Origin of the sequence: Micromonospora musae (genome assembly GCF_003626635.1) — a bacterium.
In the GTDB taxonomy this organism is placed as follows: Bacteria; Actinomycetota; Actinomycetes; order Mycobacteriales; family Micromonosporaceae; genus Micromonospora; species Micromonospora musae.
Window position 1 is genome coordinate 287040 of the sequence record NZ_RAZT01000003.1, and the last position, 329398, is coordinate 616437.

Below are 329398 nucleotides of genomic sequence, written 5' to 3' on the forward strand. Positions count from 1 at the left end.
GATCGGCCACGTCCGGGGCCACGTCGAGCACGTTCAGCACCCGGCGCCAGCCGGCGATCGCGTTCTGCGCCTCGTTGAGCACCTCGGTGGCGATCTGCACCGGCTGGATGAAGAGGGTGACCAGGAAGAGGAACGCGGTCAGCTGGCCGATGCTGAGCGTGCCCCCGACGCCGAGGACGACGCCGAGCGCCACCACGCCGGCCAGCGCCAGCCCGGCCGCCAACTCACCCACCGAACTGCCCATGATGCTGATCCGGATGGCCCGCTGCTGCGCCCGGCGCTGGCCGTCGATCGCCTCGTCGAGGCGGCGGCCGGTGCGCTCCGCGATGCCGTACGCCCGGATGACCGGCGCGCCGACCACGCTCTCACCGATCGCACCCAGCAGCGTTCCGGTGCGCTGCCGGACGATGCCGTACGCGGTGCCGAGGCGACGCTGCAGCGACCGGATCACGAAGACCGCCGGCAGGAAGGCGGCGAGGACCATCAACGTCAGCTGCCAGGAGTACGCCAGCATCACGATCGTGGTCACCACCAGCTGACCAAGGTTGACCAGCAGGATCACCCCGCCCCACTGGAGGAACTGGGTGATCTGGTCGACGTCGCTGGTGACCCGCGAGACCAGCGAGCCGCGCCGCTCGGACTGCTGGTGCAGCATCGACAGGTCGTGCACGTGGCGGAACGCCCGGATCCGGACGTTCGCCAACGCGGTCTCGCTGACCGTGAAGAGGCGGCGCATCATCAGGTAGCCGCAGAGCGTCGTCACCGCCAGGATGACCGCGGCGGCCGTCACCACCGTCCAGATCACGCCGAGGTCGAGCCCGCCGACGATGCCGTTGTCGATGCCCTGCTGCACGGCGACCGGCACGGCCACCCGGCCGACCATGTAGACCAGGGCCAGGGCGAGCGTGCCGAGCAACCCGGTACGCAGCTCCGGGGAGAGCGCGAGGCCGCGCCGCAGGGTCTGCCAGGTCGTCTCGGTCGGTTCGGGCGCCTCCGCCCCGCGCTGTGCGGTGCTCGTCGTGCTCACCGGTTCGGCCTCTCGTTCGCGACTGCGGGGCTCCGCTGCGCTGCACTCCTCGCGCTCACCGGTCCACCTCGATCTCCAGACCCGAGTGCAGTGGATCCGCCTCGGGGTCGTACGGCTGCTCCTGGGTCCGCTCCACCTCGGCCTGCTCGTAGGCGGTGACCAGGTTCGCGTAGCCGGGCACGGTGGCGAGCAGCTCGGCGTGCGTGCCCCGGGCCAGCACCCGGCCCTGCTCGACGTAGATCACCTCGTCGGCGAGCGCGATGGTGGCCCGCCGGTACGCCACCACGAGGATCGAGGCGGGGCTGACCCCGGAGCGGTCGGCGGAGCGCAGCCCGGCCAGGATGGCGGCCTCCACCCGCGGGTCGACCGCGCTGGTGGCGTCGTCGAGCACCAATAGCCGCGGCCGGCCCGCCAGGGCGCGGGCCAGCGTGATCCGCTGCCGCTGCCCGCCGGAGAGCGAGGTGCCGCGCTCCCCGACCATGGTGTCCAGCCCGTCGGGCAGCGCGGCCACGAAGCCGTCCGCCTCCGCCAGCCGCAGCGCGGCCCACACGTCGTCGTCGGTGACGCCCGGCCGGTCCAGCGCGATGTTGGCCCGGACGGTGTCGTCGAAGATGAACGGCACCTGGGCGACGAGCGCCGCGGTGCGGGCCAGCGACCCGGCGGTCAGCTCGCGTACGTCCACACCGTCCAGGGTGACGGCGCCGGAGCGCGGGTCCACCAGCCGTACGGCCAGAGAGGCGATCGTCGACTTGCCGGCGCCGGTCGGCCCGACCAGCGCCACGGTCTTCCCGGGCGGCACGGTGAAGGAGACCTCGCCGAGCACCTCGGCGCCGGGCAGGTGCGCCTCGGCCGGCTCGTACGCGAAGGAGACGTCGTCGAAGGTGAGCGGGGCCGGCGTCGGGTCGGCCGGGTCGAGCTCGCGGTCGCCGTACGGCATCTCGCCGGTGGCGTCGAGCACCCGGCGCAACCGGTCCCAGCCGGCGACGCTGCGCGGCAGCTCGGCCAGCACCCAGCCGATCGCCCGCACCGGGAAGGCCAGGACCGTGAAGAGGAAGGCGACGCTGACCAGTTCGGCGACGCCGATCGCGCCCTGCCGGAGCCGGAACGTGCCGACCACCAGGACGGCGAGGGTGCCGAGGCTGGGCAGGGTCTCGAGCATCGGGTCGAAGACGCCGCGCAGCCGACCCACCGCGATGAGCGAGTCCCGCAGCTCACCGGCGCGGCCGGCGAAGCGGCCGGTCTCCTGCGCCTCCCGCCCCATCGTCTTCACCACGAGCGCCCCGTCGAAGCTCTCGTGCGCGATTCCGCTGACCTCGGCGCGCAGCCGCTGGGCGCGCGCCTGCCGGGGCGCCATCCGGCGGGAGTAGATCACGTTCAGCACGAAGAGCGCCGGGAAGACGGCGAGCCCGACCAGGGCCAGCGCCCAGTCGGTGGCGAAGAGGGAGGCGACCGCGCCGACCAGCATGACCAGCGTGCCCACCGCGAACGGCAGGGGCGCGATCGGGTACCAGGCGGCCTCGACGTCGGAGTTCGCGTTCGAGAGCAGGGTGCCGGTGGAGTTGCGGTGGTGCCAGGCCAGCGGCAGCTCCAGATAGCGGCGGGTGACCCGGCGGCGGTACGCGGCCTGGAGCCGGTACTGCATGTAGCCGGCGCCGAGCCGGCGGCCGAAGATGCCCACCACCCGCACGACGCTGATCCCGAAGAGCGCCACCGCCGCCAGCGCCAACGTGCCCGCGGCGACCGAACCGCGTTCGATCGAGGGGACGACCACGTCCCCGACCACCGCGCCGACCACGTACGCGCTGGCGATCACCATGGATCCGAAGAGCACGCTGCCGACGACCGCGACCGTGAAGATCCGTGGCTGTTCCCGGATCGCCCGCCCGAGGACGGCCAGTCCCCGACCGACGACGTCCCGATTCGTACCGCTCGACACGTTCTCCCCCGCCGTAAGCCGCAATTATCTCCCCCATCCTTACCGGTCCGGGGGTGGCCCCGCCGTCCGCCCGGCTATGTCGGCCGTCACGTGGCCGACACAGCGGTGGGCCGGGCGGATCGGGCCGCGTCCGGCCGGCCGCGACCTGGTCCCTCCGGTCCCCGACGTGCCGACGGGCCGCCGCGGCGCGCCGGGCGCCGCGTCCCGGCTTACCATCTGGTCATGCCCCGGTACGCCCGAGCCGAGCGCGACGCGCTGGCCGATCTCATGCTCACCCTGGGACCGGATGCGCCGACGGTCAACGAGGGCTGGTCGGTCCGCGATCTCGCCGCGCACCTCGTGGTCCGGGAACGCCGGCCGGACGCGGCCGGGGGGCTCGTGCTCCGTCCGCTGCGCGACTACGCCGAGCGGGTCCGGCGGGACGTGGCCGCACGTCCCTTCGCCGAGCTGGTGGCCCAGGTGCGCCGGCCGCCGCTCTGGAGCCCGGTCAGCAACCCGCTCACGGACGAGCTGGCCAACACGATGGAGTTCTTCATCCACCACGAGGACGTGCGGCGGGGCGGGGCCGGGTGGTCGCCTCGCGAGCTTCCCGCCGGGCTGCGGTCCACGCTGTGGCGGCGGGCCGCCCCGCTCGCCCGGCTGGCGCTGCGCCGGTTCCCCGCGGACGTCTACGTGCAGGCGCCCGGTCACGGGCAGCTCTCCACCGGTCGGGGTGGCGAGCAGCTGCGGCTGGTCGCGCCACCGGGCGAACTCACGCTCTTCCTCTCCGGGCGGCAACGGGTTGCCCGGGTTCAGTTGGACGGCCCGGCGGAGTTGACGCAGCGGCTGCGCGGGGCCAACCTCGGCATATAACTCAGTGCACATAATCGGTCACTCACCGACCGTCCTGCAATGTGCACCCAGCGACCCGAACCGATCTCTCCTCCCGTACGCTTTCCCGCGTCGTTCGCACCGGACGGCGCGAGTGGGGGCACGATGCGGACCTTCGCGGTCTCGGCGCTGCGGGAACCCCCCTTCCCCGCACGGCGCCATGACAGCACGGATCGGCTGACGGGGGAGAGCACTGCCTGGGCGCAGAGCTTCGGTCTGATCGAATCCGGTCACCGGCTGAGCCGGCTGCGCCGGGCCGACGCGGCCGGGCTGGCCGGTCGGGCCGCGCCCGACGGCCCGCTCGACGAGGTCCGGCTGCTGACCGACCTGATCTCCTGGCTCTTCGTGATGGACGACGCCTGCGACGAGGACGGCCTCGGCGCCGCGCCCACCCGGCTCGCACCGGTCGTCGCGAAGCTGCTCGACGTGCTCGACGGGCACGGCGAGGGGCCGGTGACACCGTCCGCCGGCCCCCTCGGCGCCGCGCTGCACGATCTCTGCCGCCGGGTACGCGCCCACGGCCACTCGGCCCTGCTGCTGCGCTTCGTGAGCCGGGTCCGGGACTACCTGCTCGCGCTGCTGTGGGAGGCGAGCAACCGGGAGCACGGGCGGGCGCCCGGGGTGGCCGAGTACGTGCAGATGCGCCGGCACACCGGCGGCGTACACCCCAGTTTCGCGCTGACCGACCTGGCCCTGGCGGGCTTCCCCGGCGCCGCGACCCGGACCGAGCCGGCCCTGCTCACCGTCGACACGCTCGCGGCGGACCTGGTCTGCTGGTGCAACGACGTCTTCTCCTACTCGAAGGAACGCTCCGCGCCGGACGGGCACAACCTGGTCACCGTGATCGCCCGGGAGTCCGGCCGCGACGAGCTCGCGGCGCTGCACGCGGCGGCGGACCGGTTCAACGACACCCTGTCGGCGTACCTGGCGGCGGAGGCGGAGCTGCTCGCCGCGGGCGACCCGGCGGTCAACCAGGTGCTCGCCGCACGGCGCAACTGGGTACGGGCCACCTACGACTGGTCGTTGGTCGCCGCCCGGTACGCCTGAACGGCCACGCCGGCCGCCCTTCCGGACGATCACCGGGGGTAGCCCGGCCGGGGGTGCCACGCATACCCTTCGGTAACCACCATGACGTGACGCCCGTCACGTCACACCCCCGAAGGCGGCACAGCGATGTCTCTCGATGTACCGTACCGTTCCATCCCCGACATGTTCCTCAAACGCGTGGCGGCGACCCCCGACCGCCACGCTTTCGCCCACCCCGCGGCCGACGACTCCGGCCCGGTCTGGCTGACCTGGTCCCAGATGGGACAGCGCGCCAAGGCGATCGCCGCCGGGCTGCACGGCCTCGGCGTGGGCCTGGAGAATCCGGTGGCGATCCTGGCGAACACCCGGATCGAGTGGGTGCTCGCGGATCTCGGGATCATGTGTGCCGGCGGTGCGACGACGACCGTCTACCCCACCACCGAGCCGGAGGACGCGACCTACATCATCGCCGACTCGGGTTCCCGGGTGCTCTTCGCCGAGGATCCGGCCCAGGCCGCCAAGGTGGCCGGCGCCGACCTGCCCGCGCTGACCCACGTGGTGCTCTTCGACGGCACGCCCGACCCGGCCGCCGCCGTCCCCCAGCTCACCCTCGCCGAGCTGGAGCAGCGCGGTGAGCGGGCCCTCGCCGCCGAGCCGGACCTGATCGACATGATCGTCGCCGGGATCGGCCCGGAGCACCTGGCCACCCTCATCTACACCTCGGGCACCACCGGCCGCCCCAAGGGGGTCGAGCTGCTGCACGGCGGCTGGTGCTGGGAGGGCGTGGCGCAGGCCAACCTGGGGCTGCTGCGCGAGGACGACCTCCAGTACCTCTGGCTGCCGCTGTCGCACTCGTTCGGCAAGACCCTGCTCTGCGGCGCGATCCACGTCGGCCTGCCCACCTACGTGGACGGCCGGGTGGACCGGCTGGTCGACCTGCTCGGCGTGATCCGGCCGACGCTCATGTGCGGCGCGCCGCGCGTCTTCGAGAAGGTCTACAACCGGGCGGTGACCACCGCGCAGGCCGACGGCGGCGCGAAGGCGAAGATCTTCGGCTGGGCGGTCCGGGTCGGCAAGGAGAAGGTCGCGCTGGAGCAGGCCGGCAAGCCACTCCCGGCCGGACTGAAGCTGCGCTACCGGGTGGCCGAGAAGCTGGTGTTCAGCAAGCTCCAGGCACGGCTCGGCGGGCAGATCCGGGTACTGGTCTCCGGTGCCGCGCCGCTCAGCCCGGAGATCGCCACCTTCTTCGCCGCCGCCAACCTGCCGATCTCCGAGGGGTACGGGCTGACCGAGACGAGCGCCGGCAACTTCGTCAACCCACCGGCGGGGCTGCGCATCGGCACGGTCGGCAAGGCGATGGGCGACCTGGAGTGCCGGATCGACAGCGACGGGGAGATCCTGGTGCGCGGCCGGCCGGTGATGCGCGGCTACCACAACCTGCCCGAGGAGACGGCGGCGGCGTTCACCGAGGAGGGCTTCTTCCGCACGGGTGACATCGGCAGCCTCGACGACGACGGCTACCTGCGCATCACCGACCGGAAGAAGGACCTGGTCAAGACCTCCGGCGGGAAGTACATCGCGCCCTCGCACATCGAGGGGATGTTCAAGGCGATCTGCCCGTACACCTCGCAGGCGGTCGTCATCTCCCAGGCTCGCAACTACTGCACCATGCTGGTCACGCTCGACCCCGACGCGATCAAGGGCTGGGTGGCCGGCACCGACCTGGCGGGACGCGACTACGCCGAGATCGTGACCGCGCCGCAGGCGCAGGCCATGGTCGAGGAGTACGTGACCCAGCTCAACAGCAAGCTCAACCGCTGGGAGCGGATCAAGAAGGTCACCATCCTGCCCCGCGACCTGGCCATCGAGCACGGCGAGATCACCCCGTCGTTGAAGATCAAGCGCCGCGGGGTGGAGGCGAACTTCGCCGCCGAGATCGACAAGATGTACGAGGGCACGCTCGCCGAGCTCTGAGCCGAACCACGCCGGCCTCGCTCCCGTCCCGGGGCGGGGCCGGCGTCCTCAGGCGATGACCGTCGGTTCCCGCCACTGTCGACGGGCGGCCCGGTCCAGGTCGTAGCGGACCGCGGCGATCCGGCCGACCGCGTCGACGAGTTCGGCCGCGGGCAACGTGAACGGCAGCCGCAGGAATCGCTCCAGGGTGCCGTCGAGGCCGAACCGGGGACCCGGCGCCAGTCGTACGCCGACCTCCTCGGCGGCCCGGGCCAGGGCGCTGGAGATCGGCCCGTCCAGCTCCAGCCAGAGCGTCACCCCGCCGCGCGGCACGGTGACCCGCCAGTCCGGTAGCCGTTGCGCGAGCGCACCCAGCAGGGCGTCGCGCTGGACGGTGAGCTGCGCCTGCCGGTCCGCGACGATGCCGGCCGCCTCGGCCAGCAGGTGCACCGCCACCAGTTGGTCCAGCACCGGGCTGGCCATGTCCACGCCGACGCGGGCGGCGGCCAGGCGCTGCACCTGCGGGGCGGAGGCGCGGACCCAGCCGATCCGCAGTCCGCCCCAGTACGGCTTGCTCATTCCGCCGATGGAGATCACTCGGGAGTGCCGGTCGAACGTCGCCACCGGCGGCGGCACCGGCGTGCCGTCCAGCGGCAGGCTCACGAAGGACTCGTCGACCACCAGATCGGTGCCGGCGGCGTGGGCCGCGGCCACCACCCGCTCCCGCAGCTCGCCCGCCATCAGGTGGCCGGTGGGATTCTGGAACTCCGGAATCAGGTAGGCCAGCTTCGGCCGCCCCTGGCGGATGCTGCCGAGCAGCAGGTCGGTGTCCCAGCCGGCACCGTCCGCGGCGAGCCCGTGGGTGGCGATACGGGCCCGGCGGGCGGCGAGCGCGGCGAGCGCGTTCGGGTAGGTCGGCGACTCGACCAGGACTCCGGCGCCGGGTGACAGGGCCAGCCGCAGCACCAGATCGAGGGCGTGCTGGGTGCCGCTGGTCACCATGATCTGGTCGGGCGAGGTCGCCAGGCCCCGTTCGGTGTAGCTCTGCGCGATCGCCTCGCGCAGCTCGACGATGCCCGTCGGGTGGTATCCGGCCCCGCCCAGGTAGCGGGGCAGGTCCTCGGTGGCGGCCCGGGCGGCCGGCATCAGCTCCGGCGGCGCGGCCAGCGCGGCGATCCCGAGGTCGATCATGTCGACGTCGTCCAGCGGCGTCCACAATCCGGTGCTGGTCACCCGGTGGTTGCCGGGCAGCATGGTCCAGCTTCCCGCGCCCCGCCGGCTGGCCAGGTGACCGCTCTCCCGCAGCTGCCGGTAGGCGGCGGTGACCGTGGTCCGGCTGATCTTCAGCGCCTGGGCCAGTTCCCGCTCGGCGGGCAGCCGTACGCCCAACGGCAGCCGGCCGTCGGCGAGCAGCCCGCGGACCGCTCCGGCGAGCGCGGCGTAGTCGGGGCTGCGCCGACGGCCCGGGAGCGCATGCCACTGACCGAGCAGCCGCGCCAATTGGATTCCCCGGACCTGGCTGGTCATGGCCACCTCCCCCGGATTGGCTCTATCACTCGATGAATTGGCCCCTAGGGTGGCATGCATGGCAACAATTGGCAATCTGCGGCACCGTCCGGTCCGCAGGCTGACCCAGCTCTACCTCGGCCTGGCCCTCTACGGGATCAGCATGGCGCTGATGATCCGCTCCGGGCTGGGGCTCAACCCCTGGGACGTGTTCCACCAAGGGCTCTCCGAGCGCACCGGCCTCTCCTTCGGCACGGTGACCATCGCCGTCGGCGCGGTCGTCCTGCTGCTCTGGATCCCGCTGCGGCAACGGCCCGGCCTCGGCACCGTCAGCAACGTGGTGGTCATCGGACTGGTCGTGGACGCGACGCTCGCGCTGCTGCCCGCTGTCGGACCACTCTGGATCCGAATTGGACTGCTCGTCACCGGCATCGTGGCCAACGGCGCCGCCACCGGCCTCTACCTCGGCGCCCGGCTCGGCCCTGGCCCGCGCGACGGGCTGATGACCGGCTTCGTGGCCCGTCGACCGCACCGCTCGATCCGGCTGGTGCGCACCGTCATCGAGATCACCGTGCTGGCGCTGGGCTTCCTGCTCGGCGGCACGGCCGGCATCGGCACGGTGGCGTACGCGCTCGCCATCGGGCCGCTCGCCCAGTTCTTCGTACCGTTGTTCGCCGTCGCGGAGCCCGGGGACGTCGGCCCGGGGCGGGTGGCCGCGCAGCCGGCGGGCTGACGCCTCGACCCACCCCCGACCCCGTCCGGCCAGCAGACGTTCGCCGGGCGGGAGGGCGTACGCCGACCAAGTGTTTCCTTCCGCGAGCCGGACCGGCATCATTTCTGCATGGGGGAGAGCGGATGGCGCTGGAACGACGCCTGGATCTTCGTGTCGTTGGTCATCGCGAGCGGCGCCGGAAGGCACCGCCGGTCCGCGTCCAGCCGGCGCCCCGAGGGCGTACGCCTCGCCGACGTGCTCTCCACCGCCGATCACCTCAACCGGGCCATCCCGCAGCGGGACGAGCTGGAGACGGCCGTGCGCCGGCTGCTCGGCGCCGGTCTGGTCAGCGTCGACGACGGCTGGTTCCGGATCACCGCCGAGGGTGAGCAACTCTGGCGCAGCCGGCCCAGCGCCGGCGTGACGACCACTGTGGAGAAGATGCAGGGTGTGCTCGGCCGGCGGCACGCGCCGGGCAGCGCCGAGTGGACGCTGGACGAGGCCGACCACGCCGCGGCGGTGCAGGAGTACGTGGTCCGCTCCATTCCGGCCCCGCGCCGCTCCCCCGAGGGGCATCCGGACCGCTGATCCCGACGCCGGCGCGGGCCGCGACCGTCAGCGGACGGGGTGACCGCGGTGGCGCAGGGCGTCCTTCACGTCGGCGACGGTCAACTCACCGAAGTGGAAGACGCTCGCGGCGAGCACCGCGTCCGCGCCGGCGGTGATCGCCGGCGGAAAGTGCGCCACCTGACCCGCTCCGCCGCTTGCCACCACCGGCACGTCCACGACCTCCCGGACCGCCCGGATCAGCTCCAGGTCGAACCCGGCCTTGGTGCCGTCGGCGTCCATCGAGTTGACCAGCAGCTCCCCCGCGCCCAGCTCGGCGCCGCGGCGGGCCCAGTCGACGGCGTCGATCCCGGTGCCCCGCCGGCCGCCGTGGGTGGTCACCTCGAAACCGCTGGCGGTGACGCCGGGGGCGCGGCGCACGTCGAGCGAGAGCACCAGCACCTGCCGGCCGAACCGGTCGGCGACCTCGGCGATCAGCTCCGGCCGGGCGATCGCCGCGGTGTTCACCCCGACCTTGTCCGCCCCGGCGCGGAGCAGGGTGTCCACGTCGGCGACGCTGCGTACGCCACCGCCGACGGTGAGCGGAATGAAGACGGACTCGGCGGTGCGCCGCACCACGTCGAGCATGGTGCCGCGGTCGCTGCTGGAGGCGGTCACGTCGAGGAAGGTCAACTCGTCCGCGCCGGCCCGGTCGTACGCCGCGGCCAGCTCGACCGGGTCGCCCGCGTCGCGCAGGTCGACGAAGTTGACCCCCTTGACCACCCGCCCGGCGTCCACGTCCAGGCAGGGGATCACCCGTACCGCCACCGTCATGTCGCCGAGCCTATCCCGCCACGCCGGGCCGGCCGCCCTGCCGGACGCGTCGCGGACCCCGGTGGTGGTGTGAAGCCCGCCACCGGCCGGGGTGCGGAGGGCCCCTCACCACCGGGGACGGCGGGAGGGGCCCTTGCTCAGAGGCGGACCAGCATCTTGCCGAGGTTCTCTCCGCGGAGCAGGCCGAGGAACGCCGACGGGGCGTTCTCGATGCCGTCCACGACCGTCTCGTCGTAGCGGAGGCGACCCGCCTGCAGCCAGCCGGCCATCTCCTGGACGAACTGGTCGCGCAGCCCCGCGTGATCACCGGCCAGGAAGCCGCGCAGGGTGAGCCGCTTGCCGATGACCTGCGCCAGGTTGCGCGGCGCGGCCGGCGGCACGGTGTCGTTGTACTGGGAGATCATCCCGCAGACCGCCACCCGGCCGTGCGGCCGCAGCGCCGAGATGGCGGCCTCCAGGTGGTCGCCGCCCACGTTGTCGAAGTAGACGTCGATCCCCTCCGGCGCGGCCGCCTTCAGCGACGTACGGACCGGACCGTCGTGGTAGTCGAACGCCGCGTCGAAGCCGAGCGCGGTCAGCCGGTCCACCTTCGCCGGCGAACCGGCGCTGCCGATGACCCGGGCGGCGCCCCGGAGCTTGGCGATCTGCCCGACCAGGCTGCCCACCGCGCCGGCCGCGGCGGAGACGAAGACCGTCTCCCCGGGCCGCATCCCGGCCACCTCCAACAGCCCGGCGTACGCGGTCAGCCCCACCATGCCGAGGACCCCCAGGTAGCTGGTCAGCGGCGCCAGCTCCGGGTCGACCTGGCGGGCGGAGCGCGCCTCGACCAGCGCGTACTCCCGCCAGCCGAGCCCGTGCAGCACCACGTCGCCGGGGGCGAAACCGTCGGCCTCGCTGGCGACCACCTCACCGACCGCGCCCCCGTCCAGGGGCGCGTCGAGCGCGTACGGCGGCACGTAGGACTTCGCGTCGTTCATCCGACCCCGCATGTACGGGTCGACCGACATGTACCGGTTGCGAACCAGGAGCTGCCCCGGCCCGGGCTTCGGCACCTCGGTCTCGATCAGCCGGAAGTTCTCCGCCGTCGGCCAGCCCTGCGGGCGCGACGCCAGGTGGATCTCCCGGTTCACCGCCCCGGTCACGCCGCCGCCCGGACGCGGAGCGCGACCTCGACGTTGCCGCGGGTGGCGTTGGAGTAGGGGCAGACCTGGTGCGCCTGGGCCACCAGCTCCTCGGCGGCGGCCCGCGAGGCGGCGGGCAGGTCGACGACGAGCGCGACGGTCAGCTCGTAGCCGCCGGCGCCGTTCGGGCCGATGCCCACCTCCGCCTCGACGGCGGAGTCGGTCACGTCCACCTTCGTCCGGCGGGCGACGGCCCGCAGCGCGGAGTGGAAACAGGCCGCGTAGCCGGCCGCGAAGAGCTGCTCCGGGTTGGCGCCGCCACCGGCGCCGCCCATCTCCGTGGGGGGGACGAGGTCGAGGTCGAGGATGCCGTCGACGGTGCGGACGTGTCCGCTGCGGCCGTCACCGGTGGAGGTGGCGGACGCGGTGTAGAGCACCTGCATGAGGGGTCACTGCTCCTTCTGTCGGTGGATGGTCTCGGCGACCCGGGTGAGGGTGTCGCGGACGGCGACCAGCTCGGTCTCGGAGAGCCCGGTGGCCCCGGCGATCCGCCGCGGCACGTCCTCCACCTGCCGCCGCAGCGCACGGCCGGCGTCGGTCAGCTCCACCTCGACCCGTCGTTCGTCGCGCGTCGACCGCCGCCGGAGCACCAGGCCCGCCTCCTCCAGCCGCTTGAGCAGCGGGGAGAGGGTGCCGGAGTCCAGCCGCAGCTCGGCGCCGAGAGCGGAGACGGTGGGGGCGTCGCCGTCGTGCTCCCAGAGGACCAGCAGCACCAGGTACTGCGGATAGGTCAGCCCGACGGCGTCGAGGATGGGCCGGTAGACGTCGGTCACGGCGCGCGACGCCGCATAGAGGGCGAAGCACACCTGGCGGCGCAGCACCAGGTCATCGATCATCCGGAAAAGGTAGCGCGCAATTAAATTGCGCGCAACCTATCGGCCTCGGCGCCAGCACCACCGGCGCGGTAAGCCCGGCGGCCCGCGCGGCGGCCGCTCAGCCGACGCAGAGCGGGGCGTCCGGCGGCACCGTCTCGCTCCGCCTGAGCACCACGTGCTCGTCCCCCAACTCCCCCCGATGTTTGATCGGCTTCGTATTGAAGGTCCTCAGGAAGAAGTTGAGCACGTCCGCCACCACCTTCGGGATCGAGTAGTCGAGCCCGTACCGCAGGGTCAGACCGAACCCCGCGCCCCGACAGGCGAGCAGGGGCGCCCCCGCCCCCGAGCCGAGACTCGCGCCGACCGAGGCGCGCAGGGCGACGTACAGACCGGCGTGGAACCCGACCACCCCGATCCCCACACTGAACTTCACGTCGTAGCTCACGACCAGCCCGCTCACCCCGACCGAGACACCCGTGATCGAGTTGGTGAGGCTCTTGCGGACACCGAACCCGCCCGGCGAGACCGGTCCCCAGTACGGGCGGTGGTAGCCGTAGCCGAAGGCACCCGACAGGGAGTACTCGCCGCCCGCCTCCAGGTAGCCGTCCTTGGCGCTGAACGCCGTCTTGATCTCCAACGACTGGCTCACCCGAACCGAGAAGGGCACCCCGAGGATGGTCCCGACCGGGAAGTCGAACGCGGTCGGCAACACCAGCGACTTGGAGAGGTTGCGGGTGTTGCCGACCTTGGTGGCCGCCTTGACCGCCACCCGCAGGCCGGCGCCGCCGGTGATGCTGAACTCCGCCCGGGTGATCGTGGCGCCCGAGATGGCGAAGTCGAAGGTGCCCCTCGGCCGGTCCATGAGCAGGCTCACCGAGCCACTCATCCGGATCTCGCTGTCGTCGTAGTCGAAGCGGGCGGCGACCCCGTCCCGGCAGCACTCCGCGGTCAGCCGGGCGTCGCCGGTCTGCGCCGTCTCCGAACCGCTCAACCGCGCCGGCGGCGCCGGCGGGCGGGGGGCCGGCGCGCCGACCGGCACGAGACGGGCGCGCCCCACCGGCGCTCCACCGCCCGGCCCGACCCGTTCGCCCCCGCCCGTCGCGAGCCCGCTGGGGAGAGCACCGCCGGTCTCCGCGATCGGCGCACCACCGCCGGTGCCGCCGCTCGGCGTCGGCTCGGGCGGCAGGTCGGCCACCGTCCACGCCGGGGTACCCGCGGAGTACGCGATCGGGCGGTCCAACGGCACCGGCGCGTCCGTGCGGAAACTCCCGTCCCGGATCACCTCGGTCAGCTCGACCGGAGCGATCGTGACGGCGAGGTCACCGCCGTCTCGGCGCGCCTCCAGCACCCGGCCGACCGCCCGGGACGTCAGGAACATGACCCGGCCGGGAGCGAGATCCCCGGCGTGCTTCGCGTCCGGGTCGATCCGCCAGGTCAGGCCGTCGTCGGTGACCGAGCGGACGGCGTTCCCACCGCCGCCGACGAAGACCACGTCCGGCTGGTACGTGACGTCGGGGTGCGGCCGCGGCGCCAGCCCGTACCGGACGGCGGCCGGATCGTACGGATCCACGACGGCGCTGTCGCCCCCGTTCCCGCCCTGACAGGCCACCACTCCACTGAGCAGCACGGTCAGCGCGGTCAACCCCGCCAGCGAACGTACGCGAACCCGCCGCCCGGTCCCGGGACCGCCCGACGCCCGCGACCGCACCCCACGCATCATCTCCCCCGTTCCGCTCAGATCCGGCCGGCCACCGTGCGGGCGATCCGCTCCAGCGGCGCACGGTTCTCCGCCGGGTCGTTGAGCCGGACCAGGCGCACCGAGACCCATTGGCCGGAGTGGCTGACGAAGACCGCCTCGAGGCTCGCGTACGTCTCGTCGCCGACGCCCGCCAGCGGTCGCAGCTCGTGGCCGAGCTCCCGCTCGATGTCGAGGAACTTCTTCGCGCCGTCACCGACGAAGACCTCCACCTGCGCCGTGGGTCCGGTGACCGGGCCGGTGTAGGTGCAGGTCTCGCGCACCGGCACGGCGGCGTCCAGCTTGGTGCCGGCGAGCTGCTCGGCCTCCTTCCTGGTCACCAACGCGCACGGGTCCACGGTGGCCGGCGGCGCGGCCGGCGGTGACGGCTCCGCACCGGTCGCCGGCTGCTCCGAGGGCGCCGCCCCGACCGGGGCCACCGGCGGGTCCTCCTGCTCGGAGCCGCAGCCGGCGACCGTCGCGGCGAGCAGCGCTGCCAGCAGCGCGGCGGCGGGCCGGGCAGGACGACGGATCTGTCTCAACGCAACCTCCGTGGTGCTCACAGCCGGTCCCGGACCGCGCCGACGAGCCGGATCAGGGTGGGACGGTCACGGTCGTCGGTGACCGAGGTGACCACGACGAGATGGCAGTAGCGGTCGTCCACGACGAACTCGGCGCCGTTGCCCCGGACGAACCGGATGCCGTCCGGGCCCGGTTCCGGCTCCCCGAAGGCCGGATCCGGAGTGGGCAGCCGGCCGGTCGCCGCGGTGCCCGGCTCGCCGATCTCCACAGTCACCGAGTGGTAGGACTCCGGGTTCTCCCAGACACAGCTCCCCTCGCCCGGACGGCCCCCCTCGTGCCGACCGAGAACGGCGGTCACCTCCGCGTCGGTGAGCAGCGCACAGGCGTCGACCGGCGCCTCTTTCGCGTCGGCCGGCGCTGCGGCAGCCGAGCTGCTCCCGGCCGGGGTGGGCTCGGCGGGCGGCGCGTCCGGATCGGACGACGACCCGGAGCAGCCGGCGAGCAGTAGGCCCAGGGCCAGCGTGACCATCGGCAGCGCCGCCCGGCGCCGCGACGATCGCGGTTCGGGACGGTGCTCCGGCGACCGGCCGGCCGGCGGTTCGGTCATGATTCTTCCCCCCATGGCTGCGTCGCCGGGCTCTCCGGCTCGACGATCCACTCGGCGGTGCCCAGCCGGTCCACCCGCCAGCCGGCAGCGGCGGCCACCGCGGCCACCGTCTCCGCGTCCGGCCCCTCGACCAGCGCGAGCACCACGTCGTCGGCCGGGATCCGCACGGCGCCCCGCAGCCGGGTCACACCCGTCGTCAGCGCGCCGACCGGCTCGTCGACGGACTCCCCCGGCGCGCGGTCGTACCGCTCGAGGACGAAGAGCCGAATGGACATGCCTCGACGCTAGGCCGGTACGTCGCCGGGGTAATCGGGTGTTTCCCTATCCTTCGACGCGCCCGCCGCAGCCCGTCACCCGTCAAGACCCGCGCGGCGAACCATCAGCCGTCGAGACCCGCGCCGCAGCCCGCCAGCCGTCGGGGCGCACGCCCCGAACCGTCACTCCTCGACGCCCGCCCCGCGGGCCATCGTGGCGCCCAGTTCGGCGCGGCTGGTCACCCCGAGCTTGCGGTAGACCCGGGCCAGGTTGGCCTCGACCGTCTTCGGGCTGATGAAGAGCGTGTCGGCGATGACCCGGTTGGTCCGCCCGGCCGCCGCCAGCCGAGCCACCTCCAGCTCGGTGCCGGTGAGCTGACGCGGGGCGACCCGGCGGCCGGTGCGCTCCACCTCGGCACGGGCCCGGGCCGCCAACGACGCCGCCCCGAGCGCGTCGAACTCCGCCGCGGCGATGGTCAGCGCGTCGCGTGCCTCCCGCCGCCGGCGCAGCCGCCGGTACGCGACACCGGCCACCAGCAGGCAGCGGGCCCGGTCCAGCGGCAGCACGTCGGCCGGTACGGCCGCCCGGGCGGCGGCCAGCTCGACCAGCGCGCCGGAGGTGTCCCGCCCGAGCGCACCGTCGAGCAGCACCCGTCCCCGGGCCAGCCCCAGCGTGGTCCACGGCCGGGCCAGCCGCCGGTGCCGTACCGCCAGCCGCTCCAGCACGGTCTCCGCGGTGGCCAGGTCGCCGGCCCCGACGCAGGCCTCCAGCCAGTCCGGCTCGAACCGCTGGGCGAGCGGCTCGACCAGTCCCAGTTCGTCCACGGTGGCCGCCAGCAGGCCGTAGTGCCGGGCCGCGTCCGGCAGACGCCCGCCGGTCAGCGCCGCGTAGCCGGCGAGTTGGGCGTGGATCCGTCGTCGCCACCGGTCACCGAGCTCGTCGGCGCGGCGCAGGCCGGAGTCCGCGATGCGGGCGGCCTCGTCCACCCGCCCCCGGTACGCCAGCAGCAGCCCCTCCAGCCACTCGACGCCCGCCGAGTCGGCGCCGTACTGCTCGCCCAGCTCGCGGGCCGCCGCGATGTGCTCGGCGGCGTCCGCCCAGCGACCGGCGAGCAGTTCGGTCTCACCGAGATGGCACAACAGCTCATGCTGGGACGGCTCGTCGCCACGGACGACGGCCCGGTCCAGCATCCGGTGCAGCCGCGCGCGGGCCCGGTCGTGCTCGTCGAGCGACCGCCACCAGATCGCCGGCACGGTCCCCGCCAACCAGGACGGCTCCTCCCCCTCCGCGGCGAGCGCCCGCTCCAGCAGCTCCGTCCGGGCGGTGAGACCCGCCCGCACCTCGTTGAAGAAGAGCAGCAGCAGCGCCGCGGCGTAGACCGGGCGGTCGTCGGGGCTCCCCGCCAGCAGCGCGGCGGCGTGTTCCGCGTGCCGGCGGGCCAGGTCCGGCGCGTCCTCGAACATGCCGAGGTGTGCGTGGATGCGTCCGGCCAGCGTCGTGCCGGGCAGGGCGGCGGCGAGCGCGCGCTCGGCGGCCGCCATGACCTTCTCCGGCGACTCGTCGGCGCTCCAGCCGATGACGGCCCGCAGCAGCAGCGCCTCCCCCCGCGCCGGGCCGGTCAACTCCTCGGCGGCCTGCTCGGCCGCGGTACGGGCGGCCGCGTAGTCACCGCTGTCGTAGCGGCACTGCGCGGCGGCCAGCCGCCACCGGGCGTGCTCGGCGACGGTCCCGGGCGGGGCCAGACGGGCCGCCGTGTCGTACAGCCCGGCGGCGATCTCCGGGGCGCCCCGGGCCTGCTGACGGGCCCCGGCGGCGGCGATCTCCGCGGCCGCCTCGGGGGCCGGCGCGCTCACGCACCGGGCCAGTTGCCGGGCCCGCTCGTCCGGGTCCTGCGCGGTGTCGGCGAGCAGCCGGTGCAGGCGTCGGCGCACCCCGGAGGGCACGTCGGCGCGGACGGCCGCGGCGTAGACCGGATGGGCGAAGGCCACCTCCTCCCCGGCGACGACCACCAGGCCCGCCTCCTCCGCGGCGTCGAGGTCGGCGGCGGCCACCCCGGCGCGGGCCAGCCCGTCCAGAGTCGGTACGCCGGAGAGCGCGGCGAGCCGGATCGCGTGCCGGGTCGGCGCCGGCAGGGCGGCCAGCCGATCGGCGACCAGCTGCCGCAGCGACGGCGCGGCCGGCAGGTCCGCCCCCGGGTCCGGCCGGTGTGGCAGCCGCAGCACCGCCCGGGCCAGCTCGATGGCGAGCAGCGGGTTCCCGCCGGACTCCTCGGCCAGGCGGACCAGCAGCGGCCGGGGCAGGGTGGCGCCGGTCGCCGCCCGCAGCACGTGGTGCAGTGCGCCCACGCCGAGCGGGCCGACGGCCAGCCGCTCCAACAGCACACCGGTCGCGCCGTGGTCGAGGCCGAGCGGCGCGGGGGTGGCCCGCGGACCCTCGGATCGCGCGGTCACCAGCACGGCGACCCGGGGCACCACGCGACGCAACGCGAACCGCAGCGCCCGCTCGCTCGGCGGGTCGAGCCACGGCGCGTCGTCCACCCCGACCAGTACCCGGGGCCGCTCCGGGTCGGCGGCGGCCGCCTCGAGCAACGCCCGGGTGGCCGCCCCGACCGCCCGCTCGTCGACCGGCTCGGTCACCTCGGCGGAGAGCAGCACCCCGGCCAGGGCCGTACGCTGCGGCGGCGACAGCTCCGCCACCCGATCGGCGATCGGCGCGAGCACGTCGGCCAGCGCGGCGAAGGGCAGCGCCCGTTCGACCTCCGTCGGCGCGCAGCACAACAGCAGCCAGCCGTCCCGGGCGGCGGCGTCGAGCAGGCACCGGTGCACCGCCGTCTTGCCGATGCCGGCCGGCCCCTCCAGAAGCACCGGCCGGCCCTCGTCCAGGGCCCGCCGGGCCTGGCTCAGCACACCGTCCCGGCCGATGACCGCCCCACCCACCCGGTCAGTCTCGCAAGCGGCGTCGAGCCGGTCGAGGACCGTGAGGCGCGTCGGAGGAGCCGTCCGGGCAGGCACGTGGCCACGGACGCCGCGGGCGGCACGAACCGGGCCCGGTGGCGGTCAGGCGGCGGAGAGCGTCTCCAGCGCCTGCGCCACGGTGAACGCCCCCGCGTACAACGCCTTGCCGGCGATCACGCCTTCCACACCGATCGACTCCAGGGCGGCCAGGGCGCGCAGGTCGTCCAGGGTGGAGACGCCCCCGGAGGCGATCACCGGCGCGCCGGTGCGACCGCAGACCTCACGCAGCAGCTCCAGGTTCGGCCCGCGCATCGTGCCGTCCTTGGTGATGTCGGTGACGACGTAGCGCGCCGCGCCGGCCTTGTCGAGGCGCTCCAGCACCTCGAACAGGTCACCGCCGTCGCGGGTCCAGCCACGGGCGGAGAGGGTACGGCCCCGCACGTCCAGCCCGATCGCGACCCGGTCGCCGTACTCACCGACGATCCGGTCGCACCACTCCGGATCCTCCAGCGCGGCGGTGCCGATGTTGACCCGGGCAGCCCCGGTACCCAGCGCGGCGAGCAGCGACTCGTCGTCACGGATACCGCCGGAGAGCTCGACCTTGACGTCGAGCTGGCGGACCACCTCGGCGAGCAGGTGGGCGTTGGAGCCGCGGCCGAACGCGGCGTCCAGGTCGACGAGGTGGATCCACTCCGCACCGTCGCGCTGCCAGGCCAGCGCCGCCTCCAGCGGGTCGCCGTAAGTGGTCTCACTGCCGGCGGCGCCCTGCACGAGCCGGACGGCCTGGCCGTCGGCGACGTCCACGGCGGGCAACAGGGTGAGGCTCAACGTCTTCTCCTCGCGTCAGGTACGACGGTCCAGGGCGATCACCACGATCGCCGGCAGTACGAGCAGCAGTAGCACGATCAGCACGAGGCGCAGCGCCAGGTCGTCCACGAGCGACCAGATCAGGATCACCGACGCCAGCGTGAGCAGCACGATCCCGGCCCGTTCGGCGCGGCTGTGCCGGGCCAGCCGGCCGGCGCTGCGCCGACGCCACTGCGGGGTGAGCCGTCGTACCAGCCTGCGGCGATGCTCCCGACGGGCCACCCGGCGCCGGCGGACGGCGCGTTCCCGGGCCAGCTCCGCCTCGCGCACCGCTCTGCGGCGGGCACGTTCCTTGCTCACGCCGCGCCCCGCCCGGTCGCGGCGGGCGACTGCCCGACCGCGCTCACAGCGTGGCCAGCCAGTTGCGCAGCAGCCGGGCGCCGGTGTCGGCCGACTTCTCCGGGTGGAACTGCGCGGCGGAGAGCGCCCCCCGCTCGACGGCCGCCACGAAGTCGGCGCCGTGCCGGGCGGTGGTGACCGTGGCTCCGGCGGCGGCCAGCGCCGCCGGCTCGGCGACCCCGTAGGAGTGGACGAAGTAGAACCGGCTCTCCGGCGGCAGGCCGGCGAAGAGCACCGACGACCCAGGGGCGTCGACCGTGTTCCAGCCCATGTGCGGCAGCCGGGTCGCCGGGAGGCGGGTGACCCCGCCGGGCAGCAGCCCGAGCCCCTTGCTGACCACGCCGTGCTCCTCACCGTGCTCGAAGAGCACCTGCATCCCGACGCAGATGCCGAGCACCGGGCGGCCGGCGGCCACCCGGTCGGCGATGACCGGGCCGGCCCCGAGCGCCTCGATCCCGGCCATGCACGCCGCGAAGGCGCCCACGCCCGGCACCACCAACCCCGCCGCGGTCGAGGCGGCCGAGAGGTCGTCGGTCACCCGTACCGTCGCCCCGGCGGCGGCCAGCGCGCGTTCGGCGGAGCGCAGGTTGCCCGACCCGTAGTCGAGCACCACCACGTCCGGGCCGCTCACGTCCCGGCCGCCGGCAGCAACCAGAGCACCCCGCCCGCGGTGGCGAGCACCGCGAGCACGGCGGTCAGCAGCACCGCGCGCCGCGGCGCGCCCTGCCGGTGCAGCGACCAGACGCCGCCCACCAGCACACCGGCCAGCACCAGCAGCAGGATCGGCAGGACCGCGCTCACCGCCGCCTCCCGTCCGTACGCCGAACCGCCGCGTTCCGCACAGTCATCAGAGCGCCCCCTTCGTGCTCGGTACCGTCCCGGCCGACCGCGGGTCGATCGCGGTCGCCTCCCGCAACGCCCGCGCCACCGCCTTGAACTGTGCCTCCACCACGTGGTGCGCGTCCGGGTGGCCACCGGGTCGGGCCGCCCGCAGCACGTCCACGTGCAGGGTGATCCGCGCCGCCTGGCCGAAGGACTCCCAGATGTGCCGGGTCATGCTGGTCGGGTAGACCGGGCCGATGTACGGCGCGAGCGGCGGCTCGTCGTGCAGCACGTACGGTCGGCCGGAGAGGTCCACCGCGGCCCGGACCAGCACCTCGTCCATCGGCACGGTGGCCGAGCCGTAGCGCCGGATGCCGGCCTTCTCCCCGAGCGCCCGGTCCAGCGCCGCGCCGAGCGCGAGCGCGGTGTCCTCCATGGTGTGGTGCGCGTCGATCTCGAGGTCGCCGACCGTGTGCACGGTCAGGTCGAAACCGCCGTGCCGGGCGATCTGGTTGAGCATGTGGTCGTAGAAGCCGACGCCGGTCTCGATGTCGGCCTTGCCCGTGCCGTCGAGCTCGATCTCGACGAGGACCTTGGTCTCCTTGGTTATCCGCTCGACCCGTGCGGTGCGGCTCATTGCTCGCCTCTCGATCGCGGGGCTGGCGCGCCCACTACAGCTTGTCCATGGCGGTGAGGAAGGCGTCGGTCTCGGCGGGGGTGCCGGCGGTGACCCGCAGCCACCCGGGCAGGCCCACGTCGCGGACCAGCACACCCTGGTCGAGCAACGTCCGCCAGGCCGCCGCCTGGTCGCCGTCGACGGCGAAGAGCACGAAGTTGGCGTCGCTGTCGGCCACCCGCACACCGCGGGAGCGCAGCACGGTGACGATCCGGTCGCGCTGCTCCTTGATGGCCGCCACCGTGGCGAGCAGGGCGTCGCGGTGGGCCAGCGCCGCGCGGGCCGCCGCCTGGGTGAGCGCCGAGAGGTGGTACGGCAGTCGGACCAGCTGCACCGCCTGCACCACCGCCGGGTCGGCGGCGAGGTAGCCCAGCCGGCCGCCGGCGAACCCGAACGCCTTGCTCATCGTTCGGGTCACCACCAGCCGGGGGTGGTCGGGCAGCAGCGCGAGGGCGCTCACCGTGCCGGGGCGGGCGAACTCGGCGTACGCCTCGTCGACGATGACCATCCCGGGCGCCGCGTCGAGCACGGCGGTGACCACCTTCGGGTCCAGCGCGGTCCCCGTGGGGTTGTTCGGCGAGCAGAGGAAGACGACGTCCGGGGCGTGCTCGCGGACCTGCGCCACCGCCTCCTCGGCGGTCAGTCCGAAGTCCGCGCCGCGCCGCCCGGGCACCCACCGGGTGCCGGTGCCGAGCGCGAGCAGCGGATGCATCGAGTACGCCGGGACGAAGCCGAGCGCGCTGCGCCCCGGCCCGCCGAACGCCTGGAGCAGCTGCTGCTGGATCTCGTTGGAGCCGTTGGCCGCCCAGACCTGCTCGACGGTGAGCCCGTGCCCCAGGTAGCCGGCGAGGTCGGCGCGGAGGGCCACCGCGTCCCGGTCCGGGTAGCGGTTGAGGTCGCGCAGCTCGGCGGCGAGCGCCTTGCCGATCGCCTCGACCACCGGCTCCGGCACCGGGTAGGAGTTCTCGTTGGTGTTCAGCCGCACGGGCACGTCCAGCTGCGGCGCGCCGTACGGCGTCCGCCCCCGCAGGTCGTCGCGGATCGGCAGGTCGTCGAGGGTGGTCACGACACCGCCCTGCCGCGCCGTACGTCGACAGGCGTCCGGCCGGCCGGCCGGGCCGTCACGACAGCGCCTCGGGGAACCGGGCCCGGACCGCCTGGCCGTGCGCCGGCAGGTCCTCCACGGTGGCCAGGGTGACCACGTGCGGGGCGACCTCGCGCAGCGCGTCCTGCGAGTACTCGACCAGGTGGATACCGCGCAGGAAGGACTGCACCGACAGGCCGGAGGAGTGCCGGGCGCAGCCACCGGTGGGCAGCACGTGGTTGGAGCCGGCGCAGTAGTCGCCGAGCGACACCGGCGACCAGGCGCCCACGAAGATCGCGCCGGCGTTGCGGACGCGCAGCGCCCACTCGCGGGCGTCCCGCGTCTGGATCTCCAGGTGCTCGGCCGCGTACGCGTCGACGACCCGCAGCCCGGCGTCGAGGTCGTCGACGAGCACCACGCCGCTCTGGTCGCCGGTCAGCGCGGTGCTGACCCGCTCCGCGTGCTTGGTCGCGGGCACCTGGCGGGCCAGTTCCCGCTCGACCGCTTCGAGCAGCTCGACCGAGGGCGTGACCAGGACGCTGGCGGCGAGCGGGTCGTGCTCGGCCTGGCTGATCAGGTCGGCGGCCACGTGCGCCGGGTCGGCGCTCTCGTCGGCCAGGATGGCGATCTCGGTGGGACCCGCCTCGGCGTCGATGCCGACCACGCCGCGCAGCAGCCGCTTGGCGGCGGTGACCCAGATGTTGCCCGGGCCGGTGATCATGTCGACCGGCTCGCAGTGCGCGCCGCCCTCGGCGTCCACGCTCGCCCCGTACGCGAGCATCGCGACCGCCTGGGCGCCGCCGACCGCGTAGACCTCGTCGACGCCGAGCAGCGCGCACGCGGCGAGCACCCGTGAATCGGGCAGGCCGCCGTTCTCCTTCTGCGGCGGGCTCACCACCACCAGCGAGCGGACCCCGGCCTCCTGAGCGGGCACCACGTTCATGACGACCGTCGACGGGTACATCGCGAGGCCGCCGGGGACGTAGAGACCGACCCGCTCGACCGGCACCCAGCGCTCGGTCACCGTGCCGCCGGGCACCACCTGGGTGGTGTGGTCGGTACGCCGCTGTTCGGCGTGCACCCGACGGGCCCGGCTGATCGACTCCAGCAGCGCGGCGCGTACCTCCGGGTCGAGGGTGCCCTCCGCGGCGGCGATCGCCTCGGCGGGCACGCGCAGCACGTCGGGGCAGATCCCGTCGAATCGCTCGCTCGCCTCGCGGATCGCCGCGTAGCCATGCTCCCGGACCGCCTCCACGACCGGCCGGATCCGCTCGACGGCGACCGAGACGTCGAGTTGGGCACGGGGCAGGAGGCGGCGCGGGTCGCGGCCGCCACCGCGCAGGTCGATCCGTTTCAACACCCTTGCGAGTCTAGGCGGCCGGTCAGCGGGCCGACCCGCACCGCCCGTACGGCGGGACGGTGAGCCGGGACACGCCGCCGCCGGCGGATCGGGCTAGGCTCGACGGCGTGACTGCGCGGTTGCCGGTGTTCCCGCTCGGAACGGTGCTCTTCCCCGGTCTGGTCCTCCCCCTGCACATCTTCGAGGAGCGTTACCGCGCCCTGATCCGGGATCTGGTGCAGCTGCCCGAGGGCGCTGCGCGCGAGTTCGGCGTGGTGGCGATCCAGGCGGGCTGGGAGGTCGCGCCGACGGCGCCCGACGGCCGGCCGGTGCCCGGCGGTGGGGAGGTCACCCTGCACGAGGTGGGCTGCACCGCCGAGTTGCGACAGGTCACCGAGCTGCCCGACGGCGGCTTCGACATCGTCACGGTCGGCCGGCGGCGGTTCCGGATCGCCGAGGTGGACCGGAGCGCCGCCTACCTGACCGCCGAGGTGGAGTGGCTGCCCGAGCCCGGCGGCGCCGACGAGGCCGCCGAGCTGCTCGCCGCCCGGGTGATCTCGGTCTTCCGGCAGTACCTCGGCTTGATCAGGCCCGAGCAGCAGGAGATCTCCGAGCAGCTCCCGGAGGACCCGACGGTCCTGTCCCACCTGGTCGCCGCCACGGCCGCGCTCACCGTCGAGGACCGGCAGCGGCTGCTCGCCATCGACGACACCACCACCCGGCTCCGCACCGAGCTGCGGCTGCTCAACCGCGAGGCGGCTCTGCTGCGCCAGGTGCGGGCGGTTCCGGTGCCGCTGGAGGAGCTGGCGTCCCCGCCGACGCCCAACTGAGCCCGGCCGGGTCCGGTTCGGGTTCGGGGCGCAGCGACGGCCAGCGGGACCAGCCGGCGAGCAGGGTGTACATGACGGCCGCGCCGAAGGCGGGCAGCAGCAGGTTGCCGTGCGGCACCGGCAGCACGCCGTACAGCCACTCGATCCCTCCGGCCCGCAGGTCGGCCGGTTTGGTGAAGGCCTGCCCCTCGGGTGCGGTGGCGAGCAGCCGGTCGAACTCGGCCAGCCCGACGTGCCGCCCCACCTGCCACGCCACCACCGCCGCGGCGAAGGCGCCGAGCACCGCGCTGACCAGCCCGACCGGGCCACGCCGCCGGCGCAGCACGAACCAGACCGCCACGCCGGCGAGCACCCCGAACCCGAGACCGAGCAGGCTGAACCAGCTGTCCGCCGCGATCGGCTGCTCCGGCTGCGGGTCGGCGTAGACGGCGCCCAGCGTGGCCTTGATCACCGGGGTGCCCGGGGCGACGGCCGCCCAGAGCAGGCCGAGGGGCGCGCCGAGCACCGCCAGCGCCAGCCCTACGCCGACGGCGCCGGCCCAGGCGCGCCGGGGCGCCGGGTCGGGCTCCGGGAGCGCGGCGGCCGGTCGGGGCGGCTCGGCCGCCGTCGTCGGCGCCGTCTCCCCGGTCTCCGGCCCCGGGTCGATCGGGTCAGTCCCAGGCGGCGCCGGCACGCGGGCCGGCGTCGCACCGCCAGCGGCGGGCGTGCGGGGATCCGACCCGGACCGGGCCGCGTCGGTGGCGTACGGCTGCGCGCCGCCGGCGGTTCCGCCGGAGCGCGGGTCGGCCTCGGCCGAGGTGGCCGGCTCGGGCTCGCCGGGGTGGACGACGGGACGGTCGGGGTCGGGGGTGTCCGGACTCACCCGATGATCCTCTCAGGCGGACGAACGGGCGGGGGTGCCGGTGGCGGCAGACTCCCTCACCGGGCGAACGGCTCCAGCATGACCGAGGCCGCCCGCAACCAGGCCTGCCGGGTCTCCGGCTGGAGCTGGGCGTACTCGATCGAGGAGCCGGTCTCCAGCGCCGGGTCGTACGGCACCACCGCCACCGCGCGGGTACGGCTGGCGAAGTGCCGCTCCAGGTCGTCCTGCAGTGGCGAACGACCCGGGGTCGGGCAGGAGATGAGGGTGACCGCGTTCTCGGCCAGCTCGCCCATGCCCACCTCGTGCAGCAGGTCGAGCATCCAGTCCGCGCTGAACGCGGCGTCCTCGCGCGGCACGGTGGTGACCACGAGCTGGTCGGCGGCCTGCATCACGGTACGCCAGTTGGGGCTCTCCACGTTGTTGCCGGTGTCCACACAGACCACCTCGTGGGTGCGCCGCAGCAGCTCCAGCACCCGCTTCACGGTGAACTGGTCGAGCCGCTGGGCGAAGCGCGGGCTCTCCTCCCCGGCCAGCACGTCGTACGAGCCGTCGGAGGCGTGCCGCAGGTAGTCGTCGAGGCGTTCGAGCAGCGTGTCCCCTTCGAGGATCTCGATCTGCGCGAGCTCGGTGATCAGGTGCCGGATGGTCCGGGCGTGGCGGGCGCTGCCGGCCCGCAGTCCCAGCGTGCCGCGCAGCTCGTTGTCGTCCCAGGCCAGTACGCCCCGACCCCGGACGCTGCCGATGGTCGCCGCGCCGAGCACGGTGGCCGTCGTCTTGTGCACCCCGCCCTTGGGGTTGGCGAAGGCGAGTACGCGTGGCGACCCGAGTTCCCGGCGCAGCACCCCCCGGGCCCGCTCCACCTCCGGGTCGGGCGTCGGCGGGCGCCGCTCGGCCCGCGCCGGGTAGCCCCGCTCGGTGGCGGGCGGCGGCGCGATCGCCGGGGGCGCGGGCGGCGGGGTGGGGGCCGGGGCCGGCGGGGTGGCGTAGCCCACCTCCGGGCGGTAGCCGTTCTCCAGCAGGGCGTAGCGGGACTCCGCCGGTGGCTGCTCGGGCCGGTAGCCGTTGTCCAGCAGCGAGTAGCGCGACTCGGGTGGCTCCGGCCGGCGCTGCTCCGGCACCCGGCGCGCCGGCTCGCCCGGGTAACCCGGGTCGGGCCGGTACGTCGGCTCCGCCCGGTGCCCCGGCTCGCCCGGATAACCCGGGTCGGGCCGGTACGCCGGCTCCGCCCGGTGCGACGGGTCGACCCGGTAGGTCGCCTCCGCCCGATAACTCGGATCCGCGCCGTAGGGCCGCTCGCCGGGCTGACCGGCCGCTGCCCGCCCGGCGTAGCCGTTGGGGGCGGCCCGGCGCGGCAACGGCTCCGGCGGGGCGAACGACTCGGGTGGCGCGAACGACTCGGGTGGCACGAGCGGTCTGGGTGGTGGCAGGGGATCCTCGACGCGCCGGTCGGGCTCGGGCTGCTCGGCCCCCCTGCCGGCGTGACGGGCGCGGTCGAGCAGCGCTCGCCATCGCGGCGCTGGTTCGGCCGGCCGGCCCCAGCCGGTCTCGCTGCCCTCCACGGCTCGCCCTCCCCAGCGCGATCGTCCTTCGCCTGACAGGCTACGAAGGAAACCCTATGCGGGCCACACCGCCCCGCGCACCTCCGGCGGCATGATCATGATTGTGTCGGCTGCACCGGGCGTCCACCGGAGGCATCGGGCGAGGTGGTGACGGTCGGCGGCGGAGCTGAAGGCGTTTCCTGCTCCGGCGTGGGTGACGACTCCGTGACGGTCGGCGCTGGTTCCGACGATTCGACCGCCGTCGGGCTGGGCGACGCCGTGGGCGAACTCGCGGAGGGCGACGGGGTCGCCTCGGGCAGCGCCGCATCGGCGGGGGGCCGGACCACGTCGCGCTGTTCGGGCAGCGGCGGGGTGAAGACCGTCCGGTCGAGCCGGTGCACCTCGGGCGCCGGATCCACCGCCCGCACGGCGCGCCGCGACGCCACGGCACGCAGCGTCGCCGGTTGCGCCCGGACGACCGCCGCGTACACGCAGGCGCACCCGGCGCGGTACGCGGCGGCCTCGGCGTCGGCCACCTCCGCACCGCTGGCGTACAGCTGGCGCAGCTCGGCATCGCCGGTCGTCGCGGCGACGCGGGCCCGGTAGTCGGCGGCTTCCCGGTCCTTGCGGGCAGCCACCTCGGCCATCGCGGCGATCACGTCCTCGGGGACGCGCTGCGCCGGTATCCGGACGATCTCGGTCTGCCGGCCGGGCAGCGGCACCCGCCCGAAGACCGCGGCGACCGACACGTCGCCGAGCACCGCGTCCAGGCCCTGCGGCGCCAGGTAGCTGTCCAGCGAGACCAGCGCGTACGTGCCGTCGGCGGGGGTCGCGGCGGGCTCCGCCAGCGTGGCCAGATCGGCGGCCGCGGCCCGTAGGTAGCCCGGCACCGAGTCCCCGTCGACCACTCCGACCCGGGTCACCTCGCCGACGGTCGGATCCCCGACCGGGCGGTCGTCGGCGGCCCAGACGGCGGTGAGCAGCACCGCCGTCACCGAGAGCAGTGCCGTGCCGGCGAGCACCCGCGACCGGGCGGAGGTCTCGCCGAGCCGCGCCACCGCCTGGCTCAGCAGCGGCAGGAGCCTCTGGTCGATCTGGCGCAGCAGGTCGCCGGCACGCACGGGCGGGTTCCCCTCGTTGGTCGGTGTCGGACGGACCGCTCGCTCAGAGATCGTCGGGAAACCCGGGGGCGGGCGAGGCGGAGTCCGGGCGACGATCCGGCATGGCCGAGATCGGTCCGGATACCGGTGTCGTATCCGGACCGATCTCCAACGCCGCCGGTCGTCGGCTGGGCCCGCCGCAGCCGCCGCAGGGTTCCGACAGTCTCTCAGTCGCGCAGGATCCGGAGCGCGCGTTCCAGGTCGTCAGGGTAGTCGCTGACGAAGCGGACCTGCTCCCCCGTTCGGGGGTGCAGGAAGCTCAGTTCGCGGGCGTGCAGCCACTGCCGGTCGAGCCGCAGCCGGGCCGAGAGGGTGGGGTCGGCGCCGTAGGTGAGATCGCCCACGCAGGGGTGGCGCAGGGTGGAGAGGTGCACCCGGATCTGGTGGGTACGACCGGTCTCCAGCCGGACGTCGAGCAGGCTGGCCGCCGGGAACGCCTCCAGGGTGTCGTAGTGGGTGATGCTCGGCTTGCCGCCCGAGACCACCGCCCACCGGTAGTCGTGGGTGGGGTGCCGGTCGATCGGGGCGTCGACGGTGCCGCGCAGCGGGTCCAGGTGTCCCTGCACCACGGCGTGGTAGCGCTTCTCCACGTCGCGGTACTTGAACGCCCGCTTCAACGCGCTGTAGGCGTGCTCGCTCTTGGCCACCACCATGACCCCGGTGGTGCCCACGTCCAGCCGGTGCACCACGCCCTGCCGCTCGGCCGCGCCGCTGGTGGAGATGCGGTGGCCGATGGCGGCCAGCGCGCCGATCACGGTGGGGCCGGTCCAGCCGGGGCTCGGGTGGGCGGCGACGCCCACCGGCTTGTCCACCACCACGATGTCGTCGTCGGCGTAGACGACCCGCAGGCCGGGCACCGCCTGGGGCACCACGGTCGGCGGCGCGGGCGGGGCGGGCAGGGTCACCTCCAGCCACGAGCCGGCCTTGACCTTGTGCGAGTTGGGACGGGCCGCGCCGTCGACGAGCGCGTCCCCGGCGTCCACCAGCGCCGCCGCGGCGGTGCGGGACAGGCCGAAGAGCCGCGAGACCGCCTGGTCCAGCCGCATGCCGTCGAGGCCGTCCGGCACGGGGAGCGACCGCTGCCCGCCTCCGCCGGCGAATGCCGAGGTCATGCGCGCTCCCGCTGCTCGGTGACGGTCGCCGGGTCCGCCGCCGGGCGGCCGTCCCGGCCGACCCGGCCGCCGTCGCGCTGGCGTCCGGTGAGCTCCAGCAGCACGGCGAGGATGACGCCGCAGACCAACGAGCTGTCGGCCAGGTTGAACACGGGGAAGTACTCGCCGAACGGACCGAAGACACTGATCATGTCGACCACGTGGCCGACGAAGTGCCCGGGGGCGCGGAAGATCCGGTCCATGAGGTTGCCGAGCGCCCCGCCCAGCACGAGCCCCAGTGAGATCGCCCAGGGGACGGAGCGCAGCCGCAGCGCCATCCAGACGATCCAGCCGATCACCGCGATGGTGATCAGCGGGAAGACCCAGGTGTGGTCGGAGCCGATGCTCCACGCGGCGCCGCTGTTGCGGATCAGGTTGAGGTAGATGAGCCCGCCGAGCAGCCGCAGCGGCTCCCGGTCGGTGAGGTGGACCAGCGCCAGGTGCTTGGTGAGCAGGTCCAGCAGCAGGGCTGCCAGCCCTGTGCCGGCAAGGATGGCGACGGCTCCCGGCCGGGCCCTCCGGCGGACCGGTTCGTCACTGCCGGTTCCGGCGGACGGTGCTTCGCTCATCTGCTCCCCATCGACTCGGCGGTGATCGCTCACCGTCTTCTTCGCCGCCGGGGAGCGGACCTCAGCGCCGCTCCTCCAGCTGCTTGCAGGTCACGCAGAGGGTGGCCGACGGGAAGGCGGCGAGCCGCTCCACCGGGATCGGGTTGCCGCACCGCTCGCACCAGCCGTAGCTGCCCTTGTCGAGCCGCTCCAGCGCCCGTTCGACCTGCGTGATCCGTTCCAGGATGCTGTTGGCGAGGGAGATCTCCTGCTCCCGCTCGAACGTCTTGGTCCCGGTGTCGGCCTGGTCGTCCCCGGCCGAGTCGGTCAGCCGATCGCGCTGCAGCTCGGTGATCTCGCTCAGCGTCTGATCGTACTCGGCGCGCAGCTCGTCCCGCCGCGCCGCCAGAGCGGCCCGGATCTTCTCGGTCTCCGCGGCACTGCGGGCGGGCTTCGCCGGCGCCTTGCGTCCGGCGGTCCTGGTCTCGGCTGGCTTCGCCATGGGTCGCTCCCTAGGCCGCGGAACCGCGGCGATCCGCGGAACCTGGACAGGGGGTACCGATCCGGCGACCCCCAGGTACGAAAAGGGGCGCGCGGCTACGACCGCCGCGCACTCCAGAGGTTGGCAAGAATACGGAACGTACAGGCGTCCGACAACGTGCCGCACCGACGCACCACTATTCAGCCCCAAGCCCCACCTAACTGGGGCAAAAGGAACGCTAGCAGATCAATCGTCGCGGTCGTCGCCGTACTCGCCAAACCACCGGGCCAGCCGACCCCGCCGACTGACCGCCCGCAGCCGCCGCTCCGCCTCGTCCCGCGCGCCCGCCGTAGCGACGATCAACAAGCTGTCGCCGGCCTTGAGCCGGGTGTCCTGGCGCGGCACGAAACCCACCCCGTCCCGCAGCACCAGCGTCACCGACGCCCCCTGCGGCAGCCGCAGCTCGTCGATGTGCACCCCGGCCAGGCGGGACCCCTCCGGCACCTCCAGCTGCAGCAGATCGGCCCGCATCCGTTCCAGCGGCGCCGTCTCGACGTGCACCTCCGCGGCCTCGGCCGGCGCGGTCACGCCGAGGCGGCGGGCCACCGGCGCCAACGTGGTGGTCTGCAGCACCGTGAAGATCACCACCAGCACGAAGACGGCGTCGAAGAGCCGGTCCGCGCCGGGCACCCGCTCGGAGAGCGGAATGGTGGCCAGCACGATCGGCACCGCGCCGCGCAGCCCGGCCCAGGAGAGGAAGGCCTGCTCGCGCAGACCGACCCGGAACGGCAGCGCGGAGACCACCACCGACAGCGGCCGGGCCGCCAGCACCAGGGCCAGCCCGGTCACCACCGCAGGAAGCACCGCCGCGTCCAGCCGGCCCGGCGACGCCAGCAGACCCAGCAGCACGAAGAGACCGATCTGGGCCAGCCAGGCCAGCCCGTCGGCGAAGCCGAGGATGGCCTGCCGGTGCGGCAGGCGGGCGTTGCCGAGCAGCACCCCGGCCACGTAGACGGCGAGGAAACCGGAGGCGTGCAGCACCGCCCCGGCCGCGTACGCCAGCACGGTGAAGCCCACCACCGCGATCGGGTACAGCCCCGCCGACGGCAGCGCCGCCCGGCGCAGCGTCCACCGCCCGGCGAGCCCGGCCCCGACACCGACCGCCGCGCCGACGATCAGCTCGTAACCCACCAGGCCGACCTCGTACCACCACGGATGCCCGGCGCTCTCCACCGAGAGCAGCACCACGAGCAGCACCACCGGTGCGTCGTTCATGCCGGACTCGGCCTCCAGCGAGGCCACCAGCCGGGGCGGCAGGCGCAGCCGGCGCAGGGTCGCGAACACCGCCGCCGCGTCGGTGGAGGAGAGCACCGCGCCGTAGAGCAGCGCCAGCCGCCACTCGAGCCCGAGCAGGAAGTGGACGGCGACCCCGACCACCACGATGCTGACGATCACCCCGACCGTCGCCAACACGGCGGAGAGCCCGAGCACCGGGCGGAGCGTGCTCCAGCGCGCGGTGAGCCCGCCCTCCGCGATGATCACGATGAGCGCGCAGAAGCCGAGGGTACGGGTGAGCGTGGCGTCCTCGAACTGGATGCCCAGCCCGGCCTCACCGATCGCGACGCCCAGCGCCAGGTAGACCAGGAGGCTCGGCACGCCGAGACGGCTGGAGAGCCGTACCGCGCCGACCGCGATCAGCAGCACGGCGGCGCCGACGAGCAGCGCGAGGTCCAGCCCGGGCGTCACGATCGCCCAGCCCGGCAGCTCCTCACTCGCCGGATCCGTCGCGCAGCCGGCGCAGCAGTTCGGGCAGCGCCGGGCCGGGCCGTTCGATGAGGAAGAGCTTGTCGCGGCTGGCCGCGCCGGCGCGCAGCGAAACCGCCGAGGGGCGGACGTCGAGCGCCCCGGCGAGTGCCCGGCGGGCGGCCTCGGTGGCCCGGCCGTCGACCGCCGGCGCGTTCACGGCGATGACCAGTGCGGGCCCGTGCGGGCCGTCGAACCGGCCGCCGACCCGCGACCGGGCGGCGCCGGGCTTGACCCGGACGGCCACGGTGAGCCTGTCGGGCGCGGGCACCGGCATCCTCGCTCAGCTCGGCCGGATGTCGGCGAGCAACGCGGTGGCCGGCGTGCATCGGGCGCACGGGGTGAAGCCGAGCTCGACCGCCTCCGCCGCCGGCAGCGGCTCGTGCGCCCGTTCGACCAGATGGGCGCAGTCGGCCAGGTGGTAGCGGGGACGGCCGTCGACCACGTGGACCTCGTCGAAGAGCCGGGCCACCCGCGACGCCTCGGCGGGCGTCACGGGCTGGGCTCCGGGTTCGTCGTCGTACGCCCCCGCGGGGCCGGTGGCCGGCGGGGGCGACTCGTCGTCGGCGGGCGGGACGGGCGTTTGCCGCCACCCGTCGCCGCTGCCGACTGTCGAGGGAACATGCTGGACCGGGATCTCCGGCTCGACCGGCGCCGGACCGTACGCCACGTCCGGGGCTACCGGTTCGGCCGGCCGGGTCTCGTCCGGCTTCCGCCGGTCGTCCCGGACCGGATCCGCCGTCGCCCGGGTGACGGCGGCCTGGCGGGCACCCACCACCAACGCGACGGCGGCCAGCAGACTGGCCGCGATCGAGATGATCAACATCGGGCTGGAGCCGCCGGCGAGACCCGCCACCAGCAGCGCCACAGCGACGAGGATGAGCACAAGGCTTGCGACTATCACGGGCTCACCCCCGCCGCGTCGTACGGTCCAGGTGGTCGGCGACCGTCACGCTGACGGCCGCCGACCGAAGATCAGCGACCGGCCTCGAGAGCGCCGGAGCGACCGCCACCGTAGGAGCTGGCGAGACCAGCGGTGGCCAGCCCGTTACCGCCCGCGACGCGACCGCTCTCGGAGCGGGTCATCTCGGCCTCCAGGCCCTGACCGCGGCCGTCGAGGTCGCGCAGCTGGCTCTCCAGGTAGGCCTTGAGGCGGGTGCGGTACTCGCGCTCGAACTGCTTGAGCTCCTCGATGTGCTTCTGCAGCGCGGTGCGCTTGGCGTCCAGGCCGCCCATGGCCTCCTGGTGCCGCTGGCGGGCGTCCCGCTCGAGCGCGTCGGCCTTCGCCCGCGCCTCTCGGGTCACCTCCTCGGCCTTCGACCGAGCCTCGGCGAGGACCTGGTCGGCCTCGCGCTGGGCGGCGGTGACGTGGTCGTCAGCCGTCCGCTGGGCCATCATCAGCACCCGCAGGGCCTGCTGCTCACCGTCACCGACGGCGGCGGCAGCGGCAACGCCGCCGGCGGCCCGCACCTGCTCCAGCTCGGCCTGCATCGCACGGGCGGCCTGGTCGGCCGCGGCCTTGTCGCGCTGCACCCGGTCGAGCTGGGCCTTGACGTCGTTGAGCTCCGCCGCGAGGCGGGCGTCACCGCCGGGGCCGGCGGGGGCGCCGCCACGGCCGCCGCGCTCCACCTGGGCGCGCAGCTCGTTGTTCTCCTCGATGAGACGGGCGAGTTCGCGCTCGACCTCGTCCAGGAAGGCGTCGACCTCCTCCTCGTCATACCCCCGCTTGCCGATCGGCGGCTTTTTGAAGGCGACGTTGTGAACGTCGGCCGGGGTCAGCGGCATCGAAACTCCTCGGGTCAGTTGCGGCCGCGAAAGCGCGTCGGTCATCAGGCGGTTGCCAAGATCGACGGCCTCAACACGAACTCCATCAGCACGAACAGGATAACCAGGAGCACAAGGGAGGCCAGGTCGATGCTCACGGTACCAATTCGAAGCGGAGGGATCACACGCCTCAACGCGCTGAGAGGGGGATCAGTGACGCTCCACACGGATTCCAGTCCCGCCGATGCGCCGCGACCCGGTTGCCAACGACGTCCGTACTGCAGCACCGCGCTCAGGACGAACCGGGACAGGAGAAGCAACAGGAAGACATAGAGGACCAGGTACAGAACCTGGAGCAGGATCGACAACACGGCAGGCGACGTCCCTCGGGTCGGGCGGGGTCAACTCAGGCTGAAAAACCCGCCCTCAGCGATCTTGGCCTTGTCCTCCGCGGTGACCTGGACGTTGGCCGGTGAGAGCAGGAACACCCGATTGGTCACGCGCTCGATCGTACCGCGCAGCCCGAACGCCAACCCGGCGGCGAAGTCCACCAGACGGCGGGCGTCCGCCTCGTCCATCTCGGTGAGGTTGATGATCACTGGTACCCCGTCGCGGAAATGCTCGCCGATGGTGCGCGCCTCGCGGTAGGTGGTCGGGTGCAGGGTGGTGATCTGGTAACGCTGCTCCTCGTCGGCGGCGACCGTCCGCTCCCGCGGCGCGGTCTGCGGGGCGAGGGCGAGGTTGTCGCGGGTGTGGTAGGTCAGCGCGCCGGAGGTCTCCCCCGTCGACCGGGTGATCGACCGGACGCTGGACCGCTCGGGGCGCTCCGGGCGCTCCGACTCGGTCCGCTCGGCCTCCGTGGCACGACCACTCGTCCGCTCCGTGAGGCGGCCACGCTCCCCCAGCCGCGGGCGCGGTGCCGGCGGCTCCTCGGCCTCGTCCTCCTCGTCGGCGAACTCCTCCGCGTACCGGCTCTGCCGGTAGCGCGAGTCACGGTAGCCACCCTTGTCGTAGCCACCGTCGTCGTAGGCCCGCTCGTCGTCCTCTTCGACCAGACCGAGCCAGACCCCCGCCTTGCGCAGTGCACCCATCCCGCGCCCTTCCATCCGCCGTGCGGCACGCGCCCCCGTGCCGTGTCGCTGTCGCGAGTGGACCTACCTCTGCCCACCGGACCGGAACGGCAATCCACTGGCACGCGATTCGCGTCGTGTGCCACGACCCCCGACGACGGGATGCCGCTCCTGAAACAACACCGATGTAATTTGCTTCTTTCGCGGTCAGGCTACCGCAGCGTGGGGCGCATTCCGAGCAACGCGCTACCGACGCGGACATGTGTCGCGCCGTATCTGATCGCGATTTCCAGGTCGCCACTCATACCGGCCGACAGCGCCGTCGCCTCCGGGTGGAGCGTCCGCATCCACTCGGCCACCTCGGCCAGCCGGGCGAAGGCCCGCTCCGGCTCCCAGCCCAGCGGCGCCACGGCCATCAGCCCCGCCAGCCGCAGCGCCGGCGCCGCCGCGATCGCCTCGGCGACCGCGCCCAGCCCGACGTCCGGATCGGCCGAGTCCGGCAGCGCGCCACCGCGTGCCGAGTCGCCGTCGATGCTCACCTGCACCAGCGCGGTCAACGGCCGGTCCCGACCGGCCGCCGCGACGTCCAGCGCCCGGGCCAGCCGGACACTGTCCACCGAGTGCACCGCGTCGGCGTAGCCGACCACCGAACGGGCCTTGTTGCGTTGCAGCCGTCCGACGAAGTGCCAGCGCGGCGTCACCCCGGCCGCCGCGACCTCGGCGGCCTTGGCGGCGGCCTCCTGGTCCCGGTTCTCCCCGACGTCGGTCACGCCGAGTTCGGCCAGCGCCAGCACGTCGACGGCCGGGTAGGTCTTCGTCACCGCGATCATGGTGACCTCGGCGCGGTCCCGTCCGGCGGCCGCGCAGGCGTCCGCGATCCGGGAGCGTACCCCGGCGAGCGCGGCCGCCAGTTCGGCACGGCGGTCGGGCCGCACCCTGGTCGAGCTGTCGGTCATCGGTGGCGCTCAGGATCCGTTCTTGAGAAAGTCGGGCACGTCGACGTCGTCGAAGAGTACGCGGCGCGGCGACTGCTGCGGCGCCGGCACGGTCGGCGACGCCGCCACCGGCGGGTTCTGCGGTGCCGGCTGGTTCTGGTTGGTCTTCCGCCCCGGCTCGGCCGCCTTGTACGCGGGCGCCCCACCGTCGAAGCCCGCCGCGATGACGGTCACCCGCACCTCGTCGCCGAGCGCGTCGTCGATGACCGCGCCGAAGATGATGTTCGCGTCCGGGTGGGCCGCGTCGGTGACCAGCTGCGCCGCGTCGTTGATCTCGAACAGACCGAGGTCGGAGCCACCGGCGATGGAGAGCAGCACCCCGCGGGCGCCGTCCATGCTCTGCTCGAGCAGCGGGCTGGAGATCGCCGCCTCGGCCGCCTCCACCGCGCGGTTCTCGCCCCGGGCGCTGCCGATGCCCATCAGCGCGCTGCCCGCGCCGCTCATCACGCTCTTCACGTCGGCGAAGTCGAGGTTGATCAGACCCGGCGTGGTGATCAGGTCGGTGATGCCCTGGACACCGGAGAGCAGCACCTGGTCGGCGGTGCGGAACGCGTCCATCATGCTGATGTTGCGGTCGCCGAGGGCGAGCAGCCGGTCGTTCGGGATGACGATCAGCGTGTCGCACTGGTTGCGCAGCTCGTCGATCCCGGCCTCGGCCTGCACCTGCCGGCGCTTGCCCTCGAACGAGAACGGCCGGGTCACCACGCCGATGGTGAGCGCGCCGAGCTTGCGGGCGATGTTCGCCACCACGGGCGCGCCGCCGGTGCCGGTGCCACCACCCTCACCGCAGGTCACGAAGACCATGTCGGCGCCCTTGAGCACCTCCTCGATCTCGTCGCGGTGGTCCTCGGCGGCGTTCTTGCCGACGTCCGGGTTGGCGCCCGCGCCGAGCCCACGGGTCAGCTCGCGGCCGACGTCGAGCTTCACGTCGGCGTCGCTCATCAGCAGCGCCTGCGCGTCGGTGTTGATCGCGATGAACTCGACGCCCTTGAGCCCAACCTCGATCATTCGGTTGACGGCGTTCACGCCGCCGCCACCGATGCCGACGACCTTGATGACCGCCAGGTAGTTGTGCGGAGGTGTCATCTGAAGGTCCTTTCCCCCTCGAGATTGGCATGGGCCGACCCACACGGCTTGGCCAGGCCAGCGGTCGACGTCGGCAGTCTCCAACGAGGACAAGGGACGAACCCTCACCCTCTACTAGAGGCTTACAGTTATGTCAACCACTGATCCTCTTCGGGGCAACGTAAGCGTCCTCGCGCCAGGAGCCAAGGACCCGGTCGGCGTGTCGCCGCCGGAGCGGGCCGGGTCACGTCGATCCGACCGGTGCGGGACCGTCGTCACCGGAAGGTGACCACCTCTGGCGCGCTCACGTCGATCGTCCTCGCCCGCTGATCGAGCAGCGCCGTGGCCACCCGCGCCTTCTCCTCGCCCCGGGACGCGTCGCCCCAGATCAGCGTCCGACCACCGGCCAGGCGAAGCTTGATCAGCGCGAGGCTCTCCACTGTGACGTCCACCAGGGAGTCGCGCAGCTCCGGGGTGAGCGCGCCGAGCACCTCCACCGCCGCCCGGGTGCCCGGATCGTCCGCCCCCGGCCGGCTCACCCGCACCAGCGGCAAGCCGTCCGGACGCTCGTCCAGAGTGCGGAACGCGGTGCCGCTGCGGTCGATCACGACGAACCGCTCCCCCTGCGGCACCGCCGCCAACGGGGTGCGCTCCACCACGCGTACGACCAGCGCGCCGGGCCAGTCCCGGGACACCGTCGCCCGCTCCACCGGCGCCAGCGCGCCGATCCGCCCGGCTGTGCCGGCCAGGTCCACCCGGGCCAGCGGGATCCCGTCCGGCACGCCGGCGGCCTCGCGTACCTGCACCGGCGTCACGATCTCGGCACCCTCCACACGCACCTCGCGCACCCCGAACAGGCCGGTGCCGAGGACGACCCAGGTGATCAGTCCGGCCAGCGCGAGCACCGCCGCGGCGACCGCCCAGGGCAGCGCGGCGCGCATCCGGCGCTGCCGGGCCCGGCGCATGAAGCGCCGGGTCGAGGGCGGCACCGCGTCACTGTCCGCCCGGACCAGCTGCCAGCGCCGGACGACGCGCCCGCGCCGCCCGGCCGCCTCCCCGGTGGTCCTCCCCCGGGCCGGCCCGGGGCTCATCCGCCGGCGGGCGTCGCGCCGTCCGGGGTCACGGCGTCACCGGCGGCCTGACCGCCGCCGGCGGCCGGCGCGCCCGGCACCGTGCCCCCGATGGCCATGCTGCCGCCGGACGCACCGCCCGGGGCCCGCGTCGCCGCCCCGGAGGCGTCCTCCGTACGGGCCAGCAGAGCGTCCAGCAGTTGGTCGCCCATGAGCGAGATGGGCGGCGCGCCCATCGTCACCACCACGTCACCGGGGCGGGCCCGCCGGGCCACCTCCACCGGCGCCGCCTCCCAGGAGTCGACGAAGACCTTCCGCTCCGCCGGCAGCGGCACCGCCTCGATCAGCGCGGCCGAGCCCTCACCGGGCTGGCGCAGCTCACCGGGGCCGAAGACCTCCAGCAGCACCAGCTCGTCGGCGATCGCCAGAGACTGGGCGATCTCCTCCTGCAGGTCCCGGGTGCGGTAGAGCCGGTAGGGCTGGAAGACCACGATCAGCCGGCCGTCCCCCGCCACCTCGCGCAGCGTCTGCAGCGCCAGCGTCATCGAGGTGGGGTGGTAGGCGTACTCGTCGTAGACCAGCACGTCGTCGGCGACGCCCTTGCGCTCGAAGCGCCGGCGCACGCCGGGGAACGCCGCCAGCGCGGCCTCCGCCGCCTCCAGCGGCAGCTCCAGCAGGTACGCCGTGAGCACCGCCGAGGCGCTGTTGAGGCCCATGTGCCGCCCCGGCACCGGCAGGCGGAACTCGCCCAACGACCGTCCGTCGATCGCGGCGAGATAGCGCACGCCCTGCGCCGACGAGGCGATCTCGGTCAGTCGCAGGTCCGCGTCGGCCGACTCACCGTACGTGTGCACCCGGCGCCCCTCGGCGCGCAGCGTCTCCGCCAGCCGTCGCCCGCCCGGGTCGTCGGCGCAGGTGATGATGAACCCGTGCGGGTCGGTGAGCCGGGCGAACTCGACGAACGCCGCCTCCAGCGTCGCGTAGTCGCCGTACGTGTTCAGGTGGTCGGCCTCGACGTTGGTGATGATCGAGACGTACGGGCGGTAGATCAGGAACGAGCGGTCGCTCTCGTCCGCCTCCACCACGAAGTGCTCGCCGGTGCCGTGGTGGGCGCCCGAGCCGACCTCGGAGATCTCGCCACCGATCACGAAGGACGGATCCGTGCCGGCCTGCTGGAGCACCATGGTGACCATCGAGGTCGTGGTGGTCTTGCCGTGCGTGCCGGCGACCGCCACCGCCCGCCGACCGGTCATCGCCGCCGCGAGCGCCTCCGACCGGTGCAGCACCCGCAGGCCACGCCGGCGCGCCTCCACCAGCTCCAGATGGTCCTGGGGGATCGCCGAGGAGTAGACCACCGTGTCGACACCGTCGAGGTTGGTCGCCTCGTGGCTCATGTGGATCGTGCCGCCGAGAGCGCGCAGCCCGGCCAGGGACGGCCACTCCCGCAACTCGCTGCCGGAGACCGGGATGCCGCGGGTGAGGAAGAGCCGGGCCAGGCCGCTCATTCCGACCCCGCCCACGCCGATGAGGTGGATCGTGCCGAGGTCCTCGGCGGTGAGCGTGCCGGCCGGCGTGAACTGCGCGGTCATCAGGCCACCGCCTCCAGGACGTAGTTCAGCAACGCCACGTCGCCGTCGCGCCGCCCGTACGCCGCCGCGGCCGCCCCCATCGCGGCGAGCCGGTGCGGGTCGCGGACCAGCGGGATCACCGTCCGCTCCAGCCAGGCCGGGGTCATCTCGGTGTCGTCGACGAGCAGCCCGCCGCCGGCCTCCACCACGGGCAGCGCGTTGCGCTTCTGCTCCTGGTTGCTGTGCGGGTACGGCACGAAGATCGTGGGCAGGCCGATGGCCGCGACCTCGGCGACGGTCATCGCCCCGCCCCGGGCGAGCATGAGGTCGGCGGCGGCGTAGCCCAGCTCCATCTCGGAGAGATAAGGCAGGGTCACGTACGGCACCGGCAGGTCGGTGGGGATCGGCACCGGCTCGTTGCGGGCACCCATCACGTGCAGCACCTGCACGCCGTTGCGGGCCAGTTCCTTGGCCGCGCCGGCGACCGCGAGGTTGATCGAGCGGGCGCCCGACGAGCCACCGGCGACGAAGAGCACCGGCAGGTCCGGACGGAGCCCGAAGTGGGCCCGGGCGGCGTTGCGCAGCGCGGCCCGGTCCAGCCCGGCGATGCTGCGCCGCAGCGGCACACCGACCACCCGGGCGTCCCGCAACGACTCGGCCTGCTGGGGCTGGTGCGGGAAGCCGACCGCGACGTGCTTGGTGAACTTCATGCCGAGCCGGTTCGCCACCCCCGGCGGCACGTTCACCTCGTGGATGACGATGGGCATCTCCCGGCGCCAGGCTGCGAGGTAGGCCGGCACCGAGACGTACCCGCCGAAGCCGACCACCGCGTCGGCCTGGACCTCGTCGATCACCTTGCCCGCGGCGCGGGCCGCGGTCCACATCCGGCCCGGCGTGCGGACCAGGTTCATGTTGATCGAGCGGGGCAGCTGGTAGGCGGGGATCTGCCGCAGGTCGTAGCCCTGCGGCGGGATCAGGTCGTTCTCCATCCCCCGGGGTGTGCCCAGGCAGGTGATCCGGACGCCGGGGTCGTGTCGGCGCAGGCAGTCGGCGAAGGCGAGCAACGGGTAGACGTGCCCCCCGGTGCCACCTCCCGCGAGCACCACCGAACGCAGCGGACCCATCAGCGTCTCCTCTCGCTCGCCGTCCCGCTCCGCGCCCGGGTCTGCCGGGCGCCGCGGGGTGCGGCCTCTTCGTCGGACCGCCGCTGCCGCGCCCGGGGCACCGGCCCACGGGCAGCCGGAGGCGGCGCCGTCCGGCGACGCCGGCCGGGAAGCGGCGGCAACGGGGCCCAGAGTAGTCGGACCCACCGGGCCGGCGGACGGGCATGGAGGGCTCTGGCCGCATCGGGTTCGGCGCGGGCGAAGGAGGCGAGCATGCCGACCGCCGCGAGCGTGACGACCAGCGCACTTCCACCGTCGGAGATGAACGGCAGCGGCAGACCCGTGATCGGCATCAGCCCGACCACCCCACCGACATTGATGACGGCCTGGCTGACCAGCCAGGTCGTCACCGCGGCGGCGGCCAGTCGGCGGAACGGGTCGTCGACCCGCCGGGCGATCCGCAGCCCGGTGTAGGCGAGCACCGCGAAGAGGGTGAGGATCACCGCGCAGCCGACCACCCCCAGCTCCTCGGCGACGATGGCGAAGATGAAGTCGTTGTGCGCCTCGGGCAGCCAGTCCCATTTCAGGCTGCTCTTGCCGAGCCCGACGCCGAACCAGCCGCCGTGCTCGATCGCGAGCCGCCCCTGGAAGAGCTGGTAGCAGTCGGTCAGCTTGCACTCCTCCGGGTCCGGCGGGTTGAAGAAGGAGATCAAGCGGGCGAGGCGGTAGTTCTCCGCGCCCCGCTCGCCGGAGCCCGCGCCGAGCGACGCAACCGCGATGAGCAGGCCGACGCCGACCAGACCGGCGACCGAGAGCGCGCCGAAGACCCGCAGCCGCACCCCGGCCGCCCAGAGCAGCCCGACGACCAGCGCGAGCAGGCAGATCATGGTGCCCAGGTCGTTGTAGCCGACCAGCACGAAGAGCAGCCCGACCATCGGGACGAGCGGGGTGGCCAGCTCGCGCCACCAGCCGAGCGCCGCGCCCTTGCGGGCGATCACGTGCGCGCCCCAGAGCACCAGCGCGAACTTGGCCAGCTCGGAGGGCTGCACCTGGATCCCGCCGATGAACAGCCAGTTCAGGTACGCCTCGATCGGGCCGATCGAGGCCGAATCCGTTCCGCTCACCCGGGCCCAGGCGACCAGCAGGTTGAGCACGAGCAGCAGCCCGATCGCGGTGAAGAGCAGCGGCCGGCCGAGCGCCCGGTAGGTCGTGGCGGGCAGCCGCTGGCAGGCCCAGAAGGCGCCCACCCCGATCACGGCGAAGATCGCCTGCTTGACCACCGAGGCCGTGGCGTTGCCGTCCTCGGCGTAGTCCTTCACGCTGGTCGCGGAGAAGACCATGGTCAGGCCGATCAGCAGCAGCAGGCCGGCGCTGGAGATCAGCAGATAGTAGGAGGCCATCGGGCGGTCCAGCAGCCCGCGCAGCGCCGCGAGGCCGCCGGCCGCGTCCAGCCCGCGCGGTAGCGCCGGGGTGTCGTCCGGCCCCCGCGCCGTGGCGGCCGCCTCGGTCGTACGCCCGCCACCCGGCTCCCGCCGGGGCCGGGCCTTGCTGGTGCCCTCGGTGCCTCGTTCCTCCCCCACCCGGACATCATCGCGGCTACGCCGGGCGCCCGCCCCCGCAACCGCCCCTTCGGCGTGTCGGGCCGCGAGGAGGGAGCCGCGCGCGGAGCCCGCGCGGCAGGATGCCGGCCGTCCCGACCAGCGGCGGGCCGACCTCCCGACGGGCGGGACGGTCGGCCCGGCCGGCCGGACGGCTCAGGTGACGTTGGCGAGGTACTCGCTGTAGAAGAGGCCCAGGGCGATCGCCACGCAGATGCCCGCGATGATCCAGAACCGGACCACGATGTTGACCTCGCTCCACCCCGCCAGTTCGAAGTGGTGCTGCAGGGGCGACATCCGGAACACGCGCTTGCCGGTGGTCTTGAACGAGATGATCTGGATCACGACGGACATCGTGATGATCACGAAGAGGCCGCCGATGATCGGCAGCAGCATGATGGTCCGGGTGGACATCGCCATGCCGGCGATCAGGCCACCGAGGCCGAGCGCACCCGTGTCACCCATGAAGATCCGGGCCGGTGAGGTGTTCCACCAGAGGAAGCCCACACAGGCCCCGGCCGCCGCCCCGGCGATCAGCGCGATCTCCAGCGGGTCGCGGACCGCGTAGCAGTAGTCCCGGGTGTAGCTCGGGTCGGCGCACCAGTGCCGGTACTGCCAGAACGCGATGAGCCCGTACGCGGCGAGGACCATCACCGACGCGCCGGTGGCGAGACCGTCCAGGCCGTCGGTGAGGTTCACCCCGTTCGTCGCCGCCATCACCACGAAGATGAAGAGGATGACCGCGCCGACCTTGGTGAGCTCCAGCGCCGGGATGTCCCGGATGAAGCTCAACGTCGTGCTGCCGACGGTCTCGGTGTTGGTCGCCGTGCCCTTCGCATCGGTCATGGTGCTCGGGAAGTAGAGCGCCACCACACCGAAGACCGCGCCGACCAGGATCTGCCCCAGCAGCTTGCCGCGCTTGTTGAGACCCCCGCTGTGCCGCTTGCGCACCTTGAGGAAGTCGTCGATGAAGCCGACCGCGCCGGAGAAGACCATCAGGCCCAGCAGCACCAGCGCCGTGATGGTCGGCTCGACCTGGGCGATCTGCAGGTCCGGCAGGGTGGTCAGGGCCAGGTGACCCGCGACGTACGCGATGACCGTGGCCAGGATGAAGACCACGCCGCCCATCGTCGGCGTGCCCTTCTTGCCCTCATTGCTGGCGAGCCCGAGGTTCGATCGGATCGGCTGGCCGGCCTTCAGCCGGGCGAAGACCTTGATCGCGATCGGGGTGCAGAAGAGCGAGATCAGGAAGGCCACCCCGACGGCGACGATTACCGCCCTCATGCAGCGGTCTCCCCACTGGCGTCAGCGCGCAGCGCGTCGGCCACCTCCCAGGTGCGGTACCGGGAGCCCTTGACCAGGACGACGTCGCCCGGCCGTAGCTCCTCCCGCAACACCTCGACGGCTGCCGCCTGATCGGTGAGCAGCACCGACTCTCCTCCCCAGTTGCTTACCGCTGTCGCGCCTTCGTGGATCGGCGCGGCCGACTCGCCCACCACGAGCAGCCGGTCGACGCCCAGCTCGGCCGCGAGCCGGCCGACCTCCGCATGGCCGTCGTACTCGTACGGTCCCAGCTCGGCCATGTAGCCGAGCACCGCGACGGTACGCCGCCCGCCGCCCAGCGCGGCCAGCGCCTTGATCGCCACCGACATCGAGGCCGGATTGGCGTTGTACGAGTCGTCGATGACCGTCACCCCGTCGGGCCGGTCGAAGACATCCATCCGCCGGGTCGAGACCAGTCCCAGCTCGCCCAGCGCCTGCGCCAGCTCGGTCAGCGGCATGCCCAGCTCCCGGGCGACCGCCGCCGCGGCGAGTGTGTTGGAGACCTGGTGGCGGCCGGTCAGGCCGAGCCGCACCGGCGCGCGCCCCTCGGGCGTGACCAGCGTGTACGACGGGCGGCCCCGCTCGTCGAGCACGACGTCCTCGGCGCGCACGTCGGCGTCCGCCGCCTCGCCGTAGAAGACCACCCGGGCCTCGGTGCGGGACGCCATGGCGGCCACCAGCGGGTCGTCGGCGTTGAGCACCGCGAGGCCGTCGGCCGGCAGCGCCTCGACCAGCTCCCCCTTGGCCAGGGCGATGTTCGCCTGCGAGCCGAAGCCGCCGATGTGCGACGTCCCGACGTTGAGCACCACCGAGATCCGGGGCGGCACCAGCTCGCAGAGGTAACGCACGTGCCCGATCCCGCGGGCGCCCTTCTCCATCACCAGGTAGCGGGTCTCCGAATCGGCCTTCAGCGCCGTGTACGGATGCCCGAGCTCGTTGTTGAACGAGCCGGGCGGCGCGACCGTGGTGCCGAGGCGGGAGCTGAGCTGGGCGACGAGGTCCTTGGTGGTGGTCTTGCCGGAGGAGCCGGTCAACCCGACCACGGTCAGCTGCGGCAGCCGGTCGACCACCGTACGGGCCAGCCGCCCCATCGCGTCCCGCGCGTCGTCGACCAGCACCATCGGCACGCCGGGCACCTCCCGGGTGCCGAGAACGGCCACCACGCCGGCCTCGACGGCCCCCTCGGCGAAGTCGTGCCCGTCGGCCTTCTCGCCGGGGAAGGCGACGAAGAGCCCGCCGGCGTTCACCTTGCGCGAGTCGAACTCGACCGAGCCGGTGACCCGGGCGTCCGGGTCGGCGCCGACGAGCCGACCGTCGACGGCGGTGGCCACCTCGGCCAGCGTCAGGGGGATCACCGGTGACCCGCCAGGTCGCCGAAGCGGGCGCGCAGCGCGGCCGCCAGCTCCGTGTGGTCGTCGAACGGCAGCACCTCGCCGGCCACCTCCTGCCCGCGCTCGTGGCCCTTGCCGAGCAGCGCGATCACGTCGCCCGGCTCCGCCAGCCGGACCGCCTCGTCGATCGCCGCCCGACGGCCGGCCACCTCGGCGATCCGGGCCGTCGTACCGGCCTGCCGGGACCCGGCGAGGACCTCGGCGCGGATGGCCGCCGGATCCTCGGTCCGCGGGTTGTCGTCGGTCACCAGCACCACGTCGGCTCCCTCCGCGGCGGCGGCGCCCATCACCGGCCGCTTGCCCCGATCCCGGTCCCCACCGGCGCCGATCACGCAGATCAGCCGGCCGGTGCTCAGTTCACGCAGCGCGGCCAGGGCGGCCACGATCGCGTCCGGCTTGTGCGCGTAGTCGACCACGCCACGGACGGGCGCGTCCGCGGGGGTGACCAGCTCCAGCCGACCCGGCACGCCGCCGCAGGCGGCCACCCCGGCGACCGCCGTGCCGGGCTCCACCCCGACGGCCGTCAGCGCGGCGATGGCGAGCAGGGCGTTGGCCACGTTGTGCCGGCCCGGCAGCGCCACGCTCCCGGGCAGGGTGAGCCCGTCCGGGCCGTGCACGGTGAAGCGCTGGGCGTAGCCCTCGCCGCCGATCCCGTCGGCCCACCAGGTCGCGGCCCGGTCACCGGACGCCGAGTAGCTGACCGTGGCCGGTTTGAAGAGCGGTCGCAGCGCCGGGTCGTCGTGGTTGAGCACCTCCACCCCGCAGCGACCGTCGAAGAGCTGCGCCTTGGCCGCGAAGTACTCCGCCGAGTCGGCATGGAAGTCGAGGTGGTCGGAGCCGAAGTTGGTGTAGCCGCCGACGGCGAAGCGAACGCCGCCGACCCGGCCCATGGCCAGCGCGTGGCTCGACACCTCCATGACCACGGCGGTCACCCCGCGCTCGCGCGCGGCGGCGAGCATGGCGTGCAGGTCGGTCGCCTCCGGGGTGGTCCGCACGCTCTCGATCACCAGGTCGCCGAGGCGGGTCTCCACCGTGCCGATCAGTCCGGTGGTGTGCCCGGCGGCGCGCAGGCCGGACTCGATCAGGTAGGCCGTCGAGGTCTTGCCGGCGGTGCCGGTCACCCCGATCACGGTGAGCCCCGCGGTCGGGTCGCCGTAGACGGCGGCGGCGAGCGCGCCGAGCACCGCGCGGGGATCGGGCACCACGAGGGCCGGCAGGCCGGCCTCCGCCACCGCGGCCGCGCCGGCCGGGTCGGTCAACGCGGCCACCGCACCGGCGGCGGCCGCCGCGGCGGCGAACTCGGCGCCGTGCCGGCGGGCGCCGGGCAGCGCCGCGTACAGGTCGCCGGGGCGGACCTCCTGGCTGGCGTGTGTGATGCCGGTCACCACCACGTCGGCGGCGTCGGTCGGCGGCTCGACGGTGAGCCGGGCTGCGAGGTCGCCGAGCCGGGTTCCGGTGACCGTACGGGGACGAGGATTGCCGGACACGGCGTCAGACCCTACCCGGTCGTCCGGCGTCGGCCGCACAGCCGCCCCGGTGGTTCGTCCCCACTCACCGATGATGTCCCGCCGTGCCTGCTCAGCGCGGATAGACCACGAACTCGGGCGACTTGCTCGTCGTCGAGGGCGGCACCTTGTAGTGACGGAGAGTGAACTGCATCATTTCCTTGAACGCCGGTCCGGCGATCGCCGCGCCGCCGCCGGCGGGGACGTACGCGAAGACCGCGATCACGTAGCGGGGCTTCTCGGCCGGCGCCATGCCGATGAACGAGGAGACCTCGCCGGGTTGCTTCTTCCCGTCCACCAGCCGCCAGCCGGTGCCGGTCTTGCCGGCGACCCGGAATCCCGGGACGGCGGCCGTCACGCCGGTGGCGTTGTCGACCGTGGTGACCGCCTCCAGCAGCGTGCGCAGCGCCTGGGCGTTCTGCGGGCTCAGCACCGGGCGGGTGACCGGGGCCTTGGCCGGCGTCCGCCTCCCGTCCGGCCCGATGACCTCCTTGATGAGGTGCGGCTGGATGTACGTCCCGTCGTTGGCGATGGCGGCGTACGCGGCGGCCATCTGCAGCGCGGTGGCGTCCACGCTGTGCCCGATCGGCACCGACCCGTACGACGACCCGCTCCACTCCTCCGCGGGCAGCAGCCGGCCGCTCGCCTCCCCCGGCATGCCCTCCCCGGTGGGCTGGCCCAGCCCGAACCGGCGCTGGTAGTCGATGAGGCGGTCCCGGCCCAGCTTCTCGGCGACCTTGATGGTGCCGACGTTCGAGGAGTACGCGAGCATCCCGGCGATGCTCATCCGTCGGCCGTTCGCCGGGTGCGTGTCGGAGAACCAGGTGTCGCCCATCTTGATGCTGTTCTCGATGGGCAGCGTGGTGTCCGGCTTGATCACCCCCTCCTGCAGCGCCGCGCCGAAGGTGATCGCCTTGTGCACCGAGCCGGGGTCGACCACGAAGCTGGTGGCCACGTCCTCCCGGGCGACCGGGCTGCTCGCCTCCGGCTTGGCGGCGTTGTAGGTGGGATCGCTCGCCTGGGACAGCACGTCGCCGGTGGCGACGTCGATCACCACGGCCGCGGCCGTGACGTTGCGCGCCTGTTCGGTGTGCCGGCGGAGGATCACCTGCGTCATGTACTGCAGGTCCCGGTCGACGGTGAGCTGCAGGGAGCTGCCGGGCTTCGGCTGCGTCGTCTCGCTGTAGCCGCCCGGGATGGGGGCGGCCAGGTCGCCGAGGCCGGCCTCGTAGACGCGCTTGCCGTCCTCGCCGCGCAGCAGGTCGTCGTAGCGGGCCTCCAGCCCCTCCAACCCGACCATGTCCTGGCTGGTGAAGCCGATCAGGTTGGCGGCCAGGTCGTCGCCCGGCACCTCGCGCCGCTCGTCGCGGTGCACGCCGATGCCGGGCAGTTCGAGCGCCTGCACCTGCTTGGCGACACCGATCTCCACCCCCCGGGCCAGGTACTCGAAGCGCGACGGGTTGCCGTTCTCCAGCTTGCGCGGCTGCATGAGCCGGGTCAGCTTGGACGCCGGGATCCCCAGCAGCGGGGAGAGCGCCTTGGCGGTGCCCGCCGGATCCTCGATGAGGGTCGGGTCGGCGAAGACGTACCGGGCCTCCACGCTGTGCGCGAGCAGTGCCCCGGTGCGGTCGTAGATCGCGCCCCGGGGAGCGGGCAGGTCGACCGTCCGGGTCCGGTCCGCGACGCCGCCGCCGGCGTACGCGGGCGCGTCCACCGCCTGCAGGACGACCAGTCGGATGCCGATGGTCACGAAGAGCGCCAGGGTGAGCACAGTGCCCAACCGCAGTCGCAGTCGCGGGTCGGCGAGCTTCGGCGGCTTGGGCGGCTTGCGCGACGGCCGCCGCCCGGCGGGCCGGTCCGGCCGGCGCGGCGGTCGGGGGGCGGTCCGGCGGCGCGGCGCCGCCGGCTCGTCGGCCGGGTTGCCCGGGATGCGCGCCTGCACGGTGCGGACCACGCCGGAGCGGCCGGCCGCCGAGGCGTCCCGGCGAGCCGTCCGGGCGGTCCCGGCGCGCCCACCGTCGAGCACCTGCAGGGCCGGCCGGAACGGGTCGCCCGACCGGGTGCCGCGCGGGGTGCGGCGCTGCTCGGCGCCGCCACCCCGCGACACCCGCTCGTTCCCCTCCCGGATGGTGCGCCCCCGAGGGGTGTACGCCCGGGCGCCGGAGATCCCTCCGACGCCCGGTTCACCAGTGCCCCGGCCCTCCCGGGCCGAGCCGCGCCGGGATCCTGGATCGTCCCGGCGCGGATCCTCCGACCGCGGTGGCACCGGTCAGCGTCCCGTGCCCTGCTGGCTGGTCACCGATGGTGCGCCGGTGGCCGGCTGCGGCACGCCGATGGTCCGGCCGTCCGGCAGACGGACGTAGCCCGGCTCGCCCGACTCGACCAGCCCGAGCTTGCGGGCCTGCGCGGCCAGGTTGCCCGGCGCCTCGGCGTCGGCGATCTCCTTCTTCAGCTGCTCCTGCTCCAGGTCCAGCCGGGCCTGCTGCTGCTGCAGCTTCTCCAGCTTGAACGCGTTCTCATTGATCTTGGTGTTGACCAGCAGGATGCCGAGCACCCCGCCGACCACCAGCACCACGATCAGCGCGGCGAACGGCGCTCGCGGCACCGACATCGGCGGTGGCGGCGCCACCCGCAGCCGAGGCGGGCGGGCGGCCGTCGGGCCACCCCGCTCCTGCGGCCGCAGCGCCGTGCTGCCCTGAACCGGGAACTCGCGCGCCCCCCGCGCGCTCGACTCCCCCTGCCGGTTCATCCGGTCCGTGCGAGACGTACCGTTTCCGACGCGGCTGACCCGCTCCGCCGCGGTCCGGCCCCCCGACCGCGGTGCGCGCTGTCCGACGCCGGTGAAGTCCCGGCGCTCGCGCCCGTCAACGTTCATGTCCCCTCCCCCTCTACGTCCGTCCCTGTCCCGTCCCCCGGGGCCCCTTCGCGATCCCCCACGGATCGCACGGACCCCGTGCCCGGTTGGTTCATCGCCTTGACGCGCCGACGGGACCGTTCGCGGTCGGTCCGCCCCTGCCGTTGCGCGTCCGGGTCGATGCGCTCCGCGGCCCGCAGCCGCACCGAGGCGGCGCGCGGGTTCGCAGCGACCTCGAGCTCCCCGGGCAGCTCGGCGCCCCGGCTCAGCAGCCGGAACGTCGGGCCGGTCCCGGGCAGCTCGACCGGGAGGTCGATCGGGCCCGTGCTACGGACCCGATCGGCGAGCGCCGCCTTGGTGAGCCGGTCCTCCAGCGAGTGGTAGGACAGGACCACCATGCGACCGCCCACGTTGAGCGCGTCGAGTGCGGCCGGCAGCGCCGTCTCCAGCGCCGCCAGCTCTCTGTTTACCTCGATCCGCAAAGCCTGAAACGTTCTCTTTGCCGGGTGTCCCCCGGTTCGTCGGGCTGGTGCCGGAATGGAGTCCCGGACCAGCTCCGCGAGCCGCGCCGACGAGGTGATCCGGGCCCGTTCCCGCTCCCGAAGGATCGCCGAGGCGATCCGCCCGGCGAACTTCTCCTCGCCGTACACCCGCAGCACCCGGGCCAGCTCCGGATGCCCGTAGGTGTTGACCACCTCCTCGGCGGTCACCCCCCGGGTCTGGTCCATCCGCATGTCCAGCGGCGCGTCCTGCGCGTAGGCGAACCCCCGGTCGGGCGCGTCCAACTGCAGCGACGAGACCCCCAGGTCGAACAGGATCCCGTCGACCCCCGGGTAACCCAGCCGGTCGAGCACGTCGGGCAACTCGTCGTAGACCGCGTGCTCGAGGTGGATCCGGTCGGCGAAACGAGCCAGCCGTACCCGGGCGTGCGCGAGCGCCTCCGTGTCCCGGTCGAGCCCGATCAGGATCGTCTGCGGATGCGCCTCGAGCACCGCCTCGGCGTGCCCGCCCAACCCCAGCGTGGCGTCGACGTGGACCGTCCGGTCACCCCGACCCAGCGCGGGGGCCAGCAGCTCGAGACAGCGCTCGAGCAGCACCGGCACGTGCGTGCCGCGAATCTCCCCCATGTCGACCCCCACCGCTGGTTACCGTTCTTCCTTCTCGCGCCCGCGTCGGCCGGCGCCTGCCGCCGTACCGCCAGATCCCCATCCGCTCCCGCCCGTCGCGAGGCCGCGGGCCCCGAGAGATCGTGCGCCTGGCACCGGGGAAGGGGTGCCAGGAACTCGAAAGCGGCTGGAGATCTCGCAGTACGCCGGGCGCCGTCCGCCCTACAGACCGCCGGGCAGCACCCCCTCCTCGATGTCGGCGAACTCGTCCTCGCTCTCGGCGAGGTAGCTCTCCCAGGCGGCCTTGTCCCAGATCTCCACCCGCGTGCTCGCGCCGATCACGACCAGATCCCGGTCGAGCGCCGCGTATCCCCGCAGGTGGGCCGGGATGGTCACCCGACCCTGCTTGTCCGGAACCTCGTCGTGCGCACTGGCGAAGAAGACCCGGCTGTAGGCCCGGGCCGCCTTGCTCGTCATCGGTTGAGCACGCAGCTGCTCCGCGATCCGCTGGAACTCGGGCATCGGGAACACGTAGAGGCAGCGCTCCTGCCCTTTGGTGATCACGACACCCCCCGCCAGCTCATCCCGGAACTTCGCCGGAAGGATCAACCGGCCTTTGTCGTCCAGGCGCGGAGTGTGGGTGCCGAGAAACACGGCCCAACCCCCTCGCCCCTGAGCGGCGTTCGCGGCGCCGCTGACCCCCCGGGCCGGTGGGCCCTCCCGGCCTCACCATCGGGCCCCACTCTACTCCACTTCCCTCCACCTGCAACCAGAAATGCCCGCGTGGCGCGACCGATCCGCGCCTAAAACCGCACGTCACGGCGGGTGGGGCGGAGTGGAGGGCCGGAGCCGCCCACCGACCGCGTCCGCTTTCCGACATTGATCGACTCCGTCCGGCGGAGCCGGAATCGGCCGCCCGCCAGAGCGCCCCGGCCGAACGGTTCGCCGTCGGTGGCGATCTGGCGAGACCGATGGTCCGGTAACCTCGCTCGCGTGACGGACGCGAAGATGCCCCTGCGGGCGAAGGTGGCCAGCTCCGTGTCCCGGACCGCCGCGGCGTTGTCGCGCGCCGCGGGCCGGGGTGACGGCTCGGTGATCGGCGGATGGATCGGACTCAAGATCGACCCAGACCTGCTCGCGCACCTCGCCGCCGGTCGGGCGATCGCGCTCGTCTCCGGCACCAACGGCAAGACGACCACGACCCGGCTGGCCGCGGCCGCGGTCGGCGTGCTGGGCAAGGTCGCCACCAACTCCTTCGGCGCGAACATGCCGACCGGCCACACCTCCGCCCTGGCCAAGGCGGGCAGCACCCCCTACGCGGTGCTCGAGGTGGACGAGCACTACCTGGCCCAGGTGCTGGAGGCGACCGAGCCGCACGTGGTGGCGCTGCTCAACCTCTCCCGCGACCAGCTCGACCGCGCCAAGGAGGTCGCCATGATGGCGCAGCTCTGGCGGGCCGCCCTGGTCCGGCACCAGGACATCCGGGTGGTGGCCAACGCCGACGACCCGATGGTCGTCTGGGCGGCCACGCCGCCGCCCAACCACGACCACCGGATCAACCCGCCGCAGGTGACCTGGTTCAGCGCGGGACAGCGCTGGCACGACGACTCGTGGGTCTGCCCCGAGTGCGGCTCCACCATCCAGCGCTCCGGTGACCAGTGGTGGTGCACCGGCTGCCCGCTGCGCCGCCCCCAGCCGCAGTGGACGGTGGAGGACGACGGCGTGCTGGACCCGACCGGCGCCTGGCACAAGGTCTCCCTCCAGCTACCCGGCAAGGTGAACGTCGGCAACGCGGCGACCGCGCTGGCCGTGGCCGCGGAGTTCGGCGTACGCCCCGTCGACGCGGTCTCCCGGCTCTCCAGCGTCACCTCGATCGCCGGCCGCTACGCGCAGGTCGAGCGGGACGGGCGGCACATCCGGCTGCTGCTGGCCAAGAACCCGGCCAGCTGGCTGGAGGCGTTCGACATGGCCGACGTGGCGCCCACCCTGCTGTCGATCAACGCGCGGGACCCCGACGGGCTGGACACCTCCTGGCTCTTCGACGTCGACTTCGCCCCGCTGCGCGGCCGGCAGGTGCTGATCACCGGCGACCGGGCGTACGACCTGGCCGTCCGGCTCGACGTCAACGACGTGCCGTTCCAGCACATACGGAGCTTCGACGAGGCGGTCCGCGCGGTGCCCCCGGGGCGCCTCGAGGTCATCGCCAACTACACCGCGTTCCAGGACATCCGAGCGGAGTTGGACCGTGTCAACTGAGAGCCTGCGCATCGTCTGGGTCTACCCCGACCTGCTCTCCACCTACGGCGACCGGGGCAACGCCCTGATCCTCGCCCGGCGCGCCCGCCAGCGCGGCCTGCCGATCGAGGTGCTGGAGGTCCGCTCCGACCAGCGGCTGCCCGCCACCGCGGACATCTACCTCGTCGGCGGCGGCGAGGACGGCCCGCAGGCGCTGGGCGCGCAACGGCTGATCGCCGACGGCTCGCTGCACCGCGCCGTGGCCCAGGGCTCGGTCGTGTTCGGGGTCTGCGCCGGCTACCAGCTGCTCGGCAACTCGTTCTTCGCCAAGGGCACCAAGTGCGCCGGGCTGGAGCTGCTCGACATCACCTCCGACCGGGGCGAGACCCGGGCCGTCGGTGAGCTGACCGGCGACATCGACGCCCGGCTGGGGATTCCGCCGCTGAGCGGCTTCGAGAACCACGGTGGCCGTACCCACCTCGGGCCGGACGTCTCCCCGCTGGCCCGGGTCACCGCCGGCGTCGGCAACGACGGCGCCAGCGAGGGCGCCTGGCGCGGCAAGCTGCTCGGGACGTATTCGCACGGTCCGGCGCTGGCCCGCAACCCCGCCCTCGCCGACCTGCTGCTGCGCTGGGCCACCGGGATCCACCAGCTGCCGCCGCTGGACGACACCTGGTCCGACCGGCTCCGGTCCGAGCGCCGCGCCGCGGTGGCCGCCGCCCGCGCATGACACCCGCCGTCCGGCGGCTGCTGCGGCAGCCGTCGGCCGTCCGGTTCGCGCTGCTGCTGCTCGTGATCGCGGCGTGCGGCCTGCTGCTGCTCCTGGTACCCCGGCCGGATCCGTCCGAGCTGCCCGGGCTGGCCGACCGGCTCGGCGGCTTCGCGCCGCTCGCGGCGGTCCTCGGCGGCGCGCTGCTGCTGGTCGCGCTGGTTCCGCGTACCTTCATCACCCTCGCCTCGGGCGCGATCTTCGGCCCGTTGGAGGGCGCCGGGTACGCGCTGACCGCGGCGCTGGTGGCCGCCGCCATCGGCTTCACTGTCGGCCGGCTGCTGGGGCGGGAGTTCGTCGCCGCCCGGGTTCGCGGCCGACTGGCCCGGCTCGACGGCTGGTTCGCCCGGCAGAGCGTGCTCGGGGTGATCACCGTCCGGCTGCTGCCGATCGCCGGCTTCGGGCTGGTCAGCTACGGCTACGGCACCACCGCGGCGCGGCTGCTGCCGTTCCTCGCCGGCAGCGTGATCGCCGCGGTACCGAGCGCGTTCGGTTACGCCGCGGTCGGCGCCGCGGTCACCTCGCCCGGCGACGTGCAGTGGTTCGCCGTGGCCCCCGCAGGCCTCGGTCTGGTCGCCGGCGCGATCCTGGTCCGGCGGCTGTGGCGGGCGGAGCGGCGCCGGCGGAGCGCGCCGGAGGGCCCCGGTGTCCGATAGACCGGATCCCGCGGACCGCCCCGCCGGCGTCGACGCCGCCGAGCCGCTGCCCGGGGGCTTCATCGCCGAGGTGCTCCGCGTCGGCGACAGCGTCCGTCGCACGGCGCCGGCGGACGACGACTTCGTGGCCGCGTTGCTCGCACATCTCGCGCGCACGGATCTCGCGCCCCGGCACCTCGGCACCGACGAGCACGGCCGGCAGGTGCTCAGCTACGTCGAGGGCCGGGTGCCGTGGCGCGACCGCGAGGACCCCGCGTACTTCGCCGACCCGGCGCTGGTCGCGCTGGCCGGGCTGATCCGGCGCCTGCACGACGCCTGCGCCGGCAGCCCGCTGGCCGGTACCGCCGAGACTGTCTGCCACGGCGACCTGTCGCCGAAGAACACGGTGTACCGAGACACCCCGGGCGGGCCGCTGCCGATCGTGTTCCTCGACTGGGACCGCGCCGGCCCCGGCCGGCGGATCGAGGACGTGGCCTTCGCCGGCTGGCACTGGGCCGAGCTCGGCGACGGCGCCGACCCGGCGGAGCTGGCCCGCCGCTGCGCGCTGCTCTGCGACGCCTACGAGGGGCGGGCCGAAGAGCTGCTCCCCCGGGCCGAACTGCTCGGGGTCATGCTCGACCAGATCGAGGGCACGTGGCGGGGCATCTCCGCCGGCGCCGACCGGGACGAGCCCGGCATGCGCCGGTTGCGCGCCGCCGGGGCGGTCGAGACCGTACGCGGCTGGCACGACTGGCTACGCCGGCACCGCCCGACGGTCGAGGCCGCACTCGACCTGGCCTGACCGGCTCGGCTCGTTTTGGCTCGGCTCGTTTTGGCTCGGCTCGGTTTGGTTTGGCTCGGCTCGGTTTGGCTCGGCCCGGTTTGGCCCGGCTCGGCTCGTGCCGTGGCAGCCGCCGGCTCTTGGCAGCGCCCCGCGGAGCCTTTCGAGCTGATGTCAGAAACGACTCGGACGCCGACGCCAACTCCGACTCACACGGGGATCGAATTGACACGTTCGGATCGGTCGACCCGCCTGGTTCGGGTTGACCCACCCTGACCCGCCCGGGTCGGGTTGATCCACTCGACATCCATGAAGTCGGGGCGATAACCCGCCGTTGATACCCCGACTTCAATGAAGTCGAGTTGATCAGCGCCGGTTCGGGGCTCACTGTCGGCCGACGCCAACTCGAGACGCCGACGCCGACTCAGCTGCCGGCTCAGACGCGATGCCGACTCAGACGGCGATGCCGACAGATGACCGCTTGAGTCTTTGGTGACGTCAGTTCCACAGGCGCGGCGACCGAGCTCGACCGCGGTGCCGCAAACCGCGCGTGGCGACCGGGTACCGCCGCCTGCCTCGGCCGCGATGCCGCAAACCGCGCGGCGACCAGGTACCGCCACCGACCTCGACCGCGATGCCGCAATCGCGGCGACCGGGTACCGCCGCCGACCTCGACAGCGGTGCCGCAAACCGGGCGCGGTGCACGGCGCGCCGGCCGACCAGGACGAACCCGCCGTGGGCGCGCCCGACGAGGGCGCGCCCACCAGCCGGTTCAGAGCACGACCGAGACCATCCGGCCCTTCACCACGATCACCTTGCGCGGATCCTTGCCGCCCAGGGTCGCGGCCACCGCCTCCAGGGCGCCGGCGCGGACCGTCTCCTCCGACGCGTCGGCGGGGACCTCGACCCGGCCGCGGACCTTCCCGTTGACCTGCACCGGGTAGGTGACCGTCTCGGCCACCAGCAGCGCCGGGTCGGCGACCGGGAAGTCCGCGTACGTCAGCGAGGTGTCGTGCCCCAGCCGCCGCCACAGCTCCTCGGCCACGTGCGGGGCGAACGGCGCCAGCATCAGCACCAGCGGCTCGGCCACCTCACGTGGGGTGGCGGGCAGCCGGGTCAGCGCGTTGGTCAGCTCGATCAGCTTGGCGATCGCGGTGTTGAACCGGATCCCGTCCATGTCGGCCCGGACCCCGTCGACGGCCTTGTGCAGCAGCCGCCGGGTCGCCTCGTCGGCCGGCTCGTCGGTGACCCGCAGCGCACCGGTCTGCTCGTCGACGACGGCCCGCCAGACCCGCTGCAGGAACCGGTAGGAGCCGACGACCGCCCGGGTCTCCCACGGGCGGGACACCTCCAGCGGGCCCATCGACATCTCGTAGACCCGGAACGTGTCCGCCCCGTACGCCTCGCACATCTCGTCCGGCGTGACGACGTTCTTCAGCGACTTGCCCATCTTGCCGTACTCGCGATTGACCACGTCATCGCCCAGGTAGTAGCCGCCGTCGCGCTCGATGACCTCCTCGGCCTGCACGTAGCTGCCCCGGGAGTCGGTGTACGCGTACGCCTGGATCATGCCCTGGTTGAACAGCTTGCGGAACGGCTCGAACGACGACACGTGGCCCAGGTCGAACAGCACCTTGTGCCAGAACCGGGCGTACAGCAGGTGCAGTACGGCATGCTCGGCGCCGCCCACGTACAGGTCGGTGCCGCCGCAGTCGCCCTCGCCGCGCGGGCCCATCCAGTACCGCTCGTTCTCCGCATCCACGAAGCGGGAGGTGTTGGTCGGGTCCAGGTAACGCAGCTCGTACCAGCAGGAGCCGGCCCACTGCGGCATCACGTTGGTCTCCCGGGTGTACCGCTTCGGGCCGTCCCCCAGGTCCAGTTCGACCTCGACCCAGTCGCGGGCCCGCGACAGCGGCGTCTCCGGGTTGCTGTCGGCGTCGTCCGGGGCGAACGTCCGCGGTGAGAAGTCCTCCACCTCGGGCAGCTCGACCGGCAGCATCTCCTCCGGCAGCGCGATGGCGGCACCGGTCTCGTCGTACACGATCGGGAACGGCTCGCCCCAGTAACGCTGCCGGCTGAACAGCCAGTCGCGCAGCCGGTAGGTGACCGTGCCGCGGCCGTGCCCGTTCGCCTCCAGCCACTCGATGATGCTGGCCTTGGCCTCGGCGACCGCCAGGCCGTTCAGGTCCAGGCCGCGCTCGGGCGCCGCGCTGTTGATCGCCGGGCCGTCGCCGGTGTACGCCTTGCCGTCGAAGCCCTCGGCGGGCTGCACCGTCCGGACGATCGGCAGGTCGAAGACCTCGGCGAAGGCCCAGTCCCGCTCGTCCTGGGCGGGAACCGCCATGATCGCCCCGGTGCCGTAGCCGGCCAGCACGTAGTCCGCGATGAAGATCGGGACCTGCGCGCCGTTGACCGGATTGGTGGCGTACGCCCCGACGAAGACGCCGGTCTTCTCCTTCGTGTCGGCCTGCCGCTCGACGTCGGTCTTGGCCGCGGCCGCCTTGCGGTACGCCTCGACGGCGGCCCGCGGGCTGGCGTGCCCGCCGGTCCAGGACTCCTTGGTCCCCTCCGGCCAGGTCGCCGGCACCAGCGCGTCGACCAGCTCGTGCTCCGGCGCCAGCACCATGTAGGTGGCTCCGAAGACCGTGTCCGGCCGGGTGGTGAACACCCGGACCGGCTCGGCGGCCGTCGGGAAGTCGATGTGCGCGCCCTGGGACCGGCCGATCCAGTTGCGCTGCATCAGCTTGATCGCGTCGGGCCAGTCCAGCGTGTCCAGGTCGTCCAGCAGCCGGTCACCGTACGCGGTGATCCGCATCATCCACTGCTTCAGGTTCCGCTTGAAGACCGGGAAGTTGCCCCGCTCCGAGCGGCCGTCCGCGGTGACCTCCTCGTTGGCCAGCACGGTGCCCAGACCCGGGCACCAGTTCACCGGCGCCTGCGAGACGTACGCCAGCCGATGGCCGTCGACGATCTCCCGGCGCTCGGCCACGGACAGCTCGGCCCACGGACGGCCATCCGGCGTCGGCCGGGTGCCGCCGGAGAACTCGGCGATCAGCTCGGCGATCGGCCGGGCGCGCTCGGCGTCCCGGTCGTACCAGGAGTTGAAGATCTGCAGGAAGATCCACTGGGTCCAGCGGTAGAAGTCCGTGTCGATGGTGGCGACCGAACGGCGCTCGTCGTGAGCCAGGCCCAGCCGGCGCAGCTGCGCCTTGTACCGCTGGATGTTCTGCTCGGTGGTGGTCCTGGGGTGGGTGCCGGTCTGCACCGCGTACTGCTCGGCGGGCAGGCCGAACGCGTCGAAGCCCATCGCGTGCAGCACGTTCCGGCCGGCCATCCGCTGGTAGCGGGCAAAGCAGTCGGTGCCGATGTAGCCCAGCGGGTGCCCGACGTGCAGGCCCGCCCCGGACGGGTAGGGGAACATGTCCAGCACGTAGAGCTTCTCCGCGCCCGCCCGGGGGTGGTCGGGGTCGGCCAGCGGCCCGGTCGGGTTGGGGGCGTGGAAGGTGCCCTCCCGCTCCCAGATGTCCTGCCAACGGTTCTCGATCTCGTCGGCCAGGGCCGCGGTGTACCGGAACGGGGGAATGTCGCCCGCCGGTGCGGCTGCCTCACTCATCGCGTCTCCTCGCGTCGCTCGGCGCGGTCGTCTCGTGCGGTCTGCTGGTGCTCGCCGCCCGCCCGCCCACCGGCTGGCGGGCGACGGGCACAAAAAAGCCCCTCACGCAGGAGGGGCCGCCGTGCTGTCGCGCGTTCAGCGCATCAGCACGGCTCGGTAAGAAGCAGGAAGACTCCGGCCATGACGGCAGTGTACCCCCAGCTCCGGCGGGACCGGTGGCCCGCCACCACGCCTCGGGACGCCGGCCACCGCGCCGCCGGGACAGCCGGACCGAGGGGCGTACGGTCCCCCAACCTGACGAATATTCGGGGCGTAACCGGCGGTCTGACCGTGGGGGTCGGCGATCACGACAAACATGGTTAGCCTGAGAGGCCAGTGAGATTTGTGCGGCAGACGAGGCTCGGCGTCGCGAACCCAACGACGGGTCCAGCTGCTCTATACAGAGCTGCCGTTCCGGCGACGAGGAGGAGGCCCGTGACACAACAGACCTGGGACGAGGTCGGCGGCCTGCTGCCGCACGACGAGTTCCGTGCCGCGAGCGAGGCCGTCGTGGCCAACATAGAGCAGGTCATCGAGGGTAAGACGGCCACCGTTCGCCTCGCGTTGGCGGTCCTGCTCGCCGAGGGTCACCTCCTCATCGAGGACGTCCCCGGCGTCGGCAAGACCAAGCTCGCCAAGGCCCTGGCCCGCTCCATCGACTGCTCGGTGCGCCGGATCCAGTTCACCCCGGACCTGCTCCCCAGCGATGTCACCGGCGTCAGCGTCTACAACCAGGAGACCCACGACTTCGAGTTCCGGCCCGGCGCGGTCTTCGCCAACCTGGTGGTCGGCGACGAGATCAACCGGGCCTCGCCGAAGACCCAGTCGGCGTTGCTGGAGTGCATGGAGGAGCGGCAGGTCACCGTCGACGGCGTGACCTACCAGTTGCAGACCCCGTTCATGGTGATCGCGACCCAGAACCCGATCGAGATGGAGGGCACCTACCCGCTGCCCGAGGCGCAGCGGGACCGGTTCACCGCCCGGATCGCGATGGGCTACCCGGACGTCGGCGCGGAGCTGGCGATGCTCGACGGCCACGGGGCCACCGACCCGCTCGATCAGCTGCGTCCGGTCTCCGACGCGGCCACCGTGCGGCGGCTGATCGCGACGGTCCGCCAGGTGCACGTCGCCGACGCGGTCAAGCAGTACGCCATCGACCTGGTCACCGCCACCCGCGAAGCCCCCGACCTGCGGCTGGGCGCCTCTCCCCGGGCCACGCTCCAGCTGCTGCGCACCGCCCGCGCGGTGGCCGCCCTCGAGGGCCGCGACTACGTCCTTCCCGACGACCTCCAGGCGCTGGCCGTGCCGGTGCTGGCGCACCGGATCATCCCCACCGCCGACGCCCAGCTCGCCCGGCGCACCACCGACGCGATCGTCTCCGACCTGGTGCACCGGCTGCCGCTGCCGAACGACCGCAAGCGCTCCCCCTACGACACCCGACCGGCGAGCGGCAACGGCCGCGGGCCGTACGAGCCGCGGAGGCCATGACGTGCGTGAAGGGCTGCGCGGGCTGACCACCCGCGGGCGCTCGTTCCTGGCCGCTGCGGTCGCCGCGGCCGTCTCGGCGGGGATCCTCGGTGAGAAGGACCTGCTCCGGGTGGCCGTGCTGCTCGCCGTCCTGCCCCTGCTCGCCGCGGCCTACGTCGGGCGCAGCCGCTACAAGCTGGCCTGCAACCGGTCGCTGGACCCGCACCGGGTGCCGGTCGGGGCGAGCTCCCGGGTGGTGCTGCGGCTGCAGAACCTGTCCCGCCTGCCCACCGGCACCCTGCTGCTGGAGGACCGGCTGCCCTACGCACTGGGCAGCCGCCCCCGGGTGGTGCTGGAGCGACTCGGCGCGCACCAGGCGAGTTCGGTGGCGTACACGGTCCGGGCCGACGTCCGCGGCCGCTACGAGGTGGGCCCGCTGGTGGTGCGCCTGACCGACCCGTTCGGGCTCTGCGAGCTCAGCCGCGCCTTCCCCAGCATCGACCACCTGACGGTGATCCCGCAGGTCACGCCCCTGCCGTCGGTCCGGCTGCCCGGCGAGTACGCCGGAAGCGGCGACAGCCGCGCCCGCTCGGTGGCGGTGCACGGCGAGGACGACGCGGCGACCCGGGAGTACCGGATGGGCGACGACCTGCGCCGGGTGCACTGGAAGTCGACGGCGCGCACCGGCGAGCTGATGGTGCGCCGGGAGGAGCAACCCTGGGAGAGCCGGGCGACGGTGGTGCTGGACACCCGCGCGTACGGCCATCGCGGTGACGGTCCGACGGCGAGCTTCGAGTGGGCGGTCTCGGCGACCGCGAGCATCGCCGTGCACCTGCGCCAGGCCGGCTACAAGCTGCGCCTGGTCACCGGGGCCGGCGCGGACGTGGACGCCACCGAGGGCGGCGGCGACGGCCTCCTCCTCGACCAGCTCGCCGAGGTACGTCTCGACCAGCGGACCGAGGTGACCGAGCTGGTGCAGCGGGTCCGCCAGCGGGCCGACGGCGGTCTGATCATCGGCGTCTTCGGCTCCCTGAGCACCGCCGAGGCGGAGCTGCTCGCCGGTCTCCGCGCCAACGGTGCGATCTGCGTCGGCTTCCTGGTCAACAGCTCCACCTGGTTGAACCTGCCCGAGAAGGCCCGGGCCGAGGCGGAGCAGACGCACGCGGCCGCCGCGCTGTCGCTGCTGCGCAGCGGTTGGCGGGTGATCGGCGTCGACCACGGCACCCGACTGCCGGCGATCTGGCCGCAGGCGGGCCGCGGCTCGCAGGGGTTCGCGCTGCGCGCGGTGCTGGCCGATACGGTGGCCGGCGGCGTGCGATGAGCGGAGCCGGCGCGCGAACCGACCGGTTCGACGCGGTCGAGCCGCCCGCCGCCCGGTACGACGAAGCAGCGGCATGAGGGGAGGGACCGGGTCATGACCCGCCATCGGAATCTCGGCCTGGTGGCCGCCGGTGCGACGCTGCTCGCCGCGGCGCCGCTGTCGGCCATCTTCGAACGCTGGACCTGGCTGATCGAGTCGGCCATCGCGGTCGGCGTGGTCGCCGGGGCGGCCGCGCTGACCCGGGCGCTGCGGGCCCCCCTCTGGGGTCAGGTGCTCGGCATGCTGGCGGGGCTCACCCTGGCGCTCACCTGGCTCTTCCCCGCCGGGAGCGAGATTCTCGCGGTGCTGCCCACCCCGGCCACCTTCGCGCACTTCAGCGAGCTGCTGGGCGGCTCGGTGCAGGACATGCGCTCCTACGGCGTGGAGGTGCCCGACACCCCGCCGCTGCTGTTCATCACGGTGCTCGGCGTGGGAGCGGTGGCCGTCGTGGTCGACCTGCTCACCGTCGGGTTGCGCCGCCCGGCCCTGGCGGGCCTGCCGATGCTCGCCATCTACTCGGTCCCCGTCGCCGTCTACGTCGACAACGTGCCGCCGGTCCCGTTCGTGGTCGGCGCCGTCGGCTACCTCTGGCTGCTGGGCGCGGACAACGTCGACCGGGTACGCCGCTTCGGCCGCCGGTTCAGCGGGGACGGCCGGGACATCGACGTCTGGGAGGCTTCTCCGCTGGCCGCCGCCGGCCGGCGGCTCGCGGTGCTCGGCGTGGCGGTGGCGGTCCTCCTGCCGCTGGTCCCCGTGCCGGGGATGAACGGCAGCCTGCTCGACTCCCTCAGCTCCGGCAACGGGAGCGGCAACGGCACCGGCCGGCCCGGCCAGGGCGGCGCTCCCGGAAAGATCAACCTGTTCGCCGCGCTCAGCGGCCAGCTGAACCAGTCCGAGGTCGCCGACCTGATCAAGGTCACCACCAACGAAGCGAGCCCGTTCTACCTGCGCTTCGGGGTGGCCGACGAGCTGAAGTCGAGCGGCTTCGAGGTGACCAACCCCTCCGGCCGGCCGGTCACCCGCGACCTGCCCGACCCGACCGTCCCCGAGCGCCGCGGCGTCGAGCAGCGCCAGTACCAGGCCACCGTCGAGGTCAGCCGCGACCTGGACATCCCGCTGCTGCCGGTCTACTCCGAACCGGTCCGCACGGAGGACCTGAACTCGAGCTGGCTCTACGACGACGACCGGCAGATCGTCTTCTCCAACCGGGAGAACTCGCGCGGCAAGCGCTACTCCTTCGAGTACGTCCGGTCGACGTACAGCCCGGCGGCGCTGCGCACCGCCCGGAAGCTGCCCGCCGACCACCCCCTGGTGCGACGGCAGCAGACCAAGACGCCGCCGGTGCCGCAGGTGACGGAGCTGGTGGACCGACTCGTCCAGGGCAAGGTGACCGAGTACGACAAGGTCCGGGCGATCTACGACTACTTCTCCTCCGACAACGGCTTCAGCTACCAGCTGCGCACCGAGGGCGGCACCAGCGGCGAGGACATCGTCGACTTCCTCACCAACAAGGTCGGCTTCTGTCAGCAGTACGCGGCCGCGATGGGGTGGCTGGTCCGGGCGGCCGGTATCCCGGCCCGGGTCGCGTTCGGCTTCACCAGCGGCAGCAACCGCAACGGCAACACCTACACCCTCACCAACCGCAACCTGCACGCCTGGACCGAGGTCTACTTCGACGGGATCGGCTGGGTACCGTTCGACGCCACCCCGGCGTACGGCGTGCCCGGCTCCACCCGGTCGGCCTGGGCCCCGGACACGGACGCGCCGGATCCCCTCCCCGATCAGCCGGGCGCGCCGAACACCGGCACGGATCCGGAGGAGTCCCCCGGCGCGGTGGGCTCGGAGCGGGAGGACCGGGACACCGACACGGGCCTCTCCCTCGGCGCGGAGACCCCCACCGAGCAGGCCCCCGTCTGGCCCTGGTGGGCCGCCGGTTCGCTGCTGCTCCTGCTGGTGCTCGCGCTGCCGGCACTGCGTCGGGTCTCCCTGCGCCGCCGTCGCGGCGGCCGGACGCCGGTGGCGGTCGCCGCCACCGACCCGGACGTGGGCGTCGGCGTCGGCCCGGCGGCCGGCCAGCGGATGGTGGTGGTCGGCGCGGACGCCGACCGGGCGCGGGCCGACGCGCACGCGGCCTGGGACGAGCTGCTCGACACGCTTGTCGACTACCGGGTGCCGGTGGACCGGACGGAGACGCCGCGGGCGACCGCCGACCGGCTCATCGGGGGCGTACTCAGCGGTCACGCCGACTCCGCCGACGCGATGCGGTTGCTCGGCCGGGCCGAGGAGCGGGCCCGGTACGCACGGAACCCGCTCACCGGTGATCCGTTGGTGCCGGCGCTGCGCGCGGTCCGCGCCACCCTCGCCGCGGCCGCCGACCGGCGTACCCGGTTGCTCGCGGCGGTGCTACCGCCCTCGGTGCTGCAGCGCTGGCGGCTCGCCGTGGCGGACACCTCGGGCCGGATGGTCGCCATGACCGGCCAGGCCCGGCACCGCCTGCTGCGGTGGAGCCCGCGCCGCCTGCTCGCCGACCGCGCGGCTCGCTGACCGGCCCCGGGGCACGAGAGCGCCCGCACGCCCGGCCACCGGCCGGGCGTGCGGGGGTCGGAGGCCGAGGGCCGGCGACCGGGCGTGCGGGGGCCGGGGGCCGGCGACCGGGCGTGCGGGGGTCGGAGGCCGGGGGCCGGCGACCGGGCGTGCGGGGGTCGGAGGCCGGGGGCCGGGGGCCGGCGACCGGGCGTGCGGGGGTCGGAGGCCGGGGGCCGGGGGCCGGGGGCCGGCGACCGGGCGTGCGGGGGTCGGAGGCCGGGGGCCGGGGGCCGGCGACCGGGCGTGCGGGGGTCGGAGGCCGGGGGCCGGCGACCGGGCGTGCGGGGGTCGGAGGCCGGGGGCCGGCGACCGGGCGCCGACCGGCGATCGGGCGCCGGCCGGCGATCGGGCGCCGGCCGGTAATCGGGCGCCGGCCGGTAATCGGGCGCGCCGCTTGATCCACACGAGTTCCATGAGGTCGGGCTGTCCGGGCCGCGGGACACCGCGACTTACCTGAAGGCGAGTCGATCACCGTTTCGGCGCGACGGCCACCGCCGGCCCGGCCGAGGAAGAGGCCCGAACGGAAGACGAGGATCCCGGCGGCCTGGCCCGGCGTACGGCCAACGGCCCGGCCCGGCCCGGCCCGGCAGACAAGGCAGCGGACCAGCGGACGGCGAGCGGCCCGGCCCGGCAGACGGCCAGAGGTGAAGGCCCCGGCACAGCCGAAGGACGAGCATCCGGCCGGCCGAGGAAGGACATTCCGGGCGCGGCGGACGGCGAGCAGTCCGCCCGGCCGGAAGAGGAGAGTTCCGGCCGGGCGGGCGGTGTGGGTCAGCGGCGGGTCAGCGGTGCCCCTCCGGGCGCTGACGCCACCGGTCCTCCATCCGGTCGAGGAACGAGGAACGGCGACCGGAGCGCCCGCGAGTGCGGCGCCGACTGGTCGTCCCACCCACCACGTGGAGGTCGGGTGACTGCGCTCGACGGTGCGACTGCACCGCGTACGCAGCCGAGGCCAACATGACGACGAAACCCGCCACAGCCAGCGGCGGAGTCTTGATCACCGCGCCATAGACCAGTAGGGCCAGCCCAGCGATGATGACGCCGGCAGCGACGAGCAGGCGACGCCGCGTGTGGAAACGCGGATCGCTGGCGCGCACGGCCGAGGCGAATTTGGGGTCCTCGGCAAGCGACCGCTCGATCTGCTCGAACAGCCGCTGCTCGTGCTCCGAGAGCGGCACGGCACTCCTCCCCGGTCACGTTGGTCGGCCCGTTCGGACCGACAGACCGTGGCAGCCAACCGGCTGCTTACCCGCAAGTCTACGAGGGGGGTCGCGCGTCGGAAAGCGGGACGACCTATGGCCGGGTCGGATTTTCGTTCCGGCGGGGATCACGGCTGCCGAGCAGACTGGCCGGACCTATGACGGACCGCCCGAATCGGGCAGCGGCGGCGTCCGCGGCGGCCTCCGCTTCGCGCCAGCCGCGCTCGGGAGCGCCGAGCGCGAGCTGCCGGGGTGTCTCCTGCGCCGCGGCGAGCCCTTCGGCCCGTACGCCGACGAGCCTGACCGGCTCGGTTGGGGCGAGCGCGGTCCAGAGCGCCCAGACCGTGTCGAACATCTCTCGGGCCGTGTCGGTGGCGACCGGCAGGGTGCGGGAGCGGGTGACCGTGCGGAAGTCGGCCAGCCGCACCTTGAGCGAGATCGTCCGACCGACCTGATCCGCCCGGCGCAGCCGGCCGCCCACCTTGTCGGCGAGCGCGAGCAGCGCCCGGCGGATCTCCAGCGGGTCGGTCACGTCGACGTCGAAGGTGACCTCCGCCCCGATCGACTTCTCCACGTGCTCGGGGCTCACCGCACGTGGGTCACGCCCGTGCGCCAGGGCGTGCAGGTGAGCGGCGGACGCCTCCCCGAGGGCCTTGCGCAGCATTCCGTAGGGCGCCTCGGCCAGGTCGCCGATGGTGGCCAGGCCGAGCCGACGCAACGCCTGCGCGGAGCGCTCACCCACCCCCCAGAGCGCGTCGACCGGCAGCGGGTGGAGGAATTCGAGCACCCGCGTCGCCGGTACGACGAGCACGCCGTCGGGCTTGGCCCGGGTCGAGCCGAGCTTCGCCACGAACTTGCTCGGCGCCACCCCGACGGAGCAGGTCAGCCCCAGCTCCCCCGACACCCGCTCCCGGATGCCACGGGCGATCTCGGCCGGTGAACCGAAGAGCCGGCGGGCACCGGACACGTCGAGGAACGCCTCGTCGAGGGAGAGCGGCTCGACCAGTGGGGTGACGTCCCGGAAGATCTGCATCACCGCCCGGGAGGCCTCGGTGTAGGCGGTGAAGTCCGGCGGGAGGTAGACCGCGTGCGGGCAGAGCGCCCGGGCCCGCATCATCGGCATGGCGCTGCGCACGCCGTAGGGGCGGGCCTCGTAGCTGGCCGAGCTGACCACGCCGCGCGGGCCGAGGCCGCCGACCACCACCGGCCGGCCCCGCAGCTCGGGGCGGCGGCGCACCTCGACCGAGGCGAAGAAGGCGTCCATGTCGACGTGCAGGATCAGGCTGCCGGAGTCGTCGGCGTCCGGACCGAAGCGCGGATCACCGCCCCGTGGCAACGACTGGCTGCGGCCCATGTGCGCAGGTTAACCGGGGGGTACGACGCGACCCGGTCAGCCCCGCACCACCAGCAGCGGGATGGTCATCTCGGCCGCGGTGTCCGACCCGTGGTACGCCACCAGCCGGGACGCGAGCGGGCTCTCCGAACGGGTGGCCAGCACGGCGTACGTGTCGTTGCAGATCACCACGACGTCGCCGATGCGGGCCAGGTGCTCGGCCGGAACCGGCCCGAACCAGCCGGCCGCGACCGCCTCGTCGCGGGTACGCACCCGGGCCGCGTCACCGAGCACCGCCGACCAGGCGGCCACCACGTCGTCGACCGCACCGGGCGCGACGTGCAGGTAACGCACCCGGGCCTCACCGGCGACGACCTGGATGCCGGCGCGCAGCCGGGGATCGGTGTCCAGGTCGAACCGGTGCCCCATGGGCACGTCGAGCTGGCCGTGGTCGGCGGTGACCAGCAGCGCGGCGTCCGCCGGCAGGCCGTCGACCAGCCGGGTGACCAGGGCGTCCACCTCCGTCGCGGCGACCCGCCAGGGCGGTGAGTCGACCCCGCTGAGATGACCGTGCCGGTCCAGGTCGGGGTGGTAGCCGGAGACCAGGGTCGGACCGGTCCCGGCGGTCAGCGCGGTCAGCATGGTCCGGGCGAGCGCGTCGACGCCGGTCGCACCGCGGAAGTCCCCGCCGCGGTTGGCGGCCACCGTCAGCCCGCTGCCGCCGAACTCGGGACGACTCACCGCGGTGACGGCGACACCGGCCGCGCGGGCCCGCTCCAACTGGGTCGGGACGGGTTGCCAGCGCAGCGGGTCCGGGTCGGCGGCCCACTCGATGTGGCTGAGCACCCGCTCCGTACCGGGCACCCGGACGGTGAAGCCGAGCACGCCGTGCGCCCCGGGCGCCACGCCGGTACCCAAGGTCACCAGGCTGGTGGGGGTGGTCGACGGGAAGCCGGAGGTGAGCGGCCGACCGGCCGTCGCGGCGAGTCCGGCCAGCGTCGGGGCGTACCGGGCGGCGGTGGGGATCTGGTACCAGCCGAGCCCGTCGACGAGGAGCACGGCGACCCGGCGCACCCCGGCCAGCTGTGCGGAGAGGCCCAGCCGGTCGGTGGCCCCCGGCACCCCGAGCACGGCGAGCGTGCTGGGGAGCACGTCGGCGAGGCTGCCGTCGCCGTAGCGCGGGGCGACCGGGGAGAGCGGCTCGGAAGCCGCCGGAGGCAGGTCGGGGTCCGGCGGGCCGGACGCGCCCGACGTGGCCGGGCCGGTCATGCCGGCCGGCGGGCGAACAGGTGCAGCTGCGCGGCGAGATCCCGGTACGGCGGCCGGCCGGCCAGCGCCCGCTCCAGCTCGACCAGGGCACCCGGTTGACCGTCGGCCACCGCCGCCGGCAGCAGGTCGGCGAGGACGCGTACGCCGTGGATCTCCTCGACCACGAGCCCGGCGGCGCGCAGCAGAGCCGAGGCGCCGTCGACGTCGTACCGCCGCCGCAGGGTGTCCCGGGCCCCGGCGGTGCCGGCGGGATCCGTGGCCAGGGTGTCCGCGACGTCCAGGTGACCGTTCATCGCGCGGGCCAGCACCGCGGCGGCGCGACCGGCGACCAGTACGCTCGCCGCGCCGCCGGGCCGCAGCGCGGTGGCCAGCGCGGTCACCACCGACACCGGGTCGTCGACCACCTCGAGCACGGCGTGGCAGAGCACCAGGTCGACACCGGCCGGTTCGACGAGACCGGCGAGCGCGTCGCCGTCGCCCTGCACGGCGCGTACCCGGTCGGCGACGCCCGCCTCGGCGGCCCGCCGGGTCAGCGCGGCGAGCGCGTCGGGGCTCGCGTCGACCACCGTGACGCGGTGCCCGGCCTGGGCGAGCGGGACGGCGAAACCGCCGGTGCCGCCGCCGACGTCGAGCACGGTCAGTTCGATGCCGCCCCGCCGCTCGAGTTCGGCACGGAGCACCGACCAGATCACGGCGGTACGGGGGGTCAGCGGCGGCCCGGTGAACCGGCCTCGGGTCTGCTCCACCCGGTCGAGCCTAGTCAGGTTCCGGGGTGTCGGCCGGGGGCCCCTCACCAACGGATCCGTCGATGGGGCCCTCCGGCGCACCTCGTCCTTACCTCCGCTCGGCGGCGGAGGTCACGACTCCCCGCCCGCCGCCGGGTCGCGCTCGACACGCGAGCGCCGGACGTTGGCCACGGGGCCGTCCGTCACCTCGTACTCGCGCGGCTCCAGGTGGTGTTCCGGCACCCAGCCGGCGGTGAGGCGAGTACGACGCGCGTTGGCCACTCCGTTGTGACCGTTGTTCCCCGTCACTGCTCTTCTCCTTCGTAGTGCACGATCACCCGTATCAGGGTTGCCACCATGATGATCGGGAACAGCCGCAGGCCGTCACCGAGGCACCACCCCCGCTACAGGAGCTGGAACAATCGGAGGCCCCGCGACGGTGCCGCGTCGCCGCCGAACGTGTTCCGCGTCTCCCCCGCCGCCGAGGCGCACCGGGGTGGAGCTGGACTGACGCGCCGTCGATGCGCGGCTTGTCGATCAGCACTTCTCCGATTGGCGGGCTCCCCAAACCCGGGAACCGGAGCGCACCCGCTCGGGCGGCTGTGTCCCGGGTCTCGCGTGGCCGGGCCGGCGTCCGGGCCACCGCCGGCCGGGGCCACGCTCCTCGGATGCTCGTTCTGCTCAGCGCGTTCGGCATCGTGCTGCTCGGGGCGTTCGCCCAGGCGGTCAGCGGCTTCGGGTACGCGCTGCTGACCGTCCCGCTGCTCGCCATCGCGATCGACCCTCGCAGCGCGGTCGTGGTGTCGGCGCTGACCAGCATCGGGTTGACGCTCACCGCGGCCGTCCGGGAGCGCGCGTACGCCCGCTGGCGGATGGCCGTGACGCTCACCGCCACCGCCCTGCTCGGGGTGCCGGTCGGCCTGCTGGTGCTCGCGTACGCCCCGCCGCGGCTGCTCAGCGCGTTGATCGCGGTGGTGGTGCTCGGCTGCGTCGCGCTGGTGGCCAGCGGCGCCCGGGTGCGCACCGGTCGCGTCGGGCTCGGCGCGGTCGGCGTGCTCGTCGGCGTGCTCACCGCCGCCACCGGCACCAACGGGCCGCCGCTGGTCGCCGCGTTCCACTCCCTCGGCTACGACCCGCGTACCTTCCGGGCGACGGTGGCGGCGACGTTCGCCGGTACCGGCCTGATCGGGCTGGCGGGATTCCTGGTCGCCGGTCAGGTGGACACCCACGTGGCGCGAATCGCCCTCGCGGCGCTGCCCGCCGTCCCCCTGGGCTGGTGGCTGGGCAACCGGCTCTTCCACCGGCTCGACCCGCGGCTGTTCCGGCGGATCGTGCTGGTCGGGCTGATCGGCAGCGCCGGCACGGCGCTCATCGGCCTGGCCGGCTGAGCCCACCTCGGCGGGTTCGTCGCGTCGCCGGCGCATCCCCGCGACGGCCGACGGCCCGCCGGGCCGCGCCGCCCGCCCACGTCGCCCGGCCGGGTCAGCGGAAGTCCCGGGAGGCCGGACTGACCGGCGGCTGGATCGCCTCCAGCCGGTCGGCGACCAGGTTCGTCACCCCCTCGTACCGTTCCAGCCGGCCCCGCACCACCAGCCCGGTACTGGTCCGGGCCACCCGCCGGTAGCGCTGCCACAACCCCGGCGAGCAGGTCACGTTGAGCATGCCGGTCTCGTCCTCCAGGTTGAGGAAGGTGACCCCGCCGGCGGTCGCCGGCCGCTGCCGGTGAGTGACGATGCCGCCGACCCGGATCCGCTGGCCGGGCTCCACCCGGCCGAGCCGGGCGATCGGCAGCGCGCCCAACTCGTCGAGGCGCGGGCGGATGAACGTGGCCGGATGGTTCTCCGGCGACAGGCCGGTGGCCCAGACGTCCGCGACCAGCCGGTCGACCGCCTCCATGCCGGGCAGGGTGGGCGCGGCCGCGCCGGTCACCGTGCCGGGCAACCGGCCCGGCCGGTCCTGCGCCGCCGCGCCGGCCGCCCAGAGCGCCTGCCGCCGGGTGAGCCCGAAGCAGGCGAAGGCGTCCGCGGTGGCCAGCGCCTCCAGCTGCGCGGCGGTGAGACCGACCCGCCGGGCCACGTCCGGCATGTCGCGGTACGGCCCGTTCGCGACCCGCTCGGCCTCGATCCGCTCCGCCACCCCGTCGCCGAGGGTACGCACGCTGGCCAGGCCGAGCCGGACCGCCGGACCGCCCAGCCCCCAGGCGTGCGGCGGCTCCCCCGGCCCGCTGCCCCACCGGGCGTCGGGCGTGGACTCCAGCACCGCCAGGGCGCCGCTGGCGTTGATGTCCGGCCGGCGCACCTGCACGCCGTGCCGGCGGGCGTCGTCCACCAGGGTCTGCGGTGAGTAGAAGCCCATCGGCTGGGCGTTGAGCAGCGCCGCCAGGAACGGCCCCGGGTGGTAGCGCTTGAGCCAGGAGCTGGCGTAGACCAGGTAGGCGAAGCTCATCGCGTGGCTCTCCGGGAAGCCGTAGCTGGCGAACGCGGTGAGCTTCCGGTAGACGTCGTCGGCCAGCTCCCCGGTGATGCCCCGCTCCGCCATTCCGGCGTAGAGCCGGTCGGCGATCTGCGCCATCCGCTCGACCGACCGCTTGGCTCCCATGGCCCGGCGCAGCTGGTCCGCCCCGGCCGCGTCGAAGCCGGCCAGGTCGATGGCGAGCTGCATCAGCTGCTCCTGGAAGAGCGGCACGCCGAGGGTCTTCTCCAGCGCGTTGCGCATCAGCGGGTGGGCGTACTCCACCGGCTCCTGGCCGTTCTTGCGCCGGATGTACGGGTGCACCGAGCCACCCTGGATCGGGCCGGGCCGGATCAGCGCCACCTCCACCACCAGGTCGTAGAACTCGCGGGGCTTGAGCCGGGGCAGGGTGGCCATCTGCGCCCGGCTCTCCACCTGGAACACCCCCACCGAGTCGGCCCGGCAGAGCATGTCGTAGACCTCCGGGTCGTCCAGCGTCATGTCGCCGAGGTCCAGGCTCATCCCGATCATGTCGTAGCCGTAGTGCAGCGCGGAGAGCATGCCGAGGCCGAGCAGGTCGAACTTGACCAGCCCGACGGCGGCGCAGTCGTCCTTGTCCCACTGGAGCACGCTTCGCCCGGGCATCCGCCCCCACTCCACCGGGCAGACCTCGATGACCGGCCGATCGCAGATCACCATCCCGCCGGAGTGGATGCCCAGGTGCCGGGGGAACGTCTGCAGCTCGTTGGCGTACTCGACCACCTGCTCGGGGATGTCCGCCACGTCGGCCGTGGCGATCGCGCCCCACCTGTCGATCTGCTTGCTCCAGGCGTCCTGCTGGCCGGGGGAGAAACCGAACGCCTTGGCCACGTCCCGCACCGCCGAGCGCGGCCGGTACGAGATGACGTTGGCCACCTGGGCGGTGTGCTCCCGGCCGTAGCGGGCGTAGACGTGCTGGATCACCTCCTCCCGGCGGTCGGACTCGATGTCCACGTCGATGTCGGGCGGGCCGTCCCGCTCCGGCGCGAGGAACCGTTCGAAGAGCAGCCGGTGCCGCACCGCGTCGACGTTGGTGATCCGCAGCGCGTAGCAGACCGCCGAGTTCGCGGCCGAGCCCCGGCCCTGGCAGTAGATGTCCTGCTCGCGGCAGAACGCGACGATGTCGTAGACCACCAGGAAGTAGCCGGGGAAGCCCAGCGTCTCGATCATGTTCAGCTCGTGGTCGAGCTGCGCGTACGCCGTCGGATGCGCCTCCGGGGGGCCGTAGCGCTCCCGGGCCCCCTCGTAGGTCAGGTGGCGCAGCCAGCTCATCTCGGTGTGCCCCGGCGGAACCGGGTACGCCGGCAGCTGCGGCGCGACGAGCTGGAGGTCGAAGGCGAGCTCGGCGCCGAACTCGGCGGCCCGGGCCACCGCGCCCGGGTACGCGGCGAACCGGGCCGCCATCTCCGCGCCGCTGCGCAGGTGGGCGGTGGCGGCGGCGGGTAGCCAGCCGTCGATCTCGTCCAGGCTGCGCCGGGCGCGTACGGCGGCGACCGCGGTGGCCAGCCGACGCCGCCCCGGGGTCGCATAGTGCACGTTGTTGGCGGCCACCGTGGGCAGGCCGGCCGCGGCGGCCAGCTCGGCGAGCGCGTCGTTGCGGTCGGCGTCGACCGGGTGGCCGTGGTCGGTGAGCTCCACCGCCACCGTCTCCGCGCCGAAGAGCGCGGTCAACCGGTCCAGCTCGCGGGCCGCCGCCTCGACCCCCTCGGTGAGCAGCGCCGCCGGAACGTGCCCCTTGCGGCAGCCGGTGAGCACCAGCACGTGGTCGCGCAGCTCCTCGGCGACCTCCTCCAGCTCGCCGTAGACCGGGCGGCCCTTCTCACCGCCGCGCAGCTGGGCCCGGGAGATGGTCGAGGCGAGCCGGGCGTACCCCTCGTGGCCGTGGGCCAGCACCAGCAGATGCCGCCCGAGCGGATCCGGTTCACCGTTCTGCGGGCCGGGCAGCCCGAGCGAGAGCTCGGCGCCGAAGATGGTGGGCAGGCCCAGCGTCCGGGCCGCCTCGGCGAAGCGCACCACGCCGTAGAAGCCGTCGTGGTCGGTGACGGCGAGCGCGGTGAGCCCCAGCCGGGCCGCCTCCTCGGCCAGCTCCTCGGGGTGGCTCGCCCCGTCGAGGAAGCTGAAATTGGTGTGGGCGTGCAGCTCCGCGTACGGCACCGCGCCCTCGACGCGGGGCAGGGCGGGCGGCTGGTACTGCTCCCGTTTCCGGCTCCAGGCGGGGCTGTCCCCACCGTCGGCGTCCACCGCGAGCGGATCGACCACGTGCAGGTGCCGCTCGTCGCGGGAGCGCCCCCGACCGGACGCGCCGGCCGGGGCGGGCCGCCCGGAGAGCACCCGCTCCAGCTCGGACCAGGGCATCTTCGGGTTGTGGAAGCTCATCCGGCCGCCCCCGCCCGCGGTCGCCGCCCGGCCCGGACGACCGGACCGCCACGCTCAGTCATAGATCGCCTCCACCAGCCACTGCCCGGCCTCGACCACGAGCAGCAGGGCGGTGCCGTTGGCGAGACCGACCTGGAACCGGGCCCGCCGGTGGGCCTCGGCCGGCGCCCACCAGCGCTCGTCGACCGGCCACGGGCCGGCCCAGCCGGTGATCTCCATCGGCCGGGCGGCGTCGACGGTCAACCGGGCGGGAGGCGCGCTCACCTGCAGCCGCGCGCTCACCACCACCGGCGCGCCGTCGGCGTCGTGCACGACCGCGGCGAGCGGGGTGGGCAGCACCACGGCCGGCGCGGGCGGCGGCAGCCGGCCGGGCCACGGCGGTTCGCCCGGCCGCGCCGGCTCGCCGGGACGCGGCGGCTCACCGGGGCGGGCCGGCAGCCGCTCGTCCCCCCACGGCACCAGGCGCACCTGGTCGGCCGGGGAGCGCCCGCCGCCGAGCACCGCGGTGAGCACCGCCTCCGGGCCGAGGATGCCCTGCACCCGGCTCAACGCCCGATGCGCCCGCTCCCGCTCCTCACCGGTCTCCCCCCACAGCCCGGGTTGCAGGCCCGCCTGGGCGATCACCCCGTCCGGGATCAGCCGCAGCCGGATGATCCCGGCCGTCGGACGGGCCCGACCGACCCCACCGCGGCCGCTGCTGCCGGTGAGCCACCCGTCGAGCTGCCAGCGGACCCGGTCGGCGATGGCCGCGGCGGTGAGCAGCCCGTCGTGACGCCAGACCCGGTGCAGCTCCTGGCCGTGCGCGGTGACCGCCTCGATACCGAGCCGGGTGCAGGCCAGCCCGTGCCCGGCGAGCTGGTCGTGCAGCTGCTCGGCCAGCGCCCGGCCGGCGAACGCGGCCGCGTCGACCCGGTCGACCGGCTCGTCGTACTCGGCGGTCACCGTCAGGTCGGCCGGGGGCCGGCGGACGGCGAGCGGGCGGTGGTCCCGCCCGGCCGCCAGCCGGTGGGTGAGCGCGCCGTCGAACCCGAACCGCGCCAGCACGTCGCCGGCGGGCAGCGCGGCGAAGTCGCCGAGGGTGCGCACGCCGAGCCGGCGCAGCAGGTCGGCCAGGGCCGGCCGGCCCAACGCCTCGACCGGCAGAGCGGCGAGGAAGGTCGGGGTGCCGCCCGGTGGTACGACCCGCCCGGTGCGGGCGGCCAGGCCGGCGGCGAAGACCCCGTCGGCGATCCCGACCTGGGCCTCCACCGCGCAGGTCTGGGCGACGTGCTCGATGATCTGTTCGGCGGCCGCCTCCTCGCCGCCGAGGTAGCGGCTCGGCCCTCGGGCGGCCACCGCGCAGGCACCCGGCCGGACCACCTCCACGCCGGCGACCAACTCCTCCACCGCGGCGACCACCGGCTCGAACGCCCGGGCGTCGCGTCCCGGGTCGTACTCCACGACGGTCAGCTGGGGGCAGCGGCCCTGCGCCTCCCGTTTGCGCAGGCCCCGCCGCACCCCCTCGGCCCGGGCCCGCTCCGAGCAGGCGACCACCCGGTTGGCGTGCAGGACGGCGACCGGGCCGGTGGCGGGCACCCCGTCGACGATCTCGGCGGCGAGCACCGGCCAGTCCGGGCACCAGAGCAGCAGGGTGCGGGCCGGTGTGTCGGTCACGCCGGCCCGACCAGGGTGAGCGCGCCCCGCCGGGAGACCCCGGCGACGGTACGGCCGGGCGGAGCCACCGGGCGGGGCCGACCGGCGGTCGGGCCGCCGACGGCGGAGGCCACGGCGCGGGGGATCACCCGGGTCAGCTCGTCACCCGGCAGCCAGACCTTGATCTCCTTGGGTCGGGCCGCCGCCCCGCGCCCGCGCGCCGAGACGGTGACCTCTCGGCGGCGCAGCCGGCCCCGGCCCGGCCCGAGCCCCTCCCAGGCGCCCCGGACCACCTGCAACGTCACGTCCGCGCCCTCCCACCGGCCGTACGGGACGAGCACGCTGCCACGCTGCCGGGCCCGGGCGGCCAGCCGGTTGGCGACCGAGGCGGAGACCGAGGCGGGCACCGCGGTGACCACGACGTCCACCCCGTCGATCAGCGCGGCGATGACGGTGGCCCATTCGGGGCCGGGATTCGGCACCAGGGCGAGCCGATCCAGGGCGATCCCGAGTTCGGCGGCCGCGCCCGCCCCGAACGTCGGCACCCCCACCACGGCGCACCACGAGCCGGCCCGGGACGCCTCGGCGAGCAGCGCGAGCACCAGCGAGGCGCCGCCGACGTGCCGCGGGTGACCGGCGGCGACCGCGATCGTGCTGCCGCGCCGCAGCCCCCGGCTGGGCAGCAGGCCGGTCAGCTCGGGGGCCACCGGCAGGATCCGGTGGCCGCCGGCCGGGTCCGGCGCGCTGGCCGGACGGACCAGCCCGGCCAACGCGGCGGAACCGACCACCATGTGGCCCGCCATCGGACCAACCCCCCGTCGTGTCGCTGTCGGATCAGGTGTTGCTGTCAAGGCCCCCGGGTCGGTCGCGCCGGGGCGTCCCGCCGGACCGCGCGGCCCCGGTCATCCGGTCGCCGGTCACGCGGAGGGCATGGCCCCCGAAGGTCCTCGTCGACGACCTCGCGGCTCCCGTGCTCGGTGTCGGCCGCCCGGCTCCCCCCGCCGGGCGGCCGACACACCCGTCCGGCATGACCCGGACGGGCGCCGCCGGCCACGTGGGGCGCGGCGGCAGACCGCGCCCGGACCGGAGCAGGGGCAGCCGGCTCTCGCCGCCGACGCCGATCGCCGTCGGTGATACCGCCGCTCGCCCGGGGCGTGTGTCGAAGTCCTCGGTCGAGCCGAGGCGGAGTCCAGGCGGCGGTCCGGCAAGGCGGGGATTCGTTCGGATACCGGTGTTGTATCCGGACGAAGCGCCGACGCCGCCGGTCGTCGTCTGGGCCCGCCGCAGGCCGGCCAGGGACTTCGACACACGCCCTAGCCGCCGGGTCAGGCGGCGAGGCCGTCGAGCGCCGGCTGGTGGGCCACGCCGAGCGCGGTCTCCACCACCGCGACGAACTGTTCGGCCGCGCGGAGCAGGTCGTCGGCTTCCCGGGCGCTGACCACCCGGGGTATGCCGGCCTCGGCGGCGGCCCGCTTCCCGGCTCCGGCCGCGAAGTAACGGGCCCACTCGTCGAGCTCGGGGGCGACGGCGCGGAGCAGGATCCAGACGCTGGTGATCTGGTTGCGGCGGGTGGGGGTGGGCCGGGCGCGGGCGGCGAGCAGGGCCGCGGCCGCACGCAGCGCGGCCAGGTGGGCCGCCGCGTAGCGGAGGCCGTCGGGACGGGTCTGGCCGGCCTCGGCCAGACCGAGCCGGGCCACCGCGAGGAGCTGGGCGGGGGTGCGGTGCGGCAGCACGTGCGCCGGCACCGTCGGTGGCTGAGCCGGGTTGGTCGGCATGGGCTGTCTCCTCCACGTGGCCGAGGCGGCCGGCCGGTTCGTCGCGGCCGGCGGACGCCGGGTCGAGTGGTGCGGAGGAAGACGCACCTGTGTGGTGGCCGGCCGGGTGTGGATGCTTCCCCACACCACACCCGGCCGGCGTACCGGCGGGTTCGTCGTCCGCCGCCCGGGGGTCGTGGGCGGCGGACGACGCTCCTGCCTGGTGGGACCGGGCTCGCGACTGCCCGGCACCCAGGTGCGGACCGCGGTGCCGCACCGCCCCGGGAGGCAGCGCCGCGAAACGCCACTCCCGGGAGGTTGGAACGAACGTTCGAGGCAATCGAACACTCGTTCTAACTGCTGCTGACAGTACACCCCTCCGCCGACGAAAACGCAACGTGTGACGCGCCGGACCGCCGCAAGCGTCAGCGACGCGGGGACGCCGGCCGGGACACGGCGTGGCCGGCCGGCCCGGAGCGGACGGGACCGGGAAGAATGGCCCCCATGCAGCCACACCCCAACGTACGAGCGGTGCAGGACGCGCTCGCCGACGCGAAGGCCCGGGACGCCGCCGGCGCCCCCAGCGCCGTACGCCTACTGCCCGAGGCGGTGCACACCGCGGCGGCGGCCGCCGAGGCGCTCGGCGTCGACGTCGGGCAGATCGCCAACTCGCTCATCTTCGAGGCCGACGGCGAGCCGCTGCTCGTGCTGACCTCCGGCGCGCACCGGGTGGACATCGCCGGCCTGGCCGCGTCGATCGGGTTCACCCGGCTGCACCGGGCCACCCCGGAGTTCGTCCGGGAGCACACCGGCCAGCCGATCGGCGGTGTCGCCCCGCTCGGGCACCCGCGACCGCTGCGCACCCTGGTGGACACCGCGCTCGCCGCGTACCAGGAGATCTGGGCCGCCGGCGGCGTACCTCAGGCGGTCTTCCCGACCACCTACGACGAGTTGCTCCGGATCACCGCCGGCGCTCCCGCCGAGGTGGCGTGAGGGAGCGGAGCGCGTGAACCGTCAGGCACAGCAGCGCGGCGCCGCGCGCCACCGCCCGGCGAAACACAGCGGTGACGTGCGGCGAAGCGGGGCGGCGGCGTGAACGACGTCCCGGAGCTCGTCACACTGCACGTGTGGCGGACCGCCCCGGCGGCGCTGCCCCGGGCGCTGGCCCGGATGGCGCTCGACCCGCGCCGGCTACGCGCCACCGCGGGCGTACGGTTCGGCAAGCTGCTCGGCACCGGGACCGGCACCGGCTTCGGGCCGGGCGACGCCGACCCGACCCGATGGGCGGCGCTGACCGTCTGGGACTCCCCCGCCGCGGCGAGCGGCTTCGACGACACACCCGTCGGCCGGGCCTGGGCGCGGATCGCCCGGGCCGCCGTCCGGGTCGACCTGCGCCCGCTGTCCAGCCGGGGCGAGTGGTCACGCCGCCGCCCGTTCGGCGAACCCTCCGGCGGCCACGTCGACGGTCCGGTGCTCGCCCTGACCCGGGCCCGGCTACGGGCCCGCCGGGCGGTCACCTTCTGGCGGGCGGTGCCACCGGTGGCCGCCGCCCTGCGCGGCGCACCCGGGCTGCTGGCCCGGTTCGGCGTCGGCGAGGCCCCGCTGGGCTGGCAGGGCACGGTGAGTGTGTGGCGCGCCCCGGCGGACCTCGTGGCGTTCGCGTACCGTCACCCGGAGCACCGCGCGGCGATCACGCGTACCCCCACCGAGGGGTGGTACGCCGAGGAGCTCTTCGCGCGGTTCGAGATACGCGACGTGGTCGGTGATCGCACGGTGCTGGGCTGGGTCACGGACGACGAGGACACCAGAGGTGGGTGGGCATGAGGTTGGTGCGGTGGACCCCGGACGATCTCGTCCGACGGCTGGACGACGTCGTGGCCGTCTACGGCGAGGCGATGGGTTACCGGACCGACCTGCTGGAGGCCCGGCGCGGCTACATCGCCACCCACGTACGCCGGCCCGGGTTCCGTGCCGTGGCCAGCCTGACCAGCGAGGGTCACCTGGCCGGGTTCGGGTACGGCTACCTCGGCGCCGCCGGGCAGTGGTGGCACGACCAGGTACTGCGGGCGCTGGACCCGGCGGCCCGGCAGCGCTGGCTGACCAGCTGCTTCGAGGTGGTCGAGCTGCACGTCCGGCCGCCGGCGCAGGGGCACGGCCTGGGTGCCGGGCAGCTTCGCGCGCTGCTCACCCTGGCCGAGGGAGCCACCACCCTGCTCTCCACCCCGGAGGCCGACGAGCGGACGTCGCGGGCCTGGCGGCTGTACCGGCGGTTCGGCTTCACCGACGTGCTGCGCGACTTCCAGTTCCCCGGCGACGAACGGCCGTTCGGCGTGCTGGGGCGGGACCTGCCCCTCGACCGTCCGGCCGCATGATCCGCCGGCGACTGCCCTGGGCGCTGCTGGCCGTCCTGGTACTCGCCCAGATCTGCTACCCGCTGACCGACGGCCCGCTCCGGGCCCGGCTGACCGTGGCCACCGTCGGCCTCGGCTACCTGCTCTCGGTCGGCCACGCCCTGCTCAGCCGGGGCCCACGCACCGCGGCGGCGCTGGTCGCGGTGGCCACCGGCGGCGGGTTCGCCGTGGAGGCGGTCGGGGTCGCCACCGGGGTCCCGTTCGGCAGCTACGACTACTCCGGCGAGCTGGGCCCGAAGGTGGCCGGCGTGCCACTGATCATCCCGCTGGCCTGGACCTGGATGGCCTGGCCCGCCTGGCTGGCGGCTGTACGGCTCAGCACCGCGCCGGGCGGCCAGCCCGCCGCTCCCCCGGCGCCGGGTCCGGCCGCCGGCCGGCTCGCGCTGCGGCGGATCGCGCTCGCCGCGACGGGGCTGGCCACCTGGGACCTCTTCCTCGACCCGCAGATGGTGGCCGAGGGCTACTGGCGGTGGCGGGACGTCGGCTGGGCCCTGCCCGGCCTGCCCGGCGTCCCCGTCAGCAACTACCTCGGCTGGCTGCTCTTCGCGGTGCTGCTGATGAGCGCGCTGCCCGCGCTGGCCGGGCCGGCCGCGACGGTCACCGACGGCCGGGACACCCCGATGTTCGCGCTCTACCTCTGGACGTACGCCTCCAGCGTGCTGGCCCACGCGGTCTTCCTGGGCCTGCCGGCCTCGGCGCTCTGGGGCGCGGCCGGCATGGGGGTGACCGCCGTGCCGCTGGCGGCGGCGCTGCTGCGGGCCCACCGGGCCGGCGGACCGCCCCGACCGTGGCGACCGCAGCCCTCCGGAGTCGACGCGACCGCATGACCGCCCTGATCGCGCTCGTCCTCGGCGTGGCCGTGTTGACCGGCCACACCCTGGTCAACGCCGCCCGCTGGCTGCGCCGCCCGGCCGTGCCGCCGGGCGAGGTGACCGAGCCGGTGGCGGTGCTGCTGCCGCTGCGGAACGAGGCCGAGCGGGTGGGTCCGTGCCTGCGCGCGCTGCTCGACCAGCGGGCGGTGCCGGGGCTGCGGATCGTGGTGCTCGACGACGGTTCCACCGACGGCACGGCCGACGTGGTCCGGGCGATCGCCGGCGGCGACCCGCGGGTCACCCTGCTCACCGGGGCCACCCCGCCGCCGGGCTGGCTGGGCAAGCCGTACGCCTGCTGGCAGCTGGCCGAACGGGCCGACCCGGCGGCGACCGCGCTGGTCTTCGTCGACGCCGACGTGGTGCTCGCCCCGTACGCCGTGGCGGCGGCGGTCACCGAACTGCGCTCGGCCGACGTGGCGCTGCTGTCGGCGTACCCCCGGATCGTGGTGGCGACGGCGGCCGACCGGCTGGTCCAGCCGCTGCTGCAGTGGCTGTGGTTGACCTTCCTGCCGCTGCGGGCGATGGAGCGTTCGCCGCGGCCGTCGCTGGCCGCGGCGGGCGGGCAGTTCCTGGTCGTCGACCGCGCCGGCTACCTGCGGGCGGGTGGGCACGCCGCGGTCGCCGGCCGGGTCCTGGAGGACATCGAGCTGGCCCGGGCGGTCAAGCGCGCGGGCGACCGGATCGCGCTCGCCGACGCCTCACGGTTGGCCGCCTGCCGGATGTACGCGGACTGGCGGCAGCTGCGCGACGGCTACTCGAAGTCGCTCTGGGCCACGTTCGGTCATCCGGGCGCCGCCGCCGCCGTGCTGGCAGTGCTGCTCCTGCTCTACACCGCGCCGCCGCTGCTGGCGGTGGCCGCGCTGGTCGCCGGGTCGACGCCGGCGGCGCTGGTGGCCGCGGCGGCGTACCTGCTCGGCGTGGCCGGGCGGGTGGTGACCGCCCGGGCGACCGGGGGCCGGTGGTGGCCCGACGCGCTGGCACACCCCGTGTCGGTCGTGTTCCTCGGTTGGCTGACCCTGCGGTCGTACCATCTGCGGAAGCGGCGGCGGTTGTCCTGGCGGGGCCGCCCGGTCAGCTAGGAGGCGCGTGATGGCGCGGATCGTGGTCGTCGGCGCCGGCGTGGGCGGGCTGGCCACCGCCGCCCGGCTGGCCGCCACCGGGCACGAGGTGACCGTGTTCGAGCGGGCCGACACGGTCGGCGGCAAGCTGGGCCGCCACGTGCACGACACCCCGGCCGGCCCGTTCCACTTCGACACCGGGCCGAGCCTGCTCACCCTCCCCGAGGTCTTCGCCGACCTGTTCGAGGCGACCGGGGCGAAGCTCGACGAGTACCTGGACCTGACGCCGCTCGACCCGATCGTCCGCCACGTCTTCCCGGACGGGTCCACGCTGGACTCCTGCGCCGACCCGGCCGAGTTCGCCGCCCGGATCGGCGCGACCCTCGGCGACCGGGCGGCAGCCGACTGGCAGCGGCTCTGGCGGCGCGCCGCCCGGGTGTGGGCGGCCTCCTCCCGGGACGTGCTGCGCCGACCGATCGACTCCCCACGGGACCTGGCGGCGCTGGCCTGGCGGCTCGGCGACCTGACCGCCATCGCGCCGGGCCGGACGCTGCGCGGTCTGGGCCGCCGGCACCTCACCGACCCGCGGCTGCGGATGCTGCTCGACCGGTACGCCACGTACACCGGCGCCGACCCGCGGCGCGCACCGGCCGCGCTGGTCGCGGTCCCGTACGCCGAGCTGACGTACGGCGGCTGGTACCTGCGCGGTGGACTGGGCACACTCGCCGATGCGCTGCTGTCGCGCTGCCTGGACCTCGGGGTGGTCGTGCAGACCGGCACCACGGTGACGCGGATCGACGCGGCGGGCGGCCGGGTGCACGCCGTACGCCTCGCCGGGGTCACCGCGCCGGTCCCCGCCGACGTGGTCGTGGCCAACTGCGACGCGCTCACCCTCTACCGGGACCTGCTGCCCAGCCCGCGCCGGCTGGCCGGGCTCACCGACCGCAGCCTGGCCGGGTTCGTGCTGCTGCTCGGGGTGGCCGGCGCCAGCGGGCTGGCCCACCACAACGTGTTCTTCCCCGCCGACTACGACGCCGAGTTCGACGCGGTCTTCGGCGACCCGGGCCGGGGAGTGCGGGCCCGCCCGGCCGCCGACCCGACGGTCCTCGTCACCGTCGCCGACGATCCACTGGTCCGGCCGGACGGCCACGAGGCGTGGTTCGTGCTGGTCAACGCGGCACGCCAGGGCACTTCGACGGGCGCGGTGGACTGGCGTCGCCCCGGCCTCGCGCAGGCGTACGCCGACCGGGTGCTGGAGGTGCTGGCGGCGCGCGGCGTCGACGTACGGGACCGGCTGCTGTTCCAGGAGATCCGCACCCCGGCCGACCTGGACGCCTCGACCGGCGCGCCGGGCGGGGCGATCTACGGCACCGCCGGGGGCCTGCTCCGACCGGCCAACCGCGGCCCGGTGCACGGGCTGTGGCTGGTCGGCGGCTCCGGCCATCCCGGCGGTGGCCTGCCGATGGTGACCCTCTCCGCCCAGATCGTCGCCACCGACATCGGTCCCGCCGCGTAGCCCACTTCCGCCGCGGCGGGCGTCTCAGCCCGCCTCGATCAGGGCCCGGCGGACGGCGGCGAGGAGCTGCCCCAGCCCGAAGCCGGCGAGCAGCACCCAGACCGCGGTCGCCATGGTGATGGTGCCGGCCGCGAGATCCGGCTCGATCAGCCCGGCCAGCCCGGCGACCAGCAGACCACCCAGGGCGACCAGGACCCGGGTTGGGCGCTCCCCCACCGTCACCGCGCCGATCTCCCGCATCCCGGCGGAGACCGCCCGGGCCCGCACGTACTCGTGCAGCCAGGAGAGCGCACCACCCGCCGCCGCCAGCGCGCCCGGCGCACCGACCAGCCAGAACGCCACCAGCCAGGCCGCCTCACCGATCCGGTCGGCCACCGAGTCGTAGACGTAGCCCAGCCGGGTGGTGCGCCCGGTGACCACCGCCACCGCGCCGTCGACGCTGTCCGCCACCCCGGCGAGCAGCACGAACAGCGCCCCGAGGAAGGGCCCGTCGACCGGCTGCACGGCGAAGACCGGCACACAGACGCAGAGCAGCACGCCCGTCACCGTCACCGCGGTGGGACCGACCCGCATCCGGCCCAGCACGTACCCGACGTGGTAGGCGAAGCGCAGCCAACCGCGCACGACGGGGGCGGCCTTGCGCGGGTCGAAGCCCCCGTGCAGCCGCGCCCACGCCGTGGCGTACTCGTCCCAGTTCAGCTGTGTGCCCACCACTGACCAACCGTCGCAGGCCGGATCAGGTGTCGCCAGGTGTCACGTGCGTGCCTGCACCCGGAGGTTCTGCCAGACCTCCCGGGTGGCGGTGGAGCGGTTGAGGGTGATGAAGTGGATCCCCGGCACTCCCTCGTCGAGCAGCCGAGCGCACATCTCGCTGGCCTGCTCGACCCCGAGCCGGCGGACCGCCTCGGGGTCGTCGGCCACCCGCGCGAACCGCTCGGCCAGCGCGGGCGGGAAGGGTGCCCCGGAGAGCTGGACGGACCGCTCGATGGTGGCCATCCGGGTCACCGGCATCACTCCGGCGAGGATCGGCGTGGCGCAGCCGGCGGCGGCCACCCGGTCCCGCAGCCGCAGGTAGTCGTCGGCGTCGAAGAACATCTGCGTGATGGCGAACTCGGCGCCGGCCCGGCACTTGCGGACGAAGTGCTCCGTGTCGCTGGTCACGTCGGGCGAGCGCGGGTGCTTGTACGGGAAGGCGGCGACGCCGACGCTGAAGTCGCCGGCCCCGCGGATCAGCTGGACGAGCTCCGCTGCGTAGCGCACGCCCTCGGGGTGGGCAACCCACTCGCCACCCGGGTTGCCCGGGGGGTCGCCGCGCACCGCGAGCACGTTACGCACCCCGACGCCGGCCAGCCGGCCGATCACGTGCCGCAGCTCGGCGACGGAGTGGTCGACCGCGGTGAGATGGGCCATCGGCAGCAGGGTGGTCTCGGTGGCGATCCGCTCGGTCACCGCGACGGTGGTGTCCCGGGTCGAACCACCGGCGCCGTAGGTGATGGAGACGAAGGACGGCCGCAGCGACTCCAGCTCCCGGATCGCCTGCCAGAGCAGGCGCTCACCCTCCGGTGTCTTGGGTGGGAAGAACTCGAACGAGAAGGTCGGCTGCCGCTCACGGATCAGCTCCCCGATCGCCGGCTGCGGATTGGGGAGGACAGAGGGGAGACCGAGCGCCACGGTCCGACTCTAGCGGGCGACACCCGCCGGATCGGCGAGCTTCCCACCCGCTGGCGCCCCGTGCGGAGCCGGGTCCGGTGGCGGTGCACGTCCCGGCCGGTCGGCGGGACGGGACGGCGCGCGGACGCGGGCGACGCCGAGGACGCGCCGGAACGCGGGCGGCCCGGCGGACGAGGGCGGCCCGCAAGGCGCGGCGGACGCGGGCGGCGCGGGAAAGCGTCGTACCCCCGGGGTATCCAATGGGCAGCGCGGGTGGAGCCGGTCGGGGCCGGACTCCACGGGGGGCCGTGCGGGGGTCGCCGTTGTCAGCGGTGGCGCGGGCGTCCGGTGGGCGGTCGCGCCGCCGCACCCGTGACCATCCGGAGGCCCGATGACCTCGCCCCCGCCCGGCGGCCCGCTGCTGCTCGGGCCGCTGCTCACCCAGCTCCGGCTGGCCCGCGGCTGGAGTCAGCGGCGCACCGCCGCCGAGCTCTGCGCCGTGGCCGGCGTGCCGACCCTGAGCCGGCACGAGGTGTCCCGGTGGGAGCGGCAGGTGCGGGTGCCCGGCGACTTCTGGCTGCGCTGGCTCGCCGTCGTGCTCGCCGCGCCGCTCGAGCTGCTGACCGACGCGGCGACCAGCGCGCGCCGGCTCGCCCCGCCGACCGGGCCGACCGGCGTCGCCCGGTCCCGCGCCGCGCTGCTCGCCCTGGCCCAGCGGTGGCGGGCCGACCCACGCGCCGAACTGCTGGTCGCCGCGCCCGGGCGGCTCGCCGGGCCGGACGTGCCGGGCGGCGGGTTCGAGCCGGCGCCACCGATCCTCTCCGACGGCGCGGCCCGGTCGCCCGAGGAGGCGTACGCCGCCGACCTGGCCGGGCTGCGGCGCCTCGACGACCTGTCCGGCGGGGCCGACCTCGCACCGCTCGGCACGGACCGGCTCCGCCGGGTGGCGCGGGCGCTGCCCCGGTCCGGTCCGGCGGGCCGCCGGCGGTTGCTGCCCCTGCTCGCCGAGGCGGCCCAGCTCGCCGGTTGGCTCGCCGCCGACGCCGGTGACCCGAGCGCCGGTCTGGACGCGTACCGGCTCGGGCTGCGCGCCGCCGCGGCCGCCGGCGACCCGGCCCTCGCCGGGCACGTGCTCGGCTCGGCCAGTCACCTGCTCGCCGACGCCGGGGATCCCGAGGGCGCCCTCCTGCTGGCCCGCACCGCGCACGCGGGCGGCCGACGGTGGGCCAGCCCCGGGCTGCGTGCCCTGTTGCTGCACCGGGTGGCGTTCGCCGCGGCCCTCGCGGGGCGGCCGGAGGCGGCCGGGCAGGCCCTCCGCGCCGCCGACCTGGCCACCACGGCTCCCGCCGCCGGGCACGAACCGTCCTGGCTCTACTGGCTCGACGCGCCGGAGCTGACGGCGATGACCGGGCGCACCCTGGTCGCCCTCGGGCGGCCCCGGCGGGTCGAGGCGTTGCTGGCCGGGGCGGCCCGGGAGCGCGGGCGTCCGCGTCGCGCGGCGGTGTACGGCGGTTGGCTGGCCCGCGGCTACCTCCAGCTCGGTGAGGTGGAGCTGGCCTGCGAGGTGGCGGGGGCGGCCCTCGTCGACGCGATCCGTGCCGGGTCGCCTCGGGCCTCGGCCCAGCTGACCGAGGTACGGCGTGGCCTGGCCGCGCACCGGCGGGCGCCGGCGGTCCGTCGTCACATGACGTTGGTCACCACGACCCGCCCCTATCTGCCTCGCCCGCCCTCGTCCGGGCGGGTGCGGGATCGGCGCCGGTGAGCTACGGCTCGCCTTGATACTGGCGGGTATCGCATGCCCGACCCGACCGGCTAGCGTTCACGCGTGAACGACGCAGCTTCCGTCTCCCCCGTCGACCGTGCCGGTCTGCGGCAGCGAATCGACAAGGCCCTCGCCGAGTTCCTGGCCAACCAGCGGATCTGGATGGCCGGGGTCGACGACGCGCTGTCCCCCCTGGCGGAGGTGATCGAGGCGTTCGTACTGGGTGGCGGCAAGCGGCTGCGGCCGGCCTTCGCCTACTGGGGTTACCGCGGGGCCGGCGGCGTCGACAGCGATCAGGTCCTGGCCGCGCTGGCCGCCCTCGAACTGGTGCAGGCCAGCGCCCTGATCCACGACGACCTGATGGACCGCTCGGACACCCGGCGCGGCGAGCCCGCGGTGCACCGCCGGTTCGCCACCCGCCACCGCCGCTCCAACTGGGGTGGCGACCCGGACGGCTTCGGCGACGCCGCCGCGATCCTGCTCGGCGATCTCTGCCTGGTCTGGTCCGACGAGCTGCTGCACTCCGCCGGGCTGGAGCCGGGCACGGTGGCCCGGGCCCGTCCGGTCTTCGACGAGATGCGCACGGAGGTCACCGTCGGGCAGTACCTCGACGTCCTCGCCCAGGTGACCCGGGACACCTCGGTGGAGCGCGCCGGCAAGGTCGCCCGCTACAAGTCGGCGAAGTACACGGTCGAGCGGCCGCTGCTCCTCGGCGCCGCGCTGGCGGACGCCCCGGTGGAGGTCGAGGCGGCCTACTCGGCGTACGGGTTGCCGCTGGGTGAGGCGTTCCAGCTCCGCGACGACCTGCTCGGTGTCTTCGGCGACCCGGCGCAGACCGGTAAGCCGGCCGGCGACGACCTGCGTGAGGGCAAGCGGACCTTCCTGGTGGCGGCCGCGTTGGAGGTGCTCGACGAGGGCGACCGGGCGCAGCTCCTGGCCGGGCTCGGTGACCCGGGGCTCGACGAGGAGGGGGTGACCCGGCTGCGCGGGCTGATCACCAGGAGCGGCGCGCCGGTCCGTACGGAGCAGCGGATCACCGCTCTGACCGACAGCGCGCTGGCGGCGCTCGCCCCGGTCGACCTCGACATCGAGGCCCGCCAGGCGCTCGTCGACCTCGCCGCCGCCGCCACCCGCCGCACCGACTGACCACCCACCCCCGCCCCTCACCCCGCCCTCGGCCCCGACCCTCTCCGCGTTGATCATGAAGTTATTGCCCCGACACGCCGCTTCGGCCGGCAACAACTTCATGATCAACGCACGGAGACGCCCGGAGGGGGCGGCGGGGTGGGGCGGGTTAGAAGCCGAGGGCTTGGGCGCGGCGTTTGACCTCGCGGGCCTGGTCGCCGCCGAGGGCGGCGGCCGGGGTTCCGGGCAGGGTGTCGTCCGGCTCGTAGAGCCAGCGCAGCGCGGCCTCGTCGTCGTAGCCGGCATCGGTCAGGAGGTTGAGCACGCCGGGTAGGTGCTTGAGCACCGTACGGTTGGCCACCAGGTCCGCGGGCACCCGGCGGACGCCGTCGCGGCGGACCGCCAACAGCTCCCGGTCGCGGATCATCTGGTGCACCTTGCTGATCGACACGTCGAGACGCTCGGCGACGTCGGGCAGGGTCAGCCAGCCGGCCGCGTCGGCGGGTCCGGGGCCGGCTGCGGCCTGGTCGGCGGGTACGGATTCGGTCACCCGAACACCCTGCCACGGGGCGACCGGGCCAGGCCAAACGGCACCCCGGACACCACGATCCGATACTCAGGGTCACCCATCGATCACCCGGACGGACCGACGGTCGCTCTCCCCGTCCACCGGGCGCGAACCCTCCGAGCCGGCACAGGGGCGCGTTCGCGCAGATCAGCGCCGTCTCCGGGCGGCGGACGAGCGCGGCGGGCGGACGAGGTCGGACCCCGGCTGTAGCATCCTGTTCAACCTTCGACCCCTGGACACATAGACTTCCTGCCGATGGACACACAGGTCGCCGACACGTTGCTTGGCTCGCTGATAGACGGGCGCTACCGCATCCGCGGTCGCGTGGCCCGTGGCGGCATGGCGACCGTGTACACCGCCACCGACGAACGCCTCGAGCGCACCGTCGCCGTCAAGATCATTCATCCGACCCAGGCCCCCGAGGCCCGGGCCCGGATCGCCGGTTTCGTCGAGCGCTTCACCGACGAGGCGAAGACCATCGCCCGGCTCACCCACCCCAACGTGGTGGCGGTCTACGACCAGGGCACCCACGGCGGCCTGCCCTACCTGGTGATGGAGTACGTACGCGGCCGCACCCTGCGCGAGGTGCTCGCCGAGCGGCGCCGGCTCAACCCGGACGAGGCGCTGGCCATCTTCGAGCAGATGCTCGCCGCGATCGCCGCCGCGCACCGCTCCGGAGTGGTCCACCGCGACGTCAAGCCGGAGAACGTGCTGGTTGCCGAGGCACCCACCGGGGGCATGGCCAATCTGGTCGACGGCGTCGTCAAGGTGGCCGACTTCGGCCTAGCCCGCGCCGTCGAGGCGAGCGCCGACGAGGAGAGCGGCAACCAGCTCATGGCGACCGTGGCGTACGTCGCCCCCGAGCTGGTCACCAAGGGTCACGCCGATCCACGTACCGACGTCTACTCGGCCGGCATCGTGCTCTTCGAGATGCTCACCGGCCGGGTCCCCTACGACGGTGGCCGCCCGATCGACATCGCCTGGCAGCACGTCGACCGCGACGTGCCGTCCCCGTCGACCCTGGTTCCCGGCCTACCACCGGCCCTCGACAACCTCGTCGCCCGCGCCACCCGGCGGGACCCGGACGCCCGGCCCACCGACGCCGGCGCGCTCCTCGCCGAGGTGCAGGTGGCCCGCGACGAGCTGGGCAACCCGAACAGCCACACCACGGTGCTACGTCGGATCACCACCGAGCCGCCGGTCTCCGAGCCGACCATGGTGGTCGCGGCGGTGCGCCCGGCCGAGCGGCCGGCGTGGGCCCGGTTGCCCGAGGACGGTCAACGGGTCGGTCGACGTCGGGCCGCGCCGCCGGAGAGCGACGGTTTCGGCGCCCGGCTCGGTCGGCTCTTCACGGGGGTGGCCGGCGAGAGCCGCGGTCGCCTGGCGATCATCGCCACCGCTGCGGCGCTCGTGCTGGTCGCCGCGCTCGGCGGCTGGTACCTCACGTTCGGCCGCTACACCGACGCCCCGCAGCTGGTGAGCCTGACCAAGGCGGACGCGGAGGCGCAGATCGCCCGCGCCGGCCTCGTCCTGAAGTACGCCGAGCCCCGCTACGACGCCACCGTTCCGCGCGACAGCGTCCTGCTCCAGGACCCGGGCTCGGCCGATCGGATCCTCAAGGGCGGCACCGTCACCCTGACCCTCTCCCTCGGTCCGGAGCAGTTCCCGGTGCCGGACGTGGTGGGCAAGGAGTTCGAGCTCGCCGAGGCGGACCTGGTCAGCGCCAACCTGGTGGCGGTCAAGGGCACGGCCCGCTACGACGACACCCTGCCCGCCGGGGTGGTGGTGGCGACCAACCCGAAGGTCGGCGCACAGGTCAAGCCGGGCGCCAAGGTGACGGTGATCCTGAGCAAGGGCAGGGCCCCGATCAGCGTGCCCAACCTGGTCGGCAAGAACCTCAACGACGCCCGGGCCGAGCTGTCCCGGCTGGGCCTGGTCGCGGTGGAGAACTTCAAGGACTCGGAGAAGCCGAAGGACGAGATCCTCGGGCAGAGCCCGGCCGACGGCACCGGCGTGGAGCGCGGCGCCGAGGTCAAGCTGGAGATCAGCAAGGGCCCGCCGGCGGTGGTGGTGCCCCGGGTGATGGATCTGCCCTGCCAGCAGGCCAAGCAGGTGTTGGAGAGCCAGGGCTTCCCGGTGACCATCCAGTTCAACCCGAACGCCGTCGTCCGGTTCCAGAACCCGGGCGAGAACTCGCAGGTGCCTCCGGGCACCCCGGTCACGATCGGGTGCTTCTGACATGCCGGTGAACGTGGCCCGTCCGGTCGGCACGCACACGCCGACCTCGGGCGGCTTGGCCAAGGCGGCTCTGCCCTATCTCGACGCGACCGGCGCCGAGGTCGTCCAGGTCTACGTCTCCAACTCCCGGGGTTGGGCGCTGCCGGCGGGTGATCCGGTGCAGGACGAGCTGTTCCGCGCCGGCTGCGCCGAGCGGGGCGTTCCGGTCTTCATCCACGCGTCCCTGCTCGTCAATCTCGGCTCCCCCACCGCAGCCACGGTCGAGCGGTCGGCGCAGACGCTGGCGCACGCGCTGCGCCGGGGTGCGGCGATCGGCGCGCAGGGGGTGGTGTTCCACGCCGGCAGCGCGGTCGACGCCGGGCACGCCGAGGCGGCGATGCGGCAGGTCCGCGAGGCGCTGCTGCCGCTGCTGGACTCGGCCGCGGCCGCCGGCGGGCCGATGCTGCTGGTCGAGCCGAGCGCGGGCGGCGGACGGTCGCTCGCCTCCCGGGTGGAGCACCTCGGCCCCTACCTGGACGCGGTCGACCGGCATCCGGGGCTCGGCGTCTGCTTCGACACCTGCCACGCCTGGGCCGCCGGGCACGACCTGGCCGTCGAGGGCGGCATGACCGCGACCCTGGACACCCTGGTCGCCACGGTCGGGGCGGATCGGCTGCGGCTGGTGCACGCCAACGACTCGAAGGACCTCTGCGGTTCGACCCGCGACCGGCACGAGAACATCGGCAAGGGCAGCATCGGCGAGCTGCCGTTCGCGGAGCTGATGACCCATCCGGCCACCGCCGGCGTGCCGACGGTGGTGGAGACCCCGTCGGAGAAGCATGTCGGCCATGACGCCGACGTCGCCACCCTCCAGCGCCTGCGCCGCTGACCGGGCCGAGCGCATCCGGCGACCCGGCGCCGCCGACCGAGGCCCGGGCTGGGGCACCGCACCAGGCCGGGCACACCAGGCATTCCACGCGCCGAGGGGCTGTTCCGTACGGAACAGCCCCTCGGCGTGTGACCACGACCCGGGCGGGGGTCAGCCGCGCAGAACGCGGGTGAGGATCTCCACGGCCCGGTCGATGCCGGCGTCGTCGACGTCCATGTGGGTGACCAGCCGGGCGGTACGCGGGCCGAGCACCGAGATGAGCAGCCCCGCCTCCCGCGCCGCGGCGGCCAGCGTGTGGGCGTCGAGGGCGGACTTGGTCAGGTCCAGCGGCACGATGTTGGTGCGCACCGCGGTGGCGAGCACACCGAACGGCGCGATCGCCTCGGCGAGCCGGGCGGCCTTCGCGTGGTCCTCGGCGAGACGCTCGACGTGGTGCGCCAGCGCGTACCGGCCGGCCGCGGCCAGGACGCCGACCTGCCGCATGCCGCCCCCCATCCGCTTGCGGATGAGCCGGGCCCGCTCGATCTTCTCGGCGCTGCCGACGACCAGCGAACCGACCGGCGCGCCGAGGCCCTTGGAGAGGCAGACCGACAGGGTGTCGAAGAGCCGGCCGTACTCGATCAGGGGCACGCCGTCGGCGACGTGAGCGTGCCAGATCCGGGCGCCGTCACAGTGCAGCGCCAGCTGCGCGTCGTCGGCGACGCGCCGCAGCTCCCGCAGGGTGGCCAGCGGAATCACCCCGCCGCCACCCCGGTTGTGGGTCTGCTCCACGGCGATCGCCCGGGTCGGGACCGCGAAGTAGCCGTCCGGCCGGATCATGGCGGCGACCACGTCGGGGTCGATGTCTCCGCCGACCGCCGGCCACGTCCGCGACGAGATGCCGCCGTACGCGGCCGCCGCGCCGATCTCGTACGTGACCACGTGGGCGTCGGCGTCGCAGAGCAGCTCGTTGGCCGGCGGCACCACCAGTTGCAGCGCGATCTGGTTGGCCATCGACCCGCTCGGCGCGAAGAGCGCCGCCTCGTGCCCGAAGAGCGCGGCGACCTCGGCCTCGAGGGCGGTGACCGTGGGGTCCTCGCCGTAGACGTCGTCGCCGACCTCGGCGGTGGCCATGGCCTCCCGCATTCCCGGGGTCGGCCGGGTGACGGTATCCGAACGCAGGTCGATCAGGCTGTCAGGCACAGTTGTCCTTTCGGCTGCCGGCCGCGGCGCTCGCGAGCTCACTGCTCACCTCGGTCGCAGCCGTCTCTTCGGCTGCGACCGCGGGGCTCGCCAGCTCACTGCTCGCCTCAGCCACGCAGCATCTCCGCTACCAGGAAGGCCAGCTCCAGCGACTGCTGGGTGTTCAGCCGCGGGTCGCAGGCGGTTTCGTACCGGTCGGGCAGGTCGAGATCCTCGATGCCCTGGGCGCCGCCGAGACACTCGGTGACGTCCTCGCCCGTCAGCTCCACGTGCAGGCCACCGGGGTGGGTCTCCAGGTTCCGGTGGACCTCGAAGTAGCCGAGCACCTCGTCGACGATGCGGTCGAAGTGCCGGGTCTTGTAGCCGTTGGACGACTCGTGCGTGTTGCCGTGCATCGGGTCGCACTGCCAGACCACCTTCGCGCCGGCCGCGGTGACCTTGGCGACGATGGGCGGCAGCGCGTCGCGTACCCGGTGGTTGCCCATCCGGCTGATGAGGGTGAGCCGGCCGGGGATGTTCTCCGGGTTGAGCTTCTCGCAGAGCTCGATCGCCTCGTCCGGGCTGGTGGTCGGGCCGAGCTTGACCCCGATGGGGTTGGCGATGCGGGAGATGAAGTCGATGTGGGCGCCGTCGATCTGGCGGGTGCGCTCCCCGATCCAGAGGAAGTGCCCGGAGAGGCCGTACGCCCGGCTGTCGGAGACCCGGGTGAGCGCCCGGTCATACTCCAGCGCGAGCGCCTCGTGCGAGCAGTAGAGGGTGACGGTGCGCAGCGCCTCCTCGTCGGTCATCCCGCAGGCCCGGATGAAGGCGATGGCGCGGTCGATCTCCCGGGCGATCGCCTCGTAGCGCTCGCCGGCGGGCGACTGCCGGACGAAGTCCTTGTTCCAGTCGTGCACCGCGTGCAGGTCGGCCAGCCCACCGGCCAGGTACGCCCGGAGCATGTTCATGGCGGCGGCGGAGTTCGCGTACGCCCGGATCATGCGCTGTGGGTCGGCGACCCGCGCCTCCGGCGTGGCCTCCAGCGAGTTGATCATGTCGCCGCGGTACGCGGGCAGCCCGCGTGCGTCGGTCGGCAGCGACCGGGGCTTGGTGTACTGCCCGGCCACCCGGGCGACCTTGACCACCGGCAGGGAGGCCCCGTAGGTGAGCACGATCGCCATCTGGAGCAGCGTGCGGGCGTTGGCCAGCAGGTGGCTCTCGGTGTTGTCGGCGAACGTCTCGGCGCAGTCACCGCCCTGGAGCAGGAACGCCTTGCCCTCGCAGACCAGCGCGAGCCGCTGCCGGAGCTGGTCGACCTCGTAGGGGGCGACCACCGACGGCACGGTGTCGAGCACCTTGCACACCTCGGCCACCTTCGCCGGGTCCGACCACGGCGGGGTCTGCTCGCGGGGCAGCTCCCGCCAGCGGTCCAGGCCGAGAGCCGCGTCCTCCGCGGAGTCGACGGTAGGACGGCTGGTCTGCAGCCCCGGACCGGCCACCCCGGGGTGGCTCAGCTGATGCCACTCATGGCGCATGACAGCAAGCGTACGGCGACCGGGGCGCGGCCCGGTCGCCGAGGTGCGTGGTTTCCGGCTACTGGGAGCTCACCTGTCGACGGCGGCATCGACGCAGGTCAGGACGCCCTGCTCGGGCTGGGATCGACGCTGGGGCGGGCGCTGGCGGCGGTGTTTCCCGGCGCCTCCCCGGAGATGCACCAGTCCGCCCCGTCGCGGGTCACGGTGAAGACCAACGGTCGGGCGATCTTGCGCGAGTCGACGGCGACCGTGACGGAGACGTCCACCTCCTGGCCGTGTGGGCCGGACCGGACGCCGGTGATGGCCGCCTCCGGCACCTTGAAGTGGTCGGCGAAGTCGCCGTTCGGGCCGGTGGCCCCCGCGTCGAAGGCGTCGTGCATCACCGCGCAGAGCTGGCCGCGCCCGGCGTCCACGTCCTTGGCGACCACCGCGTCGAGGTAGGCCTGCACGCGCTCCCGGGACTTCGTGGCGGCCACCTCCGCTGGCCCCTCGGTGGGCTTCGGGGGCTGCTTCGGTTCACCGCCGAGGCCGCACCCGGCGAGGGCGGCCGGCAGGATCGCGAGCGCGAGGGCGGCGCCCGCCAGCCTCACGTGCGTTCCACCCATCAAGCCCCCCTCGGCCGCCGGAATCGAGCCGTACCGAGCGGCGAGTCTGTCACATTCGCCGCACCGGACGACAGGGGTACCCCGCGACACCCCGGCGCGACACGCCGGGCGGGGAGGGACGGTGCGTCCCTCCCCGCCGTGTGGGTGATGCGTCGGCCTACGGCTCAGCCGAGACCGCCCTTGATGGCGCCGATCAGCTCGCCGTTGCCGGTGTCACCGGAGAGCTCCCAGAAGAACGCGCCACCGAGGCCCTGGTTGTTCGCGTACGTCATCTTTCCGTTGATCGTGGCGGGGGTGTCGTAGCTCCACCAGTTGCTGCCGCACTTGGCGTACGCCGTGCCGCCCACGGTGCCGGTGGCCGGGCAGGTGTTCTTGAGGACCTTGTAGTCCTCGATGCCCGCCTCGTAGGTGCCCGGGGCGGCGCCGGTGGCGCTGCCGCCGGGGGCGGCCTGGGTCACCCCGGTCCAGCCCCGGCCATAGAAGCCGACGCCGAGCAGCAGCTTGTTCGCCGGGATGCCCTTGCTCTTGAGCTTCTGGATCGCCGCGTCCGACCAGAAGCCCTGCTGGGGAATGCCGGGGTACGAGGTCAGCGGCGAGTGCGGGGCGGTCGGGCCCTGCGGGTTGAAGGCGCCGAAGTAGTCGTACGTCATCGGCATGATCCAGTTGAGGTGCTGCGCGCCACCCGCGTAGTCGGTGACGTCGATCTTGCCGCCGTTGCTGCCGTCCGCGGTGATCGCCGCGGTGACCAGGGCGTTCGCGCCGAACCTGGTGCGCAGCGCGGAGACGACGTTCTTGAACGCGTTCGGGCCGCTGGCGTCACAGCTCAGTCCGCAGGCGTTCGGGTACTCCCAGTCGACGTCGATGCCGTCGAAGACGTCCGCCCAGCGCGGGTCCTCGACCAGGTTGTGGCAGCTCTCGGCGAAGGCGGTCGGGTTCTGCGCGGCCTGGGTGAAGCCGCCGGACCAGGTCCAGCCCCCGAAGGACCAGATCACCTTCAGGTGTGGGTACATCTGCTTGAGCTTGCGCAGCTGGTTGAAGCTGCCGCGCAGCGGCTGGTCCCAGGTGTCCGCGACGCCGTCGACGCTCTCCGCCGCGGTGTACGCCTTCTCGTAGTCGGCGTAGCTGTCGCCGATGGTGCACCGGCCGCCGGTGGTGTTGCCGAAGGCGTAGAGGATGTGGGTCAACTTCGACGCCGAGCCGCTGGTGTGGATGTTCTTCACGTGATAGTTGCGGCCGTACACGCCCCACTCGGCGAAGTAGCCCACGATCTTCTTGCCGCCGGGGTCCGGCGGGTTGGTCGGGGGCGGCGTGGTGGGCGGCGGCGTGGTGGGCGGGGTGCTGCCGCCGCCGCAGGAGGCGCCGTTGATGGTGCAGTTCAGCGGGGCCGCGTACGGGCCGCTGCCGTTGTAACCCCAGTTGAACGAGGTGCCGGGCGCGATCGGGCCGGCCCAGCTCTTCTTCACCGCCACGTAGTGGTTGCCGCTTCGGGTCACGTCGGCGTCCCAGGAGCTGCTGATGCTCGTGCCGGCGGGCAGGTCGAACTCGATGCGCCAGGTGCCGACCGGAGCGTCGGAGCCGTTGGTGATGGTGACCCGGCCCTCGTGGCCGCTCCCCCAGTCCTGCACCTTCGTGAACGTGGTGGTCACGCTTCCCGCGCCGTAGGCGGCGGCGACGGGCGCCAACGTGGCGGTCAGCACGACCACGGCGCCGGCCCAGAGAGCCCGGCGGAGTGATCTCTTCATGGGACGCCTCCCCAAACAGTTAGGAAACTTTCCAAAATGTTGGTGAGACGCTACTCACGGCGTCATCACTTAGTCAAGATGTAAATGCTTCGATTCGTGTCCCGCCGAAACACCCGGCCCCCGACGTGCCGGATCCCGGCCCGACTGTCAACCGACCCGAAGATGATCACCGGACGTCGGCGCGTTCACGCGGAGTTCCGGCGTACGACGTTGACGCGCGACGGGCCCGACGACAACGATCCCTGTCTATGATCTCGAGCCGTAAGGGCGGGTCGGTCCGCCGTGTGCTGCTGCTCTGCCTCGCCGTGGTGACCGCGGTGCTGACCTCGACCGGAGCCGCCCCGGCCGCACCCGCGGCGGCCCGCGTCTCCGCGGCGTCGGCGACCCTCGCCGGCTACCCGGTGTGGGCGCACTTCAGCAACCCGACCGCCGGACGCGACTACACCATCATCAACGAGCTGCAACGGTTGATCGACGGGGCGCCCGCCGGCTCCACCGTCCGAGGGGCGATCCACTCGCTCAGCGTGGACTCGGTCGCCGACGCGCTGCTGCGTGCCCAGAGCCGCGGCGTCACCGTGCTGGCGCTCCTCGACGGAAAGAACGCGACCTCGACCGACCCGGCCATCACGACGGTCAAGCAGCTGGCCAACAACCGGTTCTGCTCGAACAGCGGTGGCGGCCACGGCTGCATCAGCACCAGCCCCGACGGCGACATGCACACCAAGCTCTTCACCTTCACCAGCACCACCGACCCGAACGGTGTGGCCCGCGCCGACGTCGTCTGGTTCGGTTCCAGCAACCTCACGTACGCCACCGGTCCGGACGCGTTCAACAACGCCATCACCGTCTACGGCGACGCCGCGCTCGCCGCCGGGCTGAACGCCAACTTCACCGACATGTGGAACCGCCGCCACTACAGCGGCAACGACTACTACGACTCCGCCTCCGGCCGGGGCTACTACCAGGCCGCCGCGGCCGACGCGTACGCCTCGCCGGAGGGCGCGGGGCAGACCGACACCATCGTCACCCGCCTCAACGACCTGACCCCCGACGCCGACTGCCGGCTGCGCGTGGGCATGGCGTCGGTGACCACCGGACGGCCGCAGCTCGTCAACCAGGTGATCCGGTACCGCTCCGCCGGTTGCAAGGTCTGGATGGTGATCGGCAGCAACGCCGACGGCGGGATCGCCATGAGCCAGTCCGTCTACAACCAGCTGCTCGACGCCGGCGTCGCCATCCGCCGCAAGGACAAGGTGCATGACAAGTTCTTCGCGACGTACGGCAGGTACGGCACCGCCTACCAGTACCGCGTCTACACCGGCTCGCAGAACTGGACCCAGGACGCGCTCGGCGAGAACGACGAGATCTTCGTGAAGATGGCGCCGGAGACCGGGAGCACCCACCCGCTCTACGACGCCTACTACACGCACTTCAACGACGCGTACAACACCGGGGTGACCTGCTCGAAGAGCAACTTCCCGTGCTCCTGACCGCCGGTCGCGCCGACCTGCTCGGCGGGCCCTGCCGGCGGGTGACCGCCGGCCGGGCCCGCCACCCGCGACCACCGGCGGCACCCGGCCCGCCGGTGCGGACCGCGCCGGTGGAGGCGGCGGCGAGCGGCGATAGCCTCAGCCGATGACCGTCTTCGACATTCCGATCGGGGCCCTGAACGGCGGCCCCGCCGACCTCGCCCAGTACCGTGGGCGCGCCCTGCTGGTGGTCAACGTCGCCTCGCGGTGCGGCCTCACTCCCCAGTACGCCGGCCTGCAGGCGCTCGCCGAGGAGTACGCGGACCGCGGCCTCGTGGTGCTCGGCGTACCGTGCAACCAGTTCGGCGGCCAGGAGCCGGGCACCGCCGACGAGATCACCGACTTCTGCCAGGTCAACTACGGCGTCACCTTCCCGCTCACCGAGAAGGTCGACGTCAACGGCCCGGACCGGCACGCGCTCTACGCGGAGCTGGTCGACACCCCGGACGCCGACGGCCACACGGGCGACGTGCGGTGGAACTTCGAGAAGTTCCTGGTCGCCCCGGACGGTGCGGTGGCCACCCGGTTCGCCCCCACGGTGACGCCCGACGCGCCCGAGCTGCGCGCCGCCGTCGAGAAGGTGCTCCCCGGTCCGGCCTGAGCCCCACGGTTACCCGGACGGGTGGCCGGCGGCGACGCCGCCGGCCACCGCCGGAGCCCGGCCGTACCGTGGCGGCAGGCCGCCGAGGCGTCTTCCGGCGGCCGGTGCGGAATGCGGGCCGCGGTGGACGGAGTTGGCACCAGACATGACAACTGTGGGATTCATCGGCAGTGGATACATCGGCGGCACGCTGGCCCGGCTGGCCGTGGCCGCCGGCTACGACGTCGTGCTCAGCAACTCGCGCGGCCCGGAGACCCTGCGCGAACTCGTCCAGGAGATCGGCCCGCGGGCCCGCGCGGTGACGTCGCTCGAGGCCGCGCAGGCCGGTGACCTCGTGGTGGTGAGCGTCCCGCTGAAGGCGTACCGGGCGGTGCCGCCGGAGCCGCTGGCCGGCAAGGTCGTGCTGGACACCAACAACTACTACCCGCAGCGCGACGGGCAGATCGCGGAGCTGGACTCCGACGCGACCACCAGCAGCGAACTGCTGCAACGTCACCTGCCGCAGGCGCGCGTGGTCAAGGTCTTCAACAACATCAACTTCCGGCACCTGAGGACCCTGCCCCGGCTGGCCGGGGCGGCCGACCGCAGCGCGCTGCCCATCGCCGGCGACGACTCGGACGCGAAGGCGGCGACGCGTACCTTCCTGGACCGGATCGGCTACGACGCCGTGGACGCCGGACCGCTCGCCGAGGGCCGGCGCTACCAGCCCGGCACCGAGCCGTACGGGATCATCTACTCCGCGGACCCGACGGACTGGGAGCACGAGGCGCCGGCCGGGGTGGAGAAGGTACGCGAGGCGCTGGCCGCCTTCGACTCCGCCGCCTGAGTCGCAGTCCCCTCCCGCCGGACGTGGCGGGGCCGGGTGCGCCCGGCTCCGCCACGTGCCCGGCCGGCTCCGAGCCGCGATCGGCGTGCCTCCGGCTCCCCGCCGCGCTTCTCGGCGTGTCGGGCCGGTGACTGTTGCATCGCAGTCCCGTGGCCGGGACGCTATCGACCGGACCCAATCCGTTGGCCGGCCGCACCCCCGGAGGCGACATGCACCTGCTGCGCACCGCACCACGCCGCCTGCTCGCCGGAGCCGGAGTGCTCCTGCTCGGCGTGGCCCTCCCGACCAGCCCCGCCGCTGCGGCGAACGCGGCGAGCCCCGGCTACGTCCGGCTCGCCCACCTCTCCCCCGACACCCCGAGCGTCGACGTCTACCTGGCCGCCCCGGACGCGACGGAGCCGCAGGTCTTCCCCGGCGTGGGCTACGGCGTGCTCTCCGACTACCTGCCGCTGCCCGTCGGGCGGTACGCGGTGGCCATGCGCGAGGCGGGCGCGCCGGCCGACGATCCGCCGGTGCTCACCACCGAGGTCGCGGTGACCAGCGGTGCCGCGTACACGGTCGCCGGGGTGGGGCGCTACGCCGACCTGGGGCTGCGCGTACTGCAGGACGACCTCAGCGCGCCGGAGGGCGGCCGGGCCAAGGTCCGCGTCGTGCAGGCCTCGGTGCGCGCCCCGGTGCTCGACGTGGCGGTCGCCGACGGCCCGGCCATCGCCAACGGCGTCCATTTCGCCACCACGACCGACTACCAGCTGGTCGAGCCGGGTCAATGGCGGCTGCGGCTCTCCGGCAGCGGCGGACCGACCACGCAGGCCGAGGTCCGGCTGACCGGCGGCGCCGTCTACTCGCTGCTGGTGCTGGACGCGAAGGAGGGCGGGCTCACCACCGAACTGCGACGGGACGCGCAGGGTGGCACGGTGGTCCCGTCCGGCGGGGTGGAGACCGGGGCCGGTGGCACGGCCGGGACGGGCCGCTTCGGGTACCCGGCCGTCACCGCCGGACTGGCCGGCCTCGCGCTCGTCGGCGGCCTGCTCCTGCTGCGCCGCCGCCGGCGTACCAGCTGGTGATCTCGCCGCCCGGCCCGGCGATCCGCCGGCACCGACGGTCCCGGCCGCCGGTGACCGCGCTTGTCGCGTTCGGGGTGGCGCTCTGCCTGGCCGCCGGGACCGGGGTCGGCCTCGCCGCGACCGAGCCACCGCCGCCCGCCGGCGCCGACCCGACGCCGGCCGCCGCGCAGCCACCGACCGTCGCGGGCCGACCGACCGCCGGGCGGAGTCCCGACTGCGCGACCGGATGCCCGGCGGCCCCACGAGGCGAGCCCACCCGGGTACGCGTGGCGCGCATCGGGGTCGACTCCCCGCTCACGGCGCTCGGCCTGGACCGGGCCGGCGCCCTGGTGCCGCCTACCGACTTCGACCTGGCCGGTTGGTACGCGAGCGGCCCGGCGCCGGGTGATCCCGGCCCGGCGGTGCTCGCCGGGCACCTGGACTCGCGCCACGGACCCGCCGTCTTCGCCCGCCTCGGCGAGCTGCGCCCGGGCGACCCCGTCGAGGTACGGCGCGGCGGGCAGTGGCTGTCGTTCCGCGTCACCGGTGCGCTGCGCACCCGCAAGGACCGCTTCCCCACCTCCACGGTGTACGGTCCGACGCCCGGCGCCGAGCTGCGCCTGATCACCTGCGGCGGCGACTTCGACAGGGGTCGCCGCCACTACGTCGAGAACGTGGTGGTCTTCGCGGTCGCCGAACCGACCCGCTGACGCCCGCCGGAAGCCGCCCGCCCGGTGGCCGGCTCACACCGGCCGGCGACCCGGGAATCCGCACTCGACGCGGTGGTACCAGCCGACGTCCGGATCCCCCTCCAGCCAGCACCAGAGCACGGGCCGGCCGTTCCGCTCGCCGGGGAGGTCGAGCAGCAGCGGGGCGATGCCCTTGACCTGCACGTCGTGTTGGTGCAGCTCGTCGAGGACGGCGTGCAGCCGGGCCTCCAGGGCCTTGCCCTCGGCCCGGCCGCCGAACGGGCTCGTGCCGTGCTCGGCCAGATCGGCGTGCAGCTCGGCCAGGTCGGCCCGGAGTCGGATCAGGTCGTCGATGCGTGGACGCAGGGTGGCGACCAGGCACCGCGCCTGGGCGAGGGTGAACATCCGGCAAGTATGGTCGCCCGCCCACCCCGGTCACCTCGCCCGTTCGTGCACCTGGCTGTAGCTAACCTTCCTTGACGAGGTATCTACATGTAGCTAAGTTTCGAACAACCGATGGGAGGTGGACCGTGGAGCGCAGACGATTCCTGACCGGTGCGGGTGCGGTGACGGTGGGGGTGGCGGCCGCCGTCGCGCCCGGCTCGCCCGGCCTCGCGACGCCCGGGCTCCGCCGGGTGGAGACCGGGCTCGACGTACTGGTCCGGTCCGACTTCGCCGAGCTGGCCGACCAGCGCGTCGGGGTGATCTCCAACCCCACCGGCGTGGACTCCGCCTACCGGCACCTGGTCGACCTGATGCACGCCTCGGGTGAGGTCCAGATCGCCGCGGCGTTCGGCCCCGAGCACGGCTTCCGCGGCTCCGCGCAGGCCGGCGGCAGCGAGGGCACCGGCATCGACGCCCGCACCGGGATCACCGTCTACGACGCGTACGGCGCCTCCCAGGCGAAGTGGGAGAGCATGTTCGCCGAAGCCGCGGTCGACACGGTCGTCTTCGACATCCAGGACGTCGGCGCCCGGTTCTACACCTACATCTGGACCATGTACACCTCGATGGCCGCCGCCGCCCGCACCGGCAAGCGGTACGTGGTGCTGGACCGGCCCAACCCGGTCGGCGGGCGCGCCCGCGGCCCGATGATGACGCCGGGCTACACCTCGGGCGTGGGGCTCAAGGAGATCGTCCAGCAGCACGGGATGACCGTGGGCGAGCTGGCGCGCTTCTTCAACGCGAAGTTCCTGCCCGCCGAGATCGGCGGCACGGTCGACCTGCACGTCGTCAAGTGCCGCCACTGGAAGCGCAGCCTGCTGGCGGCCGACACCGACCTGCCCTGGGTGATGCCGAGCCCGAACATGCCCACCCAGGACACCGCGCTGGTCTACCCCGGCACCTGCCTCTTCGAGGGAGTCGCCTCGATCACCGAGGGCCGCGGCACCTGCCGGCCGTTCGAGCTGATCGGCGGCCTGGCCGAGGAGTTCGACTACCACTGGAGCGACCGCCTCAACGCCCGCGACTTGCCCGGCGTCGAGTTCCGCGAGGCGTACTTCACGCCGACCTCGGCCGGGCAGAAGCCGGCGCTGCTCAACAAGCTCTGCGCCGGGGTCGAGGTGAAGGTAATCGATCGTGGCGTCTACGACCCGGTCCGGACGGGGGTCGCGATGCTGGTGGAGGCGCACCGCTATCCGGCGTTCGCCTGGCGGCAGGACTCCTGGGACACCGCCCGGCCGTACTGGATCGACAAGCTCACCGGCTCGCCCCGGCTGCGCACGATGATCGACGCGGGGGCGGACGTGGACGACGTGGTCGGCGCCTGGGCCCCCGAGCTGGCCGCGTTCGAGCGGGCCCGCCGCCCCTACCTGCTCTATTAGGGCGTGTGTCGAAGTCCCTGGCCGGCCTGCGGCGGGCCCAGACGACGGACCGGCGGCGTCGGCGCTTCGTCCGGATACAACACCGGTATCCGAACGAATCCCCGCCTTACCGGACCGCCGCCTGGACTCCGCCTCGGCTCGACCGAGGACTTCGACACACGCCCTAGGCGACCCCGGGGGCTCAGTCGGCCTGGCCGGCGAGCTCCCGGGCCCGGTCCCGGGCCGCTTCGAGGGCGGCGAGCAGCGCCGCCCGTACGCCGTGCTTCTCCAGCTCACGCACGGCGGAGATGGTGGTGCCGGCGGGCGAGGTGACCGCCTCGCGCAGCTTCACCGGGTGCTCGCCGGAGTCCCGCAGCATCACCGCCGAACCGATCGCGGTCTGCACGATCAGCTCGTGCGCCACCTGCCGGGGCAGCCCGAGCAGGATGCCCGCGTCGATCATCGCCTCGACGAGCAGGTAGAAGTAGGCCGGCCCGGAGCCGGAGAGCGCGGTGACCGCGTCCTGCTGGGACTCGGGGACCCGGACCGTCGCGCCCAGCGGCTTGAACATCTCCTCGGCCAGACCCAGGTGCGCCCCGGTGGCGTGCGGGCCCGCGGAGATCGCGGTCATCGCCTCGTCGACCAGCGCCGGCGTGTTGGTCATGACCCGGACCACCGGGGTCCCCTCGGGCAGCCGCCGGTTGAAGAAGCTGGTGGGCAGGCCGGCGCAGAGCGAGATCACCAGCTTGTCGGCGGGGACCTTCGGCCCGATCTCGTCCAGCAGGGCGGCGGCGTCCTGCGGCTTGACCGCGACCGCCAGCACCTCGGCCTCCTCCACCGCGACGAGGTTCTCCACCACCCGTACGCCGTACCGGCCGGAAAGCTCCTCGGCGCGGGCGGGGCGGCGGGCGGTGGCGAGCAGCCGGTCCGCCGGCCAGCCCGAGCGCAGCAGGCCGGAGAGGACCAGCTCGCCGATCTTGCCGGTGCCGATCACCGCGATCGTGTGCACCCCGGGTGACATGCCGCCCTACCCCTCTCCTCGCCACGCTCGACGCCGCGGTGGCCGTACGACCACCGCGGCGCCGTGGCGGTGAATCAGCTGCCGAAGAAGACCTCGGCCTCGGCGTACCGCTCCAGCGGCACGGTCTTCAGCTCACGGGTGGCCTCGGCCAGCGGCACCCGGACGATGTCCGTGCTCTGCATCGCGACCATCTTGCCCCAGTCGCCCTCGTGCGCGGCGTCGATCGCCTGCAGGCCGAGGCGGGTGGCGAGCACCCGGTCGAACGCGGTCGGGGTGCCGCCGCGCTGGATGTGGCCCAGCACGACCGTGCGGGCCTCCTTGCCGGTCTTCGCCTCCAGCTGCTCGGCGAGCCACTGGCCGATGCCGCCGAGGCGGACGTGGCCGAACGCGTCGAGCTCCTGGTTCTGCAGGACCATCTGGCCCTCCAGCGGCTGGGCGCCCTCGGCGACGACCACGATCGGGGCGTACTGGTGCTGGAAGCGCTTCTCGACGTAGCCGGCGACCTGCTCGACGTCGAAGTTCCGCTCCGGCAGGAGGATCACGTTGGCGCCGCCGGCGAGGCCCGCGTGCAGCGCGATCCAGCCGGCGTGGCGGCCCATCACCTCGACGACGAGGGTGCGGTGGTGGCTCTCGGCGGTGGTGTGCAGCCGGTCGATCGCCTCCATCGCGATGTTCACGGCGGTGTCGAAGCCGAACGTGTAGTCGGTGGCGCCCAGGTCGTTGTCGATCGTCTTCGGCACGCCGATGACGTGCACGCCCAGCTCGTAGAGCTTGGTGGCGACGCCGAGGGTGTCCTCGCCGCCGATCGCGATCAGGGCGTCCACGCCCTGCGCGGCGAGGTTGTCCTTGATCCGCTCCACGCCGTTCTCGATCTTGAACGGGTTGGTCCGGGACGAGCCGAGGATGGTGCCGCCGCGCGGCAGGATGCCGCGGACCTCCGCGATGCCCAGCGGCTTGGACAGACCCTCCAGCGGGCCCTTCCAACCGTCCTGGAAGCCCACGAACTCGTGACCGTACGTGGCCACGCCCTTGCGGACCACCGCGCGGATGACCGCGTTGAGACCAGGGCAGTCGCCACCACCGGTGAGCACGCCGATACGCATGATCTGCTCATCCTCCTGGAGCATCAAGATGAAGCCCTCGTAAGCCCCAGGTTAGGTGTCGATCAGACATCGGCGCCGTTGCCGGCCCGGGGCGGGCCGTCACTGCGCACTGTAGTCCGCCCGTCCGAGCCGCGACAGCGCGGCCCGCGTGGTGCGCCCGGGAACGGGGTGTTCCGTGCCGGACCTCCCGGTTTCCGCTCCGGCCCACCGGCGGTCGCCGCGCCGCGGACCCTCGTGGATCGCGCCGGCACCGTCACCGTGGGTGGCCGTCCGTCGCCCCGGCGGGCGCTCGTCGCCACCGGCGGACCGACCACCGCCCCGGCGGAGGAGAACCGCCCGCCGTCGGGGGCTCAGCGCGCGGTCATGGCCCGCCACCGGGCCAGGTTGTGCCGGGCGTCGACCAGCGCGTCGTGCCGGGCCGCCTCGGCCTCCGGCAGCGGCGGGCGGCCCCGGTCGTCCCAGAGCTGCCGCAGCTCCTTGGTGAACCGCGGGATCTCCCGGGGCAGCGCCGGCATCGCCCCCCACAGCTGCGCCAGCACCACGTGGTCGTACGCGGCGTACCAGGCCCACAGCTCGATCTGCTCCCCGGGGCGGCCGCGGACCGGCTCGGTCAGGAAGTCGTACAGCTCGTCCCGGATGCGCTCGCGGGAGCGCCAGGCGCGGTCGGCCGGGGACGGCAGCCGGTCCAGCACGTTGCGGCGGACCCACGGGATCGCCCGGGAGCCGTCGAACTCCGTGGAGACCGCGTAGAACTCGCGGCCGAACTCGTCGACGACGCCGATCGAGACGAGGTCGACGATCGAGCCGTCCTCGATGAACTCGCAGTCGTAGAAGTAGCGGTAGGCCATCACTGACATCCTCGCCCACCGCCGGTTCGGCGCGTCGGGCGGGGGCAGGCACCGCGGCCGACCCCGGGCCGGCGCTCCTCGTCGTACGCCGGCGGCGGCCGCGCGGGCCCGCACCCGCACGGCCGCCGCCGGCCGGATAACGCCTCCCCGGCCCCAGCAGCTGGATCCGCCACCCCACGATGCCGGTTGCCGCAGCTCGGGAGTGTCACGGAAGTGATTTCAGGGGTGTACAGCAAGCGACACGACCGTCATGATCTGATGTGTACCGCTACCCGCGCCGAACGGTGTCAGCTCACCAACCGTCGAGGCCCGTCAGGTTCACCGGTGCGTGTTGTGGTCCTTGACCGGGGAGGGGTTGGGCCGTGGAGGGGGTTCGCCTTCCGGAGCCGGGTGACGCACTCACGGGTGTGGAGATGTTCGCCGGGCTCGAGCCGGAGGTGCGGCAGCGCGTCATCGCCGCCGCCGTGCCACGCACGTACCGCAAGGGTCAGCTGCTCTTCGTCGAGAACGACCCGGGCGAGTCCCTGATCGTGCTGCGCCGGGGCGCGGTCGCGGTCTTCCGCACCGCCCCGACCGGCGAACGGGCCGTGCTGTCGGTGATCCGTCCCCCAGACGTGCTGGGCGAGGTCTCCCTGTTGGACGCCTCCACCCGCTCCGCCTCCGCCGAGGCGATCGAGGACTGCACCGCCCTCGCGCTCTCCCGGGGCGCCTTCATGGAGCTGGTGCACTCCAATCCGCGCATCCTCGACGCCGTGATGCGGTCCCTCGGCGCGCTGATCCGCCGCCTCACCGAGCAGAACGCCGACCACGTCTTCCTCGACCTGCCCGGTCGGGTGGCCAAGACGCTGGTCCGGCTGGCCGGCGAGAGTCAGGCGCCGATGATCACCATCGAGCTCAACCAGAGTCAGCTGGCGGAGATGGCCGGCGGCTCCCGGCAGAGCGTCAACCAGGCGATCGGTTCGTTCGCCAACCGCGGCTGGCTGCGTACCGAGGGGCGCCGCATCGTGGTCACCGACGTGGCGGCGCTGCGCCGACGCGCGGGCATGAACGACCGCTGACGCCGGAGAGGAGACCGGCCGAGGGCCGGTTGGCCGGGGATCGTCCGCATCGGACGGCCCGGTCCCCCACGCGGCCGGCTCGTCGTACGCCGACGCCGTCGGCGCAGACGGATGGGGCCGTCAGGCTCCTGCCCGCCGGCCCCACCCGGTTGCTCAGTTGTCGTTGTCGTCGGCCGGCGGGGCACCGGGCCCCGGGCCGATCTTGGTCGGATCGGTCGGCTTGGGCGCCGCGGGCGTGGTCGTCGTCTCCGCCGACCCGCTCGCCTGACCCTTGGGCTCTTCCACCATGCCCTGCTCCTCCAGCTCGGCGAGAATCACCGCGTCGACGTCGATCGTGTCCCCCGCAGCCCACACCCTGCCAGCCGGATCGGTCCACGGGGCGGACAATCGCACCTGCACGGCACTCTCCTGACGTGAAATTTCCTGGTACGGAAGACTAGCCCCGACCGATCGGGCGCGAGGCCCGCCCGCACGTCGGGTACCCGACTGGGCCCGCGCGCGGCGATACTGGCGCTCTCTGCGTACGGAGCTGGACATCGACCTGAAGTGTGGACACTGCGCACGCGCGGCTGGACCGGACGACCGCTTCTGCGGCGGATGCGGCCAGCCGCTCGCCGTGAGCTGCGCGCAGTGTGGCCACGCCAACAGCACCGAGGCCAACTTCTGCACCAGCTGCGGGCACCCGCTGCGCGACCACGTGGTGACCGTCCAGGAGGACCGGCGACAGGTCAGTGTCCTCTTCGTGGACATCGTGGACTTCACCGCGTACGCCGAACGGGCCGACCCGGAGCAGGCCCGTGGCCTGCAGCAGGCGTACTTCGCCGCGGTGCGCCGGATCGTGCACCAGTACGGCGGGGTGGTCGAGAAGTACATCGGCGACGCGGTGATGGCGCTCTTCGGCGCGCCGGTCGCCACCGACAACGACGCGCTGCGCTGTGTCCGCGCCGGCCTCGAGTTGCAACGCAACCTGGCCCGCCAGCCGGACGGCGCGCGGCCGGCGCTCGGCTTCCGGGTCGGTATCGCCACCGGTGAGGCCCTGGTCGACCTCTCGGCCACCCGCGACGGCGGCCAGGCGTTCGTGACGGGCGACGTGGTCAACACCGCCTCCCGGTTGCAGTCCCTCGCCCCGTCCGGCGGCGTCGTGGTCGACGAGGCCACCTGGTCGGCCACCCGTCACGAGCTCGAGTACGCCGACCGTCCGCCGGTCACGCTGCGCGGCCGCTCGGCGGTGAGCCGCATCTGGCTGGCCGTCCGGGCCAAGCCGCACCGCGACCCGCGAACGGCCGAGCTGACCCCGATGGTGGACCGCGAGCACGAGCGCGGCCTGCTGGTCAACGCGCTGCACCGGATGGTCAATGAGCGGACGTCGCAGCTGATGACGGTCTTCGGCCCGGCGGGGGTGGGCAAGAGTCGCCTGCTGCGCGAACTCGCCCGGCACGCCGGCAGCCTGCCCGGGCCGCCGATCACCTGGCTCGTCGGGCAGTGTCCACCGTTCGGCGAGAACGTCACCTGGGCGGCGCTCACGGACATCGTGAAGAGCTGGGTGGCGATGCCGGGGGCCGAGGACCCGGTGGCGCTGCGCGACCGGCTGCGCGCCCGGCTGGGTCAGCTCGCCGACCCGCACGCCGTACGGCTGGCCGAGGCGCTCGGCCCGCTGCTCGGTCTGCCGGGCGAGCGGCTCACCCTCGGCGAGACCGAGGCGGCGTGGCGGCGGTTCCTGCTCGCGTTGGCCGCCGCCGGGCCGACCGTGCTGGTCTTCGAGGACATGCACTGGGCCGACCAGACCCTGCTCGCCTTCGTCGAGCAGTTGGGCGCGACGGCCCGGGGCGTGCCGCTGCTGGTGGTCGCGACCGCCCGGCCGGAGCTGCGGGAGCGGCATCCGGCGTGGACCGGCACGATCAGCGGCGCCATGTCCATCTCGGTGCCGCCGATGCACGACTCCGACATCGACACCCTCTACTCGCTGCTGCTGGGGAAGGCGACGCTGCCGTCGACGCAGCGCACCCCGCTCATCGAGTTCGCCGACGGCAACCCGCTCTACGCGCAGGAGTACGCCCGGATGCTGCTCGACGGCGGCCTCCTGGACGGGGTCGGCTCGGTCGGGCCGGCCGGCGGCGCGGAGATGCCCCGGACGGTGCAGGCCGTCATCGCCAACCGGCTCGACCTGCTGGACCCGGCCGACCGGGCGGTCCTGCAGGCCGCCGCGGTGGTCGGCGTGCAGTTCTGGGCCGCGCCGGTGGCCACCGCGCTCGGCCGGCCGGTGGGCTGGGTGGAGCGGGCGCTGGACCGGCTGCAACGCCGTGACCTGGTGTACGAGCAGACCAGCACGACGATGCCCGGCCAGTCGGAGTACCGGTTCCGGCACGTCCTGGTGCGGGACGTCTGCTACCAGCGGCTGCCCCGGGCCGAGCGGGTGCTGCGCCACCACCACACCGCCGACTGGCTGGAGCAGCTCGCCGACGGCCGGCAGCACGACCTGGCCGAGGTGCTGGCCAACCACCGCTGGGCGGCGCACGAGATCGCCCGGACGGTCGGCGTGGACACCAGCCCGTACGCCCGGCCGGCGCGCAACGCCCTGCACCGGGCGGCCCGGCGGGCGTACGAGCTGCACGCGCTGGAGACCGCCGCCACGCTGGTCGGGCGGGCGCTGGCGCTGGACCTGCCGCCGGATCCGGCGCTGGAGCTCTTCGACACCGAGCTGGCGTTCTACCGCGACGGCGACGCGTTCCTGGTGGCCGGCGGTGCGGACCTCCTGGCCCGGCTCGCCCGCCGGCTCACCGAGGACGGTGACCGTACGGGCGCCGCGCGGGCCTGGACGCTCCTGGCGACCGCCGCCTGGAGCCGGGCCGACCGGCCGGCCACCCAGCGTTTCCTGGACCGGGCGATCGGCCTCTACACCGAGCTGCCGGACAGCCAGGAGAAGGCGGGCGCCCTGCTGGAGCTCGCCCGGGTGCACATGCTCAACGCGGAGACCGAGCCGGCGTGCGCCGCCGCCCAGGCCGCCGCTGCGCTGGCCGAGCGGCTGCAGCTGCGGGAGTCGCAGGCGAACGCCCGGATCACCCTCGCCGTCGCGCGCTACATGGCCGGCTCCGGCGACGCGTACGCCGAGCTCGCCGAGGTGACCGAGCACTGCCGGCTGGAGCGGCTGGCCAGCCGCCGCCGGGCGGTGCAGAACCTCGCCTGGGCGTTGCAGGAGGAGGGGGACCTCGCCGGCTCGGCCCGGCTGGTGGACGAGCAGCGGACGCTGGACCTCGGCGGCGAGCACAGCATCGCCACCAGCTTCGAGGACCAGTGGGCCCGGGCCTACTACGCGGGCGAGTGGACGTCGGCGTTGGCCACGGCCGCGGAGTCGACGCGCCGGCCGACCGCGGAGTGGGACCTGCACATCGTGGCGGTGTCGGGGTGGATGCGCGGGTTGCGCGTGACGCGGCCGCTGCGGGAGGCCGGGGCGGCCGGCGACGCCGGGGACCTGGTCGAGCAGGCGGTGGTCGCCGCGCGCCGCAGCGGCTTCCACCGGGTGCTGCGCTCCACGCTGGCGCACGCGGCGCTCTGCCGGGCGGTGCAGGGCCGGCGGGACGAGGCGATGGCGCTGCTCACCGAGCTGGACGAGGACTGGCGGCGGACCCAGATGATCCCGTTCGCCGAGTGGGTGCCGGCGGTCGGGCACGTCGCCGGGGTGCTCGGCCCCGACGCGGCCCGGCTCGTGCGGGACCTGCTGGGCCGGGCGCCCCGGATGACCCCCTGGGCGCGGGCGGCCGGTCAGGTCGCCGACGCCGTCCTTGCCAACGCCGCGGGCGACCCCGGTACCGCCGCCGAGCTGATGCGGGGCGCGGCGGCGAGCTACGCGCGGATGACCGACGTGACCGACGAGATCATCACGACCGCGCTGTCGATCGGTCCGCGCTCGGCGGTCGACCCGGCGGGCGCGGCCGAGGCCCGGGCCCGGCTGCACGAGTTCGCGATCCGCAACGACGCCGCCGGGCTGCTCCGGTTGGCGGGTGTCCGGTAGCCGGGTCAGGCGGCCACCGGAGCACGCCGCCGGGCTGCTCGGGAACGGGGTGTCCGCTAGCCGGGTCAGGCGGCCACCGGCGCGGCAGGCTGGTTCTTCATCTTCTGCGCGTACACGTCGACATACTCGCGGCCGGAGAGCTCCATCAGGTCGTACATGATCTCGTCGGTGACCGCACGCTCGACGAACCGGTCACCGGTCAGGCCGCGGTAGCGGGAGAAGTCGAGCGGGGCCCCGAACCGGATCCGCACCCGGGCGATCTTCGGGATCAGCTTGCCGGGTGGCTGGATCTCGTCGGCGTTCAGCATCACCACTGGCACCACCGGCGCGCCGCTCTCCAGGGCCAGCCGGGCCACCCCGGTCTTGCCCCGGTAGAGCCGGCCGTCCGGCGAGCGGGTGCCCTCCGGGTAGATGCCGGCGATGCCCCCGCCCCGCAGCACCTCCAGCTGGGTGTCGAGGGCGGCTCGGGCCGCCCGCCCGCCGGAGCGGTCGACGGGGATGGTGCCGGTGCTGACGAAGAACATCTTGGTCAGCCAGCCCTTGATCCCCTTGCCGGTGAAGTACTCGGCCTTGGCCACGAAGGTGACCTTCCGCTTGACCATCAACGGGGTGAAGATCGAGTCGGAGAAGGAGAGGTGGTTGCTGGCCAGGATCACCGGGCCGGTGGCCGGTACGTGGTGCAGCCCCTCCACCTGCGGACGGAAGAGCACCCGCAGCAGCGGGCCGAGCAGGACGTACTTCATCAGCCAGTAGAACACCGGCGTCCTTTCCCAGTGGCGGTCACGACGTCGTCCGCCCTCGGCCTGTCGGTCGGGAGGCCGGACGGTTGTCAGGGGAAGAAGCCTACGAAGCACGGGCACCGGCCACAACGGACTCCTCGGCGGACTGGCACCTGTCGATTTCGCCTGTCATGATGCGCCGCATGTCGCTGCACCGCCGTACCGTGCTCGGGGCCGGTCTCGCGGCCGCGTCCGCAGCCCTCGCCGGCTGCCGGGAGGTGACCCGTCCGGTCGCGGCCGAGCCGGCCACCAGCCCCGCCGCGAGCGGGAGCGCCGCCCCGCCGTCCGCGCCGGGCCGGGCGCCCGCGCGCGGCACCGGCCAGGCCGCGCCCGATCCCGCCGCGCCCGCGCCCGGACGCGGCCGGACCGACCTGGCCGGCAGGTTGCGCCTGACCCTCGGCCGTCATCTCTCCCCGACCGACGACAACCCCGACCATCCGGCGTACGCGGGCGCGGTCGCGCTCTGCCAGCTGAACGGGGCGGACCTGGCGAAGGCGTGGGTGGGCAAGGCGCTGCGGTACGGCGCCGGCCCGGTGCTGCTGCCCGAGTCCAAGCAGGTCGCGATGCGGTACGACTCGATCTTCGACCTCGCCTCGCTCACCAAGGTCTACACGGCGATCCTCGCCCTGCAGCAGGTCGACAGCGGGCAGCTGGAGCTGGACACGAAGGTGGTGGACCACCTGCCCGGGTTCACCGGCGCCGGCAAGGACAAGATCACCGTCGCGATGCTGCTGGCGCACACCAGCGGCCTGCCGGTCGGCGCCAAGGTGGTCGGCCTGCCCGACGACGCGGCTCGCCGGGCGGCGGTGCTGGCCACTCCCCTGGTCAGCGGGGCCACGCCCGGCACGGTCTTCCGCTACTCCAGCGTCGGGTTCATGGTGCTCGCGTTCCTCGTGGAGAAGGTCACCGGCCGGCCGCTGGACCAGGCGCTCCGGGCCGGGCTGACCGGTCCCCTCGGCCTGCACGACACCGGCTTCAAGCCGAAGACCTGGCTGAGCGCCGCGGAGCAGGCGGCCCGGCTCGTCGCCACCGACGCCCGCTCGTCGCGGGGGCTGCTGCGCGGGGTGGTGCACGACGACGTCGCCAACCACATGGGTGGGATCGCGGGCCACGCGGGCATCTTCAGCACCGCCGCCGAGGTGGCCGTCATCGGGCAGCTGCTGCTGGGCGGTGGCGCTTACCGGGGCACCCGGATCCTGTCGGAGGAGCTCACCCGGCGGATGCTCGAGAACGTGAACGCGGGGCTGCCGGCCGTGGATCCGGAGCGCCCGCACCGCACCTCGGCGCACGGTCTCGGCGTCGTGCTCGACCAGCCCTGGTTCATGGGCCGGCTGAGCGGTCCCCGCACCTTCGGGCACACCGGCTTCACGGGCACCTCCCTGCTGGTCGACCCGGTCCGGCAGCTGGTCCTCGTGCTGCTCACCAACCGCGCCCACCCGAACTGGAGCTGGGCGGACCCGGATCCGGTCCGGGTGTCGGTCGCCGACACGGTCGCCGCCCCGAACGCCCGATGACCAGTTCGTGATCGACTCGGGTTCGAGGAGGTCGGGGTCTCCCGCTCACCCGGACCGCCCGGCTCCATGGACGTTCGAGTCGATCATCCGTCGGCGGCCGGGCTCGCGCGTCCGGGCGCATTCCGCCCTGCGGACCGCCTGCCGTTCTCCGCACAAACAGACATACGACGCTGCCCGCGACCAGCGACACGGGGTCCGAGTTTGGAAGACGCGACACAACGCACTCCCGCAACAGGGTCGTGACGTGTCACGATTCAAAGCACGGCGTGCGGGTCACGCCGTGGGGGATGGGGCGGCCGCGCCGCAGGCGCGTTGAGGAGGGTGTCCGGTGTCAGCGGGTGGGGCCCGCCGGGGACGGCGGGACAACGGGCTCGACGCGAGCGAGTACGCCATCGCCGGCGACGTCGATCCACGCGTCGGCGAACACCTGCTGGACGTCCTGGCCGCCGGCGGCATCGCCGCGTACCTCCAGCCGTCGGCCGATCTCAACCCGGTCACCCGCACCACCACGGTCCCGGCCCGGCCGGTCGACCGCCTCTACGTCGACCGCTCGCACCTGACGACCGCGCGGGACTACCTGAGCCAGCTCGCCGACGAGGGCACGCCCGAGCAGCCCCCCGCCGACGAGCCGGACATCGACGCCGAGTGGGCACGGATCGTGGCCGGCTTCCACACCACGCCGACCGCCGGCGCCAACCCCTGGCCGGCCGCCGAGGACATCGACGAGCCGAGCGGGCCGGCCGCCGGCCCGCTGACCCGGGCGGGGACCGACGAGGCCGGGCCGACCGCGACCGACGTACGCCGCCTGCCGTACGCGGCCGACATCTCCGGCGTCTCGGTCGGGCGCACCGACCGGCACGACGAGCCGTCGCTGCTCGACGGGCTGGACACCTTCGGCGCCGACCTGCCCGACGACGAGGACGAGCGCTACACGCCGCCGCCTCCGCCGCCGCTGCCGCGAATCTCCAAGTACGCCGCGGTCGGCGTGTTCGCCGTGGTGGTCGGCTTCGTGCTCTTCCTCTTTCCGTCGCTGCTCCCGATCGACCGTTCGATGGTCACGCTGGTCGGTTTCACCGGGATCCTCGCCGGTTTCGTCACGCTCGTCTGGCGGCTGCGCCCCGGCGGCGACGAGGACGACCGCGATCCCGACGACGGCGCGGTCGTCTGACCCCTCCGCTACCGGGCGGTCACCGACCGCATCGCGGGACGACGCCCGCCCACGGTCGGTGTGTCAGTGGTGTAACTTACGGTCAGCAGGAATACCGCTGAACGTCACGTCCACCGCTGACTGACCGGTTGTTCCTTTCTCGTGGCGGTCAGTCCACTGCTGATCGGAATGCCCGAGATGCGACATAGTTCACTGGTCGTCGTGGCCAACCGCCTACCCATCGACGACAGCATCGCCCCCGACGGCGCGTGCGAGTGGCGGCGCACCCCTGGCGGGCTGGTGAGCGCGCTGCACCCGCTGCTGCGGCACACCCCCGCGACCTGGGTCGGCTGGGCCGGCGGCACGGGCCCCGCCCCCACCCTGCCCGACGTCGACGGGGTGCACATGCGCGCCGTCCCGCTCACCGCCGAGGACCTGCGCGACCACTACGAGGGCTTCGCCAACTCGACGCTCTGGCCGCTCTACCACGACGCCGTCGAGCAGCCGGAGCACCACCGGCGCTGGTGGGAGGCGTATCAACGGGTCAACCGGCGGTTCGCCGAGGCCGCCGCCGAGGTCGCCGAACCGGGCGCGGTGGTCTGGGTGCAGGACTACCACCTGCACCTGCTCCCCGGCCTGCTCCGGGCGATGCGGCCCGACCTGCGGATCGGGTTCTTCCTGCACGTGCCGTTCCCACCGCCGGAGCTGTTCATGCAGCTCCCCCGCCGGGCCGAACTGCTGCGCGGCATGCTCGGCGCCGACCTGATCGGGTTCCAACGCGTCCAGGCCGCGCACAACTTCGCCCAGCTCGTGGCGAAGGTGCTGAGCCTGCCCGCCACCGACCGACGGATCGGTGTCGACGGGCGGGTCGTACGCATCGGCGCCTTCCCGGTCTCCATCGACACCGCCGAGATGGCCGCGCTCGCCGCCCGCCCCGACGTCGCCGCCCGGGCCCAACGGCTGCGGCAGGACCTCGGCCGTCCCGAACGGGTGATCCTCAGCGTCGACCGGATGGACTACACCAAGGGCATCGAGCAGCGACTCAAGGCGTACAGCGAGCTGCTGGCGAGCGGGCACGTCAAGGTCCGCGACACGGTGCTGGTGCAGGTCGCCGTGCCCAGCCGGGAACGGGTCGGCCAGTACCAGATCCTGCGGGAACGGGTCGAGCGCGAGGTCGGACGGATCAACGGCGAGTTCGGCCGGGTCGGCGAGCCGGCGATCCACTACCTGACCCAGCCGTTCGACCGGGCCGAGCTGGCGGCCCTCTACCGGGTCGCCGACGTGATGGCGGTGACCCCGCTGCGAGACGGGATGAACCTCGTGGCCAAGGAGTACGTGGCCGCCCGCGTCGACGACACCGGCGCGCTGCTGCTCAGCGAGTTCGCCGGGACGGCCGCCGAGCTGTCCCAGGCGTACCTGGTGAACCCGCACGACCTGGAAGGGCTGAAGGAGGGGCTGCTCGCCGCGCTGCACGCCGCCCCGGCCGACGTCAGCCGGCGGATGCGGGCGATGCGGGCGCACCTGCACGAGCACGACATCCGGGCGTGGGCGCGCTCCTACCTCAGCGCCCTGGATGAGACCGGCCCGCTGGTGCGGCGGCTGGTGAGCGGGACGGACGCCGCCTCGATCACCGTGCCCGGCCAGCCGGACCGCTCCGCCACCCGGGTCGAGCACCCGTCGGGCGGCTGACCGGTCAGTGCGCCGCCGGCTCCTTCTCGAGCCAGTCCAGCAGCGCGTCGATCGGCTCCCGCCACCGGGCGTCGAGCATCAGGTCGTGCCCCATCCCGGGGAAGAGCAGCGGCGCCGAACCGTAGCGGCGGGCCACCCGGCTGAGCGCCGCGGCCGGCACCACCCGGTCGTCGGGGCTGCCCAGCACCAGCACCGGCGGGTCGCCCACCGGCGGCTCCAGCTCCGGGCGGGTCAGCAGCTGCCACTGGGCCCGCCGGCTCGCCCGGCCCAGCGTCGAGACGTACCGCCGGGCCTCCGAATCGGGCAGCTCACGGCTGAACAGCTGCGCGCGGCTCAGCCGCAACCGCCCGCCGAACGCGGCGGGCAGCGTACCCGCCGGGTTGCGCCGGAGCGCGGTGCCGAGCGTCCCCCAACCGCCGAAGACCGGCGAGACCAGCACCGCCGCCCGGGCCGGGTAGCGGGCCAGCGCGTGCGCCACCACGAGTGCCCCGGCGCCGTGTCCCACCAGCACCGCCTGGCGCGGCAGGCCCGCGGCCACCTGGACCACGTCGTGGACGTACGCCCGCAGCGACGCCTTCGGTGCGGCCTCGCTGCCGCCGTGGCCACGCAGGCTCACCGCGTGCGCGGGGAACCCGCGGGACACCGCATGCCCCAGCCAGTGCTCGGCGAACGCCCACGCCCCGTGCCCGAAGCCCGGTACGAAGAGCAGCGGCGAGCGCCCCTCCTCCAGCTCCGGGGTGTTGCTGAGCACCTCACGCCGGACCGGCCGGACCGGCCGCGCCCACTCCGACCCCCGGATGACCCGGACACTGCTCACGGAATCAACCCTTCGCTCGTGACTGCCCGGCCCGCGGGCCCACTCTGCTCACTCGCGCTGGCGCCCCGCTCCGGGCGACGGCACGCGGCCTCGACGACGGTTCGCCCGCGGCGCGCGCTCACTTCCCCTCCAGGGAGTCGAGGGCACGCTGCACGGCGCGCAGATAGTCGACGTGCCCGACCTCGAACCAGTGCCGGGTGCTCTCCTTCACCGGCCCGGAGTAGCGCTCCCCCGCCCGGGCCTGGGCGGTCGCGGCGAACGCCGCCGCCCGGTCCGGGCGGCTACGGCGTGCCTGCAGCAGCCGGGCGAAGAGCACGGCCTGCCAGTGCGCCAGCGGGAACAGGCCCGAGTCCGGCTGGAGCAGGCCGACCACGGCCAGCGTGGGGTGCCCCGGCGCGAACGCGTTGAGCCAGAGGTTGGGGCGGCCGGTCCCGGAGTCGTCGCCGAGCACCTTCGGATCGAGGAAGTCGAAGCGCGGCAGATAGCCGGTGGCGAAGACGACCAGCTCCGGTTCGATCTGCCGGCCGTCGGTGAGCTGCACCCCGTACGGGTTGAAGCCGGCGACCTCCGGCACGGGCGTGATCGCCCCGTGCCCCACGTGGTAGACGAGCTGGCTGTTCGCGATCGGATGGGTCTCGTAGACCCGGTGGTCCGGCGCCGGCAGCCCGAACCGGGTCAGGTCGCCGACGGTGAGGCGCAGCGTCGAGTGGTAGAGCCACTGCCGCATCCGCAGCGGTACCCGCAGCGCGAGCAAGGTGTCATTGACCTGGTCGGCGGGGCGCCCGAGGACGTACTTCGGGGCGTACCAGTAGCCGCGCCGGGTGGAGTGCCAGCAGTGCGACGCCTGCTGCGCGGCCTCGACGGCGATGTCGCAGCCGGTGTTGCCGGCACCGACCACCAGGACCCGCTTGCCCCGCAGCTGGGCCGGGTCCTTGTACGAGGACGCGTGCATGACCTCGCCGCGGAACTCCTCCAGCCCCGGGTAGCCGGGGAGCTTCGGCGACCAGTTGTGCCCGTTGGCGACCACCACTGCCGCGTAGCGGGAGGTGCGTTCCGGGCCGTATCCGCCGGTGCTGCGGGTGGTGACGTCCCAGCCGTCTCCCTCGACGGGCTCGACCCGGATCACCTCGGTGCCGAACCAGATGTGCGAGCGCAGGTCGAAGTGGTCGGCGTACCGCTCGAAGTAGGCCAGCAGCTGGCTGTGGTGCGGGTAGTCCGGCCAGGAGTCCGGCATCGGGAAGTCGGGGAACTGGGTGAACGGCCGGGACGAGATCAGGTGGGTGCTGGCGTAGACCGGGCTGCGGTCGTGGCGCCAGTTCCACGCCCCGCCGACGCCGGTCTCCCGCTCGTAGCAGTCGACACCGAAGCCGTGTTCCTTGAGGTTCTTCATCGCTGCCAGGCCACTGGCCCCGGCGCCGATGACGCAGACCGTGTCGCCCCGGTCGGAGACCGGGCGGCCGTCGCGGCTCAGGGCGAGCGTGGTCGCCTCGGGATCGGGCCGGTCGGTGGAGGTGGTCACCGGAACATCTCCTTTTGTGCGGCACGGGTGCCGGTCGCCGCGAAATCCTCCCCACATCGGAGCCGGTTGTCCAGCCCTGGCGGGTACCGGGTTGCGGGCGCGGCCGAGTGCCGGCACGGAGGCGGCCGGCGCGACCCGGCTGCGCTCAGCCGGCTACCGGCAGCAACAGGTCGACCAGGACCGGGAAGTGGTCGCTGGCCCGGCGGGTCTGCGGGGTGTCCACCACGTCGTAGTCGACCACGGTGATCCGCGGGTCGACGAAGAGCGCGTCGATCCGCGACCGGGGGTCGGCGCAGGAGTAGGTGAGCCGCTCGGCCCGGTCGGCGGCGACCGCCGCGTCGGTCAGCCCGTGGGCGACGGTGGACCAGGCCGGCCCGTCCGGTCCCTCGTTGAGGTCCGCGCCGACCACCAGGGGCATGGTCGCGGCCCCCAGCTCCCGTTTGAGGACGGCGGCCTGCGCGGGACGCTCGGCCGGGTCGGTGGAGAGGTGCGAGCCGGCCAGGGTGAACCGGGCGCCGCCGGCGACCACGCAGTCGGCGTACGCGGCGCCGCGCAGGTGCCGCCCGGGGGTGAGCGGGAACCGCTGGCACCGGGTGGCGAGCACCCGGACCCGCAGGCTGGTCAGCAGCAGGTTGCCCAGCGCGGGCAGCCCGCCGCCCGCGACCACCAGGTTGACCGACTCGGCGAGCGCGGCCGACTTGCGCCGCCAGCGGAACCGCCGTGGGCCCTCCTGCACGATCACCACGTCCGGGGCGGCGTCGCGGATCACCGCGACCAGCGCGGCCCGGTCGTCTCGCTGACCGTGGATGTTGTACGACAGCACACGCAGCGGCACCCCGGAGCTTCCCGTCACGGCGACCCGCCCGCCTACATCCGCCGGGCCAGGTCGGCGGCGCCGATGACGCCCGCGCGGTTGCCCAGCTCGGCCGGGCGGATCTCGGCGACCGGAAGCCGGCTGCGCTGGGCGAGCGAGTCGATGTAGGAGCGCCGGGTCGGCCCCATCAGCAGGTCACCGGCGTCGATCACGCCACCGCCGACGACGAGCACCTGCGGGTCCAGGATCTGGGCCATGTCCGCGAGGCTGGTGCCGAGCCAGCGGCCGACCTGGGCGAACGCCTCGGTCGAGACCGGGTCGCCGCCCTTGGCCGCCGCGGTGACCATCGGCCCGGTGATCGCCTCGGCCTCACCCCCGGCCAGCTCCAGCAGCGCCGCGGCCCGCTGCGGCTCCTGCCGGGCGGCGGCGCGGGCGAAGCGGACCAGCGCGCTGCCGCTGGCGTACTGCTCGATGCAGCCGAGCCGTCCGCAGCCGCACTGGTGGCCGTCCGGGACGGTCAGCATGTGGCCCAGCTCGGCGGCGATGCCGTGCGCGCCGCGGACCAGCTCGCCGCCGAGCACGATGCCGCCGCCCACACCGGTGCCGATGGTGAACATGACCATGGAGTCGTCGGCGTGCCGGGCGGCGCCGTGGCGGAACTCGGCCCAGGCGGCCACGTTCCCGTCGTTCTCGACGACCACCGGCAGGCCGCTCTTCTTACTGACGTAGTCGCGCAGCGGCTCGTCACGCCAGGCGAGGTTCGGGGCGAAGAGCACGGTGGAGCGGGTGGCGTCGATCCAGCCCGCCGCGCCGACGCCGACCGCCTCGATCGACCGGTCGGCGGCCAGCTCGCTGACCAGGTCCGTGATGACGTCCCGGGTCTTGGCGACGTCCTCGGCGGGAGTGTCCCGTCGGGCGTGCACGAGCACCTTGCCGGTCTCGTCCACGACACCGCCGGCGACCTTCGTGCCACCGACGTCGATCCCGATGGTCAGCGTCACCGCTGCCACTCCCCTCTGCTGTGCTGCCCCGCCCGTGCCGGCCCTGCCGGCAAGTGCGGGATGTCCCTGGTCAGGCGCCGTCGCCTGGTGCGTCCGCGCCCACGTCGCCGGGGGCACGCGACGCGGGCACCACGGGTCGGTCGGCCGGCGCCCGGTCGGCCGTCGCCGCAGCCGGCCCGGCGTCGTCGACGGGCGGCACGGGAACGGCCGGGGCGGTCGTGTCGTCCGCCCGGGTCGCGGAGGACCACACGTCCTCCTCCGACGCCGGCTGAGAATCATGCCCGCTACGGGTGGCCTCGCGCCAGACGAGGTCGTTGTCTGACGCGCCACCTCCCGCCTCGGCGGAAGGGTACGCGGGCCGCGGCGGCGGGTTCGCGGAGGCGAAGGCGCGCATAAGACTGGCCACACCGGCCGCCAGATCGCCCGCACCGGTGGCGAGTCGCTCGGCGAATTCGGGACTCGGATCACGAAGAGCGGCCATACCGCGACATACCGGGCAGATGCAGCACTCGGCGGTTCCGGTGGCGAAACCGCCTGATTCCGGGTGCGACTCCTCGGTGGACCGGCCGCTGTGACCGAGGACACTGGCCACGATCCCGCCGAGCGGGCCCCAGGCCCCTGCTGTGGGGTTCGCGGCGGCCAGCCGCGCGGTCGCCAGGAGCGTGGCGACGAGTCGCTCCGCCTCCTCCCGGGCCGAGCCCGGATCCGTTGCCACCATGGTCGACTCCTCTACCGTGGCGGCCGGGCCGCCGGACGCGTCACTGCGCCGCACCGGGTGCTTCTACCCGGCGCTTGAGCTGCTTCAACGCGGTATCCATGATCATTTTCTCGGCCTTGCGACGGAACATACCGAGCATCCCGACCGAAAGCTCCACCTCGAGCGTGTAGGTCACCGTGGTCGTGCCGCCCGGCTCGCCGACCAGGTCGTACGAACCCCGCTGCGACCGCTGCATCTTCGACGGCGCCACGAGGTGCCACTCGATGCGGCTCAGATCCTCGGCGTAGGCGTAGGCGAGCACGTACTCGTCGGCCAGCACGCCCGCGTCGATGACGAACCGGACCTTCCTGGCGTAGCCGTCCTCGTACTCCTCGACCACCTCCACCCGCCGCATCGCCTCGCTCCATTCCGGGTAGCGCGCGAAGTCGCAGATGACCGCCGCCACCTGCTCCGGTGGCGCGTCGATGACGATCGACTGGGTGGAGGTGTCCGCCATGGGGGGAGGCTACCCGGCGCGGCGTGACGCCCGGCCGTCCCGCCCCCACGCCACGCCACACCCCGGGGCGGCAACCTACCGGGAGCGCCCGGACGGACGGACAGGTAGGTTTCGACAGAGCCGGCCCGTGGGCGCGGCCGATCGACCAGTGCGAGCACGAGGAGTGTAGGTGCGCGAGTTCTCGGTACCACCGATCGTCACCGTCGGCGACTCCGCCAACCTCACCGACCCCGTCTGGGAGAACGCCGAAGCCGCGCCCGACACCGTGCAGTTCGTCCGCCCCACCGGCGCCACCGAGGGTCCGGCCTGGGCCGACGTCACCTGCCTGCAGTTCCGTGACGAGGTGGCGGCCGTGGCCCGGGGCCTCGTCGCGGCCGGCGTACGGGCCGGTGACCGGGTCGGGCTGATGAGCCACACCCGCTACGAGTGGACCCTGATCGACTACGCCATCTGGGCCGTGGGCGGGGTCTCCGTGCCGATCTACGAGACCTCCAGCGGCGAGCAGGCCGCCTGGATCCTCGCCGACTCCGGCGCGGTGGCCTGCGTGGTCGAGACCAACGCCCACGCCACCCTGCTGGCCGGCGTACGCGACCAGCTTCCCGACCTCGGGAAGGTCTGGCAGATCGACCTCGGCGCGGTGGACGAACTCGTCGCCGCGGGCGCGTCGGTCGACCCGGCGGAGGTCGACAGGCGTCGCGCGGCGCTGCGCAGCGCCGACCTGGCCACGATCATCTACACCAGCGGCACCACCGGCCGCCCCAAGGGCTGCGTCATCACGCACCGGAACATGTACGCCGACATCGCCAACGCGGTGCCGGTGCTGCCGAACCTGTTCAACCCGGGCGCCAGCACCCTGCTCTTCCTTCCGCTGGCGCACGCCTTCGCCCGGCTCATCCAGGTCGGCGTGGTGTACGCCCGCGCCACCATGCGGCACTGCGCCGACCCGAGGAACCTGGTCGCGGAGTTGCAGGAGTTCCGCCCGACCTTCGTGCTCTCCGTCCCCCGCGTCTTCGAGAAGGTCTACAACGCCGCCAAGCAGAAGGCCGAGGCCGACGGCAAGGGCGGCATCTTCGCCCGCGCCGAGCAGGTCGCCGTCGCGTACAGCGAGGCGCTGGAGTCCCCCGGCGGGCCGGGCTTCGGCCTGCGGGCCCAGCACGCGCTCTTCGACCGGCTGGTCTACCGCAAGCTGCGCGCCGCGCTCGGCGGCCGGTGCCGGGACGCGATCTCCGGCGGCGCCCCGCTCGGCGCGCGCCTCGGCCACTTCTTCCGCGGCATCGGGGTGCCCGTGTTCGAGGGGTACGGGTTGACCGAGACCGCCCCGGCCGCCGCCGTCAACCTGCCCTCGGCGACCCGCGTCGGCACGGTCGGCCGGCCGCTGCCCGGCGTGACCATCCGCATCGAGGACGACGGCGAGATCCTCATCGCCGGCGAGCTGGTCTTCGACGGGTACTGGCGAAACGAGGACGCGACCGCCGAGGTGCTCACGAAGGACGGGTGGTTCCGCACGGGCGACCTGGGCCAGCTCGACAACGACGGCTACCTCAGCATCACCGGCCGGAAGAAGGAGATCATCGTGACGGCCGGCGGCAAGAACGTCGCCCCGGCCGTGCTGGAGGACCAGGTCCGGGCCCACCCCCTGGTCAGCCAGTGCCTGGTCCTCGGCGACCAGAAGCCCTTCATCGCGGCGCTCGTCACCCTCGACGAGGAGGCGCTGCCTCGGTGGCTGGAGTCGGTCGGGCTGCCCGCCGACACGCCCGCAGCCGAGCTGCGCCAGCACGAGGGGCTGCGCGCCGAGATCCAGAAGGCCGTGGACCTGGCCAACGCGGCCGTCTCCCGGGCCGAGGCGATCAAGGTGTTCCGGATCCTCCCCCGGGACTTCACCGAGGCGACCGGTGAACTGACCCCGTCGCTGAAGGTCAAGCGCCAGGTCGTGCACAAGACGTACGCGGCGGAGATCGCCGAGATCTACCAAGGCTGACTACCATCCGTCACGTGCCCGCCTCGACAACCGCCCGACCTCACCCCCTCGCCGCCGCCGCGCGCCTGGTGATGCTGGCGCTGGTCGCCGTCCTGACCCTCTTCGCCACCCGCGAGCTGGCCCAGCTCTGGTGGATCGCGCTGCTCGCCGTGGCCGGGCTGCCCGCCCTGCTCGCCCCGCAGCACCGGATCATCGCCCCGCTCAGCCGGGTGGCGGAGGTGGTGGTGCTGGGGCTGGCGGCGAGCCATGTGGCGGCGGTGGCCCTGGTCGGCGGGTCGATCCACGGCCTGGGCGCGTCCGCGGTGCTGCCGTACCTGGCGGTGCCGGTGACCGTCACCGCGCTGCGCCGCCGGTTCCGCGAGGGCGCCGGCCTGCTCGCGGTGGCCGCCGTCGCCCTGCTGGTCAGCGGCGCGCTCACCGAGGTCGACGGGGCCCGGCAGATCACCCAGCCGGGCTACCTGGCCGTCTGCGCGCAGTGGCTGATCCTCGCGGTGCTCGGGCTCTACGCCGCCCGCACCCTGCACCGCGTGATGCAGGCGCGCGGCGAGGGCAAGCCGCAGCCGTACGCCGAGGCGACCCGCCTGCTCACCCAGCTGCGTACGGTCGCCCGGCAGCTGCCCGGCGCGACCCTCGACCCCGGCGGCATCTCCGAGCACCTGCTGGAGGAGCTGCGCAACGTGGCGCCGAGCAACCGGGCCGCCGTGCTCTCCGCCAGCGGCGGTGGCCGGCTCGTGGTGCTCGCCCAGGTGGGTGTCGACCGGGTCGACTGGGAGACGACGCTCGACGCGGACTCGGCGATCGCCGACGCCTGGGCCAGCCAGCAGCCGCAGACCGCGGCCCGGTCGCAGGCCCGGTCGCACCCGGGCGGCGACGTCTCGGCGCTGATCGTGCCGCTGGTCGCCGGGGTCCGCACCGTCGGCCTGGTGGTGCTGGAGGCCGACGCCGGGCACGCCTACCCATCGCCGGTGGTGTCGCGGGTGACCGCCCTGACCGGCCCGGCCGCGCTGCGGCTGGAGGCGGCGCTGCTCTTCGACGAGGTCCGCTCGCTGGCCACCAACGAGGAGCGGCAGCGCCTGGCCCGGGAGATCCACGACGGGGTCGCCCAGGAGCTGGTGATGGTCGGCTACGGCATCGACAACGCCCTGGCCACCGTGCACGACGACACCGAGGAGACCGCCGAGGCGCTGCGCACGCTGCGCGCCGAGGTGACCCGGGTGATCACGGAGCTGCGGCTGAGCCTCTTCGAGCTGCGCAGCGAGGTGGACCGGCACGGCGGGCTGGCCGCCGCGATCGCCGAGTACGCCCGCACCGTCGGCGCGTCCGCCGGCCTGCGGGTGCACCTGTCGCTGGACGAGTCGACCGCCCGGCTCCCCGCCGCCACGGAGGCGGAGCTGCTCCGCATCGCACAGGAGGCGGTGACGAACGCCCGCAAGCACGCCGGCGCGTCCAACCTCTGGGTCACCTGCGAGGTCGACCCGCCGTACGCGCAGATCGAAGTGTCGGATGACGGTCAGGGGATCGCTGACCAGCGGCCCGACGGGCGGTACGGTCTTGCGATCATGGCCGAGAGGGCGGAACGTATCCGGGGCCGGTTGGAGATTCGACCCCGGCGACCGAGCGGCACGACCGTGGCGGTGGTTCTCGGCACCTCGCCCCGGCGCGATAACGTGCGCGGTAGCGCAGCAGCAGAAGGGGAGTAACCCGAGGATGACCACAAGCCCGACACCGGCCACCCGTACCAAGGTCCTCCTGGTCGACGATCATGACCTGATTCGGAAGGGCCTGCGGCACGCCTTCGAGCGGGACCGGCAGTTCGAGGTCGTCGGTGAGGCCGCCACCGCGGCGGAAGGGGTCCGCCAGGCCGGGGCTCTGCAGCCGGACGTGGTGATCATGGATCTCCGGCTGCCCGACGGCAGCGGCCTCGAGGCCACCCGGGCACTTCGCAAGTCCAGCGCCTCGATGGGCATCGTGGTGCTGACCATGTACGCCGGCGACGACCAGCTCTTCGGCGCCCTGGAGGCCGGCGCGAGCGCCTTCGTGCCGAAGACCGCGCCCGCCGACGAGGTCGTGGCCGCCGCCCGGCACGCCGCCTCCTCCCCCAGCGCGTTCACCGCGGCCGACCTGGCCGAGGCGATGAAGCGCCGGCTGGCGCCGTCCGGGCCGCAGCTCTCCCCCCGTGAGGGCCAGGTCCTGCGGCTGCTCGCCGACGGCATGAGCGTGGCGGGCATCGCCAAGCAGCTCTTCGTCAGCGAGTCCACCGCGAAGACCCACATCTCGAAGCTCTACGAGAAGCTGGGCGCGGCCAACCGGGCGCAGGCGCTGATGACCGCGCTGCGGCTGGGCCTGCTCGAGGCTCCGGACGCCCCCAAGTTCTGACCGCTTCGCCGCCCTCCGGCGGCACGGCGTAGGGCGGGTCTCTCGCGGACGCGCCCCGGATCCGCGTCGGCCGCGACGGCCGGCGCGGATCTCGCGTATCGACCGGCGTCGGCTGCCGAAGTGGTGGCCGACTATGGTCACCCGGGCACTCGGAGGGGCAGAATACCCGCGGTGCGGCGGGCAACGACGCCCGTGCGCCGAGGGCGAGGGGTGGAGCATGCAGCGGCCGGACTGGGCACCCGAGACGATCGACATCGAACGCCCGAGCGTGGCCCGCATGTACGACTACTACCTCGGCGGCTCGCACAACTTCGCCGCCGACCGGGCCGCCGCCCAGGCGATGGTGGCCGCGGTGCCGGAGGCGCCGCTCATGGCCCAGGCCAACCGGGCGTTCCTCCGCCGGGCGGTGCAGTTCCTCACCGAGGCCGGCGTCCGCCAGTTCCTGGACATCGGCTCGGGCATCCCGACCGTGGGCAACGTGCACGAGATCGCCCGCCGCACGGCACCGGGCTCACGCGTCGTCTACGTCGACGTCGACCCGGTGGCGGTGGCGCACAGCCGGGAGATCCTCGCCGGCGACGACCACTCCGTCGTGGTCCAGGAGGACCTGCGCCACCCGGAGCGGATCCTCGCCCACCCGGACGTACGCGGGCTGCTCGACCTCGACGAGCCGGTCGCCGTGCTGGTCGTCGCGGTGCTGCACTTCATCTCCGACGACGACCGGCCGGCGGAGATCCTCGGCAACCTGCGGGACGCGCTCGCGCCCGGCAGCCACCTGGTGATCTCGCAGGCCAGCGACGAGGGGCGCGACGTCGAGGAGCGGGGTGAGGCGCAGCGTGTCTACCGGCGTACCGACAACCCGCTCTGGATCCGCAGCCGGGCCGAGCTGACCGCCTTCTTCGACGGCTTCGAACTGGTCGAGCCGGGCGTGGTGTGGGTGCCGCAGTGGCGTCCGGAGGCGCCGGAGAACGCCGAGGACGCGGAGCGGGCCGTCTTCCTGGGCGGCGTCGGGCGACTCGGTGGCTGAGTCGGCGGCGCTGCGTTCACCCTCGCGTCCCGGGACGTTCGCCCGAGCCTGGGCCAAGGCGGTCGGCGGCACCAGTTTCCTGCCGCTCACCCATGCGCAGCTGGAGGCGCTGCTGCAACGCCTCGCCGACCAGCTGGCCGCCGCGCTGCTGGCCGAGCCCTTCGACCTGCGCCCCGGTCACCGGGTGGGCGCCGAACTGGTCGCCAACCACATCGCCTCCGCGGAAGGGCTGGGCCGCACCGTCGAGGTCGTCCAGCTCCGGCTGCTCCGCGACCTGGGCCTGGTGGGCGACGACGTCGAGGACCGGATGGCTCGGCTGCTCGCCGCGGTGGCCACCGGTTACGCCCGGGCGTTGCGCGACCGCACCCTCGACGAGCAGGAGTCGATCCGGCGGGCCGTGATGATGGCTCGCACCCAGGCGGAGCGCGCGTTGCGGGAGAGCGAGGCCCGGTTCCGCCGCCAGGCCACCCACGACTCGCTCACCGAGCTGCCCAACCGGGCGCTCTTCACCGAGCGGCTCACCGACGCGCTCAACGAGCCCGGCCGGGGGGCGCAGCGGATCGGGCTGTGCTTCGTCGACCTCGACCGGTTCAAAGTGGTGAACGACTCGCTCGGCCACCAGGTCGGTGACCGGCTGCTCATCACGGTCGCCGACCGGCTGCGCCGGGCCCTCGACGGGCACCTGGTGGCCCGGCTCGGCGGGGACGAGTTCGTCATCCTGGTGGAGCGGACCGGCGGCACCGACGACGTCGTCGCGGTGGCCGAGGCGGCGCTCGCGGCGGTGCGTGAACCGGCCTTGGTGGACGGTCACGAGCTGGTGGTGACGGCGAGCATCGGCATCGCGGAACGGCAGGTGGCCGGCACCACCCCGAGCGACCTGATGCGCGCCGCCGACAGCACCCTGCACTGGGCCAAGGCGGCCGGCGGCGCCCGATGGGAGATCTTCGACGCCGAACGCAACCGGCGGGAACTGGCCCGCTACGCGCTCTCCGCGGCCATTCCCCCCGCGCTGGAGCGAGGTGAGTTCTACCTCGACTACCAGCCGCTGACGTCGCTGCGCGACGGCAGCCTGCTCGGGGTGGAGGCGCTGGTGCGCTGGCGTCACCCGGAGCTCGGCGTGCTACGACCGGGCAGCTTCATCGGGTTGGCGGAGGAGACGGGCCTCATCGTGCCGCTCGGCGGCTGGGTGCTGGCCGAGGCGTGCCGGGAGGCGGAGGGCTGGTCGGCGCGGGGCGGCCGGACGCCGTTCGTCAGCGTCAACCTTGCCGTACGTCAGGTGCACCGGCCGGGCCTGGTGCAGGAGGTGCACGGGCTGCTGGAGCGGACCGGGTTGCCGCCGGACCGGCTCCAGTTGGAGATCACCGAGAGCACCATGATGAGCACCACCGAGGAGCCGGTACGGGCCCTGCGCGGCCTCGCCGACCTGGGCGTACGGATCGCCATCGACGACTTCGGCACCGGCTACAGCAACCTCGCGTACCTGCGGGACCTGCCGGTGACGGAGCTGAAGGTGGCCGGCGAGTTCGTGGCCGGCCTGCGCGCGCCGGCGGCGGATCCGGGCAGCCGCACCGACGAGCGGATCCTCGCCTCACTCGTGTCGCTGGCGCACGCGCTCGGTCTCACGGTGACCGCCGAGGGGGTGGAGACCGCCGGCCAGGCCGAACGGCTGCGGGCGATCGGCTGCGACGCCGGCCAGGGGTGGCACTTCGGCCGCCCGGCACCCGCCGACCGGATCCTGGAGCGCGTCGGCTGAGCAGGCGTAGACAATGTCTACGCCCACCTGGTAGACACTGTCTATGCAGGACTCGGAGCCGGACATCCGCACTCGGCTGATCACCGCCGGGGTGGAGCTGGTGCACAGCGAAGGGCACGCGGCGGTCTCCCTGCGGGACATCGCCCGCCGGGCCGGTGTCTCGCACGGCGCACCGAGGCGCCACTTCCCCACCCATCTCGACCTGCTCTCGGCGATCGCCCGGCAGGGGTACGCCGACCTCGGTGTCCGGATCGCCGCGGTCGTACGCGACGCCGGACCCGACCCGCGCGAGCGGCTCCTCGCCCTCGGCCGGGCCTACCTCGACTACGCCGCCGCGCAGCGGGGGATGTTCGAGCTGATGTTCCGGCACGATCTGCTCAACAGCGGCCGGCTCGGGCTGCGCGACACCAGCCTGCCACTCTTCACCCTGCTGGCCGACCTCGTCGCGCAGCTACGGCGGCCGACCGACGCTCCGGCCACCGTCCTCGCCGGCGCGCTCTGGGCGAACCTGCACGGCCTCGCGCAGCTCTGGGCCTGGGGAAGCCTGCAACTCGCGACCGGTGCCACCGACGACGACGCCCTGCTCCGGGCCACGCTCGACGCGCACCTCGGCCCCGCCCGCGCCGGACAACCCCGTACCTGATCGGAGGAGCTGTGCCCCTGCTGTACGACCTCGGCAAGCTGACCGTCGGCACCGCGCTACGGCTCGGCTGGCGCCCACGGGTGGAGGGACTGGCCCACCTGCCCCCACACGGCGGCGCCATCCTCGCCGGCAACCACCTCTCGGTCGCCGACGAGCTCTTCCTGGCCTCGGTCACGCCGCGCCGGATCGCCTTCTGGGCCAAGTCGGAGTACTTCTCCGGCGGGGGCGCGCGCGGCTGGCTCAGCCGTCGCATCGTCAGCGGCATGGGCGCCATCCCCGTCGAGCGCGCCGGCGGCCGGGCCGTCCTCACCGCGTTCGACGCCGCCGTGCCGGTGCTGCGCGCCGGCGGCCTCGTGGCCGTCTACCCGGAGGGCACCCGCTCCCCCGACGGCCGGCTGCACCGCGGCCGCACCGGCGTGGTCCGGCTGGCCCGGGACGCCGAGGTGCCGATCATTCCGGTCGGTGTGCTCGGCACCGCGGAGGTGCTGCCGATCGACGCGCGCCTGCCCCGCCGGCATCCGGTGACGCTGCGGTTCGGTGCGCCGATCCCGGTGGCCGGACGCATCAACGGGCCGCGTGACATCCGGCTCCTCACCGACGAGGTGATGGCGGCGATCCAGCAGCTGACCGGCCAGGAGTACGTGCCCCGGTACGCCCCGAGGCGGGAGTCGCTGGCCGCCTGAACAGCGCGGGCCGCTGGCCGCCTGAACAGCGCGGGCCGCTGGCCGCCTGAGAAGTGCGGGCCGCTGGCCGCCTGAGCGGCGTGGGCCGGTGGCCGCGTGAGCGGCGCGCCGGGGGGCCGTCGGCGCTGCTGTCCGCCGGTCAGCCGGCGAGCAGGGCGGCCATCCGCTGCGCCTGGGTCTCCCAGCGCCACTCCCGCTCCACCCAGGCCCGCCCGGCGGCGCCGAACTGGCGCGCCAGGTCCCGGTCGGTGAGCAGCAGCGACACCCGGTCGGCGAGCTGGGCCACGTCCCGGCCGTTCACCACGTAACCGGTCTCCCCCGCACGGACCGCGTCCGGCGCGCCACCGGAGTCCCCGGCGACCACCGGCAGGCCCGCCGCGGACGCCTCCAGGTAGACGATGCCGAGGCCCTCCACGTCCAGCCCCCGATTGCGGGTGCGGCACGGCATCGCGTAGACGTCACCGGCGGCGTAGTGCGCAGGCAACTCGGCGGCGGGCACCGACCCGGTGAAGACCACGTCCCGGTCCACCCCGGTCTGCCGGGCGAGCTTCTCGAGCGCGGCCCGGTAGGGCCCGTCCCCGACCACGAGCAGTGCGGCGTCGGGAACCCGGCGGATGATCTCGGGCATGGCCCGGATGAGCATGTCCTGGCCCTTACGCGGAACGAGCCGGGACACGCAGACCACCACCGGTCGGTCGGAGAGCCCGAGCCGGGCCCGCACCGGCTCGCCGTCCACGTCCGGGTGGTACGTGTCGACGTCCACGCCGGGCGCGAGCCGTTGCAGCTCGGTCAGCCCGTCCAACGCCCGCGCCAACCGCACCCGCGTGTACTCACCGAGGTAGGTGGTCACGTCGACGCCGCGCGCGATGTGCCGCAGCGCGGCGCGCGCGCCGGGCAGCGCGGCCCAGCCGATCTCGTGCCCGTGCGTCTGCGCGACGAACCGGCGGATGCCTGCCCGCCGGCGCAGCCCGCCGGCGAGCAGCCCGAGCGGGGCGGCCGCGCCGAACCACACCGTGTCGCAGTCGTATTCGCGGGCGAGCCGCGCGGCCCGCCGAGCCACCAGCGGGGTGGGCAGCAGCATCCGGGTGCGTTCCCGGATCACCTCGTACGGCTGGTCGGCGTCGAACTTCTCCGCCCCGGGCCAGGTCGACGCGTAGACCACCACGGAGCCGGTCGGCTGGTGCACCGCGAGGTTGTGCACGAAGGACTGGATCCCACCTGGGCGGGGCGGGAAGTCGTTCGTGATCAGCAGCGTCCGGGTCATCTACCGGCCTCTCTGGCGTAGGCGCGGGCGGCTGCCATCCGCTCGACCGTGGACGGGTGGGTCGCGGAGTACAGGTACTCCCAGCGTGGTGGATCGGGGTCGGCCAGGTTGATGGTGGCCAGCCGCCGCTGCATCGACTCGAAGGCGGACGGATCGCCGGTGAGCGCGAGCGCGTGCGCGTCGGCCCGCGCCTCGACCCGCCGGGAGATCAGCGCCTGGACCGGTGCGGCGACCAGACCGACGACCGTCACCAGCGCCACCAGCAGCGGGAACGCGCGTGGTTCGGCCACCGAGTCGACGCCGGCCAGCCGTAACAGGGGTGCCCACGAGCCGATCAGGTAGAGCGCGACCACCGCCGCCGCGGCGCCGAGCGCGCCGGTCAGCGTACCCACCGTGACGTCCCGGTCCCGGGCGTGTCCCAACTCGTGCGCGACCACGGCGGTCACCTCCGCCGGCGGGGCCTCCCGCAGCAGGGTGTCGTAGACGACCACGCGCCGGGTCGGCCCGATCCCCGAGACGTACGCGTTGACCGCCCGCGTCCGACGTGACGCGTCGGCCACCAGGACGTCGCGCACCGGTACCCCGTCCCGCGCCGCCATCGCCATCAGCTCGGTGCGCAGCGGGCCCTGCTCCATCGGGGTGAACCGGTTGAAGACCGGCTCCACCAGCACGGGCAGCACGAAGGAGAGCAGCACCACCAGCCCCGCCGCGCCGGCCGCCCCGAACGCCCACCACCAGCGCGGCGCGAGCCGGATGACCGCGTAGAAGCCGAGCAGCGCCACCGCGCCGATCACCGCGCTCACCGCGTACGACTTGAGCAGGTCGACCAGCCAGCCGGCCCAGCCGTTGGTGCTCAGCCCGTAGCGGGTGAGTACTGCCTGCCGCCAGGCGGAGAACGGAAGGGTGACCAGGTCGGCGACGAGCACGACGGCGAGACCGCCGAGCACGGCCTGGGCCACCCAGTGCCCGCCGAAGGGGCGCCCGGCCAGCTCGACGAGCCGGCTGCCCAGCGGGGTCAGCCCGAGCGCGAGGGCGATCAGCAGGCCGATCACGAGGCTCGCGTAGCCACCCGGGCGCAGCGCGGCCCGGAACTCACGCGAATGGGTCACCTGGTCCGCCGGAAGGTCACCCAACGCGGCGAGCTGGTCGGCGCGGGGCGCCGGCGGGCGGTTCCAGGGGATCAGCAACGCGGCGGCGACCACCAGCGCGAGAGCGAGCCCGGCCAGCGCCACCAGGGCCCAGCCGCGCGGGCTCATCGCGGCACCCCGCCGCGCGGGCGCCCGTCCCCGCCCCGCGATACCCGCGTCATCCACGCTCCTCTCGCCGTGACCGCCAATCCTAGGGCTCCCCTACCGTGTCGCACCGACGGTGCCCGCCCGTCCGCGCCGAACGGCCGCCGGGACGCGACGAGTGCCCCCCGTGCCGGCGATGCGCGCCCCGCCCCGCCGCGCCGAAGCGGCCGCCACGCGACGAGGCGGCCGGGCAGCTTCCAGTGATCGCTTCGGCGACCCGGTCGGCGACCTCCGTACCGTGGCGCGACCACACGCCGGAAGCACCGGCCGACCGCGCTACGCCAGGACGCCCTCCACGGGTCGTAACGGACCAGCGTCGGCGGGTGCGCCTCGGCGTCGGCGTGCGCGGCGCGCAGCGGCCCGGTGTCGAGGTGGTGCCGTGGCAGTTCACCGCCGCGTTGCCCTGCACGTCCTCCAGCGGCACCCCCTCGGCGCGCCGGTAGCGGCCGCCGTGAGGCGAGCGAGCGCGCGGTAGCGCAAGCGCCACGGACGCGACACGCGATTGCGCCCGGAGTGACCACGCGGCGGATTGGGCGAGATCGGCGCGGCGGAGGCCAGCGCGGCGGGCGGCAGGGCCGGAGACGTCGGCGGCGGGAGCCGGCGAGGTCGGCGCTCGGGTCAGGCGATCTGGCGGCGACGCAGCGGCCAGCGTCGGCGAGGTCGGCGACAGGGCCGGCGCGGCGGGAGCCGGCAAGGTCGGCGCTCGCGTCAGGCGATCCGGCGGCGACGCAGCGGCCAGCGTCGGCGAGGTCTGCGTCGGGCGGCAAGGTCGACGGCAGGCCGGCAAGGTCGGCCGGGCGGGCCTGCAAGGCCGGCGCTCGGGTCAGGCGATCCGGCGGCGGCGCAGCGGCCGGGGCCGCGCGGCCGGCGGCCGCGGTGGGGGCAGTACCTCCACCTCGAACCCCGCCCGGACGAAGAGCTCGACGGCCCGGTGCTCGGCCGGGCCGAGGTCGGCCACGGGAGAGCTCTCGTCGAACAGTGCGGTCACCAGGCAGCCGGAGCAGCCGGCACCTCGGATGCGGCACCGCTCGCAGTCGATCAGCATCAACGCCTCCTGACGGGCTGCGGCGGCCTGGACGACCGGATCGTCGCCACCCGACCACCGTCGGTCACGCCCACGCTAGGCCCCGGGTACGACAGAACCGGACAACGAGCACCGAACCGGCGCTGATCAACTCGACTTCATTGAAGTCGGGGTATCAACGGCGGGTTATCGCCCGACTTCATGGATGTCGAGTGGATCAACCCGATCCAGGCGGGTCAACCTGAGCCGAACGGGTCACCCGACCCGAGTGGATCAACCCGAGGTCGATTCGATCGGAGCGGGTCAGGAGCGGGCCAGGCGGCGCAGCAGCGAGTCGGCACCCAGCGGGTACGCGCCGTGCCGGCGTACCCCGTCGGCGACCTCGCGGTCGGAGGAGATCACCACGACCGGCCGGCCGGACGGCTCGGCGCGGACCAGGCGCCGGATCAACTCGTCGGCGGTCTCCCCCTTGCGGGAGAAGAGCACCCGCACGCCGCGCGGTGTGGGCGGCAGTCCGGGGATGCGTTCGGCGCCGTCGAAGACCACTGTGACCTCGTCGCCGGTCTGCGCGGCGATCCCACCCAGCCCGGTGATCAGGCGCTTGCGCTGCTGCTCCAGCGACATCTCGCCGAAGCCCCGCTTGGTGACGTTGTAACCGTCCACCACCAGGTGGGCCCGGGGCAGGGCGAGCAGCTGGTCCAGCCGGGCCGGGTCGTCGGTGTCCCGGGCGCGGGTCGCGGCGCCGGTCGCGACGCCGGGCTGGTCGGCGAACGCGTCGGCCACGAAGTCGGCCGGGAGCGCGTCGACCGGGTCGAGTGCGAGCTCGCGGCGCAACCCGACCGCGGCCTGCCCGATCGTCTCCAGGAGCAGCCAGAGCCGGGCGTCGTCGACCGAGCGGGCCTCCTTGGCGCTGGTCCGGGCCGCCCCGGCGGCGGCTTCGGCCTCGGCCAGTCGGGCCCGGGCCCGACGCAGCTCCGCGTCGGCGTCCGCGCCCGCCCGGGCCGCCCGGCCGCGTTCGGTGGCGAGCAGCTCGGTGGCCCGCCGCTCCCGGGCCTGCGTCTCGCGGAGGGTACGGGCCAGCTGCCGGGCCTCCTCGCGCTGCTGGCCGAGCTCCTCGCGGACCCGGGCCAGCTCGTCGCGGAGCTTCTCCGCCTCGACCCGGGCCACCGCCCGGTCGTGCTCGGCCCGGGTGGCCCGCTGCTCGGCCTCGCGTACCAGCTCGGCGACGACCGCGCTGTCCGCCTCGGCGCGTACCGCCGCGCCGCTCGCCTCGATGAGTTCCCGCCAGCCGGACGGCCGGGCCAGGTAGGCCAGGGCGGCCACCTCGACCGGGTCGGCGGCGGCCGGGGCGGTGCCTTCGACCACCGCGGCGCCGAGATCGCCGGCGTCGGTCAGCACCCGGGCGCTGACCCGCTGCCGGAAGAGCGGGTCGGCGCTGAGCTGGGTGGCGATCGCCGGCGCGCCGAGCCGGGCGCGGCGGTTGGGGGCGAACTTGGCGACCCGGCGCAGCGGCACCGGCACCTCGTCGGCGGGGAGAACGGGCAGCACCGCGGCGGTGAGGGTCACGATCCGCTGGCGTACCGGCTCGGGCAGGACGGGCTCGGGCTCCGGAGCGCCGTCGTCGTCCCCGCCGGCCCCAGCCGGGTCGGCAACAACGCCGGCCGCAGCCAGGTCGGCAGCGCCGCGGGCAGCAGCCAGGTCGGCAACACCGCCGACAGCGTCCGGGTCGGCAACACCGCCGGCAGCGTCCGTGATCGCCTCGACGCCGGCCTCGGTGTCGACAGGGGGCGAGGCCACCTCCGACCCGGCCGACCGGTCGACCCCACCGGTGTCGCGCGCGGCGGCGACCTGCTCCTCCGGCGGGAGGTGGTCGTCGTACGGCTCGGTGAGGGGCATGTGGCAAGTCTCCCACCGCAGCCGGGCCCACCGCCCGGTGAGTGAGCCGATCTCTCATCCTAGCCTGGTGTCGACTGGTGAGGCGGCTGAGACAGGAGTGTCGGACCGGGACGCTAGCGTGCCGCGGATGGCTCAGGCGGAGTACGTCCAGCAGGCGCTGGCCGGCCTCGACCCCACCACGGGGGTCGACCCGGCGCTACCGCTGTACGCGACCACGTTCGTGGTGGTCGACCTGGAGACCACCGGCGGTTCCCCCGACGGGGGCGGAATCACCGAGATCGGCGCGGTCAAGGTGCGCGGCGGCGAGGAGCTGGGCGTGCTCGGCACCCTGGTCAACCCGGGGGAGCCGATCCCGCCGTTCATCACCGTGCTGACCGGCATCACCCAGGCCATGGTGGTGCCGGCGCCGCCGATCGAACAGGTGTTGCCGAGCTTCCTGGAGTTCATCGCCGACGCCGTGCTGGTCGCCCACAACGCGCCGTACGACGTCGGTTTCCTGAAGGCCGCCTGCGCCCGGCACGGCTACCGCTGGCCCAACCCCCGGGTGCTGGACACGGCCGCGCTGGCCCGCCGCGTGCTGACCCGCGACGAGGTGCCCAACCGCAAGCTCGGCACCCTCGCCGCTTACTTCCGGGCCGCCACCCAGCCGAACCACCGCGCCCTGGACGACGCCAAGGCCACCGTCGACGTGTTGCACGCGCTGATCGGCCGCCTCGGCGGGCACCGGGTGGAGACCGTCGGCGACGCGATCGAGTTCGCCAAGGCGGTCACGCCCACCCAGCGCCGTAAGCGGCACCTGGCCGAGGGGTTGCCGAAGGCGCCCGGGGTGTACATCTTCCGCGCCGCCGACGACCGACCGCTCTACGTCGGCACCTCCGGTGACATCGCCACCCGGGTACGCAGCTACTTCACGGCGGCGGAGAAGCGGGCCCGGATCTCGGAGATGCTCGCCGCCGCCGAACGGGTCGAGGCGGTCGAGTGCGCGCACTCGCTGGAGGCGGAGGTTCGGGAGCTACGGCTGATCGCCGCGCACGCCCCGCCCTACAACCGCCGGTCGAAGTATCCGGAGCGGATGCTCTGGCTCAAGCTCACCGACGAGCACTATCCGCGGCTCTCGGTGGTCCGTGAGATCTCCCCCACCGACCAGGCCTACCTCGGGCCGTTCACCTCCCGGCGGGCCGCCGAGCTGGCCGCCGCCGGCTTCTACGACGCGGTGCCGCTGCGCCAGTGCACCCACCGGCTCTCGCTGCGGACCGTCACCCCGGCCTGCGCGCTGGCCGAGCTCGGCCGCTGTCCGGCGCCCTGCGAGCACCGGATCAGCCCCGAGGCGTACGACGAGCGCGCGGCCGCCCCGTTCCGGGCCGCGACGGCCGACGACCCGCAGGTGGTGGTCGACGCGCTGCTGCACCGGATCGAGACGCTCTCGGCGGACCAGCGTTACGAGGAGGCGGCGGTGGTCCGGAGTCGGCTGACGGCGCTGCTGCGTGCCGCGGTGCGGATGCAGCGGCTGGCCGCGCTCGCCGGCATCGCCGAGCTGGCTGCGGCCCGGCCGGCCGCCCGGGGTGGCTGGGAGCTGGCGCTGGTCCGGCACGGCCGGCTGGCGGGCGCCGGCGTGTCCCCACCGGGCGTCCATCCCCGACCGACGCTGGCCGCCATCCGCGCCACCGCGGAGACCGTCGCGCCGGGTCACGGGCCGGTCCCCCGTGCGACGGCCGAGGAGTCCGAGCGGATCCTGTCCTGGTTGGAGCGGCCGGAGACCCGGCTGGTCGAGATGTCCTCCGGATGGGCGTCCCCGGTGCGTGGCGCGGCACGTTTCCGGGACCTCCTGGTCAAGGCCGAAGCCGCCGCGGCCCACCAACTCTCGACCGAACGCCCATGACCAACTGACCGATCGGACTACGTCGACTCCCTTACTCTGTTAGAGAAGTGCATTCCTGCCCGTTTCGTGGGCCTGCTCCCGGTTGCCGGTCCTCCGGTGGCCGCGGGGCCGGGGTGAGGAGGTGTCCCTCGTGGACGTCGACGCCGGACACGGCGCCGCCCTGGGGGGCGCGCTTCCCACTCAACCTGGTGAGCTGCCACTGACCCGCCGGCTCCGGTCACTGCTCAACTGGCCGGCCGCCGAGTCCGACCCGGTCGGGCAGCTGGCCCGCGCCCACCGGGTCATCCACTCCGGCGCCGACCCCGCGGTGCTGCGCCGGGCGTACTCGATCGCCGAGACCATGCACCGCGGGCAGTTCCGCAAGAGCGGCGAGCCCTACATCACGCATCCGCTCGCGGTCGCCCAGATCTGCGCCGGCCTCGGGATGGACACCACCACGCTGGTGGCCGCGCTGCTGCACGACACGGTCGAGGACACCCGCTACACGCTCCAGGCGCTCGCCGACGACTTCGGGCCGAAGGTGGCCCACCTGGTCGACGGGGTCACCAAGTTCGACAAGGCCTTCTACGGCAAGGCCGCGGAGGCCGAGACGATCCGGAAGATGATCATCGCGGCAGGCCGCGACGTCCGGGTCCTGATCATCAAGCTGGCCGACCGGCTGCACAACATGCGCACCCTCGGGGTCCGGTCGGCCGCGTCCCGGGAACGGATCGCCCGCAAGACCGAAGAGGTGCTCATCCCGCTCTGCGACCGGCTGGGCATCCAGACGCTCAAACGCGAGCTGGACGACGTGGTGCTGCAGCACCTGCACCCGGAGGAGCACGCCCGCATCGCGCGGCACGTGCACGACCGGCCCGGTTGGGACGCGTACCTCGCACAGGTGGTCGCCCAGGCGAAGGTGGCGCTGCGCCGCGACCGGGTCGACGCCGAGGTGGCTCCCCGTCCGCGGCACCTCTACTCGATCTGGAAGGACACGGTCGCCGGCAGCCACAGCGCCCCGTACGACCTGCCCCGGATCGCCGTGGTGGTGGACGGCCCAGCGACCGACTGCTACGCGGCGCTCGGCGCGATCCACGGGCTCTGGCGCCCGATGCCGGGCCGGTTCAAGGACTACATCGCCTCGCCCAAGAACAACCTCTACCGCTCCCTGCACACCACCGTCTGCGGGCCGAAGGACCGCACCGTCGAGGTGCTCATCCGCACCCAGGAGATGCACCGCTCGGCCGAGTACGGCATCGCCGCCGACTACCGCTTCCCGCAGACCGGTGGCGGCGCGGGCGGCGCCGAACAGCTGGCCTGGCTGCACCGGGTGCTGGACTGGGAGCAGAACGCCGCCGACCCGGCCCAGTTCCTCGAGTCGCTGCGCTGCGACCTGGCCGAGGCGCAGGTCGAGGTCTTCGCGGACGGGCGGCAGATCGTACTGCCGGCCGGCGCCACCCCGGTCGACCTCGCGTACGAGCTGGGCACCGAGCGCGGTGACCACTGCCTCGCGGCGCGGATCAACGGCCGGCTCGCCCCGCTCTCCTCCGAGCTGGAGGAGGGCGACGTGGTGGAGATCTTCACCGAGAACGACGCCGAGAACGGCTTCGAGGCGGAGGCCGCGCCGCGAGGCCCCCGCCGGGAGTGGCTCGGCTTCGTGAAGTCCCCGCACGCCCAGATGCAGATCAACCGCTGGTTCGCCGAGCACACCGAGCCGGGCATCTCGATCAACGACAAGGTCCGGCTCGGCCGGGCCACCATCGGGCTCACCCTCCGCCGGCACAACCGGGGGCTGGCGAGCGAGCTTCCACTGCTGCGTCTCGCCGAGGAGCTCGGCTACCCCGACCTGGAGACTCTGCTGGTCGCGGTCTTCGACCGGGTGGTCGAACCGGACACCGTGGTGCGGCAGCTCATCGACCTCGTCGACCATCGGCAGTGATCACCGGCCCCCGCCGGGCACCAACCCCATTCGTGGCCATTAGCCTGGTGTCATGATCCCTCGCTCGCGCGCCACCGGTCGGGCCATCGGCTACCAGGTCTTCTACCGGCTGCCGCTGCCGGTACGCCGCCGTCTGGTCCGGATGGCCGTGCCGAAGTACATCGTCGGCGCGGTCACCCTGGTCCGGGACTCCGAGGCCGAGGGGGCGGGACGGCTGCTCCTGCTCCGTCAGCCGCCCGGCCGTGGCTGGACGCTCCCGGCCGGGCTGCTGCAACGGGGTGAGAACCCGGCGGTGGGCGCGGCCCGTGAGCTCTACGAGGAGTCCGGCATCCGGCTCTCCCCCGCCCGGCTCGTTCCGGCCGTGCCGAACGCGATCGTGCACGCCAAGGGCTGGGTGGACGTCGTCTTCACCGCGGAGGTGCCGGCGGCCACCACGGAGTTGAAGGTCGACGGCGCCGAGGTCTTCGAGGCCGCCTGGCATCCGCTGGACGACCTGCCCCGGCTCAGCTGGGCGACGGCGCGCCTGCTGGCGTACTACGACATCGGGCCCCTGGTGGGGCAGTTCCCGCCGCCCCTGCCGGACACGGCGGAGTGAGCGTGCCGGCCGGCGTGCCGGACCTCTGCGCGGTGGTGCTCGCCGCCGGCGAGGGCACCCGGCTGCGGCCGCTCACCGAACGGCTGCCGAAGGCGCTCTGCCCGGTCGGGAACGTGCCGCTGCTGGACCGGGCGCTCGCCCGGCTCGCCGGCCTCGGCCTCTCCGGGCCGGATCGGGTCGCGGTGAACGCCTGCTACCTGGCCGGCCAGGTGGTCGAGCACGTCGGCGGCCGCGCCCACCTCTCGGTCGAGCCGGGCGATCCGCTCGGCACGGCGGGCGGGGTGGCGAAGCTGAAGGAGTGGATCGCCGGGCGGCCGGTGCTGGTCGGCAACGCGGACGCGTACCTCGCCGACCCGACCGCTGGACCCGGCCCGGACCTCGCCGCGATGCTCGACGGCTGGGACGGGACCGAGGTGCGCCTGCTGGGCCAGCCGGCCGCCGATCCGGGAGCGCCCGGAACCTTCCGCGGGCACGTCTTCACCGGGTTCTCGCTGCTGCCCTGGCGGGCGGTGCGCGACCTGCCGGTCGAGTTCGGCGACCTGGTACGCGCGGTGTGGCGACCGGCCGAGGCGGCGGGCGCGCTGCGGGTGGTGCCCTACCGGGGCACCTTCTACGACACCGGCACCCCGGCCGACTACCTGGCGGCGAACCTGCACGCCGCCGGCGGTGACGTTCTCGTCGATCCGGCCGCCACGGTCACCGGGCGGTGCCGGGAGTCGGTGGTGGGGGCAGGCGCCGTGGTGCACGGTGAGGTGATCCGGTCGGTGGTCTGGCCCGGCGCGACGGTGCGGGCCGGGGAGCGGCTGCACGAGGTCGTCCGGGCCGCTGACGGGCTGACCGTGCCGGCGGGTCGGGGACCGGCCGGAGGCTAGGCGCCGCCCGGCCATCGCCCGGGTCCGGGACAGCCGGGCGTGGTGTCCTGGAACAGGCCTAGAGTGGGCGACGACGTCGACGAAACGGAGAACCTGCCCGTGATCACCGCGATCGTTCTGATCGACTGCGCCACCGACTCGATTCCAGAGGTGGCCGAGACTCTGGCCAATCTTCCCGGCGTCAGCGAGGTCTACTCGGTCGCCGGGCACGTCGATCTGATCGCCATCGTCCGCGTCCGGGAGTTCGACCAGATCGCCGAGGTGATCGCCGGGCGCATCTCGAAGGTGCCCGGGGTGAACAACACCGAGTCGCACATCGCGTTCCGGGCGTACTCCCAGCACGACCTGGAGGAGGCGTTCGCGATCGGCCTGGCCAACGCCGACTGATCGCCGCCCCCTCGTACGCCACGGCCCGCCGGCCCACGGCGGGGCCGCCGGTCACCGACGGACGAGCAACGGCCGGCCCACCGTGTGATGGGCCGGCCGTTCGTGCTCACCGAGGTCAGCTCACGCCAGGAGCCGGGGTCTCGTTGGTACCGCCGCCCGGAGCCGGCGACTCGGTCTCGGTACCGCCCGGAGCCGGCGACTCGGTCTCCGTGCCGCCGGGAGCCGGCGACTCGGTGGTCGCGCCGGGGCTCGGCGTACCGGTGGCGCTGGCCTGCGGGACCGGGATGCCCAGCTGCTGAGCCAGCTGGACCAGCTCGTCATAGTGCGTCTGGAGCGCCGGTAGCGCGGTCTGCGCCAGCTGGATCACCGACTGTTCGGAGCCCTGCGAGATCTCCGTCTGGGTGGCCTGGATGGCCTGCAGGTGGCCGGCGAGCTGCGCGGTCACCCACTCCCGGTCGAAGTTCTTGCCGCTGGCGTTGTTCAACCGGTCGATCACCGCCTGTTGGTCGGCGGTGGGCCCGTTGGGCAGTTGCACGTTGAGCTGTGACGCGGTCTGCTGCACCGTCTGGTCCAGCTGCGTGTGGTCGGTCACGAACATCTTGCCCAGGTCCTTGACCCGCTGGTTCTGGCCCTTCTGCTGGGCCAGCTCACCCGTGGTGATCTCGAACAGGTTGACCTGGTGGATCGCCTGCAGGTACTGGGTGTCCTGCTCCGACGGTTGTGCCTTGGCCTGCGCCGCGGCGGCCGGCGCGACACCGACCAGCACCAGCGCGGCCAGCAGGCCGAGCCGTTTGATTCCCAACATGCTTCCTCCCCGTGAGACGTTGGACCGCACGGTTACCCGGCTCACCGGGGTTATTCCTGCGATCCCCGTGCGCGAGGGGACGGCCCGCTCGGACCCGTCGTCCGCTCTGCGCCGACTCAACCGGCTTCCCGCCTGGTCGGGGCGGACCGGGGCGGAAACGGGACGTGGCGCCCACCGGAGGATCCGGTGGACGCCACGTCCAGGTGGGTCGAGGTCAGTGACGCGACTCGGAGCCGCTGCTGATCTCCGCACGCTCCGGTCGGGGCTCGACCGGCGGGTGTCCCGGCGAGACCGGCGCGTCGACCGGCTTCTCGATCGGGTAGAAGAAGCCCCGGATGGCCGGGCCGAGGGCACCGAGCCGGTTCATCTTCTTCGGCACCACCCAGCCGGTGTACTCCAGCGCCCCGTGGCCGTCGTGGTCCTGCGCGCTCAGCGGCTGGTGGACCTCGACGAACTTGCCGTCCGGCAGGCGCCGGATGATGCCGGTCTCCACGCCGTGCGCCAGCACCTCGCGGTCGTGCTGCTGCAGACCGAGGCAGATGCGGTAGGTGACGAAGTACGCCAGCGGCGGCAGGATGAGCAGGCCGACCCGGCCGGCCCAGGTCATCGCGTTCAAGCTGATCTGGAACTTGTCGGCGATGACGTCGTTGGCCCCGGAGAGGGTCAGCACCAGGTAGAAGGCGACCGCCATGGCGCCCACCGCGGTGCGGGCCGGCACGTCCCGAGGACGCTGGAGCAGGTGGTGGGTCCGGTAGTCCTTGAGGTGCCGGGCCTCCACGAACGGGTAGAGCGTGGAGAGCCCGACCAGGATGCCGGGTAGCACCACCGTCGGCCAGAACAACGGCGGGATCACGTAGCCGTCGCCGAGTGGAATGTCGATCTGCCAGGCCGGCATGAGCCGGGTCGAGCCGTCCAGGAACATGACGTACCAGTCCGGCTGGCTGGCGGCGGAGACGACCCAGGCCTCGTACGGGCCGAAGAGCCAGATCGGGTTGATCTGGAACAGACCGCCCATCAGCGCGATCACGCCGAAGACGATCATGAAGAAGCCGCCCTGCTTCAGCGCGTACCGCGGGAAGAACCGCTCGCCGACCACGTTGCCGTTGGTCCGGCCGGGGCCGGGCCACTGGGTGTGCTTCTGCGTGAAGACCAGGCCCAGGTGGACGGTGATCAGCGCGAGCAGCAGGGCCGGGATGAGCAGCACGTGCGCGATGAAGAACCGGCTGATGATGATGGTGCCCGGGAACTCCCCGCCGAAGATCGACGAGGTGAGCCAGGAGCCGATCACCGGGATCGACAGCATGATGCCGGAGGCGATCCGCAGGCCGGTGCCGGAGAGCCCGTCGTCAGGCAGCGAGTAGCCGGTGAAGCCGGCCAGGAAGCCGATCCAGAAGAGCAGCGAACCGATGATCCAGTTCGCCTCACGCGGCTTGCGGAACGCGCCGGTGAAGAAGATCCGCAGCATGTGCACGACGATCGCGGCCATGAACAGCAGGGCCGCCCAGTGGTGCATCTGCCGCATGACCAGACCACCCCGAACCTCGAAGGAGAGGTCCAGGCTGGAGGCGTACGCGGCGGACATCGGCGTGCCGCGCAGCGGCGCGTAGCTGCCGTTGTAGACCACCTCGGTCATCGACGGCTCGAAGAAGAACGTCAGGAAGGTGCCGGTGAGCAGCAGCACGATGAACGAGAAGAGCGCGATCTCACCGAGCAGGAACGACCAGTGGTCCGGGAAGACCTTGTTCAGCAGGCCGCGCAGCGGAGTCGCCACCTTGAAGCGGTCGTCGATCCCCACCGCAGCCTTGCCCGGCGTCGCCGCCAGGTCGAACTTACGACGCTTCACGGCCGCTCCCAGAAGTCGGGCCCGATGGTCTCGGTGTAGTCGGACTTCGCCACGAAGAAGCCCTCAGAGTCTACCTCGATGGGCAGCTGCGGCAGCCGTCGACTGGCGGGGCCGAAAACAGGCCGGGCGTTGTCGGTGATCAGGAACTGCGACTGGTGGCACGGGCAGAGCAGCCGGTTCGTCTGCTGCTCGTAGAGGCTGGCCGGGCAGCCCGCGTGCGTGCAGATCTTGGAGAACGCCGCGTAGTTGCCCCACATGTAGTCGCCGTGGCCCACTCGCTCGTTGGCCCGCCGCGACTCCTGCGCGTCCTCGTCCCGGAGGTGGATCAGCAGCGTCGGCGAGTCCGCGTGCTGGTTGCTGATGCCGTGCTCGATGCCGGGGAAGACGGTCAGCTGGCCGCCGGCGCTGACGTCTGCGGGGCGGATCGGGCGGCCGTCCTCACGGACCAGCCGGATCCGCTGCCCACCCTCCGCCGGGGCGAAACCGGTCGTGAACATCTGGTTGTTCTTGTGCGGGTTGGAGATCAGCCCACCCACCAGCGGCGCGGCAGCGACCGCACCGATCGGCACGAGACCCGCCAGCAGCGAGATGCCGAGCAGCGGGCGACGCTTCACGCCGAACTCGTCCGCCATGTAGACAATCGTCTGGCCGGTGATGGTGCGGTTGTCCTCGGAGACCGCGCCCTCGTGCCGGTCCTGGATCGAGACCTCCTTGGGCAGCAGCTTCTTGCCCCAGGTCAGGATGCCGAAGCCGACGCCGAGCAGGGAGAGGCCCAGGGTCACCCCGAGCAGCGGGGTGTACCACTTGTCGCTGCCGCGACCCGGAGCGTACTCCCACGGCCACCAGATGTAGATGACCAGGAAGGCAGTCCCCACCAGGCCGGCGAGCAGGAAGAACCAGGCGACCAGGCGGACGAGTCGACGCTCGGCCTTCGTGCCCGGCGCGACCTGCGGCTCGTAGTGGACGATCTCGATGTCGTCCCGGCGGGCGCCCTCGCGGACGATGTCGAAGCGGGTAAGCCCGGGGGTGTTCACGTCGAGCGGCTCCCGACCCTGCTGGGTCTGGTGCTCGGTGTGCGTGCTCATGCCGTCACCTCGTTACCGGCGGTGCCGCGCGACGGCACCACAGCACTGGATCGAAAAGTCCGCTCGGTCACGACTTGCCCGCAATCCACAGGGTGGCGAAGACGAGCGCGACGATGCCGACCAGGAAGATCGCCAGACCCTCGGTGGAGGGGCCGTACCGGCCCAGGTTGAAACCACCCGGGTCCTGGTCGTGCTTCAGGGTCTCCTGGATGTAGGCGATGATGTCGGCCTTCTGGTCCGGCCGAAGCTGGTTGTCGCCGAACACCGGCATGTTCTGCGGACCGCTGAGCATCGCGGCGTAGATCTGCCGGTCGCTCGCCGGGCGCAGGCTCGGGGCGAACTTGCCCGAGGAGAGCGCGCCACCACCGGCGCCGAAGGCGTGGCACTGCGAGCAGTTGATCCGGAACAGCTCACCGCCGGTCGCGATGTCGCCGCCCTCGCGCAGGTTGGTGCCCTGCGGCAGCTCCGGGCCGCCGCCGAGCTCCTGGATGTACTGGGCGAGCTGGCGGGTCTGCTCGTCGGTGAAGAGCGGCGGCTTGCGGTGCGCCTGGGCCTCCTGGCGCGTCGCCGGCATCCGGCCGCTGCTCACCTGGAACTCGACCGAGGCCGCGCCGACGCCGATCAGGCTCGGGCCGCGTCCCTCGACACCCTGCGCGTTGCGACCGTGGCAGGTCACGCAGCTAACGTCGAACAGCGCCTTGCCCTCGGCAGCGGCGCTGCTCAGCGGCGGAGCGTCCTGGGCCTGCGCACCAGGGGCGAAGACGGTGTAGGCGCCGCCGGCGAGCGTCAGCGCGGCGAGCAGCCGGACCGCGGCGCCCAGCCGGCGGCGGCCCCTGCTGCGCGCCGCGGGCCGCCCGCGCAGCCGCGCGAGCAGACCGCGTCGGCGGTCGTTGTCAGAAGTCATGACCTGTGTCCTTAACCGGTTGGACCTTCTCAGGGGACGGAGCAACGGCGCAGTTCGTGATGCGCCAAGATCACTGAAGCCAGTAGATCATGGCGTACAGCGCGATCCACACCACGTCGACGAAGTGCCAGTAGTACGACACGACGATCGCCGAGGTGGCCTGCGCCGGCGTGAACCGGCCCATGGTGGTGCGGATCATGAAGATGATGAAGGCGACCAGACCGCCGGTCACGTGCAGACCGTGGAAGCCGGTGGTCAGGTAGAACATCGACCCGTAGCCGTCTTCGTTGATCTTCACGCCCTCGTGCACCAGCGTGCGGTACTCGTTGAGCTGCCCGAGTACGAAGATCAGGCCCATCACGAAGGTGATCGTGAACCAGCGCCGCAGCGCGTGCACGTCACCCCGTTCCGCCGCGAAGACACCGAGCTGGCAGGTCACCGAGGACAACACCAGGATCACCGTGAAGGTGGTCGCGTACGGGATGTTGAGGTGCTCGGTGTGCTTCGCCCACTGCTCCGGCGCCGCGGCGCGGATGGAGAAGTACATCGCGAACAGCGCCGCGAAGAACATGAGTTCGCTGGAGAGCCACACGATCGTCCCGACGCTGACCATGTTCGGTCGGGTCAGAGAGTGGATCCGGCTCTTGTCAATGGCTGGGGCCGCAGTCACGCGGTCATTATTGCCCCTGACCGGCATCCACGATCAGCGGGGGGCCAAACCGGTGGTCAGGGTGGCCCGATCGTGGTCGTCCGGTTCGCCTGGCCTAGCCTGAAAAGCGTGCTGCACGTCGATCCGATCTTCGCCGCCACCTCGACCGCCTCGGCGTACGCCGCCGGCGGCGTCTCGGCCCTGCCGTCGAGCGCGGCCGGCGGGGAGGCGCTCCCGCCGCCGTTCACCATCGGCGCCGTACTGACCGAGACCCGGCTGGACAGCTGGCTCGCGGTCGGCCTGGTGCTCGCCGCCGGGATCTACCTCTACGGCGTACACCGGCTGCGGGTGCGTGGCGACCACTGGCCGGTGGCCCGGACCGTCTTCTTCCTCGGGCCCGGCCTCGGGGGGATCGCGCTGGTCACGGTGAGTGGGCTGCACGCCTACGACACGGCGCTGCTGAGCGTGCACATGGTGCAGCACATGATGCTGTCGATGGTGGCGCCGATCTTCCTGGCGCTGGGCGCGCCGATGACGCTCGCCCTCCGGACGCTTCCGCAGCGACCCCGCAAGCGGCTGCTCGCGATCGTGCACAGCCGGATCGCCCGGGTCTACAGCTTCCCGCTGGTGGCGTTCGCCATCTTCGTGGTCAATCCGTTCGTGCTCTACTTCACTGACCTGTACCGGTTCACGCTGGAGCACGCCTGGGCGCACGAGCTGGTGCACGCGCACTTCATCATGACCGGCTGCGTGTTCTTCTGGCCGCTGCTCGGCCTGGATCCACTCCCCGGACGCTGGCCCTACCCGGCGCGGGCGCTGCTGATGGTGCTCTCCGTGCCGTTCCACACCGTGCTCGGGCTCACCGTCATGCAGAGCACCACGCTCTTCGGTGGCGACTGGTACCCCTCCCTCGGTCTCGACTGGGCCGACCCGTTCGACGATCAGGTGCTCGCCGGCGGCATCCTCTGGGCGGGCGGCGAGTTCGTCAGCGTGACCATGCTCGCCGTGCTGGTGGTCCAGTGGATCAAACAGTCGGAGCGGGAGGCACGCCGCGTCGACCGCGAGCTCGACCGGCAGGAGGCCCGCGAGCGCGCCGCCGAGTCAGCGGCCTGAGCTGCGCCGGGGTACGTCGCCGAGGAGCGGCGCCGGGCGGGATGTCGGCTGTGTCACGTCGACCGGTACGATCGGCGGGCAGCTACGAGGTGGGATAGCGAAGCGGAGTGTCGGCATGAGCGATCGTGAGTGCACCGTCCTGCTCTACAGCGACGACCCGCAGGTCCGTGACCGGATGCGGCTCGCCGTCGGCACCCGGCCCGCGCCCGGTCTCCTGATCGAGTTCGTCGAGGCCGCCACCTACGCCGAGGTCGTCCGGCTGGTCGACGACTACGAGATCGACCTCCTGCTGCTCGACGGCGAGGCGACGCCCGGCGGTGGCATCGGAATCGCCCGCCAGATCAAGGACGACCGGGCCGACGCGCCGCCGACCTGCGTGGTGATCGCCCGCACGGCGGACCGATGGCTCGCCGCCTACGCCGAGGTCGACGCCACTCTGGTGCACCCGCTCGACCCGGTGACCACCGGCAACACGGTGGCCGAGCTGCTGCGGACGCACGCACCCGCCTGACGTCCCCGCTCCGGCACCGACCACGGCGCCGGACCGACCGGCGCCGGTTCACCCACCCGCATCCGCATGCTCGGGAGGCCCGCGATGGGCGATCGGACCTGGCCGCACCTGCTCAACGCGCTGCTGCGCGGCGAAGAGCTCTCCACCGCCGACACGGCCTGGGCGATGGGCGAGATCATGAGCGGCGCCGCCACCGCCGCGCAGGTCGCCGGGTTCGCGGTCGGGCTGCGCGCCAAGGGTGAGACGTCGGCCGAGCTGGCCGGGTTGGTCGAGGCGATGCTCACCCGGGCGGTCCCGGTGCAGCTCAGCGACGAGCAGCGGGCCACCGCCCTGGACGTGGTCGGCACCGGGGGCGATCTCGCTCACACGGTCAACATCTCCACCATGGCCGCGCTCGTGGTGGCCGGCGCCGGCGTACGGGTGGTCAAGCACGGCAACCGCGCCGCCTCCTCGCTCTGCGGCACCGCGGATCTGCTCGAGTTCCTGGGCGTACCGCTGGATCTCGGCCCGGAGGCCGTGGCCCGGTGCGTGGCGGAGGCCGGCATCGCGTTCTGCTTCGCGGCCCGCTTCCACCCGGGTATGCGGCACACCGGCCCGGTCAGGCGCGAACTGGGCGTGCCCACCGTGTTCAACTTCCTCGGCCCGCTGAGCAACCCGGCACGCCCCCGCGCCGGCGCGGTCGGCTGCTTCGACTCCCGGATGGCGCCGGTGATGGCCGGCGTCTTCGCCGCCCGGGGCGACTCGGTGCTGGTGATGCGGGGCGAGGACGGGCTGGACGAGTTCAGCACCGCCGCGCCGACCCGGGTCTGGGTGGCCCAGGGCGGCACCGTACGCGAGACGCTGCTGGACGCCGTCGACCTCGGGGTACCCCGGTCCACCCTCGCCGACCTGCGCGGCGGTGACGCGCCCTACAACGCCGCCGTGGCGCTTCGTCTGCTGGCCGGCGAGCCCGGGCCGGTACGCGACGCCGTCCTGGTCAACGCGGCGGCGGCGCTGGCCACCCAGGGCCCGCTGGACGGCGATCTCGTCGAGGCGCTGCGGGGCGGGCTGGCCCGCGCCGCCGAGTCGATCGACTCCGGCGCCGCGGCGGCCACCCTGGAGCGTTGGGTCGAGGTCGCCAAGGGGCTCTGAGGCCTCGCCGCGGCCGAGGTCGCGGTGGTCACGGCCGCCGCGGCCGAGGTCGCGGTGGTCGCCGCCTGGATCGTCTTGATCGACTCGACTTCGCTGAAGTCGGGGTGTCCCAGCGACCGCGATGGCCCGACTTCCTTGAAGTCGAGTCGATCGAGCGCACGCGGGCGCGACCGTTCATGTCGGAGCGGCGTGCCAAACTACAACGGAGTGATTCGACCTCCGTCGGGCCGACGCCCACGACCGGCCCCGCTCCCCCGAGCGGCACGGCGTCACTCCGGCGGCCCACAGCGAGAGGAGACGCCCGTGTCGGAGCGAGAGCTCTACTGCGACAGCTGCCAGGGCGTTCAGCAGTTCGAGACGCCACCCTGCGTCGACGGGCACGGCGCCGACTGCCCCGAACTCGTCTGCACCCGCTGCGGCGGCGCCGTGTTGATCGCCACGTTCACCTTCCGCGCGCCTCGCCTCGGCCAAGCCCGCGGGCAGTCCCCCGCCCGACGCCGGGCCGCCTGACGGCACCCGCGCCACGGCCCCGCACTCACCACGCCGCACCGGCCCCGGACACCCGAAAGCCCGCCTCCGAGGAGGCGGGCTTTCGTGGTTGGTCCGGTTGCGGCGGGCTCAGTGCTCCGCGGTGCGCCGGGTGCCCGAGTAGTACTCGAAGAGCAGCCCGCACACGGCGAAGATGACCGCCACCAGGCCGGCGCCGACCAGCCAGAACTGCCAGAAGACCAGGCCGAGGCCGGCGACGGCGGCGGCGAGCGCCAGCCCGAACGGCCAGTAGCTGCCGGGGCTGAAGAAGCCGACCTCGCCCGCGCCGTCGGCGATCTCCGCGTCCGGACGGTCCTCCGGACGCAGGTCGATCCGGCGGGAGACGAACCAGAAGAAGCCGCCGCACATCGAGCAGAGGAAGAACGACAGTGCCAGCGCGGTGGTGCCGACCCACTCGACCCGGCCGTCCGCCTCACCGGCGGTCCAGGCGCCGTAGAGGATCGTCGCGCCGAAGAGGAAGCCGGCGATGATCAGGAAGATACGCCACTCGGTCTTCATGCCCGCTCCCTCAGCGTCCCGCGCCGGCCGGGGCCGGGTCCGGGTTGAAGTTGTGCTCCGTACGCCGCGTCTCGAACGGCGCCGTGGTCTGCGCGTACGGGTCCTCGCCGATCGCGGTCAGGGCCTCCTGGGTGGTCTTGCCGTCCCGCTTGGCCGCGAGGAACTGGTCGTACTCCTCCGGCGAGACGACCCGCAGCTCGAAGTTCATGAACGCGTGGTAGGTGCCGCAGAGCTCCGCGCAGCGTCCGACGTAGGCGCCCTCACTGTCCAGGCTGGAGACCTCGAACACGTTGCGGATCTTGCCGGGCATCACGTCGCGCTTGAACAGCAGCTCCGGCACCCAGAACGAGTGGATGACGTCCCGGCTGGTCTCCTCGAAACGGATGGACCGACCGGTCGGCAGCACGAGGATCGGAATGACCTCGCTGGTGCCGAGCGTCGAGGCGACCGTGTTGGCGTCCACGCCCTGGCCGTCGCGGTAGTTGAACTGCCAGTTCCACTTGAACGCCACCACCTCGACGGTGACGTCCGGGTTCTTGCTCAGCTTGTTCACGTCGGTCTGCACGATCGCCGTGTAGTAGAAGAGCACGGACACCACGAGGATCGGCGCGATGGTGTAGAGGAACTCCATCGGCATGTTGTAGCGGGTCTGCACCGGCAGGTCGTTGCCCCGCTTCCGGTAGCGGATCACGCACCAGAAGATGAGGAACCACACGAAGACGCCGACTGCGAGCGCCGCGATGCAGGATGCGATCCAGAGGTCGTACATCCGGTGCGACTGCGGCGTGATACCGCCCTGCGGCCAACCGAAGCCGTGGAACGTCTTGCCGACGTCACAGCCCGTGAGCAGGAACAGCAGCGCCGCGCCGCCGAGACCGAGCCCGGCGAGCCGACCAGCACCACGCCGCCGGCGCCCGCCGGCTCCCGCGTTGTGCCGTACGGCCGACGGCCGTACCTCCGAACTCCTTGCGACCACCTGGTCCTGCCTCCCTAGCGCGCCGCGGTGTCTGTCCTTGTCCTGTCGATCTCCGGCTCCCGGAGCGACAGCACCTGCGGCAAAGGCGTCACCGACGGTCGCAGATTACTCGACCATGACCGGCTGGACCGTGTTGGGGTCACTCTCCGACCCCCAACGGGGGATCTTGGCTCGATCGGCGAGATAGCGTAATGAGTCGTGAGCGCCTCCCCGGTATACCTGGACGCCGCCACGGCGACGCCGCTGCACCCGGTGGCGCGGCAGGCGCTGTCCGCCGCCCTCGAGGACGGCTGGGCCGACCCGGGCAAGCTCTACACGCAGGCCCGTCGGGCCCGCCAGCTGCTCGACGCGGCCCGGGGCGCGGCCGCCGAGACCCTGGGCGTACGCCCCGACGAGCTCTCCTTCACCGCCAGCGGCACGGCCGCCGCGCACGCCGCCGTGCTCGGCGGACTGGCCGGTCGACAGCGGACCGGCCGCAGGCTGGTGCACTCCGCCATCGAGCACTCGGCGGTGCTGCACGCGGCCGAGCGGCACGTGTCCGGCGGCGGCGACGCCGTCGCCGTGCCGGTGGACCGGCTCGGGCGGCTCGATCTCGACGCCTGGTCGGCCGAGGTGCGCGAGCCGGGCGTGGCGCTGGCCGCGCTGATCGCGGCCAGCCACGAGGTGGGCACCCTCCAGCCGGTGGCCGGGGCGGCCGCCACGTGCGCCGAGGCCGGGGTGCCGCTCTACGTCGACGCGGCCCAGGCGGTCGGGCGGATGCCGGTGCCGGCGGGCTGGTCGGTGCTGACCGCGAGCGCGCACAAGTGGGGCGGCCCGGCCGGCGTCGGCCTGCTGGTGGTGCGCAAGGGCGTCCGCTGGGAGTCGCCCTACCCGGCCGACGAGCGCGAGTCGGGTCGTACGCCGGGGGCGTTGAACCTGCCCGCGGTGGTGGCCGCGGCGGCCAGCCTGCGCGCGGTGGCGGCGGAGGCCGAGGCGGAGGCGGCCCGGCTGACGCCGCTGGTCGACCGGATCCGGGCCCGGGTGGCGACGGAGGTGCCGGACGTCGAGGTCGTCGGCGACCCGGAGCGCCGGCTGCCGCACCTGGTCACCTTCTCCTGCCTCTACGTCGACGGCGAGGCGTTGCTGCACGCGCTGGACCGGCGGGGCTTCGCGGTCTCCTCCGGCTCGTCGTGCACCTCCTCGACGCTGCGGCCGTCACACGTGCTGGAGGCGATGGGGGTGCTCTCGCACGGCAACGTCCGCGTGTCGCTGCACCGGGAGACCTCGGCGGAGGATGTCGAGCGCTTCCTCGCCGAGCTGCCCGGGATCGTCGCCGCCCTGCGGGCCGAGGCGGGGGTGGTGGGGCTGTGACGATGCCGGACGAGGTGCTCGACTGCCGGGGCCAGCGCTGCCCGTTGCCGGTGATCGCGGTGGCCCGCCGCCTGCCGGAGCTGCCGGTGGGCACGGTCGTACGCGTGCTCGCCGACGACCCGGCGGCGGCGGTGGACCTCCCCGCCTGGTGCCGGATGCGGGGACAGGAGTTCGTCGCCCGGGTCACCGGACCCGACGGGCCCGCCTACGACGTCCGCCGCGTGCACTGATCACACCCGCGCCGGCCGTCCCGCCCGAATAGCGGCTCAGGCCACCAGGTGCGGGCGGACCTCGTCGGCGGCCACGTCGCCGTACGACTCGCCGAGGCGCTTGATGAAGAGGTCCCGGCGTACCTGGTACTCCTGCGTACCGACGGTCTCCAGCACCAGGGTCGCCAGCAGCGAGCCCACCTGGGCGGCCCGCTCCAGGCCGACGCCCCAGGAGAGCGCGGTGAAGAAGCCGGCGCGGAAACCGTCCCCGACACCGGTCGGGTCGACCGCCCGGATCTCCCGGGCGATGGGCACGTGGATCGGGTCGAAGTCGCGTCCGGCGATCTCCACGCCGTCCTTGCCGAGCGTGGTGACCCGGACCTTCACGAGGTCGAGCAGCTGCTCGTCGCTGAGCCCGGCCTTGCTCTGCAGGAGCGACTTCTCGTAGTCGTTGGTCATCAGGTACTCGGCGCCCTCGATCAGCGCGACCACGTCCTCGCCGGCCATCCGGGCCAGCTGCTGGGAGGGGTCGGCCGCGAAGGGGTAGCCGCGCTCGCGGCACTCGGCGGAGTGCCGCAGCATCGCCTCCGGGTCGTTCGCGCCGACCAGGACCAGGTCGAGGCCGCTGAGACGATCGGCGACCGGGGCGAGTTCGATGTTTCGTGCCTCGCTCATCGCCCCCGCGTAGAAGGAGGCGATCTGGCACATGTCGAGGTCGGTGGTGCAGACGAAGCGGGCGGTGTGGGCCACCTCGCTGACGTGCACCGAGTCGCAGTCCACGCCGTGCCGCTCCAGCCAGGAGCGGTAGTCGGCGAAGTCCGCGCCGACCGCCCCGACGAGCACCGGGTGCAGGCCGAGCTGCCCCATGCCGAAGGCGATGTTCGCCGCCACTCCGCCGCGGCGCAGCACCAGATCGTCTACCAGGAAGGAGAGCGACACCTTGTGCAGTTGGTCGGCGATGAGCTGGTCGGCGAAGCGACCGGGGAAGCTCATCAGGTGGTCCGTGGCGATCGAACCGGTCACCGCGATCTTCATGTCAACCCTCATGGTTCGGGAGCGGGGCGCGGCCAGCCTACCGGGCCGGTAATCCCGCGGTGTCCGGTCGGTAGGACGGCGGTCACCCGCCGGAAACCGGGCCGCAACGAGGACGGGGCCGCCCAGATGGGCGGCCCCGTCCTCGTTGAGGTCGATTCAGCTGAAGGAGTCACCGCAGGCGCAGGAGCTGCCCGCGTTGGGGTTGTCGATGGTGAAGCCCTGGGCGTCGATCCGGTCGGCGAAGTCGATGGTGGCGCCGGCCAGGTAGGGGGCGCTCATCCGGTCCACGACGACCTCGACGCCGTCGTAGCCGCTGACGACGTCACCGTCGAGGGAGCGCTCGTCGAAGAAGAGCTGGTACCGCAGGCCGGAGCAGCCGCCCGGCTGCACCGCGACCCGGAGCCGCAGGTCGTCACGGCCCTCCTGCTCGATCAGGGCCTTGACCTTCTGCGCCGCGACGTCGGTGAGGACGACGGTGGTGGCGGCCTGGGCCTCGGTCGACTCGGTCTGCGCTGGCGTGGTCACGTGGAATTCTCCCTGCGCGCTCGTGGTGTGTTCGTCCCCGACCAACGTCACCCGTCCGTCGGCGATTCCCACTGTGGTCCAATTTTTGATTGTAGGCCGGTCCGGGCCGCACTGACCCCTGGACGTGAGCTCGGGATTGCCCCGGGCGGCGCGGGTCACACCTGCCGGGGGCGGCTCCACTGCCCGGCCAGCCGGGCGCCGAGCTCGCGCAGCCCGTCGGCGGGCCGGCCGAGCGCCTCCGCCAGGCCCCGCTCGTCGCCCCCGAAGTGCTCCACCAGGCTGTACGCGTCGGTGACCCCCGCGGCGGCCGCCTCCCGCCGGCCGGTGCTCACCTGACCGGCCAGGACCAGGCAGGGAAGCCCCCGGTCCCGAGCCGCCCCGGCCACCCCGGCGACCACCTTTCCGCGCAGCGACTGATGGTCGAAGGAGCCCTCGCCGGTGATCACCAGGTCGACCTCGTCCAGCGCCTCGTCGAGGCCGATGGCCCGGGTGACCAGGCCGATGCCCGACTCGCAGCGCCCACCGAGGGCGAGGACCGCCGCGCCGATCCCGCCGGCGGCCCCGGCTCCGGGCAGCGCGCCGAGGGACGCCGGACAACCGGGCAGATCCCGTTCCAGCACCGCCGCGAAGCGTTCCAGCGCGGCGTCCAGCAGGAGCACGTCCGCCCGGTCCGCACCCTTCTGCGGGCCGAAGACGTTGCTCGCGCCGTGCAGTCCGAGCAGCGGATTGTCGACGTCGGTGGCGGCCACCAGGTCGACGCCGCGCAGCCGGGGCGCCCCGTCGAGCCCGGCGACGGCGGCCAGCGCCGCGCCCCCGTACGGCAGGGCCAGGCCCGCCTCGTCGAGCGCGGTGACGCCCAGCGCGGCGAGCATTCCCGCCCCCGCGTCGTTGGTGCCCGAGCCGCCGAGCCCGATCACCACGCGCCGGGCGCCCCCCTCGACCGCCGCGGCGACCAGCAGGCCGAGGCCGAAGGAGCTGGTGATCTTCGGATCCCGCTCGGCGTCGGCGAGCAGGTGCAGACCGCACGCCTGAGCGCTCTCGACGTAGCCGGTGCCGTCGGCGGTGAGCAGGATCTCACCGGTGACGGGACGGCCGAGCGGATCGACCGTCGGCACCGTTCTCCGGTGGCCGTCCGACGCGTCGGCGAGCACGTCGACGAAGCCGGGCCCACCGTCGGCGAGCGGCCGGATCAGCAGATCGTCACGGTCGGCGACCGTACGCCAACCCGCCGCGATCGCGGCGGCCACCGCCGGTGCGGTCAGGGTGCCGGCGAACTTGTCCGGGCAGAGCAGCACGCGCATGCCGAGCAGTGTGGCAGCACACACCGGTGGAAGCTGCACACCGTTCGCGCTGTGGGACCATGGGGGACGTGACTTCCACCTGGGTAGAACCCTCCAACACGGCCACGGCCCTGCTGCTGCTCGGGCGGGGAAGCGACCCGGCGACGGAGCGCGGAGTGGAGTGTCCGGGCGATCTTCCGGCGCCCAGCGACCCCGACCTGGTGGCCCGGGCCGCGGCCGCGAAGGCCGCGCTGGGGAGCAGGGTGTTCGTGCTGGGGCACCACTACCAGCGCGACGAGGTGATCCAGTTCGCCGACGTGACCGGCGACTCGTTCAAGCTGGCCCGGGAGGCGGCGGCCCGGCCGGACGCGGAGTACATCGTCTTCTGCGGCGTGCACTTCATGGCCGAGAGCGCCGACATCCTCACCACCGACAGCCAGAAGGTGGTCCTGCCGGACCTGGCCGCCGGCTGCTCGATGGCGGACATGGCCGTCCTCGGGCAGGTCGAGGCCGCCTGGGACGTACTGACCGAGCTGGGCGTCGCCGAAGAGACCGTCCCGGTGACCTACATGAACTCCTCCGCCGACATCAAGGGCTTCGTCGGCCGGCACGGCGGGGTGGTCTGCACCTCGTCGAACGCCAAGCGGGCGCTGGACTGGGCGTTCGAGCAGGGTTCGAAGGTGCTCTTCCTGCCCGACCAGCACCTGGGCCGCAACACGGCGGTGCTGGAGATGGGCTACTCGCTCGACGACTGCGTGCTCTTCGACCCGCACAAGCCGAACGGCGGGCTGACGCCGGAGCAGCTGCGGGACGCGAAGATGATCCTCTGGCGGGGGCACTGCTCGGTGCACGGCCGCTTCACCCTGGAGAGCGTGAACGACGTCCGCGAGCGGGTGCCCGGGGTGAACGTGCTGGTCCACCCGGAGTGCCGGCACGAGGTGGTGACCGCGGCCGATCATGTCGGCTCGACCGAGTACATCATCAAGACCATCGAGGCGGCGCCGGCCGGCTCGGCGTGGGCGGTGGGCACCGAGCTCAACCTGGTCCGCCGGCTCGCCATCGCCCACCCGGACAAACAGATCATGTTCCTGGACCGGGCGGTCTGTTACTGCTCGACCATGAACCGGATCGACCTCCCGCACCTGGTCTGGGCGCTGGAGGAGCTGGTGGCCGGTCGGGTGGTGAACCAGATCACCGTGGATCCGGACACCGCCCGGCACGCTCGTTCGGCCCTGGACCAGATGCTGGCACTTCCCGGCGTCGACGCCTCGGTGCCGACCGCCAACTGATCACGTTCCGTAGCGTCGTTGATACCCATTAGTGCGGGATCGCCGATTTAACACCCTCCGGGTGGTGTGACCGGTTCCATTCTCGCCGCCGAGGACTATGCTGCCGGAGCAACGACGCAGGCGGTCCGTTTCGATACGACCGCATCCGGGGTAGCGGTAGGCATCGCGCCCCACATCAACACGGCAGCACCGATGCGCTGGAGGTTGCGTTGACCGAGGACGTCCTGGTCGTGCACGGAGGCACTCCGCTCGAAGGGCGGATCCGCGTGCGCGGCGCGAAGAACCTCGTCTCCAAGGCGATGGTCGCCGCCCTGCTCGGCGACAGCCCGAGCCGGCTGTTCGACGTGCCGAAGATCCGCGACGTCGAGGTGGTCCGAGGCCTGCTCGGGCTGCACGGGGTCAAGGTGACCGACGGCGAGGAGGACGGCGAACTCGTCTTCGACCCGGCCAACGTCGAGAGCGCCAGCACCGACCAGATCAACGTGCACGCCGGGTCGAGCCGCATCCCGATCCTGTTCTGCGGGCCGCTGCTGCACCGGCTCGGGCACGCGTTCATTCCCGACCTCGGCGGTTGCCACATCGGGCCACGCCCGATCGACTTCCACCTCCAGGCGCTGCGCGAGTTCGGCGCCACGGTCGACAAGCGGCCGGAGGGGCTGCACCTCTCCGCCCCGAACGGCCTGCGCGGCACGAAGTTCTCGCTGCCGTACCCCAGCGTCGGCGCCACCGAGCAGGTGCTGCTCACCGCCGTGATGGCCGAGGGCGTCACCGAGCTGCGCAACGCCGCCGTGGAGCCGGAGATCCTCGACCTGATCTGCGTGCTGCAGAAGATGGGCGCGATCATCAAGGTCCACACCGACCGGGTGATCGAGATCCAGGGCGTGCCGAAGCTGCACGGCTACACCCACCGGCCGATCCCGGACCGGATCGAGGCCGCGAGCTGGGCCGCCGCCGCGCTGGCCACCCGCGGGCACGTCGAGGTGCTCGGTGCGCAGCAGGCCGACATGATGACCTTCCTGAACATCTTCCGGTCGGTCGGCGGCGAGTACGAGGTGACCGACCTGCGGCCGCCGCGTAACGGCCAGCCGGGCCAGGAGGGTGGCATCCGGTTCTGGCACCCGGGCGGCGAGCTGAAGTCGGTGGCGCTGGAGACCGACGTGCACCCCGGCTTCATGACCGACTGGCAGCAGCCCCTGGTGGTGGCGCTCACCCAGGCCCGCGGCCTGTCGATCGTCCACGAGACGGTCTACGAGCAGCGGCTGGGCTACACCGAGGCGCTGAACTCGATGGGGGCCAACATCCAGGTCTACCGCGACTGCCTCGGCGGCACCCCGTGCCGCTTCGGCCGGCGCAACTTCAAGCACTCGGCGGTCATCGCCGGGCCGAGCAAGCTGCACGCGGCCGACCTGGTCATCCCGGATCTGCGGGCCGGGTTCAGCCACCTGATCGCGGCGCTCGCCGCCGAGGGCACCTCCCGGGTGTACGGCGTGGATCTGATCAACCGCGGCTACGAGGACTTCGAAGCGAAGCTCGCCGACCTGGGCGCCCACGCCGAGCGGCCGTAGCGTTCACCCCTTCGAGTTCGCGCCCGGTGCACCGCGATGTGCACCGGGCGCCGTCGTTTGGCTACCCTTTCCCCGTGCCGTCGCTGTTTCGCCGAAAGCCCACCGACCTCGCCGACGAGGCCGTCACCCCGGTGACGCCCGACGAGGAGTCCGAGTCCGCCCGCCCCCGCGGCTACACGCCCGCCAAGGGGCGCGAGACCCCGAAGCGGCCGAGCGTCGGCCGGCGTCCGGGCGGCGCCCCCACCAAGCCCCTCACCAAGGAGGAGGCCCGGGAGCACCGCCGGCGGATGCGTGCCGAGTCGGCCGCCGAGTTCCGTCGCGAAGGTGGCCCCCGCGACAGGGGCGAGGAGCGGCTGCTGGCCCGGAACGTGGTCGATTCCCGGCGCAACGTCGGCACCTGGTTCTTCGGCGGCGCGTTGATCGTGCTGCTCGGGTCGAACGGCGCGATGCCGCCGCTGGTCCGGCTGATCTCCAACCTGCTCTGGGGCGTGCTGGCGCTCGGTGTGGTGGTCGACTCGATCCTGATCTCGCGGAAGATCGGCAAGCTGGTCCGCGAGCGCTACCCCACCACCGGCCAGCGCATGGGCTCGCTCTACCTCTACGCGATCATGCGGTCGATCACCTTCCGACGCATGCGGACCCCGCAGCCGCGCGTCGAGATCGGCGACTCGGTCTGAGCCGACGCCACGTCGCCGGGTGCGGTGGCGAGGCGAGCGAGCGCCGTCCGGTCACCCTCGGTTCGCGGTAGCGTACGCATGGTCAACCATGCGGAACGCGCCACCGAGAGCAACGGAGTGACCGATGCCCGCTCCCCCGCTGGCCGACATCGCCGCCGCGCTGCGCCGGGAACGCGAGCGGGCCGGGCTGACGCGGGCTGACCTGGCACACCGGGCCGGGCTCGCCGAGTCCGTTCTCGCCCGGTTCGAGAGCGCCGACGGCGATCCGAGCGTGGGGTCGCTCTGGGCGCTCGCCGACGCGCTCGGCATACCCATCGCGCGGCTGTTCGAGGGGCAGCCGCGCGAGGTACGGATGATCCCGGCCGGTGAGGGTCCACGGATCCGCTCCGAGCACGCGGACTTCGCCGGGGCGCTGCTCAGCGCCGGCTCGGCGGAGGTGCGCCGCGACATCTACCTCATCCGGCTCGAACCCGGCGCGGTGGGCAACGCGGAGGCGCACACCCCGCGCAGTGTCGAACACATCGTGGTGGCGACCGGGCGGCTGCGGGTCGGCCCCGAGTCCGAGTTGGTGGAGCTGGGCCCCGGCGACTACGCGGCGTTCCCCGCAGACACCCCGCACCGGTACGAGGCGCTGGCGCGCAACACCATGGCGGTACTGGTGCTGGAGCACCCCTGAGGTCGTGCTCAGCCGGTCCCGGCCACCGCCGGGGCCGTCGTCTCCGGCGGTGTCCGGTAGAGCCGCGTCACGACCTCCTCGATGTCCGGCTCGACGACCGACAGGTCCCGCAGGCTGGCCAGGCCGGCGAGGCCGGAGACCACCTGCGCCACCCCGGCGGACTCCAGCGCGTACACCAGGCGGCGGCCGTCCGCCGCCACCTCCCGCAGCAGGGCGCCGGGCAGGGTCGGCGGGTGCGGCAGCGGCGCGTCCAGTTCGGCGACGACGAGCCGGCGCGACCCGTACCGCTCGTGCAGGTCGGCGATCGAGCCGTCGTGCACCACCCGCCCGTGGTCGATCACCACCAGCCGGGGGCAGAGCCGCTCGATGTCGGCGAGGTCGTGGGTGGTCAGCATCAACGTGGTGTCACCGGTGCGGCCCAGCTCGTCGAGGAAGCCCCGGACCGCCTGCCGGCTCACCACGTCCAGGCCGATGGTCGGCTCGTCGAGGAAGAGCACCTCCGGCCCGTGCAGCAGCGCGGCGGTCAGCTCGCCGCGCATCCGCTGGCCGAGGGAGAGCTGCCGGACGGGAACGTCCAGGAAATCGTCCAGGTCGAGCAGGGCGCGGCAGTGGCGCAGCCGCGCGGCGTGCTCGGCCGCGGGTACCCGGTAGACGTGCCGGAGCAGGTCGAACGAGTCGCGCAGGGGCAGGTCCCACCACAGTTGGGAGCGCTGTCCGAAGACCACCCCGATGCGCAGCGCGAGGCGGGTGCGCTGGGCGACCGGGCGCAGCCCGCAGACCCGTACCTCGCCCGCGCTCGGCGTGAGCACGCCGGTGAGCATCTTCAAGGTGGTGGACTTGCCGGCTCCGTTCGGCCCGATGTAGCCGACCGTCTCGCCCCGCTCCACCCGCAGGTCGAGCCCGTCGACCGCGGCCCGGATCTGCTTGTGGCGCCGCAGGCGACCGGCCTTGACGCGTACCGTGAACTCCTTGCGGAGCCCGCGCGCCTGAATTATCTCAGTTCGTGACTGCGACGCTGCCACGCTCACCCCTCGCCCTCGCCCTGATGGTCGACCCCGTCACGAGCCCGTACTCCGGTAGTGGCGGATCCCGAAACGCCAGGCCCCGGCGGCGAGCGCGGCGGCCACCACCGCGACCCCGGGTGCCGCCCAGCTCACCCACTGCGGGAGGCCGAGCGGGTCGGCGCGGCCGAGCAGCGCCAGCGCCGGGTGGTAGCTGACGAACGCGAACCCGAGGCCGTACGCGAAGAGCGCGCGGAACCAGCCGCCGTAGACGGTGACGGGGTACGAGGTGAAGTCACGCCCGCCGTAGGTCAACGAGTTGGCCAACTCGCCCGACTCGATCCAGAAGAACGAGACGGTGGCGGTGGCGACGAAGACGGAGCCGAAGAAGACCACCCCGGCGGCGGGGGCGGCCACGGCCAGCACTGCCCGCGCGGGCGTCCAGTCGATGTCGGCGGCCGCGACCGCGGTGACCCAGACGGCGAGCCCGAAGAGCGCCCGGGACACCTTGCGCAGCGGTAGGTCCATCAGCAGCAGCTGCGGGAGCGCCCCGAGTGGTCGCAGCAGCACCGCGTCGAGCAGGCCGGTGCGTACGTACCGGGGGATCCGCTCGATGTTGCCGACCAGCAGGTCGGCGGTGGCGAACGCGAACGCGGAGAGGCCGACGATCACCATCGTCTCGCGCAGCGTGAAGCCGCCCAGTTCCCGGGTGACGCCGAAGAGCACGAGGACGGTGAGCACGTCGAACACGGTGGCCCCGACGTTGCCGACCAGGTCCACCACGAACGAGGCCCGGTACGCCGTCTGCGAACGCGCCTGCGCGCCGAGCAGCGCCCGGTACGCGGTGAGCGTCCCGCCCGGCCGGTCAGCCACCCTGGACCACCAGCCGACGTTCGGCCCGGCGCTGCACGAGCCGGCAGGCGGCCAGCAGGAGCGCGGCCCAGCAGATCTGCACGGCGACCAGGGTCACCTGCACCCGCGTGGGGTCCCGCTCGACGAGCACGTCGAGTGGGGTCTGCAGGAGGCTGGGAAACGGCGTGACGATCCACAGTGGCTGGTACACCCACTCGGGGAGGAAACGCAGCGGGAAGTAGAGCCCGCTGAGCACACCCGAGCCGAGGGTCCAGAGGACCAGCGGGCCGCGCACGTCCGCCAGCCAGTAGGCGGTGGTGTTGACCAGGTACCGGCAGGCGAAGGAGAGCACCACGGCGGCGACGACCGAGCCGACGAAGAGCGGCACGGTCGGCCAGCGGGCCGGCAGGTACAGCTCGAAGAAGAGCGGGGCCACCAGCACCGGGGGCAGGAGCCGCACCACCGCGGCGTAGCCGGCGCGACCCGTGTCGGTGGCGAGGTACGCGGTCACCGGGTGCACCGGACGGAGCAGGTCCCCGACGACGTCCCCGGTGCGGATCCGGTCGGCCAGCTCCGTCCAGCCCCAGAGCTGGACGACGGTGAGCAGACCCTGTCCGACCCAGACGAACGTGGTGAGCTGCCGCCGGTCGTACCCGGCCGCGGAGCCGGCGGCGCCGGCCACCGCGAGCAGCACGTAGCAGCGGAGGAATCCGAAGACGGTGTTGGTGACGATCCCGGCCAGGGCGGCCTGACGGTAGGTGGAGTATCGTCGGAAACCGGATGCGGCTATCGCCCAAAATGTCCGGAACCATAGGATAACGTTTGACGTGGTGAACGGTGCCACAGTGGCGTTGACCGAGCCCACGCCGTTACCCTCCATCCGCAGCCACGCCCTGCCCGGGAACCCGCGACTTTACCGGCAGGTCGGGGCCCCAGCGCGACAATTGGCAACGAGGTGACAACGCCGTGACCGAGCGGACGCGAGCCGGCCACCTGAACGCGGTCCAGAACGGTCCGGCGTCCGGCAGTCACCGTGTCGCGGTCACGGCCGGACGGGGGCGGGCATCCGCCGGCACGTGCCCCGGGCGAGGCGACAGGCACGCCGGATGAGCAGCCGGTACGCGGATCGGTGGCAGGACCCGGCCGAACCATCCTGGATGGTCGAACCGACCCACGAGTGGCACCCCCAGTTCCCCGGTCAGCGCTACCCCGGCGACATCGGCGCGCAGTACACCCCACCACCGCGCGGCCGAGCCACGGTGGTCAGCCGCGCCGAGGTGCCCCCGCTCGCCCCCACCCGGCCCGACGGCACGTACGTGGGCCGCTCGTGGACCGACGATCCGACGCCCGAAGAGGAGGCGCACGGCCGGGAGCGCCGGTCGGGCCGCGTCGACGGGCGCTGGCACGACGACGAGCCGTACCGCGGTCCGCACGGCGAACCGGGTTGGCCCGACGAGCGGCCGCCGACGCGCCGCCCCGACCCGGACGGCCGGACCGAGTGGACCGACCGCCGCCCCCGCGGTGAGGAGCGCGGCGCTCGCGAGAACGGCTGGGACCGGGGAACGACACCCGACTCCCGCCCGCGCCGGGACGAACGCCACCCCGGGTACCCGCCGGTCTCCCCCGCCCCCCGCTCCCCGCAGCCGGGCTGGATGCCCGAGCCGGACGAGGAGTCGACACCGCGCCGCCACGACGGCGGATGGCCGGCCGCTCCCGAGGGGCGGTTGCCGGCCGGCGGCCGACAGCGCTACCCGTGGGGTCACGCGCCCGAACGGGACCGGCGTCCGGACGACCTCCGCCACGACCCGGCACGGCACCCGGAGCAAGGCCGCCACCCCGACGACGTACGCGGGCCGCGTTACGACGACCGTCGGCACTACGAGGAACGGCCGCACTACGAGGAGCGGCCGCAGCGCCCCGCCGGGCGGCCCCGCAACGACGACGAGCAGTTCCGCCGCCCCGACCACGAGCGCCAGAGCCAGCCGCGTTACGAGGACGACCGGGCGTACGACCGCGGTGGGCCTTCGCGCCACGAGGACGACCGGCGCGGGCAGCCCCGCGAGGCGGCCGGTTACGCCGATCCGTACGCCGAGCGCCGTCCGCGCGAGGAGGTCCGGCCGGAGTCGTACCGGGAGGCCCGCCCACGCCCGGAGCACGAGGCGGGAGCGGCGCGCCCCGGCCTGGACCCTGGGCTGCGTGGCGAACCGCGACCGGACCAGCGCCGACCGGTCGAGCCCGACCTGCCGCCCCGTGGCGCCGGCCGGCAGGAACCTCCACCGTGGCACGACGACGCGCGCCGGGCGCCCGGGCGGCCCTACCCACCGGCCGCCGCCGCACCGGCCCGGGACGTGCCGCCGTCCGGCCCGTCCGCGTCGCCTCCCGGCGGCCGACCGGCGACGCCCACCGCCGGCAGGCCGTACCCGGCGCCGATTCCGCCGACGCACGGCAACCCGCCGGCGCACCCCACTGCCCCGCGGCCCGGCGGAGCCGACCGACCGATCTCGCCCGCACCAGCCCGGCCCGTCTCACCCGCGCCGGTCCCGCCGACGCACCACACTGCCCCGCCGCCGCATCCCGCCGCCCCGCGGCCCGGCGGGCCCGACCGACCGATCTCGCCCGCCCCGGCCCGACCCGTCTCAGCGGCGCCGGTGTCGCCGACGCACGCCACCCCACCGGCGCACCCCACTGCCCCGCGGCCCGGCGGACCCGACCGACCGATCTCGCCCGCCCCGGCCCGACCCGTCTCAGCGGCACCGGTGTCGCCTGCTTCGGCGAGCCCCGTCACCGGACCGCCCGCCCGGCCCGGCCCACCCGCACCCGTCTCGCCCGCACCGCGCGAGACGCGTGCGCCGGTCCGGCGGCCGCAGGACGAGGCACCACCTCCGCGTGACGGGCGGCCTGACGTGGCCCGCGAGCGGCCGACGGACCTGACCCGTCCCGGCGTCGAACGCCCCGACGGCCACCCGCTCGCGGGCCAAGGGGCGACCGACGCCGGACGTGGCACGGATGGCGACGTCGCGCCCGGTCCGCACGGCGCGGCGACGCCGCCGCTCTCCCCGGCACCCGGCGTTCCCCGGGTCTACGTCCCGCCACCGCCATCGGATCCGCCCGCTCCCGCGTACCGACCGGAACCTCAGCCCAGCGGCGGTGCGGAGGCCTGGTTCCGTCCCGCCCGTCCGACGCCCGACGAGTCGGCGCCGGCCACCGGCCCGGCGGAGCAGGCTGCCGAGGCCACGTCGGAGCCGCCGACGCCGACCGGCGCTTCGGTCGCCCCGTCGGCGTCCGGAGCTGTCGAGGGGCCGACGTCCGACCCGGCGTCACCGCCGGCGACCGCCTCCGTCGCGCAGCCCGCGCAGACGATCGACGAGCCGCGGTCTGCGGTCCCCGAACCGGTCGAAGCGGCCGCACCGGCCGCCGCCTCCGTCGACGCCCCGGCACCCGCGTCGGCGACCGGCCGCTCGGACGCGGGGCAGTCCGCGGCGGCCGAAGCGGACGTGCCGAACCCGTGGGCACCGGCGAACCGGGGCGAGCCCGACCCGCAACCGGTCGCTCCGGCCCGCCCGCACCCGGTTCCCGGGCCGGAGATTCCCGCCCCGCCGGTCACCGCCGAGCGGTCGCGCTCCACGGCGGACGGCGGTACGCCGCTGCCGGACGTACCAGCACCGGACCACGGGGACGATGACCCCGCCGTGCCGACCGCCACCATCGCCCCGGCGGCCACCCGTGCCGAACCCACGGCGACCCCGCCGCCGGTACCCGCGGTGCCGGCGAGCGGCGCGGTGCCGGCGACTGACGTCGCGGTCGTACCGGCCGAGCAGGTTCCGGCGTCGCCCCCCGCTGACCTCGCGGCACCGGTCCCCGGCCCGGCCCACCCGGTCTCCGCACCGCCCGCCGCCCCGATCTCCGCACCGCCCGCCGCACCGGTCTCCGCACCGCCCGAAGCGGCGCGACCCGTCCCGGCGCACTCCCCGCCCGGTCCGGCCACGCCGGAGCCGTCCGTCGTGTGGACGGCCGGTACGGAGACGTCCGACATCCCAACGCCGGGCACCCGGCCGGCCGGTCCGGCGACGCCCGGTCCGGAGAGCGCCGACGACCCCGACGCGGCCGGCACCGCGGGCCCGGTCCCGGGACCGTCCACGCCCGACGCGGGAGGACCGGATTGGCCCATCCAGCCCACCGGTTCCGACACCCTCGTCGCCGCCACCGCGACCGCGGTGTCCGCACCGCCCGCCGCTCGGCCCACAGCAGCGGAGCCGGGGCTCACTGAGCCGCTGTCCGGGGCTTCCACGCCGCCCGCCACCAAAGCCTCCGGGCAGCCGACCCGGCCGCTGCCGGAGCCCGAACTCACCCCGCCCGCCACGACCGACCTCGGCGGACGGCCGGCGGCGGAGCCGGCCATGGCAGCGCGCCCGACCTCCGCACCGCCCGCTCCCCCGCTCCCTCCGGCACCGGCTGCCTCGGTAAGCACGCCGCCGGAGTCCGGGCCGCCGGGACCGTCCGACGGGCCGGACCCGACATCCTCGGACGCACGGGTCACTGGCGCGCGGAGCGCCACCCCGACCGACGCTTCGCCGAGGCCGGTCGACACGACCGCACGGCCCGACGCGACGGCCCGGTCCGACGGCTCGGCGCGGCCCGACGGCTCGGCGCGGCCCGACGCGACGGCACGGCCGGACGATTCGGCGCGGCCCGACGCGACGGCACGGCCGGACGATTCGGCGCCGGTAGACGCGACGACGGGGCCCGGCGCGGAGGGTTCCGGCCGGATGCCGCAGCCGGGCACGGCTCCGGGGTCCGCCCCGGAGCCCGCATCCCCGCCGCAGCCCGCCGTCGCTCCCGTCCCGGGGTCGGCACCGACGACCACGCCCGGCCCCGCGTCGCCGCCGCAGCCCGCCACCGCCGCCACGCCGGTCTCCGCACCGCCGGCTCCGGTCTCCGCACCACCGACACCGCCGATCTCCGCGCCGTCCGACGGTGGGGGGCCCGGAGCCGGGTTCGCGTCGCCGTCACCCGCGGCCACTGTCGCGTCCGAGCCGGAACCCGGTCGACCGGACGAGCCGGTCTCCGCGCCACCCTCCGGCGCGACTCCCGCGCCACCCACGGCAGCGGTGACCGCGCCGCCCACCGCCCCCGACACCACGGTCACGGCCGCGCCGGTCTCCGCACCACCCGCGGCGACCGCGCCCGCCCGACCGATCTCCGCACCGCCCGCAGCGACCGCCCCCGTCTCCGCGCCACCGGCAGCGACCGCGTCCGCCCCCGTCTCCGCGCCGCCGGCGGCTACCGCCCCCGCCGCACCGGTCTCCGCGCCGAACCCTGCCGAGCAGGGCGATCCCGAGCAGGTGCTGGCGGGGTACCGGTGGCGGATCGATCCGGAGACGCTGCGGGAGATCGTGGACGATCCCGACGAGTTGCAGATCGTCCGGCGACGGCTCACCGAAAAGTTGGGTACGGCCGTCGACAACCGGGCCCGCGCCCGGCTGCTGAGCCTCCGGGCCGTGGTGTCCCGCGTCCTCGGGGAGCTGGACGACGCCCTCGCCGACGCGCGCCTCGCCCTCACGTACGCGGAGGCGACCGGTGAGCTGCGCCGGATCGCGCTCGCCCAGGCCCGGCTGGGTCAGGTGCTCCGCTGGCGGGGAGAGTTCGTGGAGGCCGACCAGCTCTTCGCCCGGGCCACCTCGCCCGAGTTGCCGGACCGGCTGCGCGCCGCGCTGCACGAGCACGCCGGGCGCTCCTGCGTCGACCAGGGCCGGTTCATGGAGGCGTGCCTGCACTTCGAGCGGGCGCTCGACCTGCGCGGCGCCGGGGACGCCGACCTGCTGGACCGCGTCCGGACGGCGCTCGACGCGATCGCCGAGCGTGCGGCGGAGGGCCTCGGGCCGTACCCCCGCAGCCGGGACGAGGTGCTGGAGCGGATCCAACCCCCGGTGCCGGCCCGCGACGGCGCGCTCTGGGGTTACACCGACCCGGAGGGCGAGCTGGTCGTCCCCGCCCGGTACGCGGAGACCCAGCAGTTCCGCGAGGGGTTGGCCTGGGTACGCCGTCCGGAGACCGACCGCTGGTCACTGATCGCGCTCACCGGCACCACGGTGATCGAGCCGTCGTACCTCGCGGTCCGGCCCTTCTCCGACGGGCTGGCCTGGGTGGTCCGCAACGCCGCCGAGGGCTGGCTCGCCGTCGACCCGACAGGGGACGTGGTGATTCCGCCCGGCTTCGCCGACGTACGGCCGTTCCGCCGGGGTGTGGCCGCGGTCCGCCGCGAGGGCTGGGGCGCGGTCGACCGGACCGGCCAGATCGTGGTGCCGACGCGGTACCACAGTTTCCGCACGGCGCTCGCCGACGGGCGGTACGTCGACGGCTTCACCGACGAGGGGCTCGCCGTGATCGAGCTGGGCGGCCGGCACGGCGTGGTGGATCACACCGGCGCGGTGCTCGTGCCGCCGGTGCATCCGGCGTTGGTCGTGCATCCGGTCGCGTTCCTGGTGGGTACGGGCGCCGGACGGTGGGGCGCGCTCGACCGGCGCGGCAATCCGCTGATCGACCCGGCGCACCGCACCCAGGAGGAGGTGCTCGAGGAGATCGAGCGGCTGCTCGCCGACACCAATCCGGTGCTCTAGCCCACAGCCGGTACACGCCGGGGGACGGCGAGGCGAGGCCCGCCGAAGATCGGGGTTAGGGTCGAGGTCATGGAATTCCGTCACCTTGGCCGTTCCGGCCTGATGGTCAGCGAGATCTCGTACGGCAACTGGATCACCCACGGTTCGCAGGTCGAGGAGGACGCCGCCCTCGCCTGCGTCCGGGCCGCTCTCGACGCCGGCATCACCACCTTCGACACCGCCGACGTGTACGCCGGCACGCGGGCCGAGGAGGTGCTCGGCCGCGCCCTGAAGGGTGAGCGGCGTGAGGGCATCGAACTCTTCACCAAGGTGTACTGGCCGACCGGCCCGGGTCGCAACGACCGGGGCCTGTCCCGCAAGCACATCATGGAGTCGATCAACGGCTCGCTGCGCCGGCTGCAGACCGACTACGTGGACCTCTACCAGGCCCACCGGTACGACTACAGCACGCCGCTGGAGGAGACGATGGAGGCCTTCGCCGACGTCGTGCACTCCGGCAAGGCGCACTACATCGGCGTCTCCGAGTGGAAGGCGTCCCAGATCCGCGAGGCGCACAAGCTCGCCCGCGAGCTGAACATCTCGCTGATCTCGAACCAGCCGCAGTACTCGATGCTGTGGCGGGTCATCGAGGGCGAGGTCGTACCCACCAGCGAGGAGCTGGGCGTCGGCCAGATCGTCTGGTCGCCGATGGCCCAGGGCGTGCTCACCGGCAAGTACCAGCCGGGTCAGCCGCCGCCCGCCGGCTCGCGCGCGACGGACGAGAAGTCGGGCGCGAACACCATCGCCCGGTTCCTCAACGACGCGGTGCTGACCCGGGTGCAGCAGCTCCGGCCGCTGGCCGAGCAGGCCGAGCTCAGCATGGCCCAGCTCGCCATCGCCTGGGTGCTGCAGAACCCGAACGTGTCGTCGGCCATCATCGGCGCGTCCCGCCCCGAGCAGGTGCACGACAACGTGAAGGCGGCCGGCGTGAAGCTCGACGCCGACCTGCTCAAGGCGATCGACGAGATCGTCAACCCGATCACCGAGCGCGACCCGGCCAAGACCGAGAGCCCGGCGCAGCGCCCGTGACACCCACCCGGTCCGGCCGGCGCGTTCTGCCCGGCCGGACCGGACGGGTCGCCGGACGCCCGAGCGACCGGCCGCGCCGTCGCCCCGCGACGGGGCCCGTCAGCCCTGCCAGAAGCGGATCAGGTCGAGCCCGGCGGCGTAGAGCCAGGACGGCAGGCCGAGCAGCTCGCCGACGCTGAAGACCACGTCGAAGAACCAGCCGCTGATCCGCGGGTTCCACAGCAGCGCGAAGAGCAGGATGAAGCCGTACGGGGCGAAGAGGTCGTACATCTTGCGCCACTGCGGGTTCAGCCAGGGCTGGATCATGTTGCCGCCGTCCAGTCCCGGCACCGGGAGCAGGTTCAGGGCGCTCGCGGTGAGCTGGAGGAACGTCAGCAACGCCACACCGGCCCAGAACTCGATCGACCCGCCGGTACCGCTGCCGACCCTCAGCACCAGCACGAGCACGAGGGTGAAGAGCACGTTGGTGGCCGGCCCGGCGAGGCTGACCAGGGTGTGCCGCAGCCGGCCCGGGATGGCGTGCCGGTCCACCCAGACCGCGCCGCCGGGCAACCCGATGCCGCCGAGCAGCACCACGAGCACCGGCAGGGCGATGGAGAGCAGCGGGTGGCTGTACTTCAGCGGATTGAGCGTCAGGTAGCCACGGTGCGCGACGCTGCGGTCACCGGCCCGGAAGGCGACGATCGCGTGGGCGTACTCGTGCAGGCAGAGCGAGACCAGCCAGCCGGAGACCACGAATCCGAAGACGTCCAGCCGGACGTTGCCGACCTCGTTCCAGGCGAGCGCCCCGGTGGTCGCGAAGAGCGCCACCAGGGCGACGAAGACGGGGCTCGGCCGGAACGCCGCCCGCGGTACGCCGAGCACCAGGTTCTCACCCGGGCGGTCGTACGCCATCACTCGGCCGTGGGCAGCAGGCTCATCCGGTACTCGACGCGGTCGTCCTCGACGAGCGCGACCGAGGTGACGCCGGACGACGCGAGCTCGCGCCAGACCTGACCGATCCAGGACTCGGCGTCGGCCTGGCTGCCGAACGACTCCGCCGGACCCGTCGCCGGCTGGCCGTCCGTGCCCTCGTACCGCCAGCTCCACGCCATGCCCGCGTCTCCCCTCGTCGCTGTGGTCCCCATGGGACGAACCCCCGCAAGCGTAGTCGCCCCGGCGCGCGCCGGCCGCGCCCTCGCCCCCCGCGCGGTCCTACGGGCGTCGATGACGGTCTCCGCACCGGCCGGTACGGTGGCTCGGTGCTGACTCGGGGAGTGGTGCTCAGCGAGCGTTACCGGCTGAGCGAACGTGTGGCGACCGGCGGAATGGGCGCGGTCTGGCGGTGCACGGATCTGCTGCTGGAACGCGAGGTGGCGGTCAAGGTGCTGCTACCGACGCTGGTCGCCGACGCCGAGTTCACCACCCGGTTCCGGGCGGAGGCGCGGATGCTGGCCGCGCTGCGGCACCCGGGCGTCGTCGCGGTGCACGACGTCGGCCAGGCCGTCCTCGGCGACGACAGCCTGGTCGACTACCTGGTGATGGAGTACGTCGAGGGCGAGCCGCTGACCCACTGGATCGGTCGCGCCGGCCGCCTGGACGCCGGGTCGACCATGTCGGTCGTGGCGCAGGCGGCGGAGGCGCTGCACGCCGCGCACGTCGCCGGGATCGTCCACCGCGACGTGAAGCCGGGCAACCTGCTGGTGAAGTCGGACGGGCGGGTGGTGCTGGTCGACTTCGGCATCGCCCGCTCGCGGGCCCTCTCCGGGCTCACCGCGGCCAACATCGTGCTCGGCACCGCCTCCTTCATGTCGCCCGAGCAGGCCACCGGGCAGCCGGTCTCGGCCGCCAGCGACGTGTACGCGCTGGGCGCCGTGACGTACCTCTGTCTCGCCGGGCAGCCCCCGTTCGTGGGTGAGAACCCGCTCGAGGTGGCGCTGCGCCACCAGCAGGACGAGCCGGCCCCGCTGCCGCCGGGCACCCCGCCGGCGGTGGTCGAGCTGGTGGCGCGGGCCATGGCGAAGCGCCCGGCCGACCGGTACGGCAGCGCCGCCGAGCTGGCCCGGGCGGCCGCCGAGGCGCGGCGCGGCATCCTGGCCGGCAGCGCGCACCCCGTCCCACCGCCGTGGGCGGCAGCCGGTGGGCCCGCCCAGCCGCCGGCACCGCCGGTCGCTCCCGGGGGTGTGCACCCGCCGGCCACGCCGGTGCCGCCCCCGCCCCCGGTGCCGGAGGACCTCACCTACTTCGGGCCGGGGCCCGCGCACCCCGCCGACGGCGCCGTCCCCGCCGCTCCCGCCGGCTCGGCCGGACCCGCGGTTCCCGGTGCGCCCGACTCCACCACCCCGTCGAACGGGTACCCCGCGCCCCACCCGTCGCCGCCCGCCACCCCGGCCGGCGGGCAACCGGCCGTCGCTGTGCCGCCCGCGCCCGCGTTCCCCACGTCGCCCGGTCTTCCGCCGGCCGGCGGCCCGACCCCGCCGGCCGGCGGCCCGAACCCACCGGCCCACGGCCCGGCCGGCGGCCCGAACCCACCGGCCCACGGCCCGGCCGGCGGCCCGAACCCACCGGCCCACGGCCCGGCCGGATTCCCCACCCCACCGGCCCACGGCCCGGCCGGATTCCCCACCCCACCCGCCGGCGGCCCCGCCGGATTCCCGGGCGGATTCGCCGGTGCGACCCCGATCGGTCAGCCCGGTCCCAGCGAGTGGCCGAACAGCCTTCCGCCGATACCGGGGCCCGAGGCCGACACCCTGGAGAACCCGGTCGGCTCCGGGTCGTCCCGCCGCCGGGTCGGGCTCATCGGCGCCGCCGCGGCCGCCCTCGTGGCCCTGGTCGCGACGATCGGCGTGATCACGCTGCGCACCGGTGGCGAGGCCGACGACGGCGACCGGCCGCCCGCGCTGGCCGCCGAATCGGCAGCGGCGCAGGAGCAGGGGCAGGAGCCCGTGCCGGACTCCGCCGGCGCCACCCCCGACAGCCGGCCCACCGCGACTCCGCGCGGCACCGGTTCGGCGAGCCCCACGGCGAGCGCCGGCGGCTCGGCCGTCCGGACCGCCGCACCCGGCGGCGAAGAGAGCACCGAGCCGGCGGGCGGCGACGGGGACGCGCCGTCCCCGACCTCGAAGCCGACGAGCAGCAAGCCCGAGAAGCCGAACCCGTACACGGCGAACCAGGCCTGCGGTCCCGGCTACCAGGTGATCGACTCGGCGACGCTGACCGGCGGGGACGGACGCCGCCGGGGGCGCGTCTACCTGCTCTACAACACGGGCAACGGCAACAACTGCGTCGTCACCCTGAAGGACACCGCCGTCGGCACGAAGACGACGGTCTCCGCGTACCTCGAGGTGAAGGGGCAGGACCGCACGACCGAGAGCGGCTCGTTCGACTACTACGCGGGGCCGGTAACGGCCACCGCCCCCGGGAAGTGCGTGAAGTGGGGCGGGTCGACCGGAGGCGCAAGCTACGCCAGCCCCTTCGAACACTGCGACTGAGTCCGGGCCGGGCGGCAACCACCCCACCGACGGCCTTAAGGTACGGGCATGTCGGTTGACGGGTGGAACACGGTCCTGGTGCTCGGCGGCATCCGGTCCGGCAAGTCCGAGTTCGCCGAGTCCCTGGTCGGTGACGCGCCGGTGGTCCGATACGTGGCCACCTCGCCCGAGGGGGACCCGCAGGACACCGAGTGGGCGGCTCGCCTCGCGGCACACCGCGCCCGCCGGCCGGGCAGCTGGACCACCGAGGAGACCGCGAGCGACCCACGTCGGCTCGCCGACGTGCTCGCCGCGGCGGAGCCGAACGAGACCCTGCTCGTCGACGACCTCGGCGGGTGGGTGGCGGTGCTGCTGGATCCGGCGCACCAGCCCTCCGACGACACCGGGACGATCGCCGAGCTGGCCGAGGCGATCCGCCACTGCACCGCGCGGGTGGTGCTGGTCAGCCCCGAGGTCGGGCTCTCCCTGGTGCCGACCACCCCCGTCGGCCGGGCCTTCACCGACGCGCTGGGCGCGACCAACCGCGCCGTCGCCGACGCCTGCGACGGGGTCGTACTGGTGATCGCCGGGCAGCCCACCTGGCTCAAGGGCGCGACGGTGCGCCCCGCCGGAGCCGCTGCCGGCGCGGAGACCCCGCGGGTCGCCGGCGCGAACGGCGCGGCCGTGGCGCCGATGCCCGACCTCGTCGACCTCTCGGACGTGGCGAACCCCACACCTCCGCCGCCGATGCCGCCGACCGAGAACGGCACCGCGTGGTCCACGCCGACCATGGCACTGCCGATGGTCTCCACCGGGCTCGTCATCCAGCCCGGCATGGAGCTGCCGATGCCCGACGAGTACGCCGGCCCGCAGGCGATCGAGCGGCTCGCCACCCTGGACGTGCCCGGCGCGGGACTGGGTGTGCTGACGCAGCTGGTCGGCTTCGCCGCCGCCACCCAGGGCACCCCCACCCCGGCCGCCTGGACCTCCGTACGCGTGCTGCTGATCAACGGCGACCACGCCGGCGGGGCGTCCGCCGGCAACCGGCCCGGTGAGTCGGCGCGCCGCGCCGGGCAGGCGCGTGCCGGCCGGGGCGCGCTGGCCCGGTTGGCCGCCGAGGCGGGCGCCGGCCTCCAGGTGGTGGACGCGCCGAGCGCCGCCGCCATGGAGGACGAGCCGGCGCTCACCGGCGAGCAGGTCGAGTCGGCCCTGCGCTACGGCTGGCAGCTGGCCGAGCAGGCCGCCGAGGCGGGCGTACAGCTGCTGGTGCTGGCCGCATCCGGGGCCGGCACCGAGGCGGCCGCCGCCGCCGTGCTCGCGGCCACCGCCGGCGCCGAGCCCGCGGCCGTCCTTGGCCGGGTGGTCACCGACACCGGCGAGATCGACGACGCGGCCTGGATGCGCCGCTGCGCGGCGGTACGTGACGCGATGCACCGCAGCCGGCTCTCCTCGCGGGCGGCCAAGGACGTGCTCGCCGAACTCGGCGGCGGCGACCTGGCGATCGCCACCGGCGTGCTGCTCGGCGCGACGGCGCGGCGCATCCCGGTGATGCTCGACGGCCCGGTCGGGCTCGCCGCCGGCCTGGTCAGCCGGGACCTGGCCGGGCAGGCCCGGCACTGGTGCCTGCTCGCCGACCACGGCGGCGATCCGGCGGTGAAGCTCGCCGCCGACGTGCTCGGGCTCACCCCGCTGCTCGACCTGCGGCTGGGGCTCGGCGAGGGCGCCAACGCCCTGGTCGCGCTGCCGATACTGCGCTCGGTGCTGGCGCTGGCCGCCGCACTGCCCACGCACCCGTCGCTGACCGCCGGGGACGAAGCCGACGAGGACGTCGAAGAGGCGGAGCCCGAGTTCGCCGAGCCGGAGCCGGCCGGGCCCGGCCCGACGAGCACCGAGCCGGACGAGGAGCGGGTCGACCCGTCGGGCCGTGCCGGCTGACGGGCGGTTCGTCGCCGGGGCGCGGCTGGCGCTCACCACCTTCACCACGCTGCCGGTGCGCGCGGGCCGGATCGACCGGGCCGTGGCGGGTACCGCGATGTCGCTCGCTCCGGCGGTCGGCGCACTGCTCGGCACGGTGCTGGCCGGCGTGCTGCTGCTCCTCGCCGCGCTCACCGCGCCGCTCGTGGCCGCCGGGGTGACCGTCGGCGTCGGCGCGCTGCTCACCCGGGGTCTGCACCTGGACGGGCTGGCCGACACCGTCGACGCGCTCGGCTCGTACCGGCGTGGGGCGGCCGCCCTGGAGATCATGAAGAAGCCGGACGTCGGCCCGTTCGGGGTGGTCGCCCTGGTGGTCGTACTCCTCGTGCAGGCCGCGGCGCTCGCCGAGCTGGCCGGACGGTCGTGGCCGGCGTGCCTCGCGGCCGTGGTCGCCGCGACGGCGGCCGGCCGGCTCGGCGTCACGCTGGCCTGCCGGCGGGGCGTGCCGGCCGCCCGTCCGGAGGGCCTGGGCGCGCTGGTCGCCGGCACGGTCGGTCCGCCGGCCGTGGCGCTGGGCGCGGTCGCCGTCGCCCTGGTGGCCGCCGCCGCGGTGCCGGGCCGCCCGTGGCAGGGGCCGCTCGCCGTCGGGGTGGCCCTCGCCGTCGCGGTGGCGCTGCTGGCCCACGTGGTGCGCCGCCTCGGCGGGGTCACCGGCGACGTGCTGGGAGCGACCGTCGAGGTGGTCACCACGCTCGTCTACCTCGGACTGGTGCTGTCCGGCTGAACCCGACTCGGCGTGCCGGGTAGCGTTCGGCTCGACAGCAGTGGCGCCGCCAACGGGGGACGAGAATGCTCATCACCGACGACTTCCTGCCCGTACCGGTGCCGGAGTCGCTCAGCGCGACCTACCTGGTGCCCGTCGAGGGGTTGCCGCGGGTCAGCACCAAGAGCGCTGTGGCGGCGCTCGCCGGCCGGATCGCCGAACCGGTGTACGGGCTAGCGAAGCAGATGCTGGACAGTCCGCTGATGAGCGTGGACACCCGGCCGATCGGCGAGTTCCCCGAGTTGCCGCCGGACCTGCTCACCGCGTTCGGCGCCAGCGAGGCGCAGCTGGACCGGCTCGCCGCGGCCACCCATCTCGTGGTGGTGCAGGCCGAGTACCGGCCCGGCTGGCCGCCGGCGCACGAGTGGGCGGCCCGGGCGGTGGCGGCGGCGGTGGCCGACTCGGTCGGCGGTGACGTGGTCGACGTCTTCGGGTTGCAGTTCCTGGACCCGGCGGCGGCGCTGCGGTCACTCCCCGACGAGACGGGCCGCATCCGGCTCGTCGACTGGGTGTTGGTGCCCTACTCCTCCGACGACGAGGGGCTCTGGTTCACCACGAAGGGGCTGCGCCGGTTCGGCCTGCTGGAGTTGCAGACCCAGGGCGTGCCGGACCACCTGACCCGGGCCTGGGGAGCGGTGATGACCGGCGCGGCGCGTCGGCTGCTGCGGGACTGGACCGACGGGCTCTCCGGCGAGGAGGTGCCCGCGTTCGTGCAGCTGCCGGTGCTCGCCACGGTGACCGGGCACGACATCGCGGTGGCGTACGGCAATCCGGAGCAGCACGGCGCGACCGCCCCGGTGCTGCTCCGGATCGAACTGGACCCGGCGACCGACCCGGACGCGGACTCGTTCCTCAGCCTGCGCCCGCCCGAGGGACACTCCGGCCCCGACGGCCGGTACTTCGCGGCGGCCTGCGCCACGCTCTTCGCCGGCATCCAGCCGGACGTGCGCTACGCCCGGCCCGGGGACGCCATGAGCAAGGCGATCGCCACCGCCCGGGCGGGGCTGGTCGACGTACGGGCCCGCTTCGTCGACGGGCGGTTGCCGCGCGAGTCGCAGCTGGTGGTCAAGTACGGCCTGCCCGGTGAGGACGGCCCCGAGTTCGTCTGGGCCGGCGTCACGACGTGGGACACCCCGGAGCGGATCGTCGGGGTGAGCGCCAGCGACGCCAACTCCGACCCGACGGTACGGATCGGCGCCCCGGTCGTGGTGGAGGCCTCGGACGTGGTCGACTGGGCGGTGCTGGACGGCACCGGCGTCATCGAGGGCGGCTGGACGCAGGCCGTCCTGGACGCCGGCGAACGCCCCACCCCCTAACCCCGCCCCCGCCCCCGCCCGCCTCCCCCCTGACCGCGGTGATCAAGAGGTTTGCGTCAGGATCGGCGCGATCCGTGACGCAAACCTCTCGATCACCGGCCTTGGCGTCGTGGGGGGAGAGGGGAGGGAGAGGGGTGGGGGTGGGGGTTACTTGACGTGGGGCTGGACGAAGGGGGGGCGGGTGACGCGCATCTGGGCGCGGCGACCGCGGACGTCCACCTCGACCAGGTCACCATCGGCCAGGTTCGCCGCCGTGTCCAGCAGCGCCAGCGCGATGCCCTGCTTCAACGTCGGGGAGAACGTGCCACTGGTGATCGTGCCCACAGTCGCCGCACCGGAGTACACGGTCATGCCGGGGCGCGGAATCGCCCGGTCGACGGCCTCCAGGCCGCGCAGCGTACGCCGGGCACCGGCCGCCTTCTCCGCGCGCAGCACGTCCCGGCCCCAGAACGCCGGCTTGTCCCAGCCGACGGCCCAGCCGGAGCGGGCCTGAACCGGAGTGATCTCCAACGACAGGTCCTGCCCGTGCAGCGGGTACCCCATCTCGGTGCGCAGTGTGTCGCGGGCGGCGAGCCCGCAGGGGCGCACGTCGTACGACTCGTCGGCGGCGAAGAGGGCGTCCCAGACCGCGACGGCGTGCTCGGCCGGCACGACCAGCTCGAAGCCCAGCTCACCGGTGTACCCCGTCCGGCAGACGGTCAGCTCGACCGGTACGCCGCTGTCCAGGGTGGCGGCGGAGAAGCTCATGTAGTCGTGTGCGGTCGGCAGGCCCAGCGAGTCGAGCAGCTCGGCCGAGCGCGGCCCCTGCACGGCGAGCACCGCGTACGCCTCGTGCTCGTCGGTGATCGTGATCGTCTCCGGCGCGGCGGCGCGCAGCCGGCGCACCACCTCGGCCGTGTTCGCGGCGTTCGGGATCAGGAAGACGTGGTCGTCGGCGTGCAGGTAGGCGATGATGTCGTCCACGACACCGCCGGTGGCGTCGTCGCAGCAGAGCGTGTACTGCGCCCGGCCGGGGCCGATCCGGCCCAGGTCGTTGCTGAGGCAGGCGTTGACGAAGTCCGCGGCGCCCGGCCCGGTCACCCGCGCCTTGCCGAGGTGGGACACGTCGAAGACACCCACCCCCGTGCGTACCGCCGTGTGCTCCCGGAGCACGCCGCCGCCGGCGTACTCCAGCGGCATCTCCCAACCGCCGAAGGGAGCGAACTTGGCGCCGGCAGCGGTGTGCCGCTCGTGCAGCGGGGAACGACGCAGCCGGGTCTCGGCCACGTCGGTGGTCACGTCGGTCATGGGTGGCAACTTACCGGGGCCGGACGCGCTGGTTAGCATCGGCGGGACCCGCCGATTCGTCTCGGCGGGACAACCCACACGTCCGGCGGGTAGGTTCGCCGCCGGAGACCTTCACCGCCGGTACGCGTCGTCGCGGCCGGCCCGGCCCGCCCGGAGTAGCTCAGTGACATCGCCCCGCACCACCCTCAGCCTGGTCGACACCGACCCAGCCGAGCTCGCCGTCGACGCCATCGTGATCGGCGTGCACAGTCAGACCGGTGAGCAGGCCGCCACCAGCGGCCTCGCCGGCACCCTGCTGCTCGCCAGCGGCGCCGAGAGCATCGCCGCCGCCTTCGACGGGAAGCTCACCGAGACGCTGGCGCTGCTCGGCGCGACCGGCGGCCCGGGCGAGGTGATCAAGCTGGCGACGCTGGGCACGATCACGGCTCCGGTGGTCGCCGCGGTCGGCCTCGGCCCCGAACCGGCCGGCGCCGCGCCGAAGCCGGAGGTCCTGCGCCGGGCCGCCGGTTCGGCGGTACGCGCCCTCGCCGGCGCGTCCCGGGTGGCGGTGGCCCTGCCGCTGCCGGACGACGCCGACGCCCCGGCCGCACTGCGCGCGGTCGCGGAGGGCGCGCTGCTCGGCGGGTACCGCTTCGCGGGCTACAAGACCCGGCCGCAGCCGGCCCGGCGGGAGCCGGTCGCCGAGGTGCTGGTGGCCGTGCCGGACGCCACGGAGGGCACCGCGCAGACCGAGGTGGCCCGCGCCGCGGCGGTGGTCGGGGCGGTTCTGACCAGCCGCGACTGGGTCAACACCGCGCCGAACGAGCTGCGCCCGCCGGCCTTCGCCGACGCGGTCGCCGATGCCGCCCGCGAGGCCGGGCTCGGCGTCGAGGTGCTCGACGAGGCGGCACTGCGCGACGGCGGCTACGGCGGCATCATCGCCGTCGGTCAGGGCTCCGAGGCCCCGCCGCGGCTGGTGAAGCTCACCTACACGCCGCAGGGTGGCGGCAACGGCAAGCGGGTGGCGCTGGTGGGCAAGGGCATCACCTTCGACACCGGCGGTATCTCGATCAAGCCGGCGCAGGGCATGTGGGAGATGAAGTCCGACATGGCGGGCGCGGCGGCGGTCGGCGCGGCCATGCTGGCGGTGGCGGCGCTCAAGCCGTCCGTCGCGGTGACCGGCTACCTGCCGATGGCCGAGAACATGCCGTCGGGGACGTCGTACCGGCCGGGTGACGTGATCAGCATGTACAGCGGCAAGAAGGTCGAGGTGTTGAACACCGACGCCGAGGGCCGGATGATCCTGGCCGACGCGATCGCCCGCGCCTGCGAGGACGGCACCGACTACCTCTTCGAGACCTCCACCCTCACCGGTGGCCAGGTGATCTCGCTGGGCAAGCGGATCGCCGGTGTGATGGGTACGCCGGAGCTCTGCGAGCGGGTGAAGGTCGCGGGCGAGGCGACCGGCGAGCCGGCGTGGCCGATGCCGCTGCCGGACGACGTGCGCAAGGGCATGGACTCCGACGTGGCCGACATCTCCCAGGTCAACGCCGGGATGGACCGAGCCGGGCACATGCTGCAGGGCGGCGTGTTCCTGCGCGAGTTCGTCACCGAGGACGTGGCGTGGGCGCACATCGACATCGCCGGGCCGGGCTACCACTCGGGTGAGCCGACCGGCTACTGGACCAAGGGCGGCACCGGTGTGCCGGTCCGCACCCTCCTGCACCTGGTCGAGGACGTCGCCACCAACGGCTGATCCCCGCCCGCCCCGGCCCGGGGCGCTGCGCAGATTCACGGAAAGAGTGGCTGTTCCGCGCGGAACAGCCACTCTTTCCGTGTACGAGGCCCCACGGAGGGGGCCGGGATGGGGTCAGTAGAGGTCGGGGCGGCGTTTGCGACGTTCGTTGAAGTCGCGCATGCGCTGCGGGTAGCCCATGAGGCGCACGTCGTAGACCGGGATCCCCAACCGGTGGGCGAAGCGACGCGCCCCGTCGGGGCCGTCGATGCGTCGGCGGGTCCACTCCCCGTCGTCGGCGATCAGGATCACCGTGGTCTCGGTGACTGTCGTCCGGGGCTCGATGTACGCCTCGACGCCGCGCCGGGTGCGGACGAAGTTCTCAAGATGCTCCAGATCGGCACGGTCGACCGCCCGATCCTGGCTCACCGCGCGCGTCGGCTTGCGGCGCCGGAACAATCCCACGGACCTCTCCCCCACAATCCGTCATCGACGACGGGGCCAAGCGTACGTGTCGGAGACGTGTCGTTGGGCACCTCGCTACGCGCTCTGTGGCCGGTGGTGACAAGATGACCGAGGTGGGGTCTGCCCAAGAGGCGTCCCGCCGTGACCCCCGATGCACTGTCGCTACCTGGGAGTTGGACGTGAGCGAGCCGAACGACGCAACCTTCGACATCGTCATCCTCGGAGGTGGCAGCGGCGGCTACGCGACCGCGCTGCGCGCCGCCCAGCTGAACCTCTCGGTCGCGCTGATCGAGAAGGGCAAGCTCGGCGGCACCTGCCTGCACAACGGCTGCATCCCGACGAAGGCGCTGCTGCACGCGGCCGAGGTCGCCGACCAGACCCGCGAGTCGGAGCAGTTCGGTGTGAAGGCCGACCTCGTCGGCATCGACATCGCGGCGGTGCACTCGTACAAGGACGGCGTGATCGGCCGGCTCTACAAGGGCCTGCAGGGCCTGCTGGGCAGCTCCAAGAACATCACCGTGGTGGCCGGGGCCGGTCGCCTCGTCGCCCCGAACGCCGTCGAGGTCGACGGCAAGCGTTACACCGGCCGCAACATCGTGCTGGCCTCCGGCTCGTACGCCAAGAGCCTGCCCGGCCTGGAGATCGACGGCGAGCGGGTCATCACCAGCGACCACGCGCTGACCCTGGACCGGGTTCCGTCCTCGGCGATCGTGCTGGGCGGCGGCGTGATCGGCGTCGAGTTCGCCAGCGTCTGGAAGTCCTTCGGCGTGGACGTGACCATCATCGAGGCCCTGCCCCGCCTGGTCGCCGCCGAGGACGAGGAGTCGTCGAAGGCGCTGGAGCGGGCCTTCCGTAAGCGGAAGATCAACTTCAAGGTCGGCAAGCCGTTCGAGAAGGTCGAGAAGACCACCGACGGTGTCAAGGTGACCATCGCGGGCGGCGAGACCGTCGAGGCCGAGCTGCTGCTGGTCGCCGTCGGCCGGGGGCCGACCACCGCCAACCTCGGCTACGAGGAGCAGGGCGTCAAGATGGACCGCGGCTACGTGCTGACCGACGAGCGGCTGCGCACCAGCGTGCCGAACGTCTACGCCGTCGGTGACATCGTGCCGGGCCTCCAGCTCGCGCACCGCGGCTTCCAGCAGGGCATCTTCGTCGCCGAGGAGATCGCCGGCCAGAACCCGGCCGTGATCGACGAGGCGGGCATCCCGCGGATCACCTACTGCGACCCGGAGGTCGCCTCGGTCGGTCTCACCGAGGCGAAGGCCAAGGAGCAGTACGGCGCCGACAAGGTCAAGACCTTCAACTACAACCTCGGCGGCAACGGCAGGAGCCAGATCCTCAAGACCGCCGGTCACGTCAAGCTGGTCCGGGTCGAGGACGGCCCGGTGGTCGGCGTGCACATGATCGGCGCCCGGGTCGGCGAGTTGATCGGCGAGGCGCAGCTCATCTACAACTGGGAGGCCTACCCGGCCGAGGTGGCGCAGCTCGTGCACGCCCACCCCTCGCAGACCGAGGCCCTGGGTGAGGCGCACATGGCCCTGGCGGGCAAGCCGCTGCACGTACACGCCTGATCGAGAACGTATTTTGCGGCGTCCGGCGACGGGCGATGATCCCACCAGGGGAATGAAGGAGTCTGGAGAACATGCCGGTATCGGTCACCATGCCTCGGCTCGGCGAGAGCGTCACCGAGGGCACCGTCACCCGCTGGCTCAAGCAGGAGGGTGACACCGTCGAGGTCGACGAGCCCCTGCTCGAGGTCTCCACCGACAAGGTGGACACCGAGATCCCGTCGCCGGCGGCGGGCGTGCTGACCCGGATCGTGGTCGGCGAGGACGAGACCGCCGAGGTCGGCAGCGAGCTGGCCGTCATCGCCGGCGAGGGTGAGCAGGCCGGCGCCGCCGCGCCGCAGCAGCAGGCCCCGGCCGAGCAGGCCGCCCCGGCCCCGCAGCCGACGGCCGCCGCCGAGGGCACCGCGCCCGAGCCGGCACCGCAGGCCGCGCCGGCCCCGGCCGCCGCTCCCGCGCCGTCCGGCGAGGGCACCCCGGTCACCATGCCGGCCCTCGGCGAGAGCGTCACCGAGGGTACGGTCACCCGCTGGCTCAAGCAGGTCGGCGAGACCGTCGAGGCGGACGAGCCGCTGCTGGAGGTCTCCACCGACAAGGTGGACACCGAGATTCCGTCGCCGGTCGGCGGCACCGTCCTGGAGATCAAGGTCGCCGAGGACGAGACCGCCGCGGTCGGCGCGGAGCTGGCCGTGATCGGTGCCGCCGGTGCCGCCCCGGCCGCGCAGCCCGAGGCGAAGCCGGCCCCGCAGGCCGAGGCGAAGACCGCTCCGCAGGCCGAGGCGAAGCCCGCTCCGCAGGCCGAGGCGAAGCCCGCTCCGGCTCCCGCCGCCACCCCGGGGGTCTCGTACAACGAGCCGGCCGCGGAGGCCGAGGTCGCCAAGCAGCCGGTCCAGGCCGAGCAGCGGGCGGTGCCGCCAGCGCCGGCCCCGACCGCGCAGGCCCCGGCGGCTCCCGCCCCGGGCGCCGGCGCGGAGGCCGGTTACGTGACCCCGCTGGTCCGCAAGCTGGCCGCCGAGCACGGCGTCGAGCTGGCCTCGGTCAACGGCACCGGTGTCGGTGGCCGTGTTCGCAAGCAGGACGTGCTGGAGGCGGCGGAGCGGGCCAAGGCCGCCCAGGCCGCTCCGGCTGCAGCCCCGGCCGCTGCTGCGCCGGCCGCCGCGGCGAAGCCGGCCGCGAAGCCGCAGCCGAGCGCGAAGCGCGGCACCACGGAGAAGCTGCCCCGGATCCGCAAGGCCATCGCCAAGCGGATGCACGAGTCGCTGCACGAGATGGCGCAGCTCACCACCGTGATCGAGGTGGACGTCACCAAGGTCGCCAGGCTGCGGGCACAGGCGAAGGACTCCTTCCAGCAGCGGCACGGCGTGAAGCTCTCCTTCCTGCCCTTCTTCGCCCTCGCCGCCGTCGAGGCGCTTCAGACGTACCCGATCGTCAACGCCCAGCTGGACCTGGAGGGTGGGACGATCACCTACCCGGGCGCGGAGCACCTCGGCATCGCCGTCGACACCGAGCGTGGACTCGTGGTGCCGGTCATCCACAACGCCGGTGACCTGAACCTGGGCGGCATCGCCAAGCGGGTCGCCGACCTGGCCGAGCGGACCCGCACCAACAAGATCAGCCCGGACGAGATCGCCGGTGCGACGTTCACGCTGACCAACACCGGCAGCCGGGGTGCCCTCTTCGACACCCCGATCGTGCCGACGCCGCAGTCGGCGATGCTCGGCACGGGTGCCGTCGTCAAGCGTCCGGTCGTGGTCAACGACCCGAACCTCGGCGAGGTCGTCGCCGTCCGGTCGATGGTCTACCTGGCCCTCTCGTACGACCACCGGCTGATCGACGGCGCCGACGCGGCCCGTTTCCTGGCCGCGGTCAAGGAGCGGCTGGAGGCCGGCAACTTCGAGGCGGAGTTGGGTCTCTGACCCGCTGATTTAGCCACCGCGAAGGGCGCCCCGGTCACCCGGGGCGCCCTTCGCCGTCACGGCCCGCGGCGCCGCGGCACCTGTTGATCTGATTCCGGCCCGGGTCCGTCCCGGCCGCTGACAGACTCGTCCGGTGGGTGGTTCTCGGTGGCGTGGGCGGCTCGGGCCGGCCGTCGCGATCGCACCGGGCGCCCGGGTCGACAAGTTCGAGATCTTCTTCGACCTCGTCTTCGTCTTCTCCTTCTTCATCATCGTCCGGACCACCGCCATGGAGATCAGCGGACGCAGCCTGCTGCACGGCCTGCTCGTGCTCGCCGTGCTCTGGTGGTGCTGGGTGATCCACAGCGTGGTCGCCGCCCGGGTACGGCTCGGCGAGGGCTTCGTCCCGGTGCTCATGGTCGTCGGGATGGCCGCCCTGTTCTGCTTCGCGCTCTCCCTGCCGCAGGCGTTCGGCGACCCTCGGCGGACCGCCGCCGGACCGATGGTGGTGGCCGTCAGCTACCTCGTGATCCGTGCCGTGCACCTGCTCCTCTACTGGCACATCGCCAAGGAGAAATCGGGCGAACGCCGGCTGCTGCTCAAGTACTCCCCGGAGGTGGTCGTCAGCACCCTGCTGCTGCTCGCCGCCGCGCTGGTCCCGCCGTACGTCGACGACATGGGCCGGGCGGCGATGCTGCGTGACGCGCTCTGGGTCGCCACGGTGCTGTTGCAGTACGGCAGCGGCCTGGTCGCCGGCGCGTGGGGTTGGACGGTGACCTCGGCGGAGCACTGGACCGAGCGGTACGACCTGATCCTCATCATCGCGCTCGGTGAGTCGATCATCTCCGTCGGCGTCGGCGGCAACCTGCTCGGTCAGCCGGTCACCGCCGCGACGGTCGCGGCCGCCTCGTGCGGCATCGTCTTCACGGCGGCGCTCTGGTGGGCGCACTACGACGTCATCGGTCCGGCGGCACGGATCGCCCAGCACGAGGCGCTGGGCCGTCCCCGGGTGGCCCTGGCCCGCGACGCGTACGCCTACCTCTACCTCGTGATGATCGCCGGAATCATCACCTTCGCCCTCGGCGCCGAGGAGGTCGTACGCCAGATCAGCGATCCGCACGTCAGCCTGGCCGCACCGGCGCACGGGCCGGGGGTGCCGCTGCTCTTCGGCGGGGTCATCGGCTACTTCTGCGGCAACATGCTGTTCCAGGCCCGCACCCTGCACACCCTCTCCTGGACCCGGGTGGGGGTGGTGGTCGTGCTCGCCGCCGCCATTCCGGCCGGCGCGCAGCTGCCGGCGCTCGCCACCCTCGCCCTGCTGACCGTGATCTGCGTGGGCCTCGTGGCGGTCGAGGTGGTGGTCATGGCCGACGCCCGCAAGGCCCTGCGCTCGTACGTCTTCCAGGAACGGACGAGTCACGAGGCGCACGAGGTCGCCTACCGTGCGGCCTGGCACGAGCCCGAGGGGGGCGGTGGCGCCCGACGCGGTGACGCCCGGCGCGGGCGTGGTCCCCTCTGCCGGTAGCAGAATCGCGGGTTTCGGCTGGCTGCGGCGGGGTTCGGCCCGGCAGGCTGGGCGACATGGTCACCTTCTCCCTCCAGGCCAGCCCCTCCGACGCCGCGGGCTGGATCGAGCTGGCCCGGCGCGCCGAGGCCGCCGGGTACGACGCCCTGCTCGCCGCCGACCATCCGGGTGCGGTGGCCGCTCCCTTCGTCGCGCTGGCCGCCGCCGCGACGGCGACCAGCTCGATCGGTCTCGGGTCGTACGTCTCGAACGCCGGGGTCCGGGAACCGATGCTGCTCGCCGCCGACGTGGCGACCCTCGACCTGCTCTCCGGCGGGCGGGCGCGGCTCGGCATCGGCGCCGGGCACACCCCGGCCGAGTGGCGGGCCGTCGGCCGGGAGCGACCGGACGTGGCGGGTCGGGTCCGCCGCGCGGTGGCCGTCATCGAGGCGACCCGCGCCCTGCTCGACGGCGACGAGGTCACGGTGGAGACCGCCGACCTGGCCGTCCACGGTGCCCGGCTGGAGCGACCCCGCCCGGTCCAGCGGCGGATCCCGCTCACCGTCGGCACCGCGAACTCGGCGCTGCTGCGCTGGGCCGGCGCGCACGCCGACGTCGTCGGGCTCGCCGGTTTCGGCCGTACGCTGGCCGACGGCCACAGCCACGAGGTGCGCTGGCGGGCGGCGGAGATCGAGGCGCAGCTCGCCCGGGTGGCGGCCGGTGCCGAGGGCCGCGCCGAGCCGCCCGAGCTGGAGGCGCTCGTCCAGCGGGTCGTGGTGACCGACGACGCGGAGGCCGCCGCCGCGGAGACCGCCGAGGAGACCGGCCTGACCGTCGCCGAGCTGCTCGCCACCCCGTTCGTCCTGATCGGTACCGAGGACGAGATCGTCGCCTCGGTCGCCGCTCACCGTCGCCGCTGGGGCGTCACCCGCTACGTCGTCCGCGCGGACGCCCTCGACGCCCTCGCCCCCGTGCTGCCGCGCGCCGCCGCGCTCGCCTGACCCGTCAGCGCCCGTCAGCCGGGGCCGAGCCGCACGACGCCCACCTGCCGCCGTCCCGCCACCCGCGGGCCGGCGGCGTCCACGTCCCGCCAGGCACGGCCGCCGGCGGCGTCCACGTCCCGCCACGCATGGCCGCCGGCCGCGACGAGAGTCGGGTAGCCGAACACTGCCTTGACGTCGTCAGCCGCCACGCCGAGATTGGAGATGTCGTGGAGAGGTGACCTACCGTGAACATCGAGATCGCTCGCGTGGCTGATCTCGATCGGGTGGAGACGCTGGTCTCGTGGCTGAAGCGCCCCCATCTCGACCGGGTCACCATCACCATGCCCGGGCTCGACACCACAGAGCGTGAACGAGCCGCCAGGACCATCCGCCACCTGTTCAACGACTGCGGCTGCGCCTGGGCGGCGCTGGCGTTCGTCGTCGCGGTGCCGGCGGCCGTCCTGGCCCGACCGAGCGGCGGCGCGGCGTACGCGGTGGCCGCCCTCAGCTGTCTCGCGGCGGCCGTCGCCGGCAAGCTCCTCGGCCTGGCGTGGAGTCGCCAGCGCCTGCTCGCCCGGCTACGTGCCCTGCGATCCGCCTCCTGACACCGAAGGGGCGATCTCTCATGGCACTGGTCTGCACCGAAATCACCGAATGGATCGAGGAGGAGGTCTCCAAGCCGGTCGAGGAGTGGGAGGAGCGGCAGGAGAAGCGCTGCAAGGACTACCCCTGGTACGACCCGCGGGGCTGGGTCTGCTGGTTCGTCACGATCCTCGTGAAGGTGGTCCGGTGGGTCGTCGTCATCGTCGGCAAGTGGGTGACCCGTACGGTCTGCAAGCTCGTCGGAGTGGTCGTCGAGGCGATCGTCCAGATCGTCGGCGGGCTCTGGGACGTGATCGTCGGCATCGTGACGCTCGACTGGCGCCGCATCCTCGACGGGTTGCTGCGGATCGGCCTCGGCGCGGTGCTGGGAATCATCCGGCTCGGCCGCATCCTCCTGCTCGGGGACACGATCGACTACATCATCGAGGAGATCAACAAGGAGCGGCTGCGCCGGTACGTGCGCGGTCTGCTGGAGGCGAAGTACTCCGGCGACACGCTGAGCCAGATCAAGGCGGCCATCCGCCTCGACCACGGCGCGTTCGGGCTGCGCCTGCACGGCACCGCGTACCGGACGGTGCTCGACTCGGAGACGCCCTCGCCACGCGAACCGGAGGTGCCGAACCTGGTCGTGCTGCACGAGCAGGGTGCCATCAACCTCCGGGCACTCTGTGGCTTCGAGTTCGACGAGGGCTTCTGGAACCGCAAGCGCTACAAGACGCTCAAGAAGGAGACGGTGCTCGGCGGCGGTGGCGGCGGCGAGTTCGACAACCCGATCTCCGCGGACGACCTGGAGACGTACCTGACATCACGGGGCGCCGACGGCCCGCCGTTCATCGTGCTGCCGATGCGCGACGGCGCGCTGGACACGAAGCTCTCGACCGCCAGCGAGAAGGGGCGCGAACTGGCGCTCATGCTGGACTTCGACCGGGAGAACCGGGAGGTCACCGAGGCGGCGCACATCGTCCACCCGGGCTATGACCGGCCGAACACCCACTCCGCGCTGACCGACTTCCTGACCGACGTGCTCGACCGCCGGAACAAGGGCACCGAACCGGAGGGCGCCACCGCCGATCTCTGCCACCCGGTCGCCGCCGGCGTCTTCCGCTACACGGACGGCCTGCGCGGCATCGCGAACAACCTGCACGACAGCGCCTGCGGACTCGACGGCAAGAGCACCTCCGGCGTCACCTTCATCGACAACACCCCGGACCAGCTCTGGAAGTACGTACCGATCCACGAGCTGGGCCACTACTTCGGTCTGTGCCACACCGACGGGGTGGACCGGATCATGTACTCGCCGAAGACGAACAGTTGGTGGCGCGGCTGGGCGATCCCGCGCGGGGTGCTGAACATCTACCTCCAGGGCGAGCCGACGTTCGGTTACGGCGAGGCGAAGGCGACCTGGGACTACGTGGTGGCCCACTTCGCCCCGCAGTGCCTGGGCGCCCGGCCGGTCGTCGTCGAGGTCCGCCGGGCCGCCGCCGGCCCGGCGGGCGCGGTCGCCTGACCGGTGTACGTGCCTGACCGGCGCGCGTCGCTGGCGGACCGACGTCGCTTGATCAACTCGACTTCCGTGAAGTCGGGGTGTCCCGCTCGGCCGGACACCCCGACTTCCTTGAACACGAGTTGACCAAGGGCCGGCGGCGTCCCCGGGTCGGCAGCCGCCCGCGGGTCAGGCCGCGTCGGCCAGCCCCTCGTAGAAGCGGATCTTCTCGCGAAGGTGGTCGTACTGGTGCTGGAGCAGGCGCATCTGCTCCTCGACCCGCGTCGCGTGCTCCTCCAGCAGCGCCTTGCGCTCACCGGCGGTGTGCTCTCCCTCGCGGGCCAGGTCGGCGTACCGGCACATCTGCGCGATCGGCATCCCCGTGTCACGCAGGCAGCGGAACAGCACGAGCCAGCCCAGGTCGTCGTCGGTGAAGACCCGCCGGCCGCCCGAGGTGCGGCTGACGTCGCTCAGCAGGCCGATCTTCTCGTAGTAGCGGAGAGTGTCAAGGCTGAAACCGCTACGGCGGGCGGCCTCCGAGGGGGCGTACATGCCCAGAGGTTAGCGCTTGACCTGGAGTGCGCTCCAGGTTGAAAGCTGTGCGCATGACGACGACACGGAGACTGGGCCGCAGCGGCATCGAGGTCAGCGCGATCGGCATGGGTTGCTGGGCCATCGGCGGGCCACTGTGGGGTGACGGTGGGCAGCCGTTCGGCTGGGGCGAGGTCGACGACGACGAGTCGGTCCGCACCATCCACGCCGCCATCGACGCAGGGGTGACCCTCTTCGACACGGCCAGCAACTACGGCGCCGGGCACAGCGAGCGGATCCTCGGCCGGGCGCTCGCCGGCCGCCGCGACCGCGTGGTGCTCGCCACCAAGTTCGGCAACCGCTCCGACGAGGCCACCCGGCGCTGGATCGGCACCGACCCGGCCCCGGCGTACGCGGTGCGCAGCCTCGAGGAGTCGCTGCGCCGGCTCGACACGGACCACGTCGACCTGTTCCAGCTGCACCTCAACGACCTCCCGGTGCCCGTCGCGCTCGACCTGGTCGACACGCTCGAGGGGCTCGTCGCCGAGGGGAAGATCCGGGCGTACGGCTGGAGCACCGACCACCCCGACTCGGCCGAGGCGTTCGCGAAGGCGGGACCGCACTGCACCGCGATCCAGCACGACCAGTCGGTGCTCGCGGACAACGCCGCGATGCTGGCGGTCTGCGAGGCGCACGACCTGGCCGCCCTGAACCGGGGCCCGCTGGCGATGGGGCTGCTCACCGGCGCACAGCGGACAGCCGGCCGGGACGACGTGCGCGGGGTGGCGCCGGAGTGGCTGGTCTGGTTCACCGACGGCCGTCCGACACCCGAGTGGGCGGCCCGGGTCGAGCAGATCCGCGCGGCGCTGACCGCCGACGGCCGTACGCTCGCGCAGGGCGCGCTGGGTTGGCTGCTGGCCCGCAGCCCGCGCACGATCCCGATTCCCGGGGCCCGGACGGTGGCGCAGGCGGAGGAGAACTTCGCGACGCTGACGCTCGGTCCGCTGCCCGCGCAGGCGTACGCCGAGGTGGAGCGGCTCCTCGCCGACCTGCGGCCGACCCCGGTGGTGTGAGCCGGTCGTACTCGGCTCGACGTGCCAGGTCGGCCCCGCGTACCCGAAGATAGGGGCATGCGGATCCTCATGGCCGGCGCGTCCGGCTTCCTCGGCACCCGGCTGGTCGACCGGTTCACCGCCGACGGGCACCAGGTCACCCGGTTGGTCCGCCGCCCGGCGCGGACCCCCGACGAACGCCAGTGGCAGCCGTCCGCCGCGCAGCTCGACCCGGCGGTGGTCGCCGACGCCGACGCGGTGATCAACCTGGCCGGCGCGGGGGTGGGCGACCGGCGGTGGAACGACGAGTACCGGCGGCTGTTGCGCAGCAGCCGGGTCGACTCGACCACCACGCTGGCCATCACCATCGCCGGCCTGCCCGCCGAGGACCGGCCGAAGGTGCTGCTCAACTCGTCGGCGGTGGGCTGGTACGGCGACACCGGCGACCGGGCCGTGGAGGAGGACGCGCCGGCCGGCGAGGGCTTCCTCTCCGACCTGTGCCGGGTGTGGGAGGCGGCCACCCGGCCGGCCGAGGACGCCGGCGTACGGGTGGTCCGCCTGCGCACCGGGCTGCCGTTGCACCGTGACGGCGGGATGCTCAAGCCGCAGCTGCTGCCGATGCGGCTGGGCATCTCCGGCAAGCTGGGCGGGGGCCGGCAGTGGTGGCCGTGCCTGTCGTTGGCTGACTTCCTGAGCGCGGTGACGTTCCTGCTGGACCGTGAGGAGGTGGCCGGACCGGTCAACGTGGTCGGTCCGGCGCCGGTGACCAACGCGGAGTTCACCAAGGAGCTCGCCCGGCAGCTGCACCGGCCCGCGATCATGCCGATTCCCGCGCTGGCGCTGAAGATCGTGCTGGGCGGGTTCTCGGTCGAGGCGCTCTCCAGCTCCCGGGTGCTGCCCGGCGCCCTCACCCGCGCCGGCTTCACCTACCGCCACCCCGACCTACGTTCCGCCCTCCAAAGCGCCCTAACCGACTAACCCCCAGCCCCGTTGATCAAGAGGTTTGCGTCACGCCGGGGCCGGAACTTGACGCAAACCTCTTGATCAACCAGGTGCCCAGAGGGGATGGGGGTCAGCAGCCGATCACCCAGTGGTTGGGGGCGGTCTGCTTGAGGGTGGTCGTGTAGAAGGTGTTGTAGAGGCCCATCCGCTGGTTGGAGCCGTTCGCGTAGGCGTACCCGCCCGAGTGGTACGCCCGACCGGCGGCGACGTGCGCGTAGTTGCTGGCGGTCGTGCAGACCGGCGTGGGCGGATCCGTCGGCGGCGGGTCGGTGGGCGGCGGGTCGGTCGGGTCGCCGCCACCCCCGTTCAGACCGAAGAAGGCCGCGTCCCGGTACGCCGAGCAGATGGTGTCCAGGAAGTAGGCGGCCGCGTTGCCGCACTGCTCCGCTCCGCTGCCCGGGTCGACCGGGGTGCCGTGGCCCATGCCGGAGACCCGGTAGAGCCGGACGACGTCGTTGCCGTACACCTCGAGGCTGGTGCCGCCGGGCAGCGACGAGGTGCTGGTCGGGGTCTGCGCGACGCCGCGCACGTTCGTCCACTGGTCGCGGGCCTCAGCGGCGTTGAGCGGGGCGACGGTGGTGTCCGAGGTGCCGTGCCAGATGGCCACCCGGGGCCGGGGTCCGCTGTAGCCGGGGTACGCGTTGCGGACGAGGTCACCCCAGGCGGCCGGGCTCTTGTCGGTGCCCGGGTTCATGCAGCCGAACGCGTTGATCATGCTGGTGGCGCAGCGGTACGGAATGCCGGCGACGATCGACCCGGCGGCGAAGACGTCGGGGTAGGTGGCGAGCATGACGGCGCTCATCGCGGCGCCGGCGGAGAGGCCGCTCACGAAGACCCGGCCGCTGTCGATGCCGAAGTTCGCCTTGGCGTGGTCGACCATCTGCTTGATGGAGAGCGCCTCGCCCTGGCCACGGGCGGTGTCCCCGGTCTCGAACCAGTTGAAGCAGCTGGTGGCGTTGTTCGCGGACTTCTGCTCGGCCACGATGAGCGCGAAGCCCCACTGGTCGGCGTACTTGCGCCAGCCGGAGTTGGTGAAGTAGCCGGAGGCGTTCTGCGTGCAGCCGTGCAGCAGCACGACGGCCGGGGAGTTCGCCGGCAGGTTGTCCGGCCGGTAGGCGTACATGGTGAGGTTGCCGGGGTTCGAGCCGAAGCTCGACACCTGGGTGAGGGTGGCCGCCTGGGCGGGCGCGGCGAGGGTGACGGCGCCCGCGGCGGCGAGGACGAGCCCGGCGGCCACCGCGGCCAGCCGGGCGAGCAGGGATGAGGGGCGGCGCACGGCGGCCTCCAGAGGAAGGTGTGAACTGGGTCACCTGCGAATTGCCGCGACGTTACGACGAAATGACAGAGCTGCGACATGGGTGACCGGCACACATTCACAACCACCGCTGTGTTCGCCGCGAGCGGCGCTCGCGATTCGCCGGGGGTGAACCGGGCCGCGCCCGGCGGAGACGACAAGAAGGGGACGCTCCTTGCATGTATGACCGGCACGTCCAGTTCCGATTGGTAACGTCCGCTGCGTGCCGACCTCCCCGTCCGTGACCACCGGGCCCGCGCCCGCCTCGCCGCCGCGCACCGTCCGGGGGCGCGGGATCGACCTGATCGTGGTGCTGGCCGCGCTCGCTCTCGCCGTCTGGGTGACCAGTGGGCTGTGGCGCGACCCGAACGTACGGACGATCACCGTCAACTCCAGCGACCAGGCGCTCTTCGAGTGGCTGCTGGCGTTCGGCGGGCACGCGCTCACGCACGGCGAGAACCCGCTCTTCACCCACCTGATCAACGTGCCGGACGGGGTGAACCTCGCGGTCAACACCTCGATCACCGTGTACGCGGTGGTCTTCGCGCCGCTGACCTACCTGGTCGGTCCACCCGTCACGTTCCTGGTGATCCTCACCCTGAACCTGGCCGCCACCGCGATCGCCTGGTACGTGCTCTTCTCCCGGCAACTGGTCCGCAGCCGGCTCGCCGCCGCGGTCGGCGCCCTCTTCATCGCCTACTCCCCCGGCATGGTCTCGCACGCCAACGCCCACCTGAACTGGACGGCCGGCTGGCTGGTGCCGCTGCTGATCTGGCGCGCGTTCGCGCTGCGCCGACCCGGGCACTGGCTGCGCGACGGCGTCATCCTCGGCGTGCTCGTGGCGATCGCGTTCTCCATCGCCGCCGAGGGGCTCTTCTTCACGGCCCTCGCGCTCGGCCTCTTCGTCATCGTCTGGTCGCTGCACCCGGCCCGGCGCGCCGAGGCGAGGGCGGCGCTGCCGAACTTCCTCCGTGGCCTCGCGGTCACCGCCGTGGTCGCCGGCGCGCTGCTGGCGTACCCGCTCTGGCTGCACTTCGCCGGCCCGCAACGGTTCCACGGCACCGGCTTCGACCCGGTGACCCACTCCGAGGACATCGCGGCGTTCGGCGCGTACCCGCGGCGCTCCATCGCCGGCGAGGCCGGGTTGGGCACCTCGCTGGCCCCCAACCCGACCGAGGAGAACTCGTTCTTCGGGATCCCGCTGTTGCTGCTCACCGTGGTGTGCTTCGTGGCGCTCTGGCGGCGCGCCGACCCGGCCCGCCGCGCAACGCTCTGGGCGCTGGCCGCGGTGGCCGTCGTCTTCGGCGTGCTCTCCTGGGGGCCGGTCGCGAAGTTCGACGGCGACCGCACCGACGTGCCCATGCCGTTCGACGTGCTCGGACAGCTGCCGGTGGTGAACGCCGCGCTGCCCGCCCGGCTCGCGCTGGTGGTGGCGCCGGTGATCGGGCTGCTGCTGGCGTACACCCTCGACCAGCTCCGGTCGGCGCGGCGTCGACGTTCGACCGAGGTGGCCTGGTCGATCGGCTTCGTGGTCGCGCTGCTCCCGCTGCTGCCCACCCCGCTGCTGACCGACGAGCGCGAGCCGATCCCGCGGTTCATCACCGCCGGGACCTGGCGCGATTACGTCTCCCCGGGTGGGGTGCTCACCCCCGTGCCGACGGCCGTGGACATCTACCCGGACGGGCAGCGCTGGCAGGCGTACGCCCTCTCCCACCGGCAGGGCGAGTTCCGCATCCCGGCCGGCTTCTTCCTCGGCCCCGGCGGCCCGGACGGCCGGGGCCGGATCGGCCCCGTGCCGCGCCCGTTCAGCGCGCTGATGGACCAGGCGGCCCGGACCGGCCTGGTGCCGATCGTCACCGACGGCACGCTGCGGGAGGTCCGCGCCGACCTGGCGTACTGGCGGGTCGAGGCGGTGGTGCTCCCCGACCAGGTGCACGGGGCGAAGTTCGAGGTGGACCAGGACGCGGTCCGGCGCACCGCGACCGCCCTGCTCGGCGAGCCGCAGCGGGTGGACGACGTCTGGCTCTGGCGGGTCCCGCAGGACTGATCGGCTGCCCGGGTCGCCGGCGCGCCGAGCCGGCGGTGCGGCGGCAGTGCGGCGGCGGTGAGGCGGCTCACCAGCGCCACCGGCCGGTTACCGGACTACGCTGAACGGCGTGAGCACGATGACCTCCGGCCTGACGGCCGTCCGCGCCGGCCTCCTCGACTACCAGGCCGCCTGGGACGAGCAGCGGCGGCTGCACGAAGCGGTGGTGGCGGGCGAGCAGGGCGACACGGTCCTGCTGCTGGAGCACCAGAGCGTCTACACGGCGGGCAAGCGCACCGAGCCGTGGGACCGGCCGACGGACGGCACCCCGGTCATCGACGTGGACCGCGGCGGCAAGATCACCTGGCACGGTCCGGGCCAGCTCGTCGGCTACCCGATCGTGCGGCTGCCCGACCCGGTGGACGTGGTGGCCTACGTGCGGCGTACCGAGCAGATGCTGATCGACGTCTGCGCCGAGTTCGGGCTCACGGCCGGCCGGGTCGAGGGGCGCAGCGGCGTCTGGGTGCCGGAGGACGACCGCGGGCCCGCCCGCAAGGTCGCCGCGATCGGCATCCGGGTGGCCCGTGGGGTGACCCTGCACGGCTTCGCCATCAACTGTGACTGCGACCTGAGCTACTACGACCGGATCGTGGCCTGCGGCATCCGGGACGCGGGGACCACGTCGCTCACCGCCGAGCTGGGCCGTGAGATCACCGTCGCCGACGTGCTGCCGGTGGTGGAGCGCCACCTGGGCACCATCGTCGCCGTCGAGTCCTGACCGGGATGCGGGTCGACCTCGTCACCGTCGTGGTCGCCGAGTACGACCCGGCGATCACCTTCTTCACCGAGGTACTCGGCTTCGAGCTCGCCGAGGACTCGCCGTCGCTGACCAACGACGGCCGCCCGAAACGCTGGGTGGTCGTCCGGCCGCCCGGCGGCGGGACCGGTCTGCTCCTCGCCCGCGCCGACGGAGACGAGCAGGCCGCCGCGATCGGCAACCAGGTAGCGGGTCGAGTAGGTTTCTTCCTGCAGGTCGACGACTTCGACGCCACGTACCGGCGAATGGTCGACGCGAAGGTGGAGTTCGTACGACCGCCGCGCACCGAGCCGTACGGCCGGGTGGCCGTCTTCCGCGACCTCGCCGGCAACCGCTGGGACCTGCTCGGCCCCGCCTGACCGCGAAGGAGTCCCGTTGACCGACGTGCTGTCGACGCAGCAGCAGATCGCCACCGACCTCCAGGTGCCGTCGACCTTCGACGCCCTGGCGGAGATCGAACGCCGGATCGTCTTCCTCGCCGACCGGCTGGTCGAGACCGGACTGTCGACGCTCGTGCTCGGCATCAGCGGCGGAGTGGACTCCACCACGGCGGGGCGGCTCTGCCAGCTCGCGGTCGAACGGGCCCGGGAGGCCGGCCACCCGGCGACCTTCGTCGCCATGCGCCTGCCGTACGGCGTGCAGGCCGACGAGCACCACGCCCAGACAGCCCTGGAGTTCATCCGGCCCGACCGGGTGCTCACCGTCGACGTCAAGCCGGCCAGCGACGCCGCGCTGCAGACGCTGCTGGCGGGCGGGCTGACCTTCCGCGACGCCGCCCAGCAGGACTTCGTGCACGGCAACGTCAAGGCCCGGCAGCGCATGATCGCCCAGTACGCGGTGGCCGGCGCGATGGCTGGGCTGGTCGTCGGCACCGACCACGCCGCCGAGGCGGTCACCGGCTTCTTCACCAAGCACGGCGACGGGGCGGCTGACGTCGTACCGCTCACCGGGCTGACCAAGCGACGGGTACGGGCGATCGCCGCGGCGCTCGGCGCCCCCGCTGAGCTGGTCGGCAAGGCGCCCACCGCCGACCTGGAGAGCCTCACGCCCGGCAAGCTGGACGAGGACGCGCTGGGGCTGGCGTACGAGCACATCGACGCGTACCTGGAGGGGCAGCCCGTGCCCGCGGAGGTGGAGGAGGCGCTGGTCGCCCGCTACCGCGCCACCGAGCACAAGCGCTGCCTGCCGATCGCGCCGCCTCAGGAAGGCGTCGCCGCTGCGGCTCCCACCACCGCTGACGACCGCCTCCACAGCCACGGGTCCCGGTAACCGGCGTACGTCCGGGTGCACCCCGCCTGGTCGATCGAGGCGTCACCGTCGGCGGTGGAAGGCGGCGGAGGTCGCCGAGCTACCGGAACTTGATCTCGGCGGCTTCGCTGACCTCGATGGGTACGCCGGTGCGGTACCGGTCGGGGAATTCGGCACGGGCGCGAGCGACGTCACCTTTCACCCCGACGGGCAGCACCTGCCCGGTGTTGTCGAAGCTCACCTGCGCGACGGTGATGCCCCGCGCCGCCCAGTAGGGCCGGTCGGCCATGATCTGGTCCGCGCGGGCTTTGACCTCCTTCGCCGAGTACCGCGCGTCGAACACCGCGACGCAGTCGCGGGCGAACTCGCGGAGCACGTACTCGTCGAACGCGCCCGACGGCTTGCGGAACAACTCGATCCGGTCCCGTGGGTTGGCCAGCCGCCCGCCCGCGTACACCTGCGGGAACCTCCGCTTCACCACCGGTTCCACCCGGTCGTACAGATCCATGAGCTTCGGCTGGTTGGCGGGCAGACCGTGCTCATCGTCGGCCGCCGCGCTCGGATCGGCGGTGGCGCAGCCCGCCGTGAGCACGACCCGCCCCGTCGGCATATCCGACGGCGTGGTGGTGGTCGAAGGCACGACCGCACCGCCGGGTGAAGGCACGGCGGTCCGGCTCGGCGACGGCGAGACGGTGGGGCCAGCCGAGCGCATCGCCGGAGCTGATTCCCGGCCGCCCGCGACGGTCGTGGCCGACGGCTGAAGGCCCACGACCAGCGGTAGCGTCACCGCGACCACGGCCAGGACGGCCCCACTCGACGCGGCGAGCCGGCGACGGCTGCGGGTCCGACGCCCGCGCGTCACCACCCCCGCGGTGTCGAACGGGCTCGGCGGTTCGGTGCCCAGCGCGGTCGACAGCAACCGCCGGACGTCGCGTTCCTCCATGTCGTTCACGCTCCCTTCTGCTCGATCAGGAACCCGTCTCCGAGACGCACACGCAGCGCCTGCAGGCCCCGGAAGGTGTGGCTCTTCACCGCCCCGGGGCTGCACCCCAGCGCGGCGGCGGTCTCTTCGACCGACAGGTCCTGCCAGAACCGCAGCACCAACGCGGCGCGTTGCCGCCCGGGCAGCCCGGCCAGGGCGTCGAGCACCAGCCGCTGCTGATCCACCTGCCCGGTGTGGTCGTCCGCGGCCCGGTCCGGCACCAACTCGACGGGGTGTTCCCGCCGTCGCCACGGCCTGCGCCACTCGTCGGTCAGGGAGCGGGTCAACACCCGCCAGGCGTACCCGTCGATGTCGTCCCGCCGGGTGAGCCGAGGCCACGCCAGGTAGAGCTTCGTCAGGGTGGCCTGCGCGGCGTCGTCGGCCGCGTGCCAGTCGCCGCAGATCAGGAACGCCGTGCGCCGCAACGCGGACGCCCGCGCGTCGACCCAGTTGGTGAACTGCTGCTCGTCATCCCCGTGCATCGGCTGCGCGTCCTCTCCCTCGCGTCATACACGGGCGGAGGGCGCGGGCAGGTTTACCCGCGCCCTCGACGAATTCTGCGTACTAGGGGGTCAGGCGGTGCAGGTCGCGGGGGAAGGCGGTGACCTCGCGGACGTTCGCCGCGCCGGTCAGCCGGGCGACGAACCGCTCCAGGCCGATCGCGAAACCGCCGTGCGGCGGCATCCCGTGCCGGAAGGCGTCCAGGTAGCCGGCGTACGGCTCGACCGGTTCACCCCGCGCGGCCAGCGCCGCCAGGTAGTCGGCGTGCCGGTGCAGCCGCTGCCCGCCGGTGACCAGCTCCATCCCCCGGAAGAGCAGGTCGAAGCCGTTGCTGTGGCTCGGCCGGGCGGGGTCGGGGTGGGTGTAGAACGGTCGCTTCGCCATCGGGTACCCGGTGACGAAGAGGAAGTCCGACCCGTGCTCGCGGCGGGCCCACTCCCCCAGCGCCCGCTCGTGCGCCGGGGCGAGGTCCGGCTCGTCGGCGGGCGCGCCCGCGATCTTCAGCGCCTCGGTGAAGTGCACCGCCGGGATCTCCTCCGGCACGGCCGGCAGCGCGATCCCGAGGGTGGCCACCGCTCCCACGGCCCGCTGCGCCACGCTGCCGAGCATGCCGGCGAGGACGTCGCGCAGCACCCGCATCACGTCCCGGTGGTCGGCGACGAAGCCCAGCTCGACGTCGAGTGAGGTGTACTGGGCCAGGTGCCGGACGGTGTCGTGCGGCTCGGCGCGGAAGACCGGGCCCACCTCGTACACCTTCTCGAAGACACCGACCATCAGCTGCTTGTAGAACTGCGGCGACTGGGCCAGGTACGCGGGACGACCGAACCAGTCCAGCTCGAAGACGTTCGCGCCGGACTCGGTGGAGGAGCTCACCACCTTCGGCGTGTGGATCTCCACGAAGTCGCGGCAGTCCAGCGCGGCCCGGAAGCCGGCCACGCTCGCCGCCGACACGCGCAGCGCCGCCGAGCGCAGGGGATGACGCAGGGCGGTGGGCGCGTGGTCGAGCTGGGTGGGCAGGCTCGCGGTCAGCACCGGGCGGTACAGGTCGAACGGTGGCGGTACGGCGGGCGGGCCGAGCGGACGTACCACCGGGTCGGTCAGCTCGACCCCGGCGGGCGCCGTCGTGTTCGCCACCACCGTGGCGGTGACCTCGACGACGGTCTCCTCGGTCAGCGCCTCGATCTGGGCGCGGGTCGCCGGGTCGGTCACCACCACCTGCGACAGCCCGGCGGCGTCCCGGACGATCAGGAACGCCACCGACTTGAGCAGCCGGCGACGGTGCACCCAGCCGGCTGTCCGGACGGTCGCACCGATGTGGGCGGAGAGCTGGGTGGAGAGGATGCGTTGCACGGTGTACCTCCTCGTCGAATCGCAACGCGATCCCGGGAGGTGCGGGCGAGCGGGTCCTCGCGGTGCCACCACACCTTCGCCCCCGCCTGGGCGGGAGCCTCGTTCGTCGCCCGTGACGTGGGCCAGCCGGCGGGCTCTACTGGACGTCGCCGTTTCGTGGCGCGCCGTTCTTCCCGCTGCTCGGGAGGGTCTTCACGAGCCCGTCGCCAGACCGCCTTCCAGCACTTCGGCGGCTCTCTGCACTGGCGGGCGGGCCGCTACTCGGCTCCGTCGTCGCAATTGCCGAGGACACTAACACCGATCATCGCGAGATGTGACAACGTTTTCGGCGGGGCCGGTGTTCGGCGTCACAAGGCCTGGGGACGTGACGCCGGTCGCCCGCGCTACATCGACAGCCGCCGTCGGGCGTAGGCTCGGTTTCGTGACGATCGAGCACTCCGCGCCGACGACCGGCCAGGCCGCGCGTACCGCGACGCCCGCCCCAGAGGGGCGGCGCATGCTGCGGATCGAGGCCCGCAATGCCGAGACGCCGATCGAGCGCAAACCACCGTGGATCAAGGTCAAGGCCAAGATGGGGCCGGAGTACACCCAGCTGCGCGGGCTCGTCTCGCGCGAGGGGCTGCACACCGTCTGCCAGGAGGCCGGCTGTCCCAACATCTACGAATGTTGGGAGGACCGGGAGGCCACCTTCCTCATCGGCGGCGACCAGTGCACCCGCCGCTGCGACTTCTGCCAGATCGACACCGGCAAGCCGGCCGAGTTCGACGCGGACGAGCCGCGCCGGGTCGCCGAGTCCGTGGTGTCGATGGGCCTGCGCTACGCCACGGTCACCGGCGTGGCCCGCGACGACCTGCCCGACGGCGGCGCCTGGCTCTACGCCGAGACCGTCCGCCAGATCCACGCGTTGCAGCCCGGCTGCGGCGTGGAGCTGCTGATCCCCGACTTCAACGCGGTTCCCGAGCAGCTCGCCGAGGTGTTCGGTTCCCGCCCCGAGGTGCTGGCCCACAACGTCGAGACCGTTCCGCGGATCTTCAAGCGGATCCGGCCGGCGTTCCGCTACGAGCGGTCGCTGGACGTGATCCGGCAGGCCCGCGCGGACGGGCTGGTGACCAAGAGCAACCTGATCCTCGGCATGGGCGAGGAGCGGGCCGAGGTGTCCCAGGCGCTGCGTGACCTCCACGAGGCCGGGTGCGAGCTGATCACCATCACCCAGTACCTTCGCCCCAGCCCCCGGCACCACCCGGTCGAGCGGTGGGTCAAGCCCGAGGAGTTCGTGGAGCTGAGCGCGGAGGCCGAGGAGATCGGCTTCGCGGGCGTCATGAGTGGGCCGCTGGTGCGCTCGTCGTACCGGGCGGGCCGGCTCTACCAGCAGGCGCTCGCCGCCCGCGACGCCAGCCCGGTCGTCACCGCCGGCTGATCCGCGCCGCTGCCGGTCCTTCCGGCCGGCGGGTGCCATGATCAGGTCATGACGGCCGGCGTACGCCAGGAGACCCACGACGCGCGTGGCGGGCTACCGGCCGCCGGCCGAGCCCGGCTGCCCGTGCTACTCACCGTGGTGGCGCTGCTCGCCGGGGTCGGCTACCGGCTGGCCCTGCTCGCCTTCGGCGCTCCGGCGACCAACAGCGACGAGGCCACCATGGGGTTGGCCGCGCTGCACATCGCCCGCGGGCAGGACTTCCCGGTGTGGTTCTACGGGCAGTCCTACATGGGGACGCTGGAGGCGTACCTGGCCGCGCCCGTGCTCGCGCTGACCGGGCCGTCGCTCTTCGGCCTGCGCCTGGTCACGGTGGCGCTCTACGCAGCCTTCGCGCTGCTCGCCTGGCGGTTGACGCTGCGGCTGACCGGTGACCGGTGGTTCGCGCTGCTGGTGGTGGCGCTGCTCGCGCTCGGCTCGGACCGGATCGTCAAGAATCAGCTCATCGCCGGTGGCGGCTACCCCGAGATGAGCCCGGCCGCCGCCGCGCTGGCGCTGCTCGCGTACGACCTCTGCGCCGGCCGGCCGGGCCGCCGGCTGCCCCGGTGGACGGCGTGGGGTCTCCTCGCCGGGCTGATGCTCTGGGTGGATCCGCTCGTGCTGCCGTACGTGCTCGGCGTCGGCGCGGTGCTCGTGGCGTTCCGCTGGCGGGAACTGCGGGCGCGGGCCGGGGCGGTGCTCGGGATCGCCGTCCTGGTCGGTGCCGCGCCCCTGCTCGGGCACAGCCTGGCGACCGGCCGGAACCCGCTCGCCGCCGTACTCGCCGCGGCGGGGGGTGGCGCCGACGCGCCGGCCGGCTGGGCGGACCGGCTGCACGGTGGCCTGCTGCTCGGCCCGTCGCTGGGCATGGGCTTCTGCTCCCCCGGCAACTGCGCGACCGGGCAGCTCTGGTGGGCACTCGCCCTGCCGGTGCTGCTCGTCGTCGGGGCGGTGTCCGCCGGTCGCGCGCTGCGAACGGGCCGCGCCGATCACGTCGGGGACGGCGGTGCCGCACGTCCAGGAGCTGCCGGCGACGCGCCGGCGAACGGCCGCGTCGGGGCGGCCCTGCGGCTCGCGCTCGTCGCGGCGGGCACGGCCACGCTGGTCGCGTACACGCTGAGCGGTTCGGCGGGCCGGACTCCCGTGGAGAGTTCCCGTTACCTCTCCTGCCTGCTCGTCTCCCTGCCCGCGCTGCTCTGGCCGCTGTGGCGCGCCGCCCGCCGGCTGACCGACGGGCGGTCACGGCGTCCCGGTCGACGCGTCGTCGGGATCCTGGCGGCCGCCGTGCTGGCGGCGACCGTGGCCGGTACGGGCTACGCGACGTACCGCGCGGCCGGCACCGCCCCCGCCGCCCGAGCCGCCGAGGCCCGGCACACCGAACTGGTCGGCACGCTGCGTGAGCTGGGCGTCCGGCACGTCTACGGCGGCTACTGGACCTGCAACCGGCTCACCTTCGCCAGCGGCGAGGAGGTGGTCTGCGCGGTGGTCGACGACGAGCTGCGCCCCGGCCACGACCGGTACGCCCCGTACCGCCGGGCGGTGGCGGCGTCGGCGGCGCCGGCCTGGATCGCGCCGACCGGCTCCCCGCTCGCGGCCCGGCTGGACGAGCGCCTGCGCGCCGCACCGGGGAGCCTCGACCTGATCACCATCGACGGCTACCGCATCTACCTCGCGCGTTCCTGACGGCTGCGGGCGCTGACCCAGGACGCGGATCACCCGCACCCGGCGAGACCACTAGACTCTGCGGCATGGCAAAGCCCCAGGAGAAGGTCTCGTTCGGCCAGCGGCTGAAGCAGATCGGGATGGTGTTCCAGTTCACCGCCAAGCAGGACCGGTGGTTCGCCCCGCTGGTCGCCGCGGCGGTGCTGATCCCGATCGCGCTGACCGTGGTCGCCACGATCCTCTGGGGTTGGATCTTCATCCCGCTGGGCATCCTGTTCACGCTGCTCGCGGTGCTGATCGTGCTCAACCTGCGCTCGAACAGCGCGATGATGAATGCCGCCGAGGGGCAACCCGGAGCGGCGGCGCAGATCATGGAGAGCATGCGCGGCGACTGGCGGGTGACCCCGGCGGTCAGCTCCACCACCCAGATGGACATGATCCACCTGGTGATCGGCCGGCCGGGCGTGATCCTGCTGGCCGAGGGGAACCCGCAGCGGGTACGCGGCCTGCTCGGCCAGGAGAAGCGCCGCCTGGCCAAGGTCATCGGCTCGGCGCCGCTGCACGACTACGTGATCGGCCAGGGCGAGGACGAGCTGCCCATCCGCAAGCTGCGGACCACGCTGATGCGGCTGCCGCGCAACCTCAGCGGCAAGGACGTCAACGCACTCGACAAGCGGCTCAAGGCGCTGAGCGCGCGGCCGCAGCTGCCCAAGGGGGCGATCCCGAAGAACATGCGACCGCCGCGGGGCGCGTTCCGCCAGACCCGGGGCCGCTGACCCCGGTCGTACCGCCGAAGAGCCGGACCCGTACGGGTCCGGCTCCTTTCCCTGTCTCAGAGACTGTCGGGAAACCCCGTGGCAGGGTTTCCCGACAGTCTCTCAAACGGAGGTGACGACCGAGCCGCTCGCCCGGTCGTGCAGGCCACGGCGGTGCGAGTCCATGATCAGGGCGGGTACGACCAGCGCGAGGAGCAGGCCCCGCAGCAGCCCGCGGAACACCCCGATCCGGCCGCCGTCGGACCAGGAGACGCAGCGGATCCGGGTGATGTACATGCCCGGGGTCTGGGCGAAGAGGCCGAGGAAGAAGCCGTACTCGAGGACGAGCACGAGGACGGGGGCCCACCCGTCGCTGACCGGGTCGGCGAAGATCCCCGCCACGAGCAGGCAGAGCACCCAGTCGATGATCAGTGCGCCGAACCGCCGGCCCAGCGTGGGCGGGGTGAACGAGGGGTCGACGGCGGGGGGCACCGGATGCGGGTCACGCGGGTTGGTCACAGCGGTCAAGGGTAACCAGCGGGTCCGCCACCGGCCGGAGCGGACCAGCACGACCTACCCGCCAATTCGGACAATCGAGGTGCCAGTGTTTAGGATTGCCGCAAAACGCCGCCACGATCGGAGCGATCGAGCGTTTCCACCAGCACCGATGACGCTCCGCGAGGGACGTAACACGGCAGAAACACTGAAGACACGGCCGGGCAACCCCCCCGCCATAACGTCGCCAGAAGCCTAAGCCACCAGTGGACGTGCCAGGAGGAAGTGTGTTCGCCAACCCCGAGGAACTTCTGCGCTACCTCAAGAACGAGGACGTGAAGTTCGTCGACGTACGCTTCTGTGACCTGCCGGGTGTGATGCAGCACTTCAACCTGCCGGTCGAGTCCGTCGACGACCAGATCTTCACCGAGGGCCTCGCGTTCGACGGCTCGTCGATCCGCGGCTTCCAGGCGATCCACGAGTCGGACATGCTCCTGCTCCCGGACGTGGCGACCGCCTTCATCGACCCGTTCCGCGCGCAGAAGACCCTCGCGCTGAACTTCTTCATCCACGACCCGTTCACCCGCGAGGCCTACAGCCGCGACCCGCGCAACGTGGCGAAGAAGGCCGAGGCGTACCTGGCGGCCAGCGGCATCGCCGACACCGCGTACTTCGGGGCCGAGGCGGAGTTCTACATCTTCGACTCGATCCGCCACGAGACCTCCGCGCACCAGTCGTTCTACTACATCGACTCGATCGAGGGCGCCTGGAACACCGGCCGCGAGGAGGAGGGCGGCAACCGCGGTTACAAGACCCCCTACAAGGGCGGCTACTTCCCGGTGCCCCCGGTCGACCACTACGCCGACCTGCGCGACAAGATCGTGCGCCGGCTCGTCGACGGCGGCTTCACGGTGGAGCGCTCGCACCACGAGGTGGGCACCGCCGGCCAGTCCGAGATCAACTACAGGTTCTCGACGCTGCTGCACGCCGCCGACCAGCTCCAGCTCTTCAAGTACATCGTGAAGAACGAGACCTGGGCGAACGGCAAGACCGCCACCTTCATGCCGAAGCCGCTCTTCGGCGACAACGGCTCCGGCATGCACACCCACCAGAGCCTCTGGCTCAACGGTGAGCCGCTCTTCTACGACGAGACCGGCTACGCCGGCCTGTCGGACACCGCCCGCTGGTACATCGGCGGTCTGCTGCACCACGCGCCGTCGCTGCTCGCCTTCACCAACCCGACGGTCAACTCGTACCGCCGCCTGGTGCCGGGCTTCGAGGCACCGGTCAACCTGGTCTACTCGCAGCGCAACCGCTCCGCCTGCACCCGCATCCCGGTGACCGGCAGCAACCCGAAGGCGAAGCGCGTCGAGTTCCGCGTGCCGGACCCGTCGGCCAACGTCTACCTGGCCTTCGCCGCGATGCTGATGGCCGGCCTGGACGGCATCAAGAACAAGATCGAGCCACCGGCGCCGATCGACAAGGACCTGTACGACCTGCCGCCGGAGGAGTGGGGCGACGTCAAGCAGGTGCCGGGTTCGCTGTCGGAGGTGCTCGACCGGCTCGAGGCCGACCACGACTACCTGCTCGAGGGTGGCGTCTTCACCCCCGACCTGATCTCCACCTGGATCGAGTGGAAGCGGACCAACGAGGTCGACCCGGTGCGGCTGCGCCCGACCCCGCACGAGTTCGCCATGTACTTCGACTGCTGACTCGAACCTCCTCCGGCCGGGCCGGCTCCGCATCGCTGCGGAGCCGGCCCGGTCTTGTATCGCCTTCCGGCATACCTTCGGGTCCGATATATTGGCGGCGTGGACACTCCGCTACGCGAACCCACCTTCCTGATCCTCACCGCGCTGGCCGCCGCCCCGATGCACGGCTACGGCCTGATCGGCGAGGTCGACACCCTCTCCGACGGCCGTGTCTCGCTACGCCCCGGCACCCTCTACGGCGCACTCGACCGGCTGGTCGACGCCGGCCTGGTCGACGTCGACCGGGAGGAGATCGTCGACGGCCGGCTACGTCGCTACTACCGCCTCAGCCCGGAGGGCGAGGCCACCCTCAGCGCCGAGACCGAACGACTTCGCCGCAACGTGGCGGCGGCCACCGAACGGCTGCGCAACCGGGCCACCAACCCCGGCACACCGCGTCGCGCCGCCGGCACCGGCACGCCACGTCTCGCTGGAGGGCCGGCATGAGCGACCTGGAGCGCCGCTACCTGCGCCTGCTGCGCGCGTACCCGGCCGACTACCGCCGCTCGCGCGGCGCCGAGATCGTCGGCACGTACCTCGACCTCGCCGCGCAGGGACAGCGCTGGCCCTCCCCCGCCGACGCCGCGGACCTGCTCCGCGGCGGCCTGCGCCAGCGGCTGCGGGCCGCCGGGGCCGCCGACCTGATCCCGGGCGTACGCCTCGCGGCCCTGCTCGCCTTTCCCGCCGCGGCCGCCGTGGCGGGTACCTGGGCGACCGCCGAAACCACCGCACCGACCGTGGACTGGGTGGAGTTCGGCCCGTTCGCCACCGTCGGCGTTGCCTGCTGGGTCGCGTGGCTGCTCGCGGCCGTGGTCGCCGCCGTCGCACCCGCCCGGTGGGCGCGGGTCGCCGTGGGGCTCGCCCTGGCGGTCACCGTGGCGGTGGTGCCGGGCAGCGTGATCGCCGGCGTACCGCGGCCGCCGTTGTTCGTGCTCCTGCCCCAGATGGTCCTGGGCCTGCTGGCACTCGCGCTGCCGACGGGTGGCGGCTGGCGGCTCCGGCTGCCGCCACTCGCGGCCGCGGCGGCAGCCGTCGCCTCGACGGCTCACGGGCTGGGCGACTGGTCGTACCGCTGGGGTGATCCGGGAACAGCGCTGACCACCGCCGCACCTGCCGTTCTCGTGGTGGCCATGCTGATCGCGGTGGCGCTGGTGCTCCGCGGCGATCGGCGGGGGCTGTGGTCCATGCTGCTGCTCATCGCCCCGGTCGGCCTGCTGTCGCTGCGCCCGCTGGCCTTCCTGACCGCAAAAACGCTCGACTGGAACCCGCAGGACACCGCCACGTTCGCCGTCACCGCTGCCGCGGTCGTGGCGCTGAACGTGACAGTGTTGTGGGTCGCGCTGACCGCTGGACGTGCGGCCCGCAACCGCCCCTTGCGATCAGCCAACCTCCCAACCGCCCACACCTGTCCCACCTGCGGCTCCCCGCGCTGAATGCGATCCTCCCCACCGAACCGGTCCCGTTGGTCATGACGTTGGCGGCTGTCCGATCTCGCATTCCGCCGCCAACCTCATGATCAACGAGGCGAGGAGTCGGGCGGGGCGGGCGCGCGGAAGCCGGACCAGCGGGTGAGGGCGAGGACCAGGAGGGTCAGGGCCAGGGCGGTCATCGCTATCGCGCCGGGGGCCTTGGTGAACCGGGCCAGGTTGGTGCCGTCGGGCAGGGTGAGGAAGGCGACGACCGCGCAGGGCAGCACGAACCAGCTGGTCCGCGTCGCGAGGTAGGACCTCCCCGTGCCCACCCGCACCGGAACGTCCGAAGAATGGTCGCCACCCGCGCCGATCGCCAGCAGAGCCAGCGGCCAGGTGGCGTACCAGGGGTGGAACACCGGGGCCAGCACCACCGTGGCGGCCAGCGCCAGCCCGGCCGCGTACAGCGCCACCCGGGGGCGGGCGGCGACCGGCTGGGCCTCCCACTGCCGGACGCCCTCCGACCGGCGAAGCGCCGTCCAGGCCCGCCACCAGAGCAGCAGCAACACCCCGGCCAGCAGCAGCACGCCCACCGCCCGCGCCACCGGCACCGCGTCCGGATCCCGGCCGGCGAGCGCCCCGACGTAGTCGACGACGAAGCCCAGCGCCGTCGGCAACGAGGTCCACTGCTCCGAGTCACCGCTGCGACTCAACCCGCCGACCCAGCCGAGCCCGAGGCCGGAGAGGAGCGAGCAGCCGGCCAGCGCCGCGAGCGCCCCGCCGGCCAGCCAGCCGCCGTCGCGCAGCAGGGCGCGTACGGTGAGCCGGCCGGGCACGGTCGCCAAGGCCGCGTACGGGAGCACCACCACCGCGGTCACCTTCACCGCCACGGCCAGCCCGAGCAGCGCCCCGGCGAACAGCAGCGCGGCGGGGCGGCCCGGCCGGCGGAGCAGCACCAGCAGACCGGGTAGGAGCAGGCCCAGCATCACCGCGTCGTTGTGTGCCCCGGCCAGCAGCTGCACGCCGACCAGTGGGCAGGCGAGCAGCAGCCACACCGCCTGGCGGGCGGGCACCCCGGCGGCCCGGGCCAGACCCGGCAGGCAGAGCGCGACCAGCAGCACCCCGGCCAGCGCGAAGAGCCGCAGCAGCACGATCGTGCCGGTCAGGCCGCCGCCCAGCACCACGGAGAGCGCGGCCAGCAGCACGAAGACCGGGCCGTACGGGGCGGGAGTGTCCCGCCAGATCGGCGCGACGCTCTCCACCCAGGGACAGCCCGCGTCGGCCACCCCCGTGACGTACGGGTCGACGCCGTGCGCGTACGCCCAGCCCTGGCAGGCGTACGAGTAGACGTCCCGGCTGCCCAGCGGCGCGGTGACCAGCAGCGGCAGCGCCCAGAGCCCGGCCGTGCGGTACGCCCACCCGGTCGACGGCACGCCCCGGCGCAGCGACCACCACGCACCCACCAGCAGCGCGGTGCCGACGAGCCACGCGCCGAGGATCAGCGGCCCGTGCGGGCCCTGCCAGATGGTCACCGGGGTGACGCCCGACCGGACGGTCGGCAGCGCACCGCCGAGGTATCCGGCGATCGCGAGCAGCACCGCGCCGGCCAGTCCGGCGTACCGGGCACGAGTCGCGGCGGCCGGGCGAGGCTCGTCCCGACGGTCGGACCCGGGCGGCGGCACGCCGGGTCCGGTCACCGGCGTGGCCTCCTCAGTCCGTGCCGACGGTGGCGGCGACCGGCTGACGGGTCGCCCGAGCCGAACGTACCAAGCGGACCACCACCACGATCACCAACAGCGTCATCAGCGGAGCACCGACCGTCTTGGTGTAGCGGGGCAGCCCGGTGCCGTCCGGCAGCACCAGGAACGCCGAGACGAGGGCGACCACGGCGAACCAGCCGATGCGCTGCCGCGACGTGGCCGCGAGCACCGCCAGGGGCCACGTCCAGTACCACGGGTGGAAGAGCGGGGCGAGCGCGACCGTGGCGGTGAGCGCCAGCGCGGCGTGCCAGAGCGGGTCCCGGTCGCGGGCCCGGAACCAGAGCCACACCAGCAGGACCGCCAGCGCGCCCATCCCGATGCCCCGGGTGACCGGCAGCGGATCGCCGTGCCAGCCGAACGGCAGCCCCAGGTAGGCGACGGTCTGCCCGAGCGCGGTGGGCGGCGAGGTCCAGGCGACCACGAGGCCGCCCTGCTCCAGGCCGCTGATCCAGCCGAAGTCGAGACCGGCGGCGAAGGTGGCCCCGACCACTGTCGCGACCGCGCCACCCACCACCCAACCGCCGTCGCGGATCAGCGCCCGGACGGAGAACCCGCCGGCGATCGCCGCCAGCGCCGCGAACGGCACCACGACCAGCGCGGTCGCCTTGATCCCGCCGGCCAGCCCGAGCAGTACGCCCCCGGCGAGCAGCATGCCGGGGCGGCCCGGACGCGCGGCGACCACCGCGAGCCCGGCGATGAGCAGCCCCACCATCGCGGCGTCGTTGTGCGCGCCGGAGAGCAACTGCACGCCGATCAGCGGGCTGCCCAGCGCCAGCCAGACGGCCCGGCCGGCCGGTACGCCGCAGCGGCGGGCGAGCGCCGGCAGGCTGGCCGCGGTCAGCACGATGCCGGCCACCGCGAGCAGCCGGAACAGCACGATGGCGCCGACGAGCGAGCCGGTCGCCTTCACCACCGCACCGGCGATCATCACGAAGAGCGGCCCGTACGGCGCCGGGGTGTCCCGCCAGATGTAGGAGATGCTGTCCAGCCACGGGCAGGGCAGGGTGGAGACGCCCTGCTCGTAGGGGTTGATGCCGGCGGCGTAGCTGGCGCCCTGGCAGGCGTACGCGTAGACGTCCCGGCTGCCCAGCGGCGGGGTGACGAGCAGCGGCAGCAGCCAGAGCCCGACGGTGACCAGCGCCCAGCGGGTCGACGGCACCCCGTCGCGCAGCGACCACCAGGCGTACGCCAGCACGGCGGTGCCGACGGCCCAGCCGATCAGGATCACCGGCCCGTACGACCCCTGCCAGATGCTGAGCGGGGTCGGGCGCAGATCACCGTGCGGCATCGCGCCGCCGAGGAAGGCGACGACGGCGAGCAGCGTCGAGCCGGCCAGGCCGGTCCAGCGCGCGAGGTGGGAAGGCACCCGGACATGCTGCCAGCCCCGGGTTTCCGGCCCCCAGGTGGGCCGGTGGCCGCTACGGGCAGCGCCCGTCCGGTGACAGGCTGCTGGTCAGCGCAAACGTGCCGGGGGTGCCCGCCCGGACGGTGGTCCACCCGTCGGGGCCGGGGGCCAGGCAGCCCGCGCCGCCGTCGAGGGAGAGCCAACGGTTCCAGCGCACCCGGATCAGGACGTCGCCGGGGGCGTCGGTGCTGAACCGGACCCCGGCCGGCGTGGAGCCGACCAGCGTGGCCGGCGGGGAGACGAGAGGCGCCGGGTCGGTCACCTGGTAGAGCCGCCACCGCCCCGGCCGGGCGACCTCCCGCAGGTACGGCTGGCCGGCGAGCACCAGGGCCGCCTCGGCCTGCGCGTACCGGTCGGGGGCGGTGTCCGGGGCGACCGCCACGAAGCTGACCGCGTTACGCCGCAGCCAGTCGCCGTACTCGGCGGGGTCCAGCGCGGAGCCGTAGAAGAGCGCGTTTCGCTCCACGTCCACCTGCCGCTCCCAGCCCCGGGCCAGCGGCACGGCCGCCGCCACGTACGCGCTCTCCCAGTGGTCGCGCAGCGGTACCACCTCGACCCGGCCGACCGGCGCCCGGCGGCCCAGCTCGTCGAGGAGCGGCTGGTGGAACGCCGCATACGCGGGCGCGGAGCCCATCCGGGTGAGATCACTGGTCATCACCGGTGACTGCCACCACACCAGCGCCGCCAGCAGGGCGGCGAGCCAGCGTGCGCCGAACGGCACGAACGCCGCGACGATCGGCAGCGCGAAGAGCATCGGCAGGCGCAGCGCGTTCGAGCCGATCGGGCTCGGCACCTGGTACGCCGCGACCAGCAGCAGCGCGGCCAGCGCCGCGCCGACACGCAGCACCCGGACCGGGACGAGCGCGAGCACCACCACGGCGAGCGCGACGTTGATCCGCATCGACTCGGCGGTGAACGGCTGCCGCCCGCCGTTGCCGAAGAGCAGCGCCATCGGCACCACGGCCAGCACCGGCACCAGACAGAGCAGCAAATTCTCCGCCCTCGGGCGCCGGGGCGGCCGGCCGCCCCGCCAGGCGTCGGTGAGCAGCAGCGCTCCCCCGGCCAGGCCGAGGAAGAGGCCGGCCACCGGGCTGCCCCAGGTGGCGAGCGCCGCGAGCGCCGCCCCCAGCAGCAGGCGCGCCCACCGGGGCGGCCGGGTGGCGTGCACGGCGCAGAGCGCGAGGAGCCCGAAGGTCAGGCCGACCGCGAACGTGATCCGCCCGCTGGCCAGGTTTCCCACCAGCACCGCCGCGCCGAGCACCCCGCCGAGCAGCGGCCGGCGGGCCCGCCCGCGCAGGAGCAGCCAGGCCAGCGCCACCGCCGAGACCACGGCCGCGACCGCGCCGACCAGCCGCACGCCGACCGCCGCACCGAGGAACTGGGTGAAGAGGCTGTACCCGAACTGGCCGTCGCCGCCGTACCACGAGAAGTCCACCGGGGCGAGCCCGTGGCGCTCGGCGAAGACGGCGCGGGCCACCTGCGCGGAGAGGTCGGTGCCCATCGGCGGGGCGAGCAGGAAGGCGCCGGCGAGCAGCAGCGCCACGACGAGCGTGCCGAGCAGGGTGCGCCGGGGCTCAGGCGTCGAGGACCCGCTCCATCGCCGCCCGCGAGCGGCGGGCGGTGCGGAGGTAGTCGTCGAGGAACTGGCCTGGGTCGTCGGCACCGAGCAGTCGTACCACGCCGGCCAACTCCACGCCGTGCCGGGGCAGCTGGTCACCGGCCCGGCCCCGGACCAGCATGAGCGCGTTGCGGACCTGCGCGGCGAGCGTCCAGCCGGCCGCCATCGCCGCGGCGTCCGCCGGATCGACCAGGCCCGCGTCCCGGGCGGCGGCGAGCGCGTCGAGGGTACGCGTGCCGCGCAGCGCGGGCAGCGACCCGCCGTGGCGCAGCTGGAGCAGCTGCACCGCCCACTCGACGTCGGCGAGCCCGCCCCGGCCCAGCTTGGTGTGGGTGGTCGGGTCGGCGCCCCGGGGCAGCCGTTCGTGCTCCACCCGCGCCTTGATCCGACGGATCTCCACCACCTGCTCGCGGGTCAGCCCGTCGGCCGGGTAGCGGACCGGGTCGACGAGCGCCTCGAACTCGGCGGCCAGGTCGGCGTCGCCGCAGACGAACCGGGCGCGCAGCAGCGCCTGCGCCTCCCACACCCGGGACCAGCGGGCGTAGTACTGCGCGTAGGCGGCGAGGCTGCGCACCAGTGGCCCCTGCCGCCCCTCCGGGCGCAGGTCGGCGTCGACGCCGAGCGGCGGGTCGGGGGCGGGCATGCCGAGCAGCCGGCGCAGCTCCTCGGCGACGGCCTGCGCGGCGGCGCTGGCGGCGCTCTCGTCCGTCCCCGGCGGCGGGTCGTAGACGAAGAGCACATCGGCGTCGGAGAGGTAGTTCGACTCGTACCCGCCGAGCCGGCCCATGCCGATCACCGCGAGACGCAGCCCGGGCGGGGTCGGCTGGGCGGCCCGAGCGATCCGCAGCGCGGCGGCCAGGGTGGCGTCGGTGACGTCGGACAGCGCGGCCCCGACCCTCGTGACGTCGGTCAACGTCGCCGCGACCCGCCCGTCGCCGTCCGCGCGGGGCGGAGCGGGGGTCAGCGAGCCGGCCCGGCTCAGCACGTCGGCGCAGGCGATCCGGACCAGTTCGCGGCGGCGCAGCGCCCGTACCGCCCGGGTCGCCTCGACCGGGTCGCTGTGCCGGGCGGCCGCGGCGGCGAAGCCCTCGCAGAGCACCGTACGGGGGCGCGGGGTCAGCTCGGTCTCCTCGGCGAGCAGCCGCAGCGCCTCCGGCTCCCGGGCCAGCAGGTCGGCGGCGTACCGGGAGGACGAGAGCACGCGGGCCAGCCGGCGGGCGACGGGGCCCTCGTCGCGCAGCAGCCGCAGGTACCAGGGGGTGCTGCCGAGCTTGTCGGAGACCTGCCGGTAGTTGAGCAGCCCCCGATCCGGCTCCGGCGCGTCGGCGAACTCACTGAGCAGCACGGGCAGCAGGGTGCGCTGGATGGCCGCCGTGCGGCTCAGCCCGCCGGTGAGGGCCTGGAGGTGCCGGAGCGCCCCGGCCGGGTCGGCGAAGCCGAGGATCTCCAGACGGTGCCGGGCCGCCTCCGGGGTGAGCCGCAAACCGTCGGCGGGCACCCGGGCGACCGCCTCCAGCAGCGGGCGGTAGAGCAGCTTGGCGTGCAGCCGGCGTACCTCGGCGGAGTGGGTGACCCACTCGGCGCGGAACGCCTCGACGGCGCTGCGGCCCGGGGTGGCCGTGTAGCCCAGCGCGGCGGCGAGCCAGCGCAGCGCGCCCGGGTCGGTCGGCACGGTGTGGGTGCGGCGCAGGCCCTGCAGCTGGAGCCGGTGCTCGACGCCGCGCAGGAAGCGGTAGCCGCGCAGCAGCGCCTCACCGTCGGCGCGGCCCACGTAGCCTCCGGCGACCAGCGCGCGCAGCGCCGGGATGGTGCCCGGTTCGCGCAGCGACTCGTCGATCCGGCCGTGCACCAGCTGCAGCAGCTGGACGGCGAACTCGATGTCGCGCAGCCCGCCCGGGCCGCGCTTGATCTCGCGCTCCAGCTCCTTCGGCGGAATGTTGTCGATGATCTTCCGGCGCATGGCGCGGACGTCCTCGACCGCTTCCGGCCGCTCGGCGGCCCGCCACACCAGCGGGGCGAGCTGGTCGATCCACTCCTGCCCCAGCGTCAGGTCGCCGGCGGCCGGGCGGGCCTTGAGCAGCGCCTGGAACTCCCAGGTCCGGGCCCACCGCCGGTAGTAGGCGAGGTGGCTGGCGAGGGTACGCACCAGCGGTCCCCGGCTGCCCTCGGGGCGCAGTGCGGCATCGACGGGCCAGGCGACCAGCCCACAGATGTGGATCAGCCGGGTGGCGATCGTGGTGGCCGCGGCCAGGTCGTCGTCGGAGGCGGCCACGAAGATGACGTCCACGTCGGAGACGTAGTTCAGCTCGTCCCCGCCGCACTTGCCCATCGCCACCACGGCCAGGCTCGGCGGGGGTGTGCCCTCCGGCAACTCCCCGACGGCGAGCCCGTACGCCGCCCGGAGGGTGACGTCGGCCAGCGCGGAGAGCGCGGCCATGGTCTGCTCCAGCTCCTGGCCGCCGGTCAGGTCCGCCGCCGCGATGCGCAACAACGCCAGCCGGTACGCCTGCCGCAGCGCGGCGATCGGGTTGCCGCCGCCGATCGGGTTGCCGCCGATGAGCGGCTCCAGCCGGCCCTCGGCGGTCGGGGCCGACCCGTCGGGATTGGTCCGCAGCACGGTCCAGTGCTCCGGGTTCGCCACCAGGTGGTCGCCGAGCGCGGACGAGGCGCCGAGCACGGCGATCAGTCGCCGGCGCAGTCCGGCGTCGGCGGTCAGCGACGCCAGCAGCGTCGAACCGGCCCCGATGCCGGCCGCCCCGTCGCCAGCTGCCGCGTTCCCCTCGGCGGTGGCCGACCTCCCGTCGCCGGCGGCCGCACCCGCCGCGTCGGCGGTGGCTGATCTCGCGTCGGCGGTGGCCCGGCTCGCATCGGTGGTGGCCTGGCTCGCGCCGGTGGTGGCGGCCGGGCGGGTCGACGCGGCGTTCCCGGCCGCCCGCTGCTCGGCCTCCACCAGGCGGTGCAGCTGACGCAGGGCCAGGTCCGGCTCGGCCGCCCGGGAGAGCGCGGCGAGCAGCTCCGCCGCACGCTCGTCGACGGGCTCCTGGCCGGCCGGTCGCCACAGGCCCAGGCCGTCCGGTCCGAGCAGGTCCGCGGCGCGGACGCCGCCGTCGGCCTCAGCCGTGCCGAAGCCGTACCGGGCGAGCCGTCCGGGAGCGCTGGTCGACCGGCTCATCACTGCCCGAGCAGGGGCAGGCTGCGACGCGCGGCGCTGCCGTCGTCCAGCTCGCCGAGGGCCAGCGCCGCGAACCGCGCGGCGAACGGCTGCCAGACCTCCTCGATGTCGACGAGCACCGCCTCGCAGGCCGCCACCACCAGCTCCGGGTCGTAGCCCAGCTCCGCGAGAGCTGTCGAGTCGGCCGCCCACCGGGCGATCTGGGCGGCGTCGCACTCGATGTGGAACTGCAGCCCCCAGGCCCGGTCGCCGAGCCGGAACGCCTGGTGCGGGTAGCGGGTGGAGGCGGCCAGCAGGGTCGCGCCGTGCGGCAGCTCGGTGATCTCGTCGGCGTGCCACTGGAGGACGTCCGGGATGAGCGGCACGTACCGGAAGAGCGGGTCCTGCTCGGCCGCGTCCCGCCGGCCCACCACCGCGGGCCCGATCTCCGGGCCGGAGGGGCTGCGCTCGACCTGCCCGGCGTGCGCGGCGGCGAGCAGCTGCGCACCGAGGCAGATGGCCAACGTGGGCACCCGGTGCCGTACCGCCTTGCGCAGCAGGCCCTCCAGCGCCGGGAACCAGGGTGCGCCGGGCGAGCCGTCCGGCAGGGGGTACGCCTGCTGTGCCCCACCGAGCACCACCAGCGCGGCGTAGCCCTCCAGGTCGGCGGGGAGTTCGTCGCCGGCGTGCGGACGCACCACCCACAGCTCGAGGCCGGTTTCGGTCAGCCACTCGCCCAGCCGGCCCAGTTCGTCGCTCGGGTCGTTCTCGATCACCAACGCGGTTGCCACGCAGTCGAGGCTATCCGGTGCGCCCCCGAGCCCCGCACCCTCGTCCGGCCGGTGGCATCGACGTGGCGGCCCGCAGGGCCCCCCGTCGGGGTACCTGCCGGGCGACGGGAGGCGGGCCGGTGGGAGGCGCGGGATAGGCTCTGCCGCTGTGACCAGCGCTGCCCTCACGGTCCTCCGCCCGCCCGTGCTCCGCCCCGGCGACACGGTGATGCTGGTGTCCCCGTCCGGACCGACCCGCCCCGAGCGGGTGGCGCGCGGCGTCGAGCTGCTCACCGGCTGGGGCCTGCGCCCCGTGCTGGCGCCGCACGTCTACGACCGGCAGGGCTACCTGGCCGGCGCGGACGAGCTGCGGGCGGCCGACCTGAACGAGGCGTTCGCCGACCCCCGGGTACGCGGCGTCATCTGCACCCGCGGCGGCTACGGCGCGCAGCGGGTGGTGGACGCCATCGACATGGACGCCGTACGGCGGGATCCGAAGGTGGTGGCCGGCTTCTCCGACGTCACCGCGCTCCAGCTCGCGTTGTGGCGGGGCGCTCGGCTGGCCGGCGTCCACGGGCCGGGGGCGGCGTGGACGGACGAGCGGACGCCGCTGCGCTCCGCCGAGTCGCTGCACGCCGCGCTGATGACGACCGAGCCGGTGACGGTGGCCGCGGTCGCCGAGGAGGAGACCTTCGCGGTGCGGGTGCCCGGCCGCGCGACCGGCCCGCTGCTCGGCGGCAACCTGTGCATGATCACGGCTTCGCTCGGCACCCCGGACATGCCCGACCTGACCGGGGCCGTGCTGCTCGTCGAGGACGTGCAGGAGCCGCCGTACAAGGTCGACCGGATGCTCACCCAGCTGCGCCGGGCCGGTGCGCTCGACGGCCTGGCCGCGGTGGCGGTCGGGCAGTTCACCAACTGCGCGGACGGCTGGCCGGTGACCGTCGCGGACGTGCTCGCCGAGCGCCTCGGTGACCTCGGCGTGCCGGTGCTCGGTGGTCTGCCGATCGGCCACGGCGTCGGCCAGCTCACCGTGCCGGTCGGCACCGAGGCCACCCTGGACACCACCACCGGCACGCTCACGGTCACCCCGGCCGTCCGCTGAGCGACCGCACCCCGTTGATCATGAGGTTGGCGGGGTGAGTCGACCGGTTCGGCCCCGCCAACCTCATGATCACGCCGAGCGTGGGGTGAGGTGGGCCAGGTGGCCGGTTTCGAGGGCGGCCCAGACGGTGGCGTCGGAGGCGATCGTGAGGCCGTGCGGCTCCGAGTTCGGGGTGGGCAGCGCGTAGCTCTCGATCCGGCCGGCCACGTCGACGTGACCGATCCGGTTGCCGCCCCACTCGGTGTACCACGCCCCACCGGCGCCGTCCCCGACGATCGCGTGCGGCCGGGCGGAGCGGTCCGGCAGCGCGTACTCCCGGATCCGGCCGTCCGGCTCGACCCGACCGAGCTGGCCGGCGGCGATCTCCACGAACCAGAGCCCGTCGGTGTCCCCGCTGATCCCGACCGGCCCCGCGTTCGGCGTCGGCAGCGGATGAACGGTGACACCGCCGTCCAGGTCGACGCGGGCGAGCGCGTTCGCCTGGTTGAGCGTGCACCAGACCGCCTCGTCCGGCCCGGCGGCGACCATCGACGCGAACGCCCCGGTCAGCGGCAGCGGGACCGTGGTCACCGTGCCGTCGGTGGTCACCCGGCCGACGGTGTCGGAGTTCATTCCGGCGTACCAGAGCGCGCCGTCCGGGCCGGTGACGATGCCGCACGGGCCGGTGCCGGGCGGCAGGGTGACCGCGCTGAGCTCGCCCGCCGTGGTGATCCGGCCGATCCGGTCGTCGCCGGAGCGGGTGAACCAGAGGGCGCCGTCCGGGCCGGGCGCGATGATCAGCGGTCGGCTCTCCGGCGCGCCCAACGACCAGGTCCGGACGTCGCCGTCCGCGCCCACCCGGGCGACACCCGCGGCGTGGACCAGCGTCAGCCAGAGCGCGCCGTCCGGGCCGGTGGTGATGCCGTACGGGCCGGCTTCCGCCTCGCTCACCGGGAACTCCCGGATGGGGGTGTCGGTCACGCTGCTGCTCCTCGGCTCCGGCCGGGCCTCGACGGTGCCACCCGGTTCGCCGGCCAACCCTGCCGACGCTCCGGCACCGACGCAACCCGTTTGTCCGGTCCCCGGGCGGAACTCCCAGCCGACTGACAGCCTCACCACGGCTGCCGCCAAGCCGCCCTGGTCACTGTCGGTGAGGTCAGGGCATCAGGACGAGGAAATTGGAGGACCCATGTCCCGCGGCATCAGGAAGAAGCACCTGCTGGCCGGTCTGGCCACGGCGGGCGTACTCGGGGTGGGCATCGCCGCTCCGACCATGGCGTTCGCCGCCGACGGCGGCACCCCGACGCCGAGCGCCAGCACCACCACTGACGGCGATCAGCAGCAGAAGGCGGCCGACCACCAGGGGAAGTTCGCCGAGGAGCTCGCCAAGGAGCTGGGCGTGCCCACGGGGAAGGTGACCGACGCCCTGAAGAAGCTGCGTGACGAGCACAAGGCCGACCGGCCGCAGCGCCCGTCCGCCGAGGATCGGCAGGCGCGGCTGAAGGAGCGCCTGGACCGGGCGGTGCAGGACGGCAAGCTCACCCAGGAGCAGGCCGACGCGATCGTCAAGGCCGTCGAGGCCGGCGTCTTCCCCGGCGGCCCGGGCGGTCACGGCCGCCACGGCGGTTGGGGCGGTTGGGGCGGTCACCGCGGCGACAGCGGCACGCCCGAGGGCACGACCGGCAGCTGACGGCCCACGGCCTCGCCCGCCGACGTACGGGATGTGGCCGGCCGCCGAACCCGGGACCCGCACGGGCCCGGCGGACGGCGAGCGGCGAACAGGGCCGCGCGGACCGACCCGGGGTTCGGCGGCGTGGGGTGTCGAACGGGACACCGCCACGCCGCCGACCCGGGGTGCGGCAGCGGAGCACCGTCCGCGCCGCCGACCGGTCAGGCGCCGGCCGGCCCCGGCGGCGGCGTGAAGACGCCGACGTGGTTGCCGGCCGGATCGAGGATGTGGGCGAAGGTGAGCCCGTTGTCGTTCCGCTTCGTCGGCACCAGCACCTTGCCGCCCGCCGCCTCGGCCCGCCGACAGGTCTCCGCCACGTCGGTCACCTGCACGTAGAAGATCGCGTAGTTCGGCCCGGTCCCGGCGGTGCCACGGATCGCGCCGCCGATCCCGCCCTCGCCGCCCTCGGTCGTCCGGTACGACGCCTCCCCGCTCCCCTGCTCGGTGAAGCTCCAGCCGAAGAGGTCGCCGTAGAACCGCTGCGCCTCGTCGGGCCGTTCGGTGCCGATCTCGAACCAGGTGACGGCGTTGTCGATGGTCATCTGTGGCCTCCCGTTCCACGCGCCGGCCACCCGGCCGGCGCTGTCAGAAACCAGCCTCGGCCTCGCTCGCGACACCGTGCTGTCGGTGTTTCCCGGGCAGGTCCACGAACTTCCGCACCGGCGCCGCGCGGGCTCCACCCCGGCGGCGAGGTGTGGCCGGCCGCGCTCAGACCAGACTGAGCGGGCGCACCCGCTCGTGGGGGATGTCGAGGTCATCGAGGCTCAGTTCCCGGGTGACCACCTCGGAGAGCGGCTGCACGGACACGATCCGGTCGGTGCGGAAGGCGCGGACTCCGGCGCGCAGCCGGCACCAGGCGAGCAGATACCAGTGCCGCGGGTTGCCCAGGTAACCCAACGGCTCCACCGCGCGCAGCGAGTCGGCGCCGCTGCGGTCGGCGTACCGGATGCGAAGCACCCGCCGCGCGAGGACCGCGTCGGCGACCGCGGCCGGGACGGGCGTCACCGGCCCGTCGCCGATCAGGTGCACCCGGCCCGCGAGCCGGTGCGCCTCGGCGACGTCCGCCGCCGGCATCACGGCGACGAGCTTGCGCAGCGCGGTGGCGGCGGCCGCGGCGAAGGGCGTGCCGCGCAGCCGGTGCAGCGCCATCGCCATCGCCACGGCCTCAGCCGCGGTCAGGTTGACCGGCGGCAGGGTGCGGGCACCGTCCAGCACGTAGCCGCCGGTGCGGCCCGGCTCGGCCCAGATCGGCACCCCGGACTGCTGGAGCGCGCCGATGTCACGTTCGATGGTGCGGCTGCTCACCTCGAAGCGCGCGGCCAGCCAGCGGGCGCTGCGCGGCCGCGGTGACACCGCCCGCAGCTCCTCGACCAGGGCGTAGAGGCGGTCGGTGCGGTTCACCGCGTCAGGCTAGGCCGGGGGTACGACGAACCCGCGCGACCCGTACGTCCCTGCGGTGGAACCGGTCAGAGCGACAGGTAACGCTGCCGCTCGTACGGGGTGACCTCGCGGCGGTACTGCTCCCACTCGGTGCGCTTGTTCCGCAGGAAGAAGTCGAAGACGTGCTCACCGAGCACCTCGGCGACGAGTTCCGACCCGGCCATCACGTCGATCGCCTCGGCGAGGTTCTCCGGCAGCGCCTCGTACCCCATCGCGCGCCGCTCCGCGCTGGTCAGCGACCAGACGTCGTCCTCGGCGCCCGGCGGCAGCTCGTAGCCCTCCTCGATCCCCTTCAGGCCGGCGCCGAGCAGCACCGCGAAGGCGAGGTACGGGTTCGCCGCCGAGTCCGGCGAGCGCACCTCGACCCGGGCCGAGTTCGGCTTCCCGTACGCGGGCACCCGCACCAGCGCCGAGCGGTTGAGGTGACCCCAGCAGACGTACGCGGGGCTCTCCGTGATCCGGTCCGGCAGGTGCTGCGGGAAGAGCCGCTTGTACGAGTTGACCCACTGGTTGGTGACCGCCGTGTACTCGCGGGCGTGCACCAGCTGGCCGGCGATGAAGGACTTCGCGACCTTGGAGAGCTTCATCGGGTCGCCGCCGTCGTGGAACGCGTTGCGCTCCCCCTCGAAGAGCGACAGATGGAGGTGCATGCCGCTGCCCGGCTGGTCGGTGAAGGGCTTCGGCATGAAGCTCGCCTGCACGCCGGTGGAGAGCGCCACCTCCTTGACGACGTGCCGGAAGGTCATGATGTTGTCGGCGGTGGTGAGCGCGTCGGCGTACCGCAGGTCGATCTCCTGCTGCCCGGGCGCCACCTCGTGGTGGCTGAACTCCACCGAGATGCCGATCCGCTCCAGGGAGAGCACCGCCTGGCGGCGGAAGTCCCGCGCCACGGCGTGGGTGGTGTGCTCGAAGTAGCCGCCGGTGTCGACGGGGGTGGGCAGCGAGCCGTCCTGCGGGCCGTCCTCGAGCAGGAAGAACTCGATCTCCGGATGGATGTAGAAGGTGAAGCCCTTGTCGGCGGCCCGGGAGAGCGCCCGGCGCAGCACGTGCCGCGGGTCGGCCCAGGACGGGCTGCCGTCGGGAAGCAGGATGTCGCAGAACATCCGGGCGCTCTCGCCGCTGACGCCACCCTCGAACGGGAAGACCTGGAAGGTGGTCGGGTCGGGCATGGCCACCATGTCCGATTCGAAGACCCGGGCGAAGCCCTCGATGGAGGAGCCGTCGAAGCCGATGCCCTCCTCGAACGCGGCCTCCAGCTCGGCGGGGGCGACCGAGACGCTCTTGAGCGTGCCGAGCACGTCGGTGAACCACAGCCGGACGAACCGGATGTCCCGCTCTTCCAGCGTACGGAGGACGAACTCCTGCTGACGGTCCACTTCCACCCCTCGTGACGCTCTTCGTTACCGCCGGCCGGGCCGGCGCGGCCTGACCGACCAGTCTCCACCGGCCTGGTTACGCCGACGTTACGCGACGGGCCGGCACCCGTCCCGTCGTGCGCCGGCAGGCAGGCCGGCGGGCCGCGCCGCCGGCCGCCGGCCCCCGGGTCGGGGAACTCCGGCGTCTCCCGCGCCCGTGGTGTCGGCCCGACGCTCTGGGGAAAGATGGGGCCATGCCCACCCTGCGTATCGCCTTGTCCCAGGTCAACCCGACCGTCGGGGACCTCGCCGGCAACGCGCGCCTGGTCCGCGACTGGGTGCGCCGGGCCGCCGACGCGGGAGCTCAGCTCGTCGCGTTCCCCGAGATGATGCTGACCGGGTACCCGGTGGAGGACCTGGTCTTCCGGCGGTCGTTCGTGGCGGCGTCGAAGGCGACGCTGGACCGGCTCGCCGCCGACCTCGCCGCGGACGGGCTGGGCGAGCTGCCGGTGGTCGTCGGCTACCTGGACGCCGACGGGCCGCCGCAGGTCTCCGGCGACGCCGAGCCGGGCCGGGGCGCGCGCAACGCCGCCGCCGTGCTGCACCGCGGCGTGGTGGCGGCCAGCTACTTCAAGCACCACCTGCCCAACTACGGGGTCTTCGACGAGGACCGGTACTTCCTGCCCGGCGACATGCTCACCGTCGTGCGGATCGGCGGGGTGGACGTGGCCGTGACCATCTGCGAGGACCTGTGGCAGGCGGGCGGCCCGTTCGCCGCGGCCCGCCAGGCCGGGGTGGGCCTGGTGGTCAACATCAACGGCTCACCGTACGAGCTGAACAAGGACGACATCCGGCTGCCGCTGGTCCGCCGCCGGGCCGCGGAGGCCGACGCCGCCATCGCGTACGTCAACATGGTCGGCGGGCAGGACGAGTTGGTCTTCGAGGGGGACTCGATGATCGTCTCGGCCGACGGTGAGCTGCTCACCCGCGCCCCCCAGTTCGTGGAGCACCTGCTCGTGCACGACCTGGAGCTGCCCGCCGCCGGGGAGCCGGTCGATACGGGCGAACGGCTCGCCGACGGGCTACGGGTGCTCCGGACGACCGTCAGCGAGGAGCTGCCGGCCCCCGTGGGTCCACCCGCGGTCGGCGGGACGATCGAGCCGGTCGCCGACGAGGCCGAGGTCTGGCACGCGTTGGTGCTCGGCCTGCGCGACTACGTCAACAAGAACCGTTTCCCGTCGGTGGTGCTGGGCCTCTCCGGCGGCATCGACTCGGCCGTGGTGGCCACGCTGGCCGTCGACGCGCTCGGCCCGCAGCGGGTGGTCGCGGTCTCCCTGCCCAGCCAGCACTCCTCCGAGCACTCCCGGGAGGATGCGGCGGACCTCGCCAAGCGCACCGGGCTGGACTACCGGATCGAGCCGATCCAGCCGATGGTGGACGCCTTCCTCGCCAACCTGTCGCTCTCCGGCGTGACGGTGGAGAACCTCCAGGCCCGGGTACGCGGGGTGATCCTGATGGCACTGTCGAACCAGGAGGGCCACCTGGTCCTGACCACCGGCAACAAGAGCGAACTGGCGGTCGGCTACTCGACGCTCTACGGCGACTCGGTGGGCGGCTTCAACCCGGTGAAGGACGTCTGGAAGACGCTCGTCTGGCGGCTTGCCAAGTGGCGCAACGCCGACGCCGTACGACGCGGCGAGACCCCGCCGATCCCGGAGAGCTCCATCGGCAAGCCGCCGAGCGCGGAGCTGAGCCCGGGCCAGCTCGACAGCGACACGCTGCCCGACTACGACGTACTCGACCCGATCCTGATCGGCTACGTCGACGGCGATCTCGGTCGCGACGGGCTGGTCGGGGCGGGGCACGACCCGGCGGTGGTCGACAAGGTGCTGCGGATGGTGGATACCGCCGAGTACAAGCGCCGGCAGGCAGCGCCGGGCCCGAAGATCTCGATGAAGGCCTTCGGTCGGGACCGGCGGCTCCCGATCACCAACCGCTGGCGGGAGGACGGCTGACGTACCCCGGTCGGTGTCGGAGTGAAATCCTCCACTGCGCCCTGCCGCCGCCGGGTCGTCCGGTGCGACGATCGCGGCGGAACCCGGGGACCGCGCACGCGGCCTCGAGGAAGGAGAGAGCCATGGTGGAGTCCACCCCGACCGAGGTGACCGCCCTCTACGGCGGGCCGGCGACCCGGCGGGTACGCACCCGTGACCTGATCGCCGCCAAGGAGCGCGGCGAGCGGTGGCCGATGCTCACGTCGTACGACCAGTACACCGCGTCGATCTTCGACCAGGCCGGCATCCCGGTGCTGCTGGTCGGCGACTCGGCGGCGAACAACGTCTTCGGCTACGAGACGACGATCCCGGTCACCGCCGAGGAGCTGCTGCCGCTGGTACGCGCGGTGGTCCGGGCCACCCGCCAGGCGCTGATCGTCGGCGACCTGCCGTTCGGCTCGTACGAGGAGGGTCCGGCGCAGGCGCTGCGCACCGCCGTCCGGTTCATGAAGGAGGGCGGCTGCCACGCGGTGAAGCTGGAGGGTGGCCGGCGCTGCGCCGAGCAGATCGCCGCGATCACCGGCGCCGGCATTCCGGTGATGGCGCACATCGGCTTCACCCCGCAGAGCGAGCACGCCATCGGTGGCTACCGGGTGCAGGGGCGCGGCGACGCCGCCGAGGAGGTGCTCGCCGACGCCCGGGCGGTGGCCGAGGCGGGCGCGTTCGCCGTCGTCCTGGAGATGGTGCCGGGCGACGTCGCGAAGCGGATCACCACCGAGCTGAGCATCCCGACGGTGGGCATCGGTGCCGGTCCGGCCACCGACGCCCAGGTGCTGGTCTGGCAGGACATGGCCGGGCTGCGCACCGGCCGGGCGCCCCGCTTCGTCAAGCGGTACGCCGACCTGGCCGGCGCCCTCGCCGACGCCACCCAGCGCTTCGCCGACGAGGTACGCGGCGGCCAGTTCCCCACCGCCGAGCACACCTTCTAGGGTCTGTTTCATAAGGCTCGCCCGAGCGAGCCGAGTCCCAGGCGGCGGTCCGGCAAGGCGGAGGTTCGTGCGGATACCGGTGTGGTATCCGGACGAACCTCCAACGCGGCCGGTCATCGCCTGGGGCCGGCGCAGCCGGGCACGGTCTTATGAAACAGACCCTCGCCGCGCGTCTGGCCGGATGCCGGGGCAGCGCGCCGGCGTCCGGCCCCCCGGCCCCGTGGGCGAGGTCGACCGGCGTCGGCCGGGTCACGGTCCTGCCGGGCACCTCGCCGCCCGCCGTCGAACGCCGGCGGGGTGACCGTCAGAGATCGGTGACGCGGATGCCGGAGTGCGCCTTGTAGCGCTTGTTGATGGCGATCAGGTTGGCGGTGAACGCCTCGATCTGGTGGGCGTTGCGCAGCCGGCCGGCGTAGATCCCGCGCATGCCGGGGATCCGCGCGGCTAGGGCGGCGACGACGCCCACGACGTCCCGGTCCTCGGTGCAGATCAGCACGTCCAGCTCGATCCGGTCGACCTCCGGGTCGGCCAGCAGCGGCGCGCTGACGTGGTTGAACGCCGCGCAGACCCGGGAGTCGGGCAGCAGTGCAGCGGCCTGCTGCACCGCGCTGCCCTCCTCCACCTTCAGCGGGTACGGACCCTGCTTGTCGAAGCCGAGCGGGTTGACGCAGTCGACGACGATCTTGCCGGCGAGCGGCTCGGCGAGGGCGGCGACGACGGCCGCGTGCCCGTCCCACGGGACCGCGATGATGACCACGTCGCTGTCCCGGGCCACCTCCTCGTTGTCCGCGCCCGCGATGCTCGCCCCGGCCGGCACGCCCGGCAACGCCGCGATCTCCTGCGCCGAGGCGGCGGCCCGCTCGGCGGAGCGCGATCCGATCAGCACCGTCTGCCCGGCCCGGGCGAACCGGTAGGCGAGGCCTCGCCCCTGGTCACCGGTGCCGCCGATGATGCCGACGGTCAGCCCGGTCACGTCGGGCAGCGTGCTCGCGTCGTATCCCATGGGCTCATCCTCGCAAACCCCCGGCCACCCGCCGAGAGGCAGGCACCCGGCACGGGCGGACCGCTCCCGCGCCGGGCGCGACGGCGGACGCCGGTCAGGCGCGTTCGAAGAGCACGGTCCGGCCGGCCGGGTCGGCGCTGACGAGGCGGGCCCGGATCCGTTCGCCGAGGGGCAGGTCACCGAGGCAGCGGGAGCGTACCGGCGGATCGTCCAGGGCCACCGTCCCACCGGGCGGCCGGGGGCGGGAACGGCCGTTCGGCGGCGCGTCGACGTCGAGGACCGCCGCGTCGAAGACCTCCCCCACCCGCTCCGCCAGCAGCACCGCCTCGGTGAGCTCCACCGCGCCGCGGGCGGCGGCGGAGGCCGCCCGATCCGTCGTCGCCATCACCTCCGGCAGCCGGGGCAGCGCCGCGCGCGCCCAGTCCGGCACCGGGCGGTCCTCGTGCAGGGCCAGGCAGACCTCGGTGGCGTACCGGTCGGCGAGCCGTCGCAGCGGGGCCGTGACGTGGGCATACGCGGCCGCGACCCCGCCGTGCTCCGGCTGTTGCGGCAGTTCGCCGTCGAAGGCGGTGTACGCGGCCCCGCGCATCAGCTCGGCCGCCTGGTCGATGAAGGCCGCCGCCCGGGGCTGCGCGGGGTCGAGGCCGGCGATGACCTCGCCGGGGCTGGCCCCCTCGGGCCAGTGCACGCCCAGCGGCGCGGCGGCGGTACGCAACCGCTCCACCGCCTCCGGCTTCGGCGCCGGCATCGTACGCAGCAGCCCGATCCGCCCGGCGAGCATGATGTCGGCCGCCGCCATCCCGGTGAGCAGGGAGATCTGGGCGTTGTGCTCCTCCATCGGCACGGGCCCGCGCAGCACCAACCGCCAGCCGTCACCGTCGGCCTCGACCTCCTGCTCGGGCAGCGGCAGGTTGATCGCCCCGCGGCGCAGTCCGCGCTCGGTCAGCCGTACGCCGAGCTCCGGAAGCAGGGCGATGGGTTCGGGCAGCCGGCCTTCGTCGGCCCCGGCCTGCACCCCGGCGTAGTCCAGCTGGGCGCGGCTGCGAACGAGGGCCCGTTCCAGTTCGACCGCGACCGTCGCGCCGTCGGCGTCCAGGTCGATGGTCCAGACGACGGCGGGGCGGTCGACGTCGGGGAGCAGGCTCGCGGCGCCCTCGCTGAGGGACTTCGGGTGCAGCGGCACGGTGCCGTCCGGCAGGTAGACGGTCTGACCTCGATGCCAGGTCTCCTCGTCCAACGCACCGCCGGGACGGACGCGCGCTGCCACGTCGGCGATCGCGTACCGCACCCGGTAGCCGCCGCCGGGGCGGCGGCTGAGGTGCATCGCCTGGTCGAGATCACGGGAGCCGGCCGGATCCACCGTCAGGAACGGAACATCGGTCCGGTCGACGCCGGGTCGGGGCGGGTCGGCGGCTGCGGCGTCCGCCTCCTGCCGGGCCGCCGCCGGGAACTCCTCGGGGAGTCCCAGCTCGCGGCGCAGCGCGGCGAAGTCGATGCGGGGCGCGAGGACGCGTCGGATGACCACGCGCCCATCCTGACAGTGCGGGCGGCGTTGCGCCCGCCCCGGGCAGCCGGGCACGCACCGTGGACCGGCGCGGCGTCGGTGTCGGCGTCGGCATCGGCATCGGCATCGGCATCGGCGGGACCAACGGGCCGGCCGAGGTCCGTGCCGGCCGAGCTGCGGGGCGGGCCGGCCGGCCGGGAGCCGGCCGGCCCGCTACCCCGGTGTACGGGTGCCGACGGCGGGATCCGGGTGAGCTACCCCGGTCTTACCGGCGGCGCGGCAGGTCAGCGGGCGGACTTGCGGGCCGCGACGGTGGCACCGCGCGCGGTGGTGGCGCGGGTGCTGGTCGGGGTGGCCTTGCGGGGCGCCGCCGTCCGGGCCGGAGCCTTCTTGGCCGCGGCCTTCCGCGCGACGCCCGCGGTGCTGACGGTCGCCTTGCGGGCCGGAGCCTTCTTCGCGGCGGTGCTGCGCGCGGCCGTGGGGCGGGTGGTGGCGGTAGTCCGCTTGGCCGGGGCCTTCTTCGCGGGAGCCTTCTTGGCGGGGGCCTTCTTCGCGGCGGTCTTCTTCGCCGCGCCCGTGGTCCTCTTCGCGGTGCTCGTGGTCTTCCGGGCGGTGCTCGTGGCGCTCTTGCGGGCCGCGGTCGTGGACTTGCGGGCCGCCGCCGTCGTCTTCTTCGCCGCTGCCGTGGTGGTGCGCTTGGCCGCGCCCGTGGTCTTCTTCGCCGCGCCGGCGGTCTTCTTGGCGGCCGTCGAGGCCTTGGCGGGTGCCTTCTTCGCCGTGCCGGTGGCCTTCCGGGTGGTCGTGGAGGCCTTCGCCGCGGCCTTCTTGGCGGGGGCCTTGGCGGCGGTGGTCTTCTTCGCCGGAGCGCGGCCCGCCCCGCCGGCCGCCTTCTTGGCCGGCGCCTTGGCGGCCGTCGCGGTGGTCCGGCGTGCGGGGGTGGTGCGGCTGGCGGTCGTGTTCCGCTCCGCCGCGGCGGTCTTCTTCGCGGTGGTACGTTTCGCGGCCGGTCGGGTGGCCTTCGGTGTTACGGCCATCTCGGTTCCCTCCTTGGGGACGTGCTCTCGCGTGTCTCCTCGCGGAGCACGGAGTACCTCGACGCGGGCCGTCCCGCGCCGTCTACCTGTCCTCCCCGGCCCAGCGGGCGTCCTCGGCCTCCCACGCTTCGTTACGCTCCTGCACCCGCTGCAGCGCGTTCTCCGCCTCGGTGGCCGAGGTGTACGGGCCGAGAACGTGCCTCGCCGGACACACGTCGGCATCGGTCTCGACCCGGTGGTGTCGAACGCACCAGTAGTAGTGCGTACCAAGTCCGCTGTCGCTCATGAAGCTCACTGTGCACCGCGAACCACCCGGCCGCCAGCGGAACACCACAAGTCACCGACCGTATCCACAGTAGAGACGGATCAGGCGATCCGGGGCAGAATCCGACAAAAAGACTACTCGCGGTGTGGTCCCCCGGCGATCCCGGGCACTCGTCGCCGGGGCGGGCCGGCGCGATCGGCGGGGGTAGGGTCGCCGGGTGGGCGTACCGGACTACATCCTGCGGATGCGTAAGCACATCGGCCACGACCTGCTCTGGCTGCCGAGCGTCAGTGCGGTGGTCCGCAACGACGCCGACGAACTGCTGCTGGGCAAGCGCGCCGATGACGGCCGGTGGTCGGTGGTGAGCGGCATCGTCGAGCCGGGGGAACAACCGGCCTCCGCAGTCGTCCGGGAGGTACGCGAGGAGACCGGCCTGGCCGTCGAGCCGATCCGGCTCACCAGCGTGGTCTCCCACCCGCACACCTATCCGAACGGTGACCGCTGCGAGTACCTGAACCTCGGCTTCGAGTGCCGGCTGCTCGGCGGCACGGCCCGAGTCAACGACGACGAGTCCGAGGCCGTGGAGTGGTTCGCGCCCGACCGGCTGCCGAAGCTCGACGCGCACGCCCGGCTGGTCGTCGCGCAGGCGTTGGCCGGCGCGGAGCAGACCTTCTACCTGCCCGCCGGCACCGACTGGGACGACAACTAGTCCGACGATCGGTGTAGCGCCGACCCGACCTCAATGAAGTCGGGGCATCCCCATGACAGGACACCCCGACATACAAGAAACCGAGTCGATCACCGGTGCAGCCGACGGGTCAGCCGACAACCTTGGCCAGGAAGGCGGCGAGGTGGCTCGTGGTGCGCTCGACCTTCTCGGTCAACGTGATGGACTCGTCGATCCGCCGTCCGGCGTTCCGCTTGCCGCGTAGGTAGAGCGAGCAGGCCAGGTCGGTGCAGATGTACGCCCCGACGGAGTTGCCCTGCCGCCCCTCCCGTCCGGCCTTGCGCGCGGTCATCAGCGATACGCCGTCGCCGGTGTGTGTGGTCAGGCAGAGCGAGCACATGCTGCGCCGCACCCGCCCGGTCTGGGAAGCCACCCGCAGCGCCACGCCGACGAGTTCGCCTGCGGACTCGGCGACCAGGTAGGCCCGCTCCGGGGCCCCGGGATCTCGCCAGCCGAGGAAGTCGAGGTCGGACCACTGGCGCTCGGCCAGGTCGTTCGGCACCGCCAGGCGCGTGACCTCGCCCTTCGTGCAGTTCACGAAGGCGGCGCGGATGGCAGGCTCGGTGAGGGGTGTCATAGGAACTAGCCTAACACCATTAGGCAAACCATTAAGATCTCTAGGTGTAGAGTGCTGCCCATGACGCGTGCGGGACTGACAGCCGAGCGCCTGACCGTGGCGGCGGCGGAGCTGGCCGACGAGATCGGCTACGAGAACGTGACGGTCTCGGCGGTCGCGCGCCGGTTCGGCGTCAAGGACGCGAGCCTCTACTCGCACATCAGGAACGCGCAGGACCTCCGGGTCCGGGTGGCGCTGCTGGCCCTGTCGGAGCTGGCCGACCGGGTCGCCGCCGCGCTCGCCGGCCGCGCCGGCAAGGACGCGCTGGTGGCCTTCGCCAACGCCTACCGGGCGTACGCGAAGGAACATCCGGGCCGGTACGCCGCGATGCAGATCGACCTGGATCCGGAGACGGCGGCGGCGAGCGCCGGCCCCCGGCATGCCGAGATGACGCGGGCGATCCTGCGCGGCTACCAGCTCTCCGAACCCGACCAGACCGACGCCGTACGGATGATGCACAGCACCTTCCACGGGTACGTGAGCCTGGAGCGCTCCGGCGGCTTCCGCCACACCCCGCGTGAGGTGGACGCGTCGTGGGCTAGGTCGCTGGACGCCCTCGACTCCATCCTCAGGAACTGGCCCCCGCAGTGAGCGGCGGTCAGCCGTTGCCGGCCTGACCGCGCCGCCACACCTCACCCTGCACACCGTGCCGTTCGGCGGCGTGCTGCTCCTGGATCGAGGCGGCATCACGGGCGGCGGCCGTGTCCTCGGCCCCGGAGAGTCGCTTGCGGTCCCGCCAGCCGACGAAGACGAACGCCGCGACCAGCAGCACCACGAGTACGACGAGAACCACCACGAGCGTCATCCCATCGACGCTACTACATGTCGTCCAGGCGGCCTGGCGGGCCACGGACGAGTCGACCTTTGCGCTGCCAGGGCGTGGGCGATGCCGGTCTACCCCACACAAGGCCGTCGATATGATCGATCTGTGACCCGAGCGATCCGAGTGACGCCCGCAAGGAAGTTCATTCTCGCGGGCGTCACGCTGATGTGCCTGACCAGCTGTGGTCTGGACTCGGAAGGGCAAGCGACGAAGGCAGCAACCGATGCGGTGCGATCTCGCGCCGCACTCGCTCAGGACACCGCTAGCGCCGTGCTCGCCGATCCGAAGCGCGCAACTCAGACTCCGGAACAACAGCTCACCGCCCTGGCGACAGCTGCCAGCGCCGCCGACCGCCACGGGGTGGTATTCGGGCAGCGAACCGGCCAGGACGGACACCTTGAGGTGGACGTCGCCTATGACGAGGCCGGCCACGGTGGTGGCTATATCGCCGCTGAGGTGCACGTCCGGCTCTGCGTTCGGCTGTCAGGGGTGGCGGACAAGGATCCGCACGTCGACATCGTCGACATCGCCTGCGATCCGGCGTTGGACCAGCGACCGAATCGGCCTGACCAGATCGTCACATTTGCGCCCGTGAATCGGTAGCCACCGCAGGAAGACCCGGAGTGAGCCGGCCTCGGTGGGCAGGTTGCAGCCGTGGTCGAGGCGGCTGACCCTGTTGGGCGACGGACGAGTCGACCTGTACGCCGGATTATGAAGTTCATTAGTGCTCTGAGCAGGCGATTCGTTTGCCAGATACCCGCTCAGGGCGTCGCCAGGGCGTCAGAGAGAATCAGGCCACTCTCAGGCCGTCGGAGGTCGAACGTTGGCGGGGTCAACGTCCCACCGCAGAACGGTTCGGGATGAGTGGTCACTGGTAACCGACACCGGGTAGACGTGACCCGCTGCCCGCTCTCCCCGGTGACGCATCGAATGGTCGCCCTCGCTCCAGCCGATGCCAAGGACGGGGCAGCCGGCAACCTCGACCGAGCCGACGTGCAGCGGATGGTTCTTGGCGGACCGACGAAAGTTGTCGTAGTCGATATGCGGCTCCATGGACAGGCCGACCCACGAATCGAGTGCGACGGCGTCGCCCAGGACCATGCCGCACCGGTCGGCCGGAAGGTCACCGAGCAACCGGCCGGCCCTCTCTCCGCCCAGACGAACCTCAAGCATCGTGATGGCGGCCTCGCCGGAGAACGGGGACGGCTGGCAGGCCGCCAGCACGGAAAGCGGACGGTCTGCGTCGACAGGTACGGCGACCGCCTCGAACAGCCATTCCTGGATGTGGCCACCACCAGTGGCAGCGACCGCCACCGCACGATCGGAAAGCCGCTCGCCAATGCTCGGCCAGATGTAGTCGAGGTGCCCGACCGTCGCGAGGACCAAGACACCGGATGGGGCAGCGACCACACCCAACTCAACAAGTTCCACCCGGACGAGTCTGGCCGTCAGGCACAACGCTGTCACGGGCGCGGTCCCGGAACCTCAGCCGCAGGCCCGAACAGGTTGTCGATCGCATTGCGGGTGCGTTCCTCGCTGGCCGGCATCAGGTGCGTGTAGACCCGGAGCGTGAAGCCAGGGTCGGCGTGCCCGAGGTAGGACGCGAGGGCTTTGATGCTCTCCCCCGCGTCGAGCAGCGACGAGGCGTAGAAGTGCCGTAGCGCGGCATCCCGGCGGCCCGGGTCGGCGTGATGCCGGCCGCCAGCATGGCTGGGCGCCAACTCTTGTCGTCGAAGGTGCGACGGTTGATCGCACCGCGCCGGGTGCTGGTGAACAGCAGTGGCACCGTGACCCGTTCGTCGCTGGCTGGGTTCTCCCACGGCAGAGTGAGCGGCACCGGGGCGAAGTCGTCGACGTGCTGCCGCAGCACCCGGGCGACGGAGTCCGGCAGCGGCACCCGCCGGTCACGGTCGTTCTTGGGCAGACCGAAGACGAGCCGGGAGCGGACAAGCTTCACCTGACGTGAGACGTGGACCCACCCCGCGTCAAGGTCGATGTCGTCGACGCCGAGCCCCAGAATTTCGCCCTGCCGCAGCCCACAGCCGGCGCCCAGATCGACCATCGCGCGGTACCGCCGGGCGAGGCCACCGCGGATTGCCGAAACCTGTTCGTACCGCCAAGGCACCACGCGGCGCTGAACCGGTCGCGGTGGCTTGACCGACTTTGCCGAACACGGGTTCTTGGCGATGCGCTCGTCATCGACCGCCGCGCCGAGGATGGTCCGCAGATGGGCGAAGACCACGGCCCGAGTCGCCGGAGCCAGCTTGCCAACCATGCGCGCGTCCCACTCCCGAATGAGCCCCGGCTTGATCGACGCCAGTTGCCGAGAGCCAAAAAACGGCAGCAGGTGCTTCCGTACCCGGAACTCCGTGCTCTCCCGGGTCGACTCGTCGAAGGAGCGCGTGCTGGCAGCCATTCGCGAGCTGGACGCGGAGCCGGCGGAATGCGTCCTCGTGGGTGACTCCGTCAGCGACATCGAGGCCGCCCATGCCGCCGGAGTCGCCGCCATCGGATACGCCAACAAGCCCGGCAAGCGCGAACGATTCGCCGCCGCCGATGTCGTCATCGACAGCATGGCCGAACTGGTGACCGCCTTCGCCGTCGACGAGCTGTAGCACCACCACTCCGCACACGAGCGCCCCGGGAGATCGTCACCGGGGCGTTTCTCGTGTCGTCGGTCCACCTCGGCGCGAAGTCGCGGTGGAGCCCTTGGAGCTAATCCAGGTCCCCGCGCTTGGCAGCGATCCACGCCTCAACATCTTCTGCAAGCCAGACGTTGCCCATCTGGAGCGTGGCTACGGGCTCAGGGAAGTCGCGCCGGTTGGTGATCTGGTAGACGCGCTGGCGCGAGACGCCACCGAGCAGGGTTCGGATCTCCCCCGAACCCACCAACCGCAGCTTCTTGCCCATGACACTGACGCTAGGCACCTGCCGACTAGGCGTGCGTCAAGTTGATGGAGACCTAGTTCGCGCTGCTACTGGTCGCTTACTCTTTACGCATGACTAGGTTCAAGTGGTTCCAACGCCCCGACCAACCTGTCGACTACGTAGCCGGTGAGCCGACCCCATCGACGTACGGCCGAGAGCCGCAGAGATGGACTGGTCGCGCCGCCGTCCCCGCACCAGAGCCACCCCTGATGACCAAGGCAGGACTCTGGCGCTCCAGGAACGCCGCGACGCGCTTCGACCAGAGGTAGGCCATGTCGATCCCGCAGCAGCGACCAGAGCCCCCGTTCCTCGTCCTGATGGCCGGCAACGTCGTCGACTTCCACAACCGCGCCACCTGCCCTCGGTGCACGCATGATGGATGCCCACGCGTGACAGAGGCCCGAGAGACCCTACGCGCCTGGCGAGACAGGAAGGGCCGACGTGAAGGCCGGTGACGTGCTGCACTTGACCCGCGCAGCCAGCCCGCAGTTCGTACGGCCGATCCTCTTCCGCCTTATCAAGATCCGCTCCGACTTTCACACCTACGACGGCTGGGCATGGCTGGACGGCTACCAGTTAGACAAGAATGGTGACGCAGCATCTCGCAGAGAGTTGTACGTGTTGATGGCGGGCGTGAAGTTGCTGCACCTACCTTCCGCACCACGGCCGAGGGCACTTAGTTCGCTGAACGCCTCATTGGTTTCAAGATCGAGCACCACGGAGCCCGGCGCCTGAGCAGCCGACCAGCAGAACCGTCGCCCCCCACAGCCACTGTGGCCAGCATGCTCTCTTGCCGCTCTTGCGCTCCGACTGGGATCAGAGGCCATCCCACTCCGCCACTCAGACCGGACGTAGCAGCTACACGAACATGACTAACAACCCAAACTGCCATGCTTCAACCCCTTCCCAGTTGCTCAGTGTGAAGGATAGGTTCCGTCAGGTAGCGATCGAGGGGAGGCTGTAATTGGATGCTGAAACCTGGCAAAAAGAGCAGATTAGCCGCGCCTACCTCCACGCGGTCGCGGCGCGGGAAGGCTGCACGCTGGGCGACTGGGCAGTCGACAAAGACGGTGTCGATACGACACTACGTCGACGCGGTCGAATGGTGGATGTCCAACTAAAGTGCACCCAAGAGTTGCGAAGGCTAGGCGACTCGTACGCCTTTGACTTGGACATTAAGACGTACGACAAACTTCGGGAAGCGGACCGGTCAGCTCCTGGATACCTGTTCGTCATGATCGTCCCCAGAGACATCAAAGACTGGATCCACCTGCACGATGACGAATTCTTCCTCTTGAGATGCACAGCCTATTACGCATGCATCCAGGACAGGCCCGCAGTCAATACGTCATCGACAACTGTCATCCACCTCCCATTCGCTAGCCGCCTTGATGGAGACGCGCTTGACCGCATGTTCGAGCATTCGCGTCGACATGCGCTGGGCACACGCGAAGGGATGGCCGCGTGATGGAATCTACCGACGAACTCTCCGCCGTCTCGCTTTCTATTGGCCCGAACGAGATTTCTAGCTACCTCACACGCTCCGGATGGAACGTGTCAACATCGAGCCGGGTAGCGCAGATTTGGACCCCAAGAAACTCGAACAGCAATGAAGACTTAGAACTGCTCGTTCCCCGAATCTCTTCGGCCCCAGACTTCCGGACTCGCCTGAAGATCCTCCTGCAAGACCTTGAAGCCCATGAACGTCGTTCGGGCGATCAAATCCGAGACGAGATGAGCCGGCAGTTCGTAGACGTGACCAACGTTTCCGCCGACCACGAGCTTGATAGCACGGTCTTTCCTCTCGACGCCGGCCACAAGCTATTCTATTCGGCTAAGAAGATGGTGATTGCCGCAGCTTCCGCCACCCTCAAGCGTCGGGGCTATTTCGGTCACGCCGTCCCCAAGCGAGCCAGAGAACAGGCAAGGAACGTTCTAGTGGGACACACCCACCCCGGGTCGTACGTTGTTCCAGTGATTACTAAAGCGCGCGTTCCTGACGCCTCATGGGAGAACGATCGACCACGCCTCGTTGAAGAGGTGGAAGAGCTATCCTTCGACCGACGCATGGTCGTCACACTTGCCAAAGGCTTGACTGTCCTGCACGAACTAGGCGTCGTGAGCGAAAATGAGCCGAGTAACCGTGATGTCTATGACGGAGTTGGAGAGGGTATCTCGTACGAACTATGCGATGGCGTTCTCCGATCGCTACGCGATCCCTCGGTTCAAGACTTTGAGGTTGGGTTTAAGTGGGCGCCTGCCGTAACTCCACCCGGAGGGGTGAAACAGCACTTTGCATTCCCGTCTGAGTCCGTTCCCCGGCTACGGCGGATCGCTCGCGGCCTTCGCAAAGATATTGAAGACCGAGAGCAAGTGATCTACGGATGGGTTGAAGTCCTATCCAGCAAAGCGGAGGATGTTGGCGGATCGGTGCGAGTCCACGCAATAGTTGGCGGCAAGCGGCGAGTGATTCGAATGAACCTTGATCGCGACAATTACGAAAAGGCCGTCGAGAGTCACAAAAGATGCTCGGTCATGGTGCGCGGAAACCTTCATATCGAAGAGGGAAAGCAGCCCGTCATGGATGTTCACTCGTTTGAGCTTGAGCAACGACTGCCTAGCACCTAACCCACACCTTGCGTCACGACAGGAACCATCGCACGAGCCTTGCCCACCGAGATCAGGTGGTGCACGCTTCTGGCCGCGACCAGCGCGCTGAGGTGTCGCAGATCAGTTGCCGGACGCCTGTCGCACATCAGTCGACAGAGGACAAACGTGCCGACAGGCACCTTGCCGAATTGCTCTCTTTTGGATCAAGGCACCGCGCTCCGCGCGGTGCGGGGGCGGCAAGCCCGGCCGGCGGCAAGCCGCCCCGGCCGCCTACGGCGCCGGGGCGGTGAGCCACCGACAGTCGCCGGGACACCGCCCCACAGTCGGGTCTCAGCTCAGCGCGACTTCGTCCGGGAAGCGGTCGTGAAGCGCGGCGACGGCATGCCTCAGGCAGTAATCGAGGCTGTGGCCGTCGACCCTGATCGCCGCACCGTCGAGCCGCTGACCCGAGATCACCACGGTCCAGGGCTTGCGCTCCCGCTCCCCGTCAATCTTGACCAGCCCGACGAGACCCATCTCCCCCAGGTGCTCCAGCAACTCCGGCACGCACTCATCCCACCTCATCCATGAATGGGATCACCGAGGCCGCTACGGAAGCCAGGGGTCGGCCTGGTCGCGTGGTCGGGGCTTCCGGCTGCCGCGCCAGTCCAACCCCGGGACTGGCTTGCCAGCTCCCGCCGCCAGAACGTACCCGGCCCTCCCACGCCGCCCCCGGCCCCGCTCCCACACCCCGAGTGCCGACCCCGACAACGCCCCCATGACGGCGCAGCCGGCGCGGTCCAAGGAAAGATCGACTGAGCCCGCGCTCAGGGCGTCTCCAGGGCGTCAGGGCGTCCTCAGGGCGTCAGATGCCGGCCAAAGCTGACCAAGGACGACCATCGACACACGGGCATAGAACCAGATCAGAAGCCTTGATCGCGGCTCTGAGCTGGTGGGCGACGGACGAGTCGACCTGTACGCCGGATTTTGTGCGCGGCGCGCGCCCGGAGGCTCGCGCCGGCGGCGGCCATCCATCTCGGCCTACCGTCGCCGGCAGGCTCCAGCGGCCTACCCGCAGACATCGGGCGGGCAGCCCTCGAGCGTCTGCGCGGGGTCGTCATCTTGCGGTGACGGCCCTTACTTGGCCTTGCTCCGGGTGGGGTTTACCGAGCCACCCCGGTCACCCGGGGTGCTGGTGGGCTCTTACCCCACCGTTTCACCCTTACCGTCCCCGATGGGGCCGGCGGTCTGTTTTCTGTGGCACTGTCCCGCGGGTCACCCCGGGTTGCCGTTAGCAACCACCCTGCCCTGTGGAGTCCGGACGTTCCTCGGCGGCGGGCTCGAGGCCCGCCGACGCGACCGCCCGGTCGACTCGTCCGTCGCGCTGTTCATCCTAACGACGCCGGGCGGCCGACTATTGCCGGCCCGCCACGGCAAGATCCTGGACGTCAAACCCGGTATGAGACAGATGGGGCAACCGGTCACGGCGACCGGTGCGCTGCCCGCCGCTCGGGCCGGATGGGCGGGGACTAGCCTCGGGGGACCATGGACCTCTCCCACGCCGTGCTGCTGCTCGCCGCCGGCCTCGCCGCGGGCACGGTCAACGCGGTGGCCGGTGGTGGTTCCCTCATCACCTTCCCCGCGATGATCGCGATCGGGCTCCCCCCGGTGCCGGCCAACGTCAGCAACTCGGTGGCGGTCTTTCCTGGGTACGTGGCGAGCGTCGCCGGGAGCCGCATGGACCTTCCGCCCGCGCGCACCCTGGCCACGCTGCCGCCCACCGCCGTGCTCGGCACGATCGCCGGTTCGCTGGTGCTGCTCGCGACCCCGGCGCGCGCCTTCGAGGTGGTCGTGCCGTTCCTGGTGCTCGGCGCGACCGCGGTGCTGGCGTTCCAGGATCCGCTGCGCCGGCTGGTCGGCCACCCGCGCGACCTGACGCCGCGCCGCCGTACCGTCACGGTGCAGAGCATCGTCGCGCTCGGCTCGGTGTACGGCGGCTACTTCGGCGCGGCGCTCGGGGTGATGCTGGTGGCGGGCCTGGCCCTGGTGCTGGACGCCACGCTGGCCCGGGTCAGTGCGATCAAGAATCTGCTCTCCGCGGTGGTGGGGCTGACCACGTTGGTGGTGTTCGCGCTCTTCGGGCCGGTCAACTGGGCGGCCGTGGCGGTGGTCGCGCCGGCCACCCTGGTCGGCGGGTACGTCGGTGCGCGGCTGGTGCGTCGGCTGCCCCCGGTGGTGCTGAAGACCGTGATCGTGCTCTTCGGCTCGGTGATCGGCCTGTTCCTGCTCTGGCGCGCCCTCGGCTGACGCCCACCCGCTCCCGAGGGCGGGACCGGGGCACAAGATCCGGACAGATTCCCTGAAAGTGTTGCCTCAACGCGCTCCGAGGCAGCACTTTCCGTGAAAGTGCTGCCTCGGGGGCGCCGAGGCGCGCCGCCCCGCCGCAAGGGTGGTGCGGCGGGGCGGCGCGGGCGGGGGACGGTGGGTCAGTACGCCTCGCCGACCGGCTCCTCCGGCGCGCCCTCCGCGCCCGCGGCGGCCCGGTTCCAGCGGGACCAGAGCACCCGCTCGCCGTAGCCGGCGGCCATCAGGTGGGCGGTGCCGAGGTAGACCAGCACACCGACGGCGAGCACCGCGAAGCCGACCCAGTACGGCAGGCCGAGCGAGTGCTCGGCGAGCTTGCCCGAGATGATCGGCGCGGGTGCGGCGGCGCCCCAGCGGACCAGGTTGAACGCCCCGGTGGCGACCCGGCGGTCGGCCGAGCCGAGGCCGAGGGCGAGGTCGGTGAGGTTGGCGTTGGCCAGGCCCATGCAGAGTCCGGAGAGGACCAGCACGACCAGGGACTCGGTGGTGCTGGTCGAGGTGGCGAAGAGCACCATGCAGGCGAGCAGCCCGACGATGGCGACGCCGATTGTCTGCACCGCGCCGATCCGGTGGGCGAGTCGATGCCCGATCAGCAGGATGCCGGCGGCCAGGCCGAGGCCCCAGCCGGTGAAGGCCAGCCCGAGCGGTACGACGTCGAGGCCGAGGAAGAGCGGCGTGTAGCCGAGGACCACGAAGAAGACGAAGTTGTACGCCGCGGTGATCAGGCAGAGCGCGATGAACGCGGGCCGCCGGTAGGTGCCGAAGATCTGTCCGACCCGGACGGGAGCCTGCCGGTTGGCGGGCTCGCGCAGCTTGCGGGCGGCCACGGCGAGGGCGAGCACCATGAACACGCCGCAGACGAAGAACGGCAGCCGCCAGCTGATCTTGCCCAGCAGGCCGCCGATCAGGGGGCCGACGGCGAAGCCGAGGCCGAGGGCGGTCTCGAAGAGTCCGACGACCCACTCCCGGTCGACGGCCAGGTTGACCAGTACCACCATGGCTGTGGCGAAGAACATGGCGTTGCCCAGGCCCCAGGCGCCGCGCAGCACGCTCAGCTGGACGATGTTGTCGCTGGCCGACGCGAGGATGGCGGCTATCCCGACGACGGAGACACCGGCGATCAGCACCGGTTTGAAGCCGAAGCGGCCGCTGGCCAGGGTGGCCGGGATCATGCCCACCGCCATGACCGCGATGTACGCGGTGAAGAGCAGTTCGACCTGCCAGGCGGTGACCCCGATCGCCTCCCCGATGGCCGGCAGGATCGGGTCCACCACGGCGATGCCGGCGATCGCGAGGAAGGCCACCAGCGTGGTGGCGTAGATGGCACTGCGGTTCGGTTCGGCGCGCCGATCCACTCCGCCTCCCAGATAGCTGTATCTTACAGGTAATTATCCTGTATCATACAGCTATGAATGCGGACCTCTCCACGGGCGCCGACGACGACGAGGTCACCCTCGGCCGGATCGAGACCGAGGTGGCGATGCTGATGCGGCTCGGCGAGGCCACCCGGCGGCGCACCGGTGCGGAGCACCGGGTGCTCGACCGCGCGGCGTACGTCATCCTGCGGCACCTCGCCGACGCCGGGCAGCAGAACGTCTCCGCACTCGCCGCCCGACTCAACCTGGACGGCTCGACGGTGACCCGGCAGGTCTCGGCCATGCAGCGCGACGGCCTGATCGTCCGCGAACCCGACCCGCGTGACGGGCGGGGCATGGTGGTCTCCCCCACCCCCGCCGGCCTGCAACGGATGGCGGCGGTGCAGGCGGCCCGCACCCGGCTCTACGGCGACATCCTGGCCGGCTGGGCACCGGAGGATCGGGACACCCTCGCCGACATGCTGCACCGGCTCAACGAGGCCCTGGAACACCGCCCCCACCGCTGAGCCAGCGCGGCCCGCCGGGCGCGCTGGCCCTCACCGGTGAGCCGGGACCGCCGAGGCCCGAGCCGCGACGTGGAGGGGCCTCGGTCGACGCCGGGCGTCGACCGAGGGCCCCTCCACTCATGCGACCGGTTCGGGGGCGGCGTCCGCGCCGGCGCGGTCACCGGGGGTGACCCGCGGATCGCCCTCGTCGGCGAAGTAGTCGTCCCGCGCCGTGCCGTCGACGCCCTCGGCCACCTTGGCGGCCCGCAGCGCCAGCGTCACCACCGCCGCGACCAGCAGGTTGGCCAGCACGGCGACGATTCCGACGTAGATGGTCTTCTGGGTGTCGAAGCCGAACTTCTCCAGCGGGAACGCCGAGCCGGCGAAGTGCTTCCGGGTCGGGCTGGAGATCTGGTAGAGCATCCACATGCCGAGGCCCATGCCGGCCACCCAGCCCGCGACCAGGCCGCCCCGGTGGAACCAGCGGGTGTAGATGCCCAGCGCCACCGCCGGCAGCGTCTGCAGGATGATCACGCCGCCGATGAGCTGGAGATCGATGGAGAACTGCGGGTCGAGGAAGACGATGCAGGCCACCGCGCCGATCTTGACCACCAGCGAGGTGATCTTCGAGACGTTCGCCTCCTGCGCCGCGGTAGCGTCCCGCCGCAGGTACTCCTTGTAGATGTTGCGGGTGAAGAGGTTCGCCGCCGCGATCGACATGATCGCCGCCGGCACCAGCGCGCCGATGCCGATGGCCGCGTACGCGATGCCGGTGAACCAGCTCGGGAACTGCTGGTCGAAGAGGAGCGGCACGACCGTATTGCTGTCCACCGTGCCCTCCGACGCCCCGGGCAGCGGCGTCACGTCGGCCGCGATGGCCATGTAGCCGAGCAGCGCGATCAGACCGAGCAGCAGGCTGTACGCGGGCAACGCGGACATGTTCCGCTTGATGACGTCCCGGTTCCGGCTCGCCAGCACGCCGGTGAGGCTGTGCGGGTAGAGGAAGAGCGCGAGCGCCGAACCGAACGCCAACGTCACGTACTGGAGCTGGTTGTTGGCGTTGAGCAGCACGCCGTCACCGGGAGCGGGTGACGCGTCGAACTTCGCGTCCGCGGCGGCGAAGATGTCGCCCCAGCCGCCGAGCTTGTACGGCAGGTAGATGATCGCGACCAGGATCACGATGTAGATCAGTGAGTCCTTGACGAACGCGATCAGCGCCGGCGCGCGCAGCCCCGACTGGTAGGTGTAGGCGGCGAGGATGGCGAACGCCACGATGATCGGCAGGTGCCGGGCGAGGGTGCTCTCCCCCGTCACGCCCATGGCCTTGAGCACCGCCTCGATGCCGACCAGCTGCAACGCGATGTACGGCATGGTGGCCACGATGCCGGTGATCGCGATGACCAGCGCCAGCACCGGCGAGTCGAACCGGCTGCGGACGAAGTCGGCCGGGGTGACGAAGCCGTGCCGGTGCGAGACCGACCAGAGGCGGGCCAGCACCAGGAAGACCAACGGGTAGATCACGATGGTGTACGGCACCGCGAAGAAGCCCATCGCGCCGGCCCCGAAGACCAGCGCCGGCACCGCGACGAAGGTGTACGCGGTGTAGAGGTCACCGCCGACGAGGAACCAGGTGATCCAGCCGCCGAAGTTCCGCCCGCCCAGCCCCCACTCGTCGAGGTGGGCCATGTCCTTCGGCGCCCGCCACCGGGCGGCCACGAAGCCCATGCCGCTGACCAGCAGGAAGAGCAGGGAGAAGATGATGATCTCGGTGAGGTGGTCGCGCCACATCAGCGATCACCCCGCTTCTTGGTGAGCTGGTAGACCACGGTGGTGGTGGTCACGCCGAGGATGATGTAGGCGAGTTGCAGCCAGTAGAAGCGGGGGAAGCCGAAGAGGCGCGGCGAGTCCCCGTTGAAGAACGCCGGGACCAGCGGCACCACGATCGGGATGAAGAGCAACCAGTTCCAGGGGCTTTTGTCCTTCGCCCTGGTCGACGCCGTCGGCGGCGCCTCCGGGTCCGGTGCAGCCATGTGACAGACCTCCGGGAAGTCGTAGCACGCGTTGTAACGGCCGGAGGCTACGACCGTGTGACTGCCGTCACGCGACCCGTCCGGGAGGTGCTGCGCCGAACGGCGGGCGGGCTGCGCCGAACGGCGCACGGGGGCGGACCATCGCCGCACCGGCGTCCCCGGTGGACGCTCGCGCCGACCCGGACGGGCCCGGGCGCCCTTCGGCACCCGGGCCCGCCCCAGGGCTCAGCGGATGGCGGTCACTGCCGCGCCGCCCAGAGCAGGGCGCGACCGAGCTGCGCCTGCAGACCCTTCGGGTGCAGGCGGAACGTCGGGTCGGTGCCGAAGAGCACCACGCCGTTGCCCCCGGCGGAGACCCCGCGGACGATGCTGGCCCGGTCGGCCGCCGCCGACTGGCCGCCGGCCCCCTCGGTCGCCCACCAGCCGGAGAGCAGCGGGTCCGCGGCGTACGACTGCTCGACGGTCACCCCGGCACCCAGGCCGGTGAACCAGACCGGTTGGCTGATGAAGGAGTGCTCGGCCGCGCCGGAGCTGACCGGACCACCGGCGTTGACCACGTTGGCCACCCCGCTCGCCAGGCTCGGGCCGGCCGTCGCGGTCACCGTGAGCAGACCGGCGGCGTTGCTGAAGCCCGCCCCGGGCGTACCCACACCGACGACACCGCCGCCGCGGGCCAGGAAGGCGTCGAGCGCGGCCCGGTTCTCCGGCGTCAGGTTCGCCAGGTTGACGCTGCCGGCGACCACGAGCACGTCGACGTCCGCGGTGAGGGTGGTGCCGAGCGTGCTCGCGGTCAGCGCACGGGCCGGGAAGCCGAGCTCGGCCAGCGTGTCCCGCTCCTCGACGGTGCCGAGATAGCCGACCACGACCTCGTCGAGCCGGATCCCCCGCCAGTGCTTCGGCGCCCGCTCGAAGGTCACGCCGTGCGCCCGGACCTCGGCGCCGGCCAGCCTCCGGTTCCCCGGCGTGCCGGGTACGACCACCGACCCGTCGGCGAGCCGGTGCACCGCGACCCCCTTACCCAGCAGCGAGTTGACCACGAGCAGGTCGGCCGCGTCGCGCAGGTCGAGGCGCAGGTCCCCGTTGCCGGGCGCCAGATACCCCTCGGCCACCCCGTCGTACGTCCGCTCCAGGCGCACGTCGGGCAGCTCGTCCCAGAGGGTGTCCACGGTGGCGCCCCAGGTCAGCCCCTGGCTCCAGGCGGCCGGGCCGGCGTAGAGGTCGTCCACCCGGTCGGTGATGTCGGCGCCCGGCTCCAGCAGCGAGTTGACCAGGCCGCGCTTGGGCTGGTGCAGGTCGATGACGTACGAGCCCGCCTCGTAGCGCCGGCCCTCCGCGGTGAACGACTTCTTCGCCCGCCACACCCGGCCACCGCTGCCGATCAGCAGGTCGACGAGGCGGGCGGCGGCCGGTTCGGAGCGCTGCCCGGCGCCGCCGGGAATGACGTACGCGCGGGGGAAGGTGGTGCGGTAGTCGTCCTCCGGACCCCACCCCGGCACGTACCCGTCCGGGAGTTCCCGCAGCGGTTCACCCGCCCAGCCACGCCGGTAGACCTCGGCCTGGTCGTGCAGCACCTGCGCCCGGTGCTCCTGGATGTACCGCAGCGACGTGCGGATCGCCACCTCGTGGACGTCGGTGTTGATGCCCGAGCGGCGGACCCGCTCGGCGGGCGTGAGGTCGCTGCCGCGCGGGTTCAGCGGCGCCTCGATCGTGTAGGGGATGCTGCTCTGCAACATCGCGAACGACGGCACGTAGATCGGCGGGAAGTCGTCCCACACCCCCGGCTCGTCGTCGCGGAACGGGATGCGGGCCCGCTGGGTCTCGGCGTACCCGAGCTCACGCAGACCCTGCTCGATCGCGAGGGCGTTCGGCAGGCCGTGCTTGATGTACAGGTCGTACTCGTTGTTCACGTTGTGCGGCGGGGTGCTGGGGTGCAGCAGCGTCGGGTTGACGTAGCCGTGCAGGTCGAGGGTGATGATCGGCTTGGTGTCCACGATCAGCTCGCGGATCAGGTTCGTCTCCGGCTGCGACACGATCGTCAGGTCGCGGTTCAGGTCGTACCCGGCGGCGTTGGGCCGGGTGCCGGCCACCCGGCCGTCCGGATTGGAGGTGATGTTGAAGACCAGCCGGTTGCGCTCCAGCAGCCGGGTCGTCTCGGCGCTGGTGTCGGTCGCCAACTGCTCGATCACCCGCAGCGCCGCGTCGGTGCCCTCCCACTCGTTGCCGTGGATGTTGGCGTTGACGAAGAGCGGGGTCTTGTAGCCGGCCAGCAGCGCCCGGTCCCGCTGGGCTCGGCTCGGCTCGTCCTCGATGCGACGCTTCCAGAGCTCCTGCTGCCGGGCCTCGGCGCGGCTCTCCGGCGCGGTCACCGTGACCGCGTACAGGTCGTAGCCGCCGGCGGAGCGCCCGGCGACCCGGGCGGAGACCCGGCGGCTGGCGGCCTGGAGGGCGTTGAGCTTCGGCGCGATGTCGTCGTAGGGGATGACGCCGATCGGGATGGAGGCGTCCGCCGGGTTGTCGGGCCAGACCCGCAGGACGTTCTGCTGGGGATAGCCCCGGATGTCGGAGAGGTCGGGGGCGGCCGGTGGCACCGTCGGCAGCGCCGACGCGGTGGCCGGGGCGGTCAACGCCGCCGTCGAGAGGACCGCGCTGGCCACCGCGGTGGCGGCGAGTCGGGGTACGAGTCTACGAACCGACAAGGACAGGTCTCCTGTCGTGCGGAGGGGGGTGCGCGCAGGCGGACGCACCGCAGGGCCGGAGACCTGCGGAGTCGGGATATCGCCAGCAGCGTGCGAGGAAGGGTGGAACCCGGCGTCAGAGGGAGCGTCGACAGGCAGCGCTGGCGACGCGCAGGAGGTCGATGTGACCCCGCTTCGTCAGGTGAACGCTTCGCACGTAACAGATCTTCGATGTCTCACGCCGCGCTGTCAACAGGTGCACGGAACGTGCACTGTGGCGCGGAACACCACCGGCCGCGTTCAGGCGATCGCGCTCAGGTGGGCGGTCTCGTTGACCAGCCGGACCGCCACCCCGCCGTCCGGCCACAGGTCCACCACCGAGACGCCGGCCGCGTCGAGGTAGAGCCGGTGCAGGAAGGCGTCACCGGCCGCGAGGGCGTCGCGCAGCACCAGCTTGATCGGCGAGACGTGCGAGACCACCACCACGGTCTCCCGGGGGTACGCCGCGCAGAGCGCCGCCACCGCCCGGCCGGCCCGCTCGGCGACCTGGACGAAGGACTCCCCGTCCGGCGGCGCGACGGCGGTCGAGGCGAGCCAGGCGTCCAGCTCCCCCGGCCAACCCGCGCGCACCTCGGCGAAGGTCCGCCCCTCCCAGGCGCCGAAGTCGCACTCGATGAGGTCGTCCTCGCGGCGCACCGGCACGCCGCCGAGCGCCTCGGAGATCGCCGCCGCCGTCGAAGTACACCGGGACAGGGGTGAGCTGACCACGGCCACCGCGCCCGGTGCCAGCGCGGCCACCCGGGCCGCCGTGGCCCGGATCTGCTCGCCCCCCCGGGCGGAGAGCGCGACGTCGCCGCGACCGGAGTAGCGGCCCTGCTCGGTGTACTCGGTCTCGCCGTGCCGCACCAGCACCAGCCGGGTCGCCGTGAGGCTGGGCCGGGGCTCCCAGGAGGCGGGCGCGGTGCTCGCGTCGCCGCCGGTGACCCGCGCGTCGGCGGCGCTGGCGGCGACCTCACCCGCCCGGTCCCGCAGCGCCGGATCGGGGCCCGCCACCTCGCGCGGCGGCTCGACGATCCGGGGTGGCTCGACGGCCGCGCGGGCCGGTACGCCGGCGGCGGCGGCGTCCATCGCCGCGTTCGCCAGCGCGTCGGCGTGCCGATTACGTTCCCGCGGCACCCAGCTGAACCGGACCGCGGCGAACCGGGCCACCAGCTCGGCGGCCTGCGCGGCGAGCGGGCGGAGGCCGACGTTCTTGATCTGCCAGCGACCGGACATCTGCTCGACCACGAGCTTCGAGTCCATCCGGGCGTCGACCTCGGTGGCGCCCAGCTCGGCGGCGGCCTCCAAGCCGGCGATCAGACCGCGGTACTCGGCCACGTTGTTGGTGGCCACCCCGATCGACTCGGACCGCTCGGCGAGCACCTCACCGGTCTGCGGATCGCGGACCACCGCGCCGTAACCGGCCGGGCCGGGGTTGCCCCGGGACCCGCCGTCCGCCTCGATCAGCACCACCCGTCCGGTCATCGCCGTTACAGACCCGACTCGTTGGTACGCACCATGATCCGGCGGCACTCCTCGCAGCGGACCACGTCGTCCGGGGCCGACTTGCGGATGCGCGCCAGGTCCGCGCCGGAGAGCTCCAGCCGGCAGCCGCCGCAGCGCCCGGCGGTGAGCAGCGCGGCGCCGAGGCCGGTCTCCTCGCGGATGCGCTCGTAGAGGGTGACCAGGTCCGACGGGAGGTCGTCGGCGAGCGGCTGGCGGGCACCGCGCTTGAACTCCTCCTCCTTGGCGATCTCGGCGAGGCTCTCGTCGCGGCGCTGCTCGGTGGCCGAGCGCTTGTCCCGGGACCCGGCCAGCCGCTGCTCCACCCCGTCGAGGGCGCCCTGGGCGGTCTCCCGCTGCTCCATCAGCTCGAGCTCGGAGTCCTCCAGGTCGCTCTGGCGCCGGTTCAACGACACCAGCTCGTGCTGCAGCGCCTCCAGCTCCCGGGCCGGGCCGCTGCCGGCGGCGAGCCGCGCCTCGTCCTTCTCCTTGCGGGCCCGGACCTGCTCGACGTCCTTCTCCACCCGGGCGATGTCCCGGTCCAGGTCGTCGACGGCCACCTGGGCGCGTACCCGCTCGTCCTCCAGCGCGGACAGCTCCCGGGCGAGCGCCTCCAGCTCGGCCCGCTCCGGCAGCGCACGGCGGCGGTGGGCGAGCTGGGCGAGGGCGGTGTCGATCGCCTGGAGGTCGAGCAGGCGGCGTTGGACCTTCGGGTCAGCCTTCACGGTCGGGGCTCCTTGTCGTCCACGGCGGGGGTGGAAGCATGCACGGTCCAGGGGTCGGTGTCCAGGTCGGACACCAGCGTCTCGACGCCCGTCGTCTCCCGCAGGAGTGCCGCCAGGTCGTCGAGCCAGGGTCGCTCGGTCGCCCAGTGGGCGGCGTCGAGCAGCGCGGCCCCGTCGGCGGCGAGGTGTTCGCCGGCCGGGTGGTGTCGCAGGTCGGCGGTGAGCAGGGCGTCCGCCCCGGCTGCGGTCGCGTCGCCGAGGAAGGCGTCGCCGGAGCCACCGCTGACCGCGAGCGTACGCACCGTCCGGCCCGGGTCGCCAGCCGCGCGTACCCCCCAGGATGTGGCGGGGAGCACCGCGGCGGCGTGCCGGGTCAGCTCGGCGAGCGTCATCGGGCTGGGCAGCTCACCCACCCGGCCGAATCCCCGACCCGGCCCGTACGCGGGCGAGCCGGGCGCGGCCGGGCGGAGCGGACGCAGACCGGTGAGCCCGAACCGGGCGGCGAGGGCGTCGGAGACCCCGGGGGCGGCCACGTCGGCGTTCGTGTGCGCCACGTAGAGCGCCACCCCGGCCCGGATCAGCTGGTGGACGATCCGCCCCTTGTACGTCGTCGGCGCGACCGACGAGACTCCGCGCAGCAGCAGCGGATGGTGGGCGACGATCATGTCGACGGCGGCGTCGAGCGCCTCGGCGACCGTCTCGGGGACCACGTCCACCACGCAGAGCACCCGACGAACGGGGGCGGACGGCTCACCGAGCACCAGGCCGACCCGGTCCCACTCCTCGGCCCAGACCGGCGGGTAGCGCCGCTCCAGCTCGGCGACCACGTCGGTCACCGTCGGCCCTGCTCCGGTTGTGCTCACGGCGCGCCAGCTTACCGGCGCGGGCCGTGCCCGACCGCCTCCCCCGCCGAACGAGCTGCGCAGCGCCACCCGACCGGCGGGTCAGACCACCGGGCAGAGCCGGTCGCGGAGCGCGGTGAGCCCGACCTCCCACGGGAAGGCGTGCAGGTGCCGCTCCCCGGTGCCCGGCGCGTGCAGCGGGAAGACGTCGTCGCCGAAACGCACGGTCACGCCCCACTCGTCCAGCCGGGCGAGACCGGCCCGGAACGCCGGGTGGGCGGCCATCGCCGCGTTGGTGAACGGTACGGCCACGATCGGCTTGCCGAGCCCCTGCGCCTCCACCAGCAGCCCCAGCGCGAGGGTGTCGGTGATCCCGGCCGCCCACTTGTTGACCGTGTTGACCGTCGCCGGGCAGACGATCATCGCGTCGGCGGGCGGCAGCAGGTCCGGATCGCTGGGTTGCTTGTAGTGGGAACGGACCGGATGTCCGGTCTGGCGGGCCAGGGCGGGCCGGTCGACGAACTTCGCGCCGTCCGGTGTGGTGATCACACAGACGTCCCAGCCGTCCTGTTGGGCCAGGCTCACCAGCCGGCCGACGTTGCGGGCGAGCGGCGAACCGCAGGCGATGACGTAAAGCACCTCACGGCGCTCGTTGACGAGTTGCGGGCCGGCCATCAGGCCGACTCCGCGCTCATACTCCTACTCCCATGTGCTCAGCCAACTCCGCAATCGGAGAAGGCGGCGCACCACGTGTGCGACGGAGGATGTCGGACATCACCTCGTGCGCGATCGGCCGGCAGCGGATCTCCGACGGCGCGAGCCGGTCGCCGCGCAGCAGCATCTCCCCGGCGTTGGCGACGTCGCCCATCTGGGCGTAGCCGCGGGCGATGTCGAGCAGGTGGTGCGCCCGCCGCTCGGGCAGCAGCGCGTTGAACGGCGGCTCCTTGATGCGCAGCTGGTGCACCTCCACGGCCCGGCCCCCGTCGCCCAGCTCGACGGCGGCGGCCGCCCGGTGCAGCTCGAGGTTGGTCGGGCCGAACGACGTCCAGTAGTGGTTCTGGTCGCTGCCGAGCAGGACGGCCGCCTCCTCGGCACCGCTGATCAGGTCGCCGACGGTGGCCGAGTCACCGATCCGGGCGGCCGCCATCGCACCCTGGAGCAGGAGCAGGCCGTAGACGCTGAGCCGTTCCGGGGAGGCGTCGTTGGCGCCGCCCGGCGCGAGCCGGTTGGCGATGGTGACGTTGAGCTCCAGCGCCGGCCGGGGGCGGCCCATGGCGACCAGGGCGTTGCAGACCCGGGTGGTGGCGATGCCGGCCAGCAGCTGGTCGTCGGCCCGTTGGGCGACCGCCATCGACCGGTCCGCGGCGAGCCAGGCCAGGTCGCACTCGCCGAGCTTGCGCAGCACCGAGGAGGCGATCTGGTAGACCTGCCCGAGCAGGTGGGCCGCCTCGCGGCCGTCGTCGCCGCTGCAGCCGGCGTCCGCCGCCTGGGCGTCGCGCAGCAGCTTCGGCAGCGCGCGGGTGAGCATCCCGTAGCGGCCGTACTGGTAGGTGAGCCAGGCGTGGTTGACGGCCTTGCGCATGTCGGCCAGCGGTGGCGGGTACGGCGCGGCGTCGAAGTAGGCGCTCATCGAGTCGTACCGTTCGAGGGCCGCCCGGATCTCCTCGACCTCGACCTGGTCGATGCAGTTGAGCGCGTCGGTACGCCGCTCCGGGTCCTTGCCCAGCAGCAGCTGCACGTCGACCTGGAGGATGTCGGCGATCTCGTAGAGGACGGAGAACTTGTCGAGCCGGCGGACGCCGCGTTCGACCTTGTCCACCCAGCTCTTCGACTTGCCCAACCGGTCGGCGAAGACCTGCTGGGACATCTTGCGCCGTCCTCGCCAGTAGGCCACCCGACGACCTATGGGTAGGTCCTCCATCTCCGATCCCTCCCCTGTACGGCGTGGTCGCCGCGTGGTGCCGGGCGGCGGAGGCGCGGGGGGCGTTCCGCCTTCTTCAGGTTTTCCCTGGTCGCACAGCCAGTGCGTCAGCCGTACAGCCAGTCCTCGTAGTTTTCGTGCAAGTTGCATCAGCCGTTCGTCAGCTAAACGATCGCGGGTTACGACAGTGACGGCGCTCGACGTAACAAGCGAAGCCCGTCGGGCCCGACGAGAGGAGTGGCACAGATGTGGGGGAACGTCGGCCCGCGGGTCGCGCAACTGTCGCCTCTGGAACGGGTCCGGCTGCGCCGGGTCGCGGTGCGCTACGCCCTGCACGGCTGGGAGGTGACGCCCGGGGCGTGCCTGGCCCGTAGCCGCTTCGTCTGCGGACGCGCCGGCTGCCCCACGGTCGGCTGCCACCCCGCCCTGGAGAACTGGGAGCACGCGGCGAGCGCCGACCCGGCCCGGGTGGCGACCTGGTGGCGTACCCGGCCGCACGGCGTCCTGCTGCCCACCGGCCGCGCGTTCGACGTCCTCGAGGTCCCCGCCCACCTCGGTCGGCTGGTGCTGGACGCGCTCCAGACCCACCCGGCCGGCACGGGCGTCCGCGGGCCGGTGCTGGTCACCCCGACCGGACGCTGGATGTTCCTGGTACGCCCGGGCGACCCGCTCCGGCCCGAGCTCGAGCACTGCTTCCACGTGGTGCGGCACGGGCCCGGATCGTGGATCCCGGCGCCCCCCACCCGGCTGCCGGAGGGCGCCGTACGCTGGGCCGTCGCACCCGAGCAGGCCCGCTGGCAGCTGCCCGACTCCTACCTCGTGCAGAACACCCTGATCGACGCCCTCCGGGCGACCGGCATCACGCTCACCTCCGACCTGATCCCCGGTCACCTGCCCCTGCCCCGACGCGGCATGTGATCCGCCGGTCCAGCTCGGACGGCTCAGCCGGGCGGGCCTGCGGCCGACGTGGGCCCGCGACGCCGCCGGCTCGGGTACGACGACGGCAGCGTCGTCGGAGCACCCGGCCTCGTTGAGCACGGTGACGGCGCGGACCCGCGCCGGGAGCGGGGGGAATGATGTCCACCGACAACACCGCGCCGCAGACCGGCGGCAGCGAGCCGCCGAACCGCAGCCGCCCGCGACGTCGCTGGGCCGGCACCCGACCGGCGGGCTCCCGTCCCGGTCGTCCCCGGCCGATGGGCTCCCGCCCCGCCGGCACCCACCGCCCGATCCGCTGACCCGACCCTCCGTCCGCTCCGCCGCCCGCCCCGCCGGGGTCACCTCGCTCCGGCCGCGGTACCCCGGCGTCGCACCGCCACCGCGCACCGACTTCGCGCACCGCCACGCGCACCGACTTCGTCGGATCGGCGAAGTGGCACGCGCGCCGGGCAGCTTCAGCTCCACTCTGGAGTCCGCGACCTCCGGCACGCCCCTCCCCCGAGGTCGCGGACTCCGTTCGCCCGGCTATCCGGGCAGCCCGACAGTCGTGTCGATCAGCTGAGCGCGCCACCGCCGCGGTGTGTGAGTACGACCCGGCGGTATCAGCGCGGATACCACCGCGTCGGCCCACCCAGCCCGGCCCGCCGGGCCCCGCCTGTTGCTGCCGGATCATCCGTATCCGCCCCTGCCGGGCGGGCTGCCGCGAGCGCCCGGAAGGTCGCGGGAAGTCACCGCTCGCGCAGCCCGCCCTCGCTGGTGCTTCCGGCACCTCTTGTCGGCCCCGACCCCCGCCCCGGCACGCCCCTGCGGCGTGCGGCGAGGCGGAGGCACCGAGGGTGTGGCACGGCCGGGCGGGGCGCGTAACACGGCAGCGCGGCCGGCCCGGGCCGGGGGCAAAAGGACCGGCAGCGGGCGGCGTGAGCCGTCGCCGCAGCGGGTATGCCGCCGAACCGCTGAACCGTGAGGGGAAGGCACCGCCATGCTCAGCAAAGAGGATCAGCGCAGGTTCGAACAGATCACCCGGCAGCTCCGCGAGAGCGACCCGGCGTTCTTCGCCCGGCTCGACAACCGGGCACGCGGTCGCCGTGGTCGCTACCTGCTGCTGTTGACCATCGTGCTGTGGGCCGCGCTGCCGGCGATGACCGTACTGGCCGGGCGGATGGCCGGCGCCATCTGCGCAGTGGTACTGGTGGCCAACGCGGTGCTCATGTGGCGCTTCCGCCGCCGCTGGCTATGACCGTCCGCGCCGGCCGGCCCCGGGTTCCGTACGAGACGGGACCCCGAGCCGGCCGGCGTGGACGTCGACGCAAGTCACCCACCTCCGACAACGTCCACCCCGGTCAGCCACCGAAGGCGCGATAGGCCCGTCGGAGACGCTCCAGCAGGCCCGGTCCGCCGATGGCGGGCGCCGGCGGACCCAGCTGCCGCAGCAGCAGGTCCGGTCCGGTGGCGAGGGTCGGCGGCCGGTCGGGGAGCGGCACCGGCGGCGACCAGAACCGGTCGACCGCCTCGGCCAGCGGCGACAGCGGCAGGGTGGCCAGCGCCCGCGCGGCCCCGGCCGGCGGGGCGTCCACAGGCTCCACGTCGACCGCGTCGGGCGCGTCGTTCGCCACGGACGGGATCGGCGCCGGCGCGCCGGTGGTGGACGCCCGCAGCGCCCGGAGCCGGTCGAGCAGCTCGGTGCGGCCCCGGCCACGCCAGTGCAGCAGCTCGAACGGGTCCGCGTCGAAGGCCTCGGCGAGCAGGTAGAAGGTGGCCGCCAGGTGCTTGCACGGCACCGCGAAGTCCGGGCAGTTGCAGCGCTGCTCCAACTCGTCGATCCCGGCCGGGAAGAGCGGCGCGCCCACCGTGGTGAAGAGCTCCTCCAGCTCGGACGGCAGGTCGCCGGCGAGCAGCCGGGCGCTGAAGAACGCCTGGGCGGCCAGCTCCCCCTCCACCCGGTCCCAGAGCTCGGCCGGGAACGCCGCAAGTCCGATGTGGACGTCGTACGGGCGGGGTCGGGAGCCCTGCACCGCGGCGCGCACCACCCCGGGGGCGATCTCCAGGCGGACGACCTGACCGGCCCGCGCGTACGACCGGCCGCGGGTGAGCCGGGTGCCGAGGGCGAAGGACTCCAACACCTCCAGGAACCGGCGCGACCACCAGGACTGGCCGATCGCGCCCCGGGTGCTGCGCGCCCGCAGACCACCCTCCACCCGCCGGGGGCGGCCGTAGTCGGCGAAGCGTGAACTGCTCTCGCTCACTCCACCACCGCCCCGGCCTCCAGCGCGAACAACTCGCGCAGCTGCGTCGTCGACAGCTCGGTGACCCACTGCTCGCCGGTGCCGACCACCCGGGCCGCGAGGTTGCGCTTGTCGGCGATCAGGGCGGCGACCTTCTCCTCGACCGTGCCGGCGCAGACGAACTTGCGTACCTGCACCCGACGCCGTTGGCCGATCCGGAACGCCCGGTCGGTGGCCTGGTCCTCGACCGCCGGATTCCACCAGCGGTCGACGTGCACGACGTGGTTCGCCGCGGTCAGCGTGAGGCCGGTGCCGCCCGCCTTCAGCGACAGCACGAAGATCGGCGGGCCGTCCGGGGACTGGAACCGGGTGACCATGGCGTCCCGGTCCGCCTTGCCGACGCCGCCGTGCAGGAACAGCACCTCCCGGCCGAAGCGGGCGGAGAGGTGGCCGCGCAGCATGCCGCCGAACTCGGCGTACTGGGTGAAGAGCAGCGCCTTCTCCCCCGCTGCGAGCACCTCGTCGAGGATCTCCTCCAGCCGGGCCAGCTTGCCGGAGCGGCCGTCCAGCGGCGAGCCGTCGCGCAGCAGCTGGGCGGGGTGGTTGCAGATCTGCTTGAGCCGGGTCATGGTGGCCAGCACCAGACCGCGTCGCTCGATGCCCTCACTGGACTCGATCTTGGCGAGCATGTCGTCGACCACCGCCCGGTAGAGCGAGGCCTGCTCGGCCGTCAGGTTGCAGACCACCTCCATCTCCAACTTCTCCGGCAGGTCGGAGATGATCGACGAGTCGGTCTTGAGCCGGCGCAGCACGAATGGGCCGGTGATCCGGCGCAGCCGCTCGGCGGCCTCGGCGTCGCCGTGGCGCTCGATCGGCTCGGCGTACCGCTTCTTGAACGTGGCCGCCGGCCCGAGCAGCCCGGGGTTCACGAACTGCATGATCGACCAGAGGTCGGCGAGGCGGTTCTCCACCGGCGTACCGGTGACGGCCACCCGTTGCCGGGCCGGCAGCGCGCGGACCGCCTCGGCCTGCCGGGTGGCCGCGTTCTTGATGGCCTGCGCCTCGTCCACCACCACCCGGTGCCAGTCGATGCCGGCGAGCGCCACCGCGTCGCGGGCCGCCACCGAGTACGTGGTCAGCACGAGGTCCGCGCGCTGCACGGCCTCGGTGAACTCCGCCCCCCGCGCCCGCTCGGCACCGTGATGCACGTGTACGCGCAGGTCCGGCGCGAACCGGGCGGCCTCCCGCTGCCAGTTGCCGACCAGCGACATCGGGCAGACGAGCAGGGTCGGCCCCGCCGACGGCGGGTCCCCGGCGAGCAGCGCGAGCAGCTGCACCGTCTTGCCCAACCCCATGTCGTCGGCGAGCACGCCGCCCAGGCCGAGCGACTGGAGGAAGGCCAGCCAGGCCAGGCCACGGCGCTGGTACGGGCGCAGCACGCCGCGGAACGACGCGGGTGGGTCCAGCGGGGTGAGCCGCCGCTCCACGGAGCCGGCGAGCAGGTCGCCCAGCGCCCCGTCGGCGGTCACCTCCAGCACCGGCAACGCCGCCTCGTCGTCGCCGGCGGTGAGGCCGAGGCGCAGCAGGTCCGCGATGGTCAGTTCGCCGGAGGAGCGGAGCAGGCGCAGCCCGGCGGCGAGCCGTTTCGGATCCAGCTCGACCCAGCGGCCCCGCAGCCGGACCAGCGGGGTCTTCAGCGACGCCAGCGACGCCAGCTCCTCGGCGCTGAGCGGCTGGTCGCCGAGGGCCACCTCCCACCGGTAGTCGACCAGGGCGTCCAGCCCGACGCCGCCGCCGGTGGTGGCGACCGTGCCCGGGGCGGCGCGGCCACGGGCGCGCAGGCGGGCGCCGAGCCGGGCCGAGGGGCGCCGCCACCAGGAGGGCAGCAGCACGCCGAACCCGGCGGCGTGCAGCACCGGGGCGCCCTCCCGCAGGAACCGGTGCGCGCCCTCGACGTCCAGCTCCAGCAGCTCCGGCGCGGCCGTCCGCAGCGCCTCGTCCAGCTCGGGCCAGAGCCGGCTGGCCCGGCCCAGCTCGGCCAGGAGGGTCTCCTGCGCGTTGCCGGTCCGGCCGGCGAGGGCGGTCACCGCCGCCGGATCTCGCCAGACCTGCCCGGCGTCGACGTGCAGGCTCGGCTCGTCCGCGGCCTGGAGCCCGAACTCCAGCCGCCACCGGCCCTCGGCGACGGCGCCGGGGCCGACCAGGTCGGCGGCCTCCGCACCGGGGACGGTCACCAGCACCGGCTCGGTGATCTCCTCGGGGGGCGGCTCGACCAGCCGGAAGCTGGCCCGCACCCGGCCGCCCGCCGCGTCCCGCTGCCACGCGTCCAGCTCGGTCCGGAGGGCGGCCAGCGCGGCCGGGTCGGCGGTGAACTCCCGCTGCGGGCCGGCGAGCGCGGCCAGCCAGGCGGGCAGTGGGCCGCCGGGCCGCATCCCGCGCGCCAGCGCGGTCTCCGCGAGCACGGCGCGGGCGGCGGCGTCGGCGAGCGCGTCCAGGGCGTTGGTGAGCAGGTCACCGGGGGCACGGTCGGGTTCGGCGGCGCGGGCGGCCGGGGGCAGGGCGAGCGCGAGGGAGCGTGCCCAGCCGGCGTCGACGCCGGTGAGCAGCGGTCGCCACACCGCCCGCGCCGGGTGCCCGTCGGCCACGCCGGGCAGGACCCGGCCGCGGGCCACCAGGTCGACGGCGAAGTGGGCCAGCTCGGCGAGGTGGCGCAGGGTCGCCCCGGGCGCCACCGGCAGCTCGTCCAGGGCGCGCAGCAGGGGCAGCGCGGCGTCCGTGGCGTACCGCAGGACGGGGACCCGCCAGCCGGTGAGGGTGACCCGCCCGCGCGGCGGGTCCCCGACGGCGGGCCGGACCAGCTCCGGCGATTCGAGGGGTACGCCGCCCCGGGCCGGCAGGGTGAGCAGCGCCGAGCCGAGCCCGGTCGGCTCGGCGACCTCGGCGAGCGCGGCGGCGAGCGCCGGATGGTCGGCGGCGAACGGGTGGGGGCGTTCCCGGGGCGGCCGGCCCGGGCGCCGCGGCGCCTCGGCCGGCAGCGCGCTCTCCTCGCCCCAGACGGCGAGCACCGGCTCGCCGGGCGCGCCGGGCAGCCACAACCCGTGGATGACCAGCACGTGCTCCCCCTCGTCGACGCCCGGGCCCAGGATAGGCGGCCCGGGTCGGCGCGGCGTCGCCACCGGGCCGGGGCCGCCGCGCTCGGCGGCCTCGGGGAGCGGCGCACGGGGTCACAACGTGCCGGTACGCCCGTCGGTGAGTTCCCGGAGGATGTCCGCCTGCCCGGCGTGGCGGGCGGTCTCCTCGATCATGTGGACGAGGATCCAGCGCAGCGAGACCTCGCCGAGCTGGGGGTGCGGCACCACGTGGTCGAGGTCGAAGCGGGCGGCGACCTCCCGGGAGCGGGCGCACGCCTGCTCGTAGCCGGCGGCGAGGTGCTCCACCGTGTCATCGGGGGCGAGGACGAAGCTGGTCACGGCGTCCTCCTCGCTGGTCAGGTAGACGTCGCCGGGCCCCGGCGCGAGCAGGCACGGGAACCAGTTGCGTTCGACCAGCGCGAGGTGTCTGAGCAGGCCGGCGAGGGTCGTCGCGGACGGCACCAGCCGGCGCGCCGCGTCGGCGTCGGAGAGACCGCGCACCTTGCGCAGGACCACGCTGCGGTGGAAGTCGAGGAACGATTCGAGCACCGCCCGCTCGTCGCCCGTGCGGGCGAGCACCGGACCGAGTGTGGGATCGATCGAGATCTCCGTCATCTCCGCACCCTAGGGCAACCGCCCACCCGCCGCCCGCTATCCGCTGCGCGGCCCGGTCCGGGAGGGCAGGATGGGCCCATGGCCGCAACGGTAGAGATTCCCCTCGTGGACGGCCCGGCCGGCGGGCAGCGCGTGACCGTCGAGCTGGACAGCAACGGCCGTCCGCCGCTGACCCATCACCACCTCGGCCCGGGCGGGCTCGCCGCCGCGGAGATCTACGAGCTGGAGTCCACCGGCGACGAGGCCCGCGACTGGCGCTACTGCTGGCGGGGCCCGGCCGCCTGAGCTCTCCGCTCAGGCGCGGGTGAGGGTGTGGGCCCGCAGGCTGTCGAGCACGGCCCGGGTGACCTGCGAGGTGCCCCTGGCCTCGTCGCAGACCTGCGCGACCCGGCGGGCGGTGGCCTCCGCGCGTCGCTCCCGCTCGTCCCAGAGCCGGTCGACCTCGGCGAGCAGCGGACCCTCCACCTCCCGCTCCACGCCGCGCAGCGCCGGCACGCCGAGTCGCTGGGCCAGGTCGAAGACCTTTCCGGCGTACGGCAGCGGGAGGAACGGCGTACCCACCATCGCCGCGAAGATCAGGAAGTGCAGCCGCATACCGACGGCCAGGTCGAAGTGGCGCATCAGGCCGAGCACCTGCTGAGGCGAGTACTTGCCGTGCAGGATCCGGCCCCGCTCGGCGGCGATCATGTGCGAGAGCACCCCGTGTGAGTGCCGGATGTCGTCGCGCTCCATGGGGACGAAGAGGACGTACGCGTCGATCCGGTGCACCAGGAAGTCACCGATCTGGGCCAGCAGGCGGTGGTAGCCGTCCACGTCCAGCCGTTCGGCGGCCCGCCCCGGCTCCCGTACGCTCATCCCCACCAGCCGTCGGCCGGCCGGCACCCCCTCCTCCCGCAGCAGCTCGGCGGGGAAGTCCTCGGGTTCGAGCAGGAACGCCGGGTCGGCGGTGACCGTGATCGGGTTGACCAGCCCGGCCTCCTCCAGCACCATCCGGGACTCCTGGTCACGGACGGTCACCTGGGTCGCGCCGGCCAGGGTCTCCCGGACCATGCCGGTGTCCACTCCGTCGCTCAACGGCCCGACCCCCACCGCGTACGTGATCAGTGGCAGGCCGCGCTCCTGGGCGACCCGGACCACCCGCAGGTAGCGACGGGCCTCCTTGTCGTAGAGGATGCCGCCGCCGCCGAGGATCAGCAGGTCGAGCTGGGCCAGCACCAACGCCGAGTCGGTGCGGCTGACCCCTTCCCAGGGCACCGCCTCGACATCCGGATGGGCCACCCGGGTGTGTTCCGGGTTCCGGGAGAAGACGATGATCCGGGCATTCGGCTCCTGCTCGCGCAAATCGGCCAGAAGGCCGGTGAGGATCGCCTCGTCACCGAGGTTCCGACCGCCGTACGAGCCGAGCACACCGATGGTCAGTCCGGCGCCATGCCTCATCCGTCGCTCCTCCCCGGGTGCGTCGGCGCGGCTTTCCCGTTGGGCCGGTGAACACTCCTGTGCCCCAGCTCAGCCCGGAACGGCTACGCCGCGCCCGGGTCGAGCCGCTTCGCCATCTGCTGGGCGGTGACGTGGAAGCCGAGGCTCTCGTAGAGGCCGATGGCGACCGAGTTCGTCCCGAAGACGTTCAACCCCAGCTCGGTCACCCCGAGTGCGGCGAGTTCGGCCTCGATGAGCTGGATCATCCGCCGTGCGTACCCGCGTCCCCGCTGCTCCGGATCCACCTCGATGTTGTGGATCCAGGCTCGCCCCGACCCGGCCAGCGCGTCGGACGCCCCGGCCGCGCCGGGCAGGGTCACCCAGATCCAGCCGACCTGCACGTCGCCGACCCGGGCGACGCGCAGCAGCACCTTCTCGGTCGCCGCACCGGCGGGCAGCAGGCTCCCGGTCTGCACGACCGCCCGGTCCAGCGCCTCGGCCGCCGGCACCGCGCGGTGCCGGGTCAGCTCCTCGGCGTACGACCGGTGCAGCGCCCCGAGCCGTGGCGCGAGCTCCTCGTCGGTCATCGGGGCGAGGGTCAGCGTCATGCGGTGGGAGTCCTTCCTGGGTGGGCCCGACCGGGCCGCGGGGCGACCCCGGCGACCAGGCGGGCGACGAACGCGGAGACCACCTCGTCGGCGTCGAAGCCGGCGTCGACGGAGGTGGTCAGCAGGTCGAGCAGCAGCCCGTCCATCGCGTAGTGCAGCAGAGCCACCTCGAACGCGCCACCCGGCAGCCCGGCGGCCACGTGGAAGGCCACGTCGTCGCGGTAGCCGCGGCGCAGCGTGTCGCCGAGGATCCGGGCCAGGTCGGGACGGCGGACCGCCTCCAGCCGCAGCTCGAAGAGCGCCCGGGTGAGCTCCGGCTGTCGGGTGGTGCGCTCGACGACGTAGCGGACGTAGTCGGTGAAGAGCTCCAGCGACGGCTCCCGGGCGGCGAGCGCGGCGAGCACCTCGTCGTCCGGGGTGAACCGCTCCATGATCCGCTCGCCGAGCGCGCCGAGCAGGGCGTCGCGGGAGCGGAAGTAGTTGGAGGCGGTGCCGACGGGCACCCCTGCCTCGGCGTCCACCGCGCGGTGCGTCAGCCCCCGCGCACCGGTGGCGGCCAGCACCCGCAGGCCCGCGTCCGCCAGGGCCGCCCGTCGTTCGATGTTCCGTGCCACGGAGAAGACCCTAGCAAAACCACGACACCTGTTGTACTTTGATCCACGACAACCGTAGTGATTGCAGGGAGTTCCCGCTTGCGCAAGCTCGTGTACTACGTCGCCGCCACCCTCGACGGCTTCATCGCCGCACCCGACGGGTCGTACGACTTCTTCCCCCTCGTGCCCGAGCCCGACGTGCTCGACCACATGCTGGCCAACTACCCCCAGACGCTGCCGACCTTCGCGCACGCGCAGTTCGGCATCGACCACCCCGAGGGCCGGTTCGACGCCGTGGTGATGGGCCGGGGCACCTACGACCCGGGGCTCGCGGCGGGCATCACCAGCCCCTACGCCCACCTCCAGCAGTACGTCTTCTCCCGCTCGCTGCCGCCCGCCGCCGAGCCGGAAGTGGAGATCGTCGCCGACGACCCGGTCGCCTTCGTCCGCGCGCTCAAGACGCGCGACGGCAAGGACATCTGGCTGGCCGGCGGCGGGCAGCTCGCCGGCCAGCTCCTGCCCGAGATCGACGAGCTGATCCTCAAGATCAACCCGGTCGTGGTCGGCAGCGGCATCCCGCTCGTCAGCCGGGACTTCGATCCACGCCGCTTCACGCTCGCCGAGACGCGACCGTTCGACAGTGGAGTGGTGATCCTGCGCTACACCCGGTCGGAGGACGGCCGGGGTAGCGACGGCTGACGATGATGGCGAGGTGAGAATCGCGCACGTCAGCGACAGCCACCTCGCCAACGTCGAGGGTGTGGCCACCTCGGTGGGCGCCACGGTGGCGCTGCTGCGGGCCGCCGGGCACCAGGTCGCCCTCTACTCGCCCGGGCCGCTGTCGCGCCGCCGCCCGGGCGAGCTGCCCTCGCTGCCGGTGCCGACCCGGCCGTACCGGCTGGCGCTGCCCCGGCTCCCCGACGCGCCGGTGGAGCTGCTGCACGTGCACACCACCGGCCCGGTCGGCATCGCCGGGCTTCGCTACGCGGCCGCCCGATCCCTGCCCGTCGTCTTCACCTGGCACACCGACCTGATCGCATACGCCCCGCACTACCCGGAGGTGCCACTCGGGGCCGCGTACGCGGGGCTGCGCCTCGGCCTGCCCTGGCGCGCCCGGGCGCTGCGGGAGCTGGCCCGGCCCGGCCCGGGGCGGGACGCGCGCCTGACCGAACTCGGCCGGTGCCTGCTCGCACAGATGAGCCTGCTGCTCGCCCCCTCCGCCAAGACCGCCGAGGCGATGGCGCCGATCGCCGGCCGGACCCCGATCGTGGTGCTGCCGACACCGGTCCCCGCCCCGACTCCCGACGACGACGACCGGCGACGGCTCCGGGCCGAACTCGGCATCCCGCCCGACGCCCCGGTGCTGCTCGCGGTGGGGCGGGCGTCGCCGGAGAAGGATCCCGAGCTGCTGCTCGCCGCGTTCGCCCAGGTACGCCGCGCGCTGCCCACGGCCCGGCTGGTGCTGCTCGGCGTACGCCGCAACCGGGTCGCGGTGCGCCGGGCGGCCCGCCGGCTCGCCGTCGACGACGCGGCGCACCTGCTCGACCCGGTGCCCCGGACGCGGGTCGGCGGGTACTACCGGGCGGCCGACGTGCTCGCCTTCACGTCCACGACCGACACCCAGGGGCTGGTGCTCGGCGAGGCCGAGGCGCACGGGCTCCCGGTGGCCATGGTGGACGCGGAGCTCGCCACCCGGCCGGGCACCGGCACCCGCCGGCCGTGCACCGCCGGCACACCCGCCGAGTTCGGAGCGTTGCTCCGGCGGCTGCTCACCGACGAGGCCCTCCGCGAACGGGTGACCGCCGAGGGCCGCGCCGCGGTCGAGGCGTGGAGCGGTGCCCGCTACCTGGCCGAGCTGACCCGGCTCTACACCACGCTCCGCCACCCCTCCCCCACGCGCCGCCCAGCCGGATGACGGCCGGCCGGGTCCTGCGGGCGAGCACCGTCGTGGTGCTCCTGGTCGGGCTGGCGCTCGCCCTCGTGGCGGCCCGCGACGAGCCGCTGGAGCTGCTCTGGTACTTCACCATCCAGGTGGATCTCGCCTACCTCGCCGTGCTGCGGCTCGGGCGGGCCGACCGGCTGCGGACCGCGCTCACCGTCTACCTCGTCGTCACCGGCCTGGTCTTCGTGCTGGTGCTCGCCAACCCGTGGAGCGGCTACAGCATGATGGCGACCGCCGACGCCCGAGGCGCCGTCTCGGACGCGGGCAACCTGCTGCTGCACGTGGTGGCGCCACCGCTGGCGGCCGCCGATTGGCTCAGCCACCGGCCCCGGCCCGCGCCGCCCCGGAGGTACCCGGTGACGCTGCTCGCCTACCCGCTCGCCTGGCTCACGGCGATCCTGGTCCGCGGGGCCGGCTCCGACCAGGCGGAGGAGCGATACCTCTACCCGTTCCTCGACGTGCCCCGCTTCGGCTACCCGACGGTCGTCGTCAACGCGCTGGCCTTCGCGACGCTCTTACTGCTGCTGGGCCTCACCGCCGCCCGGCTCTCCCACCCCGCACCGGCCGCCCGACTGCCCTGACCCCTCGGCCGATCCGGAGCGGCCCGGTCACCGACCGGCGTCGGCGACGTCGCGGGCGGTCGTCGTGCCGGCGCGAGTGGGCCGATGGCGGGGATCGGACCTGGTGGTGGGCGGGGAACGCGCCGTCCGATCGCCGCCAGACCGGGGCCCGCGCCGAGCCGAGGATCGATGCATGACGAAAACGTTGGAGGGCAAGGTCGCCCTGGTCACCGGCGGCGCGCGAGGCATCGGGGCGGGGATCGCGCTGCGCCTCGCCCAGGACGGCGCGGACGTGGCGCTGACCTACCGGCAGAGCGCGGAACAGGCCGCGACGGTGGTGAAGGAGATCCAGTCACTGGGCCGGCGGGCGCTGGCCGTCCAGGCCGACAGCGCCGACCCGGCGGCGATCCAGGGCGCGGTCGACCGGACGGCGATCGTGCTGGGCAGGTTGGACATCCTGGTGAACAACGCGGCGGTCTTCCTGGTCGGCGCGGTCGACGAACTGGGCGCCGACGAGGTGGAGCAGACCATCGCCGTGAACGTCCGCGGTTCGTACGTGGCCGCCCGGGCCGCGGCTCGGCACCTCGGCGAGGGCGGACGGATCATCAGCATCGGCAGCAACGTGGGCGAACGAGCGGTCTTCCCCGGGCTCGCGCTCTACTCGATGAGCAAGACCGCCCTGGCCGGGCTGACCCGGGGCCTGGCCCGGGAGCTGGGACCGCGCGGGATCACGGTCAACCTGGTCAACCCGGGGCCGACCGACACCGACAGCAACCCGGCCGACGGCCCGAACGCCGCGACGATCGCCGGCTTCACCGCGCTGGGCCGCTACGCCCGGCCCGCCGACATCGCGGCCACCGTCGCCCACCTGGCCGCGCCCGAGGCCGGGTACGTGACCGGCGCGGTGGTCAACGTGGACGGCGGCTTCACCAGTTGATCGGGGGGCCGGGCGCGGCGGGAACGAACTGTCGCGCCCGGCCTCGCGGGCCGCCCTCGCGGGCCGTGTGCCCCGGTCGGACGGAGGCGTGGTGCGGGAACGAGAGGATGGCCGGACGCGGGGCCGGGTGCACCGAACCGCACGCCCGGCCGGTCACCGGCGAGGCGGCCGACCTGTCATCATCGACGGGTGGGCTCGGTCGCCGGGAAGCTGACGCGAGTGGTCGGCGCGGTGACCCTCGGGTTCGGTGTGGCGCTGACCGTCGCGCCGCGGCCCAGCGCCCGGGCACTCGGCCTGAACGTCGGTGCCGTTCCGGTAAGGGCGATCGGCCTGGCCGACCTGGTCATCGCCGGCGGGCTCCTCCGCGCCGGACCACGCTGGCCGTGGATGGCCTCGCGGGCGGCGCTGAACGCCGTGCTGGTCGCCGCGTACGCGGCCGAAGCCAGGAGATCCCGCCGCCGGGTCGGTGCCCGTGCCGGGGTCGCCGCGATGTCCGTCCTGACCGTCGTGGACGCCGGCCTGACCGTCGCGCTGGCGAAGCGGCGCGACCCGGAACCGGCGGAAAACCCCCTTCCCTCCTGAGTCGACGGTTCGGCACCGGGCGGCCTTGTGGCCGCCGATGCGCGGCCCTAGCGTGTCAGCGCGAGGTTCCGTGGCTGTCCCTGGGAAGGCAGGTTCATGACGAGCGAGGCACGACTGGGACGGGGCGCCGGCAGGCCCGTGCGGGCGACCTGGTGGGTGCTGGGCGGGCTCGTCGTGGTCCTCGCCGCGGTGGGCGCCGGCCTCCTCTGGCGTCAGCCGCTCCTGATCGTCACGGTCGGCGTCGGCGTACTGCTGCCGGTGCTCGTCGGGATCCTCCGGCGTCGCCGGGTGGCGCTGACGGTGACCGTCCTGCTCGTCGGCCTGACCGGCGCGATCGCGGCGGTCGCGGTGCGCCTCGGCACCACCTCGGACGAGGGGCCCGGTCTGGGCGCGGCGCCCATGAAGATCGAGACCGTGGCGTACCGCGCCGAGGCCGTGCTGGACGGCGACACGCTCCGGCTCGACGAGGAGATCAGCGGCAAGGAGCTGGGCGTCGACGCCACCTGGGTCGCCGAGTTCGGCTGGCGACTCGACCGGACGGTCGACGGCGTCTCCGTCTACCGGCGCGGCCGGGATCTCCCGTTCCGCGCGGCGTCCCCAGCGTTCTCCGAGGTCGACCTGCCGATCACGCTCGGCCGCCGGCCCGACGGGGTGCGGCTGATGCCCGGCGAGGGGTCGCTCACCACGATCAGCGCGCCGAAGGGCGCGCTCGGGGTGATCGCGCCGGCACCGCAGGGGCTCGTGGACGCGCCGCGCCGCCAGGAGGTCGCCACCGTAGCGCTCGACGCCGAGAGCGAAACGGTGCTCGTCACCGTACGGGCCCCCTGGCTGCGCAACCCGCTCGGTCGAAACCTCGACGACTTCTTCTCCTGGGGGCCGGCCGCCTGGCTCGTCGGCGCCGCCACGACCGTGCTCTCGACGATCGTGGTCACCCGTCTGACTGGGGGCGTCGAGCGGCTGCTCGGCGGGGTGCTGGGCCGGCTGCGCCCGCAGGGGGCGGCACCACCCTCCGTTCCCGTGCCGGCGCAGACCTCCACCGTCCCGTCCCGCCGTCCACCACGGGCCGGCGTCGCGGGGCTGGTCCGCCGACGCCGGACCCGCCGCTAGGGCGCGTGTCGAAGTCCTCGGTCGAGCCGAGGCGGAGTCCAGGCGGCGGTCCGGCAAGGCGGGGATTCGTTCGGATACCGGTGTCGTATCCGGACGAAGCGCCGACGCCGCCGGTCGTCGTCTGGGCCCGCCGCAGGCCGGCCAGGGACTTCGACACACGCCCTGGGCGACGTACCCTCGCCCGGTGGGAGGAGGCACGATGAGCACCAGCACCACCGGGATCGCCATCGCCGCGATGGACGACCGGCACGCCGACGCCGTGCTCGCCATCTACCGGCTCGGCATCGCCACCGGCGACGCCACCTTCGAGACCGAGCCACCCGCCTGGGACCACTTCACCGCCACCCGGCTACCCGGGCACCGGTGGGTCGCCGTCGACCCGACCGGCCGGGTCCTCGGCTGGGTGGCCTGCTCGCCCGTCTCCGAGCGGTGCGTCTACGCCGGCGTCGTCGAGCACTCCGTCTACGTACACCCCGACGCCCACGGTCGAGGCGTCGGCCGTGCCCTGCTGGAAGCGCTGATCGCCTCCACCGAGCGGGCCGGGATCTGGACCATCCAGTCCGGGGTCTTTCCGGAGAACACCGCCAGCCTCGCGCTCCACGCGGCCTGCGGCTTCCGCACCGTCGGCATCCGCCGACGCATCGGCCGCCAGCACGGCGTCTGGCGCGACGTGACGCTCATCGAGCGCCGCAGTCCCGTCGTCGGCTGATCGCGGGCCGGTCAGCGATCCCGCGTCGTCGAGGATCCCGGTCAGCCGGGCCCGGCACTCGCGTACGAACGCCGGGTAGCTGTCCCAGTAGTAGGAGACCCCGCTGACCGCGACGGCGACGGCCCAGGCCCGGGCGCGCAGCCAGGTCACCTCGTCGAGGCGGGTGCTCTCCCAGTAGGCCGCTCTCGCCTCGGCGGGGAGGTCCCACACGGTGGCGTGCTCGGCATCGGGGTGGCCGACCGAGAGACCGCCGAAGTCGATGATCGCGTGGAGCCGGCCCTCGTGCGCCAGGAGATTGGCGGGCCGCAGGTCCCCGTGCAACCACTCCGGCCGGCCGGTCGGCTCGGGCAGGCGCAGCGCGTCCCGCCACATTCGTTCCAGCGCCGCGACGTCGAGCTCGAGGCCGCTGATGCCCCGGCAGTCCGCGAAGCTCCGGGTGACCCAGCCGTCGCACGGCTCCAGCGCGCCGCCGCGGTACCAGCTGAGATCACCCTCGCGGGTCGCGCCCATCAGGTCGGTGGAGTGCAGGCTCCGCACGGCCGCCGCCAGGTCCCGACCGAAGGTCGACCAGTCGGTGACGCACCCCGGCCCGAGGACCTCGCCGTCGATCCAGCGGTACACGGCCCAGGCGACCGGGAAGGCGGCGGCCGGCTCGCCGGCGTGGACCGGCTCCGGGACCCGGCAGGGAAGGTGCGGCGCCAGCCGGGGAAGCCAGGTCCGCTCCTTGCGCAGCGCGTTCGCCTTCTCCGGGGTACGCGGCAGCCGTACGAGCAGCTCGTCACCGAGCCGGTACATGGTGTTGTCGGTTCCCGCCCCGGCGAACACGACGGGCAGGTCGGCCCACTCCGGCCGTTGCTCCTTCAGCAGTGACCGGACGACGTCCTCGTCGACCCGGATCTCGTTCTCATGCAACATCACCCGACAGCTTCCCGGCCGGGCGCGGGCGATGCCAGTGGTTATCCGGCTCCGGGTGGACGGGCCGGCACGTCCGGGCGTCGCCGACTACTCGCCGACCGGGCCGCCCGCCAGCTCCGTCACGATGTCCAGGTGCCCGAGATGGCGGGCGTACTCCTGCAGGAGGTGGAAGAGCACCCGCTCCAACGGTGGTGGCTCGGCGCCCGCCCAACGTTCGCTCGGCGCTCCGCGTACGTCGAGTCCGGTGCCCGTCACGACCGCGCGGGTGTGCGCGCCCTGGGCACGCAGCGCGGCCAGCAACTGCTCGCGGCTCTCCTCCGGCGCGACGTACCACCGGTCCGCACGCCGGTCGCCCCACGGGTCGCCGACGTCGCGCCCCTGGAAACCCCATTCGATCCAGCGCAGCTCCACGTAGCGCAGATGCTTTGCCAGTTCCAGCGGCGTCCAACCGGAGGGCAGCGTGCTGCGGCGCATCTCCGCCTCCGGCAGCGCGGAGAGCTTCGCGACCACGCTCTCCCGGAAGTAGTCGAGGTAGCGCAGGAACACCTCGGCACGTCCGGCGGCCGGCACGGTGGGTTCGGGGAACTCGACGGTCACTTGGCCATTATCGGTTGATCACGGCCGACCCGCCCGTCGGCGGTGCGGCGCGACAGGAATAATTCCGCGGCATGCGGGGGCGGATCGGCGCGGCCGGACGGTGGTACGTGAAACGTCGGCTGCTCGTCCGCTGGGCGCTCGCCGTGCTGGTCGTCGGCGCGGTGCTGGTGGGCGGCGCAACGGCGGCGAGCGTGGCGTGGATCCGCGGCGGCGCGGAGGGTCACCTCTACGACGAGTCCGGGGTGCCGGATGCGCCGGTCGCCCTGGTGCTGGGCACCAAGGTGGACGCGAACGGCAGCCCGTCACCGTTCCTCGCCGCCCGGCTGGATCTCGCCCGGAGGCTCTTCGAGGCCGGGAAGGTACGGGCGGTGCTGGTCTCCGGCGACAACATGAACGCCGACTACGACGAGCCCGGCGCGATGCGGCGCTGGCTCGTCGACCGGGGCGTGCCGGCCCGGAAGGTGGTGCTGGACCGGGCCGGTTTCGACACGTACGACTCGTGCGCGCGAGCGAAGCGGATCTTCGGGGTGGAGCGCGTCACGGTGGTGACCCAGTCGTTCCATCTGCCCCGAGCCGTGGCGTTGTGCCGGCGCCTCGGCATCGACGCCAACGGCGTGGGCGACGAGAGCGCCAGGGGGCAGCACGCCGGGCGCTGGCGCGTCAGCTCCACCCGCGAGTACGGGGCGTGCGTGAAGGCGGCGCTGGACCTGCTCTCCGGCCGGGACCCGGACCGCCTCGGCCCGCGTGATCCGGGCGTCGACGACGCGCTGCGCGACGACTGACGGCCTTCGGCGCCGGGATCGGGTCCGGTCAGGCGGCCTCGCCGACCTCGTACGGGTGGACGTCGTCCGGGTCGTACGGCTCGGCGGCCAACTCGACGGCCTGGGCGGGCCCGTCGGCGTAGTAGACGTGGGCGCAGCGGGGCAGGACGGTGACGAGGTCGCCGGCCTCCAGGGTCGCCTGGCCGCGCTCGCCGGACTCCAGGTCCTCGTATACGGCCCGGAGCCGCCCGCTGATCACGTAGAGGATCTCGATCTTGCGCTCGTGGTAGTGGTTCCCGCGTGGCCTCCCGGTCTCGGGCAGGAACTCCAGATAGGCGAGGTACCGGTAGGTCCCGCCGTTGACGATCCGGGCGAACTCGCCCGCCGGCGACTGGAGCCGCCCGCCCTCGTCGGGGAGGGGCGGCGCGGTCACCGTGAGCCGCCGAACCTGCACCTTGTTCACACGATCATGCTAGGCACCGGGGGTGCACGGACCGTGAACGACCGGGGTGGCCGTCGTGCGCCTCCACGGAAGAGGGACTGGGCGTGTGCCGGTCGGCAGAGCGGGAAGGCCGTTCGGATGACCGACCCATCGGAGCGGGCCCGACGCGCACTTCGCCGCATCCACGAGGCTGCCGTGCGGCACCGGGACCTCGAGCTGCACCGGGCGGCCGAGGAGATCGCCCGGTCGGCCCAGGCGAGGGAGCTCGATCCGGGGCCCGTCGAGTCGTACCGCCCCTGCCCGGTCTGCGGCGCCGAGCCGGGACAGCTCTGCATCAACATCCCCGGCCGCCCCGTGGCACCTGGGGAGATGCACCCGGAGCGGACGAAGGAGGGGCCGTAGGGAGTCTGGGCTCCACCCCAGTCCCCATCCCGCACAGCCGCGGCTGTGTGACCCTGTTCACTGCAGAAGACGTTATGCGGCGGTGTCTGCCGTTTTGGCATCCCTCTTTTATGGCGTGACTCCCACCCGGAATCAGCCTTTCCACCTGGCTCAACCCGAAAAGACCGCGGGGAACCCCCTTGCGCAATGGTCAAGAAACGTTGACCATTGCTCGCATGCCTGCCGATGAGCTTCCCGAGACGTTTCACGTCACCACGCACGAGCAGCTACGTGCCGTCTCCAACCTCACCCGTCACCGGATCATGGCCGTGCTCCGCTTCGAGCCCGCAACGATCACCCAGATCGCCGAGCGGGTGGGCCTCGCGAAGGGGAGTTCCAGCTATCACGTGCGGCTACTGGAGCGGGCCGGCCTGGTGAAGGTGGTACGGACGCGGAAGGTGCGCGGTGTCACCGAGCGGTACTACGCGATGGCCGCGCGGTCGATCGTGCTGCCGGATCCGGGGGAGGGCGGGCCGGATGTGCTGATGCGCCATGCGGTGGCGGACCTGGAGGCGTCGCCGGTGGAGGGGCGGCACGTACGGATGGCGCATCTGCGGCTCACCGAGGAGCAGTTCGCCGAGCTGGGAGCGCGGCTGCAGGCACTGGCGGACGAGTACCGGGAGCTGTCGAATCCGTCGCTGCCGGACGCCTCACTCGTCTTCGCACTCTTCCACCCGGCGCGGGGCCAGCAGGCCGAAGGGGAGGCCAAATGACCTCAGACGCGAGGAAGCTGCCAACCGGGTTCGGGCGGCTGTGGACCGCACAGACGGTGTCCTCGCTCGGCGACGGGGTGATGCACGCTGCCCTGCCGCTGCTCGCGTTGACGGTGACGCGGGATCCGATGGCGCTCGCCGTCGTCGCGGCCGCCGGGACGCTGCCCTGGCTGCTCTTCGGCGTGCTCGGCGGCGCGCTGGTGGACCGCTGGGACCGCCGACGCACGATGTGGATCGCGGACACCGCGCGTGCGGCGCTGCTCGCGATACCGGCGACCGCCGCCGCGCTCGACGTGCTGAGCGTTCCGCTGCTCGCGGCCGTCGCCTTCCTGCTCGGCCTCGGCGGGCTCTTCTTCGACACGGCCGCCACCGCGTATCTGCCGGATCTGCTCCGCCGCGATCCCGCACTCCTGGAGCGCGCCAACTCCCGCCTGCGCGGCGCCCAGACCGCGATGTCCGGCTTCGCGGGGCCGCCTGCGGGCAGTGCGCTGCTCGCGCTCGGGCGGGCGGTTCCGCTGCTCGCCGACGCGCTGTCGTTCGCGCTCTCCGCCCTGCTCGTACGGTCGCTGCCCGCCATGTCCCGACCCGTGCCTGAGGTCCGAGAGTCGCTGCTTCGGCAGGCCCGCGCCGGTGCCTCGTACGTCTTCCGGGACCGGTTGCTGCTCGGGCTCGCGCTGCGCCCGGCGGTCGGGAACGTCGCCTTCCTCGCCGTGGAGACCGTCCTCGCCCTCTTCGCGCACGACCGCCTCGGCATCGACACCTACGGCTTCGGCCTGCTCCTCACGGCGGAGGCCACCGGCGGTCTGCTCGGGGCGGGCATCGCCACCTTCCTCGGCCGGCGACTCGGCACCGGCACCGCACTGACCTGCACGGCCGCAGTCGAGGGCCTTGCCATCCTGGGGCTTGCCGCCGCCCCGAATCCGTACGTGGCCGGGCTCGCGCTCGCCGTCTGCGGAGCGGGCATGGGCGCCACGATGGTGCTCGCACCCTCCCTGCGGCAGGCGATCGTCCCGGCCCACCTGATGGGTCGGGTCGCCTCCACCTCCCGGATGCTCGCCATGTGCGCCGCCCCGTTCGGCGCCTTCCTCGGCGGCTGGCTGGCCACCACCTACGACGTGCGCACCCCGCTCTACGCCGCCGCCGGCCTCCTCCTCGCCATGACCGCCGTCACGGCGACCATGACCAGCAACCGCCGGGTCGAGGCGGCGCTACGTGATTCTTCCGACCGTCAGCGTTCGGCAGAGAACAGCCGCCCCGCCCGGGTCGCCGACGCGGCCGTCTCTGCCTGATCGGCACCACCCGCCAGCTCCGAAGTCACGACTGCCGGAAAGGCATCAGATGCTCTACTCGACCGCACGCGTCGTCACCGACCGCCCCCACCGCTACATCAAGCAACTGGTCTCACACATGGGGCGCAAGGTGCCCACCGAACTCGACGAGGATCGCGGGTCCATCACGTTCAGCCTCGGCAGCTGCCTGCTCGTGGCCTCGACCGCCCACTTCGACATGATCGTCAAAGCCGGCACGGCGGACGCGATCGCGGCGGTGGAGGACACCATCACCCGCCACCTGCTGCGATTCGCGACCAGGGACACGCTCACCGTCGACTGGCTGCCCCTGGTGCGGCCGGCCACAACGGAGGACGACGCCGGTCTCCTCGCCCTCGACCGCGCGGCCTGGACCACCGGGTCCGGACTCCCCTCCACCCGGACCGACGAGCGAACGGCCTACTTCGACGAACGACGCAAGCCCGAAACCCACCTCGTCGCCACTCTCGGCGGCCAGATCGTCGGCACCGTGAGTACCCACCAAACGACCCGGTTCCCGGAGGGGGCTCACGTCTTCGGCCTGTGGAACCTCATGGTGGCCGAGCAAGCCCGCCGGATGGGTATCGCCTCAGCCCTGCTTTCGGGCGCCGAACGCCTTGCCGGCGCACAGGGCGCGAAGAAGATCGGACTGCGCGTCCTGGCGACCAACACCGGTGCCATATGGCTCTACGAACAGCACGGTTATGCCGTCGAAGGCCGATACGTCGACGAGTTTCTGATCGACGGCGCTTACGTCGATGACCTAAGCCTGGGCAAGCGCCTGACGCCGCCCTCGCGAGGGACTGTCTGAGCGAAGAGGCAACAACCCTGGGTTCGGGCGGGTTCTGCCTGGTCGTCAAGGGGTGGGCGCGGCAGGTTTCGAACCTGCGACCCCTCGCTTGTAAGGCGAGTGCTCTCCCACTGAGCTACGCGCCCGGAACGCCCGTGCGGCGGGCCGGTGGCTGGCAAGCTTACCTGCTCGCCGCCGGCCCGGTCGCACGGCGTGGCCGGATCGCTCAGCCGGCGGTCTCGGCCAGCGCCTTGCGCCAGTTCTGCTGGTCGCGCGACTCCCCCGGCATCGTCATCTCGGCGTACCGGACGACCCCGGTTCCGTCGATCACGAAGGTGCCCCGGTTGGCGACGCCGGTGACCTCGTTGAAGACTCCGTACGCCTGGGCGACCGAGCCGTGCGGCCAGAAGTCGGCGAGCATCGGGAAGTGGTAGCCCTCGCGGTCCGCCCACACCTTGTGGCTGTAGACGGAGTCGACGCTGACGGTGAGCACCTGGACGTCGTCGTTGGCGTACTCGTCGAGGTTGTCGCGGATCTCCGCCAGCTCGCCCTGGCAGATGCCGGTGAAGGCGAGCGGGTAGAAGACCAGCAGCACCGTGCGCCGACCGCGGAAGTCGGAGAGCCGTACCTCCTGGTTGTTCTGGTCCTTCAGCACGAAGTCCGGCGCCTCGGCGCCGACGGCTATCGGCATGCGTGAACTCCTCGCGTCGGGACGGCACGAGCCACACCCGGCGGCGGTTCCGCCGGGCGACCGGGTGGCCGTTCGTCGTCCCCGGGGAGGCGACGGGCGGCTGGTGGGCTACTTCTTGCTCTTGGCCCCCCGGCGCAGGACGAGGCGCGCGGCGCTCCAGTCCCGGCCGGCGTTGACCGTCGAGGTCTGCTGGAGGCCGGCGGTGGGGGCGGACTCGGCGATCTCGCTCGGCTCGACGTGTCCGTCGCGCCCCGCCTTCGGCGTGAGCAGCCACACGACCCCGTTGTCGGCCAGCGGGCCGAGGGCGTCGACGAGCAGTTCGAAGAGATCACCGTCGCCGTCGCGGTACCAGACGAGCACCGCGTCGACCACCTCGTCGGTGTCCTCGTCGACGAGATCTCCAGAGCGGTCAGTCAGGGCCTCACGGAGGTCGTGGTCGACGTCGTCGTCGTACCCCATCTCCATGACGACCATCCCCGGCTCGATTCCGAACCGGTCCGCCAGGCTGCGTACCCCGTCGGCGGCCTGACCAGCGGTCGCGCTCACTGTCGCGTGCCTCCTCATCTCGTCCCTGCGCGACGCCGGTTCGGCGCCGTCAGGCAAAGTCCACACAGTTGTGCCTCCCCGCGCAAGTGGCGCACCGGGTGGAACGGAATTTACCGTGCCAGGAGAGTGCGGGCACCCTGGGTAATGGCTTCTTCAGAGACCAGAACCTGACGCGCGGCCGGACCTAATGGTACAAACGAGTCAACTCCGGCTACTCGCCGCGCCGCACCGACATATCCGGCATCGACCAGTGCGGCGAGCACGCCCTCGCCGACCCCGCCGGAGCGGCGCGTCTCGTCCACCACCAGCACCCGCCCGGTCGCCGAGGCCTCCCGCATGATGTCCGCCACCGGCAGCGGGGCGAGCCAGCGCAGGTCCACCACCCGGGTGCCGACCCCCTCGTCGGCGAGCACCGCCGCCGCCCGCAGCGACAGGCGAACGCCGTTACCGAACGTGATGATCGTCAGATCCTCGGCGGACCCCACTCCGTACACCCGGGCCCGCCCGATCGGCACGTGCCCGCTCGCCCAGGCGCCCGGCTCCGCGTAGCCGGCGAGCCACTCGCCGTCGCCCTCGGTGTAGAGGTCCCGGGTGTGGTAGAGCGCGATCGGCTCCAGGAAGACGCAGACGCTGCCGTCCACCGCCGCGCTGGCCAGGCAGGTACGCAGCATGGGCGCGGCGTCGTCCGGCCGCGCCGGCACCGCGATCACCAGACCGGGAACGTCCCGGAGTACGGCCACCGAGTTGTCGTTGTGGAAGTGCCCGCCGAAGCCCTCCTGGTACGCCAGGCCGGCCACCCGCACCACCATCGGATTGCGGTACGCCCCCTGGGAGAAGAACTGCATGGTGGCCGCCTCGCCGCGCAGCTGGTCCTCGGCGTTGTGCAGGTACGCCAGGTACTGGATCTCGGGCACCGGCAGCATTCCGGCCAGCCCGGCGCCCAACCCGAGCCCGAGCACCGACGTCTCGTCGAGCAGGGTGTCGAAGACCCGGGCCGGCCCGAAGCGGTCGCGCAGCCCCTTCGTCACCCCGTACACGCCGCCCTTCGCGGCCACGTCCTCGCCGAAGACCGCCATCTCCTCGTGGTCGAGCATTCCGTCGCTGAGCGCCGCGTTGATGCTCTGCGCCAGCGTCAACGGCCCGGCCAGCTCCGGGAGCCGGCCGCCGAACGTCGCGTCGCGGGCCGCCGCGCCCGGGCCCGCGGCCCGCGCGGCGGCCTCGGCCACCGCCCTGGCCAGCCGCGCCGGCCGCCGGGGGGCCAGCGGCGCGACCACGTCGGCCGCGCCCGTCAGCTTCGGCTCGCCGATCACCACCTCGGCGACGCGGCGCACCAGCCAGCCGATCTCGTCGTACCGGGCCAGCAGCTCCTCGCCACCGGCCACTCCCGCCTCGACCAGCAGCCGCGCCGTGGCCGCCACCGGATCCCGGTCGAGGTCCCTGGCGAGCTCCGCCGGGCTGCGGTACGCCGTCTCGGCGTCCGCGCCCGCGTGCCCCATCAGCCGGACCGTACGCAGGTGCAGGACCGCCGGGCGCCGGTGCCGGCGCACCCAGGCGGCCGCCTCTTCCGCCGCCGTGTACGCCCGCACCGGGTCGCTGCCGTCGGCGGCGAAGTAGCGGATGCCCGGCTTGGACCGCAGGGCCGCCTCCACCCAGCCCTGCGGCGTCCGAACGCTGATGCCGAGGCCGTTGTCCTCGCAGACGAAGAGCACCGGGATGCGCAGGCCGGTGTGGTCGTACCAGCCCGCCGTGTTGAACGCGGCGGTGGCGCTGGCATGGTTGATCGAGGCGTCGCCGAACGAGCAGACGACGATCGAGTCGGACGGCCAGGTCGGGCTCTCGCTCGCCTCGTCGCCGGCGTCCACCCCGCCGGCCCGTCGGGTCTCCCGCCGGCGCAGCCGCTCGACGGCGAGCCCCATGCCGACGGCCCGGGGCAGGTGCGAGGCGATGGTGGAGGTGGTCGGCACGACCGCGAGGTCGGGGTGGCCGAAGACCTTGTGCCGGCCGCCGGCGATCGGTTCCCGGGCCGAGGCGACGACACCGCGCAGCACGTCCCCGGCCGCCTCCGCGTACGCCCAGGGGCGCTCCGGCCGCGCCGCAGCGCCCACGGCGTCCTGAGGGCCCTCGGCGGCCTCCCGCCCACCGTCGGCCCCGGTCGGGGCCTCGTCCGCCCCGTGGGCGGCCCGCGCCGAGTCCTCGGGCGCGGCGGCGCCCGCGTCGGGCTGCTCGTCGGACGACTCGCCGGCAGCGTCGAAGAGTCCCACTCCCACGTCGGAGGCGTCCGCGGCCGCCTCGCGCCCCAGATCGGACGGCGAGTGGGCGGCCGAATCGGCCGGATGCGCCACGGCCGCCTCAGCGGCCGGGCCGGCCGCGCCCTGGGCCGCGCGGACGCAGTAGAACGCGCCGGAGCGGTAGTGCAGCAGGGCCGGATCGGTCGGCTGCAGCACGGCGGCGACCAGGGCGTTTGCCTCGTGGCCGGCCGAGCCGATGGTGTAGAAGCCCTCGCCGAAGCTGCGCAGCCAGCGCCCGGCCAGATCCAGCTGCCGGCTGGTGACCTGTGCGTCGAAGATGTCGAGGGCCTGCGCGCCGGTCAGCGTCGCGCCGTCGGTGACCGGTTCGGCCGGGTCACGTCGGCGCGCGGTCGGGCCCAGCGCGGCCAGGGTCTCCCGGAACCGGTCGTCGAGATCTTGCGGGGTGGTCACGTCCGACAGCATTACCGACGCACGCCCGTCGCGCCCAGTCGGACACACACCACCCGGGCCGGGACGCTACGTCCCGCAGCCCTGCGGGCGGCCGCCGTCGGAGACCTTGTGCACCAGGTCGCGCAGGGCGGCGAGTTCGCCGGTGGTGAGCCCGTCGAGCAGTCGGGAGTCCGACATCACCTCGTGTACGCGCTGCCGCATCAGCCGGCCGGCGTCGGTGACCACCAGCGTCTTCTGCCGGCGGTCGGCGGGGTCGACCCGGCGCTGCACCAGGCCGGCCTGCTCCAGCTTGTCGACGAGAGCTGTCACGTTGGACCGGTCGCACTGCAGCTGCTCGGCGAGGTCGCGGGCCGGCAACGGCCGGTCCGGGTCCAGTTCGTAGAGCGCGCGGGCGACCGCCGGGGTCAGACCGAGCGAGCCGATCTCGGTGTCCTGCTGCTGCCGGATGGCGAAGGCGACGTGCATGATCCTGCGCACCGTCTCGGCCGCCAGCCCGGAGCGGCCACCCGGATCGGGGCGGGCCGCGGGAACGGCGGGCAACGTCATGGCGTCGAGTCTACGGAGCCGCGGCGTAGTCGATCATCGGCGTCAGAAGCAGTCAGGCGGGGAGGAAGGAGAAGCGGACCTGGCGGGTGGGGTTGTCGCCGTTGGTGTCGACCAGGCAGATCGACTGCCAGGTGCCGAGCGCGAGTCGCCCGCCGAGCACCGGCACCGAGGCGTACGGCGGAACGAGGGCGGGCAGCACGTGGTCCCGACCGTGGCCGCGCGACCCGTGCCGGTGCCGCCAGCGGTCGTCGGTCGGCAGCAGCTCGTCCAACGCGGTGAGCAGGTCGTCGTCGGAGCCGGACCCGGTCTCGATCAGCGCCAGCCCGGCCGTGGCGTGCGGCACGAAGACGTGCAGCAGGCCGTCGCCCTCGCCCGAGACGAAGTTCTGCGCCTCGGCGGTGATGTCCCGGACGGCGGGCCGGGAACCGGTCTGGACGGTGATCACTTCGCTGCGCATACGTCGCATTCTGCCGGAGCCGGGGGTCAGGAGCCGCCGCCACCGCCGGAGTCGCCGCCCCCGCCGCCACCGCCGGAGTCCCCGCCGCCGGACCAGCCGCCGCCCCACCGGTGGTGGGTCGAGTCCCACCACGAGTACGAGTCGGGCGGGCCCTGGTGCGGGATGACGGTGTCGGCGTGCCGCCGACGCGGCGCCGGAATCCCGGAGCGCCGTCGGGGCGCCGGGGCCCGCAGCCCGCCCACGAGCAGGACCGCGCCGAGAACCACGCCCAGCCCGGCGACGAGCGCCACCGGCAGCGCGGCGGAGTCACGGACCAGCAGCACAGGCACCACCGGGAGCGCCAGGAGCACGCCCGCCGTCAGGAGAAGCGCGCCCGAGACCGTTCGCCGCCCATTCATGTCGGCATGCTATTGAGAACGGACAAGCGGGCCGGGAGAGGTGGCGAAACCCCCAAAGTTACCGACGGGTACGTGTGTTCAGCGTCGCGTCCGAGGCACCTAGACGTGACGGCGGGTGCCAGCAGAGGGCAGGATGGCGCTAGAGACCTATCCCACACACAACCGAGGGACCGCCTGTGGCTACGGAACGCAAGCGCCCGGTGATCACTGCCGGCCTGCCGAGCCAGCTCCCGGACATCGACCCGGACGAAACCAGCGAATGGGTCGAGTCGCTCGACGGGGTCATCGACGAGCGCGGAACCAAGCGCGCTCGCTACGTGATGCTGCGCCTGCTCGAGCGCGCTCGGGAGCGCCAGGTCGGGGTTCCGTCCCTGACCACCACGGACTACATCAACACCATCGCCCCCGAGCGGGAGCCGTGGTTCCCGGGTGACGAGCACATCGAACGGCGGATCCGGGCCTACATCCGGTGGAACGCGGCGATGCTCGTGCACCGGGCGCAGCGTCCCGAGATCGGTGTCGGTGGACACATCTCCACCTTCGCCAGCTCGGCGTCGCTCTACGAGGTGGGCTTCAACCACTTCTTCCGTGGCAAGAACCACCCGGGCGGTGGCGACCAGATCTTCTACCAGGGTCACGCCTCCCCCGGCATGTACGCCCGGGCGTTCCTCGAGGGGCGGCTGAGCGAGAACCAGCTGGACGGGTTCCGGCAGGAGCTGTCGCACCCGGGTGGCGCGCTGCCGTCGTACCCGCACCCGCGGCTGATGTCGGACTTCTGGGAGTTCCCCACCGTCTCGATGGGTCTCGGCGGCCTGAACGCGATCTACCAGGCGCGGTTCAACCGCTACCTGCACCACCGGGGCATCAAGGACACCTCCGACCAGCGCGTCTGGGCCTACCTCGGCGACGGCGAGATGGACGAGCCGGAGACGCTCGGCGCGATCGGTGTGGCCGCCCGCGAGGAGCTGGACAACCTCACCTTCGTGATCAACTGCAACCTGCAGCGGCTGGACGGCCCGGTCCGGGGCAACGGCAAGGTCATGCAGGAGCTGGAGGCGTTCTTCCGGGGCGCAGGGTGGAACGTCATCAAGGTCGTCTGGGGCCGCGAGTGGGACCCGCTGCTCGCCGCGGACACCGACGGCGCGCTGGTGAACCTGATGAACACCACCCCGGACGGCGACTACCAGACCTACAAGGCGGAGTCCGGCGCGTACATCCGGGAGCACTTCTTCGGGCGCGACCCGCGCACCCGCAAGATGGTCGAGCACCTCAGCGACGACGAGATCTGGAACCTCAAGCGGGGTGGCCACGACTACCGCAAGCTCTACGCGGCCTACAAGGCGGCGACGGAGCACACCGGCCAGCCGACCGTGATCCTCGCCAAGACGATCAAGGGCTGGACGCTCGGCTCGCACTTCGAGGCCCGCAACGCGACCCACCAGATGAAGAAGCTGACGCTGGAGGATCTGAAGACCTTCCGCGACCGCCTCTACCTGGACATCCCGGACTCGGCGCTGGAGGAGAACCCCTACCTGCCGCCGTACTTCCACCCGGGCGAGAAGTCCGACGAGATCGCGTACCTGCACGAGCGGCGTCAGCAGCTCGGTGGCTACCTGCCGTCGCGCCGGACCGACTCGAAGCGGCTGGTCATCCCCGGGCCGGAGCGCTTCGCCGACGTCAAGCGGGGGTCGGGCAAGCAGAAGGTGGCCACCACGATGGCCTTCGTCCGCCTGCTCAAGGACATGATGAAGGACAAGGAGTTCGGCAAGCGCTGGGTGCCGATCATCCCGGACGAGGCCCGCACCTTCGGCATGGACTCGCTCTTCCCGACGGCGAAGATCTACTCGCCGCACGGGCAGCGTTACACCTCCGTGGACCGGGAGCTCTTCCTGTCCTACAAGGAGGCGACCGTCGGGCAGATCCTGCACGAGGGCATCAACGAGGCCGGCTCGGTCGCGTCGTTCACCGCCGCCGGCTCGGCGTACGCCACGCACGACGAGCCGATGATCCCGATGTACATGTTCTACTCGATGTTCGGGTTCCAGCGCACCGCGGACGGGCTCTGGGCGGCCGCCGACCAGATGGCGCGGGGCTTCCTGCTCGGCGCCACCGCCGGTCGGACCACGCTCAACGGTGAGGGTCTTCAGCACGAGGACGGCCACTCGCTCCTGATCGCCGCCACCAACCCGGCGGTGGTCGCGTACGACCCGGCGTTCGCGTTCGAGATCGCGCACATCGTCGAGAACGGTCTGCACCGGATGTACGGCGAGGCGCAGGAGAACGTCTTCTACTACCTCACCGTCTACAACGAGCCGATCTTCCAGCCGGCCGAGCCGGAGGGCGTGGACGTCGAGGGCATCGTCAAGGGCGTGTACCGCTACGCGGCCGCGCCGAAGCTGGACGGCGCAGCGCCGAAGGCGAACATCCTGGCCTCCGGCACCGGCATGCAGTGGGCGCTCAAGGCGCAGCAGCTGCTGGCCCAGGACTGGGGGGTGGCCGCCGACGTGTGGTCGGTGACCTCCTGGACCGAGCTGCGCCGCGACGCGGTGGAGTGCGAGGAGTACAACCTCCTCAACCCGGGTGCCGAGCAGCGGGTGCCGTACGTGGCCCGGAAGCTGGCCGACGCGGACGGGCCGAAGGTCGCGGTCAGCGACTTCATGCGCGCCGTGCCGGACCTGATCGCCCGCTGGGTACCGGGTGACTACACCTCGCTGGGCACCGACGGGTTCGGCATGTCGGACACCCGGCACGCCCTGCGCCGGCACTTCCACGTCGACGCCGAGTCGGTGGCGGTCGCCACGCTGCGGCAGCTCGCGATGCGCGGCACGGTTCCGGCGAACGTGCCGAGCGAGGCGGCGAAGAAGTACGCGATCGACGACGTGAGCGCGGCCCCGGTCGGCGAGACCGGCGGCGACAGCTGACCGCACCCGTCCGCACGAAGGGCCCGCGCAGATCGCGCGGGCCCTTCGTCGTTCCCGGGCCGGTTCCCGGTGTACGGGTGCTGCCGCCCCGCAGGGCCGAGGTGGCTTCTGCGCGGGCGGAGGAGCAAGCGATGGCCCGGTGCCCCTGGCGGGGACGCCGGGCCACCACCATCGCGGGTGACGCCGGGGGCGGGCCCGGTCAGCCGACGGCGGCCAGGTCGGTCAGCCGGGCCAACGACTCCTCCAGATCGGCGCCGACCCGACGCAGACCGAGCCGGAGCAGGGCGGCCTTGACCGGACCGGCCGGCCACCGTACGACGATCAGCCGCACGACGGTGCCGCCCTCCTCCTCGTCGGGAGTGAGCTGTACGTAGATCTCGGTGCGCGCCTCCGCTCGGGCGCCGGCACCCTTGGCGCGCTCGCGCCACCCGATCAGGGTCGGCTCCTGAAAGGCGATCACCTCGGCTTCGTGTGCCGAGCCGCGCCCGGCCTGGACCCGTTGCCGCCGCCCGAAGCCCTCACCCGAGAGAACTTCGGCCGCGCGAACCCCCGCCAGCCAGGCCGGCAACTGCTCGGCCCGCTGTACGACGTCCCAGACCGCTTCCACCGGCGCAACCACATGCGCACTACGTTCCACGAGGATCATTTCCGTCTTCCTCCAGTGAGGACATCCGCGATATTCGGCACTCTATGCGCAAATTTGGACGTACTGGGACGGGTTCGGAAAAAGACACGCCGAAAAGCATTGCGCGGACAGTCATGACGGCCTATAGCGCAATCCCGACTCGCGTCCTAGAGTCCCGAACACGTTTCACGTTGATCGGGAGGACGCCATGCCGACCGCACCGCTGCCGCAGTTTCCCGCCGGCTTCCGCTGGGGCGTCTCGACCTCGGCGTACCAGATCGAGGGCGCGGTCGGCGCCGACGGCCGCGGACCGTCCATCTGGGACACCTTCGCCCACTCCCCCGGGCGGATCGCCGACGGCAGCAGCGGCGACGTCGCCTGCGACCACTACCAGCGCCACCGCGAGGACGTCGCGCTCCTGGCCGGGCTCGGCGTCACCGCCTACCGCTTCTCCGTCGCCTGGGGGCGAATCCAACCCGGCGGCACCGGGCCGGCCCACCCCCGCGGACTCGACTTCTACGACCGGCTGGTCGACGACCTGCTCGCCCACGACATCGATCCGGTGGCCACCCTGTACCACTGGGACCTGCCCCAGCCGCTGGAGGATGCCGGCGGCTGGCTGGCCCGCGACACCGCGGCCCGCTTCGCCGCGTACGCCGACCTCGTCGCCGCCCGCCTCGGCGACCGGGTCAAGCTCTGGATCACCCTGAACGAACCGTTCGTCCAGATGAGCCTCGGCTACGGCACCGGCGCGCACGCGCCCGGACGGACGCTGCTCTTCGACGCCTTCCCGGTCGCCCACCACCAGCTGCTCGGGCACGGGCTGGCAGTCGCCGCGCTACGGGCCCGCAGCGGCAGCCCGGTCGCGATCGCCAACAACTACTCGCCGGTGCGGGCGCTCGACGGAACCGACGCGGATCGGAGCGCCGCCGCCGCGTACGAGGCGCTGCACAACCGGCTCTTCACCGACCCGCTGCTCGGCCGGGGCTACCCGGAGGGAACGGTCGGCGACCCGTCCGTGGTGCGCGACGAGGACCTCGCCGTCATCGCCGCCCCGATCGACGTGCTCGGCGTCAACTACTACAACCCGACCGGGGTACGCGCCCCGCAGGAGGGTTCGCCGCTGCCGTTCGAGCTGGCGCCGCTGGACGGATACCCGAGGACGGCGTTCGACTGGCCGGTCGCCCCGGACGGGCTGCACGAGCTGCTCGGCTGGCTGCACCGCACGTACGGCGACGCGCTTCCGCCCGTCGAGATCACCGAGAGCGGCTGCGCGTACGACGACGTGCCCGACGCCGACGGACGCGTGCACGACCCGGAGCGCGTCGCGTACCTGGACGGACACCTGCGCGCCGTACGGGCCGCGCTCGACGACGGGGTCGACGTACGCGGGTACTTCGTCTGGTCGCTGCTGGACAACTGGGAGTGGGCGGAGGGCTTCACCAAACGCTTCGGCCTGGTGCACGTCGACTACGCCACCCAGGCGCGTACGCCGAAGTCCTCGTACGCCTGGCTGCGGCACGCGATCGCGGCCGCGCGCCGGAAGCCGGCCCGGTGACCACCGTCGACCCGGCATCCGCCGCGCTGCCGGCGGCGCTGGCCGAGCCGACGACGCCGGTACGGCGGGGTTGGATCGCGCTGGTCTTCGCGGCCAACCTCGGGGTCTGGATGGCCTTCTTCACCCCGATCCAGGTGCTGCTGCCCCAGCAGGTCGAGCGGATCTCGCCGGACGGCAAGGAGGAGATGCTGGCCCTGGTCACCGGGCTGGGCGCCGTCGCCGCGGTGCTCGCCAACCCGCTGGCCGGCGCCCTCTCCGACCGGACCTGCCTGCGCCTGGGCGGGCGCGAGTTCGGCCGACGGCACGTCTGGACGGCCGGCGGGGCCGTGCTCGGGGCGCTCGCCCTGCTGCTGCTCGCCCAGCAGCGCACCGTGCTGGGCGTGACGCTCGGCTGGGTCGCCGCGCAGGTCTGCTTCAACGCGATGCTGGCCAGCCTCACCGCGGCCGTTCCGGACCGGGTGCCGGTGGCGCAGCGCGGCGGCGTCTCCGGTTGGGTGGGCATCCCGCAGGCGCTCGGGCTGGTGGTCGGCGCGGTGCTGGTCACCGCCGTGGTCACCGGCAACGCCGCCGGGTACGCCGCGATCGCACTCGCGATGCTGGTGCTGGCGTTGCCGTTCGCGCTGTTCACCGCCGACGATCCGCTGCCCCGTACGCACCGGCCGGCGCTGCGGTGGCGCGCCCTGTTCGCCTCGATGTGGGTCAGCCCGCGCCGGCACCCGGACTTCGCCTGGGCGTGGTTCACCCGGTTCCTCGTCCAGACCGGCAACGCCCTGGGCACCCTCTACCTGCTGTACTTCCTGACCGACGGGGTGCGGGTGGCGGACCCGGAGGGGTCGCTGCTGGTGCTCATCCTGCTCTACACGCTGGGCATGATGCTCACCGCGGTCGTCGCCGGCCGGCTCTCCGACCGCTCGGGACGGCGCAAGGTCTTCGTGATCGTCTCCGGGTTGATCATGACGGTGGCGGCGCTGCTGCTCGCCGTCGCCCCGGTCTGGCCGATGGCTGTCGTCGCCGCCCTGCTGCTCGGCGCCGGCTACGGCGTCTACCTCTCGGTCGACGCGGCGCTCATCACCCAGGTGCTCCCCCGCGCCACGGACCGGGCCAAGGACCTCGGGGTGATCAACATTGCGAACTCGGCCCCGCAGGTGCTCGGCCCGGCGCTCTCCGCGCCGCTCGTCGTGCACCTGGGCGGCTACCCGACGCTCTACGCCGTCACCGCCGCGATCACCCTGCTCGGCAGCGCCCTGGTGGTGAAGATCCGCTCGGTGCCCTGAGCGGACCCCTGGCCGAATACGCTCGCGCAGCGCCGTAGGCTTGGGGCGTGACGGTACGTGTACGCTTCGCCCCCTCCCCGACCGGTATGTTCCACGTCGGCGGCGCCCGCTCGGCCCTGCAGAACTGGATCTACGCCAAGCAGCAGGGCGGGGTGTTCGTGCTCCGCATCGAGGACACCGACGCGGCCCGCAACAAGCCCGAGTGGACCGAGGGCATCCTCTCCGCGCTGGAGTGGATCGGCATCGAACGCACCAGCTACGAGGGCCCGCACTTCCAGTCGGAGAACGCCCACGAGCACCGGGCCGCCGCGCAGCGGCTCTACGAGTCGGGCCGGGCGTACTACTGCGACTGCACCCGGGAGGACGTCCAGGCGCGCACCGGCTCGCAGCACTCCGGCTACGACGGCTACCACCGGGACCGGGGCCTCGGCCCGGGCGAGGGGCGGGCGCTGCGCTTCCGCACGCCCGACGAGGGGGAGACCGTGGTGGTCGACCTTATCCGGGGCGAGCCGACCTTCGAGAACAAGCTGATCGAGGATTTCGTCATCGCCCGCGGCGACGGCTCGCCGGTCTTCCTGCTGGCGAACGTCGTGGACGACATGATCATGGGGATCACGCACGTGATCCGCGCCGAGGAGCACCTGCCGAACACGCCGAAGCAGCAGCTGCTCTGGGCCGCGCTGGGGGCCGAGCCGCCGATCTGGGCGCACGTGCCGGTCGTGGTCAACGAGAAGCGGCAGAAGCTCTCCAAGCGACGGGACAAGGTCGCTCTGGAGGCGTACCGCGACGAGGGCTACCTCGCCGACGCGATGCGCAACTACCTGATGCTGCTCGGCTGGGCGCCCTCCGGCGACCGGGAGATCGTCCCGTGGTCCGTGATCGAGGAGGAGTTCCGCCTCGAGAGCGTCAACCCGTCGCCCGCGTTCTTCGACGAGAAGAAGCTGCGCGCGTTCAACGGCGAGTACATTCGGGCGCTCCCGGCGGACGGGTTCGTCGCGGCCTGCCAGCCCTGGCTGACCGGCACCAGCACGATCGCGCCGCCGCCCTGGCAGCCGGACGAGTTCGACCCGGCCGTCTTCGCCGCGGTCGCTCCGCTGGCGCAGACCCGCATCGCGGTGCTCAGCGAGATCGTGCCGAACGTCGACTTCCTGTTCCTGGCGACCCCCACGATCGACGAGGCCGCCTGGGCGAAGGCGATGAAGGAGGGCTCGGCGGAGCTGCTCGACGCCGCGATCTCGGCGTTCGAGGCGCTGCCCTCGTGGGAGGCCGAGGCGATCAAGGCCGCCCTGGAGGCGGTCGGCGCCGAGCGCGGGCTCAAGCTCGGCAAGGCGCAGGCGCCGGTACGGGTCGCGGTCACCGGCCGGACCGTGGGCCTGCCGCTCTTCGAGTCGCTGGAGGTGCTCGGTCGGGACCGCGCCCTCACCCGGCTGCGTGCCGCCCGGGTCCGCCTGGTCTGATCACGCCTCGCCCCCTGCGGGGAGCAGCCGCTGACGCTTACGGCGATCACTGGCTGTCACAACGCCCCGACCAGCGACCACCGCACCTCCGCGCCCTTGCTCTGCACCCCGATACGCGCCAGCCACGCTCCGCGTCCGGCGCGTATGTGGGTACAGAGCAAAGGCGGCTGAGGGGTGGGCAGAGCGCCCTGAAGGCGTGGCGCGATCCCGCAGGTCAGCGAGGTGACGCCCGAGTGGGCCACCTGATCGGGCAACGGGAGGCCCCCGCGGCCGGTTACCGACCGTGACGCACGAGCAGTCACTGCGTAAGTCACAGACGGTAACGCCGAGGCGTCGGCGCACCGCCCGAAAGTCGCGGGGCGCCCGGCAGGGCAGCCCGCGCACCGCCCGACAGCCCCGGGTGCGCGGCAGGTATCCCGGGCACCCCCGACAGCCGCGGGTGCCGGCGATCAGGGCCAGCGGTCGGGCGCCCTATCGGCGGCCGCGGGTGGACCGTCGGCGGAACAGCATTCCACCCGCCAGAACGGCGAGCAGCACCAGCGCGCCGAGCGCCCAGAGCCAGCCGCTGACGTCGTCCCGCTCGTCCGCGGTGCGTACCACGGCCGAGCTCGGGCTGGCTCCGTCCGGCCCCGCCGTCAGGGCCGGTCCGGACGAGGCGGCCGTGGGCGAGGCGGCCGGCGGGCCGGCGGTCGCCGACGCGGTGGCGGACGGCTCGGCCGGGGAGGCCGACGGGTCGGCCGGCGTGCCGGTGGTGAGGGTGAAGCGCACCTCGCCGTTGATCGGGTGCCCGTCGCCGGACGCCACCCGGTAGCCGACGATGTAGAGCCCCGCCCGTCCCGGCTTGAACGGCACGCTCACCCGGCTGCCGGCGAAGCGCGGAGCGCCGCCCGCGGCGACCACATTGTCCGGACCGGTGACTGTGATCTTCGTCGTAGCCGGGTCCAGTCGGGACAGGAAACGCAGCTCGATCCGGGCCGGCGCGGTCGCTGTCCGGGCGCCGTCACGCGGATCGCTGCCGGTCAACGAGTTGTGCGCGGCGGCCGGAGCCGCCGGCAGCGCCAGCGACACACCGAGCGCCACGCCGGATACGGCTAGCACGAGGCGTGTCAGCCGTGCGACCCTGCCCCCCATGGAGACCTCCGTAAAGGTACGATCCGCCCGCTGATCAACGGCCTGTTCGTTGGTCGAGCCCGGATCGCAAATAGTTCCAATTACTGTTCCACGAGCTGCAACCAATCGACATCTCACGGAGTCTTGAAGGGTGGCGTCCGGTCATCGGACCGGGTCGCCACCGCCGATGAGGTCTCCGGCGCAGCAGAGCCAGCCATCGAACGGGGCGAGGAGGCGGCTATGGTCCGACAGGTGAGGCGACTCGTCGCCGTGCTGGCCGGCGCGCTCACAGCCGCCCTGTCGGTCGGCTTCGCCGGCCCGGCGCACGCCGCCCCGAAGCCGCCGCCACCGCCCGGAGTGGACATCGCCGGAGCAGGCCTCTCGGCGCCGTTGCAGCTGCGCGCGAACGCCCAGCCGGCGCACGTCACCGCGGTGATCGAGCAGGTCAACTTCCTGGGCCGCACCGGCGCGGCCACCGGCCCGAAGCCGGCCGACCTCGGTCCGAAGTACACCGTCGTCGTGCTCGCCGGGGACACCCCGAAGCAGACGTACGACCTGTACCCGAAGGCCGTCGGCGGGCCACGAATCTACCGCCCGGCCAAGCAGCCCGACTCCCGCAAGACCAAGGCCGGCTGGTTCCTCGGCCGGCTCTCCATGTCCGAGACGCTGCGCAACGCGGGCGTCCCGCTGGAGCGCGAGTACGACACGGTCAGCGGCGGCGTGGGCGGCGGAGAGCGGGTCATCCCGGAGGACGCGCTCAACCCCGCGCGGGACATCGACCAGGCGCTCGGCGACCTTCAGCGCCTGCTGCTGCTGAACGTCGCGGTGGTGCTGGTCATCACCTCCGGCCTCGCCGGGATCGCGCTGCTGATCCGCCGCCGCACCCGCTGACCGTCACCGCCCCGCCGACCGCCCTGACCGGGGGCGGCGGGAGCGGCGGTCGTCGAAGATCACGGCAGGTCAGCACCAGCGGCGCGGCGGGCGCTCATGACGGGTGCCGCGCAGCGGTGGGCGGACCGCGCCGTGCCGGTGCGCGCCGGCCCAACCAGGCAGGTCGCTCCGGCACCCCGAGCGGGGCGACACCGGCTCCGGTTCGACGGGTGGGGCCGGCTCGGCGGCCCGCTGCCGTGGCACGGCGGGCTCCTCCTCGGGCCGCTCGGCGCCCCGTCCCGGCGCCGGTTCGGTCAGCCCCGACCGCCCCGCGGCCGGCTCCGCCGGGAAAGAGGGCGCGCCACCGCCCAGGCGACGGTGCTTCGCGGCCGCCTGCTGATCGTGGCCCGGCCGGCACGGCTCCCCCTGGGCGCAGCCGTGATCGGCCTCCCCCTGCGCCATCCCGGTCTCCTCACACTCGCGATCGCACCTCGGCGGTAGCGCCGAGGTGCCCTGCCACCGTACTGGCCGCTCCCGACGGCTCTGCGGGGCGTACCAGGATCTCCCGCCGCGCGGAGTGCCCTCGCGTACCACCTTCGGCGGAGTCGGACGGGCCCGGGACTCCTCCCGTGGACGGAGGGTGACCGGCTGTCGATGTGGTGAGATCGGGCCATGCGACTGCCCCCGTGGCTCGGCTCCGGCACCCGGGGCCGGGACCTCGCGCTGGCCGGAACGTCGCTCGTCGGCGGGCTGCTCCTGTTCGCCCTGGGCATCCAACGGCAGCTCTCCTGGGATCCGGGCCTACCCGATGCGCTGTTCCTGCCGCCCCTGGTCGCGGCCTGCGTCGCGGTCGGGCTGCGCCGTGTCGCCACCGGCGCCAGCCTCGCCGTCGGCACCGTCGCGGTCGTGGCCGACCTGCTGCTCGGCGCCTCCCTGGGCACGGTGCTCGTCTACACCCAGGTCCTCTACGACTCGTGCGTGTACGGCTCGCCGCGCACCTGGCGGTGGCTGCTGCGCGTCACCGTCGTACTGAGTGTGCTGAGCATGGCGCTCGGCGTACTGCTGGTCGGCAACTGGCGTGGTGTGGGGTTCGGTACGCCGTTCGTACTCGCCGGAGTGATGCCCGTGCTCACCGGGATCAGCGTTAGGCAGTACCGCGATCAGGCGGCGGCCGAGCGGGCCCGGGCCGAGCAGACCGCCCGCCTCGTCGAACTGGACCGGCGGCAGGCGGTCGCCGCGGAGCGCGCCCGGATGGCCCGTGAGCTGCACGACGTGATCGCCAACCATCTGAGCGCGGTGGCCATCCACGCCACGGCCGCGCTCTCCGTGCCGGGGCTCGACCGGGGCCAGGTCGACTCGGCGCTGCGGGTGATCCGGGAGAACAGCGTGCAGGGGCTGACCGAGATGCGGCAGATGATCGGCGTGCTGCGGGCACCGGCGGAGCCGGCCGCCGTGGACGGCGGTGACCCCGACGCGGCGGTCCCGGCCCGGCTCGGCGAGTTGGACCGGCTGGTGGAGCGTGCCCGGGCCGCGGGGCTCGCCGTCCGGGTCAGCACGACGGGGAATCTGGACGGTCTGCCGGTCGGCGTCGACCTCGCGGCGTACCGGATCGTGCAGGAGTCGCTGACCAACGCCCTCAAGCACGGCAGCGGTGAAGCCGATCTGGAGATCACGTACCGGTCGGCCGAGGTGCTGGTCACTGTCGAGAATCCGGTCCGCGTCGGTCGGGGCGGGCTGCCCGGGGCGGGCGCCGGCCTGATCGGCATGCGGGAGCGGGCGGTGCTGCTGGACGGCCGGTTCGTCGCCGGCCCGACGGACGGCCGCTGGCGGGTCCAGGCCGCCCTGCCGGCCGCCCGCCAGCCGTCGTGACCGTCCGCGGCGCCCACCCGGCGCCTTCCGACGAACCCCCCGCCGCCCTGCGGATGGACCCCGTCGGGGAGCCGGCGGGCGACGGCACCGGCCCGCCGACGGGGGCGACCGGCCCGACCGCGCGGGTGGTGCTCGCCGACGACCAGCCGGCGGTCCGGGCGGGGCTGCGGCTGATCCTGGCCGCCGCGCCGGACATCGACGTCGTCGGCGAGGCCGGCGACGGCGACGAGGCGGTACGGCTCTGCCACGAGCTGCGCCCGGACGTCGCGGTGCTCGACATCCGCATGCCGCGGCGGGACGGGGTCGCGGCGACCCGGGAGATCGTCGGCGAGGGGCTCGCCGACGTGCTGGTGCTCACCACCTTCGACCTCGACGAGTACGTCTTCGGCGCGCTGCGCGCCGGGGCCGCCGGCTTCCTGCTCAAGGACACCGACGCGGCCGGCCTGCTGGCGGCGGTGCGGGCGGTGGCCCGGGGCGAGGGGGTGATCGCGCCGGCGGTGACCCGGCGGCTGATCCGGGCCTTCGCGTCCACCGCCCCGGCCGCGAGCCGGGCCGTGGTGGACGGGCTCACCCGGCGGGAGCGCGACGTCCTGGCCTGCCTGGGCCTCGGCCTGTCCAACCAGCAGATCGCCGACCGGCTGGTGATGGCGGAGAGCACCGCCAAGACCCACGTGAGTCGGATCCTGGCCAAGCTGGAGCTGCGCAGCCGGGTGCAGGCGGCCATCCTGGCCCAGGAGCTGGGGCTGACCGCGCCGCCCTCCGGCTGACCGCCGGCCGTCGCCGCACCGGGCCGCCCCACCCGGCGGCGCCCGCAGCCCACCGCCGGGACGGCGCTGGTCAGCGCATGTGTCAGGCTGGTGTGGTGGGGAACGAGCCGGGCGACGGAGACTTGACCGCCACGCTGCGACGCATCGAGCGGGCGGCGGGCGCTCTCGCCACGGCGAGCGTCGCCCGGATGGACGAGACGCTGCCCTGGTTCCGCGCCCTCCCGGCCGACCAGCGCTCCTGGGTCATGCTGGTCGCTCAGGCGGGCGTCCGCTCGTTGGTGCAGTGGCTCGGCTCCGGCGGCGGCAGCGCCGACAGCACGCAGGAGGTCTCCGACGAGGTCTTCGCGGCCGCCCCGCAGGCGCTGGCCCGCTCGATCACCCTCCAGCAGACGGTGGCACTGATCAAGGTGACCATCGACGTCGTCGAGGAGCAGGTGCCCCACCTCGCCGCGGAGGGCGAGCAGCAGCAGCTCCACGACGCGGTGCTGCGCTTCTCCCGGGAGATCGCCTTCGCCGCCGCCCGGGTGTACGCCCGCGCCGCCGAGTCGCGCGGCGCGTGGGACGCCCGGTTGCAGGCGCTGCTGGTGGACGCGCTGCTGCGGGGGGACTCACCGGACGTGCTGGCCAGTCGCGCGGCCGCGCTGGGCTGGGCGGACGCGCCGCCGGTCGCGGTGGCGGTCGGGCGCTCCCCGGGCGGAGAGGTCTCGGCCGTGCTGCACACCGTGTACCGACAGGCCCGTCGGATCGGCGCCGAGGTGATCGGCGGGGTGCACGGGGACCGGCTGGTCGTCGTGCTCGGCGGCGCCGACGATCCGTTGACGGCCACCGGGAAGCTGCTCAGCGCGTTCGGCGAGGGGCCGGTGGTGGTCGGCCCGGCGGTGCCGAGCCTCGACGCGGCGACCGAGTCGGCCCGGGCCGCCCTGGCCGGCTTCCGGGCGGCGCCGGCCTGGCCGGGCGCTCCCCGGCCGGTGGCCGCCACCGATCTGCTGCCGGAGCGGGCTCTCGCGGGGGACGCGGAGGCCCGCCGGCGACTGCGGCACGACGTGTACGGGGTGCTGATCCGCGCCGGCGGCGAGCTGTTGGAGACGTTGGACGCCTTCTTCGCCGCCGGCGGCACGTTGGAGAGCGCCGCCCGGGCGCTCTTCGTGCACCCGAACACGGTGCGGTACCGGCTGCGCCGGATCGCCGAGGTGACCGGCTTGTCGCCGCTCACCCCGCGGGACGCGTTCGGGCTCCAGGTGGCGCTGACGGTCGGCCGGCTCGACCCGGTGGCCCCGCCAGTCCCGACTCAGACAATGGGCCCAGGCGTCGGCAAAACGTCACAGACAGGTGATGATCACCGCCGATCTTTGTAGGATCCCACCAAAGGTTCTAGTGTGGTTTGGTCGAGGGCGGCACAGCGCTACCCGCGCGTATCCGGAAGAGTCGTAGTCGTGCTGGCCGTACTTTCCCCCGGGCAGGGTTCCCAGAAGCCCGGCTTCCTGACCCCCTGGTTGGATCTGCCCGGCGCTGAGGCGCGACTGCGCTGGTGGTCGGCGCTCGCCGGGGTCGATCTGGTGCACCTCGGCACGGCGGCCGACGCCGACGAGATCAAGGACACCGCCCGCACCCAGCCGTTGCTGGTGGCGGCCGCGCTGCTCGCCGCCGAGCAGCTGCCGATGAACGACGTGCAGGTCACCGCCGGACACAGCGTCGGTGAGCTGGGCGCGGCCACCCTCGCCGGCGTGCTCTCCGCCGAGACCGCGATCACGCTGGCCGGCGTACGCGGCCGGGAGATGGCCGCCGCCTGCGCGCTGGAGCCGACCGGGATGGCCGCCGTGCTGGGCGGGGACCCCGACGAGGTGATCGCCGCGATCGAGGCGCACCGGCTCTACCCGGCCAACCGCAACGGCACCGGGCAGATCGTCGCCGCCGGCGCGCTGGAGAACCTCGACAAGCTCGCCGCGGAGCCACCGGCGAAGGCCCGGATCATCCGCCTCCAGGTGGCCGGCGCTTTCCACACCCCGTACATGGCACCGGCGGAGAACGCGCTCGCCGCGATCGCCGGCGGGATCACGCCGGCCGACCCGGCCCGGGTCCTGCTCTCCAACTTCGACGGCACCGCCGTCGAGCACGGCGGGGAGCTGGTGCAGCGCCTGGTCCGCCAGGTCACCGCGCCGGTCCGCTGGGATCTCTGCATGCGTACGCTCGCCGACCTCGGTGTCACCGGCGTGATCGAACTGCCGCCGGCCGGCACGCTGGCCGGGCTGATCAAGCGGGAGTTCAAGGGCGGCAACGTCCCGGAGATCGTCACCCTGAACACCCCGGACGACCTGCCCGCCGCGCGTGACCTGATCGCGCGGGTCGGCGCGAGTCGGTGAGCGCGAGGAACGAGCCGAGACCGCGGATCCCGCGGCCCCGAACGAACGACACCACGGCGAGCGCGAGGAACGAGACGATCCCGCGGGCCCCGCAGTCGCGAACGAAAGGCAGGAACTGATGGCCGGAAGCCGGATCGTCGCCCTGGGGCACTACCAGCCCTCGCGGGTCGTCACCAACGACGAACTCGCCCAGATGGTCGACACGAGCGACGAGTGGATCCGCGACCGGGTCGGCATCGCCACCCGGCGGATCGCCGGTGACGAGACGGTGGCCGACATGGCCGCCGCCGCCGCCGGAAAGGCGCTGGCCAACTCGGGCCTCACCGCCGCCGACATCGACCTGGTCGTGGTCGCCACCTGCACGTCGGTGGACCGCAGCCCCAACGTGGCCTGCCGGGTGGCCGCCAAGCTCGGCATCGACGCGCCCGGGGCGTACGACATCAACACCGCCTGCTCGGGCTTCTCGTACGCGCTCGGCACGGTCGACCACGCGATCCGGGCCGGTGCGGCGCGCAACGCGATCGTCATCGGCGCGGAGAAGCTCTCCGACTTCACCGACTGGACCGACCGCTCGACCTGCATCATCTTCGGTGACGGGGCGGGCGCCGCGGTCGTCACCGCCACCGGCGACGACGAGCCCACCGGGGTCGGCCCGGTGCTCTGGGGCTCGGTGCCCGAGAAGAGCGACGCGGTCCGGATCGAGGGCTGGCGCGCGTACGTGCAGCAGGAGGGACAGACGGTCTTCCGCTGGGCGACGACCGCGCTCGCCCCGCTGGCCCTGCAGGCCTGCGAGCGGGCCGGGGTGGCCCCGTCGGAGCTGGCCGCGTTCGTGCCGCACCAGGCGAACGCCCGGATCATCGACGGCATCGCGAAGCGGCTCGACATCCCGGACGCGATCATCGCGAAGGACATCGTCGAGTCCGGCAACACCTCGGCGGCGAGCGTGCCGCTGGCCCTGTCCAAGCTCGTCGAGCGGCGGGAGATCCCGTCCGGGGCCCCGGTGCTGCTCTTCGGCTTCGGCGGCGGCCTGACCTACGCGGGTCAGGTCGTCCGCTGCCCCTGAGACCCGACTCGGCGCGCAGCGTCGAGCCGAAACGTCGGCGGCGAGGCCGCCCGACGAGATCAACCCGATGAGAGGAACCGACAGCAATGACCCGTGAAGAGATCACCGCCGGCCTCGCCGAGATCCTCGAGGAGGTTGCCGGGGTGAACCCGGACGACGTGGCCGAGGGGAAGTCCTTCACCGACGACCTGGACGTCGACTCGCTCTCCATGGTGGAGGTCGTCGTGGCGGCCGAGGAGAAGTTCGGCGTCAAGATCCCGGACAACGAGGTGCAGAACCTCAAGACCGTCGGTGACGCGGTCAGCTACATCGAGGCGCAGTCCTGATCATGACTCGCCCCGACGTCGTCGTCACCGGGCTCGGCGCGACGACCCCGCTCGGCGGGGACGTCGCGTCGACCTGGGACGCCATGGTCGCCGGCCGCTCCGGGGTGAGTCCGCTCACCCAGGAGTGGGCGGCGCAACTGCCGGTCCAGATCGCCGCACAGCTCGCCGTCGAGCCTTCGGAGGTGCTGGACCGGGTCCGGCTGCGCCGGCTGGACCGCTCCGAGGCGATCGCCCTCATCGCGGCGCAGCAGGCCTGGGCGGACGCCGGGCTGGCCGGCTCCGGGCTGGACCCGGAGCGGCTGGCGGTGAGCGTCGGCTCCGGCATCGGCGGCGCGACCACCCTGCTCGCCCAGGACGACATCCTGGAGGCCTCCGGGCCGCGTCGGGTGTCTCCGCACACCGTGCCGATGCTGATGCCGAACGGCCCGGCCGCCTGGGTCGGGATCGAGGTCGGCGCCAAGGCCGGCGTGCACTCGATGGCCAGCGCCTGCGCGACCGGTGCGGAGGCGATCGCGCTCGGCCTGGACATCATCCGCTCCGGCCGGGCCGACGTGGTGGTCGCCGGTGGTACCGAGGCGGTCGTCCACCCGCTGCCGATCGCCGGCTTCGCCTCGATGCGGGCGATGTCGACCCGCAACGACGAGCCGGAGAAGGCCTCCCGGCCGTGGGACAAGGGTCGGGACGGCTTCGTCCTCGGCGAGGGCGCGGGCGTCCTCGTCCTGGAGCGGGCCGACCACGCGGCTGCCCGTGGGGCCCACGTGTACGCGCGGGTGGCCGGCGCCGGCATCACCTCCGACGCCTTCGACATCGTGCAGCCGCACAACGAGGGCGAGGGCGCGATCCGGGCGATCTCGAAGGCGATCGCCGACTCGGGTGTCGCGAAGCAGGACATCGTGCACGTCAACGCGCACGCCACGTCGACCCCGATCGGCGACATGTTGGAGATCGGCGCGCTGCGCAAGGCGCTCGGCGACCATCCGGTGCTCTCCGCGACCAAGTCGATGACCGGGCACCTGCTCGGTGCGGCCGGCGCGCTCGAGTCGATCGCCACCATCCTCGCCATCCGCGACGGTGTCGTTCCTCCGACGATCAACCTCGACGACCCGGACGAGGCTCTCACCCTGGACGTGGCCGCGCACAAGGCGCGCAACATGGAGGTCCCCGCCGCGCTGAACAACGCGTTCGGCTTCGGTGGGCACAACGTGGCGCTCGTCTTCACCCGGGTCTGAGCACGGTCCGCCCCCGGTAACGACTGGTACCCGTCAAGGGCCCGCGCTCACATAGCGCGGGCCCTTGCTCGTCGTCAGCCCTGGTTGCGCGGGTGTCGCTGCGCGGTCCGCTCGTTGCCTCGACGGTAGTTGCCGGTCCACCGCGCCATCACCAGCTGCGGGTCGTCGTCGACCTCGGCGAGGAACCGCGCGGCCCGACCGCCGCGCAGGGTGCCGGCGGTCCGCCCGTGGTGCCAGATCACCACGGTGCCGTCGGCCCGTTCGACGTACCGGAATCCCGCCGCCTCCGCCATCCGATGAGGGTGACAGGAGCCCCGCGGACCGCGCGACCTGATTCTGCGCCGACCGGGTTGACTCTCCAGCGGCTGGAGACGGGAGGCTGACCACTGTGAACGAGCGCACCGACCTGTTCGGCATCGGAGAACTCGCCCGCCGGACCGGTCTCACCGTCCGAACCATCCGGTTCTGGTCAGACCTGGGGCTGGTGCCGCCGACGGCCCGTTCGGCCGCCGGCTACCGGCGCTACGACCTGGCCGCGGTGGCCCGGCTGGAGCTGTTGGGCAGCCTGCGGGAGCTGGGCATCGGCCTGGACGACGTACGCCGGATCCTGGATCGGCAGGCGAGCGTGCAGGACGTGGCGCGGGCGCACCTGCGGGCGCTGGACGCCGAGTTCCGGACGCTGCGGCTGCGTCGGGCGGTGCTGCGGTCGATCACCCGACGTGGCAGTACGACCGAGGAGTTGAGACTCATGAGCGACCTGGCCCGGCTCTCCGCACGGGAGCGGCAGCAGATCATCGACGACTTCGTGGCCGAGGTGTTCGCCGGCGTCGACGGCCCCCCGGCCGGGCTGGCGCAGGCGATGCGCGCGCTCCCCGCAGAGCTGCCCGACGAGCCCACCGACGAGGAGGTGGACGCCTGGCTGGAGCTGGCCGAGCTGGTGGCCGACCCGGACTTCCGCCGCCGGGTGCGCGAGATGGCGGTGGCCGGTACGACCGGGGAGCCGGCGCCCCCACCGGAGCCGATGACGCGGCTCGACCTGGCACGGGCCGCGCTGACCGCCGGGACCGAGCCGGCCTCGGCCGAGGGGCAGGCGGTGCTCGACGAGATGGTGGACCGGGCGCTCACCCCGGAGCAGCGGCGGGAGTTGGCCGACTCCCTCGCCACCTTCACCGACCGACGGGTGGAGCGGTACTGGCAGCTGATCGGGGTGCTCAACGGCCGGGAGCCGTTCCCGCCGGCCGTCCCGCCGGTGGAGTGGTTGATCGCCGCGCTGCGCGCGCGGAGCTGACGCGGGCGGACGCTTCGCTTTCTCGTTGCCCGGACGTCGAATCGAGCGACTACGATGCCGCCGTGTCCGACGACACCAACCCGCCGCCCGAGCCCTCCGGGCAGCGCTTCGTCGTCTGCGGCGACGGCGCGCTGGCCCACCGGCTGGTGGGAGAACTCGTCGACCGGTACGGGCTGCCGGTCACGGTGGTCCTGCCGTCGCTGAACGACAACCACGCCCCCGACATCGCGGAGTTCGGGCCGCGGACCGGCCGGCCGGAGCTGCGGCCGGAGGTCCTGGTGGCCCGCCGGCTGACCGCGGAGGTGCTGCGACGCGCCGGGGTGGCACGGGCGGCGGCGGTGGCGTTGGTCGCCGACGACGACGTCACCAACGTGGACGGTGCGACGATCGTCCGGGAGCTGGACCCGGACGTACGGTTGGTGGTCCGGCTCTTCAATCCGGTCCTCGGCGAGGGTGTCGCCACCATGCTGGGCGACTGCGCCGTCCTCTCCGGCTCCGAGATCGCCGCCCCGGCGTTCGTGGCCGCCACCCTGGGCGACGAGGCCTCGGCGTACCTGCGGCTACCCGACGACGAACTCGTCCGCGTGGCCGACCGGCGCACCCTCGACGAGTCCGCCGAGGTCGTCTGCGGGCTGGCGGACACCGGCGGGCCCGAGCTGGTGCGGCTGCCCGCGGACGAGGACGAGGCGGACCTGGTCCTCGTCCGGGCGTACGGTCGCCCCCGCGCCGAGCCGCTGCCGCGACGCCGGCAACGGCTGCTGCGTACCACCGCCCTGGTCTTCGGGCGCAACCTGCGGCTGGCCCTGGCCGGCATGGCCCTGCTCTTCACGGCCGCCGGCGCGGTGCTCGGGTACGTCCGTGGCCTGGCCCCGGCCGAGGCGGCCTACCTCGTGCTGCTCACCGCGCTGGGCGGCGCCGAGGCCGACCCGGCGGCCCCGCTCGCCGAGAAGGTGACCGCGGTCGTCCTGGTGCTCTCGGGTGTCGCCATCGTGCCCACGGTGACCGCGCTGGTCGTCGACGCGCTCGTGCACGCCCGGCTCAGGGTGGCGGCGGGCGGGCTGGTCGACCCGGTCGCGGAGCACGTGATCGTGGTCGGCCTGGGCAACATCGGCACCCGGGTGCTCCAGGAGCTGCACTCGTCGGGCCTGCCGGTGGTCGGCATCGACCGTACGGAGTCGGCACGCGGGGTGGCCGTGGGGCGCGAGTTGGGGCTGCCCGTGATCATCGGGGACGCGACGAGTCCCGAGACGCTCCGCGCCGCATCGGTGCAGACCTGCCGGGCGCTGGTGGTGCTCACCAGCGACGACATGACGAACCTGGAGACCGCCCTGTCGGGTCGGTCGGCGCACGCCACCGCCCGGGCGGCCTCCGGTCAACCGGACGGGTCGCTGCGGGTCGTGCTCCGGCTCTTCGACGACGGTTTCGCCCAGCGGGTGCAGCGGACCTTCGGGCTGACCCACTCGCGCAGCGTGTCGTACCTCGCCGCACCGGCGTTCGCGGCCGCCATGATGGGCCGGGAGGTGATCGACACCATCCCGATCGGCCGGCACCTGCTGCTCGTCGCGGAGCTGCCGGTCGGCGCGGGCTCGGATCTCGAGGGACGGTTCTGCCCCGACCTCTCACGCCCGGGCGAGGTCCGGGTGATCGCGATGCGTACCGGCCGGGCCGGGCAGACGATCTGGGCGCTGCCGCGACGACGCCCGCTGGTCCGCACCGACCGGCTCGTCGTGGTGGCGACCCGGGCCGGTCTCGCCGCGCTGCTCCCCCGCGCGGTACCCAGCGCGGACCCGCCCGCGCTGGTCGAGCCGCCGCCGTTGCGCCTGCTGGGCACGCAGGCGCGGCACCGGCCGGCGGATCTCTCCGACCCGGACGCCCCGGCGGCTACCGGACCCTGACCGGCTCAGCTGGTGCAGGTGGACGCCGGCAGGCCCGAGACGGTCACCGGGGAGCGGCCGCCGGGGCGGGCCTTGCCGGCGAGCACCGCCGCCAGCCCGGTCATGGCCGCCCGGCTGGACGAGTAGGTCGCCAGCAGCGTCGGCGACTTCGCCTTGGCCAGCACGTACGGGGTGTCCATGGCGACCGTCACGGCCGCGTCGGCGCGCAGGTCGCCGGTGCCGTCGCCGTAGCCGACCAGGTGCACGACGGTGCCGCCCTCGGGCACCACCCGCACCCCGGCCGCCTTCAGCGCGTCGGTCAGCAGGCTCCGCGTGTGGTCCCGGCCGTCGGAGGAGGTGACGGTCACCGGCCCGGGGATCGGGGTGCCGTCGCAGGAGCCGCGGAGGACCGTCACCGCCGCGGCGGCGAGCGCGTCGGCCGCCGCCCGGTGCGCCGGGTCGTCCAGCGTCGACATCTCCGGCGCCGTCGTGCCGGCGAGGCGGAACTTCATGGTCAGCACGTGGGTCACCGCGTCGACGAGCCGGGCCCGGGGCAGCGACCCGTCGCGCAGCGCGGCGAGCAGACCGTCGTACGCCTGGCCGACGTTGGGGGTCATCAGGATGAGGTCGTTGCCGGCCTTGAGGGCACGCACCGCGGCCTCCCCGGGTGACCAGCGCTTGGCCGGCGCCATGTTCATGCCGTCGGTGATGACGACGCCCTGGAAGCCGAGCTGACCGCGGAGCACGTCGGTGAGGAGCTTGTGCGAGAAGGTCGCCGGCGTGCCCGGGTCGACCGACCTCGCGTCGAGGTGAGCGGACATCACCGCCATGGTGCCCGCGTCGATGCCTGCCTTGAACGGCGGCCACGCCTCGGCCTCCAGCTTCGCCCGCGACTGGGTGAGCGCCGGCAGCTCCTTGTGGGAGTCGTCGGCGCTGTGCCCGTGTCCCGGGAAGTGCTTCAGGGTGGCCGCCACCCCCGCGCTCTGCAGGCCGCGGACCGCGGCGGCCACCTGCGGCGAGACGCGCCCCTGGTCGGAGCCGAACGAGCGGGAACCGATCACGGTGCTGCGGGTGGCGAGCACATCGGCGACGGGCGCGAAGTCCAGGTTGATCCCCAGCGCGGCCAGTTCGCTGCCGGCGGCCCGCCAGGCCGCCTCCGTCAGGGCCGGATCGCCCGCCGCCCCGGCGGCCAGGGCGCTGGGCAGCACGGTCACCCGGTCGGTGATCCGGGTCACCACGCCGAACTCCTGGTCGGTGCCGATCAGGAACGGCGCGGCGCCGGTGGGCAGCTTGGCCGCGGCGCCGCGCAGCCCCGTGGTCAGCTCCCGGACCTGTTTCGCGCTGTCGACGTTGGTGGTCTCCTGGTTGCCCTGGGTCGGGTCGTCGGCGCTGAAGCCGACCAGGATGAGCCCGCCGAGGCGGTACTTGGCGATCATCTGGGCGGGGGTGTCCACCCCGGCGAGCCCCTGGTTGCCGGCGGCCGAGCCGGCCGAGACGTCGTCGGCCGCGCTGCCGTAGGCGTAGGGCATCAGCACCTGGCCGACGAGGTCCTCGTCCGGGAGGGTGGCGACCAGGGCGGCGGCGCGGGCCGCCGGGTCGCCGGCCGCCGGGTCGCCGCTCGGCGGCGCCGACGGGGAGGACGGAGCGGACGAGGAGGACGGCTGCTGCGGGGACCCCGAGCAACCGGAGAGGAGCAGAGCGGCCAGGGCTGCTACGGCGACGACGGTGCGGCGGGGGCGAAGGGACACGCCACCTATCCCACCAGTTCACCGCGTATCGGGGCAACCCGGTCCATCCCGGCTGGGCCGTGAGGGCCGCCAGCCGACACCGGATATACGCGTGGCGGGGGCCCCTCAGCCGACCCGGGTGAGCAGCGTCACCGGGGCGCCGTCGCCGGCGTGGCGGTAGGGCTCCAGCTCCGCGTCCCAGGCGGCGCCGAGCGCCTTCTCGATCGCGTGCGTGATCGCCTCCGGGGCGCGGGCGGTCGCCAGGATGCTGCGTAGCCGGTCCTCGCCCAGCTGGATGTCACCGGCCGCGCCGACGGTGGCCCGGAAGAGCCCTCGGCCCGGCACGTGCATGAAGCGCTCGCCGTCGGCCCCGGGACTCGGCTCCTCAGTCACCTCGAAACGGATCATGGGCCACTGCCGAAGGGCAGCAGCCAGCTCGGCGCCCGTTCCCGGACGACCGGTCCACCCGCACTCGGCCCGGCGGACGCCGGGATCGACGGGTTGTGCAGTCCACTGCAGGTTGACCGGCGCGGCAAGGACGCGCGCGATCGCCCACTCGACGTGTGAGCACACGGCGAGCGGGGTCGAGTGGACGTATACGACGCCACGCGTTGGCACGGTGACCTCCCGGAGAGCGAGGTGCGTCTTCCCCTACGACCTCGACCACCCGAGTGGTTCCTGTGACACATGATGACTCCTGTGACGGACGGTGCGCCAGGGAATCGGAAAATTCACCGGGAAGAGCCGCCGGAATAGCCGCAAGGGTGGCCGCCGTTGGAACCCACGACGGCGCGATGACCAGCCAGGGATCGTGTTCGTGTACAGTTTCATCGGCGGCTTGTGCCGCGCACAACTTCTGCGGGCCCATCCATCCGGAGTCGTCCGCACAGCCCCCGGACGTTCCAGTCCTCCCGTACGTCTTGCAAGGAGTACCTCCGTGGCGAGCAACACCTCTAAGACCGCGCGCGCGTCCGTCCGGGCCGGCCAGGCTGGCCAGGGTGGCGCCCTCAGCGTGCTGGGCGAGTTCAAGTACCTCATCCCGCTCAACGGCGGCAAGCACGCCTACGTGCGGAACCTGACCAACGGCAAGACCGCGCACCTGCGCACCGACTCCGAGGCCTTCGTCGAGGAGATCCGGGTGCTGGCCGCCGCCGGCCACGCCACCAAGATCCGCGCCGAGCTGAACACGCTGGCCGAGGTGCACCCCGGCGACGGCTGGGACGCGACCGAGAAGCGCCTGGTCGAGGCCGGCGTCTTCGAGGGCTGAGCAGCCCTCTCGCTGAGCAACACGTAACCGCCCGTCGGGACATCCCGGCGGGCGGTTCTGCGTCCCCCCACCTTCCCCCTCTCCCCGCCCTCAGCCGGTTGACGGATCGCCGGAACCGCCGCCAACCTCATGATCGACAGGTGCGGGCCGCCGCCGGGCGCGGGCTCTTTCCGTCGCGAGGGTTGGCGTGGTGTCATGCGGGGTAGCCGGTGTCACCACCGGGTACCCCGGTGGCGGGATCCGGGCGGCCCGGGGAGGCGGCGATGCCGGAGCAGTCTGAGGTGCGCCTCGACGAGGGGGTGCGCCTGCACGTCGAGACCTCCGGGGCGGTCGACGCCGAGGTCACGGTGATCCTGCTGCACGGCTGGACGCTCGACGGCCGGAGCTGGCACCGGCAACTCGCCGCGCTGGGCGAGGCGGCCGGCACGGCGGTGCGGCTGGTCGCGTACGACGCACGCGGCCACGGCCGCTCCAGCTGCATGCCGCTGCGCACGGCCACCCTGGCCCAGCTCGGTGACGATCTCGCCACGGTGATCGAGGCGACGGCCCCGACCGGCCGGATCGTCCTGGTCGGGCACTCCCTCGGCGGTATGACGATCATGGAGTACGCGCATCGGCATCCCGAGCACTTCGCGGCGCGTACCGCCGGTCTCGCCTTCGTCTCGACCACCGCCGAGGGGCACACGCACACCGTCTACGGGCTCTCGTCCCGCATCACCCGGCTGATCCGGCTCGCCGAGACCACCGGCGCCGGCGTACTGGCGCGCTGCGGATCGTGGCGGCCGCCGCTGGCGCTGCTGCGCGCGTTGCGTCCCAGCATCCGGTGGCTGCTCTTCGGCGAGACGTGCGACCCGGCCGACATCCGGCTGGTCACCTCGTCGGTGGCGCGCGCCACGCTCCGCTCGATAGGTGGGTTCCGCGCCTCCATCGGCGCGCAGCACCGCCTCGACACCCTCGCCCAGCTGGCCCACCTGCCCGCTGCCGCCCTCGTCGGGGACCGGGACCGGCTCACCCCGCCACCGTGCGCCGAGTCGATCGCGGCGGTGCTGCCGAACACCGAGCTGACCGTCTGCCCCGGCGCCGGGCACATGCTCATGATGGAGCGCCCGGACGAGGTGAACTCCGCCCTGCTCGGGGTGCTCCGCCAAGTGCTCGATCGGCCACGGCCCGCCGGGCGGCTCACCCCCGCCTCGCCGGCCTGACGAGGCGCGACGGGCGCACCTGGCGACGTGGTGCCGCCGGTCGGGGCCGTACCCTCGTTCGGTTGGCCCGACGTGCGGCCCGTGGTGTACCGCGGTGCCCGCCGCCGGCAAGGGATCAGGAGCGAGCGTGACCGACCAGACCACCCTGGAGCAGGAGATCGCCGTCGAGCAGCGGCATCTCGACCGGGTGTACGCCCGACTCGCCGAGCTGCGGCGGTCGGCGGTCCGCGCCGAACGGGACGGCTACCGGCTCGCCCGGGTCGGGAACTTCGGCGCTCTGGTCGAGCGGGACGCCATGGTCTTCCACGCCGCGCAGCGGCGCCACGCGCTCGACGCCGAGCACGAGGGGCTGGTCTTCGGCCGGCTCGACCTGCGTGACCATCAGGTGCTGCACGTCGGTCGGCTCGGCATCCGGGACGAGAACGCGGCCAGCCTCGTGGTCGACTGGCGGGCTCCGGCGGCAGCCGCCTTCTACCAGGCGACGCCGGCCCAGCCGCAGGGCGTGGTGCGCCGCCGGACGATCCAGTCGAGCGGGGAGCGGGTCGTACGGATCGAGGACGACCTGCTCGATCCGGGCGCCGCGCCGCCGGAGATGGCGGTGGTGGGCGACGGTGCGCTGCTCGCCACGCTCTCCCGGGCCACCGGCCGGGGCATGCGGGACATCGTGGCGACCATCCAGCGGGAGCAGGACGAGGCGATCCGCTCCCCCGGCTCCGGAGTCACGATCGTCTCCGGCGGCCCCGGCACCGGCAAGACGGCCGTCGCCCTGCACCGGGCGGCCTACCTGCTCTACTCCGACCGCAGCCGGTACGCCGGAGGCGGCATCCTGGTCGTCGGCCCCTCCTCGGTCTTCGTCGAGTACATCGCCTCGGTGCTGCCCTCCCTCGGTGAGGAGACCGCCACCCTGCACTCCCTGGGCACGCTCTTCCCCGGGATGACGGCGACCCGGACCGACCCGCCCGAGGTCGCCGCGGTGAAGGGCTCGCTGCGGATGCGCCGGGTGCTGGAGCGCGCGGCCCGGGACGCCGTACCGGGTGGGCCGACGGAGCTGCGCCTGCTCTACCGCGGCGAACTGCTGCGGCTGGAGCGGCGGGAGTTGGACGCGATCCGGGATCGTGCGCTGCCGCGGGGCGCGCGCCGTAACGAGGTGCGCCGGGCAGGCTTCGACGGTGTCTTCGCGGCGCTCTGGGCGCAGGCTCGCCGGCTGAACATCGGCCGGCTGCCGGAGCAGCGCGCCTTCGAGGACGAGATCGCCGACCGGCCGGAGTTCCGGGAGTTCCTCAAGGCCTGGTGGCCGCGGCTGCACCCCCGGCACGTGCTGGGCTGGCTGGCGAGCCCCGAGCGGCTGCGCCGGTACGCCGGGGGCGTCCTCTCCGGGGCGGAGATCCGGCTGCTGACGAATGCGTACCGGACCCTGGACGGCGAGGGGCTGACGATCGCCGACATCGCGCTGCTGGACGAGCTCGACGCGCTGCTCGGCAAGCCGGTGCGGCCGTCCCGGGCGAAGCGGGATCCGTTCCAGCTGGCCGGCGGGGTGCGTGAGCTGAGCACCTACGCCGACCGGCAGCGGGCGGCCCGGGAGGCGGCGCGGGAGCGCCCGGCCGACTACCGGGAGTACGCGCACGTGGTGGTGGACGAGGCGCAGGACGTCTCGCCGATGCAGTGGCGGATGATCGGTCGCCGCGGCCGCCTGGCGTCCTGGACGGTGGTGGGCGATCCGGCGCAGACGGCGTGGACCGGTGATCCGGCGGAGCTGACCCGGGCCCGGGACCAGGCGCTGGGCCGGCGCCGCCGGCACCACTTCACGCTCACCACCAACTACCGCAACTCGGCGGAGATCTTCGCGGTGGCGGCGGCCGAGATCCGCCGGCTCGACCCGGACCTGGCGCTGCCCACCGCGGTCCGCTCCACCGGCGTCGAGCCGGTCGAGCTGGCGGTGCCGGTGGCGGAGCTGGAGAGCGCCACGGTGGCGGCGGCCGCGACGCTGCTGGACGAGGTGGAGGGGACGGTCGGGGTGATCACGCCGGTGCCCCGCCGGAACGAGGTGGCCGGCTGGCTCGGCGCGCGGGGCGGGTCCCGCCTCCAGGTGGTGACCAGCCTGGAGGCGAAGGGTATGGAGTACGACGGGGTGGTGCTGGTCGCGCCGAGCGAGATCCGGGCGGATCCCGGCTCGGGCGTCCGGACGCTCTACGTGGCGCTCTCCCGCGCCACCCAGCGGCTGAGCACGGTCGACCCGACCGGCTGACGTTCCCCGACTTCTCGGTTCGGCCGTCGCGCATGGCCGACGGTTGCATACATTGCGATGTGAGCATATGTTTGACCGGTCCGAACCGTCGACGGAGGGTGGTTTCGTGGGCGCGGGTCATGGCCACGAGGAGACGGTGGCGAACGCCGCCCAGCATCACCGTGGCCGACTCTGGGCGGCATTCGGACTGCTGGCCGTCCTCATGGTGGTCGAGGCTGTGGCCGCCCTCCGCACCGGCTCGCTGGCCCTGCTCTCCGACGCCGGGCACATGTTCACCGACGTGCTCGGCATCGGCATGGCCCTCGCCGCGATCACCGCGACCCGGCACGCCAACCGGGACCCGCAGCGCACCTTCGGGCTCTACCGACTCGAGGTGCTGGCCGCGCTCGCCAACGCCGTCCTGCTCTCCGGGGTCGCCGTCTACGTGGTGATCGAGGCCGTCGGCCGCTTCGGCGACCCGCCGGAGGTGCTCGCCGGCCCGATGCTGGCGGTGGCCGTGCTGGGCCTGCTGGCCAACGTGGTCGCCTTCTTGCTGCTGCGGCCCGGGGCAAAGGAGAGCATCAACCTCCAGGGCGCCTACCTCGAGGTGCTCGGCGACCTGCTCGGCTCGCTCGGCGTGATCGGCGCGGCGCTGCTCATCACGGTCACCGACTGGTGGTGGGCCGACCCGCTGGTGGCGATCGCCATCGGCGTGTTCATCCTGCCGCGCACCTGGAAGCTCGGCCGGGCGGCGGTCCGCATCCTCGTCCAGGCCGCGCCGAAGCACCTCCAGGTGACGGCGGTGCACGATCGGCTCGCGGCCGTGCCCGGTGTGGCCGGCGTCCACGACCTGCACGTCTGGACGCTCACCTCGGGCATGGAGGTCGCCTCCGCGCACCTCACCATGGCCTCCGGCGCCGACGTCGGCACGGTGCTCACCGCCGCGCGGACCGCCCTGCACGAGGACTTCCACATCGAGCACGCCACGTTGCAGATCGAGCCGGGCGCGACACCCGGGGCCTGCGGGTCCTGTGAGTGGTAATGAGCACATCCTTAATTCTGGGAGTGTATTGTCCGGTATGCCGGAATTATCGGTGACCACAGCAGCACCGAGAGTCACATCTGCTGCGTAGGGCTCGCTGGCCCCGGTAGTCTCGGCTCCGGCCTCCGGTAGGTGGCGCTCACGGGCGCCGGCGGCGGCCAACGCCTAATCGCCGACGTTCGGCGAGCCGGGGAACCACGTTCCTGGGGTGCATCCGCGCGAGCGGTAGGGATCTTCCGTCCCGAACCCGTCAGCTAACCCGGTCGGCTGGCGGAAGGACATGCGCATGCCAGTAGTGGCACCCGTACGACGACGCGCCGCCCGGATGGTGGCCCTGATCGCCGCGACGCTCGCCCTCGCCGTCGCGCTCAGCCCCGGCACCGCCACCGCGTCCACTCCCCCAGCGGCCCTGCCCGCCGCGGTTCCCAGCAACGACGCCGAGGGCGGCACCCCCGCGCTCCGCGCCCAACTGGAGGCGGCGAGCAAGGGCTGGCTCGACGCGAAGGCGGCCCTCGCCCGCTCGACCCAGCGGCAGCAGCAGCTCACCGCGCAGCTCCGGACGACCGACACCGAACTGGCGCAGCGCAGCGGCAAGGTCGGCGAGATCGCCGGGGTCGCCTACCGCACCGGCCGGCTCGGCACCATCTCGGCGCTGCTCAACAGCACCAGCCCGGACGGCTTCATGGACCGCGCCGCCGCCCTGGACGCCGTCGCCGCCAACGAGGACCGGGTGCTGCGCGAGCTGATGGAGACCCGGGACACGGCGAACCGGACCCGCGCCGCGCTGGACGGTGAGATCAAGGAGCAGCGCAAGCAGGTCGCCGTGATGGCGAAGCGCAAGCAGCAGGCCGAGCGGGCCATCGAGGTGGCCAACGCCAACACGGTCCGCGCCACGGCCGGAGGTTCCAACCGGGGCACCTCCACCGCGAACGCCGCACCGGCGCCACGCAACCCCGACGGCTCCTGGCCGAAGGAGTCGTGCAGCGTCAACGACCCGACACCGGCGAGCGGCTGCATCACCCCACGCATGCTGCACGCGCTCAACCAGGCCAAGGCGGCCGGCTTCACCCGCTACGTCTCCTGCCACCGAAACGGCGGCTCCGGCGAACACCCCAAGGGCCGGGCCTGCGACTTCGCCGCGCAGAAGAACGGGTTCGGCGGCGACGCCACCGGCGGCGACAAGACGTACGGCAACAACCTGGCCGCGTACTTCATCCGCAACTCCGACCGGCTCGCGGTGCTCTACGTGATCTGGTACCGGCAGATCTGGCTGCCCAGCAGCGGATGGAAGTCGTACAGCGGGGCGGGCGGAGACCCGTCGAGCGACCACACGAACCACGTGCACCTCTCGGTGTACTGACCTCGCGGCCGCGGGTGGCCCGGTCCGGCCACCCGCGCCGCCGGAGGCGGTACGTCCCGGGACGTACCCGGGATGTCGTCGCTCGGCGGACGATCCGGCCGGCCCGCGCGGGCAGCATCACGGACATGACCCGAACACCGCCCGCCGCGCGCAAGGCGCTGCTCACGCTGCACCTGGTCACCTCGCTGGGGTGGCTCGGCGCGGACCTGGTCCTGCTCACCCTCGGCGTGGCGGTGCTGCGCGGCGCCGACCCGGACGTGGTCTATCCGGTGGCCGCGCTGATCGGCACGGTGCTCTTCGCCCCGCTGGCCGTCGCGGTGTGGACGGTCGGCGTGGCCAGCGCCCTGTTGACCCCGTGGAAGCTCCTCCGGTACCGCTGGGTGTTGGTGAAGCTGCTGATCACCACGGCGATGGTCGTGCTGGTGCTCTTTCTGCTCACCCCGAACCTGCGCGCCGCGGGCGAGCTCGGGGCCGCCCTCCCGGCGCGGGACCGGGCCGATCTGGTGATCGCGCCCGCCGTGTCGACCAGTCTGATGGTCATCGCGACGGTGCTCTCCACGTACAAGCCGTGGGGGCGGATGCGCCGGACCGGGTCGCCCGCGCCGGGCCGGCGCTCGCCGGTGGCCGGCCGCGCGGGCGCCTGACCGGCTCCACCAAACCCCCGGCGTCGGTCAGGACGTGGCGGGCGGTCCCTTCCGGTCGCGGTCGAGCGCACCGGCGAGCCGGTTCGCCAGCGTCAGGTGCGCGGCGCGGGCCTGCCGGAAGGCGTACGCGAAGAGCGGCGCGGGCGCGGCGAGGGTGATCTCGACGTCGATGCGCAGCTGCCCGTCCGCCTCGGTGTGGAGCAGGGCGCGGCTGCGCACGGTGGTGGCCGGCCACTGCCGGGCCACCGTCACGATCTCGTCCTCCGCCTGGACCAGCACGTCGGCCTGGTACCGCACCCGGAACCGCACCGGTCCGGCGGTGAGCCGGTCGCTGACGGTGTAGCTGGCCCGCGCGCCGGGGCGGGGCGGAAGCCGGCGGACCCGGACGATCAGCGGGTGCAGTTCGCCCTGCCGGTCGAGGTCGCCGAGGAGCGCGGCGGCGTCCGACGGCGAGCAGCGCGCCTGGACGCTGTAGCTGAAGGAGTCCCGCCTGAGCACACCGTCTCCCGCCGTCGCCGGTCGCCCGATCCTCACCCACCAGGGGCCAGGTGGCAACGGCTGAGCGGCCTCCGGAGCGCATACCGCGGCTTCGGGTGCCTGTCGGCCGGGCGATCAGCCGGTGGGACTCCGCAGCCGGTCGGCGGCGTCAGCGAAGCCGGCGACGTGGACCTCTCCGGCCTCGACGAGAGGGTTGTCGAGCCCGGTCGGGGATGAGCGCGGCTCAGGCGCCGGGGAGCACCTCGGGCGTGGCCGTGCCGGCGTAGTAGGGCTCCGGAGCACCGAAGAGCCCGAGCAGGCCGGTCACCCAGAGCTGCCGGTGCACGAACCGGCTCGGCTCGGTGACCACGAGCTTGACGCCGCTCACCTCGGCGGTCTGGAACCCGGCGACCATCGCGCTGATGCCGACGGAGTCGATGAAGGTGACCAGGCGCATGTTGAGCTCGATGCGCGCCGGATGCCCCTTGGCCAGCACCTCGGCGATCGCTTCACGCACCTCGTACGCGGTGTCGACGTCGATCTCGCCGCGTGGGGCGATCTCCACGACACCGCCGGACAGTACCGACTTCACGATCGACAGGCTCACGCGAGCACCTCCACCCGCCCGTCCCCCGGGCGCCTCATCAGTACGCGGGCCGCGACCGAGAGTATTCCTCCGATGGCCTCGGTCGCCACCCCCGGGGGATGAGCAATTCGCGGATCAGGGCACATCTCGTCACCCTTGTCCGGATTCTTCTCTTCGTCTGTTCGTTCGACGGCCCCTCGGACCGACGCACCGCCGCCCAGGGTAGCCGGTCCGCGCCAGCCGGGCGGAAACGACGCGGCCGGTAAGGGTCCGGACCCATGATCCGATTTCGCACGGCGCGGGTGCGTTTGCCGGGGCGGCCTAGCATCGGCCGGGAGTCCACGACAGAGGGGATGATCAATGATCAAGAGACTGGCCGGGCTGGCCGGCGTCGGTGCCCTGCTCGCCCTCGTACTGGCCTGCGGCTTCGGTGGCAGCGGAGACGATGACGACGATGACGACGACTTCGCCCGGGGTGCCGCCGTCGTCTCGGTGCGCTGACCACCCCATCTCCGTCTCGAACGGGCCGGCCGCCCGAGCGCGGCCGGCCGCCGGGGCATGGTGAACCCGGCGCGACCCCGGCCGTCAGGCCCCACCACTTCGGCGGTCCGGCTGGGGTGATTCGGCGGGTTTGGGGCGCCGATGGGCGGGGCACTGGCGGGTAGGCGAACCGTGACGCGCCGATCCGGATGGCCGGGAGCCGACCCGCCCGCCGTGGCCGGCGCACCGAGGAGGTAATCCCGATGTTCGGAACGACCCTGCTGGACCGCCGCAGCAGACCCGAGCGGATCGCGGACCAGGCGTGGCAGCACCTGGTCTCCAGCGTCAACACCGCCGGCGACACCGTCCGAGGCACCGCTCGCTCCGCGCAACGCGGCGGACACCGGCTCAGTGACGGAGCAGGTGACGTCGTGGGCAACGCTGCCGACGAGGCCCGCCGCCGGGCCACCCTCGCCTTCGACGCGCTCGCCGGTCGACGTCCGGCGCTGCCGTGGACGCTGCTGATCGGTGTGGCGCTGGTCGGCGCCGCCATCGGTTGGGCCGCGGGTACCGCCGCCCGGGCCGCGGGCAGCCGGGACGACCGCGCGGTCGACGACATCGACTTCGTGGACGTGGACCGCCCCAACTCCCCCGCCAACCTCGACACCTGAGCCCGAGCAAGGACGGTCCCGACCGGCCCGCCGCGCATCCGCAGGGGATGAACGACCCCGGGTTCGTTGATGTCGGGGTGTCCGGCACCTCGACGACACCCCGACATCAGGTCGAGTCAGATGGCGTTGATCCGCTCCGGCGCGCGTTCGGCGCGGGCCAGGGCGCGCAGCACCGCCGGCTGGCCGTGACGGCGTACCGCCAGCCGAGCCAGCAACGAGAGCACCGGCTCGAAGACGTCGACGGGTAGCTCTGAAGTGGCCACACCGACGCTGACCGCCAGGTCGTCGGAGTGCACCGCGATCTCCATGAGGCGGGTGGTCAGGAAGTCGTCCAGGGTGAGCGACCAGGGCCCCCGAGCCAGGTGCACCACCCGCCCCGCCGGCTCCCGGGTCAACGCCTCGGTGAGCCGCTGCACCGCCTCGGCCGTACGGGCGGCCAACGCCTGCGGCCCCTCCTGCGCGATCCCCTCCCCCACCCGGCGGATGCCCACGTTCACGTCGTCGTCGACACTCGCGCCGATCCAGCTGCCACGCGCGTAGTGGTCGAGCAGACCTATCGGATCACCGGCCGGCACGGGCTCGGCGAGCACCGCCTCGACCTGGAAGACCTGCGAGGCGAGGTGCCCCGCGAGGCCGGCGACACCGAACTCGGCGAGCGCGCTCGGCTGGTCCCAGCGCTCGGCGACCGCCGGGTCGCCCAGCAGCCGCACGGCCGAGCGAGCGGCCGTCAGGTAGGCAGTTCTGATCGCAGCCATGTCGTACCTCCTTCGGGGTGGGACCACGCGAGCCTAGACCCCGACCGCCACCTCCAAGATCGTCGGACCGCGATCACCCGGGTCGGGCGAGGGTGGCTCACCCCGACCGGCGGCAGCATCGCCCCCGGGCGGCCGTGCCTGCGGAAGCCCCCATGCGAGACGAGGAGGGAGCCGATGGCCACCGAGACCGTCACCCGTACCGATCAGGAGATCCAGTCCGACGTCCTCGACGAGCTGACCTGGGAGCCACGGGTCCGGCCGCACGAGATCGGCGTGACCGTTTCCGAGGGCGTTGTCACCCTCACCGGCCGGGTGGAGAGCTACGCGAAGAAGTGGGCCGCCGAGCGGGCGGCGCACCGGGTCCCCCGGGTCCGCGCGGTCGCCAACGATCTGACCGTGCAGCTGCCCGGCGGAGCGGAGCGGGCCGACCCGGAGGTGGCCGGCGCGGTCGGGCACGCCCTGGAGTGGGACGCGTTCGTACCCCTGGAGCAGTTGCAGGTCACCGTCTCGGACGGCTGGGTGACCCTGCACGGCGAGGTGGAGTGGGAGTACCAGCGGCGAGCCGCCGAACGGGCGGTCAGCCGACTCACCGGCGTACGCGGCCTGAGCAACGGGATCACCGTGCGGCCGTCGATCCGCGCGGACGGGCACGAACTGGCCGAGCGGATCGTCGACGCCCTCGCCCGCAGCCGGGCCACCGAGTCCGAGCACGTCACGGTGCGGGTGCACGGCGACACGGTGCTACTGGCCGGTCTGGTGCACTCGATCCCGGAACGTGCCGAGGTGGAACGGGTGGCCTGGTCCGCGCCGGGCATCCGGGAGGTGCAGAACCACATCGCCGTCGCCCCGGTCCTGCATTGAACCACCCCGGCAGGGTGAGCCGACTTCACCCGGCCGGCGGCGAGCGTGGGAGTCATGACTGATCCGAACGGGCTGATCGGACCGGGGCGGCCGGCGCCGGACTTCGCGCTGCCGGCCACCCCGGACGGGCGGCGCACCGGCGTCCGCGAGTACCGCGGCCGACCGGTGGTGCTCGCGTTCTACCCGGCCGACTGGAGTCCGGTCTGCGGCGACCAGATGGCGCTCTACCAGGCCGCCATGCCGGAGTTCGACCAGTACCGGGCGGCCGTGCTGGGCATCTCCGTGGACAGCTTGTGGTCGCACCGAGCGTTCGCCGAGGACCAGGGCGTCGGCTTCCCGCTGTTGGCGGACTTCGAGCCGAAGGGGGAGGTGGCCCGCGCGTACGGCGCGTACACCCGCAGCGGTGAGGCCGCGCGGGCGCTCGTGGTGGTCGACCCGGACGGCGCGGTCGCCTGGTCCCAGCTCTACCCGCCGGAGGTCAACCCGGGCGCGGACGGCATCCTCGACGCGCTGGAGCGGATGCGCGCCAGCGGGGAGGTGAGGGTCGGATGACGACTCCGCTGCAGGTCACCGCCCGTCTGCGTACGCCGGTGACCGGATCCGACCATGTTCGGGGCGCGGCCGACGCCCCCGTGACGATCGTCGAGTACGGCGACTTCCAGTGCCATTACTGCGGCGCCGCGTACCCGAACCTCACCGAGCTGCTCCGGCAGCGGGAGGGCACGGTACGGCTCGTCTACCGCTACTTCCCGATCGCCAACGTGCACCCGTACGCGGAGAGCGCGGCCGAGGCGGCCGAGGCGGCCGGGGTCCGCGGCCGGTTCTGGGAGATGCACGACTGGCTCTACGAGCACCAGGACCAGCTCGACCCGGTGCACCTGTCGCTCGGCGTCGAACAGCTCGGCATGCCGCCGGACGACATCGACGCCGAGGTGGAGCGGCACGCCCACGCCGACCGGGTACGCCGGGACTTCGTGGGCGGGATCCGCAGCGGGGTCAACGGCACCCCGACCCTCTTCGTCAACGACGCCCGGCACGACGGCGGGTACGCCCTGCCGGACCTGCTCGCCGCCGTCGACGCCGCGGCCGACACTTAGATCAACCGCAGCTCGCGCGCCCGCCGGACCGCTTCTCGCCGGCGGGTCGCGTCGAGCTTGCGGTAGATGTTGCGCACGTGGGTCTTCACCGTGTTGACCGACAGCGACAGCTCACTGGCTATCTCCACGTTGGACAGGATGCTCTGCAGGTAGCGCAGGATGGTCAGCTCCCGCTCGGTGAGCGGCTCCTCCAGCGTCGGCCCCGGCTCCACCGGCCCCCGTTCGGCCGGCTCGTCCGCGCCCCGCACCAGGTCGCTGACCATCGACCAGTGCGCCGTGCCGGTGTCGAGGTGCGCGGCGAGCAGATCCCGCACGGCCGGATCGGCGCGGGTGAAGACCCGCCGGACGCCCTCCGGACCGGCGAGGTCGAGCACCCGCTCCAACGTCCGGCCGGCCCGGCGCTCGTCCCCGCCGTGGCGCGCCAGCACCGCGTCGAGCAGGCCCGCGTCCACGCGTACCGGCAGCGACCACCGCTCCGCCTCCGGCGCCGCCCAGTCCGGCAGGGCCCGAGCGGCCGCGCGCGGGTCACCGGCGCGCAGCTCGACCCGGGCCAGCGCCACCGCCACCGGGGCCAGCGCCACCGCGACCGAGGCGAGCGGCTCGACCTGGTCCCGCAGCGGCCCGGCCAGCAGGTCCCGGGCGGCCTCCAGGTCACCCCGGGCACCGAGCAGGTCCGCGTCCGCGGCCAGCAGCTGGTAGGCCAGCTCCACGGCGGCCGGCCGGTCCGCGATCCGGTGCCGCGCCTCGGCCAGCAGCCGGTGACCGGCGGCCACCTCACCCCGGTCGTGCAGCAGCTGCGCCCGGCAGAGCGCGGCGACCGCCGCGGCCGTGGTCTCCCCCACGGCACTCCCGGCACCGGCCGGCGTCTCCGACTCCCCGGTCGCGGCCCGGGCCAGCGCCAGGTTCCCGGCGACCTCCTCGGGCTGGTCCCGGTGCAGAGCCACCACGGCCAGCGCCAGCTGGGCGTACGCGCAGTCGAGGCGGCAGGCCCAGCCGTGGCAGGGCGGCATCGCCAACGCGGCCCGGGCGGACGCCTCGGCGGCCCGCAACCTCCCTTGCACGGCGTCGAGCAGCGCCGAGCGGCTGGCGCAGACCAGCTCGACGCGGAGCCGGCCCGCCTCCCGCGCCGCACCCAGCGCCCGGGCGAACCGCGCCGAGGGCAGCTGCCCCTCGGCCAGTTCCACGAGCCCGAGCGCGGTACCGGCGAACGCCCGCAGCTCGGCGTCCTCGGTGGCGCTGCCCCTCGGCCCGCCGGCCACCGGCGCGGCGAGCGGTTCCGGTGCGCGGACGGCGGGGGCCGAGCGCTGGGCCGGACCGGTGGCGGGCTCCCCGCTCGGGGCAGCCAGGTTGGACGGCCCAGGCGGCGTGGGGTGCGCCCGGATCAGCCGCGCGGCCGCGGCGCGCACCTCGGCGTGGTCGCCGGCGAGCCGGGCCAGCGTCAGCTCCACCGCGGTGGCCAGCCGGAGGAAACGGTCCCGGCGCTGGGCGGGCAGGGTGTCCGCGACCGCGACCGCGGCGTGCAGGTGCGCCGTGGCGGCCTGCGGGTCACCGGCGTGCGCCCGCTCCGCGGCGCAGGCGAGGGCCAGCTCGGGATCGCGGCGCACGACCTCGGGTGGTGGCGGCGCCGGCGCGGGGGCGCCGAAGTCGGACCGGTCGTACGGGGCCAGCTCCGGCCACTGCGCGACGAAGATCTCGGTCGCCCGGTCCCAGTGACCGCCGGCCAGCGCGTGCCGCAGCCCCTCCGCCGGCCGGCCGTTGTCGGCGTACCAACCGGCCGCCCGAAGATGCAGCTCACGCAGCTCGTCGGCGGGTAGCCGGGTCAGCTCCGCCCGGAGCAGGTCGGCCAGCAGCGGGTGGCAGCGGTACCAGGGCGGGCGGCTCTCGTCGCGACGCAGCAGGCCACCGTCGCCGGCCAGGTCGGCGAGCGTCCGCTCGGCGTCCGACCCGCCGGTGAGCGCGTCGGCCAGGTCGGCGCAGACCGTCTCGGCGAGCGCGGTGCGCCGCAGCAGCTCGCGGGCCGCCGGCTCGACCGCGGCGAGCACCTCCTCGTGCAGGTAGCCGGCGACGTCCGGCTGGTCGCCCCCGAACTGCTCGACCCAGCGCGACGGGTCGGGCTGCCGCTGCAAGGCCAGCGCGGCGAAGCGCAGCGCCGCCGGCCACCCACCGGTCCGCTCCCGCAGCCGGTGCAGTGCCGCCCCGGTCAGCGCCACGCCGTGCGCGGTCAGCAGGTCGGCCACCTCGTCGTCGGTGAAGGCCAGCTCGTCCGGACCGATCTCGGTCAGCTCTCCCGCCAACCGCAGCCGGTGCACGGCCAGCGGCAGCCCGGCCCGCGCCCCGACCACGAGACGCAACCGCTGCTCGGCGTGGCGGAGCAGGAAGTCCAGCCCGGTCAGCGCGGCCGGGTCGGTGACCCGGTGCAGGTCGTCGAGGACCAGTAGCACCGGCTCTTCCCGGGCGGCCAGTCCGGCGGCCAGCAGCTCCAGCTGATCCGGCCGGGGCGGTCGGTCCGGCACCTGCGCGCCGTCCCGCCCGGGGCCCGTGCCGGCCCGGAGCGCAGCCGCCAGGTACGACCAGAGCCGGTCGCCGTCGTCGCCCGCCTCCACCGACACCCAGGCCGGCACCGGCCGGGCCGCCTCGACGACGCTGCCGTCCGGGCGCACCTCGGCGCCCTCGCCCGAGCTGCCTCCCACGAGCCGGGTCCAGGCCGCGAGCAGGGTGCTCTTGCCCCAGCCGGCGGGCGCGCTGACCAGCGTCACCGGCCCGGCGCTGCCCGCGTCGAGCCGGCGCAGCAGGCGGGGCCGGGCCAGCACCGACTCGCCGAGCGCGGGCGGGTGCAGGCGGGACGCGAGCAGCGGCGGCCGGACGTCGTCCGCCGTCCCCACGCGTACGGCGCTTCGCTGTTCCGGCATCCGGCCCACCCCCACGGACGCGTTCCACCCCCCGGTCGGCGGGCGGATACCCGGCGCGGGGCCGTTCACCCCTTCGGGGCGAGCCCGTTCACCCCTGAACGGGCCGAGGGTGCAGACCGGACTTGACGGGATATCCCGGACAGCCCTCTCGAATGGCGCGATGGCGGGTGGCACACTCGCGGGATGGCTGGAGAGCGGGCGTACGACGTGGTGCTCTTCGGCGCGACCGGCTTCACCGGCGGGCTGACCGCCGAATACCTGGCCCGGCACGCGCCGGCAGGGCTGCGGTGGGCGCTCGCCGGCCGCAACTCCGACCGGTTGGCGGCGGTCCGCGACCGGCTCACCGCGATCGACCCGGCGCTGACCGAGCTGCCGTTGCTGACCGCCGACACCACCGACCCCCGAACGCTTCGCGCGCTGGCGGAGCAGACCCGGGTCGTCGCCAGCACCGTCGGCCCGTTCATCCGACACGGCGAGCCGCTGGTCGCCGCCGCCGCCACCGCCGGCACCGACTACCTGGACATCACCGGGGAGCCGGAATTCGTCGACCTGATGTACCTGCGCCACCACGCCGAGGCGGTACGCACCGGATCGCGTCTCGTGCACGCCTGCGGGTTCGACTCGATCCCGCACGACCTGGGCGCCTGGTTCACCGTGCGGCAGCTCCCGTCCGACGCGCCGATCACCGTCGACGGTTTCGTCCGTGCCGGCGGACGTTTCTCCGCCGGCACGTACCACTCCACCCTCATCGCGTTCTCCCGGGCGGCCCGGGCCGGCCGGGTCGCCCGGCAGCGGCGGTCCACGGAGCTGCGGCCCGAGGGCCGGCGGGTCCGCGCGGTACGCGGACGGCTCACCCGCCCGGACGGGCTGGGCATGTGGGCGGTACCGCTGCCGACCATCGACCCCCAGATCGTCCGGCGCTCGGCGGCGACCTGCCCGGCGTACGGTCCCGACTTCCGCTACCGGCACTTCGCCGCCGTGAAGCGGCTGCCCACGGTGCTGGCCGCCGGGGTCGGCCTGGCCGCCGTGGCGGGCCTGGTGCGGCTGGCGCCGACCCGGCGCTGGCTGCTCGGCCGGCTCACCTCCGGGCAGGGACCGGCAGCGCAGCGGCGGGCCCAGTCGTGGTTCCGGATCCGGTTCGTCGGCGAGGGCGGCGGGCGCCGGGTACGCACCGAGGTGGCCGGGGGCGACCCGGGGTACGACGAGACGGCGAAGATGCTCGCCGAGTCGGCGCTCTGCCTGGCCCTGGACGACCTGCCGCCGACCGCCGGCCAGGTCACTCCGGTGACCGCGATGGGCGAGGCGCTGCTCACCCGGCTCACCCGCGCCGGGATCACCTTCCGGGTGCTGGAGGCGGTCGACACCGACGGGCTTGACCCTCGACCAGCTTGAGACGGCAGGATCGGTCGACGTGGAGAGCGAACTGCGCAGCATCGGCGAACTGGCGAGGGCCAGCGGGCTCACGGTCAGCGCCCTGCGGTTCTACGACTCGGCCGGGGTGCTGGTGCCGGCCCTGGTCGACCCGGTGACCGGCTACCGCTGGTACGCCGACGAGCAGCTGGCCCCGGCCCGGCTGGTGGCCGGGCTGCGCCGGGTCGGCATGCCGGTCGCCGAGATCGCGGCCGCGGTGCGGGCCGAACCGGCCGCCGTGCACCGGCTGCTCGACGTGCACCTGCGCCGGCTCGAGGACGGCCTCGCCGACGCCCGCCGCGAGCTCTCCCGGATCCGCGCCCTGGTCGGCGCCGAGAAGCCCGCCCGGGCCGTCCGCGTCGTGCTCTCCCGCGCCGAGCTGACGTACGCCGTCGACGCGGTCCGGTTCGCCGTCGGCACCGACCCGGAGCTGCCGGCCCTCACCGGCGTCCTGTTCGACGTGGCGCCGGACGGCGTCCGCCTGGTCACCACCGACCGGCACCGGATGGCGCTCGCCCGGGCCGACGTCACCCGGATGGACGGGCCGGCCGTGCGGGTGCTCGCCCCGGCCGGCTTCGTCGACGAGGTCCGGGCCCTGCTGGAGAGCGGCGCCGACCTCACCTCGGCGGTCCGGTTGACCGTCGAGGGCGACACGATCGCGGTTTCGGTGGCCGGCCGCACGGTGACCGGCTCGCTGCTGCCGTACGACTTCCCGGACTACCAGCGGCTGCTCCGGGCGGCCGCCGGCGACGCCCCGACGTACCGGATCCCGGTCGACGTGGCGGCGCTGCGGACGGCGCTGCGTCGACCGGGCGCGCCGACGATCGCCCGGGAGTACGACGGGGCGCCGATCGCGGTGAGCGTGCTCGGCGTCGACGGGCGGGGTGCGCTGCGGGTGCTGGAACCGGACGAGACCGGCCCGGACGGCGGACTCCGGTTCGGGGTGAACGGCGACTACCTGCTCGACGCGCTGGACGCCGCCGGCGGGCCGCAGCTGGTGCTGGAGCTGGACGGCCCGATCACCCCGCTGGCCGTACGCCGCCCCGACGACGACGCCGCCCTCTCGATCCTGATGCCGATCCGACTCTGACCGGCACGCCACCGGCCGGAACCACGACGCGCGGAGACGGTGCCGGCCGGCCGACACGGCGGGCCGCCGATCGGGGGCCGCCCGCTCGGTCGAGGCGGCCCGGGCGCGCTCCCCAGGCCCGAACGCGGCGGGCTGCGACGGTAGCATCTGGGGATCCACCCGACTGCCGGACGGAGGCGTACGGAGCAGCATGCTCGACATGGAGTTGATCCGGAAGGATCGCGAGGCGGTGGCGACCGCGCTGGCGAAGCGTCTGGATCCCGCCGAGGTCAACCGGGCGCTGGACGAGATCCAGCGGCTCGACCAGGAGCGGCGCGCCCTGATCGGTGAGATCGACGCCGATCGGCAGCGCCGCAAGGCAGAGGCACGGGCCTACGCGGAGGCGAAGCGGGCCGGCCGCGAGCCGGAGGTCGTCGCGCCCGAGGCCGGCCGCAAGCAGCTCTCCGAGCTGGAGTCCGAGCTGGACGAGGTGCAGGACCGGCTGCGCACCGCGATGAGCGAGCTGCCCAACCTGCCCGCCGACGAGGTGCCGCCGGGCGGCAAGGAGGCCAACCAGGTCGTCAAGACCTTCGGTACGGCGCCGGTGATCGAGAAGATCCGCGACCACGTGGAGCTGTCCCGGATGCTCGGCCTGGTCGACCACGAGCGGGGCGTGAAGCTCGGCGGCTCCGGCTTCTGGATGTACACGGGGATGGGTGCCCGGCTGGAGTGGGCGCTGCTGAACTTCCTCATCGACGAGAACGTCAAGGCCGGCTACGAGTTCCTGCTCCCGCCGCACCTGCTGCTCGACACGGCCGGCTTCGCCGCCGGGCAGTTCCCGAAGTTCTACGACGACGTCTACCACCTCGACCGCGAGGGTGCTCCCCGTGGCCAGTTCCTGCTGCCCACCTCGGAGACGGCCATCCTCGGGGCGTACCAGGACGAGATCCTGGACACCACGACGCTGCCGCTGAAGCGGTTCGCGTACACGCCGTGCTACCGCCGGGAGGCGGCCGGTTCGCACTCGGACGAGCGCGGCACCGTCCGGGGCCACCAGTTCAACAAGGTGGAGATCTTCCAGTTCACCCTGCCCGAGCAGGCGGAGGCGGCGCTGGAGGCGATGGTCACCCACGCCGAGGGGCTGGTCGAGAAGCTGGGCCTGCACTACCAGCGCAGCCTGCTGTCGGCCGGCGACGCCAGCGCGTCCATGCGCAAGACCCTCGACATCGAGGTGTGGATGCCGAGCATGGACAAGTACAAGGAGGTGTCGTCGGTCTCCTGGGCCGGCGACTACCAGGCACGCCGGGCGGCCATCCGCTACCGCGAGCCGGGCGGCAAGCAGACCCGGTTCGTGCACACGCTCAACGGGTCGTCGCTGGCCACCAGCCGCCTCTTCCCGGCCATTCTGGAGCAGTTCCAGCAGCCCGACGGCTCGGTGCTGGTGCCCGAGGTGCTCCGCGACCGGCTGGGCGTCGACCGCCTCACGCCGGGCCGCTGAGCCTGCGCCGTGGACGGGGGCCGGTGACGGCCGGCTCCCGTCCGACGCGCGGCCGCCGGCTGGCCGGCGAGGTGGAACGCGTGTTGCGGAACGCGGCTACGAGTCGACCTTCGTGAGGCGCAGCGCCAACTCGGGGCAGACCTTCACCGCCTTGCTGGCCCCCTCCCGCAGCCAGGTCGGCACCGGCGTCGGGGGGAAGGCCGGGTAGCCGTTGGCGTCCAGCCGGATGAAGTCCGGTACGACGTGCGCGCAGAGGCCGTGCCCGTCGCAGCGGGACCAGTCGAGGGTCAGCTTCTGGGGGGCCGCATCCGGCGCGCCGGGCAGGCCCATCACACCCTTCACCCGCCGGCCGCACCCCTCACCGGCCGCGTGCAGCCGCAGGTCGTCGACGAAGACCTCGACCGCGGAGAGCGCGAAGCGGGCCGTACCGTCGGGGTGGCTGCACGCCCCTCGTCCCTTCACCTCACCGGCGGCGGCCCGGACGATGTCGGCGGGCTGACTGCCGGCGACCGCGAGGTCCACCGCCCGGGCCAGGTCGGGCAGGCCCCGCTTGCATGGGCCGCACTGCCCCGCGGACTCCCCGGCCAGGTAGCGCACCACCTGGGCCGCCTCGCCGAGCGGGCAGGTGTCTCCGCCGAGCGGAACGATGATGCCGGCGCCGAGGGTGCCGCCGACCGCGGCCATGCCCTTGCGCGAGATCTCGGCGCGAGCCGCCGCCTCGGCCGTGATCCACTTTCCGTGGTAGCCGCCGGTCAGGATGCCCGGCCCGTCGGGCACCTCGCAGAGGTCGAGGATGTCCCGCAGCGGGGTGCCGGCCGCGCACTCGACCACCGCCGGTCGGCCGGCCGCGCCGGTGACCGTGAGCAGCACGGTGCCGGGCTCGTCGTCGGTGCCGAGGGAGGCGTACTCGTACGGCCCGAGCCGGGCGGCGACGGCGAGCTGGGCGTACGTCTCGGCGTTGGAGAGCAGGGTGGGCAGCCCGTTCACCCCGGAGTCGCTGGAGCGTTTCTTGGTGCCCGGCGGGATGTGCGGCAGCCCGTTGATGCCGTTGACCAGTGCCCCGCCCTCGCCGGAGATGAACCGGTGCGGAACGGTGACGACGCTCGTGGGGACGGGCATCCGCCGCTCGGCCAACGCCTCCATCAGCGAGCCGCGACCCACCTCGTCGTCGGTGACACCGAGCACGATCTCCTCGGCGTCGAGCGCGTACGCGGCCAGCGCCGCGCCGTCGAGGATCAGGTGCGGGGCCCGGGTGAGCAGCACCTTGTCCTTCCAGCTGGCCGGCTCTCCCTCGGTGGCGTTCACCACCACGACGGCGCCGAGGTCCTGCCGCTCGCAGGAGTCCAGCACGGCGCGGAGTTTGCGGGCGAACGGGAAGCCGGCGCCGCCCTTGCCCTTGAGCTGGATCCCCTCGGCGAGGCGGAGCAGACCGGCCGCCTCCAGCGGGCCGACCGGCCCGTGGGTCTCCTCGTGCGCGGCGAGGTCGAGCCGACCGAACTCGGCGAAGCCCGCGGTCAGCCGTGGTTCGCCGACACAGGCCACCGGAGGGACGGTCGTCCGCCTCACTTGGCCTCACCCCGCAGTCCGGCCCAGTACGCGCCGTCCACCGCGTCGGCGTTGGCTCGGCGGCGGCGATTCGCCCGTCCTTCGCCGGCGGCCCGCCGGGCTCGCCGGGACGCCAGATCGACCAGGGTGGGGGTGTCGTCGACCGGCGCCTCCTCGGGCAGGTACTGGGTCGGCGGGCGCCAGTAGTCGGGCTCCTCCGGCGTGTCGTCCTCGACGCTGTGCCGCCCGCCGCTCGTCGGCTGCGCGGAGATCGGCTCGGCGGAGACGGGTTCGGTCGCCTCCCAGCGGCTCGGGCTGGTCCACGGCTCCTCCGGCTCGTCGACGCGGCGAGCCGGCACCGGGATCCGGGCTTCCGTACCGGACTCGTCGTGGTCGTCGGCGCGGCGGCGCGACCGGGCGGACGCCGACACCCGGCCGGTCGGCTCCGGCTCCTGCGCGCGACGCCGCCGCGACCGGCGTGCCGCCGGCTCGACCTCCTCGTTCCGCGGCCGGCGCGACGCGGGCTCGTCCCGTTCGTCCTGCTCGTCGCGGTACCGTCCCGTCCGCCAGGTCGACGCACCGGTCCGGGCCGGCTCCTCGTCCCGCCGGCGTCCGCGCGATCGGGTCCGCTCGCGGGCGGCGGCCGGCTCGGGCACCACCGGCACGGCGAACCGGTCGGCGCCGCGCCGCGTGGACGGCACGGACATCTCGGCGGTGGCCTGCGCCCACTCGGCGTCGCGGCGCTGCCGGGCCGCCTCGGCGGCCCGCTTGGCCTCGCCGCGGCGGCCGAGACCGAGCACCGGCCGGCGCCCCTCCTCGGCGGGCCGGCCGGCGAGGGCCTTGTTCCTGGCGGCGGCCTGGTTCTGCTCGCGGCTGCGTCGCCCCAGCGTCACCGAGAGGCGGACGAGCAGCGCCGCCACCACCAGCAGCACGCAGACCAGGTAGCTCAGCGTCACCCACGGCTTGGCCGCGCGCCCGGCGTTGAGGCCGTGCACCAGGGCGAACGGCCAGGCGGCGTACGCCGTGGAGTGCAACGCCCGCCACAGCCACTTCGGACCGACGTTGGCGAAGCGGGCTCGGACGATCCCCGTCCAGAGCACGGCCACCATCAGCAGTGCGGCGACCGTACCGAGCCCGACGTAGAGCCCGGTGCCGGAGACGAACGGCACCACCGCGTCGGTGCTCGCGGCCCGACCGGTGGCGATCTTGGTGAGCACGTGGAGGCCGAGGCCGGCGACCCCGAGGACGCCGGTGGCCCGGTGCGCGGACTGCAGCAGCACCCGGTGCCGGATCAGCAGGACCAGCCGGTCCGTGGCGAGCAGCCCCATCATCACGGTGAGGCTGAGCGAGACGAGGGTCACCACCCCGGCGAAGAACTCGGTGAAGAAGAAGCCGTACGCGTACGCCCGCTGGCCGGCGCCGGTGAGCATCACGGCAGCCCACAACGCCGCGAGGGCGGAGACGATCAGCACGGTCATCGCCGACCCGGACGAGACCCGTACGCCCCGGCTGCTGGTGCTGGTCCGGACGGGCGTCGCCTTCTGCTTCTGCTTGACCCGGGCCATCTGCTCCTCGATCGTCCAACGGCGGCGGACCGCCGGCCGGCTGCACTCCGCCCTCCAGTACGGATCGACGAGGCGGCCGGATCACCGCCGCCGAAGAAATTTCTCGCCGGATCGAACCGGCGGACGGGATCACGCGTGTGGCACCGGCCGAGCGGGGGCGTGGGCGGAGAGTCTCGGCGGGTTTGGCGGTATTCGACCCGCTGCGGCGTTAGACCCTCGTACAGTAATTTTGTGCCGTTTGACCGAATGAAATCCTCCGGACGTCGGGGCTGGCTGGCCGCCGGTGTCGGCATACCGGCACTGCTCGTCACCGCGCTGCTCACCGGCCTGGCGCTGACCCCCGAGACGGAACCGGTGGCCAGCAACGCCGCCCCCGTCATCACGGCGACGCCGAGCGAGGTCGACCAGAGCCCCGAGGAGAGCGTGCTCCCCGCCGCGCCGGCCCCACCCGGGCTGCCGGTGGTGACGTACGACCCGGCACCGGCCGGGTTCCCGGCCGACCCGGCCGCCCTGGACACCACACCGCTCACCGAGGGGCTGCACCCGACCCGGAAGATCCCCGCCTACGACGCGCCGGGCGGCAAGCCGATCGCCTTCCTCGCGCCGACGATCAGCGAGGTCGAGTTGATCATGCCGATCGCCGATCGGCGGTCGGGATGGACGGCCGTCCTGCTCCCCTCGGCCAACCGGAAGCTCGCCTGGCTTCCGCCCGGCGGTCACACCACCGTCACGCTGCGGGACCAGATCGTGGTGGAGCGGCGCGTGCACCGGCTCACCTGGTACCGGGCCGGCAAGGCGGTGCGCACCTGGGAGGTGAGCCTGGGCCAGCGCGGGCAGGAGACACCGCTGGGCCGCACCTTCGTCCTCGGCCGCACCCCGCCGCCGGAGGACGTGTACGGCGGCGTCGACATCTACGCCCTCGGCTCGATCCCCGACGACCTCGACGCGGTCCCGGCCGGCCTGCGCGGCGCCCACATCGGCGTGCACACCTGGTACAACGACGACGAGCTGGGCGAGAACACCACCAACGGGTGCATCCGGCTCACCCGCAGCGGCCAGCGCGAACTGCTCGCCGAGGTACGCCCCGGCAGCAGCGTGGTGGTGGTCGAGGAGCTGCCCACCCCACCCCCGACCGCCTGAGCCGGACGCCGGCGCGACCACCACCCACCGCCCGAGACGCCGGCCGCGCCTGCCTCGCCCGGCGCCGCCTCAGTCGCCGAGCAGCCAGCCGTTCTGCTCCGCGATCCGGACCGCCTCGGCCCGGTTGCGGGCGCCGGTCTTGCCGATGGCGGCGGAGAGGTGGTTCCGTACCGTCCCCTCGGAGAGGTGCAGCGCGCCGGCCAGGTCCGCCACCGTCCCGCCGTCCCGCGCCGCCCGCAGCACGCCGGTCTCCCGTTCGGTGAGTGGGCTCGCCCCGGTGGCCAGCGTCTCGGCCGCCAGCGTCGGGTCGACCACCCGCAGCCCGGCGTGCACCCGGCGGACCGCCTCGGCGAGCTGGCGCGCCGGGGTGTCCTTGACCACGAAGCCGTTGGCACCGGCCTCCATGGCCCGGCGCAGATAACCGGGACGGCCGAAGGTGGTCACCATCAGCACCCGGCAGGCCGGCAGCGCCGCCCGCAGCGCCGCGGCGGCGGCGATCCCGTCCAGCCCGGGCATCTCCACGTCGAGCAGCGCCACGTCCGGGTCGGTCCGCCGCGCCTCGGCCACCACCTCGTCGCCCCGGCCCACCTCGGCGACCACCGTCAGGTCCGGTTCGAGGGAGAGCAGCGCCGCCAACGCCCCCCGGACCAGCGCCTGGTCGTCGGCGAGCAGCAGCTTTATCGGCTCGGTCACCGGGCACCCGCCGGCAGGCCGACCCGGAGCACGAACCCGCGCCCCTGCGGGCGACGGCCGACGCTCACCGTCGCGTCGAGCCGCTGGGCCCGCTCCCGTAGGCCGACCAGGCCGTGCCCGGCGGCTTCGGCCTGCGCCGTCGGTCCCCGGCCGTCGTCACTGACCTCCACCGCGTCCGGCTCCACCCGGATCGTGCAGTGGCGCGCCCCGCTGTGCCGCACCACATTCGTCACCCCTTCCCGTACCGCCCAGCCGAAGAGCGTGTCCCGCTCGGCCGGCAACTCCGGCAGTTCCGCAGGCAGGTCGGCCGTGATGCCCGCGGCGGTCAACGCCGACCGCGCCCCCGCCAGCTCGTCGGCCAGCCGCACCCCCCGGTACGCCCCGACGGTCCCCCGGACGTCGGCTAGTGCGGCCCGGGCGAGCTGCTCCACCTCGGCGATCTCCGCCACCGCCCTGGACGGGTCGACCTCCACCAGCCGGCCGGCCAGCTCGGCCTTGATGGCGACCACGGTGAGCGAGTGGCCGAGGATGTCGTGCAGATCCCGCGCCGTCCGGGCCCGCTCCTCGGCCACCGCCAAGCGGCTGATCTCCCGCTGTGCCGCCCGGAGCTCGCCGTTGCGCTGGGCCAGCGCGGCCACGCCGAACATGGCGAACGAGGCGAGCAGCACGGCGAAGAAGACCCCGCTCACCCCCGACCAGCCGGGCACCAGGTAGCCCGCCACCAGCGGCGTCAGCGCGGCGAGCACCACGACGACCAGCGCCCACACCGCGGGGAGGAGGAAGACCCCGGCCGTGGCCACGAAGACCAGCGTGGTCATCCAGTCCGCACCGGTGCCGGGGATGCCGACCAGGCCGAGGGCGAGCAGCCCCAGCAGCGAGGCAGCGGCCCGGCCGCGCGGGATCGGCCGGCCGGCCTGCCGGTGCGCCCGGGCCCACTCGAAGAGCAGCACGTACGCCACCCCGAAGGCGACCAGCGTGCCGATCCCGAGCCACTTGCTCCACGGCTCGGCCTGTCCCAACGCCGTGCCCAGCGGCACGTTGAGGAAGAAGAGCCAGACCGCGGCCAGCAACCAGCCGGTGAGCCGCCACTTTCGGCTCACCGGCTGGGGCTGACCCTTCGGAACGTCCATCGGGCTCACGCTAGCCGTCGGTCTCCGCTCAGACCCGGGCGGTGTCCCGGCGGAACAACCGGGTCGCACCGAGCGCGAAGAGGGCCGTCCACACGACCAGGTTGGCCAGTGCCGCCAGGCTCACGCCGTCGCCGGTCAGCGGGGCGCGGGCGAGTTCGCCGACGCCGTACACCGGGGTGAACCGCGCGACGTCCCGGAGCACCTCGGGCAGCACCTCCAGCGGAACGAAGAGCCCACCGAACATCGCCAGCACGGCGAGGATCGGGCCGATGAACTGCATGACGTTCTCCGCCGGGAAGAGGTAGCCGACGAAGAGGCCGAACGCGGCGAAGACCAGCGAGCCGAGCCACGCCCCGAGGCCGGTCAGCAGCCAGACGTCGGCGGAGAGCCGTACGCCGGTCGCCGCGCCGACGACGAACTCGACGCAGACGGCGATCAGGCCGAGGACCATCGCGGTGACGACCTTCGCGGCGACGTACGCGGTGGGACGCAGCGGGGTGAGCCGCAGTTGCCGACTCCAGCCCAGCGCCCGCTCGGTGGCGACCGCGGCGCCGATGCTGGTGGTGGCGACCATGGCGGCGTACACGGCGAGGCTGACCATGATGTACGCGGTCACCGCGCGGCCGTTGGGCAGCTGCTGCCCGCGCTGCGGCAGGCCGAAGATGAGGAAGAAGACCGCCGGCATGATCAGGGTGAACGCGAGCGTGCGGCGGTTGCGCAGCACCCGGCGCAGCTCGATGCCGAGCACGGCCGGGGAGAAGCCGCCAAGGGCGGGGGGCCGCCGGTCGGGGGCGACGCGGTCGGTGGTGGCGTTCAGCGCGGTGGTCATCGTCAGGCTCCGGCGTGGTCGGTGGTGAGGGCGAGGAAGGCGTCTTCGAGGTTGCGGGAGGTGATCTCCACGTCCCGGGCCGCGGTCCGGGTGAGCAGGTGCCGGGCGACCAGGTCGGAGTCGGCGGTACGCACGAGCACGCTGTCGCCACGCACCTCCACCGCGTCGACGCCGGGCAGCGCGGCGAGCGCGGCCTGGTCGGCGCCGGGGAGGGTGGCCCGGACGAGCCGGCCGGCGGCCAGGTTCTTGATCTCGGCGGTGGTGCCGTCCGCCACGATCCGTCCCTGCCGGACCAGCACGATCCGGTCGGCGTACGCGTCGGCCTCGTCGAGGTAGTGGGTGGCGAAGATGACGGTCCGTCCGGACCGGGCGTCGCGCCGCAGTGCCTGCCAGAACTCGCGCCGCCCCTCGACGTCCATGCCGGTCGTCGGCTCGTCGAGCACCATCAGGTCCGGGTCGGGCAGCAGGGCGAGGGCGAAGCGCAGCCGCTGCTGCTGGCCGCCGGAGCACCTGCCCACCACCCGGTCCGCGATGCCGGTGATCCCGGCCCGCTCCAGCACCTCCTCGGCGGGGCGGCTGTGCCGGTAGAAGTTGGCGGTCAGCCGTACCGTCTCGCCGACGGTCAGGTCCTTGAGCAGCCCGCCGGTCTGCAGCACCGCGGCGACCCGGCCACGCGCGATCGCGTCCGCCGGTTCGCCCCCGAGGATGCGCACCGAGCCGGCGTCCGGGCGGGCCAGGCCGAGCAGCATGTCGATGGTGGTGGTCTTGCCCGCGCCGTTCGGGCCGAGGAAGGCGACCACCTCGCCGGGCTCCACCCGCAGGCTCAGCCCGTCGACCGCGGTGACCGCGCCGAAGGTCTTGGTGAGGCCGCTCAGCTCCACGGCCGGTTGCGTGCTCGTCATGGGAACCATGCTCTTGCCCGGCGGGGTCTCGTACCCCGAGCGCCCGTCACGTTCGCGCCGTGACATTTGTCAGGGGTGGGGCGGCCGTGGTTCGCGGGGACTCAGGGGCGACCTGGCCACCAGGCGCATCAGAGACCTCAATTCACGCACCTACCGGGCGGCCGGGTGCCGGAGGATTCCGGCCGCGCCAACCGGGTAACCGCCGGGGTCCGCACGTTGCGACCGGGGAGGGACGCCGATGGGCAGCGCGCCGCAGGGAAACGTGGACACCGTCGTACTCATCCACGGGCTCTGGATGACCCCCCGGAGCTGGGAAGGGTGGGTCGACCGATACCAGGCACACGGCCTGCGGGTGCTCGCCCCCTCCTGGCCCGGCATGGAGGGCGAGGTCGAGCAGCTGCGCGACGACCCCACGCCGATCGCGGGGCAGCGGATCGCCGACATCGTCGACCACTACGAGCAGACCATCCGGGCCCTTCCCCGACCGCCGATCATCATGGGGCACTCGATCGGCGGGCTCATCACCCAACTCCTCCTCGACCGGGGCTTCGGCGCGGCCGGGGTGGGCGTCCACCCCGTAGCCATCAAGGGCGTGGTCAAGTTGCCGCTCAGCACTCTGCGCTCCGGCTTCTCGATCCTGCGTAACCCGGCGAACCGGCACCGGGCCGTCCCGTTCACCCAGGACGACTTCCACTACGCGTTCGGCAACACCATGAGCCGCGCCGACTCCGACCGCGCCTGGCAGCGCTACGCCGTCCCCGGGGCCGGGCATGTGCTCTTCGAGAGCGCGTTCGCCAATCTCGATCCGAACTCGGTCGCCGAGGTGGACACCCGTCGCGACGACCGGGCGCCCCTGCTGCTGATCACCGGGGGCGCCGACCACGTCGTCCCGCCCGGCGTGGTCCGCAGCAACGCCGCGCTCTACACGAAGTCCCGGGCGCTGACCGCGTACCACCCGTTCCCCGGCCGGTCCCACTTCACCGTGGGCGAACAGGGCTGGGAGGAGGTCGCCGACTTCGCGCTGAACTGGGCACTGGAGGCGGCCGCCATGCCCCGAGCGGCGACGATCGCGAGCGAGAGCCCCCGCCGCTGACTCCTGATCGGGCCGGAGTCAGCCCTGGGGCTCCTCGGCAGCCCGTTACCACCACCAGCCGGTCGACATGAGGTTCGTCATGTCGACCCCGAGGAGCATGGTGGCGCTGCGGCTCCAGGTCGGACGGACGTCACCGCTATCGCTCGGAAACCTGAGCCTGCTCGCTCACCGCGGGTGCAGACTGGCGCGGCACACCCGGGCCCATCGGCGTCAGCTTGCGCCAGAGGAACTCCAGCATCAGCGCCCAGATGAACGCGGACTGCTCGTTGTCGACAGCGCCGCCGTGCCCGCCTTCGACGTTCTCGTAGTAGGTGACGTCATGGCCGTGCTCGCGCAGGCGAGCAGCCATCTTCCGAGCGTGCCCCGGATGCACCCGATCATCCCGGGTCGAGGTGACGAGCAGGAGCGGCGGATACGCCAACCCACTGCGAATGTTGTGGTACGGCGAGTACTCCCGCAGATAGGACCAGTCCTCCGCCCGATCCGGATCGCCGTACTCGGCCATCCAGGAGGCGCCGGCGAGCAGCCGGTGATAGCGGCGCATGTCCAGCACCGGCACCTGAGCGACTATCGCGCCGAAGAGCGCCGGGAAGCGCGTGAGCATCACCCCCATGAGCAGACCGCCGTTGCTGCCGCCCTCGATGCCAAGCTGCGCCGGCGTGGTGATCCCCTGTGCGATCAGGTCCCAAGCCACCGCCGCGAAGTCCTCGTACGCCCTCCGCCTGTTCTCACGCATCGCGGCGTGATGCCACCGCGGGCCGTACTCGCCGCCGCCGCGAATGTTCGCCACCACGTAGGTGCCGCCCCGGGCCAGCCAGCCGCAGCCGATGGCGCCGTCGTAGTCCGGCGTCATCGGGATCTCGTACCCGCCGTATCCGGTGAGCAGCGTCGGCCTGGTGGTGGTGGGCTCGGGCCCCACCAGGAAGTACGGGACGCGGGTGCCGTCAGCAGACGTGGCGAAGCCTTGGCGTACCGCGAGGTTCCCGGCGTCGAACGAGGCCGGCTCCTGCTTGAGCACCTCGACCGGGCCACCGACCTCGCCGAGTCGCAGGGTCGCCGGTTGGAGGAACCCTTCCGACGCGAGCAGGTACTCGTCGCCCAGCTCCGGGTCGGTCTCCACGAGCCGGCTGTGCTCGTTCGACGGGACCCCCGCGAGTGGCTCCCGCCGCCACCCCGTCTCGCCGGGCGTCAGCACGGTGAACCGGCTCCGCACGTCGACGAGGGTGGCCAGGATCAGATGGTTGCGGGTCCAGACGTGGTAGCTCAGGGCAGTCTGTTCGTCGGGGCGGAACAGCGGTGTCAGCTCCCGCTCGCCGGCGAGGAACGCGTCGAACCGGGTCGCCAGCAGGGCACCCGCGGGGTGGGTCAGCCCAGCGACCCGCCACGGCGAGCGGAGCCGGATCACCAGCCACTCGCGGTGTACGTCCCATGCGGCGTCCGCCGGCACGGGAATCCGGATCCGCTCCCCCGCCTCCGTCAGCAGGAAGTTTTCCGACCGGTAGAAGTCCAGATGACGGCCCACGAAGTCGCGCCTGAACCCCGGCGTCGGGTCGTGCGAGGCGTAGACGGTCACGTCATCGGGACGGGCCTCGTAGACGACCTCGGCCTCGGCCAGCGGCGTGCCCCGCCGCCATCGTTTGGCGACGCGCGGGTAGCCGGAGGTGGTCAGCGAGCCGGGCCCGAAATCGGTGGCCACGTAGATGTGGTCGGCGTCGATCCAGCCGGCGGCGCTCTTCGCCTCGGAGAGGGAGAAGCCTCCGGCCACGAACTCCCGGCGGCCCAGATCGAACTCGCGGATCACGGTCGCGTCGGCGCCACCTCGGGACAGGCTGATCAAGCAGCGCCGGTATCCGGGCCGGAGCACCGTCACCCCGCCCCAGACCCAGCTCTCCCCCTCCTCGGCGGCCAGCGCGTCGACGTCGAGCAGCACGTCCCACTCCGGCTCGCGCCGGCGGTACTGGTCGAGGGTGGTTCGGCGCCAGACCCCTCGCGGATGCGCGGCGTCCCGCCAGAAGCCGTAGTAGAAGCGATCCCCGCGCCAGCCCGGGTAGGGGATGCGGTAGTCGGCGTCGAGCACCTGTCGGATCTCGGTCCGCAGTGCGGCGAACCGCTCCCCGCCGGTCAGCGCGGCGAGGGTCTCCGCGTTGCGATCCCGCACCCACCCGGCAGCTTCCGCCCCGTCGACCTCCTCCATCCAGAGGTACGGGTCATCATCCTCGTCGATCCGTGCCGCCACCTACGCAACTATCCCGGACAGGCCGGCTACATCCCTTGTCCGAGGCTTGTCGGCATGGCGACTCACGGCTGCACCCGGCCGGCGCCGGTTGAGTGGTCGCACCTTACCGGTCATCGCACGATTGGCGGAACAGCACCGGCCGCGCCGCAGCCAAGCACAGAGAGTACTTGCTCGTGGACTCAGCGCATCAATAGACTCTCGTTCACGCGCTTTCCCGCCCCCTCCCGGGAGGTCGCCTTGGGCACGTCGACCCGTCTACCTGGCCCAACCAAGGGCGGATGGACCGCGGCGAAGAACGGCCTGAGCCGGTGGACTCCAGACCCGGACAGCCGGCCGGGTCTCCTGATGGAGGACGACCGGCGCGTCGCACAAGAGTTGGCGGAACGGTTTCGACGCGCGCTGCGCGAAGCCCTGCTCGAAGATCCGGAACGGTACGGTCTCCGTGAGGCGGCGCTGGCAGGCGGAGCGCGGCTCATCAGCATCCTCGACGAGCTGAGACAACCGGACCCAACGGCGCTCCGGCACCTTGCCGACCAAACCTCGGTCGACCCCACCGACGAGTTCGTCCGTCGATTCGTTGACGATGTGAGCGGCGACGGCCGACTGATCGTGGATGCTGCAGTCCGGCGTGCTACGCGCCACGTCGCCGAGTGCCTCACCACAACTGGCGGCCCCCTCGCCGATCCGACTCACCCGCAACGAGTCAGCGGTGAGGTCTTCTGCGCCCTGTACCAGCTGTTCTTCGGTGAACTCGTCGGCGAGTTCGTGCACATCCTAATCGCCGAGAACATCAAGCTCACTCTGCCGGCGCTGATGCTTCTCGATCCCACCGACATCGTGGCGGGATTCGTCGCCGACCAGGTGGTCAAGGTGCTACCCGATCCGTGCGCGGCAGCGGCTACCCGATCACATGAACCACCGCGCCTCGCCGACGTGGCCCGGGACCTGCTAGGTCCTGTCTCGAAGTGCGTGTAGCCACTCGTTGATGGCGGTGACGTGGATGGTGGCTTCGTAGCGGACGGCCAGCTTGTCGTATCGGGTGGCCAGGCCGCGATGGCGTTTGAGCCGGTTGATG

The 329398-nt window shown here is 73.5% G+C and carries 301 protein-coding genes, 1 tRNA gene, 1 other RNA gene, 3 pseudogenes and 1 riboswitch (1 of these 307 running past the window's edge); of the genes and pseudogenes, 141 read left to right on the top strand and 165 right to left on the bottom strand.

The features are described from left to right. Both D7044_RS07140 and D7044_RS07145 read right to left on the bottom strand, forming a co-directional pair. Positions 1 to 1027, bottom strand: partial view of an ABC transporter ATP-binding protein gene (locus tag D7044_RS07140; RefSeq protein ID WP_120678074.1) — the 5' portion only. It extends 770 nt beyond the left edge of the window; 1027 of the gene's 1797 nt are visible here — the first part of the coding sequence; the start codon lies at positions 1025 to 1027; the stop codon falls past the left edge of the window. A 55-nt stretch (positions 1028 to 1082) separates the two neighbouring features. Further along, complete coding sequence (locus D7044_RS07145) at positions 1083 to 2963, bottom strand: ABC transporter ATP-binding protein (RefSeq protein ID WP_120678076.1); 1881 nt, start codon at positions 2961 to 2963, stop codon at positions 1083 to 1085. Positions 2964 to 3185: 222 nt separating this feature from the next. On the opposite strand from D7044_RS07145, the gene D7044_RS07150 reads away from it, so the two are divergent. The 3 genes from D7044_RS07150 (at position 3186) to D7044_RS07160 (ending at position 6833) form a co-directional block, all read left to right on the top strand. Continuing rightward, complete coding sequence (locus D7044_RS07150; RefSeq protein WP_120678887.1) at positions 3186 to 3815, top strand: TIGR03085 family metal-binding protein; 630 nt, start codon at positions 3186 to 3188, stop codon at positions 3813 to 3815. A gap of 123 nt (positions 3816 to 3938) precedes the next feature. Next, complete coding sequence (locus tag D7044_RS07155) at positions 3939 to 4880, top strand: terpene synthase family protein (RefSeq protein WP_120688336.1); 942 nt, start codon at positions 3939 to 3941, stop codon at positions 4878 to 4880. 126 nt (positions 4881 to 5006) lie between these two features. Then, complete coding sequence (locus tag D7044_RS07160; protein WP_120678082.1) at positions 5007 to 6833, top strand: AMP-dependent synthetase/ligase; 1827 nt, start codon at positions 5007 to 5009, stop codon at positions 6831 to 6833. 48 nt (positions 6834 to 6881) lie between these two features. Here D7044_RS07160 and yczR read toward each other — a convergent pair whose 3' ends face one another. Then, complete coding sequence (gene yczR, locus D7044_RS07165) at positions 6882 to 8339, bottom strand: MocR-like transcription factor YczR (RefSeq protein WP_120688337.1); 1458 nt, start codon at positions 8337 to 8339, stop codon at positions 6882 to 6884. 58 nt (positions 8340 to 8397) lie between these two features. Here yczR and yczE point away from each other — a divergent pair, with 58 nt between their 5' ends. Together yczE and D7044_RS07175 are read left to right on the top strand one after the other, a co-directional pair. Beyond that, positions 8398 to 9051, top strand: coding sequence for a membrane protein YczE (gene yczE / locus D7044_RS07170; protein WP_120678088.1), 654 nt, complete (start codon positions 8398 to 8400; stop codon positions 9049 to 9051). A 108-nt stretch (positions 9052 to 9159) separates the two neighbouring features. Next, entirely contained in the window at positions 9160 to 9618 is a 459-nt protein-coding gene (locus tag D7044_RS07175) for a hypothetical protein (RefSeq protein ID WP_120678092.1), read from the top strand. A gap of 27 nt (positions 9619 to 9645) precedes the next feature. Here D7044_RS07175 and hisF read toward each other — a convergent pair whose 3' ends face one another. From hisF to hisD, 16 genes are all read right to left on the bottom strand, one after another. After that, a complete protein-coding gene (gene hisF, locus D7044_RS07180) occupies positions 9646 to 10410 on the bottom strand; it encodes an imidazole glycerol phosphate synthase subunit HisF (RefSeq protein WP_120678094.1) in 765 nt (254 codons plus the stop codon). 137 nt (positions 10411 to 10547) lie between these two features. Beyond that, on the bottom strand, positions 10548 to 11552 hold the full coding sequence (locus tag D7044_RS07185) for an NADP-dependent oxidoreductase (protein WP_120678096.1): 1005 nt from the start codon (positions 11550 to 11552) through the stop codon (positions 10548 to 10550). Then, the gene (locus D7044_RS07190; protein ID WP_120688338.1) at positions 11549 to 11974 is read right to left on the bottom strand and encodes an organic hydroperoxide resistance protein; all 426 of its coding nucleotides are present in this window, start codon (positions 11972 to 11974) and stop codon (positions 11549 to 11551) included. Before D7044_RS07190 ends, D7044_RS07185 begins: the two co-directional genes overlap by 4 nt. Positions 11975 to 11980: 6 nt before the next feature. Further along, positions 11981 to 12427, bottom strand: a complete 447-nt coding sequence (locus D7044_RS07195; protein WP_120678102.1) for a MarR family winged helix-turn-helix transcriptional regulator — start codon at positions 12425 to 12427, stop codon at positions 11981 to 11983. Between the two features lie 97 nt (positions 12428 to 12524). After that, positions 12525 to 14048: a hypothetical protein gene (locus tag D7044_RS07200; protein ID WP_147434599.1), complete on the bottom strand. Its 1524-nt coding sequence runs from the start codon at positions 14046 to 14048 to the stop codon at positions 12525 to 12527. Between the two features lie 92 nt (positions 14049 to 14140). Beyond that, the gene (locus tag D7044_RS07205; protein ID WP_233563159.1) at positions 14141 to 14683 is read right to left on the bottom strand and encodes a DUF3558 family protein; all 543 of its coding nucleotides are present in this window, start codon (positions 14681 to 14683) and stop codon (positions 14141 to 14143) included. Positions 14684 to 14700: 17 nt separating this feature from the next. Then, positions 14701 to 15270 carry a DUF3558 family protein gene (locus D7044_RS07210; RefSeq protein WP_158609358.1) on the bottom strand — a complete coding sequence of 190 codons (570 nt, stop codon included), beginning with the start codon at positions 15268 to 15270 and terminating at the stop codon, positions 14701 to 14703. After that, the gene (locus tag D7044_RS07215; RefSeq protein WP_120678111.1) at positions 15267 to 15545 is read right to left on the bottom strand and encodes a hypothetical protein; all 279 of its coding nucleotides are present in this window, start codon (positions 15543 to 15545) and stop codon (positions 15267 to 15269) included. Before D7044_RS07215 ends, D7044_RS07210 begins: the two co-directional genes overlap by 4 nt. Positions 15546 to 15707: 162 nt before the next feature. Beyond that, positions 15708 to 18461, bottom strand: a complete 2754-nt coding sequence (locus tag D7044_RS07220) for a helix-turn-helix transcriptional regulator (protein ID WP_120678114.1) — start codon at positions 18459 to 18461, stop codon at positions 15708 to 15710. 120 nt (positions 18462 to 18581) lie between these two features. Next, a complete protein-coding gene (priA, locus tag D7044_RS07225; RefSeq protein WP_120678117.1) occupies positions 18582 to 19307 on the bottom strand; it encodes a bifunctional 1-(5-phosphoribosyl)-5-((5-phosphoribosylamino)methylideneamino)imidazole-4-carboxamide isomerase/phosphoribosylanthranilate isomerase PriA in 726 nt (241 codons plus the stop codon). Positions 19308 to 19322: 15 nt separating this feature from the next. Next, entirely contained in the window at positions 19323 to 19646 is a 324-nt protein-coding gene (locus D7044_RS07230; protein WP_120678119.1) for a hypothetical protein, read from the bottom strand. Positions 19647 to 19689: 43 nt separating this feature from the next. Next, entirely contained in the window at positions 19690 to 20316 is a 627-nt protein-coding gene (gene hisH, locus D7044_RS07235) for an imidazole glycerol phosphate synthase subunit HisH (RefSeq protein ID WP_233563160.1), read from the bottom strand. Next, positions 20313 to 20486: a hypothetical protein gene (locus D7044_RS32575; RefSeq protein WP_199716522.1), complete on the bottom strand. Its 174-nt coding sequence runs from the start codon at positions 20484 to 20486 to the stop codon at positions 20313 to 20315. Before D7044_RS32575 ends, hisH begins: the two co-directional genes overlap by 4 nt. Before the next feature lie 46 nt (positions 20487 to 20532). Next, positions 20533 to 21144, bottom strand: coding sequence for an imidazoleglycerol-phosphate dehydratase HisB (hisB, locus tag D7044_RS07240; RefSeq protein ID WP_120678122.1), 612 nt, complete (start codon positions 21142 to 21144; stop codon positions 20533 to 20535). Between the two features lie 34 nt (positions 21145 to 21178). Continuing rightward, positions 21179 to 22249, bottom strand: a complete 1071-nt coding sequence (locus D7044_RS07245) for a histidinol-phosphate transaminase (RefSeq protein ID WP_120688339.1) — start codon at positions 22247 to 22249, stop codon at positions 21179 to 21181. 55 nt (positions 22250 to 22304) lie between these two features. Continuing rightward, entirely contained in the window at positions 22305 to 23627 is a 1323-nt protein-coding gene (gene hisD, locus D7044_RS07250; protein WP_120678127.1) for a histidinol dehydrogenase, read from the bottom strand. Between the two features lie 107 nt (positions 23628 to 23734). Between hisD and D7044_RS07255 the strand changes: the two genes are divergently transcribed. Further along, positions 23735 to 24436: an LON peptidase substrate-binding domain-containing protein gene (locus D7044_RS07255; RefSeq protein WP_120678130.1), complete on the top strand. Its 702-nt coding sequence runs from the start codon at positions 23735 to 23737 to the stop codon at positions 24434 to 24436. Here D7044_RS07255 and D7044_RS07260 read toward each other — a convergent pair. The 25 genes from D7044_RS07260 to mraZ all read right to left on the bottom strand — a co-directional run bounded on the left by D7044_RS07260 (position 24351) and on the right by mraZ (position 51045). Further along, the gene (locus tag D7044_RS07260; RefSeq protein WP_325050883.1) at positions 24351 to 25298 is read right to left on the bottom strand and encodes a DUF2567 domain-containing protein; all 948 of its coding nucleotides are present in this window, start codon (positions 25296 to 25298) and stop codon (positions 24351 to 24353) included. The genes D7044_RS07255 and D7044_RS07260 overlap by 86 nt on opposite strands. 56 nt (positions 25299 to 25354) lie before the next feature. Next, positions 25355 to 26857: a MinD/ParA family ATP-binding protein gene (locus D7044_RS07265; RefSeq protein WP_120688340.1), complete on the bottom strand. Its 1503-nt coding sequence runs from the start codon at positions 26855 to 26857 to the stop codon at positions 25355 to 25357. 95 nt (positions 26858 to 26952) lie between these two features. Continuing rightward, entirely contained in the window at positions 26953 to 27957 is a 1005-nt protein-coding gene (locus tag D7044_RS07270) for a hypothetical protein (protein WP_120678136.1), read from the bottom strand. 206 nt (positions 27958 to 28163) lie between these two features. After that, the gene (locus D7044_RS07275) at positions 28164 to 29108 is read right to left on the bottom strand and encodes an RluA family pseudouridine synthase (protein ID WP_120688341.1); all 945 of its coding nucleotides are present in this window, start codon (positions 29106 to 29108) and stop codon (positions 28164 to 28166) included. Further along, complete coding sequence (gene lspA, locus D7044_RS07280) at positions 29105 to 29716, bottom strand: signal peptidase II (protein ID WP_120678142.1); 612 nt, start codon at positions 29714 to 29716, stop codon at positions 29105 to 29107. Before lspA ends, D7044_RS07275 begins: the two co-directional genes overlap by 4 nt. A gap of 61 nt (positions 29717 to 29777) precedes the next feature. Then, positions 29778 to 30197 (bottom strand): TraR/DksA family transcriptional regulator, encoded by a 420-nt coding sequence (locus tag D7044_RS07285; protein ID WP_120678144.1) that lies wholly within the window; start codon positions 30195 to 30197, stop codon positions 29778 to 29780. 225 nt (positions 30198 to 30422) lie between these two features. Continuing rightward, entirely contained in the window at positions 30423 to 31922 is a 1500-nt protein-coding gene (locus tag D7044_RS07290; protein WP_120678147.1) for a potassium/proton antiporter, read from the bottom strand. A gap of 22 nt (positions 31923 to 31944) precedes the next feature. Next, positions 31945 to 32256 (bottom strand): DUF167 domain-containing protein, encoded by a 312-nt coding sequence (locus D7044_RS07295; RefSeq protein WP_120678153.1) that lies wholly within the window; start codon positions 32254 to 32256, stop codon positions 31945 to 31947. 6 nt (positions 32257 to 32262) lie between these two features. After that, complete coding sequence (locus tag D7044_RS07300; protein WP_120678156.1) at positions 32263 to 32883, bottom strand: hypothetical protein; 621 nt, start codon at positions 32881 to 32883, stop codon at positions 32263 to 32265. Between the two features lie 71 nt (positions 32884 to 32954). Next, on the bottom strand, positions 32955 to 33764 hold the full coding sequence (locus D7044_RS07305) for a DivIVA domain-containing protein (protein WP_120678159.1): 810 nt from the start codon (positions 33762 to 33764) through the stop codon (positions 32955 to 32957). Positions 33765 to 33808: 44 nt separating this feature from the next. Next, positions 33809 to 34114: a YggT family protein gene (locus D7044_RS07310; protein ID WP_120678161.1), complete on the bottom strand. Its 306-nt coding sequence runs from the start codon at positions 34112 to 34114 to the stop codon at positions 33809 to 33811. A 30-nt stretch (positions 34115 to 34144) separates the two neighbouring features. Continuing rightward, on the bottom strand, positions 34145 to 34834 hold the full coding sequence (locus tag D7044_RS07315; RefSeq protein WP_120678163.1) for a cell division protein SepF: 690 nt from the start codon (positions 34832 to 34834) through the stop codon (positions 34145 to 34147). A 191-nt stretch (positions 34835 to 35025) separates the two neighbouring features. Beyond that, the gene (locus D7044_RS07320) at positions 35026 to 35769 is read right to left on the bottom strand and encodes a YggS family pyridoxal phosphate-dependent enzyme (RefSeq protein ID WP_120678165.1); all 744 of its coding nucleotides are present in this window, start codon (positions 35767 to 35769) and stop codon (positions 35026 to 35028) included. Between the two features lie 9 nt (positions 35770 to 35778). Further along, a complete protein-coding gene (ftsZ, locus tag D7044_RS07325) occupies positions 35779 to 36894 on the bottom strand; it encodes a cell division protein FtsZ (protein WP_120678167.1) in 1116 nt (371 codons plus the stop codon). A 254-nt stretch (positions 36895 to 37148) separates the two neighbouring features. Beyond that, the gene (locus D7044_RS07330; RefSeq protein WP_120678169.1) at positions 37149 to 37964 is read right to left on the bottom strand and encodes a cell division protein FtsQ/DivIB; all 816 of its coding nucleotides are present in this window, start codon (positions 37962 to 37964) and stop codon (positions 37149 to 37151) included. Continuing rightward, entirely contained in the window at positions 37961 to 39532 is a 1572-nt protein-coding gene (gene murC / locus D7044_RS07335; protein WP_120688342.1) for a UDP-N-acetylmuramate--L-alanine ligase, read from the bottom strand. Before murC ends, D7044_RS07330 begins: the two co-directional genes overlap by 4 nt. Further along, positions 39532 to 40635 (bottom strand): undecaprenyldiphospho-muramoylpentapeptide beta-N-acetylglucosaminyltransferase, encoded by a 1104-nt coding sequence (gene murG, locus D7044_RS07340; RefSeq protein ID WP_120678173.1) that lies wholly within the window; start codon positions 40633 to 40635, stop codon positions 39532 to 39534. The genes murC and murG overlap by 1 nt, the downstream gene beginning before the upstream one ends. Next, positions 40635 to 42014 carry an FtsW/RodA/SpoVE family cell cycle protein gene (locus D7044_RS07345; protein WP_120678892.1) on the bottom strand — a complete coding sequence of 460 codons (1380 nt, stop codon included), beginning with the start codon at positions 42012 to 42014 and terminating at the stop codon, positions 40635 to 40637. The genes murG and D7044_RS07345 overlap by 1 nt, the downstream gene beginning before the upstream one ends. 354 nt (positions 42015 to 42368) lie before the next feature. After that, positions 42369 to 43496 carry a phospho-N-acetylmuramoyl-pentapeptide-transferase gene (gene mraY / locus D7044_RS07350; protein ID WP_120678175.1) on the bottom strand — a complete coding sequence of 376 codons (1128 nt, stop codon included), beginning with the start codon at positions 43494 to 43496 and terminating at the stop codon, positions 42369 to 42371. Beyond that, positions 43493 to 44890: a UDP-N-acetylmuramoyl-tripeptide--D-alanyl-D-alanine ligase gene (locus D7044_RS07355; RefSeq protein ID WP_120688343.1), complete on the bottom strand. Its 1398-nt coding sequence runs from the start codon at positions 44888 to 44890 to the stop codon at positions 43493 to 43495. Before D7044_RS07355 ends, mraY begins: the two co-directional genes overlap by 4 nt. After that, positions 44887 to 46452 (bottom strand): UDP-N-acetylmuramoyl-L-alanyl-D-glutamate--2,6-diaminopimelate ligase, encoded by a 1566-nt coding sequence (locus tag D7044_RS07360; protein ID WP_120678179.1) that lies wholly within the window; start codon positions 46450 to 46452, stop codon positions 44887 to 44889. The genes D7044_RS07355 and D7044_RS07360 overlap by 4 nt, the downstream gene beginning before the upstream one ends. A gap of 52 nt (positions 46453 to 46504) precedes the next feature. Further along, on the bottom strand, positions 46505 to 48697 hold the full coding sequence (locus D7044_RS07365; protein WP_120678186.1) for a peptidoglycan D,D-transpeptidase FtsI family protein: 2193 nt from the start codon (positions 48695 to 48697) through the stop codon (positions 46505 to 46507). A 3-nt stretch (positions 48698 to 48700) separates the two neighbouring features. Continuing rightward, entirely contained in the window at positions 48701 to 49306 is a 606-nt protein-coding gene (locus D7044_RS07370) for a septum formation initiator family protein (protein WP_120678188.1), read from the bottom strand. Beyond that, positions 49303 to 50412: a 16S rRNA (cytosine(1402)-N(4))-methyltransferase RsmH gene (gene rsmH, locus D7044_RS07375; protein WP_120678894.1), complete on the bottom strand. Its 1110-nt coding sequence runs from the start codon at positions 50410 to 50412 to the stop codon at positions 49303 to 49305. Before rsmH ends, D7044_RS07370 begins: the two co-directional genes overlap by 4 nt. A gap of 201 nt (positions 50413 to 50613) precedes the next feature. Further along, entirely contained in the window at positions 50614 to 51045 is a 432-nt protein-coding gene (mraZ, locus tag D7044_RS07380) for a division/cell wall cluster transcriptional repressor MraZ (protein ID WP_120678190.1), read from the bottom strand. Between the two features lie 354 nt (positions 51046 to 51399). On the opposite strand from mraZ, the gene D7044_RS07385 reads away from it, so the two are divergent. The 4 genes from D7044_RS07385 to D7044_RS07400 are packed head-to-tail and all read left to right on the top strand — an operon-like array spanning position 51400 to position 54832. Further along, positions 51400 to 52647: a MurT ligase domain-containing protein gene (locus tag D7044_RS07385; protein ID WP_120678896.1), complete on the top strand. Its 1248-nt coding sequence runs from the start codon at positions 51400 to 51402 to the stop codon at positions 52645 to 52647. Then, the gene (locus D7044_RS07390) at positions 52637 to 53356 is read left to right on the top strand and encodes a type 1 glutamine amidotransferase (protein WP_120678192.1); all 720 of its coding nucleotides are present in this window, start codon (positions 52637 to 52639) and stop codon (positions 53354 to 53356) included. The genes D7044_RS07385 and D7044_RS07390 overlap by 11 nt, the downstream gene beginning before the upstream one ends. Beyond that, a complete protein-coding gene (locus D7044_RS07395) occupies positions 53353 to 54051 on the top strand; it encodes a TVP38/TMEM64 family protein (protein ID WP_120678194.1) in 699 nt (232 codons plus the stop codon). Before D7044_RS07390 ends, D7044_RS07395 begins: the two co-directional genes overlap by 4 nt. Continuing rightward, positions 54041 to 54832, top strand: coding sequence for a phosphotransferase (locus D7044_RS07400; protein ID WP_120688344.1), 792 nt, complete (start codon positions 54041 to 54043; stop codon positions 54830 to 54832). Before D7044_RS07395 ends, D7044_RS07400 begins: the two co-directional genes overlap by 11 nt. Positions 54833 to 55583: 751 nt before the next feature. Here the strand turns inward: D7044_RS07400 and leuS are convergent. Continuing rightward, positions 55584 to 58424, bottom strand: coding sequence for a leucine--tRNA ligase (leuS, locus tag D7044_RS07405; protein WP_120688345.1), 2841 nt, complete (start codon positions 58422 to 58424; stop codon positions 55584 to 55586). Positions 58425 to 58898: 474 nt separating this feature from the next. On the opposite strand from leuS, the gene D7044_RS07410 reads away from it, so the two are divergent. The 3 genes from D7044_RS07410 to D7044_RS07420 all read left to right on the top strand — a co-directional run bounded on the left by D7044_RS07410 (position 58899) and on the right by D7044_RS07420 (position 63834). Then, on the top strand, positions 58899 to 59951 hold the full coding sequence (locus tag D7044_RS07410) for an AAA family ATPase (RefSeq protein WP_120678202.1): 1053 nt from the start codon (positions 58899 to 58901) through the stop codon (positions 59949 to 59951). Position 59952: 1 nt separating this feature from the next. Further along, entirely contained in the window at positions 59953 to 61251 is a 1299-nt protein-coding gene (locus tag D7044_RS07415; RefSeq protein WP_120688346.1) for a DUF58 domain-containing protein, read from the top strand. A gap of 93 nt (positions 61252 to 61344) precedes the next feature. Beyond that, positions 61345 to 63834: a transglutaminase TgpA family protein gene (locus D7044_RS07420; protein ID WP_120688347.1), complete on the top strand. Its 2490-nt coding sequence runs from the start codon at positions 61345 to 61347 to the stop codon at positions 63832 to 63834. An 824-nt stretch (positions 63835 to 64658) separates the two neighbouring features. Here the strand turns inward: D7044_RS07420 and D7044_RS07430 are convergent. The 5 genes from D7044_RS07430 to D7044_RS32580 form a co-directional block, all read right to left on the bottom strand. Beyond that, positions 64659 to 65054, bottom strand: a complete 396-nt coding sequence (locus D7044_RS07430; RefSeq protein WP_120678207.1) for a DUF3040 domain-containing protein — start codon at positions 65052 to 65054, stop codon at positions 64659 to 64661. Positions 65055 to 65169: 115 nt separating this feature from the next. After that, a complete protein-coding gene (locus D7044_RS07435; RefSeq protein WP_120688349.1) occupies positions 65170 to 66429 on the bottom strand; it encodes a DNA polymerase IV in 1260 nt (419 codons plus the stop codon). A gap of 36 nt (positions 66430 to 66465) precedes the next feature. Then, positions 66466 to 67677: an alkaline phosphatase family protein gene (locus D7044_RS07440; protein WP_120678211.1), complete on the bottom strand. Its 1212-nt coding sequence runs from the start codon at positions 67675 to 67677 to the stop codon at positions 66466 to 66468. Beyond that, positions 67674 to 68441: a methyltransferase domain-containing protein gene (locus D7044_RS07445; protein ID WP_120678898.1), complete on the bottom strand. Its 768-nt coding sequence runs from the start codon at positions 68439 to 68441 to the stop codon at positions 67674 to 67676. Before D7044_RS07445 ends, D7044_RS07440 begins: the two co-directional genes overlap by 4 nt. Positions 68442 to 68534: 93 nt before the next feature. Further along, complete coding sequence (locus tag D7044_RS32580) at positions 68535 to 68711, bottom strand: hypothetical protein (RefSeq protein WP_187398708.1); 177 nt, start codon at positions 68709 to 68711, stop codon at positions 68535 to 68537. A gap of 359 nt (positions 68712 to 69070) precedes the next feature. Here D7044_RS32580 and D7044_RS07450 point away from each other — a divergent pair, with 359 nt between their 5' ends. Next, complete coding sequence (locus tag D7044_RS07450) at positions 69071 to 69790, top strand: sulfite exporter TauE/SafE family protein (protein ID WP_158609962.1); 720 nt, start codon at positions 69071 to 69073, stop codon at positions 69788 to 69790. 94 nt (positions 69791 to 69884) lie between these two features. On the opposite strand, the gene D7044_RS07455 is transcribed toward D7044_RS07450, so the two are convergent. From D7044_RS07455 to D7044_RS07470, 4 genes are all read right to left on the bottom strand, one after another. Then, positions 69885 to 73268 (bottom strand): error-prone DNA polymerase, encoded by a 3384-nt coding sequence (locus tag D7044_RS07455; RefSeq protein WP_120688351.1) that lies wholly within the window; start codon positions 73266 to 73268, stop codon positions 69885 to 69887. A 54-nt stretch (positions 73269 to 73322) separates the two neighbouring features. After that, complete coding sequence (locus D7044_RS07460; protein WP_120688352.1) at positions 73323 to 74921, bottom strand: DNA polymerase Y family protein; 1599 nt, start codon at positions 74919 to 74921, stop codon at positions 73323 to 73325. Beyond that, a complete protein-coding gene (locus D7044_RS07465) occupies positions 74918 to 75703 on the bottom strand; it encodes a hypothetical protein (protein ID WP_120688353.1) in 786 nt (261 codons plus the stop codon). Before D7044_RS07465 ends, D7044_RS07460 begins: the two co-directional genes overlap by 4 nt. Before the next feature lie 522 nt (positions 75704 to 76225). Continuing rightward, complete coding sequence (locus D7044_RS07470) at positions 76226 to 76675, bottom strand: SAV_6107 family HEPN domain-containing protein (RefSeq protein ID WP_120678221.1); 450 nt, start codon at positions 76673 to 76675, stop codon at positions 76226 to 76228. Positions 76676 to 77158: 483 nt separating this feature from the next. Here D7044_RS07470 and D7044_RS07475 point away from each other — a divergent pair, with 483 nt between their 5' ends. The 6 genes from D7044_RS07475 (at position 77159) to D7044_RS07500 (ending at position 82511) form a co-directional block, all read left to right on the top strand. Then, positions 77159 to 77647 (top strand): YbaK/EbsC family protein, encoded by a 489-nt coding sequence (locus D7044_RS07475; protein ID WP_120678223.1) that lies wholly within the window; start codon positions 77159 to 77161, stop codon positions 77645 to 77647. 99 nt (positions 77648 to 77746) lie between these two features. After that, positions 77747 to 78478, top strand: coding sequence for a monooxygenase (locus tag D7044_RS07480; RefSeq protein WP_120678225.1), 732 nt, complete (start codon positions 77747 to 77749; stop codon positions 78476 to 78478). Further along, positions 78475 to 79026, top strand: coding sequence for a GNAT family N-acetyltransferase (locus D7044_RS07485; protein WP_120678900.1), 552 nt, complete (start codon positions 78475 to 78477; stop codon positions 79024 to 79026). Before D7044_RS07480 ends, D7044_RS07485 begins: the two co-directional genes overlap by 4 nt. Next, complete coding sequence (locus D7044_RS07490) at positions 79023 to 79892, top strand: carotenoid biosynthesis protein (RefSeq protein ID WP_120688354.1); 870 nt, start codon at positions 79023 to 79025, stop codon at positions 79890 to 79892. Before D7044_RS07485 ends, D7044_RS07490 begins: the two co-directional genes overlap by 4 nt. Continuing rightward, entirely contained in the window at positions 79889 to 81016 is a 1128-nt protein-coding gene (locus tag D7044_RS07495) for a glycosyltransferase family 2 protein (RefSeq protein WP_120678229.1), read from the top strand. The genes D7044_RS07490 and D7044_RS07495 overlap by 4 nt, the downstream gene beginning before the upstream one ends. A gap of 10 nt (positions 81017 to 81026) precedes the next feature. After that, complete coding sequence (locus tag D7044_RS07500; RefSeq protein ID WP_120688355.1) at positions 81027 to 82511, top strand: phytoene desaturase family protein; 1485 nt, start codon at positions 81027 to 81029, stop codon at positions 82509 to 82511. A gap of 24 nt (positions 82512 to 82535) precedes the next feature. On the opposite strand, the gene D7044_RS07505 is transcribed toward D7044_RS07500, so the two are convergent. After that, positions 82536 to 83225: a CDP-alcohol phosphatidyltransferase family protein gene (locus tag D7044_RS07505; protein WP_120678233.1), complete on the bottom strand. Its 690-nt coding sequence runs from the start codon at positions 83223 to 83225 to the stop codon at positions 82536 to 82538. Between the two features lie 39 nt (positions 83226 to 83264). Continuing rightward, complete coding sequence (metF, locus tag D7044_RS07510) at positions 83265 to 84182, bottom strand: methylenetetrahydrofolate reductase [NAD(P)H] (protein ID WP_120678235.1); 918 nt, start codon at positions 84180 to 84182, stop codon at positions 83265 to 83267. A 370-nt stretch (positions 84183 to 84552) separates the two neighbouring features. Here metF and D7044_RS07515 point away from each other — a divergent pair, with 370 nt between their 5' ends. Together D7044_RS07515 and D7044_RS07520 are read left to right on the top strand one after the other, a co-directional pair. Further along, positions 84553 to 85923 carry a transcriptional regulator gene (locus D7044_RS07515; protein WP_120688356.1) on the top strand — a complete coding sequence of 457 codons (1371 nt, stop codon included), beginning with the start codon at positions 84553 to 84555 and terminating at the stop codon, positions 85921 to 85923. Between the two features lie 63 nt (positions 85924 to 85986). Further along, positions 85987 to 87069, top strand: a complete 1083-nt coding sequence (locus D7044_RS07520; RefSeq protein WP_120688357.1) for a polyprenyl synthetase family protein — start codon at positions 85987 to 85989, stop codon at positions 87067 to 87069. 148 nt (positions 87070 to 87217) lie between these two features. Here the strand turns inward: D7044_RS07520 and D7044_RS07525 are convergent, their stop codons facing one another. Beyond that, entirely contained in the window at positions 87218 to 87598 is a 381-nt protein-coding gene (locus D7044_RS07525; protein ID WP_120678241.1) for an Rv2175c family DNA-binding protein, read from the bottom strand. A gap of 273 nt (positions 87599 to 87871) precedes the next feature. Between D7044_RS07525 and pknB the strand changes: the two genes are divergently transcribed. Beyond that, entirely contained in the window at positions 87872 to 89854 is a 1983-nt protein-coding gene (gene pknB, locus D7044_RS07530; protein ID WP_120688358.1) for a Stk1 family PASTA domain-containing Ser/Thr kinase, read from the top strand. A gap of 7 nt (positions 89855 to 89861) precedes the next feature. Continuing rightward, positions 89862 to 90722 (top strand): deoxyribonuclease IV, encoded by an 861-nt coding sequence (locus D7044_RS07535; RefSeq protein WP_120688482.1) that lies wholly within the window; start codon positions 89862 to 89864, stop codon positions 90720 to 90722. Positions 90723 to 90872: 150 nt separating this feature from the next. On the opposite strand, the gene D7044_RS07540 is transcribed toward D7044_RS07535, so the two are convergent. The 4 genes from D7044_RS07540 to D7044_RS07555 form a co-directional block, all read right to left on the bottom strand. Then, positions 90873 to 91892 carry a threonine aldolase family protein gene (locus tag D7044_RS07540; protein ID WP_120678905.1) on the bottom strand — a complete coding sequence of 340 codons (1020 nt, stop codon included), beginning with the start codon at positions 91890 to 91892 and terminating at the stop codon, positions 90873 to 90875. Between the two features lie 119 nt (positions 91893 to 92011). Next, on the bottom strand, positions 92012 to 93418 hold the full coding sequence (locus D7044_RS07545) for a class II 3-deoxy-7-phosphoheptulonate synthase (RefSeq protein ID WP_120678244.1): 1407 nt from the start codon (positions 93416 to 93418) through the stop codon (positions 92012 to 92014). 98 nt (positions 93419 to 93516) lie between these two features. Further along, positions 93517 to 94023 carry a hypothetical protein gene (locus D7044_RS07550; protein WP_120688359.1) on the bottom strand — a complete coding sequence of 169 codons (507 nt, stop codon included), beginning with the start codon at positions 94021 to 94023 and terminating at the stop codon, positions 93517 to 93519. 164 nt (positions 94024 to 94187) lie between these two features. After that, complete coding sequence (locus tag D7044_RS07555; protein WP_120688360.1) at positions 94188 to 95765, bottom strand: glycosyl hydrolase family 18 protein; 1578 nt, start codon at positions 95763 to 95765, stop codon at positions 94188 to 94190. Positions 95766 to 96013: 248 nt separating this feature from the next. Between D7044_RS07555 and D7044_RS07560 the strand changes: the two genes are divergently transcribed. From D7044_RS07560 to D7044_RS07580, 5 genes are all read left to right on the top strand, one after another. After that, on the top strand, positions 96014 to 97255 hold the full coding sequence (locus tag D7044_RS07560; protein WP_120678250.1) for a phospholipase D-like domain-containing protein: 1242 nt from the start codon (positions 96014 to 96016) through the stop codon (positions 97253 to 97255). A 145-nt stretch (positions 97256 to 97400) separates the two neighbouring features. Beyond that, the gene (locus D7044_RS07565) at positions 97401 to 97895 is read left to right on the top strand and encodes a glutathione peroxidase (protein ID WP_120678252.1); all 495 of its coding nucleotides are present in this window, start codon (positions 97401 to 97403) and stop codon (positions 97893 to 97895) included. A 145-nt stretch (positions 97896 to 98040) separates the two neighbouring features. Beyond that, entirely contained in the window at positions 98041 to 98721 is a 681-nt protein-coding gene (locus D7044_RS07570) for an NADPH-dependent F420 reductase (RefSeq protein WP_120688361.1), read from the top strand. A gap of 209 nt (positions 98722 to 98930) precedes the next feature. After that, positions 98931 to 99785, top strand: coding sequence for a DUF4397 domain-containing protein (locus tag D7044_RS07575; RefSeq protein WP_120688362.1), 855 nt, complete (start codon positions 98931 to 98933; stop codon positions 99783 to 99785). Positions 99786 to 99835: 50 nt separating this feature from the next. Continuing rightward, positions 99836 to 100474 (top strand): class F sortase, encoded by a 639-nt coding sequence (locus tag D7044_RS07580; RefSeq protein WP_233564894.1) that lies wholly within the window; start codon positions 99836 to 99838, stop codon positions 100472 to 100474. A gap of 33 nt (positions 100475 to 100507) precedes the next feature. Here D7044_RS07580 and D7044_RS07585 read toward each other — a convergent pair whose 3' ends face one another. Further along, complete coding sequence (locus tag D7044_RS07585; RefSeq protein ID WP_120688363.1) at positions 100508 to 100858, bottom strand: DUF2203 domain-containing protein; 351 nt, start codon at positions 100856 to 100858, stop codon at positions 100508 to 100510. A 125-nt stretch (positions 100859 to 100983) separates the two neighbouring features. On the opposite strand from D7044_RS07585, the gene D7044_RS07590 reads away from it, so the two are divergent. Further along, a complete protein-coding gene (locus D7044_RS07590; RefSeq protein WP_120688364.1) occupies positions 100984 to 102276 on the top strand; it encodes an exo-beta-N-acetylmuramidase NamZ family protein in 1293 nt (430 codons plus the stop codon). 181 nt (positions 102277 to 102457) lie between these two features. Here D7044_RS07590 and proC read toward each other — a convergent pair whose 3' ends face one another. From proC to D7044_RS07605, 3 genes are all read right to left on the bottom strand, one after another. Beyond that, the gene (gene proC / locus D7044_RS07595; protein WP_120678262.1) at positions 102458 to 103276 is read right to left on the bottom strand and encodes a pyrroline-5-carboxylate reductase; all 819 of its coding nucleotides are present in this window, start codon (positions 103274 to 103276) and stop codon (positions 102458 to 102460) included. 74 nt (positions 103277 to 103350) lie between these two features. Continuing rightward, positions 103351 to 104379 carry a 6-phosphofructokinase gene (locus tag D7044_RS07600; RefSeq protein ID WP_120678908.1) on the bottom strand — a complete coding sequence of 343 codons (1029 nt, stop codon included), beginning with the start codon at positions 104377 to 104379 and terminating at the stop codon, positions 103351 to 103353. A 350-nt stretch (positions 104380 to 104729) separates the two neighbouring features. Further along, on the bottom strand, positions 104730 to 105227 hold the full coding sequence (locus D7044_RS07605; RefSeq protein WP_120678264.1) for a polyadenylate-specific 3'-exoribonuclease AS: 498 nt from the start codon (positions 105225 to 105227) through the stop codon (positions 104730 to 104732). Between the two features lie 413 nt (positions 105228 to 105640). Between D7044_RS07605 and D7044_RS07610 the strand changes: the two genes are divergently transcribed. Further along, positions 105641 to 106285 carry a Crp/Fnr family transcriptional regulator gene (locus D7044_RS07610; RefSeq protein WP_120678910.1) on the top strand — a complete coding sequence of 215 codons (645 nt, stop codon included), beginning with the start codon at positions 105641 to 105643 and terminating at the stop codon, positions 106283 to 106285. A 153-nt stretch (positions 106286 to 106438) separates the two neighbouring features. Here the strand turns inward: D7044_RS07610 and D7044_RS07615 are convergent, their stop codons facing one another. After that, positions 106439 to 106684 carry a hypothetical protein gene (locus D7044_RS07615; protein ID WP_120678265.1) on the bottom strand — a complete coding sequence of 82 codons (246 nt, stop codon included), beginning with the start codon at positions 106682 to 106684 and terminating at the stop codon, positions 106439 to 106441. Positions 106685 to 106826: 142 nt separating this feature from the next. On the opposite strand from D7044_RS07615, the gene D7044_RS07620 reads away from it, so the two are divergent. Further along, entirely contained in the window at positions 106827 to 110294 is a 3468-nt protein-coding gene (locus D7044_RS07620; protein WP_120688365.1) for an ATP-binding protein, read from the top strand. Positions 110295 to 110359: 65 nt separating this feature from the next. Here the strand turns inward: D7044_RS07620 and D7044_RS07625 are convergent, their stop codons facing one another. After that, positions 110360 to 111052, bottom strand: coding sequence for a lysophospholipid acyltransferase family protein (locus tag D7044_RS07625; RefSeq protein ID WP_120678269.1), 693 nt, complete (start codon positions 111050 to 111052; stop codon positions 110360 to 110362). A gap of 164 nt (positions 111053 to 111216) precedes the next feature. Between D7044_RS07625 and D7044_RS07630 the strand changes: the two genes are divergently transcribed. The 3 genes from D7044_RS07630 to D7044_RS07640 all read left to right on the top strand — a co-directional run bounded on the left by D7044_RS07630 (position 111217) and on the right by D7044_RS07640 (position 115423). Further along, positions 111217 to 112587, top strand: coding sequence for a serine hydrolase domain-containing protein (locus tag D7044_RS07630; RefSeq protein WP_233564895.1), 1371 nt, complete (start codon positions 111217 to 111219; stop codon positions 112585 to 112587). Between the two features lie 328 nt (positions 112588 to 112915). Then, positions 112916 to 113755: a DUF308 domain-containing protein gene (locus D7044_RS07635; protein ID WP_120688367.1), complete on the top strand. Its 840-nt coding sequence runs from the start codon at positions 112916 to 112918 to the stop codon at positions 113753 to 113755. A 177-nt stretch (positions 113756 to 113932) separates the two neighbouring features. Next, positions 113933 to 115423 (top strand): alpha,alpha-trehalose-phosphate synthase (UDP-forming), encoded by a 1491-nt coding sequence (locus D7044_RS07640; protein ID WP_120678912.1) that lies wholly within the window; start codon positions 113933 to 113935, stop codon positions 115421 to 115423. A 4-nt stretch (positions 115424 to 115427) separates the two neighbouring features. On the opposite strand, the gene D7044_RS07645 is transcribed toward D7044_RS07640, so the two are convergent. The 6 genes from D7044_RS07645 to D7044_RS07670 all read right to left on the bottom strand — a co-directional run bounded on the left by D7044_RS07645 (position 115428) and on the right by D7044_RS07670 (position 120788). After that, the gene (locus D7044_RS07645; RefSeq protein ID WP_120678275.1) at positions 115428 to 116240 is read right to left on the bottom strand and encodes an alpha/beta hydrolase; all 813 of its coding nucleotides are present in this window, start codon (positions 116238 to 116240) and stop codon (positions 115428 to 115430) included. 118 nt (positions 116241 to 116358) lie between these two features. Further along, complete coding sequence (locus tag D7044_RS07650; RefSeq protein WP_120688368.1) at positions 116359 to 117759, bottom strand: flavin-containing monooxygenase; 1401 nt, start codon at positions 117757 to 117759, stop codon at positions 116359 to 116361. Between the two features lie 145 nt (positions 117760 to 117904). Continuing rightward, positions 117905 to 118612 carry an endonuclease/exonuclease/phosphatase family protein gene (locus tag D7044_RS07655; RefSeq protein ID WP_120688369.1) on the bottom strand — a complete coding sequence of 236 codons (708 nt, stop codon included), beginning with the start codon at positions 118610 to 118612 and terminating at the stop codon, positions 117905 to 117907. 14 nt (positions 118613 to 118626) lie between these two features. Then, the gene (locus D7044_RS07660; RefSeq protein WP_120678281.1) at positions 118627 to 119574 is read right to left on the bottom strand and encodes an ROK family glucokinase; all 948 of its coding nucleotides are present in this window, start codon (positions 119572 to 119574) and stop codon (positions 118627 to 118629) included. Positions 119575 to 119644: 70 nt separating this feature from the next. Further along, a complete protein-coding gene (locus D7044_RS07665) occupies positions 119645 to 120292 on the bottom strand; it encodes a hypothetical protein (RefSeq protein WP_120678913.1) in 648 nt (215 codons plus the stop codon). Between the two features lie 40 nt (positions 120293 to 120332). Beyond that, positions 120333 to 120788, bottom strand: a complete 456-nt coding sequence (locus D7044_RS07670) for an SRPBCC family protein (RefSeq protein ID WP_120688370.1) — start codon at positions 120786 to 120788, stop codon at positions 120333 to 120335. Between the two features lie 169 nt (positions 120789 to 120957). Between D7044_RS07670 and D7044_RS07675 the strand changes: the two genes are divergently transcribed. The 7 genes from D7044_RS07675 to D7044_RS07705 all read left to right on the top strand — a co-directional run bounded on the left by D7044_RS07675 (position 120958) and on the right by D7044_RS07705 (position 129248). Then, the gene (locus tag D7044_RS07675) at positions 120958 to 122766 is read left to right on the top strand and encodes an AMP-dependent synthetase/ligase (protein ID WP_120688371.1); all 1809 of its coding nucleotides are present in this window, start codon (positions 120958 to 120960) and stop codon (positions 122764 to 122766) included. Between the two features lie 14 nt (positions 122767 to 122780). Then, the gene (locus D7044_RS07680; RefSeq protein ID WP_120678286.1) at positions 122781 to 124466 is read left to right on the top strand and encodes a GAF domain-containing sensor histidine kinase; all 1686 of its coding nucleotides are present in this window, start codon (positions 122781 to 122783) and stop codon (positions 124464 to 124466) included. Between the two features lie 7 nt (positions 124467 to 124473). Then, positions 124474 to 125142: a response regulator transcription factor gene (locus tag D7044_RS07685; protein WP_007072219.1), complete on the top strand. Its 669-nt coding sequence runs from the start codon at positions 124474 to 124476 to the stop codon at positions 125140 to 125142. A gap of 217 nt (positions 125143 to 125359) precedes the next feature. Continuing rightward, the gene (locus D7044_RS07690; protein ID WP_120678288.1) at positions 125360 to 126169 is read left to right on the top strand and encodes an SAM-dependent methyltransferase; all 810 of its coding nucleotides are present in this window, start codon (positions 125360 to 125362) and stop codon (positions 126167 to 126169) included. After that, positions 126162 to 127922, top strand: a complete 1761-nt coding sequence (locus tag D7044_RS07695; protein ID WP_120678291.1) for a putative bifunctional diguanylate cyclase/phosphodiesterase — start codon at positions 126162 to 126164, stop codon at positions 127920 to 127922. Before D7044_RS07690 ends, D7044_RS07695 begins: the two co-directional genes overlap by 8 nt. A 43-nt stretch (positions 127923 to 127965) precedes the next feature. After that, positions 127966 to 128565 (top strand): TetR/AcrR family transcriptional regulator, encoded by a 600-nt coding sequence (locus D7044_RS07700; protein WP_120688372.1) that lies wholly within the window; start codon positions 127966 to 127968, stop codon positions 128563 to 128565. A gap of 11 nt (positions 128566 to 128576) precedes the next feature. Beyond that, positions 128577 to 129248 carry a lysophospholipid acyltransferase family protein gene (locus D7044_RS07705; protein ID WP_120688373.1) on the top strand — a complete coding sequence of 224 codons (672 nt, stop codon included), beginning with the start codon at positions 128577 to 128579 and terminating at the stop codon, positions 129246 to 129248. Positions 129249 to 129387: 139 nt separating this feature from the next. On the opposite strand, the gene D7044_RS07710 is transcribed toward D7044_RS07705, so the two are convergent. The 4 genes from D7044_RS07710 to D7044_RS07725 all read right to left on the bottom strand — a co-directional run bounded on the left by D7044_RS07710 (position 129388) and on the right by D7044_RS07725 (position 134724). Next, the gene (locus D7044_RS07710) at positions 129388 to 130512 is read right to left on the bottom strand and encodes a glycosyltransferase family 4 protein (protein ID WP_120678297.1); all 1125 of its coding nucleotides are present in this window, start codon (positions 130510 to 130512) and stop codon (positions 129388 to 129390) included. Continuing rightward, entirely contained in the window at positions 130509 to 131768 is a 1260-nt protein-coding gene (locus D7044_RS07715; RefSeq protein ID WP_120688374.1) for a M48 family metallopeptidase, read from the bottom strand. The genes D7044_RS07710 and D7044_RS07715 overlap by 4 nt, the downstream gene beginning before the upstream one ends. Before the next feature lie 859 nt (positions 131769 to 132627). Beyond that, positions 132628 to 132849 carry a hypothetical protein gene (locus D7044_RS07720; protein WP_120688375.1) on the bottom strand — a complete coding sequence of 74 codons (222 nt, stop codon included), beginning with the start codon at positions 132847 to 132849 and terminating at the stop codon, positions 132628 to 132630. Positions 132850 to 133131: 282 nt separating this feature from the next. Next, positions 133132 to 134724, bottom strand: coding sequence for an NYN domain-containing protein (locus D7044_RS07725; RefSeq protein WP_120688376.1), 1593 nt, complete (start codon positions 134722 to 134724; stop codon positions 133132 to 133134). A gap of 127 nt (positions 134725 to 134851) precedes the next feature. Here D7044_RS07725 and D7044_RS07730 point away from each other — a divergent pair, with 127 nt between their 5' ends. The 5 genes from D7044_RS07730 to D7044_RS07750 all read left to right on the top strand — a co-directional run bounded on the left by D7044_RS07730 (position 134852) and on the right by D7044_RS07750 (position 140375). Continuing rightward, on the top strand, positions 134852 to 136603 hold the full coding sequence (locus tag D7044_RS07730; RefSeq protein WP_120688377.1) for a DEDD exonuclease domain-containing protein: 1752 nt from the start codon (positions 134852 to 134854) through the stop codon (positions 136601 to 136603). Between the two features lie 130 nt (positions 136604 to 136733). Continuing rightward, positions 136734 to 138521 carry a RelA/SpoT family protein gene (locus D7044_RS07735; protein ID WP_120678307.1) on the top strand — a complete coding sequence of 596 codons (1788 nt, stop codon included), beginning with the start codon at positions 136734 to 136736 and terminating at the stop codon, positions 138519 to 138521. A 52-nt stretch (positions 138522 to 138573) separates the two neighbouring features. Beyond that, positions 138574 to 139116, top strand: coding sequence for an NUDIX hydrolase (locus D7044_RS07740; RefSeq protein ID WP_120688378.1), 543 nt, complete (start codon positions 138574 to 138576; stop codon positions 139114 to 139116). Between the two features lie 2 nt (positions 139117 to 139118). Continuing rightward, positions 139119 to 139988 carry a nucleotidyltransferase family protein gene (locus tag D7044_RS07745; protein WP_411710965.1) on the top strand — a complete coding sequence of 290 codons (870 nt, stop codon included), beginning with the start codon at positions 139119 to 139121 and terminating at the stop codon, positions 139986 to 139988. Between the two features lie 99 nt (positions 139989 to 140087). Continuing rightward, positions 140088 to 140375 (top strand): Lrp/AsnC family transcriptional regulator, encoded by a 288-nt coding sequence (locus tag D7044_RS07750; RefSeq protein WP_120678915.1) that lies wholly within the window; start codon positions 140088 to 140090, stop codon positions 140373 to 140375. Positions 140376 to 140490: 115 nt separating this feature from the next. On the opposite strand, the gene D7044_RS07755 is transcribed toward D7044_RS07750, so the two are convergent. The 5 genes from D7044_RS07755 to ctaE all read right to left on the bottom strand — a co-directional run bounded on the left by D7044_RS07755 (position 140491) and on the right by ctaE (position 145682). Next, entirely contained in the window at positions 140491 to 141180 is a 690-nt protein-coding gene (locus tag D7044_RS07755; protein ID WP_120688380.1) for a DUF4142 domain-containing protein, read from the bottom strand. 214 nt (positions 141181 to 141394) lie between these two features. Next, positions 141395 to 143023, bottom strand: coding sequence for a cytochrome bc1 complex cytochrome b subunit (qcrB, locus tag D7044_RS07760; RefSeq protein ID WP_120678315.1), 1629 nt, complete (start codon positions 143021 to 143023; stop codon positions 141395 to 141397). Then, positions 143020 to 144108: a cytochrome bc1 complex Rieske iron-sulfur subunit gene (qcrA, locus tag D7044_RS07765; protein WP_120678317.1), complete on the bottom strand. Its 1089-nt coding sequence runs from the start codon at positions 144106 to 144108 to the stop codon at positions 143020 to 143022. The genes qcrB and qcrA overlap by 4 nt, the downstream gene beginning before the upstream one ends. 67 nt (positions 144109 to 144175) lie before the next feature. Next, the gene (gene qcrC, locus D7044_RS07770) at positions 144176 to 145012 is read right to left on the bottom strand and encodes a cytochrome bc1 complex diheme cytochrome c subunit (protein WP_120678318.1); all 837 of its coding nucleotides are present in this window, start codon (positions 145010 to 145012) and stop codon (positions 144176 to 144178) included. 70 nt (positions 145013 to 145082) lie between these two features. Beyond that, the gene (ctaE, locus tag D7044_RS07775) at positions 145083 to 145682 is read right to left on the bottom strand and encodes an aa3-type cytochrome oxidase subunit III (protein WP_120678320.1); all 600 of its coding nucleotides are present in this window, start codon (positions 145680 to 145682) and stop codon (positions 145083 to 145085) included. 108 nt (positions 145683 to 145790) lie between these two features. On the opposite strand from ctaE, the gene D7044_RS07780 reads away from it, so the two are divergent. From D7044_RS07780 to D7044_RS07795, 4 genes are all read left to right on the top strand, one after another. Continuing rightward, entirely contained in the window at positions 145791 to 146774 is a 984-nt protein-coding gene (locus tag D7044_RS07780; RefSeq protein WP_120688381.1) for a cytochrome c oxidase assembly protein, read from the top strand. Between the two features lie 115 nt (positions 146775 to 146889). Then, positions 146890 to 147285 (top strand): response regulator, encoded by a 396-nt coding sequence (locus D7044_RS07785; RefSeq protein WP_120678324.1) that lies wholly within the window; start codon positions 146890 to 146892, stop codon positions 147283 to 147285. Positions 147286 to 147369: 84 nt separating this feature from the next. Next, entirely contained in the window at positions 147370 to 148416 is a 1047-nt protein-coding gene (gene trpD / locus D7044_RS07790) for an anthranilate phosphoribosyltransferase (protein ID WP_120678326.1), read from the top strand. 303 nt (positions 148417 to 148719) lie between these two features. Beyond that, positions 148720 to 148926: a hypothetical protein gene (locus D7044_RS07795; protein WP_120678327.1), complete on the top strand. Its 207-nt coding sequence runs from the start codon at positions 148720 to 148722 to the stop codon at positions 148924 to 148926. Between the two features lie 108 nt (positions 148927 to 149034). Here the strand turns inward: D7044_RS07795 and D7044_RS07800 are convergent, their stop codons facing one another. Together D7044_RS07800 and ctaC are read right to left on the bottom strand one after the other, a co-directional pair. After that, positions 149035 to 149463 (bottom strand): cytochrome c oxidase subunit 4, encoded by a 429-nt coding sequence (locus D7044_RS07800; RefSeq protein ID WP_120678329.1) that lies wholly within the window; start codon positions 149461 to 149463, stop codon positions 149035 to 149037. A gap of 10 nt (positions 149464 to 149473) precedes the next feature. After that, entirely contained in the window at positions 149474 to 150439 is a 966-nt protein-coding gene (gene ctaC, locus D7044_RS07805) for an aa3-type cytochrome oxidase subunit II (RefSeq protein WP_120678331.1), read from the bottom strand. Between the two features lie 198 nt (positions 150440 to 150637). Between ctaC and D7044_RS07810 the strand changes: the two genes are divergently transcribed. Both D7044_RS07810 and D7044_RS07815 read left to right on the top strand, forming a co-directional pair. Beyond that, positions 150638 to 151789: a cysteine desulfurase family protein gene (locus D7044_RS07810; protein WP_120688382.1), complete on the top strand. Its 1152-nt coding sequence runs from the start codon at positions 150638 to 150640 to the stop codon at positions 151787 to 151789. Continuing rightward, positions 151786 to 152019, top strand: a complete 234-nt coding sequence (locus D7044_RS07815) for a sulfurtransferase TusA family protein (RefSeq protein WP_120678335.1) — start codon at positions 151786 to 151788, stop codon at positions 152017 to 152019. Before D7044_RS07810 ends, D7044_RS07815 begins: the two co-directional genes overlap by 4 nt. 36 nt (positions 152020 to 152055) lie before the next feature. On the opposite strand, the gene D7044_RS07820 is transcribed toward D7044_RS07815, so the two are convergent. The 3 genes from D7044_RS07820 to D7044_RS07830 all read right to left on the bottom strand — a co-directional run bounded on the left by D7044_RS07820 (position 152056) and on the right by D7044_RS07830 (position 154859). Continuing rightward, complete coding sequence (locus D7044_RS07820; protein WP_120678337.1) at positions 152056 to 153033, bottom strand: carbohydrate kinase family protein; 978 nt, start codon at positions 153031 to 153033, stop codon at positions 152056 to 152058. A 156-nt stretch (positions 153034 to 153189) separates the two neighbouring features. Beyond that, the gene (gene erpA / locus D7044_RS07825; protein WP_120678917.1) at positions 153190 to 153558 is read right to left on the bottom strand and encodes an iron-sulfur cluster insertion protein ErpA; all 369 of its coding nucleotides are present in this window, start codon (positions 153556 to 153558) and stop codon (positions 153190 to 153192) included. A gap of 155 nt (positions 153559 to 153713) precedes the next feature. Continuing rightward, positions 153714 to 154859: a glycerate kinase family protein gene (locus D7044_RS07830; RefSeq protein WP_120688383.1), complete on the bottom strand. Its 1146-nt coding sequence runs from the start codon at positions 154857 to 154859 to the stop codon at positions 153714 to 153716. A 68-nt stretch (positions 154860 to 154927) separates the two neighbouring features. Here D7044_RS07830 and nadA point away from each other — a divergent pair, with 68 nt between their 5' ends. From nadA to D7044_RS07850, 4 genes are all read left to right on the top strand, one after another. Beyond that, positions 154928 to 156127, top strand: a complete 1200-nt coding sequence (nadA, locus tag D7044_RS07835) for a quinolinate synthase NadA (RefSeq protein ID WP_120688484.1) — start codon at positions 154928 to 154930, stop codon at positions 156125 to 156127. A 209-nt stretch (positions 156128 to 156336) separates the two neighbouring features. Further along, on the top strand, positions 156337 to 157692 hold the full coding sequence (gene murA, locus D7044_RS07840) for a UDP-N-acetylglucosamine 1-carboxyvinyltransferase (protein WP_120678340.1): 1356 nt from the start codon (positions 156337 to 156339) through the stop codon (positions 157690 to 157692). Between the two features lie 74 nt (positions 157693 to 157766). Continuing rightward, positions 157767 to 158369 carry a DUF3043 domain-containing protein gene (locus tag D7044_RS07845; protein WP_120688384.1) on the top strand — a complete coding sequence of 201 codons (603 nt, stop codon included), beginning with the start codon at positions 157767 to 157769 and terminating at the stop codon, positions 158367 to 158369. 124 nt (positions 158370 to 158493) lie between these two features. Next, positions 158494 to 159045: a helix-turn-helix domain-containing protein gene (locus D7044_RS07850; protein WP_120678343.1), complete on the top strand. Its 552-nt coding sequence runs from the start codon at positions 158494 to 158496 to the stop codon at positions 159043 to 159045. Positions 159046 to 159053: 8 nt separating this feature from the next. Here D7044_RS07850 and D7044_RS07855 read toward each other — a convergent pair whose 3' ends face one another. From D7044_RS07855 to D7044_RS07865, 3 genes are read right to left on the bottom strand one after another with little or no spacing between them, the layout of a single operon-like run. Beyond that, on the bottom strand, positions 159054 to 160067 hold the full coding sequence (locus tag D7044_RS07855; RefSeq protein ID WP_233563164.1) for an ABC transporter ATP-binding protein: 1014 nt from the start codon (positions 160065 to 160067) through the stop codon (positions 159054 to 159056). A gap of 36 nt (positions 160068 to 160103) precedes the next feature. Beyond that, positions 160104 to 160919 (bottom strand): ABC transporter permease, encoded by an 816-nt coding sequence (locus D7044_RS07860; RefSeq protein WP_120678345.1) that lies wholly within the window; start codon positions 160917 to 160919, stop codon positions 160104 to 160106. Next, a complete protein-coding gene (locus D7044_RS07865) occupies positions 160912 to 161763 on the bottom strand; it encodes an ABC transporter permease (protein ID WP_120688385.1) in 852 nt (283 codons plus the stop codon). The genes D7044_RS07860 and D7044_RS07865 overlap by 8 nt, the downstream gene beginning before the upstream one ends. 241 nt (positions 161764 to 162004) lie before the next feature. Here D7044_RS07865 and D7044_RS33245 point away from each other — a divergent pair, with 241 nt between their 5' ends. Both D7044_RS33245 and D7044_RS07875 read left to right on the top strand, forming a co-directional pair. Then, a complete protein-coding gene (locus D7044_RS33245) occupies positions 162005 to 167515 on the top strand; it encodes a WG repeat-containing protein (RefSeq protein ID WP_267901587.1) in 5511 nt (1836 codons plus the stop codon). Between the two features lie 69 nt (positions 167516 to 167584). Further along, positions 167585 to 168583 carry an aldo/keto reductase family protein gene (locus D7044_RS07875; RefSeq protein WP_120678353.1) on the top strand — a complete coding sequence of 333 codons (999 nt, stop codon included), beginning with the start codon at positions 167585 to 167587 and terminating at the stop codon, positions 168581 to 168583. A 99-nt stretch (positions 168584 to 168682) separates the two neighbouring features. Here D7044_RS07875 and D7044_RS07880 read toward each other — a convergent pair whose 3' ends face one another. Both D7044_RS07880 and D7044_RS07885 read right to left on the bottom strand, forming a co-directional pair. After that, positions 168683 to 169477, bottom strand: a complete 795-nt coding sequence (locus D7044_RS07880; protein WP_120688386.1) for a site-2 protease family protein — start codon at positions 169475 to 169477, stop codon at positions 168683 to 168685. Next, the gene (locus D7044_RS07885; protein WP_120678357.1) at positions 169477 to 169677 is read right to left on the bottom strand and encodes a hypothetical protein; all 201 of its coding nucleotides are present in this window, start codon (positions 169675 to 169677) and stop codon (positions 169477 to 169479) included. Before D7044_RS07885 ends, D7044_RS07880 begins: the two co-directional genes overlap by 1 nt. Before the next feature lie 147 nt (positions 169678 to 169824). On the opposite strand from D7044_RS07885, the gene D7044_RS33500 reads away from it, so the two are divergent. From D7044_RS33500 to D7044_RS07905, 4 genes are all read left to right on the top strand, one after another. Further along, on the top strand, positions 169825 to 172053 hold the full coding sequence (locus tag D7044_RS33500) for a serine/threonine protein kinase (RefSeq protein ID WP_233564896.1): 2229 nt from the start codon (positions 169825 to 169827) through the stop codon (positions 172051 to 172053). Positions 172054 to 172101: 48 nt separating this feature from the next. Further along, positions 172102 to 173967, top strand: a complete 1866-nt coding sequence (locus D7044_RS07895) for a bifunctional adenosylcobinamide kinase/adenosylcobinamide-phosphate guanylyltransferase (RefSeq protein ID WP_120688387.1) — start codon at positions 172102 to 172104, stop codon at positions 173965 to 173967. Then, a complete protein-coding gene (cobS, locus tag D7044_RS07900; protein WP_120678362.1) occupies positions 173957 to 174730 on the top strand; it encodes an adenosylcobinamide-GDP ribazoletransferase in 774 nt (257 codons plus the stop codon). Before D7044_RS07895 ends, cobS begins: the two co-directional genes overlap by 11 nt. Positions 174731 to 174795: 65 nt before the next feature. After that, on the top strand, positions 174796 to 176085 hold the full coding sequence (locus tag D7044_RS07905; protein WP_120688388.1) for a DUF2314 domain-containing protein: 1290 nt from the start codon (positions 174796 to 174798) through the stop codon (positions 176083 to 176085). A 147-nt stretch (positions 176086 to 176232) separates the two neighbouring features. On the opposite strand, the gene gcvT is transcribed toward D7044_RS07905, so the two are convergent. Then, entirely contained in the window at positions 176233 to 177372 is a 1140-nt protein-coding gene (gcvT, locus tag D7044_RS07910; protein ID WP_120678366.1) for a glycine cleavage system aminomethyltransferase GcvT, read from the bottom strand. A gap of 163 nt (positions 177373 to 177535) precedes the next feature. Here gcvT and D7044_RS07915 point away from each other — a divergent pair, with 163 nt between their 5' ends. After that, positions 177536 to 179107, top strand: coding sequence for a leucyl aminopeptidase (locus D7044_RS07915; protein WP_120688389.1), 1572 nt, complete (start codon positions 177536 to 177538; stop codon positions 179105 to 179107). Between the two features lie 114 nt (positions 179108 to 179221). Here D7044_RS07915 and D7044_RS07920 read toward each other — a convergent pair whose 3' ends face one another. After that, positions 179222 to 179551 carry a hypothetical protein gene (locus D7044_RS07920; RefSeq protein ID WP_120678370.1) on the bottom strand — a complete coding sequence of 110 codons (330 nt, stop codon included), beginning with the start codon at positions 179549 to 179551 and terminating at the stop codon, positions 179222 to 179224. A 179-nt stretch (positions 179552 to 179730) separates the two neighbouring features. Here D7044_RS07920 and lpdA point away from each other — a divergent pair, with 179 nt between their 5' ends. The 4 genes from lpdA (at position 179731) to D7044_RS07940 (ending at position 185516) form a co-directional block, all read left to right on the top strand. Further along, positions 179731 to 181122, top strand: a complete 1392-nt coding sequence (gene lpdA / locus D7044_RS07925; RefSeq protein WP_120678372.1) for a dihydrolipoyl dehydrogenase — start codon at positions 179731 to 179733, stop codon at positions 181120 to 181122. Positions 181123 to 181193: 71 nt separating this feature from the next. After that, positions 181194 to 183032: a 2-oxoglutarate dehydrogenase, E2 component, dihydrolipoamide succinyltransferase gene (gene sucB / locus D7044_RS07930; protein ID WP_120688390.1), complete on the top strand. Its 1839-nt coding sequence runs from the start codon at positions 181194 to 181196 to the stop codon at positions 183030 to 183032. Positions 183033 to 183165: 133 nt separating this feature from the next. Then, positions 183166 to 184536 (top strand): low temperature requirement protein A, encoded by a 1371-nt coding sequence (locus D7044_RS07935; RefSeq protein WP_120688391.1) that lies wholly within the window; start codon positions 183166 to 183168, stop codon positions 184534 to 184536. A gap of 56 nt (positions 184537 to 184592) precedes the next feature. Continuing rightward, complete coding sequence (locus tag D7044_RS07940) at positions 184593 to 185516, top strand: TIGR03621 family F420-dependent LLM class oxidoreductase (protein WP_120678378.1); 924 nt, start codon at positions 184593 to 184595, stop codon at positions 185514 to 185516. Positions 185517 to 185530: 14 nt separating this feature from the next. Here the strand turns inward: D7044_RS07940 and D7044_RS32270 are convergent, their stop codons facing one another. Next, positions 185531 to 185707: a hypothetical protein gene (locus D7044_RS32270; RefSeq protein WP_158609963.1), complete on the bottom strand. Its 177-nt coding sequence runs from the start codon at positions 185705 to 185707 to the stop codon at positions 185531 to 185533. A 36-nt stretch (positions 185708 to 185743) separates the two neighbouring features. Between D7044_RS32270 and D7044_RS07945 the strand changes: the two genes are divergently transcribed. Next, a complete protein-coding gene (locus tag D7044_RS07945) occupies positions 185744 to 186103 on the top strand; it encodes a hypothetical protein (RefSeq protein ID WP_120678380.1) in 360 nt (119 codons plus the stop codon). Between the two features lie 20 nt (positions 186104 to 186123). Further along, the gene (locus D7044_RS07950) at positions 186124 to 187608 is read left to right on the top strand and encodes a hypothetical protein (RefSeq protein WP_120688392.1); all 1485 of its coding nucleotides are present in this window, start codon (positions 186124 to 186126) and stop codon (positions 187606 to 187608) included. A 165-nt stretch (positions 187609 to 187773) separates the two neighbouring features. Here D7044_RS07950 and D7044_RS07955 read toward each other — a convergent pair whose 3' ends face one another. Then, positions 187774 to 188136 carry a MerR family transcriptional regulator gene (locus D7044_RS07955; protein WP_411710966.1) on the bottom strand — a complete coding sequence of 121 codons (363 nt, stop codon included), beginning with the start codon at positions 188134 to 188136 and terminating at the stop codon, positions 187774 to 187776. A 53-nt stretch (positions 188137 to 188189) separates the two neighbouring features. Between D7044_RS07955 and D7044_RS07960 the strand changes: the two genes are divergently transcribed. Together D7044_RS07960 and D7044_RS07965 are read left to right on the top strand one after the other, a co-directional pair. Continuing rightward, positions 188190 to 189188, top strand: a complete 999-nt coding sequence (locus D7044_RS07960) for an aldo/keto reductase (protein ID WP_120688394.1) — start codon at positions 188190 to 188192, stop codon at positions 189186 to 189188. A gap of 57 nt (positions 189189 to 189245) precedes the next feature. Continuing rightward, on the top strand, positions 189246 to 190145 hold the full coding sequence (locus tag D7044_RS07965; protein WP_120688395.1) for a TIGR01777 family oxidoreductase: 900 nt from the start codon (positions 189246 to 189248) through the stop codon (positions 190143 to 190145). A 94-nt stretch (positions 190146 to 190239) separates the two neighbouring features. On the opposite strand, the gene D7044_RS07970 is transcribed toward D7044_RS07965, so the two are convergent. Next, the gene (locus D7044_RS07970; RefSeq protein ID WP_120678388.1) at positions 190240 to 191445 is read right to left on the bottom strand and encodes an extracellular catalytic domain type 1 short-chain-length polyhydroxyalkanoate depolymerase; all 1206 of its coding nucleotides are present in this window, start codon (positions 191443 to 191445) and stop codon (positions 190240 to 190242) included. Between the two features lie 241 nt (positions 191446 to 191686). Between D7044_RS07970 and D7044_RS07975 the strand changes: the two genes are divergently transcribed. The 4 genes from D7044_RS07975 to nadE all read left to right on the top strand — a co-directional run bounded on the left by D7044_RS07975 (position 191687) and on the right by nadE (position 195575). After that, positions 191687 to 193510, top strand: a complete 1824-nt coding sequence (locus D7044_RS07975; protein WP_120688396.1) for a DUF2079 domain-containing protein — start codon at positions 191687 to 191689, stop codon at positions 193508 to 193510. A 118-nt stretch (positions 193511 to 193628) separates the two neighbouring features. Then, complete coding sequence (gene lipB / locus D7044_RS07980; RefSeq protein WP_370461786.1) at positions 193629 to 194267, top strand: lipoyl(octanoyl) transferase LipB; 639 nt, start codon at positions 193629 to 193631, stop codon at positions 194265 to 194267. 5 nt (positions 194268 to 194272) lie between these two features. Next, positions 194273 to 194665, top strand: coding sequence for a VOC family protein (locus D7044_RS07985; protein WP_120678394.1), 393 nt, complete (start codon positions 194273 to 194275; stop codon positions 194663 to 194665). A gap of 25 nt (positions 194666 to 194690) precedes the next feature. Then, positions 194691 to 195575 (top strand): ammonia-dependent NAD(+) synthetase, encoded by an 885-nt coding sequence (gene nadE, locus D7044_RS07990; protein ID WP_411710972.1) that lies wholly within the window; start codon positions 194691 to 194693, stop codon positions 195573 to 195575. A gap of 79 nt (positions 195576 to 195654) precedes the next feature. Here the strand turns inward: nadE and D7044_RS07995 are convergent, their stop codons facing one another. The 3 genes from D7044_RS07995 to aspS form a co-directional block, all read right to left on the bottom strand. After that, positions 195655 to 196506, bottom strand: a complete 852-nt coding sequence (locus D7044_RS07995) for an RAD23 family protein (RefSeq protein ID WP_120688398.1) — start codon at positions 196504 to 196506, stop codon at positions 195655 to 195657. Further along, entirely contained in the window at positions 196503 to 197018 is a 516-nt protein-coding gene (locus D7044_RS08000) for a SigE family RNA polymerase sigma factor (protein ID WP_120678400.1), read from the bottom strand. Before D7044_RS08000 ends, D7044_RS07995 begins: the two co-directional genes overlap by 4 nt. 82 nt (positions 197019 to 197100) lie before the next feature. Further along, positions 197101 to 198387 (bottom strand): aspartate--tRNA(Asn) ligase, encoded by a 1287-nt coding sequence (gene aspS / locus D7044_RS08005; protein ID WP_120688399.1) that lies wholly within the window; start codon positions 198385 to 198387, stop codon positions 197101 to 197103. 364 nt (positions 198388 to 198751) lie between these two features. On the opposite strand from aspS, the gene lipA reads away from it, so the two are divergent. The 3 genes from lipA to D7044_RS08020 all read left to right on the top strand — a co-directional run bounded on the left by lipA (position 198752) and on the right by D7044_RS08020 (position 202278). After that, positions 198752 to 199804 (top strand): lipoyl synthase, encoded by a 1053-nt coding sequence (lipA, locus tag D7044_RS08010; protein WP_120678404.1) that lies wholly within the window; start codon positions 198752 to 198754, stop codon positions 199802 to 199804. A 48-nt stretch (positions 199805 to 199852) separates the two neighbouring features. Continuing rightward, positions 199853 to 201523 carry a hypothetical protein gene (locus D7044_RS08015; protein WP_120688400.1) on the top strand — a complete coding sequence of 557 codons (1671 nt, stop codon included), beginning with the start codon at positions 199853 to 199855 and terminating at the stop codon, positions 201521 to 201523. Between the two features lie 65 nt (positions 201524 to 201588). Continuing rightward, positions 201589 to 202278, top strand: coding sequence for a DUF4191 domain-containing protein (locus tag D7044_RS08020; protein WP_120678408.1), 690 nt, complete (start codon positions 201589 to 201591; stop codon positions 202276 to 202278). Between the two features lie 102 nt (positions 202279 to 202380). On the opposite strand, the gene D7044_RS08025 is transcribed toward D7044_RS08020, so the two are convergent. Then, complete coding sequence (locus D7044_RS08025) at positions 202381 to 202785, bottom strand: RDD family protein (RefSeq protein ID WP_407663351.1); 405 nt, start codon at positions 202783 to 202785, stop codon at positions 202381 to 202383. A gap of 254 nt (positions 202786 to 203039) precedes the next feature. Between D7044_RS08025 and glnA (D7044_RS08030) the strand changes: the two genes are divergently transcribed. The 3 genes from glnA (D7044_RS08030) to D7044_RS08040 all read left to right on the top strand — a co-directional run bounded on the left by glnA (D7044_RS08030) (position 203040) and on the right by D7044_RS08040 (position 205936). Next, positions 203040 to 204464 carry a type I glutamate--ammonia ligase gene (gene glnA / locus D7044_RS08030; protein ID WP_120688401.1) on the top strand — a complete coding sequence of 475 codons (1425 nt, stop codon included), beginning with the start codon at positions 203040 to 203042 and terminating at the stop codon, positions 204462 to 204464. A gap of 99 nt (positions 204465 to 204563) precedes the next feature. After that, on the top strand, positions 204564 to 204950 hold the full coding sequence (locus D7044_RS08035) for a PadR family transcriptional regulator (RefSeq protein WP_120688402.1): 387 nt from the start codon (positions 204564 to 204566) through the stop codon (positions 204948 to 204950). Beyond that, on the top strand, positions 204947 to 205936 hold the full coding sequence (locus D7044_RS08040; RefSeq protein ID WP_120688403.1) for a hypothetical protein: 990 nt from the start codon (positions 204947 to 204949) through the stop codon (positions 205934 to 205936). Before D7044_RS08035 ends, D7044_RS08040 begins: the two co-directional genes overlap by 4 nt. A gap of 83 nt (positions 205937 to 206019) precedes the next feature. On the opposite strand, the gene mptB (D7044_RS08045) is transcribed toward D7044_RS08040, so the two are convergent. The 5 genes from mptB (D7044_RS08045) to D7044_RS08065 are packed head-to-tail and all read right to left on the bottom strand — an operon-like array spanning position 206020 to position 214637. After that, positions 206020 to 207609, bottom strand: coding sequence for a polyprenol phosphomannose-dependent alpha 1,6 mannosyltransferase MptB (gene mptB / locus D7044_RS08045; RefSeq protein ID WP_411710967.1), 1590 nt, complete (start codon positions 207607 to 207609; stop codon positions 206020 to 206022). A gap of 13 nt (positions 207610 to 207622) precedes the next feature. Next, the gene (gene mptB, locus D7044_RS08050) at positions 207623 to 209038 is read right to left on the bottom strand and encodes a polyprenol phosphomannose-dependent alpha 1,6 mannosyltransferase MptB (protein ID WP_120678419.1); all 1416 of its coding nucleotides are present in this window, start codon (positions 209036 to 209038) and stop codon (positions 207623 to 207625) included. A 52-nt stretch (positions 209039 to 209090) separates the two neighbouring features. After that, positions 209091 to 210740 carry a hypothetical protein gene (locus D7044_RS08055; RefSeq protein WP_147434600.1) on the bottom strand — a complete coding sequence of 550 codons (1650 nt, stop codon included), beginning with the start codon at positions 210738 to 210740 and terminating at the stop codon, positions 209091 to 209093. Further along, complete coding sequence (locus tag D7044_RS08060) at positions 210652 to 213867, bottom strand: bifunctional [glutamine synthetase] adenylyltransferase/[glutamine synthetase]-adenylyl-L-tyrosine phosphorylase (protein ID WP_120688405.1); 3216 nt, start codon at positions 213865 to 213867, stop codon at positions 210652 to 210654. The genes D7044_RS08055 and D7044_RS08060 overlap by 89 nt, the downstream gene beginning before the upstream one ends. Continuing rightward, positions 213867 to 214637 (bottom strand): type 1 glutamine amidotransferase, encoded by a 771-nt coding sequence (locus D7044_RS08065; protein ID WP_120678425.1) that lies wholly within the window; start codon positions 214635 to 214637, stop codon positions 213867 to 213869. Before D7044_RS08065 ends, D7044_RS08060 begins: the two co-directional genes overlap by 1 nt. Before the next feature lie 208 nt (positions 214638 to 214845). Here D7044_RS08065 and D7044_RS08070 point away from each other — a divergent pair, with 208 nt between their 5' ends. Next, positions 214846 to 215721 carry a S66 peptidase family protein gene (locus D7044_RS08070; RefSeq protein WP_120678928.1) on the top strand — a complete coding sequence of 292 codons (876 nt, stop codon included), beginning with the start codon at positions 214846 to 214848 and terminating at the stop codon, positions 215719 to 215721. Between the two features lie 69 nt (positions 215722 to 215790). On the opposite strand, the gene D7044_RS08075 is transcribed toward D7044_RS08070, so the two are convergent. Then, positions 215791 to 216681 (bottom strand): Vgb family protein, encoded by an 891-nt coding sequence (locus D7044_RS08075; protein WP_120688487.1) that lies wholly within the window; start codon positions 216679 to 216681, stop codon positions 215791 to 215793. A gap of 208 nt (positions 216682 to 216889) precedes the next feature. On the opposite strand from D7044_RS08075, the gene D7044_RS08080 reads away from it, so the two are divergent. Continuing rightward, positions 216890 to 217390: a hypothetical protein gene (locus D7044_RS08080; protein WP_120688406.1), complete on the top strand. Its 501-nt coding sequence runs from the start codon at positions 216890 to 216892 to the stop codon at positions 217388 to 217390. Positions 217391 to 217590: 200 nt separating this feature from the next. Here the strand turns inward: D7044_RS08080 and D7044_RS08085 are convergent, their stop codons facing one another. The 3 genes from D7044_RS08085 to glnA (D7044_RS08095) form a co-directional block, all read right to left on the bottom strand. Beyond that, on the bottom strand, positions 217591 to 217971 hold the full coding sequence (locus D7044_RS08085) for a VOC family protein (RefSeq protein ID WP_120678429.1): 381 nt from the start codon (positions 217969 to 217971) through the stop codon (positions 217591 to 217593). A gap of 166 nt (positions 217972 to 218137) precedes the next feature. Continuing rightward, positions 218138 to 218830 (bottom strand): helix-turn-helix transcriptional regulator, encoded by a 693-nt coding sequence (locus D7044_RS08090; RefSeq protein WP_120688407.1) that lies wholly within the window; start codon positions 218828 to 218830, stop codon positions 218138 to 218140. Positions 218831 to 218895: 65 nt separating this feature from the next. After that, entirely contained in the window at positions 218896 to 220245 is a 1350-nt protein-coding gene (gene glnA, locus D7044_RS08095; RefSeq protein WP_120678432.1) for a type I glutamate--ammonia ligase, read from the bottom strand. Between the two features lie 233 nt (positions 220246 to 220478). On the opposite strand from glnA (D7044_RS08095), the gene D7044_RS08100 reads away from it, so the two are divergent. Both D7044_RS08100 and panB read left to right on the top strand, forming a co-directional pair. Then, positions 220479 to 222239: an NAD+ synthase gene (locus D7044_RS08100; RefSeq protein WP_120688408.1), complete on the top strand. Its 1761-nt coding sequence runs from the start codon at positions 220479 to 220481 to the stop codon at positions 222237 to 222239. A gap of 122 nt (positions 222240 to 222361) precedes the next feature. Continuing rightward, positions 222362 to 223207, top strand: a complete 846-nt coding sequence (gene panB, locus D7044_RS08105) for a 3-methyl-2-oxobutanoate hydroxymethyltransferase (protein WP_120688409.1) — start codon at positions 222362 to 222364, stop codon at positions 223205 to 223207. A gap of 304 nt (positions 223208 to 223511) precedes the next feature. Here the strand turns inward: panB and npdG are convergent, their stop codons facing one another. The 4 genes from npdG to D7044_RS08125 all read right to left on the bottom strand — a co-directional run bounded on the left by npdG (position 223512) and on the right by D7044_RS08125 (position 227034). Further along, positions 223512 to 224210: an NADPH-dependent F420 reductase gene (npdG, locus tag D7044_RS08110; RefSeq protein ID WP_120678438.1), complete on the bottom strand. Its 699-nt coding sequence runs from the start codon at positions 224208 to 224210 to the stop codon at positions 223512 to 223514. A 94-nt stretch (positions 224211 to 224304) separates the two neighbouring features. Next, positions 224305 to 225735: an RNB domain-containing ribonuclease gene (locus D7044_RS08115; protein WP_120688410.1), complete on the bottom strand. Its 1431-nt coding sequence runs from the start codon at positions 225733 to 225735 to the stop codon at positions 224305 to 224307. Between the two features lie 263 nt (positions 225736 to 225998). After that, the gene (locus tag D7044_RS08120) at positions 225999 to 226748 is read right to left on the bottom strand and encodes a histone (RefSeq protein WP_120688411.1); all 750 of its coding nucleotides are present in this window, start codon (positions 226746 to 226748) and stop codon (positions 225999 to 226001) included. Between the two features lie 82 nt (positions 226749 to 226830). Further along, complete coding sequence (locus D7044_RS08125; RefSeq protein ID WP_120678932.1) at positions 226831 to 227034, bottom strand: hypothetical protein; 204 nt, start codon at positions 227032 to 227034, stop codon at positions 226831 to 226833. A 196-nt stretch (positions 227035 to 227230) separates the two neighbouring features. Between D7044_RS08125 and D7044_RS08130 the strand changes: the two genes are divergently transcribed. Further along, complete coding sequence (locus D7044_RS08130) at positions 227231 to 227722, top strand: NUDIX hydrolase (protein WP_120688412.1); 492 nt, start codon at positions 227231 to 227233, stop codon at positions 227720 to 227722. 109 nt (positions 227723 to 227831) lie between these two features. Here D7044_RS08130 and D7044_RS08135 read toward each other — a convergent pair whose 3' ends face one another. After that, positions 227832 to 228317 (bottom strand): FBP domain-containing protein, encoded by a 486-nt coding sequence (locus D7044_RS08135; RefSeq protein ID WP_120678444.1) that lies wholly within the window; start codon positions 228315 to 228317, stop codon positions 227832 to 227834. 60 nt (positions 228318 to 228377) lie between these two features. Here D7044_RS08135 and D7044_RS08140 point away from each other — a divergent pair, with 60 nt between their 5' ends. Continuing rightward, positions 228378 to 228947: a TetR/AcrR family transcriptional regulator gene (locus D7044_RS08140; RefSeq protein ID WP_120688413.1), complete on the top strand. Its 570-nt coding sequence runs from the start codon at positions 228378 to 228380 to the stop codon at positions 228945 to 228947. A 7-nt stretch (positions 228948 to 228954) separates the two neighbouring features. Here D7044_RS08140 and D7044_RS08145 read toward each other — a convergent pair whose 3' ends face one another. Further along, on the bottom strand, positions 228955 to 229161 hold the full coding sequence (locus D7044_RS08145; RefSeq protein ID WP_120678448.1) for a hypothetical protein: 207 nt from the start codon (positions 229159 to 229161) through the stop codon (positions 228955 to 228957). Positions 229162 to 229284: 123 nt separating this feature from the next. On the opposite strand from D7044_RS08145, the gene D7044_RS08150 reads away from it, so the two are divergent. Next, on the top strand, positions 229285 to 229782 hold the full coding sequence (locus D7044_RS08150; RefSeq protein WP_147434601.1) for a hypothetical protein: 498 nt from the start codon (positions 229285 to 229287) through the stop codon (positions 229780 to 229782). Between the two features lie 198 nt (positions 229783 to 229980). Here D7044_RS08150 and D7044_RS08155 read toward each other — a convergent pair whose 3' ends face one another. Together D7044_RS08155 and D7044_RS32900 are read right to left on the bottom strand one after the other, a co-directional pair. Beyond that, a complete protein-coding gene (locus D7044_RS08155) occupies positions 229981 to 230610 on the bottom strand; it encodes a hypothetical protein (RefSeq protein ID WP_120688488.1) in 630 nt (209 codons plus the stop codon). Positions 230611 to 230725: 115 nt separating this feature from the next. Beyond that, positions 230726 to 231595 (bottom strand): tyrosine-type recombinase/integrase, encoded by an 870-nt coding sequence (locus tag D7044_RS32900; protein ID WP_267901588.1) that lies wholly within the window; start codon positions 231593 to 231595, stop codon positions 230726 to 230728. Between D7044_RS32900 and D7044_RS08165 the strand changes: the two genes are divergently transcribed. Next, a complete protein-coding gene (locus tag D7044_RS08165) occupies positions 231582 to 231794 on the top strand; it encodes an HAD family hydrolase (protein WP_233564897.1) in 213 nt (70 codons plus the stop codon). The two genes, D7044_RS32900 and D7044_RS08165, sit on opposite strands and share 14 nt — an antisense overlap. 100 nt (positions 231795 to 231894) lie before the next feature. Here D7044_RS08165 and D7044_RS08170 read toward each other — a convergent pair whose 3' ends face one another. Then, positions 231895 to 232089, bottom strand: a complete 195-nt coding sequence (locus tag D7044_RS08170) for a helix-turn-helix transcriptional regulator (protein ID WP_233564898.1) — start codon at positions 232087 to 232089, stop codon at positions 231895 to 231897. A gap of 459 nt (positions 232090 to 232548) precedes the next feature. Between D7044_RS08170 and D7044_RS08175 the strand changes: the two genes are divergently transcribed. The 3 genes from D7044_RS08175 (at position 232549) to D7044_RS32100 (ending at position 234735) form a co-directional block, all read left to right on the top strand. Continuing rightward, the gene (locus D7044_RS08175) at positions 232549 to 232842 is read left to right on the top strand and encodes a hypothetical protein (protein ID WP_120688416.1); all 294 of its coding nucleotides are present in this window, start codon (positions 232549 to 232551) and stop codon (positions 232840 to 232842) included. Positions 232843 to 233071: 229 nt separating this feature from the next. Then, on the top strand, positions 233072 to 233575 hold the full coding sequence (locus D7044_RS08180) for a DUF4365 domain-containing protein (RefSeq protein ID WP_199716524.1): 504 nt from the start codon (positions 233072 to 233074) through the stop codon (positions 233573 to 233575). After that, positions 233575 to 234735 (top strand): hypothetical protein, encoded by a 1161-nt coding sequence (locus tag D7044_RS32100; protein WP_147434602.1) that lies wholly within the window; start codon positions 233575 to 233577, stop codon positions 234733 to 234735. Before D7044_RS08180 ends, D7044_RS32100 begins: the two co-directional genes overlap by 1 nt. 312 nt (positions 234736 to 235047) lie before the next feature. Here the strand turns inward: D7044_RS32100 and D7044_RS08190 are convergent, their stop codons facing one another. Then, positions 235048 to 235263: a hypothetical protein gene (locus D7044_RS08190; protein WP_233564899.1), complete on the bottom strand. Its 216-nt coding sequence runs from the start codon at positions 235261 to 235263 to the stop codon at positions 235048 to 235050. A 393-nt stretch (positions 235264 to 235656) separates the two neighbouring features. Further along, positions 235657 to 236071: RNase P RNA component class A (rnpB, locus tag D7044_RS08195), an RNA gene on the bottom strand. A 170-nt stretch (positions 236072 to 236241) separates the two neighbouring features. Here rnpB and D7044_RS08200 point away from each other — a divergent pair. Further along, complete coding sequence (locus D7044_RS08200; protein ID WP_120688419.1) at positions 236242 to 237003, top strand: sulfite exporter TauE/SafE family protein; 762 nt, start codon at positions 236242 to 236244, stop codon at positions 237001 to 237003. 179 nt (positions 237004 to 237182) lie between these two features. Here D7044_RS08200 and D7044_RS08205 read toward each other — a convergent pair whose 3' ends face one another. After that, positions 237183 to 238415, bottom strand: a complete 1233-nt coding sequence (locus D7044_RS08205) for an MFS transporter (protein ID WP_120678463.1) — start codon at positions 238413 to 238415, stop codon at positions 237183 to 237185. Between the two features lie 53 nt (positions 238416 to 238468). Between D7044_RS08205 and D7044_RS08210 the strand changes: the two genes are divergently transcribed. Further along, the gene (locus D7044_RS08210) at positions 238469 to 238942 is read left to right on the top strand and encodes a MarR family winged helix-turn-helix transcriptional regulator (protein ID WP_120678465.1); all 474 of its coding nucleotides are present in this window, start codon (positions 238469 to 238471) and stop codon (positions 238940 to 238942) included. A gap of 117 nt (positions 238943 to 239059) precedes the next feature. Here D7044_RS08210 and mctP read toward each other — a convergent pair whose 3' ends face one another. From mctP to D7044_RS08250, 9 genes are all read right to left on the bottom strand, one after another. Then, the gene (mctP, locus tag D7044_RS08215) at positions 239060 to 240709 is read right to left on the bottom strand and encodes a monocarboxylate uptake permease MctP (RefSeq protein WP_120688420.1); all 1650 of its coding nucleotides are present in this window, start codon (positions 240707 to 240709) and stop codon (positions 239060 to 239062) included. Continuing rightward, on the bottom strand, positions 240709 to 240951 hold the full coding sequence (locus D7044_RS08220; RefSeq protein ID WP_120678469.1) for a DUF3311 domain-containing protein: 243 nt from the start codon (positions 240949 to 240951) through the stop codon (positions 240709 to 240711). Before D7044_RS08220 ends, mctP begins: the two co-directional genes overlap by 1 nt. 239 nt (positions 240952 to 241190) lie before the next feature. Continuing rightward, on the bottom strand, positions 241191 to 243647 hold the full coding sequence (locus tag D7044_RS08225; RefSeq protein ID WP_120688421.1) for a M14 family zinc carboxypeptidase: 2457 nt from the start codon (positions 243645 to 243647) through the stop codon (positions 241191 to 241193). 115 nt (positions 243648 to 243762) lie between these two features. After that, on the bottom strand, positions 243763 to 243993 hold the full coding sequence (locus D7044_RS33505; RefSeq protein WP_411710968.1) for a putative leader peptide: 231 nt from the start codon (positions 243991 to 243993) through the stop codon (positions 243763 to 243765). Continuing rightward, positions 243927 to 245150: a bifunctional RNase H/acid phosphatase gene (locus D7044_RS08230; RefSeq protein WP_120688422.1), complete on the bottom strand. Its 1224-nt coding sequence runs from the start codon at positions 245148 to 245150 to the stop codon at positions 243927 to 243929. Before D7044_RS08230 ends, D7044_RS33505 begins: the two co-directional genes overlap by 67 nt. A 5-nt stretch (positions 245151 to 245155) precedes the next feature. Then, a complete protein-coding gene (locus D7044_RS08235; RefSeq protein ID WP_120678474.1) occupies positions 245156 to 245893 on the bottom strand; it encodes a zinc ribbon domain-containing protein in 738 nt (245 codons plus the stop codon). Further along, positions 245890 to 246720 (bottom strand): Nif3-like dinuclear metal center hexameric protein, encoded by an 831-nt coding sequence (locus D7044_RS08240; protein ID WP_199716537.1) that lies wholly within the window; start codon positions 246718 to 246720, stop codon positions 245890 to 245892. The genes D7044_RS08235 and D7044_RS08240 overlap by 4 nt, the downstream gene beginning before the upstream one ends. 117 nt (positions 246721 to 246837) lie before the next feature. After that, positions 246838 to 247410: a flavoprotein gene (locus D7044_RS08245; RefSeq protein ID WP_120678479.1), complete on the bottom strand. Its 573-nt coding sequence runs from the start codon at positions 247408 to 247410 to the stop codon at positions 246838 to 246840. Positions 247411 to 247426: 16 nt separating this feature from the next. Further along, a complete protein-coding gene (locus tag D7044_RS08250) occupies positions 247427 to 248656 on the bottom strand; it encodes a helix-turn-helix domain-containing protein (protein ID WP_120678481.1) in 1230 nt (409 codons plus the stop codon). Between the two features lie 246 nt (positions 248657 to 248902). Here D7044_RS08250 and D7044_RS08255 point away from each other — a divergent pair, with 246 nt between their 5' ends. Together D7044_RS08255 and D7044_RS08260 are read left to right on the top strand one after the other, a co-directional pair. Further along, on the top strand, positions 248903 to 249574 hold the full coding sequence (locus D7044_RS08255; protein WP_120678483.1) for a bifunctional DNA primase/polymerase: 672 nt from the start codon (positions 248903 to 248905) through the stop codon (positions 249572 to 249574). Positions 249575 to 250574: 1000 nt separating this feature from the next. After that, positions 250575 to 250832 carry a DUF3040 domain-containing protein gene (locus tag D7044_RS08260; RefSeq protein ID WP_120678484.1) on the top strand — a complete coding sequence of 86 codons (258 nt, stop codon included), beginning with the start codon at positions 250575 to 250577 and terminating at the stop codon, positions 250830 to 250832. A gap of 103 nt (positions 250833 to 250935) precedes the next feature. Here D7044_RS08260 and D7044_RS08265 read toward each other — a convergent pair whose 3' ends face one another. From D7044_RS08265 to D7044_RS08275, 3 genes are all read right to left on the bottom strand, one after another. Continuing rightward, positions 250936 to 251838: an SWIM zinc finger family protein gene (locus tag D7044_RS08265; protein WP_120678486.1), complete on the bottom strand. Its 903-nt coding sequence runs from the start codon at positions 251836 to 251838 to the stop codon at positions 250936 to 250938. Then, positions 251835 to 254930: a DEAD/DEAH box helicase gene (locus D7044_RS08270; protein ID WP_120688423.1), complete on the bottom strand. Its 3096-nt coding sequence runs from the start codon at positions 254928 to 254930 to the stop codon at positions 251835 to 251837. The genes D7044_RS08265 and D7044_RS08270 overlap by 4 nt, the downstream gene beginning before the upstream one ends. A 111-nt stretch (positions 254931 to 255041) precedes the next feature. After that, the gene (locus D7044_RS08275; protein ID WP_120678490.1) at positions 255042 to 255563 is read right to left on the bottom strand and encodes a DinB family protein; all 522 of its coding nucleotides are present in this window, start codon (positions 255561 to 255563) and stop codon (positions 255042 to 255044) included. Between the two features lie 78 nt (positions 255564 to 255641). Here D7044_RS08275 and D7044_RS08280 point away from each other — a divergent pair, with 78 nt between their 5' ends. Next, positions 255642 to 255848: a hypothetical protein gene (locus D7044_RS08280; RefSeq protein WP_120678492.1), complete on the top strand. Its 207-nt coding sequence runs from the start codon at positions 255642 to 255644 to the stop codon at positions 255846 to 255848. Positions 255849 to 255857: 9 nt separating this feature from the next. Here the strand turns inward: D7044_RS08280 and D7044_RS08285 are convergent, their stop codons facing one another. The 3 genes from D7044_RS08285 to D7044_RS08295 all read right to left on the bottom strand — a co-directional run bounded on the left by D7044_RS08285 (position 255858) and on the right by D7044_RS08295 (position 258201). Next, positions 255858 to 257000, bottom strand: coding sequence for a polysaccharide pyruvyl transferase family protein (locus D7044_RS08285; RefSeq protein WP_120678495.1), 1143 nt, complete (start codon positions 256998 to 257000; stop codon positions 255858 to 255860). A gap of 83 nt (positions 257001 to 257083) precedes the next feature. After that, entirely contained in the window at positions 257084 to 257587 is a 504-nt protein-coding gene (locus tag D7044_RS08290; protein WP_120678497.1) for a GNAT family N-acetyltransferase, read from the bottom strand. Continuing rightward, positions 257584 to 258201 (bottom strand): TetR/AcrR family transcriptional regulator, encoded by a 618-nt coding sequence (locus D7044_RS08295; protein ID WP_120688424.1) that lies wholly within the window; start codon positions 258199 to 258201, stop codon positions 257584 to 257586. The genes D7044_RS08290 and D7044_RS08295 overlap by 4 nt, the downstream gene beginning before the upstream one ends. Before the next feature lie 78 nt (positions 258202 to 258279). On the opposite strand from D7044_RS08295, the gene D7044_RS08300 reads away from it, so the two are divergent. The 7 genes from D7044_RS08300 (at position 258280) to D7044_RS08330 (ending at position 264017) form a co-directional block, all read left to right on the top strand. Beyond that, entirely contained in the window at positions 258280 to 258879 is a 600-nt protein-coding gene (locus D7044_RS08300) for a dihydrofolate reductase family protein (protein ID WP_120688425.1), read from the top strand. Between the two features lie 13 nt (positions 258880 to 258892). Beyond that, on the top strand, positions 258893 to 260095 hold the full coding sequence (locus D7044_RS08305; RefSeq protein WP_120688426.1) for a glycosyltransferase: 1203 nt from the start codon (positions 258893 to 258895) through the stop codon (positions 260093 to 260095). Then, a complete protein-coding gene (locus D7044_RS08310) occupies positions 260092 to 260703 on the top strand; it encodes a Pr6Pr family membrane protein (RefSeq protein ID WP_120688427.1) in 612 nt (203 codons plus the stop codon). The genes D7044_RS08305 and D7044_RS08310 overlap by 4 nt, the downstream gene beginning before the upstream one ends. A gap of 172 nt (positions 260704 to 260875) precedes the next feature. After that, complete coding sequence (locus D7044_RS08315) at positions 260876 to 261619, top strand: SDR family oxidoreductase (RefSeq protein ID WP_120688428.1); 744 nt, start codon at positions 260876 to 260878, stop codon at positions 261617 to 261619. A 189-nt stretch (positions 261620 to 261808) separates the two neighbouring features. After that, on the top strand, positions 261809 to 262201 hold the full coding sequence (locus D7044_RS08320) for a hypothetical protein (protein WP_120688429.1): 393 nt from the start codon (positions 261809 to 261811) through the stop codon (positions 262199 to 262201). 96 nt (positions 262202 to 262297) lie between these two features. Then, entirely contained in the window at positions 262298 to 263308 is a 1011-nt protein-coding gene (locus tag D7044_RS08325) for a hypothetical protein (protein WP_147434603.1), read from the top strand. A 199-nt stretch (positions 263309 to 263507) separates the two neighbouring features. Beyond that, positions 263508 to 264017 carry a GNAT family N-acetyltransferase gene (locus D7044_RS08330; protein WP_120678513.1) on the top strand — a complete coding sequence of 170 codons (510 nt, stop codon included), beginning with the start codon at positions 263508 to 263510 and terminating at the stop codon, positions 264015 to 264017. 141 nt (positions 264018 to 264158) lie between these two features. On the opposite strand, the pseudogene D7044_RS32905 reads toward D7044_RS08330, so the two are convergent. Further along, positions 264159 to 264932, bottom strand: a pseudogene (locus D7044_RS32905) (aminoglycoside phosphotransferase family protein); the annotation flags it as partial. An 87-nt stretch (positions 264933 to 265019) separates the two neighbouring features. Next, positions 265020 to 265529, bottom strand: a complete 510-nt coding sequence (locus D7044_RS08340; protein ID WP_120688431.1) for a mycothiol transferase — start codon at positions 265527 to 265529, stop codon at positions 265020 to 265022. A 71-nt stretch (positions 265530 to 265600) separates the two neighbouring features. Here D7044_RS08340 and D7044_RS08345 point away from each other — a divergent pair, with 71 nt between their 5' ends. Next, positions 265601 to 266311, top strand: a complete 711-nt coding sequence (locus D7044_RS08345; protein ID WP_120688432.1) for a SanA/YdcF family protein — start codon at positions 265601 to 265603, stop codon at positions 266309 to 266311. 28 nt (positions 266312 to 266339) lie between these two features. Here the strand turns inward: D7044_RS08345 and D7044_RS08350 are convergent, their stop codons facing one another. Then, positions 266340 to 266753, bottom strand: coding sequence for a cupin domain-containing protein (locus D7044_RS08350; protein ID WP_120688433.1), 414 nt, complete (start codon positions 266751 to 266753; stop codon positions 266340 to 266342). 117 nt (positions 266754 to 266870) lie between these two features. Between D7044_RS08350 and D7044_RS08355 the strand changes: the two genes are divergently transcribed. The 4 genes from D7044_RS08355 to D7044_RS08370 all read left to right on the top strand — a co-directional run bounded on the left by D7044_RS08355 (position 266871) and on the right by D7044_RS08370 (position 270004). Beyond that, the gene (locus D7044_RS08355; protein WP_147434604.1) at positions 266871 to 267134 is read left to right on the top strand and encodes a hypothetical protein; all 264 of its coding nucleotides are present in this window, start codon (positions 266871 to 266873) and stop codon (positions 267132 to 267134) included. A gap of 215 nt (positions 267135 to 267349) precedes the next feature. After that, positions 267350 to 267886 (top strand): ArsR/SmtB family transcription factor, encoded by a 537-nt coding sequence (locus D7044_RS08360; protein ID WP_120688434.1) that lies wholly within the window; start codon positions 267350 to 267352, stop codon positions 267884 to 267886. Further along, positions 267883 to 269175 (top strand): MFS transporter, encoded by a 1293-nt coding sequence (locus D7044_RS08365; RefSeq protein ID WP_120688435.1) that lies wholly within the window; start codon positions 267883 to 267885, stop codon positions 269173 to 269175. Before D7044_RS08360 ends, D7044_RS08365 begins: the two co-directional genes overlap by 4 nt. 49 nt (positions 269176 to 269224) lie before the next feature. Then, a complete protein-coding gene (locus D7044_RS08370) occupies positions 269225 to 270004 on the top strand; it encodes a GNAT family N-acetyltransferase (RefSeq protein ID WP_120688436.1) in 780 nt (259 codons plus the stop codon). A 53-nt stretch (positions 270005 to 270057) separates the two neighbouring features. Here the strand turns inward: D7044_RS08370 and D7044_RS08375 are convergent. The 7 genes from D7044_RS08375 to D7044_RS08405 form a co-directional block, all read right to left on the bottom strand. After that, positions 270058 to 270129, bottom strand: a tRNA-Val gene (locus D7044_RS08375). Positions 270130 to 270209: 80 nt separating this feature from the next. Continuing rightward, the gene (locus D7044_RS08380; protein ID WP_120688437.1) at positions 270210 to 270674 is read right to left on the bottom strand and encodes a peroxiredoxin; all 465 of its coding nucleotides are present in this window, start codon (positions 270672 to 270674) and stop codon (positions 270210 to 270212) included. A gap of 108 nt (positions 270675 to 270782) precedes the next feature. Beyond that, positions 270783 to 271220, bottom strand: coding sequence for a DUF3052 domain-containing protein (locus D7044_RS08385; RefSeq protein ID WP_120678531.1), 438 nt, complete (start codon positions 271218 to 271220; stop codon positions 270783 to 270785). Between the two features lie 110 nt (positions 271221 to 271330). After that, entirely contained in the window at positions 271331 to 273931 is a 2601-nt protein-coding gene (locus D7044_RS08390) for a thiamine pyrophosphate-dependent enzyme (RefSeq protein WP_120688438.1), read from the bottom strand. 54 nt (positions 273932 to 273985) lie between these two features. Beyond that, a complete protein-coding gene (locus D7044_RS08395; protein WP_120678535.1) occupies positions 273986 to 274465 on the bottom strand; it encodes a MarR family winged helix-turn-helix transcriptional regulator in 480 nt (159 codons plus the stop codon). Between the two features lie 52 nt (positions 274466 to 274517). Then, positions 274518 to 274922: a secondary thiamine-phosphate synthase enzyme YjbQ gene (locus D7044_RS08400; RefSeq protein ID WP_199716525.1), complete on the bottom strand. Its 405-nt coding sequence runs from the start codon at positions 274920 to 274922 to the stop codon at positions 274518 to 274520. A gap of 26 nt (positions 274923 to 274948) precedes the next feature. Next, positions 274949 to 275320: a hypothetical protein gene (locus tag D7044_RS08405; protein ID WP_199716526.1), complete on the bottom strand. Its 372-nt coding sequence runs from the start codon at positions 275318 to 275320 to the stop codon at positions 274949 to 274951. Between the two features lie 176 nt (positions 275321 to 275496). Here D7044_RS08405 and aceE point away from each other — a divergent pair, with 176 nt between their 5' ends. Further along, on the top strand, positions 275497 to 278241 hold the full coding sequence (gene aceE, locus D7044_RS08410; protein ID WP_120678539.1) for a pyruvate dehydrogenase (acetyl-transferring), homodimeric type: 2745 nt from the start codon (positions 275497 to 275499) through the stop codon (positions 278239 to 278241). 199 nt (positions 278242 to 278440) lie between these two features. Here aceE and D7044_RS08415 read toward each other — a convergent pair whose 3' ends face one another. Continuing rightward, positions 278441 to 278887: an SRPBCC family protein gene (locus D7044_RS08415; RefSeq protein ID WP_120678541.1), complete on the bottom strand. Its 447-nt coding sequence runs from the start codon at positions 278885 to 278887 to the stop codon at positions 278441 to 278443. Positions 278888 to 279074: 187 nt separating this feature from the next. On the opposite strand from D7044_RS08415, the gene D7044_RS08420 reads away from it, so the two are divergent. Genes D7044_RS08420 through gltX form a run of 3 tightly spaced genes read left to right on the top strand, consistent with a single transcriptional unit; the run spans position 279075 to position 283155 of the window. Continuing rightward, complete coding sequence (locus tag D7044_RS08420; protein WP_120688439.1) at positions 279075 to 280424, top strand: GH1 family beta-glucosidase; 1350 nt, start codon at positions 279075 to 279077, stop codon at positions 280422 to 280424. After that, positions 280421 to 281698 carry an MFS transporter gene (locus tag D7044_RS08425; RefSeq protein ID WP_120688440.1) on the top strand — a complete coding sequence of 426 codons (1278 nt, stop codon included), beginning with the start codon at positions 280421 to 280423 and terminating at the stop codon, positions 281696 to 281698. Before D7044_RS08420 ends, D7044_RS08425 begins: the two co-directional genes overlap by 4 nt. A gap of 47 nt (positions 281699 to 281745) precedes the next feature. Further along, positions 281746 to 283155, top strand: a complete 1410-nt coding sequence (gene gltX, locus D7044_RS08430; protein WP_120678547.1) for a glutamate--tRNA ligase — start codon at positions 281746 to 281748, stop codon at positions 283153 to 283155. A 471-nt stretch (positions 283156 to 283626) separates the two neighbouring features. Here gltX and D7044_RS08435 read toward each other — a convergent pair whose 3' ends face one another. Then, on the bottom strand, positions 283627 to 284286 hold the full coding sequence (locus D7044_RS08435) for a copper resistance CopC family protein (RefSeq protein WP_120688441.1): 660 nt from the start codon (positions 284284 to 284286) through the stop codon (positions 283627 to 283629). A 219-nt stretch (positions 284287 to 284505) separates the two neighbouring features. Here D7044_RS08435 and D7044_RS08440 point away from each other — a divergent pair, with 219 nt between their 5' ends. Continuing rightward, on the top strand, positions 284506 to 285156 hold the full coding sequence (locus D7044_RS08440) for a hypothetical protein (protein WP_120688442.1): 651 nt from the start codon (positions 284506 to 284508) through the stop codon (positions 285154 to 285156). 69 nt (positions 285157 to 285225) lie between these two features. Here the strand turns inward: D7044_RS08440 and D7044_RS33390 are convergent, their stop codons facing one another. After that, on the bottom strand, positions 285226 to 285597 hold the full coding sequence (locus tag D7044_RS33390; protein ID WP_120688443.1) for a hypothetical protein: 372 nt from the start codon (positions 285595 to 285597) through the stop codon (positions 285226 to 285228). Between the two features lie 210 nt (positions 285598 to 285807). On the opposite strand from D7044_RS33390, the gene D7044_RS08450 reads away from it, so the two are divergent. From D7044_RS08450 to fabF, 7 genes and pseudogenes are all read left to right on the top strand, one after another. Continuing rightward, complete coding sequence (locus tag D7044_RS08450) at positions 285808 to 287004, top strand: sensor histidine kinase (RefSeq protein ID WP_120688444.1); 1197 nt, start codon at positions 285808 to 285810, stop codon at positions 287002 to 287004. Beyond that, positions 287001 to 287771, top strand: a complete 771-nt coding sequence (locus tag D7044_RS08455; RefSeq protein ID WP_325050660.1) for a response regulator transcription factor — start codon at positions 287001 to 287003, stop codon at positions 287769 to 287771. The genes D7044_RS08450 and D7044_RS08455 overlap by 4 nt, the downstream gene beginning before the upstream one ends. Before the next feature lie 77 nt (positions 287772 to 287848). Continuing rightward, positions 287849 to 289126, top strand: a complete 1278-nt coding sequence (locus tag D7044_RS08460; protein ID WP_120678558.1) for a PucR family transcriptional regulator — start codon at positions 287849 to 287851, stop codon at positions 289124 to 289126. 78 nt (positions 289127 to 289204) lie between these two features. Then, a pseudogene (locus D7044_RS08465) lies at positions 289205 to 290113 on the top strand (ACP S-malonyltransferase); the annotation flags it as partial. Positions 290114 to 290249: 136 nt separating this feature from the next. After that, positions 290250 to 291194, top strand: a complete 945-nt coding sequence (locus tag D7044_RS08470; protein ID WP_120678562.1) for a beta-ketoacyl-ACP synthase III — start codon at positions 290250 to 290252, stop codon at positions 291192 to 291194. 86 nt (positions 291195 to 291280) lie between these two features. Then, entirely contained in the window at positions 291281 to 291520 is a 240-nt protein-coding gene (locus D7044_RS08475) for an acyl carrier protein (RefSeq protein WP_120678564.1), read from the top strand. A 2-nt stretch (positions 291521 to 291522) separates the two neighbouring features. Next, complete coding sequence (fabF, locus tag D7044_RS08480) at positions 291523 to 292749, top strand: beta-ketoacyl-ACP synthase II (RefSeq protein ID WP_120678566.1); 1227 nt, start codon at positions 291523 to 291525, stop codon at positions 292747 to 292749. A gap of 74 nt (positions 292750 to 292823) precedes the next feature. Here fabF and D7044_RS08485 read toward each other — a convergent pair whose 3' ends face one another. Beyond that, positions 292824 to 293042, bottom strand: a complete 219-nt coding sequence (locus D7044_RS08485) for a hypothetical protein (protein WP_120678568.1) — start codon at positions 293040 to 293042, stop codon at positions 292824 to 292826. Between the two features lie 95 nt (positions 293043 to 293137). Here D7044_RS08485 and D7044_RS08490 point away from each other — a divergent pair, with 95 nt between their 5' ends. Then, positions 293138 to 294037: a helix-turn-helix domain-containing protein gene (locus tag D7044_RS08490; protein ID WP_120688446.1), complete on the top strand. Its 900-nt coding sequence runs from the start codon at positions 293138 to 293140 to the stop codon at positions 294035 to 294037. Positions 294038 to 294099: 62 nt separating this feature from the next. Next, positions 294100 to 295932, top strand: coding sequence for a potassium channel family protein (locus tag D7044_RS08495; RefSeq protein ID WP_147434605.1), 1833 nt, complete (start codon positions 294100 to 294102; stop codon positions 295930 to 295932). Positions 295933 to 295937: 5 nt separating this feature from the next. Here D7044_RS08495 and D7044_RS08500 read toward each other — a convergent pair whose 3' ends face one another. Both D7044_RS08500 and D7044_RS08505 read right to left on the bottom strand, forming a co-directional pair. Beyond that, positions 295938 to 297668: a glycoside hydrolase family 3 protein gene (locus D7044_RS08500; RefSeq protein ID WP_411710973.1), complete on the bottom strand. Its 1731-nt coding sequence runs from the start codon at positions 297666 to 297668 to the stop codon at positions 295938 to 295940. Positions 297669 to 297764: 96 nt separating this feature from the next. Beyond that, positions 297765 to 298256, bottom strand: coding sequence for a DUF3145 domain-containing protein (locus D7044_RS08505; RefSeq protein ID WP_120678576.1), 492 nt, complete (start codon positions 298254 to 298256; stop codon positions 297765 to 297767). A gap of 319 nt (positions 298257 to 298575) precedes the next feature. Between D7044_RS08505 and D7044_RS08510 the strand changes: the two genes are divergently transcribed. From D7044_RS08510 to D7044_RS08535, 6 genes are all read left to right on the top strand, one after another. After that, positions 298576 to 298905 carry a hypothetical protein gene (locus D7044_RS08510; protein ID WP_120678578.1) on the top strand — a complete coding sequence of 110 codons (330 nt, stop codon included), beginning with the start codon at positions 298576 to 298578 and terminating at the stop codon, positions 298903 to 298905. A gap of 263 nt (positions 298906 to 299168) precedes the next feature. Further along, positions 299169 to 300107, top strand: a complete 939-nt coding sequence (locus D7044_RS08515; RefSeq protein WP_120688449.1) for an alpha/beta fold hydrolase — start codon at positions 299169 to 299171, stop codon at positions 300105 to 300107. Between the two features lie 127 nt (positions 300108 to 300234). Continuing rightward, positions 300235 to 302352, top strand: coding sequence for a HelD family protein (locus tag D7044_RS08520; protein WP_120688450.1), 2118 nt, complete (start codon positions 300235 to 300237; stop codon positions 302350 to 302352). Positions 302353 to 302458: 106 nt separating this feature from the next. Then, complete coding sequence (locus D7044_RS08525; RefSeq protein WP_120688489.1) at positions 302459 to 303373, top strand: cation diffusion facilitator family transporter; 915 nt, start codon at positions 302459 to 302461, stop codon at positions 303371 to 303373. A gap of 152 nt (positions 303374 to 303525) precedes the next feature. Continuing rightward, a riboswitch (cyclic di-AMP (ydaO/yuaA leader) is annotated at positions 303526 to 303655 on the top strand. A gap of 13 nt (positions 303656 to 303668) precedes the next feature. Beyond that, positions 303669 to 304733 carry a coiled-coil domain-containing protein gene (locus tag D7044_RS08530; RefSeq protein WP_199716539.1) on the top strand — a complete coding sequence of 355 codons (1065 nt, stop codon included), beginning with the start codon at positions 303669 to 303671 and terminating at the stop codon, positions 304731 to 304733. Between the two features lie 125 nt (positions 304734 to 304858). After that, positions 304859 to 305377, top strand: coding sequence for a hypothetical protein (locus D7044_RS08535; RefSeq protein WP_120688452.1), 519 nt, complete (start codon positions 304859 to 304861; stop codon positions 305375 to 305377). A 27-nt stretch (positions 305378 to 305404) separates the two neighbouring features. On the opposite strand, the gene D7044_RS08540 is transcribed toward D7044_RS08535, so the two are convergent. Together D7044_RS08540 and D7044_RS08545 are read right to left on the bottom strand one after the other, a co-directional pair. Then, positions 305405 to 305875, bottom strand: coding sequence for an SRPBCC family protein (locus D7044_RS08540; protein ID WP_120678588.1), 471 nt, complete (start codon positions 305873 to 305875; stop codon positions 305405 to 305407). 223 nt (positions 305876 to 306098) lie between these two features. After that, positions 306099 to 306461, bottom strand: a complete 363-nt coding sequence (locus tag D7044_RS08545; protein ID WP_120678590.1) for an STAS domain-containing protein — start codon at positions 306459 to 306461, stop codon at positions 306099 to 306101. A gap of 339 nt (positions 306462 to 306800) precedes the next feature. On the opposite strand from D7044_RS08545, the gene D7044_RS32275 reads away from it, so the two are divergent. Together D7044_RS32275 and D7044_RS08550 are read left to right on the top strand one after the other, a co-directional pair. Further along, positions 306801 to 306941 (top strand): hypothetical protein, encoded by a 141-nt coding sequence (locus tag D7044_RS32275; protein WP_158609361.1) that lies wholly within the window; start codon positions 306801 to 306803, stop codon positions 306939 to 306941. A 242-nt stretch (positions 306942 to 307183) separates the two neighbouring features. Further along, positions 307184 to 307591 carry a hypothetical protein gene (locus D7044_RS08550; protein ID WP_120678592.1) on the top strand — a complete coding sequence of 136 codons (408 nt, stop codon included), beginning with the start codon at positions 307184 to 307186 and terminating at the stop codon, positions 307589 to 307591. 116 nt (positions 307592 to 307707) lie between these two features. Here the strand turns inward: D7044_RS08550 and D7044_RS08555 are convergent, their stop codons facing one another. Further along, positions 307708 to 308346, bottom strand: coding sequence for a maleylpyruvate isomerase N-terminal domain-containing protein (locus D7044_RS08555; RefSeq protein ID WP_120678594.1), 639 nt, complete (start codon positions 308344 to 308346; stop codon positions 307708 to 307710). A gap of 174 nt (positions 308347 to 308520) precedes the next feature. Here D7044_RS08555 and D7044_RS08560 point away from each other — a divergent pair, with 174 nt between their 5' ends. From D7044_RS08560 to D7044_RS08570, 3 genes are read left to right on the top strand one after another with little or no spacing between them, the layout of a single operon-like run. Then, positions 308521 to 309207, top strand: coding sequence for a BON domain-containing protein (locus D7044_RS08560; RefSeq protein ID WP_120678596.1), 687 nt, complete (start codon positions 308521 to 308523; stop codon positions 309205 to 309207). A gap of 54 nt (positions 309208 to 309261) precedes the next feature. Next, positions 309262 to 309759: a redoxin domain-containing protein gene (locus D7044_RS08565; protein WP_120688453.1), complete on the top strand. Its 498-nt coding sequence runs from the start codon at positions 309262 to 309264 to the stop codon at positions 309757 to 309759. After that, positions 309756 to 310304, top strand: coding sequence for a DsbA family protein (locus tag D7044_RS08570; RefSeq protein WP_120678601.1), 549 nt, complete (start codon positions 309756 to 309758; stop codon positions 310302 to 310304). The genes D7044_RS08565 and D7044_RS08570 overlap by 4 nt, the downstream gene beginning before the upstream one ends. On the opposite strand, the gene D7044_RS08575 is transcribed toward D7044_RS08570, so the two are convergent. After that, positions 310301 to 313282: a LuxR C-terminal-related transcriptional regulator gene (locus D7044_RS08575; RefSeq protein WP_411710969.1), complete on the bottom strand. Its 2982-nt coding sequence runs from the start codon at positions 313280 to 313282 to the stop codon at positions 310301 to 310303. The two genes, D7044_RS08570 and D7044_RS08575, sit on opposite strands and share 4 nt — an antisense overlap. Positions 313283 to 313396: 114 nt before the next feature. On the opposite strand from D7044_RS08575, the gene D7044_RS08580 reads away from it, so the two are divergent. The 3 genes from D7044_RS08580 (at position 313397) to serS (ending at position 317190) form a co-directional block, all read left to right on the top strand. Then, positions 313397 to 314605: a saccharopine dehydrogenase family protein gene (locus D7044_RS08580; protein WP_120688454.1), complete on the top strand. Its 1209-nt coding sequence runs from the start codon at positions 313397 to 313399 to the stop codon at positions 314603 to 314605. A gap of 31 nt (positions 314606 to 314636) precedes the next feature. After that, positions 314637 to 315713: a DNA polymerase III subunit beta family protein gene (locus D7044_RS08585; protein WP_120688491.1), complete on the top strand. Its 1077-nt coding sequence runs from the start codon at positions 314637 to 314639 to the stop codon at positions 315711 to 315713. A gap of 190 nt (positions 315714 to 315903) precedes the next feature. Then, positions 315904 to 317190, top strand: a complete 1287-nt coding sequence (gene serS, locus D7044_RS08590) for a serine--tRNA ligase (protein ID WP_120688455.1) — start codon at positions 315904 to 315906, stop codon at positions 317188 to 317190. 96 nt (positions 317191 to 317286) lie between these two features. On the opposite strand, the gene D7044_RS08595 is transcribed toward serS, so the two are convergent. Then, positions 317287 to 318756: an NADH-quinone oxidoreductase subunit NuoF family protein gene (locus D7044_RS08595; protein WP_120688456.1), complete on the bottom strand. Its 1470-nt coding sequence runs from the start codon at positions 318754 to 318756 to the stop codon at positions 317287 to 317289. Further along, complete coding sequence (locus tag D7044_RS08600) at positions 318753 to 320300, bottom strand: ferric reductase-like transmembrane domain-containing protein (RefSeq protein WP_120688457.1); 1548 nt, start codon at positions 320298 to 320300, stop codon at positions 318753 to 318755. Before D7044_RS08600 ends, D7044_RS08595 begins: the two co-directional genes overlap by 4 nt. Before the next feature lie 231 nt (positions 320301 to 320531). Here D7044_RS08600 and D7044_RS08605 point away from each other — a divergent pair, with 231 nt between their 5' ends. After that, entirely contained in the window at positions 320532 to 321440 is a 909-nt protein-coding gene (locus tag D7044_RS08605; protein ID WP_233563169.1) for a L,D-transpeptidase, read from the top strand. A gap of 69 nt (positions 321441 to 321509) precedes the next feature. Here D7044_RS08605 and D7044_RS08610 read toward each other — a convergent pair whose 3' ends face one another. From D7044_RS08610 to D7044_RS08625, 4 genes are read right to left on the bottom strand one after another with little or no spacing between them, the layout of a single operon-like run. Then, positions 321510 to 322133 carry a response regulator transcription factor gene (locus tag D7044_RS08610; RefSeq protein WP_120678608.1) on the bottom strand — a complete coding sequence of 208 codons (624 nt, stop codon included), beginning with the start codon at positions 322131 to 322133 and terminating at the stop codon, positions 321510 to 321512. Further along, complete coding sequence (locus tag D7044_RS08615; RefSeq protein WP_120688458.1) at positions 322130 to 323263, bottom strand: sensor histidine kinase; 1134 nt, start codon at positions 323261 to 323263, stop codon at positions 322130 to 322132. The genes D7044_RS08610 and D7044_RS08615 overlap by 4 nt, the downstream gene beginning before the upstream one ends. Positions 323264 to 323291: 28 nt before the next feature. Then, positions 323292 to 324092 carry an ABC transporter permease gene (locus D7044_RS08620; protein WP_120688459.1) on the bottom strand — a complete coding sequence of 267 codons (801 nt, stop codon included), beginning with the start codon at positions 324090 to 324092 and terminating at the stop codon, positions 323292 to 323294. Between the two features lie 2 nt (positions 324093 to 324094). Then, positions 324095 to 324994 carry an ABC transporter ATP-binding protein gene (locus D7044_RS08625; protein ID WP_120678614.1) on the bottom strand — a complete coding sequence of 300 codons (900 nt, stop codon included), beginning with the start codon at positions 324992 to 324994 and terminating at the stop codon, positions 324095 to 324097. 238 nt (positions 324995 to 325232) lie between these two features. Between D7044_RS08625 and D7044_RS08630 the strand changes: the two genes are divergently transcribed. Continuing rightward, positions 325233 to 326087, top strand: coding sequence for an alpha/beta hydrolase (locus D7044_RS08630; protein WP_120688460.1), 855 nt, complete (start codon positions 325233 to 325235; stop codon positions 326085 to 326087). A 136-nt stretch (positions 326088 to 326223) separates the two neighbouring features. Here D7044_RS08630 and D7044_RS08635 read toward each other — a convergent pair whose 3' ends face one another. Further along, entirely contained in the window at positions 326224 to 328323 is a 2100-nt protein-coding gene (locus D7044_RS08635; RefSeq protein WP_233564900.1) for a prolyl oligopeptidase family serine peptidase, read from the bottom strand. A 345-nt stretch (positions 328324 to 328668) separates the two neighbouring features. Here D7044_RS08635 and D7044_RS08640 point away from each other — a divergent pair, with 345 nt between their 5' ends. Further along, on the top strand, positions 328669 to 329298 hold the full coding sequence (locus tag D7044_RS08640) for a hypothetical protein (protein ID WP_120688461.1): 630 nt from the start codon (positions 328669 to 328671) through the stop codon (positions 329296 to 329298). Here D7044_RS08640 and D7044_RS08645 read toward each other — a convergent pair. Beyond that, positions 329272 to 329398, bottom strand: a pseudogene (locus D7044_RS08645) (IS5 family transposase); the annotation flags it as partial. The gene D7044_RS08640 and the pseudogene D7044_RS08645 sit on opposite strands and share 27 nt — an antisense overlap.

Coding starts and splice junctions, on each gene's coding strand:
- D7044_RS07150 (WP_120678887.1), top strand. CDS start 3,186: ATGCCCCGGTACGCCCGAGCCGAGCGCGACGCGCTGGCCGATCTCATG.
- D7044_RS07155 (WP_120688336.1), top strand. CDS start 3,939: ATGCGGACCTTCGCGGTCTCGGCGCTGCGGGAACCCCCCTTCCCCGCA.
- D7044_RS07160 (WP_120678082.1), top strand. CDS start 5,007: ATGTCTCTCGATGTACCGTACCGTTCCATCCCCGACATGTTCCTCAAA.
- yczR (WP_120688337.1), bottom strand. CDS start 8,339: ATGACCAGCCAGGTCCGGGGAATCCAATTGGCGCGGCTGCTCGGTCAG.
- yczE (WP_120678088.1), top strand. CDS start 8,398: ATGGCAACAATTGGCAATCTGCGGCACCGTCCGGTCCGCAGGCTGACC.
- D7044_RS07175 (WP_120678092.1), top strand. CDS start 9,160: ATGGGGGAGAGCGGATGGCGCTGGAACGACGCCTGGATCTTCGTGTCG.
- hisF (WP_120678094.1), bottom strand. CDS start 10,410: ATGACGGTGGCGGTACGGGTGATCCCCTGCCTGGACGTGGACGCCGGG.
- D7044_RS07190 (WP_120688338.1), bottom strand. CDS start 11,974: ATGCAGGTGCTCTACACCGCGTCCGCCACCTCCACCGGTGACGGCCGC.
- D7044_RS07195 (WP_120678102.1), bottom strand. CDS start 12,427: ATGATCGATGACCTGGTGCTGCGCCGCCAGGTGTGCTTCGCCCTCTAT.
- D7044_RS07210 (WP_158609358.1), bottom strand. CDS start 15,270: ATGACCGAACCGCCGGCCGGCCGGTCGCCGGAGCACCGTCCCGAACCG.
- D7044_RS07215 (WP_120678111.1), bottom strand. CDS start 15,545: ATGTCCATTCGGCTCTTCGTCCTCGAGCGGTACGACCGCGCGCCGGGG.
- hisB (WP_120678122.1), bottom strand. CDS start 21,144: ATGAGCCGCACCGCACGGGTCGAGCGGATAACCAAGGAGACCAAGGTC.
- D7044_RS07275 (WP_120688341.1), bottom strand. CDS start 29,108: ATGACCTCGGCATTCGCCGGCGGAGGCGGGCAGCGGTCGCTCCCCGTG.
- lspA (WP_120678142.1), bottom strand. CDS start 29,716: ATGAGCGAAGCACCGTCCGCCGGAACCGGCAGTGACGAACCGGTCCGC.
- D7044_RS07285 (WP_120678144.1), bottom strand. CDS start 30,197: ATGGCGAAGCCAGCCGAGACCAGGACCGCCGGACGCAAGGCGCCGGCG.
- D7044_RS07295 (WP_120678153.1), bottom strand. CDS start 32,256: ATGCCGGTGCCCGCGCCCGACAGGCTCACCGTGGCCGTCCGGGTCAAG.
- D7044_RS07305 (WP_120678159.1), bottom strand. CDS start 33,764: ATGCCGCTGACCCCGGCCGACGTTCACAACGTCGCCTTCAAAAAGCCG.
- D7044_RS07315 (WP_120678163.1), bottom strand. CDS start 34,834: ATGGGTGCACTGCGCAAGGCGGGGGTCTGGCTCGGTCTGGTCGAAGAG.
- D7044_RS07320 (WP_120678165.1), bottom strand. CDS start 35,769: ATGACCGACAGCTCGACCAGGGTGCGGCCCGACCGCCGTGCCGAACTG.
- ftsZ (WP_120678167.1), bottom strand. CDS start 36,894: ATGACACCTCCGCACAACTACCTGGCGGTCATCAAGGTCGTCGGCATC.
- D7044_RS07330 (WP_120678169.1), bottom strand. CDS start 37,964: ATGAGCCCCGGGCCGGCCCGGGGGAGGACCACCGGGGAGGCGGCCGGG.
- murC (WP_120688342.1), bottom strand. CDS start 39,532: ATGACCGCGCAGTTCACGCCGGCCGGCACGCTCACCGCCGAGGACCTC.
- murG (WP_120678173.1), bottom strand. CDS start 40,635: ATGGGTCCGCTGCGTTCGGTGGTGCTCGCGGGAGGTGGCACCGGGGGG.
- D7044_RS07345 (WP_120678892.1), bottom strand. CDS start 42,014: ATGGCCTCCTACTATCTGCTGATCTCCAGCGCCGGCCTGCTGCTGCTG.
- mraY (WP_120678175.1), bottom strand. CDS start 43,496: ATGAGGGCGGTAATCGTCGCCGTCGGGGTGGCCTTCCTGATCTCGCTC.
- D7044_RS07370 (WP_120678188.1), bottom strand. CDS start 49,306: ATGAACGTTGACGGGCGCGAGCGCCGGGACTTCACCGGCGTCGGACAG.
- rsmH (WP_120678894.1), bottom strand. CDS start 50,412: ATGGGGGAGATTCGCGGCACGCACGTGCCGGTGCTGCTCGAGCGCTGT.
- D7044_RS07385 (WP_120678896.1), top strand. CDS start 51,400: ATGCCCCTGCGGGCGAAGGTGGCCAGCTCCGTGTCCCGGACCGCCGCG.
- D7044_RS07395 (WP_120678194.1), top strand. CDS start 53,353: ATGACACCCGCCGTCCGGCGGCTGCTGCGGCAGCCGTCGGCCGTCCGG.
- leuS (WP_120688345.1), bottom strand. CDS start 58,424: ATGAGTGAGGCAGCCGCACCGGCGGGCGACATTCCCCCGTTCCGGTAC.
- D7044_RS07420 (WP_120688347.1), top strand. CDS start 61,345: ATGACCCGCCATCGGAATCTCGGCCTGGTGGCCGCCGGTGCGACGCTG.
- D7044_RS07435 (WP_120688349.1), bottom strand. CDS start 66,429: ATGGGCCGCAGCCAGTCGTTGCCACGGGGCGGTGATCCGCGCTTCGGT.
- D7044_RS07440 (WP_120678211.1), bottom strand. CDS start 67,677: ATGACCGGCCCGGCCACGTCGGGCGCGTCCGGCCCGCCGGACCCCGAC.
- D7044_RS07450 (WP_158609962.1), top strand. CDS start 69,071: ATGCTCGTTCTGCTCAGCGCGTTCGGCATCGTGCTGCTCGGGGCGTTC.
- D7044_RS07455 (WP_120688351.1), bottom strand. CDS start 73,268: ATGAGCTTCCACAACCCGAAGATGCCCTGGTCCGAGCTGGAGCGGGTG.
- D7044_RS07465 (WP_120688353.1), bottom strand. CDS start 75,703: ATGGCGGGCCACATGGTGGTCGGTTCCGCCGCGTTGGCCGGGCTGGTC.
- D7044_RS07470 (WP_120678221.1), bottom strand. CDS start 76,675: ATGCCGACCAACCCGGCTCAGCCACCGACGGTGCCGGCGCACGTGCTG.
- D7044_RS07475 (WP_120678223.1), top strand. CDS start 77,159: ATGCAGCCACACCCCAACGTACGAGCGGTGCAGGACGCGCTCGCCGAC.
- D7044_RS07485 (WP_120678900.1), top strand. CDS start 78,475: ATGAGGTTGGTGCGGTGGACCCCGGACGATCTCGTCCGACGGCTGGAC.
- D7044_RS07490 (WP_120688354.1), top strand. CDS start 79,023: ATGATCCGCCGGCGACTGCCCTGGGCGCTGCTGGCCGTCCTGGTACTC.
- D7044_RS07495 (WP_120678229.1), top strand. CDS start 79,889: ATGACCGCCCTGATCGCGCTCGTCCTCGGCGTGGCCGTGTTGACCGGC.
- D7044_RS07500 (WP_120688355.1), top strand. CDS start 81,027: ATGGCGCGGATCGTGGTCGTCGGCGCCGGCGTGGGCGGGCTGGCCACC.
- D7044_RS07515 (WP_120688356.1), top strand. CDS start 84,553: ATGACCTCGCCCCCGCCCGGCGGCCCGCTGCTGCTCGGGCCGCTGCTC.
- pknB (WP_120688358.1), top strand. CDS start 87,872: ATGGACACACAGGTCGCCGACACGTTGCTTGGCTCGCTGATAGACGGG.
- D7044_RS07545 (WP_120678244.1), bottom strand. CDS start 93,418: ATGCGCCATGAGTGGCATCAGCTGAGCCACCCCGGGGTGGCCGGTCCG.
- D7044_RS07550 (WP_120688359.1), bottom strand. CDS start 94,023: ATGGGTGGAACGCACGTGAGGCTGGCGGGCGCCGCCCTCGCGCTCGCG.
- D7044_RS07555 (WP_120688360.1), bottom strand. CDS start 95,765: ATGAAGAGATCACTCCGCCGGGCTCTCTGGGCCGGCGCCGTGGTCGTG.
- D7044_RS07560 (WP_120678250.1), top strand. CDS start 96,014: ATGATCTCGAGCCGTAAGGGCGGGTCGGTCCGCCGTGTGCTGCTGCTC.
- D7044_RS07565 (WP_120678252.1), top strand. CDS start 97,401: ATGACCGTCTTCGACATTCCGATCGGGGCCCTGAACGGCGGCCCCGCC.
- D7044_RS07570 (WP_120688361.1), top strand. CDS start 98,041: ATGACAACTGTGGGATTCATCGGCAGTGGATACATCGGCGGCACGCTG.
- D7044_RS07575 (WP_120688362.1), top strand. CDS start 98,931: ATGCACCTGCTGCGCACCGCACCACGCCGCCTGCTCGCCGGAGCCGGA.
- D7044_RS07585 (WP_120688363.1), bottom strand. CDS start 100,858: ATGTTCACCCTCGCCCAGGCGCGGTGCCTGGTCGCCACCCTGCGTCCA.
- proC (WP_120678262.1), bottom strand. CDS start 103,276: ATGTCACCCGGGGTGCACACGATCGCGGTGATCGGCACCGGCAAGATC.
- D7044_RS07600 (WP_120678908.1), bottom strand. CDS start 104,379: ATGCGTATCGGCGTGCTCACCGGTGGTGGCGACTGCCCTGGTCTCAAC.
- D7044_RS07605 (WP_120678264.1), bottom strand. CDS start 105,227: ATGGCCTACCGCTACTTCTACGACTGCGAGTTCATCGAGGACGGCTCG.
- D7044_RS07610 (WP_120678910.1), top strand. CDS start 105,641: ATGTTCGCCGGGCTCGAGCCGGAGGTGCGGCAGCGCGTCATCGCCGCC.
- D7044_RS07630 (WP_233564895.1), top strand. CDS start 111,217: ATGTCGCTGCACCGCCGTACCGTGCTCGGGGCCGGTCTCGCGGCCGCG.
- D7044_RS07640 (WP_120678912.1), top strand. CDS start 113,933: ATGCGACATAGTTCACTGGTCGTCGTGGCCAACCGCCTACCCATCGAC.
- D7044_RS07665 (WP_120678913.1), bottom strand. CDS start 120,292: ATGGTGGCAACGGATCCGGGCTCGGCCCGGGAGGAGGCGGAGCGACTC.
- D7044_RS07670 (WP_120688370.1), bottom strand. CDS start 120,788: ATGGCGGACACCTCCACCCAGTCGATCGTCATCGACGCGCCACCGGAG.
- D7044_RS07685 (WP_007072219.1), top strand. CDS start 124,474: ATGACCACAAGCCCGACACCGGCCACCCGTACCAAGGTCCTCCTGGTC.
- D7044_RS07690 (WP_120678288.1), top strand. CDS start 125,360: ATGCAGCGGCCGGACTGGGCACCCGAGACGATCGACATCGAACGCCCG.
- D7044_RS07700 (WP_120688372.1), top strand. CDS start 127,966: ATGCAGGACTCGGAGCCGGACATCCGCACTCGGCTGATCACCGCCGGG.
- D7044_RS07710 (WP_120678297.1), bottom strand. CDS start 130,512: ATGACCCGGACGCTGCTGATCACGAACGACTTCCCGCCCCGCCCAGGT.
- D7044_RS07715 (WP_120688374.1), bottom strand. CDS start 131,768: ATGAGCCCGCGCGGCTGGGCCCTGGTGGCGCTGGCCGGGCTCGCTCTC.
- D7044_RS07720 (WP_120688375.1), bottom strand. CDS start 132,849: ATGCTGATCGACTGCGAGCGGTGCCGCATCCGAGGTGCCGGCTGCTCC.
- D7044_RS07725 (WP_120688376.1), bottom strand. CDS start 134,724: ATGCCCCTCACCGAGCCGTACGACGACCACCTCCCGCCGGAGGAGCAG.
- D7044_RS07730 (WP_120688377.1), top strand. CDS start 134,852: ATGGCTCAGGCGGAGTACGTCCAGCAGGCGCTGGCCGGCCTCGACCCC.
- D7044_RS07740 (WP_120688378.1), top strand. CDS start 138,574: ATGATCCCTCGCTCGCGCGCCACCGGTCGGGCCATCGGCTACCAGGTC.
- D7044_RS07755 (WP_120688380.1), bottom strand. CDS start 141,180: ATGTTGGGAATCAAACGGCTCGGCCTGCTGGCCGCGCTGGTGCTGGTC.
- qcrA (WP_120678317.1), bottom strand. CDS start 144,108: ATGAGCACGCACACCGAGCACCAGACCCAGCAGGGTCGGGAGCCGCTC.
- qcrC (WP_120678318.1), bottom strand. CDS start 145,012: ATGACTTCTGACAACGACCGCCGACGCGGTCTGCTCGCGCGGCTGCGC.
- D7044_RS07785 (WP_120678324.1), top strand. CDS start 146,890: ATGAGCGATCGTGAGTGCACCGTCCTGCTCTACAGCGACGACCCGCAG.
- trpD (WP_120678326.1), top strand. CDS start 147,370: ATGGGCGATCGGACCTGGCCGCACCTGCTCAACGCGCTGCTGCGCGGC.
- D7044_RS07800 (WP_120678329.1), bottom strand. CDS start 149,463: ATGAAGACCGAGTGGCGTATCTTCCTGATCATCGCCGGCTTCCTCTTC.
- D7044_RS07820 (WP_120678337.1), bottom strand. CDS start 153,033: ATGAAGATCGCGGTGACCGGTTCGATCGCCACGGACCACCTGATGAGC.
- D7044_RS07830 (WP_120688383.1), bottom strand. CDS start 154,859: ATGCGCGTGCTGCTCTGCCCGGACAAGTTCGCCGGCACCCTGACCGCA.
- D7044_RS07850 (WP_120678343.1), top strand. CDS start 158,494: ATGCCCGCTCCCCCGCTGGCCGACATCGCCGCCGCGCTGCGCCGGGAA.
- D7044_RS33245 (WP_267901587.1), top strand. CDS start 162,005: ATGAGCAGCCGGTACGCGGATCGGTGGCAGGACCCGGCCGAACCATCC.
- D7044_RS07875 (WP_120678353.1), top strand. CDS start 167,585: ATGGAATTCCGTCACCTTGGCCGTTCCGGCCTGATGGTCAGCGAGATC.
- D7044_RS07880 (WP_120688386.1), bottom strand. CDS start 169,477: ATGGCGTACGACCGCCCGGGTGAGAACCTGGTGCTCGGCGTACCGCGG.
- D7044_RS07885 (WP_120678357.1), bottom strand. CDS start 169,677: ATGGCGTGGAGCTGGCGGTACGAGGGCACGGACGGCCAGCCGGCGACG.
- D7044_RS07895 (WP_120688387.1), top strand. CDS start 172,102: ATGTCGGTTGACGGGTGGAACACGGTCCTGGTGCTCGGCGGCATCCGG.
- D7044_RS07905 (WP_120688388.1), top strand. CDS start 174,796: ATGCTCATCACCGACGACTTCCTGCCCGTACCGGTGCCGGAGTCGCTC.
- gcvT (WP_120678366.1), bottom strand. CDS start 177,372: ATGACCGACGTGACCACCGACGTGGCCGAGACCCGGCTGCGTCGTTCC.
- sucB (WP_120688390.1), top strand. CDS start 181,194: ATGCCGGTATCGGTCACCATGCCTCGGCTCGGCGAGAGCGTCACCGAG.
- D7044_RS07940 (WP_120678378.1), top strand. CDS start 184,593: ATGGTCACCTTCTCCCTCCAGGCCAGCCCCTCCGACGCCGCGGGCTGG.
- D7044_RS07950 (WP_120688392.1), top strand. CDS start 186,124: ATGGCACTGGTCTGCACCGAAATCACCGAATGGATCGAGGAGGAGGTC.
- D7044_RS07955 (WP_411710966.1), bottom strand. CDS start 188,136: ATGTACGCCCCCTCGGAGGCCGCCCGCCGTAGCGGTTTCAGCCTTGAC.
- D7044_RS07960 (WP_120688394.1), top strand. CDS start 188,190: ATGACGACGACACGGAGACTGGGCCGCAGCGGCATCGAGGTCAGCGCG.
- D7044_RS07965 (WP_120688395.1), top strand. CDS start 189,246: ATGCGGATCCTCATGGCCGGCGCGTCCGGCTTCCTCGGCACCCGGCTG.
- lipB (WP_370461786.1), top strand. CDS start 193,629: ATGACCTCCGGCCTGACGGCCGTCCGCGCCGGCCTCCTCGACTACCAG.
- D7044_RS07985 (WP_120678394.1), top strand. CDS start 194,273: ATGCGGGTCGACCTCGTCACCGTCGTGGTCGCCGAGTACGACCCGGCG.
- D7044_RS08000 (WP_120678400.1), bottom strand. CDS start 197,018: ATGCACGGGGATGACGAGCAGCAGTTCACCAACTGGGTCGACGCGCGG.
- D7044_RS08015 (WP_120688400.1), top strand. CDS start 199,853: ATGACGGCCGGCGTACGCCAGGAGACCCACGACGCGCGTGGCGGGCTA.
- D7044_RS08020 (WP_120678408.1), top strand. CDS start 201,589: ATGGCAAAGCCCCAGGAGAAGGTCTCGTTCGGCCAGCGGCTGAAGCAG.
- D7044_RS08040 (WP_120688403.1), top strand. CDS start 204,947: ATGAGCGACCTGGAGCGCCGCTACCTGCGCCTGCTGCGCGCGTACCCG.
- D7044_RS08060 (WP_120688405.1), bottom strand. CDS start 213,867: ATGAGCCGGTCGACCAGCGCTCCCGGACGGCTCGCCCGGTACGGCTTC.
- D7044_RS08070 (WP_120678928.1), top strand. CDS start 214,846: ATGCTGGTGTCCCCGTCCGGACCGACCCGCCCCGAGCGGGTGGCGCGC.
- D7044_RS08080 (WP_120688406.1), top strand. CDS start 216,890: ATGTCCCGCGGCATCAGGAAGAAGCACCTGCTGGCCGGTCTGGCCACG.
- D7044_RS08085 (WP_120678429.1), bottom strand. CDS start 217,971: ATGACCATCGACAACGCCGTCACCTGGTTCGAGATCGGCACCGAACGG.
- D7044_RS08100 (WP_120688408.1), top strand. CDS start 220,479: ATGCCCACCCTGCGTATCGCCTTGTCCCAGGTCAACCCGACCGTCGGG.
- panB (WP_120688409.1), top strand. CDS start 222,362: ATGGTGGAGTCCACCCCGACCGAGGTGACCGCCCTCTACGGCGGGCCG.
- npdG (WP_120678438.1), bottom strand. CDS start 224,210: ATGGGATACGACGCGAGCACGCTGCCCGACGTGACCGGGCTGACCGTC.
- D7044_RS08120 (WP_120688411.1), bottom strand. CDS start 226,748: ATGGCCGTAACACCGAAGGCCACCCGACCGGCCGCGAAACGTACCACC.
- D7044_RS08125 (WP_120678932.1), bottom strand. CDS start 227,034: ATGAGCGACAGCGGACTTGGTACGCACTACTACTGGTGCGTTCGACAC.
- D7044_RS08135 (WP_120678444.1), bottom strand. CDS start 228,317: ATGACACCCCTCACCGAGCCTGCCATCCGCGCCGCCTTCGTGAACTGC.
- D7044_RS08140 (WP_120688413.1), top strand. CDS start 228,378: ATGACGCGTGCGGGACTGACAGCCGAGCGCCTGACCGTGGCGGCGGCG.
- D7044_RS08145 (WP_120678448.1), bottom strand. CDS start 229,161: ATGACGCTCGTGGTGGTTCTCGTCGTACTCGTGGTGCTGCTGGTCGCG.
- D7044_RS32900 (WP_267901588.1), bottom strand. CDS start 231,595: ATGGCTGCCAGCACGCGCTCCTTCGACGAGTCGACCCGGGAGAGCACG.
- D7044_RS08170 (WP_233564898.1), bottom strand. CDS start 232,089: ATGGGCAAGAAGCTGCGGTTGGTGGGTTCGGGGGAGATCCGAACCCTG.
- D7044_RS32100 (WP_147434602.1), top strand. CDS start 233,575: ATGGAATCTACCGACGAACTCTCCGCCGTCTCGCTTTCTATTGGCCCG.
- D7044_RS08200 (WP_120688419.1), top strand. CDS start 236,242: ATGGACCTCTCCCACGCCGTGCTGCTGCTCGCCGCCGGCCTCGCCGCG.
- D7044_RS08210 (WP_120678465.1), top strand. CDS start 238,469: ATGAATGCGGACCTCTCCACGGGCGCCGACGACGACGAGGTCACCCTC.
- mctP (WP_120688420.1), bottom strand. CDS start 240,709: ATGTGGCGCGACCACCTCACCGAGATCATCATCTTCTCCCTGCTCTTC.
- D7044_RS08220 (WP_120678469.1), bottom strand. CDS start 240,951: ATGGCTGCACCGGACCCGGAGGCGCCGCCGACGGCGTCGACCAGGGCG.
- D7044_RS08230 (WP_120688422.1), bottom strand. CDS start 245,150: ATGACCGGACGGGTGGTGCTGATCGAGGCGGACGGCGGGTCCCGGGGC.
- D7044_RS08245 (WP_120678479.1), bottom strand. CDS start 247,410: ATGGCCGGCCCGCAACTCGTCAACGAGCGCCGTGAGGTGCTTTACGTC.
- D7044_RS08250 (WP_120678481.1), bottom strand. CDS start 248,656: ATGGAGGACCTACCCATAGGTCGTCGGGTGGCCTACTGGCGAGGACGG.
- D7044_RS08255 (WP_120678483.1), top strand. CDS start 248,903: ATGTGGGGGAACGTCGGCCCGCGGGTCGCGCAACTGTCGCCTCTGGAA.
- D7044_RS08260 (WP_120678484.1), top strand. CDS start 250,575: ATGCTCAGCAAAGAGGATCAGCGCAGGTTCGAACAGATCACCCGGCAG.
- D7044_RS08275 (WP_120678490.1), bottom strand. CDS start 255,563: ATGACGGAGATCTCGATCGATCCCACACTCGGTCCGGTGCTCGCCCGC.
- D7044_RS08280 (WP_120678492.1), top strand. CDS start 255,642: ATGGCCGCAACGGTAGAGATTCCCCTCGTGGACGGCCCGGCCGGCGGG.
- D7044_RS08285 (WP_120678495.1), bottom strand. CDS start 257,000: ATGAGGCATGGCGCCGGACTGACCATCGGTGTGCTCGGCTCGTACGGC.
- D7044_RS08290 (WP_120678497.1), bottom strand. CDS start 257,587: ATGACGCTGACCCTCGCCCCGATGACCGACGAGGAGCTCGCGCCACGG.
- D7044_RS08310 (WP_120688427.1), top strand. CDS start 260,092: ATGACGGCCGGCCGGGTCCTGCGGGCGAGCACCGTCGTGGTGCTCCTG.
- D7044_RS08315 (WP_120688428.1), top strand. CDS start 260,876: ATGACGAAAACGTTGGAGGGCAAGGTCGCCCTGGTCACCGGCGGCGCG.
- D7044_RS08325 (WP_147434603.1), top strand. CDS start 262,298: ATGACGAGCGAGGCACGACTGGGACGGGGCGCCGGCAGGCCCGTGCGG.
- D7044_RS08330 (WP_120678513.1), top strand. CDS start 263,508: ATGAGCACCAGCACCACCGGGATCGCCATCGCCGCGATGGACGACCGG.
- D7044_RS08345 (WP_120688432.1), top strand. CDS start 265,601: ATGCGGGGGCGGATCGGCGCGGCCGGACGGTGGTACGTGAAACGTCGG.
- D7044_RS08355 (WP_147434604.1), top strand. CDS start 266,871: ATGACCGACCCATCGGAGCGGGCCCGACGCGCACTTCGCCGCATCCAC.
- D7044_RS08360 (WP_120688434.1), top strand. CDS start 267,350: ATGCCTGCCGATGAGCTTCCCGAGACGTTTCACGTCACCACGCACGAG.
- D7044_RS08365 (WP_120688435.1), top strand. CDS start 267,883: ATGACCTCAGACGCGAGGAAGCTGCCAACCGGGTTCGGGCGGCTGTGG.
- D7044_RS08370 (WP_120688436.1), top strand. CDS start 269,225: ATGCTCTACTCGACCGCACGCGTCGTCACCGACCGCCCCCACCGCTAC.
- D7044_RS08380 (WP_120688437.1), bottom strand. CDS start 270,674: ATGCCGATAGCCGTCGGCGCCGAGGCGCCGGACTTCGTGCTGAAGGAC.
- D7044_RS08390 (WP_120688438.1), bottom strand. CDS start 273,931: ATGCTGTCGGACGTGACCACCCCGCAAGATCTCGACGACCGGTTCCGG.
- D7044_RS08395 (WP_120678535.1), bottom strand. CDS start 274,465: ATGACGTTGCCCGCCGTTCCCGCGGCCCGCCCCGATCCGGGTGGCCGC.
- D7044_RS08400 (WP_199716525.1), bottom strand. CDS start 274,922: ATGCGCAGCGAAGTGATCACCGTCCAGACCGGTTCCCGGCCCGCCGTC.
- D7044_RS08405 (WP_199716526.1), bottom strand. CDS start 275,320: ATGAATGGGCGGCGAACGGTCTCGGGCGCGCTTCTCCTGACGGCGGGC.
- D7044_RS08415 (WP_120678541.1), bottom strand. CDS start 278,887: ATGATCCTCGTGGAACGTAGTGCGCATGTGGTTGCGCCGGTGGAAGCG.
- D7044_RS08420 (WP_120688439.1), top strand. CDS start 279,075: ATGCCGACCGCACCGCTGCCGCAGTTTCCCGCCGGCTTCCGCTGGGGC.
- D7044_RS08435 (WP_120688441.1), bottom strand. CDS start 284,286: ATGGGGGGCAGGGTCGCACGGCTGACACGCCTCGTGCTAGCCGTATCC.
- D7044_RS08440 (WP_120688442.1), top strand. CDS start 284,506: ATGGTCCGACAGGTGAGGCGACTCGTCGCCGTGCTGGCCGGCGCGCTC.
- D7044_RS33390 (WP_120688443.1), bottom strand. CDS start 285,597: ATGGCGCAGGGGGAGGCCGATCACGGCTGCGCCCAGGGGGAGCCGTGC.
- D7044_RS08450 (WP_120688444.1), top strand. CDS start 285,808: ATGCGACTGCCCCCGTGGCTCGGCTCCGGCACCCGGGGCCGGGACCTC.
- D7044_RS08460 (WP_120678558.1), top strand. CDS start 287,849: ATGTGTCAGGCTGGTGTGGTGGGGAACGAGCCGGGCGACGGAGACTTG.
- D7044_RS08470 (WP_120678562.1), top strand. CDS start 290,250: ATGGCCGGAAGCCGGATCGTCGCCCTGGGGCACTACCAGCCCTCGCGG.
- D7044_RS08475 (WP_120678564.1), top strand. CDS start 291,281: ATGACCCGTGAAGAGATCACCGCCGGCCTCGCCGAGATCCTCGAGGAG.
- fabF (WP_120678566.1), top strand. CDS start 291,523: ATGACTCGCCCCGACGTCGTCGTCACCGGGCTCGGCGCGACGACCCCG.
- D7044_RS08485 (WP_120678568.1), bottom strand. CDS start 293,042: ATGGCGGAGGCGGCGGGATTCCGGTACGTCGAACGGGCCGACGGCACC.
- D7044_RS08515 (WP_120688449.1), top strand. CDS start 299,169: ATGCCGGAGCAGTCTGAGGTGCGCCTCGACGAGGGGGTGCGCCTGCAC.
- D7044_RS08535 (WP_120688452.1), top strand. CDS start 304,859: ATGACCCGAACACCGCCCGCCGCGCGCAAGGCGCTGCTCACGCTGCAC.
- D7044_RS32275 (WP_158609361.1), top strand. CDS start 306,801: ATGATCAAGAGACTGGCCGGGCTGGCCGGCGTCGGTGCCCTGCTCGCC.
- D7044_RS08550 (WP_120678592.1), top strand. CDS start 307,184: ATGTTCGGAACGACCCTGCTGGACCGCCGCAGCAGACCCGAGCGGATC.
- D7044_RS08555 (WP_120678594.1), bottom strand. CDS start 308,346: ATGGCTGCGATCAGAACTGCCTACCTGACGGCCGCTCGCTCGGCCGTG.
- D7044_RS08560 (WP_120678596.1), top strand. CDS start 308,521: ATGGCCACCGAGACCGTCACCCGTACCGATCAGGAGATCCAGTCCGAC.
- D7044_RS08565 (WP_120688453.1), top strand. CDS start 309,262: ATGACTGATCCGAACGGGCTGATCGGACCGGGGCGGCCGGCGCCGGAC.
- D7044_RS08570 (WP_120678601.1), top strand. CDS start 309,756: ATGACGACTCCGCTGCAGGTCACCGCCCGTCTGCGTACGCCGGTGACC.
- D7044_RS08580 (WP_120688454.1), top strand. CDS start 313,397: ATGGCTGGAGAGCGGGCGTACGACGTGGTGCTCTTCGGCGCGACCGGC.
- serS (WP_120688455.1), top strand. CDS start 315,904: ATGCTCGACATGGAGTTGATCCGGAAGGATCGCGAGGCGGTGGCGACC.
- D7044_RS08600 (WP_120688457.1), bottom strand. CDS start 320,300: ATGGCCCGGGTCAAGCAGAAGCAGAAGGCGACGCCCGTCCGGACCAGC.
- D7044_RS08615 (WP_120688458.1), bottom strand. CDS start 323,263: ATGGACGTTCCGAAGGGTCAGCCCCAGCCGGTGAGCCGAAAGTGGCGG.
- D7044_RS08620 (WP_120688459.1), bottom strand. CDS start 324,092: ATGACCACCGCGCTGAACGCCACCACCGACCGCGTCGCCCCCGACCGG.
- D7044_RS08625 (WP_120678614.1), bottom strand. CDS start 324,994: ATGACGAGCACGCAACCGGCCGTGGAGCTGAGCGGCCTCACCAAGACC.
- D7044_RS08630 (WP_120688460.1), top strand. CDS start 325,233: ATGGGCAGCGCGCCGCAGGGAAACGTGGACACCGTCGTACTCATCCAC.
- D7044_RS08640 (WP_120688461.1), top strand. CDS start 328,669: ATGGAGGACGACCGGCGCGTCGCACAAGAGTTGGCGGAACGGTTTCGA.